A 461,373-nucleotide genomic window follows, 5' to 3' on the forward strand; every position below is an offset into this window, starting at 1 on the left:
AACTTTATCATTTGTAGAAAAAAGACCGTTGTATCGAATTTGTGCATAACCTCTTAAAGAGATTCTGTCGTACCAGTGTTCTTCAATTCCTCCTCCGGATTCAGTGTCCCGGAGTTTGGCTTTGTTGATAGAATCTAAAATACGCATTACTTCGTTTTTTACATCCTGTTTATTTAATTCTTGTTTATTTGATTCCTGCGCATTAACAGCGAAGGTTAACAGTAATAAAACTGCTAATAAGTTTCTTTTTATCATTAGTTCTGTAATTCCCTTAATTTCAGGATGCAAAGATGGAGCACCTATGTTAAGAAATCATTAACCAGATGTTACTATAATAAAAATTTAATGTTACCGACTAAATCGATATGTTTATTTATTGTTAAAACCCTTTGTTTTAGGGCTTTCAGCAAAAATGAACTTACGATTTTTTAACGTCAGCTTTTGGGTTTTTGAATGCTTTTTCGAGCGTAAAAGAGAATTCTGAGCCAATTCCGAACTCACTTTCTACATAAACCTTCTCTTTGTGCGCTTCAATAATGTGCTTTACGATCGCCAAACCTAAACCGGAACCTCCTTCAGAACGCGTTCCGCTTTTGTCAACGCGATAGAAACGTTCAAAAAGTCTTGGAATGTTTTGTTTTTCAACACCTTCTCCGTTATCACTAATACGAATTAAGACTTTTTTCTTCGTTAAGTTCACAACGCCAACTTCCGTCAAACCGCCTTCTTTTCCATATTTAATAGAATTGACAATCAGATTTTCTAAAACCTGCTGGATTCTGTCTTTATCACCGCGAATAATAACAGATTGTACATTCTTGCTTTCAAAAGCCAGTTTGATTTTCTTTTTATCAGCTTTCATCTCCAACAAATCGAAAACATTCTGGATTAATTCTACAATATCAAAATCGGTCATATTTAAGTTTAAATCACCAGATTCCAATTTGGTAATCATATCTAAATCTTCGACGATATAGATCAAACGCTCTACTCCTTTTTCGGCGCGTTTTAAATATTTTTTTCTGATATTTTTATCGTCCATTGCACCATCAAGCAAAGTCGAAACATAACCTTGAACAGTAAATAAAGGCGTTTTCAATTCGTGCGAAACATTTCCTAAAAACTCTCTTCTGTATTGTTCACGAATTTCAAGCATTTCAATTTCAAGCTTTTTATCGGTTGCAAACTTTTTCACTTCGCGCGAAAGCGTCTCCATATCCGTATTAATTGGCTGATTGATCAAAGTGGTAGATTCTAATAACGAAACCTCATCGTAGATTTTCTTTACTCTTCTATAAATAAAACGCTCAACACGATATTGTAAAACCAAAAATGAGAAAATATAGATGACAATAATGAAAATTATTCCAAATGCAACCTGATGCTGTAACTGATTTTTATAAAATAAAGACATTAACATCAGTACAAAAGCAGTAGTAAAGAGACTTATATATAATGCCGATTTTATGGCAAACTTGTATGTTTTTTTAAAATTAATTTTCATTGAAAAATTGAACCATTAAGATATTAAGAAAATTAAGTTTTGTTTTTAGCTGTTTTTTTTTTGAGTAAATCAAAAACCATATAAGAAAATGAAGATTATAGAACTTCAATTCTTATATGGTTTAAATGTATTGAATATTTTTCAAAGAATTTGAATGGATTTAAATCTTTACCAAAATCCCAAAGAGTGTTAGCAACTTAGCACTTCAGAATCTTAGCGTCTTAAAAACTTAAACTTCAAATTTATAACCAACTCCTTTTATGGTTTTAAAAAGATCTTCCCCTATTTTCTCACGCAGTTTTCTAATGTGAACATCGATTGTTCTTCCTCCAACCACTACTTCGTTACCCCAAACTTTATCCAGAATTTCGTCTCTTTTGAAAACTTTTCCCGGTTTTGAAGCCAATAGATAAAATAATTCGAATTCTTTTCTTGGTAAAGCAATTTCTACATTGCCTTTTATGATTTTGTACTCTTCACGGTTAATCTCGATTCCGCCTACATTTAATGTGTCTGTAACGACTTCTTGTTCTTTTAACCTTCTTAACAACGCCTTTACTTTAGAGACCAATAATTTTGGTTTAATTGGCTTTGTAATATAGTCATCAGCACCAGCATCAAAACCAGCTACTTGAGAATAATCTTCACTTCTTGCCGTAAGGAATGTTATGATAACATTATTTAGTTCAGGAATTTTTCTGATGTGCTCGCATGCCTCCATTCCGTCCATTTCTGCCATCATCACGTCCATAATAATTAATTCCGGCAATTCTTTCTGAGCTTTAGCTATAGCATCTTTTCCATTAGAAGCAGTAACAATTTGATAGCCTTCCTGAGCAAGGTTATAGCCAACGATTTCTAAGATATCTGGTTCGTCGTCAACTAATAAAATCTTAGTTTGTGTTTTTTTCATAAATAGCAAAAATTGAGATTTTTACATCAAATCTTTTTAATTATTTATCCGATGTTTTTTATTTCACGGGGTAAATATACTAACAAAAGAACCTTTAAAAATTGGTGTTAACGGTAATTTAATCTGGTAACAATTTGATAATCTTTAGCACACAAAAACATAACAAGTTGATAACATCGACTTCACGGTGCGGTTCTTTCTTTGCACCAAAATAAATTAACACAACACTGAACAATGAAATTCAATTTAAGATTTCTATTTATCGCATTATTTATCTGCACGATTTCGATCGCGCAAAACAAAGGTACGATTTCTGGAGTTCTAACCGACAAGGATATGAACAATGATCCGTTACCATTTGCTAATGTTTTAATTAAAGGTACAAATATTAGCGTAAATACCGACGTTGACGGAAAATATTCTTTGAGCGTAAATCCAGGGAATTATACTCTTGTATTTAGTTTTTTAGGATACGAATCTGTAGAAACTCCAGTTGCTGTTAAAGGAAGCGAAACTGTAGTGGTAAATCAGGCTCTTTCTTCTGGAAGTTATACACTTAAAGATGTAGTGATACAGGCTGCACCGGTAAACAAGCAAAAAGAATCAGCATTATTATTAGATCAAAAAAACGCAGTTTCTTTTAAAGCTGCTATTGGTGCCGAAGAAATTTCAAGAAAAGGAGTTAACGATGTTGCAAATGCTGTAGCAAAAGTTAGTGGTGTTTCTAAACAAGATGATTCCGGAAATGTTTTCGTAAGAGGTTTAGGTGACCGTTATAATGTTACTACTTTAAATGGTCTTCCGTTACCATCAAATACTCCGGCTAATAAAAACATTCTTTTGGATATTTTTTCTACTAACATTGTAGACAATATTGGAATTAGTAAAACTTTTGAGGCTCAAAATTATGCCGATTTTGGTGGTGCAAATATTGACATCAGCGCAAAAAAATTCAGCGGAAAACCTTTTATTTCTTTCTCTATTGGAACAGGTGCCAATACAAATGTTTTAGCGCAAGATAATTTTTACCTACAAGACGGACCTACTTATATGGGATTTAAAAAAGTTGGAGTTCCAAGTAATCCTCTTCAACCATATAGCTATTCTACAAGCTGGGACAGACAATCAAGTAAAAACACATTAAATGCTTTTTATACGCTATCCGGAGGAAAGAAATTTAATATCAATGACGAAAGTTCGATTGGTACATTTATCACAGGATCTTTCAGCGCTAGAAACAAATTTACTGAAGGTTACAGCAGAGGAGGAATCACTTCTGACGGAGATATCTTTTCTGACTTTTACAGAACAGCTTACAAACACAGTACTACAACAACTGTTATGGGTACAGCTGATTACAAAATCAACAACAAAAACTCAATCTTCTTTACTTCTTTATTCTTAAATTCAAGTGATCAGGATTATAGTGAGTACGAAGGTACCAACCAAAATTTTGACGGTGGTGGAGACGCTATGCAGCAAATTACAGGTTTTATTAAACGTGGAACTTTTGAAAGAACGCAATTAATTGTAAACCAATTAACAGGAAAAAACAAGTTCAACGATCAGTGGAATTTAAACTGGGGTGTAGGATACAGTATGTCTAACAGCGCAATTCCGGATCGTATGCAAAACTCTTTTGTATATGCTCCTAATGGTATTGACTATACGTTTTTTACCAATTCAAACATCAACAATCACCGATTTTTTCAGGACTTAAAAGAAAATGAGATTGCTGCAAATATTGCTCTTTCTTATAATTTCAAAAAAGGAAGTGATGATACTTACAAAGGAAAATTAACTGTTGGGTATTCCGGAAAATTCAAAGATGTAGATTACGACATGGAACAATATTCATTCTTCCCTGACAGAACTACAATCTCATTCCCGAAAGAAGACATACATCATGTAGACAACTATTTAGATCCTGCTCATTGGGGTTCATCTTACTCTAACAGAATCCACCAATTGTATACTGGTAATTTAGATATTAATGCTGCATTCCTAAATGTTCAATATGCTTTAACTGAAAGACTGAGTGTAATATTAGGTGCGAGATTAGAACAAGTAACTCAGAATGTTTTCTATATCACGACAACAGTTCCCGGAGGCGATAATTCTAATGATTCAAAGTTCAACATTTTACCAAGCTTAATTTCAAAATATACCCTGAACGACAAACAGAATTTGAAATTCTCAGCTAGTAAAACCTATACACTTCCTCAGTTTAAAGAAAAAGTGCCAATTATTTACGAAGATGTTGCACAAGCATACGAAGGAAACCCGAATTTATATGCTTCAACAAATTATAACTTCGATTTAGGATGGGAATTTTTCCCTAAAGCAGGAGAGTTAATTTCTGTAACTGCATTTGGAAAAATTATCCAAAATCCAATCAACGAAATGTTCCTTAACTCTTCTTCTAACGATATCTCTTATGCAAATACTGGTGATAAAGGAACAGTAGCAGGAGTTGAAGTAGAATTTAGAAAAGATCTTTTTGAGATTGAAAAAAATGATAATCTAAAAACAAAACTTTCTTTTGATGCAAACGGATCTTATTTATATACAAACCAGGATTTAAGTAACGATAAAGTAAATAATGAAAATGATTTTGGAGCAAACTTTACATTTACAGAAAGTAAATTAACAGGAGCTTCTAATTTCCTTGCAAATGCGAACTTATCTTTCTTAAATGAATTCTCAGAAAATAAAGATATTTCAGCAACAGTATCTTACTCTTATTTTTCAGACAAACTTGCCGTAATCGGAACTTCAAGAGTTGGAAACATGGTTGATAAAGCAGTAAACAAATTAGACTTTATCGTTAATACAAGTTTGACTAAAAGCTTAAAGCTGGGACTTATTTATAACAACATCCTGAACCCAACTTTCAAGCGTGTACAAGAACAAGGAAAAGTACCAGGAAAAGAATCTGTTGGTGACATCACAGTTACATCATACAAAGCAGGTTCAGATCTTAGACTTACTTTAAACTATACTTTCTAAAATAAAGATTTTCAATAAATTACAAAAGGTGATTAGTTCAAACTAGTCACCTTTTTTTTATCCAAAAAGGCAATGTAAATTTTACATTAAGACAATGCATTTTTGTCTCGATATACTTAATAGATTGTTAATATCGTCTTAACTCAGCAAAAACATACGTTTGTTTACTTTGCCTCAAATAAATAAAACAATTAAACACAACAAAAATGAAAAAAAGTTTATTTGCAATGGCTGCAATATTAGGACTTGCTTTAACAAGCTGTAGTTCTGATGATAACAAAAACACGAACAACAGTTCTTTTGTTTTAAAAGTTGACGATTTAAAAGGAGAAATTAAAGACGGTACAGTAACTTTAGACCCTACTCAAACTTATACTTTAACTGGAGGTTTAATCGTTAAAGGTGGAGCTACTTTAGTAATTCCTGCCGGAACCGTAATCAAAAGTTCTGCTACTGCAGAAGCAACTTCTTTATATATCGCTGTAGAAAGAAACGCTAAAATCAACATCAATGGTACTGCTGCTAAACCAGTTGTTATGACTTCTGGAAAAGCAACTCCTGCTCAAAGTGACTGGGGTGGATTAATCATTGCTGGTAACGGTAAAGTAAACACTGGAGACAATGGTACTTCTGAAGTAGGTGGTTTAAGCTACGGAGGTAATGACAACACAGATTCTTCTGGAAACATTAACTTCTTGAAAATTTCTTACACAGGTTCTAAATATACTGCTGAAAAAGAATACAATGGAGTTTCTTTCTTCGGAGTTGGTTCTGGAACTGTAGTATCTGATATCTACACTTTCGAAAGTGGTGATGATGCAATTGAGTTCTTCGGAGGAGCTGTAAACGCTACTAACTTAGTAATGATCAACTCTTATGATGATTCATTAGATTTCGCTGACGGATGGCAAGGTACTGCTACAAATGTTTACATTAGCGGTGTTACTAAAGCTGGTGTTGAAGGATCTACTAACGCTAAAGATCCTAGTGGAGCTGTTCCAATGACAAATGCTAAAATCAACAACATCTCTATCGTTAAAGGTGGTGCTTCTTTCTTAGCTGACGAAAAAGCTATCAACTACAAAGAAGGTGGTGGAAAACAAACTTACACAAACTTATACGTTGCTAACGGAATGCCTGCAGATCTTGTAAAATTATCTACAGATGCTGGTGTAACTGCTAACTTAGCTGCTGGTAACTTTACTATCACAAACTACACTTTCGGAGCTTCTATCACTAACTTAGCTGGTCCTAAATTAGCTGGAACAACTACTGGTGCAACTGGTGCTGGTGCTGGTGCTGATTTGCCAACATGGGCTAACTGGACTAAATAATTAAAAGTTCAATACCAAAATAAAAAAAGCTGTCTGAAAATGTTTTCAGACAGCTTTTTCATTTTTAGTATATTTTACTCTGAAAATATACTTTTGCTCTAGTAATAACTTCGAGCACAAAATGTTAAAAAATATCCTAAATTTCAGGATATTTTTTTTTGGCGTACTTTTTGTAATTTTTTTTGTATATTTACGATATCCAAATACACGCGATGGCAAAAAACTACTTTTATATTACTTTCTTATTGGCATTTTTCTTTACTGTAAGCGTTTCAGCGCAAGACAGCAAGCAATTACCAAAACCTCAGGAATCTACATCTATTGAGGGTCTCAGCTTGTACCCTAACCCTGTTACAAATGGAAAAGTGTATATCTCTTCTAAAAACGATTTAGAAAAGGAAATTATTGTGTTTGACATCTTAGGAAAAAAAGTATTGCAGGCTCATTTGGTATCTAAAGAACTCAATGTTTCGGATTTGCCTCCGGGAGTTTACATTATAAAAATTAGCGAGCAAAACGCATCTACAACTCGAAAACTCATTATACGATAATATAAAAAAGCTCTTTAGAGCTTTTTTTAGTTTACAGTATTCAGCATTTTAGTAATCAGTATCATTGTAACGTGTAAATCTTGACATAAACTGAACACTAAAAAACTAAACACTGAACACTAAAAACAATATCTTTGCAAAAAAAAAGTTTTGATTACAGCCAACGATATCTTTACCATTTCGAGTCAGAAACAATTTGAAAAAATAGCATTAAAAGTGTTTCGTTTTCAGCACGAGAATAACAAAGTGTATCGTGATTTTTGTGATTTTCTAAAAGTAAATCCACAGCAGGTAAAATCATTACAGCAAATTCCTTTTTTACCCATTCAGTTTTTTAAGAGCCACGATGTAGTTTCGAATAACGATCCTGCCCAAGTTACTTTTACCAGTAGTGGTACAACCGGAATGATTACAAGCCGGCATTTAGTGACCGATGTTTCCCTATATGAGGAAAGTTACCGCAAAGGATTTTCTCAGTTTTATGGCAACATTGAAGATTACGTTGTTTTAGCCCTTTTACCATCTTATTTGGAGCGTGAAGGTTCTTCGTTAATTTATATGGTAGAAGACCTGATAAAGCTCTCGAATCAGCCTGAAAGCGGATTTTATCTGCACAATCACGATGACTTAATCAAAAAGTTAACAGAATTGGATGAAGCAGGACAAAATGTAATCTTAATTGGAGTTACTTATGCTTTGTTAGATTTAATCGAAAAGCACCAATTCAACCTTCAGAATACCATCATTATGGAAACTGGAGGAATGAAAGGAAAACGCAAAGAAATGATTCGTGAAGAATTACATGAAATCTTATGTAAAGGTTTTGGCGTTTCTTCTATTCATTCGGAATACGGAATGACCGAACTTTTGGCACAGGCATATTCTTTAGGAGAAGGTATTTTTGAATGTCCGTCCTGGATGAATATTTTGGTTCGTGATCCTGAAGATGCACTTAAATATGTAGATAATGGAAAAACCGGCGGAATCAATGTTATTGATTTAGCCAATATTAATTCCTGTTCATTCATTGCAACCCAGGATTTAGGCAAAAAATATCCCAACAACTCTTTCGAGGTATTGGGACGTTTTGATAATTCTGATATTCGTGGTTGTAATTTGATGGTGCTTTAAAAATTTTAATTGGTTTTGAAATCAATTAAAAAGTTAAACCACTCTAATCACAAAATAGTTTTTCTTTCCACTTTGCAATAACACAAACTGATTGTTGATTAAATCGTTTGTTGTCAAAGTAAAATCTTCTTTTATTTTTTCTCTGTTTACCGAAATAGAATTTGCTGTCAAAGCTCTTCTTGCTTCTCCGTTAGATTTAAAGAAACCTGTTTTTTCGTTTAAAACAGTAATAATATCCAATCCGTTTTCTAAATCTGCTTTTGCGATTTCAGCTTGTGGAACTCCGTCAAAAACTTCTAAGAATGTTGCTTCATCCAGTTTCTTCAAATCTTCAGCTGTTGAATTTCCGAATAATATATTGGATGCCTGAATTGCTTTTTCTAATTCCTCTCTGTTGTGAACAAAAACAGTAATTTCTTCAGCCAGTTTCTTTTGTAAAACTCTTAAATGCGGCGCTGTTTGATGTTCAGCAATTAATGCATCAATAGTATCTTTATCCAAGAAAGTAAAGATTTTGATATATTTCTCTGCATCAACATCTGTTGCATTTACCCAAAACTGGTAGAATTTGTATACAGAAGTTTTATCTGCATCCAACCAAACATTTCCTCCTTCAGATTTTCCGAATTTAGAACCGTCTGCTTTTGTAATCAAAGGCGTTGTCAAAGCATAAGCTTTAGCATTCTCACCTCCCATTCTGCGTACTAATTCTGTTCCTGTGGTAATATTACCCCATTGATCAGAACCTCCCATTTGCAGGACGCAATTGTTGTTTTTATATAAATGATAAAAATCGTAACCCTGAATTAACTGATATGTAAACTCCGTAAAAGACATTCCCTCGCCTTCTCCGCTAAATCTCTTTTTTACAGAATCCTTAGCCATCATATAATTTACAGTGATACGTTTTCCAACTTCACGTGCAAAATCGATAAAAGAGAATTCTTTCATCCAATCGTAGTTATTTACCATTACTGGTGCATTTGCTTCGGTTGAATTAAAATCTAAGAAACGAGACAAGACACTTTTGATTCCGGCCACGTTTTTAGCTAAAGCTTCTTCATCAAGCAAGTTTCTTTCATCAGATTTACCAGAAGGATCTCCAATCATTCCAGTTGCTCCACCTACTAAGGCAATCGGTCTGTGACCAAAATTCTTTAAGTGAACCAATAAAATAATCTGAACCATACTTCCAATATGCAGTGAATCTGCCGTTGGATCAAAACCGATATACGCAGAGGTAGCTTCTTTTAGTAATTGTTCTTCCGTTCCAGGCATACTATCATGATATAACCCGCGCCATTTTAATTCTTCAACTAGATTCTTCATTTTTTAAAATAATTTGCGCAAATGTAATCAATGTCAATGGTAATGGCAAAAAAGTCTGCCACGAAGACACTAAAGCATAAAGTATTTGTTCTTTTACTATGAAAGTATCATGTAAAATAAAAAACTTTGCGCCTTAACGCCTTTGTGGCAAAGTCCAAAAAAACCTTTGCAACTTTGTATCTCTGTAACTTTGCACCTTAAAAGCAAAAACTTATCTTTACAAAATGGTATTAGTAACTGGAGGAACTGGTTTAGTCGGCGCGCATTTATTACTTCATTTAATTGAAAATGGAGAAAATGTTCGGGCAATTTACAGAAGTCAAAACAACATCGCGAAAACCAAATCGGTTTTTGATTTTTATAAAAAAACAGATTTGTTTGAAAAGATTAATTGGCTTGAAGCCGATATTCTGGACGTTCCTTCACTTGAAACCGCTTTTATCGACATTACACAAGTTTACCATTGCGCCGCTTTGATTTCGTTTGACCCAAAAGACGAAGAAAACCTTAGAAAAACCAATATTGAAGGAACTGCAAACATGGTCAATTTTTCTATAGCCAAGGAAATAGAAAAATTCTGTTTTATAAGCTCCATTGCCGCTTTAGGTGATATTGCGCCCCACGAAACACACATTACAGAAGAAACAGACTGGAATCCCGAAAAACCGCACAGCGATTACGCCATCTCTAAATACGGAGCTGAAATGGAAGTTTGGCGCGCACAGCAAGAAGGCTTGAATGTTATTATTGTAAATCCGGGTGTTATTTTAGGCCCGCCAAAAATGATGCATGTTTTTGAACAAGGAAGTAGTGAGATTTATCAAAAAGTAGCAAAAGGCCTTTCGTTTTATACTCTTGGAAGCACTGGTTTCATTACTGTTGATGATGTTGCCGCAATAACTTTTAAATTAATGAAAAGTGACATCGTAAACGAACGCTTTACTTTAATTGCAGATAATATAGTTTTCAAAGATATTCTGGATACTGTTGCTGATACTTTAAAAGTAAAAAGACCTCATATTCATGCTAAACCATTTTTCATGAATACTTTATGGATTTTGGATGGAATATTTTCAACTTTATTTTTCAAAAAAAGAAGTATTACCAAAGCAACTGCAAAAGCTTCTTATTCTAAAAATTTGTATTCTAACGAAAAAATAAAAACCGCTCTGAGAACGGTTTTTACTGATGTTCATTATTATATTAAAAACAGTTTTATTTAATCTGTCTTCTGTGTTTTCTTTGCTCCATTTTAATGGAATCAAGATTAATTTTCGGAACCGTTTTTCGAATTGAATCTTCTTTTTTCAATTCTTTTGGCTTATTCTTATTTGCTTTAGCTGCTTTTTTCTCATCAATTTTAGCCAGGGAATCTGCTGCTCTTTGATTTACCGCTATTCTTTTATTCACTTCAGCAAACATATCACTATACTTTTCATAATCTGAAGCATAGTACATGTTATTCTGAGCAAACTGAAGACTGTCTACTTTGTATTTCTTCAAAATAAACTTTGTTGGATCGCTCTCTACCGAATCTAAAGACAAGGGCTTTTGATAACGCATAGCTTCCAAAAGCGATAAATCATACATAATATCAATCATCTTTTCTTTCTCAATAAGTTTTGCAGGCTCTTTTACGAGCTCTTTCTTGCAGCTTACAGAAAGAAATAAAACCAATACTATTACTATAAAATTCTTCATAGTTGTTTTTTATCTGTCAAACAATAATCTTTTTCCGGCTCTGGTATCTTTTACTTTAAAATTATTATACACCAATTCTCCGTTTACAAAAGTATGCGTAATTCTGGATTTAAAAGTATATCCTTCAAAAGGAGACCATCCACATTTATAAAGAATGTTTTCTGATTTTACATTCCACGGCAAACTTGGATTTACGATTACTAAATCGGCATAATATCCTTCTTTGATAAACCCTCTTTTTTCGATTTTAAAAAGTTTAGCCGGATTATGGCACATTTTCTCCACGATTTTCTCCACGCTGATTTTCCCCTGATGATGTGCTTCAAACATGGCCACAACCGCATGCTGTACCAACGGACCTCCAGAAGGCGCATTTAAGTAAGACTGCATTTTTTCTTCTTTTGTATGAGGAGCATGATCTGTTGCAATAACATCGATTCTTCCATCATTTAAAGCTTTCCAAAGTTCTGCACGATCATCGGCTGTTTTAACTGCAGGATTCCATTTGATGAAATTTCCTTTTGTTTTATAATCTTCATCTGTAAACCAAAGATGATGCACACAAACCTCAGCGGTAATTTTTTTCTCTTCTAACGGAATTTTATTGGTAAATAATTCCATTTCTTTCGCTGTTGAAAGGTGAAAAATATGCAATCTCGCTCCGGTTCTTTTAGCTAAAGCCACCGCTTTTGAAGAAGAAATATAACAAGCTTCAGCACTTCTGATCAAATTGTGAGCCGTTACAGGAACGTCATCTCCATATTGTTCTTTAAATGCTGCAAGGTTATTCTTGATAGTCGTTTCATCTTCACAGTGAACTGCAATTAACATTGGAGTGCTTGAAAAAATCTTTTCTAAAACTGCTTCATTATCTACCAGCATATTTCCTGTTGAAGAGCCTAAGAAAATTTTAATTCCGGCAACATTTTTTGGATTGGTTTTTAAAACTTCTTCCAAATTATCATTTGTTGCTCCCATCATAAACGAATAATTCGCAAATGATTTTTGAGAAGCTATCTGATATTTATCTTCTAATATTTCCTGAGTAACTGCATTGGGAACCGTATTGGGCTGTTCAATGAAAGAAGTAATTCCCCCTGCAACAGCAGCTCGGGATTCAGACTCAATATCTCCTTTATGCGTTAATCCCGGTTCTCTGAAATGTACCTGATCGTCTATTGCTCCCGGCATTAAATAATTACCTTCGGCATCTACAACAATACAATCTGATGTTTTTAATGAAATGCTGTCCGCAATTTCAACAATCAGATCGTTTTCAATTAAAACATCACCTTCAAAAATTGTCCCTTCGTTTACAATTTTGGCATTTTTTATTAAAATCCTATTCATCGTGGTTGGTTTATAATGAATTGACTAATTTTCTTAATCTTAGCGAAATTACTCCAAGTATTGCTTCTTTAATAATGGCATTACTCATTTTAGAAACTCCTTTTGTTCTGTCTGTAAAAATAATAGGAACTTCTGTGATTTGAAATTTAGCGCAGTATGTTCTGTATTTCATTTCAATTTGAAACGCATACCCCACAAATTTTATTTTATTCAGATTGATTTTCTCCAGAACTTCTCTTTTGTAACACACAAAACCGGCTGTAGCGTCGTGAATCTTCATTCCGGTAATAAATTTTACATAAACCGAAGCAAAGTACGACATCAAAACGCGGCTTAAAGGCCAGTTCACCACATTTACCCCTTTTACATAACGAGAACCAATTGCTAAATCTGCTCCACCAAAATGGCAGGCATCATACAGCTTTTCAAGATCATTAGGATTGTGAGAAAAATCGGCGTCCATTTCAAAAATGAATTGATACTCTCTTTCCAATGCCCATTTAAACCCGTGAACATAAGCGGTTCCTAAACCGGATTTTTTAGTTCTTTGTTCTAAAAAAAGTTTATCCGGAAATTCTTCCTGTAAAGCAATTACTTTTTTTGCTGTATAATCGGGAGAATTATCATCGATAATCAGTAAATGAAAAGCTTTATGCTGTGAAAGTACAGCTCTTACTATACTTTCTATGTTCTCGATTTCGTTGTATGTGGGAATTATGACAATACTATCATTCATTTTTTCTGGGTAATTTCACGGCAAAAGTAAACTTTTTATAGCATTTGATTCATAATAAATATATAATAAAAGTATTGCATCAAAAAATTACTAATTTTGTAACGCTATGATTGAACAACTTCATCCTCGAATTCTGGAAAACAAAGACTGGGCAACACTTTTATTTGTGCTGACCTTTGCTGTTGTTGCCATGACAAAATCGGCTTACGAAACTAGATTCAGTGAATTTAGTAAACTTATTTTTTCTGATAAATATGCTAAGATTTATCGTGACAACAGTCACATGAAAAGCAGTTTTACAGTTGGTTTGTTTTTTGTACAGATTGTCTCGTACGCATTTTTCATTCAGCTTACGATGAACATTTTTGGATATGCTTCTAAAACCGACTGGATTTTGTTTATTCAGATTGCCACTTTCCTTCTTTATTTCATTTTAGGAAAATATTTAATCGAGAAAATTGTAGCCACTTCCTTTAATATTGATGATTTTGTAGAGCTTTTTAACTTACAAAAAGTAACTTACAGGACTTATATCGGCGTTTTAATCCTTCCAATTAACGCTATTTTGTTCTATTACAATAATATTCCGCAAATTATACCGCTTGGAATCATTGGTATTTCGCTGTGTATTAGCGTATACTCTTACTTTATTTCAATTAAAACATATCAAAACGTAATAATCGGCAAGTTATTTTATTTTATTTTGTATCTTTGCGCTCTTGAAATAGCCCCTTATTATTTTCTTTATTATTGGATAACAAAAGGGAGTGCTTAGAAAATGTTTATAATATGAAAGTGAAAACAATTTTGGTGTCACAGCCTGAACCTAAAGTGGAGAATTCTCCTTACTTTGAGCTCCAACAAAAACACAAAATAAAAATTGATTTCAGACCATTTATTCATGTGGAAGGGGTTAGCGCAAAAGAGATTCGATTACAAAAAATCGATCTTAATCATTACACTGCGATCATTTTAACAAGTAGAAATGCTGTAGATCATTTTTTTAGAGTTGCTGATGAAATGCGTTACAAAGTTCCAGAAGGATTGAAGTATTTTTGTCAATCTGAGGCTGTCGCTTTCTACCTTCAAAAGTATGTTGTGTACAGAAAACGTAAAATTTACGTTGGAGCAAAAGATTTTGCAGATTTATCTCCGCTAATTAAGAAGTACAAAGACGAAAAGTTTTTGCTTCCAGCATCTGACCAGTTAAATGCAGATGCACCTGTAACATTAAACAGTCTAAAAGTAGATTGGGCACAAGCTATATTCTACAGAACTGTAATGAGTGATTTATCTGATTTAGCAGACGTTTATTATGACGTTTTAGCTTTCTTCAGTCCAACCGGAATCAAGTCATTGTTTAAGAATTTCCCGGATTTTAAACAAAATGATACTCGAATTGCTGTATTTGGAAGCACCACTCAGAAAGAGGCTTTAGACCATGGTTTAAGAATTGATATTCTTGCTCCAACTCCCGAAACGCCTTCTATGACAATGGCACTTGAAAAATACGTTGCAGAAGCAAACAAAGGAAAATAAACCTGACCAAGAGAAAAATATTTAAATTCCAAATTCCAACTTAATCAATTGGGATTTGGAATTTTTCTTTTTTAACCAATTCCTGATCTCCGTTGGTTTCCCGTGGCTGAAACCACGGGCTATGTTTTTGAAATTTGGAATTTCCATTAGAAGAATTTTATTCTTCCTTCATTTTAACTACATTTGATTTCTATTCCAAACCCAAATCACAAAAAATAGTTTCAAATTGTAAGTTATGAAAATCAACTCCCTCTTAATTGAAATTGACGGAATCGACAAAGAGATTCTCCGTTACTTAATGGATGATGCCAGAAAGCCAATTCTGCAAATTGCCAATAAAATCGGAATTTCCGGTGCTGCAATTCATCAGCGATTAAAAAAACTGGAGCAATCAGGCGTTATTTCCGGATCAAAATTTACAGTAAACCCAAAAGTTTTAGGTTACAACACCATGGCTTTTGTTGGAGTTTATCTGGACAAAGCCTCCAGAAATTCTGAAGCAGTAAAAGAACTAAGAAAAATCCCCGAAGTTTTAGAATGTCATTATACTACCGGAAACTGGTCGGTTTTAATTAAAATTATTTGTCGTGATAACGAACATTTAATGCAGCTTTTAAACACCAAAATTCAAGCTATTGAAGGTGTTTCAAGAACCGAAACTTTTATTTCTCTAGATCAGCAAATTGACAGGCAAATTCAGCTTTAGAAAAAAAGAAATTTCAATTTTCTAAAACCCAAATTCCAAAAACATAACCCGTGGTTTCAACCACGGGAACGAAAAGAGTAAAAAAGAAAAATTCCAAACCCAACAAAATTGGAATTTGGAATTTTATGATATTGAAAATTAAATTTATTTAGTTCCTTCTATTGCCTGCGTAAATCGAGATATAGTACAACAACGTTGCTATAGATCCAATTGCTGCCACTACATAAGTTCTGGCAGCCCATTTTAAAGCATCTTTTGCACCAGCTTGTTCTTCCTGAGTTAGCATATGTTTGTTTTCAAGCCATGCTAAAGCTCTGTTACTTGCATCATATTCTACCGGAAGTGTAATGATAGAAAATAAAGTTGTTGCTGCAAAAATGATAATTCCAATTAACAACAACCCCGGAAAGGCTTTGATCATTAAGATTCCGGCAAGTAAAATCCATTGTACATAATTCGATGCTACACTTACAATTGGCACTAATTTAGAACGCATAGTTAGCCACTCGTAACCAATTGCGTGCTGTACTGCGTGACCGCATTCGTGTGCTGCAACTGCCGCCGCGGCAGCATTTCGATGATTATAAACCGCTTCACTTAAGTTTACTGTTTTATCTGAAGGATTATAATGATCTGTTAACTGACCCGGAGTCGAAATCACACGAACATCTGTAATTCCGTTATCGGCAAGCATTTTTTCAGCGATTTCTCTTCCGCTCATTCCATTTCTTAACTGTAATTTCGAGTATAATTCAAATTTACTTTTTAGCTGAGAGCTTACCAGCCAGCTGAATAACATGATAGCTCCAGCAATAATTAGGTATCCTGATCCCATTTTTTTTTGTTTTTTTTGATTGAAAATTAAAGTTACAAAACAAACATCAAATTGTGAACCAATTTAACAAAATGCCATTTTGACATTTTTACGGCTCTTCTGTCTCAATTCAGCATATTATTTTTAAGCAGAAAAGCGATTAATTCTGCCACATTTTTCATTTTATATTTCTGAAGAATATTTCGACGGTGCGTCTGGACTGTTAGAAAACTCAAAAACAAATCATCTGCAATTTCCTGAGTCGATTTTCCCTGCGAAAGCAATAATGCAATATCACGTTCCCTGCGACTCAAAGCCGGAATACGTTCTAATTCTTCAGACAAAGGCTGACTTATGATTGTTTTTACTTCTTCGCTAAAAACGATTTCACCGCCAATGGCTTTATAGATACAATTTTTGAATTCATCGAAAGAGGCATTTTTAAGAATATATCCATTTCCTCCATTCTGAATGAACTGCATAACCAAACTTCTTTCAGACTGACTGCTCATCCCTATAATGACAATTTTAGGATGCTTCTGTTTGATTGTTTTACACAAATCAACCCCATTGATTACGGGAAGAAAAATATCCATCAAAATCAAATCTACTGTATTATCTTCTATATAATCTAAAAGCGCTAAGCCCGATCCAAATTTTTCCACGATTTTGATGTTTTCCAAATCAGACAACAAACCTGCGATTCCTGAAATTACAATCGGATGATCGTCTACAATTACTGTTTTATATATCATATTTTTTAAACTCTAATTAAACCTTCAGCTCTATATAAGTTGAAGTTCCTTTATTGATAACAGAATCAATTTCTAATTTCCCATTCAAAAATGCAACACGGTTTTTTATATTTCGCAGTCCCATTCCTTCACGTTTCTGCGCATGTTCAACATTAAACCCAATTCCGTTATCTTCAACTGTAATAAAATAAACATCTTTATTTTGCGAACAGGAAACTAAAATTTGTGTGGCTTTTGCATATTTTAATGAATTATTCAAAAGTTCCTGAATAATTCGAAAAATCGTTACTTTAAAATGTTCAGGTACACTGGTTTTTTTTATCAAATACTGTAATTCAATCACCGTTTCTGAATTAGAATAAGATGCGCATAAATCTTTTAATGCATGTTCTAAACCTAATTTCATTAAACTTTCCGGCATTAAATTCTGCGAAATATTTCGAAGTTCTTTAATAGAATCGTTAAGCATTTCGTTGATATTCGGATTGTTTTCTTTATTCTCGCGGTCAGCCAGATTCAGATGCATTTTTAAACCGGAAAGCATACTGCCCAACCCGTCATGTAAATCTCTGGCAATTCTTTTTCTCTCAATTTCTTCTCCCTGAATCAGAGCGTTTGAAATGGATAATTTCTTTTCATTTTCGAGCACATCCAATTCTTGTTTATGGTTGACCTCTTTTTGAAAACTTAATTTTTTCTGATAATTATTCCAGCTCCATAAAAACAAAACGGTCAAAAACAGCAGAAAGGAAAGCACTGCAAAAAGCATCGAATTCAATCTATTGTTATTGACCTGCAGCACTGCTTTTTCATTTTCAGACTGTAACAAAGAGATTTTTTTTTCGCTTTCAGCTTTTTTGTATTTGGCCTCCAATTCGACAATCTCATTTTTTAGCTTTGCATCATTAAGACTGTCATTTATTACATTGTATTTATTAGAATAATAATATGCTTTCGAATATTCTTTCGTTGCATTATAAACCTTGGATAATTCTTTATAGTAATTCTTTTTATCTACTATAAAAGGTGTATTGGTTATTAAATATTCGATATTACTTTTTGCTCTATCATAATTTTTAAGTTTAAAAAGCACTTCATATTCGGCAAATTTCAATCGGTTTAAAGCAACCAGATTATTGTGTCTTGCAGATGATTTTATTCCTTTATCAAAACTCATCAAAGCTTCAGTATGTTTATTTTGTTTGGCATAATAAATCCCTTCCGAATAAAAATAAGAATCATTCAAATTCGATTCCGGATAATCCTTTAAAATCTCAAATGCTTTATCGAGAATACTTTTAGCATCATAAAAATGTTTGAGTTCTACTAAATTCTCTGCATTTATGATATAGGTCTCCATTTTGGATTCTGCGAGTGTAGCCGACTTTTTAGTCGTACTTTCAATATATTTCTGTGCCTGATCGAGGTATTCTGCCGCTTTTTCCCTTTCATTATTATTCATAAAAATAATAGCTACAGCTTTACTCAAACCACTGATTAATTCATAATCACCACTTTTTTTCGCAATCGGAATGGCTTCGTTTACCAAAAGTCGCATATAGGCATTTTCCTTATTCTTATGTTGTTGTAGAATTCCGTAATTCTGCAATACAATAGCGCGAAGCCTATAAGCTTCTTTATAACGGTATTTTTTTAGTTTTTCATTGGCTTCCAGCAAAGCTTTTTCATAACCTTCCAAATCTCCTTTTTCAGCAAAACTATAAGCATTGTAATAAAGAGCCGCATCTTTTATAAAAGGAAATTTTGTTTTCAAACGGTTTGCCTGTTCCAGATATTCTTTATAGCTCTTAACATCCTGAACCATCAAAAACAATTTAGCCAGTCTAAAACTGTTCAAACTCTTAATACTGTCTGATTTTACATTTTTAGTATAATTCACAATACTATCAATGTAGGCCGTATCATCATCTAACGAAAGAATTACCTGAGAATAGGAAAAAGCAGAAAAGCTTAGAAAAAGCAGTAAGGCGTGGATTTTCTTCATAAATGGGGCATTTACTCAAAGTTATTAAAGCTTAATGACTTTCGAAAAGAAAATCCTTGCTTTTACCTGATATCAGGTAATAAAAAATACATTTTATCAGGTATTGCCGTCCGCATAATAAGAATCTAACTTTGTTTTGTTATGAATATTAATTAAAGAATTTTATTATGAAATCAGTTTTGAAAACTTTAGCAATTGTATTGACTCTTGCTTTTACAGCAGTTTCTTGCAGTAGCGATAATGATGATAATGGCTCAGGAAATAACTCAAGAGACATAAGATATGAAATTACTGGAAATTACACAGGAACTGCTTCTGTTACATATTTTGAAAAAGGAGGAAATGCATTAAATGAAGACCTTACTAAACTTCCTTGGACTAAAGAATTTACTGCAGAAGCAAAATCTGTAGGAGCATCATTAAGTGCTAGCGGATATGGTGGTCAGGCTGGACAAACATTAACCGGAAAAATTTACATTGGAGGAAAATTAGAGAATGAATTAACTGCAACAGCAAATAGTGACGGAATCATTGTATTATCTCTTACTCCTTATGTTTTTCCTCTTTAAAGGTTAGTTTTAGAATTTAGATTTAAGTTTTTGGTAAAAAGAAAGCTTCGTAGGGGAAATTACGAAGCTTCTTTTTTTTTATGATTCTAATTGATTGTTAACTTCTTCAAATTTTTCTATTAGACTATTCAATTTACTTTGTTGTTTTTTTATTTGTTTCGGGCGAATATAAAACCAGTTAAACAACATCCAAAGCAGAGTAATTCCATAAGTCAAACTTGCTCCCAAAAATGACATTCTGCTTGCATATTCATACATATACAAACAGATTCCAATAGTTAAAGCAATAAAATAAAAACTCATCATTTTAGTTTGTAGAAATTGCTGCTTCTTTTTTATTTCAATCAATTTCTGAAGATAATCATGATTGCTTTGTTCTGCATCAATGCTATTGTAAATTTTCAATAATCGATTATAAACCAAAACATAAATCACCATTGCCAGTATTGTTAAAACAATTCCTATTTTGGTCGAGATAAACTGGGGCTGATAATACATCCAGATAAAAATTATAAATGCACCGGTTGCAAAAAGCAAAATATTAGTAATCCACAAAGAGCGTAAAGCCGTTTTTTTAAATTTACCAACTCTCAAAAGTAAATCTTTCATATCGGGCTGACTTACGGATTGTTTTTTCCATAAATCTTTAAAATCTATATTATTATCGTTTTCCATTTTCTTTAAATTTTTGAGTCAGTTTTTCTTTGATCCTGTGAATTTTCACTCTAACATTTGCATCTGAAAGACCAACTATTGTCGCAATTTCTGACTGTTTTACATCTTCTAATTCCAGCGAAATAATAATACGCTCTGTTTCGGGCAACTCAGCAATGCACTTGTATAAAAACTGAATTTGCGGTTCTAATGAAGTTTGTTTTTCTTCTGAAAGATGAATCGGAAGTTCTGATTTTGGGAAACGTTTTTGCTTTTCAATCTGTCTTAAACAATTGTTAGAAGCAATCCTGAAAATCCATGTCCCAATCGCCGATTCGTTTCTAAAAGTTTCCAGTTTCTGCCAGACAATTATAAAGGTTTCCTGAGCTAAATCCTGGGCTGCATCATAATCATTCACAAATCCCATACAAAGTCTGAAAATTCTATCCCAATATGTTTTGTAGATTTCTTCGAATTCCATTTTAAGATTTTAAAAAATGATTCAATTGTGCCAAATACCAGGTTGTGTCATCATACATTATAAAATGCAAGCCTTTGCTGGCATATTGAAAATTGGCTGTTTTCAGGTTTGTATACTGCCCTTCAATTGCTGGTTTTAAATTTATAAAATAATATTCTAATAAAATTAAAGACGGACATTTTATAGCTGCAATTTTATCTCTTAAATCGGTATTGAAAAAATCACAATACATTTCAGCAAATGTTGTTCGATCTGATTTTACGCTCCAATCTACAACCATATCCAATTTCGATTTATCTTCTAAAAGCCTTGGCATAGTTTGTTTCTGCATGTCGCGAAACTGAGTCTCGTTCATGGCTTTCATTTGAGTAACCATTGGCGAACAGTCATTGTTTTCTTTTGATTTAAAAGACGGATCGCTCAAAGCCGCCAAACAAGGCAAAGCATCTACCACTACAATTTTACCTGTCAATTCAGGATAATCAGAGGCAATTGCTAAAGCTAATCCACCGCCCATACTATGACCAATCAAGATTGGTTTTTCAATTTTATTGTCTCTGATGTACGATGCAATTCCATTTTTCCAATTTTCAAATGAAGGATTTGGCTGTGGCTTTACTCCGGCAAATCCGGCCATTGTTAATGTATAGCAAGTAAAATCTTTCTCGAAAGCAGCTCGGGTTTCATTCCAAACCTCTCCAGCAGAAGCAAATCCGGGAATGAATATAATAGTTTGTTTTCCTTTTCCGGTTTTAAGAACTTCAAAAGGATATGATTTTGTTTGAGCGAAAACATTTAGACATAATGCTGAGAATAAGAATGCGATAATTAAGATGATATACTTTTTCATTTTTAATAGTTTTAAGTTGTTAATTAAATCGGATCCGTGCTTTTGATACGGCAACTATTAAAATGTTACAATGCATTTAAAAATTTTCAATAATTAAATTCCAAATCCCAATGTTTACGGGGGAAAATTCCAATAAAAAAAATTAAAACTCCAATGCTTGGTGTGTTTTTTAACCGCAAGGTACGCAAAGAGTTTACGCAAAGAACGCGAGTTATTTTGCTCGCAAAGCCGCTAGGTCGCAAAGTTTTTCCCCAATCTTGTCATCCTGAGAAACGAAGGATCACACAAGATATTCCGCAAACTGAATCGCTCATCTTTGTCGAGTTTCGCGTGTGATCCTTCGTTCCTCAGGATGACAAACTAAGCGATTTTAAAAATAAAAATTCGTGTAAATTAGTGCAATTCGTGGCAAAAAATTAAACACAAAAAAAATCCCAAACCCCAATCGTAAAATTGGAATTTGGAATTTTAATTATTGGAATTTTAAAATAATTAACCGACTAGGTTAATTATTTTCCCAGGAACAATAATCACTTTGTTTGGCGTTCTGCCGTCTAAGTGTTTTTGAGTTCTTTCGTCTTTCATAACGATTTCTTCGATTTGTTCTTTGGTTAAATCCAAAGGCAATTCGATTGTGAAACGCATTTTTCCGTTGAAAGAAACCGGGTATTCTTTATTAGTTTCAACTAAGTGTTTCTCTTCAAAAATTGGGAACGCCACTTCTGAAATTGAAGTTGTGTTTCCTAATTGTGACCATAATTCTTCAGCGATATGCGGTGCATAAGGCGAAACTAAAATCGCTAAGGGCTCTAAAATCGCTCTTGAATGACAGTTTTGAGAAGACAATTCATTCACACAAATCATAAACTGAGAAACCGAAGTATTGAAAGAGAAATTCTCGATATCTTCTGCTACTTTTTTGATGGTTTTATGCAATGATTTCAAATTGTCTTTTGTTGGTTCGTCGTTGTTTACGATTAAACCGTTGTCATCAAAATACAATCTCCATAGTTTTTTCAAGAAACCAAATACTCCGGAAATTCCGGCAGTATTCCAAGGTTTTGCCTGTTCCAACGGACCTAAGAACATTTCGTATAAACGTAATGTATCCGCTCCATATTCTGCGCAAATATCATCTGGCGTTACTACATTGTAATATGACTTAGACATTTTTTCCACTTCGCGTCCTACAATGTATTTTCCGTTTTCATCCAAAACAAATTCAGCCGTATTAAAATCTTCTCTCCAAGCTTTGAACTTTTCAATATTTAATTCATCTGAAGAATTAACAAAATTTACATCAACACGAATTGGCTGTACATTTTGACCTTCAATTTTGTTTTTAGAAACAAAAGTATTCGTTCCTTCCAATCGGTAAACATAAGCCGTTGTACCTAAAATCATTCCCTGATTGATCAGTTTTTTGAATGGCTCTTCGGTTGGAGCAAAACCTTTGTCTTTTAAGAATTTGTTCCAGAAACGAGAATACAATAAATGACCCGTTGCGTGCTCGCTTCCTCCAATGTATAAATCTACACTTTCCCAGTAAGCCAAAGCTTCTTTGCTTGCAAATTCATTTTCATTGTGAGCATCCATATAACGCATCCAGTACCATGAACTTCCCGCCCATCCTGGCATAGTGTTCAATTCTAAAGGAAAAATAGTCACATTGTCAATCAACTGCGTACTAACTACTGAACACTTAACACTGTCCCAAGCCCAAACTGCTGCGTTTCCTAATGGTGGTAAACCATCTTCAGTTGGCAAGTATTTCTCAACTTCCGGCAAAATAATTGGCAAATGCTGAGACTCGATCATTTTTGGTAATCCATTCACATAATAAACTGGGAACGGCTCACCCCAATAACGTTGGCGAGAGAAAACAGCATCACGCAAACGGTAATTGGTTTTACCTTTTCCTTGTCCGATTTCTTCTAACTTTTCAATCGCTTTCTGAGTTCCTTTTTTATAATCTAAACCATTTAAGAAATCAGAATTTGCGATTTCAACGTTGTCTTTTGATCCGTAAGCCGCTTCAGAAATATCAACATTTGCGAAAATGTTTTTGATTTCCTGCATTCCGTTCTGACCTTTAAAGAAATTAGCAAAAGCGTAATCTCTTTCGTCTCCGCAAGGAACCGCCATTACAGCACCTGTTCCGTAACCTGCTAAAACATAATCTCCAATCCAAACCGGAATTGGTTCTTTTGTAAATGGATGTTCCGCATAAGCACCAGTAAATGCACCCGAAATGTTTTTTACATCGGCCATACGCTCACGCTCAGAACGTTTTGCTGTTTTTTCGATATACGCTTCAACTTCTGCTTTTTGTTCAGGAGTTGTAATTTTAGCCACCAAATCATGTTCTGGCGCCAAAGTCATAAAAGTTACTCCAAAAATTGTATCAGGACGAGTTGTGAAAACTTCAATTACTTCGTTATGATCTTTCACATTAAAAGTTACCAAAGCTCCAACCGATTTCCCGATCCAGTTTCTTTGTGACTCTTTAATTGACTCGCTCCAATCGATATCATTTAGACCTTGAAGCAAGCGTTCGGCATAAGCAGAAATTCGCATACTCCATTGTGTCATTTTTTTTCTTATAACAGGAAAGCCTCCACGCTCTGAAACTCCGTTTACAATTTCGTCGTTTGCCAAAACAGTTCCTAAGCCAGGACACCAGTTTACTTCGGTTTCTGCCAAATACGTTAATCTATATTGTAAAAGAATTTTTTCTTGCTCATCTGATGAAAAAGAGTTCCATTCGCTTGACGGAAAAACAGCAATATTATCGTCAGAAACTGCATTTACATTTGCATTTCCTTCTTTTTCAAAAATTGAAACTAAAGTTGAAATATCTTCTGCTTTGTCTGTATTTTTATTGTACCAAGAATTGAACAACTGGATAAAAATCCATTGTGTATGTTTGTAATAATCCGGATTTGACGTACGCACTTCACGTGCCCAGTCAAAAGAAAAACCGATTTTATCTAATTGTTTTCTATAACCAGCAATTTGTTTTCCTTCTTTGTCAACACCACCGTCAATATTTACACGTGTTGTATCTTCCGGACGTTGTCCTGTCTGAATTGCATATTGTTCTGCAGGCAATCCGAAACTATCGTAACCCATTGGGTGCAAAACATTGAAACCCTGATGTCTTTTGAAACGAGAATACACATCTGAAGCAATATACCCCAGCGGATGCCCAACGTGTAATCCTGCTCCGGACGGATAAGGAAACATGTCGAGAACATAATGTTTCGGCTTTTCAGAGTTATTTTTTGCTGCAAAAGTTTGATTTTCTGCCCAATATTTTTGCCATTTGGCTTCAATTTCGTTTGGATTGTACTTCATTTCTAAGTGACTAAGATTCTAAGTTACTAAGGTTCTAAGCTTTTCACTAAATTATTTTAGCGGCAAATTTACATTTATTGTTGTTTGTTACAAAGCTATTTCACTGGCAAACAAATAAAATAACAAAATACTTATTCAAATTAAGTAAAAATACGTAATATTGAATCTCCATTAACTATTCCATTTTATGAAAACAAAAAACTACATTTTAATTCTATTCATTGCTTTTTCCTGTTCCATGTGCAATTCTTCCAAAAAAGATAAAGAAGAAACTGTTTCTGTTGAAAAAATATCAGATAAACCGAAACATGAACATACCGTTCTTACGGCCGAAGACAGTTTAAAACTTGCCAATCATACTATCGAAATAAAAGGAGAAGTTGAAAATCAACTGCAATTAACTGTCGATTCTTTGAAAAAGATGAAAGTAGTAACTATTGAAAATCTCAAAATAACTGGTAAAGGAGGCGCAATTAAAAGAGAGGTTAAATCTTGTAAAGCTGTTCTTTTGAGAGATATTTTAGATAAAGCAAAAATCAAACAAACCGATCATAAAGACAGAAACTTCTATATTGTAGAAAGCGCTTCCGACGATTATAAAGCTACTTTTTCATGGGCAGAAATTTTCAATAATCCAACGGGAGACAATGCTTACATCATCTTCGAAGAAAATGGCAAACCAGTGAAAAACGGTGAAATGATTGGGCTGTGCAAAAATGATATTGCAAGTGGGCCTCGTCATGTTTATTGGTTAAAAAGCATAGAGGTTTATAAGGTTAAATAAGATTGTGAGATACTAAGATTTCTTTCTTAACCGCAAGGCACGCTAAATTTTAATCAAACTATACGTTTACAAAACGCAAGGTTCGCAAAGCTGTATTTTAGACAAAGCTTTGCGAACTTTACATTTAGACAAGTTTCAATATATTTTTTTTAAATCTTATTGTCAAACATAACCCGTGGTTTCAACCACGGGAGTACAAATTGTAACCATGATTGTGTTCCCGTGGTTGAAACCACGGGCTATATTTAAAATACAAAACGCAAGCTTTGCTTTTCTAGCCACAGATTAAAAGGATTAAAATGATTTTTAAAATCTATGTGAATCCTTTTAATTTGTGGCTATACTTTTTTACTTTGCGAACTTTGCGGTTAAATTTAACACGAAGCTTTACGGTTAAACTCTCATTTTTTCAATATCTAAATTATACTTTTAATTATAAAAGTTTGTTATTAACTTTAAATACAGGAAATACTTTATTATTTTTACCACATAATTTAAGCAGACTATGAGTTCTAACTTTGATAAATTTCAAAAACGCAGGTTAATTTCCTCTTATTTTTCGGTAGTGTTAAGTGTATTCTTGGTTTTATTCCTTTTGGGAGTACTGGGATTATTCATTATCAATTCTAAACAGCTGGCAGACGACTTTAAAGAAAAAATCGCGATGACGGTTTTTTTCAAAAATGAAGCAAATGACAGTATTATCAAAGCATTTGATACCGAATTAAAAAGAGCTCCTTTTGCACTTTCTCATGTTTATGTTTCTAAAGAAAAAGCGGCAAAAGAACATACTGACATTATCGGAGAAGATTTCCTTACTTTCTTAGGAGAAAATCCTTTATTGAATTCATACGATATTCATTTAAAAGCAGATTATGTTGAAAGAGACAGCATTGTGAAAATTGAAAATCGTCTGCGTAAAAATGCTATGATTTCTGATATTGTTTACGATAAACAATTGGTAAATCTGGTAAATGACAACATCAAAAAAGTAAGTATGTGGATTTTAATTGTCAGTGGTTTCCTTACCGTTATTGCTGTTTTATTAATAAACAGTTCACTTCGTTTATCAATACACTCTAATCGTTTTATCATTAAAACCATGCAGATGGTTGGAGCTACAAAAGCGTTTATCCGTAAACCTTTTGTAATGCGAAGCGTAAAACTTGGAATGCTTGGTGCCGGTTTAGCCATCATTGCTTTAATCGCACTTTTACTGTATGTAGACACTAATTTCCCTGGTTTAGGAATTCTAGAAGACAAAGCCTTAACTGGTTTGGTTTTAATTGCCGTTTTCGGATTAGGTGTTTTAATTACTTGGGTAAGTACACATTTTGCAACTCAGCGTTTCCTTAACTTAAGAACTGACGATCTTTATTAATTTTAGATTTCTGAATTTAGATTTTAGATTTTAAAAAGTGCCTTCGATTTCGCTCAGGCTGACAAATAAATAAAAAAACACCCTTGCTATTAAAGGGAAACAAAATATAAAAAATGAAAAATAACAATAAAGAAGAACAACAAGTTCAAAAACAGGAATTCCTTTTTGACAGCATCAATTACAAAATCCTTTTAATTGGTATTGCTGTTATTGCCATCGGATTTATTTTAATGTCTGGCGGAGGAAGTAAAGATCCAAATGTTTTTAACGAAGATATTTTCAGCTTTAGACGTATCCGTTTGGCACCGACAACTGTTTTAATTGGTTTCGGAATCACGATTTATTCTATTTTCAAAAAATCTAAATAAATAGATTTGTAGATTTTAATAATCTGAGCAAAGCGAAAGAAATAATCTAAAATCTGAAATCTAAAATCTAAAATTCTAAATGAATACATTACAAGCTATTGTTCTTGCTATTATTGAAGGAATCACAGAATTTCTGCCAGTATCTTCAACTGGACACATGATTATTGCGTCTTCTTTTTTCGGAATTGCGCATGATGATTTTACTAAACTTTTTACCATTGTAATTCAGCTTGGTGCCATTCTTTCTGTGGTAATTTTATATTTCAAACGTTTCTTTCAAACCTTTGATTTTTACTTTAAACTTTTAGTTGCTTTTATTCCAGCGGTTGTTTTAGGATTACTTTTAAGTGACTTTATTGACGGTTTGCTGGAGAATCCTGTTACTGTAGCTGTTTCACTTCTTCTTGGAGGAATTATTTTATTGAAAGTAGACGAATGGTTTAACAAACCAAACGATCCGGAAGTTTCAACTGAAATTACATACGCAAAAGCATTAAAAATTGGCTTGTTTCAATGTTTGGCCATGATTCCCGGAGTTTCACGAAGCGGAGCCAGTATTGTTGGAGGTATGGCTCAAAAATTGACCAGAACTTCGGCTGCTGAATTTTCTTTTTTCCTTGCAGTTCCAACTATGTTGGGAGCTACAGCAAAAAAATGTTACGATTATTACAAAGCAGGTTTTGAATTATCTCACGATCAGGTAAACATGCTTATTATTGGAAATATTGTGGCGTTTATTGTCGCACTTTTGGCTATCAAAACTTTTATTGGATTCTTAACTAAAAATGGTTTTAAAGTTTTTGGTTATTACAGAATTCTTGCCGGAATCATTTTATTACTGATTCACTTTTTCATTCACCCGCTTACGATTATATAATGACACCTGAAGAATATTTAAACGGACAAGTTTTATTGATTGACAAACCATTAAAATGGAGTTCGTTTCAAGCTGTCAATAAATTAAAATACCTTTTAATTAATAAAGTTGGACTTCCTAAAAAGTTCAAAATTGGTCATGCCGGAACTTTAGATCCTTTAGCAAGCGGACTTTTATTAATCTGTACCGGAAAATTCACAAAAAAAATATCGGAGCTTCAAGGTCAGGCAAAAGAATATACCGGAACTTTTTACATTGGAGCCACTACTCCATCTTATGATTTGGAAACTGAAATCGATCAGACTTTCCCAACAGATCATATTGATGAAGCTTTGATTCATGAAACGGTAAAACAATTTTTAGGCGAAATTGATCAAAAACCGCCTATTTTTTCGGCAATTAAAAAAGATGGTGTTCGTTTGTACGAGCATGCACGCGCCGGAGAATCTATAGAAATTGAGAGCAGAAAAACAACTATCCACGAATTTGAAATTACAAGAATCGCATTGCCTGAAGTAGATTTCAGAGTCGTTTGCTCTAAAGGAACTTATATTCGTTCACTTGCTTACGATTTTGGAAAAGCGATGAATTCAGGTTCACATTTGACTGTTTTACGCCGAACTAAAATTGGTGATTATGATGTCAAAAATGCAATCGATATTACTTTGTTTGAAGAAGAACTTTTAAAAAAATAAAATCCTGTATGAAAAGAATTTTACTGACTATTGCGTTTATTACTTTTTTTAATTCTTTCATATACAGTCAGATAACTAAATTCACTTATACCCAATTTGATATTGCAGTTTCTATAACCGGAAATCCTGACAGAGATAATTACTATTACGAACCTGAATCGACTTCTACAACTGCCTTTTTTGTTCCAAATGGACTTGGTTCACAAATTGGCTATGGAGTTCATTATAAAAAATGGCTAACATTAGGAGTTCACAGCGGTATTGACTGGAAATGGGATAACAAAATTGTTGCTGTACCCGTTTTTCTAAATCTGGGTTTTAGTCCAAAAGTTGGTCCGGAAACCCGAATTATGCTTCAGGCCGGTTACGGAAAAGGATTTGCTTTAGGTCGTGGAAATTTAAACGGAGAATACAAAAAACTAAAACTTGGAATTGGTTCAGATGATTTTATCATTTTTGCTGAAATAAGTGATTATGCTTTTCCGCTTCATGACCAAAAAAGTATTGGTGGCATCTCTTTTGGCGTAACACTTCAGGATTTCTTTTATTATAAATCCGAAACCTCAGAATAACTGCTTTCTAAAAATAAAAAAGCACATTACATAAAAACATAATGTGCCAGGCTCTTGTAATAAGTAATGCTATTTCATACTTATCCTGAGTTAATAGTGAGGCACATTTTTTCCTCCAAATAAAAATTGAGAGAAGAAATCATAAAACCTTTCGAATAACTTTTTCATAATAGTGCACTTTTAATTGTTAAACATTAAATTAAACACCAATAAAAAGAGTAAATCAGAAAGTTATAATAGAAGTGGGATTAGTATCACTAAGATACAAAATTCTAGACGAAATAAAAATTTAGAACCTATTATTTAACATCTTATTTGATTTATTACCAACACGTTATCAACAATTTCACAACGATTACTTTTCTAAAACAAATAGTCATTACAGGTCGCATTATTTGATAAGTCCTATTATTTAACAGTTCTTTTCAAATCTTTTTACTAACTTTACTTTTATGAAGACAAAAAAAAATAACTCTGACAATCTTGCGACCCCCGGAAAACCAATGTCTCAAAAAAAATTCACTTCAATGATTAAAGAAGCTGAAGAAGGAACTTTTTACACTTTGGAAGAATCTAAGAAGAATTTTGAAACATGGCGATTACAAAGAAAAAAGTAGTTACTTCTGCCCTTTTTGATTTTGTAGATCTACCCTTAATTCATGAATATGGAACTGAAACTTTCGGTATCAGACTTGCAGACGCTTTTATTGCCGAAATATACTCTTCTTTAGACACTTTATCAAAAGAATATTTAATCCATCCTGAATGTCGTCATCTAGTAACAAAAAGTAAAAAATATCGCAATATTATACTAGGCTCTTATCTGATTATATACCGTATAACTGAAATGCGAATCGAAGTTTTGAGAGCTTTTCATGGAAGTCGTTCTCCCAAAACTATCGCGAAAACAAAAAAAATCACAATCGATTATACTTAATATTCTCCATAATTTCAAGCAATTCTTCTTGTACAGAAATTCCTTTATCTGCCAAATACCACAACTGTAAATCGGTTTTTATTTTTTCATCAATTGGCCCAACTTCTCTTTTATGTGTCGCCATCAATTCAGATGCTCCTTTTGGTCTTGGTCCCCAATCTGCGCGAACAATTCCCGCTTCTTTGCAAATTATAATCACTTTCGGAATTGCTCTTCCGCCATTCGTTAAATATTGATTCATCAAATCGTCGTTTTCATCGCGAAGTGCAATTCTTAGATCAATTCTTTTGTTAGAAACATGAGCCATTTTATCTAAAACAGGAAGAATTTGTGCCGCATCACCGCACCAGCCTTCTGACAAAACTAACCAAATATAATGATTGTCCAGATTTTGAAGTTTCTCAGCGACTTCATCAGAAATTTTTATGGTTTTCTCCAGCCTGTTCATTCTCGCTTCATTCAATTTCGAATAGTTAGTCAAACTTTCTGACTGTTCATTTCCGGTTGATTTTCCTTCAGATAATAAATCGGTTACTAATTTTCGGTATTCTGCATAAGAATGACTATTGAATAATGCTTTGGCTACAGTACTTTTCATATTTGTTTATTTTTTGTTACAATAAAAATACAAAATTTAGAAAGATGCCGAAATGACATTTGTCACATTTAATAATTTGTTTGAGTTTCATTGAGTCGTAATTTGAAATGAGAATTTAACGCAAAGGACACAAAGAAATTTATCCCAAATGCTGAAATAGGAAATTATTAAGTTCGCAAAGCTTTGTGTTGAAAAAGCTTTGCGAACTTTTCTCTTCAAAGAGTATCTACACAAAATTCTTTGCGCTCTTTGCGATAAAAAACATCCCATTTCATTTTGCCTGTAAAAGGCTTTTTTAGCCTAAAATAGCATGTGCAATTAATTTTTTGCAAACATTATTTTTAAAAATCAGAATATGTCTATATTTGCACAAATTAACGCGACACACACATGAAATATAAAAGAATTCTTCTAAAACTTAGCGGCGAAGCCCTAATGGGTGATTTACAATATGGTATCGACCCGAAAAGATTAGCTGAATATGCCGACGAAATTAAGCAGATTCACGATAAAGGAGTAGAAATTGCAATTGTTATTGGAGGAGGAAATATATTTAGAGGAGTTGCCGGTGCAAGCTCTGGAATGGATAGAGTTCAAGGCGATTACATGGGAATGCTTGCTACCGTGATTAACGGAATGGCTTTACAAGGTGCTCTTGAAGACAAAGGAATGAAAACGCGTTTGCAGACGGCGCTAAAAATGGAATCTATTGCAGAACCATACATTAAAAGAAGAGCAGACCGTCACTTAGAAAAAGGCAGAATTGTAATTTTTGGTGCCGGAACCGGAAACCCATATTTCACAACGGATACAGCTGCTGTTTTAAGAGGAATCGAAATCAACGCTGATGTTATCTTAAAAGGGACACGTGTTGACGGAGTTTACGATTCTGACCCGGAGAAAAATGCATCTGCAGTAAAATTTGATTTCATCTCTTTTGATGATGTAATCAAAAAAGGATTAAATGTAATGGACACTACTGCATTTACTTTAAGTCAGGAAAACAAATTACCAATCGTAGTTTTCGATATGAACAAAATCGGAAACTTATTGAAAATCTGCCAAGGCGATAATATTGGAACTGTAGTAAATATATAGTCATCAGGAACAGTTTACAGTCACACGACTTTAACTGAAAACTGAAAATAAAACTGAAAACTAAAAAACAATGACTGAAGAAATAGATTTTATTTTAGAAAGTACTGAAGAATCAATGAATGGTACGATTTCACACTTAGAAAAAGAATTTCTAAATATTCGTGCAGGAAAAGCTTCTCCGGCTATGCTTGGAGGTGTATTTGTTGATTATTACGGATCTGCTACACCGCTTTCGCAAGTATCTAAAATCAGCGTTCCGGATGCGAGAACAATTACATTACAGCCATTTGAAAAAAATATGCTGCAGGCAATTGAAAAAGCTATTTTGATCGCTAACATTGGCTTTAACCCAATGAATAATGGTGACATGGTAATTATCAGCGTACCACCATTAACAGAAGAGCGTCGTCGTGATTTAGCAAAACAAGCAAAATCTGAGGCTGAAGATGCTAAAATTGGTATTCGTAATTCTCGTAAAGATGCTAATACGGACATCAAAAAATTAGAAAAAGAAGGAACTTCAGAAGACATCTGTAAATCTGCAGAAGAAGAAGTTCAGAACTTAACAAACTCTTACATCAAAAAAATCGATGAATTATTAGCTTTAAAAGAAGCTGAAATCATGAAAGTGTAATTAGTTTTGGAATAAAATAAAAAATCCGTCTGGTTTATTGTATCAGACGGATTTTTTTATTGCTATTTTTGCATACGAAAATTAAATTCTTTTCGTTTTTGAAACTATATCATTCTGTATGAAGCTATTTTGTTTTTTGACTTTGTTTTTTACGCTTACACTTCAGGCGCAAATTCAAATAAACGGAATCGTAACCGATTCAAATAACAAACCTCTTCCGTTTGCTACGATTACCACTTCAGAAAACAACAACACTATTACAGATGTTGATGGGAAATTTATCTTCAAAATCAGTGCATCAGCAAATACTTTAACGGTTTCTTATGTTGGTTTTCAGAAGAAAACTATCGCATTAATCAAAAACAAAACTTTTTATGCTGTTTCACTTGTACAACAGACAGATGATTTAAAAGAAGTTGTTGTTTCCAATGAAAATCCGGCTTTAACGATAATCCGAAAAGTGATTGCCAGCAAATGGCAAAATGATCCGCAGAAAAAACTCAGCAATTTCGAATACAAAACCTACAACAAGCTTATTGTTACGGCAAATCCGGATTCTATAGACGGTAGAATCGATTCTTCGGCATCTTATAAAGATTTAGATAAAAAAATAATCAATGTAGATTCTTCTGATTATAAGTTTAAAGAAATTGTAAGCAAACAGCATTTGTTTCAAACAGAAAAAGTTTCGCAGTATCAGTTTACAAACAACAAATTAAAAGAAACGGTTCTCGGAACTAAAATTGCAGGTTTTAAACAGCCGATTTATGAAGTTTTAGCGTTTAATCTTCAGTCGATTTCGATTTATGACTCGAAGTACGAATTATTTGAAACCAAATACGAAAACCCAATTTCAAATACAGCACCATCTAATTACAATTATAAATTATTAGATACGGTCAGCATCAAAGGACGTGACGCGTATATGATTTATTTCAAAAATAAGCAGAAACGAAGATCTTCCGGTTTAGAAGGTGTTTTATATATTGACAAAGAAAATTTTGCTGTCGCTAAAGCCGTAATGCGAATCAAAGGTGTTTTGGATATCAGCGGTATTCATGAATTTGAATATATTCCGAAAGAGAAAATCTGGTTCCAAAGCAACACGACTTTTAAGATTGTAAAAGGAAAGAATGATGATGATATTAGAATTCTTGGCGGAACGATTCAATTTGACGGCGATGTTGAAGAAAATTTTGAACCAAGAAAAAAAGTGGCATCAGATTTCACTTATCTGCTTTCTGAAAGTAATAGCTTTGATGTTCGTTTCAACACCAACAATCCGGTAAAAAACCCTTCGCTTTATATCGAAATTAAAGACGATGCTGCTAAAAAACCAGAAAGTTTCTGGGAAGCCTACCGAAAAGAAAATCTGGATTTAAAAAGCCAAAAAACATATCAATTACTGGACAGTATTTCTGTCAGTAACCGAATTGAAAAACGTCTCGGAATTGGCCGAAAAATCATTAATGGTTTTTATCCAATCGGACCTGTTGACCTGGATTTAAAAAAGATTATCAGTTATAATAATTACGAAGGTTTTCGTCTTGGTCTTGGTGGAATAACAAATGACCGTTTATCCAAAAATTTCCGCATTGAAGGTTATACTGCATACGGAACAAAAGATGGTGCTTTTAAATACAGTTTAGGAGCAGGTGTTTTATTGGATAAATACACCAATACCTGGTTTAACGGATATTATACAGATGACGTTCGTGAGATTGCAAGTACTGTTTTTGCCGTTGACAAACGTGTTTTTAAAATTTATGATCCACGCCCAATTAACATTAGTACTTTTTATGAATATACGGGATGGCGCGGTAATATCCAAACCAAAATTATTCCGAAGACAGAAGCTGTTTTAGAATTTTCAAGAAATTACATTGAACCAAAATTTGATTATTTATTTAATCATGATGGAAAATTGTATTCGAGTTATACGATGACTACTGCGATGCTGTCTATTGTTTGGGCACCTTTCAGCGATTTTATGCAGACTCCGACAGGAAGAAATGAATCAGAAAAAAGGTTTCCTAGATTTACTTTTCAGTACACGCAATCTTTGCCGAATGTATTTGACAATGATTTTACTTTCAGCAAAATTGATTTTAAAGCTGAATACGAAAAGAAATACCTGAATCGTCAGAAAACGAGTTTACTTTTACAGGCAGGTTTAGCAATGGGAGATGTGCCGATTACACATTTATACAATACTTCTCCGAATAATTTAACCAAAGAAACGATTGTTCAACGTATCACCTTTTCAGGAAGAAACGCTTTTGAAACCATGTTTTTTAATGAATTTTTCTCAAGCCAATATTTAATGTTCCAGATTAAACATGGTTTTGATCGTATTACGATTTTCAAAAAAATAAGACCTTCATTAGTTATCGTTTCCAGAATGGCCTGGGGTGACATGGAAAAACCGGAACAGCATGTTGGTCCGTCTTATAAAACACTTGAAAGAGGATTCTACGAATCCGGATTAGAATTAAACAAAATCTACAAAGGTTTTGGTTTGGCTGGTTTCTATCGTTACGGACCCAATCAGTTATTGAAATTTGAAGATAATATTGCGGTTAAGATTTCGTATGTTCTTGATTTAGGACTTTAAAGGATTAAATTCCAATTTTTTGAAATTGCTTCACCTGTTCGCTATCGCTCGAGTCCAAATTCCAATTTAAATTTCAATTTTAACGCAACGTTTGTGTCATCCTGACGAAGGAAGGATCGCACTAGAAACTCTGCATGCAAAATCGCCAATCTTTGTCGATTCCCGAGTGTGATCCTTCGTGCCTCAGGATGACAAAACAAACGAAATTCACGTAAAAAAACTTTGTCAAAGTTTAAAACTTTGACAAAGTTCTGCTTGAAAAAAAAATCCCAAACTCCAATAAGAAAATTGGAATTTGGGATTTTATTTTTTTTTGGAGTTTCTAAAATCTATGGTTTAAGAATCAAAACCGAAGGCGTATTATTCAGCCAAGTGCTTTGAGACTCAATTAGTTTTTTCCAGCTGTCAAGACTAATAATCATTAAATCCTGGCCATCCAGAAACTCTTTCTTTATAGTTCTGTCATTCATAATCATAATGTGATTTGGGGCAATCTGTTCTATAGATCGGATGGTTTCCTGAATCTCGCGAGTGCTTTTTACTTCACCGCTGGCATCCAGAACCGTGATCTGCGAACCATTATTATTGATTAATTTTTTAGCATAATCTATTAAAAAAGCATCTTCTTTACTAAAAACCGGAATGAAAACCTGATTGATTTCTTCTAAATCTTTATCAATTAAAATACCCACCGGCATTTTAGTTTTTGCCAAAATATGACGGGTTCTTTCATCAAATGGATTATTTTCAAACAAACCTTCTTTTCCGGTAAACTTATCAATCAAACGATCCGGATTTACAATTCGTGTTGTAAAACCAAGGATTTTTCCAAGCAAAGTTCCATCAAAAATAGATTGTCCTAAACCAATCAGCAATAAATCATATTCTCCATGATTTGCTGAATCAATAATATCGGTATCAATATCATTTGAAACTTTAAAAAGACTCACCACTTTTTGATTCAATCGATTGGATTCTTCGACAACCGGAATCAGCATTTTTTTCTCATGATCTTTCACGTCAAAAGAGTGAATTTCTGTACTCAATGACAAATGCATTGCTGTTACAATCGAATTATCCGGCTGTTTTTTAACCAAACTGTTGGCAATCTGAAGCAGTTTTTTTCCTCTTTCCGGCGTAGCAAACGAAAGCAGAATTTTATATTTACTCTTACTTCCTATTTCTTCCGGTACAGCCGTTTCTTTATCTTTAAAAATAAATCCGATAAAATCTAAAGCCGGGCCAGTCATAAAAGTCGTAACCAAAGCCATAATTACCATCATCGTAAAAATCTCTGTAGATAAAACTCCAAGATCGTAACCGATATTCAGAACAACAAGTTCCATCAAACCACGTGTGTTCATTAATGCTCCAATGGCCAAACTATCTTTCCAGCTTTGTCCGACAAATTTCGCTGCCAAAGCACTACCGAAAAATTTACCAGCTACAGCAACAGCAATAATTAAACCTGTAATTTTCCATAATTCGGGATCATTTAACAAACCAATTTGTGTACGTAAACCAGTAAATACAAAGAATAATGGCAATAAAACGATAATGGCTACATCTTCTACTTTTTCAATAAATATGTTTCTAAATTTATTGTTTTCGGGCATAATTGCTCCTGCCAAGAAAGCTCCAAATAAAGCATGAATTCCGATTAATTCTGCTGCATAAGCAGAAACCAAAAGTGTAATAAAGAAAATCGCAACAACTGGTTTATTTAGACTTTCGCGCGTTGCATTTAAATCGCCTACACGTTTCAGGAAAGGACGAACGATTTTTAACATTATAATTACATATAAAATCGCTAAACCAATTACATACAATGAACTTGTAAATGAACCTGCCTTTACAATTGCAATTACAACAGCAAGAATACACCATGCAGTAATATCATCTGCGGCTGCGCAAGTGATCGCAATGGTTCCCAATTTTGTTTTCTGCATGCCACGTTCCTGAACTATCCTCGCCAAAACAGGAAAAGCCGTAATACTCATGGCAATTCCCATAAATAATCCGAAAGAAGAAAACTCGACACCAATTGGGGCAAAAGTATGGTAGATAAAATAAGCCAGCGTTAATCCTAAAGCAAACGGAATTACAATACTGGCGTGGCTGATTACAACCGCATCATGAGCTTTGTTTTTTAGTACCTTAAGATCCAATTCCATTCCGATAACAAACATGAAAAGAATTAAACCAATCTGACTTAAAAATTGTAAGTTTCCTAAAGATTCTTTTGGAAATAAAGCGGCTGAAAATTCAGGAAAATACATTCCGACCAAAGAAGGTCCAAGAACAATACCTGCAATCATTTCTCCAATTACAGATGGCTGGCCAATTTTTCTGAAAAACCATCCAAACAAACGTGCTACTAAAATAATAGTAACAATCTGAGCCAATAGAATAGCTAATGGATGCTGTAAATTATGAACCATGGAATCCAGGAAGTCATTCCAATGATTGCTTTCGATTTGTTTTTTTACGATGTTGCGCCCCACTTCTAATGCGGCACCTTTTGAAATTACCCAATATATCAACGCCGTAAAACCACCGATAATTGTAATGTAAAATACAGAGTTTTTAATGTTATTCATAACTCGTTCTTTTGATTTATTGCCGCAAATATCAGAACTGAGTTTTAAGTGAAAAAGCAAATTACAAGCTAATTTTCAATGTATGTAACAAGTCCGAAAAACTTTGTAATAAGTTATAATTTTACCTTTTTTAAAAAATCAGAACGATACGTTTCACTCAGGATTAAGGCCGTATTTTTATTATTTTCTTCTAAATGATGCAATACAATTTCGTTGTGATTGAAGAACTTTATCGCTTTTACAGCCACAATTTCTTTTTTGTTAATTCTACAAAAATCGGCATCAGGCAATTCATGTAAAAGGGTGTCGAATTTTACGTTTTTTAAGTTCATAAAACTTCCATCTGTCAGCAAAACTGTTTTATCGCGACTGTCACTTGCAGCTGTTGTGATGTATTGAATTTTATTAAAATACAAAAGTGTTTTCCCTTTATCAGTATTCAGTTGCATGAACTTTCTGGAATTATCCGATTTCTCAAAACGTTCAAAAGCTTTTGTAATGGCTTTTTGAAGACGTTCCAGTTTTACCGGTTTTGTGATATAATCTACCGCATCGATATTAAAAGCATCGGCAGCATAATCTTTATAAGCTGTACAGAAAATCACCAATTTATTTTCGAGCATTTCGGCCAGATGCAAGCCATCCATTCCCGGCATTTCGATGTCAGAAATTAAGAGATCGAAATCCAGATCCGGAATATCAGACAAAAGTTTCTCAGGATTATTAAATGTTTTGACGATTTCCAGTTCCGGAATTTGTTCGCAAAGCATTTTCAAATAAGTCAATCCCGGAAGCTCATCGTCCAGAAGCAAGCATTTCAGTTTTGTATTCAAGTAAATCTATTTTTAAATGGGCAATATAAATGTCGTTTTCTATAAACTTATCGAGTTTGAAATTATTCTTGTAAATAATTCGAAGACGATGTTCTAATGTCGCGTGTCCAAAACCGCTTCTCTCCTTTTTCAGTACTTTTTTATCGGAGATTTTATTGGAAACCGTCATAAAAAAAGCATTGTCTTTGAATTCAAAAACAACCGAAATAAAAGCATCTGCACTTTGAAGATCGGCGTGTTTAAAAGCATTCTCTATTAAATCAATAGAAATCAACGGAGCTAATAAGGGCTGATCGTATAATTTATCGTCTTCGTTTATATTCGTTTTAATCTTCAATTCGAAAAGCGGACTGATTTTAATTTTATTGATTTCAATTAGATTCAGTGCAAAATTGATTTCTTCTTTTGCCGTCACAAATTTCTTTTTGCTTTCGTACAAAATATAATCCAGCACATTGGCTAGTTTGTCTAATGCGAAATAAGTCTGATAAGCATGTGACTGAATCGAATTTAAAATATTCTTAAACAAATGCGGATTAAGTTTTGACTCTAAATTCTCTAACTGAAGATCATTTACTTTTACTTCCAGCGCATAAAAACTCTTTTCGGCATCTTCTTTTGCTTTTTTGGCCTGCATCAATTGATAAATCATAAAACAAATGATGACAATCAGCAAAAAAAGAATCGCTAAAAAAATAAAAGTAGTAGTGTTGTTATCCTGCATTGTGATTGTTGTTTTTGTCTTTTGGCATCTTAAAATTCTTCCCTCCGAATTAAATTATCGAAGTTTTTTAATCAATCGAAGTTATAAAAATTATTTTTCATGATTTTAAATTCATGCAAAGATGAGAAAAGCTATCGATTAAATACTAAAAATGAATTGTATTATCATAAACAATAAACTTTCAAATTTGTGTTAACGTTAAGTAAAATACAGTGGTTAATTTATGATTTCGAGCACTTTTCACTACATTTGCATCCATTTTTAAAGAATATATGAAAAACGCTGTCCAAGTCGGATTTTGGGAAAAACTGGCCCGAATTATACTTAAAAACAGAATAACAATTTTAGTTATTCTTTCCCTGTTAACTATTTTCCTTGGTTATCAATGGAAAAACCTGTCTATGACTTATACCGAAGCCAACTTGCTTCCAAAAGATCATATTGCAAATAAAGAATATCAAAAATTCCTGGATAAGTTTGGTGAAGAAGGAAACCTTATTGTTATTGGTTTTAAAGATCCTAAATTTTTTACTCCAAAAAATTATGCAGCCTGGACCGAATTGATGAACGGTCTGAAAAAAGCGAAAGAAGTAGATTTAGTGATTTCTTTAAATGATTTAAAGAAACTGGAAAAAGATACGGTAAATCAAAAATTCGTTTTAGCACCATTTATTGAAGAAAGTAAAGCACTTGATCCAGCTTATTTAAAAAGTGTTCAGTATGATTTGTTTCATAATCTTCCTTTTTACGAAGGGCTTTTATTTAACAAAGAAAGCGGGAGTGTACGTTCTGCTATTTACATGAACAAAGCTCTGGTAAATACGGCTGAAAGAAAAACTTTTATCTTAAATGATTTAGTTCCGAAAATCGATAAATTCGAAAAAACTACCGGAATTGATCTTAAAGTTTCAGGAATGCCATACATCCGTACGATTAATGCGGATAATATGAAAGGCGAAATTGGACTTTTTATTGGAGCTTCTTTATTGACGGTTTCTTTGATTTTCTTTTTCTTTTTCCGTTCGTTCAGAGCTACATTTATTTCGATTTGTATTTTAATTGTCGGTGTAACCTGGTCGTTTGGAACGCTTGGATTATTTGGTTATAAAATCACGATTTTAACGGCTATTATTCCGCCGCTGATTATTGTAATCGGAATTACCAACTGTATTTTCCTGATTAATAAATACCAGCAGGAAATCAAGATTCATAATAATCAGGCAAAAGCTTTACAGCGTGTTATTTCGAAAATCGGTTCTTCGACTTTGATGACCAATTTAACGGCTGCGATTGGTTTTGCAACTTTGATGATTACAGGAAACGAATTGCTTTTTGAATTTGGTTTGGTAACTTCTATCAACGTGCTTTCTGTTTATACTCTGACACTTTTTATCGTGCCAATTATCTACAGTTTTATGCCATTGCCAAAAGCAAAACATTTATATCACTTAGACAAAACTTATATCTCAACTTTACTGAATACGGTTGCAACGGTTGTAAAAGGAAAAAAGACCATCGTTTACATTATTTATGCAGTCCTTTTTGTGGTAAGTTTAAATGGAGTAAGACAAATGAAAGTGTCGGGAAGTTTGATTGGTGAAATGCCGAAAAGTGCTTCTTTCTTTAAAGATATTTTATTTTACGAAAAAGAATTTAACGGAGTTATGCCGCTGGAAATCATGATTGATACCAAAAAGAAAAAAGGTGTCATGAAGCCGGCTACGATTCGTAAAATGGATGAATTGCAAAATACCATTTCTGAAATTCCAGAATTGGCAAAACCGGTTTCAGTTGTCAATTTGGTTAAATATGCCAAACAAGCTTTCTACAACGGAAACCCTGAATATTACCAATTGCCAACTTCTCAGGAACAGACTTTTATTTTAGGTTATGCTAAAAATGCAACCAAAAACAGCAAAGAAAATCTAATGAAAGCTTACGTTGATTCGACTGGACAATATGCGAGAATCACGACTTTCATGAAAGATATCGGAACAGATGAAATGGCAAAAGTAGAAGGAAAACTCCGCACAAAAATTGATGAAATTTTCCCGAAAGACCGTTACGAAGTTACGATTACCGGAAAAGCATTGGTTTTCCAAAAAGGAACAACTTATCTGGCGCATAACTTAATCGAATCTTTATTGTTTGCAATTGCAACTATTGCAATTTTGATGCTGTATTTATTCCGTTCGTTCAAAATGGTAGCAGCTTCTTTGATTACGAATATTTTACCGCTTTGTATTACTTCCGGATTAATGGGTTATTTCGGAATTCCGTTAAAACCTTCAACGATTTTGGTATTCAGTATCGCTTTCGGAATCTCGGTTGATAATGCAATTCAGTTTATGGCGAAATACAAAGATGAATTAATTCAAAATAGAGGAAAAGTAAAAAAATCTGTTTTCAGCGCTTTAAGAGAAACCGGAGTAAGTACATTCTACACTTCTATCGTTTTGATTTTAGGTTTTGCGACTTTTACTTTATCAAGTTTCAGCGGCACAATTGCTTTAGGAGGATTAATTTCCTGTACTTTGGTTTTTGCGATGTTTGCTAACTTGGTGGTTTTACCATCATTAGTTTTAACTTTTGAGAAGAAGAAAACTAAGAAAGAGGAATTGGAGAATTTGGAAAAGTAGTTTTTGTTTGCCACGAATTTCTCGAATTTGCACTAATTTAAAAAACATAAATCTTTGTAAAAGTTTTGAACTTTGACAAAGATTAACGCACAGTTTGTCATTCCGAGGAACGAGGAATCTCACTCGGAAATCGACAAAGATTGGCGACTTACTTTACGGAAATACTCGTGTGATTTCTCCTTCGTCGAAATGACAAAAAAGAGGCAAAAAACTTCTTTTGAAACCGAATACCCTAGCCCCGATCGAAGCGGCATCCTTTCTATTTTTTCTTTAAAAATAGAAAGATATAGCGAAGAGCGGGAAACAGCTTCAAAAATTAATTATTATCGATTATATTTGCAGTTGTTCAAAACGAATATTATTTAATATCAATTATATATAAAAATGAAACACACAAAAGTTAGAGACTTATTAAACAGTACGACGACGTTACAGGAAGTGAATGCAAAAGGTTGGGTGAGAACTTTTAGAAATAATCAGTTCATCGCGCTTAATGACGGTTCTACAATTAATAATATACAATGTGTTGTTGATTTTGAAAATACACCAGAAGAAACTTTAAAAAGAATTACAACCGGAGCTTCGGTTTCTGTAATTGGAACTTTGGTTGAAAGTAAAGGTGCAGGTCAGAAATACGAGATTCAGGTTACGAAATTGGAAATCCTTGGAGATTCGGATGCGGAGAAATTTCCAATGCAACCTAAAAAACACTCTTTAGAATTTTTACGTGAAAATGCTCACTTGCGTGTACGTACAAATGCTTTTGGAGCGATTATGCGTGTGCGTTCGGTATTGTCTTATGCGGTTCACAAATATTTTCAGGACAAAGGTTTCGTTTATGTAAACACGCCAATTATCACTGGAGCTGATGCTGAAGGTGCAGGAGAAATGTTCCAGGTTACTTCATTGCCATTGGATAATCTTCCAAAAAATGAAGAAGGAAACATTGATTTCAAAAAAGATTTCTTTGGAAAACATACCAACTTAACGGTTTCTGGACAATTAGAAGGTGAAACTTTTGCTATGGCTTTGGGTCAGATTTATACTTTTGGACCAACTTTTAGAGCAGAAAACTCAAACACTTCTCGTCACTTGGCAGAATTCTGGATGATTGAGCCTGAAGTTGCTTTCAACGACTTGGATGACAACATGGATTTGGCTGAAGATTTTATTCAGTACGTAATTAAATATGCTTTAGACAACTGTAAAGACGATTTAAAATTCTTAGAAGGAAGACTTTTAGAAGAAGAAAAATCAAAACCACAGGCTGAAAGAAGCGAAATGGCATTGTTAGAGAAATTGAACTTCGTATTGGAGAACAACTTCAAACGTGTTTCTTATACAGAAGCAATTGACATTTTAAGAGATTCAACTCCAAATAAAAAGAAGAAATTCCAGTATTTAATCAACGAATGGGGAGCTGATTTACAGTCGGAACACGAACGTTTCCTGGTTGAAAAACACTTTAAATGTCCGGTAATTTTATACGATTACCCGGCAAACATCAAAGCGTTTTACATGCGTTTGAACGACAATACTGAACCAGGAAGAGAAACAGTTCGTGCAATGGACATCCTTTTCCCAGGAATCGGAGAAATCGTTGGTGGTTCTGAAAGAGAAGAGCGTTACGATGTTCTGGTTGAGAAAATGGAAAAACTTGGAATTGACAAAGAAGAATTATACTGGTATTTAGACACCAGAAGATTTGGATCAGCAACTCACGCAGGTTTCGGTTTAGGATTTGAGCGTTTGGTATTGTTTGTAACTGGAATGACAAACATCAGAGACGTAATTCCTTTCCCAAGAACTCCTGGTAGCGCGGAATTCTAGTAAGTTTTGCCACGAAGGCACTAAGACGCTAAGTTTATTTTTAAACTAACTAAATTAAAGACTCAAAAAAAAATTAAAATAATACCACGAAGACGCAAATTCACAAGTATTATTTTATTGTTTGATAAAGATTTAAAAACTTTCAAAAAAACTTTGTGCCTTAGTGCCTTCGTGGCAAAACCAAAAAAATATATGCTCTCTGAAAGAACGGAAGAAATTGGAAAAATAATTGTAAACTCAGCATTTAAGGTTCATAAACAACTTGGACCTGGATTATTAGAAAGAGTTTATGAAGCTTGTCTAGCTCACGAAATTGCTAAAGCCGGTCTTGATGTAAAACGTCAAGTTGACATTCCAATCGTGTATGACGGAATTGAATTTAGCGAAGGCTTAAGATTAGATTTACTGATTGAAGATTCTATAATTATAGAAATAAAAGCAGTTGAGCAAATGAATCCAGTTTGGGAAGCACAAATTATTAGTCAGTTAAAATTGCTGAATAAAGATTTAGGCTTTTTAATTAATTTCAATGTTCCGTTGATAAAGAGCGGTATCAGAAGATTTATAAATACGAAAAAAGTATTTTGAAACTCTCAGTAAAATTAGAACGCAAACAAAAATTTGTGTCTTAACGCCCAGTATTAAAATAAAAAAAATTGTGTCTTAGTGCCTTTGTGGCAAGACACAAAAAAACAAATAAAACTTTGTGCCTTCGCGCCTTAGTGGCAAAAAATAGCGCCTTAACTATGCTCAAGCAATTTTTAAATTTAAAATTATCCCAAAAATTATCTCCACAGCAAATTCAGCTGATGAAGTTAATTCAATTGCCTACGCAAGCTTTTGAACAGCGTTTATTAGAAGAAATGAACGAAAATCCGGCTCTTGAAGCTGGTAAAGAAGACGATTACGAAGCCGATGAATTTGCCAATGAAGACTACGACGATTATGATGATGCAGAATCTGACAGAATCGAAGCAGACGACATCAACATTGACGAATATCTAAGCGACGACGATACGCCTGATTACAAAACTCAGGTTAATAATTATAGTGATGACGAAGAGCGCGAAACACCTTTTGCTGCTCCAATCAGTTTTCATCAGGACTTAATCAATCAGCTGAATACTTTTATTTTGAATGATGAAGAGCGAGAAATCGCTGAATTCCTTGTTGGAAGTATTGATGATATGGGTTATATCCGCAGAAGCATTCCGGACATTGTAGACGACATGGCTTTTACTCAGGGAATTTATACTGATGAAGCAATGGTCGAAAAAATGATGACGGTAATTCATGAATTAGAACCATCTGGAGTTGGTGCGCGCGACTTGCAGGAATGTTTATTATTGCAATTAAAGCACAAAACGCCAACCGAATATGTTGATTTAGCGATTGATATTATCGAGAATCAGTTTGACGCTTTTACGAAGAAACATTACGACAAATTATTACAGAAATACAGCGTTTCGAACGAACAGCTTAAAAAGGCAATTCACGAAATTGAAAGATTAAACCCAAAACCGGGCGGTTCTTTTGCAGGAAATAATAAAGTTACAGAAAATGTAGTTCCGGATTTTGCAATCAGAATTGTTGACGGCGAACTGGAATTGACTTTAAACGGACGTAACGCTCCTTCTCTGCACGTTTCGAAAGATTATCAGGAAATGATGCAGACCTATAAAGAATCTAAAGATAAATCGACTGCGCAGAAAGATGCGGTTCAGTTTATCAAACAAAAACTGGATTCGGCAAAATGGTTTATCGATGCGATTAGACAACGTCAGGAAACTCTTTTTGTGACAATGAATGCGATTATGCATTACCAGGAAGAATATTTCTTAGATGGCGACGAAACCAAACTAAAACCAATGATCTTAAAAGACATTGCGGATATGGTTGGTTTGGATATTTCAACGATTTCACGTGTGGCAAACAGTAAGTATGTTGAAACACCTTACGGAACAAAACTGATTAAAGAATTCTTCTCTGAAGCGATGAAAAATGATCAGGGAGAAGATGTTTCGACTTTAGAAATCAAAAAGATTCTTAAAAATACCATTGAGGAAGAAGACAAAAAGAAACCGCTTCCAGATGATCAATTGGCCGAAATTCTAAAAGAAAAAGGGTATCCAATTGCAAGAAGAACAATTGCTAAATATCGTGAACAATTAGATATTCCGGTTGCGAGAATGAGAAAGAAGATTTAAGATTATGTTTCCAGATATACCAAACCTAACAGGTTTTAAAAACCTGTTAGGTTTTTTTTATACCCTATAAAATCATCCCCATAAACAAGAAACCCGACAAGTTTCAGAAACCTGTCGGGTTTAACAACGTCTTTAAAACGTAAAATTATTTATACTGATCCGGCAATATTTTTATAGCAAACAAAAACACTTTCTTTCTATCACTATAACTATAATTCAGCGTATAATCATTATCTCTAAAAACCTGAAGTCCCGGATTTGATTTTGCAGTACTTAATAGACTCTTTTCAATTTCTTCCTTAATTACGTTCGTTTCAGCAGTTTCTTGAACTACATTTATTAAAGTCAAATTGTATTGAACTGTTCTTTCTTCAATTAAGCTGACACTGTCTAAACGAATTCCTTGCTGAATAGTCAGCGGACAGTTTTTATTATATTTTGCAACTAATTCTGTTATTTCGGTATTTGTTTCTTCTGCTTCTTCAGAAAGAAAAAATTGAAAATAAACAGCCACAGCAAGCGCAACTCCAATAACAACCAACAATAAAATATTAGATTTTCTCATGTTTCGTTTGGTTAACAAGATTTAAACCGGAAAATTATTTTTCCTGATTTTTTTTCATCGCTTTAAAATACGCTGCACGGCTAAGAGGTTCGTATTCTTCTGTTTCTCCCAGCATTACCAGTTTATCATTATCTGTTTTTCTAAAACTGTAATGAGCTAAATTTCCTGTTCTGGTACAAACCGCATGTACTTTGGTTACATATTCTGCCGTTGCCATAAGTCCCGGCATTGGTCCAAACGGATTTCCTTTAAAATCCATATCCAGACCCGCGACTATCACACGAATTCCCTGATTAGCAAGATCATTACAAACTGTGATAATCTCATCATCAAAAAACTGTGCTTCATCAATTCCGATTACATCACAGCCTTGTGCTAAAATTAAAATATTAGCAGCTGCTGGAACTGGTGTAGAACGAATCTCATTAGAATCGTGAGACACTACCATTTCATCATGATAACGGGTATCGATAGCGGGTTTGAAGATTTCAACTCTTTGTTTGGCAAATTGCGCACGCTTTAATCTGCGGATCAACTCCTCGGTCTTACCCGAAAACATTGATCCACAAATAACTTCAATCCACCCAAATTGTTCTTTGTGATTTACTGTATTTTCGAGAAACATTTTGTATTTTTCAGCCTTTTAAAATGAATAAGTTTTTATTACTTTGTACTGGTAATAAATTGACGTAAAAATGTGCTGTTTTACATTTTTTCAAAAGTAGAAAATTTTTATCAAAACGGAGATCAGCGATCGCTTATTAACAGAAATAAAAAATATCTTTAAAAGATCTCCCGAATTTATTTAAGAATAAAGACATTCAGACATTAAATACACTAAAATACCTTAGTCACTATAATTTCAACAGTTATGAAAAAAAAATTGGAAGCCGATTTAATCAGCATTGCACATCGAATTTTAAAGCTTAAAAACAAATCCGATATCAATCAATTGTATCTTGAAACTCAGAAATTATATGAAAAATTAGCGGTATTAAAATTTGTAGAAGAAAATTTCGACGCTGCAAAACCAACTATTGGACAAGCTGATATCACTGACGAATTGGAAACTATTTTCAATAAAGAAGAAGAAATAATTCCTGCTGTAATTGAACCTGAAGCGGAAATTAAAGAAGAAACTCCCGCTGCAGAAGAAGTTATTTTACTTGAAGAAACCGCTGAACCTGAAATAATTGAAGAAGAAGCACCAGAGATTATTGAAGCGGCTGAACCAGTAATTGAAGAAACTGTTGAAGAAACTCCTGAACCAATTGTAGCTGAAATTATTGAAGCGGAAGCGGAAAAAGAAATTGAAAACACAGAAGAAGTTAACAACACCGTTGATGAACTTTCCTTTACAACTGTAAACGATTTAAAACCAATTCCTGATTTCAAACCTGCTTTTGAGCTGGACACACAAGAAATCAAAGAAGAAGTTAAAGAAGAACCAAAAGCAGAATCGACGGCTATACCAACTATATTATTTGAAGATTTTGGTGTTAATTATGCCGATGCCCAATTTGTAAAAGTAGATAGTTTTGAAGCTGTTCCTCCCGTTAAAACACCTTCTATTACTGATTTCAAAGAAGAGAAAAAAGAAGAGAAAAAAGTAGAAACGGCCATTCTCGATACTCCTGCTCAACCAAAAGCGGTGAGTTTAAATGAAAAACTGGCTCGAGGTTTTCATATCGATTTAAATGACAGAATTGCTTTTACCAAAAATCTTTTCGGAAATAGTACAGAAGATTACAGCCGCGTTTTAAACCAATTAATGACTTTTGATTCTTATAGTGAAGCTAAAGAATTTATTGAAAATATGGTAAAACCGGATTATAATAATTGGGACGGAAAAGAAGATTATGCCGAGCGTTTTATGGGAATTATCGAGAAGAAATTCGCTTAATCCTCTCACATTTTACACCTTACATTTCACATAAAAAAATATGTCAAAATTATATATCGTTCCAACGCCAATTGGCAATCTTGAAGACATGACTTTCAGAGCCATTCGGGTTTTGAAAGAAGTCGATTTGATTTTGGCTGAAGATACCCGAACAAGCGGAAAACTCTTAAAGCATTTTGAAATTGGCACGCACATGCACAGCCATCATATGCACAATGAGCATAAAACCACCGAAAATTTAATTGCAAGATTAAAAGCAGGAGAAACTATCGCTTTGATTTCAGATGCCGGAACTCCTGCAATTTCAGATCCGGGTTTTTTATTGACTCGTGCTTGTGTCGAAAACAAAATTGAAGTCGAATGTCTTCCAGGCGCAACAGCTTTTGTTCCTGCCTTAGTAAACAGCGGGCTCCCAAATGATAAATTTGTTTTTGAAGGTTTCCTGCCTGATAAAAAAGGACGGCAGACAAGATTTTTGGCTTTAGCCGAAGAAACCCGAACGATGATTTTATACGTTTCACCACATAAACTCGTTAAAACTTTAGCTGAATTTGTACAATATTTTGGAGAAGATCGTCAAGTTTGTGTTTCGAGAGAATTATCAAAATTACATGAAGAAAATGTACGCGGAACGGCAAAAGAGGTTTTAGCACATTTTGAAAAAACAGCACCGCGAGGCGAAATCGTAGTGGTCGTTGCCGGAAAAACAATAACCAAAGAACCTAAGAAAAGTAAGTTTTCTAAGGGTGATGAAGAATAAATAATTATTTCAGCCACAGATTAAAAGGATTATTAAAGATAAAAAAGGTTCGCCACAAATTTAATTAGTGGAAATCCGTGTAATTCGTGGCAAAAAAAATCATTTTAATCCTTTTAATCTGTGGCAAAAAAAAACTAATACACAACAACATGAGCATACAAGCCTTTTTAGAAAAAGTAAAACAAACTCCAACTCAAATCACATTTCCTGAAACTATTGCTGTAATCGAAGAAAATTACAACTTTACACCAACTGCCTTTCAAAACGGAACACAACATAATGCAGCCGGAGAAAATTCTGGTTCTTGTAAATTATTTTCTTTTGCAAAACTTCAGAATTTAAGCAAAGAAGAAACTTTAGCTTGTTTTGGAGCTTTTTATTTTGAAGAAGTTTTAGGCGATCCAAACGGAACAAATCACCAAAACATTAGAAATTTCATCAACTTAGGTTGGGATGGAATTCAGTTTGAAGGGAATGCTTTAGAAGCAAAATAATTTTAGATTGAAGAGTGTAGATTTTAGATTGCTGAAATCTACATGCTAAAAACTTTGTCAAAGCTTGAAACAGAATATCTCTACCGTTTCCGACAACCATCGGCAATGCGCAAAAATAAACACATAGAAACATAGATTTCTTTGTTTATGAATAAAAGAAATTAGAAAGAAACTAGTTTCTAACACATAGAGCTATGTGAATTTATGTAAGTGAAACGCCTTTTTAAGTTTCCAATAAACTATGTTTCTATGTGTTTAAAAAAAATTACCAATCAGATTAAACGATTTTAGAAATCTGCAATCTAAAATCAATAATCTAAAATCCAAAATCAACCCATGCGTTGGACCTTAAAACCAAAACCTGCTGAAGATAAAATCAAACGTTTGGCAGAAGCTTTAAATGTTGAAGATTTTGTAGCAACACTTTTGATTCAGCGCGGCATTGAAACTTTTGAAGATGCCAAAAATTTCTTTCGTCCATCTTTAGAACATCTGCACGATCCATATTTGATGAAAGATATGGACAAAGCAGTAGCACGAATCGAATTGGCAATCGAAAATCAGGAAAATATTTTGGTTTTCGGTGATTATGATGTGGATGGAACAACTGCTGTTTCTTTGGTTTCTTCTTATTTAAAATCACATTATCCTCATATTGCCACTTATATTCCTGATCGTTACGATGAAGGTTACGGAATATCCTACAAAGGAATTGACTACGCAGACGACAACGGAATTTCCTTAATTATTGCTTTGGACTGCGGTATCAAATCGATTGATCATATCGCTTACGCGAAAGCGAAAAACATCGATTTTATTATCTGCGACCACCACAGACCAGGAGAATTTCTACCTGATGCAATTGCCGTTTTAGATCCGAAAAGAGAAGACTGCTCCTACCCTTACGACGAATTATGTGGTTGTGGCGTTGGCTTTAAATTGATTCAGGCTTTAGGTCAAAATCGAAATGAAACTATTGAAGATTTAGTTCCGTATTTGGATTTAGTCGCTACAGCAATTGCAGCAGATATTGTTCCGATAACAGGCGAAAATCGAGTTTTGGCTTATTTCGGATTGAAAGTCATCAACAGCGAACCAAGACCAGGAATTAAAGCTTTGACTCATCAAGTAAAAAAGAAAGTTTTAGATATTACGGATGTTGTTTTTATTATTTCTCCCAGAATTAATGCTGCGGGAAGAATCAAACACGGAAATCACGCCGTTGAACTTTTAACCGAATTTGATTTTGAACAAGCACAACAATTCGCTTCAGAAATTGAACAATACAATGCTGACCGAAAAGATTTAGACAAAAAAATCACCAAAGAAGCTTTTCAGCAGATTTTGCAAAACAATGAAGAAGAACGTTTTTCGACAGTTGTTTTTCAGGAAGACTGGCACAAAGGTGTTATCGGAATTGTGGCTTCAAGATTAATCGAAACCTATTATCGTCCGACTTTGGTTTTTACTAAAAGCGGCGACAAATATGCTGCTTCTGCCCGATCTGTAAAAGGATTTGATGTTTACAATGCACTCGATGCATGTTCAGAACATTTGGAACAATTTGGAGGACATATGTATGCCGCAGGAATGACTTTAAAAGCCGAAAATTATCAGCTTTTTAAAGAAGCTTTTGAGAAATGCGTTCAAGAAACCATTCAACCTGAAATGCGTACTCCGGAAATCGAAATTGATGCCGAAATAAATTTTTCTGATATAACACCAAAACTGATTCGGATTTTAAAGCAATTTGAACCTTTTGGCCCTCAAAATATGACCCCCGTTTTTATGACTAAGAATGTAAAAGATACTGGTTATGCTAAAACTCTAGGTGCAGAAGAAGAACATTTAAGACTATTCGCAAAACAATATAATTCCGACGGAATTGCCGCAATTGGCTTTGGACTCGGAAAAAAACTAAACATAACACAAAATCAAAATCTGTTTCAATTGGCTTACACCATTGCCGAAAATGAATGGAACGGAACTATTTCAACACAGCTTATGCTGAAAGACATTAGAACAAATGGAAGAGATTAAATCCAATAAACCTGACCCGTATCAGGCACTGCGTTACAGAGAATTCAACGTATTTTTATTACTGCGCTTTGCAATGGTTTTTGCCTGGTCGATGCAGTTCATTGTAATTGAGTGGGAAGTTTACAGTTTAACTAAAAGCAAGCTTTCTTTAGGAATTATAGGTTTAATGGAAGTTATTCCAGCCATAGGAATGGCTTTGTTCGCCGGACATATTGTAGATCAAAGAGAAAAGAAAGGATTATTGGTAAAATGTATTTTAGGCTTTTCAGTAGTTAGTTTTGGCTTATTTTTACTGACCTGGCCCAAAATAGTTGGAGGTTTATCTTCAGATGTAATCTTGTATTCTATTTACGCTTTAGTCTTTTTTGGAGGTTTGGTTCGCGCCTTTCTTGGTCCAACCATTTTTTCACTTCTATCGTTGATTATTCCTAAAAAAGTATATCCAAATGCTGCAACTTGGAGTAGTTCGGTTTGGCAGGTTGGCGCTGTAATGGGACCGGCGCTGGCAGGATTTTCAATCAACTGGATTGGCGTGCATTGGTCAATGTGTCTGGTATTCGGATTCTCCATTCTTTCTTTAATTGCCTTATCACAAATCAGTAAAAAACCAATCTTAAATCCAAAAATTGGAGAATCTATAAAAGACAGCCTTACTGAAGGGTTGACTTTTGTTTTTAAAAATCAAATTATTTTAGGTGCTCTATCGCTTGATATGATTGCAGTACTTTTTGGAGGCGCTGTAGCGCTATTACCCGTTTTTGCTCAAGATATTCTAAAAGTAGGTTCTGAAGGTTTTGGAATTTTAAGAGCCGCTCCTGCAGTAGGATCTTTTATTACAGTACTCGCTTCTGCTTATGTACCACTAAATAAAAATGCAGGAAAAAAACTTTTAGTCGCTATATTTGTTTTTGGGTTATCCATTATCCTATTTGGGTTATCAACCTATTTTTGGCTTTCTGTTTTTGCTTTATTTTTAAGCGGATTGGCAGACGGAATTTCTGTCGTAATTCGTCAAACCATTTTACAGCTTAAAACTCCAGATCATATGCGTGGTCGTGTGGGTGCAGTAAACTCCATTTTTGTAGGATCTTCAAATGAACTTGGTGCTTTTGAAAGTGGCGCAACTGCCCAATTAATGGGAACAGTAACGTCTGTCGTCTTTGGAGGAAGTATTACACTTTTGACTGTAATTTTCACTGCATTAAAATCGCCAACCTTTAGAAATTTAGATTTAAAAAGGGATATGGAAGAGCATAATAAATTAGAATAAATGAAATTTCTATCTCTTTTTCTATTTTTAATAATATCACTTTTCGCAAAAGGACAGAATCTTTACATCAAAACTTACGGAAACGAGAATAATAAACCTGTAATTTTTATTCACGGTGGTCCAAGCGGAAACGCGACTTTGTTTGAAGGAACAACTGCTCAAAATCTTGCTGATCAAGGTTTTTATGTTATTGCTTACGATCGTCGTGGCGAAGGAAGATCTAAAGATCCGAATGCCACTTTTACTTATGAAGAAGCTTTTCAGGATTTAAACTCAATTTATTCAAAATACCATTTAAAAAAGGCTGTTTTGCTTAGTCATAGTTTTGGCGGTTTAGTGGCGACACTTTATACCAGCAAATATCCTCAGAATGTAACCGCTTTGGTTTTGGCCGGCGCTTTATTTTCGCAGCAGGAAACTTATGATCACATCTTAAATTCTATAAAGAAAGTACACGACGGCAATTCTAAAACACTAAACAAAATAGCTTACGTAGAAAAACTGGATAAAAATTCTGCCGAATACAGAAAACACTGCTTTGATTTGGCAAGTGATGAAAATTACTTTAAAATGCCAAAACCCACTGCAAAATCTAAAAAACTATATACTGATTATGAAAAAGGAGAATTCTACAAAACCAATGTTCGGAACAAAAATGCGCCTTTGCTTTTTTATCAAAACGAAAAACAAAATAATATCGACAGCCGACCTTTATTAAAAAAAATCAAAGCTGAAGGAGTTCCCATTTTGGCTATTTATGGAAAAGATGACGGCATTTTTTCATCGGCACAAATTCAATCTATAAAAGATATTGCTGGTGTAAATCATTTTGCTTTTCTGGACAATTGTTCGCATTATCTTTTTGTAGATCAACAGAAAGAATTTCTTTCTAATATAAAGAAATGGCTTAAATAACTTTTTTAAACCATATAAGTAATATAAGTTCATGTAATATTGAAATTTATGAATCAGCCTTCAGTTAAAATGGAAGGCTTTTTTTATTATTCAATACTTCTCAAAATAAAAATCTCTTTAATATGAACTTATATTACTTATGTGGTTCAATTTTTTTTCATTTTTTATTATTTTTTTATTTAGAATTAATATAAATAATATTTATATTTGTTGAATTAAATGGATTAAGATGAGAGAAATTGAACAGATATATCATAATAACTTTGGGATAGCTTTTTACTGGAAAGATCGCAACACGACTATTTCAGACAAAGTACAACTGGTTTTTAAAGAAACAGGTTTTTATTTTACAGTTGCAGAATTGAATCTTTTTTGTGATTTAATTGAAGACAGTATGATTGAAAATGCTTGTTGCGAAGCTTGTGAAATGAAATATTCTTGCCACAAATTCTTATTGAAAACACCTTGTAATTCGATTGATCTGGCTGTAAATATGACCGAATTAAAATCGATTAAAGATTTAGTTGAAGGTTCTTTATTCAAAATCGAATTGGATGAATATATCTACGGAGTTGGAATGAATTAAGAAACATTCTAAATATTTTAACAACATTTTTTCATTATTGAAATATATTTTGATTCAAATCAAAAAAAAGTATATTTACAGCAATGAAAAAAGCTGTATTTCTACTTACTACCATTCTCACGACAATATTCTTTGTCAGCTGTACTAATAAATCAGAAGAATATATAGATCCTCGTGGCACCGATTATGCGGGTTCAGAGAGTTGTGTACAGTGTCACAAAGTACAATCTGAAATGGCATTTCACAGTTCTCATTTTAAAGCTACTGCTCCAGCCATTTTAGGAAATGTTTCAGGCGATTTCGATTCTAAAAATCATACTTTCATTTATGATAAAGACACCAAATTGGTCATGGAAAAACAGGGCGACAGTTTGTATCAAGTTTTATACAAAAACGGAAAAGAAGTTTCTAAATATAAATTCGAAATTGTTTTTGGAACTAAACATGCACAAACCTCTGTCTATTGGAAAAACAATAATACTTACGAATTACCGGTTTCCTTTTATCATTCAATAAACAATTGGGCCACAAGTCCAGGTTTCCCTGCTGATAAACCTTATTTTGACCGAATGGTGGTTAAAGATTGTTATGCCTGTCATAGTTCTAATGTTAGTTCGCGCACGGTTAATCAAAGTTCTGAAGACAAAAATTTCATGTCTATGGACGTTGAAGATGCCATCAATAAAAAAACGATTGTGTACGGAATTGACTGTGAGCGCTGTCATGGGCCAGCCAAAAAACATGTTGATTTTCATTTGAAAAACCCTAACATTAAAATCGCCAATAGCATTACAAGTTTTAAATCATTGAGCAGACAACAGAGACTTGATGCCTGTGCTTTATGCCACGCAGGAAATGATGGAATGAAATTAAAATCCCGTTTTGACTTTAAACCCGGAGACAATTTATCTGAATTCTTTCGTGAAACCCGAAGCATAAACGATACAACCAACTTTGATGTTCACGGAAACCAGTTCAGGTTGATGGCACAGAGTAAATGTTTTATAAACAGCAATAAAATGGATTGTATTACGTGCCATAATCCGCATGAAAATGCGTCTAAAAATATGGCTTCTTATTCTAAAATCTGTATGAGCTGTCATCAGGGATTAAAACACAAGGAAACAACGCTAAAAACAATGCCTGAGAAATTACTGGCTGATAATTGTGTAGAATGTCATATGCCTAAAAAAGCTTCAAACGCCATTAATTTTCAGCTTTCAAATAGCAAACAATTATCCAGTTATATTTTGAGAACGCACAAAATTGGGACTTACCCGAGTACTAAAAAGTAATTATTTCTTGTATTCTAAAAGTTCAAATTTTTCGCCATCAAAAACACCATAAGTAAAGTAGCCAATCCAGTCACCAAGATTTACATATTCTGAGTTTTCACCAACAGTACGAATCATTGGCAAATGACGATGACCGAAAACAAAATAATTATAATGTTTGGTTTCTAATTTACGTTTGGCATACAGAATAAGCCATTCTTTATCTTCACCTAAAAATTTAATGTCTTCGTCGCCAGAAATCAATTTATTTTTAACCGATAAATATTGTGCTAAACCAACACCCAAATCTGGATGAAACCAACGAAAAAGCCATTTTGAAAACGGATTTGTAAATACCTTTTTCATTCTTTTATATCCTTTATCACCAGGGCCTTTTCCGTCGCCGTGGCCAATCAGGAAGGTTTTTCCGTTAAAGGTAAATTCTTTGTTATCGTGATAAACAGGAATATTAAGTTCTTTTTCAAAGTAGTCGTTCATCCATAAATCATGGTTTCCTACGAAGAAATAAATTGGGATTCCGCTGTCGCGAATTTCAGCCAGTTTACCCAATACACGTACAAAACCTTTTGGAACGACGGTTTTATATTCAAACCAAAAATCAAACAAATCTCCTAACAAAAAAATGGCTTCTGCATCTTCTTTAACCTCATCTAACCAGGCAACAAATTTCTTTTCGCGCGGTAAACTCAATTCCGGAGTCGGCGCACCAAAATGCTGATCTGAAGCAAAATATATTTTTTTCATCTAGAAAGTTAGAAGTTAAGAGTTATAAGTTATTCGTTTGAGTTTTGGGATTTGGAATTTAAAAAATTGGAATTTTAAACATTATCACTTGCATACCATTCTGCAAACGAAGATTCTGTTTCCTGAAGTTTTAAGGAGAAAAGAGCAATTCCGGCAGGAAGTCTATTTTTAATTCGTTCTGCAAAATCAACCACCATATTTTCACTTGTTGGCTGGTAATCAACCAAAATCACATGGTGTCCACGGTTTTTTAATTCATTAGCCAATTCAATATGCGGAGTCGTTTGGTTAAAAACAGTTGCATGATCAAATTGATCGACGATTTCTTCTTTTACAATTTTCTTTAGATCCGAAAAATCAATCACCATTCCGAACTTTACATTCGATCGATCCGTAATTGGCGAGCCAATAACCGTTACCGATAATTTATAACTATGTCCGTGAACGTTCTTGCATTTTCCGTCGTAACCGTACAAAGCGTGACCGGTTTCGAAACTAAATTGTTTTGTAATTCTGATATTACTCATCGATTTTTAATTTTAAGCTTGCAAATTTACAAATTAATTGCCGTTTTTGTCTCTTTTTTTAGCCCCAAGATACATCCACAAAGCAAGTCCGCCCAAAACCAGAAACGGGATGAAAGATCCAATGACAACGCCAATTTGATAACCACTGTCCGGAGCGTCTTTAATTTTCTCTGCAATGTCAACTTTTTGGAATAAGGAAATAAGTTTCATTTTAAATTATATTTATTTTTATAGCCACAGATTAAAAGAATTAATTGGATTATTCTATCTAACTCTTCTTCGAAGTCTAACCAGTTCATAGAAACTTTACCGCTATATTTAAACACATAGAAACATAGCTAATTGGAAATTAAAAAAAGGCGTTTCACTTTCATAAATTCACATAGCTATTCTATTTGTGAGAAACTAGTTTCTTTCTAATTTCTTTTATTCACAAACTAAATCTATGTTTCTATGTGTTTATTTTTTTTAGTTAGCAACTCCTTGTCAAAATTATATCGTTATTTCCCCAAAATAAATGACTTATATCATAGCTATTTTTTAAACTGCAGTAAAGCATTTCTGCTAAAATCAGATAAAACCAATTTGCCTGTAATTGTAGCACGTTCAAAAAGAAGCGATTCCCATTGTTCTGTCCCTTCCCAAATAATCTTTTTCATTTCAAATAAAGCTTCGGGATTATAAGAACTTAATTTTTGGGCAAAATTTTCGACATCCTGATCCAAATTCGCAGAATCACTTAAAGCTGAATAAAGTCCTTTTTCAAAAGCCCATTCGGCAGATTTCCATTCGTGCGGTGCCAAAGTCATTTGAGTCATCGCGGTTTTTCCTATTTTACGAGAAACAGCAGGTTCAATAACAAAAGGCCCAATTCCGATTGCCAGTTCAGACAATTTTATAGCACTTTCAGGAGTTCCAAAAACATAATCACAAGCCGAAATAATTCCGACTCCACCACCAACAGCTTTTCCCTGAACACGACCAATAATTAATTTATTGCAATTGCGCATGGCATTTAACAAATGAGCAAAGCCGGAGAAAAACTCTGTCCCTTGTTCTTCATTTTCAACCTGCAAAAGTTCATCAAAAGAAGCTCCGGAACAAAATGCTCTGTTTCCTTCACTTTTTAAAATAATAACCGAAACATTTTCATCTCTGCTCAGCGAATTAATTTCAGTCGTAAGTTGGTTTAACAAAGCTCTCGGAAAAGAATTGCTGGCAGGATGACCAAATTGTACTGTTGCAATTGTATTTTGAAAAGAAGTTTCTAAACTTCCATTTAGATTTTCTGAACTCATAAAAATAGATTTAAACGTAAAGTTACGCTTTTGAAAAATATTTTGTCTGATTGATTTCTAAATTTGTTTTTTGAGAATTATTTGACTTTATTTGTTGACGCTTTGGGGGATTAGCTCATTTGGCTAGAGCGCTACGCTGGCAGCGTAGAGGCGACCGGTTCGAATCCGGTATTCTCCACAAAATCAAAACCCTTGTAAATTCTGTTTTACAAGGGTTGTTTTTTTTCTATGGTTTCGCAATTTTGTCATTTCTCATTAGCCGAATCATCAGCATCTACTCTATCTTTTTCAGCTTTTTTGAAATCGTTATTCAGCAAATTTTCCAATTTCTTTTTCTCTTTTAGATTTTTTCTAATGGTTAAAACAATTAAAAGAACAACCAATAAAATCACTACTGCTATTACAACCCAATTTATTTCCATAATTTAAATTTTAATTAAAAGTAAAAATTTAAACTACTTACCATATTATCAAAAGGTTAAGAATAAAATTCTTGATCAGTCCTTTACTTTTATACAATTTGAAAGATATTTCTTTAAAAAGGTTTCTTATTTTTGTTTAGAGCGTCAATCATTTTAAAAACGACAACACCGAATACTATAGCCAACGAAAATTCAAATACACTAAACACCAAAAAATGAAAAAAGAAATATTAGATCGAATCCAGCAAATTGGCGGAAACATCGATAAAGTAAAAGGAAATTCATTACAGGAAGATTTACAGTCAATCGAATTCAGTCATCCGTTATATACCGATTATTACGAAGACGAGTTATACGGAGCCGACGAATTTTATGCCGATAACCGTGAATTGTATCAGGAAAACAGAAAAGAATTTTATGACCAATTACTACATCATTTTTTCTCTGATCACGAACTTCCGTACGGGCAGGATTTTTACAGGAATTTTCTTTTTACCCCTTTTAAAAAAGATTCTGATGATTTTGGCGAATTAGATGGACTTGTAGAAGAAAGTGAAATTAGAGAAGTTGTTAAGGGAGAAGAATTAGATTTTATCTGTATTTGTTATTCCTACGGATTTCCAGATCATTTTTTTATCTGCCTAACAGATCCAAATCCTGAAAACCCGACAGTTTACTCAACTGATCATGAAGTCTTTTTCAGTGAAATTGAAAACGAAGGCACTCTCGAAGACTTTTTAAAACGTTATTTAACCAAAGACGAGTTTTTAGAAATAGTCAAAAATTATATTGAGAATGAAAAAACGGATAAATAGTTTGTAAAATGCAGTAAACACCTAAAATGAAACAATTTATCTCAATATTACTTCTCACAATTCTAAACTCATTTACTATTTCCTGTCAAAAATCAGGAGCTTTAAATGAGAAAATAGAGACTATGAATTTAGAAATTGCAAAAACAGATAAAGTTTTCAAAGGAAACATCAATTTAAAAACTCAGAAAGAGGTTGATGACTTTGGACAAAATCAATACACTTATATCAATGGAAATCTAATTATTGGCGATACTTTATCTTCAGATTTATCGAAGGAAATTCAAAATTTGAATGCACTTTCAAGTATCCAAAAAATCAACGGCGAATTATTGGTACTCAAACTCAAAAATCTGGAGTCAGTACAAGGATTAACAAACCTTGAACAGGTAAACGGACATTTTACTATTTCAGGATGTGAATTAAAACAGATTAACGGTTTTGATAAATTAACTACAGTAAACGGTGATATTACTTTTGGAAACAACAGTGGCAAATACACCGAAAATCCTTTAATAGAAATCTCCGGTTTTAATAATCTAGTTAAAGCAAAAAAAATATTTATAATAGGAAATTCGGGACTTCAAACACTGGATGGATTTAATCAGATTAAAGAAGTTCAAACGGTTATGATTATGAACAGCGATATCAAAACATTAAATTGTTTTAAAAACCTGCAAACTGTACATGAAAATTTCAGCGTTGAATACTCTGATTTACTAACCTCGATATCTTTGGAAAAACTGGAAACTGTAAACGGCTTTTTCGCTTTAAATGAAAATAATACTATCAATGGAAATATTACCCTTCCAAATCTAAAATTAATAAAACTGCTGTATTTTTTTCAGAACAAAAGCTTCGAAAATTACTGTCCGTTCAGTCATTTTCTTAAAGAAAATAAAATTGTGGAGATAGAACTTCAAGGCAATAAATCAAATCCATCAAAAGAACAGATTATTACCAATTGTAAATAAATGGAACAAACATTATTAAATAAAACAATTCAATTTCTTAAAAGATCCCTTGCGATTCCTTTATTGATTTTTCTGACCACTTTCACAGAAATTTACTGGGCAATGGGAAGTCTTTCTGAAAGAGTATCCAGCGGAAATCCCGACAGTAGTTTTTTTGATGATACTTATTTAATGTCTGTGTTTACGACCATTATTCTAACGGTTGTTTTTCTGTTACTCTATTTTATCAAAAACAAACCGATAAGAATCACAATTCAATTGTTATGTCTAATTTCAGTTTGGTTTTTCTGGAACTATTGCATTTTTGTAGATAGAGAATCTTCCTGGAGCACTTATCTTTTTAACGAAGAATTGCATTATACGCTTTCACTTTCTTTTCTGCCTATTATGGTTTTATCTATTGTTGTCATTTTTTGTTTAAAATTTATTTCGAAAAAGTATGAGCTTAAATAAAAAAATAATACTGCGATTTTATCTTATTCTAAGCGCAATTTCCATATTGGACTGTGCTTTATATTATTTTAAAGCAATAAGTCTTCGGGGTTATTACAGTGATGCAATTTTGTTCTGGCTTTGGCTGTTTATGAGTTTTGTCATCATTATTGTTTTTTGGAAAAAGCTTTTAGCCAAACTTCTTTTAGCCGCTTTAGTAATAACATTCGCCTTGAGTATTATTGCCATGATGCTTCCTTTTTATGCATTGGTAAACTCAACCACTTCATTAGGTTTATATATTAATAAAAATCTCAATGAAAATTACAGAGCTCAGATTGTAGGATATGGCCCAATGGTTTATCCATGGCTTGAAATCATTGAGAAAAAAGGATTGTTTGAAAAAAGAATTATTAAATGCATCGATTCAGAGCTTATGAATGATAATCTGGATATAAAGATCAGAACTGCAAAAGACATCATTTTTAAAAATGAAACCGATACTACCATTACGCTGACGCTATTTTATGGAGGCCCTAACAAAACAATTACATTTGATAAAAAAACAGGAAATGTTACCAAAATAAAAAACAATTGATTTATCGTTATGGACTAACATTTAATTGATAAAATGTCTTAAATCAATTAAACTTATTTCAACATATTGATGGCTTTTCTCAGCTCTTTTTCCTTATTTGTTTTTATAATTTTATCTATTTGATACTTACTAATTAGACAAAACTATGCGATACTTAAAATTTCTATTTCTTGGATTCTTTCTCATGCTTTCTTTTAATGGTAATTGTCAGGATAAAATTGTGCAACAGATTCTTGATCGTTTAAAAGCACAGCAAACCTGCTGGAATAATGGCGATCTTGAAGGTTATCTAGAATTTTATGCTCCTCTAGATTCTGTTCGAATGATTTACAGCGGCGGTGTAGTTTATGGAAAAAACAATATTGCCGATTTCTTTAAGAAATACTGGCCAAAAGAAAGAATGGGAAAACTAACCATGACCGATTTTGTTGTTGAACCTCTTTCAAAAAAAGATGCTTTTGTAAGCGCCAAATTTAGTGTCGAAGCTCCAAATGGAAAAAATAGTTCGGGACAATTTTCGGGGATAATGCGAAAAATAAATGGTCTTTGGTATTTGTATATTGATCATTCTGGATAAAAAAGTTATAAGGAGGAAATCAACAATTAATCGATAATTATTTACAAAGAAAATAGCAAAACAATGACATTTTACTTTATTAAAACATGGTTGCTGATTATACTGTTCAGTCTTTTAATTTCAGGTGGTTTATTGTATCGTTTTTTTGAGATACAAGATGAAGCTAAAAGTTTCTGGTTGATTATACTTTCTAATTTATCCTTTTTCTTCTCTTTAAGATTTGTTTTGTTTTTGTCTATGTCATCCGTTACCATTTTTCTCAACAATTATGAACCTATTAGAAAAAACAGATTTTATTCATTAGCAACTTATTGCCTGATTTCGTTTACAACATTGTTTTGTTTTATGATAGGCGATTTATCTGTAAAGGAATTTAATTCCGATATACTCCTATCGGGCTGGAATTTTTTAGCAATACTGGTTTTACCCCATTTAATAATATGTCTCATTGCTTATTTATTTTTTAGAAGAATGTTGAAAAACAGAAAAATTGACTAAGTTTTAACTTTCAAGTTTAAACAAATTAAAGTACTTTCGTACATAACGAATAGTAAATTAAAATCCATAAATGTAAAATGACATTAAAGCCCCTTCTATTATCTGCCTCTTTTTTAATCTTACTAGCTGCCTGCAACAAAAAAGAATCTTCTAAATTACAAAAACAGGATACTTCAAAAAATGCAACAGTAGAAACCGATTCTTTACAGGAAGGCGAAGCAACTCCGAGAAAAGAAAGTATCAATTTGTTTACAGTTATGCCAAAAGACAGTAGTGATATTGCTTTTGTTTCGCTTTCGGATATTTATCCTGTTGATGACGAAAAAGACACTCTTGTTTTACCTAATATTGAAAAATTAGGAAAACATAGTGCTCAGTATTTTACATTTTCTAAAAACTATAGAAAAAGATTTCTTTCTAAAACCAATATTGCAGAAACCGATTCTGTTTTTGTTTACGATTATGCCAAAAACAAACTGGCTTCTTTTTTAGTCAAAAATTTAAAAACTGCTGCAATGTTAAACGGATATTCTTCAGAAGAAGATTGGCCATATCATAATTACGATTTTATGATTGGTTTCGAAATCAACAAAAAACAGTTGAGTGGATTTAGCGAATATTATCGGGATGCTTTGGTATATGTTGGTAAAGAAAATCCGTTTTCGAAAGAAGGTTTAAAACCAATTTCATGGAAAAAAATTGCTCCAAAAGATTATCCGTCTAAATCTTTAAAAAAAGAAGATAAAAATACGCTAAAGGGCACCAACGCTGGAAATACTTATTCTTATCAAACAGACAGTTATCAGTATTTTTTACAGGATTATCTAGATAGCAATAAAATAATTTATGCCAGACGTCTTTTAGTTACCGATTCCAAAACCAAAGAAATCATAATTGAAAAATTATACAGTCAAAGCGAAGGTACCTCTCCTGCTCCTTTAAATTATGAAAACGGAGACGATGCTGTTGAACAATATACAGGAAAACTTTTCAAGAATAAACCAGAAGTTGTCTTTGGTTTTTTATATGAATCTTTTGGCTGTCCAGCCATTTCTATTATAGATAAATCAAACGAAGAAATTTACCTTCAATGTGATAATCGCCATTAAAATAATAATCTAAAAATATTTTTATGAGAATTTCAGCTTGGTTTTATAGTATAAATCTTCAAAAGTCCTTTGATTTTTACAAAAAGGTTTTTGATCTTGATGAAGAAGATTTAAAAAGTTTAAAAGGTTTTTCTGTTCCAATTGGCAACCATTTCGAACTTAAAATAAGTACCGCAGAAAGACCTCTAAATACCGGAAATATTGAGATAAATGAAGCCAATATAGAGGAAACATATGAAAGATTTATTAAAAACAACGTTACCGAAACTTCAGAATCAAATCCTCACAAAATGAAAAGCGGCACATTCTCTGGCCCTTGGGAGTATCCCGGCGGAATGGCATTATTTTTAAGAGACCCTGATAATCATTCTATTCTCTTTATGGAGTGGTAATTGGAATTCATGTCGGAAACTTTTTTATATCTAACAACGAAATTTAAAATATTACAAAATCATGTCTGAATTAAGTTCTCTATTCTGTAAAGTAAAAATCACCAAACTTCAGCTTGACAAATTTTTAAGCAGTTCTCCCGAAAAACCAGAACTAAACGATAACTGGCTAAAATGGTGGGACAGTCGACAAATGTATTCTAAAATGGCTTTGACTGCAGAATTGCTTCGTTCTTACCATGACGATACCAATCAAGAAGTTCTTAACGGCTGGATGGAGTACAAACAAGCAATGGCTTTCTCAGATTATGATGAAACTGCCGAAGAATGGCATTGGGGAATGATGTTTTTTAGTGAAAACTATTTAGAAATGCTTCCAATGTTTGCATTTATCATCAGCCTGGAAAAATATGTAAGTGAAAGTGCAGAAAATATGGCAATTGTTTTTCCTTTCTTTTGGGGAGACAATGGTGTACATGTCTATATTAATTTTGAAGAAAGAAAAGCTATTTTAAGTCCAACGGTACAAACAACATATGATGTTAATCCTGAAATGCTGAATTACACAAAAGAATATCTCAACAAAAAGTGGGATGAACTAACAAAAGATATAGAACTCGATTAAAAAACTCTATTATGGATATTACCCATTCTTTTACCGATTCTGCTTTTAAACAATATATTTTGGAGAATTTCTCTCAGGATAAAACAACAATCCAAACCAATGATATCGAAAATATTATTTCACTGGACTTGAGTGCACAAAAATTGAAAAATCTAAACGGATTAGAATATTTTATTTCCTTAAAAAGTTTAAATTGTTCTTATAATAAACTCCAATCTATCGATGTGAGCCATAATTTGCACTTAGAAGAATTAATCTGTAATGAGAATGAAATTCTGTCACTTGATTTATCAGCCAATACAGAACTTCAACATTTAAACTGCGGTTTCAACCGGTTAAAAAAACTAAAACTAAAAAATAATACACTTTTAAAAGAGCTTATCTGTCATTGGAACTTATTGACTGATCTTTCTACAGATAACAATCCGCTTTTAGAAGAACTCGACTTCTCATACAATCACATTTTTGGAATAGAATTGGGAGAAAAACCTCATCTTAAACATTTAGAATGCAGTCAGAATGGTTTATTGAATCTCGATTTGAGCGGATGTATTTCATTGGAAACCTTACGATGCAGTAATAATGTACTCAAACAGCTTAATCTCCAAAACAACAAAGAACTCGAAGATTTACGTTGTTTTTATAATCATATTTCCATTTTAGATATTAGTCAAAATACAATGCTTAAAAGACTCTATTGTTCTGATAATAAAATAGCAGTATTAGACACCAGCAATAATCCTAAACTAGAATCTTTAGATTACGCCAATAATCTCATAAAAGAAGAAGATCATATCATTGATGAAATCGTGGTTTTCAAATACGATATTTCGTCTTCGACTTATTTTGCCAGACTTGTTTTTGAAGATTCAGAACTCTACGTTTCAACACAAGCCAGAACCAAAAAAGAAATCGAAAAATTAAGTTCGATCATTACAAAACTGTATAAAAATTTCGCTCAACTAAATCAGGAAGCTTTGGCATTTATTCAGCAAAAACATCCAGATGAAGATATTGAAACTCTAAAACCTTCGGATATTATTTTTGATGATGAAGAATCGTTTAGAATAGGTTACGATGCCGGCGATTCTCCTGCTGGCAGGTTAATTTTATATGTTTCTTTTAATGCAAAACTTAAAATGAGTGATGAGATAATTTATGAGACGTATTGAATCTTTCTTTTATTACAAAACAGACAAAGCTACTTTTTAGACAGAAGTGGCTTTGTTCGTTTTAGTTGCTCACTATTAACTTATTATAATACAATTATAACTTTTCGTAGTTACTTTGCGATTGTCCCTCTTTTAATTTTGTTTTTGGTACAACCTATTGTAAGTATATCCATGAGAATAGGCTTTCGCCCTTTCAGGGCTTGAGTGACTATATTCTTTCCCTTCCCTTCAATAGTGCGTTGCACTATCTTAGTGGTTCCGCTCTTTCAGAGCTGTTTTTATCTGGTTGTACAAAGGACAAAGAGCAATTTAGTAACGAAATGGGCTGAAAGCCCCGAAGAGATTACCATAGTGCGAAGCGCTATGCAGAGCGACCAAGAGTAGCCATCTAAATGGGCTGAAAGCCCCCGAAGAGATTACCATAGTGCGAAGCGCTATGCAGAGCAACCAAGAGTAGCCATCTAAATGGGCTGAAAGCCCCCGAAGAGATTACCATAGTGCGAAGCGATATGCATAGCGACCAAGAGTAGCCATCTAAAATAGGCTTAAAGCCTAAAACATTAAAATCGTACAACTCACTACTAAAAAAAAAGAAAATTATGCCACAATCATTATACAAAGTATACGTACATCTAGTATTCAGTACAAAAAAGCGTTACCCCTTTATTGACGATGATATAAAGGAAAAGCTATGGGCATACCTTGGAGGAATTTGCAAAGGATTAGAATGCAATCCCATTCAAGTAGGAGGGTATAATGACCATGTTCATATTCTTTGTTTATTATCCAAAAAAATTACACAAATGAAATTGGTTGAAGAAGTAAAAAAACAATCATCAAAATGGATAAAAACAGTTGATAGACGTTATGCAAACTTTTACTGGCAGGATGGTTATGGTATTTTTTCTGTTAATCCCTCGCAATTAGAGATAGTGGTTAAATACATTAAAAATCAGGAAGAACATCATAAAAAAAAGACATTCAAAAAAGAGCTCTTAGCATTTTTAAACAAATATAATGTTGACTATGATGAACGATATCTTTGGGATTAAGTTTTCGCCCATTCAGAACTGGATTAACTCTACTATTATTAATATTAATAGTTAGTTATCCATTTGATCACTTATTCCTTTCAGTTTTTTAGTAAAAACTAAAAGTAGAGACAAAACATCTTTATAAATTTTAAGTATTGAGAAATACCAATACATCTGAAAGTATATTTCGAAGTATAAAACCAATAAGAATACTTATGCAACTAAAAAAAGAACTCATACAACAAGTACACAATATTATTGCTGATGCAAAAAACAGAGCCATTCGTTCTGTCGATATGGAACGAGTGCTGATGTACTGGTAAATTGGTAAAGTAATTTTGGAAGAAGAACAAGACGGTAAAGAAAGGGCAAAATGGCGAATTTATCATAAAATCATTGTCAAACGAACTCCAGCCCAAGTTTGGCAGTGGATTTTTAATTCGTCAACTCGAAATGTGTCGCCAATTTTACAGAACTTTTCCAAATACGAACGCACTGCGTTCGCAATTTAGTTGGACACATTACAGAATGTTAATACGTATGGATAATGAAGACAAACGAACATTCTATATTGCTGAGACAGAGAAAAACAACTGGACAGCCAGAGAATTGGAAAGGCAGGTAAATAGTCAGCTTTTTGAACGTCTTTTATTAAGCAACGATATAAAATCAGTATTAAATGTTGCCAGACAGGAAAAGCTTCCAACAGAGCCGAAGGACATTATCAAAGATCCAATGATATTGGAGTTTCTGGGATTAAAACGAGAAGCTTCTTACTATGAAAAAGATCTTGAAAATGCAATCATCACATATTTACAAGATTTTTTACTCGAAATAGGCAACGGATTTTCTTTTGTTGCAAGACAAAAGCGCATACATCTTGATGGCGATGATTTTTTTGCTGACCTTGTTTTCTACAATCGGCTATTACAAGCTTTTGTTATTGTGGAAATCAAAACAGATAAATTAACGCATCAGGACATTGGACAATTACAGATGTATGCAAATTACTTTGATCGTTTTGAAAAACAAGATTTTGAAAATCCAACCATCGGAATTTTATTATGTGCCGACAAAAACGATGCAATGGCAAAAATAACACTTCCCGAAAATAACAAAACAATTATTGCAAGTAAGTACCAACTCTATCTCCCAACCGAACAACAGCTGATAGCCGAAGTAAAAAAGGAAATAGAAAAATTAGATAGTAAAGACTAATTTCTTTTAGATCTATTTTATATATTTTTTATAATACGTCAAAAAATACAAAGGAAAGAATGACAGAGCAATTGGTACATACATCCCTCCGAAAGATTCTTTATAATTTACATATTGTTTTTCTATAATGATGACCAACAAGTAAACAAGAATGGTAAATACGAAATAGGTTCTTTTTTCATTATCATTATCAAAATATATAAATAAAGAGGAAACAAAAACTAGTATATATAAAAACAGATTAGCCATAAAGATTAAAATCAAGCCTCTATCAGTATCCCCATAATGAAAATAAGTCTGGAATAACAATAAAATAAATCCAACAAATAAGTCTGGAATTAAAAAAGATCTCCATTTATATCTTATACAAGCATAAACAACAAAAAAAGCAAACAAGAAAAAATAGCCCATATATCTATTTTAAATTTTATCTCTTAAAGTATAATTCAACAAAATTAATTCAGAATCTTAAATAAAATCTTTGCGCCTTAGCGTCTTTGTGGCAAAAAAAACTTATTGAAGTAAAAAACCCATTCGAATCGACCCATAAAAATAACCCGCATTGGTATCTATACCTGGATCTCTTAATTCTCTTCCGCGGTAAAGGAAAGAATAGGAAATATTAAAATTGTTGTGTCGATATTTTAAACCGGCTTCTGCATTAAATCGAAGCGGTTCCAAGTCGAAAGTAATCGGACTTGTATCGTTAAACATACTGCCTTCTATCGTCGCATCATAAAACTGATAATTGACACTTGGCATCGCATAAAAATAAAACTCCCTAATATCGTTCTGAACCTGTGAGTTTACAGAAGCATGATACATATTAGAATCATAAATCGGAAGCAGTTTTTTAAATCCAAATCTCGCCATAAAACCAGTTGAAAGTCCTGTAAAAATAGTTCCTAAATTGGCTTCGGAATGAAAGTGCAAATCCACAAAATCATTGTGTTTTGACGGAAACATTTTCTTGGAATACATTACATGCGCCTGAACAGAAAAAGCATTATGCAGTTGATTTTCCCAGCCATACACTTTTTTGTATCCAATAATTTTATGAAATCCAACCTGAGTTTCTTCTCCCAAAGCATTTGGCCCCATAAATCCTAACTGAAAACTAGTCTTTAAAACAGATTCACTCTGATAAAAGAAGCTTCTGCCCGCTTCTGCAAAAAGATAAGCAGTAAAAGGACGATCGTTTATATCTACTGCAGTTTCATTGATAAATCTCGGATTATAAATGTATTGTCCAACACGAAATTCTGTGACTTTCTTATTGATTTTTTCATTATCATTTTTTGATAAAAACCGATAAAAAAGTTCCAATCCGTTGGTATAATACATATCGTTTTTAGACGAAGTGTATAAATCATTGTCAGATATAAAACCTATTTCAGAAGTTTTTCCTTGTCCAAAAGTCAACGTTGTGGTTAAGATCAGAAAAGCAAAAAGCGCTTTTTTACTTTTTCTCATCTCCATTATAATTGATTTTCCCAACGTATCGCATTTCACGGACAATTCGTTCTTTTCTTCTATTGATATAACTTGATGAACCAGTAGCTTTAAATTTTCTTGGATTTGGAAGAATTGCTGCAATTCCGGCCGCCTGCATTGGTGTCAAACTTGAAGCATCTCGACGGTACCAATGTTCTGTTGCCGCATAAGCACCATAAACACCATCTCCCATTTCGATACTGTTTAGGTAAACTTCCATAATACGTTCTTTGCCCCAAATTAATTCGATTAAAACAGTAAAATACGCTTCAAGACCTTTACGGAAATAACTTTTGCCCTGCCATAAAAAGACATTTTTGGCTGTCTGCTGTGAAATGGTACTTCCGCCTCGAATTCTGCGTCCGCGTTCGTTGCTTTTATAGGCTTTTTGGAGCGCTTTAAAATCGAAACCATTGTGTGTTAAAAATGTGGCGTCTTCACTGGCAATAACCGCTTTTTGCAGATTCATGGAGATTTTTTCAATCGGTTCCCAATCGTGATCAAAGTAAACCTCTTTTCCTGCCCATTTGTTTTCGATAGCACGAATAAGCATTAATGGCGTAAACGGAACCGGAACATATTTAAAAAATATAACTGACCCAATAGATATTCCAAAAAACCATAAAGTAGCTTTTATAAAAAACCATTTTATTCTTTCGCCCCAAGAACGATTTCCTTTTTTAGGAGTCGTTTTAGGTTTAGGTTTACTTGCGGTTGTTGTTTTTTTAATTGGTCTTTTGGTTACTCCCATTATATTAAGTCTGCTAATTCGGTTCCTATTAAACTGCCTATTGCCACTCCCATTCCGCCCAAACGCACTCCACAAAACACGTTTTCAGACAGTTGAGTTACAACAGGATTTTTACTATTTCCGATTCCCATAATGCCACTCCAACGGTGCGCAATCTGAAAATCCTGATTCGGTAAAATTACATTTTTCAGTAAATCTTCCAATTTATTTTGAATAATTTTCGTCTGGCCAAATTCAGTTGTGGTTTCACCTTCAAAATCCAGGTTTCTTCCTCCGCCTAGTAAAATTCGATCGTTTATATTTCTAAAGTAGTAATACCCTTTATCTAAATGAAACGTTCCTTTTATATCTAAATTATGAATCGGTTCCGTAATTAAAACCTGTGCTCGGGCTGGTTTAACAGCTCCATTTGTGAGAGATCCGGCAAAACCGTTGGTAGCAAAAAACAGTTTTTGGGTTTTAAAACTAAAATCGTTCAAAACCACTTCGACATGATTTGCTGCATCTGCATAAGAAGTTACGGTTTGCTGATTCAAAATCAAAATGTTTTCTGAAACCGCTTGTTTCAACAATTCCTGCATCATATTCCCCGTATCAATCTGTGCTTCAAATGGATTAAAAATCAAATAATCCTGAACATTTCCAAATCCGAATCGGTCTGTTTCTTTGGCGAAAACTTCTGCTTTAAAAAGTGGTTTTAGAATTTCGTTGACAAAAGACATTCTCGAAATACATTCATTAAATCCGAATTCGTCTTCTTTCAAAAACAATTCGTAGCCGCCATGAGGTTTAAAGTCAATTGCCGAATCGCCAAGTCTTTTTCTAAGCAATTGTAAACCTTTCCATCGTTTTTCAATCAGAGCTACAACATCCTCTTCTGAATGTGTTTTTAAATCTTCCAAAATTTCAGAAAGACTTCCAAAACAGGCAAAACCGGCATTTTTGGTACTGGCGCCTTGTGGTAACATGCCTCTTTCCAAAACCAGAATTTTAGCAGCCGGAAATTTTTCGCGTAAGCGTAAAGCCGTATGAAGACCAACTATTCCGCTTCCGACAATGGCGTAATCAACATTCGTAAACCAGTTTTTTAATTCCCAATAACTTAGTTCCATAAATTTTTTATTCTAAAAAATAAATTCCAAATTTTTAAAATCCAAATTCCAAACTTGGGTTAAATTACAATTTTTTTAAATCCCAAATCCCAAGCTTTAGATTTAATTTTTTTTAGTCACAAATTCCTGAATTCATAGTAGAAAACTTATGCATGGTTTTGGAATTTGGAATTTGTCTTACATTGGAATTTTAACAATTAATTGGATTTTAAATGTTGTATTTTTAGCGCCACAAAAAATAGAATAATTGATTATGAAAAAAGTAGTATTAACAACCTTAATAATGATGAGTTTAAACGCTATCGGACAGAATGTGATGTCGCCGGAATTGTTATGGAAATTAGGAAGAGTAACACCTCTTGGCATTTCTAAAGATGCAAAAAATGTTGTTTTTAAAGTTTCTACACCTTCTGTAGAAGAAAATAAATCGTCTTCAAAATTGTATACGATTCCTGTAACCGGAGGAAATGCAGTTGAAATTAAAGACACTAAAGATATCTTAGCAGATAAAAATATTTCTCCTGACGGAAAATATGTTGTTTATAACGAAGAAGTAAAAATCGATAAAGTTTTAGGTAAAGATTTTTATCCCAGCTTAACAAAATCGGATGCTCAAATCTACGACGGATTAGATTACCGTCATTGGGATACTTGGAACGAAGGGAAATTCAATCATGTTTTTTATAAAGAAAACAAAGACGGCGCAAAAGGAATTGACATCTTGAAAGGTGAAACTTTCGATTCTCCGCAAAAACCTTTCGGTGGTGACGAAGATTACATCTGGTCGCCAGACAGCAAAAGCATTTTGTACGTTTGCAAGAAAAAAGCAGGAACGGCTTACGCAATTTCTACCAATACCGATATTTATGAGTACAATCTGGAAACTCAAAAAACGATTAATAAAACGGATGGTAATTTAGGTTACGATACAGCGCCACAATTTTCTCCAACAGGAAATTTAACTTGGTTGCAAATGAAACGTGACGGTTATGAGTCGGACAAAAATGATATTATTGTTGAGTTTAAAGGAATGAAACAAAACTTAACAGCAAACTGGGACGGAACTGTAGATAATTTTATCTGGAGTAAAGACGGAAAAACAGTCTTTTTTGTAGCTCCAATTGATGGAACAAAACAAATTTTCTCGGTTAATTTCCCTGGTTTGACAAAAATCGCAATCAATATTCAGCAATTAACAAAAGGAGATTTTGACGTAAATGATTTAGTTGGATTTGCCGGAGATAATATCATCGTGACAAGAACCGATATGAATCATGCTGGCGAAATTTTTTCTTTCAATTTGAAGAAAAACACCTGGAAACAACTTTCTAATGTAAATACTGAAACATACAAATCTCTAACATTAAGCAAAACAGAAAGACGTTACGTTACCACAACCGACGGTAAAAAAATGTTAGTTTGGGTAATTTTACCTCCAAATTTTGATGCGTCTAAAAAATATCCAACTTTATTATACTGCCAAGGCGGACCGCAAAGTGCATTGACACAATCGTATTCTTTCCGTTGGAATTTCTCTTTAATGGCTGCTAAAGGTTATGTAGTGGTTGCACCAAACCGTCGCGGAATGCCGGGACATGGTGTGGAATGGAACGAACAAATCAGTAAAGACTGGGGCGGACAGGTTATGGACGATTATCTTTCTGCTATTGATGATGTTGCGAAAGAAAGTTATGTTGACAAAAGCCGTTTAGGATGTGTTGGTGCCAGTTATGGTGGCTACTCTGTATTCTATTTAGCTGGAATTCATAAAAACCGTTTCAAAACTTTTATTGCTCACGATGGCGTTTTCAATACCGTTTCGATGTTAGGAACAACTGAAGAGGTTTTCTTTAACAACTGGGATTTTGGAGGCGCATATTGGGAAAAAGATAATGCTGTTGCTCAAAAAGCCTACACTACTTTCAACCCTGCAAATTTGGTTCAGAACTGGAACCGTCCTATTTTGATTTTCCAGGGTGGAAAAGATTTTCGTGTGCCGATTGGACAAGGACAAGAAGCTTTTCAGGCGGCGCAGTTAAGAGGAATCAAAAGCCGATTTGTATATTTCCCGGAAGAAAATCACTGGGTTTTAAAACCACAAAATGCTCAGGTTTGGCAAGGTGAATTTTTCAAATGGTTAAGCGAAACTTTATAATCGCTACTATATAATTTAGCAAAGCAAATTAAAGACGCGGATAAAACAGATTTACTTCGTAAAAACACGGATTAAAACGGATTTAATATTTGATTTTCAGACGCAGTTTAATAAAAATCCGTTTTAATCTGCGTCTTCGCGTTAGCGAATCTGTATAATCCGTGTGCTATTTTTAAAATTAACACGAGTAAACTACTCATAAAACAACAAATAACAGCCGTAGATTTTACATAATCTACGGCTGTTTTGTTTTTAAAATATTACAATTATGTAACATTATGGGTAAATTCACTATTCCTAAAACAGATTTTTTTAGATAAATTGCAGGACATTATAATCCAGAGATTTCGGAACCAAATTTCCCCAAAAACCTTTCAGTAAAATATGGAGACCAAAAAAAGTTACACCGCACTTAAAGTTTTATTCAGTTATGTTGCTTTGTTGGCTTTGGTTGTAACCGTTGGATGGTTTTTATATTCGGAAAATGTGGTTTATAATAAACTGGAAGACAAAATTGCTTTCGAAAAAACCAAAATTCTAAAGGTTAGCAAACTTTTCTCTAATGTTTACAAAACCGAAAGTTTAGCAAGACAAACCATTCAAAGCAATTCCGAAAAAGACTTTAAAAATTATCTAATCGAAACCGATTCACTCCGTCTTCGTCTTGATACTTTAAAAAAGATTGTTACTACAGAATATCAAAAAACACTTTTGGATAGTGTGACTTATCTTTTATCTGAAAAAACAAAAAACATCAAGCAGTTAAAAGAAATCAAAAATAAAGCAGACGACGAAACTTCGGTTAACAACGCCATTGATGAAATCACGAAAATGGAGTTTAATCTAAGAAAACTCGAACTTCAGGATTTTACCAAAAACCCAAATCAGCTCGGAAGTTACCAAAGAAGCGTTTTACAGCGATACGTTGATTATTTGAACTCGAACATTCCAGATGATAGCACCAATACGTTGAGCAAAAAAGCTTCGGATTCTATTTTGGCTAATTCTAAAAAGCTGTTGAGTACCGTAAAACTGAAAGCGGAAAAAAAGAAGGAATCTTTGAATTTTGAAGAAAACAAACTGCTTCAGAATGAAATGGCAATTTCTGATCAATTAAGAAAAGTTCTTCGAATTATTGAACGTGAAATCATTATCAATTCCATTAAAAACAATTCATTAAAAGAAAAATCACTTAAAAGAGTCAATGAAATTGTAACTGCTTCTGCCGTTATTGGTTTATTGTTGACTGTATTTTTCTCTATTTTGATTGTGAGTGATTATTCTAAATCTCAGGTTTATAAAAAACAGTTAGAAATAGCCAATTTCAAAACTAAGAATCTGCTTAAAAGCCGTGAACAATTAATTTCGACTGTAAGCCACGATTTGAAAACTCCATTGAGCACGATTGTAGGTTATTCTGAACTTTTAGGCAATTCAGATGTTAATACAAAGCAATCTTATTTTATCAAAAACATCAAAAACTCATCTGAGTACATTACACAGCTGGTTCAGGATTTATTGGATTTTTCGAAGATAGAAGCAGGAAAAATTACGATTGAAAAGGTTCCGTTTTTACTTCCTGAAATTATCGAAGATGTTGCTGTAAATATTCAGAGCGTTTATAAGCAAAAAAATATCGATCTTATTATTAATGTTGACGAGAAATTTCAGAAACGTATTGTTGGAGATCCATTTAGATTAAAACAAATTTTGTCCAACATTATCGGAAATGCTTATAAATTTACAGAAGAAGGTCATATTCGAGTAGCCGCTTACGCGAATGAAGAAGACACTTTTACGATCTCCATTCAAGACACAGGAATTGGAATTGAAAGAGAAAATCAGAAATTGGTTTTTGAAGAATTTGCACAAGCGAATGAAAACATTGAGAAAAAATATGGCGGAACAGGTTTAGGATTATCCATCTGCCAGAAGATTATTTCTATTTTGGGCGGTACTTTAAGCTTGGATAGTATTTTCGGCAAAGGAAGCACTTTTACTATTCAATTGCCTTTATTATTTGATGAAAGTCAGCCAAATAGTTTAAACGAAGTAAAAAGTAAGACTATAAAAAACACCAAAAAACAAACTTTTATCGTAGTCGATGACGATATCAATCTTTTGAATTTAACAAGTGGTGTTTTAAGACAAGAACAGCATCAGGTTTATTCGTTTACTAATCCTCTTAAGGCTTTAGAAACGATTCAGAATACTCCATTCGATTTTGTCATTTCAGATATTCAAATGCCGGAAATCGATGGTTTTATGTTTTTAGAAAAACTGAAAGAACTTCCTGAAACTATTTTCAAAAACCAGCCTGTTATTGCACTTACAGGAAGAACAGATTTAGATCTTTCGGTTTATAAAGATGCCGGCTTTACAACGGTTGTTAAAAAGCCTTATTCTCCAAAAATTCTGTTGGAAACCATCCAGCACATTTTGGATCATGAAGAAATTCCTGTTTCGGAAACAATAGAAAATGATGAGGACAATTCTTCTCAGATGTATTCTTTAGAAACATTGAAATATTTTCTGGGTCAGGATGATTCGGCTTTAAAAGAAGTTTTAAATTCTTTTATAGAAAATACTGCTGATAATTTAAATCTTCTAAAAACGGCTGTAGAAGAAGATAATCATGATGAAATAAAATCAATTTCACATAGAATTGCTCCAATGTTTAGACAAATTCAGGCAAAAGAAATTGGCAGCATCTTAAAAACTTTAGAAAAAGAAGACTTGAATACTCTTGACATTCAAAACATGTATTCTGATTTAAAACAAAAAGTTACTGTTCTGTTTGAAGAATTGAGGCAAGAAATATAAATAGAAAAAATGATGTTATAAAAGATGCTCTCTTGAGCAGACATTGAAAAATTATTCCAATAAGCCCCAGAGGGGTGCAATATTTATAGAATTTTAATGAAAAATAAAAAAAGCTCCAGAGGAGCGACATATATGGATTATAAAAAATATGTCGCTCCTCTGGAGCTTTGTATTGTGGACAGAACCTCTTTGCTATAAATATTTTGCTTCTCCGAAGCCTTATAAAAAAAAGGAATTCTTTTTGAAGCATTAAAATCGAGAAATATAAAAAGAAAAAGAATGCGTCTAGCTGATATCAATCTTTATTGGAGAAAAAACTCTAATAAGCCCCAGAGGGGCACAATATTTATAGAGTTTCAATAGAAAAATGAAAAAAGCTCCAGAGGAGCGACATATATAGATTGTAAAAATATATCGCTCCTTTGGAGCTTTGTATTGTGGGAACAGAACCTCTTTGCTATAAATATTTTGCTTCTCGAAGATTATAAAAAAGGAATTTCTTTTTTGAGACAACTCCTCTATTCTAATTCTATATTATATTGTTTCAATTTATTATAAAGCGTTTTGCGGGTAATTTTCAAAAGTTTTGCAGCTTCAGACTTATTATTCTGCGCTTTTGATAAAGCATGAATAATGGCTTCTTTTTCATTTTCAGACAATGAAAAACTACCGCCTGCTGTTGATTGTTTTTGAATTTGAAAGAATTCTGCAGGAAGCACATCGCTTTCAATAAAATCACCACGAGATAAAAGCGTCGCACGTTTTACGCAGTTTTGCAATTCACGTAAATTTCCCGGCCAGGTATAATTTTGGAAAATTGAAACCACTTCCGGAGAAAATCCGATGATATCTTTATTCAATTGTTCGTTTGCTTTTTCAAGGAAATAATCGGCAAAAACCATCAAATCTTCGTCGCGATCTTTTAAAGAGGGAGACTGAATTGAAAACTCATTGATTCTATGGTATAAATCTTCTCTAAAATCGCCGTTTTTTACTGCCTCGCGTAAATCTTCATTCGTTGCCGTAATAATGCGTATATCGACGTTTATTTCTTTATTGCTTCCAACCGGTTTTATTTTTCTTTCCTGAAGCGCTCTCAACAACTGAATTTGGTTTTCATATGAAAGGTTACCAATTTCATCCAAAAATAAAGTTCCGCCATTGGCCGCTTCAAAATATCCCATCTTATCGCTGATGGCTCCGGTGAAAGATCCTTTTAAATGACCAAAAAATTCACTTGCCGCTAATTCCTTTGGAATAGCACCACAATCTACCGCAATAAAATTGTTGTTTTTTCTCTGACTCTGCTGATGAATACTTTTGGCTATAATTTCTTTTCCTGTTCCGCTTTCGCCGATAATTAAAACCGACATATCTGTTGGACTTACCAATTGAATATGGTCCCAAAGTTTTTTGGAGGCAACCGAAATTCCTCTTACAAATTCATTTTCGGTTGTGGTAGTCTTTTTAACTGCTTTTTTCTTTTTTACGGGAACTTCTTCCTCTTCTTCGTCTTCTGTTTTTGGTACTTGTAATGCGTTTGTAATAACAAGCAAAACCTCATCTGGATTAAATGGTTTCGAAATATAATCGGCTGCACCATTTTTTATGGCTTTTACGGCAGTATTAACATCAGAGTAACCTGTCATTAAAATGACTGGAATATGCGGGTATTCATTTTTAAATTCAGACATCAGTCCAATACCGTCAGAATCAGGCAGACGAAGGTCAGTCAAAATCAAATCAAAAGATTCGTTTTTAACCGCAGTACGTGCTTCTGCAGCAGAGAAAGCAATCGTTACATCAAACGTTTTTTTAATTAGAAATTTTTCTAATAACTTACAAAACGCAATGTCATCTTCTATCAATAATATCTTGGGCATTTGCTTTTAGGGAGTTTTTTGCTAAAATAAGACTATTAAAATTGGATTTTCACAAAATTATGCAAAAAAAAAGAGATTGCACGATGCAATCTCTTTTTCACCAAAAACATAAATCTAAATTCACCTAATTATATCTTCAACCAGTTACCATTGACATCTGAGTAAACAGTAGCCTTTTGGTCTCCAACTGATATTTCGAGTTTATACTCTTTTTTTTCATTTACAAATGCTTTAACCAGTTTTGCTCCTGGATAAGCTGTCTGCAAAGCTGTTTTTACAGCCGCAGGCACAGCATCTGCAGCAACTTCTGTATATTCTGACTGAATAGCTACAGTTGTTTTAGAATCTTCAGAAACAGTCCATGTTTTGGCATGAATTGACATTGTTCCCAAAAGAATAACTGCTGATAAGATTAACTTTTTCATGATGCTGGTTTTTAATTATTTTTTGATGATGTTACCAGAAGCATCTGTAAAAATAGTGTACTTCTTGTCTCCGCTTGAAATTTCAAGTTTGTACTCATTTTTCGCGTTTTTATAAGCTTTTTCAAGCTTAGTATTCGGGAAAGATTTTTCAATTGTTGACTTCACTGCTGCCGGAACGGCGTCTGCAGCTACTTCAGTATATTCATCTTGAATTAGTACGGATTGAGTGATCGAAATCGCTGGAAGAACTGTGGCATTTACCGACAAACTTCCTAACACAATCGCTGCTGATAAAACTAACTTTTTCATAATATTTATGGTTTAAATTATTTTTTAAGAATGTTACCAGAAGCATCTGTATAAACGATCGATTTTTCACCACGAACGGTTATCTCAATTTTGTACTCCTTTTTATCATTTACCCATGCTTTTTCAAGCACTACACCAGGATAAGCGTCGTCTAAGCCTTTCTTAACAGCTGCTGGAACTCCGTCTACTTCTTTATATCCATCCTGATCATTAACTGTCTGTACCATTGGACTGGTAACAGCAGTGGTTTCTGCGTGCATCGACAAACTGCCTAAAACAATTGCTGCCGATAGAATCAACTTTTTCATAGTAATAGTTTTTAGGGTTAGAATTTAAATTATTGTTTAATCCAGGTTCCGTCTGCGTTAGCAAAAAGATTTCCTGTTTTGTCTCCAACAGCTACTTCAAGCTTGTATTCATTTTTTGTGTTTTTGAATGCTTTTGTTAAGACAGCGTCAGGATATGCTTTTTTAAGCGCATCTGTAATTGCAGTTGGAACTTCCACTACTTTAATTTCCGTATAATCATCTTGAATAGAGATTGCTTTTACGATAGTATTTGAAATTGGCGAAGTTGAAGCAAATGATGTTAAACCTCCCAAAACGATTGCGGCTGATAGAAATAAATTTTTCATGATAATTATATTTTAATGTTGTTAATTTGATCTTAGTATTCTTGAATTGAATTTTCACAGAACCTATAATTTAGATTATTTTTTAATCCAAGTTCCGTCTGCATTAGCGAAAAGGTTTCCAACTTTGTCACCAACAGTAACATCAAGTTTGTACTCAGATTTCTCATTCTTATATGCTTTTGTAATTACTGCATCCGGATATGCTTTTTTCAAAGCTTCAGAAATTGCTGCTGGTAATTCTTCTAATTTGATCTCAGTATATTCGTCTTCAACAGAAATCGTTTTTACGATTGTGTTAGTTACTTGTGTAGTTGAAGCGAATGAAGTTAAACTTCCTAAAACAATTGCGGCTGATAAAAATAAATTTTTCATAACGTATATATTTAAATTAATAGTTGTTTACGCTTTAGATAATGAAATTATTATGCCGTAATGAAAAAGAACTGCGCCAAACCTTGTAAAGACCTGTTTTTAAAGGCTTTTATATAAAATATCAAAAAAAAGCAAAAAGTAAAAAGGTGTGTAAATAAGAGAGAAGGTGTGTAATAAGTAAACACTTAAAGTGTAACCTTAGAAAAATTTCAATAAATCAAATTTCAAATTCCAAAGTTTAGAATGAGGTTTTAAGTTCTAAATTTAAGTTCCAATATTGGAATTTGAACTCGAGCGATAGCGAACAGGCGAAGCAATTTCCTTTTATTGGAATTTTAAAAAAGGCTATTAAAAGAAAAAGGCTGTCAAAAAAATCTGACAGCCTTCAATATAATTATTCTTGACTTTTCATTTTAAATGTATCCATAAATGCAGTCGTATAATCTCCTGCAATATATTTTGGATCATCCATTAATTGTCTGTGGAAAGGGATTGTAGTTTTCACACCTTCGATTACGAACTCATCCAAAGCTCTTCGCATTTTGCTGATTGCTTCTTCACGAGACTGCGCAGTTGTAATTAACTTAGCAATCATAGAATCGTAGTTTGGCGGAATGCTATATCCTGAATACACGTGAGTATCTAAACGAACTCCGTGTCCTCCTGGCATATGAAGCGTAGTAATTTTTCCTGGAGAAGGTCTGAAATCATTATAAGGATCTTCAGCATTAATACGACATTCAATAGCGTGTAATTCCGGCATATAGTTTTTACCAGAAATTGGAATTCCCGCAGCAACCATAATTTGCTCACGAATTAAATCATAATCAATAACCTGTTCTGTGATTGGGTGCTCTACCTGGATACGAGTATTCATTTCCATAAAGTAGAAGTTTCTGTGTTTGTCAACCAAAAACTCTACAGTTCCAGCTCCTTCATATTTAATGAACTCAGCAGCTTTTACAGCAGCCTCACCCATTCTTGCACGAAGTTCATCTGTCATAAACGGAGAAGGAGTTTCTTCCGTTAATTTTTGGTGACGACGTTGTACAGAACAATCTCTTTCAGAAAGGTGACAAGCTTTACCGTAAGCATCTCCAACAACCTGAATTTCGATATGACGTGGTTCCTCAATAAGTTTCTCCATGTACATTCCGTCATTTCCAAATGCTGCAGCAGCTTCCTGACGCGCGCTTTCCCAAGCTTTTAAAAGCTCTTCTTCTTTCCAGATAGCACGCATACCTTTTCCACCACCACCAGCTGTAGCTTTCATCATAACCGGATATCCGATTTCTTTAGCTACTTTTTGTGCATGTTCGTAAGATTCTAATAATCCGTCTGAACCTGGCACACAAGGAACTCCTGCCGCTTTCATTGTCGCTTTTGCAGAAGCTTTATCTCCCATACGGTCGATCATTTCAGGAGCCGCACCAATAAATTTGATTCCGTGTTCCTGACAAATTTTTGAGAATTTAGCATTCTCAGATAGAAATCCATAACCTGGATGAATTGCATCTGCATTTGTAATTTCTGCAGCTGCAATAATATTTGACATTTTCAAATACGATAAGTTACTCGGAGGAGGACCAATACAAACCGCTTCGTCAGCAAATTTAACGTGTAAACTTTCTGCGTCGGCTGTAGAGTAAACTGCAACAGTTTTGATTCCCATTTCCTTACATGTACGAATTACACGTAGTGCAATTTCTCCTCTATTCGCAATTAATATTTTTTTAAACATCTTATTTTAATTAGATAATTAGACAATTTGAGAATTAGATAATTTTAGATGATTAGAAAAACTTTTTCGAACCATTCTAAAATCTAAAATCTAAAATCTAAATTTATTTATGATGGATCTACTAAGAATAAAGGTTGATCAAATTCAACTGGAGACATATCGTCAACAAGAATTTTTACAATTTTACCAGAAACTTCAGATTCGATTTCGTTGAATAATTTCATTGCTTCAATTACACAAAGAACATCACCTTTAGATACAGTACTTCCTACTTCAGTAAATACTGGTTTGTCTGGAGATGGTTTTCTATAGAATGTTCCAATGATTGGAGATTTTATAGTGATATATTTAGAATCGTTAGCAGCTGGTGCTTCTGGAGCTACATTTACAACTACAGGAGCTGTAACTTGTGGAACTTGCGCCTGAGGTAAAGCAGCTTGAGCTGGTAATTGTTGTACGTAAGTAGCCTCAGTTACATTTGTTTCTAAAGTTGTTCTGATCGTGATTTTCACATCATCCATTTCTAACTTCACTTCTGCAACGCCCGAATTTGCAACAAATTTGATTAGGTTTTGAATTTCTTTTAAATCCATAATGATTCGTTTTTAGTTTTAATTTAATTCTTATCGTAAGCCCATTTTAAATAGATAGATCCCCAAGTGAATCCACCACCAAAAGCGGCAAAAATAACATTATCTCCTTTTTTAAGCTTGTGCTCAAAATCTGCTAATACTAATGGTAGAGTTCCTGAAGTAGTATTACCATATCTTTCGATGTTAACCAACACTTTAGAATCGTCCAATTCTAATCTGCCAGCTGTAGCATCGATAATTCGTTTGTTTGCCTGATGCGGCACTAAAAAGTCAACATCCTGATTTGTCAAATTATTTCTTTGTAAAATCAATTCGCTCGCATCAGCCATATTGGTAACAGCATATTTGAAAACAGTTTTCCCGTCCTGCATAATATTGTGCTGTCTGTTTTTTACAGTTTCTTCGCTAGGCGGAATCAAAGATCCACCTGCAGGAATTTTAAGAAAATCGCGTCCAACACCATCACTTCTTAAATATTCGTCCTGTAAACCTAAGCCTTCATAATTTGGTTCAAAAAGAACTGCTCCGGCTCCATCACCAAAAATGATACAAGTAGCTCTGTCTGTATAATCTACAATTGACGACATTTTATCGGCACCAATTAGCAGCACTTTTTTGTAACGTCCAGACTGTACATAAGCCGCTGCAGTTGACATTCCGTATAAGAAACTTGAACATGCCGCCTGCAAATCGTAAGCAAATGCATTTGTAGCGCCAATTTCTGTTGCAACATATACTCCTGTAGAAGCCACCATCATATCCGGTGTTGCAGTTGCCATGATAATCATATCAATCTCTAAAGGATCTATATTTGCTTTTGCAATTAAATCTTGTGCTGCTTTTATAGCAAGATAAGATGTTCCTTTATCAGCATCTTTTAGAATTCTTCTTTCTTTAATTCCTGTTCGGGTGGTAATCCACTCGTCATTGGTATCAACCATTGTTTCTAAAACTTTGTTCGTAAGTACAAAGTCAGGAACATAAGCTCCAACAGCGGTAATTGCGGCTGTGATTGTATTCATTATATTCTATTATTTTCCTTTCAAATTATCATTAATTTGAAAAATTTTTAAAAGGCTTGAAAATTACAAAAAAAAACGTAACGAATTTGTCTATATTTTCCTAAAAAACGAAAATTATAACCAACAAAAAAAACTCTCACTATGTGAGAGTTCTAGTATAATTTACAAAAACGTATTAAGCAACCGCTTCAGATTTATCGATAACAACTTGCCCTCTGTAGTACATTTTACCTTCGTGCCAGTAAGCTCTGTGGTATAAATGTGCTTCTCCAGTAATTGGACATGTAGCGATTTGAGCTACAGTAGCTTTATAATGTGTTCTTCTCTTATCTCTTCTTGTTTTCGAGGTCTTTCTCTTAGGATGTGCCATTTTACTATATTATTTATCCGTTAATAGTTTCTTTAATTTTTCCCAACGCGGGTCAATATCTTCTTCTTGTTTACTCTCTTCCTTTTGTTCTTTTACACTTAATTCATTCAATTTTGTCAAAGTTTCAGTTTGCAGACTTCCATCTTTAACTCCTGGATGAATTCTTTTTTGAGGAACAGAAAGCGCGATCATTTCATAAATATACTGCGCAATATCTATCTCATGTTCACCGTGTGGTAAAATCAACAATTCTTCATTATCATTATTGAACTCATCTCCAAAGCGAACAATTAACTTCATTTTCCCTTTTATAGGTAAATCAAAATCTTCGCCTGTTAGATCACAAGGCACATTTACTGTTCCTTTATGCTTGAATTCTAACTCTAACATAGTACTCTTCTTTTCGAAAAGCAACTTGACTTTAATATCTGAACTTTGAAACTCTTCGTATTCAAAATTCTTAAAAAAATCATTATTTATCTGATACTCAAAATGGTGTTTTCCTAGTTTTAACCCTACGAAAGGAATTAAAAATTCTTTTAATTTGCTCATTTCAATATCATTTTTAACAATTCAGTTCTAAAACTAGATATCTGAATTGGGGTGCAAAGATATAAAATTATTGTAAATCTAATAATCTTATTCACCTTTTTTTGTTTATAACTGTTTTTCTTTTATTTTAAGAGGTTTTTGGCTAATCTCCTCATACTGATTACGCGAGCGAAAAATATCAATCGCAAGATAGACTGCTTCTTTAAACGAATTGTAATCTGCCATATCTTTTCCGGCGATATCGTAAGCTGTTCCATGATCCGGAGATGTCCTTACCTTATCTAAACCCGCTGTATAATTGACTCCTTTTCCAAAAGATAATGTTTTAAAAGGAATTAATCCCTGATCGTGATACATTGCCACAATAGCATCATATTTCTCATAATGACCGCTTCCAAAAAAACCATCCGCCGGAAATGGACCAAAAACCATTGTTCCGGAATCAAATATCTTTTTTAGAACTGGTTTTAAAACCAAATCATCTTCTTTCCCAATCACTCCACCATCACCTGCATGTGGATTTAATCCTAAAACTGCTATTTTCGGCTTCACAATACTAAAATCCTGAACCAAAGATTTTCTGATGGTTTCAATTTTTTTAGTAATTAATCCTTCCGTTAAATGTGAAGCAACTTCATTTAAAGGCACATGATCTGTAATTAATCCTACTCGTAAATTATCCTGAACCATCATCATTAACGCATTGCCTTCTAATTCCTGATCCAAATAATCTGTGTGCCCGGGAAATTTAAATTCCTCAGACTGGATATTGTACTTATTAATTGGCGCTGTTACCAAAACATCTATCTCACCATCTTTAAGCGCTTTTGTCGCTGCTACAAATGATTTTATAGCGTATTCACCAATCTTCGGATCATTTGTTCCTAAATTAATATCAACCCCTTCTCTCCAAAGATTCAAAACGTTTACTTTCCCTGGAACAACCTGCTCCAGCTTATCAACTCCGTGAAACTGGACAGTAGATGTAAAACTTTTTCTAACGAAAGAAAGAATTTTGGCATTTGCAAAAATAACCGGCGTACATAATTCCAACATACGAGAATCTTCGAATGTTTTTAATATAACTTCGCTTCCAATACCGTTTAAATCTCCTACCGAAATTCCAACAATTATATTTTCTGCTTTTTTATTCATGAGCTCAGTGTATTTATTACTAATTTTGATGTGCAAATTTAGTAAAATAAAACCACAATGTTCACAGGAATTATAGAAACACTCGGCAGGATTCACGAAATTCAGAAAGATCAAAACAATCTTCACATAACAGTTGACTCTTCCATAACTCACGAATTAAAAATAGATCAAAGCGTTTCGCATAACGGAATCTGCCTTACAGTAGTAGCTATTAAAGATTCTCTTTATACCGTAACAGCAATTGACGAAACCATTTCAAAAACCAATATTGGCGATTGGCAAGTGGGCGACATCGTTAATTTAGAAAGAGGAATGAAATTGGGTGATCGTCTCGACGGACATATTGTACAAGGTCACGTAGACCAAACCGGAACCTGCATTAAAATCGAAGAAGCAAACGGAAGCTGGAATTACACTTTTGAATACGATAAAAACCTAAACAATATTACTATTGAAAAAGGTTCAATCACAGTAAACGGAGTAAGCTTAACAGTTGTCAATTCTAAAACAAATGAATTTAGTGTTTCGATTATTCCTTATACTTTCGAACACACTAATTTTAAAGATTTTAAAGTTGGAACAAAAATCAACCTTGAATTCGATGTAGTAGGAAAATACATTTCGAGACTTTATTCAATAAACAAATAAGTTCTCTTATCTCCATAAAAAAAGCTTCAAATTAATTTGAAGCTTTTTTTGTTTGGTTTCTATAGATTACGGCAGCTCCTAAAGCTAAACCGCCAATTAACAATATCGTAATATTTTGATCGATTGGCATATCTGGCCATCCCTCTTGCCCCTCTCCTTCAGGATCACCTTCATCATCATTTTCATTTTCTGTACCTTCAACACTCTGAACACTTGCACTACGAGCCGTAAATTTTCCAGGCGGCGGTGGTGTAGGCGTAGCAGATGCGACAGATATATTTAATAGTATTACTACAAATGCTAAAAATGGGGCTTTTAGATTCTTCATAAATTCTAATTGTTTATAATAGCAGGCTTATAATTATTTAACAAAGTTTCTTAATAGGAATTTCGCACAAATACTATTTTACCTGCAAAATCTTGGACAAAAGTATAAGTTTTTTAAAGAAAAGCAACTTTTAAAACAAAAAACATCTCACAAATTTTAACAGTTATTTTACGGAATCACGTAATCCCTTTTAAAAAACGTTGTAGCACATAAAAACCTCATTTTCAAAATACTTTATATCCGCTACAACATTATAAGAATTTCCTGATTTTCAAAAACCTTTTACTTTTTTAAACAAAATTCCCAATCTATTCATGAATTACGAAATAAAGCAAAGTATGGATTTATCCAAAACAAAAAAACCTCTACATTTCTGTAAAGGTTTTCTATTTTCTAAAGAAGTGGTCCCACCTGGGCTCGAACCAGGGACCACCTGATTATGAGTCAGGTGCTCTAACCAGCTGAGCTATAGGACCGGTTTAGAGGATGCAATATTACTACTATTTTTCATTCACTCCAAATATTTTAAGACATCATTTGAATTTAATTTGAAATCTTTTATTGAATTTCAAAAACGAAATTGATTTTCAACGCATTATTCAAAATCTAAATTTAGATTTTTTTATTTTATTTCCTGACAAAGCTCTACCAAAACGCCATTTGTATTCTTTGGATGCAGAAAAACGACCAATTTATTGTCGGCTCCTTTCTTCGGAACTTCATTTATCAGCACAAAACCTTCCTTTTTTAATCGGGAAATTTCTGATTCAATATCGTCAACATCAAAAGCAATGTGGTGAATTCCTTCTCCTTTTTTTTCTAAAAATTTCGCAATCGGACTTTCCGGATTGGTTGCTACCAAAAGTTCAATCTTATTATTTCCGGTTTGAAAAAAAGAAGTAAGCACGCCTTCGCTTTCTACCGCTTCCATTTTATAAGACGGAACGCCGAGCATCTTCTCAAATAAAATATTGGCATCCTCTATATTTTTTACCGCGATTCCGATATGTTCTATCTTATTTACCATTGTTTCAAATTTATTGATTTACATAAGTATTGAAATAACCGCATTCGGCAATTACATCCTGATAATATTTTGTATCTGAATAATCTTTTCTCAAAGCTTTGAATGAATTCCATGCTATAAAATTAACTTTATCATCCTGAATTTCCCAATAACTATTGATGGCGCTGTATTTTTTATTGTAATAGTCATTTCGTTCGCATTTTGAAATCAGATACAAACATTTTGCTTTTTGCTCTTTGTTTGAAGCCGCTTCAAAAGCTTTTTGATAATACATTTTCGAAACCGAATTATTGGTAATCATTTCTTTCATCGAATCTCTAAACGAATAAGGACTTGATCCGTAACCTACAATACTAATTTCATAAAAAGTTCTTCCGTTACCGAAATGAGAAATATTATAGAAAGCATTTCCCAACAAAAGACTGTTCGCATAAACATCTTCCTTCTGCGCCAATTTATCCTGCATTTCTTTAATTGTAGTCAGAAAATCCATAAACGTATACTTTCTTTTCTGATATGCCGCATGTTCACAATCATGACAGTCTTTTATATTTCCATTAAACGGATTTCCTAAAAACTTATAATACTGAACAGAATCTGCCTGCTTCATAAATTCGATTGCCTCCGGAATTTTATTTTTAAAAGTAGCCTGAACTGCCTGAAAATTATTAATATCTTTTAATTTCAAACTATAAATTCCAGCACCTATTTTTTCAATTTCAGATTTATTTGACTTCGCCAAAAATGATTTAATTCCTAATAAATTTTTCTCATCATCATAAAAAGCATTCCCATCATTCCAATAACTGTAACGTGATTCTCCAAAAATCTCAGCCATTACAGGATTTCCTTTTTCTCTGTAAAGAGTTGACACATAATTTCTGCTCCATGAAGAAGCATTCTGATAACGGAATTCCTGTCCTTTATAATTTTTAGGAAGTTCAAAATACAGCCAGTTCAAATCGGACAGGATTGTTTTTTCATTTTTATCCGTAAGCTTATCTATTTTGCTCAAATTATTTACAAAACGCAATAAACGAAGCTGCATTCCGGCTAATTCAGTTTTAGGCAGCGTTTTTACAGCTTTATCAAAATTCTTATCGGCATTAGCATAATCTCCTTTTAAAGTTTGCAGATATCCTAAAGACAAATCCCACAAATAAGGTCGGTCTGTGTTTCCGGCTGCAGAAATTTTAGCAATTAAATCCAATGCACTTTTATCTACAACAACCTGATTTTGCGTTTTATTTTCTGCAACACTCATTGGTCTTCTCGGCTGATTTTCTCCTCCATCCTTCTGAAATGAATTGTTCATTTTTTGTTCCAGCGAATTTACCAAACGTGTTGCCAGATAGTTTAAATGCTCACTTTTAGGATCTAATTCGTAAATCTTTTCAATTGCCTGTTTTTCATCTTTATAATAACCATGAATTGCCCAAAGTGCAGCCTTCTCTTTATTATTTTTAGCCATTGTTAAAGCTTTGGCCCAATCTGTTTCATTTTTTGGACGGAAGCTGTAAGCCGTAACAACTCTTAATTCCGGACATTTATCAAAAACCTGCGCATACAGATAATTAGAAACTGCATATTTTTTCTGTTTAAAATTGATTCCCGCTACATAAGCCAAAGCTCGATAATACAAAGTATTTTTAGCAACAGAACTTTCTGTTTTATTAAAAAAGTCAATTGCTTTTTGTTTGTCATTACTATAAAAACGGGCTTTCATGGTTAAAAACCAATATCTGTTTTTCAGGAAAGGATCAGACAATGTATTGTAAACATTTTCGATTGACTGAATCATTTTCGCATCATTAAACGTTTTTTCCACAACCGGATCATAACTCCAATAATCCTGACCAATAGAAACTGTTTCTATTTTTTGAGCCAAATACAAAAACTCGACAAAGTTTTTAATTTTATCGTCTTTCAAATTGATCTTTCTCCCCCATTTCAAAGAACTCTTATTGTCTTTTTTCGTTTTATAAAACACATGGAGATCTGTTATCTCTTCTTTATTTTTGATCGTATTTTTATCATCTGAATAATAACTCGGACGCTCATCTCCAATTAAGAAATAATTCACCGTCGTTGTATCCGCTTTTCCTTTAAGATAATCTGCCCAATCTGATTTTATGTTTTTATTAAAACGGGAATTATGCTGAGTGTCAAAACCAATTCCATAAAAGATGCCACCGGAAAGAAAAAGAGGCGAATAGGACTTATCAGCAAAAGTTTCAGGCGTAAAATTTGAATTGTAGCCAAAGAAATCCCAGTCGTCACCGCCGGCGCAAGCATAAATAATTCCGTATATCGAAAGTAAGGCAAGGCTAAAACTTAGAAATAACTTGTTCAAAAATATTCTTTTCATAATGGTTTAAATTGAATTCGTCTAAATCGTAAAATATAATTTCGTTTGGTTTTTCAGGCAGATTTTCATCCAAATCTTCTGCCATTTCTTTTAAATCTTCTGGTGTTATTTCTTCTATTTTCAAAAGATCATTTTCTTCATAGAAAATTCCGTTTTTATAATTGGATTTTTTAACTCTAAAAAAAATAGAATGTGTTTTTTTAAAATTTGAATCTTGAAGTAATTCTTTTGCATTCATTTTAGAGCGAAGCCCAATTACTTTATTATTTCTAATATGAACTCCCCAGGAATAAATTGGCAAAGCAAAATCCAGATGCAATGGATATTTTTTTAAACTGCTCAGATATTTTGAAGCGACTTTTTGATCATAAATAGAATTCAAAGAATCCGCGGCAATCGATCCCATATTATAATACATTAAAACTCCCGAATCGACATTTGGGATTTTGGTCTTCCTGAAATACTTAACCTGGTGCAGTCGAATTGTGGCAGAAAGTTTTTTCTTCGAAAGTTTCTTAAAAGCCTCTACAAATCTCAAATAGTTTTCTTTGCTTTTTAGAGTCCAGTCACAATCAATTTGAATTTCCTGACATGCAATTTTATTCTTGGAATTGATTTGCTCTATAAACCCAAAAGTTTTTTCTGCCAGATTATTTACATCCAGATGCGGTTCAAGCATTACTTTATTCTGAATAAAAACCACAGGAACAATTGTAAACTCTTTTGGACTTTCATTAAATCGAACGGGACTAATCGGAATTGGCTGTTTTGTTTCCGGATGAAGTCCGATATCAAAATACCGTACATAAAGTTTCCGGACGTTATTATCTTGCAAAACTTCTTTTTCAATTTCAGAAAATTTGAAGATTGTTTTCCAGTAATAAAATGAAACTACCGGTTTTTCCTTTTCACTGCAAGACAATAGCAAAAAGAAAAAGAGAACAAGAGAAAATCGTTTTAACAAAACCTAAAAAATTACATTTGAAATCAAAAGTAAGAAATTATGGCTTTTTAAAACATTGAAAACCTAAAAAATAATGAAGAAATACAAAAGTCTAAAATCCTAATAAATGACTAAAAAATTTCAATTAAAGCAAATATAATCGTTATTTTGTGCAATCAAATTGAAAAACCGTTATGTTGAAAAACGCTCTGAAATACATTTCATTTATAATTCTAATCTCAATGATAGGCTGCGCTAAAAGAGGCAGTATTACAGGAGGTTTAAAAGACACACTTGCTCCGGTTTTGGTATCAAGCTATCCTAAAAACTACAGTACAAACTTTAAAGGAAATACCATCACTTTAAATTTTGACGAATATATCAAACTGAAAAACACCAATAAACAGTTAATTATTTCTCCGCCATTTAAAAACGAGCCAATAATTACACCTACATCAGTTAGTAAATTTATAAAAATTGAAATCCGCGATACTTTATTACCCAATACTACTTATAGTTTAAATTTTGGACAAGCAATTCAGGACAACAATGAAGGAAATGCATTAAACCAGTTTAAATATGTATTTTCTACAGGACCTTATATCGACTCGCTTAAACTAAACGGAAAGATTAAAGATTCGTATGAAAAATACGTAGACAACTTTGTTTCGGTAATGCTTTATGAAGTCAACGATAAGTTTAAAGATTCTGTTATCTATAAAGAATTCCCTCGTTACATTACGAATACTCTGGACAGTATGAGAACTTTCCAGTTTGAGAATTTAAAAGAAGGCAAATATCTTTTGGTAGCTTTAAAAGACAAAGGAGGCAACAATAAATTCAATCCTAAAGACGATAAAATCGGATTCTTAAAACATTATATTACGATTCCAACGGATACGGTTTACGAATTAGAATTATTTAAAGAGGTATTACCTTTAAAAACTTTCAAACCAATTCAGGCTTCCGGAAACCGATTGTTATTGCCCTATGAAGGAAAACAAAACTTCAAAAAAGAAAGACCTAAAATTGTTCTTAAAAACGGAAACGAGGTTTTGGAAACTATCGTAACGCAATTTCCTAAAAAAGATTCACTTCAGGTTTGGTTTCAACCTTTAAAAGTCGACTCGTTGTCAATGGAAGTTTCAAAGGATAACTACGACAAAAAATTTTCTTTTAAAATTAAAGCACTGAAAAAAGATACTCTAAACATCAAGGCAGTACAAAACGGTCAGATCAATTTTAGAGAACGTTTTACGCTGGAAACCGAAACGCCTTTGGTAAAATTCGATAAATCTAAAATTACATTACTCAAAAAAGACTCTACAGCTGTAGATTTTACAACAGAATATGATGAGTTTGACCAAAAACTATATGTTGATTTTGAGAAAAAACCTTTAGAGAAATACAATTTTACTTTCCTTCCAGGTGCTTTGACTGATTTTTACGAAAAAACAAACGATACATTGTCATACAAATTAACTACCAAGGAATTTGAAGATTATGGAAATTTAATTTTGAATTTACGCAATGTAAAACGTTTCCCGATTATTGTGGAAATAACCAACAAAAAAGGAGACAACGTACTGGCCAGTGCTTATTCTGAAGGCGAAACCAAAATATCCTTTAATTTACTGGTTCCCGAAGAATTTACAATTCGTGTGATTTATGATGACAACAAAAACAAAGTCTATGATACCGGAAGTTTCTTAAAGAAAACCTACTCTGAGGAAGTCTATTATTTTCAAAAAGGCATAGATGTCCGGTCTAACTGGGATGTAGATGAAACACTTGATTTAAGCATACCGTTTAATCCGGAAGTCGAGAAAAAAGAAGATATTAAAAAGCAAAAACAAGCCGAAAAGAAACGGAAAGCCTTTTAAAACTTAAGTTCAAATTGGTCTCTGTCTCCAAGAAAATTCAATTTTCTACGAGTTTCCAACATAATATTTCTATCCAATTCAGCCACAAAAACACCTTCTGTTTCTTGTGGCTTTATTATATAATTGCCCAAAAAATCGATTAATTGAGAATGTCCGTTATGCTCAAAATCATTATCATCAAAGCCAACTCTGTTAACTCCGGCAACATAACATAAATTTTCTATTGCACGAGCACTTAACAAAGTATCCCAGGCATTGGTGCGAACTTTCGGCCAATTGGCAACGTACAAAAGCAGATCGTAATTTTCTACATTTCTTGCAAAAACCGGAAATCGCAGATCATAACAAATCTGCAAACAGATTTTCCAGTCCAGATAATCTACAATTACTTTCTGAGTTCCGGGAGTATAAAACTGATCTTCTCCTGCCAGCGAAAACAAATGTCGTTTGTCGTAATATTGAAAATCCCCTGACGGAAACACAAAAAACATTCGATTAAAAAATACGCCGTTTTCAGTTATAATGACACTTCCCGTTATGGCTGCATTTTTCTGCCTTGCTTTCCATTTCATCCATTCTAAAGTTTCTCCCTGCATCGTTTCTGCAACATCAGAAGCATTCATTGTAAATCCTGTAGAAAACATTTCCGGAAGTACGATCAAATTGATTTCAGAATCGATTTCATTAATTTTTGAATCGAAATTTTCCCTGTTTGCAGCAGCATTCTCCCAAACAAGATCGGATTGGATTAAAGCAATTTTCATTTCGTCGTATTTTTCTATAAAGGTAGAAAACATCAACGAGTTCTTTATTTACAAGTCAATATTTTTAACATTATCATTGCAAAAAAAACGCAGTTTTTGCAAAAAAAATGCGAAGTGTAAAAATATTTTATATATTTGAAATTCCAACCACAATTATAACTAACTAAAATACAACCACAAACCATGAGCATTCTCATACTCACTGCATGCATTATTTTTTTAATTCTACAGATTGCCTGGTTTAAAATCAATCCGTTTATAGCTTTTATTATTACGTCCCTTTTGGCTGCGCTTTTTCTGGGATTGCCAATAGAAACGATTTCTCCTGTTTTGCAAAAAGGACTTGGCGAAATGCTCGGTTCGATTACTTTAATTATTGTTTTCGGAACTTGTATTGGTAAACTTGCTGTTTCTTCCGGTGCTGCAAAAGTGATTGCCAAAACGGTTATGAATTGGACTGGAAGAAAATATGTTCGTTTGGGTTTAATGATAACTGGTTTTATAATTGGAATCCCGCTTTTTTACAGCGTTGGTTTTGTGCTTTTAGTTCCGTTAATTTTTTCGGTTGCGCATCAATTTAAACTGTCAAAAGTATATTTAGGAATTCCAATGCTGGCTTCACTTTCTGTTGCACACGGATTTCTGCCTCCGCATCCTTCACCAATGGCTTTGAGCAGCATTTTGAAAGCAGATATCGGATTGGTTTTAATTTACGGAATCATAATCGCGATTCCGACAATATTGATTGCAGGTTTATGGTTTTCAACCCGATTTAAAAACATCAAAACCGAATCGGATCATGAAATTTTAAATGTGGAAGAAATCACCAATGAAGGTAAATTACCCAGTTTTGGTTTGAGTTTATTCTCTGCTTTATTTCCCGTTTTCGGATTAACGATTACTTCTTTACTTCCGCTGATTTCAGATAATGCAAAACTAATCGCTGTCTGCAAAATTATTGGAGATCCAAGTATCATCATGTTATTGTCACTTTTACTTTGTACTTACACTTTAGGAATTAAAATGAACAGAAGTATGTCATCTGTTATGGACGATTATACGCAGGCTATAAAAGATGTCGCTTTAATTGTTTTAATTGTCGGAGGTGCCGGCTGTTTAAAAGAAGTTATGATTGTAAGCGGCGTAAACGAAACTATTGTCGCGACTTTAAATCAGGTTAATATCCATCCCTTTTTATTAGCATGGATAATGGCTGCAATAATTCGTATTTGTGTGGGCTCTGCGACTGCTGCCGGATTAATGACTGCCAGCGTTTTATTACCTTTACTACAATCCAACGATTTAGACCCTAATCTCTTTGTATTATCTGTCGGGGCCGGAAGCTTAATGTGTTCTCATGTTAACGATCCGAGTTTCTGGATGTTCAAGGAATATTTTAATATCAGTCTAAAAGACACTTTTAAATCCTGGACCGTAATGGAATCATTGGTTTCTGTTCTGGGAATTGTATTTATATTTATTTTAAACGCTTTAATACATTAAAATCATGAGTTTAAATCCGCAAGAAAAATTCGAAAGTCTGGGTTTGTCATTACCTCCTTCTCCACAGCCTTTGGGTATTTACAAACCGTATTTAGTAGACGGAAAATATTTATATCTATCCGGACACGGCCCTGTTCAGGATGACAAATCTTTAATTATTGGCCGTATTGGAGAAGACATGGATATCGAGGCTGGAAAACTAGCTGCAAGACAAGTTGGATTGACTATGCTTTCGACAATTGTAACCAATTTTGGAAGTTTAAGCAAAGTAAAAAGAGTCATCAAAGTTTTAGGAATGGTAAATTGTACCTCAGATTTCCTAAGACATCCTTACGTAATAAATGGTTGCAGCGAATTATTTGCAGAAGTTTGGGGACAAGAAAACGGAATCGGCGTGAGAAGTGCTGTCGGATTTGGATCACTTCCTGATAATATTCCGGTTGAAGTAGAAGCGCTTTTTGAATTGTACTAACTGTTTCGTTTTTTTAAACACATAGAGACATAGTTTATTTAGATTTATAAATAAGGAAAATGAAAGAAACTAGTTTCTCACACATAACTGTGTGAATTTAAATAAGTGAAACTCCTTTTTCAACACAAAAGAAAACCATGACTCTTCTATGTGTTAAAAATTTAGCTACAGATTAGAAGGATTAAAAAGATTAATCTGCGTGATCTGCCACACGAGCGATAGCGAACTGGCAAAGCAAATCTGCGAGAGAAAAAATCCTTCAAATCATTTTAATCTGTGGCAAAAAAATTAAGTAAAATATAGATTTATGCAAAAGAACTGGTGGGAAATAAATTCTGAAACACTTATCGATACTCCGTTTTTAGCAGTTTACGAAGATCGGGTAAGACAAAATATTGAAAAGCTCATTTCTTATGTAAAAGGTGACACGCAGCGATTGCGCCCGCATATTAAAACACATAAAAATGCCGAAATTTTAGAGCTTTTTAAAATTTATAATATCAAGAAAATAAAATGCGCTACAATTGCTGAAGCTGAACTGGCCGCCAATCAAAATATCGAAGACATTCTTTTAGCTTATCAACCTGTTGGATTAAAAGCCGAAAGATGGATTTCATTAATTAAAAAATTTCCTGAGATTCATTTTTCAACTATTACAGACAATTTGAAAACGGCTTCTGATTTAGATGGAATTGCTAAAAAAAACAATCTTATTTTGTCTGTTTATTTAGATTTAAATACCGGAATGAACCGAACTGGTTTTTCAATTTCAGAAAATTGGATTGGGTTAATTGACCAAATTTCACAATTAAAAAATATTCAATTTGAAGGGATCCATATTTATGATGGTCATATAAAAGGAAGTGTTGAAGAAAGAAATTTAGAAGCTTCTAAGTCTTTTGAGCAAATTATCAGTAAAGCAGAAAACTTTAAAATTGTTGCTGGAGGTTCTAATACTTTTCCGTTTTATGCCAAACAGGAAAATGTAGAATGTAGTCCGGGAACTTTTGTTTTTTGGGATTCTAATTATCAAAATAACTTACCCGAGCAGGATTTTAAACCTGCATTAGTAATCGTTGGAACCATTATTTCAAAACCTACAAAAAACACTTTTTGTGTCGATATTGGTTATAAAGCGGTTTCATCAGAAAATCCGATTGACAAAAGATTGGTTGTTTTGAATGATGAAAATCTTATTCCAACTGCACATTCTGAAGAACATTTGGTTGTAGAAAATCGAGGCCAGAATGAATATGAAATTGGCAATATTATTTATGCTGAACCATATCATGTTTGTCCAACTGTTGCCTTATATGACAATCTTCAGGCGGTGAATAAAAAACATCAAATTTATGCGCAATGGCCTGTTGGTGCGCGAGGCCGAAAAAATACTATTTAATTTTTAATCTGAATTATGTTTATACTAGACGCCCATTTGGATCTCAGCATGAATGCAATGGAATGGAATCGTGATCTGAGAAACGATGTTCCAACTTTACGAAACTTAGAAAAAGGAATGACCGACAAACCTGACCGCGAACGTGCGACGGTTTCTTTTCCTGATTTGCGACGCGGCAATATTGGAATTGTCGTTGCCACTCAAATTGCAAGATTTGTAAAACCCGGCAGTATTATTCCGGGATGGAATTCTCCGGAACAAGCCTGGGCACAAACTCAGGGACAGCTGACCTGGTACAAATCCATGGAAGAAGCCGGAGAAATGACGCAGATTACAGATAAAAAATCACTCCTAAATCATTTTGATTTATGGAACGATGGAACTTCAAACGATAAGAAACCAATTGGATATATTTTAAGTTTAGAAGGCGCCGATTCAATTGTAAATATTTCCTATTTAGAAAAAGCCTATAATTACGGATTACGAGCCATTGGCCCTGCACATTACGGCCCGGGAAGATACGCCAACGGAACCGATGCAACGGGAAAAATGAACCAGAACGGAATTGATTTATTGAAAGAAATGGAACGTTTGAATATTATTCTCGATGCAACCCATTTATGTGATGATGCTTTTTGGCAGGCATTAGATCATTTTAATGGAGCAGTTTGGGCAAGTCACAACAATTGCAGGGCTTTAGTTGATCATAATCGTCAATACAGCGACGAGATGATTAAAGCTTTAATTTCCAGAGGAGCTGTTATTGGCGGTGCTTTAGATGCGTGGATGATGGTTCCGAATTGGGAAAGAGGAATTTCAGATCCGAAGAAAATGAATTGTAGTTTAGAAACCGCTTTCAAACACATGGATCATATTTGCCAGCTGGCAGGAAATGCAAATCATATCGGAATTGGTTCTGATTTGGACGGCGCTTTTGGAACAGAACAATGTCCGTATGATTTAGACACTATTGCCGATTTGCAAAAATTAGTTCTGATCTTTAAAAATCACGGTTATTCTGATGAAGATCTCAAAAAAATCTTTCATCAAAATTGGATTGATTTTCTGGTAAAACATTGGGATTAAATAACCGTCAGATTAGGAAAGTTCTCTTTGTATAATTTTAATTTTTTATCATTAGGCTCTTCTTCGGTAATTACATAATTTACCTCAGACAAACTAGCGATTTTCATTTTAAGAACCGTATTTAATTTTTCTGTAATAGTTAAAACCGCTGTTTTTTTAGAAGCCTGAATCATTGCTTTTTTAACCTGAACCGTTTCCCAATCAGAATCAGAATAACCGCCGTCAATGTCAAGAGCATTTGTTCCTAAAACCAAAAGATCTGCTTTTATGTTGGCCAATTGATGAAAAGCCTCACCGCTTACACACATCTGACTGTACGAAGAAATGCTTCCGCCAATCATAATGGTTTTGATATTGGGTTTGTCTAAAAGCTGAACCGCCGTTAGAGCCGTAATCGTAAAAACAGTTAAATTAAGATCGTTTGGAATTAATCGGATGAACTCACGAATGGTAGTTCCTCCATCAACAATTAAAACCATTCCGTCATGAAGAAGTCCGACCGCTTTTTGAGCAATAACTTGCTTGGCTTCGACAGCATAAGTCTGGTTGGATGAAGAATAGTGATATCCTTTTGTCATCGCGCCGCCTTTTACTTTAATTAAAAGTGCGTCAGCGTCAAGCTCATTAATATCACGACGAACAGTATCTTCGGAAACACCAAGTTTAGCCGAAAGAGTTTCAAAACTAACACGCGTGTGCAGGTTAATCTCTTTTAGAATATGATTTTTACGTTCTTCTTTACTGTAATTTAAAACTTCATTTTCAGTGCTCATGCCGATTGTTTTTTTCTAATTACAAAAATAAACAATTCGTAAATATTTCATTCAATCCAAAAGCTGTATTCGCAAGAAAATCATTCAAAAATTCAACTTTAAAACCATTTATCTATCTTTAAAATACCATTTTACAAAATTTAAAGTTTTTCCCTTATGAAAAAAATCTTTTTTCTTTTCTTCTTCTTAGCTTTTTTAAATGGAAATGCTCAAAATTCACAACAGAACATCTCGATAATTCCTGCTCCAAACTTTTATAAATTGACAGGAGACAGCATTCTAATCAATGGAAAAGTTCAAGTGAATTTTATAAATAAAAATTTCAGTGATAAAGAATCGAAATCGGCAAAAATTTTAGAATCGGCATTAAACTCGAAATCAAATTCAAAGAAATCAAATATAAAAATTGAGTTTAATTCAGATGTAAATTTCAAATCGAAAGAAGGTTATAAAATTGAAATTTCTTCAAATAAAATTTCAGTTTCAGGAAAAGAAGAAGGATTATTTTATGCTGTTCAAACTTTATTACAGCTTCTTCCCAACAAAATTTCTGCTGAAATTAAATTACCCTGCGTAATTATCGAAGATCAACCTCGATATTCTTACCGAGGCTTGCATTTAGACGTCTGCCGTCATTTTTTCTCTGTTTCTGTTATAAAAGATTTTATCAGACAAATGTCCAGCTATAAATTAAATAATTTCCATTGGCATTTAACTGACGATCAAGGCTGGAGAATTGAAATAAAAAAATATCCAAAACTGACGGAAGTCGGCTCCAAAAGAGCGCAGACTTTAGTGGGGAATAAATTCGAAAGATCTCCATTTTTTTTCGATGGAAATCCATACGGCGGATTTTACACTCAGGAAGAAATTAAGGACGTTGTAAAATTTGCCGAAGCGCATTATGTAAATGTAATTCCCGAAATAGAAATGCCGGGTCATGCTTCTGCAGCTGTAACCGCATATCCAAATCTAGCCTGTTTTCCAGATCGGAATTATAAAGTGGTAGAATCCTGGGGCGTTTTTGAAGATGTTTTTTGCGCCGGAAAAGGCGAGACTTTTACTTTTTTGGAAGATGTTTTAACAGAAGTTATGACTTTATTTCCAAGTAAAAACATTCATATTGGCGGAGACGAATGTCCAAAAACGAGATGGAAAGCTTGTCCGAATTGTCAAAAAAGAATCAAAGATTTAGGTTTAAAAGATGAGCATGAATTACAGAGTTATTTCATTAAACGAATCGAAAAATTCCTGAATGCAAACGGAAGACAGATTTTTGGCTGGGATGAAATCTTGGAAGGGGGACTCGCACCAAATGCTGCCGTTATGTCCTGGCGAGGAGAATCGGGCGGTATTCACGCTGCAAAACTGAAACATCCGGTTGTAATGACGCCCGAAAGTACTGTCTATTTTGATTACAATCAGGGATATTCTCCAAACGAACCGCTCACGGTCGGCAGATTAAGTACTTTAGAAAAAGTGTATCATTACAACCCAACTCCTGTGGATAGTTTAACTGTTGAAGAACAAAAATATATTATCGGAGTTCAGGCCAATTTATGGTCGGAATATTTAACCAGTCCTGCAAAATTGAATTATATGCTTTATCCGAGAATTTTTGCTTTGGCTGAAATTGCCTGGACCCAAACTCCGAATAAAAATTACAATCATTTTATCCAAAATCAATTACCCTATCATTTAGAAAAACTGGAATTAGAAAACAGATTATATAAAGTTCCAACGCCTTTTGGTTCTGAAGAAAAAGCATTAATTGCATCAAAGTATATTTTAGATTTAAAACCAACAATAAAAAACGGAAAAATCCTTTATACGATTGATGGATACAATCCAGATGAAACAGCAGAATTATATCAAAATCCCGTAACGATAAATATTCCGAAAGGAGAATATCGAATTATAAAAACAATTCAAATCAGCGAAAGCGGTCAAAGAAGCTCTATCAATAAAATTATTGTCCGCAATCCGGATTTAAAACCTGCAATTACAATTCAACCAAAGAAAAACGGACTAAAATTTGACTATTTCACAGGAACATTTAAACAGGTTCAGGATTTGGAACTTTCGAAACCAGTTAATTCCGGAGTTTTAGAAGGCAAAATCAGTGCAGAAAAATGGAAAACGAAATTAGAGCGTTATATCGGTTTAAAATTCAACGGATATATCTTTATTCCAGAAACAGGAAATTATACTTTTTCGACGCTTTCAGACGACGGATCGAAGCTTTTTATAGACGATGAATTAATTGTAAACAATGATGGTATTCATTGGATGAATGAAGATTACGGAGCAGTTAAATTGGAAAAAGGATTCCACAAACTCAACATCAGTTATTTTGACTTGACTGGCGGCACGATTTTAAACTGTTTTATGCAGAAAGAAGGTAAGAAGAAAGAAGAAATTAATGCTTCACAGCTTTACTACGAATAGAAAGTAAAAAAGAACAACTCTTTTGATTGGATAGAATTTATAAAAACTGCTTTATCCTTAAAAACCCTAGCGGGGTTAAATATTTATAGAATATCAATAAAACAAATTAAAAAAAGCTCCAGCGGAGTGACATATTTTTGTAACTGTAAAATTATGTCACTCCGCTGGAGCTTTATCTCGCAAACGATTATTTCTTTGCTATAAATATTTCGCTTCTCCGAAGCTTACAAAAAAAAGGAGCTCTCTTTTGAGAAAGCTCCTTCTAATTTTATATAAAAAAGATAAATTAACCTTTTAAACTTGCTGCTAAATATTCACGGTTCATACGTGCGATATTTTCAAGTGAAATTCCTTTTGGACATTCAATTTCACAAGCTCCTGTATTAGTACAGTTACCGAAACCTTCTAAATCCATTTGGTGAACCATGTTTAATACACGGTCAACTGCTTCAACTTTACCTTGTGGCAATAATGCATATTGAGAAACTTTTGCAGAAACGAATAACATTGCTGAAGAGTTTTTACAAGTTGCAACACAAGCTCCACAACCAATACAAGCAGCTGCATCAAATGATTTGTCCGCATCGTCTTTGTTAACTGGAATAGTATTCGCGTCGATTGTATTTCCTGAAGTGTTTACAGAAATAAATCCTCCTGCGTGTTGAATTCTGTCAAAAGAACTTCTGTCAACCACTAAATCTTTAATTACCGGGAAAGCTTTTGCTCTAAATGGCTCGATAAAAATCGTGTCACCATCTTTAAACATACGCATGTGCAACTGACAAGTTGTAACACCTCTGTCTGGTCCGTGCGCTTCACCATTGATGAATAAAGAACACATTCCGCAGATTCCCTCACGACAGTCGTGGTCAAATGCTACAGGCTCTTCTCCTTTGTTGATTAAACCTTCGTTAAGAACGTCTAACATTTCAAGGAAAGACATATCCGGTTCGATTCCATCGATAGGATATTCTACAATCCCTCCTTTATCTTGAGCGTTTTTTTGACGCCATATTTTTAATGTAAGTTTCATATTTATGTTATGTGTTATAAGTTAAGAGTTAAACGTCATAGGGTTACTATTCCATTTTCGTCTTAGCTAAATAATTTATGTATCCATTTAATATTGCTTTGGTTCTTTCGAACCTTTCTCTAAATTGTTGCAACAAATCTTCTTCAATATAATTCTCATCTAAAGCAGTAATTACCTGATTTAAAGCTTCTGTTAAAGAACCTCTTGCAATTCTACAGAATTGAATATTTTCTTGATAATGATATCTGCCAAACCCTTCGGCAATATTATCACTAACAGATCTAGAAGATCGTTTTAGCTGACTTGTTAAGGCATATTTTTCGTCAATTGGAAATTTCGAAAGAATATTTCGAGAAACAAAGATTCTTAATTCACGTGCTGCTTTCCAGCACTCTAAATCTTCGAACGACTTTAAACTCATAACCCTTAACTCTTAACCTTTATTATTTATAACTTCTTTGAACTAATTTAATGTTTTCGTAATTAAGCGGTTCTTTGTGCAACACTGCATCACTTGGTTTTCCTTTGTATTCCCAAGCTGCAACGTATGCAAAGTTTTCGTCATCACGAAGTGCTTCTCCTTCTTCTGTTTGGTATTCCTCACGGAAGTGACCTCCACAAGATTCGTTACGGTGTAAAGCATCTTTCGCGAATAACTCTCCTAATTCTAAGAAATCGGCAACACGAGTCGCTTTTTCTAATTCCTGATTAAATTCAAAAGCGCTTCCTGGAACTTTTACATCTTTATAAAACTCTTCACGTAAAGCAGCAATTTCTTCGATAGCTTCAGTTAAACCTTTAGCGTTACGAGCCATCCCTACTTTATTCCACATAATTTTACCTAGTTTTTTGTGGAAATAATCAACAGAATGTTTACCGTTATTGTTGATGAATTTATTGATCTGATCTACAACTGCATTTTCAGCTTCAACGAATTCTGGCAAGTCTGTAGAAATTGGTCCCATTTTAATATCCGGAGCTAAATAATCTCCAATAGTATAAGGTAATACGAAATATCCATCAGCTAAACCTTGCATTAAAGCAGAAGCTCCAAGTCTGTTTGCTCCGTGATCAGAGAAATTAGATTCTCCAATTGAGAAACATCCAGGAATTGTAGTCATTAAGTTATAATCAACCCAAGTTCCACCCATTGTGTAGTGAACTGCCGGGTAAATCATCATTGGTGTTACATAAGGATCTTCGTCTACAATTTTCAAGTACATTTGAAATAAGTTTCCGTATTTACTCTTAACAATATCAGTTCCTAATTTAGTAACTAAAGCTTTGTCATTTTCATTCAATCCTTTTACGTGAGCAGCTTCTTTTCCGTAGCGTTCGATAGCTGCTGCAAAATCAAGATAAACAGCTTCTCCAGTTTTGTTAACTCCAAAACCAGCATCACATCTTTCTTTAGCCGCACGAGACGCAACATCACGAGGAACTAAGTTACCAAACGCAGGGTATCTTCTTTCCAAGAAATAATCTCTTTCTTCTTCAGATAAATCAATTGCTTTTTTCTTTCCTTCGCGGATTGCCTGAGCATCTTCTAATTTTTTAGGCACCCAAATACGACCGTCATTACGTAAAGATTCAGACATCAAAGTCAATTTAGACTGGTGATCTCCTGAAACCGGAATACATGTTGGGTGAATTTGTGTGTAGCAAGGATTTGCGAAAAACGCTCCTTTTTTATGAATTTTCCAAGCTGCTGTTGCGTTACTTCCCATAGCATTTGTTGAAAGGAAAAATACGTTTCCGTATCCTCCAGAACCAATTACTACTGCGTGAGCAGAATGTCTTTCTATTTTTCCTGTGATTAAGTCACGAGCGATAATACCTCTCGCTTTTCCGTTCACGATTACAATGTCAAGCATTTCGTGACGGTTGTACATTTTGATTTTTCCACGACCAATCTGACGGTTCATTGCAGAATAAGCTCCTAACAATAATTGTTGTCCAGTTTGTCCTTGTGCGTAGAATGTACGAGAAACCAAAGTTCCTCCAAAAGAACGGTTATCTAAAAGTCCGCCATATTCACGAGCCAATGGCACCCCTTGAGCCACACACTGGTCAATAATATTTGCAGAAACTTCAGCCAAACGGTGAACGTTTGCTTCACGTGCACGGTAGTCACCTCCTTTTACAGTATCGTAGAACAATCTGTAAACGGAGTCACCGTCACCTTTATAATTTTTTGCCGCGTTGATACCTCCTTGTGCAGCGATAGAGTGCGCACGACGTGGAGAATCCTGGAAGCAAAATGCTTTTACGTTATATCCTAACTCAGCCAAAGTAGCCGCAGCCGAACCTCCAGCCAAACCAGTACCAACAACGATAATATCTAAATTACGTTTGTTAGCAGGGTTTACTAAATTAATATGATCTTTATAATTTGTCCATTTGTCCGCTATAGGACCATTTGGAATTTTTGAATCTAATGCCATTATAATTGATATTAATTATTGAAATGATGAAATAAAGCGATAATTACGAAAGCTGCCGGAACTACAACCGCAAACCAGTAACCTACTTTCGCCAAAAATCTAGAGTATTTGTTGTGCATCCCTACTGATTGAAGAGAAGATGCAAACCCGTGCCATAAGTGAAATCCTAAAAGGATAAATGATACACAGTACAATGCTGTACGAACCGGGCTGTGAAATTTGTGAACTAACTCTCCATAATACCTTGTAGCATCTGGTGCTGTTCCAGCTATATATTTATAGCTAACTTCAGGAAACCAGAAATCATAAAAGTGCAATCCTAAGAAAGCCAAAATAACCAATCCAGAAATAATCATATTTCTAGAACTCCAAGAAGCGTTTGCAGCTCCGTTGTATTTAGCGTATGCAATTGGTCTTGCTGCGCTGTTTTGTGCCGTAAGTACAAATCCCATTACAAAGTGGAAAATTACTCCAAATGCCAAAACTGGTTGCATTACATACTGAATCAGCGGATTGTAACCCATAAAGTGAGAAGCTTCGTTGAAAACGTCTTCACTAAGAACGGAAATAAAATTTAAGGTAACATGCAGCGCTAAAAACGTGATTAAGAATATTCCCGAAAGAGCCATTGCTACTTTCTTTAAGATGGAAGCATTCAACTGTGCAGATTGTGCCATAAGTGTTAAGTAGTTTATTTTAAAAAATTAGACAAAAATAACTCAATTACAAAAGAACTACAACCATTTCGTTGTTATTTATAATGATTTTAAAATAGCGCCTCCCTACGTATTTTTACGTACAAAATTGAAGTTTCTAAAAAATAATTTATTATAGAAAACCTCAGATTAATGTTTTTTAACTTTTAAAAAGAAATTCAACCCTAAGTAGATTACCAAAAATTTATCATATTGTTATTTTATTCAAAGTTTTGATTTGTTTTCTTTAAAAGTGTGATCACCAATAAATTTTGTCTAAGTAAAAAATTGTCATTCCACAACATAGTTTTACCTTTAGCCGCTCAAAAAAATAAGAATGAAAACAGGAATTGATGCTATATCTTTTGACGTAGCAAACATACATTTACCCATAAAAACTTTGGCGATTGCCAGAAATATAGAACCCGAAAAATTAGAAAAAGGTCTTGGCTTACTGAAAATGACTTTCCCGGACGTTCATCAGGATGCGGTTGTTTTTGGAGCAAACGCTTTAACCAAGCTTATCATCGATAATAAAATTGACCTAAAAGAAATCAGCAGAATCTATGTTGGTACCGAAAGCGGTGTTGACGGTTCCAAACCAATTGCTTCTTATTTAATTAGTTTAATGGAGCAGAAATTTGGAGAAGATTCTTTAGCAGAATGCGATGTTGTTGACTTTACTTTTGCTTGTATTGGCGGAGTTGACGCGATGCAAAACTGCCTTGATTTTGTAAAACTAAATCCAACTAAAAAAGCAATCGTAGTTACTTCAGATTTTGCAAAATACGATTTAAATTCTGGTGGAGAATATACTCAAGGCGCCGGAGCTGTTGCGATGTTGATTGCTGCAAACCCCAAAATTATTGCTTTTGATGACAATTGGGCAACTAGCACAAAAGGTGTTTTCGACTTTTTCAAACCTTACAGAACTATTTCTAAAGAAGAAATCACAAAAAACACCAACAACGATTCCTGGTTTGACAATTTAGAAGCCGAAATCGAAATCCACAAAGATCAGCCGGTTTTTGACGGACAATATTCCAACCAATGTTATATGGATCGTACGCGTAATGCTTACTTTTCATTCAAAAAATTAAAAAACACTACCGAAACTTTATATAACACCTGGCATAGTATTGTAATGCATTTACCCTATTCTTTCCAGGGAAGAAGAATGTTATCTGAAATTTATACCTTAGATAGTGCTGAAAAAATTATTGCTGATGATATTGCACCTGCAGATTATCAAACAAAAATTAAAGAAGTAGCAAAATCTGAGGATTACAGAAGTTTTGTAACGGAGAAATTACAGCCAGCTGAATTGGCGTCTTCTTTAATTGGAAACCTTTACACCGGTTCGATTTTCATGGGATTATTGTCGACTTTGGCTCATTTTTATGATACAAACGCAGCAATTGTCGGAACTAAATTCGGTTTCTTAGCTTACGGAAGCGGATCGAAATCGAAAGTTTTTGAAGGAACTATTCAACCAGAATGGAAATCGGCTTTAGAAAATGTGAAGCTTTTTGAAAATTTGACCGAAAGCACAGAAATTGATTTCAATACTTATGAAAGTCTTCATAAAAAAGAACAAAAACAAAGCGTTAGAACTCCTAAAAACGAATGGGTTTTAGACAGAATTGAAAAAGAAATTCCTGTTTTGATTGGGGCGAGATATTATAAGTGGATTGATTAATTAAAATTTTAAAAATTCCAATAAAGGAAATCCAAATTCCAATAGAAAACCGAAGCAAATTGCTTCGGTTTTTTATTTATACCCGCACAGTTTGTCATTTCGACTGAAAGGAGAAATCACACTAGAAACTCTACAAAGATTGGCGATTTTGCATGTCGAATTACTAATGTGATTTCTCCTTCGTCGAAATGACAAGATTGGGTAGAAAACCCTTATTCCTCTATAAACGAAACCACAGCCTCTAAAGTTTCTTTCTGCTGTTGTTCCCTGCTGATATCGGCTTTATCATCTCCCAACTGAAATCCATAATAACCAAACTGGCAATGATTTGCTCCTTCTATTCGTAGAAACTTTGTTTCTTTGGGCAATTTGGATTTGTTTTGCATAATAGATCCTTCACCTGCAACTCCGTCTTTTGAACCGTAAATTTTTAAAACCGGAATCTCAATCATGGCAAGCGAAATATCTCTTGGATGTGAAGTTCCTATCAATATTAACTTATCAATCAATTTAGGATTTTCATATACAAATTGGGCAGCCATTTTTCCGCCCTGCGAATGTCCTGCCAGAATGTAGTTTTTTGAAGCATCTTCAAAAAGGTGTAAATCTTTAGGTTTGTTATATCCTTTTGATGCAAGTCGCCAAGGCATTTTTATCAAATAGACCTTTATATCTTGATCTGCCAATCTTCTGCAAAGCGGTACATAAGCTTCTGTCTCCACCATTGCTCCAGGGTAAAAGATAACAACATTTTTAAATTCTTTCTTCGGTTCAAATAAATAATAATCGGAAGCATCTTCTACTTTAACCAAATTGTTACTTTGTAAAAAAGACTTATCGACACCATCAGATTCATAAGAATAAAACAGCCAAATTGTAAACAGCAAACCTGCCAAGATCCATATTGTCTTTAAAATTCTCTTCGGTTTCCATTTTTTTGTTTTCATATTCAACTGATGTTTTTTTAATGAAAATTATTGAGCATCATCCACGTTATAATGTTGTTTAATTTCTCGAAGAATATCAAATACAACGTCAATATTATTTTCCTTGTATCTTCTTGCCCAAAAACTGTAAACCCAAAATGTACTTACTTTTATGCTGTAATCCGGATCTGGATCGTCTTTTGTATTTTGTTTAATTAAATGCAGCACCTTTTTCGAAGCAAACTTGCTGAGTTCTTCATAATGAAAATCAGGATACTGTGTGTTTTTTCCTAAAACCATTATTTTATAGATTTTATTTAAAGCCTCTTCCGGATTTTCAGTCCTGTAAAGATCGTTATGACTTTCAATCAAAATATCTACAATAACATTTAGATTGGAATCGTAATAGGTTTCATCTGAAATAAAAGCATAAATCAAAGGACTATAACTATCATATGTTTTTTGAATTGATTCAGGGTTTCGCCCGATCATTTTATCAACCGCCACCAAATCGTCATATCTATAAGAATAAAAACCTGATTCTATTGAGCCTCTCAAATAGCAAATCGATTCCTTTTTGTCCAGACTCAAGAAATCAGATAAAAAAAAGCCGAAAAGTTCCTGAACCTTTGATTTGGTATAAGATTCATCAAAAAGCTCCATAAAATAATCTCCCGTTTCAAGATCCGGAAAACTCATTTTACTAAATCCGTAATAATCATAATCTGATTCGTTTTCATCAGCCTTACTTTCTGCTTTTACAGGAACTACCACTTTTGTCACCTTTTTTTCACTTGAAGGAATTTCAACATCTTCTCCAAATAAATTTTTCAAAATAGCATATAAACTGTCACGATTATAGGATTTTACCATTAACGCGTTAGTCGAAGCGACAAATAATGATCCTGCAAAAACAATTACAGAAATCAAAATCATTAAAAACCCTAACAGCTTTGTTATTTCATTAACCGATTTTTTAATGTGCAGTAAAAGACTAATTACCAAACTTGAAACTATCAAAATTGCTAAAGAAATAAAAAATCGATTACTAGAGTCATATCCCGGAACTGCTAAATCCAGATCTGAAACAATTGCCATAATACAAACTATAAAAGCCAGAATTCCAAAACTGAGATTAATCAAAAAGGAATTTCTCCAAAATTTATCATTTGCCACATTCTTGCTTCCCTCATCAATGGTCGAATTGGAATAAAAAATACCCGCAATCAACACTTGAATCAGTACTGAAAACATCAATAAAATTAAAACCGATGAACCAATCAATAAAACAATACTTATTGGAAGTCTATTAAAATCGTTTGTGTAATGAAAATCATGGAGCACAAAACTGCCAATCAGGATTACTATAATTTGAAGTATTAATACTGTTTTATAAGACTTTATCATTATTGTGTTTAATTATATATTCTTTTACTTCATTTAAAATTTCAGCAATCTTTGTTTCAATAATGAATACATCCACGTGACCCTATTTCACGACATAAGAAATTTCTCAAAAATAGAAACTTTTGGAATGTCTGCGTAAGAAATAGCAAAATAATTTATTGTGAAATAAAGCTTTATTCTAGCGTTGTTGCTGTTTTTATGTTTTTTAAAATTTAACCGCAAAGTCCGCAAAGGATTACGCAAGGTTCGCAAAGCTTTTTATGAACACAAAGCTTTGCGAACCTTGCGTTTTTACAACGCGATAACATAAAGGCTGTTATTATAATTATGAATTTTCTTTTTATCCAATGGAGAAGCGGTCGTTTAGATTGCTCCAAACGAGTTTGTTTGTTTTGTTTATACATTTTGAAAATGATAAATGATTAGACATTATTATTTCATCTTATGCTTTGAGATAGCATAAAGCTTCAGAAATAAATTTTCTTAAGCGCTGTATAAACTTTTACTAAAATGCTTTGAAGTGATTATTTCATTTATAAAAACAGATTGATTTATAAATGATGTTAGTTTTTGATGAAGCTGATTTTGAAGTTTTATAAGCTTTTCAATTTGAAAAGTAAAGACATTTTCAACATTTAGAAAATTCAAAACAATTGAAAATCGTATTTGATTCCAGGAAACAATCTGCCCGAGTTTATAGAAACGAGAACTTTTAAGATCCAGTTCTCTTCTTGAAACTACAAAAGAAGATTCGTAATAATCTGTCGATTTTGATTGAGAATATAAACTACCATCGCCCGCCATTACGACAAAAGCCAGAAAGAGTGCGATTAGGTATTTTAGCTGTTTTTTCAATCTTTAAGTTTTAATTATGGAACGAAAATACAACTTTTATTCTTTCAGCAATTTTTAGGTTTCATTTTATAAAGCAATAAACCCAGTCCTAAAACAAAAAACGCACAACTTAAAAGCATGCAAATTCCATTTTTCAACACAAAAAAAGAAAATCCAACCGCAACTGAACCAACCATTACCATTAAAGACTTTAGAGTTTCTGTTTTTATAAAAGTAAAGGCATGAAGCGCCAAACCCAGAAAAAGCAAAGAAGGGCCAACAGCCACAAATGGATAAAAAAGCAATGGAGAATTACTAATATGCTGGCTTAGTTCCGCTTTTTCTATTTCATTATTTCCGTAACCTGACATGATGAAATCAATTGTGCAAAGTCCGATATGAGCAACAACACCTAAAGCTGTCATAACAGAAGCCACTTTATTCATCTTTGTTTTTGGAAATGCATCATTAAAAGACAATAAAAAACAAGCGCCAATCAAATTAAAACAATGCGCAAAATCTATCGATGTATTTAAACTCGGAAAAATGTTAGAGAATAATAAATAACTGGCAAGAAAAAAGAGCAACCCGATTTGGCAAAAATGTTTTGTTTCCATAATTTGTTTTTAAAATTGATGAAGCAAAACTAAAATGAAAAGTTTCTGCAAAGTCTAATTTTACTGACTTTGGTACGAAATGCATAGTTTTAGGGATGAAATTTACAATGCCAATAAAACATCTTTGTAATTTCTGGAAACCGGAAGTTCGATTTGAGTCAAAATAATGGTATTTGTATTTCTCCAGGATTTAAAATGCATCGGATTTATTAAATGCGAACGGTGTATTTGAACTAAAAAACCAAAATCGTCCTGCACTTTTTTGAGAGAAGACCGAATAAGCTTAGAACAAAGTTTATCATTTTCGAGATAAAAAATCTCAACATAATTCTGCGCATTCGAAATGCAGACTAAATCGGCTTTTTTGATTTTCAGAATATCCAATCTATTTTCCCCTTTAAATAGTAAAATATCATCTTTTACGGGAATCAGTTTAATCAAATATCTTCTGGCAAGAATAATTACCGGAGTCAAAATCAAAGCGACTTTTATAAATATTATCGAGAAGAACTGGGAAAAAGTATATCCGCCATTTAAAATTGGACTTTTGTAAAAAGCAAAAACTCCAATCAAATACATTAAATAAAAGAGAAAAACAGCAAAGATTTCTAAGCTAATATTCCATTTTTCAATTCTTTTATAAAAGCTTTTTTGAACAATTGCCAAAAGACCATAACAGAAGAGCGCCATCAAACTAAAACCAAAACTGATTAAAAACCAAGCTCTGAAATTTATAGTTCCGTCATCAAAAGGTTTTATAATAAAAGCAAAAATGAAAAGCCACAAACTTATAAAAATGGCAATTACTAAATGATGTTTTACTGATGGATTTAGTTTATACATTTCAACTGTTTTTCCGCCCGCAAATCTCAAGAATCTGAAGTTTTTTCAAATGCAAAACATACAATTTTGGCAAGTTTCTTTTGTGGCACAATTTACAATGTATATTTATTTTTTTTCAGACGACATGAATTTTCGCCCCATTCGTTCTGACGTTTCTTTTAGATCTTTTAAAGCAGATTTGTTAGATTCGTTCATTAAATGAAGCAGTTCAATTCTATAATTCAAATCATCTAATAATTTTACGACATTCAGTTTTGTTTCTTTTGAAGTCACAAAATCATTAGACAAAATATATTCTAATAATTTTACATTAAAAGAATTAACATCTTCCTTTTTATTAATAGTATGTTCACTTTTATACTCTGACCTAATAGTTCCACGCTCAAAAAGCTCCGCAAAAACAGATGTTATAACAGCTAATACTTCTCTTTCATTTTTAAAATTTGATTTCTCTTTATATTCTTTTACTAAATCCATATCAAACTTCTTCTAATGTTATTGTTATTCTTCCCACTTTCTCTTCAATCTCCAGCACCTTAAATTTTGAACCAGACATGAACAGAACTTCTTTTTCATTTTGAGCTCCAACTCCTCCAAATTTACTAATTTTTTCTATGTCTTTTCCTCTTTTAGATATTATTATGAAAAGTGGACTCTCACTAAACATCCATGCTATTAACTTAGACTTACTACAAGACCAGAAACTTTTTTCAACAACAACAGAACCATTTGCAAATGCATCATAATATTTTTGCAAATCTGATCTGTTGCATATTATTGCCCTGTAACAAAGAGCTTTAAAACTTTCTAATTTATTGAGAGAGGAGTTTAAATACCTTCCAAATTCTGGCATACTCCCTCCATCTCTTAATATTTTATTTAAATAATCATAACCGTAATCGGTATAATGATAAATGATTGTTTTTTCAAATTCATTTAACTGGGTAATATGATTATGATGACTTGAGTTGATTATTTTACTCAACTCATCTGTCAATTTTTCTTCAACGTATTTTTGTAATTTTTCATCCATCGATTATACACAAATTATTGTTTTCCCTTAAAAACAAATTAAGTTGGGCGATTCATTCTATTATTCTCATTTCCATAATAGGCATGAAACGGTTTTTTATGGAAGTTTCGAATTCTCCAATTTTTACAAATCCCATTTTGGAGTAAAATTCCTCAGCATTTGGTTCTGAATCGAGAATTATTCTTTCTATTTTTTCTTCTTTTATTCGGTTTAAAAAATCGAGAACTAAATATTTTCCAAATCCTTTTCCAATATATTCTGGTAATATAAATAAATTATCGAGTTCGATTACTTTTTCATCTTTGAAAACATAAGAGTAGTAACCCATAATTAAATCATTATCAATCAATTTAAAAACGTTATGATCCCTAATGTAATCTTGAGAAATGGTTAAGTTTTTATCCCATTTCTGAATTTGTTCTGCCGAATATCCCCAATAAGCTTTTGACTTTTTGGTTATTGTTGTGAGAATTTCGTTGTCGGTTATGTTGGCTTTTTCTATTTTCATTAGTTTGAAATGGACATCTATCAAAATTTTTCAACACAATCTTGTCATTTCGACCGAAAGGAGACTCGAGCGATAGCGAACAGGCGGAGCAAATCACACACGAAACTCCGCATGCAAAATCGCCAATCTTTGTCGAGTTACTATTGTGATTTCTCCCTTCGGTCGAAATGACAAACTAGACTGATAATTCTTGGTTTACCTGTAAATCGTAAACTTATTATGACTCAAAGTAAAACCAAGATTCTCATAAATCGCTACGTTTTCTACTCGTTTTTTATTTGTCGTTACTTCGATGCTTTTTAAATTATTCTGCTCAGCAAAATTCAAAATCTCATTTATTAATACTCTTCCAACGCCTTGACCGCGATATTTTTGATGGATAAAAAACTCCTGAATTTCTCCCACCAATCCGCAATGATGTAAAAGGTTTTGGGTGTGAAAACTAATAAATCCTAGACCTTCAATTTCGTTTTCGGCAATTAAATAAAGGTATTTTGGGTTTGAAATGTTTTTGTTTAATATTGTTTCAAAAACTTCAAAATCTAAAACTTCGTTTTCTAGTTCGCAAATGGTTTTGTAGACGAAGTCTAGGTCTTGGCTTTGGATTTTTCTGATTTTGATTTTTGATTTCATGACTTACTAAAGCAATTTAAACCGACAACCATTCTAAAGTGATAAATTTATCGCAATTATCTTTCATATCAGAAGCCCAATCGATAAGTATCGCAGCACCTCCTTTTCTAATTTCATCTCTAACAATATCATAGTTTTCTTTTGCAGCAACAGGCCCTAGTCCTGCTAATTCAAAAACTATGTATTTTGTTTTGGAGAATGTCGCATATAATGAAAGTAGCATTTTAGAATTCCAAAAAAGTTCACTTACTTTCGTGTTCTTATTGACCCACGGCATTTCATAAATTTTCTCAACAAATTCGCTTTCCGTATTTGCTTTTTTCCTTAAATATTCGCCAACTCTAACCGGAAAAAACAAACTTCTAAATCTTGATTCTTTAAAATAATCTACATAGGTCAAAGGCTTTCTGATAGTTACATTTTCATTTTTTATTTTTCCTGTAAAAATATTCAGCAAATCTGTTTTTACATTTTGAAAATGAGCTCCTCCATACAAATACAAAATAACCAACTCGCCTTCTCTTAATTCAAATGGCGGTATAAAATACTCATTGGTTCTTATACCTTTACTTTCTAATACTAGTTCTTTCATGCTATTTCAATAAAATCATTTGAGGAATACTTTAACTATCTCAAGATTACACAATTCTAAATTCAAAACCTATTCAATAGTCAGAAAAATTGTGTTTAATAACTTTATAAAAAACAAAAAAACCGAAGCTTTTTTAATTGCTTCGGTTTTTTTGTTTTTTTGTTATAAGAACGAATTTCAAATTCGAATTCTTGAGCATTTGTAAAACTATAATTCGTTATTTCAATAAACCATTTACCGCTTTTTCTAATTTCGCCATGCGATCTTTAAGTTCTTTTATTTCTGAATCTTTGTCTTTCAGTTCTATTTTCTCTTTTAGTATCTTAATCTGTTCTTCCTGATCCTGAATTGCTTTTACCAAAAGAGGAATAAGTTTACTGTAATCTACTTGCCAAGGATTGGTTTTTTCATCTGCGCCACCAACCGATACCGCTTGAGGATATATTTTGAAGAGTTCTTGAGCAAGAAATCCTGTATTTGTGTTTTTTTTCTCGTCACTTTTATAATTATAGTCATTTACTTTTATTTTCATAATTTCAGCTAAACCAAATTGCGTGGGAATAATATTTTCTTTAAGACGCATATCACTGGTTGTATTATATGCTACTCCAGTGCCTGTCGTAGTTACAGATCCAACCCTCGTTCCTTTGACAAAATATTCAGTCATAAATATTGATGTATACCCATTGCCTTTACTTAGAATCAAAGGAGAACCTGATCCTCCGCTTCCTTTTTGTATTCGAACACTATTATTACTAATATCTACACCATCTGAAGATGCTGTACCGTCAAATATATTCCCCGTAAAATCGGCATTGGTCGCATTGACTAAAATACCCCTAGTATCTTTACCATCAACGTGTAATGGAGCAGCAGGTTTATTAATACCTATTCCAACATATCCATCTTCATCGATTGTCATACGATCTGTACCTGATGTTCCTAAAGTTAAAGAAGATAGCTTAGTAGTTCCATCTCCTTTGTATGCACCTTTAAGATAAACTAAGTTACTAATAGTTCCGCTTAAATAAGATCTAAAAATAATTGAACCTAAATTATCGTTATATACTAGATTATCACCATTATCTCTATTTCTATCAATTAAAATAGATGGCGTATAAGTATTTGATCTTGTTTGTATTCTTATGTCATCATCTGCATCAGAGACATTATTATTGTAAAGTAGCAGTTTAGAACCTGGAGTAGTTGTACCCAATCCTAGAAATCCGCTTTGGTTTAACGTCATTTGTGCTGTAGAAGCTCGATTAACAAAAAAACTTAGCGATGATAAATCAGCCCCTCTAAAATAAGAATTAATTCTAGTTAAAGCGGCAACACCTGGAGCTGGGTCTACATCTGTCCAAATTAAACCACCTAAACTCTGGCCCGTTGGCAATGTTGAAGTAGTGGAACGTTTTATTATAAAAGTTGCCCCATCATCGACCCCTTCAATCATCAAATCATTATTATTAACATCACTTGATTTTAAATGAAACCCCACTAAAGGAGTATCAGTACCAACTCCCAAACGCCCTTCTGGAGTCAATCGCATTTTCTCTGTATTATTGGTAACAAATGGTAAAGCGAAATTATCTTGCGTTCCTATTGTTTTTAATGCTCCATTGGTATTTCCATTTAACTGCCAATTATTTACTGCATCTGTAGAAGAAGAAACACGAACCCATTTTGCACCATCATTATAATATTCTCCCGGCGTAACGGCATTAACTCCAGTTCCTGTATTTGCAGTATTCCAGACATGCATTCCTGCTACATTTGCCGTCATTGGCAACGGACTGTTTAGGGCTGTCAATTCTACTTTTGGCAATAATAAACCTTTAGTACTAGCACCATCTGCCATGTTTAAATCTAAAACAGCATCTTTATTTGGGTTATTGGTTTGCATGCCCACTTGTGCATTAACACCTGTTATTGTCATGTAGCTAAACATAAGGATTAGCTTAATAGACTTCTTCATGATTTCTAAATAATATAATTGTTAATTTTCAACTCTACCTGCCTTCTTTTTTTAACTAAAAATTTTGTGCAAAAGTAGTGAGCCATTAGAGATTCTTTTTTCTTGATAAGTTTTATTTATATCAAAATAAGACTACAAACCTTATTGTCTTAGCGTTTTTTTGACCAAGTTTAAAACAGTTTCTTTATTTGCTTTTTCCATTATTTGATAATCTTTTTTGATGTTGTCAGCTTTTATTCCTTGAACAGTTCCATTTATACATTGACGGATGTAATATTTTGAAACCTTATATTTTAAAAACAAGGCCTCTAACACAGTGGAATCGTAGGAATTGTAATTTTTTGTCTTACTTTTGTCCATTGCTTTTTTTGTTTTAAAATTTAAAACAAACATAAGATAATTTTCAACATGAACAAATTATTTTAAGATAATTTCCTACATATATGAATAGTATTTTGAAAAATTTCAAACAAATAGCCGAAAACGAAGGCATAACTATTTCAAAACTTGAAGTTATAATAGGCGCCAGCAAAGGCGTTTTATCCCGTGCCATTGGTAATAACAGCGATATCCAATCAAAATGGATTTCTAAAATTGTTGAAATTTATCCCAATTATAGTTGCGAATGGTTGATTAAAAACGAAGGGCCTATGATTAAAAATGAAAATATTCATTTGTCAGAACATCAAATTACAGAAGAAGCAACTATTAATTATAAAGAATTAGCCGAATCCAGAAAGGAAACTATTGAAAGCATGAAAAAGCAAATTTTGTATCTGGAAGAAAAAATTGCGAATAAATAACGGATATAAAAAAAAGAAGCTTTTAATTAAGCCTCTTTCTTTGTTTCTCACTGAAAATTTTAACTAAGTTTCACTATACAATTTCTAATTTATTCAATAACATAAATTAATTTAGGAGCACCAGTATCATGTTCTGCAACAGCTAAATAAAAAGGCTTTTTCAAATTTAATCTCTCGAATACATTTTCTTGATTTGCTCTTTTAAACAATTTATTTATTTCTATTAATGCTGTAGCTTCAAATAGTTCATAAATATTATTTACATCTAAGAAGTCGTCAAAATTATCTTCTTCACCTTGTATATTTTCCGTTAAATGGTATAAAGTTGGAGAAACAAAAGCAGGAAGACAAGAAATATTATCTAGATATTCCATATGATCATCATCGATTTCAAATTCGGATAATTTTCGATCTGAATCATCAAAATCAATGGCAAAAGCTTCTAATTCTCCTCCATACAAACCACCATGCTCAAAATAAATCATATTGAAGCTTTTATCAATAGCGCTATTGTATTTCTCTGCTAGCCAATATTTCTCAATATTAATTTTTAACTCCTCAATCATTACATTTTCATGTTCTTCTCTATTCTGGTTTTTCCATAAATTATAAAATGGATTATATGCTTCATTTTGTGAATCTTCTAAATCTCTTAGAATAATTTCTTTTGCTCGTTTTTCAATTTCCAACAAATTATCTAAAATCAAATTATTAGTTTTTCCCATATATCATTTTAATTTTATAGTAGGATGCCAATATACAAAATACCAGAATCTGTAAAATGTTTTTTCTTTTAACTTTATCGTAACCGTTCGCGTGAGGGATAGAGGCGGTATCCTTTTATGTAGCGGAGCGGAATAAAAGATATAGCCGATAGCCCGACCCGAAGGGGCACGCCATTATTTAAGATACTGAGACGCTAAGATTCTAAGTTACTGAGATTTTACAATCTTTGTCGAGTTTCGAGTGTGATTATTCGTTCCTCAGAATGACAAACTTTGTGTTTATCAATCTTTGTAGAGTTACTCGCGAAGATTTCTCCTTCGTCGAAATGACAAGATTGGGTAAAAACTTTGCGTCTTCGCGAGCAAAATCTATTGCGTTCTTTGCGAAAAACCTTAGCGTGCTCTGCGGTAAAAAAACTTAGTGCCTTAGCGTCTTCGTAGCAAAAAAATAAATAAGAAAACTTTAATAAATCAATTATACGCCATTCCTGTAAAATCATTAATTTTGAAATTCGAAGTTAAAAAACGAAATAATTATGAAATATCATCAAATAAACAGCGCTCTTTTTGTAAAAAACCGCAAAAAATTCATGGCAGAAATGAAACCAAATTCAGTTGCCGTGTTCAACTCCAATGACATTTACCCAGTTAGTGCCGACAGTACTTTACCGTTTGCACAACACAGAGATATCTTTTATCTGAGCGGTGTAGATCAGGAAGAAAGTGTTTTGCTCTTGTTTCCCGATGCGCCATATGAAAGCGAAAGAGAAATTCTGTTCTTGAGAGAAACCAACGATCATATCGCAGTTTGGGAAGGTGAAAAACTGACCAAAGAACGCGCTTTTCAGGTTTCGGGAATTAGAACGGTTTATTGGCTACAGGATTTTCATAAGATTTTGAACGAAATGATGACGTATGCTGACACAATGTACATTAATACCAACGAACATTACCGTGCATCAGTCGAAACTGAAACACGTGAAGCTCGTTTTGTAAAATGGTGGAAAGAGCGTTATCCAGCGCATAACGTTGCAAAAAGCAACCCAATTTTACAAAGATTACGTTCTGTAAAAGAAAGCGAAGAAATCGATTTGATTCAGCATGCTTGTGATATTACCGAGAAAGGTTTCCGCAGATTATTATCATTTGTGAAACCAAATGTTACTGAATATGAAATCGAAGCAGAACTGGCTCACGAATTCATTCGTAACCGCTCTAAAGGTTTTGCTTATACACCAATTATTGCTTCGGGAAATAATGCAAATGTTTTACATTATATCGAAAACAATCAGCAATGTAAAGACGGCGATTTGATTTTATTAGATGTTGCGGCTGAATATGCCAATTATTCAAGTGATATGACAAGAACGATTCCTGTTTCAGGAAGATTCTCTGAAAGACAAAAAGCGGTTTACAAAGCGGTTTTGAACGTTAAAAACGAAGCTACAAAAATGTTAACTCCGGGAACGCTTTGGAAACAATATCATGTTGAAGTAGGTAAAATCATGACTTCTGAATTACTAGGTTTAGGATTATTAGACAAAGCCGATGTTCAGAATGAAAATCCGGAATGGCCTGCTTACAAAAAATATTTCATGCACGGAACTTCTCACCACATGGGATTAGATACGCACGATTACGGATTGCTTCACGAGCCAATGAAAGCTAATATGGTTTTCACAGTTGAACCTGGAATTTATATTCCGGCAGAAAAATTCGGAATCCGTTTAGAAGACAATGTTGTGGTTCAGGAAAAAGGAGAACCTTTTAACTTAATGAGAAATATTCCAGTTGAAGTGGACGAAATTGAAACTTTGATGAATGAATAAACAAACCAAAGGCTGTCCACTAATTTTTTGGACAGCCTTTTTTTTTATTGATATTTCTTGAAAATCCGCCTAATCAGACGCAGATTGTACGGATTCGCTAACGCGAAGACGCGGATTAAAACGGATTTTTTAATAATCTAACTAAAAATTTATATAGATAATCCGTTTTAATTCGCGTTTTTACGAAGTAAATCTGCTTTATCCGAGTTACCAATCGACTTATTGCATTATCCTATTAAGAATATATGTCGCTCCTCCGGAGCTTTATCGGTTCTAATAAATAAATTTTCTATAAACATCTGGCTTCTCCGAAGCCTAACCTGATTTAAAACTGATGAATGAATAGACATAGAAAAAGCCCTTAATAAAAATATTAAGGGCTTTTTTAATTTTATAAATCAGTTATTATCCGATTTTTGAAATCTGCACATCCAATTGGAATTTACCTGCAGCTTCGTTTTCGTCGATTAACTCAAAAAGCTCTAAAGCTCTTCTTGCATTTTTCTCTTCTTCTCTCTGCTCAGCAACATACCACATCATAAAATCTTCTGTAGCATAATCATTTTCAGCTCTGCATTTTGCGATTACTTTATTGATTGCCTGAGTAACTGCAATTTCGTTTTGCAAAGCAATTTCGAATACTTCTTTCAAAGAAGCAAATTCTTGCTGCACTTCCGGAATAGATGGCGTAACTGCAATCCCTCCCATGTCTGTAATATATTTGAAAACTTTTAGAAAATGCTCTCTTTCTTCTTCGGCTTGCTTGTACAAATAAGATGCTGTATTAGCATAACCATTTCTATCTAACCATGCAGCCATAGCTAAATATTTGTTAGAAGCGTCGCTTTCTAATTTTGCCTGTAAGTTCAATATATTTTCTACACCTTCAACTAATGAAGTACGTGTTCTTAGTAAATCTTTCATAACCTTTAATTTTTATAGGTGTAAAATTACTAAAATTAAAGGAGACAGCCCTAACTGCCTGAAAATTTGGATTTAATCTAAGTAAGAATCTAAATAAGCTCTACGTTGGCAATATTGCAAAGCATAGAATGCAAATTGAGCGTAAATTTAGTTCCGTTTAATAAATCTCTAAGTTGCACGATTTCACAGATGGTAAGATTTCTGGAAAAATTTCTTTTGGTGGTTTCGATCAGCTGTGCATCTGACTGATCAGATAAGTCATAAAGCATATTCAAAATATCAACGCTATTCACCTTTCTTTGAAAAATCAAAAAATCTTGAATCTTATAACTTGACACCGTATCAACAAAATTGATGATAATACTATTGGTCAAATCACATTGATAACTGTATCCTTTTTCGGTTTCAAATAATACTTTGGTGGTCAAATCACTAACTAACATTCTGATAAAATATGATAACGGTGCAAAAATATATAATTTAAAGTAATTAAACGCATAATTAAGACTAATTTAAAATAACAAAATTTGTTAATATTTTTAAAGACAGCCAAAACACACTAAAAATTGTAACATTCTAAAGATTCTTCAGTCTAATTTTAAAAACAAATAACTAAGAAATTATGCAAGCCCACGAAATAGATTATCAGATTTTTGGAGAAGAAATGCAGTATGTGGAGATTGAACTGGATCCGCAGGAAATTGTTATTGCCGAAGCAGGCAGTTTTATGATGATGGAAAACAACATCCAGATGGAAACCATTTTTGGAGATGGTTCTCAACAACAAGGTTCAGGCTTATTTGGCAAACTTTTAAGCGCAGGAAAAAGAGTGCTTACCGGCGAAAGTTTGTTTATGACGGCTTTTTTAAACCAAGGAAACAGTAAAAGTAAAGTCTCATTCGCATCGCCTTATCCTGGAAAAATTCTTCCAATTGATTTAACAGAATTTCAGGGGAAATTTATCTGCCAGAAAAGTTCTTTTTTATGTGCAGCCAAAGGTGTTTCTGTTGGAATAGAATTTTCTCAAAAACTGGGACGCGGTTTATTTGGCGGTGAAGGTTTCATTATGCAGAAAATCGAAGGAGACGGAATGGCATTTGTACATTCCGGAGGAACAATGGCTAAAAAAGTATTAGGTCATGGAGAAGTTCTAAAAGTAGATACGGGATGTATTATTGGTTTTACCAAAGATGTTGATTACGATATTGAATTTATCGGCGGAATTAAGAATTCGATTTTTGGAGGCGAAGGTTTATTTTATGCGACTTTAAAAGGTCCGGGGACGGTTTACGTACAGTCACTTCCATTTTCAAGATTAGCTGACCGAATTATCGCATCGGCACCAAGATCCGGAGGCAACAGCCGTGATGAGGGAAGTCTTCTTGGTGGATTAGGAAATCTTTTAGACGGCGATAACCGATTTTAATTTATAGAATGGCTTACATCCTACTGTAAGCCATTTTTTTTTAGCCACGAATTACACTAATTGCATCAATTGTCACTACTTCCTTTGTCTTTTTAATTTCACTAATAACTTACTTTATAAATTTTTGATTTTCTGTTTTTATATCTTGACGATTATGTCAACTACAGCGCAATCTATATAAAAAAAGGGCAGTTCTTTCGAACTGCCCATCCCTAACACCTAACCAAAAGTGCACTTAATATCCATTATTCCCAAATTCTTTGGCATTTGAAATGGCGTCCAAAAATGACCTCGGAATTGGTCTAACGATATGTTTTCCATCAACAAAATTTGTCCCAGCAATTGGATTAGTCTGATCTAAATAGGTTTTGTTTAACTTTCCTGTACGTTTCAAATCAATCCATCTTGTATGTTCGCCCGATAATTCTCTTGCTCTTTCTTTTAAAATAAAATCAATATTCATCTGACCGCTTGACACCAACATTTCATTTTCTCTAGATGTCAAAGCGGCTCTTTTTCTTAGAGTATTTAAATAAGTCGAGGCTTTACTTTGATCACTATTTAAAATAGCGGCTTCTGCTGCAATCAAATACACTTCGCCCAAACGGATTATTGGAATATCTCCTAACCAATATTGATTACTTTGACAGTACAACGCCGCAGAGAATTTTCGCATTGCCGGGAAAATATTAATCAAATTTGGGTCATTTGGATACATTGCCGGATCTTTGTATTTATTGGTTCCAGGCTCAAAGATATCGCTAGGATCAGCAACTAAAACAGGCATTTTACTTTTAACCACAGGATCGATATTCCAATTTGGAGTAAAAACAGCCAACCCTTCATCATTATTCATATTAATTTGTTCTTCTATTCTTTGAGAATAAAAATTAACCGATGGAACTGCCTGTGCTAAAGTATTTTTAATGGTATAACCTACTACCGAAGGATCTTTTTTGTAAGCAGTCGCCATTGTTTGTGTAATCGTTTTATTAGCTGCTGCATAAAATTTAAAAGTGAATGTTTCTGCAAAACGAGTATCTGCTGGTGATGGCACAGGAGAAAACACTTCTGTCAACAAATATTTACTTGGTCTTAGCATACGGCTGTTGGCACGTCCGTATAAAATACTGGTTGCTCCAGCTCCCCATTCGGCTCCTCTTGTTGCTAAATCCGGCAAATAATATTGTCTTGTTCTTCCTCTGTTATAGCCCTCAGGATTAAGTCCGCCTGGATCAATTCCTTGTGTAAACAAAAATTCTGTATTTTTCTTGTTATTGTTGCCGTCCCACAATTTGCTAAATCCTGATTTAGTATTATCACTTAAATACAAAGCGGTATTGTATTTTGCGGCGTTATTGATTAATTCTTCAGCAGTATCCAAAGCTAATTTTGCATATTCTGAAACATCTCCTAATCTTGTTCTTTGTAAATATACTTTCGCCAACAAACCATAAGCTGCTTTTTTAGCTACTCTTCCCTGCAAAGTTTGCTGTACCGGAAGATGTGCACAAGCAAATTTTAAATCTTCAATAATTAAATCGTAGAATTCTTTTTCAGAACTGCGAACAGGTGCATTATCTGCTCCTTCAATAATAGAAGATTTTGTTCTTAAAACCACGCCTCCAAATTGCTCTACTAATATGAAATTACTAAAAGCTCTTAGAAAATAAGCTTCGGCTAATTTGGCATTTAATTCCTCTGTAGAAGAATAGCCATTAACATCTTTTGAATAATAAATTGCCGTGTTGCAAAGATTTATAGTAGTGTAAGCTGTTCCCCAAATTACTTTGATATTTCCATCGTCCGGATTTAATTGACTGGTATATTGAGTATAACCAATTCCACTAGTACCTACATTTTCCCAGGAATCTGTCCCGGCTTCTGTCGGTGCTATATAATCTACCTTTCCGTGAAGAAAATAAAGATTCTCGTAGCAGCTGTTAATTAACCCTTCAAATCCCGGCCTTTCACTATAGGATTTATCCAAAGAAACAGTGGTAAGATTTTTTTCGTCTAAACTGCAGGATTGCAAACCAACCATAAAAGACATTAAGACAATTACTGATTTTATATTGATATACTTTTTCATAACATTATAATGATAAATTAAGACCAAAAACAACTTGTTTAAATAATGGGAACGAATCTGACCCTCCACTTTCCGGATCTACATTTTTCAACAAATGGCTTCGGCTAAAAACAAAAGGATTATAAGACGTTGCATAAAGTCTCATTGAACTTATTCCTGTTCTTTTAAGGAAATCTTGCGGCATCGAATATCCCAAAGTAATATTTTTGATTTTGATGTAAGAAGCATCTACAAGCTCCAATGATGATTGAAATTGCGTATTAAAACTACCGCCCGGTCTAGGAAAATCGTTTGTCGGATTGTCTTGTGTCCAATAACTATAGGTTTCCGGCTGTGCTTCTTTGTTCCAATAACCAAGAACCTGAGCACGCATCATACCACCATATCTTCCATTTACAAATACCGTACAATCAAAATTCTTGTATTTGAATGTATTTTGGAAACCAAAGAAATAATCCGGAACATTGTTTCCTACGATCATTCTGTCTTTTGTAGAATAAACGTGTACTCCATTATCTGATACTCCGTTGGCATCAACTTGCGGCACTGTTTGTAATTTTATATCACCCGGTTTAGCACCGTATAAAGCCGCTTCGGTTTCTTGTCCCAATTGCCAGATTCCTATTTTTTTATAATCATAAAATACACCTCCCGCTGCTGGAGTCTGCCCAATGAAAAGACCTTCTGAAATTAATTCGGCAACCGTTAAATTTCCTAAATCAATATTGGTCAGCTTTTCGGTAGCGTGTGTGTAAGTAAATGATGTATTCCATTTGAAGTTTTCAGTATCAATATTTTTAGTATTAATAGAAAGCTCAAAACCTCTGTTCTGAGAAGTTGCAATATTCGAAGTCTTTTTATAAGGTGTTTTAGCATCATATCCTCCTGAACTGGTTGGCAGACGACGATCCCATAAAATACCATCTGTATTTGTCCAATAGTATTCTGCTACAAGATCTATTCTGTTTTTTAATACCGAAACATCCAAACCTAAGTTCGTATTTGTCGAACGTTCCCAAGTTAAATCCGGGTTTGAAATATGCTCTGTAGGCACATACATTGGCAAAGCTGTACTGCCACCAAGAGAAAGACTGCTTGTTTTAGTTGCAGTTCTGGTCAAACTAGAATACGGATCAATATTTGCCGATCCTGAAATACCGTAACCTAATCGTAATTTCAGGTTATTCAACCAAGAACTTGTTCCCTGCATAAAGCTTTCATCGCTGATACGCCAAGCCAATGAAGCAGATGGAAAAGAGGCCCATTTATTGCCTTCGGCTAACGGAGAAACTCCGTCCCATCTATTCGTTAGCTGAAACAAATATTTGCCTTTAAAACTATAATTAAAACGACCGGCAAATGACATTCTGTTAAACTGACTGTAAGTATTCATTCTCGTAGTAAGATTTTTAACCGCTCCCATATTATAAAACTGGAAATCGTCATAATCGATACCATTACCGCCCATGTAAGTTCCTTCTGATCTGCTGTCGGCCCACGAAGTAATTCCTGTCAAACCAAAGTCGTGATCTTTACCAAGTTTAAAATTATAATTCAGGATGTTTTCCCAGATATAACTGTACCCCAAAGTCATATTATAAGTCGCCTCACTTGCTGTTCTTCCTTCGGACAATAAATTGTATGAATTCTTATTCTGGAAAGTTCCCGCTCTCCCTCCTGAAAATCTAGTTCCTAGATTAGATCTTAACTTCAGGTTTTTAGAAAATTCAAATTCCATATAAGGATTGAACTGTACATTATAACTTAAAGATTCATTAGCAAAAGCGCCCGGATAATTATTCGCCAAAATGCTAATGTTGTTAGGATCTCCTTCTATTGGATAAAGATTCACAACACCATTTTCATCAAATGGCACTCCTAAAGGATAAACGCTGTAAGCCTTATTAATTCTACTGTTTGTTGTGCTGTTTTTACGATAGTTTAAAATCAGTTGAAAACCTGTTTTAAATTTATCACTGAATTTAATATCAACTCCTCCTCTTGAATTAAAACTGTTTACTTTATCATTTTGATAGATTCCTTCTTCACCAACATATCCCAAAGAAAAATAACCCTGTACCTTTTCAGATCCGCCTCTCATAAAAAGATTATGATTTTGTTGCGTTCCTACCTGCAAAGTTTCATCAATCCAGTTTACATACTGTCCGTTTTCGATTGCTGCAATGGCAGATGCGTTTAGACCTAAATCGGTTAAACTTGTAGCTTGATAACCATTATCTAAATAAAATCGGTCGCGTTTGTAACTTAACCACTTATCACCTGTAAGTGGCGCCGGGAAAGAAGAGAAACCATTTAATCCAAAATAGCTGTTAACATCTATTTGTGTTTTTCCAGCTTTTGCTTTTTTAGTGGTAACAATAATAACTCCATTCGCTCCCGAAGAACCATATATTGCTGTTGACGAAGCGTCTTTTAAAACATCAATACTTTCAATATCATTCGGATTCAAATTATCAATACTTGAAGGAATTCCATCCACAATATATAACGGATCCTGACTAGCCGTTAAAGATCGGTTTCCTCTTAATAATACTTTTGGAGAAGTTCCTGCTTTTCCAGATCCACGCTGAATATCCAAACCTGAAACTCTTCCCTGAAGTGCTTCCATCGGACTTAAAACCGGACTCAAAACAATATCCGTTGATTTAACCGTTGCTACAGCGCCTGTCAAATCTTTTTTCTTTACAGCTCCGTAACCCACAATTACAACTTCATTTAATGCCGAATTTTGCTCGTTTAAAATCACACTCAAAGATTTACTTTGACCGACAGTTACTTCCTTATTCTCAAATCCTATAAAAGAAAAAACTAAAACACTATTGGTTCCGTTTACACGAATTGTAAACTTTCCGTCTAAATCAGTTGATACTCCATTTTTAGTTCCTTTTTCATTAACATTCGCACCCGGTATTGGCAGATTTCTGGAGTCGGTTACAACTCCTGTGATTTCAATTCCTTGTTCAACTACAATATTCGGAAACGCACTTTTCTCTGGTAGATTTACCTTCTTTTTTTTCTTTACCAATATAATCTGGCGATCGGCTACACTATAAGAAATGTCAGTATCTTTAAATACTTCTTCTAATATCGCATCGATTTTCTGCTTCTTAACATTAAGGGTAATCTTTCTGTTCAAGTCAATTATACTGCTTTCAAAAAGAAATCTGTATTCTGAAACAGACTCGATTTTATTAAACAGCTTCTCAACTGAAGTATTTTTTACATCTAATGTCAGCTTTGTATTTTGTGAATAGACGCTCGCTTGAATTCTCATCAACGAAAGCATCAATAATAGTGTGGTTAGTTTCATTCTTAGGCTGATTACAGGCAAATAAGGACTGAGCCAATTCCTTTTAATTATTTTTTTCATAATTTTGGATTGATTTTAAATGATTTAATCTCGATACATCGTTTGAAATACATTACTAAATCGGAAAATACTGGTACTATTTTCCGATTTTACTTCTTGTATTTCTTTAAAAAAATTAGATCCTCTTCATACGTTTTGGTTTTTGGTTGGTTAGTAAATAGTTAGTTTATTTTTATAAGTTCCCCTTCTTTTTTATAAGTGAACCCCATTATTTTACTCATCGTTTCTAACACCTTATCGATACTTTCAATATTTTTATTGAAGCTGGCATTAAATTTTTTATCTAAAATATCTTCTCTGTTATTTTCAATCTTTACATTGTAGGTTCGTTCTAGCTTGATAACGATGTCTTTGAAAGCTGTTTTTCTAAAAACAATTTCGCCATTAATCCATTCTGTGTAAAAACGAGTATCTACTTTTTCGACAGCGATTTCTGTTTCTTCCTTATTCCAAGATCCTTTTTCGCTTGGTTCAAGTATTGCTTTTTTATTGTTTTTATCGGATAAACTAACTGAACCTTCTACTAATACTGTATTAATATCTTGGTCTTCTTTGTAAGAACTCACATTAAATTTTGTTCCCAAAACCTTCACATCAACACCTCTAGTTTTTACAATAAACGGATGCGCTTTATCTTTTGCCACATCAAAAAAAGCCTCTCCTTCTAAAACCACTTCTCTGTTATGCCCTTTAATAAACTGGACTGGATATTTTAAAGAAGAACCTGCATTCATATTTACAGAAGTTCCATCTGACAATTTTATTTTAAAGGTTTTACCATAAGGAATTCTAATTTCATTGTAAACCAATTTGTTTATCGCTTTATCCGAACGATAGTTAATTTCATTTTCTTTCTGAGAAGCCAATACTTCTCCGTTTTTCTTAATAATTTGTTGTTCTCCGTTAGGATTTAAAACCTGAATATCTCCATTTTCCAAAACCAACTGAATGGCATCTGAAGGAATCTCTGGTCTGGATTGTTTACCAGTTTTATATTGAATAAGATAAACCAGACCTAAAAGACAAACAAAGATTGCCGCGTATTGAAAAATTTTCCTCCAGTTAATTACAATTGTCTTTTTATCTGCATTTAATTTTTCTTCTAGTTCTTCCCAGTTTTTATCAGTATCTATCGATTCTGCATAGGATAATGCTTCTTCCAGCAAACCATTAGTTTGAAGGTTTTTTATTAAATCCTGTTCTTCAGGAGATAAAGACGCTATTGTAGTAGCATCCATATTTCCTTTGGAATTTATTTCCCTTAGGATATTAATCAATTTTGAATTTGGAGTCATTTGTTTTTTATATAGTGTTTCTTATATGTTCTAAAAAAATATTTTTAGGGTGACAACAAATCAATATTTTTTGATTTTTTTTACACATTACAAAAAAAAACTAACTTTTTATTTTACATTTGACACAATGTAATCCATTACAAACGAATAAATGACATTTGGAGATGCTGAATTATAAAGATTTTAAAGTATTTGAAACCTTATACAAAGAACACTTTGTCTTTTTTTCATTGGTTTCTTTTAATATTGTAAAGGACAAAGATGTAGCAAAAGATATTGTTCAGGATTTTTTCACCTATTTATGGGAAAAAGAAGAAACTCTAAACTTCAATATTTCTTTTAAAGCCTATGGAACAAAAGCTATCAAAAATTTAAGCCTTCAGCATTTAGAAAAAAACAAAACAATCAGCATTCAAGACAAAAAAATAGCTTTTCCAAAATCTGAAGAACAAACTGTTTTTGAAAATACAGAAGAAAACCAAAAACCTAAAATTCAAACCTTAGTCGAGAAAATTCCTCAGGCCAGAAGAGAAATCTTTATGTCGCATGTTGTCGAAGGATTGAGTTATGCAGAAATTGCAGAAGACCACAATATCTCCATCAATACTGTAAAAACACAAATGAAAAGAGCTTATGCTTCTTTAAGAGAATCTCAAAATCTCTCTCAGTTAAAATTTATTCTGTATTTCTTATGGCTAATAAAATAGCGTATTTTTGCTATTTAAAATATCCGTTTTGAATCACACTTTATACAAAAACACCAAAATATCTTTTTCCGATACTGGAAAAGGAAACACAATTATTTTCCTTCATGGTTTTCTGGAAAACAAAAAAATGTGGAAAGAATATGTTGATTTTTTCGCCGAAAAATACCGTGTTATCACCATTGATTTATTAGGACATGGCGAATCTGATTGTTTAGGTTATGTTCATGAAATGGAAGACAACGCAAATGCTGTAAACGAAGTTTTAGAACATTTAAAAATTGAAAAAGCTACTATTTTAGGACATTCAATGGGCGGTTATGTAGGTTTGGCTTTCGCCGAATTTTATCCGCAGAAAATCCAAAAACTAGTTTTACTAAATTCAACTTCTAAAGAGGACAATCCCGAGAAAAAAATCAACAGAACCCGCGCTATAAAAGCAGTAAAACAAAACTATATTGCTTTTGTAAGTCTGGCAATCGCCAATTTATTTAGCGAAAACAACAGGACTCAATTAGCAGACGAAATTGAAAAAGTAAAAATAGAAGCTTTAAAAACGCCTTTACAAGGAATTATTGCTTCTTTAGAAGGAATGAAAATACGAAAAGACCGAGAATGGCTTTTACACGAAAATCGTTTTCCGGTTTTATTAATTTTAGGAAAAAAAGATCCGGTTTTAAATTATGAAGACAGTCTTTCTCAAATTGAAGACACAACTGTAGAATTAGTTTCTTTTGAAGACGGTCACATGAGCCAAATCGAGAATAAAGAAGCTTTAAAAACTGTTCTAGCAGATTTCTTCGAATAAAATCCAGCTTTATAAAATCAAAAAAGGCCATTTCAGACAGAAAGTCGAAATAGCCTTTTTTTTCTTTGTTGGGGGCAAAAAAATCGTTATAATTTGGTGATAATATCTTTTTTATATCTGGACAAAACTGCTCTTGTTAAACCAAGATTTGCTTTATTAGAATCTACAGCTAAATAAATAAAGTATCTTCCATCTTCAGAAAGGTCAATAATATGAATTTGATCTGTAAGTGTAATTAAAATATCATTAATTTTTTGATCTAATCCTAAAGCTCTAATTGCATTCAATTTTGCTTTAACTACTTCTAAATTATAAGCAGAAGCCAATTCAGGATCAAAATCAGGTCTTGCAGTAAGCGAACAGTAAGACATTCCTGTTTCAACTTCAGTTACTGAAACGGCAATAAATCCGTTAATATTTTCTTTTAAATCGTTTTGAAAGTTTTGTAAAAAATCTGACATATTTTATTAAAGTTTTAAGTTTAAAATTAGTTGCTAAAAATGGTGTCCATTTTACGAAGTAAAAGTCCCATTTTACTCAAATCCTTAGAAAGTAAGGCAATGCAGTTATCATCTTCGTTTTTGATAGCAACGACAATTCCGTCATTATTTTTAATCATAACTTGTTTAAGATCACCGTTATTTACGTCTTCTGACATTTCAAGGCACATCTTTAAGATCATTCCGATCATAGCTGCAACATTTCCGTCATATTCTAAATTAACAGACTCGTTTAAGATTCCATCAATATTAAAACTCAATCCAGATTCTGCTCCAGTCTCTTGTACTAGTGTTTGTAAATCAATCATATTCTTCTATTTGTCATGTTTTTGGAAGGGTCAAAGATATTTCAATCATTAACAATTGCGCGATAAACACTTGTTAAAAAAAGCATCGACTTAACAGACTGACTCACTTTTATTTATCACATAATTAATCTCATTTTTTTGCAAAAAATCTGCAATAAAAATTAACATAAAAAACATATTGTATTAAAATCGTAACATTTCGTTTCATAAAATTCATTTCTAAAATTAACATTTGCAGATTGTTGCATTTGCAAAAAGATTTTCTATAGATTTGCAAAAAATTTTTACTTATGAAAACTGTTGACGAATTACGCTTTGACCTAAATGTTAAACTGGAGAAGTTTAGAAGATTTCGTATTGAAAACGGACATATTAACAATACGGATTCTGGAGAAAAATCTAAAAAAGGTTTCTTCAAAAAAATATTCAGCTAAAAGCTCTTTAAAAAAAAAGCCGAACTTTTCTAAGAAGCTCGGCTTTTTTTGTTGATTTAATTATAAAAACGTTTTCTATTTTGTTTAGCGATCAATAATAAAATTGTCCTTTTCGCGGACAAATAACTCATAACGGTTCTACTTTATTACAAATAATTTTATTTTATAATTTTTAAGACTAAAAAACATTTATATTTTCTCCTCAAAAGGAATATTAACATCCAGAATCTCACTAAGTAAATTCGCTATTTCATCCAAATAAGAATTCAAAATTTCTGATGTTACCACAGCATTCAATTCTTTTTCTTCTTTATAACCAAAAGGTAAAAAACCAGATTTTAAATTTTTAAACGAAATAATCCCAACTTCAATTGGAAGATTTCCTGCTTCTTTTTCAAACATAAAGGCGTAAGCCAAAACCTGGATAATTTTATCGTTTTTAAGCTCTTGAGTCAATCCGTTCCATGTTTTCAATACCACATTCGACTTCTCTACTTTTCCTGTCTTATAATCGATAATTCTGATTTTTCCATCGCGTCGTTCAATCCTATCCACATTTCCTTTAATAAGAACAGGGAAAGGCAATTTTGGATGAATGAATTCACGTCCAAATGTCTGCTCTAAAGCAACAATCTGAATTTCCTCACCATTCTTCACAGAATCCAACTCCATTCTTAAAAAATTAGAAACATTTCGTTTCGCCACTTCAAAAGCCAAAAGATTTCGTCCTTTTTTTATCTCACCTTCCTTATAAACCAATTTAAATTGCTTTAAAACTTCATCATCAAGCAGTTTAAAACAATTTAAAAGATCATTTTCTAAAATAATTTTACCAATAAAAGGCTCATATAAAGCTTTTAATGTTTCATGAATAATTGTCCCTAAAGTATTCAGTGCAATATTTTCCTCCACTTCTTCCACTTCCCGGATACGCAATATTTTTTGAAAATAAAACTCAATCGGATTTCGAATATAACTCGTCAATGCAGACGGGGAGAAACCTGTTGTCGCAATTTCCTTTAAGCGTTCCATTACCAATTCAGACTTCGGAACCGAAATTGGCTCGTAAGCCGTATTTGGTAAAACCGGATTATAAATATCAAAAGTAAGATTATGTTTTCGCTGCTTCTCTACTTCTAATTGAGTAATAAAGCGACTTCTTTCTCCAGCATCCAATCCGTCATTTTCTGTATTATAAATCAAGTAGATATTTTTCGCCCTTTGTAGTAAATGATAAAAATGATAGGTATATATAGCATCTTTTTCTTTAAAAGTTGGAAGCCCCAACTCACGTTTTACATCATAAGGAATAAACGAATTCTGTGATTTTCCAGCCGGAAACTTCCCTTCATTCATAGAAGTTATAATAACCGTTTCAAAATCCAAAACACGGCTTTCCAAAACCCCCATAATCTGCAGACCACGCAATGGTTCACCTTCAAAAGAAACTTCAGCTAGATCAATAATTTGCTTATAAATTGCATGAAGCGTATCAATATTGTCGATATGATTGTGCTTGGTATAATAATTTATAAGTTTATTAATCACTTTAAAAACACCATAAACAAAAGCTTTTGCTATTTTTTCTTCTTCATTATCATTACTGAAATGCTCTTTAACAGCAATCAATAAAGCCGAAATATTATTCAAAACAGCAATAGAACCACTTTCCCATTTTTCAAACAAAAGCTTAAAAAAATTAGATGTATTTGGATGAAGTTCCAGAATTTTTTGATGTGTAATAAAAGTATAATTATTCTCTTTAATAATCCTAACCAATACCTGAGCACCAGCATAAGGCTCCACTAAAGGATGTGTCAGAACATCCAAAACATCTTTATAATAAAAGACATAACTATTTCCCTTTCGCGAAAGCGCATTTGTATGCATTTTAAACAACTTAGCAACCAATATCTGCGAAGGATTATTCTTTCCCGAATAGCCCATCGTAATATTCAAAGCCCCAACAGCAGAAGGAAGCGAATACAGAACCGGCACCAACAAATTCTCTTCTCCTAATACCACAGCAACTTTATCCAGAGAAGCTTCCGGATTTTGATTAAGTAAATCCTCAATAATACTTCCTGCCAATTTTGCTTGTCCAATTGTTTTAGGAGTTCCTATAACCTGAATGTTTTTTGATTGAGAAAAATCATCCACAATCCATTCAAAAGGATGTCCTTTATAATGCTTCCAGCTTTCTTTGAAACGCCTTAAAAAAAGTCCCGCATCGTGATAAGGGTCATTTAAAAAAGACTGATCTGCATCCCAAAAAATTCTGGCTTGATCCAGAGCCAGTAAATGTTGTACTATTTTTTCTTCAGCAGCATTTAAAGCATTAAATCCTGCAAAAATAAAAATACGACTTCCTATAGTATTAGAAAAATGATTTAAATTATTAACTGCTTCTCTATAAACCAACCCCTGATAACCAATCGATTTAAACAACAAATGACTATATAGTGACTCATAGTAAAGAGGAAGCAATTTCCAAAAATCAATATAATTTTCGAGAAGCTTTGTTTTCTGATCAACTTCTAAACCCCATTTCTTTATATCTTCAATATCTTTCAAATAAGACAAAACGTGCGAAGGATCCAAAAGATAGCGATCAATTTCATTGAAATCCTGCAAAAGTGTTTTAGCCCAATTTGCAAACAATTCAAAAGACTGCTGATGTTTCTTTTCTGTAACAGATAAATAAACCTCGTAAAATTCAAACAAAAGCTCAATAGAATCTATCGAACGAATTGACGCAACATCTTGTACAAAATCTTCAATACTTGTAATTTCCGGAGCTATAATAGTTCTATCTGTTGCTTTTTTTAGAGCTTCAATTAAAAACACCTTAGCTCTTTTATTAGGAAGAATTATAGTTATTTGAGAAAGTTTTTCAGCATAATCCTGAATTACAATACCAGCTAACTTTTGAAGAAAAGAATCATTTATCATAGTATAAAAATAAAAAAAGCCATTCAATTAAGAATGGCTTTTCATATTTATTTAGAAACTAAATTATAGTTTTCCTTGGTATTTAGAACCAATGTGTCTAATTTCAGTTCTTCTGTTTTGAGCTTTACCTGCAGCAGTTTTATTACTTGCAACTGGTTGAGAAGATCCAAATCCTTTAGCCTCTAAGTTATCAGGGCTAACACCTCTTTCAACTAAAGCATTCAATACAGCGTTAGCTCTATCTTCAGAAAGTTTTTGGTTGATTTTAGCAGAACCTGTACTATCTGTGTGTCCTTCGATAGAGAATTTCGCGTTTGGATAGTTTTTAAGGATTTCTTTAATAGCGTCTAATCTAGCTGGAGTTTCTTTGTCACCAGTTTTGAAAGTAGCTTTTCCTGAGTTGAAGTAGATTGCTCTAGCCTGAACTTTAAGATCTTCTAATGCAGCAGAAGTAACTTCTGGACATCCTCTGTTGCTTGCAGGACCTGGAACTGTAGGACAGTCATCATCTTTATCAGCAACACCATCTTTATCAGCGTCTAAGAAAGGACAACCACCGTTTTCTTTAGGACCAGCAACTGTAGGACATTTATCATCTTTATCAGCGATTCCGTCTCCGTCAGTATCAGGACAACCTTTTAAAGCAGCTAAACCAGCAACATCTGGACAAGCGTCATCTTTATCAGCAATTCCGTCTCCATCAGTATCAGGACATCCGTTTAATGCAGCTAAACCAAATACATCTGGACAAGCGTCAGAAGCATCAACAATTCCGTCACCGTCAGTATCAGGACATCCGTTGAATTGTTTTAAACCAGCAACATCTGGACAAGCATCGTCTTTGTCATAGATTCCGTCTCCGTCAGTATCTTTACCTCCGAATTTGAAAACTAAACCTGCAGTGTGTTGGAAGTGAGATGGAGCATCTGGAGTTCCAGAAGCATCAACTCTATCTCCACTTACAGCCCATTTGTATCTTGTAGCTAACTCAAGACCAATAGCATCTGTAAACCAGAAAGTAACACCAGCACCTGGGTTAACAGTTCCGAAGCTGCTATCTCCGAAGAAAGTATAACCACCACCAACAGATAACGAAGGATCAACCACTTTAGATTTGATTAATTCCTGGAAGCTATATTTGATAGTAGCGTCAATTCCGTAGTACATTAAATCTCCAGGATTTTCCACAACGTTTCCTCTACCATCAGCATTTGGACTAGTATAGTCAAGAACAACAAATTTATCAATTTTGTTTACAGATCCTTGTAAACCAACAGAAAAACCGCTTCCAACATATCTATTTACACCAATGTAAGATAGAGAAGGAAGAATGTTCCAGTTGTCTTTTACAGCGAATGGCTGAGAGAAGTGTTGATCAAAAAACCCGTGACCAGCACCAGAACTAGTCCTTGTATCCACAGCATTAACCCCGAAAGAGATCGCCCATGGATTGTTACTGTCTTGCGCGTGAGCATTTAAACCCATCGCCATCAATACAGCAACTAAAAGTTTGTTAAGATGTTTCATACTTAATTTTTTTAATTACAATTTAGTTAATTACAAGCAAAAGTAACACCAAATTTTTTAAATACAAAATGAAATGTTAAAAAAAACCTACAAAAATTTGACCAAAGTGGTAATTATATAACTTTTAACATTTTACCGACAACTGTAAAGGCATTTATCGCCTTATCCAAGTGCTCTTTTTCGTGCGCTGCAGACAGCTGAACACGTATCCTTGCCTTTTCTTTTGGAACTACCGGAAAGAAGAATCCAATAACATAAATTCCTTGTTTCAATAACTCATTTGCCATGGTTTGTGATAATTTCGCGTCATACAACATTACCGGAACAATAGCAGAATCTCCATCTATAATATCAAAACCGGCTTTTTTCATACCTTCTTTAAAATAATTGGTGTTCCATTCTAATTTATCACGCAATGTTGTATCTCTTTCTAATAACTCAAAAACTTTTATCGAAGCACCAACTATAGAAGGAGCTAAAGAATTTGAAAACAAATAAGGTCTTGAGCGCTGACGAAGAATTTCAATAATTTCTTTTTTAGCTGTTGTATATCCCCCCATTGCTCCTCCTAATGCCTTTCCAAGAGTTCCGGTAATGATATCAACACGCCCCATAACACCTTTTGCTTCAAGAGTCCCTTTTCCTGTTGCTCCAATAAAACCTGCGGCATGGCATTCATCTACCATCACCATAGCATCGTACTTATCAGCCAGATCGCAAATTTTATCAAGAGGCGCAACAAGGCCATCCATAGAGAATACACCGTCTGTAACAATTAATTTAAAACGCGCTCCGGCTTCATTAGCCTTAATTAACTGTTGCTCCAAATCTTCCATATTGTTATTTTCATAACGATAACGAGCCGCTTTACACAAACGAACTCCATCAATAATAGAAGCATGATTCAGACTATCAGAAATAATTGCGTCATTTTCTCCCAACAAAGGCTCAAAAACACCTCCATTAGCATCAAATGCCGCTGCATACAAAATAGTATCTTCTGTCCCGTAAAAATCAGCAATCTTTTTTTCTAATGTTTTATGAATATCCTGGGTTCCGCAAATAAAACGAACAGATGACATTCCAAAACCATGTGTATCCAAGGCATCTTTAGCAGCCTGTACTACTTCCGGATGCGACGAAAGCCCTAAATAATTATTGGCACAAAAGTTTAGAACCGTTTCTCCAGTCGAAATTTTAATTTCGGCACCTTGAGGAGATGTGATAATTCTCTCCTTCTTAAAAATTCCATTTTCTTCGATTGTCTGCAACTCACTTTGCAGATGTTCTTTGATTTTACCGTACATTTTTTTATTTATTTAAAACGTTAAAAATTAACAACTTAACAAAAATAAAGCTTCGTTATTTCTTTAACATCTGATTAATTTTTTCACAAATTTACCACTTCAATTTCCGAACCGATATACACCAATGCCTTTTTTAACACTTTGTATCCTAAGTCTTCAATTGCATCTTGATATTCTTGGATTTGCTGTTGATATTTAGCATTAACAGCTCCGGTTTTATAATCCAGTAAAAAAGCTTCTTTGTTTTCTAAAAAAACAACTCTATCCGGTTTTAATATTCTTCCTTGTTTCTGAACAATAGTTTGCTCATTTAAAATAGTATGAGTTCCATCAAAACAAACTGTCAATTCAGGATGATTTACAATTTCATTTAAAGTTTTTAAGACTTGCTCAACCTGATCATAAGTAATCAGACCATTTTCAAGTGATTTTGTTACTGCCAGATCGATATCGGATTTATCTTTCACAAAAGCCAAAATTTCATGCACAACATTCCCATAAGATATCGCTTCCTGCTGATGCGTCCCCCACATTAAAGCTTCGCGTTGCGCTATTTTTATACTTTTCGGATTTAAAACTTCTTTTACAATCGGAATTGATTTTACTAAATCAACAGTTTTTGAAGCTTTCGAAAGTCTTATTTTATTCCCGAATTCATAGCTCAGTTTTTCTTCATCATAAACTCCTTCATGAATTAAAAATTTAATAAAAAAGGAAGCCATATTATTTGGATACTCACCATCTTTTCTTGCTTCTAAAGACTGCGAAATCACATATAAATGCTCTTCGGCACGAGTCAGCGCCACATAAAGAACATTTATATTATCCAGCAGTTCCTCTTGTTTTTTCAAATTAAAAACTGCTGATGCACTTTCACCAAAACTCTCCACAATACTACTGTTATCTACAAGCGCTTTTGGCACTCCCAAATCAACTTCTTCTGTATCGAGCCACAATTTGTCTTTTGGTTTTCGATTATAATCTTCATCAGCAAATGGCATGATTACAACCGGAAACTCCAAACCTTTCGATTTGTGTATAGTCATTATTCGGACCGCATTATTTCCCTCGGGAGAAGGAATACTAAATTTCTCCGAATTCTTATCCCAAAACACCAGGAAGTCGGCTATACCTGATTGATTTCTGATATCTCTTTCTAAAACTATATCCAAGAAAAACTGAACATAAGCATTCCCTTCAGATGGCAAAATGAATTTAGAAATTATAATCTCAACCGCTTCATACAAAGATTTTTTTCGAACATCTTTAAAAGAAAACGAAACATCAAAAGTCAAGAGCCATTCTTCAAACTCCTTTTCAACCTTATGACTCATTCCCATTGCAATAAAATCATGAACCGGCATTGGCAAATCTTTGGTTGAAACTAAAAAGTGAAGGAAATTCGCCTTCGATTCCAAATCAGCACTGTTGCTCAAATAACGAAGCAGATGAACAATCAACTGAACTTCGGAAGCATTCTGAATCATTAAAGTTTCCGAAGACAAAAGAGGAATTCCCTGCTCTGTTAAATAATTGGCAACTGCAATTCCCTGACCTCTTTTACGAGTTAAAATCACAATGTCTTTATATTCAAATCCTTGTTTTAAAACTTCCTGAATTGTATTTAAAGTAGCCAGAACATATAAATCTGATTTTTCAACCGTTTCTTCTTCGTCTGCAAATTCATTTTTTTCTACAATTGGAAGAAAAGAAATGTTGACATAACCACCTTTTTTTGAGTTTGTATTTTGAAAACTATGATTCTCATACAAGTCTTTATAATCTTCATTCGAAAACTCAGCAGAAATGAGTTTAAAAAAAGCATTGTTAAATTCAATCACTTCGCTATAACTGCGGTAATTTGTATTTAAATGCTTAATCTGCTTATCCGGATTATTGAACGGGTTTATATCTTTACTCAATTCAATAAACTGCTCTGCTTTTCCTCCGCGCCAGCGATAAATAGATTGTTTAGGATCGCCAACAATCATCAGCGTTCCTTTATTCCCAAAATCATCTAAACCCGAAAGCGAGTTATCTATTAACGGAATTAAATTCTGCCACTGCATTTCGGAAGTATCCTGAAACTCGTCAATAAAAAAATGACGATAACGCTCTCCTAAACGCTCATAAATAAAAGGCGCCGGCTGATTCTGTATTTCACGGTGAATGATTGCATTAAATTCAGAAATAGATAAAATATTTTGTTCCGACTGAATTTTCGACAACTCATTACTAACTGTATTTAGCAATGAAAGCGGTGTGATATTTTTCAAGAAGGCCTTATAAAAATCCCTTTTCTCAAAGTTTTGATAAACCTCTTTTAAAATCTGAAGCAACTCGGGAATAATATTTTCGATTAACCCCCGGTCTTTAGCCGTTTTGTTAATGGCAATATCTTCAAACTCATGAAAAGTTTTATTCTTAGGATTAAATTTCCCGTCGCGGATACTATCTAAATGATTTGGAAAAGTCCCTCTGGAAAATGATTTCGGATCTATTCCGTTTTTATCAATTAACTCAACTGCTTTAACAGCCAATCCGGCATTTATATCTTCCAACTCTTTACAGAGCGTCTGCATTTTCTTTTTGATCTCAACAAACTCTTCAATCGTTTTATCCTGAAAATGCAGAATTTCGTTTCGATTATTTTCATTTAAAACCAATCTTCCGGTATCCAGAATTTCACGCGAAACATCCCAGCTTTTATCGTCATCGGTTTTTTCCATTGTAAAATCGATAAGCAATTTGGTCAGCGTTTCATCCTCTCCTGCTTGTGCAATAATAGCATCAACCGCTTCGACTAATAAATTCTCCGTATCCAGAGTAACTTCAAAAGTCATTGGAAGATTTAAGTCATGTGCAAAAGCACGAATAACTTTATGTGTGAATTTATCAATAGTGGAAATATCAAAAGCCGCATAATTATGAATTAAGTGCTTTATAATCTGCTGTGATTTAGTTTTAAGTTTAATTATCGAAAGCCCTGTTTCCCGGGACAAATCCTCCATTAAATCAACCGCTTTTGAAGACGGATCGTCTTTTGCAAATTCAGATAAATTCCCAACAATACGACTCTTCATTTCGTGAACAGCCTTGTTGGTAAAAGTAATTGCTAAAATATTTCGATATGCATCATTTTTTGGAGAAGAAAGAATAATCTTTAAATATTCTTTAACCAATGTATAAGTCTTTCCAGATCCTGCAGAAGCATCATAAATAGAGAAAGACGGACTTTGCATAATTTGATTTTTTGTGTTGTAAAAATAACACAATAATATTAAATGCCAATAATGAAAAATTCCAAATTCCAATATCCGCGTGCAATGAACACTATCAAATATTGGAATTTGGAATTTATTTTTTGAATTTTAAAATAATTTATGCGTGTTTTGGAAATGCTTTTTTATTGAATACTAAAAGAATTCCTACTCCGGTAGAAATCGCCATATCGGCAACATTAAAAATAGCATTAAAGAAAGCAAAGTGTTTCCCTCCGAAAATAGGAAGCCAGGTTGGAAGATTACCTTCCCAAATAGGAAAATAAAACATATCTACAACCAAACCATGAAACCATGTTCCGTATGGAACCGGAGAAAATATTGTCGCCAAGTTATGTGTACTGTCATCGAAAATAATTCCGTAAAAAACAGAATCGATAATATTTCCGGCCGCACCTGCAAAGATTAAAGCAATAGCAACAATTAAATAAGTCGATTGACGTTTTTTCACCACATCTGCAAGCCACCAGCCAATTCCGAAAACCGCAAAAATTCTAAAAACAGTTAAAATTAATTTCCCGTATTCTCCTGGAATTTTTGTTCCCCAAGCCATTCCTTCATTTTCAATAAAATGAATTCTAAACCAATCAAAAATCACCACTTCTTCACCAAGAACAAAATTGGTTTTGACATAGATTTTAGAAAGCTGATCAACAATTAAAACTAGAAATATAAGGAAATACGCTTTTCGTAATGACATTTTATAATTTTTTGATGGGCAAAAATAACAATTAAATCAAAAAAAACGCTCCCAAGGGAGCGTTAATTGTTTTTTAATAAACTAAACTCAGTTTATCTGCTAATCTAAACCTTGAAAGTTTATTTTTTTACAGGAGCTTTAGCTGCGGTTTTTGCAGGACTGTCGGAGAAAAAATCTGAAATAGATTTGAATATTCCTTTACTTTCTTTTCCGGCAGCAGCTTTCTTAGCTTCACCCTTTTTTACATCAGCTTTAAACTTGATGCGCAGTTTTTCAAAATCCTTCATTCTGCGCTCTACGTCAGAGTTTACATCTTTGAATTTCAGTACTTTAGCCATAATGTAAGTTTTTTACAGTAAATAATTTAAATTATTAACGATTTGGTACTACAATGATACATAATTTAATTTATATTTGTTAAACAAAATTAACACTTGTTTAGGATGATTCAAGATTAATTTTAAAACCAAATACCAAAATAAACTAAATTTAACATTCCTCCCTAAATCCTACAAAATCATGAATGAAATCACAACTACACTGAATGACTTTCTTGTCAGCACAAAATCCACAGCAGCATTAATCTTAAACGGAAAAGGAAAATTAATCACTTCCCTAAACCTTGACTACGGAGATAGCATTGCTGCTATGAGCGCCGCAATTTTATCAATGAGCGAAAAATTCTTAATTGATTTAGAAAAAGGCTCTTTAAAACAATTGTATTTAAAAAGCGCAGAAGGCGTTATTGTTGGAAACAAAATAAGTGGCTCCAACTTTATTGTTGCCTTTTCAAAAGAAGGAAGTAACCTAGCCTTGTTAATGCGTTCAACAGAAGAAGTATCTGTTGAATTAAGTAAAAATTCCCTACTGAAATAACATAATCTATTAACAAACTAAACCCAAATGACTATGAGTAATGATTTTTTAAACGTGTTTTTAAATGAAATGAAAACTAACGTTAACGGCTTTATCGCTGTTGCTGTAACAGAAATTGAATCTGGATTAAGCTTTGGAAATTTAACAGTCGATCCAGGTTTTGACCCAGAACTTGCCGCAGCTTATAACCTCGAAGTGGTAAAAGCAAAACTAAATGCCGTAAAAGCACTAGGTCTAAACCAGGATATTGAAGATATTTTGATTACACTTTCGAATCAAATTCACATTATCGATATCTCTCCAAATAAAAAATTCATGATCTACTTAGCTGCAGATGCATCAAAAGCTAATTTAGGTATGACAAGAGCTATTTTAAGAAAACACAAAGCAGATGTTGAAAAAAATCTAGCTTAATAACTTTACTTTTCTTTACTGTTGAACTGTCTCCAACCAAGACAGTTCTTTTTTTTTGCACAGCCTCAGACCAATAGCTTTTCCATTCTTACAAAAAGATATGGTTATTTTAGAACACAAAATTCACAAACATAAACATTTTCTTTCAAACCAAAAACACTGCACACTAAGACAAATCACTAAAACATTAAACAAAAAAACGCCCCTAAAAGGAGCGTTTAATTGGAGTTTATTTTTATTATCTCTGCAAGTTTTTAGCTTCGATACTCATTGTTGCATGAGGAACGATTTTAAGCCTTTCTTTGCTAATTAATTTACCTGTTACTTTGCAAATACCGTAAGTTTTGTTTTCTACACGGAAAAGAGCATTTTTTAAGTCACGAATGAATTTCTCTTGTCTAATAGCCAACTGAGAGTTTGCTTCTTTAGACATGGTCTCACTTCCTTCTTCAAAAGCCTTAAAAGTTGGAGAAGTATCGTCAGTTCCGTTATTCAAATCATTCATATAGGCACTTTTGATCAAGTCTAGATCTTCTTGTGCTTTTTTAATTTTTGCTTGGATTATCTCTTTGAACTCTGCTAAATCTGCATCAGAGTATCTTGTAATTTCATCTATCATGTTTATCTATTTTGAAATTAATATCATTGTTTTAATATCATCAAACTCAATTTCTGTGCCGTTTTCTAAAGTGTCAACAAAAACTAAGTCGTCTGTTAATGTTTCAGACTTAATATACTCTTCGTTTTTCAAAATGGCATTTTCTAAAATACCATCTCTTTTTATTTGTACCTTAATTTTATCAGTAACTTCAAATCCTGAATCTTTACGGATATTTTGAATTCTGTTTACTAACTCTCTTGCGATACCTTCATTTTTCAATTCCTCAGATATTGTGATGTCAAGCGCAACTGTAATTCCGTTTGAATTTGCAACCAACCAACCTTCAATATCCTGAGATGTTATCTCGACGTCTTCTAATGATAAAGTTACATTATTTCCAGAAATAACAATATCCAACGTTCCTTGCTTGTCCAATTGATTGATCTGATCCGCCGTAAATCCTTGTATTTCTTTGGAAATCAACCCCATATCCTTTCCAAAACGAGGTCCAAGAGCTTTAAAATTAGGCTTAATTTGTTTTACCAAAATACCTGAAGCATCGTCTAAAAGTTCGATTTCTTTTACGTTTACTTCGGCTTTTACAAGTTCAGAAATCGCTTCTATTTCAGTACGCTGATTCTCGTCAAGTACCGGAATCATTACCTTTTGCAGAGGCTGACGCACTTTTATCATCTCTTTTTTACGCAATGATAAAACCAAAGATGAGATCGTTTGCGCCTTCTGCATTTTGCTTTCCAACGTTTTATTAACAAAGTTTTCGACAAATTTCGGGAATTCAGCCAAGTGAACACTAGCAAAATCCTCGGTTCCCGTAGATGTTGTCAAATCTCTGTATAATTTATCCATAAAAAATGGAGCTACTGGAGCGCTTAATTTACTGATTGTAAGCAAACAAGTATAAAGCGTTTGGTAAGCTGCAATTTTATCTTTTGCATATTCTCCTTTCCAGAAACGACGACGGCATAAACGAACATACCAGTTACTTAAGTTTTCCTGAACGAAGTCAGAAATCGCTCTTGTTGCTTTTGTTGGCTCGTAATCTTCGTAGCATTCGTCAACAAATTTTATTAACGTATGCAATTCAGAGATAATCCACTGATCGATTTCTGGTCTTTCGTTTAACGGAATTTCAGCTTCAGCATATTTAAATCCGTCGATGTTAGCATATAACGAAAAGAAAGAATAAGTGTTGTATAAAGTTCCAAAGAATTTACGTTTCACCTCAGCAATTCCTTCAAGGTCAAACTTCAGGTTATCCCACGGATTTGCATTCATAATCATATACCAACGTGTAGCATCCGGACCATTTTCTGCAATGGTTTTAAATGGATCTATAGTATTTCCTTTACTCTTGGACATTTTAATTCCGTTTTTATCCAGAACAAGACCGTTTGAAACTACGTTTTTGTATGCAATTTTATCAAAAACCAAAGTTCCGATAGCGTGTAAAGTATAAAACCATCCACGAGTCTGATCCACTCCTTCAGCAATGAAATTGGCTGGAAAATCTTTGTTTCCGTCAATTTTATCTTTGTTCTCAAAAGGATAATGCCATTGTGCATACGGCATTGCTCCAGAATCGAACCAAACGTCGATTAGATCACTTTCGCGCTTCATTGGTTTTCCAGAAGCAGAAACTAAAGTGATGGCATCCACGACATTTTTGTGCAAATCGATTAAATCATAGTTTGACTCAGCCATATTTCCGATTTCAAACCCTTTGAATGGGTTTTCTTTTTGGAAACCTGCTTCAATCGATTTTTCGATTGCATTGTACAATTCTTCAACAGAACCGATAATAACTTCTTCGGTTTTATCTTCTGTTCTCCAGATTGGCAAAGGAATACCCCAATATCTAGAACGAGATAAGTTCCAGTCGTTAGCATTTTTAAGCCAGTTTCCAAAACGTCCTTCACCAGTAGATTTGGGTTTCCAGTTGATAGTTTCGTTCAGGTCGAACATTCTATCTTTTACGTCGGTTACTTTAATAAACCACGAATCTAATGGATAGTATAATAACGGCTCATCAGTTCTCCAGCTGTGTGGATAACTGTGCACGTATTTTTCAACTTTAAAAGCTTTGTTTTCTTCTTTAAGACGAATAGCGATTTCAACATCTACAGATTTCTCCGGAGCTTGTCCTGCATCATAATATTCGTTTTTAACGTATTTTCCAGCTAAATCCCCAACATGAGAAGTGAATTTTCCTTGTAAGTCAACTAAAGGAACTGCAGTTCCGTTTTCGTCCAAAACCAACATTGGCGGCACTTCTGGTTTCGCTTCTTTTGCTACTTTAGCATCATCTGCTCCAAAAGTTGGCGCTGTATGTACAATCCCCGTTCCGTCTTCTGTTGTAACGAAATCTCCGGAAATTACTCTAAATGCATTTTCAGCATTTTGATATGGTAATACATAAGGCAATAATTGCTCGTAACGAATCTCTACTAAATCTGCTCCTTTTGCTTCTGCTAAAATTTTGTATGGCAATTTTTTGTCGCCATTTTTCACATTGTCAAAATCAGCGTCGTCTTCACTTACGAAATATCCTTTTCCGAATTGTTTTCCAACTAAGTTTTTAGCTAAAACAACATTGATCGGCTCAAAAGTATATTGATTAAAAGTTTTTACTAAAACATAATCGATTTTTGGACCAACTGTCAAAGCGGTGTTTGATGGAAGCGTCCAAGGAGTTGTCGTCCAGGCTAAAATGTGAATATCACCAAAACCTTGTAAAAAGCTTGGAAGTGTTTCCGGCAAAGTTTTGAATTGCGCTACGATTGTAGTATCTGTAACATCACGGTAAGCTCCAGGCTGATTTACTTCGTGGGAAGACAATCCAGTTCCTGCTTTTGGAGAGTAAGGCTGAATCGTGTAACCTTTGTACAACAAACCTTTATCATAGATTTGTTTCAAAAGCCACCAAACCGATTCCATATATTTTGGTTTATAAGTCACATACGGATCTTCCATATCAACCCAATACCCCATTTTTTCGGTCAAATCATTCCATACGTCAGTATAACGCATAACGGTTTTTTTACACGCTTCGTTATATTCTTCGATTGAAATCGTTTTGCCAATATCTTCTTTTGTAATTCCTAATTCTTTTTCTGTACCCAATTCTACAGGCAAACCGTGAGTATCCCATCCGGCTTTTCGTTTTACCTGAAAACCTTTTTGAGTTTTATATCTGCAAAAAATATCTTTAATCGCACGTGCCATTACGTGGTGAATTCCAGGTAATCCGTTTGCTGAAGGCGGACCTTCAAAAAATACGAAAGGTTCAGCACCTTCGCGAGTGGTTACACTCTTTTCAAATATATTTTCTTTCTTCCAAAAATCAAGAACTTCAGACGCTACGGTAGGTAAGTCAAGTCCTTTGTATTCAGTAAATTTTGTACTCATTTTATCCTTTTCTTAAACGAGGTGCGAAAGTAAGGAATTTTGAGTAAAATAGAGAAAATATGACGGAAAAAAGACCGATTCCTGGAAATTTCAAGTAGATTCCGCAATAAAGAATAGGCTTTTGACTGATTTAGGAGAAAACTTCTTTTAAAATCTCTAAAGATTTAGGTTTTTTGAATCCCTCCAAATGCAAACTATAATAATCAATCAGGATTTTCAGCAGAATTTGTCTTTCTAAAACATGAAAGATTTTCTGGTCGTTATCAAATTTTAAATCGAGGAGTTTTTTAAACAGATTTGTTTCATGTTCAGACAGCACATTTCCATTTTGAAAAAGCGTAAAAATTCCTTCATTCATTTCAAAAAAAGGCAAATTATTTTCTGAAGTATCAGGATAAAAACCCAGATATTTGGTAATTTCCAAAAGCAAAATCAGATGAAAATTAGAAATTTCATCATGATGATCGAGCCAAGTCAATGCTGTTTCCAAAAACAAAAAAAGCTGCTCGTTTTTTTCTTCTTCCTGAATAGAATAATGAAGCATTTCTGAAAGAAACATAACCATTGTACTTTTCACAATATCTGTATGAATACTCTGAAATGGTACAGCGCTTTTTATTTCTTTAAAATTTTCTAAGGTCCCTTTATTTTTATGAACGGCTTCGATTTCTAAAATCGAAAAAGGCTGAAAATAAGCAATCTTCTGACTCGCTTTTCGGCTCGAAAAAGCATCACGTACAAAATAAGATTTCAGTCCGCTTGAAAGTGTAAAACATTTTACAATCAGACTTTTTTCCTGAAATTTTAAAGAAGAAATTACTATGGCTTTTGTTTTGACTTGCACGAAATAATTTTAGATTGAAGATTTTTGATTTTAGATTGATAAAATCTAAAAACTGAGACTGAAAACTATCGAATAATCATCACTTTTTTCACTTTGGTTTCACCACCATCTTGTGCAGAAATAAAAACCATATAAACACCTGACGACACTTTGTATTTACCAAAAGCAGTTGTATCCCATTCAATTGTTCCACCTGACGATGTTGTTTCGAAAACCAAATTTCCTTCTATGTCGGTGATTTTAATATTGGCTTTATCGATTAATCCCGCAACTTTTACCGTTCCTGTGTAAGTAGGACGCACCGGATTTGGATAAACATAAACATTATTAAGATTATCATTTGCTCCTGTTGCAATTCCGTTAAAAGAAACCATTCCTTTATTAGTAACAATAAAAACTTCTCCCGTTTTATTATTTATCTTAATATCGTTTATATAATTACCGGGAAGTGGCGAATTGTTGATTGTAAAATGGTATTTTGTTTCCTGACCGTTTGAAGAAACCATAAAAACACCCGAGTCCGCCGTTCCGATCCATTTATTATTAGAACCATCAACTGCAATAGAAGTAACAAACTGCTCATAAAGCAATTCCTGAGCTAAATTATCTTCTATAATGATAATTGGATTTGCTTTTAACTGACTTTCCGATTGAAAACTTCCAACACTTGACAAAACTCTTAATCCTTTTGTTGTCCCAATCCAAAGCTGATTTCTGGCATCTAAAGCAATTGCCCTGACATCAGCAATAGGAAGATTTCCCGCATCTGTACCAACAGTTATTTTTTTAAATGTATTAGTAGTTTCATTAAAACCAACAACTCCATCACGATTAGTTCCCAGCCATTTTACATTATTTCGATCAATAACAATACTTGAATAACTAATATTTTCTGCAATATCAAAAATCGGAGTCATCGAATAACTTCCCCATTGGCCGTTTGTTTTTAAAACTTTCAATCCATTATTGACACGACTATTAGTAACCCAAAGATTTCCAGACTTATCAAACGCATTTGCATTTATACGTACATCTATATAATCTGCACCTGCATTTGTAATAGATTCCAGACCACTGTTTTTTTCATTATAGAGAAAATTCGGCACATCATTTTCTATCTTTAATAATCCGGAAAAAAACGAACTCGCATAAACCTGCTTTTCATTATTTGGATTAACCAAAACTCTGGTAATCGATTTGGCATCATAAACTTCCGTGTATGGAATATTCAGCCAACCTGAAGCATTATACCTACTTATACCATAACTATCCAATGGATACGGATCGTATGAAGTATCATAATCACCGTAAACTGCCCATACTGTATTTGGACTTACATCAATAGCAAAAATATTATTCTTTACAGGTCCTGTTGGCGTATTATTTTCAAAAGTAGTTACATTACTAAGAGTCGAAAAGAACATTCCTTTTTCTTTAGTACCAATAAAAATTTGATCCCCAACCGCAGTTGCACAACTAAAATTCAAAGTGTTTTCTAAAACCTGAACATTCGTAATCTGTCTGTTTAAAATCATTTGATTGTTGTACACATAAACTGCACTTGGCGTAGTAACAAACAAATTATGATTTTTTGCCCTCATGTCAACTGAAGCCTGAGGCAACTGAAAGAAACTAATAAATGTATTAGAGCTGTAGCGATTAATATTTCCGGAATCATTTATTGCTATAAGTTCAGTATCTAAAGCTTCTACGCTAGACCAGCTTCCTCCGTTAACAACAGTCCATTGGCTGTAATCAATCAGATTTGCATTTGTAATATCAGCTCTTCTTATACCACTTGAAGTTGCAGCAAAAATAAATCCATTAAACAATGTTGTTTGCTTTACACTGATTTCTGCCCCATTATCACCAATAAAATAAGTATCTCCAAACTTTGATGTGTTTAAATTAAATTGCACAATTCCGAAATCACAAGAAACATAAACCAATCCGTTATACTCCATAAAATGATTGATCTTTTTTGCATTTGCCGGAAGCTGTTTATTAATAATATCCACAATCTTCAGCATACTTCCATCACTTTCGTTGATTAAAATCATTAAGCCATTTTCATAACCTACTAAAGTTTTTTTGAAAGCTTCACTGTAATATACAGCCGAAATAGTTTGTCCCGATAATCCGTCAACAGTAGTTATAGTTTTGAGAATATTTGTAGCAGTATTTTTTGAAAACAAAGCATTTTCTGAAGCAGCAAAAACACTCGTTGAAGATTCTGAAACATCTTTGATTTCGTTAAATGAAAAATACCCTTGCCAGGACAGTTTATTTTGCGCCTGACAAAACTGAATTATTATTAAAAAGAAAACGCAGAAAAGTATTTTTTTCATCACTTCAGATATTCGATTAGACAAATATACTACAAACGAGATTATTTAATTTTTACACCAATAAAAAATGCCTTCGATTTTAATTAACCGAAGGCATTCCTAATATATTGCAATTTATTTTTAAACTACACCTTGCGCCAGCATAGCATCGGCAACTTTTACAAATCCGGCAATGTTTGCTCCTTTTACATAGTTTACATAACCGTCTTCTTCAACTCCGTACTTTTTACACTGATTGTGAATTCCGATCATAATTTCCTTTAATCTTAAATCTACTTCCTCACTTGTCCAGTTTAAACGAATAGAATTCTGAGTCATTTCTAATCCGGAAGCAGCAACTCCACCAGCATTTGCTGCTTTTCCTGGAGCAAATAATACTTTATTATCTAAGAAAAGTTTAATAGCATCTAATGTAGAAGGCATGTTTGCTGCTTCTGTTACACACAGAACTCCATTATCAATTAACTTTTGAGCATCTTCTCCGTTTAATTCATTTTGAGTTGCACATGGAATTGCGATATCCACTTTTACTTCCCAAGGACTTTTACCTTTATGGAATACTGCGTTTGGATATTTCTCCAGATATCTTTCTGCTCTGTTATCACCAGTTGCTCGCATTTCAAGCATATGGTCGATTTTTTCTCCGGAAATACCTTCTTCATCATAAATATATCCGTCAGGACCAGAAATTGTAACTACTTTTCCACCTAATTCATTTACTTTTAAAGCTACTCCCCAAGCCACATTTCCAAATCCGGAAATAGCAACTCTCTTACCATTAATATCCTGACCAATTGTACGAAGCATTTGATCTGTAAAATATACTACTCCGTATCCCGTTGCTTCTGGTCTGATTAATGAACCTCCGTAAGCCAGACCTTTTCCGGTTAAAACTCCTGTAAATTCATTTCTGATTCTTTTGTATTGTCCAAACAAATATCCAATTTCTCTTGCTCCAACACCAATATCTCCCGCAGGAACATCTAAATCCGGTCCAATATGACGACATAACTCGGTCATAAATGATTGGCAGAAACGCATAATTTCGCCATCCGATTTTCCTTCCGGATCAAAATCAGAACCTCCTTTTCCTCCACCCATTGGAAGTGTAGTCAAACTGTTCTTGAAAACTTGTTCGAAAGCCAGGAATTTTAAAACTGATAAGTTTACTGTATGATGAAATCTAATTCCTCCTTTATAAGGTCCAATTGCAGAGTTCATCTGAATTCTAAAACCTCTGTTTACAATAATTTCTCCTTTATCGTCTACCCACGGCACTCTGAATATTACTGATCTTTCCGGTTCAGCGATTCTTAAAAGTATATTTTTTCCATCGTATTTTTTGCGTTCAGATATAAAAGGAATAACTGTTTCTGCAAATTCTCTAACAGCCTGAAGAAATTCTGGTTCGTTTGGATTTTTTGACTCAATAAGAGCCATAAATTCGTTTATTTTTTGTTCCATATTTGAAATAAATTTTCAGATAATTTTGATTTAATTTTCTGTTTCTTAAGCTGAAAACAGTTTAAGAAAACGTTTTCGTTTTAACACACAAAGATATATCAAATAATGATTCGTTGTTATATTTTTCACTTTTTTGAATCGATTTGTGTTTTTTTCAAACATTGCAAAAAAACACATTTTACATGTAGGTCTTTACATGCAAATCATCAATTAAAAGTTAGTAAATTAAGTATTTTGATAGTTATTTTTCAATAGGATGATTTAATATTTTGAATCGAATATGTTTTTTATATATTTGCCGTGATTTGTAAGCCCCAGAAAATGTCTAAACACCTATTTATCACGTTACTTACCTTAATTGGTTTATCAGCCGCCGCATCAGCGCAAGGACTTGCTCAAGAGATCGGAATCTATGCCGGACCAGTAACTTTACAATCAGATTTTGGTGAAAGGAATAACTTTGACACCAATGTTGGAAATACCGGTTTTGGTATTGGAGTAATGCATTTCATAAATTTTTCTGCCAATAATAACAGAGAAAGTTATTTTACAGAACATTTTAAAGTCCGAACTGATTTAAACTTTAGCAGAACTAACCTGAAACATTTTGGACAATGGGTTGAAAGAAAACCTGACGGCATATTTGCTCAACAATTAAAGAATATGCATGCAAGTTCTACTATTGTTGGATTAGGAACGCAACTTGAATTTTCTCCTTTTATGAAAATTCACGACTTCGAAAACTCAGTTGGTAGTCTTAGTCCGTATGGTAGTTTAGGTTTTCAGGTAAGCTACTACTCTACGAAAGTAGGATCGCATCTGGGAGACATAACACTTCCTGACGTTACTCCGGGAAAATACTTAACTCCTTCTGACGGACGTGCTCATGGTTTTTCTACAGAAAGCGGCATTGTTTTATCTGCAACTGCAGCCGTTGGTGTACATTATAAATTAACAGAAATGAGCGATTTAATGTTTGAAACTCGTTTTCAGATGTACAATTCAGACTGGATTGACGGTTTAAACCCAAACAAAGATATTTACAAAGAAAACAAAAGAAACGACTGGCAGGTTTGGTTTAACTTCGGATACATCTACTACTTAGAATTCTAGAACAGTCTAATCTCAAAATATAAAAAATCCCAAATTCCAATTTTACTTTTTGGAATTTGGGATTTTAGTTTATTGGAATTTCTTTTTTAAGAAAGTGCTTGTTCCAAATCTGCAATTAAGTCCTCAGCGTCTTCAATTCCAACGCTTAGACGAACTAAATCGTCAGTAATACCAACTTCTGCTCTTTTATCGGCAGGAATCGAAGCATGTGTCATTAAAGCCGGATGATTGGCCAATGATTCTACTCCACCTAAAGATTCTGCTAAAGTAAATACTTTCAGCTTCTCTAAAAATGCAATAGAATCTTCTTTTTTCCCCGATTTAAAATCAAAAGAAACCATTCCTCCAAAAGCTTTCATTTGTTTCTTAGCAATTTCATGAAACGGATGATCCTTTAAGCCTGGATAATAAACCGTTTTAATCTTCGGATGATTACTTAAATATTCTACTACTTTCTCTCCATTTTCACAATGTCTTTGCACTCTCAAGGCCAAAGTTTTGATTCCTCTTAAAACCAAAAAGCTATCCATCGGTCCAAGTGTCGCACCTGTCGCAAATTGCTGGAAATGTAATTGATCGCCTAGTTCCTTGTCTTTCACAATTAATGCTCCTGCAATAACATCAGAATGTCCGCCTAAATATTTTGTTGCAGAATGCATTACAATATCAGCACCTAAATCTAATGGTTTCTGTAAATATGGTGTTGCAAAAGTATTATCTACTGCAAGGAGAATTTTTTTCTCTTTTGTAATTTTTGCTATTTCGGCAATATCAGCCAATTTCATCAACGGATTTGTTGGCGTTTCAACCCAGATTAATTTGGTATTTTCATTGATCAAACTTTTGAATTTTTCAATATCGGTCATATCAACAAAATGAAACTTAATTCCGGAGTCTTTATAAATTCTTGAAAACATTCTATAAGTTCCACCATATAAATCATCCATTGCAATGATTTCATCACCTGCTTTAAATGACCTTAAAACACAGTCTGTTGCTGCAAGACCAGAAGAAAAAGCTAGTCCGCGAGTTCCGTTTTCAATACTTGCCAATGCCTCTTCCAAAGCTGTACGGGTAGGATTTGAAGCTCGGCTATATTCGTAATCTGCCAAAGGTTTCCCCGGACTTGATTGTACAAATGTTGATGTTTGATATACCGGAGGCATAACTGCACCTGTACTTGGATCATGATGCTGGCCACCATGTATTACTTTTGTATTGAATTTCATATGTTGATATTTATTGTTTTTTTATTGGTCATATGTAATTCGCATATTTTCATTGGTATTTGCAGCCAATTTATGGTTATGCTCATTTCATATATTTACAAATTTTATTTTCTTAATTGTTCTACAAATTTACCGCTTAATTTATTTTATCGGCTCACAAGTTCTTACCTTTGTAGATAATTAACACTTTTTGATATGAAAAATTACATATTTATAATCTTTTTGTGTTTGATTTTTACAAGTTGCAAAAAAGACCTTTCATTTGAGAATGAAACGTTTGAAGAAAAATCTACTATTCCGTGCAAAAATGATTGCCCGAGTATCACAATAGAAGTTCCGGTTGCCAAAAATATTAAAGTAACATCAGACAGCATCAATAAAAGAGTTTTTGCTGTTATTAAAGAGATTGTATTTTTTGAAGAAGATTCCGTAAAAGTTGATGACTATAAAGCATTGGCCAAATCTTTTATTACTTCTTATGAAGAAATGCACCAGAAATTCCCGGAAGATACTTTTGGCTGGGAAGCCAAAATAATTGGGAATATAGAATTTCAATCGGAACAGATTTTAAACCTAAAAATTGATCATTATACTTTTACAGGAGGTGCTCATGGTTATCAGGGTTATCGCTCTTTATTATTTAATCCGAAAACCGGAAAAGCTATTTTTAACAGCCAGTTATTTAAAAACGAAAAAGAGTTTAAGGCTTTCGCCGAAAAGACATTCCGTGCCAAATATAAAATTCCCGAAAAAGCCAATATCAATGCGACAGGTTTAATGTTTGAAAATGATAAATTCCAATTACCACAGAATATCTTTTATACTTCTGCAGGTTTACTTTTGTATTACAACTCCTATGAAGCCGCATCTTATGCAGACGGCCCAAAAGAGCTTATATTTTCTTATGATGAAATAAAGAAATATTTGAATTTTCAATAAATATTTTAGGAAAGACAAATTTCGTTACGCATTAGACGCACTGCAGTGCGTCTCTACAAAAAAACTTAGAATCTTAGCATCTCAGGACCTTAGAACCTTTATCACTGAACATCATATTTCATCTTTCGTAAAACCCTTAAAGCTTCCTTAAACGAAGAATAAACCTGTTTGTAAGGCTTCAGCAATAATTTAGCATCAATTAATTTTTGTCTCGCATCTTCAAAACCATTCAAATAACAAATCATAAAAGTAGAAGGCAGATTTTCTAAATCTTTCATTTCGCGATCAGACAATGTGATTTCTTTCTGGAGTTTACCCAATAAAGCCATATTTGAATTATAAATATGATACAACATTTTTCGGTTGAACTCCGGTGGATGAAAAAGCATCTGACGATCTATTTTATAATAACCATTATCAAAGAAATGAATCGTTTGCTCTTCTAAAGGATAATAACTTGTTTTATCATTTAGCCCCAAAGGCACATATTCTGTAATGGTAAAACTATCATCATTATAAAAAATAGTCACAACATCCTGTGCAGAATAAAAAAGCTTGATTTGTTCATTTATCAGTTCAATATCAACTCGCGACAAGTAGGTTTTATCACGTAATTTTTTCGGAACTCCTGCCCAGCAAATAACAAACAATTCTTTGAAAACACGATATTTTGGCGACATATCTTTATGTCTGAAATTCATAAAATCAATAACACCGTCTAGAGTATATTGAATACTGTTTCGAGAACTGTTTTCGATTCCAATAACCGTTTCTGTATTCTGATTATTTTTTTCAATTTCCTCGTGTTCTTCCAAAGGAATTGAATTACTGCCACGCCTAATAAAAACACTATTCGCTAAAATAGTATGAATTCCTTTTTTAAAATACGAGATTTTACTTTTAGGTTTAATAGTAACCAAACCGATTACTTTGTCTTTTGGAAGATTTGGAAAAGGGACATTTTCGTATTGGATTTTTGGAGGATTTTCCAAAAAAGCATTGACCAGATTCTGAATTCGGCTGTCGTCGAAGAAATCATCGCCTACAATTTCATTATCCTGATCTTCTACTCCAACTACGATATAAGAATTATTGTTTGGATTTGAGTTTGACAAAGCACAAATGTGTTTCAAAAACTTACCTTTTCCTTCTCGGGAATGAAGATTCAACTGCCTTTTTTTATCATAAAAACTGCTTTCGTCATTATGAGCGAGTAAATTCTTTATCAAAAGGCGCTTATTAATCATGTCGATTTTATTTTGCCACGAATTGCACTAATTCGCACTAATTTAATTTATTAAAACTTAAAATTAAAAAAAAGACGCACTACTGTGCGTCTCTACATTCGATTTTATTTAAATATTTTTCTTCACAATTGTGGAAGAAGCTTGCGCTGTACTCATCACAACCAAATCGGCAATATTTACATGATAAGGTCTTGAAATCACGAAATGAATAATATCCGCAATATCTTCTGCCTGCAACGGATCAAATCCTTTGTAAACATTTGCTGCTCTTTCGGCATCGCCTTTAAAACGGACTTCGCTGAACTCCGTTGCCACCAATCCCGGATGAATTCCGCCAACTCTAATTCCAAACGGATTTAAATCGATTCGCATTCCTGTCGTAATAGCATCCACCGCATGTTTAGAACCGCAATATACATTCCCATTTGGATAAACTTCTTTTGCAGCAGTTGAACCAATATTGATAATATGTCCCGATTGTCTTTCAACCATCTGCGGAATTATCGCTTTTGAAACATACAGAAGTCCTTTTACATTAATATCCATCATAGCATCCCAATCGTCTAAATCTCCGTTTTGAATTGGATCTAAACCGTGGGCATTTCCTGCATTATTGATTAAAACATCAATTGTCGAAAAATCGTTTGGCAAAGAACTTATTTTTTCCAGAACATCTTTTTTATCGCGAACATCAAATGCTAAAGAATGAACTTCTGTAAAAGCAGATAGTTCTTTTTGAAGTTCTTCCAATCGATCTTTACGTCTTCCGCAAAGAATCACTTTATAATTGTTTTTTGCCAGAATCTGCGCAGTTGCTTTTCCAATTCCGCTTGTGGCACCAGTAATTAAAACTGTTTTTTTCATTGTAAGTTTTTTCATTTTGCCACAGATTAAAAAGATTTAAATGATTTCTAAATCTGTGAAAATCCTTTTAATCTGTGGCAACTATTTTGAATTACGTTTAGCTGAACACTAAAAATCTGAACTCTGAACACTAAATATTAAGGCACATCGTCGCCCATACTTTCTGTCCAGATGGCGAACCAGTCTTCTGTATCCATATCCAATTCAATTGCTTTTGACAAAGATTGAATTCTGGCGATATTTACAGTTCCGGCAATTGGAATTATTTTTGCCGGATGTTTTAAAATCCATGACAATAAAAGTGTATCAGCACCTAAGTGATATTTTTCCAATAAAGTGGAGAACAGTTTTTTCAAACGACGCGTTTGTTTTGTATCTTCTCTAAAAACAGTTCCAAGCGGATTCCATGATAAAGGACGAATTCCATTAGTCTGCATATAATCTAAACTTCCGTCAGTCATTGCTTCGTAGTGCGTAGCTGAAAACTGAACCTGATTGTAACTCACTTCTGTTTTCTGACGGATTAATTCTGTTTGTGAACTTGTAAAATTTGAAAGACCAAAATCAATAATTTTTCCTTCTCCTTTTAATTTCTCCACTGCTTCTGCGATTTCATCAGCCTGCATTAACGGGCTTGGTCTGTGAAGCAAGAAAACGTCAACATAATCAGTCTTTAAATTTTTCAAAGATCCTTCTACAGATTTAATGATATAATCTTTAGAATAATCATAATGTTTGATTTTGTTTTCCGGGCGTTTATCAGCAATCATCTGAATACCGCACTTTGTAATTAATTGTAATTTTTCACGATCAATTTTACTGGCGTGAAAGGCTTTTCCAAAATCGGCTTCGGTCGTGTACGAACCGTAAATATCCGCGTGATCAAAAGTCGTAATTTTGTTTTCGATACTCACTTGTATCATGTTTTCCATTTCTTTGGTTGTAAGGTTTTTATCCCAAACTCCCCAATTCATAGTGCCCGAAATTATAGGCGATAAGACTGTTTTGCTCATAATTGTTATGCGTTATTTTTGGTAATAATTATGCTTTAATAAAACATAATCATCAAAGTTCTTAAAAATATAAAAATAGATTCACAATTAGTCCTTAAAATTAGGTCATTGGTCGAAGTTTTAACCATTCTTTAACATCTTACTTCTTAAAAAATATTCAATTTGCACTCTCAAAAATTAGGCGTTAAAATCAAGGTTTTAAAAATATTTATATGGAAGAAAATACAACGACTTTAGACATTAGAGCGATAAATGAAAAAATTGAAAGAGAAAGTGCTTTTATAGACCTTCTTACAATGGAAATGAACAAAGTTATTGTGGGTCAGAAACATATGGTCGAGCGTCTATTAATCGGATTACTTGGACAAGGGCATATTTTATTGGAAGGAGTTCCGGGTCTTGCAAAAACTTTGGCTATTAATACGCTTTCACAAGCGGTTCAAGGATCTTTCAGCCGTATCCAGTTTACACCGGATTTATTACCTGCCGATGTTATCGGAACCATGATTTACAACATTAAAGCAAATGAGTTCTCTATTAAAAAGGGACCAATTTTCGCCAATTTCGTACTTGCCGATGAGATTAACCGTGCTCCTGCTAAGGTTCAGTCAGCACTTTTAGAGGCGATGCAGGAAAAACAAGTTACAATTGGTGACTCTACTTTCAAATTAGATCGTCCGTTTTTAGTATTAGCAACTCAAAACCCTGTTGAACAAGAAGGTACTTATGCACTTCCTGAAGCGCAGGTTGACCGTTTCATGCTAAAAACTGTTATTGATTATCCAAAAATTGACGAAGAGCGTTTTGTAATCCGTCAGAACTTAAAAGGAACTTATGAAAAAGTAAATCCTGTAGTTTCTGTGGATCAAATTTTACGTGCGCAGGAAGCGGTTCGTGAAGTTTATATGGATGAAAAAATCGAAAAATATATCCTGGATATCATTTTTGCTACTCGTTATCCGGAAAAATACAAATTAGCCGATTTAAAACCGCTTATCAGTTTTGGAGCTTCTCCTCGTGGAAGTATCAACCTGGCTAATGCTGCTAAATGTTATGCTTTCATCAAACGCCGTGGTTATGTAATTCCTGAAGACGTTCGTGCTGTTGTTCACGATGTATTACGTCACAGAGTTGGAATTACTTACGAAGCAGAAGCAGAGAACATTACTTCTGTAGACATTATCAACAAAATCGTTAACGAGATTGAGGTACCTTAAAAAAAGTGCTCAGTGTTCAGATTTTTAGTATTCAGTTCCATACTAAATACTTTTTAACTGAACACTAATAAAGACAGAAAGACCTGTTGGAATTTAGATTTAACGGATCACTTTCTAACCGATCACTGAACACTCAAAAAAATGGATACAAAAGAGCTTTTAAAAAAAGTACGGAAAATAGAAATCAAAACGAAAAGACTGAGTAATCATATCTTTTCGGGAGAATACCACTCTTCATTTAAAGGACGAGGAATGACGTTTAGCGAGGTGCGTCAATACCAATACGGAGATGATATTCGTAACATCGATTGGAATGTAACCGCACGCTACAACGAAGCTCACGTTAAAGTTTTTGAAGAAGAACGCGAATTGACCATGGTTTTAATGGTCGATATTTCGGGTTCTGAATCCTTTGGTTCTAAAAATCAATTTAAAAAAGACATCGTGACTGAAATTGCGGCAACGATGGCTTTTTCGGCTACACAAAACAATGACAAAATTGGTTTAATCTTATTTTCTGATACTGTAGAATTATATATTCCGCCTAAGAAAGGACGTTCACACGTGCTTCGCATCATTCGTGAATTGATCGAATTTGAACCTAAAAGTCATAAAACAGATATTGCTCAGGCTTTGAAATTCCTGTCAGGAACTCAAAAAAAGAAAGCAATCATTTTTATGATTTCCGATTTTATGTCTGATTCTTATGAGCATACTTTAAAAATTGCTTCTAAAAAACATGACATTACCGGTGTTCGTGTGTACGATATCCGCGAAGAAAAAATTCCAAATTTAGGAATGGTAACGATGCTGGATGCCGAAACAGGTAAAATACAGTTGGTTGACACAAGTTCGAAAACAGTTCGAATGAATTACGAGAAACATTATCAGGAAAAGTTGAATTACTTTAAAGATACTTTCCGTAAATCTGGAGCAGGAATTGTAAATACCAGAGTAGACGAAAATTACGTTACTAAACTATTAGGCTATTTTAAATCAAGATAAAATAATTTTAGATTGCAGATTTAGACTTTAGATTATTTAAAATACTGCAAAAATTAAAAAATATAAATCCGCTTAAATCTGCATCATTCCAATTCATTTTTAAGCTTTCATTTTAGACTAAAATCTGAAATTCAAATCAAATGAAATTTAAACTTTATATATTTTTATTTCTCTTTTCTACTATGATTTTTGCACAGCAAAAAACAGTAGAAACAAGCATTGATACCACAAAAAATAAAATTGGTGCTGAGTTCAAACTGACACTTAAAACAATTGTGAGTTCGACAGCAAAAGTTGAATTCCCAAAACTTAAAAATATTGGTCCGTTAGAAGTAATTCAGTCTTATCCAATTGATACGGTTAAGAAAGATGCTACTAATTATGAACTTATAAAAAAATATGGTTTAACGCAGTTTGATTCCGGTCGTTATACAATTCCTAGTGTCAAAATCTTAATTGACAAAAAACCTTTCTTTTCTGATTCTATTAAAGTGGAAGTTGCGAATGTAAAAGTGGACACTTTACAGCAAAAAATGTATGATATCAAAGACATTTCTTCTGTTGATGAAGGAATGGGTAACTGGTGGATTTATGTTTTAATTGCTTTAGTTATTATCGGAATTGGAGCTTTCGTTTACTGGTACGTTAAAAAACGTCAGCTGAAAAAGATTGAAGAAGAAGTTTATAAAACACCTATCGAAAAAGCGACAAGTTTATTAAATAACTTAGAGAAAAAAGAACTAGTTCAAAAAGGTGAAATCAAAGAATATTACAGTGAACTGACTGATATTGCTCGTAACTATATTGAAGAAGCCATTCATATTCCGGCAATGGAAAGTACAACTTCTGAATTAATTACCGCAATTAGAGAGGCTTCTACCAAAAAGAAAATGACGCTGACTCCAGAAACAGTTGAGAATTTAGAACGCGTTTTACGTCAAGCCGATTTGGTAAAATTTGCGAAATCAAAACCGCTTGATTTCGAGATTACTGACGACAGAAATAAAATCCAAAAAGTCATTTTAACGCTTGACAATGCGATTCCGACAGAAGTACCAGAAGATATCGAAGATCAATTATTGAATGAAGCACAAAGACAAAAACAAATTAAAGAACAGCTTCGAAAAAAACGCAATGCCAGAATTGGTTATTCCATTGCTGCTGTAATCTTATTGTTGTTTATAACTACAACTTATTTTGTAGTTACAAAAGGATTCAATTACGTAAAAGACAATTTAATTGGTCATCCTTCTAAAGAATTATTAGAAGGCGAATGGGTAAAAAGTGCCTACGGAAGTCCTGCTGTTTTGATTGAAACTCCAAAGGTTTTAAAAAGAATGGATACTGAAAAAGTCCTTCCAAAAGAAACTATGGCATTAATCAAAGAAATGCAGCTTTTTGTTTACGGAAGCATGATTGACAATTTCTATGTAACAGTTTCTACGGCCAAATTTAAACAGCCAACCGATATTGATTTGGCAAAAGCCCTTGAAGGATCTTTAAAAGTAATGGAAGCTCAGGGAGCACAAAATATTATTGTAAAACAAGAAGATTTTCAGACTAATGAAGGTATTCAGGGAGTTAAAGGTTACGGAACCATGTCAATCCTGAATCCGGCAACCAAAACAAGTACAAAAGCATATTATGAATTGTTGCTTTTCAAACAAGATCAGGGGTTACAACAAATTTTGATTTTACATGAAGAAGGCGATACATATGCAAACGAGATTACAACTCGAATCTTAAATTCTGTTGAACTTCAAAGAGCAAACAACTAATGGGTAATTTCAGTTTTTTAAATCCAGAATTTCTTTGGTTGTTTCTATTAATTCCGATTGCAATAATCTGGTTTTTCTGGAAACGCAACCAGCAATCGGCTACCTTAAAAATGAGTTCAACGGCGGGATTTCAAAACAGCGAATCGTTTTGGACAAAATTCAAACCTGCTCTATACGTTTTCAGAATTTTGGCTTTATGTTCTTTGATTATAGCATTGGCGCGACCAAGAACAGTAGACATTAGCAACCAGACTAAAACAACAAAAGGAATTGATATTGTAATGGCAATTGACGTTTCCGGATCTATGTTGGCAAAAGATTTAAAGCCAAACCGTATGGAAGCTTTAAAAAGAGTTGCTGCAGATTTCGTTGAAGAACGACCAAATGATAGAATCGGATTGGTTTTATACGCTTCTGAAGCTTACACTAAAACTCCGGTTACAAGTGATAAAGCAATCATTTTGGAAGCCATAAAAGGCATTAAATACGACACCGTTCTTCAGGACGGAACCGGAATTGGAATGGGACTGGCAACTGCTGTTAACCGTTTAAAAGACAGTAAGGCAAAAAGCCGTGTTATCATCCTTCTTACTGATGGTGTTAACAATGCAGGTTTTATTGAACCGGAAACTGCCGCAGACATTGCGAAACAATACGGAATAAAAGTATATACGATTGGTCTTGGTACAAACGGAATGGCAGAATCTCCATACGCTTATGCACCAAACGGAGGTTTCTTATTCAAAATGCAGAAAGTGGAAATCGACGAAAAGTTGATGAAAAATATTGCCCGCAAAACAGATGGAACCTATTTTAGAGCAACCAGCAACGATAAATTAGCAGAAATATACAACGCAATCAACAAATTGGAAACCACTGAAATTCAGGAATTGAAGTTCTATGATTATGATGAAAAATACAGAGCTTTTGTTTTATTTGCAGGCTTTTTATTATTGCTTGAAGTGGGTTTAAGAAATACAGTTTACAGAAGCTTCATTTAATTTTAGATTAAAAAAAATCTAAAATCTAAATTCAGAAATCTAAAATTTAAAATGGAATTAGACGAAAAAAAATATTTATATCTCTTAATACTAATCCCAATTGTGGTGTGTGTTTTCCTTTTCAATATGTATTGGAAAAGAAGAAAACAGCTGGAGTTTGGGGATTTGGAAATGGTAAAAAGACTGAGTCCGGAGAAATCGGTTTTTAAACCTGTTTTAAAAATTGTTGTAATTCTTCTGGCACTTACCTGCTTAATTATTGGTTTAGTAAATCCGAAGATTGGAACTAAAATGGAAACCGTAAAACGAGAAGGTATTGATATTGTTTTTGCTGTCGACGTTTCAAAAAGTATGCTTGCCGAAGATGTTGTGCCTAGTCGTTTGGATAAAAGTAAACAATTGGTTTCGCAGATCATCAACAATTTAGGAAGTGACCGAATTGGAATTGTGGCTTATGCCGGAAGTGCTTTCCCAGTTTTACCGATAACATCAGATTACAGTGTTGCTAAAATGTTTTTGCAGAGCATGAGCCCAGATATGGTTTCATCTCAAGGAACTTCTCTAGATGAAGCGATTCGATTATCTGCTACTTATTTTGATGAAAAAAGCAAAACGAGCAAATTATTAATCCTGATTTCTGATGGAGAAGATCATTCTGAAGGCGCAACTGCAGCTGCAGAAGAAGCCAACAAAATAGGAATGAAAATCATAACCATTGGTGTTGGAACAGAAAAAGGAGGAACAATTCCGTTAAAAGAAAATGGTGTAGTAAGAGGATATCAAAAAGATCAAAACGGAGAAACAGTAATCACAAAACTAAATCAGGAAGGTTTAAAAACAATTGCAAAAGCAACTAAAGGTGGTTATGTTTATGGCGGAAGCACAAAAGAAGTTTTAGAATATGTAAAAAACGCTTTGAACAATATTCAGAAAACAGAATTTGAAGCTACGCAAATGGCAGAATTCCAATCGCAATTTCAGTGGTTTATCGGATTTGCATTTTTACTGCTTTTCCTTGATATTTTCTTGTTGGAAAGAAAAACAAACTGGATCAAAGAGTTGGATTTATTTAATGAAAAGAAATAAAAAAGTCAGCCACTAATTACTCGAATTTACACGAAAACAAATTGATCATTTGTGAAATTCAAATTAGGAAAAAACAGAATTAATTAGTGCCAATTGGTGAAATTCGTGGCAAAAAAATAAAAACTAAGAATGAAAAATTTACTTCTTTATATTTTACTAACCGTTTCTTTTGCAGTTTCTGCACAAGAAAAAGACAAATCATTGCCTGTTGGGAATGAAGAATATAAACAGAATAAATTTGTTGATGCTGAGGCAAATTATAGAATTTCGGAATCAAAATTTCCTAAAAAATCAACAGCACCATATAATTTAGGAAACACTATTTATAGACAAAATCAGATTTCTGAGGCTAAATACGCTTACGCGAAAGCCATAAAAAATGCCAAAACGCGACCTGAAAAACATAAAGCTTTTCACAACCTTGGAAATACTTTCATGAAAGAGAAAGATTACACACAGGCAGTAGAAGCTTACAAACAAGCCTTACGTAATGATCCAACTGATGATGAAACGCGCTATAATTATGCTTACGCAAAACAGAAACTAAAAGAGAATCCGCCGAAAAACGATCAGAACAAAGACAAGAATAAGGATAAGGACAAAAACAAGGATAAAAATAAAGATAAAGACAAGGACAAAAATAAAGATCAGAACAAAGACAAGGATAAAAAAGACGACAAAGGCGATCAGGATAAAGACAAAAAAGATGGCAAAAATGACCCTAAGAAAGACGACAAGTCAGACAATCAGGGACAGCCAAAACCACAGCCAGGCGGAATATCTAAAGAGCGAGTTCAGAATTTGTTAGATGCGGTAAACAACGAAGAAAAGAAAATTCAGGATAAAGTTAACGCTCAAAAAGTAAAAGGTAACCCAAAGAAAACAGAAAAAGACTGGTAAAATAAGTTGAATCGTTTAATCGTTTATTTGTTATATCACAAAACGGTTAAACGATTAAACAGTTAAACAAACAACGATTAAAACAAGTAATGAAAAGATATTTAATTCTATTTCTACTCACTTTTCAAGGACTTATGGCTCAGGTGCAATTTGAAGCCAAAGTCAGCAAAAATACACTTGGACTGAACGAAAGACTCCGTATAGACTTCATCATGAATGTTGACGGAGATAACTTCGAGCAACCTGCTTTTGAAGGATTCAGACTTGTTGCAGGACCAAGTCAGCAAATCAGCCAGTCGTGGATAAACGGAAGAAGTTCTTTTCAAAAAATTTATTCTTATATCATACAACCTGAAAGAAAAGGAGCGCTTCTTATCAAACCGGCTGCAATAGAATACAACGGACAAGTTTATAAAACTTCTCCAATAAAAGTTACTGTTACAAATGCTGTAGCGCAAGAGAGAGATCCATCTGACAGACCTCCGGGATCACCAAATGAACTATTGACTTTGGTTGCAGAAATTTCAAAAACAAACCCGTATTTAAATGAACCGATTACGGCAGTTTACAAATTGTATTTCAACAACATTGGCGTTACCGGTTTTAAAGAATTGGCTAAACCAAAATACAATGATTTCTGGAATCAAAATATTGATATTAAGCAACTGGCAATTGAAGAGGGTTCTTTTCAGGGACAAAGATGTTATTATGTTATTTTAAAGAAAACTATTTTATATCCTCAAAAATCAGGAAAACTAACTATAGAGCCCCTTTCGTTAGACATTGGGATACAAGTAGCTTCTGGTAAAATAAATATGTTTGGCCAGGTAATTCCAATAGATGACAACAGAGTAGTTTCTGCCGGAGCCAAAACAATCAATGTAAAGCCATTACCTGAGGCAGGTAAACCAGAAAGTTTTACAGGTGCTGTTGGTAAGCTGAACTTTACGGTTACTCCTTCAAAAACAACACTTAAAAATGGTGAAGGGCTTGACTTAATTGTAAGCGCACAGGGAACTGGAAATATGAAGTTATTTACGCTTCCAAAACCTGTTGTACCGAATGCATTGGAAATGTACGATCCTGTTCATGACGAAAGTGTAACCACTTCGTTGGCCGGAATGTCTGGGAGAATTTCAGACAAATATACTATTGTTCCTCAATACAGAGGAAAATATGCCATTAAACCAATGCAGTTCTCGTATTTTGATTTGAGTTCCGGTACTTATAAAACCATCACTTCAAAAGAAATTATGATTGATGTTCTGGACGGACCAACACCTGCTGAAGCGAATACAGGAGCGCCTTCTAAAAATGCTACTGCTCAAACGGATCATTTTGTAAACATCAAATCTAAGACAGTTTTAGCGTCTATTGCTAAAAAAGAGTTTTACGGCTCAGATTTATATTTAGGTTTATTATTTGCTCCTTTCATCATTATTCCGCTGATTATTTTAGCTAAGAAGAAAAAAGAGGCTATGGACAGTGATGTTACCGGAAACAGAATTAGAATGAACAATAAACTGGCTAAAAAATATCTGTCACAGGCGAAAAAACATCTTAATAATAAAGAACCTTTCTATATCGCACTAGAAAAAGCAATGCATAATTTCTTAAAAGCGAAATTGCATATAGAAACTTCTGAAATGAGTAAAGATAATATCAGAGAATTGTTATTGTCCAGAAACGCCAATGCAGAAACAGTTCAGAATTTTATTGACTTAACTGAAAACTGTGAATTTGCACGTTATGCTCCGGCATCAAGCGCTTCAATTCAACAGGATTATAACAAAGCGGTGTTGATTATTTCTGAACTAGAAAAACAGATTGTTTAGTTTTAACTTAAAAAGCAAACCTAACAGGTTTTAAAAACCTGTTAGGTTTATAGAAATAAAATGAAAAATATACTATATCTCTTTTTATTAATTTCTCAGATTTTCTTTGCGCAAGGACGCTTTGAAGCAGGAAATGCTTTGTACCAAAAGGGACAATACAAAGAAGCTGTACAGGTTTATGAAAACATAGTAAAAGAAGATAAATTACAATCTGCTGAATTGTATTTTAATCTTGGAAACTGCTATTATAAACTAAATCAGGTTGCGCCTTCGATTTACAATTATGAAAAAGCATTGGTTTTAAAACCAAATGATCCTGAAACTTTAAACAATTTAAAGTTTGCCAAAAAGCTGACAATCGATGAGATTAAAGAAGTTCCAAAAGTTGGTTTTGCCAAATTGATTCAGAACTTTACTTCTATTTTTGATTATAATATGTGGGCCAAAATAGCTGTTGCAATTGGATTTGTCTTTTTACTAAGTTTCATTGGTTATTACTTTTCAAAAGCAACCATTGCAAAAAGAATTTATTTCGTTGGAATGTTTATTTTTCTGATTGCTTTTGCTTTAAGCATATCGGCTGCTGTAGCTGAAAAACGTCATTTTGATAACGATCGTGTTGCTATTGTTTTTTCTGAAATGAGCCAGGTTCGTGCGAAACCTCAAAAATCTGCAAATGGTATTATCCTTTTACATGAAGGAGCAAAAGTTTACGTTTTAGAAACCACAGCTGACTGGAAAAAAGTCGAATTAACAGATGGAACCCAAGGCTGGATCGAATCTTCAACCATAAAAGAAGTAAAATAAATTTTAAAAAGATTCAAATAAAAAATTCCAAATTCCAATTTTAAAGTTGGGATTTGGAATTTTTATTTTTTGGAATTTAGTATTAATACAGCATCAACCATTCAATAAAAGCTAGCATTCTGAATATCTAGAAACGATTATTTGTAATTTTCGGGTAAGCAAAATCGTTTCGGAATTTTTTGGAGAATCCTATGCAAAAAACATTTTTTCCCACACAAGAACTGTAAAGACATACCACAGTGTATGTACTTCAAGCATATCGACAACGATTGTGTTAAGCACTGGAATGAATATTTTTTTGCCACAGATTAAAGGATTAAAAAGAATTTTTTATAAAAATATTTTGATTTCCTTTTCCACACAGAATTGTAGAGACGCACCGCAGTGCGTCTATGTTCAGCATATCGACAACAATTGTGTTAAGCGCTGGAATAAATATTTTTTGCCACAGATTAAAGGATTAAAAAGATTTTTTTTCTAAAAATATTTTGATTTCCTTTTCCACACAGAATTGTAGAGACGCACCGCAGTGCGTCTAGGTTCAGCATATCGACAACGATTGTGTTAAGCGCTGGAATAAATATTTTTTTGCCACAGATTAAAGGATTTCAAAAGATTAATCCATTTAATCATTTTAATCTGTGGCAACAATAATTCGTAAAACTAAAACTGATAAACTTTCTCAGGCGTAACACAGAAATCCAGTTTGATATCCGATTCAAAAACATCATCAATCTGGTTTACGGGTTCAAAAAATGAAAGTCCGATTTTGATGGCTTCCGGTTTGCACTCCGAAAGGAATTTATCATAAAACCCTTTTCCGTAACCAATTCGGTTTCCTAAAACATCGTAAGCCAAAAGCGGTACAAAAACTACTTCCACTTTAGAAGAAGGTACTTCGATTCCGTCAACAGGTTCAGGAATATTATATTCATTCTTTTTGATTTTAGTATTATCTGTTAGAAGAAAATGAGTCATTTTTCTACTTTCAAAATCACTTTTTGAGAACAGGATTTCTTTGTCTTTTCCCGAAAGTAAGTGCAGAACAAATTCGGTATTTATTTCTTTATGTTCTTCTATTGGAAGAAAAACATGATAATAAATTTTATCCCAAATTGGCATTTGGATTAATTGATTGGCAATCGCCAGACTTTTTTCTTCTATTTCATCAAAAGAAAGTGCCTTACGTAGATTTTTATATTGGATTCGGAGTTCTTTTTTACTCGTCGGCATTGTCGGGGGTTTTAGATAAATGATAAATAGCATCGCCTTCGTAAACTATCGGCGAATGATTCGCATTAATTACATAACCATCGTGAGGTGCTTTGACTTTTTGTTCAAATTTCCCAAACGGATCTGTAATAATCGCTAAGATAGTGCCTTTGGTTACAAATTTCCCGACCAAATTAAAATCATGCAACAAACCAGAACATTTCGCACGAAGCCAAACCGATTGTTTGATATAAATCGATGGTGTCAATGCCGGCTCAGCAATTTGTTTGGAATCCAACATTTGCAAATAATGAAGTAAACGTTTGGTTCCTAAAACACCCTGATTGGCAATTTCGTTATTGATATCTAACGATTTTCCGCCTTCAAAAAGAAGCATTTTTACATTGGCGTTTTCAGAAGTTTTTCTAAAAGAACCATTTATATTTTTAGAATACAAAGTAAATGGCGCATTAAAAACATCGGCCAGAACTTTCAGATCAGCATTGTTTTCGGTGATTCTAATCTGAGGCGCATTGAAACGGCTTGCTCCTCCTGCATGAAAATCGACTGCATAATCTAAAATCGGCAGAATTTCTTCGACAATATGATAAGCAAATCGACTGGCCAAAGAACCTTTTTTACTTCCAGGGAAAACACGGTTTAAATCCCGACCGTCCGGAAATTCTCTTGATTTATTGACAAAACCGTACATATTGATCACCGGAATACAAATAATGGTACCGCGTGAAGGTCTGTTAATTTTTTTACTGATGATCTGACGAACGATTTCAACACCATTGATTTCGTCTCCGTGAATTCCTGCAGAAAATAAAACAACAGGGCCTTCATGTTTGGAACGACGGACAATAACAGGAATATTTAGTTTTGTTGTAGTATGAAGCCGAGCAATTTCGACGTTTATCGTTCTATGTTCTCCCGGCAAAATCGATTCGCCAAAAATAACTAATGGAGCACTATTTTTCATGTAGAATTATAAAATCTAAATATAGAAATTATTCTTTTGATTTTGTAAATTTGAAACTAATTCAATGTTAAGCTTCATTTTCAAATCGGAATGGTTTTTGAAAAAGGCTTTTCGGATATCTTCAGACACAAAAAAGAATGCAAAAACCAGCCTTAGATCTTCAAATTTTAACTTTGCCAGATAATCCCGGCGTTTATCAATATTATGATAAAGATGGGAAAATCCTGTATGTTGGTAAAGCCAAAAATTTAAAAAAAAGGGTTTCTTCCTATTTCAATAAAATTCACGATACGGCCAAAACCAATGTTTTGGTCAAAAAAATCGTGACCATAAAACACATTGTAGTTCCAACCGAAACCGATGCGCTTTTATTGGAAAACAATTTAATAAAAACACTTCAGCCAAGATATAATGTACTGCTTCGTGATGACAAAAGTTATCCGTGGATTTGTATCAAAAAAGAACCTTTTTCGAGAATATTTTTAACGAGAAGAATGGTTAAAGACGGCTCGGAGTATTTTGGACCTTACACCAATTTCAAAATGGTACATACTATTTTGGATCTGATTAAAGAATTGTATCCGCTTCGCACCTGCAATTACGATTTGAGCGAATCGAATATTAATTCCGGTAAATTCAAAGTTTGTCTGGAATATCATATTGGCAATTGCAAAGGGCCTTGCGAAGGTTTGGAATCTTTGGAAGAATATCAAAGAGAAGTCAATGCTATTCGCGAAATCCTGAAAGGAAACTTCAAAGAAAGTTTAAAGGATTTCAAGAAATTAATGAATACTTATGCGCAGAATCTTCAGTTTGAAGAAGCACAGAAAATAAAAGAGAAGATTGAAGTTTTAGAAAATTATCAATCCCGATCTACAATCATCAATCCGAAGATTACCAATATTGATGTTTTCTCGATTGTCTCTGACGAAAGTGCCGCTTATGTCAATTTCCTGCAGATTTCGCATGGTTCGATTATTCGTTCGCATACTTTAGATATCAAGAAAAAACTGGACGAATCTGACGAAGAATTATTAGAACTAGCGATTGTAGAATTGCGTGAACGTTTTCAGTTGTTATCAAAAGAAATTATTGTTCCTTTCGAATTGGATTTAGGCGAAAACATAAAAGTAACCGTTCCGCAGCTTGGTGACAAAAAGCAAATTTTAGATTTATCGATTCGAAATGCTAAATTCTATCGTATCGAGCAATTGAAACAATTGCAAATTGTAGATCCTGATCGTCACGTAAATAGAATTATGGCACAAATGCAGAAAGATTTACGTCTTCCTGTTGAGCCAAGACATATCGAATGTTTTGATAACTCGAATATTCAGGGAACAAATCCAGTTGCGGCCTGTGTCGTATTTAAAGACGGAAAACCAAGTAAAAAAGATTACCGCCATTTTAATGTCAAAACCGTTGAAGGCCCAGACGATTTTGCTTCGATGACCGAAATTGTGTACCGCCGTTACAAAAGATTATTAGACGAAAACGAACCGCTTCCGCAGTTAATCATTATTGACGGTGGAAAAGGACAACTTTCTTCGGCATTAAAAAGTATTGATGAATTAGGTTTACGAGGTAAAATTGCCATAATCGGAATTGCAAAACGTTTGGAAGAACTTTTTTATCCGGGCGATTCTATTCCGCTTTATTTGGATAAAAAATCGGAAACTTTAAAAGTAATTCAGCAACTGCGAAACGAAGCACACCGATTCGGAATCACTTTTCACAGAGACAAACGAAGCAAAGCCGCATTGAATTCTTCTGTCGAAAGTATACCTGGAATTGGAGAAAAAACAATGACAACGTTAATACAACATTTCAAAAGTGTTAAAAGATTAAAATTGGCAGAAGAAAAAGAAATTGCAGCTGTTATAGGTGCTTCTAAAGCCAAAAAAATTGTCGAATTTTATCATCCTAAAGAGAATTAATTCATTTTGAAAAAACACTTTTTACATATTAGTCTGCTTTTCTGCTTTTCTATATCTTATAGTCAAAATGAAATATCTGTTATGCAAAAAGATAAAAGTGAATTCAAAGTAAGTTTTGTAGATGGTTTTGAAACTTTAAAAATCAAAAATTCCAAAACCAAACAAGTACAACTTATCAATAATCTAGAAGCTTCTATAACCGACAAACCATCCCATTTAGAAATAAACGATTATAATTTTGATGGTTTTACCGATTTTGCAGTCTATCATACCGATGACGGAATGGGAGTTTATACCATTTATCAGATTTTCATCTTTAATCCTAAGAACAAACAATTTGAGAGTTTAAAATTTCCATCCAACTTTAATCCACAATGCGATATGTTTTGTGATATAAAAGTAGACAAAAGCAAAAAAATCCTAACATCGAGTTGCAGAGGTGGCGCAAAATTTCATACCGATTTCTGGAAATATGACAAGAACAAAAAGTTAATACTAGCACAAACACTATCGGATTAAGAATAAACCAAAAAAAATTGCCGACTTTTACAAAACTAACTTGCAAATTTTTATGCGCCCGAATCAGTTTTCCATTTTAAATATCTCATCAAAAGAACTTCTTTCCAATTCAATTTGGAAAGTGGTGTCTATGATATTTGTCTTGTTGGTTCTTTTTTCACAAAAAACATTCTCACAAGAAATAAAAAAAGACAGTGTAAAAAGACCTAAAATCGGATTGGTTTTGAGCGGTGGCGGTGCCAAAGGTTTTGCACATATCGGAGTTCTTAAAGTTTTAGAAGAAGCGGGAATCAAAATCGATTATATTGGCGGAACCAGTATGGGTTCTGTAATTGGCGGATTATATGCTTCTGGTTATAATGCCTCACAAATTGATTCTATCTTCAAAAAAACCAATTTCGACGAATTAATAAGCGATTATATTCCGCGATCCTCCAAAAACTTTTACGGCAAAAAGAATGACGAATTGTATGCCATCGTTTTACCATTTAGTAATTTCAGAGTCGGCATTCCTGAAGCACTTTCAAAAGGAATGTACAATTACAATTTATTGAGCAGTCTAACTCGAAATGTTCGTCATGTTCGTGATTTCAATCAATTGCCAACTCCTTTTTTATGTATTGGAACTAATATAGAAACGGGCGAAGAAGTTTTATTGAACAAAGGAAATCTGGTTCAGGCTATGATGGCGAGTGCCGCTTTCCCTTCCCTATTTACTCCGGTAGAAATTGATGGCAATTTATTGGTTGACGGAGGTGTTGTAAACAATTATCCGATTAATGAAGTTCGAAAAATGGGCGCCGATATTATTATTGGTGTTGATGTTCAGGACGATTTAATGAAGAGAAAAAACCTGAAAAATGCTACCCGAATTTTGGTTCAGATTACCAATCTGCAGTCTATTGAAAAAATGAAAGGTAAAATAAAAGATACTGATGTTTATGTTAAACCTGACATTCGTGACTACGGCGTAATCTCATTTGACAAAGGAGAAGAAATCATCCGAAAAGGAGAAGAAGCCGCTTTTGCGGTTTATGAAAAAATTAAAACATTATCTAGCGAAACCACTTTTTACAAAAAGCCAAAATTAAAAGTTGCTACAGATACAATTCATATCGAAAAAATTAATACCGCACTTTTAGATAATTATACCAAAGAATACATTCGCGGTAAACTTCGTTTTAAACCGGGAAGCACCATTACTTATGACAATCTAAAAGCTGGAATTAATAACTTAAATGCCACTCAGAACTTTAGTGCCATCTCCTATTGTTTACAGCCAAATGGTGATAAAGATGATCTGGATTTAGTCTTAAGAGAAAATCCAACACAGACATATTTGAAATTGGGACTTCATTACGACGGACTTTATAAAAGTGGTATTTTATTAAATTTGACACATAAAAAAACATTCTTAAAAAATGATGTCACTTCTCTGGATATAATTTTAGGAGATAATTTCAGATACGATTTCAATTATTATGTTGAAAATGGATTTAACATCAGTTTTGGTTTCCGTTCCAGATTGAATCAATTCAATCGAAATGTCACAACCAGTTTAAGTAATTTGGTTTATGATAATCCAGGTGTCAATTTGATTAATGTTGATTTTATGGATTTGAATAATCAGGCTTACTTCCAGACTATTTTTGTACAAAAGTTCCTGATGGGCGGTGGTTTAGAATACAAGTATTTAAAAATCAATTCGCCTACGCTTGCCAACGAAGAAAATATCATTGACAAAAGCAGTTATTTTAGTGCATTCGCTTATTTGAAATACGATTCACTCGACGAGAAATATTATCCAAGTTCCGGATTATATTTCTCTACAGATTTGCAGACTTATCTTGCATCTTCAGATTACACCAATACTTTTAAACCGTTTTCGATGGCAAAAGCGGAAGTTTCTTTTGTGAATACCCTTTTCCCAAAAGCTACTTTTAGAATTGATGCCGATGCCGGCTTTACTTTTGGCAACAGCAGTGTCCCATTCTTTGATTATATTTTGGGAGGTTACGGTTATAGCAAGATCAACAACTTTAATTATTTTTATGGGTATGATTTCCTGAGTATCGCCGGAAACAGTTTCATCAAAACGGGAATTACTTTGGATTATGAGATTCTGAAAAAGAACCACATCAACCTTTCTGCTAATTTTGCCAATTTAGGAAATGATATTTTCAGCGGCGTGGATTGGATTTCGATGCCAAAATACACAGGTTATGCTGTAGGTTACGGATTGGAAACCATTATTGGCCCAATTGAAGTTAAACAATCCTGGTCGCCGGAAATGTCACGAAGTTTTACTTGGTTTAGTATCGGATTTTCATTTTAGTAATAAACATTTTTCCTATATATTTGGCTGAATAAAAAAGCATACTGAATTAATTTAATGCTAAAAAAATACAATTTGTAATTTTAATTAATAAAAATTACGATATTTGCTGTAATGAAAACTAAATGGACAGGTTTATTAGAGTATCTTCAATTCCTAATCAAGAGAAATCCTGAATAATGGCTCTATCGAATTGAGATAAATTAGTCAATTAAAATTGACTATTGACTCTATAATTCAAATTTTCGATTTATCTAATTTACAAATTATCTAATTGAAAAAGCCATGCCACTATATCACAAACTTGGGGACTTCCCTCAAAAAAGACACACCCAATTCGAAAAACCAAACGGCGGATTTTATTACGAACAGTTATTTGGAACAGAAGGTTTCCATGGACATTCGTCATTGTCTTATCATGTTCACAGACCAACTCAGGTTAAAGAAATTTTAAACTCGTATTCGGTTGAACCCAAAATTGCAATCGGAAAAAATATAAAATCATTACTTTTTAAAGGTTTTGAATTGAAACCTGAAAATGATTTTTTGGACAGCCGAAAAGCCATGTTAGTCAATAAAGACTGTATTATTGGTTTGGCCGCGCCGAAAGAATCACTTCGAAAGTATTTCTATAAAAATGCCGATGCCGATGAAATGCTTTTCATCCACAGAGGAAAAGGAAAACTAAGAACAATGTTAGGAAATATTCCGTTTGAATATGGCGATTATTTGATTGTTCCGCGCGGTATTATTTATCAAATCGAATTTGAAACAGAAGACAACCGACTATTTTATGTAGAATCGTATTCTCCGTTTTATACTCCAAAACGATACAAAAATCAATCAGGTCAGCATTTAGAGCATTCTCCATTTTGTGAGCGTGATTTTATTTTGCCAAACGAACTTGAAACGCATGACGAAAAAGGCGATTTTTTAATTAAAATCAAAAAAGAAGGCATGATGCATGAAGTAGTTTATGCAACGCATCCTTTTGACGTTGTGGGCTGGGATGGTTACAATTTTCCATACGGATTCTCCATTCACAATTTCGAACCTATAACGGGGCGTGTCCACCAACCGCCACCGGTACACCAGACTTTTGAAACGGCAACTTTTGTTGTTTGTTCTTTCTGCCCAAGACTTTACGATTATCATCCAAAAGCAATTCCAGCACCGTATAATCACAGCAATATAGATTCTGACGAAGTACTATATTATGTAGATGGTGATTTTATGAGCCGAAATAATATTGAGCAAGGACATATTACTTTACATCCAAAAGGGATTCCGCACGGACCAGCGCCTGGAGCAATGGAACGCAGTATCGGCCATAAAGAAACTCAGGAATTAGCTGTTATGGTGGATACTTTCCGTCCATTAATGGTTACTGAAGAAGCTATGGGTCTTGATGATGGTCAATACTACAAATCCTGGTGTGAATAAATTTCACTTTCGATCTAACCGCAAAGTTCGCAAGGATTTTACGCAAAGATCGCTATAAAAAACTTTGCGAACTTTGCGATTTTCTTAGCGCCTTTGCGGTTAAAAAAAATCAAACACAACATTTCGGTTTTATCAAATAACCGATTAAACAAATAAACATCATGTCAAAAGAAGTAAAATCAGTAGAATACGGATTAGAGAAAATATTTGAAGGAGCACAGGATTTCCTTCCATTATTGGGAACAGATTATGTAGAGTTTTATGTAGGAAATGCAAAACAATCTGCACATTATTATAAAACTGCTTTCGGATATCAGTCATTGGCTTATGCCGGATTGGAAACTGGAGTAAAAGACAAAGCTTCTTATGTTTTGAAGCAAGATAAAATCAGAATTGTTTTGACAACACCATTAACAGCTGATTCTCCAATCAACGAACATTTGAAAAAACATGGAGACGGAGTAAAAGTTGCAGCACTTTGGGTTGAAGATGCTACAAAATCTTACGAAGAAACCATGAAACGTGGCGCACGTTCTTTCATGGAACCAACTGTTGAAGAAGATGAGTTTGGTCAGGTAGTTCGTTCTGGAATTTACACTTATGGAGAAACGGTTCACATTTTTGTAGAAAGAAAAAACTACAATGGTGTTTTCCTGCCAGGCTATAAAGAATGGAAATCAGATTACAATCCAGAACCAACAGGATTAAAATACATTGATCACATGGTTGGAAATGTAGGTTGGAACGAAATGAATACTTGGGTAAAATTCTACGAAGACGTTATGGGATTCGTGAACTTTTTATCTTTTGATGACAAACAAATCACTACAGAATATTCTGCATTGATGAGTAAAGTAATGTCAAATGGGAACGGAAGGATCAAATTCCCAATCAACGAACCAGCAGAAGGAAAGAAAAAATCACAAATCGAAGAATATTTAGATTTCTATGGTGGACCTGGAATTCAGCATATTGCCATTGCAACCGATGATATTATTAAAACAGTATCGCAGCTAAGAGCACGCGGTGTTGAATTTTTATCAGCTCCTCCTCATACTTATTATGAAGCAATCCCTGAAAGATTAGGCGTTCATATGGATATGATGAAAGAAGATATTAATGAAATAGAAAAACTGGCTATCATGGTTGATGCCGATGAAGACGGTTACCTTTTACAAATATTTACAAAACCAGTTCAGGACAGACCGACGCTTTTCTTCGAAATTATTCAAAGAATGGGCGCAAAAGGATTTGGTGCAGGTAACTTTAAAGCGCTTTTTGAGTCAATTGAGAGAGAACAAGAATTAAGAGGAACTTTGTAAAAATGCATTTTTTTTGCATTTAAACGAGGATTTCACCAAAAAACGATGCTTTTTTTGCAAATGTTATGTTAAACTTGACTTTGGCTATTTGAAATCTGAACTTTCTATCTATCTTTGCACTCGCAAATCAGGAAGGGGTGGTTTCCTTCCGAATTGATATAAATTTCATAATTTATAGTTTTTTGGTTAGTTAATAGCATAAAAACTCAGTCATCCTTGACTGAGTTTTTTTGTTTTGGTACATTTGGAATAGAATTTGCATTTATTTATCTTTATAATAGAATGTAAAAAATGTACTATGAAAAAACTCATATTCACTATATTAGCCTTTACTTGCTTAGCCTTCGACTCCCAAAAAGAGGATTCTTTTGACACTGGAGAATTCTTCAAATTTCGAATTCACTACGGAATTGTAAATGCCGGATATGCCACTTTAGAGTTAAAAGATGCCACCATCAGCAACAAAAAAGTATTTCATGCTGTAGGTAAAGGCTATACAACCGGAATGTCAAAATTCTTTTTTAAGGTCGAAGATTTATACGAAAGTTATTTTGACAAAGAATCCGGAAATCCCTATCGATATGTTCGCAAAATTGACGAAGGCGGTTATACTAAAAATCAAGAAGGTTTTTTCAATCAAAACGAAAACAAGGTTTTAGTAAAAGATTACAAAAGAAAATCAGAAAAAACTATTGTAATTACTGATAATGTGCAGGATATTGTTTCGTCTTTTTATTTTTTAAGAAACCATCCCAGCATTGACAAATTGAAATCTGGCGAAGCCATTACAATCGATATGTTTTTTGATGATGAAATCACAAAATTTAAGTTAAAATTTGTAGGCCGTCAAGATATTACAACTAAATTTGGAACCGTTTCTACGATGGTATTTAAGCCATTGGTACAGACTGGAAGAGTCTTTAAAGAAAAAGAAAGTTTAACGCTCTGGATAACAGACGACGACAATAAAATTCCAATTAGAATTAAAGCAGATCTCGCAGTTGGCTCGCTAAAAGCAGATCTCGATGAATATAAAGGATTGAAAAGTCCGCTTAAAGTAAAAAAGAAATGAATTTAACTGATAATTCAGAAGCAATTTTAAAAGAAATTGATCTTAAATTTCAAGCCATAAATCAAAAAACCGATGTACAGTTGGAAGGATTGCTTTGGGCTAAACCAATCACCTATTGGGACTACATTCAAACCGATGCTCTTTTAAATTTACAAATTCAACGCACCACACTTCCTGACGAAATGGTTTTTATCATGTATCATCAGGTAAACGAATTGATCTTCAAAATGATTTTGTGGGAAATTGATCAGATTGCTGAAAAAGAAAACATTGAAGTTGATTTTTTCAGTGAAAGATTATCCAGAATTACAAGATATTTTGACATGCTTACCAATTCGTTTAGTATTATGGAAAACGGAATGGAAGTTGACCAATATATGAAGTTCAGAAATACACTTACACCGGCAAGTGGTTTTCAGAGTGCACAATACAGAATGATCGAATTTGCTTCTACTGATGTTATCAATTTAACAGACCGCAGATACAAACCCAATTTTGACGAAAACACCGATCTTGAAACTAGTTTTGAACATTTATATTGGCAAGCTGCCGGAAAAGATTATCATACTGGCGAGAAATCTTATTTGCTACAGGAATTCGAAAACAAATACAAAGTTCAATTCTTAAGACAAATGTCAACTTTCAAAACAAAAAATATCTGGCAAAAATTTTCTCAACTCCCGGAAAGCGACCAGCAAAATCCTGAATTAATTTCGGCAATGCGCCATTACGATAAAACGGTGAATATCACTTGGGTTATGCAACATCTTAATACTGCCAGAAAGTATATTTTGGAAAGCGGAAAAGGGAATGGAGAAGCTACAGGAGGAAGTGACTGGCAAAAATATATGCATCCAAAATACCAAAGACGCATCTTTTTTCCTAAATTGTGGACCGAAGAAGAATTGTCCAATTGGGGAAATGAAACCGAGGTTTAATTTCGCCACAAAAATCCCAAAAGTTTGAAAAAAGCAGTCGTAATTTTAATTGTCTTGTTTTCTATTTTTTCATGTAAAAAAGCAGAAGAAAAAGTAGAAACCAAAATTACTAAACCAGCAACCAAAAAAATAGAATTCGGTTTTAATTACGCAGATTTCAATGTTGTTAATGATACAATCTCAAAAGGAGATTCTTTCGGATCGATTTTACAAAGTCAAAATATCGGAGACAAAAAAGTACATGATATTGTAGAACAAGTCAAAGATTCTTTCAATGTAAGATCAATTCGTTACAACAAACCTTTCACTTTACTTCGTTCAAAAAACAAAACCAACAATCTTCAGGTTTTTATTTATCAGCCAGACGCTTTAAGTTATTATGTAATTGATTTAAGAGATAGCATTGCTAAGGCATACAAAAAAGTAAAACCTGTTACTTTAAAAAGAAAAATCATTGGAGGTGTTTTAAAAAGTTCTTTATCTGAAACTTTAGGAAACGAAAGTGTGGAAACAGCTTTGGCTAGCAGAATCACAAAAGTATTTTCATGGTCTATTGACTTCTTCAAACTTAAAAAAGGAGATCGTTACGGATTAATTTTCACAGAACGTTTTATCAACGGAAAAACATATGACGGTGTAGAAGATCTTGAAGCCGCATTTTTTGAATATAAAGGAAAAATTATTTACGCCTTTCCTTTTGAAAAAGATACTACTTCCGGAAAAATTGAATATTATGACGATGAAGGAAAAACACTAAAAAACTTCTTCTTAAAAACACCAATCAAATTCAGCCGAATCACTTCAAGATTCACGATGAATAGATTCCACCCAGTTCAACATACTTGGAAGGCCCACAAAGGAACTGATTATGCAGCTCCAACTGGAACACCAATTTCTACCACAGCTTCCGGAGTTGTTGAAACTACTGGATATACAGCTGGAAACGGAAACTTTGTAAAAGTAAAACACAACGGAACCTACTCTACTCAATATTTACACATGTCAAAAATCCTGGTTCGCCGCGGTCAGCGTGTAACACAAGGACAGACTATTGGTTTGGTTGGAAGCACTGGTTTAGCTTCTGGTCCTCATGTTTGTTATCGTTTCTGGAAAAACGGCGTTCAGGTTGATGCGCTTCGATTGAATCTTCCAACTGGAGAATCTTTAACAGGAAGTGACAGAACTCGTTTTATGCAACAAATTGAACCTTTGAAAAGAGAATTAGACAGCATTGGGAATTTGTAAGATTAAATTTCTATTTTAGCAAAAAATCCCAACATCTTTATGATTGAAAATTTTATTGCTTTCCGAAATTTCCCAACCTTAGTTCAAGCCAAAGAACTTGAAGTATTATTGAAGAAAAACAATATAGAAACTATTTTAGCAGATAATCTTCCTCCTATTGATATTACATTTTCAGGAAGTACTTTGCAAAATCAATATGAAGTAAAAATAGATCCTTCAGATTTTGAAAAAGCGGAATTAATTTTAGAAAATGAAACTGAAAATCTTCTTGAAACCATTGATTCAGATTATTATTTATTGAGTTTCACTAATGAAGAGTTATATGAGATTCTCTTAAACTCTGACGAATGGAATGTTTTCGATTATAAGCTCGCTCAAAAACTTTTAACAGAACGAGGCAAAACTATAGATACTGATATGCTGGCATCTTTGAAAAAAGAGCGTTTAAAAATTTTAGCAAAACCAGAAGAAAATCAAAAGCCGTGGATTATTGCTGGATACATTTTTTCACTTTTAGGCGGTGGCATTGGAATTGTTATTGGATATTCTCTTTGGAAATCAAAGAAAACGCTTCCAAATGGCGAAAGGGTTTATTCCTATTCTGAAGAAGACAGAAAACATGGAAAAACGATATTTTATATTAGTCTTATCGTTTTTCCTCTTTCATTTATTTTTAGTATTTTCTCAAATCCAGGAGATCTAAATTTCTAAGTTTTTAATTCAAAAATAGAATCAAAATGAAGAGTACACGCCTTAGAACTATTTATCATGAAACTTTTTCAGGTTTAAAATTGTTCTACAGAGACACCAATCTCTCTGAAAATCTAATTTTAAATTATAAAGTCGGACAGATTATTCAGGAAAAAGGTTTTACTGACATGAGCTCGATTGGCGGAGGACTTTCGGGAAATTTGAGATATTTAATTGCGAGTTCCCATCCAAAAGATTTATCAAAATTTAATCCTGATTCTGCAAAAATTGGTCATTTTCTTTTAGATTCAATTGCTTATTTTAAAGTATTGGATATTCAGAAAATCGACAACAAAACACAGGTTTTCCTTTTGAATATTCCTGATATTTCTATTTCACTTTTTAAAAATTCCTCTTCCAATTTAGAAGAAGAAATTATAGAAAAAGCTCAAAAACGCTTTCGCGAAAAAATCGATTTGCCTTTAATTCCGGAATTACAAACCGAAGAATGGAAAGAAAGAACCAAATTGCCACTTGGAATGGATGAAAATGGATTATTATTTTTTGATGATTCTAAAATTAAAACAGAATCTCCAAAAAGAATTGATGTTGATATTAACAAGAAAGTTATAGAGATTAATAAGAAACCGTGGTGGAAGTTTTGGTAATTTTAAATATCAACTACTAATAAAGTAAAACCGCAAAACGATATTATAATTTTTCAGATCTGTAACTTATTTTTTTAAGATGACTACTCCCAATACATTATTTAAAATAGCATTGAGTCTAACTCTTTTATTATTTATACAATCTGTTTCCGGACAAACATTAAAAGACTGTTCTTCATGCAAAACACACTTAATCAAAAAAGAACAGATTAAAGGTTTAAACAGTGACAACATCAGACTATTAACTAATGAGATTTATGCAAGAAATGGATATACGTTTGAAAATTCAAGATTTCAGGAGTATTTTGAAAGCAAACCCTGGTACAAATCAATTGGAGACAACAAAAAAGTTGCTTTAAATGACATAGAAAAGAAGAACATTACCTTCTTAAAAGACATAACCAAGACTTTAGAAGATCAGAAAAAAGAGCTGACTTCACAACTTAAAAATTTTAAAGAACTCGTTAATCAGGATAAAATTACCGAATTAAAAAGCAATTTTAATTTTAGCTATGAGCAAAAAGATAATACTGTAGAAAAGAAACTATTAAAAGAAGTTTTCAGCAAAATCATCTTAACGACATCAATTATTACAAAAACAAAGGAATGTTTAAAACAATTGAAGACAATGGATTTGTTCAGATTGAATACATGATTTATATTGAAAATGATGAAATCAGCATTTCATACAATTATATGACGCATTCCAAAATTATTGAAGATTTTGATGAATATACCGATTATCATTCTGAAAGTGAATTCAGTTATATCTGGCAATTTAAGTTTATTTCAAACAAACTCCATTTTATAAGACTCGCTATTGCAGGATAAGCTACAAAGGCAAAATACAACATAAAACGTTTTCGTAACTAATTGTTATATAATCGTGAACCGTTCCCCTTTTAAAAGTTATTTCAGTATTTTTGTGTTTCAGAAAACAAACTCAATTATAGATAAAAATGGCTTTAAACACAACAAACCCAACCGGGACTGAAGCGTGGAAAAATCTCCAAAATCACTATAACGCAATTCACGAAACCACAATACAAGAATTGTTTCAACAAGATAGTGCACGTGCCGAAAAATTTCATTTACAATGGAATGACTTTTTAGTAGATTACTCAAAAAACAACATCAGTCAGGAAACTGTTTCTCTTTTATTAGAATTAGCAAATTCAATTGGATTAAAAGATGCAATTTCTCAATATTTTGGAGGAGAATTAATCAACCAAACTGAAAATCGCGCTGTATTACACACTGCTTTACGCGCTCCAGAATCAGCAGTTATTACTGTTGATGGAGAAAATGTAATTCCAGAAGTTTTCGAAGTAAAAAATAAAATCAAACAATTTACAGAAGAAGTTATTTCCGGTCAAAGAAAAGGATACACAGGAAAAGCTTTTACTGACATTGTAAATATCGGAATTGGTGGTTCTGACTTAGGACCAGTTATGGCTGTAGAAGCTTTACAGTTTTACAAAAACCATCTAAATACTCATTTCGTTTCTAATGTTGATGGCGATCACGTAAACGAAATCATCAAAAAACTAAATCCTGAAACTACTTTATTTGTTATTGTTTCTAAAACTTTTACAACTCAGGAAACACTTTCGAATTCAGAAACTATTAAAGAATGGTTTTTAAAATCAGCTTCTCAGGAAGATATTGCAAAACATTTCGTAGCAGTTTCGACAAACATTCAGAAAGTAACAGAATTTGGAATTAATCCAGACAATGTTTTCCCAATGTGGGACTGGGTTGGAGGAAGATTTTCTTTATGGAGCGCAGTTGGTCTAAGTATCGCTTTAGCCGTTGGTTTTGATAATTATAATGATTTATTGAAAGGCGCTAATGAAATGGATGAGCATTTCAAATCTGCAGAATTTGACGAAAACATTCCGACAATTTTGGCTTTGTTAAGTATTTGGTACAATAATTTTTATGGTGCTGAAAGTGAAGCTTTGATTCCGTACACACAATATTTATCAAAATTAGCTCCCTATTTACAACAGGCTTTCATGGAAAGCAACGGAAAAAGTGTTGGCCGTGATGGCAAACCTGTTAACTACCAAACGGGAACTATCATCTGGGGAGAACCGGGAACAAACTCTCAGCACGCTTTCTTCCAGTTAATTCACCAGGGAACAAAAAGAATCCCAACAGATTTCGTTGGATTCGTAAAACCACTTTATGGAAACGAAGATCACCACGATAAATTAATGTCCAATTTCTTCGCTCAGACAGAAGCTTTAATGAATGGAAAAACAGAAGCTCAGGTTCAGGCAGAATTTGACAAACAAGGACTTTCAGCAGATAAAGCTTCTTACCTATTACCTTTTAAAGTATTTACAGGAAATAAACCTACCAACACCATTTTAATTCAGAAGCTTACACCAAAAAGTTTAGGCTCTTTAATTGCACTATATGAACATAAAATTTTCGTGCAAGGCGTTATCTGGAATATTTTCAGTTTTGATCAATGGGGAGTTGAATTAGGAAAACAATTAGCTAATTCTATCCTTGACGAGATCAATTCTAAAACTGTTAAAAGTCATGATAGTTCAACTTCATTTTTGTTGAATCATTTCCTAAAAAATAAATAAAACCAGAAATTTAAAAATTTCATAACATTTTGAAACGCCTTAATTTAATCGAAATTAAGGCGTTTTTTCGTATAAAATACCGACAAAAAGTATTAAAAAGTCGTCAATTTGCGCGTTATGGACTACAACACAATTCAAATAATTGCATTTTTAACAAAAAAGACATATCAAAATTCAACAAATCAATATTTTTTTTATCAAAAAGAGAAAAATTCATTTTAATGCGCAACACAAAAGACAAAAGTTATTTTTCTTAACATTTCGATAACATTATCTGAGTTAATTGTTATAATTTTGCCAAAAACAAATAACAAAACAGATGAAAAAATTGTCAAAGTTTCTCTTACTGCTTTTAGCGTTTATTTATGCAGGAGATATTTATGCACAAGGTAACACAACTTCTTCTATCAATGGAGTTGTTTACGATTCGCAAAACAAGTCCCTGCCAGGAGCAACGATTCTTGCAGTTCACGAGGCTTCAGGTAGCCGTTACTCAACCACAACGGATTTTGATGGTCACTTTAGAATCTCTAACATGCGTGTTGGTGGTCCTTACAAAATCGAAGTGACTTTCATTGGTTTCACAACCTACACAGAGTCAGGAGTTTATTTACAACTTGGTGATTCTAAAAGTTTAAAAGTTGTCTTAAAAGACGAAACAAACCAACTTAGTGAAGTTGTAGTTGTAGGTAAAAAAGACCCAACTTTCAACTCTAAAAAGACTGGATCTCAAACAATTATCGATCACGAAAAGATAACAGAATTACCTTCTTTATCTAGAAATATTGCTGATTTTGCCAGACTTACACCTCAAGCTCAAATGCGTAATGATGATGTAATCTCAATTGGCGGACAAAATAACAGATTTAATGCAATCTACATTGACGGAGCTGTAAACAACGACGTTTTCGGATTAGCTGCAAACGGTACAAACGGTGGACAAACAGGAGTTTCTCCAATTTCATTAGATGCAATTGAGCAATTCCAGGTGAGTGTTTCTCCTTACGATGTTAAATTATCAGGATTTGCCGGAGGTGCAATTAGTGCAATTACACGTTCTGGAACAAATAACTTTGACGGTTCTGCTTATTTCTTATACAGAGATCAATCTTTGGCAGGAAAGACTCCAACACGCAGCGGAAGTGGTGTTGAGAGAAAAAGATTGGGTGATTTTACAGCACAAACTTATGGTGTTAGAGCTGGTGGAGCAATTTTAAAAGATAAATTATTCTACTTCATTAACTATGAAAGACAGGAAAATGAAACACCACAGCCTTTTGATATTGCAAATTACACAGGAACTACAAAAGCAGCAGGGCTAGAAGCTTTAAGTAATTATTTAATAAACACCTATAATTACAACCCTGGAACATATCAAAATAATAAATTATCATTAACAAGTGATAAATTAATTGCTAAGGTTGACTGGAACATTAATGATAATAATAAATTATCTGTTAAAAACAGTTATGTAAAAGCTACAAACTTTTCTCCATTCCGTTCTTCAAACACTGCAATTAATTTCTTGAACGGTGCTCAATCTTTTGAATCTATTACAAATTCAGCATCGTTAGAATTAAACACTAGATTCAACAATAAATTTTCGAATAACTTAGTTGTTGGATACACAACTGTAAATGATGATAGAGATGCATCTGGAGATCCATTCCCAACGGTAACTATTAGAGATGGTGTTGGTGCAACGATTTATTTTGGATCTGAAGCAAGTTCAACAGCGAACTTATTAAACCAAAGAGTCTTAACTATTACAGATAACTTTGAAATTAATGTGGGTAAACATAATATTTTAATTGGTACTCACAATGAATTATCTCACGCTAAAAACGTATTTATCAATAGAAACTACGGAGCGTATGATTACAATAGCGTAAGCGATTTTATGACAGGAGTTAAGGCATACCGTTATCGTCTAGGATATTCATTATTTGGTGGTTCAGGAGATGACTCTAAAGGAGCTGCTGATTTCAACATGAATCAATTTGGTTTATATGTTCAAGACAACATCAGAGTATCTGATAACTTCCGCTTAAATGTTGGTGTAAGAGCTGATATGCCAGTATGGTATGATGGACTTGTGAATGAAGATTTTAATACAAGAACAATTGGCCTTTTAGAAGCTAAAGGAAAAGATTTAAAAGGAGCAAAAGTTGGTCAACCTATTAAAAGCACAGTACATTTCTCACCAAGAATCGGTTTTAACTACGATGTTGACGGTGAAAAAATTACTCAAGTTAGAGGGGGTATTGGTGTATTTACATCAAGAGTTCCATTAGTATGGCCAGGTGGAGCATACAATAACAACGGTATTTCTCAAAACAGTATCCAAATAAACAATGCTACTGCTACTCCTACACCAGATTTCAATCCTAACACTAATATTGACAGCCAATTAAGTGGTGTTGTTCCTCCAGCTCCATTACCTGGAAGCGGGAAAGTAGGTGGAAATATCGATTTATTTGCTAAAGATTTTAAGCTTCCACAAGTTTTGAAAACTAGTTTAGCTTTAGATCGTAAATTAGGTGCTGGCTGGGTAATAACTGCTGAGGCAATTTGGAATGAAAACCTTAACTCAATCCAATACCAAAACTTAAACATTGACGCACCTGTAACTCATTTAACAGGAGCAGACAACAGACCAAGATACAACGGAAATGTTCGTATCGATAATACTTACCAAGGTATTTATTTAGCATCTAATAAAAAAGCAGGAAGCTCATGGAACACAAACTTTACTGTAGCTAAGAACTTCACATCAGATTTTATTGATGCAAATATTTCAGCAACTTATGCTTATGGAGAGTCATATGTTTGGATGGATGCAACAAGTTCTCAAAACAGTTCACAATGGCAATACATAGAAACGGTTAACGGTTCAAATGCGATTTCCGGAGTATCTAGATCTGATTTTGATCAAGGATCAAGAGTACTTGCTAATTCTTCTATAAAATTCAAATGGAATAAATCAATTAAAACTACGATTGGTCTTTTCTACGAAGGTACTCAAGGAACTCCTTTTAGCTATGTTTATGATGACACTGGTAACTTATTGCGTGATACTTTTCAGCCTTCAGCTTTAATTTATGTTCCTGCTAACAAAGGTGAAATAATTTTCACTCCTACTGCGACAATGACAGCAGATCAACAATGGGACGCTTTTAATAATTATATCTCTCATGATAAATATTTGAACAGCAGAAGAGGTAAATATGCAGAACGTAACGGAGATCGTTTAGACTGGAGTCATGTTGTAGATGTGAAAATTGCTCAGGAATTCTCAATCAATGTTAATAAGAAAAGTCATAAATTAGAATTTACAGCTGACATCTTTAACTTTACAAACTTGTTAAACAAAAACTGGGGAAGAAGATACTTTATGTCAAACGATCAGATCTTAGTTCTTAAACACAGTGGATTCTTAGCAGATGGAACAACTCCAACATTCACTTTTAATCCAAGTACTACAAGTAATGTTAAAAACCAAATTGATGACGTAGGTTTACAATCATCAAGATGGCAAATGCAAGTTGGAGCTAGATACTCTTTCAACTAATAAAGAACCATCCTAAATAATAAAAACGGCATTGACTTTTAAGTTTAATGCCGTTTTTTTTAGGCTTTTTTGTTATATTTGTTTCAAACAAAAAACAAGATTTATGTATAATTTTCTACAAAAATTTCACTCCGGATGGGCATATCTGGCATTGCTTCTTTTACTAGTTGCCGTGGTAAATGCAATCATCGGATTTACTTCAAAAAAAGAATTTACTGCTAAGGATCGTAAAATCGCTTTATTTGCTTTAATTGGTATTCATACACAATTATTAGTCGGTTTGATACTATATTTTGTTTCTCCACTTGGAAAAGCAGCTTTTGGACAAATGTCTAATGCAGAACTTAGATTAACATCATTAGAACACCCTTTAATTAATCTTATTGCTATCGTCCTAATTACAATTGGATGGTCTAAACATAAAAAATTAATCAACAGCGAAGCTAAATTTAAAACCTTTGCTATTTTTTACGGATTAGGATTATTACTTATCTTAAGTAGAATTCCTTGGAACCTTTGGTTCTAGAAAATACCAATTAAAAGCCCTTTTATCAGGGCTTTTTTTATCTCGGCATATTATTTGTACAAACTCCCCCCAAGTCTGAAAAAAAATAACCCATGAGAAATAAAAAAAACATTTTATTCGCCACAATCGCTCTGACTCTAATTAGCGGCTTTACTTATGTCATAAGCCAAACCAAACCTACAACAGAACCTAAAATTATTCAGGACACGGTTAAAAATGCAAGACCGAACATTATTGCATTACCTGTAGACTCAATATTTACAGACAAAGGTTTAAAACTAAAACCATACAAAAAAAACGCTCATGCCTCCTACTACGCAGATCGTTTTAATGGAAAAAGAACTGCAAGCGGTGCCCGATTCAACAACAACCAATATACTGCTGCTCATAAAAAACTTCCTTTTGGAACACGAGTAAAAGTAACAAACGAAGCCAACGGAAAATTTGTTATCGTAAAAATTACAGACCGTGGTCCTTTTGTAAAAACACGCGAAATAGACTTATCCAAAAGAGCTTTTATGGACATCACTAAACAGAAAGGTGCCGGCGCAATGAAAGTCACAATTGAGACTATAATAGAATAAAAAAAATCCCGCTGAAGCGGGATTTTTTATTTAAACCAATTTTCTCAAAGTCATGGCCATACCGGTATGAATACCTTCGTGGTAATTATTAAAGTCCAGAGCGTCCTGAACATTACTCAAAGTAAATCCCATACTAGTAGTATATTCATGATAATCTGTAAACAGACCACTTGCGAAATCATTTTTTGTTTTTTCTAATGTTGACGAAAGAAATGCTTTTATCTCATCAACCTCAGCCTGTGAAACATCGCCTTCCGGTTTACTTCCTTTTTTGTACTTCTGAATGAATTCTTCTGAAACCATTGTTGGAAGACCTGATAATTTATAAACCAAAACTTGTTGCGAAGAAACACAATGTCCGATGTTCCAAATAATATTATTGTTAAAACCCTGAGGAATTTTATTCAACTGTTCTAACGAATGATTCTCTAAAATCTTCAAAAGAATTTCTCTTATTGTTTTTTGTACTTCAAAAACTGAACTCATATATTTATTTTTTTTCTAAAATTAGGCATTTTTAAGTTTCAAATGGATTTTCTTTGTAGTCTAATAAAATTCAAAAAATCATGAACAAAATATACTATTTAGCATCTTGCGATACTTGCCGAAAAATTATCAAAAGTTTACCTGAAAACGATTTGGTTTTTCAGGATATCAGACAAGATCCGATTACCGAAGAACAACTGGAAGAAATGTATAAACTTTCGGGCAGTTATGAAGCGTTGTTCAGTAAAAAAGCGCAATTGTATAAGTCAATGGATTTAAAAAACAAATCGCTGACCGAAGCTGATTTTAAAAAATATATTTTAGAACATTATACTTTTTTAAGTCGTCCGGTTTTTATAATTGATGGAAAAATTTACATTGGCAACAGCCAGAAAAATGTTGCTGAAGTAATAAAGGCTTTGAGTTAGATAAATACTCTTTTAAATACGATTGCCCGCGTGAGGGATAGAAGGAAGCTACCGAAGTAGCCCGGATAGCGCGACCTTGTTGCAATAAAAGGGCGAATACTCACAAAGTAAGTTTGCCCTTTTATTGCAACAAGGTCACGCCCAAATTACCATTGACAATCGGTAAAATTTTAGAAAAAAGACATTAAACGGCTTTTCTCTCGCAGAGAATAGTATTTTACGTCATAAACAGAGCAAACTTTTAATTATCTTTGCGCCTTTATACTCAATTATATGATACAATCTATGACAGGGTTTGGCAAAGCTTCTTTGCAATTGCCAACAAAAAAAATCACGGTTGAAGTAAAATCCTTAAACAGTAAAGGTTTAGATTTAAATGTAAGAATGCCATCGCTTTATCGTGAAATGGAATTGGGCTTACGAACGCAGATTTCAACTAAACTGGAAAGAGGAAAAATCGATTTTGCTATTTATGTAGAAAGTACTGCAGAACAAACTTCAACTAAAGTAAACGTTCCTGTTGTAAAAAATTATATTGCACAATTGAGAGAGGTTTATCAGAATGCCGATGAAACGGAACTAATGAAAATGGCAGTTCGCATGCCGGATACCCTAAAAACAGAACGCGAAGAAATTGATGAAAATGACTGGGAGCAAATTCAGGTAATTATTGATGAAGCGCTTCAAAACATCTTAAGTTTCCGCAAAGACGAAGGAGAATCTCTTGAAAAAGAATTCAATTTACGAATTGGAAATATTCGCCAATATATGAATGATGCTTTGGCTCTTGATCCAGAACGTGTTCAGGCAATTAAAGACCGTCTGCAAACTGCAATTTCAGAACTACAAGTTAATGTAGATGAAAACCGTTTTGAGCAGGAATTGATCTATTATTTAGAAAAATTAGATATTACCGAAGAAAAAGTTCGTTTAACCAATCATTTGGATTATTTCATTGAAACTTTGGGTGGAAATGAAGCTAACGGACGTAAACTTGGTTTTATCACTCAGGAAATGGGTCGTGAAATCAATACCATGGGTTCCAAATCCAATCATGCACAAATGCAGAAATTGGTTGTCATGATGAAGGATGAATTAGAGAAGATTAAGGAGCAGGTATTAAACGTATTGTAAATACTATACAAAAATAAAGCTTAAAGCGTACTGCTAAAGCCTAAAGCATACATAATGAACAAAGGAAAATTAATTGTTTTTTCAGCACCATCAGGATCAGGAAAAACAACTATCGTAAAACATTTATTAGGGAAAGAAGATTTAAACTTAGAATTTTCGATCTCGGCAGCATCTCGTGACCCACGCGGAGAGGAAGAACACGGAAAAGATTATTATTTTATTTCGCTGGAACAATTCAAAAAACATATTAAAGCCGAAGAATTCTTAGAATGGGAAGAAGTGTACCGTGATAATTTTTACGGAACCTTAAAAGCCGAAATCGAAAGAATCTGGGCTATGGGGAAAAATGTTATTTTTGACATTGATGTTGCCGGAGGATTACGTATTAAACATAAATTTCCTGAACAAACCTTAGCTGTTTTCGTAAAACCACCAAGTGTTGACGAATTAAAACGCCGATTAAAACAGCGTTCTACAGAAAGTGAAGATAAAATCAACATGCGCATTGCAAAAGCTTCTGTTGAATTGGCTACAGCTCCACAGTTTGATACTATCATCAAAAACTACGATTTAGATACGGCTAAAAAAGAAGCTTATCAATTAGTGAAAGAATTCGTTAATAAGTAATCTTATTCCGCAGAGATACACAAAGAAAAAACACAGAGATTCGCAAAAGTATTATTTTAAACTTTGCGAATCTTTGTGCTATCTTAGCGAATCTCTGTGAAACTACAAAAAATGAAAATAGGCCTTTATTTCGGAACATATAATCCTATTCACGTTGGACATTTAATCATTGCCAATCACATGGCTGAGTTTGCCGATTTAGATCAGATTTGGATGGTGGTTACGCCTCATAATCCATTGAAGAAGAAAGCGACTTTATTAGACGATCAACAACGCCTTCAAATGGTTTTTCTGGCAACAGAAGATTACCCAAAGATAAAACCGTCGGATATTGAGTTTAAATTACCTCAGCCGAGCTATACTGTTATTACACTTGAACATTTAAAAGAGAAATATCCCAATCATAAATTTTCTTTAATTATGGGAGAAGACAATTTAAAAACGCTTCATAAATGGAGAAATTATGAAGTAATTCTAGAAAACCATGATATTTATGTGTATCCGAGAATTTCGGACGAACCCGAAAATGTCGAATTAAAATCGCATCCAAAAATTCATGTTATCGATGCACCGATTGTAGAGATTTCTTCTACTTTTATTCGAAACAGTATTAAAGAGGGGAAAAATATTCAGCCTTTATTACCTCCAAAAGTTTGGGAGTATATTGATCATAATAATTTTTATAAGAAATAAGTAAACTTGTCATTTCGAGCGAAGGGAGAAATCACACTCGGGATTCGACAGAGATTGGCGATATGCTTTGCGGAGTTTCTAGTGCGATTTCTCCCTTCGGTCGAAATGACAATACTATACAAAAAAGCCTGAACTTACATTCAGGCTTTCATTTTTATAATTAAGCTTCGATACTTATTTCGCTTTTTACTCTCGTTCTGATTTCATTTAACGATTGATCTATTAAAAGTTTTCCATCTCTAAAAACTTCTTTCAATTCGCCTTGTTTTTCTTCTTCCCAGGAAACATTATCACTTAAGTGGTACTTGCCGTCAATCAATTCAATTTTCATCAATCCTTTAGCTGATTTTTTAGTTCCGTCGTCTGTAATCGGATCTTTAAAAATCGCTCTTCCTTCTCCGTTTACTTCTCCGTAAGTTGCTTTCATCGCAAATCCGAAAGTATCTCTTGTGTTATACTGGTATGTGAAAGATCCTATTCCCAAAACAACATTGGTAGAAGCAAATCCTTTTTCTTTTAATCTTTCGCAAATTTGAGTCGCTCTTGCTACCGTAATACTATCTCCGTAAATAGCTCCAATCTGAGGCACCAATTCCTTGAATCCTTTAGCATTTGTTGTACCGCCAAAAACATCCCAAAGCAATTCGATTACCCCTTTTCTTTCTTGTTCTGTTTTCCCATCAGGATTTCCACAGATAATTAGAATTGGATCACCGCTATCAGGACGAATCACCACTTTACCTTCTCTTGAAACGATATCTTCTCTCAACCTTGGAAGATAATCCGTTAAAACTTTCCATAAATCCCAGGTATCCGAAACGATAGAAACAATTCCTTTTGGATATACTTCTGTAATTAATCTTTTGAAAGTTTCATACTCGCCTTCTGTTGTTCCCATACACATTACAGAATGCTCTGTAGCGGCAACGGAACCTGCTACTAATTCCTGATCTGAGTTGGCTTTGTAATATTCTTCTAAGAAATCAATCGCCGGAATCGTATCAGAACCTGTAAAGCTCAATAAATGCCCAGCAGCAGAAGTTATAGAAGCTTCGATTCCTCCCATTCCTCTCATGGAGAAATCGTGCGCCTGCCAATCTACAAATTCTGGAACAGAAGAAGTTTCTGCAGCATATTTATCCAATACTTTTCGGTATTCTTTTGCAATAGTTGCTGAATTACAAGGCAACCAAATTACAGCTGAAAGCAAAGTTTCAAAATAATTCGTAAGCCAGAAAAACTCCGGAATGGTATTGTACATCGTAAACATTGGCACTCTTAACGGAACACTTGCTCCTTCCGGCAATGCTTTAAAAACCATCGGAATATATCCTAAATCGTGTAAATCTTCGATATGTTTGGTTCCAACTTGATTTTCGCCTAAATAATTATTGATTCTACGAGAATATTTTTTAATTACTTCTTCTTTTGGCTGTTTGAAGAAATACTCTTCAAAATCATGAATAATGTATTTTTTAATGAAATACTGCAATCCGAAAAAGATTACCTCATCAACTTCTTCAAGTCTTGATTTTCTTGGTGTCCAGTTAGAATATACTAAACTTGTTCCGTCTGGGTATTGTCTTCTGTGGTCAACTTTGTAACCATCGGTTAATAATAGTGGGTTCATATATTTTTTCTATTTATATTTTTTGTGATAATCGGTATGCTAAATCTTCAATATCATTGGATCTTGCCAAATTGTCAATCCACTTTTCTGGAATATTTTCAATTCCGTAATAAATTCCTGCCAATCCTCCAGCAATTGCACCCGTTGTATCGGTATCTTCTCCTAAGTTAACTGCTTTTAAAACTGTTTTTTCATACGAATCAGAATTTAAAAAACACCAAAAACTGGCTTCTAAACTATGCAGTACATACCCAGATGCCCGAATTTCATTTTCAGGATATGTCCAAATATCATTTTTCAATAGCTTTTCAAATAGTTGAATTTCGACAGGATTATATTTTTTATCTTCTAAAAACTTCGAAAGAACGTTTTGCATTTCTTTATAAGCTTCGAATTTATCTTTATCTTTTAAAATCTCCAAACAATATACAACATAAATAAAACAGGCAAACCCTGAACGAAAATGAGCGTGTGTAATTGATGAAACTTCTTTTACCTTTTTATAGATAACTTCAATATCATTCTCTTTCTGAAGATAAAAAACTAATGGCAAAATACGCATTAAAGAGCCATTGCCATTATCTTCTTCAAAAAAATTACCCGAATTCCTAGCCGATTCTCCTTTTACAACTCTTGCCAAAGAATGTTTTGTAGTGCCGCCAATATCAAATACTTTGTTATGCGCTCCCCAATATCCTTCCTGCATCCATTTTACAAAAGTCAGAGCCATATCTTCGATATCATAACCTTTGCAGAGACTTTCAGCAGTACAAAAAGCCAGCGAACTATCATCACTAAAAGTTCCAGGAGGCTGATTCCACGACATGAACCCCATCATATCTACAACCGGATTTTCTTTTAATTTTTCTCTGGATTTAAATTCAACTGGAACACCTAAAGCATCACCAATGGCAACACCAAATAAACCTGATTCTATTTTACTTTTCATCATTTCTCCACTTTTCTTTTAGTCAAGTAAATTCTGTACTAACTCGTCTAAAGTTTTAAACTGCTCTACTCCGTATCTTTCGCAAACAATATCAATATTCCCTTTACGCCAAAAATCTTCTTCCACAACCACTTTCATCTTTTTAGATTGTGCATAAAGCCCAAATTCCAGTAAAGAAATAGGTGACATGGTATTGGCTACAAAATACATGATAATGATGTCGGCTTTTTCTAATGCATTAAGTTCCCAATTAACCTGCTCTTTAAAATTAGGATTTTCTATCGTTTGTGACCAACTGCTGTCCCATTCCTTTCTTCTGGGATTAAAAATAATGTATTTGTCTTGCAACTGTTCTTCGCAATGTAATTGCCAGTTAATCGCTTTATCCATTTCTATAGAACCAGCTAAAAAAATGGTTTTGACATCATTCTGCAATGGTATTTCTTCGGGTGATCTAAAAATTCTTTTCATACTACTTAATCTGACTGCCCGCTTAGTGGACTATTTTTTTAGAGCCACAGATTAAAAAGATTATAAGGATTTTTTTAATCGACTTCTATTAGTTTTAACCTGTGTTAATTCGTGTAATCTGTGGCAAAATTTCGTTGAGTACTTCAACGTATAATTTACTTATTTCTTCCTTTTTCATTTGGATAAAATGTCTGCACAGCATCACTTTGCCAAAATTGCTTCGTTTCGACATCTATACAGCTCAACTTTCCATAAAAACCTGCTCCGGTATCTATATTCCAAACATTGCATCCCTGCATTGGAATTTCGACATCATAATTTAATGTTGGCGTATGACCAATATAAATTTCATTAAAAAGCAATAATCTTTTTGGGTATAAAATGGAATTTTTCTGAATTCTTTTATCCATTGTCAGAGCCATTTCCCACAAAGTTCTATCCCATGAATAATTGGTTTTGTAATGTTCTTTTTCTGGCCCATGCATAGATGAAAATCCAGCATGAATAAACAAATTGTTATTTTCGTCTACAAAATAATCTTTCATTTGATTGAAAAAATGACGATGTTTTTCTTTTTCTGAAAAGGCAATATCGGCATAACTTTCTATCGTTGATTTTCCTCCGTGCAAAAACCAAACATCGTTTATAACATCATTCTCTAACCATTCCTGACACCAGGCATCATGATTTCCTCTGATAAAAATACATTCCTGTTTTTGAGACAATTCAATAAGAAAATCAATCAATTTTTTGGATTCGCTCCAGCCGTCAACATAATCTCCCAGAAAAATAAATCGGTCATTTTCTGAATAATCAATTCTTTCTAATAACTGAATTAAGGCTTTTAATCCGCCGTGAATATCACCAAAAACTAAGGTTCTTTTCATGATTAAATAAACTTGTTATTCAGAGCTACATCCAATTTTATGAGAAAATCTTTTCCGAATTTATCATTCTCTAACTCTTCATATAGAAACGAGGGCAATGTCTTCTCACAATTTTGCTTTTGACTTAAAATTGCCATAGACAATGCTGCAACGGTATCAGTATCTCCACCATAACCAATTCCTGTTTTTAGGCAATCTTTCATAGAAACAGCTTCTGAAACCATTTTAATTACAGCTTGTGTGGTTGGATATCCGTGCATATCGATTGGAGAAGTGATTCTATAGTTTTCATTCTCTTTTAAAGTTTCGTTTAAAAACGTTATCAGAGTTGATCCATCACCTAGATTATATTTAAAATAATGAACCGCTAATGCAATACGTTTGGCACAGCTTATTCCTTCAACAGTATGATGTGAGGTTTTTGCCTGAATCTCACAGAACTCCAATATCTGCTTAACATCTTTTAAATATCCAATGGAATAAGCTCGCATTGCAGAACCATTCCCACTGCTTCCGTTGTCGATTATCTTGAGAAAATCAGAACCATTTTTACTGGCATCTAAAGCATTGTAAACTCTGTCTGAATAACCGCGTCTTTTATCTCTGTGAAACACCTCAACAAACTTATCGGCTACTTTAATTTCGTTCCAATTATCCTCTTCCAAAAGCAATTCTGAAATCGCAATTGCCATTTGCGTATCATCAGTATATCTTTTATAAATCTCGGTATACATTCCGTGTTTAAAATACTGAGTCAGATTATTGTTTGGAGTGATAAAATCAAGGTCTCTAAACTCAAAACCTGCACCGTATGCATCGCCTATTGCTGCTTCTAAAATCATAACTTTTTATTTGATTGTTTTAAGATTTAAATTCGATATATTTTGCCGGAACTTCATCGGTCAACCAGACATTGTTTTCAGACAAATAAAATTTGAATCCGTCTCTAAACATGGCACCGCTTCTAACGGTTAAAATTTGTGGAACTCCTCTTCTGCTTCCTACTTTTACTGCCGTTTCTTTGTCTTTGGAAAGATGAACATGCTGACGGCTCATTTTTTTCAAACCTTCTTTCTGAATGCTTTCCATAAACTTCCCAACGGTTCCATGATACAGATATTCTAAAGGTTCTGTCTCTGCTAAATCTAATTCAACCGAAATAGAATGTCCCTGACTTGCACGTATTTTGGTTTTATCTTCGTTATAAGCGAAACGCTTTTTATCGTTATTTTCTACAACGTAATCTAAAAGTTCAGCTGTCATCTGATTTTGACTTCCTTTTTTATTACATTTTACGATTAATTCTTCTACATCTGCCCAGCCATTTTCGTCTAGTTTTAATCCGATTTTTTCTGGCGAATGTCTGAGCACTAAGCTTAGAAATTTACTTACTGTTTTTGCTGTTTTCTCATTCATGATTTCCAGAAATTTTTAGTTTTTTATTCAATTCTTCATCCTGAAAAACGAAAGGTTTTTCGGCAGGAATCAATAGATTTTCCAATTGTTTTTTCTGAACAAACTCATATTGTTCCTGTACAAAAGCTGAAATATCTTCGATCAGCAGAACATCTTCTTTGGCAAACGATCTTGTAAATTCATCTCGTAAACCAATCTGAATGGCTCTTCTTTTTAATTTTGATCCGTAAGGATCGTGATCCGGATCCCACTGTAATCTCACCGAAGATGTTTTTACTTCGGTCTGCCATTCCTCATAGCTTTTTCCAAGTGACGAATCGTGAGTGGAATAAACCGCATTTTGCAAATATTTTTGAAATGCTTCTCTTTTTAGATGAATTGCCAAAACAACTTCTTGCCCTTCTTTTGTTCCCCAGCCGTTTCTGTACATCATCCAAAGAAAATTAGGCTTGATCCATGTCATTCTGTTCAAACTAAATTCTCCTCCAAAAAACTGATTTTTTACGGCAAATTCGCCGATTTCCTTTCGATACGACTGATAAACTATTATTTCCTTATCATCGTATTGAGCCATTATGTGATAACCTGATTTCGGCCATTCTTCTATTTGCTCGCTATATTTTTTTAATTCTATTTTCATTTTATAAATACACAATAACGTGATTGTGTTTGTTTTCTAATTAATGTTTTGATCAAACGTTCCTATGGAACGCAATTACGATCTGGTAACATTTTATTCTACCGATGAAATGTTCCTATGGAACATCTTGTAGAATGTTTTGGTAAATCTTGTAATTTTCATCATCAAAGCAGACAAAAATTACCTTTTCTATTTCCTCTGATTTATCGAAATCTTTTATCGTGTTTACTGCAATTTCTGCCGCTTTATATTTTGGAAAATGATAAATTCCAGTACTAATATTCGGAAAAGCAATAGATTTTATTCCATTTTGAATAGCCAGATTCAAACTATTTTTGTAACAGTCTGCTAACAATTTAGATTTCTCCTCTTTATCGCCATTCCAAACTGGGCCAACTGTATGAATAACATATTTAGATGGTAAATTTCCTGCCGTTGTGATAACCGCTTCACCTGTTTTACAACCGCCCTGTTTATTTCGAATTTGAACACATTCTTCTAAAATTGCTTTTCCTCCTTTTCTGTGAATTGCTCCATCAACTCCGCCTCCTCCCAGTAAAGAAGTATTTGCAGCATTTACAATGGCATCAACATTAAGTTCAGTTATATCTCCTTTTAGAAGTTCTAAAATCATTTTTTAAATTCATTTAATTTGTCCATTAGTCCAACATTTGAACTTACTTCTGAACGATCTGTGAAATGTACTTTTACTACTTCAATTTCACCAATAATATTAGAATTGAAATCATTTAAATCTTCAGACGGAATCCAAAGTTCATTGTGATTTTTATCGCCAACATTTTGGATTTCATACTTCTCTAGAAAAGAAGTTTTAACTTCAAAAGCAGTAACAATTCCAATAAATCCTGAAAATTCATCAACGGTATTCCATTCAAAAGCAATTTGTTCTGCATATTGCTGATTCATTACCGGATAAAAAATAGGCTGCCATTCTAATCTCGGAGGAAAGGACTTGTAACCTAAATCTGCTATCAGTTCCATTTCTTTTAATCCAACAGGTCGATATAATCTTGTTGTATCCATAATCATTTATCTCAATTCATCTCTAACTTCCATCAAAGCAAAACCCAACAAATTCAAACCTTTCCATTTTTCAGGATTTAGCGCCTCAGTATGATCGCTTGCCATTCCAATTCCCCAGATTGGATCAACCGGACTTGCTTCGACAATAACTCTTTCGTTAGTGTTTAACAGAAACGTTTTCAAATCAGGGTTTTGACTGAATTTGTGGTAGTTTCCTTGTTTTACGATTTCAAATCGGTTTGCTAGCCAGATTTTATCATCGTAATTTCTCACTTTACGGCCTAGTTTTTTAGCTTCGGCAGGTGAATTGCATTTTATGATTTTTTCTAAAATTTCCTGATCGTTAAACAATTCGGCTTTCTTTGCCATCATCCAGTGTTCAGCCGTTTTATAAGTTACATCATTGACTTTGAATGTACTTAGCCACCACTGGCTGAAACAGGTTTTAGTAATCGTTCCGTCATTACTTGGCTGATGTCCCCAGAAAAATAAAAACTTACTTTCCGGAGCTATAGTGTCTATATTGTATTTCATTTTTTCTGTTATTGAAACAAAGAAGTTATCTCTTTAAAATCTTTAGAATCTGGCGAAAATGATCCGTAAATTGTGCTGAAATCCGTTGTCAGGTTTTCAAACTCATAATCGTTCTCAAGCTGATCCATGCAGGTTACTACCAAATTTCTTTTTGCCATTGGACTGTAAGTCGTATCTAGTTTTAAAGCGTAGTTCAACAAATCGTAGTCCAGATCCCCAAATCTGAGGTGTTTTTGGTATTCATTGAAAACACAGGTTTCTTCTTCGTTGTTTTTTAATTGTATTTCTCTCTCATTCGGCATCCAGCCGTGGCCGTGCCTTGTGGTGTAACTTCTGGTTACATAATAAATTTCTATCTCTTCAATCTTCAGTTTATTACAGATTTCAACTGCATTTTTTGAGGTTGTATTGGCATAGGTCACATTTGGAAAAACGCCGTGATCCATGTCAAGCAAAATTCCCTGGCTTCCTTCAAAAATTAAATTATTATATTTTGAAAGAAAACTGTAATCGGCAATATTCCATTTTATGTTATCAACCGCTTCAAGATATGCCTGAACTTCCTGATCGATATCGGGTTCATTCAAAAAACCATAATAGTAAGCGATTTGATTTAACTTTTCTAAAAGCATTTCCCGGGGCGCAATCAAATCAATTGCAAACAATTTGTATGGGCCTTCGTTTCTTTTCATGGTGGAACCAATGCCTTTTCCACAGGTTCCGTGATCAATATTTCTGGTATTTCCTCGATTGTGCCAAACATCAAACGGAGTCGTCACTTTTGCTAACGGATGAATATACAAATCCAGATTAGCATTTTTTTCTTTTAATTCTTCTCTCTCATTAAATAAAAAAAGCGGATGAATCGTACAGTGTTCACTGTAATAAGACGGAAGACCACGTAATGCACCGCTCGCAAAGCTGGAATGAACGTGTTTTTTATCGTCGATCATAACGGTGTGCGCCGCCTGCTGTCCTCCTGAAAACCGAATAACTATAGATTCAGGATTTTGTTTCGCCAGAAAATCTGTTGTTATTCCTTTTCCTTCATCACCAAATCCTAAACCTATAACTATTTGTGCTGTTTTCATTTTCACTTAATTGTTGCGTAATTATTTTTAAACACATAGAATCATAGACTTTCGAAACTAAAAAAAGGCGTTTCACTTGCATTAATTCACATAGCAGCTATGTGTTAGAAACTAGTTTCTTTCTTTAATCTTTCAAATTCAAAATAAAAATCTATGTCTCTATGTGTTTAAAAAATTTAAAGCATTTCTATACTATCTAAACCTGTGTCGTTTGTATCAGAAACTGGTATTGTTCCTAAACCTGAACCAGAACTTTTATGTTTATCGCAGATGATTTTCTTGATTACATTCGGAATTTCCCTGTGATCTTCAATTGAAAGACAATTTTGTCCTAACAATTCTTTCCATTCCACATCAGCATTAATCGCTTGTCCAGAATGCAAAACACTAATATGATATACATCGTATCTTTTTTGGGCTTCTGCCAATAATTCAAGATGTGTATAAGTCTGCTGTCCCTGACCCATAATTTCTTTAATTGCTGATGCCGGAAGTGTTTTTAAACCTGGCTCATCTCCTACTGTAAACAACAATCCTTTTTGTCCTCTTTTTTCGAAAGCATCTGTTTTGGTATGAAAGGCTGCGAAATACCATGCTAAAAGATAACTTTCACCGGCATTTCCTCCTCCTCCACCTTCGATATAAGTTCTCGTTAACCACATATCCAGTTCTTCGTCACCAGATTCAAATTGTCCTACTTGTAAAGGATATCTGTCACATTCATGATCTCCGATTCCTAAGAATAAAAGTGCCGGATCCGGAACTCCGCCTTGAATGATTCCTCCCATTAATTTCGGAAGTCCTTCTTTTATCAATTCGTGTGGGATATGTCCCATACTTCCTGTAACGTCCAGTCCTAAAATAATCGGAACTGTATTGGGATGAACTTCTGAATCTCTCGCTTCTCTAAAAATCACTCCGTTCGGATTCATAGATTCATGCGCCATTCTTAACGCATTCTGTGTAAATATCTCGCTAGCTGATTTGCTGGCATATCCTACTTTTTTTGCTCTGTCTTCACGAGCACCGAAATCATATCTTGTACCTCCCATGACTAAAATGTTTTACCAAATAAATACTCAAATCTCTTTTTTGTTACTTCAAACTGGATATTCAAATTTCTGATGGTCAGCGCAAGCTCCATATCTTTTTGTACAAAAGCTTCCGGCTGAAAATCGGCAAAGGTTAAACTGTTTTTATCCAGCGGACTAATATCAATCAATCCTTCTTGTTCTCTTTCGAGTCTTTTTATTTTTAATTCGATGTCTTCGACTCTTCGTCTGTATATTAATTCTGAATCCTCGCCAATTGTTTTGGCTCTGTCTTCTCTAATCTGATCATTGTTTCTTCTTAAAGATTCAATAAATCTTGGTTTTAAATCATCACTCATAACTTTTTGGTTGTTTTTGTTTCGGGTTTAAAGTCTCAGGTTAAGCGCTTAACTTAAAATTTGGTTTTAAACTTGAAACGGTTAATAGTAATTTTTGGTTTCAGGTTTCAGGTTTAAACTAATTGATCCAATCCGATCACTTGAACACTTTCGCCTTCAAAGTCTTTAAAAGAGTTCGTTGTAAAAATGCCGTCAAAGCAATTTAAAACTTCGAAACCTTTATTGAAAATTCCGTGGCTTACGGCTAAGTACAGTTTTCCTGCATTTTTCTTTTTCAATTCTTCGGCTAAACCAACAAAGGTTCCGCCGCCGTCGCAGATATCATCTACAATTAAACAGTCCATTCCGTTTAAGTCGTCTTCATATACTTTAAAATCAGATAATTTTCCAGTTTTTACATCTCTGCTTTTACTACATTCTACTACTTCAACACCTCCTAAAAATTCAGAAACTTTATAGATTTTCTTTAAAGCGCCTCCGTCCGGAGAAATCAATTTTACATTCTGACCAATTCTATTCAAGACTTCTTTGATAAAAGTATAGTTTGGAATTACTGTACTGTTGTTCAATAAAGCTGGAGTCACTTCAGAGTGTGCATCAAAAACAAACACTTTATTCAATTGCATGGCATTGATAATGTCTGCATACACTTTTACAGATAACGGTTCACCCGGAATCATAACACGATCTTGCCTTGCAGCCGGAAAATACGGAATAAAGAGATCGATGATTTTAACGTCCATTCTGCGTAACGCATCTACTGTGATACATAACAATCCTAAATCATTAAAAGAATTTAGCCTGTGTGTAATGGTTATTTTTCTATTTGCATCAAAATCCGGACTGATTTTAATGTGTGGTTCTCCGCCAGAAAATGTAAAACTTTGAAATTTGATTTCTTCCTGATTTTGGAAAGGAGCGAATTTTGGGTCGAGATTTAGTATCATAGTTTTTTAGTTTGCGTTAATTATACGCAAATGTAGAATTAAATTTTGAATAAACAATTTATTTTGTGTAAAAATTACGCAAACTTTATTTCGAAGTGAAAGCCATTTTTAGTTAATTCATTATATTTCAACTTATTAAACTTAAAAAGCTTTGCCGGACGACCTGTTTTTATAGGTGAAAATTTTTCGGTCTCCTCTAAAATTCCGTAACTGAGTATTTTCTTTCTGAAATTTCTGCGATCAATTTCTTTTTCTAAAATGGTGCAATACAAGTTTTCAAGATCTGAAAACAAGAATTCTTCCGGAAGCAAATCGAAACCAATTGGCTCGTAAGTCAGTTTTGCTTTCAATCTTTCAATTCCTTTTTGAAGTATTACATTATGATCAAATGCCAAGGCTGGAATTTCATCTATTTTAAACCATTGCACTCTTTCAGCATCTGTATCTGCTTTAATCTCTAAATTGGAAGCATCTACTAAAGCATAATAAGCAACCGAAATTACACGGTTTCTGGAATCTCTATATATATCATCCCCAAAAGTATATAACTGTTCCATAAAAGTGAGCTGTACGTTTGTTTCTTCATGTAATTCACGTATTACCGCATCATTTAATGATTCATCATTTTTAACTAAACCGCCCGGTAAAGCCCAATATTTTTCTGAAGTTCCGAATTGCTGTTCAATCAATAACACATACAAATCATTGTTCTTGTATCCAAAAACAATCGCATCAACCGCAATTCTAATATTTTGTAAATTTTCCATAATCGTAAATCGTATCAAACAAATATAACGAATGAGAGTCAATTTTATAATCTAATGCTTCTGCAATAAATTATAAAACTGACTCTCACTAAATATCTTTTTATTTTTCGGTTATCTAATTTACCGTAACATTTTTCTTTGGGCTCACAGTACAACTGCCTCCGCCTTTTGAAAGTGTAACATCTGCTTTTACTTCAAATGTTCCAGCCGCACTATATGTATGTGATACAGCTCCGGTAGTTCCTGTTACAGTTTGTGCAGGAGTTCCATCTCCAAAAGTCCATTTTACAGAAGTTACGGTATTGCTTCCGCTGTATTGTATGGAGTAATTAATTATTTTCGAATTAGTTCCGTCTGCCGAATGTTTTAATTCGGTTAAAATTGAATCACCAAAACAGTCTACAATTGCCGCATCATCGCTCTTACTGCAAGAATTGATCATAAAAAACATTGTAGTAAACATTAAAATTGCTGTTATCTTTTTCATAATGGAAATCTTAGTGGTTTGTTACTCAAATTTATTCTTTTAAAAGACACAATCAAAAGAAAAAGACAGAATTTTCATCCATAAAAACCATATAATTAACTGATAATATGAATTATAATCGATTTCCAAAAAACAATTTCAGCTCTTTCTCAATAATATCAAAAAACGATTTTAAGTTGTTATTCTTCGGGGCGAGCAAATACACAAATTCTTCCGGCACATGAAAACTATTCCAGACTAACTGCAGTTTATTTTCTTTGATAAAATTTCTTGCATTACAATTCCAGGTTGCCGCAACTCCTTCATTTTTAGACAAAAGCCTTAACATTTCAGTTTCTGAAGGAATAATATAATTGGGAACCATTGAAGGTCTTTTTTTGTTGAAAGCATGAAGCCAGAAGACTTTTATGTGCGGAATTCTCGCATCGTGGCTATACCATTTCTGAGCATTAAGCCATTGCTCAATTTCAGTAAAATTATCTGCTTTTAATCTTTGACGGAATTCTGTTATATCCAAAGTTGTTGGCGCAACCAATATTAATTTGATTTTCCCGACAATTTCATAAGTGGTGTCAAAAGTATCAAACCTTTTGGTGGTAATCGCGAAATCTAATTTTTTGGCATCGACTAATCCGAAGAGTTCGTCATTTTCTGCAAAAGTAAAATCGATCAAATCAAATTTTGAAATCAGAAGATTTCCAACGCAGTCAAAAAGATGTTTGGAGATTCCAACAGAAATTAACCGATTGGCATCTTCGGCCTTTGCCCTGAAACTCGTTTCGACACTTTCAAGACGATCAAGCGCATCTATAATCAAATTATTCAGTAACTTAGCGTATTCTGTTGGTTCGACACCTTTTGATTTTCGGTTAAACAATTTATTGCCAACATGCGCTTCTAACATTGAGATCTGCTGACTAACGGCCGGCTGACTCATAAACAACTCTTTTGCAGCGACCGAAAAATTACCATTTTTATACACTGCCTTAAATGTTCTGTACCATTCCAGATTTACCATGATATAAATTAGTTTATAACAAACATAGTTTATTTTATTTTTACTGATATCACAATAGCCGTAAATTTGTTGAAAATTTAATCTTATGAAGAAAATAGCATTATTCGCAATAATTGCATTTACAGCTGTAAGCACATCTGCTTTGGCTCAAAAATCAAATAAAAAAGGAATGAAAAAAGTATTATTTGTTGTAACCAGCAACGATAAGCTGGGCAATACAGGGGAAAAAACAGGATTTTGGTCAGAAGAATTTGCTGCACCTTATTATGAATTATTAGATCAGGGAGTTGAAATTACAATTGCGTCTCCGCTTGGAGGACAACCTCCAATTGATCCTAAAAGTGCTGATCCGGCATCGGCAACAGAAGACACCAAACGTTTTGACGCTGATAAAGTTTTACAGGAAAAATTAAAACACACTCATAAACTTTCAACTATCAATCAAAAGGATTATGATGCTGTATTTTATCCAGGAGGACACGGTCCACTTTGGGATTTAGTTGAAGACAGAAATTCAATTGCTTTAATCGAATCTTTTTACATACACAATAAACCAGTAGCTTTTGTTTGTCATGCTCCTGCTGTTTTGAAAAACGTAAAAGTAAAAGGTGAATACTTAGTAAAAGGTAAAAAAGTAACCGGATTTACTAATGAGGAAGAAGAAGCGGTTGGTTTAACAAAAGTGGTTCCGTTTTTATTGGAAGACGCTTTAGCCTCAAACGGAGGAATTTTTTCTAAAGGACCAAACTGGCAGCCTTATGCTGTAGAAGACGGACTTTTAATTACAGGTCAAAACCCGGCATCTTCTAAATTGGTAGCTGGAAAATTGTTACAGAAATTGAACTAAGAGGTGCTAAGGGACTGAAATGCTAAGGTTCTAAGGTTTTTCTTAGTTGCTTAAAAACTTAATCCCTTAATTCATTACTATTAAAAAAATTAAACAAATAACAATTGCTAGGTTGCAGATGAATTCAAAGAAAAAAATCTTAGAACCTCAGAACCTTAGCATCTTAGAACCTAAAAAATCATGTTAAACTTTGAATTATACAATCCGACAAACTTAGTTTTCGGGAAAGGACAAATTGAAAAACTTTCAACGCTAGTTCCAAAAAATGCTAAAATTCTTTTGGCTTATGGCGGTGGAAGTATTTTTAAAAACGGAATTTACGATCAGGTAATTGCCAACTTAAAAGGTTTTGAAATTGTGGAATTTGGCGGAATCGAACCAAATCCAAGATTTGAAACTTTAATGAAAGCGGTTGATGTTATTAAAGCCGAAAAAATCGACTTTATTTTGGCTGTCGGCGGTGGGTCTGTAATTGATGGTGTTAAATTTATTTCTGGCGCTGTGAATTTTGAAGGAAACCCGATTGATATTTTGCAGAAACGCATTTTGATTAAAGAAAATGCAGTGCCATTTGGAACAGTTTTAACACTTCCGGCAACGGGAAGTGAAATGAATTCCGGATATGTAGTTACGATTGAAGCAACTCAGGAAAAACTATCTTCCGGTGGAAGCGCTTTGTTCCCACAATTCTCTATTTGTGATCCGACAGTAATTGCTTCTTTACCAAAAAGACAACTTGAAAATGGTGTTGTAGATGCTTTTACGCACGTAATGGAACAATATTTAACGTATCCAACCGATGCCTTTTTGCAAGATAGAATTGCCGAAGGAATTTTACAGACTTTAATTGAAGTTGGTCCCGGCGTAGTTAAAAATCCAACCGATTATACTTTGGCTTCTAATTTTATGTGGAGCTGTACAATGGCTCTAAACGGATTAATCCAAAAAGGTGTTCCGAGTGATTGGGCCACGCACATGATTGGTCACGAATTAACAGCTTTATATGAAATTGATCATGCCAGAACTTTAGCGATTATTGGCCCGAGTTTGTATACTGTAATGTTCGAAACTAAAAAAGGAAAACTGGCACAATACGGAAGACGTATTTTCAGCTTAACTGGTTCTGATGAGGAAGTAGCAAAAGAAGCAATCAACAAAACAGTGGCGTTTTTCCATACTATGGGAATGGACACAAAACTTTCTCAATATACACAAGACTACAGCAAAACAGCCGATTTTATCGTAAATCGTTTCGACGAAAGAGGCTGGAAAGGTCTTGGTGAAAAGCAATTAGTGACTTTAGATAAAGTGAAATCTATTGTGGAACTGAGTTATTAAAAAGTGATCAGTGATCAGCTTTTTAGTGGTCAGTACATAATGTATTCTCAAAGGGTTATTACTGAACACTAGAAAACTGAACACTGCAAACTTAAAAAAAGGCGTTCTAACTTGCTCAAGAACGCCTTTTTAAAATACTAAAACAAAACTAACTAACTCAAATCTTTTTAAATTCATTAAAATTCTAATTTATAAAGACTTACAACGTAACGTTAATTATTTTATTGTGTAAGGTTAAAATATTTTTTATTTAAAATCTTCATTCATTTTCTGTTCCAATAGTTTAGTCAGATTTTCGATCTCTGTTTTAACATTTTTCAGCTCAATGTTATTCTTTTCTCCTAAAACTTTTCCATCAAGATAAGATTTTAAATCATACCCATTATTTGCACTTTTTAGGATTAGAATCCCCATATCTGGCTTTTCTTTTTTAAACCATAAAGCGGCCAATATTCCTGTTTCTTCTTCTCTTCTTAATAAAGTTTCTAAGCCTTTTTCAGTAGAAAATTCGTCTGCTATTCTTTTGAAATTTTCTTCGATTGTTTCATTATCGTTAATGCTTGAAATAAACAAATTAGTGACGATTTCAAATTCCTGACTGTGATCCTCTTCATCAAAATCGTTTTCATTTTGCTTTTCGCCAATTATAACTCCTGCCTGAATAGCATTATCTGATTGATAATACAAAATATTTCCTGCCACATTAGGCAATGTATTTCCTATTTCAAATGAAGATTTAGACAATAGCGTTTTCTTTTCCACAATTAATTTACTCACATTTTTAGCGCCTTGTTTTTCTATTACAATTTCAGCCTTTTTTTTGCTGTTAAATAGGGTTACTTCAATAGCTTTATTTTTCAATTCGAAATGAAAACGATTAAAATAATGCATCGCAAACAAATCAATATCATAGCTTGTCAAAACTCCATTTTTCCAATATTTAGAAACAAACTGGCCGTCTAATTTGATGTATTCCGGGCCGTCAACTATTTTCCCGTTTTTGTAAGTTGATTTGATATCATAATTTGGATATTGATACTTTTCGAGATTCTCTAAATAATTGTTCGAATATTGATATTTGACAATCCCATTTTCATAATAATCGACATGATTAAATTCGTTGAAATCTGTAGCAAAATAACCTGAATAGGGTTTGTCATTTTTATAAGTTCCAACATAAGAATCCTGTCTGTCTGAAGTAATTAAAAAAGACTGATTCGCAATTTTGGTTCTTTTTCCATTCTCAAAATAGATGGTTTTTTGAATATTATTTTCGTCTTTTTTATCGTATTCGTTTCTGTAATAAATCTCTTCCGCAACAAATCCCTTTTTATAAATTGTGCTTTTTTTAGATTCTACTAAAGTTCCTTCATACGGCAAATCATTTTTATACTCCAGTTTTCCCGTCACTTCCCTATTGTCATAAAAAACAGTTTCTCCATTTTTAATATCGTTTACTACAGTATAAGTTCTCACAGGATCATCGAGATAATAATTAAAGATTTTCTGTACGCCATTTTTCTTGTAGTTAGAAACATTGATTAATTCGTTTTGTTCATTTTCATTTTTGATGACAAATGTTCCGTTAAATGGTTTTCCATCCTTGTAAATTCCTTTTGCAACAATGGTTCCTGACTCGTCTTTCACAATGGCTTCGCCTTCTTTTAAGCCTTTACTGTAGTTTTGATTGATGAATAAATCACTCGCAAATCGTTCATCAAAATTACCTTCAAAAGGCTGTCCGTTTTTATAAATTCGTTTGGCTTTTATGCTTCCGTCTGAATTGTATTCTATTTGATCGCCTTGTGCTTCTCCTTCAGAATATTTTACAATTTTTAAAACTTTTCCATTTGGAAAATATTGAATTTCCTCACCATTTTTTTGTCCGTTTTTATAACTGGTTTTGGACTTAAGAGCTACAGCAAATTTGTTTTGAAAATAATAATCGTAAACAACTCCGTTAGAAATCTCACGTCCGTATTGTTCAAAATCTTTTTCATTAATAGTCTGTAGAACCTTGCCCAATTTATCGTAGTTAATCTGCTTAAAAGGTTCTGTATTTTCGTTTGCAATATCATACCAAATTTCCTGAGCCAGCTGTTTTGAATTTGCCCAGAATATCTTTTTCTTAATAATCTGTCTGTTTTTAGTTTTTCCTGTTTCATCACGAATAATCATTGCTTCCGTCATTCGGATTGGTTCTTCTCTTTGTGCTTCATTATGGGCTTTGTTCAATCGGTAATCATCCCAATTTAAAACTTCTTCAAAATCGCCGTTTACAGGTTTTCCGCCTTCGTATTTTCCTTTCATTAACACAGAACCATTTTCATGATAAATAATGGTTTCACCCTCTTTTCTTCCATTTTTGTACTGAACAGTTTTTAACTTTTTTCCACTTGGATAATAATACGTTAGACTAGAAACTGCAGAAAAATTATAAAATTGATAAAAAGAAGCATCAAAACCATTTTCATCAAACCAAACAACATCTCCAACATAGTTGTCTTCATTATCCTGAAAAGCATATCCTTGAAACTGCGGTGTTTTATTAATGTAGAAATCTTCGACTAAAATCAAATTTCCTAATTTCTTGAAAGGTTGCATTCTATAAAAAGAGGCATTTTCTTTGGATGTGGTTTTCCAATTGACATCAAAATAAAGTGTTTCCATATTTTGGGAGAAAGAAAATAATGTAGTAAAAACTAAAATAAGAGTCAAAAATTTATTTGTCATAATTGAACGAAATTTCTCTAATATACCATTTTTTACACAAATTTAGTTTTTAAAGCTGAAAAATATATTCTGAAATTCAGCTAGTTTTTATTTAAAGAAAACACAGCAGAAGACCTTTGGCAAATTTCTTAAATCAGATTTTGCTTTATTAGCACATTATTAAGTACTTTTGTTTCAAATTAATAAAATAATGAGCGAAAAGTTAAAATTTGCAGTAATTGGAGGAGGAAGCTGGGCAACGGCAATTGCAAAAATGTTATGCGTTAATCTTTCCGAAATTGCATGGTACATGCGTAATGAATCTGCAATCGAACATCTGCAGAAATACAAACACAATCCAAATTATTTAAGTTCTGTTGAATTTGACACCAACAAACTTAAATTGACTAGCAATATAAACGAAGCAATTGAATATGCAGATTATATCATTTTTGCGATTCCTTCTGCCTTCCTGGATTCCGAATTGAAAAACATGACGGTTTCTTTGGCTGATAAAATTATTTTTTCTGCAATTAAAGGAATTGTTCCGGAGACGAGTTTAATTGTCGGCGAGCATTTCCATATTCAATACGATATTCCATACTACAACATTGGTGTAATTACAGGTCCTTGCCACGCTGAAGAAGTAGCATTAGAAAGACTTTCTTACTTAACGATTGCCTGCGGCGATCCGGATAAAGCGAAAACGGTTGCCAAATCACTTTCCGGAAATTACATTAAAGCGAAAATCTCTGATGACATCATCGGAACTGAATATGCTGCAATGTTGAAAAATATCTATTCAATCGCTGCCGGAATTGCTCACGGTTTAGGTTATGGCGATAACTTTCAGTCGGTTTTGATGAGTAATGCGATTCGCGAAATGAAAAAGTTCATTAGAAAAGTACATAAAATGAAACGTAACATTAATGATTCGGCTTATTTAGGCGATTTATTGGTTACAGGATATTCCGTTTTTTCGAGAAACAGAATGTTCGGAAATATGATTGGTAAAGGGTATACCGTAAAAAGCGCCATGATGGAAATGAGTATGGTTGCAGAAGGTTATTATGCCACAAAAAGTGCTTATAAACTAAATCAGGGTTACGGAGCTAAAACACCAATTATCGATGCCGTTTATGCGGTTTTATATGAAGGAAAAGATGCAAAAGCTGTTTTCAGAAAATTGACTGAATCTTTGGATTAGATTTCTAGTGAAAAGAGACAAGAAGCAAGAATTCTTTACTGAGATAAAAAAAGAGCCAAACTAAATTTTAGTCTTGGCTCTTTCTGTTTTATTCTAGTTCCTAAAAAATCTTGGTTCTTTCTTCTTTAAAACTCTACTTCACCATCACCCCTTCAACAAACAAAATCGGCACTTCTTCCGTATTGTTTTCATCAAGCGAGTTGGCTTTAAAAATGAACTTCTTATCATACAAAGTATTTCCGATGAAAAACGTTACCATGAATTCATTATTTAAGGCTAAAAGGCTTTTCTCTACCAATTCTATCTTTACAACAGAAACCGACGGCACCTCGACAAAAGCATGGCGCAGAATCGAAGTTTTTTTCATTTCGCCGTCAATAGTTCCAAATGCTTTTGAAACCACCATTACGCTGTCTAAGTTAAAATCGCTATCGTTAACTAAATAAGCGTACCAAACTTTTTCCATAAAATCATCGCTCCATTCCTGCACTGCTGCAAGAAATACGTTTTCGACTTCCGGAATTATTATATCTTTTTTCATGTATTAAATTTTAAAAACCTTTGTCAAAGTCTGAAACTTCAACAAAGGTTTGTTATTATAAGTGTGATTCAGATTTCAGAATCAATCTAAAATCAGAAATCTAAAATTAAATATTGGCTTTAAACTGCTCTAAGAAACGTACATCATTTTCGTAGAACATACGGATATCGCCAATTTGGTATAAAAGCATTGCAATACGCTCTACTCCCATTCCAAAAGCAAATCCGTTGTATTCGTCTGGGTTGATATCGCAGTTTTTCAAAACATTTGGATCTACCATTCCGCAACCTCCAATTTCCAACCAGCCTGTTCCTTTTGTGATACGGTAATCGGTTTCTGTTTTTAGTCCCCAATAAATATCAATTTCGGCACTTGGTTCTGTAAATGGGAAATAAGACGGACGAAGACGAATCTTAGATTTTCCGAACATTTCTTTTGTAAAATACAGTAACGTCTGTTTCAAATCGGCGAAAGACACATCTTTGTCAATGTACAGTCCTTCAACCTGATGGAAAATACAGTGTGAACGAGATGAAATCGCTTCGTTACGGAAAACACGTCCCGGAGAAATCGTACGAATTGGTGGTTTATGATTTTCCATATAACGCACCTGAACAGATGATGTATGCGTACGCAACAACACATCAGGATTGGTTTGAATGAAAAATGTATCCTGCATATCACGCGCCGGATGATATTCCGGTAAGTTCAATGCCGTAAAGTTATGCCAGTCGTCTTCGATTTCCGGCCCTTCAGAAACGTTGAATCCGATGTTAGCAAAAATATCGATAATCTGATTTTTTACGATAGAAATCGGGTGGCGTGAACCAATAATTACCGGTTCTGCAGCACGTGTTAAATCGCCAAAAATTCCTTTTGATTCTTCTTTGCTTTCAAGCTCTTCCTGAATCTGTTTTACTTTTTCTTCAGCAACAGCTTTTAAAGTATTGATTACTTGTCCAAAATCTTTTTTCTGGTCGTTTGGAATATTTTTAAACTCATTAAAAAGTTCTTTCAATAATCCTTTACTACCTAAATATTTAATACGGAATTGTTCTAAAGATTCTTTGTTTTTTTCATTAAAGGCCTTCGCTTCCTCTATATGTTGTTTTATCTTATCTATCATTTTCCTTCAATAATTGAAATACAAATTTAGTGTTTTTAGTTTAAAATGTGTAGTCACAGTCGCAGTTTTAAGAATTTTACAACTGGACTAAAAATTCAGGGGAAAAATTTCCAATTACTTTATCAGTTCTATTTTATTTTCAATTTCCTTGACTTTTTTCAGCCAGTGATCAATGCCTTCCTGATTTTTGACAATTTCTTTTCTGTTTTTGGATGCTACTTTTCCCAGTTCAGCCCAGTTTCTATTCCAGTCTTTATCTCTTTCGATATTAGTTGAAGGCTCAATTCTAGCACGCCAAAAATCAAGATTTTTAAAATAACCTTCTTTCAGCCTTTCAAAATATTCTATCAATTTTTCTTTTGAATTCGGTATATAACCCGGCCCACTGCAACCACAGGAATGAAATGTAATTCCGACTGAATACAAACTTTTTAAATGATCCCATTTTTTTAAATCATCTTTTTTAGGCGATTCAAAATCGAGTCCCATATTCGCCATTAATTCACCACATTCCGGACATTTGGATTCAAAAACCGATTTTTCTCCTTTTTTAATATCGCCCATTAATCTTCTTTTAAATGTCTTTCGACAATTAAAACAAGCATAATGAGGCTTATAGGATGTCATGGCGTATCTACACATTTTTTAGTATTCAGTTGTCAGGTTTTTAGTGGTCAGTGACGTAGTTAATCACAGTTTACAGTGCTGTACACTAAGCAACTGAATACTGAACAAAAAAAATCTAATCAATCAATTTTCTTTCTAAAAAGTAATTCACGATCGCTTCCTTCATTAAAACCGATTGCTCACCCGCTTTTAACGCAGGCAATTGTTCTTTTATTTTATAATGAGGCCATCCTTCGGTATCAAAATATTCGAATTCGTAATAGCCATAAGGTTCTAATAATCGGCAGATGGCAATATGCATTAAGTTTAATTTTTCGTCTTTTTTGTATTGACGGTGTACTTTTCCATATTCCTGCACTCCGATTAAGTAAATAATAGAATCCAAATCTAAATCTTCGCCTTGCGAAAACTGATTTGAAAGTGTATCGACGAGCTTCTCCCAGCGCTCTTTTAGTTGTATATCTCTAGACATTATGTGATTTTAGATTGTTGATTTTAGATGTTAGATTGCTGATTAAAATCAATTCTAAGGGGTAGAATGCAATCTAAACTCTAAATTTTGATTTGCAAAGATACATAGTTCAATACATTGCACCTAAAAAATAAATACACAGAAAAAAAGAAAGCACCAAAAAACCTTTGAACCTTTGCCACTCTGAACCTCTGAACCTCAAAAAAACCTATCTTTGCGCCTTTATTAAACACCCGTAAAACATGAGTTTTTTTGATATTATTGTAGCCGCACTTTTGACTTTTAGTTTATACAAAGGCATTAAAAATGGACTTTTTGTAGAAGTTGCTTCCTTTATTTCTTTACTATTAGGAATTTACCTTGCTATTAAATTTTCTTCGTTAATGACAGGATGGATTTCAAAACACGTTTCCTGGAATCCAACCAACATTCAAATTACGGCGTTTATCCTGACTTTTATTCTGGTTGTCATTGGCGTTTATTTCTTAGCCAAAATCTTAACGGGAATTGCCGATTTTGCCATGCTTGGCTGGATGAATAAACTCGGTGGCGGATTTTTCAGAGTTTTAAAAACCATTCTGATACTGAGTATTTTTATTGCTTTATTTGAGAAAATTAATTTCAATAATACTTTCGCTAAAAAAGAAACTTTAGATAATTACATTTTTTATAATCCGGTAAAAAAAGTGGCTGCTTTTGTTTATCCGTCGATTGAGAAATGGTACGAAACATTTAAAAAAGAACATTCTGAGAAACCAGAAGAAGAAAAAGAACAGACAGGCAAATAATAGTTACATCTTTAAGAGTTAAACCCGACAGGTTTTTGAAACCTGTCGGGTTATTTTTTGAATTGCCTCCTGCTTTAGCTGGAGGATATATTTGAGCTAATAGGAAAAGGCTTTAGCCAAACAGCAATTGTTTGGCTAAAGCCTTTCCTTATTCCTTTTTTTTCATCCAGCTAAAGCTGGACGCAATTCATTTCTAAAATTTCACCTCTTTTTCTTCTCCTTTATTCAAAACAATCTCTTGTTTTTGATCTCCAAAAATCAAAGTTGTTTTTCCCCCATTTTTAGAAGAAATAATGATTTTTTCAGGTTTCTTATTGTTCCAATTCATTTCAATTTCAAAACCTCCTCTGGCGCAAATTCCTTTTACAGAACCTTCTGACCAGGCATCTGGCAAAGCAGGCAATAATCGGATTTCGTTTTCGTCTGACTGAACCAGCATTTCGGCAACAGCAGCTGCTCCTCCAAAATTACCATCAATCTGAAATGGCGGATGCGCATCGAATAAATTTGGATACGTTCCTCCTCCTCTTCTTGGTTTTTCTGTTTTCTTCCCGTCCGGATCTACGTAACGAAGTAATTCTCGGAACATTTTATAAGCGCGGTTTCCGTCCCAAAGTCTTGCCCAAAGATTGATTCTCCAGCCTTTTGACCAGCCAGTGGTTTCGTCGCCTTTTATCTCTAATGTTTTCTTCGAAGCCTCCGCTAAATCAGGAGTTTTCAAAGGCGTAATATGATCACCAGGGAAAAGTCCGAATAAATGCGATTGATGACGGTGTTTTGGATCATTATCATCCCAATCGAAATACCATTCCTGAAGGTTTCCTTTTTTTCCAATTTGATAGGGATACAATTTTGAAAGTGCTGTTTCCAGTTTTTTTCTAAAATCAGCATCCGTATTTAATACTTTTGAAGCTTTAATTGTTTTATCAAAACATTCGCGGATCATGGCTAAATCGGCAGTTCCGCCGTACAATGTTGCGCCCACAAAACCATCTGCAAGTTTATATTGGTTTTCTGGCGAAGTTGATGGCGAAGTAATTAAATTTCCGTTTTTATCGGTAACCAACCAGCCCAAACAAAATTCGGCTGCACCTTTCATTAACGGATAACCTTCTTTTTTCAAATAGGATAAATCTTGTGTAAAAGTATAATGCTCCCAAATATGGGTACTCAGCCACGCTCCCGCCATCGGCCAGCAAGCCCACATTGGATCTTCTTTTCCAAATTGTCCAACCGGATTGGTCATGGCCCAAATATCCGAATTGTGCGCTGCCGCCCAACCTTTATCAACTCCATAAAAAGTTTTAGCGGTAATTTTTCCTGTTACCGAAAGATTTTTAATGAAACTCAAAAGTGACGAATGCATTTCGGAAAGATTGGTGTTTTCTGCCAGCCAGTAATTTTCTTCCAGATTGATATTCATCGTATAATTACTGCTCCAAGGCGGATTCACATACGGATTCCAAAGTCCTTGCAAATTGGCTGGAACGCCCAAAGTTCTTGATGAGCTTATTAATAAATAACGTCCGAAATTGAAATATAAAATTTCTAGGTTTTTATCTTCTTTTCCATCTGCATATCGCAATAAACGTTCGTCTGTTGGTAAATCCGGAGCGGTTGTTTTTCCTAAATCTAAATTGACGCGATTGAAGAATTTTTGATAATCGGCAATGTGAGATTCTTTTAGTTTGTCGAATGCTTTTGCGTAGGCTTTAGTAAGATTCTGCGCTGCAATTGAAACATCGTCTAAACCTTCTGATGCCGAGTTTTTGTCAAAACCATTAAAACTTGTTGCGACAGAAACGAAAATAATCGCCTCTGTTGCGTCTTTTAAGGTCAAGGTTTCTCGAGAACTTGTAACTGTTCCGTCTGTTTTTTTGATTTGGACTAAACCTGTAAATCTTGTTCCTCTTTCTTTTAAGCTCAAATATTTTGAAGAAACATTATATCCTGCGTTTTCATGAATTGGCGCAGAACCTCTTAATACCAAAATGTTGTTTCGCACTTCGACATTGGATTGTAAAAGGCTTTTTAGATTAATATCAAAATTTAAAGCTCCTTTTTGATCTGCTGTTAATTTGATAATCATAATCTTATCTGGAGCTGAAACAAAATATTCCCGAGTATATTTGATACCCGCCATTTCGTAACTCACTTTTGAAATCGCATTCGAAAGATCCAGTTCACGATGATAATTTACCGCTTTTCCTTTTTCAGAATTATTGATTTCTAATGTTCCTAAAGGCGCATATGATTCGGAGTTTTTTCCCTGCACTTTTTTGTTGAGTTCTTCTGCCAGTTTGTAGTTTTCGTTCTGTAAAGCTTCACGAATTGCCGGAATGTTTTTGTAAGCTTCCGGACTCATATTCGCATTTACGGGTTCGCCCGACCAAAGTGTAATATCATTCAGATAAATTTTATCTGAATTGGCGCCTCCAAAAACGGTTGCTCCCATTTTTCCGTTTCCTAAAACCAAGCTTTCTTCAAAGAATTCTGCGGGTTGTTTGTACCATAAAACATTTTTGGATTGCGCCGAAATGGTTGTATAGTAAGATGTGAGAAGTAAGAGGAGAAATGTTTTTTTTATGATTTCTGGATTCATAGACTTATTCTTTTTGGTCATGTTTTTTACATCTGGTATTTCTGCTATCTTGTCATTCCGAGGAACGAGGAATCTTCGCTAGTAGCTCGACAAAGATTGAGGATTTACTTTATGGAGTTTCTTGCGAAGATTCCTCGTTCCTCGGAATGACAAAACTATCGTGTTAATCTCGCACAAGCAAATAATTACTTACTCACTTTATACTTCTCATTTGCCGTAATCATCTCCCAATTATCCGTTTTGAATGGTGATGCAGGGAATTTTTCTTTGTTGAAAAGATTAATTGTTGTATCGTCGTCTGCCCAACCGTAATGAACTGCTACGGGATTTTGAACTTTATCGCTTGATACAATTATTTTATTGTCTTTAATTATCGCTTTCGCGGAATGAAAAACTTTGTCTGCACCTGCAATTTCGAAACCTTTTAACTCATCATTATTTGGCGTTGATAATCCGCTGCCGATGTTATCGAAAGTAAGGATAATTTCGTTTCCTTTTATTGTTTGAGATTTATAAGTTGGTCCGCTGTGAACTTGTTTTTTGCCATAAAGATTATTCATTGCAATCGCTGCCAAACGCAAACCAATGTCTTGTTTGTTGGTTGGGTGAATGTCTTTTGCGTTACCGATATCGGTTGTAACAGCCATTCCGGTGTTTGTTAATTTTAAAGTTTCAGATTGTGCTTCGCGAAGTTCTGCCCAACGGCTTCCTTTTTGACTGTTTCCTCCAAATTCGTCGAAAGTGGATAATTGAACGAAATAAAAAGGGAAGTTTCCTTGTTTGAATTTTGTTCTCCAATCCTTGATCATTAACGGAAATGATTTTTTGTATTCTGCCGCTCTCCAAACATTGGCTTCTCCCTGATACCATAAAACGCCTTGCATCGCATAAGGCACTAACGGATTTACCATGGCATTGTACAATAATGACGGATAACTGTTTGGCGAAACTTCTATTCTTACTTTTACGACATTGAATTTCCAAAGTCCTTCTAAAGGCAGATTTGAATCTTTAAAATCAATTTTTAAATCTTGCGGATCGCCGTAGATTCCGCCACCGCCACTGTAATCTGTAATTCTTACGGCGATTACGTTTGTTCCTTCTTTTAAGACATTTGCTGGAATTTTGTAAATCCTTTTGGCATCCCAAAGATTGTTTGTTCCAATTTGAACGCCATTTATATAAGTTTGGTCTTCGTCATCGACTTTTGCTAAATGTAAAGTAGCTTCTTTTTTAGCTTGTTCTGCCGTTAAAACAATGGTTTTTCGCATCCAGACAATTCCGTCGATATTTCCGATTTGCTGGTTTTCCCAAAGTGAAGGCACTTTTATTTCTGGCCAGTTTTTGTCCTGGAAATTTGGGTTTTTAAATTGCTCTTCGTTTTCCATCGAAACATCAAAACCTTGTACTTTTTTCAGATTGTCTAAAACCGATTTTTTATAGGTTTCAAAAATAGCATTGATATCTACCGTTGGCACATTAGCAATCATCGATTTAAACTCGTCACTTTTTTCGAAAGCTTCACGGCTGGTCCAAGTTTCTACATTGGTTCCGCCCCAAGATGTATTGATGATTCCGATTGGGATTTTTAATTCTGCATACAGTTTTCTGGCGAAATAGTAGCCAACTGCTGTGAAGTTGCCCACATTTTCTTTATTGGCAACTTCCCATTTTCCTTGTTTTAAATCGTCTTTTGGAGTACCACTTAAATCTTGTGCTACGCCAAAATGACGAATCATTGGATAATCTGCACTATTTATTTCTTTTTCAGCATTCATCGTTTTGAAAACCTGAAATTCCATATTCGATTGTCCGCTGCAAATCCAAACTTCACCAACCAAAACATTTTTGATGGTGATTTTATTTTTTCCGATAATGATCAATTCGAATGGCCCGCCGGCTTTTTCAGCATTTAAATTTACCGTCCATTTTCCGCTTTTATCGGCTGTCGTTTTCTTAATTTGATTGTTGAAATGAATTTCTACGCTTTCATTCGCATCCGCAAAACCCCAAATTGGAATTTGCTTGTCTCTTTGAAGTACCATTCCGTCAGAGAATATTAAAGGCATTCTCACATTAGCATTAGCTAAAACACTAATTAACAGAAAAATAAACATTACACTCTTTTTCATTTTTTTTATTTAAATATTTTTTGAACCATATAAGTGATATAAGATAATTTGATTTTTATTTAGCATTGCGCTTAAATTTACTTATATCACTTATATGGTTTTAACCACATTTTTTTATTTTAATCCATCTATTAAAGCGTTTAAAGCTTGTGTATCGAAGACGGTATTATTGCTTCTATTCATAATTCCGAAACCATTGTTTCCTAAACTTCCTTCGTCCCAATAAAAAGGTAATAATCCGTTTGCTTTTGCTGTTTTTACCACCGTTTTTAAATAATACGCTCTTGAGTTTAAATGCAATGTCAGCGCATCTCCCGTTAAAGTGGTTCTACGGATTGCTCCAAATTCTCCCAATAAAACTGGAATTCCTTTGTCTACAAATTGCGTTTTCATCAATTTGAAATTCTTTTCTAAATCGGCTTCTTCGCCCCAAGTTGCATTTCTTTCTGTATCGGTTGTAGAATGGAAACCATTTCCCCAATAATAGAACATTTTACCCCAAGTTTCATCTTTCGTTAAACCGGCAAAATTCCAAGGTGAATAATAATGAACCTCAACCATCATTCTGCCTGATACTTTATCTGTAGGCAATGTAGTCATTAATTTATTTGTTTTTTCGATATCTGTTGTTGGCCCTTGAACTACTAAAACACGAGTAGCATTTTTTCCTCCCGTTGAACGAACTGCATCAATAAAAGTTTGATGATACGACGTTAAAACTGCCATTTGCGTCGCATCTTCAACAGCCGGTTCATTGGCACTTGCAAAAAGTAAATGTTCGTCAAATCCGCGTAAATGTGTTGCAATTTGTTCCCAGAACGCTTTTTGTTTGGCGTTGTTTTCTAATTTTTTAGCTTCGGTAATATTGTTTTCCAGCCAGCCCCCGTCCCAGTGAATGTTTACTACAACATACATATCGTTATCAACACAATATTGCACTACTTCTTTCACTCGGTTTAACCAATCCACTTTGATTTTTGCTGTTGCAGCATTTTCTAAATTCTGATTCCAAGAACACGGAATTCTGATGGCATTGAAACCATTTGCTTTTACAGCATCAATTAAAGCTTTGGTTACTTTTGGATTTCCCCAAGCGGTTTCTCCTCCGGTTGCTTCCAACGTATTTCCGATATTCCAGCCTAATTTGATTTTTGCTGCCAATTCAACTGCTGAACTTCCCATTCCTGACGCATCAGCTGTAATTGGATTTGTATTGTAACTTGGGTATAAACTTCCTGCAGCCTGAGAAACTGAAATTGCTTCTGAGGCAAGTTCACCACCACTTAATGTAATCACAGCATTTCTCAAAGCTGTAGTTGTATTTTCTAAAGCAGTAATTTTTACTACAGTTTGTCCCGAAGTTCCGGCAGTCGAACTTAACTTTATCCAGCTGACAGGATTACTCAATGTCCAAGCAACTCCATTGGAATTAACGGTTATTTCAATTGTATTTTCTTTGCTTTCAAAATCGATTTTACTGGTACTCGCAGCAAGCGTTTTTATACTTACCGGAGTTTCTTCTTTATCTGAACTGCAGGCTAAAACTCCCAGAAAAGCAAAACATAAAATAAAGCTCAACAGATAGTCTTTGATTGTTTTTTTCATTTGGTTTGGTTTAAGTTAAGTGTAAGTTTTTAAAATCAACGCCAGCTTATAGTGAGCTGGCGTTGATGGTTTGGTTATTTTATAGCAATAACAAGTTTTATTTAACTGTTACCTGAATTTCTTTTTTAATATCTCTTGAAGAGGTTCCCAATTTGATGGTGTATTTTCCTGGCTCAACTGTCCATTTTTTAGCAGCAACATCGTAGTAAGCCAATTCTTTTACCGGTACTTTGATCGTTACTTTTTCTGAACTTCCAGCTTTTACATCCGCTTTTTTGAATCCTTTTAACTCTTGTGCTGCACGAGTAATTTTAGAATCCGATTTTGAAGTATATAATTGTACTACCTCTTTTCCGTCTACTTTTCCTGTGTTTTTAACCTCAACTGTAACTTCGATTACATCGTTTTGAGCGTAAGAATCTTTATTTGCTTTTGCATTATCAAGCGCGAAAGTCGTATATGATAATCCGTAACCAAAAGGATATAATGGTGCAACATTTTTAGTATCAAACCAACGGTATCCAATCAAGATTCCTTCAGCATAATTAACGGCTTTGTCTCCTGGGAAACTGTTTGTGGCATGCGCAGGAGAATCTTTTAAAGCAACCGGCATTGTCCAAGGTAATTTTCCTGACGGATTTACTTTTCCTAAAATAACATCAGCCAAAGCATTTCCTCCTTCAGAACCATTAAACCAAGACCAAACCACAGCTTGCGATTTTTTGCTTATTTCATTAATATCAAATGGAGCTCCGGCAACAAAAACTACAATCGTTTTTGGATTCGCTTCGATTACTTTTTTGATTAATTCTTCTTGTCCAAAAGGCAAGTGTAAATCTCTTCGGTCTGAAGCTTCTGTTTCGTAATCACGATTTGAGCCCGCAAAAATGATTGCCACGTCTGAGTTTTTGGCTGCTTCTACTGCTTCTTTAACTTTTGCATCGTCTAATTTGTCAATTGTTACCGGACCATTAGCCGTAATATTTCCTAAATTTCCTTTGTTTTTCTCATCATAACGCTCTAAATATCCTTCCGCATAATTGATTTTAACTGATGAAGGAAGTCTATTTTTAAGACCTTCAAGAGGTGTAACTTCTCTTTTTGTTTTTACTCCGGCTCCAAATCCGCCCAAAGCATTTTTCTTTGTAGCGTTATTTCCAATTACGGCGATAGATTTTACTCCGTCTACTTTTAGCGGAAGCGCATTATTTTCATTTTTCAACAATACAATTGCTTCTGCAGCAATTTTGTAAGCATCTTGGTAATGTGCTTCGGTTGCGATGCTTCCTTTTGTACGTTCGCCTCCGCCTATTGCTTTCACTTGGAATAAAACTCTTAAAATACGTTTTACATGAAGATCAATTTCTTTCTCAGAAACTTCACCAGATTTAACTGCTGCGATTAATTTATCGGCTAAGAAAAATTCATTGAAAGGTTTTGGTGTTCCCATTTCAATATCTAAACCATTTTTCAAAGATTTTGCTGTAGAATGCACCGCAGCCCAATCTGAAACTACGATTCCTTTAAATCCCCATTCATCACGAAGGATTTTATTCAGCATATAGTCATTCTCACATAAATATTCTCCTCTGAATTTATTGTAAGCTCCCATGATACTATACGCTTTTGCTTCTTTTACTGAAGCTTCGAAAGCAGGAAGATAAATTTCACGAAGTGTACGCTCGTCAATTTGTACATCTACAAAATCACGATTTGTCTCCTGATTGTTTGCCGCGTAATGTTTTACGCACGCCATTACGTCTTTTTCCTGTAAACCAACAATCAAAGGCACTGCAATTTTTTTGTTCAAAAACGGATCTTCAGACATGTACTCGTACGTTCTTCCTCCAAGCGGTGTTCTTACCATATTGATGGCTGGCGAAAGCAACATATCTTTATCTCTTGCACGTAATTCTTCTCCTAAACTCGTTCCAAAAGTATGTGCCATTTCAGCATTCCATGTTGCTGCCAAAGCACCACCAGCAGGATAATAAGTTGCAAAATCGTTTGTCCAACCTGCGGGAGCCCAATTGTCTCTTGAAATTTCTTCACGAACTCCCAACGGACCATCGGCCATTTTTAATTCCGGAATTCCTAAACGTTTTACGCCTGCATTGGCAAACATACTGTTCCCGTGAAGCATTCCAATTTTTTCTTCTAATGTCATTTGCGAAATCAATTTATCAATTTCTGCATCATGATCTGTACTTATTTCTTTTCCAACGTATTCTTCGGTTTGTGCCGAATTTGAAGCTAACGTCTGTGCATCATTTTTACAAGAAGTAAAAAATGCAAAAACCAAAGCTGATGAAAGGAATATCATTTTGTTTTTCATAGATAGTTAGGTGTTTTGATTTAAAGAGATTCCTCACGCATCATCTTTAAATGCAGTTAATACTATTTTTATGTTGTGGTTTTCTCTCTATTATTGTTTAATCAAATTCAGCATGACAACATCATTTTCATTGATTTTAAATTCTTTACTGAAAGTTCCTTTTCCGTCAATTGTGATTTTTTCTGTCGAAATGGGTGCGCCGTTATTTTTCTCTTTTAGAGAATTAACTTGTTGACGTGTAAGCTGACTTGGTTTATTCATCGCTAAATAATCCGCGTAAGCGTCATTTACTTTATATCCTACTTTGTAAATTTCTAAAAGATATTTCCCTTTCTGCATTCCGTCCACCTCAACTTTTACTTTTCCTTTTTCTTTTGATGGAAGATCTTTTATGTAATAGGTTTGATTCAGTTCTTTATCTCCCGGATGTGTATTGGTAAAATCCCAAAGTAAAACCTGAACATCTCCTTTTGCATTTTTAGAAGTCCAGGAAGCTTTATCCGAATTTTGAAGTTCTGTTTCTCCCAATTTATTCATTAGATAATAAGAGAAATAGGCTGGCTTTTTAATTCCCTGTGTATTCAGTAATCCGAAACCGCCGTGAAATGGCGTAAATCTTGGTCCTGCTTCTTCAAAAATATCGGTAAAAACCCAATATGACATTGAGTTTGCGGCATTTCCAACTTGTTTTAATTTCTGCAGAATATAAGCTGCGGAATGATAGCTATCGTGAATTGGATCTGCCGGTGTATAAGACGAACTCCATTCTGTATAATGCAATTCTAAATTTGGTTTAGCCGATTCCGTAATCAATTTTCTAGAATGAATAATTTCACCGCTTACACTCCATTCGTCCTGATTTAAAATCGTTCCCGAAGTTCCGAATTCGTCCAAATATCCGTGTTTTACTCCGTAGGTATGCGTCGAAACAAAATCCATCGGAACATTATTTTTAGCACAAAAATCAATTGTTTCAGAAACCCAAGCAGAACCTGCCGTTGCCGGTCCGCCGACTTTATATTCTTTGTTTACTGCTTTTACGCCTCGGGCTGCGTAATCGTATAATTTATAATATTCTTCCTGAGTACTGCTCCAAAAACCTGGTGATAAATTCGGTTCGTTCCAAACTTCAAAATACCATGTTTTTACTTCTTCGTCTCCGTAACGTTCTTTGAAATGCGCAGTTAGATTTCGAATCAAATCTTCCCATTTTTTATAATCTTTTGGAGGCGTTACGTTTCCTTTCCACCAAAAAATAGTTTCTTTTCCGCTTGCCAATGCATTTGGCATAAAACCTAATTCAACAAACGGTTTCATTTTCAGACTTACAATATAATCAAATAAAACGTCCACATATTGGTAGTTGTATTCCGGATTTCCTTTTTCGTCTTCGCGATAAACTGCCATATCATCAGACAATAAACCATGAAAACGGATATATTTAAAATCGCATTCTTTTTTAACCAATGCTAATTGTTGCTGCCAGTCGGCTCTCAAACCTTCGTTTGCTCTTCCGGCTCCAATGCATTCTTTAAACATGGTGTTTAATTTTCCTGCTTCTTTTTTAAAATCAACTTTTATGATTCGGTTTTCAGCATTATTGTTTTGTCCAATGATTTGGATGGAATGAATTAAAACCAGTACTATTAAAATTCTTTTCATCTGAAAATTGTTTTTGTTATCCTAACAGGTTTTAGAAACCTGTTAGGTATTTATTTTACCCAATCTAAAAGTTTCTTTATTTGTGATGTGATAGTGATACCTAACAGGTTTTGGAAACCTGTTAGGATACTAAATCTATAATTATAATTTTTTAAATCTCACTGCTCCACCGCCAGCTCCGCCTAATTTCAATTGTAATTTATCTGAAGCTTTTACTGTTTTCTTAGAAATGGCAACTGCTTCTGGATTGTGTGTTTGATCTGTTCCTTCAGCATCAACATAAATTTGTGCTTCGTAAGTGGCATTTGGATCTAAGAATGATAATGCAACCTCAACATTTCGCGGTTTTTCATTTGTCAAAGTTCCTAAGTACCAGTCTGCGCTGTTTCTGTCTTTTCTTGCTGTGGTAATGTATTCACCAATTTTACCTTCTAAGATTTTAGTGTCTTCCCAATCTGTCGGAACGTCTTTTAAGAATTGTAAAGCTGGTTTTCCTTCGTAGTTTTCAGGAAGATCGGCCAACATTTGAATTGGAGAATAAAGTGTTACATACAATGCCAATTGCTGTCCAACTGTTCCCTGAATTCTTTTTCCGGGATAACCTTGTTTTACCTCAACATCAAAAATTCCAGGCGTAAAATCCATTGGTCCGGAAAGTAATCTTGTGAATGGAATAATAGTCAAATGGTTTGGCGGATTTCCTTCGCTCCAAGCATTATATTCTTGTCCACGCGCTGCTTCTCTTGAAACCATGTTTGGAAAAGTCCTTCTTTCTCCTGTATCTTTAATTGATTCGTGGTAAAGAACTGCTAAATCATATTGAGCTGCTTTTTCTAAAATGTATCTGAAATAATTTACTCCAAACTGCCCGAAATGCATTTGTTTCATATTCAGTTTAGAACCAACATGACCAATTTTTACGGTATGAATTCCTAGTTTTTTGTATAAAGCAAAACCTTCGTCAACTTCTTTTAAATAGTTAATTAAGTTTGAACCTGTTTCGTGGTAACCGATTAATTCGATGTTCTTTTTCTTTCCGTATTCCACTACTTTTTCAAGATCGAAATTGTCTGCGCTTTTTGTAAAGCTGAACATGTGCATACGGTTTTCATACCACGCTGGCGTCCAACCTTTATTCCAGCCTTCGATCAATAAATGATGGAAACCTTCTTTTGCTGTAAAATCGATATATTCTTCGGCGTGTTTTGTTGTTGCACCTTGTTTGTCGCTTTCCCAGAAAGTATATTTCCCAATATGCATTCCCCACCAAATTCCTAAGTATTTATAAGGTTTGAAATAGTTGTTGGTATTCTTTAATTTGTTTGGTTCGTTTAAGTTTAAAACTAAATAAGAAGTGATTAATTCTCCCGGATTTTCTCCAATTTGAATCGTTCTCCAAGAAGAAGTAAACGAGTCTTTCACACGAACTTTAATTCCGTCAGCCCAAGGCACTAAATCCGATTTTAATTCTGTTCCTTTTGTGTTTACCAAAGTCATACTCGCAAAATCAATCAGGTTTGCTTCATGGAAACTTAACGCTAATCCGCTTTTGCTTTCGATTGTTAAGGGAGTTAAAACGGTATCTAATGTACTTACCGGTGCATCTTTAAATAAATATTCGTCACGATCTGGTCGGTTTGCAGGAATCCACCATGCTTTTCCGTCTTCTTTAAGGTTAAAAGTGGTTTTTTCATCCATGATGAAAATACTGTCTTTTACATTTTGTTTTGGATACACATATCTAAAAGCTACTCCATCGTCAAAAGCACGAAACTGAATCTGCAACTTTCTTTTGTTTCCTGTTTTCTGCTGTAAATCGACTACCAATTGATTGTAGTGATTTCGGATGTTTTTCTTTTCTCCCCAAACTTGTTCCCAGGTTTCATCAAACGTAGAAGTTTTAGCTCCTTTAATTTCAAAATTTAAACTTAAGTCTTCATTTCCTTTCAATACAAAACCCATATCTGACGGAGAAATTACTTCTGTCTTTCCGTGAGAAACTGCATATTTTGGAGCATTTTTTACCAGCTCAAATTTGATTTTGTTTTTTCCGTTTGGCGATGCCAATTCGTAAGCGCTTTTCGTTTTTTGACTGTAGCCTATTGCTATCGAAAACAATACGGCTGGGAGAATTAGATAGTTTTTCATGTTTTTTGGTATTATATTTTTTTTGCCACTGATTAAAAGGATTAGAAAGGATTTTTAAAACTGTGGCTATATTTTTTAAACACATAGAAACATAGTTTATTGAAAACCTATAAAAGGCTTTTCACTTGCATAAATTCACATAGCTTTTCTATGTGTTAGAAACTTGTTTCTTTTTGCTTTCTTTTTCACAAACAAGAACCTATGTTTCTATGTGTTTAAATATTTTTCTCGCAGATCTAGCAGATTTTTAATTTTGAATTCTCAATTTTTAATCCTTTTAATCTGTGTAATCTGTGGCTATTTTTTTTGCCACTAATTACACAAATTAACACAAATTCAATTCGTGGAAATTCGTGCAATTAGTGGCTAACTTTTTTATTTTGCCCACTCTGTTTTAAAAGTGGTTTTTCCGTTTAATGGGTTTGCAGCTACTTCAAAATTGTTTCCAGTTTTGTTCACTTTTATTTCTTGTACCGCATCGCCTTCAGGTAAAAATACTTTGGCTGTTGCCGAAGTCGTTTTATCGCTAGCAAAAACTTTTAATGTCAATTTGCTCCAATCCATGTCTTTTGTAGACTGCGCTAAACCGATGTGCGGAATTGCAGTTCCATCTTTTACTAAAACTACGATTGGCACCTCGCCCGCTTTAATTTTATGCCAGCCCGATTGGTACACTTTTTTAGTTTGATAATCGATCCAAGTTCCTTCTGGAAGATAAACGTCTCTTTCTTCAACCTCTTCAAAAAGCGGTGCAACCAAAATACTTGAACCAAATAAATATTCATTATCTACTAACCAGGCTCCCGGATCGTTTGGATATTCTACAAAAAGCGCACGCATCATTGGTAAACCTTTTTGAGAACTTTCTTTTGCCTGAGCGTAGATGTATGGCATTAATTCGTAACGCATATTATCTGCTTTTCTAAATCCTTCCAAGAATTCTTTGCTGTACAACCAAGGTTCGCGAGGCGGTTCTCCGTGGCTTCTTACGTGTGAAGTAAACATTCCGAATGGTGTCCATCTTCTGTAAATATTCTCAGGCGATTTTGTTGCGAAACCTCCAACGTCATGACTCCAGAAACTGAATCCGCTAAGACCTAATGAAAGTCCGCCGCGTAATTCTGCCGACATGGCTCCGTTTGTTGTTTCAGAATCTCCTCCCCAATGTAAAGGGTAACGCTGTGAACCTGCCCAAGTACTTCTTGCCCAGATTAAAGTATATCCTTTTTCTTTTTGAGTGATTTCTGCAACTGCTTTATTGTATCTTAACGGATATAAATTGTGTTCGTAAAAACCAGTTCTTCCAGAATGGTAAATCCCGTCTGGCGGTGCCGCTTCTCCAAAATCTACTTTGAAAACAGCAACGCCTTCATCAAATAACTTTTTCAATTTTCCTTGGTACCAAGTTACCGTTTCAGGATTTGAGAAATCTAAAACCGCATCTTCATAAGGAAGATTTCCTTTTCTGTCTCTTACCGCTAAATTTTTATCCATAATTTCAGGGAACAAAGTATTCTTTGGCGTGAAATAAGGCAACTGCCACAGACAAACCTGAAAACCATCTTTTTTCAAATCAGACATCATTTTTGTAGCGTCCGGGAAACGAGATTTTGCAAACTCGTAATTGTTTCTCCAATCTACATCAAACCAACCTGTATCAAAGTGAATAACATCGGTTGGGATTTTGTATTTACGTAAATCTCTGGCAACATCGCGTCCTTCTTTTTCTGAGAAATAAGTGATTCTACTCATCCAGAAACCGAATGACCAAAGTGGTGGCATCGCTGCTTTTCCAGTTAGGTTCGTATATTGATCTAAGATGTCTTTTGGTTCTCCGATGAAGAAAAATAAATCGGCTTCGTCGTCTCCAATGTACATTTCGTTGGCACTTGAAAAATATTTTCCAAAGTCAACTGTAATTGGTGTTGAATGATGCATGAAAACGCCGTAACCACGACTGCTCATGTAAAATGGAATCGGTTTGTACATCGTTTCGTTTTGGATTCCGTTAGCGTCATCTGTCCATAAAACTACTTTTGAACCACGTTTGTTGAATTGTGTGAATGATTCACCGCAACCAAATATTTTTTCGTCTGGCTCTAAACTGAAAGCCGCTCCCATACTTCTAGAATAATCGCTGTTTCGGCGAACGTAAGAAAAGGGAAGTGTCGGCGTATAGGTATTTTTAAAATCGGTATCGTGAAGTGTGCTTGTCAGTAATTTTCCTTTTTCATCGTAGATTTTTACGTGCCAAGGTTTTGTCAAAATTTCAACTTTCCCGTGTTTGCTTGTATAACTGTGACCGCCTTCAATTTTAGCATATTTCCATAATTCAGGATGATTTGGCGCAACGCCGTCAACCAGCATTAGAGATTCTTTTTGCGGATGAAACTGCGGTCCAGAAGTCGTTTTGATTCTAACTGTTCTATCTGAAACAAACTGAATTTCGAATGGTAAAACAGGAGATTCTGCATATTCTGTTGTCGGGAATTCGTTTGCTTTTTCCACATCTGGTTTCATCATCATGTTGTTGAAAGCCTGACGTGTTTTATAATTGTATCTTAAATACTTTATAGTTCCTTTTCCTGTTGCAGGATCAAAAGAAGCCAATTCGTCTGCGAAATAAAAAGTATTCAGATAATTCTGAAAATCTTTACTGATATCTATTGGCGCATTCAGTACATCTGCATTTTGAATTTGTGCTGTCGCTTTTGGCACGGCTAAAAATCCCAAAACAAAAGCAGAAACTAATGCGGTTAATTGTGAGTTTTTCATTGGTTAATAATCTAGATGTTAGTTCTCCTGCAAGGTTTCCAAAACCTTGTAGGTCTGTTATTTTTATTTCGAAACTTATTTATACCTACAAGGTTTTGGAAACCTTGCAGGAGCGTTGTGTCATTATTCTGTTATAATCACAATAGTGGATTGTTTCAATCCATTTGCTTTTGCTGTTAATTCTAATCTACCTGATGTATCTCCAGATTGAATCACAACCAAGCATTTTCCAGCCAAAGCCGTATGTTTATTTCCTTTGTAAGACTCGTGGCTAACTGGATCTCCGCTGCAAACGCCTACGATTTTTCCGTTTCCTTTTAATGAGAAATTAATTTCGCTATTCGCATTTGGCACTAAAGTTCCATTAGTATCTAAAATATCAACTGTTACAAAAGACAAATCATTTTTATCTGCTTTGATGGTGCTTCTGTCAGCCGTTAATTTCAATTGCGAAGGATTTCCAGCTGTTTTGATTTCTTTTTCTAAAACTACTTTTCCGTCTTTACGAGAAATCGCTTTTAGAGTTCCAGCTTCAAAAGGAATTCGCCACATAACATGCAGATCGTCTCCTTTTTTGCTTCTTTTTCCAACTGATTTTCCGTTTACGAAAAGTTCCACCTCATCGGCTTTATTGTAATACGCCCAAACATCAACAGTTTGTCCGGCTTTCCAATTCCAATGCGGGAAAATATGAAGAACGGTTTTATCTGTCCATTCACTTTGGTACATATAATACACATCTTTCGGGAAACCGGCTAAATCGACAATTCCGAAATACGAACTAATTGACGGCCATTCGTACGGCGTTGGTTCTCCGATATAATCGAAACCTGTCCAGATATACATTCCAGAAAGGAAATCGTGTTTTTTAATTACTTTCCAAGTCGCTTCATGTGTAGATCCCCAAGGTGTCTGAACTTGGTCGTATGCTGAAACGGTATTTCCAGGATTTCCTTCTGTAAACTTCAAATCCCATCTTACCGGCCATTTTTTGATGGTATCCGAAACGGCATCATAATACCCTCTTGTCTGTAAACCTGAAGTGGTTTCGGTTGCAATGAAAGGCGTGTTTGGAAAGTTTTTTAAATGATGTTCGTACGTTTGATGCGCATAATTGTATCCGATTAAATCTAAAACTCCCGATCCTGCAAGCGGATTAATTGATACATCCTTTTTCTCAAACTGTAAAGTCACCGCATCAATATTCATGTTTACCGGCGGATTCATAGCCGCTGTCAACGGACGGGTTTTATCGTATTGACGTGTAATTGCGGCTAATTCTTTGGCAATTTCAACACCTTTTTCATTCCATTGTTCCGGAATTTCATTTCCAATACTCCAAACAAAAATACTAGGATGATTTCGGTCGCGAAGCAATTGATCGATTAGATCTTGTTTGTGCCATTTGTCCCAATCGTTTCCGTAATCGTATTTGGTTTTGGTTTGTTTCCACATGTCGAAAGCTTCATCCATGACAATGAAACCCATTTTATCGCATAAATCTAAAAGTTCTGGAGAAGGTGGATTGTGTGAAGTTCTTATTCCGTTTACACCCATTTCTTTCATGATTTCTAATTGGCGTTCGATGGCGCGCGTATTAATTGCCGAACCCAACGGACCTAAATCATGATGCAAACAAACTCCTTTTATTTTGACTTGTTTTCCATTCAAAATAAAACCTTTGTTCAAATCAAATTTAAAATCTCTGATTCCAAAAGTGGTTTTATATTGATCTATGATTTTATCGTCAAGCGAAACTTCGGTAATTGCTGTATACAATTCTGGATTTTCAACTGACCATAAAATCGGATTTTCAACTTCTGCCGATTGATTCAGAGTTTGGTTTTCGTTGCCATTGATGGTTATTTCTTGAGTAACCGATGTTACTTTTTTGTCTTCTTTAAAAATGGTGGTCGTTACCGTGGCTTTTTTACCTTCTTTGTATTGATTTTTAATTGTGGTTTCAAAACTTATAGAAGCTTTTTCGGTCGTAACTTTTGGAGTTGTAATATAGGTTCCCCATTGTCCTACATGAAGTTTATCTGTAGTTTCGATCCAGACATTTCTAAAAATTCCTGAACCTGAATACCAGCGTGAATTGGGTTGTTTTGAATTGTCAACCTTAACAATAATTTCGTTGTTTTTTTCTCCATAATTCAAATATGGTGACATATCATATTGAAAACCGATGTACCCGTTTGGACGTTTTCCTAAATAATGTCCGTTTACCCAGACTTCGCTGTTTCTATACACTCCGTCAAAAGTTATAGACGTTATTTTTGTGCTGTCTTCTGCAGCGACTTTGAATGTTTTTTTGTACCAGCCTAAACCTCCATTTAATGCTCCGCCTCCATAACCCGCAGGACTTTTTTCATCAAACTTTCCTTCGATGCTCCAATCGTGCGGAACGTCTAAAGTTCTCCATTTTGTTGAAGCTCTAATAGTATCTTTATCAATAATGCTATCGTTAAGATGGAAACTCCAATCTGCATTAAAAGAAACTTTTCGGTTACTGAATTTCTGATCTGTTGATGATTTGCATGCTGTCAATAAAAGAGCACACATCAATAGTAATCCTAATTTTTTACACGAAGTTAACTGCAACATAATACTGTAAATTTTAATAACCCGGAAGCAGTTTGATACTGCTTCCAAGTTATTTTTAAACTGAAAGATATTAATTTTTAAGGAATTATATAATGAAATACAAACCATTCATCTTTTCCTGCATCATAAGATGTTCCGAACCAAATCCCTTTTTGGAGATAATCATTATTGAAAGCCTTTACCACTTTAATAACACTTACAGTCGGATTCATCCAGCTATCCGGATTTTGAATTAGTGTATTTGTCCCTAAATTAATTTCATTTTTCTCTTCATCTATTGTAAACAATCCAGTTGTTACTACACCATTTTGACTGCGGGTATAATTTAGTTTTCCTCCGAATTGATCAAAACGAATCCATGAATTACCTGCCGCCGCAGCCCAATCATCATTCCATCCCCAGTTATAAGAACTTGAAGCGCCTGTAGTCCATCCTTTTCCTTTTCCTAACCAGTCAACTGGATTTCCATTTCCATCCAAACTCCAAACTCTTCCTGAACCTACTCCGCCAGTAATCATTTTTAATAATTCACCAGAAGCAAAAGTCGGATTGAAACCTTCATCGTAGCTTGGTCCAGTAACAGGCGGTACATAATTGTCTGCATAATCTTTTGAAACAAAGTTCCAGATATACCACCATGGTCCTTCGCTGTTAGTTCTCAAAATAGCAATTCGCAACTGGTTTTCCGTAAGTTTTAAAATCTTAATGTTATTATTCCAATTGCTTGCGTTTGCAATATAATTGTCTGGTCTTAGAATTGTTGCGCCTGTTGTTGTTAAAGTATGTGCATTGATATCTAAGAAATAAGTACCGCTTTCTTTAAGTGTTCCGTCAGCTTCATTAATTTTCATAAATGGACCACCTTCAAGACTGAAAGTCATGGTTCTTCCCCAATGCATATCTGCATCTGTACTTGAATTAGCATTTCCTTCTGGTTCCCAGTTTGGCGTAAAATTACCCCACTCCACTGTAGTGCTAGGATCAGCATAAGACATTGCTCCAGGAGCCATACCATATTTACCATTATCTGCAATCCAAACTTTTTGTTTTCCTACTCCTCCAGATAATGCAGTCCAAAGCGGATCATTTACATAATTTAAGTTGTCCTGAGTTACTGTTACGGTAACTGGATCAAGTTCTACGATTCCTCCACCGGTAACTGCCGAGATTTTTATCGTATAATTTCCTTTGAAAGCATATTTAACAGTTTCAACAGCTTTGTCTGATTTTCCAGTTACATAATCCCAGTTTAAAATAACACCTGGAGTCGTATTTTTCAGGATTACAGTATTTCCTCCTGGATCTGTTGCAAGATCCTGAGTAATTTCAAAATGTATATCCGATTTATCCATCGCGCCATCTAGAGAATAGCTGTCAGGCGAGCAAGACGATACCAGCATTGCCAGCATCAAAAATGTCGTAATTAATACTTTTATATTTTTCATTTTTTTACTTTTTAAATTAAAAAACTACCAGCCTGCATTTTGTTTCAATACTCCATTAGATAATGTAATCTGAGTATTTGGAATCTGCTGTAATCCTTTTGTGTTTTGGATGTTTACTGTAGAAATTGTTTTTGTAGTCTGTACACCTCCGTTAAGTAAAGTTGTAGTTTCTGCAATAGTTGAAGATGCTTTTCCAATTCCCTGACGCAATAAATCCCAGTATCTAACTCCTTCCAGAGCAAACTCTAAATGTCTTTCGTTCATTATATTATCATAATTAACTGGAATAGAATTAAAAGCTGTTTTGTAAGCTCTTCTTCTAACATCATCAAAATAAGCTTGTGCATTTCCACTTCCTAATTCTGCCGCCATTAAAAGTACATCAGCATATCTTAATACTACATAATCTTGAAACTGGCTGATATCCCAGAACTGGCTTCCCATTGTTAACGGAAGATCTTTGCCATCTTTATCCACCATTGGAGTATATTTTTTGTTGTAGTAACCTGTATACTCACGCTGATTATTTATTTTATCAAATGGAATTTTTTCTTCTGTAATTCCAATTACTGTTGAAACACGTCTGGTATCATTAGCAGCATAAGCATTCCATAATTTAGAATTCACCGTTACACCCCAGCCACGTCCGTAAGGATAAGACGAGAATTCTCTCATTCCAAACATTACCAACCAATGGTTTCCATCAGTATTTCCATTATAATCACTCGTGTAAGTATATTTTATAGAAAATACGATTTCTTTATTCGCTTCACCTGCATATTTGTCAACAGAAGCTGCCGGCCATAATGTAGAGAAATCCTCTAATAAACCGTGTCCGCTAGATGCTACCACATCTTCTAAATGTGCCAAAGCTTGTGCTTTAGTCACTACTCCTGCTAAATCCGTTTTGCCATAATATCCTGTGTAGTACAAGTAAACACGACCAAGTAAAGATTTTGCTGCCCATTTTGTAATACGTCCGCTAACTGTTGCGCTGTAAGCTGACGATGGTAAATGATCTGAAGCAAAAACTAAATCTTCTGCAATTACTTTATAGACTTCTTCTGGCGCTGCCTGAGGAATATTTTCTGTTGAAGGCTTAGTCAATAAAGGAATATTTCCCCATAAACGAACCATTTCAAAATACAAGTAAGCTCTGATAAATCTTGTTTCAGACTCATAAGTATTTCTTAAAGTAGTATCGTCTTTCCAGTCAATTTGATCCATTTTTGACAATAAAACATTACAACGATAAAGCGCTTTATAGTATGCGATCCAGTTACCGTTCAGCATATCAATATCAGATGGTGAACGTTGAATGTTAAACTCATCAATAGCAGCATAATTGTAGCCGTCTGAATTTCCTGTTCCTCCAAAACAATCATCAGACATTACTTCACTAATTACCGGAACTCCTAAGCCAGAAGCTCCTGTCGCCACCTGCATTCCATCATAACAACCAACTAATGCTGCGTATGCATCATCTGTAGTTTTATAAAAATTTCCATCTGTCTGTTGTGTAAGAGGTTCTGTTTCCAGACTGCAAGAACCAAGAGAAAGTAAACTCAAACAGAAAATATATAAATAAGTCTTTTTCATTTTTTTATGTATTAAAGTTTAACATTTAGACCTAACATAAATGTTCTTGGTCTTGGATAGTAACCCACATCAACCCCTGATGAAAACTTTTGATCATCATTAGAAGAACCAAATCCTATTTCAGGATCCATTCCGTCATACTTTGTGAAAGTATAAAGGTTCAATACTGAGAAATACATTCTAAACTGACTTGCAAAAAATGGTTTTGAATGTTTCATTTTTGCTAAATCAAATCCTAATGTTACGGTGTTGATTCTTAAGAAATCTCCATCCTGAACGTATAGATCAGAGAATTGAGTAAAGTTTCTATTATCCTCTGTTACTCTTGGCATTGTGTTCGAAGAACCTTCTCCGTGCCAACGGCTTAATATTGCCGAAGTATAATTTCCGTAAGTATTTGCCTGATTTCTGTACGATTGTACGATTTGGTTTCCAGCTACTCCATTTGCATTAAGCGAAAAATCGAAAGCTTTATAACTAGCTGATAGAGAGAATCCGTAAGTAAAATCAGGGTTTGGATTTCCGATGCTTGTTTTGTCTGAAGCATCGATTTTATCATCTCCATTTGTGTTTACATAAATCAAATCTCCAGGTGCAGCATTTGGCTGTAAAACTACTCCGTTAGCCGATTTGTAATTGTCAATCTGTGCTTGGTTTTGGAAAACTCCTCCTGTTTTATATCCCCAGAAATATCCTAATGGATGTCCGTTTTCTGCTCTATAAAACTCCCCTGAGTTATCGTAAAGTTCGCCATTTAAACCGTGGATAATTCCATCTGCATTTGGAATTGACCCAACCGTATTTTTATTATAAGCACCATTTGCACTTACGCTGTAATTAAAATCTCCAATTTTATTCTGATAGTTTAAACTTAACTCAACTCCTTTATTAACCACATCTCCTCCGTTAATAAATGGAGCATCAGCACCAGCAGTTGCCAAGATTGGAGCTAAAATAAGCCAGTCTTTGTTTGTTTTTTTATACACATCAAAGTTCACGCTTAATGCATTGTCCAAAAATCTTGCATCAAACCCAAGGTCAATTTGCTCTGAAGTTTCCCATTTTAGATCAGGGTTTGCAATGTTTTGAGGATATGCACCTGGTGTAAGTACCCCTTCTTTATCGCCAAAACTGTAGTTTGTATTATTAGATTTTATTAAAGATAAAAATTGGAAAGATCTAATACTCTGGTTTCCTACTTGTCCCCAGCTTGCTCTAAATTTAAGGAAGTTGAATACTTTTGAATCTTTTAAGAATTCTTCATTTGAAGCAACCCATCCTCCAGAAACTGACGGGAAATAACCCCACTGATTTCCTTGTGCAAATTTTGAAGAACCATCTGCTCTAAGAGTAGCATTTAATAAATACTTTTCTTGGTAATTGTAATTTAATCTTCCAAAGTAAGACATTAAAACATTCTCAAACTTACTTCCTTTCATAGACATTCTAGCGCCGTCTTTATTTGTAGTGTTATCAATCCATGCGTGTTCTAAGTCATTAAAAACAGAATCTGCATTGGCTGCTTCTATAGAAGTTGTATTGTAATTAATATAAGAGGTACCAGCCATAGCTTCAAAATGGTGGCTATCGGCTACGTTAAATTTATATGTCAATAAGTTATCCCAGTTGATGCTTCTGCTTTTATTCATGTTCTGATTTACTCTGTCAAAAGCGTTGTTAGCATAAATTGATAATCGATAAATTGGAGAATAAGAATGTCCTTCGCTAACATTATAGTCAAGACCTAAAGTGGTTCTAAAAGTCAGGTTTTTAACTGGCTGGATCTGCAAGTAAACATTTCCTAATAATTTTTGACTGTTACTTTCATTCTGATTATTGTACACCATTAAAGCGTAAGGGTTTGCCACACCAGTTAACCAAGGCTCTGTACTTCCTGAAGTATCGAAGTAATTTCCGTTTGCATCATACATTGGCAGTAAAGGTGTTGCTTGAAAAGCGCCTCTTAAAGAGTTGTTGTATTGATTTCCAACACCAATTCCGTTTCTGTCAATGTAAGCAAAACTCAGGTTTTCTCCAATTGTCACAACATCTTTGTATAATTTATGTTCTGAATTGAATCTGAAATTATAACGCTCATAGTTTGATAAGTCTGGTCCTCCTACAACACCTTCTTGCCCTAAGTAAGACAAAGAAGCTGAATAAACAGAAGTCTCAGAACCGCCTGAAGCCCCAAAAGAGAAATTTTTTGTAGCCGCATTATCTGTCAGCATTTTATCCATCCAGTTGGTTCCAGAACCCATTCCTGCAATTTGAGCATTTGTAAAATACGGTGTATTTCCAGAGTTTACTCTTGCTTCATTTAATATTGTAGCATATTCCCTAGCATCCAGCAAATCTACTTTTCTTGCTACTGACTGAACGCCATAATATTGATCGAATGTGATTTGTCCAGTTGCACCACGTTTTCCTTTTTTTGTTGTAACCAACACCACTCCATTTGAAGCTTGTGAACCGTAGATTGCCGCCGAAGCCGCATCTTTTAAAACAGAAATCGATTCGATATCAGAGTTATTCAAATACGAAATATCTCCTGTAAGTACTCCGTCAACAACATAAAGCGGATTACTTCCTGCTGTTGAACCAACTCCTCTAATTACTACATTCAGGCTTTCTCCCGGTTGGCCAGAAGTTGAAGTAATTTGAAGACCCGCAGCCTGACCCTGAAGTGCCTGAAGCGCATTGGTAGTATTTGTTTTTGTTAGGTTTTCTCCACTAACCTGAGTTACAGCATTTGTAACCAAGGTTTTCTTTTGAGAACCATATCCAATAACTACAACTTCTTTAAGTTCTGCAGTTTCCGGCTGTAAAACCGCGTTGACTACTTTTTGATCGCCAACCTTAATATTCTGTGTTTTAAATCCCACGAAAGTGAATACTAAAACATCGCCTGTTTTGGCTTCAATTTTATATTTTCCATCAAAATCGGTAACAGTACTCGATTTTGTTCCCTGTACTTGTACAGTTGCTCCCGGAACACCAAATCCGTCTTCGGCAGAAGTGATGGTTCCACTTACAGTTTTGGATTCTTGAGCAAATCCAAACTGCATCATAAATACGCTAAGCAGCACCGTCATAAAATATGACAGCTTTGTTGTTTTAATACAATTTTTGCTTTTCATAATAAGAATTGATTAAGTTTAAGTTATAGTTAGTAATTTCTACCCTAAGAAAATCCCGGAAAAAATTCCCAAGCAGATCATGTCAAAAAATGAGGGCCTGAATCTCAATTCCAACATTTAATACTTGCAGACTATAAGCACCAAAATCGATTTAAAAATCAATTTCTTAAAAAAACATTTGTGGTAAGTTTAAGTTAAGTTGTAGCTTTGCTTTTTTTACTTATGGTCAATTTGAATTTATCTTATGGTAAATTTGACTACAAGTGTAAAACAAATTTTCTATATTAACAAAATATTAGGGTTAATTTTTTTCGATTCTGAGAAATACTATTTCATTTTTATCAATGCCATAAAAAGCGAAATGAAATCGAAATAAAAAATGTAGAAAAAACAACGTTTTATAAAATTGACAATCAGTCATTTAAGAAATGTGATTTTTAAAACCACTTTTTAGCACATTTTTAATTCACTGATTATCAATTTTTTGTTTCGTTAAAAAAAATATAAAGCTTTGAAGAAGGCTAATAATCATTTTATTTATTTAATTTGTCAAAATTTATCTCGAATATGGTTGAAAATGTAGATGACAGAACTGCTTCAAAAAATGAGCACAGCGCCATGAATGCGATCACAATTGACTGTGTTATTTTTGGTTTTGACAAAGGCAGTCTTGAGGTACTTTTGGTACAGCACGGAGAGGGTATCAGCAAAGGAAAATGGGGTCTTCCGGGAGGATGGATTTATAAAAAAGAAAGCACAGACAATGCGGCTCATCGATTATTAAATGAGCTAACTGGTCTTGACAATATTTATCTGGAACAGCTGAAAGCATTTGGCGATCCTGATCGTTTTCCGTTAAGACGAGTTATTACAATTGGATATTATGCTCTTGTAAAAAGAGAAGACTATAATATTAAAGCCGGTTTTACAGCTTCTGATGCACAATGGTATAAAATAGACAGCATACCGGATTTGATTTATGATCATAATGAAATCTTAGATTACAGTTTAAAACACCTTCGAAACAGAGTTCGTCAAACTCCAATTGGATTTAATCTGCTGCCGGAAAAATTTACTTTATTACAATTAATGCAGTTGTACGAAGAAATTTTAGGAATCGAAATGGACAAACCAAACTTTAGAAGAAAAATTCTTCACATGAAACTTTTGGTTGCATTAGATGAGAAACAGCAGGATGTTTCGCATCGGGCGGCACAGCTATACAAGTTTGATCCAGAAATCTATGATAAATTAACCCAAAAAGGATTTAATTTTGAATTCTGATTTTTAGTTCATTAAAATCTTTTTAAACTTCGAAACATTACAATAAATTGACAGAAATAATTACTAACGACCACAAACCCGCTGTTGAAGGAATCACAATTGACTGTGTTTTCTTTGGTTTTAACAAAGAGAGTCTCGAAGTTCTCCTGGTTCAGCACGCTCAAGGAGAAAGTAAAGGAAAATGGGGACTTCTTGGCGGATGGCTTCAATTGGACGAAAGTGCCGATGATGCCGCACAGCGTATTTTACAAGAGCTCACAGGACTTGAAGACATTTATCTGGAGCAATTAAAAGCCTTTACAAACCCGAAACGTGTTCCGGAAAGACGTGTCGTTACGATTGGTTATTACACTTTAGTCAATCGGGAAGATTATAACATTAAAGCCAGCTTAAGAGTCATAGAGGCAAAATGGTATAAAATAAACGAAATTCCGGATCTGATTTTTGATCATAATGAGATTCTAAATTTCAGTTTATTACAGCTTAGAAACAGAGTACGTCAGGCTCCAATTGGATTTAATTTACTGCCTGAAAAATTTACTTTACTACAACTGATGCATTTGTATGAAGAAATTCTGGGAATTGAATTGGATAAATCCAACTTTAGGCGAAAAATTCTGCACATGAAACTTTTGACTGCATTGGATGAAAAACAAAAAGACGTTTCGCACAGAGCAGCCAAACTTTACAAATTTGATGACGAGATGTACAAAAAATTAACTGAAAAAGGGTTTAATTTTGAATATTAGAGCCAATTTTAATTCACATCTTTCAACTATCTGAGATCAGCATTCCAGAATCCAAAACTTTGCGCTATCTTTGCGCCTTAATAACACGCTTTAAAGCAATTGTTTTGGTGTGAATTATTCCAAAAAAAAGACTTAAATCGATTAGAGAACCGATATATTAAAATGAAGAAGATACGTAACTTTTGCATTATTGCACACATTGATCACGGTAAAAGTACATTGGCGGACAGATTACTAGGCGCAACACAAACCGTTACAGCTCGTGAAGAAAAAGCACAATTGCTTGACAACATGGACTTGGAGCGTGAACGTGGAATTACTATTAAGAGTCATGCCATTCAGATGGAATACAAATACAAAGGCGAGGAATATATCTTAAACCTAATTGATACTCCCGGCCACGTAGATTTTTCGTATGAAGTTTCCAGATCTATCGCTGCCTGCGAAGGGGCTTTATTGATTGTGGATGCGGCACAAAGTATTCAGGCACAAACGATTTCAAACTTATACTTAGCACTTGAAAACGACTTAGAAATCATTCCGGTTTTGAATAAAGTCGATTTGCCAAGTGCAAACCCGGAAGAAGTTAGTGATGATATTATCGATTTATTAGGTTGTAAATTAGAGGATATTATTCATGCTTCTGGAAAAACCGGTTTTGGTGTTGAGAATATCTTAGCAGCCATTATCGAAAAAATTCCTGCCCCAAAAGGAAATCCTGAAGAGCCATTACAAGCTTTGATTTTCGACTCAGTTTACAATCCGTTCCGTGGAATTGAGGTAATCTTTAGAGTTGTAAACGGTGAAATCAAAAAAGGTCAGAAAATTAAATTCATGGCTACAGATAATGAATATTTCGCTGACGAAATTGGAACTTTAAAACTAAATCAGGTTCCTAAAAATGTAGTTTCAGCAGGAGATGTTGGTTATTTGATTTCCGGAATTAAAGAGGCTCGCGAAGTAAAAGTTGGAGATACCATTACAGATGCAAAAGTTCCGACAACTAATATGATTACTGGTTTTGAGGACGTAAAACCAATGGTATTTGCCGGAATTTATCCTGTTGATACCGAAGACTACGAAGATTTACGTTCTTCAATGGAGAAACTACAATTAAACGATGCTTCATTAGTTTTCGCTCCTGAAAGTTCTGCTGCATTAGGATTTGGTTTCCGATGCGGATTCTTAGGAATGCTTCACATGGAAATTATCCAGGAACGTTTAGAACGCGAGTTCGATATGACTGTAATTACTACAGTTCCTAACGTTTCTTATTTGGCTTACACTAAAAAACATCCAGAAACTCCATTAGTTGTAAACAATCCATCAGATTTACCGGAACCTTCAAAACTAGACAGAGTTGAAGAACCTTTTATAAAAGCTACTATCATTACAAAAGCAGATTTCGTTGGAAACGTAATGAGTTTATGTATTGAAAAACGTGGTTTAATTACCAACCAAACATACCTAACAACTGAGCGTGTTGAATTAAACTTCGATATGCCATTGGCGGAAATTGTATTCGATTTCTACGATCGTTTAAAAACTGTTTCTAAAGGTTACGCTTCTTTCGATTACTCTCCTATTGGAATGAGAACTTCTAAACTAGTTAAGCTTGACGTTCTTTTAAATGCTCAAACAGTTGATGCACTTTCTGCATTGATTCACGAAGACAACGCTTATAACATCGGTAAAAAAATGACCGAGAAATTACGCGAGTTAATTCCAAGACAACAATTTGACATTCCGATTCAGGCTGCCATTGGAGCTAAAATTATTGCTCGTGAAACGATTAAAGCACTTCGTAAAGACGTTACCGCAAAATGTTACGGTGGAGATATTTCGCGTAAGCGTAAACTTCTTGAAAAGCAGAAAAAAGGTAAAAAACGTATGCGTCAGGTAGGAAATGTTGAGATTCCGCAAGAAGCATTTATGGCTGTTTTGAAATTGAATGACTAAGATTTTCTTTTAGAAAATAGAGAAAAGAACATAGAATATAGAGGAACCCGATAACGAAGTTATCGGGTTTTTTATTGTTTAACACTAAAAAATTACAACGTCAAAACCTACAAATACACAAGAATATTAACTCAATAAATTGATTTTTAACTCATTAAATCAAAACCAAGACTTTTTTAACAGAGAAAACATAATTTTAATCTTACAACTTTAACATTATAAACTATGAAAACCAAATTTTCTGTTATTTTAGCACTATTCACTTTCTGCATTGCAAATGCTCAACAAGACGAAGTTGACGCAGAAATGAATTCCGCAAAAGGTGTGACTTTTCAACAAGGAGATATGTTTCTTGAAGGTTCTATTAAAATTAGTACTGGTGGCACAGCCGATTATTATGGATTTAGTCCAAAATTTGGCTATTTGCTAAATGATAAATTTGCAGTTGGAGCCAAATTGAATTACTCCAGTAATAAAGTAGAAACAACTCAGGTAAAAACAAATGTATTTGGAGTTGGCGCTTTTGCACGTTACTATTTCTTAGAACTGGATAAAAAACGTTTTAAAACTTATGCGGAACTTGGCTTAGGTTACGGAAGAAACAAAACCGAAACTCCTCTTGTTGGTAGCGATACCGATAACAGCTTAACTGCTGATATCAATGTTGGATTAAACTATTTTGTAACCAAAAACATTGCGGTAACTTTTGTACTGGCAAATGTTCTCGCTTACAACAGTGTTTCGCCGGAAAACGGACCATCTTCGGATACTTTTCAATTAAACATTAACTTATTTGAAAATATCTTTAATCAGCCGCAATTTGGAGTTTTGTATAGATTTTAAATCTTTCTGATAAATCATACAGTAAAGCTGTCTCAATTTGGGACAGCTTTTTTTATTTTCTTTCATTTTTTCATTTGTATCTTTGAATCTTCACAGCTAAAAAAACTTAGCTTCTCAGCAACTCAGAACCTTAGAATCTTAACAAAATGCTCGACGAAACTCCTAAACGATTTGACCGGATTATTGCTATTTTGATTCAGTTACAATCTAAAAAGATTGTAAAAGCGCAGGAATTGGCCGATCGTTTTGATTGCAGTTTAAGAACTATTTACAGGGATATCAGAACACTCGAAGCTTCGGGAGTTCCTATTTACAGTGAAGCCGGAGTTGGTTATGCTTTAATGGACGGTTACAGATTGCCTCCTGTTATGTTTACGCGAGAAGAAGTGAGCAGCTTTATTGCGGCAGAAAAATTGATGCAAAAGTTTACCGATCCTACTTTGGGAACACATTATGCATCGGCCATGTATAAACTAAAATCGGTTTTAAGAAGTACCGATAAAGATTATCTTTCCAATATCGAATCCAGAATTGTCATGCAAACTGCAGAACCGATGTTTAATGATAATTCGCCTAATACTCTGGCTGTTCTTTTTGAAGGCATTGCTGAGAAAAAACAGATTCTTTTGACCTATAAAACTTTTGAGAAAGACGAAACCACTCAGCGTAACCTGGAACCAATTGGGGTTTTTCATGACAATAACAACTGGTATTTTCTGGGATATTGTCATCTTCGAAAAGATTACCGACAGTTTAGAACCGACCGAATTCAGGGAATCAAAAAAACCGATGTTAATTTTACAATTGAACACGATGACCTGGAAACCTATTTAACTAAAGCAGAAACCTGCCCAACAACAAAAGTCCGACTTTTAATTGACCGTAAAATAGCAAGATATTTAGCGAGCGAGAGAAAATATCACGGTTTTATTTCACAAAAAGAAGTAGATGACAAAATCGAAATGACTTTTATGTCCAGAGACATCAATAATGCGTTTCCAAGATGGTTTTTGATGTTTGGAGATTATGCCGAAATTCTGGAACCTGAAATATTAAAAACGAACGTCTTAAAATTATTAGAAATTAACAAAGAAAGGTTATCATAAAAAAAACTCCTGAGAGCATTATCTTCAGGAGTTTTTTCATTTATTGCTGTTTTATCACATTGTAAAAATTGTAATCTGTATTGGAAGCATCCGTAATTCCGATATTTCTTCCTATGGTTACAATCTGTCCGCGGTGATATGTGCCGTGATTAATTACCTGAATCAGATAATCTGCAATTGGCAATTCGCATTCAAACCACGGATTTACGATTTTAATTTCTGTACTTAAATCTTCTTCAGACAATGAGTTGATGAAATGTTTCAATTTTGCAGATGAGTTGAGCAATCCTTCAAAAATCTCTTCTTTCGATAATTCGTTTTCCTCCTTCTTTTGAGAAACATCTTTTTGGGAAATTACAGAAAACCAATATTCTTCTGTAGACCAAATATGGTCGAGTGTTTTCATTATAGTTGAAAAGCTCGAAGGTACTTCTGCATACAGCAATTCATCTGACTTCGGCGAAAGCCAGTTTACAAATTGCTGATTTACCCATAAATTATAATCGGCATAATTGGACATTATCTTCTTTAAACTCATATTCTTAATTTTAGATTCGTGATATTAAGTTAGCAAAAAATTATCAATTATCTTTCCCAGAAAAACGGCGGTTCGATATTCAAAGCTCTTAAATAAACATAAGCCTGTCCTCTGTGGTGCACTTCGTTATCAATAAAGTACAAAATGTTCTGAATAATTGGAAATTCATACTGTCCAAAAAGATTAAAAGTTTCGCTGAAATCTTCAATAGACAATTGTTCCCAGTATGTATTGATTTCTTCTGTCGCTTCATCCCATTTTTCAAGGTATTGTGCTTTAAAAATCAATTTTTCTCCTCCTTCGGAGAATGCTTCAGTTTGTTTCGTTACAATTCCTCTAAGTCCTGGAACTGCAATAGCCAAAAGTTCATCAACTAATTTTGCAAAAGGACGCATTCCTCCTATTGAAAATTCGAAGAAATCTTTCTCCGGAAAAATTTCAATTAATCGACGTGTAAGAGCACGATGACCTTGCCAGTGTTTCAATAAATCTTCTTGTGTAATTACTTGTGCAGCTAATGTTTTCATGGTTTTAAAGTTTAAATATTTTTAATACTTCAAAAGTAGAATGGGCCTGTGACAACAGTTTGTCAGTAGGAAAAAATAATTTTTAGAATATTTTAGAATTCATTCTTTAATCGTAACAAAAACTAACGCTTCTCTTTCCTATTTAAACAACTTAGGCTCTTTATTTACAAGCGGTTCACTAATAATTTAACACAATTAAAATTCTCTTTCATTTTTGTTTAAATAGGGTTGAAAAATCACAAAATACTGATAATCATAATTTTAAAGATAAATAATTTCGTAACTTTAAATAACCCTACTAATAAAAATATGAATTATGAGAGCGGCTCTACTTCTACTTTTATTATTTTGTTCGGCTATATCTTCATCACAAGGAATCATAGTCGATACTACGAGCTTGGGTATTCCTGAACTGGTACGAACAGAATTAATGCAGAATGGCTGTTCAAACGAAAGTAATTTTAAATTCTCCTCGCGTCAGGGAATCGGTAAATTCACAAGTACTAATCCAAACTTTCCTATTTCCAGCGGTATCATTATACGAAACGGAATGGCCAAATATACTGAAGGATCTTATACTGGTATCAATGAAAGCAGCAAACTGAATAATGCTACCGATAGCGATTTACAGCAAATCAGTGATAGCAACGGACAAATTGTACCTGTTACAGATGTCAGTTTTCTTCAGTTTGATTTTACGCCTTTATCAAGCAATTTTAGTTTTGATTTTCTGTTTGCCTCGAATGAATACGGTGAATTTCAATGCGGCTTTAGCGATGTTTTTGCTTTTATACTGACTGATTTAACAACGGGAATTTCTACCAATCTTGCCGTAGTTCCGGGAACAACGACTCCTGTATCGGTCAAGAATATTAGGGACCAGCAGTATAATTCGTCCTGTTTATCTGCCAATGCTACTTTATTTGATCGTTATAATGTTGCGAATCCTGCTGAGTCGGCTATCAATATGAGAGGTGAGACCAAAGTTTTAACAGCTTCTTCAACTGTAATTCCAAACAGAACTTATCGCATAAAATTGGCTATTGGCGATTATAACGACAGTAATTACGATTCGGCAGTTTTTATAAAAGGAGGCAGCTTTATGACTACTATGGATTTAGGTCCCGACAGAATCATTTGTCAAGGCGAAAAAATCACACTAAAGTCTGATTTAGTGGGGAATTTCAGTTATGTCTGGACACTAAACGGAGCAGTAATTCCAAATGAAACCAGCAATTCTTTGACAGTCGATAAAGCCGGAACTTATGGAGTAACAGCAACATTTTCCGGTTGTGTAGTTAAAGATGAAGTTGTAATTAATGATTTAATTATTAAAAACCCCAAAAACTTAACTGCCTGTTACAATACAACCAGTACTTATCAATATGATTTAACCCAAAACAACTTAACTGAATTAGGCATTGATCCCGCTAAATATTCGATTTATTATTTTGATTCTTTAGCTTCCGCTAATGTCAACGAACCAATTATCCCTGAAAATCAGTTAAAATCTTATATCAGTTCCGGCAATCAAACTATTTATATAAAAGTGGTACCTGTTAATGATAAAACTTTCTTTTGTAACAATCTAATTTCATTCAGTTTATTAGTAACGAATCCTATCAATGTTGTAAAACCTCCAGACATCAATGTTTGTGCTAACATTTTTAAAAATGCAACCGCTGATTTAACTGTTCAGGAAGCCATTATCTTAAATGGATTAAATCCTAATGAATACAGAATCAGATATTACAACAGCGAAACAGAGGCTAACAACGCCAGAAACAACATTGCAGATCCTAAAGTTTTTGCGACATCTTTGTCACAATCACCTAAAACTATTTTGGCACGTATTGAAAATATTTCCAATCCAATTTGTTATACAACAATAAATTTCAATGTAATTGTTAATCCACTTCCTGCTGTGGATACAATTCCGAATGTAATTGCGTGCGAAAGCTATATTCTGCCGCCAATTACAAATGGGGAATATAATACATCAGTAAACGGAACGGGAACTAAACTTAATCCCGGATATGTTGTCACCAAAGGTGGCACTTATTATATCTATCAGGGTCCTACAACAAACAGCTGTAGCAACGAAAGCAGTTTTAATGTCACGCTGATTTATGAAATTGGTTTTAAAAAAGAAGCCTGTGGCCAATTTGTCGTTCCAAGAGTACCTGCAGGCGGTTTTTTCACTCAGCCAGGAGGGCGTGGAGATTCTATTCCGGAAGGAACTGTGTTTACAACAAGTCAGACTATTTATTATTATGCTATAATTAACGGATCTGTGTGTCGTGACATTCCAGTACCTTTTACAGTTTATCCTCTGCCCGAAATAGATAAACCTGACAATGTTGTGACTTGCGATTCGTATACACTTCCAGCTTTAACAAACGGAAATTATTTTACTTTATCAGGCGGTTTAGGCAAAGCTTTGAAAGCGGGAGACAAAATAACTTCCAGTCAGACGGTATTTGTTTTTGCAAATGACGGAAGATGCACCAACGAGCATTCATTTAAAATTGATATTGTAAATTCTCCCATTTTTGTTCCAATTTCAAGATGCGGCAGTTTCACATTACCTTCAGTTGCCATTGGCGGTTATTATGAAAGTCCGGGAGGTCAGGGTAAAAGCATTCCGGTCGGAACTGTTATTACCAATTCACAAACGGTGTACTATTATACAGCAACTACAACTTCTCCCAATTGTACCGAAAATCTTAAATATGTAATTACTATAAAACCACTTCCTCCTGTAGATACTCCGGCGAATAGACTGGAATGTGCTCGCTATGTTTTACCTCCATTGGTAAACGGCAACTATTTTACAAGACCCAATGGTGGCGGAACACGACTAAAAGCAGGTGACATTATAACCACAACACAAACTATTTATGTGTATTCAGTTGGTCCTGAATGTACAAATGAACATAGTTTTACTGTTCAAATAAAACCTCTTCCACTCGTTGACAGTTTTACTGATGTAGTAACATGTACAGCGTTTCAGCTTCCAAAACTTAAAAACGGAAAATACTACACAGCTACTGGAGGTCCGCATGGCTTGGGAACCCAGTTAGCAGAAGGAACTGCCATCAACACCACGCAGACTATTTATATTTACAACGAATGGGCTGATTTTACTTCCTGTAGTAATGAAACTTTCTTTAAAGTAAATTACCTCGGAATAGATGTTGGCAATTTCAGTAACATAAATGTTTGCGACAGTTATACTTTACCTCCACTAACATTGGGAAATTATTATGCACAACCAGGTGGAAAAGACTCCATTATTCCGGCAGGAACTGTATTAAAAACCTCGCAGACCGTTTATGTTTATGCCGTTTCAGGCACACGTCTGACCTGTGTTAGCGAAAAGAGTTTTTCGGTTACTATTTCTCAGACTCCCGTTTTAAGTAACACACCTGATGTTGCTATTTGCGAAAGCTACACTTTACCTCCTTTAGCTATCGGAAATTATTACAGTGGTCCAAATGCAACCGGAACTTTATTTGCTGCTGGTCAAAAAATAAATACCAGCCAAAGATTATATATCTACGCCGCCTCAGCCACAAATTCTACTTGTTTTGCTCAGGATGATTTTTACATTACTATTTATCCTTTAAAAAATTTCTCCTTACAAAACGGAATCATCTGCGTGGATTATCAAACTGGAGCAGTATTAAATCCTGTTGTATTGAATTCAGGAATTAATTCACCGGATTATACGGTTGAGTGGTATTTTAACAACAACAAAATAAGTACAGGACCAACATATACTGCAACTCAGGAAGGTGTTTATACTGTTGTTCCCGTAAAAAATGTACCAGATGTTGGTAACGACTGCGGGTACAATCCGGCGACTGTAACCGTAGAAAAATCGAGTCCGGCTATTGCAACCGTAACAGTGTCGGATGAATTTGAAGAGAATATCGATATTATCGTGAGCCTAATTAATGGTTTTGGAAACTATGAATACCAGCTGGATGACGGCGATTTTCAAGTCAACAATGTATTTAAAGATGTTGATTCAGGAGAACACGCTATCACAGTAAGGGACATTAAAGCAAATTGCGACAATCTTATTTTATTTGCCAAAGTGCTTAAATATCCTAAGTTTTTCACTCCAAACAATGATGGTTACCATGATACCTGGAACATTCCCGATCTTGCAGATCAGCCAGATGCGGTTATTACAATTTTCGACCGTTATGGTAAATTTATCAAAATGATTAAACCTTCTGGCGTCGGCTGGGATGGAAATTTCAATGGCAGTCCGCTTCCTTCTTCTGATTATTGGTTTCAGGTTACTTATATCCAAAATGGTGTGGTTCAAGAATTCAAAGCACATTTTAGTTTGAAACGATAATCCATTCTTTTGGCGTGTCACCATCCCGACAAGAGGGCAAACTTAGATTGCGCTTATTCGCCCTCTTGTCGGCATGCTGTCAGGCTGTCCGCGTTACTTCGGTAACTTGCTTCCATCCTTCACGCAGTACCACAAGAACGTTTTTTGGAAATTATAATTGAATCTGTCTGGAAACACTTTGCGTAGACGCACTGCAGTGCGTCTCTACAGAATAAACCTGCTAGAAAAAAAACTTAGAACCTTAGCATCTTAGAATCTTAGCATCTTTCAAAAAAACCTTTGTACCTTTGCAGCTTACAAACTTTGGAACTCAGAAAAAATGATTGAAGATAAAAATCAACAACGTACCAGTATAGCTCAATTAGGAGAATTCGGTTTAATTGAACATTTGACCAAAAACTTTGATGTTACTCAGGAATCTACTTTAAAAAGTATAGGCGATGATGCCGCTGTTCTTGATTTTAAAGACAAAAAAGTAGTTGTTTCTACAGATTTATTGATAGAAGGAGTTCATTTTGATTTGGCTTATATGCCGTTAAAACATTTAGGATACAAAGCTGTTGTCGTAAACGTTTCTGATATCTGCGCGATGAATGCAAAACCAACACAAATTACAGTTTCTGTAGCAGTTTCAAATCGTTTTCCATTAGAAGCTCTTGAAGAATTATTTGCCGGAATCACACATGCAGCAAAAGAATATAAAGTAGATGTAATTGGCGGTGATACGACCTCATCTCAAAAAGGTCTGATTATTAGTATTACTGCTATTGGAGAAGCTGACGAAAATGAATTGGTTTACAGAAATGGAGCAAAACAAACTGATTTATTAGTGGTAACAGGAGACATTGGTGCTGCCTATATGGGATTACAGGTTTTAGAACGTGAGAAACAAGTTTTTCAGGTTAATCCAAACAATCAGCCGGATTTAGATCCTTATACCTATTTAGTAGAACGTCAGCTAAAACCAGAAGCAAGAAAAGATGTTAGAACTTTGCTTCATGCTTTAAATATTAAACCTACTGCAATGATCGACATTTCGGACGGATTATCTTCTGAAATAATTCACATCTGTAAACAATCAAAAGTGGGTTGTAATCTATATGAAGATAAATTGCCTTTAGATCCGCAGTTTATTTCTACCTGCGAAGAATTTAATATTGACAGTACAACAGTCGCTATTAACGGTGGTGAAGATTACGAACTTTTATTTACAATTGACATCAACGATTTTGACAAAATAAAAGGAAACCCGAATTTCTCTGTTATTGGTCACATGACAGAAGAAAACGAAGGAATTCATCTTGTAACCCGCGCCAACACCAAAATTGCTTTAAAAGCACGTGGATGGGACGCTCTTACCGAATAAATTTTTAAAAATTCCAATAAAAAAAATCCAAATTCCAATGCTTATAACTATTGGAATTTGGATTTTGTTTTTTGGAATTTCCTTGTTATTGGAATTTGGAATTTTCTAATTGGAATTTCTTTTTAAAAAAGCCCTTTACTCTTTGCTTCCCTAACCAGATCATCATCAGAACCACTTTTGATTTTCAATAATTCTTTCAGGTGTTTTTTTCTTTTGTCAATTGCATTCAAAGAAATAGGAATATTGATAAGCATCTCAGTAACAGATACGCCTTTCGCCAGATTAATTAATATTTGTTTGTCATATTGATCAATTTCTATAGCGTTATGAGTAGTCTGATTCAGCATTTTTACTACAGACTGACTGTAATATTTTTCACTTTTCATCACATTATCAAAAGCCAAAAGCAATTCATCAAATGTAAGATCATTTTTAATGATTAATCCGTTAGGCTGAATACTTCTGATTATAGTTTTAATTTTCAGCAATTCCGTGTACATGGTCAAAAGAATAATCTTGCAGGAAGGCATTTTCTTTGATAATAACTTTGCCAGGTCTTCTCCTGAAAAAATCTCTTTTTCTTCATAAGGCGGCATACTGATATCTAAAAAAGCGATATCAAATACTGTTGTGTTGGCGTTTTCAATTATATCATAGCCTGATTTACAATCATGCGCCTGGGAAATCAAAAACTCATATTGTTTTGGATTATAACGAGTTATGGCATTTTTATATCCTTCAATAATAAATGGATGATCATCTACTATTAAAATATTCTTTTTAACTAATTGTGGAACTGATGATGTTAAATCAAATGTCATTATGCTGCAGGTTATTATTTGGGTCCATTGGTATTTTTACAATAAGGATTGTTCCTTCTCCTTTGGCAGATTTTATAGTAACTGTTCCCTTACATTCTGTGGCCCTGTACTCAATATTGTGCAGACCAATTCCATTTTTAGTTTTATTGGTATTAAATCCGATTCCGTCATCTTCAATCGTTAACACCAAATCATCATTTTCTTTCCTGAACTCTACTTTAATAATATCAGCCTTGGCATACTTATTACAATTTTGAAGTCCTTCCTGAACGATACGATACAGATTGATTTTAACAATATTACTAATTAATTCCCATTTAACATCGGGATCTAAAGAGGTAATTAATTTAGAACTATAAGTAATTATCTGATTTTCAAATAGTTTATTAAGAATCGCAACAAAATTATTAATTAATTCTGACTTTTCCCTATTCAAATCGTGAGAAATTTCACGTATATCCTGTTCAATATTTTTAAGTTCTGCCAAATATTTTTTTCTTTTAGAGGCAGCTTCCGCTTCATCAACCTTATCCAAACTGTCTAAACTGATCCTTATCCCAAACATACGACCCAAAACACCGTCATGTAATTCCTGTGCTACTTTTTTCTTTTCTTTAATTCGTGTCAGCTCAATTTCATTTTGCTGAGAAATCATTAAATTGTAAATATCTTCATTTGCAATCTGCTGTTGTTGTTTAAAAAGTAATTCGCGATTTTTAGCCTGTTGAGTTTTATAAACATAAAAAAACAATCCGAGCAATGTACAAATACTAAAAACATAAACCAAAGTCTTGTTCTTTTCCTGCAAACTGGAATTTTGATCCTTTATTTCGTTTGTTTCATATTCAATTCTGGAAAACTTTTCGCCCATGTTTCGTTCTGCTTTCAGCATTTTATCATTAAGCCGTATGTATTCTTTAGAATATATTGATGCATTCTTAGGATCAACAATACCTATCTGTTTTAAGGCGATCAAAGTATTATTCAATTTGTCCGAAGAACGGGAAGTTAACAAAGCTTGTTTTGAAAATTGTATCGCCTTGGCAGTATCTTTTTTCAATGCATAATATTGAGATAAATGTATTTGATTGGATATCGTTGCTGTTTTTAATCCTAAACTGTCTCTTATTTTCAATGACCTGTAAAAATCGCCCGGAAGTCCATCCATAATTCCCGATTTAAACTTAGAGTAGGCCAGATTATCAAGTAACATTGCATACAATATTGTCTTTTCTTTAAAAAGATTTTTCTCTTCCAATCCTTTTTGAAAATAAAAAATTGCCCGTTTATAATTATTCATACGCATATAAACGAATCCAATATTATTTAAGGAAGTTGCTTTAAGTTGTAACTCCAAAGGAATGGAATTATCATCTAATGTATTTAATGCCTTGTTTTGATATTCTAAAGCTTTGCTATATTCTTCTCTTTCATTATAAAGAATTCCAAGAAGATTGTAACATTCATAAAGTTGGTCATTTACATTTTTTTCGTGCTTAAATATTTCCAAAGCTTTAAACACGGACATCTCACTTTCAAAAAAATCCGCTTCATTATATTGTAAACTAGCTTTGCTTAATAATGTTTTAGCCAAATTAAGCTGATCATTAATCTGAACGAATTTTTTCTGAGCTTTATAATAATTTCTGTAAGCGCTATCTGAAATCATTTGCGAACTGTAGTAATCACCAAGGTAAGTATAAGCCCTGGCTGTACTTGCAGCATCATTTCTTATTAAGGATTTATCTAAAACCATTTCCGATATTTTACGATATGATTTAAAATCATTCATATTGTAATAACGGTTAGCTATCTTAAATAAATTAACGATTTGAAGTGAGTCGTTTTCCTGCTCATTAACAATAGAAAACGCTTGCTGAGTATACCTCTGTCTAGTGGCATAACTCAAATTATCATCGTTTGCTAATGATAAATAAACAGGGAGACTATCATTAGAAGAATTTACACTTTTATCTAATTGATTTTTCTTCGTACAATTAAGAAAAATCAAAAATAAACAAACTACTATTTGGTAATATTTTCTCAATATAGTTCTGAATTTTACCAAAAATACTAAAACTATATGCAAAAAAAAAGCTGTCAGAAATTTGACAGCTTTTTTTGATCTTTATATTGGAATTAATCCATTTTTTTATTTCCACCAACTGACTGGTTGATACTTGCAAAGTTTGATTGATTATTTTGGCTTACCAATTCCGATTTTTCCATCATAAAATCACGCTTTTTTGTTCCTCCTGTAGAGCCCTGACCGTTCATAATCGGCGGATCAATAGTTAATAAAGAAGCTGATTTATTACTTGAAACTTCTGGGTTTGCAAAAGAAGTTGCCACCATTACTAAAGAAAATAATCCGATTGTCAAAGCTGTTTTTTTCATGACCTGAGGTTTTAAATGTTTGTTTACTTTTTTTGGAGAATGACCCGTTGTTTGTTGCGAATCATGGTGTAAAACTAATACGAGGGTCGAGAAAAATTTATACAAAAATTTGAGTTTGTGGTAGATCATACCCAATTGATAGTCAATGGATAGCAAATTCGTGTAAACGTCTGGTTTTTAGATTTCTAAGTAATTTCCTGCAGCAAAATCAGCAATTATAGAATCAACGTTTGCTTTATAGGTTTTAGAGAAAGGAATTTTCTTAGAAGAATTTTTGATGTAACAGATTGAGTTTCCGCTATGAATTCTCGCAATATAATTACGATTGATTACATAACTGTTGTGGATTCTAATAAAAGGATAAGTCAAAACGCTCTCAAAATGCTTTAACGTTTTAAATGCCGTAATCATTTCGCCGGTATTTAAATAAATATCGGTCGAATTATTATCAGCCTGAAAATAACAAATATCGGCTGCATCTAAATACCGATAATCTCCATACGATTTTATACAAATCATTAAGGGTTTTTCGATATTCTGAGGAATCGTTACGTTGTTTACGTTATCAATTACTATAGAAGTCGGCTCTTCTGTAAATTGTGGTGTTTTGCTGTCTAAATTGGCTTTTTTAAGCCTTAAAACCGATTTTAGAAGATCGACATGCGCAACAGGTTTTAAAATGTAATCAAAGACGCCATATTGAATTGCATCAAAAGCTTTGTCTTTTTTATTTGTAGTAATTATAATTTTTGGGATTTCCTGAAAGAAACGATGCAGTTCGCTAATAAAAGACAAAGACAATTCACTTGCCTTGTTTTTAGGATCTATTTCCAAAAAAACCAGAGCCGGTTTATGTTCTAAAACCAAATTTAAACCTTCGTGAAAATTTGATGCCGAAGCCGTAAAAGATAATTCTGAAAAACCTGCAGCGGTTGTTTTGGTCTTCAAAATACTTTCAGCATCATCATCGATAATAATATACGAATACTTTTTCAAATTTTGGTTTTGTTGTTTTCCTCACTTCACAATCTCAATCAAAAAAACAATTTAATTTGATCCTTAGCGAAAATTTTTTGGTTTTAGCATTTTTTCGCATTTAAAAATACGGATTTTAGATTTTTAAACATTTCATTGTTAACACATTACACCAAAATGTTGATACATAAAGATGAAATGCAAAAAACATCGATAAACTACCTCTTTTTAAAAATCAAAAATCCCAAACTCCTTTACGGAATTTGGGATCTTTACTATAGTTTGTAAAGATTACATTTTCATTAACCAGTTTTTCATCGAAACTTCATTTTCGATAATACCTCTTAATTCAGTAATTTTTACACGGTCTTGTTTCATTGTGTCTCTATGACGAATCGTTACTGTTTCGTCTTCCAGTGTCTGGTGATCTACTGTAATACAGAAAGGCGTTCCTAAAGCATCTTGTCTTCTGTAACGACGTCCTACAGCATCTTTTTCATCATAAGCAACATTGAAGTCCCATTTCAAATCTTCGATGATTTTTCTTGAAACTTCCGGTAAACCATCTTTTTTAACTAATGGTAAAACTGCTGCTTTAGTTGGTGCTAAAACTGCCGGTAACTGTAAAACTGTTCTTGTTGAACCATCTTCTAATGTTTCTTCCTTTAATGAAGTAGCAAAAACGGCCAGGAACATACGATCCAAACCTACAGAAGTTTCTACTACGTAAGGAACATAGTTTTCGCTTAGTTCAGGATCAAAATACTGTAGTTTTCTTCCTGAGTATTCTTCGTGCGCTTTTAAATCGAAATCTGTACGAGAGTGAATTCCTTCCAATTCTTTAAATCCGAATGGGAAATTAAATTCGATATCTGCAGCGGCGTTAGCGTAGTGTGCTAATTTTTCGTGATCATGGTAACGGTAATTTTCTTTACCTAAACCTAAAGATAAATGCCATTTTAGGCGTGTTTCTTTCCAGTGCTCGTACCATTTCATTTCTTCTCCCGGACGTACAAAAAATTGCATTTCCATTTGTTCGAATTCACGCATACGGAAAATGAATTGTCTTGCAACGATTTCATTTCTGAAAGCTTTACCCGTTTGAGCAATTCCAAAAGGAACTTTCATACGACCTGATTTCTGAACATTTAAGAAGTTTACGAAAATACCCTGTGCTGTTTCCGGACGTAAATAAAGATCCATTGCATTTTCTGCAGAAGCACCCAATTTAGTTCCAAACATTAAGTTGAATTGCTTAACATCTGTCCAGTTTTTAGAACCGGTTTCAGGATCAGCGATTTCAAGCTCTTCAATTAAAGCTTTTACATCTTCAAGATCTCCATTTCCTAAAGAACGTCCTAAACGCTCTCTGATTTCTTTTTCTTTAGCCAAATATTCAATTACACGAGCATTAGTTGTAATAAACTCTTGTTCGTTGAATGCATCACCAAAACGAGCTTTTGCTTTGTCAATTTCTTTTTGTGCTTTTTGGTGAATTTTTTCAGCATAGTCTTCAACCAAAACGTCAGCTCTATATCTCTTTTTAGAATCTTTATTATCAATTAACGGATCATTGAATGCATCAACGTGGCCTGAAGCTTTCCAGGTTGTTGGATGCATCAATATTGCAGCGTCAAGGCCGACGATATTTTCATTCATCTGAACCATTGATTTCCACCAATATTCACGGATATTCTTTTTTAACTCAACTCCGTTTTGCGCATAATCATATACTGCACTTAAACCGTCGTAAACTTCGCTTGACGGAAAAATAAATCCGTACTCTTTTGCGTGCGAAACCACATTCTTAAATATATCTTCTTGTTTTGCCATAGTGATGCAAAAATATAAAAAGTACCTTTAAAAAAAAGAAAAATAATAAAGATTGAAGCATTGATTTTGTTATTTTCGTAAATAAAATCTTTCTTTTTGTGATTAATTATCTAATAAATTTGTTTTTCCCAAAAGTCTGTGACGGCTGCCGGGCTCTTTTGCTTCAAAATGAAACTGTATTTTGCACTTCCTGTCGTCACGAAATGCCTCTTACTCAATATCATTTGGATTCCAAAAATGAGGCTATAAAAAAGTTTTACGGAAAAATAGATATTCAATTTGCATCGGCTTTTTTATATTTTAATAAAAAAGGAATGGTTCAGGAACTCATTCACAACCTAAAATATAAAGGCCATCAGGAAATAGGAACTGTTTTAGGAAACTGGTATGCTGAAGATTTAAAAGAACTTCAATTCGAAATTCCTTTTGATATTGTAATTCCGGTTCCGCTTCATAAAAAGAAATTTAAAGAAAGAGGCTATAACCAGGTGACAACTTTTGGAAAAGCAATAGCGTCAGGTTTTCAAATTCCTTTTAATGAAACTATTTTGTTCCGAAAAGTATATTCCAAAACACAATCCAAGAAAAACCTCTTAGGCCGATCCGAAAATATCGATAACATTTTTGATTCAGTTTTGACAGAAGAAAATCAAAACAAACATTTTTTACTGGTTGATGATGTACTGACCACAGGAGCAACACTCGAAGCCTGTTCCAGAGCTCTACTGAAAATTCCCGGAACAAAAATCAGCATCGTTTGTATAGCGATGGCGCACTCTTGATAATAAAATTCCAATCTTTTAAATTCCAAATTCCAAAATTGAACATCGCTTATTTCAATTTGGAATTTGGAATTTGTTATTTAAAAATTTGGGATTTAATACATTCTAGTTCACCAAAATTTTCTTTATGACTCTTCTATCACCATCGGTAACAGTAACCAGATAAAGTCCTGACGGTACATTTGGTAACTGAATATCCTGAATAAAATATCCTGATCCCTGAAAAGTTTTACTGTAGACATATTTTCCTAAAATATCGTGAACATAAACTTTTACTTCTTTAACGGAATCTCTGCTAAACTGAATCGTAAAATTTCCTCTGTTTGGATTTGGAAATAATGCAAAATCAATGTTGTCAAATTCAGAAGTTCCCAGTGTATATATTTTATTGCAAATAGTAACCGAAGCCGAGTTAATTGTTCCTAATCCTCCCGCAACATTATCGCGAACTCCAAAAGTCCAGATTCCCTGAGGATTTTCGTTATTAAATGCGGTTAAGGAACTTGCCGGAATAACAATCTGACTTGTTGTAGTACCGCAGTTTAAATTCGTTCCGCTGTCATCAAACTGCAGTGCTAAAGTTGAATTGGTAGTACCGCAGCTTTTGTTAAATAAACTTACAACTGTTCCGCTTGGACTTACAATCTGCATCTCCAGATCCGAAAATCGTGCATGCGTAACATTTACCGTAACATTTACATCTGAAACTGTTCCTGTTGCAGAAGCCGGAACAGTAATCGTTTTATTAATAAATGTTGAACCGTTACCTGTTGAATAACCTCCTTCAAAATTATAAGTTGAACAAGTTGTTGCAACAGAATATCCTATAGCAAACGAAGTACTATTTACTGCATAATAAATATTATTAACAGGTTCTATTAAAAGTCTGCAATCAGTAGAAGCCTCAATATCTGATGGAACCAATATTGTTTCAGATCCGTCATTTAGGGTGTTGGATGCTAAAGTAACCGGAAATGTAGCTCCTCCGTCTAAGGATAATTTTATATTAACATTGGATGAACCCGGAAGATTATTGGTATTATTTACACTCCAGCTTATAGTTTGTACCGATCCTTTGTCCCATGCAACATCTCCGCTATTTTGTGAAATTATTGCAAAAGGTCCCGCGGCAGCACTAACAGTAACCACCATCGCATCTGTATTTGTCTGAGCAGTTCCGTCGGGAGCATTGTCTCTTGCTGTTAAAGTAAAATTCATTGTTTTTGCGATGGAAGAAACCGATTCCCATTTTGTTGTCAAAGCATTACTTAATACAGAACTGAAAGCAGGCATATAACGAACCGGAGAATTTGTAGGAGCCAGAGATCTAAACATTGGTCCGTTAGGTTTTGTTGCATATGCTATACTATTTGTTCCGGAAGTACTAGTGGCATTATCATATTGTTCCCAGGTGTAACTTAAAGTCCTTCCTTCAGGATCAGACCCTGTTCCCTTTAATATAAAAGGTGTACTTATTGGAATTGTATAATCAGCACCTGCATCTATAATTGGCGGATTATTAGTTATTGGTGTAGAGACCGGACAAGTTTTTGTTGCCAAATTATTCTGAATCTGATTGATACTGGCATAAGAAAAGTAATCATCAGAGTTATTCTGAACATCATAATCTGTTACGCCGGCATAAGCCATAATCGTAGATCCGCTTCCTGGCTCATAGCTTGTTCCAAGTCCTTCTAATACATATGAGAAAGTATGAGAACCACCCAATTGATGTCCCATTTCGTGAGCAACAAAATCAATATCAAAAGTATCTCCTTCCGGTCTTCTATTTGATGGCGAAGTAAATGCACTTCCTTTTCCATAGGGTTGTGAAGAGGTTGGATCTACACAGACGCAACCTATACAATGCGCGTTACCGCCTCCGCCTGATGCACCGAACAAATGTCCAATATCGTAATTTGTATTTCCAATCACATTGGTTAAAGTAGTCTGAACTTCCTGCCCCCATGTTCCGCCTTCTTTTGCACCATCAGCGGCAATAGAATAAGGATCTGTAGAAGCATCGGTATAGATAACTGCATCATTATTTGCAATTAAAACTAATCTTACAGCAAGGTCTCTCTCAAAAATTCCATTAACACGGGTTAAAGTTGCATTCATACCAGTCAATGCTCCGGCTTTTGTTCCGCCAAAATAAACTGCATATTCTCCTGTACAGGATAAAGCCAAACGAAGCGTTTTAAATTGTTTGGCACTCGAAGCCGTTTTTGCGGTAGTTGATGTTTTACTTTCAGAAATTGAATTAATAGTTTTACATTCTAAACGTGATTTTGAAGCCGCATTATCTTCTGATTTAAATACAACATATTCTGATTTATTATCCGGATTTTGCTCAATATATTCTGTGGGTTTATCTCCACGAAAAACCATGGTTTGCATTCCTGTTGGTGCAACACTAAAATGAATTTTAGCATTTTTATCATTAATTCCCCTTCCTTTATAAGCTCTAATTTCGGGATATTTAGCCTGCAATTCCGGATCAAAATTAGAAGATTCCCAAACCACAAAACGCTCTAACTCTCCATTGACATTCGGAATCGTGATTTCTGTTTCGGTAGCAGATGCCATTTTACTGGTCGTCGAAGCCAATTTGGCGGTAAGTAAATTTGCATTTAATTTAAAATACAATTTACCCGAATCTGAAATATTTGACTTTTGCGAAAGCGATGATGATGAAGTTACTTTCTGCCACAAAATATCATTTTGAGCGTTTGTCGCTATAGAACAGAAAATAAAAAATATATAAAGTAATTGTTTTCTCATACCTCTAAATTATTATATCAAAATTACTCCAATTAATTTAGATTGTGCAATATATAAGACAATTAATGTAATTTGATCGACGAGTCGGCTTTATTTTCACAAAAAGAAACTAAACTTGATTAATAATTCAATTTCTCACTATTAAATTTAAGACAGAATAGTATAAATTTGCAGCATCTTAAATAATTTGTTTTGAAGCTCTTTCATTCTATAAACGATTTTCAGTCAACCAAGAAAACAATACTAACTCTTGGTACCTTTGACGGCGTGCATATTGGTCACAAAAAAATTCTGGAACGCATTACACAAAATACTGAAAACGGGAAATACGAAAGTCTGGTTCTTACCTTTTTTCCGCATCCAAGAATGGTACTTCAGGAAAAATCAGAAATAAAATTACTCAATACTATTAGCGAAAAAACAGAACTTCTTGAAGCAACAGGCATTGAAAATTTGGTTGTTCATCCGTTCAACGAAAGCTTTTCAAGATTGACTGCCGAAGAATTTGTGCACACTATTCTGGTGGATAAATTTCAAATCCAAAAAATCATTATTGGACATGATCATCGTTTTGGGCGAAACCGAACTGCCAATATTGATGATTTAATTGCTTTTGGTGCGGCGTACGGATTTGAAGTAGAGCAAATTTCTGCCAAAGAGATTCAGGATGTTTCTGTAAGTTCAACCAAAATCAGAAAAGCTTTAAACGAAGGCAATATGGCATTGGCAAATGAATATTTAGGATATGATTATTTCCTGAACGGAACTGTCGTAAAAGGAAAACAACTAGGCAGAACAATCGGATTTCCAACTGCAAACATTCATATTGAGGAAGATTATAAACTAATTCCGAAAATTGGTGTTTATGTCGTAAAAGCTGTTGTAAAGAGTGAAACTGTCTTTGGAATGATGAATATTGGTTTTAATCCAACTGTTAATGGTGACAGACAGACAATCGAAGTTCATCTTTTTGACTTTGATCAGGATATTTATGACCAAAACATCAAAGTTTCTTTATTGCATTATATTCGTGAAGAGCAAAAATTTGGCTCGGTAGATGCCTTAAAAGCACAACTTCATCAGGATCAGATCGAAGCTTTGGCCTTTGTAAATCTTCTTTAAAAATCGAAACCAATAGTTTTTGCTATTTTTAAATCATCGTAGTTATTTTTTTAGTAAATTTGATAGAACACTGTTTTTCAAATATTTACTATTAACTTCTTTAAAAGTAACCACTATGAAACTACCTAAAGAAATTACCAACGGTTTTTTGATTTTTCTCGGAATAGGCATTTACTTTTTACTAATGAATGTTTTGGGTTTAGCAGATTTGTTTTACTTAAGAACACTTAATGTATTTTTTATATTTTACGGTGTTAACAGGACAATGCAAATGAACCTTCATGAAGGAGAAACCAATTTTGTATCAAACGCTGTTTCTGCAATGGCCACTTCGGTTGTCGGAGTATCATTAAGCGTATTTGGATTATTAGTCTACAGTTACGCCCGAGGCGGAGATGCTTATGTGAGAACTTTATCTGAAACATTTATGTTTGGAGGAAATCCTTCCGTACCAACGTATTGCATTTGTTTATTATTTGAAGGAATTGCTTCGTCTGTAATCGTAACCTTAATGATGATGCTTTATTGGAATAACAAATATGCAGCTGATTAAGTAATCAGAATAAAAACAACTTTTTGAACACTCAATAATCATAGAATTAAGAAATTTTATGATTATTGAGTGTTTCTTTTTTGAAAAAAACATACAAATATCCATTTCTGAAAGCTCACGGCGTGCGGTATCATAATTTACTTACTTTTAATACTCCAACAAAAAACAAATTATTCATGAGTATTAAAAAACACAACTGGACAAAAGATGAAATCATATCCATCTATAACAAACCTTTGATGGATTTGCTTTATGAAGCGGCAACAATTCACAGAGAACAGCACGATCCCAATGTTGTTCAGGTATCTACTTTACTTTCTATAAAAACGGGCGGTTGTCCAGAAGACTGCGGTTATTGTCCACAAGCTGCTAGATATAATACAGGAGTTGAAGGAAATGATTTAATGACTGTAAGTCAAGTGAAGGCTCAGGCATTAAGAGCAAAATCAAACGGATCGTCACGTGTCTGCATGGGCGCAGCCTGGAGAAATGTAAAAGATGGCGAAGAGTTTGATCAGGTTTTAGAAATGGTCCGTACCATCAATAAACTGGATATGGAAGTTTGCTGCACTTTAGGAATGTTAACTGAAAATCAGGCAAAACGTCTGGCAGAAGCCGGTTTGTATGCTTACAATCATAATTTAGATACTTCTGAAGAATATTATAAAGATGTCATTTCAACACGTGGTTTTGAAGATCGTCTACAGACTATCGAAAATGTTCGTAAAACCAATGTTACCGTTTGCAGCGGTGGCATTATTGGAATGGGAGAAAGTATCGAAGACCGAGCTGGAATGCTTGTAGCACTTTCCACTTTAAATCCGCAGCCAGAATCAGTTCCCATAAACGCTTTAGTTGCTGTTGAAGGAACTCCAATGGAAGAAGAACAACCAGTTGAAATCTGGGAGATGATTCGAATGGTGGCTACCACAAGAATTGTAATGCCAGAAACACAAGTTCGATTATCAGCAGGAAGAACCAATATGTCACGCGAAGGTCAAACTATGTGTTTTTTCGCAGGAGCAAATTCAATATTTGCGGGAGACAAATTACTTACTACACCAAATCCAGATGTAAATGAAGATATGAAAATGTTTGAAACTCTGGGAATGGTTGCTCAAAAACCTTTTATAAAAATAATGCAACCCAAAACGGTTGAAGCTGCAGATTCTCAATTTAATGATCTAGGCGAAAAACCGAAATGGTCAAGACCAAAACATACAATTGCAAGAAATATTGAGGCATCGATTAAATCAAAAATTTAGTCAAAAGAGTTCATAAATCTCATTAAATATTCCTAAATTGCTTGTAGCTCAGAGTTATAAGCAATTTTTTTTATTAGAAAATGAAATTAAAACAAATAGAAAGGGTCAAAAAAATCTCCAAAGAAGATTTTATTTCCCAATATGTAAAAAAACAAATTCCCGTTGTTGTTGAAGAGTTGACCGAGGACTGGCCAGCCTATCAAAAATGGAAATTATCTTATATTAATGATATCGCCGGTGATATTACAGTTTCTTTATATGATGACCGCCCTGTAAACCACGAGGAAGGATTTAATCAGGCTCATTTAAAAATGAAGATGAGTGATTATATTAATCTATTAGAATCGAAACCTACCAATTACCGCATTTTTCTTTATAATTTAATGAAAGATGTTCCAACCTTAAAAAATGATTTTTTATGGCCGGATATTGGTTTAAAACTGGTTAAACAATTGCCGATGTTGTTTTTTGGAGGAGAAAATGCCAGAGTCTTTATGCATTATGATATTGATTACTCTAATATCCTGCATTTTCATTTCCACGGAGAAAAGCAATGTATGATTTTTGCTCCCGATCAGTCCAAATACATGTATAAAGTTCCACATGCGCTGATTTCGAGAGAAGACATTGATTTTGACAATCCTGATTACGAAAAATTTCCGGCCCTGAAAAATGCAGAAGGCTTTATCACCAATCTAAAACACGGAGAAATGCTTTATATGCCGGAAGGATATTGGCACTACATGAAATATTTAACTCCCGGATTTTCAATGAGTCTTCGCGCATTTCCAAGGAATATTGCTAATTTATCCAAAGCAGCTTACAATGTTTTTATTATGCGCCATTTTGATATTATGATGCGAAAAATCAAAGGTCAAAAATGGATTGATTATAAAAATGAAAAAGCGATAACAAATACACATGAAAATCTGAGGCGTTCAGCATAATCATAAAAAAGGCGGTTGAAATTTTTAAATTCCAATCGCCTTTTTTTATTTAGTTAAAGATTATTTTTTTCGTTATCGTCTGATCATTATCTAATGTTACTTTTACCAGTAAAACCTGCGGCCCGGATCTCAGATTTGTAATACGCCATTCTTTATTATCAATTCCCTTTTTATTGTATAATAATTTACCGCCAACATCATAAATCGAAGTTTCTTGTAATTTATCATAATCTGAAAAGGATTGCAGTGTGATAATTTTATCTTTTACCGAAACAGAAATACTGTTTTCTAAACTGCTAAAATCTTCGTTTCCTAAAGTATCATTTGGATCTGTATAGCGCAGTACAAAACGTTTATAAAAATTCCCTGTAGCTGTTGTAAAAGTATAGTTTCCAGTTGTAAGATTGTGCACTTTCTTGGTTACATTATCCTGAAGATAAATTGCCTGAGTATTTAAGCTTCCATCAGCATGGTCAATGGCAATTGTAAATTCACCTTGTATCGCTGATCGATATCCTAACGGAATTGTATCGGAAACTGTGAAAGGAAGTGCTCTTCCCTGAATTGCCAGTTTTTTGTTTTCATTTATGCTATAAAAATCTATTGTAGGATGAGCGTCCATACTCATTGCATCAAAATTGTTGTCCCAGAAATTTGTAGCTCCGGTTGCATATCCTATTAAAAGTTGTTTAAATGCTCCCTGATTATTGTATAAATTTAACCAGACTCTATGTCTTTCTATTGTAATGGTTTCGCTTGATTTAAAAAACTGAGAGTTATTTCCGGATACTCGCATCGAATTGGTAAAAAGCGATTTCTGATTGGTTCTTGCTTTAACCATAAAACCTTGTCCTGCCGCAATATATCCTTGTGGCACACTTTGATTTCCCGGATTAGGTGATGGAGTTCCGCTCATTCCACCAACAACTATACTTCCGGATAAATTATAAATCGCAAAATCATCATTGCTATAATGATACAATCCGTCGCCGGAAGAGTCTTGTTTTGGCAGTGAATTATGTGTCCAAAAATATAATGTTCCATAAATATTAGCCGAATTGTCATGAATAAACTGATCTGCATAAATTGCAGAAGGATACGGATTACCATAAACACTGAATTTCTCTGCAACTACATCAGGACCTAAAATATCTCCATTATTTGGAACACCGGTAAACTGACCCGGGAAAACCTGAGGTATATTGATATCATAAGGTTGTGGTGCCCTAACACCATAACCTGTCCCTTTTATCATTTCCTGATTTCCATTATAAATTACGACCCATCCAAGCATTGGATCATATCTAAGAAATTTATCTCCTAATGTAGCTGGCGAAAAATCATACAGTTTAAATGCCGGAACTCTAGTCACCGGAGATGACCAATACGTACCATCATAACGTCGTACTGGCTGAGAATTTCTTTTATAAATAATGTTTCCGGTATTAACCGCATTAGTAGTCTGCAATAAACTTGAGTTATTTTCGAAAGTTAATATTCCCCCACTATTGGTAACTGCATTTGTAATCGTCAAGGTATGATTAGAATTCACTGTAACATTAACGCCAGAATCCACCAAACAAGAACAACCATTCAGGTTACCAGTAGTTGAATAATTCCCTGAAAAACGAATAGCATCAGTTAATACCGGTTCACTTCCTTTTGACCAGGAAGTGCCATTCCAAGTATTTGTTACCGGAGGTAAAATTTCAACATTTGCAGTTGGTACTGAAGGACAGCCAGAAGCATCCTGAATAGTAAAACTGTAAGTTCCCGGACTCAAATTTGAAACTGTGTAAGTTGTTCCTGATGGGGTATAAGTTTGAGAAACCGTTCCATATTGTGTTATTAAATTATTTGGTGTTGAAATTAAGCTATTTAGAACAATACTTCCAGTTGGAGTTACACAAGTTGGCTGCGTAACTGTTCCAATTACAGGTGTAGAAGGTAATGGATTCACAGTAATCGTTGCCGATGCTCCTGTAAAGCCTGTAGTCCTAACACAGGTATTGGCTCCCGTTACGGAAATTAAAGTATAATTTGTAGTTGCGGTAACAGGATTGATCACTGTATTGAATGGTGTACCGCTTGCTACATTATTGACAGTACGGTTCGCTGTTCCGTCATTATAAACAACTGTAAATGGTCCCGTTCCTGTGCTTGCTGTAAAAGTCAGTTGTCCAGTGCCTGTTGCACAAAATGGACCGTTGGCTGTCAAGCTTCCCTGTGGAAGGGGATTCACTGTAATTGTTGCCGATGCTCCTGTAAAACCAGAACTTCGCACACAAGAATTAGCTCCCGTAACGGAAACTAAAGTGTAATTTGTAGTTGCGGTAACAGGATTGATCACTGTATTGAATGGTGTACCGCTTGCTACATTATTGACAGTACGGTTCGCTGTTCCGTCATTATAAACAACTGTAAATGGTCCCGTTCCTGTGCTTGCCGTGAAAGTAAGCTGTCCACTACCTGTTTCACAAAATGGACCGTTGGCTGTCAAGCTTCCCTGAGGCAGAGGAGTTATGTTAATTGTCGCTGAAGGTCCTGTAAAACCTGTATTTCTAACACATGTATTTGCTCCCGTTACTGAAACTAGTGTATATGATGTTGTACTTGTAACCGGAGTTGTAAAGGTATTGAATGGAATACCGCTCACAACGCCTGCAACAGTTCGGTCTGCAGTCCCGTCATTGTAAACTACTGTATAGGGCCCCGTTCCTGCACTTGCCGTGAAAGTCAGCTGTCCGGCACCTGTAACACAAAATGGCCCGTTTGCGGTTAAACTTCCCTGAGGCAGAGGATTTATGTTAATTGTCGCTGAAGGTCCTGTAAAACCTGTATTTCTAACACAGGTATTGGCTCCCGTTACTGAAACTAGTGTGTATGATGTTGTACTTGTAACCGGAGTTGTAAAGGTATTAAATGGAGTACCGCTCACAACGCCTGTAACAGTTCGGTCTGCAGTCCCGTCATTATAAACAACTGTAAATGGTCCCGTTCCTGTGCTTGCCGTGAAAGTAAGCTGTCCAGTACCTGTTTCACAAAATGGACCGTTGGCTGTCAAGCTTCCCTGTGGTAAAGGATTTACAGTAACAGTTGTTGGATTTGAATTTACAGCAGAACATGTTCCGCTTTGAAGTACAGCTCTAAACTGAGTTGTTTGTGTTAAAGGTCCTGAAGTATAAGTCGTAGACGTGTTTGCTATATCCGTAGATGTAGCAAAAGAATCAGTAGAGGATTGCCATTTTAAAATGGTTCCTGTATGACCTGCTAATGTTAATGCTGCACTTGTCGCTCCTGAACAGATTGTTGTTCCTCCACTCACACTACCTCCAACTGTTGCAGGTGAAACAGTAACTGTTGAAGTACTATTTATATTAGAAGAACATACACCTGATGTTAAATTAGTTACTGTTATAGTACTAGTTCCTACCGTTGTTAAACCTGAAGCCTGAAAATTTAACGAACCTGCTGTAATTACTGTAACTACGACTGTTTGCCCCGTTTGGGCAGGATTGGTTGTATTATACTTTACAACGTAAGGACCAACCGGTAAACCCGCTGGGGTTGATGCGAGTGTAACTGAAGATGTTCCTGATGTTACACAAACATTTGATGCTGATATTGAACTTACACTGTAAGTTGGACAAGTATAAGTTACATTTACGCGACCCGCAGCTCCGTTGCCCCCAGATTGCGCAGCAGATCCTGATAAATGTAATCCACCACTTCCACCACCACCTGGCGGGGTACCTGGCTGCCCTGGACCAAGTCCTAACAAAATACTTCCTGCTGCCGGGCCTCCCGCTCCTCCTGCGGTTCCTCCTGCTTTTCCTCCCGCTCCTGAAGTTGACAATAGATTTAATACACCAACAGCTCCATCACCTCCAGGATTTCCAGCTGTCGTTGTTATAGAACCTTTAGATACCGTACTTGACCCTCCAGCACCTCCTGTTGGGGTTACTGTACCAGAATAAGCTGGACCACCGCTACCGCCTGCCGCAAAAAAAACGCCTTCATATCCTTGAATATAAGAATTTCCTCCATTCCCTCCTGATCCTGTATTACCCAGAACTGTGGGAGCCACTTTAATCTGAAGGGTTGTTCCTGCTGTAACTGATATTGCTCCTTGAGCATAAGCGCCACCTCCGCCACCTGCACCACTTCTTCCCGTTAATATAACCGAATTACTTGCGCCTCCTCCTGCTCCACCAGCCCCCCAACCTTCAACATTCATACTAAGAACACCGGCAGGAACTACTATTGTGCCATCAGCATTAAATGGGGGATGTTGCGCCCATAACGAAATGTAAAAAAGAATAAAGAATAAAGAGAGTTTTACCTTCGAGCTAGAAACTTTAGAATGTAGATTCGTTAAAGAAAAACGAAAGAGCAAAAATTTAGGTAAAATCAACGAGGCAGGTATTTTTTTTTTCATCGTACTATTTTTTAAATTATATAGAAAAGATTCAAATCAAATAAACTCTGATCGCTCTGAAATTCTAAATACCTTAAAAAAATAAATGCTGACTTGAGGATAGTAGCTCAAAATCAAAACAGAAAATAATAAAATGCAGTTTTTTTTAAGTGGTATTTAAAAAAGCAATCTTATTTCGGCTGGTAAAACATTAAATACAATTCAGTTTTAAAGGGATAAAAAGAAATGCATTTCAACGGGCTTTTAAGTCTTTTGTCGAGTAATTATCACAACAAGGTACGATTTTATTTACAGCAAAACTCACAATGTAGTATTAAACATATATATTTAACAGTCAAAACTCAAAAAATACAAAAAATAAGAAAAAACTGTTAATTTTTAAAAATAACAAACCCAAAACACTGAAAAACAATAAATTAAATAAAAACAAAAAACTTTTACAGAATATGTAAAAGCCTTTTTATAAATAAAAAAAATCGGAATCAAAAAATCACTTTTGCAGTGGTAGAATAACCATTTTCACAAGTTGCTTTTACCAACAAAACCTGATGAGAAGAAACTAAATCTGAAATGGTCAGCTTCTTTGTTTTTAGTTTTTCTTTTCGATACAACTCATTTCCTGAAATATCATATATTTTGATTTCACTAATATTTTCATCCAAAGATCCAATCGAAATAATATGATTTTTTACTGCTATTACAACTTCTTCTGTTTTCTTTCTGTTTGTTGAAATTCCAAGAACATTGCTGCTATAAATTATAGAAAAACGTTTATTAAAAGTTCCTGCTTCCGATACGAATTGATAGGGAAGTTCACTAAGATTATGCACTTTCTCTAATGTTTTATCTACTAAAAAAATAGAGACTCCATCAAAGAATTTGTCCTGATGATCGATTTCCAAATACAAGGTTCCTTTTACACTGGCTTTATATCCCAAAATAATTGAATCGCTTTCGCTAAATGGCATTGCCCTTCCCTGAATAGCCAATTTTTCATTTGTTGCAATACTGTAAAAATCTAATCTTTGACCTGAACTCAAAAACTCTGCATCATAGTTTAAATCCAGATCATTAGTAGCTTCGTTTGCGTACCCTAGCAAAGTTTGTTTAAATCCTCCTTCATTATCTCTGAGATTTAGCCAAAACCGATATTTCTCCTCTGGATAGCTCTCTTTTTTTGAATCATTAGCATACTTAAAAAAAGAACTATTGCTTCCGGAAATTCTCATGTTGTTATTGAACTCTATGGTACCTGCAGTATTGCTTTTTACAAAAAATCCCTGCCCGGAAGCAATAGTGCCATCGGGAGCATTATTACTCACTCCAGAATTTAGAGCCCTTGTTCCAACACCTCCCAAAAGATTATAAGTCGCAAAACTATCATCAGAATAAATATTATTTACAGGAGGCTGATTATGAGTCCAAAAATAAAGTGCTCCTTTTGTTTTTGTAGAATTGCATTTTAAAAAAGCATCTGCACTGATTGCAGAAGGATAGGGGTTACCTAATAAATAGCTTTTATTAGGTATTTCAAAATCAACTTCTACTTTCCCATTATTAGGAATCCCTTTAAATGTCCCCTGGAATATTACACGATCTGTAATGGAATAATTTTGAGGTGCTCTTACTCCATAACCATGTCCGGGAATCATAGTCATGGTTCCATTATAGTTTGTAACCCATCCCGAAACCGGATCGTACCAATAGTATTTATCTCCAAGGGTTTCGGGTGACAGATCAAACAACTTCTGATTATTTACAGGTGATGACCAGTATGTTCCATCGTATCGTATTACCGGAGTAGTATTTCTTTTTAGATGAATAATCCCTGTGTTTATCATATCATCGTCTGTCTGATATAAACTGGCAGCATTTTCTAAAACCAAAACACCAGAACCTGTATAACTAAATTCGATTTCTAAGGTATTTTTCTCCAGCAAAACAACTGTCTTGTTTTCTTCAATATTACAACCACACATTTTTGTCGAGATTAAACCGGAATAGTTTTCTTTAAAATAAACATCTTTTCCAACCGAAGGAAATCCATTTGACCATGTCGTTCCATCCCAAATTGTGATATTTACACAGAGTTTCAGGCGTGCAATTCTATGTTTTGAAATATTAGAAACGGAATTGAAATTACCTCCGATTAACAATTTATAATCCTCTGTAAAATTCATCGCAAAAAGCGTATTATTTAAAGGCGCAGTAAAAGAATTATCAAAAGATCCAGAAGGCATTAATCTAATAAGACGGGAGACAGCCAAATTTTTGTAGGTGCCGGAAAGAGCACCTCCAACCAATATTCTTTCGTCAGGTTGTATTAAAATAGTTCTGACATCCCCTTTAGTAAAACCACCCCCCGATTCAAAACTAGTATCCAAACTTCCATCACTATTTAATCGAAGGATTCTCTTTTGTGCTATTTTGTTAAAAGTTAAAAATGAACCTCCAACTATGATTTTTTGATCTGGCTGTACTGCAATTGCATAAACATTTTTATCAAAACCTTCTTGATTATTAAATCCGAGTTCTGTACTTCCATCAGAATTTAAACGTACGAGGCCTGCAAAAGGCAAATTATTAAAGTTTTTAAAACGACCTCCCACTAAAATTTTACCATCAGACTGCAATACTATTACTTCGATAATTCCATCTGCTCCTGCACCTGTATTAAAACTTAAATCTTTTGATCCGTCAGGAAGTAATCTTACGATTCTAACCGCATTTACTGTTGAACCATTGTATTTTGTAAAACCTCCAGCGACCACTATTTTTTGGTCACTCTGAACCGCCATGGAATAAACTTGTCCGTTAAATCCTTCTCCTACATTAAAAGAATCATCAATTTGTCCATTTAGGTCAATTCTAACTATTCTATTAGTGGTAATATCATTATATTTTGTAAAATTTCCTCCTAAAACTATTTTATCATCTGATTGTTGAACAATTGCTTTTATCAAATTATTTGCTCCTGATTTTTCTGAATTAAAATCGGAATCAATAGAGCCATTTTCTAAAAGACGGGTAATTCTGGAAGCCGTTTCCCCATTAAACTTTTTAAAATTGCCACCAATAATAGATTTCTTATCAGAAAGAGGTAAAATGCTTAAAACTGAATTATCAAATCCTATTCCTGAAGCTAAGTAGGCTGTATCATGTTCTCCTTCGTTATCAATTTTAGCCAGTCTTCCTTGATTTAACCCATCAAAAACAGAAAAAGATCCTCCAACAAACCAAGAACCTTCTTCATCAAATTCTAAACTTAAAACAGAAGCAGAAGCGGGCCCTGAACCAATGTCAAAATCTGATTTCAGTGTTCCGTCTGCATTTAGAAAAACAAGTCTGTTAACCTGTTTATTATTGTAAAGACCTGTAAAAGATCCTCCAACCATTATGTCTCCGTTTGGATTTACTTTTAATACCTGAACGCCTTCTTTACTAAAACCGCTACCTGTTTCAAAGCTCTCATCTCTGGTACCATCTTCATTTAAGCAAATTATTCTATTGGCTGTAAAATCCTTGTAGGTTGTAAAATTGCCTCCTAGCAGTATCTTTCCATCAGATCGTAAGGCAATGGTATTTACATCATCATTAAAACCTGTACCAATCTTAAAATCCTCATCGTAGCTACCGTTCGGATTTAACTGAATAATTCTATTAGCTGATTTTCCATTAAACGCTGTAAAATTTCCTGTCAGAATCACTTTTTGACTCGAAGTAACACAAGCGTGTGTAATATTAAGAGTAGAACCGGAACCTGTCAGAAATGAAGAATCGAGTGCCCCGTTTGGAAAGAGACGCGCCACCCGATTGACTGTAGTATTATTGTATTTTGTAAAACTTCCGACAATAATTATTTTTCCATCAGACTGCCTTGCAATGTCATAAATAATTCCAGTGGCTGCTCCCACAGTTGTACTAAAACTATCGTCATAGGAACCATCAGGATTTAGACGAATAAGTCTTCCAACTGTAGTTCCATTATAACTTGTAAAATTTCCTCCCAAAATAATCTTTCCATCATCTTGCAAATAAGAGGCATAAATTTTACCATTAAAACCAGTCCCTGTATTAAAGCTTTCGTCTATTGATCCGTCAGGATTGAGACGAGTAATATAAGAAACAGGAACTCCATTTAGACTTAAGAAATCTCCACCCACAATTAAACTACCGTCTTCTTGCAAAAGTAAAGTTCTTACAGCAGCATTAAATCCGTCTCCGATTTGCCCGTCATCTTTGGTATTAAAAGTAATGTCTACTTTACCCTGTTGAGCGAAAAGATTCTCTTTGGAAAAAAATCCAAGAATCAAAATCAATAAATAAAATACTTTTTTTATCAAAATAATATAATTAGAGTTAATTTTTGTAAGAATTAAACTAAAATTATAAAGTATTAATAAAAAGTACAATACCGTAATTTAGGGATATTGCAACATAAAAAAAGTCCATTCTTTTGAAGGAATGGACTTTAAATTTTATTGATTTTATTTTTTATAAATTACTATAAATGATTTTCTTAGTAAATGAATGACCGTTTTCTAAAGTAATTTTAACCAATAACGCCTGATCACTAGAATGTAAATTAGAGATTTCCAATTCTGATGAATTGACATTATTTTTAGTGTACATTAACTGTGCACCGATATTAAAAACATTTACCTCTTTTATCGATTCTTTTGATGATGAAATTTTTACAGTTTTGTTTTTCACAGAAACCAAAACACTATTTTCCAGACTATCAAAATCATCAGTTCCTAATGTATTGTCAGTATAACGAAGTACAAAACGACTGTTAAATGAACCCACTTCTGATGTAAAAGTATAATTAGCCAAACGCAGGTTGGTTGTTTTTCCGGTTGTTTTATCCTGTAAAAAAATATCCTGACCGTCATTAAAGAATCCGTCTGCATGATCAATTGCAATAGTGTATTCTCCTTTTGCCGTTAGTATAATTCCTAACGGAACAGTATCTGTTTTTAAGAAAGGCAATGCACGCCCCTGAATAATCATTTTTTTAGAGCTGTTAATACTATAGAAATCTACAGCATTAGTACTTGCCATTGATAAAGCATCAAAATTAACATCGATTGCATTGGTTGCTCCGGTAGCGTATCCTAAAAGGATTTGTTTAAATGTACCTGTAGTGTTTGTTAGATTAATCCATACTCGGTTTCTTTCAATAGCAGACTCATCCGTTTTATAAAACTGACTATTATTACCAGCCAGACGCTGAAGATTATTAAAGTTTATAGTAGTTGTAGCTGCAGGTGCTTTTATAAGAAACCCTTGTGTTGCAGCAACATATCCTAAGAAAGGTCTATATGGATTTCCAGCAGCCCCTAAACTATTGAAAATAGTAAAATCGTCCAGATAATAGTATTTACCATCTCCCGAACCATTGGAAACCGGAAGACTTTGGTGAGCCCACAAATATATTGCCCCCACACCTGGATTATCATCCAGAAATGTTCTCGCACTTATAGCTGAAGGATAAGGATTTCCAACTAAATTCCATAACCCACTTTCAACAGTTACCGGAATGTTTCCATTATTTGGGGTTCCTGTAAATACTCCTGTAAATAACTGTGGTGTATTGATATCATTAGACTGAGGAGCTCTAATGCCATAACCTTTACCAGACTTCATTTCTTCTGTTCCACCATAATTAACTACCCAACCCGCTGAAGGACTAAAAAGAAGGTATTTATCTGCTAAAGTATTTGGCGAGAAATCGACCATTTTAAAATGATCCTTTGTAACTGGCATTGACCAGTATGTTCCATCATAACGGCGTACATAAGTTTCTCTTTCATATACAATTTCTGTTGTATTTGCAATACTGGCATTTTTCTGTATTAAACTTGATCCAGTCTTAAACAGTAATTTACCGTTTCCATTTACTGCATTGGTAATCGTTAAGGTTCTGCCTGTAGGAACTGTAACAAATCCGCTGGCAACATTAATCGTTAGCGAACAACCTTCAATATCATTCGGGAAAGGATTTCCGGCTGTAGAGTTAATAACAACACTTTTAGTATTATCCGGCAATCCGTGAGACCAGTTTGAGCCATCCCATTCTGTAGAAGATTCGTCTGTGATCGTTACCGGTGCTGTTTCTGCTGACACACAAGTGGTAGCTGTCTGAACTGTAAATTTATAAGTCCCTGCCGCTAAACCTGTAACAGTAGTTGTTGATCCTGCACCACCAAAAGAACTAGTTGCCGAACCCGGACCTGTTTGATTAATCTGCCAGGAACCTGACGGAAGACCACTTAAAGGTATAGTTCCCTGATTTAAACAGGTTACATCTGTTTTGGTTCCTACTGTTGGGGTTGTTTGTATTTGGTTTACGGTAATTGTAACGGTATTAGATGTTGCAGGACTTCCTGTCAAACATGGAGTTGCATTGGAGATCATGACACAAGTAACCTGGTCATTATTTACCAAACCAGTAGTAGTATAAGTAGTTGAATTAGTTCCAACATTGCCTCCATTTATTTTCCATTGATATGTTGGAGCTGTTCCCTGATTTGTTGGAGTAGCCGTAAAAGTTACAGACGTTCCTGCACAAATTGTCGTCGAAGTTGATGCTGCAATACTCACAGAAGCCGGCTGATTTGGATTAACAGTCATTGTAATCGTATTGGATGTCGTTGGACTTCCTGTCAAACATGGCGATGCATTGGATGTCAACACACAAGTTACTGTACTTCCATTTGTTAAACCGGTAGTTGTATAAGTAGTTGAATTTGTTCCAACATCACTTCCATTCAATTTCCATTGGTATGTAGGTGCAGTTCCCTGATTTGTCGGATTTGCTGTAAAAGTTACCGATGTTCCTGCACAAATTGTCGTTGAAGGAGCCGAGATACTTACTGAAGCTGCTAAATTTGGATTTACAGTCAAAGTTACCACATCCGAATTAACTGTTGGGGTACAAGTTCCACTTACAACAACACGATACTGATAGCCATTCATACCTGTTGTAGCTCCTGTTATATTCATTGTTGCTGTCGCTACATTAGAATAAACGCCGCTATTTGGTACATTAGCAAAAGTACCACTTGAATTAGCTCTCCATTGCCATCTGTAAGACACTCCTGTTCCCGCACCAACGACACTGAATGAAGTATTACTTCCTACACAAATTGCTGATGATGAAGGCTGTGTTGTTATAGAAGGAGCTGTATTTGTAGCATTTACTGTAAATGATGTAGATCTTGAACAATTCTTTAAAGATATATTTAGGTTATATGTTCTGGGTGTCAATCCAGTTAAATTTTTTGAACTAGAAGTAAAACCTGCAGGCGTAGAGGTCCAAGAATAGCTAGATGGATCTCTCCAAACAGGTCTTGCTGATGGTGGTCCAAGCGCTCCAGTTACCGCATTTGATCCTACAGAGGCAATTGTATTTCCAGTTCCCTCACCAAAATTAAATCCTGCCAATAAACCACTTTGAGAAGCATTGTAATCTACAAAACCTCCAGCTAAAGCTGACACTTCAGCTGCGCTCAATGCCTTACTCCAAAAACCAACTTTAAAAAATTGTCCTGTAAAACCATTTCCAGTATCATCCATAACAGCGTATCCAATTTTTGCTGTTGAGCTACTTGTACCATAACTACTAGTCGCTGATCCACCAGTGACTGGTGTTCCTCCATCCAAATAAATTTTAAGACCGTTAGCCGTTCCATCTCCAGTTACTGCAATATGATGCCAATTGTAATCTGAAGGATAAGAGCTTAAAGGGAAATCAACATAACCTCCATTAGGGGTCCAACATCTTATACTATTACCTTCAAAAGCGATTTCTATAACATCATTTTGACCGAAAAGCGCCATTCTCGAAGCATAAAGTGTTTTATCAAACTTGATCCAGCCTTCAACCGTAAAAGTTCCTCTACCACTAAGTAGTGTACTCCCCAAATCTACCACTTGATTACTAGTACTTACAAATTCTAAAGCAGCAGGTGCTGGAGTTCCAGTTATTGCTATTGCCCCAGTTGCATCACTTGGACAAGAAACATTAGTTATTGTACTTGTTGGAATTGCAGGAGTAGTATAACTAGTTACACTTACTGTGCTTGTGAATCTCACAGAGCAAAAAGTAGTGCTAGTAGCAGTTACATAATAAGTACCACTTACGTTAAAATTTCCAAAAGAAATTGCTCCTCCCGTTCCTGTAACTGTATTTAAAGCTGTAGAGCCTCTATAAAGTTGGTAGGAAAATCCATTTTGCGAACCAGCTAAACCTATTGCAACTCCAGTTGTTGAATTACAAGTTGTTCCTCCTCCAGTAAAAGTCTGCTGAGTAGGCACCGTACAAGTTGTGCTTGCTACGTTAATAATTCCAGTTGTAGCAGAAAAAAATGTATTAGTTTGATTTGTTGCAGCTGAAGTTGTACTTCCCCAAGATCCAGATGATGCCGCTGAACCGCCCAATGTTAATGTTGTTGCACTATGAATTAAACCAGTTCCTAAATTAGACATGACTCCAGAAGCAATAGATAAGTTATTATTTATTGTTGTAGTTGCGGTCAACGTTTTAGTACCGGATCCTGAAAAAGCAAGATTATAATAACTAAAATTTGGAACTGTTTGGTCTGCACCATTAAAAGTAACAGTACTCGTTGCTCGTGCAAATGTACCACTATTAGCCCAAGTGCCGCTAATATTTAACGCTGGCGAATTAGTGCATGTATATGAATTTGAACCAGAATTTATAGTTAAATTTCCAATATTTGCCATCCCTCCAGTATGAGAAAAAGTACCAGTTCTTGTTCCGTCACCTATGTTTACAAAATCAGCATCAAGAGTTCCGGAATTAAGTGTAACCGATCCATTTGTTAAACTATAACCTACTCCCAAACCTCCATTAACTTTAAGATTACCACCATTAATTGTAATGGTTCCTCCGGCATTTAACAAACTCTGCTTTGCAGTAACAGTATAAGGAGACGGAATATTAAAAGTTCCTCCTGTAGCATTATAAAAAGCCCAGAAATTATCGTTTACAGTCAAATCTCCGTCAATAGTAATATTACCACCAGTCAAAAGAGTAAGAATATTAAGAGCTGACATTCCTGTATGAACAGTCTTTCCTGAACCTGTCATTTGCACGTGAGTACGAGACTCACCACCAGTACTATAAGCGCCATCTATAGCAATATTTCCTCCAACACTTAACAACACATTATTTGACCAATTCACTTTATGTGTAAGCGTTGAACCTGAAGCTATACTTAAATTATTTGAAACTGTATAATTGGCATCTGTCGCAGATAAGATTAAATTTCCATTTGTTACTGTTAAATTACCACTTACAGAAAATGCTTTTGCACTATTCGTAACAGTGTTCGAAGCTGAGCCTTTATTAATCGTTAAGTTACCAAATGCAGTAGCACCTGAACCCTGTAAAACTGATACTCCTCCAGTTAACGTTACCGTTGAACTTGCGTTACCAGTAAGTGTACCATTGTTAATAAAATCACCACTTACATTTAAGAATGTTGTTCCTGTGTTCGCCAAAGTCAATGTAGCTCCACTGTTAACTGTTAAGTTTCTTACAGATCCTGTTACTGAAGTAATAGTTGGCTGATTAGGTGTTCCAGATGGAATCACTACATCTGTAGTATTAGTTGGCAAAACATTACCACACCAGTTTGAAGCCACATTCCAATCTGTACTAATTACACCTGTCCAATATCCGGCAGTACAAGATGTATTAGTAATGGTTACAAATTTATTCGCTGGTGTAGCCGCAGGGGCATTAAAATAAGTCGTTTGAATATTTCCTGCTCCAGTACCTGTGCCTCCCCAAGTTCCTGAATTTTGCCCATTGCCATTTAAAGTTAAAGTTTTTGCTCCGTTACCAGTGGCATTAAAAGTAGCGGTTGCTCCTGCATTAATGGATAAATTATTTGCTATAGAAACTGTTCCTGCAAAAGTTTTAGCGCCACTTCCTGAAAGCGTTAGATTATTATACGGAGTAATGTAAACTGTTTGGGGATTAGCAAGATCATAATTCACAGTTGCATTATTCCCATTTAAATTAATATCATTATTTCCAGAAGTCAAACTAAATGGGGTAGAATTTCCTAATAAAAGTAATCCGCTTTCAGCGCCGGTAGCCATACTTAAAACAGGACTATTATTACTGTTTTCATTTTCAATAACGATTTGACCATTTAAATCTAGAATTCCATTTTCAAGATAGAACCGAGCATTATTATAGTAATAAGAAGAAAAGATAGACGATCGGTATCTACTACTGTTTAGAGTTAAATTTCCTGATATATTAAAATTAGCAATTGTAGATGTTAAAGTTGTTTCGCGATTTGTACTTGACTGTGTCGAAGTTAAACCAATGGTAACTGATGACGCAGATAATGTTCCTCCACCAATAATCGTTACATTTCTCGGACTGCTATTTGAAGAATTTATTGTAATAGCTCCCGTATTAAGTACAGCTCCCGAATTTACAGTTAATGCTCCTACATTTCCGCTAAATGTAATTGATGAACAAGTCACTGTAGAACTTACAACAGGATATACTGCAACTGACGGAATTTCAACAGCAACTCCTGGACCAGGAACACCTCCTGAACTCCAATTTGACGCAGTATTCCAATCGGAACTTGTAGCTCCACTCCAAACTCTTTGGCTAAATCCGGTGGTATGTAAAAAAATAAAAAATAAAAACGAGTAAAGTAATTTTCTCATCATATTCAGTAGGTATTTGTTTAAATTTGTTTTTGGGTTGCTAAAAAGAAAAAAGGCTATATTTCTTACATACGAGGAATTATGGCTTTTAGTTTTTTAATTCGAATTCAAATGTTAAAATTCTGACTTTCAGCAGAATCAAAGAAATGTTAAATTCTCGTACAAAAATATTTAAATTAGGCTAATACGCAAGGTTATAATTTATTTCTTTTTATAATATTTTAACAAAATTTAGAATTATTTTACAACTTATTGACTATTACTACATTTAATCGTTAAAACGCATGAAAAACCCGGCGAAAGACACTTTTACTCCAAAAGAAGCTTTACAAAAATTAGAGCATTTTTGTGCGTATCAGGAGCGCTGTCACAGCGAAGTAGTGGAAAAATTGTATAGTCTGAAAATGACTTCGGATGAAATTGATACTATTGTGGTTCAGCTCATAGAAGGGAATTTTCTTAATGAAACCCGCTTTGCGTGTAGTTTTGCCCGTGGCAAACACCGAATCAAACAATGGGGTAAGGTTAGAATTACAAACGAACTAAAAGCAAGACATATTTCATCGACGAACATCACTTTGGCCTTAAAAGAAATTTTGTTAGAAGAATATTTTGAAACGTTTGAAAATCTGGCTGAAAAATGCTGGAACAATTTAACCGAAACCAATCTTTTAAAAAAGCGTAAAAAGTTTTGTGACTATATGCTTCGAAGAGGTTACGAAAGTAATTTGGTTTACGAAAAAGTTCAGGAACTGGAACAAAGTTAAATTGTCGTTTTCCAATTCAAAAAAGAGGACTTCTTAACTCTTTCAAAATCATTTTATCTGCTAAAAAAACACTATAAATTACCTACAGAATTTCAAATAACTTTTGGTTGTAAATTATTCTCTTTTTGAAGAATTTATAGCAAACGCGACGTTTTTCAGTCCAAAATCGCAAAATCAAACCTTCAAAATTGTTAAAATTTACGATTATTCTTATGTTTCATTTTAACATTTTATAAGAATATTTCGCGAACATTAAAATTTTTAATGCAGTTTGTCGAGTATTTTAACGACTCATCGAAAAATTAGCCATTCTAAAAACCCTGAGTATTTTCAGCTCGTAGATGTATCTATATTTGCGCGGGCAATAATTATTATGCCAGCATAACAAACTGATAGAAAAAGATCTAGTATGAAAAAAACTCTACTTTTAATTTTATTTTTATTGCCTTTCTTGGGATTTTCCCAAATTGTTGATTTGGTCACCTGGGATAGTCCTAGCAACTTTGATGCTCATATTTTAGTTTCAACTTCACAAGTATCTGCACCAAAAATTACAGGAAACAATCTTATGACCTCAAATTCCGCAGGATATTATACTAATCAATGGCCTGTTGGTAATACAATAAATCCGGCTAAATACATTCAAATAGGAATTAAAGCAGAACAAGGATATAAAATTGATTTAACAGCATTAAGATATGCTCATTTAATTTCAAACGGGCTATCAGATTCACCTAGAAAATATCAGGTTCGATATTCCAGAGATGTCTCTTTTCCATCAGATGGAACAATTCTTCTGGACAATCAAACTATAACAGCACAAAAAACTAATGAAATTATCTATTTCCCTACTGGATTTACTTTATTACCAGGCGAAACAATATATTTTCGTTTTTATGCCTATGCCCGTGAGAATGTATATTGGGATGGCGCTGGCTGGGGATTGGTAAATTCACATTTAACAAGTGACGGAACTTACCACCTGCCTACAATAACAGGTAATGTATCCCCTTACATTCCGACTTTAACCGCTAATAACGACACAGCTACCACTATTCAAAATAACTTTACTGTAATCAATGTTTTAAACAATGATTTAACAGGAACTAATCCAATATCATCTGTAGACATCCAATCTCCACCAGCGAATGGAACTGTAGTTGTAACTCCTGATAATAAAATAAAATTCACTCCTGCTACTGATTTTGTAGGATTAACATCTTTCATCTATAGGATTGGAGATGGAACAAATACGTCTACAGCTACCGTAAATGTAACTGTTAATGCACCTACTACCTCTTCGCTTGTTGAATGGAGTGGTCCAGATGATACATTACCTAACATTATTGCTCCTGCTAATGCAGTAGCCGCAGACCCCTTCACAGTTGGACCTGGAACAACTTTACAACTACAACCAAAAGGTGACGGTTATAATGGATATGGCTGGTCCACACAATTTAGTATTGATGAATCTAAATACTTTGAATTTACAACTTCTGCCAAAACAGGATACAAACTCAAACTTGACAAATTCAACTTTACTTATACTCCAGATGCAAATCATTTTATCGAAAGATATCAAGTAAGATACTCGAAAGATAAAGATTTTGCTACAAGTTTTTTACTAGTTGATGAAACAACAAATGCAGGCAAAACAAATAAATCTTTAGATTTATCCAATATAACATTATACCCAGATGAGAAAATAACAATTCGTATTTACGGTTATAAATTTAAACCCGGAGAATATCCCAACTCTCCAATATTTTTAGCCAATGGTGTAAGTAAGTCACCTGCAGGTACTGTTCCTACAATTACAGGAACTGTTTTAAACTATGATGCAACAGAGCTAAATGCAAATGACGACCTTGTGTCTACTCAGGAAAAAAGAGCTATTTCTTTTGATCCACTAGCAAACGACATTCATACAACCGGAGCCTCAATAACTTTTACACAACCTTCGTCAGCAGCAGGAACTGTTTCTGCAAACGGCAATATTTTCACATTTACTCCAAATGATAATTTTAAAGGTATAACTTCATTTACTTACACATTAACAAATGGAACTAAGAATTCTACCGCAACTGTATCAGTTTATGTTAATGAACTTACTCCAAGATTAATCATATGGAACGGCGCTTTAATGACTCCAAAAGCAGTAGTTACAGATCCAAATATAATTGGAAACGACATTACAGCGGGAGGAAATGGAGTAACTTTAAGTCCATATGCAAATGAATTTTTTGTTAGAGGTTTGGAAAATAACGGATCAACCGCCGAAAATTTAAACCGATATATACAAGTAAGCGTAACACCAAAGCAAAAATACAACCTGACTCTATCGCAATTTAAATTTATATACAATTCGCCAGGAAGCCAAGGAGCTACTATGTTTCAGGTACGCTATTCTACAGATCCTAATTTTGCAGACAATGGTACCGTTTTACTAGGACCAACAGTAGCAGTAAAAGATACCGACAGAGAAATCACTTTAAACTTCCCTGCCGGCACAAGAGTTTTAAGCAATAAGAATGAAACTTTTTATATCAGAATTTATCCTTACGCCGTTATAGACCAATCTAACGGTTATTTTATACTAAAAAATGGTTACGGCGGAGATATCGGTCCAACAATTACCGGAGTTGTAGAACCATCCAATTTAATTACTGCAGTTGCTGATGCTGCAACCGTTAGTTCTACTGAAGCGACTCCTATTCCGATCCTGGCAAATGACGAAAACTATACACCATTAGTTTCTATAACAACAACCCAGCCAGCTGTAGGAGGAACGGTTCAGGTAAATGGCACAACGAATGTAATATTTACACCTACACCAGGTTTTACAGGAACATCTACTTTTGAGTACACTATTTACAATGGATTGAATTATTCTACTGCAACTGTAACCTTAAATGTAAAATGTGAGGCTCCAGGAAATCAAACAGCTTTTGGGACTAATTCCTGGATTGGATATGTTTACAAACTAGCCAATACAGCTCCTATGCCTCCAAACAGCTCTTATCCTGCTTTACCAAGTACTACTATTACTACTTACATTGGAAGAGTAACTGAAAATAAAAATTTTGACAGAGACATGGGTGATGGTGCTGTTAGCGGACTTACGACAGAAATCCCTTGCGAAGCTGCTCCTACTGATCGCTTTCTGGTACGTTACAAAATGAAAGTTGACATTACTGAAGCCGGTCTATATCATTTTAATCTTGGAAGTGATGATGGAGTAGCATTATACATAGACAATGTAGAAGTCTTAAGAGAATGGTATGCCCGTGGTTATGTGACAAATTCTTTTACAAGAAACATGGATGCAGGAACTTACGAATTTGTATTAGAATATTATGAAGACGGCGGTTTAGCAAGAAATTCTTTCTCATTTGGCATTCCAAAAGGAGATCCATCTGAATATGGAGATAAAGTCTGGAATGTTTATGGTTATGAAAATGCCGACATAACATTAACCAATGTAAAATATGCAGGTTATTATGTCGATCCAAATACAAGTCCTGATTCAAGAATATATTGGCCAGTAGACAAATCTCCTTCAGCCGCTACAATCTGGCAAGGTGTTAAACTACCTGACAACTATTTTACAACAGTTTACAAACGTAAAGGTTTTGAATGTGGACGTTATCAATTGCAAAGTATTACGCATGATGATGGCATAGAAATTTATATCGATGACAACTTGATATATTCAGAAAATGGCTGGAATCCTAACTCTTTCATGATCAACAACGGGACTACTTATGCTTTAAACAGTAACTCAAGAGTCGAAATTCGTGTAAGAGAAGATGCGGGTGATGCTAATCTTGCTATTAATTTTATAAAAAATGATGTAGTAAATAATGGAGGTTCAATTGGAACAGTTGAAAGTGGAAGCAGTTTGGTTATTAAAGGCAATACAACACTATCCTCAGATCTTACTGTTTGTTCCTGTACTATTGATCCAAACTACACTTTAACCGTACCGGAAGGCGTTACACTAACGGTAGATGAAAATATTACTGTAGGAGCAAATGGAAAATTACTTGTACAAAGTGGCGGATCATTATTACAAACGACTACAAGCACAACAATGTTTTCCGGAAGTATAGACGCTTTTGAAATTCAAAGAGAAACCTATGTACGTCGTTATGACGGAACTTACTGGTCTATGCCTGTAACACACCCTGGTTTTAAAATGGTCAATTTCTCACCGAACACTTTAGCAGATAAATATTTAATTTACAATCCTTCGAAAGGATGGGAAGTTAATTATGGTGGAACAGAGGAAATGAAAACAGGTAAAGGTTACGGTATCAGAGCTCCTCAATCGCATCCAATTGACACACAACAACTATTTAGAGGAGTATTTACAGGAACTCCAAATAATGGAGATATTCCGGTAACTGTTGAAAAAGGATTATGGAATTTAGTTGGAAATCCTTATCCTTCAGCTATAGATGCAGACACGTTCCTAAGAAATAATACAGGTGTAGGGGCAATATATTTATGGGCTCATCAAAATCTTCCGGTTCAAAATGGTTCGGGAGATGGTAAGTATTATTACACAGACGATTTTAATATTTATAATAGTTTAGGAACCACAACAGGAAACCCATACAAGCGTTTCGAAGGATCCATAGCCGCTGCACAGGGATTTCTTATAAAAGCACCTGCAAATACAACTATTATAAACTTTAATAATCTTCAGCGTAAATCTGGGAATAATAGTCAGTTTTATAAAACAACGGCATCTGCTATTGAGAGAAACCGCGTATGGATTAATCTAACAAACACTACAGGGACATTTAAACAAATCCTGTTAGGATATGCTACCGGAGCAACCAATGTGATCGATGTTGATTTTGATGCTTTATCAATGGCAAGTACTAATGCTGTAGATTTCTATAGTATTAACAGCTCTAAAAAAATGGTTATTCAGGGGCGCGCATTGCCTTTCTTAAAAACTGATACTGTTCCGTTAGGAGTTATATTAACCGCAAAAGGAGAATACACTATTGCAATTGATCATGCTGACGGATTCTTTAATGACGGTCAGGATATTTTTTTACAGGATAAAACAACCGGAAAAACAACCAACCTGCGCCTTGCTAATTATACTTTTACATCAGAAGCGGGTTCATTTAACAGTCGTTTTGTACTTCGTTATACAGACAATACATTAGGAACTGATGATTTTGAAAATAATGCAGACGGAATATTTGTTGCAGTTAAAAACAAAACAATAAACATTTCTTCTTCTAATGAATTAATCAACGAAGTAACAGTTTACAATTTGTTAGGTCAGGAAGTTTTCAGCAAAAAGAAAATCAGCAGCAATGCACTGGAAATTTCAAATTTACAAACCGGAAATCAGGTTTTATTGGTAAAAACAGCTCTTGAAAACGGATCTGTATCTACTAAAAAAATAATAATGAATTAATCCTTATTTCGGTTATTCTATAAAAATAAAACCCATCGTAACTGATGGGTTTTATTTTTTATTCTTCTTTTAATTCGTCTATTACTTTTTTAATTTCTTTTGCAAATTTTCCATAAAAATGATGCACCCACCACTCTAAAGAGATCCCCATAGAAAGAACAACAAAAACCACTATTAAAAAGAATCCGATTAATTCACTTTTAGAAAATTCCAAATCAAAAAATCCCGGAATTTTGGAGAATTTGTAATAGTAAAAACCAAGTAAGTACAAAACTAAAAACGGCGTTAATGCAAAACCAAATGTTTTATAAAGCTCCATATTTAACCGGATATCAAAATAAGTTTCATACAGACTGTCTTTTGTTTTCAAAGTAATAGTATTCAATCTTTTATAAAAAAAGTACAACTTTGTCAAATAATAAACACAAACAGCCACAAAGAGACTAAAAAGCAAATAATAAAAAAAAACTGCTTTTGATGAAAAACTACAAATCACAGGAACAAAACCAATTGAAATAATGGCGACTATTTGGTAAATGAACTCTTTTTCTAAGTTCTTTCTAATTCTATCCAATGGTGTATTGGCAGACTGAATTTTTTCTAAATTAGTTGGAAGAATAACATTTTCAGATCTTTCGTTATTCCATGCATTTTGTATATCGTTAAAATCCATATCCCTGATTTTTAATAATTTCTTTTAATTTTTCTTTGGCTCTGTTTAATTTCACTCTGGCGTTTCCTTCTGAAATTCCCATATTTTGACCGATTTCTTTATGTGAAAAACCTTCTAACTGATAGAATATTATGGCCTTATCAATTTTATCCAGTTTTTGTACTGCTTTATAAAAATGATCCAGCTGGCTTTCTTTTATATATGAATCGCTTTCGTCTTCTTTAATATTCTCCGAAGCAATTTCATATTTGTCTACTTTTCTTTTTTCTTTCTTCAGAAAAACAATTGCCGTATTCACTGCAACTCTGTACATCCAGGTTGAAAACTGACTTTCATTCCGAAACGAATCATACGATTTCCAAAGCTGACATATAATTTCCTGAAACAAATCCTGCTGATCATCAGAATTATCCATATACATTTTGGAAACTTTATACAAAATTCCTTTATGGCATTCAATCCGATTCAAAAACTCTTGTTCTTTCTCTTTCAAAACAGATTTAGTTCATTACAGGTTTTACAGTATATCCTTCTTTTCTCAATAAGTTAATTACACCATATTCTCCACCTAAATGTCCTGCACCAACAGCAAAGAAAATACTGTTTTGATTCATAATCTCAGGCATGACTTTAACCCAATTTAAATTTCTATTGTCAAGAATTTGTTTTTTAGTTTTCTCGCTGGTCACTTTTAAATCGGTTGATAACGCATACATTGCTTCAATATTTTCAGCTTTATAAGCATCTACCAAATCGGTTGTTTCTTCAGAAGTTGATTCATCCAGAAGCTTTAAAATTTCATCATTCGAATAGGCATTTTCAAGAATTTCAAATTGTGCTTTAACTGTTTCAAGCCCCAAAACAGCAATATTTCTTTCTTTTGCCAGTCCTGAAAATTCCATTTCATAAAATTTCAAATCTGTACAACCAAAACTTTTCACAGAAATCAAACTTAAAACCGTCAAAAGACTAAAATTATCTATTTGTTGTACGCTCATTCCTGTACTTTTTTTCAAGATTGAATCTAATTTGACTAATTGTTCCGGACTTAGTTTTTTACTAAGTGGTTCTTTTCCCATAGCCAATTGTTGCATCTGACTCATTTCTGCAGGATCTGTAAAATTGATTTCTAAATATAATTTATCCGAATTATTAAATGCCTTTTTTGTTTTTTCGGATAAAAAATAATCTTTAGAACAAATCATATGAATTGTTCCATATAAATAAGATGATTTTTTAAGTCCCTTTCCTGAAACTTCCCAAAGAAGTGAATTTTCCAGTTTTGAAGATTGTGACTGTACCGAAATAGTACAAATCAAAAAGAAAAATAATAAAGAAGATTTAAGTATTTTTTTCATAATGGTTATTTTGATTACCAATTGTAAGTAATCATATAACAAAAACGTTACAAAAAATTTTGAGTTTTTTTTACATACTAAAATTCAAAATGGGCCACGGATACAACAGATTAAACTGATTCCTTACGGATTTTTCAAGTTTGATTTTCTATTATTTGTGTAAATTACTCTTTTAAATTCTGGTGTTTCACCAAAATTTAATAATAATCCTATTTCAATTTCTGTTGACTTTAAATAATTTACTAATTGGGCTATATGAGAACTTATTAGATATTCACAAGCTTTGAGTTCCACAATTATGGTATTTTCAATTAACAAATCAGCATAAAATTCTCCTACCAACTGATTTTTAAAGTATACTTTAATCTGTTTTTGAGGCTCAACTTTATAGCCTTGCGCTTTTAGTTCAAAATACATTGCATTTTGGTATACTTTTTCTAAAAATCCATATCCTAGTTGATTATAAACATCATAAAAAATTTTTAGTATTGATTTTGATATTTCCTTATGCAATAAATCATTCATACAATTATCTGTAAAAACCTGTTTAGATCAGTTTTATCAGTGTAGTAAAATATGAAATTTCTTATAAATTCAAGAATCCGGCTAATTTCTTCCTGAGAATTATAACTATGAAGACATAATCTCAATCTTTCCTGCCCTTCCGGAACCAATGGTGAAAAAATTGATTGCACATCAAAACCTTTATTCTGAAGTTCTTCCGCCAATTCTTTTATAGTATCACAACCAGGCATAATTGCAGAATGAATTGCCGATTTACTGTGAACGAACATTGGTTTTAAGCCCAATAAGTTCTTCTGCTGATTGAAAAACACAATGTTTTGACGAAGTTCTTTGATGGCTTCATTTTCTATTTTCAACTGTTGATAAGCAGTAAAAATAGTCGCGACAGAATGTGGAGACAAAGCCGTGCTTTGTATCAGGTTTTCTGAGAAATTTACAAGATATTCTTTCAGTTCTTCCGAACCTAAAATTACCGAACCATAACATCCCAGACCTTTTCCAAAACTTATAATTCGGGCAAAAACACTATTATGCAATTGCAGATACTGAATGAGTCCTTCACCTTTCTCACCAAAAACCCCTAATGCAGAGGATTCTTCAACAATTAAATAACAATTGTATTTCTCTGAAAGTTTAATTAATTCTTCCAGATTGGGACTATCTCCGTCAAGAGAAAAAACGCTTTCTGTAACAATATAAATGTTTGTATTTGGGAATTTCAGAATAAATTGTTCTAAATCTTCAGCATCATTATGAATAAATTGAAATGATTTTGCCTTTGACATTTCAATTCCGTCTTTAATCAGGGCATGACATAATTCATCATACAAAATAACATCATTTTCCTGCGCTAGCGCTTCAAAAAAACCAACACTGGCATCGTAATCCGAATTTACAATTAAAGCTGCTTCTACCTCATGAAAATCGGCTATAAAGTTTTCTGCAATTTGATAAAGAGAATGGTTACCTGAAATCAATCTCGAACCCGTTGCTCCATTTTGAAAGATTTCATTTTCTACCAGATAAGCATGAACATGCTTGAAAATAATTTCAGATTTCGAAAAACCAATATAATCATCAGAAGCAAAATCAACAGGATTATTAAAAACCGGGAGTTTTTGAAAAGAATTACATTGTTTGTAATTCTCCAGTTTCTGATTTAGATTTTCTGGTAGTTTCATAAAACAAAGTTAGAGAAAAATAGCATGATCATAATGTTCACTTATCAGGGTAAAGACATGAACTTTTATTTATTGAAGTCTTTATTCAAAAACCTCATTTTCGATTTTTCAAAAAAACATCGTTTATAATTATTTTTTTATCGTTTATCAATAATTTTTATATATTTACAAATAAATCAAAACAAACATTTATTATGAAATCAACCAAATACTTTGCTTCATTTTTATATTTTTCACTCTCTTTTATAGTAATCGTTTATGCTCTTTATTTTACTATTGGTATATCCGCCATTTTTTTTGGCAATGACGGACAATACATTTACAAAATTGGCGATACTACCACGATAATAGGAAATAAAAACTCCGAAGGAACTTTAGTACCTGTTACATTAACTGTACAAATTCCGGATTCTATCAATATAAATAAATCATATTTTGGCGCAAGCGGATCTGACACCTATCCGGCTATAAAAAATCAATTCTTGAAAGAAAACAAAAAAACAAAGGCGATAAACCTGTATAGTGTTAATTCTATGAAAGAAGAAGGATCTATCATGATTGATGAAAATGGAAACTACATGAATCGAAAACCAAGTTTTTTCAAATTTATTAAATATGAACATTTTGGAAATTCTCAATACTTAAAAATTAAAACTACGAACACCTGGACAAACTTTGTACTAATGTTAAGAGGATATCTTAATGCTCTTTTTTACATTTTGGAAATGTATTTTTTAGCACTAATTTTGAAAGAATTAGCCAAAGAAATTTATTTTTCGAAAATTATAGCTAAATACGTTTCCAAGCTGGGTTACTTATTACTTTTTTCACAATTAATCCCAGTTATATATATGTTTGTTGATTTAAAATTATTTGGACTTATAACAATAAGTCCTCAAATCTTAGCATCTTTACAAGATACTTATTTCGAAAACATATCTGTTTCATTTAATCCTACTATTGATGGAAACATTTACATCATTTTATTAGGCTGTGTATTAGTATTACTAACCAAATTGATGGAAAGAGGAACAACATTAGAAGAAGAAAGCGAATTAACAATATAAATTTTATGCCAATCATTGTAAATCTCGATGTAATGCTCGCCAAAAGGAAAATGCGTTTGAACGAATTAGCAGAGCGAATTGGCATCACAACAGCAAACCTTTCAATTTTGAAAACCGGAAAAGCAAAGGCTATACGATTTTCAACTTTAGAACTTATTTGTGATGTCTTAGAATGTCAGCCAGGAGATATCATGGAATATGCAAAAGGAGAAGAATAGAGAGCTAGACAAGCATAATAAATATAAGTTGCAATAAAAACAAACAGCGGATTGAATTAATCCGCTGTTTTAAATTTAATCTTACAGTTCACTAATAAAAGGCGATTGTTTGCTGTATTTAGATTCTATCATTTCTTTAATTATAAATTTTGAAATGTCTAAAGCAGAAATTTTATCTCCTAAACAATCTTTCAGATTTACCGTTATTTCAGAACTTTTATCGGTAAACTCAATAAAAGGAACACGAACTTGTGTCCAATTTACATTGCTTTCTTCTAAAAGTTGATATGCTTTTTGACGATCTTCCTGAATTAGCGGAAAATTACTCTTCATCCAATTTGTGGCCATAATCGTTTTTGGGCTTTTCTGATCGAATGGCGTATCAATATTAAGTCCGGCCAGCAAAACATAACGGTCGATTTTGTATTCACTCATCACTCTCAAAACATATTCTGTTACCTGACTTGCAACCAAAGGCTCATCTTTCCTTTGACCAATAGTGCTTAAAACTGCCTGACAATCTTTGAGTAACTCTTTTATTGATTCAAAATCTAGAGCATCACCAGAAATAATTTCAATAGCAGGATTTGAGATGTTGAATTTTTCGGGATTTCTAAGTAGAAGCTTTAAATTAAATCCTTCTTTTAACAACTGGTTTACAAGATAATTTCCAGTTCTTCCGCCGCCGCCAAGAACAGCAATTTTTGATCTATTTTTCATAAGTATTCTTCATAAAATTTGACATAAACAGTACACGCTTTATTGGTTTAACAAAGCGAAAAAGATAAAAGCTTACTGAGCTTTTATCATAGTATCAATATTTTATAAAGAGATTTTAATACTCCAAAAGTAAAAAAATAAAAAAAGCCAGACAAATACTGTCCGGCTTTTAACTTATTCTAAAATTGTCTTAGTCAACTAAAACAATAATTTTATTGTTTTTCATCTCGATTGTTCCTGACTTAATCTCTAAAGTATAGGTTTGGTCATTTACTTTCGTGAATTGATCCGCTGCTTCCTTAGAAAAACTGAAGCTTGGAGCTGCAATTTTAATTGTTCCTTTTTCTAAAATAGAAACAATCGGCGCGTGATGATTCAAAATCTGAAAGCTTCCGTCAACTCCAGGTAAAGTAACTGAAGTTACTTCTCCTGAAAATAATTTAGCTTCTGGTGATACTATTTCTAAAATCATATTTTTTAAGTTAGAAGTTATTTGTTAAAAGTTAAAAGTTACGAAACGTATAACCTTTAACTTCTAACTTTTAACTTTATTTTTATGCTTCAGCTAACATTTTCTCTCCAGCTTCGATTGCATCCTGAATAGAACCTTTTAGGTTGAATGCAGCTTCTGGAAGGTGATCTAACTCACCATCGATAATCATGTTGAATCCTTTGATAGTATCTTTAATATCAACTAATACACCCGGAATACCTGTAAATTGCTCTGCTACGTGGAATGGCTGAGACAAGAAACGTTGTACACGACGTGCTCTTGATACAGAAAGTTTATCTTCTTCAGATAACTCTTCCATACCTAAGATCGCGATGATATCTTGTAATTGTTTGTATTTTTGAAGAATTTCTTTAACTCTTTGTGCACAGTTGTAGTGCTCATCTCCTAAGATGTGTGGAGTTAAGATTCTTGAAGTAGAATCTAACGGATCAACCGCAGGATAGATACCTAACTCAGCAATTTTACGAGACAATACAGTTGTAGCATCTAAGTGCGCGAAAGTTGTAGCCGGCGCCGGGTCAGTTAAGTCATCCGCAGGAACGTAAACCGCTTGTACAGATGTAATAGATCCTTTGTTTGTAGATGTAATACGCTCTTGCATAGCACCCATCTCAGTTGCCAATGTTGGTTGGTAACCTACCGCAGATGGCATACGACCTAAAAGTGCCGATACCTCAGAACCTGCTTGTGTAAAACGGAAGATATTATCAACGAAGAATAATACATCTTTTCCTTGGTCAGATCCAGCTCCATCACGGAAATACTCAGCGATAGATAATCCTGAAAGTGCCACACGTGCACGAGCTCCAGGTGGCTCATTCATTTGTCCGAAAACGAAAGTAGCTTTAGACTCTCTCATTCCTGGCATATCTACTTTAGATAAATCCCATCCTCCATTTTCCATAGAGTGCATGAAATCATCACCATATTTAATAATTCCTGACTCTAACATCTCACGAAGCAAGTCATTTCCTTCACGTGTTCTTTCGCCTACTCCTGCGAATACTGAAAGTCCACCGTGACCTTTTGCGATATTGTTGATCAACTCCTGAATCAATACTGTTTTACCAACACCAGCACCACCAAACAATCCAATTTTACCTCCTTTTGCGTAAGGCTCGATCAAATCGATTACTTTGATACCTGTAAATAAAACTTCAGATGAAGTTGATAAATCTTCGAATTTTGGAGCTTGTCTGTGAATTGGCAGACCGTTTTCTCCAGTTTTTGGTAAATCACCTAAACCATCAATTGCATCTCCAACAACATTAAATAAACGTCCATATACATCTGGACCGATTGGCATTTGAATTGGATTTCCAGTTCCAACTACCTCATATCCTCTAGACAAACCGTCTGTAGAGTCCATAGAGATTGTACGAACAGTGTTTTCCCCAATGTGAGATTGTACTTCTAGAACTAAGATAGTTCCATCTTTTTTAGTGACTTCTAGAGAATCATAAATTTTTGGAAGTTCAACATCTTTACCGTTGAAAACTACGTCAACTACTGGTCCAATGATTTGAGCAACTTTTCCTATTACTTTTGACATTACTTATGTATTTATTAAATAGCTATTTAGGTTTATCGAAAATACCTCTTTTTTCAGAGCGCAAAGATAATTTTTTAAAATATAAAATCAATTTTTTTTTCATAAAAAATACCATGATTTTGTTTGATTCATAAAACTGACCGAAAAAATAACAAAAACAGCATTTTTTTAGTAAAAGAAAAAAACCGCTTCATTCTAAAAATGAGCGGTTTTTTCGAAGTTAAAAATAATCTTTAACTATAATTGTTTTGGGAATAACACCTGATAATTACCAATATTTACTCCTTTTAAGTTTGAACCATACTTAGCATTAATTGCCTGAATAAATTTATTAGCAATAAAAGCATATCCTCTTGGAGAAGGATGAACTCCGTCTAAAGAAAACATTCCGCCAGTAACAAATGTTGCTTTTAAAGTAAAATCATTCATTGAAACTCCATTTGGTTTATTCAAATCATCCATAATTGTTTTAGCATCAACAATTGCCAAACCATTTGCTTCAGCCGCAGCATTAATAACTAAATTATATGCAGTAGTAGCTGCTTCTATTTCTGCCACTTCAGAAGGCAATAACACATATCTGTCCGGTAAAGGAAAAGTAACCCCTAACTGTGACAATGATGGCGAAGGCGAAGCAATTCCGTCAGCGGCTACAGTTGGAGCCTGTCCAATTCTGGAAGAAGCACCTAAAACAATTAAATCAGTAGGAAGCGCTTGTCTTGCTCGTCCAAAAATCTGCCCCATTACTGTCGCAGTTGCAACATCTAATCCTCCTCCCATTAAAACAGCTTTTAAATTTGCCGAAAGATCTGGTAAAGTTTCATCTACAATTAAAAGCGGATTATTTCCGGTTGTTGACAAAGGCTTAATTCTACTTCCTTGTCCTAAAAAAGTCAAAGCATTGCTTAAAGGCCCATACAATTGCGCATTTAAGGTATTAACCAAACTAACCCCTCCAGAACTTAAATTAGCCTGAGTTAACTGATTGTAAGCGATTACATGAAAATGAGGAAGAGTTGTAATATTAGGAAGATTAGCAATAACTCCTTTTCTGCCACCAGCAACCAGCTGAGCAACCAAACCTTTATAAGCAGCTTCAAAAGTTGCAGGAGGCGTCAACGGATTTACTGCAGGATCTCCACCTGCAGTTGCATATCCTAATTCATCATTACCTCCAATCCACAAAGAGAAAAAAGTAGGATTCTGACTTAAAGCATCTGCCAGAACTGTTGTTGTAGTACTGGATGAAAAACGAGCAAAATAAGGATTTGCTGTCCCTGTTGCAACTCCCGCTGCATTACCATAGCCAGGAGCTAACAAATGAAAACTTTTTGCCCCCGGAACTCCTAAATTATTAAAACTTCCTGTCAAATGCGCTGTTATCTCAGTTGTTGGCTTACCATCTACAGGAACCGGAGTGCTATTAAAATACAAACGAGGTCCGGCAATAACGTTTCCACCCAACAAAAGCCCTCCAATATTATCATTTGCAAAAGGTGTTTTAAACTCTCCTCCTCCTACTAAAGCAAATTGTTGCGCCAAAATATTCGGATACGCACCTTCCTGCCCTTTAATAAACAAAGCATTGTCGCTAAAACCTGCCGCAAAAGAATCTCCTAATGCTACATATTTAGAAAAATCTGCGCTTCCTGCTGTCAAAGGCTTACCATCAGACGAATCTACAGGAGCCGTCACATCATCATCACTATTACAAGCCATAAAGGTTAACGAAACCAATAAAAGCCATTTGAAATTTTTTATCATAACTTATATTTTTAGATTATCTGCTTCTGATAATAAACTCAGAAACATAAATAATGAATTTGACTTAGAGTTAATTAATTATGGATTAATAGTCCATGATGCAAAATATTGCTGACCGATTAATCCGGCTCCAATAACCTGATAGTATTCTTTTCCACCAATATTAGCAGCTCCTAATTTTACAACAGATTTTAATTTTGGAATTCCATAATTGATCTGAGCATCAATTACTGTAGCCGATTTAATTATACCATCAGCAAAACCTGCCTGCCATAAGTATTCACTATTCCATCTTCCGCTAACACTGAATCCGAAATTCTTGAATAATTTATCATTTCCTACAGACATTTTAATTCTGTGTTTTGGCGTATTAAATCCCGGCTCAAAACTTGGATCTTTTTCCTGGTCAAAATCAAACTGAGCATAGTTATAATTCAGTCCCACTTCGAAATCAGAAATTACTTTTTTAGAAAGTCCAACTCCAAATCCTAACGAATGTATTTCTACATCTGAATTAGTATATAATTGATATACTCTGTATTCTCCATTTTGGATAGCTCTGATTGACTGCACACCAGGATCAGAAGTTCCTGCAGCAATATTTGGATTATCCTGAGCCGTTCCATAGAAAGGAGAAATCACATTCAAAGTACCAATAAAATTATTGTATATATTATAGTAACCATTAAGATCGATAGACATACCTTCAAAAACAGAACGATACCCTAATTCAAACGCTTTCACTTCTTCAGGTTTCACATAATTCGCTCTTGATTTCTTCAACAATGCAGCTGCAGCAACAGGATTACTTCCTGCCATAGCAGAAAAAGCATTTACCGAACTTGCAATATAAGAGTTACCATAAGCATCAAGACCTGTCATATCTTTAGTAGCGTTTCCACCGCTGTAAGCCTGACCTTCTGCACTTAAGTTAAATGTCTCACTAAATCTTGTCAAGTTATCAGGAGCAGATCCTATTAACACTGCACTTCCGATATTAAATCCGATATACTGATCCTGAGTTGACGGATTTCTGAAACCTGTTTGGAAAGATCCTCTGAAATTATGATTTCTCTTTTCTCCTCCTGAATATACTAAAGATAAACGAGGTGAATAATTTCCGTCGAAGTTTTTAGATTTATCATAACGAATAGAACCTGTAAATTTCAATCTGTCATCTAAGAATTTTTTCATTAATTGAGCATAAGCCCCATACTCATTGTAATCAATAGGACCGTTCGCATCTGTATAAATTCTTCCATGAGAATTTAATTCATACGCTCTGAACGAACCCCCTAACTGAATTTCCGCAAATTTGATTATATCTCTAAAATTGTAATTAGCATCCGAATGATAGATTTTTGAGTTATCCACCAATTTAGAACCTGAAAGGACATCAGCTTCATTTATAACCTGATTAAAAGCATTTTTAAATTCCGCTGTCCCCGGTAAGAAACGACCTGTATCTGCCGTAGCTCTACCTGCTGCATGTGCCTGTTCCGGAGTCATTCCAGCCAAAGTTCCCTGAATATAAGCTCCCGCATACTGACCAAACCAAGTATTGTCGTCTTTCCATTTTCTATTAACATTAATACCGGTAAAAATCATATCATAGGAATGACCTCCATCTTCTGAAGTAGTATATCCTCTTAAGAAAAAGTTCTTTCCTTTGAATTCTAATTTATGTTGCTGCATAAAAAAGTCATTTAAGTAATATCTGTTAGCCCCCTGATAAACCGCATTACCGGTACCAAATTTACTTTGCCAGATAATTTCAAGTCTCTCATCACCAAAAGGCCTTCCATGAAAAGAGAAGTCTATTTTCTTATTAGCTGCTTTATTATCTGTTAAATCTATTTCATTATAACCTGTTCTACTAACCGTAGTATTTGGCAAAAGATTTGACGCCCCTGCAGGAATCAGTCCCATTGCCTCTAACTTTAAACCAACTCCTTTAATATTTGTTGAAGCCTCGTCACCATAAACGTTAATCCCGTCATAACCCGGATTTGTTCTGTCAATACCAGCTCTTGTCTTATCATTGTAGTTCGTCGCGTACCAATCTGTCGCTTCCATATAAGTAAAGTTAGCTTTAGCCGCAAAATACTTATTGAACGCATGAGCGAATCGAATACCAAAATCATAATACCCATTAGTACCTGCCGCTTCTTGCGAAGTCACACCATATTTAAAGTAAGTCGAAATACCCTGATTGGTAAACGGACTTTTACTTGTCATAAATAAAATACCATTGAATGCATTTGCACCGTACAAAGCAGAAGAAGCACCTGGAAGAAGCTCTACACTCTGAACATCAATTTCAGAAACACCAATCATATTCCCCAAAACGAAATTCAACAACGGAGAAGAGTTATCCATACCGTCAACCAACTGCATGAAACGAGTATTAGCTACAGTTGCAAACCCCCTTGTATTAATTGATTTGAATGACATACTACTGGTATTCATCTGAACCTCTTTCATGTTCTCCAAACCATCATAAAAAGAAGGAGAAGCCGTTCTTTTGATTTCCTGAACCCCCATTCTTTCAATTGTTACAGGTGATTCTAAAACCCTTTCCGGAGTTCTGGAAGCAGAGACTACAATTTCATCCAGTTTTGTCTCTTCATCTTTTAAAATTACATTCACTTTTTGATTTGCCGCAGTAACATTAATTGTTTTGGACTCAAATCCTACCGCAGAAACCTTTATCGAAAAAGGCAGTTTTGCATTGGTAGTCAATTTAAACGATCCGTCGAAATCAGTAGATGCACCACTATTTTCTCCGACAACAACAACGTTTGCACCAGGAATAGATTGTTTGTTACCATCTGTAACCGAACCTGTTATTGTATTCTGCGCAAAAGATATTCCGCTGAACAACAACATAATTAGCAAGTAGACTCTCATTTGGGTTAGTTTTTTCGTTAGTATATATAGCCAAAATAAGCAAATATTTTAATATGCATAAAAAAACGTTAAATAAAATTCATATTTAGCATCATTTTTTACAATATTTTAACTATTTGGTAATTGAATTTCTTAGAATAAAAACAAAGAAATACAGAAGAAAAACCAATATACTATGCATACATATAAATTTTTACTAAAAAAATGAAAAATTCATAAAAATACATCTGTTGAAAAAAATTTTTGACAATAAAAAAAAGCGAGACCTAAATCTCGCTTTTTTAACATATTTATTTAAAATAAAATCTATTCTACTGTAACCGATTTCGCTAAGTTACGAGGTTGATCTACATTACATCCCCTCATAACTGCAATATAGTAAGAAAGTAATTGTAACGGAATTGTCGTCACCAATGGAGACAATGCATCTGAAGTTTCCGGAATTTCGATTACGTAATCTGCCAGTTCACGTACCTGAATATCACCTTTTGTAACTACAGCGATAATCTTCCCACTTCTTGATTTAATTTCCTGAATATTACTTACGATCTTATCATAATGCCCTTGTTTAGGAGCAATTACAATAACCGGCATATGCTCATCAATCAAAGCGATCGGACCGTGTTTCATCTCTGCAGCCGGATAACCTTCTGCGTGGATATATGAAATCTCTTTTAGTTTTAAAGCTCCTTCTAAAGCAACCGGGAAGTTATATCCTCTACCCAGATAAAGACAGTTTGCAGAGTCTTTAAAAGCAGCAGCAATTTCTTTTGCTTTATCATTAGTTTCTAATGCTTCAGCTACTTTTTCCGGAATAATTTCTAATTCCTGAAGATAAGTATGGAAATCCGTATTTGACAATGTTCCTTTTGCTTTTCCAAGTTTTAAAGCAATCATTGTTAAAACTGTGATTTGAGTTGTAAATGCTTTTGTTGAAGCTACTCCAATTTCCGGTCCCGCATGCGTATAAGCACCTGCATGACTTTCTCTTGAAATAGACGAACCAACTACGTTACAAACACCAAACACAAAGGCTCCGTTTTCTTTAGCCAGTTTAATAGCTGCCATTGTATCTGCAGTCTCACCAGACTGAGAAATAGCAATAACTACATCATCTTTATTGATGATTGGGTTTCTGTATCTAAACTCAGAAGCATATTCTACTTCAACCGGAATACGGGTAAACTCTTCAAAAATATATTCAGCCACTAAACCTGCATGCCATGAAGTTCCACAAGCTACGATTAGAATACGTTTTGCATTTAAGAATTTCTCCAGGTTATCCTCGACACCGGCCATCTGAACAATTCCTTCATTTGCATGAAGCCTTCCTCTGTAAGTATCTCTAATTACACTTGGTTGTTCGTAGATCTCTTTCAGCATAAAGTGATCATAACCACCTTTTTCAATCTGCTCCAAATTCATTTGAAGTTCCTGAATATAAGGATCTACTAAGGAGTCATCTTTAATTTTTCTGATTTTAATTGGCTTATGCAATCTGATATTCGCCATTTCTCCATCTTCCAAATACACTGCATTAGAAGTATATTCAATAAATGGTGATGCATCAGAAGCAACGAAATACTCTCCTTCTCCAACTCCAATTGCCAGCGGACTTCCCAATCTAGCCGCCACAAGTTCGTTTGGATTTTTTTTATCAAAAACAGCAATTGCATACGCCCCAACTACCTGGTTCAATGCAATCTGAACTGCTTTACCTAATTTAATATTTTCTTTCTTCTGAACTTCTTCTATTAAATTAACTAAAACTTCTGTATCTGTATCCGACTTAAAAGTATAACCTCTTTTGATTAGCTCTTCTTTTAAAGGAGCATAATTTTCAATAATTCCGTTATGGATAATTACTAAATCACCGGAGTTTGAAAGGTGGGGATGAGAGTTTACATCATTTGGTACTCCATGTGTAGCCCAGCGTGTATGTCCAATTCCAATGCTTCCATTTGTTGTAAAATTCTCCTTTGCTTTAGCTTCAAGATCAGAAACTTTACCTTTTGTTTTACAAAGTTTTATGCCCGACTCTTCGTCATACAGCATAACACCGGCACTGTCATAACCTCTGTACTCAAGTCGCTTTAAGCCCTTGATTACAATAGGATAAGCGTCTCTATGACCGATATATCCAACAATTCCACACATATATATTTATTAATTTGGTTTAGTGTAGTAAACCTCAAGTTTCAGTCTTTTATCACCGGCAGAAGTTTTTCCACCGTACAAGACTGTACCCAGAGGACTCATCACCGATGTTCTCGGTGCTTGTGATATAATTGAATTTTTATTCTTTAATGGGTTTGAAGCAATTACACTTCCGCTCAAAGAAACTGACAACCCTAAATCAATATTTTTAGCTGTTGCATCTTTGATCAGATTACGAATATGATTCGTAATTCTTATTTTATAATATGTCCCTTTTTTAGAATCAACCGTAATTAAACCACCACCATAAGGCGCTGTATCATCCGCAGAATAATCTAACAGAACCGTATTATTAGTCAAATCATACAAGTAAACTCGCTGCGGTCTTCTCGTAGTCCCCATTTTATCTGTATCAACATGAAAAACAAGATTTGCTTCGTTTACTTTCCAGTTCGTTTTTCTAATATCATCCAACTGAGAAGCAAAATCATTAAGACGAATTACCGCCAACGATCCCTGACCTCCTTTTAAATAAAGTCTTTCGTCTCCTTCAGTAGTATTTATATTTGCTGTTGCAATCGCGTTTTGATAATCAGCATTTCTAACGTCCTGAAGAAAACTATTTGTACTTACAACACCTCCGGTAACAAGACTTTTTAAATTCAAAACAATCTCTTTATCTTCTGTTGCATCACCATCAGTTGTAGAAGCCGTTTTGGCTTTATATTTAATTGTAATTACACCTTTAGTAAAGTCCATCAAAGCCATATTACTCGGCGAACTTCCTGATTTTTCAACCATAAAATACAAACCTCTGAAATAGTCCTGAAAAACATCTTCACTAGCCAGTTTTGAAGTTGCTGCCTTTAATATTTTATCTTGAAAAAACTGTTTATTAAGTTTTAAATACATTTGAGGAGCAATCCTACTAGCGGTCTTTTTTCCGTCAGTAACAATTGAATCAGTTCGCTCAGCAGCGCTAAAATAAAATTGGTCATCTACATTAACACCATTACTACCGATTGAATCATTTAATCGCAAGCTACCTTTAACACTAGAAAAGGCGTTATCCTGATCAGTATAATAGTACTGAGGCAATTGATTTCCTCCACTAAAATAGCTGTTTCTCATCTGCATATTTGACTCATAAACACTTAACTTTATTTTAAAGTTACTGCCTTGCCCTCCATAAATAGAATCCAATTCATAAGTACTAGTGCCATCTGTAGCAGTTACTTTATTTTTAACAAAATATGGAATAGCAAGATACACACTTTGAATTACCGGAGATTCTCCAATTGTAGGTGCATAAGAAGCTAGTGCCACCTGAGTTACAAAGTTTGCTGTTGTAGTACCAAACAATGGATTATCAAAAATACCTAACGCATTTGTCGGTAAATTATTTGAGGCAACAGGAGTTATTTCCTGATTGAAGGCTAAAACACTATACTCTTCCGGCTCAAGCCCAAAATGATCATCTCCAACTAAACCATCACCAATTGCATTAAAATCTTTGTCGCATGAATATAAAAAAACAACAATTAAAGCTAAAAGAATTTTCTTAATAAAAGAAGTATTATACATGTTTTATAATAAAGTTAAAATTTAAAGTCCAAACGTTCTGTAGAAATTTGTATATGCGTCAGCAAATGCATCTTTCGTGGCGAAAGGTAAAAAAGGTTTTCCTGAAGATTCTATAAATTTTGTTAAACTTGGAGAAACATTTTCTGAGGCAATGATTACACCATCTGAATGTAAGATGCTAGCTTTTAAAACATTCTCGTAATTTGGAACTTCTAAATCTGATACAGCATCATGAGGAACACCATCAAATTTAACTTTATTTATCATCTCCAAATCCAAATTCTCATCAAAAGACTGTCCGTAAACAGAGGTAATGATTTTGGTTTCAGAAAATAAGGCTTCATGTTTGTAATAATGTTTCATGTAAATTGGAAGCATAGCAGCCAGCCAGCCATGAACGTGAATGATATCCGGAACCCAGTTTAATTTTTTAACAGTTTCCACAACACCTTTAGCAAAGAAGATTGCTCTTTCGTCATTATCAGGATATAAAACACCCTCCTCGTCTGCGAAGGTTGCTTTACGTTTAAAATATTCATCATTATCAATAAAGTACACCTGAATTCTCTCTTTCGGAATTGAGGCAACTTTAATAATCAACGGCATGTCTAAATCATTCACTACCAAATTCATCCCTGAAAGTCGAATCACTTCGTGTAACTGGTGTCTTCTCTCGTTGATATTCCCATATCTTGGCATGAAAATTCTTATCTGACCACCCTGGTCATTAATCATTTTCGGAACGTCATAAGACATTAAAGAAACCTCATTTTCAGCCAAATAAGGCACGACTTCAGATGATACATATAATATCCTCTTATCTTTCATAATAGTATTTTACTTAATTTTGGTAATAAAAACGTCGCAAAATTACAAAAATTTATGCAGTTTATAACTAATATATTATGTTTGCATAAAATTTTAATAATACCTCAATGCACATTTTCTACAGTAAAGCAGCTTTGATAGCTTATATTAAAACTATCAAAACCGCAAATTCAACTATTGGATTTGTACCAACAATGGGCGCTTTACACCAAGGACATTTGGCTTTAATGCAGCGTTCGCTTAAAGAAAACGACGATACAGTTGTAAGCATTTTTGTCAATCCAACGCAATTTAACAACCCTGAAGATTTAGCAAAATATCCGAGAACTTTAGAAGAAGATATTAAGAAAATGCGTACATTAAGTGATAAAATCATTTTATACGCACCTTCTGTTGAAGATATTTATGAAGGAAACACCGTTTCTCAGAGTTTTGATTTCGACGGATTGGAAAATCAGATGGAAGGAAAATTCAGGCCAGGACATTTTAATGGTGTCGGAACGATCGTAAAAAGACTTTTCGAAATCGTAACACCAACCAATGCTTATTTTGGAGAAAAAGATTTTCAGCAGCTTCAGATTGTTAAAAAAATGGTCGAAAAAGCAGACTTACCTGTAAATGTTGTAGGCTGTCCCATTTTCAGGGAAGAAAACCAGCTTGCAATGAGCTCGCGCAACGAACGTCTTTCTGCACAAGAGCGTAAAGATGCTTCCATTATATACAAGACTTTAACTGAAGCCAAAGAGATTTTCCAAAGTCATAGTCCACAGGAAACGTTGGAATTTGTAGAAAATTCTTTCAAAGACAACGAAACATTCGACCTTGAATATTTTGTTATTGCTGACGAATCAACACTTTTACCTATCGATCAGAAAGAGAATGGCAAAAACTACCGTGCATTTATAGCAGTATTTGTTAATTCTATAAGACTGATAGACACCATTTCATTAAATTAATCTAACTTTGCAGCATGCAAATTCAAGTTATAAAATCAAAAATTCATCGCGTTAAAGTAACGGGTGCCGATTTAAATTATATTGGTAGCATTACTATTGATGAAACTTTACTGGAAGCTTCAAACATTATTGAAGGCGAAAAAGTATCTATTGTAAACATTAATAATGGCGAACGTTTTGAAACGTACGCTATTAAAGGTGAGAAAAACTCAGGCGAAATCACTCTGAATGGTCCGGCTGCAAGAAAAGTACAGAAAGATGATATCATCATTATCATTTCTTATGCAACTTTGGATTTTGAAGAAGCGAAAACCTTCAAACCGTGGATTATTTTCCCTAACGAAAATGACAATTCGTTAACCTAAACCAATTCTTTCTTTTTTAAGAATTTACTTTCTTTGTTCAAAGCTTTTTTGTACAAAGAATTCCTCTTTTGTCCTAATCCAAAATGATTTTGACGCTAAATTACTGTGCTTCAATTTTTACCCCATTGAACAAAGAAGCAAATAAAATAGTATATTGCTACACTATTTTCAATACATTTTTAATTTACTGAAATGCCACAAATCATGAAAAAAGTTTACCTACTAACACTTTTGATTTCATTCTCGTCGTTTGCCCAAAAAACGTTCGACAACATTAAATCAGAAAAACTGGGAGAAGAGCGTAGAATTACAATTGGACTTCCGGCTTCTTATGAAGCAAACAAAGACAAAAAATATCCTGTTCTTTATTTATTAGATGGCGATTACTTATTTGATCCTTTTTCCGGAGCTGTAAGTTATGGTTCGTATTGGGATGATATTCCGGAAATGATCATTATCGGAATTCATCAAAATAAAGATGGAGAACGTTTCGACGACACCACAATCGACCAAAACGAAGGGCTTCCTTTTGAAAAAGGTTCCAAGTTTTTCGAATTCGTCGGAGCAGAATTAGTGCCTTATATTGAAAAAAAATACCGTACCTCCCCTTTCAGACTTATTGCAGGCCACGATATAACAGCAAGTTTTGCTAATTTTTATCTGTATAAAGAAATGCCCCTTTTTAATGCATACATCTGCTTAAGTCCAGAACTGGCACCAAAAATGGAAGTGCGTATTGCTGAAAAGTTTGCTAAAATAAAAAAACCGGTGTTCTATTATCTTTCAGCAGGAGAAGGTGACATTAAAAAGATAAAAGAACCGATTGAAAAATTAAACAATAATATTAAAATCGCTAATAATCCGTTAGTGAATTATAAATACGATGTTTTTAAGGGTGCTACACATTACACAGAAGTATTACACTCTATTCCAAGTGCATTGTACCAGATTTTTGAAGCCTACCGACCTATAAATTCTGCCGAATACAATGACAAAATTGCGGTTCTTCAAGAAGGTTATGCCGAATACTTAGAAAAAAAATATGCTGACATGTCTGAAGTTTTAGGAGTTCAGATTCCAGTTCGAATGAGTGATTTTAAAGTAGTAGAAAATCTTATTTTAAAAAGAAACGCCTATAGCGAATTAGGAAAAATGGCCGAAATTGGAAATGTACATTATCCAAAAGCCATGTTGGGAGAATATGAATTAGGATTAATGTATGAAAAACAAGGCGATCCGAAACATGCATCAAAAAAATACCAAAATGCTTCGCAAATGGAGCCAATTGGAGATTTGAACAAAGACATGATGTATGAGAAGATTGACGAAATGAATACGCTTGCCAAAAAAAGTAAATAATGTCAAAAGTTAAAACTTCCTTTTTTTGCCAAAATTGTGGCACTCAATACTCCAAATGGCAGGGACAGTGCAACGCATGCAAGGAATGGAATACCATTGCTGAAGAAATTATTCAGAAGCAGGAAAAAGTGGCCTGGAAAAGCGAACCCACGTCAACAAATAAAGCACCAAGACCTTTAAAAATTGACGAAATTGATTCGGCTCAGGAAATTCGCATGGATACTACTGACGGCGAATTGAATCGTGTTTTGGGTGGTGGAATCGTTCCAGGATCGTTAACACTTTTGGGCGGAGAACCTGGAATTGGAAAAAGTACACTTTTACTTCAAATCTCATTAAAATTACCTTATAAAACTTTATACGTTTCTGGAGAAGAAAGTCAGAAACAAATTAAAATGCGTGCGGAAAGAATCACACCAAACAGTGACAACTGTTATATTTTGACCGAAACCAAAACGCAGAATATTTTCAAACAAATTGAAGCGATTCAGCCAGAAATTGTAATCATCGATTCGATCCAGACTTTACATACCGATTATATCGAATCGACTGCTGGAAGTATTTCTCAAATCAGAGAAACAACAGCCGAGCTGATCAAATTTGCTAAAGAAACTAATATTCCCGTTATTTTAATTGGGCATATTACCAAAGACGGAAACATCGCCGGACCAAAAATTCTGGAACATATGGTTGATACTGTTCTTCAGTTTGAAGGCGACAGAAATCATATTTATAGAATTCTGCGTTCGCTGAAAAACCGTTTTGGTTCAACTTCTGAACTTGGAATTTACGAAATGCTCGGAAGCGGTTTACGAGAAGTTAGCAATCCGTCTGAAATATTAATTTCACACAAAGACGAAGAATTATCCGGAACTGCAATCGCAACTACACTTGAAGGAATGCGTCCACTAATGATTGAAATACAATCTTTAGTAAGTACAGCCGTTTACGGAACACCTCAGCGAAGCACAACAGGTTATAATGCCAAAAGACTAAATATGATTTTGGCTGTTTTAGAAAAAAGAGCCGGATTTCGTTTAGGTGCCAAAGATGTTTTCCTGAATGTGACAGGCGGAATTTCTGTTGATGATCCAGCAATTGATCTTGCTGTTGTCGCGGCGATTTTATCCTCAAACGAAGATATTCCGGTTGGAAAAGGTTTCTGTTTTGCCGGAGAAGTTGGACTTTCAGGAGAAATTCGCCCCGTAAACCGTGTAGATCAGCGCATTCAGGAAGCCGAAAAATTAGGTTTTGATACTATCTTTGTTTCCAAATACAATAAAATTGCTTTAAAAAATACAGGAATCAAAATCGAATTGGTCGCTAAAATTGAAGATGTTGCCAGCATTCTTTTTGGTTGATTTTATTTAGCCACGAATTACACAAATTGGCACAAATTTTTTATTGAAATTTATTAGCCGCGAAAAATAATTCGAGAAATTAGTGTAATTCGTGGCAAAAAACTAAACTTTATGAATTTTCCAAAACAAAAAATATACAAAGCACTAAAAATACTGGGAATAGTAATTCTTGTACTTTGCATTGGATTGTACTATTTCCGAAATTCTCTTTTAAAGCAGGCCATTGCCAAAGTGACTCACAAAATGGCTGTTCAGTACAACAGTAATTTTTCTGTCGAAGAAGCTTCTTTTGATGGTTTATCTACCATTCATTTGACTGACGTTGTTTTGGCTCCAATAAATGCTGATACACTGGTCAAAATAAAAAATGTAGAAACCAGTATCAGTTTAAGTAATTTATTGATTGGAGATGTTCAGGTTGGAACTTTAAAAGTCGACAACGGGTATATTCAGTTGGTCAAAAAAGGTAAAAAAAGAAATTTTGATGCTTTTCTAAAAAGAGACAAAGAAGAAACAGAATCGAACGAAAAACGAAAATATGCTTCTTTTGCTTACAGAATCATTTCAAAAGTTCTGAATTTGGTTCCAACCGATATGGATTTGAAAAACTTCAAATTCAAAATCGACGACAACGGAAAACAAACTACTGTTGATGTAGATAAATTGGTTTTAAGTGACAAACAGCTGGAAACGAATCTACATGTCCAAGCCAAAGATTTTGATCAGCGTTGGAACATTAAAGGATTTGCAGATCCAAGAAACAAAAAAGCCGATATTCGATTTTTCAATCTCGACACAGGAGCAATTCGTGTTCCGTATTTGGATCAGCGCTATAACTTAAAAGCAAGCTTCGATTCGATCCGCTTAAATGTTCAGAACATTGATAAAAGTGGCAGCGAACTTCATATTGACGGCTACACTTCTATCGCCAATCTTAAAATCAATCATCCAAAAATTGCGAGTAAAGATGTCGTAATAAAAAATGCCCGTTTTGATTACCGCTTTTTATTGGGAGATAGTTTTATTTCGATTGACAGCACTTCGACTATGCAGTTGAATAAAATTAAAGTGCGTCCGTACATTTCTTATGATACCGAAAAAGATACCGTTTATACTTTGAAAGTAGATATTCCAAAAATGAAAGCGCAGGATTTTATCGTTTCGCTTCCAGATGGTTTGTTTAAGCATTTTCAGGGCATGCAGGCGACTGGAAATTTCGATTATAAACTAGACTTCAAATTCAACAAAAACAAACCCAATACGCTTGTTTTTGACAGTAAATTAAATAAAGAAGATTTACGAATCACGAAATATGGTGAAGCCGATTTAAATAAGCTAAATGGTGAATTCGTATATCGTGCGATTATTCAAAATGTATTGCAAAGACCGGTTTTGGTTGGAAATGCAAATCCGAATTATACTCCTTTAGATCAGATTTCTCCTTATTTGAGAAAATGTGTTTTAACAACAGAAGATCCTTCTTTCTTCTCACATCGCGGTTTTATTAATGAAGCATTTAAACAATCGATTCTAAAAAACATTAGAACTAAGAAATTCTCTCGCGGTGCCAGCACCATTAGCATGCAGTTGATTAAAAACGTATTCTTAACAAGAGAAAAGACGCTTTCGCGAAAGCTTGAAGAAATTCTATTAGTTTACATTTTAGAAAATAACCGAATTGTAAGCAAGGAAAGAATGCTGGAAGTGTATTTCAATATTATTGAATGGGGGCCAAATGTATATGGAATTGGCGAAGCAAGTCATTTCTATTTCCAAAAAAGTCCAGCGGATTTGAATGTTGATGAATGTTTATACCTGGCAACGATTATTCCGAAACCAAGAAAATTCATGTATCAGTTTAATGATCAAGGTAATTTGAAAGATTATGCGATTAAAAACCAGAAATTCTTAAAGAATTTGATGTTCAGAAGAGGACTTTTAGTTCCGGAAGATACAACTGGAATATTACCGGTTTATATTTCGGGAAATGCGCGTTCTTTTATTAAAATTAAAGTTCCGGATTCTACTGCAGTCAAAAATGATTCTTTGGCTGTGGATGATGAATTTGATTTGTAAATAGTACTTAACCGCAAAGTTCGCAAAGATTTACGCAAAGGGCGCAATGTTTTTCTTTAAAGAATGAGAATTCCTTTGCGTGCCTTGCGTAAATCTTTGCGAACTTTGCGGTTAAAAAAAACTATTTAAAGTTCCTCAAAAACTCTTCCTTGTAAGTTGGCGAAACTTCAATTTCAGCACCATCATTAAGCGTCACGATTCCACCTTTGTTATACGATTTCACGCAATTGAGATTGATGATATGCGATTTATGAACCCGAATAAATGGCAGAGGCAAAATCTCTGAAAAATGTTTCAGGAAACGACAGACCATTTTTTTACTTCCGTTGTTGAGATGCAAATCCGTAAAATTTCCGTTACCACGAAGTCGTACTATTTCTTCCATTTTTACGACTTCGAAACCTTCAAGCGTTGGAAGAATGACTTGTTGTTTTTCTGGTTTTTGCTCGTGGAAATTCTCAACAATAATTTTATTTCGATTGAAGATTTCATGATTCATAATTTGATGCTGAACCTTATTTACCGCTACAATCAATTCTTCAATACTAATTGGTTTTAAAAGATAATACGCGGCACTTTGATTCAAAGCCCGAAGCGAATATTCCGAAAATGCCGTGACAAAGATAGTTTCAAAATGCAAATCTTTACACGCTTCCAAAACATCAAAAGCATTTCCGAAAGGCATTTCGACATCCAGAAAAACCAATTGCGGTTTCAGTTCGTGAAGCAACGGAACAGCTTCTTTGATGTTCTGCGCTTCGTCAATAACCTCAACCTGCGGACAATACTTACTCAAATAATTTTTGAGCACTTCTCGCGCGGCGAGTTCGTCTTCTACAATTACACTTTTTATCTTTTGGAGCGTCATCATATTTTATCAATTAATGGAAAAACAATTTGAATTATTGTGCCAGATTCCAGTCCTTCTTTTTCTACAATTTTAAATGTAATTTCCTTTTTATACAATTCGTTCAAAAGCGCGATTCGTTCTTTGGTATTGTTCAACCCTCGGGATTCGTATATTTTCTGGTTCGTGGTTTTGAGTTCACGGCTTTTGGTTAAACCAATTCCGTTATCTTCGATAGTGACAATGATTTTTCCGTTTTTCACGTCGAATCGTAAAGACAGAAAACCTTTTTTATCCAGATAACGTAATCCGTGCCAAATGGCATTTTCGAGATGAGGCTGTAAAATCATATTCGGAACAAAAACCCTTTCTGGATCCAGCGAATCGTCTACTGTAATTTCAAAATCAAATTTATCTTCAAAACGCAGATGTTCTAAATCCAGATATTTTTTCAATTGCTCGACTTCTTTATCCAAAGAAATAAAATCTTTATTGGAATTTTCCATCATATTCCGCATCAGATTCGAATAAGATGTTAGATATTTATTCGCCTCCAGTTCTTTATTTTCCGAAATAAACTGATTGACACTATTCAAACTATTAAAAATAAAATGCGGATTCATTTCGCGTCGTAATGACTGCAAAGCAATTTCTTTATTTTTAATTTTAATGGAATACAAGGCTTTCACAATAAACAAAAACAAAAGCAGTAACAAACCAACTGAACCAATCAGGAAATAATTGAAAGTGTTTTTCTTCGAAATCAGCTCATCTTTCAGTGTTTTTTCTTTTTCCAGCTGACGGATTTTCTCTTCCGTAATCTGAAAAGTCTTCGCATCAATTAAAGTTGTATCAGAATGAATGAGTTTATCGAAATTGTCAAAAAACTGCTCATACAAAGCCATACTTTCTTTATCCTGACCTTTGGTTTTGTAGTATTTAACCAAAGATGATAAACTCTTTTTGGCTTCCGCCGAATTTCCTTTTTGAAAAGACAAATCATACGCTTCTTTTAATGATGAAATCGCCTTCTCAGGTTCTTTCTTTTCAAAATAAAGGGATGAAAGCGATTGAAGCTGTTTTATTTCGGTTGTATAATCTTTATTTTTTCTGGCTTCTGCCAATATTTTTTCGCTTATCAGAAGCGCTTTATCAAACTGATTGTCTTCGGCATAAACTTTAGCAATTTCGTTTTTGATTTTTATGGCTTCTTCAGGTTTGTTTTTGGCATAATCTAAGGCTTTGTTGTAACTCTCAATCGCTACTTTTTTATCATTTAACTGAAGTGAATTCTTCGCTTTCTGAACATACGCTTCTTTAACTTCGCCTTTTTTGTTTTCCTTTTTCAGTAAATCAATATTCGAATCCACATAATCTGCCTGACTTACCGGATCGGACTGATTTTTTAAACGGTTGGCATCGTTTAAATTGATTTTTTCTTCAACTGCATCTTTTGTCAACGATCCCGCTTTTTCATAGTTTTTAATCGCCGAGCCAAAGTTTTTCTGATTTTCCTGTGCTTTAGCAAGACTTCTGGTAACACGGGTTTTGTCTTCTGTCAGTTTTAATTTAGTATAACTGTTTAACGCTCTTTTATAGTATTCTTCTGCTTTGGCATTATCTCCTTTATTCAGAAATTCATTAGCCAGTTTTTCGTAATTCTGAGCAATTTTCGATTCATCGTTATCATCCAGTGATTTGGATAATTCTTCTGCCGTTTTACTGATTTTGGTACTGCTTTTCTCCATTTTTTTATCAGGAATAGCTTGTGCTGTCATTCGCTGTGGAACTAACAACACTAAAAAAAACAGACTAAAAACAATTAATACACTATGCTTCACAATAAGTAATTTAGAAAATGTAAAGTAACCTAATTTCAGATTCCCATCCTATATCTTTCACCAAGTCAAACGGCCTGTTGACCCATTTTGCCAAAAATACGTTTTTTCCTGCAATACATTTGTTTCCGAATCAAAAATCAAAATCATGAAAAAACTATCCTTATCTCTTTTTATCATTCTATTTTCTCAGCTTGTAGTCGCACAGGTTTCAGGAAATGTCAATTATCAAAATCAGTACAATGACCAAAATAGCATTAACATCAATTTTCCTTCTGACGATGGAATTGTCGCAAGCGTAAAAGGACTTGCCAATGTTAAAGCAGATTCTTATACCGCTATTTTCAGCACCACTCAAACCGGCAAAACAACCAAAGAAGTCAACGAATTACTTGACCAGAGAATTACGCAGGCACTAAACGAAATCAAACTTAAAAAAGACGTTGAAACTTTTGTCGATATGATTTCGTTTGTTCCGGTTTATGAATACGAAGCCGAAAAAAAAGTATTCAGCCGAAAAACCTACAATGAAGTTCCGATTGGATTTGAATTGAAGAAAAATATTCATATCAAATTCTCAGATCCCAATCAGCTGAATGAATTTATTTCCATCTTATCTAATAATGAAATTTATGATTTGGTGCGAGTAGATTACTTTTCAAATGCTTTGGAAACCATCAAAAAAGAAATGATGGCCAAAGCCAGATTACTGATTCAGGAAAAAATAAAAAACTATGAAACTCTGCTTGGCGAGACTTTTACAAACACCGAAAAAAGAATAACCGACGATTTCATAGTAAACTTACCCGTAGAAATGTATCAATCTTATGAGGCTTACAACAGCTCTTCTTTAAACTTAAAAAGAAATTCAAATATTAACCAAGCTACCAAATCGACTACACTTTATTATCAGCCGGTTTTTGGTAAAGAGTTTGATTTTATCCTTAATCCTTCGGTTTTAGAACCTGTTATTCAGGTACAATATGAAGTAAAAATTGTCATTAACAGAGAAAAGAAACAAACTGTAAAAGGAGACAAAGAGTTTATTCTGGTTACACCAAATGGCGATTTAAAAACTTTAAATATCAATACGCCAAAACAAAATTAATTTAACACATAGAAACATAAATTTTAAAAAAAGTACAATAAGATAATTTAAAAAAATCTTGATTTTCACACATAGCTATGTTTTTTTATTATGAAGTAAAACGCCTTTTGTAAGTTACAAAATCTATGTTTCTATGTGTTGAAAATAATTACACCTATTATGCTGAGATCGTTTCACCAAGTCAAAACACCGTTTTACCCTTTGTCCGAAAAATAGGCCTTTTTTGTTTCTAAGTTTGATCTGTAATCATCAGTAAAAATTAAAAATTATGAAATCAAATCTTTTTATTTCCGCGCTATTTGCAGTAATATTTTCAATCACAAGCTGTCATTCTTCCAATGCCAAACCAAAATCGAAAAATGAAATCGAAAAACCGGCAACAGCTTCCAATACTAAAATACAAGTTGCCCTTTTGCTGGATACTTCGAGCAGTATGGACGGTTTAATCGATCAGGCAAAATCACGATTGTGGAATATTGTAAACACGCTGACCACTTTAAAGTACGAAGGAAAAACGCCTGATATCGAAATTGCTTTATATGAATATGGCAACGATGGTTTGTCTATAAAATCAAATTACATCAGACAGGTAACCCCACTTTCAACCGATTTGGATCTAATTTCTGAAAAACTGTTTGCACTTAGAACCAACGGAGGAAGTGAATATTGCGGTGCCGTTATTCAGGATGCAACGAAAGAATTGAAATGGGCATCAGAAAATAGCAGTATGAAACTGATTTATATTGCAGGAAACGAAGAATTCAATCAGGGAAAAATCAGTTATAAAGAAGCAATTAACAATGCTTTGAAAAATGGTATTTATGTAAATACTATTTTCTGTGGAAATAAAACCGAAGGCATCAACATTTTTTGGAAAGACGGTGCAGATCGCGGAAAAGGAAAATATTTCAATATTGATTCAGACAAAGCTGTAGAATATATTGCCACTCCGTATGATGATGAAATTGCCAAATGTGATGAAAAAATAAACAAAACCTACATCAATTACGGAACAAAAGGAGCTGATAAAAAAATGAATCAGATAAAGCAGGATCAAAACGCAAAAATGGTTTCTAATGCCAATTACACAGACCGTGCCGTAAGCAAATCGAAAGCAGTTTATAAAAATGACAGCTGGGATTTGGTTGACAAAGTAAAAGACGATGCAGGAGCTATTTCTAAAATCAAAAAAGAAGAATTACCAACAGAATTGCAAAACAAATCGACTGCAGAATTGCAGAAAATAGTAACTGAAAAGACAAAAGAAAGAGAAACCATCCAGAAAGAAATCAGCGTTTTGGCCAAAAAACGTCAGGAATATATTGATACGGAATCTAAGAAAACGAAAAAGCAGGATGATTTAGGGAATACTATCAATTCATCCATAATAGCTTTTGCCAAAGTAAAAGGGTATACCGTTGAGAAATAAATTGATTTATGAAAAGCAAAGTTTTCTTTCTCTTCTTGCTCTTGATTTTCTGCACCACATTTGCCTGCAGAAATAAAGAAGAAAAACCAACAGTCAGTAAAACTTCAAAACCGATTTATTCCTACGAAGAGAAACTAAAAAATGAAGTCACTGAAATCAGGAGATTCTTGGGGAAATCTCCGAAATACAATTCAGATGTTGCATTCTTTTTAGACATGAAGGTAGAATCCGGAAGAAATCGGTTTTTTGTTTATGATTTAAAAAACAACAAATTACTCGATAAAGGTTTGGTTGGACATGGTTCAGGCTCTGAAACTGGCATTTATGGAGAATTGAAATTTAGTAATATCAAAAATTCCAATTGCAGTTCACTTGGCAAATACGCTATTGGTAGTTCATATACAGGAAGATTTGGAAAAGCCTATAAATTATACGGTCTAGATAAAAGCAACAGCAATGCATTTGACCGAAATATAGTACTTCATAAATATGAAGATGTTCCTTTTGAAGAACAGCCTTATCCAATCTGCAACAGTTTGGGATGTCCGATGGTAAATGAAAAGTTTTTTAATGTTCTCGAAAAACAGATTGATACTTCTAAAAAGAAAATTATTTTGGTGATGTATTATTGATTTTTGCCACAAAGGCACTAAGACACAATATTTTTTGTTTTTAATCTCGCAAAGACACAGAAGCAGCAAAGTTTAAATTTTTAAGTTCAATAGCGTCCAGCTTTAGCTGGATGAAAATATAAATGCAAGGAAAAGGGCTTTAGCCAAACTTCACTAGTTTGGCTAAAGCCCTTTTCTACTTCAATCTTGTTCCCCTAGCTGAAGCTAGGGGCTATTGAAAAAATTTTACTTATTTGCTCCTGATAGCGATCGGGATTGCGAACAAATTCCAAAAGCTTAAAAAAACTTCGCGCCTTAGTGCCTTTGTGTCCAAAAAATTAAGGAGCAGGATCAGGAATAATTGCCTGAACTGCATCAATTTCAGCCAAGATTTCTTTAGAAAGAACCACATCAATCGTATCGATGTTTTCTTTTAATTGTTCCAAAGTCGTAGCGCCGATAATCGCACTTGTCAGGAAAGGCTGTTGCAATACAAATCCCATTGCCAATTCGGTTAATGTTAAACCGTGTTTTTTAGCAATTTCCTGATACAATTTGGTTGCTTGCGTACATTGATCGCTATTGTAACGTTTGTATTGCGGAAAAAGATTAATTCTCGCTTTCGGATGACTTTCTCCTGTAAGGAATTTTCCAGTCAGAACTCCAAAAGCCAAAGGCGAATATCCTAACAAACCAACATTTTCATATTTTGAAACTTCGGCCGAATTCACTTCAAATAAACGATTCAATAAAGAATACGGATTTTGTACGGTTTTAATTCTTGGCAGATTATTGTATTTGCTTTCTTCCAAAAGACGCATCATTCCCCAGGAATTTTCATTTGAAACTCCAATATGTTTGATTTTTCCTTCTTTGATTAATGCGTCAAAAGTTTCCAAGATTTCTCTAAAATTATCTTCCCAAACATCATCATGTCCGTGAAAAGCGCGTTGTCCGAAATTATTGGTTTTTCTTTCCGGCCAATGCATTTGATACAAATCGATATAATCTGTCTGCAGCCTTTTCAAACTGTTTTCAACCGCATATTTAATACTCGCAGGCGAAAAATCCAATTTCTCACGCATATAACCAAAACTCGGATTCGGACCAGCAATTTTAGAAGCCAAAATCACTTTATCGCGATTTCCTGATTTCTTAAACCAGGTTCCAATAATTTTTTCGGTACTCCCATAAGTCGCTTCACTAGCTGGAACTGAATACATTTCGGCTGTATCAAAGAAATTTACTCCTCTTTCTAAAGCATAATCCATTTGGGCGTGACCTTCAGCCTCTGTGTTTTGTTGACCAAAAGTCATTGTTCCAAGATTGATTTTACTAACTTTTATATCGGTGTTGGGTAATGTTGTGTATTTCATTTTCTTTAAGGTTCTAAGGTACTGAGATGCTAAGATTCTAAGGTTTTTTCGTTCGAATTGTTAACTTCAAAGATACAACGGGATTTTTCAAATGAAAATGCGACAAAAGTTAAAAAATCTACAAGATTTCCTTTTAAGTTCTAAGTTGCTAAAGTACTAAGATTTACTTTTCTGAAACAAAAAAGGGTTCAAAGTGAAACTTTGAACCCTTTTTTAAAACCTTAGCATCTTAGCGCCTCAGGACCTTAGCACCTTAATTAATACTATTAAGCATCTCCGCAATCTCATCTAATCTTGGAGTCAAGATAATCTCGATTCTACGGTTTTTAGCTTTTCCTTCCGGAGTTGCGTTGCTTGCCAAAGGAGAAAACTCGCTTCGTCCTGCTGCAGTTAATTTTTGTTTGTTGATTTTTGAGTTTTCGCTCAAAATCGCAACGATTGCAGTTGCTCTTTTAGTTGATAAATCCCAGTTGTTTGCAATTGGTCCAGAACCTGCATATGGATCATCATCAGTATGCCCTTCGATAAGAACAGAAAGATCAGGATTATCACCTAAAACTTTACCAAGTTCTACAACCGCTTTCCTACCTTCAGTTCCAACAGCCCAGCTTCCTGAATTGAAAAGCAATTTGTTTTCCATAGAAACATATACTTTTCCGTTTTTCTGTTCAACAGTCAAACCTTTACCTTCAAAGCCATTTAAAGCTTTAGATAAAGTTTCTTTCAGTTTTCGCATCGATTCTTCTTTCGCTGCAATCATGTCTTCAAGTTCTTTCAAACGATTTGCTGTTTTGTCCAAACGAGCTTGTTCATCGGCTAATTTTTTAGATTTTGCTTCTAATTGTGCCAAAAGATCGCGGTTTTTTGCCATGTTACTTTCTAAAGCATCATTGCTGTTTTTCTCTAACGCATTGTAAGAGTCCTGCAATACTTTATACTTTTTTTGTTCCGCAGCAAGATCAGCTTTTTGTTTAGCAAGATCGTCTTTTGTGCTTGCCAGATCTTTTGTTAATTTATCTTTATCCAACTCCAGCTGATTTTTTGCAGTTTTTAAATCTGCATTTTCATCAGAGATAGAACGATTTTCTTTTTTTAAATCTGAATATTTCGTTTCAAGATCGTTGTAAATCTTTTTAGATACACAAGAAGTAGCAGACAAAGCTAAAACTACTAATCCAATGGAGGCTTTTTTAATCATCTTTCTTTAATTGGTTTTTATTCCGGGGCGTTTAATAAATATGACTTCGTCTAAAAAACAAATTATGAAATTCCAAATTCCAATCTTTCTTTTTAAAACTTAAATTCTTTCAGCAAGAACAATACCAAACTTTAATCAATTTCGACTAAAACCGGACAATGATCTGAATGCATAGCGTCTGGTAGTATAACAGCTCTTTTTAAACGGTTTTCTAAAGCATTGCTTACCAAATTATAATCGATACGCCAGCCTTTATTGTTTCCTCTTGCTCCTGCACGGTAACTCCACCAAGAATAATTATGCGGTTCTTTATTGAAATGACGGAAACTATCAATAAAACCAGATTTCATGAAAGCATCCAGCCAGGCACGTTCTGCAGGCAAAAATCCAGAAACTGTTTTATTACGAACCGGATCATGAATATCAATTGCTTCGTGACAGATATTATAATCACCACAGATAATCAAATTTGGAATCGTCAATTTTAATTCATTAACATACGTTTGAAAATCATCCATAAACATAAATTTATGATCTAATCTTTCGATGTTTGTTCCTGATGGAAGATATAAGCTCATTACCGAAACATCATCAAAATCGGCACGAAGGTTTCGGCCTTCAAAATCCATGTGGTGAATACCTGTTCCGTAAACAATATTATTTGGTTTTGTTTTAGACAAAATGGCCACGCCGCTGTATCCTTTTTTAGTTGCAGGATAGTAATATTGAAAAGGATAACCTGCTGCTGTGATATCGTCAACCGGAATTTGATCCTGTGTTGCCTTTATTTCCTGAAGGCAGATTACATCAGGACTTGCTTGTTGCAGCCACTCGATAAAACCTTTGTTTATCGCGGCACGAATTCCGTTTACGTTATAAGAAATAATTTTCATCAGTGATTTTTTTAGGATTTCAAATGTAATAAAAAAGTGCAAAGTTTATCTTGGAAACAATGAAAAGTAGACTTTTTTGTTATCTTTGTTCGCTGTTCTAATAAATTAAAAGTACTACATGGGTTTAGTTACCGCGAAAGAAGTTGCAAAGGCAATAAATGTTGAAAAGTACGGAGTTCTCGGTACATTTTCTGGCTGGATTCTTATGAAGGTTCTTAAGATCTCTACCCTTAATAAAATTTACGATCGTAATAAACATTTGGAAGACCTTGCGTTTTTGAACGGAATTTTGGATGAGATGGAAATCAAATTCGAAATCCCGGAAGAAGACTTAAAACGTCTGCCAAAAGATGGTGCCTATATCACTATTTCTAATCATCCGCTTGGAGGAATTGATGGTATTTTGCTTTTGAAATTAATGCTTGAAAGAGAGCCAAATTTCAAAATCATTGCCAATTTCCTGTTACACAGAATTGTTCCGATGAAAAAATATATTATGCCGGTTAATCCTTTTGAAAACCATAAGGATGCAAAATCGAGCGTAATTGGTATTAAAGAAACACTGCGTCATTTAAGTGATGGAAAACCGTTAGGAATTTTCCCTGCCGGAGAAGTTTCAACTTATAAAGATGGAAAATTAGTAGTAGATAAACCTTGGGAAGAAGGCGCTTTGAAGTTAATCAGAAAAGCAAAAGTTCCTGTAGTGCCAATCTATTTTCATGCTAAAAACAGTAAATTATTTTACTGGCTTTCTAAAATTGATGACACTTTAAGAACGGCAAAATTGCCTTCTGAACTATTAACGCAGAAAGACCGTGTAATTAAAGTTCGTATTGGAAAACCTATTTCTGTAAGTGAACAAAATGAAATTGAATCTTTTGAAGAATACTCAGAATTCTTAAGAAAGAAAACCTATATGCTGGCTAATCCGTTTGAAAAAGACACTAAACTGATTGATACAGCAAGTCTTAAAATTACAAAAGCACCTAAAAAAATCGTAACGCCTGCAAGCGAATCAAAATTAATTGATGAAGTTCAGGCCTTGAGAGATAGTGATGCGCGATTTTTGCAAAGCAAAAACTATGAAGTTTTCTTTGCAAGTGCTAAACAGATTCCGAACATTTTGCATGAAATTGGTCGTCTTCGCGAAATTACTTTCCGTGAAGTCGGCGAAGGAACCAACGAATCGATTGACTTAGACGAATACGATCAATATTATCACCATATGTTTTTATGGGATGATGAAACCAAAAAAATCGCCGGAGCTTACCGCATGGGACTAGGTTCTGAGATTTATCCGAAATACGGAATTGAAGGTTTTTACCTGACCGATCTTTTCAGATTTGAGCCGGAACTTCACGACATGATGCACAAATCGATCGAAATGGGGCGTGCGTTTATTGTGAAAGAATATCAGCAAAAACCAATGCCTTTATTCTTATTATGGAAAGGTATTATTCATACGACTTTGCGTCATCCTGAACATAAATATTTAGTTGGTGGTGTTAGTATCAGTAATCAGTTCTCTGATTTCTCTAAATCTTTGATGATTGAGTTTATGAAATCAAACTATTACGATCCGTATATTGCGCAATATATTCATCCCAAGAAAGCATACAAAGTTAAACTGAAAGATGCTGATAAAGATTTTATCTTCGACGAAGCAGAATCTGACTTGAATAAATTCGACAAAATTATTGACGAATTAGAACCAGGAAACTTACGTCTGCCGGTTTTAATTAAGAAATACATCAAACAAAATGCACGTGTAGTTGCCTTTAACGTTGATCCGCTTTTCAATAATGCTATCGACGGTTTAATGTATATCAGAATCGCAGATATTCCGGAAAGTACAATGAAACCGGTTATCGAAGAATTTCAGATTGAATTGGAAAAGAAATTATCTGAGAAAGAAGATTAAAACAATCTATCATAAAAAAAGAAGACTCATAAACCTAAACATTTATGAGTCTTCTTTTTTTATACTATTCTTAAACAACCTCTTGTCGTTCAAAACTAAATATTTCTTCCCCAATAGTATCCAGTTTATCCAGTATAAATTTAGAACCGGATTCTTTCATTACCGTCCATTCATTATCTGAAACTGGTACAATCCATAAAAAATTAGTCTTTGAATCTCCAAAAGCAGGCACATTCATTTGAGGCAGAAGTTTTAATTTATTAGTCAGTACCGCATACTTAAATTTATTGCTGACAATGTTTTGGAATTCTACTGTATGCCCTTCCGCTAAAAAAGTGATATAATCCCAAGGTATTGTTGTAATGCCGCTTATCAAACTTGCCACATTATTTATTTCATCATTGGTTAATCCTGATTTTAGGATAAGTCCAATTTCAATTCTGTTTACTTTGCCCGGATCTTCATAATACATCTCAACTTTTGGTTGTGGTCGTAATGATACTGCTACGGTTGCAAAAACAATTTTTTCTTGTCCTTCATATACGTAAAGACCTTTTGGAGGCCACTCTGAATTATCGATTGCATAATACTTTTCACTTTCTCCAAATATATCATCGTAATAATGTAGAATTTTAGGCTGCAACGACTGAAAAGGATTTACTTCTTCGTTCCATTCCTTAATAAAAGAAACTGCGTTATTTACCCGTTTTCTCATCTCGTTATCTTCGGTAAGCTCCCAGGCAAAATTGCCCTGACCATTACAATCCCGTGCATATCCAAAGAATCCTTCTTCTCCTCCCCAACTTGGAATTACGCATAAAATATCTCCATTTTCCAATAATGCAGCTCCATCTCCTTCTTCCAGCCAGACAATTTCTAAGTTCTTTTCATTAAGACTTTCTTGACCATCAGGAAATTTGCAAAATTCATTGGGCAACATTGGCGGCACCCCTTTTTCCATCAATTTCACCTCTATTTCTTCAGGTGCTTTACTTAAATTTCTAATCCAACAGCTTTTAACACCAAAATCTTCATTATCGCCAAACAAATAAAAATAGGCCGTTCTGTTATCTTGTTCTACAATTGCAGTGATTGGACAACTAGGACTTCTCAATTCGAGAATAACTTTGGGTTTTTCAATCTTATTATTTCTGCTAAATAATCCCATATTTCTTTACTATTATTTTAGATTTAAATTCAGATTGAAGTAACGACTTTTATTTTAAAAAACATATCCCAGAACAAAACTCTTCCTTTACCATTATTAATTACTTTAAATCAAAAATCCCATCTGCCGTGGCGAATGGGACTTTTTAATCAACAATTTTTATTTAAAACTAGTTAAGATCTTTTCCTATCTCCTTTAAGTCTTCGAGTTCGCTTTTAGGATTTGCACCATATTTATTTGCACCTTTTTCCCCTTCCATAGCGGCCAAATATACATCATACAATGGAATTAGAATAAACCAGCCGCTTTTACCAACATCATGCATTCTTCGAACTCCAACTGCAATAGAAGGAATTAAAACTGCCAAAGTAAATAGGTTGGCAAGCATTGCAAGACTAGACGAGATTATGCCAAGTACTACACTCAGAACCACACTAATTATAACATTCACTAGAACAACTGTCCAAAATTCCTTTCTTCTTGCTCTGCCTTTAAAATTTGCATAGTTCTCAAAAACTACTTTTTTATAAATTTCTAACATAATAAATCTTTATAAATTACCCTACTCTTAAGGATTTTCAGTTACTCCATTACTTTATTTATGAAGCGTAAGATTAATCACTATAGAAATCATTAACAGGAACTAAAAGTTATTGTTATATCAGATGAAGACATTTTTGCACATAAAAAAAACCATTCATTTCTGAATGGGTTCTTTTAAAATATGATAGCTTATTAGATTAAAACCAGCCTTTTTTTCCAACCTGATAAGTTTGGTAAAATTCTTCATCTGATTTTGTCAAATAAATGATTCCTTCAATAAATCCAATTATACCGCCAATTCCACAAGTAACTACACCAATTACTAATTGTATAATTCCTTCCTGAGTATAACCTAAAACAAATTTATGAATACCTAAATATCCAAAAAGTATTCCCATAATTCCGGCTAATACTTTCTTATTTTCTTGTCTTGGTTGTGAAGGCGTATTCCAGCTTTCTGGTTTTGTTGTTTCCATGCTTTTAAAATTTAATATTTTAATAATTAGTCTAATTCAACTTTTCCAATTTCATTAATATCTTCAAAATCATTTTTAGGATCCGGACCATATTTGTTTGCCCCATGTTCTCCTTCTGTACATAAAACAATTAATAACCAGATAACTCCTGCCAATGGTATAAGTACTACAAGAAAAAACCATCCACTTTTTCCAACGTCATGTAATCGTCTTACCATAACGGCTAATCCAGGCAGTAAAACCAATAAACTATAGATTCCTCTTAATACACCAGCGTCACCATCTAAGAAAGAAAAACCTAATACAGAATCAACAATCCCCAGAATAATGGAGATAATAATTGTCGCTAAAGTGTAATACCAATATTCGCTTCTTCTGGCTCTTCCGCTAAAGGTTGCATAATTCTCAAAAACTACTTTTTTGTACCATTCAATCATAATAATTAAAATTTTATTTGTTAGTTAAGACCGAATCTATTTTAAGATTTGGGGTTGTTTTGAGATTTTAAGAAACTCTATTTAGACTAATTCTTTAAAACTCAGAAACAATATTATTAAAAATTAACAAATAAAACTAATCTCACCAAATAAAATTTACAAGAAAAAACTCGTTATTAAATTCTAAAGGCTGTAGGCTATTTTTTGTTGTAAACTGCCTTGATTTTATCGACAATAACCTGAGCCAGACGCTCATGGCTTTCAAAAGTCCATCCTGCAATATGGGGCGTGAGCAAAACATTCTTAGCTTCTAAAAGATATTGAAATGCTTCAGGAGTATTCTTATCCTGAAAAAGAGTTTCGAATGAAAGTTTTTCATATTCCAAAACATCAAGACCTGCACCCAATACTTTTTTAGACTTCATTGCTTCAACCAAATCTGCTGTAACTATGTTTTTCCCTCTGGAAGTATTGATAATCCAAAATGGCTTTTTAAAAGCAGTTATAAAGCTCGTATTAACCATTTTATCCGTTTCTGGTGTCCAGGGAAGATGAAGACTTAAAACATCTGTTTTCTCCCGTAATTCAGCCAGTGAAACCTGTCTCGCATTTTCATCACCAACATTATCCAAAATATCATAACAAAGGACTTCTGTATCAAAACCTCTAAGTTTTTTGGCAAATGCTTTTCCCATATTTCCATAACCAATAATACCGACAGTTTTAAGATCTAATTCATGACCACGATTACTTTCTCGATTCCATTGTCCGTTTTTTACTTCTGCATCAGCCTGATTGAGATTATTAAACAAAGACAAAATCATTCCCAAAGAATGTTCTGCAACAGCATTTCGGTTTCCTTCCGGAGCCGCAATAAGATGAATTCCTTTTGCAGAAGCATAATCACAATCTATACTTTCCAATCCTGCACCTACTCTTGCTATAAATTGCAAGTTTGTTGCGCTATCTAAAAAAGTTTTGTCAATCTTGAATCGGCTTCGAATTACGATTCCGTTGTAGTCTTGAATTTTTGCTTCTATTTCTTCTTTTGAAGATTTAAAATCGGCGTGATTTTCAAAACCTGCTTCTTCCAATTGATTCCAAAGAACAGGATTATTGCTGTCGATATGAAGAATTTTTATGCTCATTTTATTGAATTTAATTAAAACAAAAATACGGTTAATTTAATCTCGTGAAGTGGCAAAGTCACAAAGTTTTTTAGACCCCTCTTGAGATTTAAGAACATTGTCTTTCTGAAAATTAAGTTCTGTAATTAAAATAAAACTTTGAGCGCTTACGCCTTTATGGCAAATCCCTTTTGTATTGTTCCTATTTTTTTTAACTTTGAAAGTATTGGGATTACTAAAATCCAATCTCTAAATCTTCAGAATCCTTCCAAATGAAATTAACCAAGACCTTTAAAGCCTTTTTTGAAAACGAAAAATCAGGAGGAATTATCTTGCTCTTTGTTACAATTTTATCTCTTTATCTTGCCAATTCAGCTTTTCAGGTTCCTTATGTTGCTTTTTGGGAAAAAGAATTAGCAGGACACAGTATTACAGAATGGATTAACGATGGATTAATGACAATCTTCTTTCTTCTGATCGGATTGGAATTGGAACGCGAAATTTATCACGGAGAATTGTCTAATTTCAAAAATGCCTCTTTACCAATAGTTGCTGCGTTTGGCGGAATGATAGTTCCTGCTGCAATATTTCTGGTTTTAAATTATGGCACAACGACTCAAAATGGTGCAGGAATTCCAATGGCTACAGATATTGCTTTTGCAATTGGAATTTTATCGCTTCTTGGCAATAAAGTTCCCGCTTCATTAAAAGTATTTCTAACTGCTCTCGCAGTCATAGACGATTTAGGAGCCATAATTGTTATTGCTGTTTTTTACAGTACTTCTATTTCTTTTCTAAATCTTGGAATTGCACTTGCAATCTGGGGAGCTTTATTTGTTTTAAACCGAATGAAAATTCATAATTTGATTCCGTATATAATTGGCGGAATTGTCATGTGGTATTTTATGCTAAATTCTGGTGTTCATGCCACTATAACTGGAGTAATTTTAGCATTTGTTATTCCGTTTGGCGATGGCGGGGAAAAAACATCTTCCTATAAACTGCAACACTTCTTGCATCAGCCGGTAGCCTTTTTTATCCTGCCACTTTTTGCCATCGCCAATACCGCTTTGACTATTACCGAAAACTGGCACGAAGGATTAAACCACTCCAACTCATACGGAATTATTCTAGGACTTGTGATAGGCAAACCGCTTGGTATTTTATTATTTTCTTCTGTGGGTGTTACATCAGGTTTATGTTTACTTCCAAAAAATTTAAAATGGGCACACATTTTAGGCGCTGGAATGCTGGGCGGCATTGGTTTTACAATGTCAATTTTTATTACGGTTCTGGCTTTTAAAAACCCTGAAATAATTGTTTTTTCTAAAATCGCTATTCTGATTGCTTCTTTTCTGGCTGGTCTTATCGGCTTTGTATATCTAAAGTATATTTTGAATAAAAGCACTGTAGTTTAATGTTATACTTATGAATAATTTTCGCCTTTTCTTTCTGCTTACTTTTTATCTAACTTTGAATTCTTGCAATCAGAAGACAGAGAATGTTTCTTTAAATGAAAATAATATAAAAGACGAAAGAATAATTTTAAAAGAAGGCACAAAAGATGAAGTTGAAGGAACTTACACCAATACAGCAGGTGATTGTCCTATTTCTTTGATTATTTCGAAAGACAAAAATGAATATCAGTATGTTTTTAAAACGGCTATTCGAACTTTAAAAGGAAAAGCTAGATATTCTCATAATAATTCCGGAGAAAAGTATCTTGTTTTAGAAGGAATTCAATGGGATGAATATGAAGGTGATATTAGCAATGAAGAAGAAAATGATTCTCTTTCTTCAAAAGAATTGGAAATTCCTGTAGGTATAGATGCTTTGTATGTGAAAGATACTTTGACTATACAGAATTACGGGAACGCGATGAATTCTTATACCAAAATTTCGGAATGCGGGTTGAAGTATATTCAGTTAATTAAAAAGGGAAATTCCAAAAAGTAAAAATTCCAAATTCCATTGAAGCACTTTTCGGAGTTTCTTGTGTGATGCTTCGTTCCTCAGCATGACAAAACACAGGTTATATTTTACAAACAAAAAATTCCAAACTCCATTTTAAAAATTGGAATTTGGAATTTAAAATATTTGGAATTTCTTTAAAACCTAACCTTTAATCTGTTTCAAAGAAGTCTTGATTCCTTTAATTAAAGAGGAACTGAAACCATTATGTTCCATTTCATTTAAACCTACGATTGTACAGCCTTGAGGAGTTGTTACGCGGTCGATTAATTGTTCCGGATGTACTCGTTCTTCTAAAAGCATTTTAGCCGCTCCTTTTACAGTTTGAGCTGCAATTGAAAGCGCTGTATTAGAATCAAATCCAATTTCGATTCCTGCTTGCATAGAAGCCCGAATATAACGCAATGCATATGCAGTTCCACACGCACCTAAAACCGTCGCGGCATCCATCAATTTTTCATCAATTACCGGAGCTGTTCCTAAATCCTGAAACAAGTCAACAATTGGCGCAGCATTATCTTTGTATTTTTCCGGGAAAGAAATACAAGTTGCCGATTCTCCAAACTGTGCCGCAATATTTGGCATAATACGCACAACCGGATATTCAAAATTTGTTTTCGTTTGAAGAACTTCTAAAGACAATCCACTTACTGCCGATGCAATAGTTTTGTTTTGAATCACAGGCAGAATTTCAGCCAAGACAGTATCAACCTGATACGGTTTTATGGTTAAAATTACTACGTCGGCTTCCTGAATATTATGTTTGTTATCGTTAGATACAGTAATTCCGTACTCAGATAAATACTGAATACTTGCTATGTTTCTTCTGGTAACAGTAACCTGATTGTTTTTTGAAAATTTAGCGATTCCCAAGGCAATAGAAACCCCAAGGTTTCCTCCTCCAATAATGTGTACTTTCATTCTTCCTGGTTTGAATTTATGATGACTGATTAACAGTATATTTTCCGCCTGTAAATTACGCAGATTTTACAGATTTTAAATCACTGTATGCTGCTAATTTGTGGCAAAAATCTAAAATCCAAGAATAAGATTTGCAACTCCAAAGTAGAGCATGATTCCAAATACGTCGTTCGTTGTGGTAATAAACGGACCTGTCGCAATTGCGGGATCAATTTTATTTTTATTTAAGAAAAGGGGGACTAAAGTTCCTAAAGTTGCCGCAAACAGGATTACAACAATCATCGAAATTGAAATAGCAAATCCCACCAAATATTGTTGGTACATGATAGAATGATACCCCAATAAAAGCAATGAAATAATACTTCCCGAAATCATCGAAACCGTAATTTCTTTAGTAAAATAAGCCCGGCTGAAATCTTTCAATGTTCCGTTTGCTAAACCTTGTACCACGATTGCCGATGCCTGAACCCCAATATTTCCCGCTGTTGCAGAAAGTAGCGGTACAAAAATGATTAAAGTAGAATATTTTTGAAATGTTGCTTCATTTCCTTTCAAAACAAAAGAAGCTACAATTTCGATCACCATTCCAATCAAAAGCCAGGGCAAACGCGCTTTTGTTAATTCGTAAACGCTGTCATTCGATTCAACGTCTTGTGTAATACCCGCTGCCAATTGGTAATCTTTATCCGCTTCTTCCTTGATTACATCTACGATATCGTCGATAGTAATTCTTCCAACTAATCTTCCTAATTCATCAACAACCGGAATAGCCTCTAAGTCATATTTCTGCATGATACGAGCAACTTCGACGTCTTCTGTATCAACATTTACAAAATTTAATTTTCGGATATACACTTCACCAATCTGAGTTTTGGTAGAAGAAGTCAGTAAATCTTTTAGAGAAAGTCTTCCTTTTAATCGGTTTTCATCATCCACTACATAAATAGAATGAACTCTGGAAACATTTTCTGCCTGAATTCTCATTTCTTTAACACAGGTCAAAACATTCCAGTTTTCATTTACTTTTACAAGCTCTTTCCCCATCAGACCACCAGCCGTATTTTCGTCATAACGCAAAAGATCAACAATATCTTTGGCGTGTTCAACGTCTAATATTTCAGAGATTACTTCCGCTTTTATTTCCTGCGAAAGTTCCGCGATAATATCGGCGGCATCATTCGTTTCAAGCTCATCAAGCTCTTCTGCAATTTCTTTTGGCGAAAGTCGGCTTAAGATATTTTCACGCAGATCTTCTTCCAATTCCAGAAGAATTTCGGCTGTTTTATCACTATCTAAAACCTTAAAGATATAGGTTGCCTCGTCGAAATCTAATTCGTCTAAAATTTCGGCAATATCGGCGTGGTGCAGATCATTAAGTAAAACTTCTAATTCATTGTCGTTTTTCTTATTGATCAGCTCCTCTAACTGGTGTATAAATTCTTTACTAACTTTGAACTCCATCGGTTTCTATTTTTAGAGTTAGTTCAATAAATTCATCGACACTTAACTGCTCCGGACGTTTATCAAAGATAGTGTCTTCTCGCAATTGATCTGATAAATTTAATGTTTTCAAACTGTTACGTAATGTTTTTCGTCTCTGCTGAAAAGCGGTTTTCACTACTGTAAAAAATAACTTTTCGCTACACGGAAGGCTGTAATCTTCCTTTCGGGTCATTCTCATCACACCCGATTTCACCTTGGGCGGAGGAATAAAAACGTTTTCATCAACCGTAAACAGATACTCTGTATCATAGAAAGCCTGAGCTAAAACGGATAGGATTCCGTAGGTCTTCGAGCCTTTCTTTTCACAGATACGCTCGGCTACTTCTTTCTGAAACATTCCAGAAAATTCCGGAATCTGGTGTTTTAGATCTAATGTTCTAAAAACAATCTGAGAAGAAATATTGTACGGAAAGTTTCCAATTATGGCAAACTGCTTGTCCTGGTAAACTTCATTTATATTATACTTCAGGAAATCCTGAGAGATAATTTTATCTTTTAATTTTGGATAATGTGCATCCAGATACGCTACAGATTCTGTGTCGATCTCAATAACGTGTGTAGTAATTGGCTTTTCAAGTAAATATTTAGTAAGCACACCCATTCCTGGCCCTATTTCTAAAACCTCCTCATATCCTTTAAGACTTAAAGTATCTGCAATAGCTTTTGCGACACTTTCGTCTTTAAGAAAGTGCTGTCCTAAATGTTTTTTTGCTTTTACTTTTTCCATTTCATTTCTTATTTGCCACGAGGGCGCAAAAGTATTCTTTTTGCACTAAAGACTCAAAGCTTATTGGATTTATTTTGCTGCTAAGACTCGAAGACACAAAGTTTTATTTTTTGTTTTTTTTGCCACAAAGGCACAAAAACACCAAGTTTTATTCTTCAAAACTGAATACTTATTCCTGAACACTGAACACTTTATCTATCTAGTGCTCCGAGATAACTTCCAATTCTGTTCTGAAAGAAAGCATTTTATCTGCAAATAAACCTAACGCTTCTCTGTGAAATTCCGGTTCATCTTCTATATAAAACTTATCCAGTGTTTCTTTACTGTCTGTCACATATTGAGTCGAATAGGTAATGCCGCCCATTTCTTCTTCAACCAGAACTTTTACAATTCTTGCTGAAGAAAACTTATTAGTAGCCAGAATTTCCGGTATGTGTTTTTCCTGCATCCATTTTAACCATTGGTCGTGAACGCTTTCGTGTATATTGGTGGTAACGTTGTAAATAATCATTTTTTTCTAAGGTTCTGAGATGCTAAGATTCTGAGGTTCTGAGTTTTTTTCTCTTACTCTTAAATCTATTCAAATCACGATATTACTAATTCTTTTTATTGGAATTTGGAATTTTAAATATTGGAATTTACAAATTCTTATCCCCTCTCAACTCGCGGTATTTTTTTCTGGCATCGACAAAATAAATACTGTCCTGATGATTAAAAATTACCTTTTCATATAAAGGCTTTGCCTTTTCTGTGTCTTTTAGTTCGTCGTTGTAGATTTCTGCTGAGAAAAACAAGGCTTCGTCAACATAAATTCCGTCACTGTGATTGTCAATAATCTGCTGATATTGGCTTAAAGCCGAAGCAAAATCTTTCTGACTTTCGTAAATTTTTCCTAAACGAAGTAATGTTACGGCTTCTATTTCCTGACCTTTATAAGTCTTTAAAATATTCTGAAACTGTACGATTGCTTCTGGTTTTTTATTCTGATAAATTAAAAAATCTCCTTTTGCAAATGCTTTCAAAGCGACCTGAGTCGAATCTGCTGCGGTGTTGTCATTAATCAAAAGAAAATATTCTAACGCATCATTGGCGATTAACTGCGTATTGGCTGCTTTTAATTCTTTAAACTGCTTATTTGCCCATTCAAAATCGCCTTTGTAATAACTTGTTTTTGCCGCTTTCAAACTGGCTTCATGCGCCATTACATCATTCTTTAAATCCAACTGAATCTGCGAATAGTAAATAAGTGCCTGATTGTATTTTTCTTCCAAAAGCAAAATATCCGCCAGCTCCATTTTAGCATCGGCTTTTTGATATTCGTTTAAATTTAATTCTAAAGCTTTTTTGATTATTGCCTTTCCCTCCTCTGTTTTTTTCAAATTAAAAGCCAGGAAATGCGCCTGAATGATTTGCAAAGATAAGGTAAAAGGACTGATTTCGTAAGTTGCCAGCAATTGCTTTAATTCCTGATCAATAACCGGATAATCTTTTTCGGGTGCATTATCAATCTTTATCTGCATTAAATAGGCATTGGACTGAATCAGCAAACCTAAATCTTTAGTATTTTGAAGAATGAAGTTCAGAATTTCAACGGCTGTTTCGTCGTCATCTTCATTCATCGCAAACTGACTCAGATTTACAATACTCATCAAGGATTCCGGTTCACGTTTGTAAATGGCTTTTTCCTGAATAAATGCTTTCCCAAATTCTTTCTGCTGCACATAAAACCAACTCAGATAATGATTCCAGAAAACATCCTGATCTTTTTGGGTTCTAAGAATTAATGCTTTTCGCATGGCATCTTTAAAAGCCGTATTATCCGTTTCTCCATTCATAAATCGGGACAACTGAGTCTGAATCAAACTAGTATTCTGCGGATTTGTAAAAGATTCCGTCAATAGTAAATCGATCATCAAATCGGTTTTACCCAACTGTCCATACAGCATTCCGATCTGAAAATTGAAATTGAAATTCGGCTGCACCTGCATTGCCGTTTGATACGATTTTAAAGCATATTCCAGCAATACTTTTTTCTCAAACGAACTCGCAATTCCGTAAACATCATTTGGACTTACCTTTATTTTTTCGATGGCCTGTTCGTAGTAGTTTTTGGCTTTCGAATCGTTTTTCTGCAATTGAAAATTGTATCCTAACTCTACCAGAAAAACACCTTGCTTATAACGATTGTAACGATCCTGAATGGCTTTTTCGGCATTGGCAAACTGTTGTAATTGCTGATAACAATCAACCGTTCTCAAAAAATACTGTGTATTGGAAGGTGCTCCTTTTAAAAGTTCTTCGTAACTGATTTTAGCTTTTTCAAAATCACCCTTATCATAATAATACTGCGCCAGCTGCTCGTTTTGTCCAAATGCAAAACCAGAACATAATAAAACGATACAAATCAATATGTTTTTCATATTGCAGTCTTTTTTTAGTTGATTTTCAGCAGACGTTTAAAATTAAAACTGTCTTATGAAAATGTAATGCTTTCCGCTTTTTTCGATTTCCAAATAATCAAAACTAAGCCAATTACTATGAACGGAATACTTAAAATCTGTCCCATATTAATCAGCATATCGTTTTCAAAAGCTTCCTGATTTTCTTTGAAAAATTCAATGATAAATCGGGCTGCGAATAATAAAGTTAAGAAACTTCCAAAAATTAAACCTTGTGCTGTTCTAATTTTCTCTGATTTATACATATAAAACAGAATTACAAAAATCAACACATAAGCAAAAGCTTCATATAGTTGTGTTGGATGTCTTGGTATTAAATTGTCTCTCTGAAATACAACACCCCAATTTCCATTGGTTGGTTTTCCATAGATTTCAGAATTCATAAAATTCCCCATTCTGATAAATGCACCGGTTACAGGAACAGCAACTGCCATTTTATCCAAAAGTCCCAGAAATTTCACTTTGTATCTTCTGCAATATAAAATCATTGCGGTAATTACACCTATCGAACCTCCATGACTTGCTAAGCCCTGATAACCCACAAACTGATAAACTCCTTTTATTTTCTGAATCGGCAATAAAATTTCTATTGGATGTTGGAAGAAATAACCCGGTTCGTAAAAGAAACAATGTCCAAGTCGGGCACCTAAAACGGTTCCGACAATAACATAAATAAGCAAAGTATCGAGATTGTCCAGAGAAAGATTCTCTCTCTTATAAATATTTCTAACAATATAAAAGCCTAAAAGAAGTCCGCAGGCAAAAAGAGCTCCGTAATATTTTAAAGGAAAAGTATCTGTGATCCAAAAAATAACGGGATCAACGTTCCAGTTTAAAATTCCATTTTTCATGCTCTGTATTTTTAATTTTTATTCCAATTAAGAAAACCTAACAGGTGTTTTAAAAACCTGTTAGGTTTGTAATATTTCAGAACTAAAAACTAGTTTATAATATCAAATCCGCAGTAAGGACGTAAAACCTCAGGGATTACGATTCCTTCCGGAGTTTGGTAATTTTCAATAATTCCGGCCAAAACTCTAGGAAGCGCCAATGAACTTCCGTTAAGTGTATGCGCCAGTTGGTTTTTTCCGTCTTTATCTTTGAAACGTAATTTCAAGCGGTTTGCCTGGAAAGTTTCAAAGTTAGAAACAGAACTGATTTCCAACCAGCGGTCTTGTGCTGTAGAAAACACTTCGAAATCGTAAGTCAAAGCAGATGTGAATCCCATATCTCCTCCACAAAGGCGTAACACTCTGTAAGGTAATTTTAATTCTTTTAAAATCTCTTTTACATGTTCTACCATTCCGTCTAATGCTGCATAAGAATTATCTGGATGTTCGATACGAACTATTTCTACTTTATCAAATTGGTGTAAACGGTTTAATCCGCGAACGTGTGCTCCGTAAGAACCTGCTTCACGACGGAAACACGGCGTATAGGCAGTTTGTAAAACAGGCAATTCGCTTTCGTTTAAGATTACATCGCGGAATAAATTGGTTACCGGAACCTCAGCCGTTGGAATCAAATATAAATCGTCAACTCCGGCGTGGTACATTTGCCCTTCTTTATCCGGTAATTGACCTGTTCCGTAACCAGAAGCTTCATTTACCAAATGCGGCACCTGAACTTCGTTGTATCCTGCAGCAGTATTTTTGTCTAAAAAGTAATTGATTAAAGCACGTTGTAATTTTGCTCCTTTTCCTTTGTAAACAGGAAATCCTGCTCCGGTGATTTTTACACCCAATTCAAAATCGATAATATCATATTTCTTTACCAATTCCCAGTGAGGTTGTGCACCTTCATGCAAAGCTGGAATATCTCCTTCCTGGAAAACATTCAAATTGTCATCTGGAGTTTTTCCTTCTGGAACAATATCTGCCGGAAGGTTTGGTAAAGTGTATAATTTATTGGTTAACTCAACAGCCAAAGCTTCTGCTTTTTCGCTCAGTTCTTTACTTTTTTCTTTTAGTGAAACTGTTTTTTCTTTTAAGATTGCTGCTTTAGCTTTCTCTCCGGCTTTCATCAATTCACCAATATCTTTGGACAATTTATTAGATTCTGATAAAGTATTGTCTAATTCCACTTGAGCAGCACGACGATTTTCGTCTAATTGAACCACTTCTTCCACAACGCTTTTAGCATCGATATTTCGTTTTGCTAAAGCTTTGATTACTTTCTCCTGATTTTCTCTAATAAATGCAATTTGTAACATAGCTTGATTTTTATACTATTGTATTTTTTATAACGGAAGCAAATTTAAGGAAATGTTTGTTAACAATAGGTCAAAGTTTTATAGTAAAACCGAAATCTCTTATAAACAGCAAAAGCACTAAAAAAGTGCCCTTGATGTTATTTCTAAATTTATAATTTTTACTCTAAAAAACGATGCCTGTCATCTCTGTGAAAAGCATATTCTTTCCCGTTAAACTTGAGTTTTTCAGATTCTTTTTTGATTTTCAGCTCTTTATTTTCTTCCATTTCGTTTTCTAAACTGTCTTCAACCGCTTCTTCATACGAAAAGTTTTTAGTTACAATTAAATCGAAAAGACCATTTGTTTTATCATCTCCTAAACTTATCCCTGTTTCCAGTGTTTCGATTTGATACGTTCCGCTACCGTTCGAGTCGCCATTGGTCAGATAGATTGGATATTCGTATAAAACCTTTCTGATTTCATTATCAGTCAGCGTAAGTAACGTAAATTTCTTTTCTGAATACAAAACAATTCTGCTGTTCGCATTGGCTTCGGTATAAAAACCAATAGCAGGAGTATTTTCGTTTAGATAAATCAGGTTTTTCAAAATATGCGATTTAGAAAACTGAATCTCTTCATTGTGATAATATCCTAAATTAGCATCAAATTCCTCAGCGATTATGCTACCGCTTTCACGATCTACAAATAAATATTTACGCTGAAAATAATTACCTAAATCTGTGTAATCCTTAGATTGTTTCTTTTTTCTATTACGTTCTACAATAGTTAAGACAAAAAAAGCGGTTTTATCGTCGTAGTTTATGGAACTTGTCTCGTCAATTTTAATATTGGAGTATTTAATATTTAGGTTGGAAGCAACTTTTGAAAGCAATGGAAGATTTAGTTCTTCGGAATCTTCGATATTATCCAGATTCCTAAAAACAATCTTTTTAAACTCCTTTTTATTCACATTCGTATCTGCTTTTATAAGCGAAAGCAGTTCCTGATTCTGAAGTTCTGCTTCATTCTTAGTTTTATCATTACCGCAAGCAAATAAAAATAGTAAAACTCCACTTAAGAGAATCGTTTTTTTCATAGGCATTAATTTATTTGTAGAAACTTTTGGGTTCTCCAAATATATAATTTTCTTACAAACACAGCTAAAAAAAGATCCAAATATCAAATAATACTCTAAAAAACCAATGATTGTGAGACTTCACAATTTAAAATTTTAGTCTCTTTTAATTTCATGACCAACAAATTCTTCCAGTGTTTTAAACATTTCTTCAACAGAAAGTACTTCGGTATCCTGATGAGATTTTAAAAACGCTGCATTCAGTTCGACCAGATTTTCATCCAGTTCAAAATAAGCATTGTTATTTAAAAAATCTCGAAGCGGGTTTGGAGTATCAAACTTAGCTTGCAGAAATTTCCCAAGTTTAATATTACTTTGTAAGCGCAATTTTCTGCTTTGTTCTTTAAAAAGTTCTAAATGTTTTTCGGCGCCAATTAAAGCCAGACCTTCTTCAATTAATTCGTTTAATTCTTTATTCCAGCCGGAATCGTGAACGAATTTCGAAAAATTTCCTTCCGTATATTTTGAAGCATAGAAATCTAAATAATAGCTCATCAAGGCATCTTCATGAATCAAATCATCGTCTATTTTTTCTTCGCGCATTAAATTGATTACCGAAATATTCGAATTTACAACGTCTTGCGGATTTTCGCTATTGGCTGCTGTTTCTGAAATAATGATTTTACCGAATTCCATTTGAGTTTTTGTTTAAAAAATTGTTTTGCAAAGTTGAGCAAATAATTGAAAAAATCCTTTTTAATTTCAATCAAAGAGATCTAAATTATTTTTTTGGTTAAGTTTTTGAAGATGAATTTTTTAACCGAAACTAAAATCTAAATTGATAATTTTAAATTACTTAAAAATTATGAAAAACACTATCCTCAAAAGTTTAGCTCTTTCCCTTTTTATTACAAACATTTGGAGCGTAACTATATTTTTTATCTACTATTTTGAAGCGCCTGGTTTATTTAGTGGCTTCAAAACTCTATTTATTTTTCTCTACAGTTGTTGGATCATGTCTGGAATTGGAGTTTTAGGAATTTTCATTTCATTCTTAAAATTCTGGAAATCAAATATTCAAAAAGTATTCCTGCTCTCAACTGTAACATTTCTTAATACTTTCTTCTCTTTACTTATTATTCTGACTGCTATTTTCGAGGTTGTAAATTATCAGTTAGATATATCTAACATGGTGTTTCTAATAAATTTTATCATTCCAATCACAGGATTTTTTCTCATCAAAAGAAAAATGAAAGAATCTTAAAATAAAAAAAATCTATTTCAGTAGTAAATATATTATCGAATTGCCTTCAGCTAAAAGTGTAGGTAATTCTTTTTAATTTCTAAAACCCTTTATTCTCTACTAATAACTCTTTCAGTTCATCAGTCTTTACATAAGCCGCAAAACGTCCGGAAAGCAGTAACATTTCTTTTTCTTCGGGCGTTATTTTTAGTTTGGTCTCTACATGAGAAGCATATTCATATAACATCAAAAGTTCACTGGCACCAAAATCTTTAAACTTTTCTTTATCTAAGCTGGAAAGTATGACTTCTCCATTTTTATCTTTTTTAAAACTTTCCGAACCAAATTTTGAAATCAGTTGCGCTTTAAAATCATCATGCATTTTAAGCCATGTTGCCGCTTCATCATCACTGTTTTTTAGTTCTGTTACCAAATCGTCGTATTTCTGATCTTTTTTCAAATTTGCTAAATGATGTCTCAAAGTGGTAAACCCAATAACCTGATAATTTGAAGTTGGAATTTTATAACGATCCAAAACATTTTCTACATCTCTTTCAAAAGTCATGTAACGTGTTTGAACGGTGTATAAAGAGGCCGTTTCTAATAACGAAAGCAATCTGATTTTACCATCATTTATATAAGGCGACTTTTTTCCCTGACCCAAACAATCAATAAAAAGTGCTTTTTTGTTTTTGTCTTTCACTTTTGTATCGTTGTGAAGCAATTCGATCAAGGTTTCGTACCCCATATTGTCCGATGCACCGCCATCGATCACACACAGTATTTTATCCTGATTTTTGATTCCGAATTTGGTTTTCGGCAAAACACCCGGAAAAGCAGAACTTGCCGTAATGGCATACGTAAGCGGAAAATCGTAACCATTATTAATTTGATTTTCGTCAAGCGAAAGTGCCGCTTTATTGGGCGCTAAAGACGAATTGATTTTTAAAGCACGAATAATATGCGGCATAAACGGAAAACGTTCACCATTGTTATAAGCCGTTCCATTGGCCACCATCATAGGCAATTGCGGGTTTAATTTGCTTTCCTTAGGAATAAAAAAATCCGACAACTGCATTTGTGTTTTAAACTTATTCTGATTTTCGGGATTGGTACTGTCGTATTGCAAGACTTCCAGATCTAAACGCTGTGCCCTAGAGATTTTTTCTCCTTTTTCGTTTCTGCTGTTATTTAGAAGAGAAAAAAGTGTAGCCGATTTATTAACCTCTGATTTAAAGGCATCTGCTTTAGAAAAGTAAAATTCATTAAAAGTGCAATTATCGTATTGTAATTTGTTTTTCAGAATCGTCAGATAATATCCAGCTGAGTAACAACCTCCGGAAACCGTTGAGAAATAATCGATTTCATTTAGAAAATTATGATTCGAATTCTCATCCTTAATTTCTTCTAATCCTAAAAGGACTCCCAAACTAAAAAACTGCGCTCTCGATCCGCCACCCGAAATCCCAACTCCCAAAGCGATATTCGGATTCTGCAATCGCACATCACGATCCTGAACCGATTTATACTCATTTAAGCTTACCGTAGGAATCGAATTGTAATTGATTTCCGAAAAGAGATTTATTTTGTTTTGAGCGATTCCTTTATTTACAAAAAGCACAAAAACGAATCCTATAGAAAGTCGTTTAAATATCATAAATCAAAAACATTATTTGATGCAGATAAAATTAATTGAATTAATTCAAAATGAAACACTTGTATTTTATTTTTTCAAAATAATAGTATAAAAAAACCGCATTCTGTCTGAATGCGGTTTTCAAATATTTAAAACTAGAAAAAATCTTAGTTTGTTTTCATTGGCGGTAAATCAAACGCAACAGAATCATGTTCGAAGTTGTTTCTGTGTCCTCCGTCGCAGAATGGTTTGTTGTTAGATAATCCGCAACGGCAAAGTCCTAGTGCAGATCTTCCTTGTAAACCGTAAAGTGCTCCTTCCGGATCCATGATTTCAAAATCTCCTTCGATTTTAATAGATCCGTTTTTATTGATGATTAATTTAGTCTTGCTCATAAATTTTGTTTTTTTTCCGGTGCAAAGATTGCGAAATATATCTTTATTTAAGAGCAATGATCGTAGTTTAAACTGGTTCTATTTTAGTTGTGTTTTGCCACGAAGGCACTAAGGCGCAAAGTTTATTGTTTCACACAGATTTTAAAAGATTTAAGCACATTAGCACAGATGACTAACTTAAAAAACTTAGATTCTTAATAAAAAATCTTTGCGCCTTAGTGCCTTCGTGGCAAAAACCCTACAGTGCCTTGTAAACAAAATTTCTAAACTTTACATTTCCCTTTCCAATAGAGCAAAGACCAATTCTTAATCCCAAAAATCCGCTTAATACATTATGATTGTATCCCGAAACTTCTACAGAGTTTTCAATCTTTTTCCAGTCTTTTCCATCAAGGCTGTAAAACATATCAACTGTGTTTTTGATATTTTTTAAGCGAAGAAAAACTTTTCTATTATGTGTATTTTTCTCTGTCGGAAACTGCCAGCCTCTCAAATTGGCCAGAATATTATGCTGATCAGCCAATATTCCTGAATAATATCTATTATCGTAAAAAAGCGTTAATCCGCCAGTAGCATCGCCTTCAATTTCCATTTCGACTTCAGCCATATAAGAATGTCCACCTGGAACAATTACCAGCGGAGAACTATTTCCAACACTATCTCCTTTTCCTTCAATAGTCAGAGTATTATTGGCTACTTTAAATCTTGAACTTTCAACTCCATTATAAAATTTCCATTGTGGCTTTAAAGCCAAACCTCCAAAATTATCACTCAATGAAAATTCAGGAAGTGTTTTTCCTTGAGGTTTTGCAATAGGCTTATCAGTTTGAATATTATCAGGAATTTTATACCAACCGTCTTTTGTCCATTCGACCGGTTGCAATAAAGTTTGGCGTCCTAGGTTGTAATAGTCTTTTTCGTAACCGTGAAAAATCATCCACCATTTTCCGTTGGCATCTTCAAAAATAGTGCTGTGCCCTTTTGACCACCAAGTTTCAGAATTGCTGTTTGTACGCACAATCGGATTATGAGGCGAATTTTCCCAAGGACCAAGTGGCGATTTAGATCTTGCCGAAATGACCATATGACTTGTTGCGGGTCCAGCTGTTCCGCCTTCGGCAACGGTTAAATAATAATATTCGCCTCGTTTAAACAATTTTGGCCCTTCCATACAAAAACATTCGATGCTCCACTCGCGCGGAATTTTCCAACCGTCGTAAATATGTTTTAGTTCACTTGTTACTGAAAGTCCGTCTTTGGATAACATCACATAACCTCCGTTGCTGAAATATAAAAATCGGTTTCCTTTATCATCTGCAATATGTCCGGGATCAATATTTCCGATTTTCAAATCGATTGGCTCGCTCCAGGGTCCGTTGATAGAATCGGCAGTTACTACGAAATTGGTATTATTCGCAGGAAAATAAATATAGTATTTGTTGTTGTACTTAATTAAATCGGGCGCCCAAACGGCTCCAACATATTTATGAAGCGCATTCGTAACTGGCTCCCAATTCATTAAATCGGTAGAATGCCAGATTAAAAGTCCGGGATAATAATCAAAGGAAGAATGAACGATATAATAATCCTTTCCGTCTCTCAATAAACTCGGATCGGGATAATCTCCCGCAAAAATTGGATTGGAATATTGATTCTGCTTTAAATTCTTTTCTGATTGTGATTGTGAATAATCATAATAAGTAAATAATAGTAATACAGCCAGATATATTTTTTTCATGTTTTGATATTTTTTTCAAATATAGTCAAAAAGACCATAAGATAAATTTAGCTACTCCCGATAGCTATCGGGATAAAGGATTAAAAAGGTTCTTTTTTACTATTTTGTTAGACTGAGTGAAGTCGAAGTCCTTGCAAGGTGATATATTTATTAGTGAAATAATCTCGCAAAGACGCAGAGTGGCAAAGTTTTTAGGACTAGTTTGTCATTTCGAGGAACGAGAAATCTCCGCGAGTAACTCCGCTCCTAAGAGAGCCAATCTTTGTCGAGCTTCTTGTGGAGATTTCTCGTTCCTCGAAATGACAAACTGCATGGTTAATCTTTAACTTAAAAACAAAAACTTTGCTACTCCGCGACTTTGCGAGAACCAAATTCAATAAAATCTTAGCGAATCTCTGCGCTTTTTCTTTGCGAATCTCTGTGTAATATTAAAATCTCAATTCTATTGCTTATTTTTGCACTCAATAAAATTGAATTATGATACAAGATCCAAAGAGATATACGATCACAGCGGCATTACCTTACACCAACGGGCCTATTCATATTGGGCATTTGGCTGGGGTTTACGTGCCTGCAGATATATATTCCAGATACTTAAGATTGCAGGGGAAAGATGTTGCATTTATTTGCGGAAGCGATGAACACGGCGTTGCAATTTCTATGAAAGCCAAAAAAGAAGGAATCACACCGCAGGAAGTTATTGATAAATATGATGGAATCATCCGTAAATCGTTTGCTGATTTCGGAATTTCATTCAACAATTACTCCAGAACTTCGGCGAAAATTCATCATGATACGGCTTCGGAATTCTTTAGGACTTTGTATGATAAAGGCGATTTTATTGAAGAAGTTACAGAACAATTGTACGATGCAAAAGCCAATCAGTTTTTAGCAGACCGTTTTGTGGTTGGAACTTGCCCAAAATGTGGCAATGACGGCGCTTACGGCGATCAATGTGAAAACTGCGGCTCTACTTTGAACGCAACCGATTTGATTAACCCAAAATCGACAATTACTGGCGAAACTCCCGTTTTAAAATCAACGAAACACTGGTTTTTACCTTTGGATCGTTACGATGCTTTTTTACGCGAATGGATTTTAGAAGGTCATAAAAACGATTGGAAAACCAACGTTTACGGTCAAGTAAAATCTTGGATCGACGCAGGATTAGAGCCTCGTGCCGTAACACGTGACCTGGATTGGGGAATTGATGTTCCTGTTGAAGGTGCCGAAGGCAAAAAATTGTACGTTTGGTTTGATGCACCAATTGGATATATTTCTTCTACAAAAGAATGGGCAGCGCGCGAAGGAAAAGACTGGGAACCGTACTGGAAAGATCAGGATACAAAACTGGTTCACTTTATCGGAAAAGACAATATTGTTTTCCACTGTATCATTTTCCCGGCAATGCTAAAAGCAGAAGGAAGCTATATTTTACCAGACAACGTTCCGGCAAACGAGTTTTTGAATTTGGAAGGAAACAAACTTTCGACTTCTAAAAACTGGGCGGTTTGGTTACACGAATATTTAGAAGAGTTTCCAGATAAACAGGATGTTTTACGTTATGCTTTGACATCAAACGCTCCTGAAACAAAAGATAACGATTTTACGTGGAAAGATTTCCAGGCTAGAAATAACAACGAATTGGTTGCCGTTTTTGGAAACTTCATTAATCGTGTTGTGGTTTTAACCAATAAATATTACGATGGAGTTATTCCAGCGCCAAACGAATTTACAGAAGTTGACGAACAAACTTTAGCCGAATTAAAAGCGTATCCAGCTGTGATTTCAAGTTCGGTTGAGCGTTACAGATTCCGTGAAGCTTTGGGCGAATTGATGAATGTGGCTCGTTTAGGAAACAAATATCTGGCAGACGAAGAGCCTTGGAAAGTAATGAAAGACAATCCGGAGCGTGTAAAAACTCAAATGTATGTGGCGTTACAAATCGCTGCTGCGTTGAGCGTTTTGGCTGAGCCGTTTTTACCTTTCACTGCTGCGAAACTTTCTAAAATATTGAATTTAGGAGATCTTAAAGAGCATTTTGCAGGTTTCAGCAAATTCCTGAAAGAGAAAAATCGTGATGCAAAAGATATTTTCCTTGATAAAACTTTAGGTTGGAATGATATTTCTGAAACTTCAGACTTACTTCCTGCTGGACATAAAATTGGCGAAGCAGAATTGCTTTTCGCTAAAATTGAAGACGAAGAAATACAAAAACAAATAGATAAATTGGAAGCAACAAAAACAGCTAATCTTGCCGAAAATAAACAAGCAGAACCTCAGAAAGATTTAATTCAGTTTGAAGATTTTGCGAAAATGGATATCCGTATCGGAACTATTTTGGAAGCTGAAAAAATGCCAAAAGCAAACAAACTTTTAGTGCTAAAAGTAGATACAGGAATTGATGTTCGTACGATTGTTTCTGGAATTGCTGAAAGTTTTTCGCCAGAAGAAATTATTGGAAAACGTGTTTCTGTATTAGCAAACTTAGCGCCAAGAGCTTTACGTGGTGTTGAAAGCCAAGGAATGATCTTAATGACAACAAATGCAGAAGGAAAACTGGTTTTCGTAAATCCGGATGCTGATGCGCCGAATGGTGCTACGGTAAACTAAAGATTTTAAAAGATGTGTTATTGCACATCTTTTTTTTCATCTCTTTTAAGTTTATTTGGGCTGTCCTGCAAGGTTTTCAAAACCTTGTAGGTTTGAATAAATTGCCATACCTACAAGGTTTCGAAAACCTTGCAGGAATTAAAAAAACAAAAATAAAATTCTTACATTTTATTATTTCTTTTCAAAATCCTTTTTGTAAGTTTGTTCTGCAAAAATACCAGAAGTAATTCTGAAACTTTATTTAAAGTTAACATAAGCGAACCCTCGCCATGATGGCCCTATGGAAACTCGGGAAATCTATCCTTCTGGGTATTTTTGCACATCTAAAGCGAGGGTTTCGTGCGTTTAATATTTTCGATATGCAAAGAGAAAATCAAAAACCGACACATCACGATGTAATGCCATCAATGGCAAAATTTCTTTCAGACTTATGGTTTGAAGGAGATTTTAGAGAACAGCCCCATTATCTGTCTGAAATTTTCAGGCGAATTCTTGAAACAGATTTGGGAGATGACAAAGAGCTAAGATCAAAAATGATGGAATGCATCAAAATAAGTGAAATGCTTGCCAAAGCACTTGAACCGTTTTCGGATAAACAAATTCAGAAAGCCTGCAATAAAATCATAACGGCTTAAGATAAAAGCGTAAATCGATTAACTTTTTTAATTGATTTGCGCTTTTTCATTTCTCTACATTATCAAATCATTGATTTTTCTTTAAAATTAGTTTTCTTACAAAAAAAATGAGATATTAGCGCCAAAAGTTATTCGAAAAACTGAAAATTATGGAGCTATTAGACAGTTTACCTACGTTGCTTAAATCTTTTTGGTACATCGCGATTCCAACAAGTTTAATTTTTCTTATTCAAACCGTTATTACCTTTTCGGGTCTGGATGTCGCAGACGGTTTTGATACCGATTTTGATGCTCACTTACATGACGGAGGCGATTTTCAGCTTTTTTCCTTAAGAAATTTGATTAACTTTTTGTTAGGTTTTAGCTGGACTGGAATTTCTTTTTATTCGACTCTTGGCGAAAAGCCGGTTTTTCTTATTGTTACTTCCTTTGTTGTTGGGGTTTTATTCGTGCTTTTGTTTTTCTTCGTGATCAAACAGGTACAAAAACTAGCCGAAGACAATTCTTTTAAAATTACCAATACGCTAAATAAAACCGCAGAAGTTTATCTGACTATTCCCGAAAAGAAAAGCGGAAAAGGTAAAATCATGATAAGCGTAAACGGTGCCTTTCATGAACTGGAAGCCATGACAGAAAACGACCGAATTCCATCAGGAAGTGCTGTAAAAGTTGTTAAAATAGAAAACAACAACCTCTTAATCGTAGAAACCATATAATACACATACCATGTTAATGAACCCAATTATTTTGATTGCAGTTGCGGCAATCGTTCTATTCGTAACCATTTCAGCATTAATCTCGAGGTACAAGCGCTGTCCTTCGGATAAAATTTTAGTAATCTACGGACGCACCGGCGGAACTTCAGCACGTTGTGTACACGGCGGAGGTGCTTTTATCTGGCCCGTAATTCAGGATTATTCTTTTCTGGATTTAAAACCGCTTTCTATCGAAGCCAATCTGACAAATGCATTAAGCCGTCAGAACATTAGAGTCGATGTTCCTTGTCGATTCACCATTGCCATTTCTACAGAATCTGACAGCATGAATACAGCTGCTGAAAGATTATTGGGTTTATCATCAGAACAAGTTCAAGAGCTTGCAAAAGATATTTTATTTGGTCAGTTGCGTTTGGTTATCGCAACGATGACTATTGAAGAAATTAACTCTGACCGTGATAAATTCTTAGACAATATTTCTAAAAACGTTGACAGTGAATTAAAGAAAATCGGTCTTAAACTGATCAACGTAAACGTTACGGATATTCGTGACGAATCTGGTTATATCGAAGCTTTAGGAAAAGAAGCTGCTGCAAAAGCAATCAACGAAGCTAAAATTAGCGTGGCAGAACAAGAAAAAATCGGGGAAACCGGTAAAGCTCTTGCTGACAGAGAAAAAGACACTCAAATTGCAGAAACGCACAGAGATCGTGACGTAAAAATTGCCATTACTCAAAAAGACCGTGAAATTAGTATTGCAACAGCTGCTAAAGACGAAACTATTGGTAAAGCTGAAGCTGAAAGAGATACAAGGGTAAAAACTTCTGAGGCTAACGCAATTGCGATTCAGGGAGAAAACGAAGCTAAGATTGCTATTGCGAATTCCGAAGCTATTCGTAGAGAAAAAGAAGCAGAATCTTTGCGTATCGCAATTGCTGCAGAAAAAGTACAACAGGCAAAAGCATTGGAAGAATCGTATCTTGCAGAGCAAAAAGCCGAGTTGGCGCGTTCTGAAAGAGAACGTTCTACACAAATTGCGAACATTGTAGTTCCTGCCGAAATCGCTAAACAAAGAGCCATTATCGAAGCACAAGCTGCTGCTGAAACGATCAGAGAAAATGCAAAAGGAGAAGCCGATGCAATCTTTGCAAAAATGGAAGCAGAAGCAAAAGGTTTATTCGAAATATTAACAAAACAAGCCGAAGGTTACAAAGATGTTGTGGCTGCTGCAGGTGGAGATCCAAGCAAAGCATTCCAGCTTTTATTATTGGAGAAACTTCCTGAACTGGTTAAAACTCAGGTTGAAGCTGTTAAGAATATCAAGATTGACAAAATCACAGTTTGGGATTCCGGAAATGGTCAGGGCGAAAATGGTTCTACAGCCAATTTTGTTTCCGGAATGATGAAAACGGTTCCGCCATTGAATGATTTATTCAACATGGCGGGATTAAATTTACCAAGTTATTTAAAAGGTGAAGATCCAACTACGCCGGAAGTTCCTCCAACTATTGAAGTTGAAGAAACGAAAGAGTAAAATTCTTCTTTTTAAAAATAAAAAAGCGCGAACCGATTATAATTTTTAATCGATTCGTGCTTTTTGCTTTCAAATACTCACTTTCTAAACTATCTTTGAAAAAAAATATCTAAGAATAAATAATCTAATGAAACTCACTAAACCAAGATTAGCCTTAATCTGCGGTATCCTTTGCATTTCGATTTTTCCAATATTGGTAAAATTACGTTTAACACCAGGATTGATTTCGGCATTTTACCGAATGTTTTTTGCTGTAATTCTGTTATTACCTTATGTTATTTTCAGTGGAAACTTTAAACTTCCAAATCTAAAATTTACACTTTTGGCAATGCTTTGCGGGGTTTTGTTTTCTTCAGATGTTGCGGTTTGGAATATTGCTATTCAGGATTCGAGTGCGACTCAGGCTTCTTTACTGACAAACTTATCTCCTGTCTGGGTTGGAGTCGGTTCGTTTTTGTTTTTAAAATCAAAACCTGCAACGAATTTTTGGATTGGAACTTTGGTAGCTTTATTTGGAATGGTCACTTTAGTTGGTTTCGAGTTTTTCATTGATTTGAATTTTGATCAGGCGTTCCTATTCGCAGTTTTATCCGGAATTCTATATTCGATTTATCTTTTGGTCAGTAAAAATGTTCTTTCAGAAGTAGATGTTCTTTCGTTTATGACGATTAGTTTAACGGCTTCCAGCATTTATTTGGGTATTTTATGTTATTCGCTAGACGAACCTTTTACAGGATTTTCAAATGCAGGCTGGTTTGTTTTGGTTTTACAAGCTGTAATCTGTCAATTGTGCGCTTGGCTTTCGATTAGTTACGCTACACAGCACATGCGAGCAACCAGAGTTTCGTTGAGTTTATTAAGTCAGGCGGTAATTACTTCCATTTTGGCTTGGTTGTTTTTGGAAGAAAAAATAACTTTACAGATGGTTTTCGGTGGCATCGTTTTGCTTTTCGGAATCCGAATTACTTTTTACGATAAAACAATTTCTTTGAAAAGGCTTTTTTCTAAATAAAGTTAGCCCACGGATTTAAAGGATTGACACAGATTATTAGTTAATTTTAGAAAAGTACTCCCGCAGATTCGACAGATTAAGCAGATTTATTTAAAATCCTTTTAATTCCATTAATCTGTGGCTAAAAAAGTTTCACGCAGATTTGGCAAATTTGTTTTTTTATTAAAACAAAGTGATCAGACAGAATTAGCGTTAATTTATGAAATTTGTGGCAAAAAAAGTTTCACGCAGATTAGGCAGATTCTAGCAGATAAAAATTTTTTAAGCCTAATAATCTGTAGCAAAAAAATCAGTGCAATTCGTGAATTGCTTCGCCTGTTCGCTATCGCTCGGGTCGTGGCAGAAAAACCTGAAACAAAGAAAACTTTAAACTTGAAACAAAAAATCTATGTTACATAAAACTAAAATACCAAACCTAAAAGTAATCGCATTTGATGCCGATGATACTTTATTTGTAAACGAACCTTATTTTCAGGAAACCGAACATAAATTTTGTGCTTTGATGGAAGATTATCTTTCGCATCAGGGCATTTCGCAGGAGCTGTTCAAAATTGAAATTGCCAATCTTCCTTTGTACGGTTACGGAATCAAAGGTTACATTCTTTCGATGATCGAAGCAGCAATGAATATTTCCAACAATACCATTCCTGTTGAAGTCATTGAAAAAATCATTCAGTATGGAAAAGAATTGCTGGAAAAACCAATTGAACTTTTGGACGGAATTGAAGAAACACTACAAGCCCTTCACGGAAAATACAAATTGGTCGTAGCAACAAAAGGCGATTTAAAAGACCAGCACAGCAAACTGCACCGCTCTGGTTTGGGGCATTATTTTCATCATATTGAAGTCATGTCTGATAAACAGGAAATTGATTATCAAAAACTATTAGGCCGTTTAGACATTCAGGCGCATGAGTTTTTGATGATTGGTAATTCATTAAAATCAGATGTATTGCCCGTTCTAGGAATTGGCGGATATGCCGTTCATATTCCGTTTCATACTACCTGGGAGCACGAAAAAATTAATCATACCATAGAACACGAGCATTTTAGTTCATTTGAAACTATTGCTGAAGTGGTTCCGAATTTATTATAATGAAAACACTTTTAGACTTAGAAAACTGGAATAGAAAAGAGCATTTTGCTCATTTTAAACAAATGGAAGAACCTTTCTTTGGTGCAACCGTAGAAATCGATTGTACGAAAGCCTATCAGACTGCCAAAAGTTTAAAGACTTCTTTTTTCATTTTCTACCTGCATAAAACCTTAGTTGCGGTAAATACAATTGAGAATTTTAAATATCGTATTTCAGAAAATCAGATTTACATTAATGATCGTGTTGATGCTTCGGCAACAATTGGTCGTGAAGATGGTACTTTCGGATTTTCACTAATTGAATATAACCCTGATTTTAAAATATTTGAAAAAACGGCATTGGCAGAAATCGAACGTATTCAGAACACAACAGGACTTTTTACAAGAGAATTTAATGATGATAATTTGATTCATTTTTCGGCAATTCCGTGGTTGAATTTTACTTCGCTTACACATGCGCGAAGTTTTACTTATCCTGACAGCTGTCCTAAGGTATCGTTTGGAAAAATGATGGTTTCGGAAACCGGAAAAAGAACTATGTCAATGGCTGTTTTTGTACATCATGGTTTGATGGACGGAATGCATCTTGGGCAATTTGCCGATCTCTTTCAAGAGCTTATGAATCAATAAATTAAATGGAATAATTTTTGTTTGCAGAAATATATGAAACAAATCTTCCTCTTTCTGGTTTTAATGTATAGTACTGTTTCGCTAAGCCAGACAGTATTAACTTCCTATCCTGTAGATTTAAAAACACTGAAAGAGGAATGTCAGACTTTAAATGCTGAAAACGTCATTACACATGACATTTTCGCTTTTATTGCCTCTCGTGACAGTTTGACGATTCTCAAATACAATAGTGCTTTATTCCTAAATGATAAATTTATAACTACCAGACAATATGTCGAAAACAGATCTTTGATGGGCTATAGTTTCAGCGAAGACGGCAATCCTACTTTGTATTGGTTTTCACCACAGGAAAACAGCATTATTGTAATCAAATATTACTTTGAAACTAAAACCACCAGAGCTTTAAAATTTTCTTTACCTGGTGAAGAACAATCAATCTTAACGCAATATCAAAAAGACAACAATTTTTATCTGGTTATGAAGTATAAAACAAAACAGGCTTTAACTGTTTATGTTTTTAAAAACGGAGTAGCCGACGAAAAGTTTTTGGACTTCTCTTCTTTCACTTTTCGGGATCGAAAAACACAACAAAAGACATTCAATCAGATTTTAAATGAAAATCCGATTGAAAAAATGGAGCCCGGAGAATACAATCCGCTTTATAAAGTAACGGCAAAAACCAAACTTTATATACTTCCAAACCGTTTAATTCTGTCCTTTGACCAAGGTATTAGAAAAACACAGCTTTTTGATATCAATCTGGAGAATTCAGAGATAAAAGAAAAGACCTTTTTAAAGCCTTTAGGACAGAAAAACGCAAAAACTTCCAACTCTTTTTATCATGAAAACAAACTTTATCAATTGAATGTGAACTCAAATGAGCTCTTATTTGACATTAAAGATTATAATTCCGGTGAATCTCTAAAATCATTCACTGTTACAAAAAATGATACTATTCGTTTTAATAATTCACCTCTTTTGACACAGATTGACAACCGCAGACCAAAAGAAATAAAAAACACTGGCAGATTCCTGAAAGAATTAGCGGCAACAGATGCTGGTATTTCTGTTTTTAAAAACAAAAAGAATCTTTTTATTACTTTGGGAGGAAGCGGCAACAGTTCGAAAACCATATCTATGAATGGTTTTAATATGTTTGATGATTACTTTGGAGATTTTCCGTCCACTAATTATTACAATGTTGAAAGCGATTATTCTGTATTTTTTGAAAGTGTCTGGACTAAGAAACTGGAATTAACAACTGAAACGCATGAACCTCTTGCTTCAGATAAGATTTTTTATTTCATAGATACACATAAGGAGATATTTATTCCAAATATTCTAAAGTTAAGCAATTATTCGATTTTAGGATATTACGACACCCTAGCGAAACAATATGTTTTGCGTAAGTTCACAGATGGTTTTCAATAAACCACTAACTATCAACAAATTAAACATAACGCCTTTTTTCTATTATTTCCTAAACCTATTTTTAGGATACCTGAAGCCCTATTATTACCTTATTCTAACATCTTTCTGACTTTTAGAGGAAGTTTTTACTTACATTTTATTGTTGCTTTGACTCAAATTTAAAATATCAAACTACAATGAAAAAAATTGTAATGACTCTGGCATTTGCTCTAAGCATAATGTATGCAGAGGCGCAAACGGAAACAAAAACCTCAGATAATTACAACAAATGGTCTATTGAGTTAGGAGGCGGTTTTAACAAAGCGCAGCGTCCATTTGCTTCTGGTAATTATTACAGCTCGAGAATCAGTCCTTTTACAGCTGATCTGGGAGTAAGATACATGCTGAACAATAAATTTGGTCTTAAAGCAGATTTTGGATACAATTCTTTAACAGAACAGAAAAACAGTTCACTTCCTTTTGACTCAAAATATTACAGAATTGATTTACAGGGTGTAGCTAATTTAGGTCGTATCATGAATTTTGAAACCTGGACCAATACATTTGGATTATTAGCTCATGCAGGTTTTGGAGTTGGTCAGTTAGAAAACAAAGATTATAACGTAAAAGACAAAGTTGGAAATTTCATCGCTGGTTTAACCGGACAGATAAGATTAACAGACAGAGTAGCTTTGACAGGAGACGTAACTACAGTGTTAAACGCACTTCAGGATCATACTTTTGATGGTACTGCCAAAAACGGAAACAGAGGTTTTTCAGGCTTACTTTTTAACGGGACAGTTGGTCTTCAGGTATATTTAGGCAAAAATGCAAAACATGCGGACTGGACTGTAGTATCTGAAAATGTAGATTTATCTGCTTTTGAAAACAAAATTGCAGATCTTCAAAATCAAATTAAGAGCATTCCTCAAAAACAAGTTGTTGTAGAAAAACCTGTAACCAACACTGTAAAAGAAAAAGACGTTGTAAAAGAAATGATTAATGACAAATACTACAGTGTTTATTTTGATTTCAACAAAACAATTCCAATTGAAAACTCAACTTCTGCAATCGATGTTATTTTATCTTATTTAAGAAAAAATCCATCAGCTTCTGTAGATATCGTTGGTCATGCTGATCAGGTTGGAAGCTCAGAATACAATAACAAATTATCTAACATCAGAGCAACAAATGTAAAAACAATCCTTGAAAAAGCAGGAATTGCATCTTCAAGATTAAATGTTGTTGCTGAAGGAGCAGATACTTCTATCCAAAAAGATTCTGAAGAAGCTAGAAGATTAGCAAGAAGAGTTACTTTTATTGTGAAATAATTTTCTTTTTTTAAATGGTGAATTAAAGTCCTTAAGATGTTGTCTTAAGGACTTTTTTATTGCTAAATTTAAGGTAGTATAATCTTGTAAATATTTGGAATAAATTTTGATGATTTTCAATCTATGAAAAAACTACTACTTTTCTTCGTTTTGTTTTCTAAAACAGTGTTGTTTAGTCAAACAGTACTAAATTCTTTGCCACTAAACCTGAACTTTCTGGGAAAAACTCAGATTTTGAATGCTCAAGATGAAAACACCAAAGATATTTATGTCTTTACTTGGGATAATAAAAATGTAAATATTTTAAAATACAATTCATCTTTATTCCTGGCAAATCAATTTACAGATTCGATCAAACATGAAACAAGCCGGGATTTAATTGGTTACAGTATAAGTGAGAATAAAAAACCATCGTTATACTGGAGTTCCCGTGATTATAAAAATATCCTGATTACGGTTTATAATCAGGACAATAAAACCTCAGAATCCTTAAACTTCGATTTCCCAAAAAATCACGATTATATTATTAGCTCTTTCCAGCAGAACAATACTTTCTATATTCTGGCAAAAGAAAAAGATTTCGAGCATTTACTTCTTTACAAATTTGAAGATGGGAAATGCGTTGTTAAAATGTTTGATTTTTCTTCATTTGTTTTTAAAAATGAAAGAAATGTGCAAATCTCTTTTAATGCACTTATCAAATATTTCCCGATACAAAAAATAGATCCAAATATTTACACGCCCATAGAATTGGCTTCAAGTACCAGCAAAATGTATGTCATTCAGGATCATATTATTTTGACATTTGATAATAGTCTTATCAAAACACAAGCCTTCGATCTTAACATTAAAACGGGTGAAATAAAAGAAAAAACTTTTGATCTGCCTGCTCCAGAAACTCCGTTACGAACAACGAATTCATTTTATAGTGATAATAAACTATTCCAAGTAAAGGCAAATAAAGAATTCTTTTTATTTCAAATCAAAGATTTTGATTCAGGAAAAGGCATCAAGAATTATTCATTTTCAAAAAATGATACGATTCCTTTTATGAATTCTCCTTTCATTACACAAATTGACAATAACGAACCTCGTCAATTAAAAACTACTGAAAAGTTTCTGAAAAGCATAAACGGACTTCCTGCCGGTGTTTCCGTTTTTAAAAATCATAAAAACAGTTTTATCACTTTTAGCGGTTTTGGAGAATATAGAGATTTTTATTTTTCCTTCAATTCTGCAGATGATTTTGGAGAGCGTATCCCTTATTCGCTAAGCAAAGCAGTTTATTTTGACGCAATGTTAAGTGAAAACCTAAATTTCGCAAAAGACTATCAATCAAGACCTTTAGCTATTGACAATTTGTTCTACTTTTTGAATAACAATAAGGGTATAAAACTTTATGATTCACTAAGATTGAAAGATTTTTATGTTCTAAGTTATTTCGACAGTGGTTCCCAACAGTTTATAATGCGAAAATTTACCGATGGCCCTATGATGCAAGACGATGGAAATCCGATTATGAATAAATCTCAATTCTCGAAACCGTTCTCTTTTGGCAGTATAAAACCTAATTAAATTTATTGAAAGCTACTCCAAATGTGTAATGTTTTGGCGGTTTCAAAAAATGGTTTGGATTATTTTTTCTAATTTTACAAAAAAGACACATATCATGCTATCAAAAAATATTGAATCGGCTTTAAACAAGCAAATCCGCATAGAAGCAGAATCTTCACAAACGTATCTTTCTATGGCCTGCTGGGCAGAAGTACAAGGATTAGAGGGAATTGCTCAATTTATGTACACACAGTCAGACGAAGAGCGCGCACACATGCTTAAATTGGTTAAGTATGTAAATGAGCGCGGAGGTCACGCTCAGGTAACAGATCTTAAAGCGCCAAAAACGACTTACACTACTTTTAAAGAAATGTTTGAGGAGCTTTACAATCACGAACTTTTTGTATCGAAATCGATCAACGAATTAGTACACATTACTTTTGAAGAGAAAGATTATGCTACACATAATTTCTTACAATGGTATGTTTCTGAACAAATCGAAGAAGAAGCAACTGCTAAATCTATTCTGGATAAAATCAACTTAATTGGAGATGATAAAGGCGGACTTTACTTGTTTGACCGTGATATTCAGCAATTAACAGTTACCAGTTCGATTGCTATCAATCCAAAATAAAAAAAGTTAAAGTTTATTTAGAATATTTAAAAATTACTTTTTTCGTTTATATTTGTCTCTGTTTTTATAATACAGAGGAAAATTGGGCAAGAAAGAAAAAGACAAGGAGAAGAAAAAGGATAAAAAGAAAAAGAAAAATTCTGAGATTCTTGATAAGATTAAGAAGATTGAAAACTGTAAATCTTCTTGTTGTGAGAAATATAAAAAAAGCGAAAAAAAACGCTGTTCTCGCTGTCCTATGTTTGATTTATTCAAAAAAACGGCTTAACAACATATACAAAAACCCATTGGATTTCTCTAATGGGTTTTTTAGTTTTAAATTGCAGCCAATCTCTCTGATTTTTAATTCAATTATGGAAAACTACGTTACTATACCAAAATCAAGCCTTGATTTTCTGGTTCAGCTTAAAGAAAATAATAACAAACCTTGGTTTGACGATCATAAATCTGAATATTTAATCGAATTAGAACATATTCAAAACTTTGCAGATGCTCTATTAAAAGAACTTTCTAAAACAGATGTTCTGGAAAATACATCAGGTAAAAAAAGCGTTTACCGAATCTATCGTGATATTCGTTTTTCTAAAGACAAAACTCCCTTTAAACATTATTGGGGAGGAAGTTATACGCGTGCAACTGCTGCGAGAAGAGGCGGTTATTATTTTCATTTGGAAAAAGGAAACAGTTTTTTCGCTGGCGGATTTTGGGGACCCAATGCAGCAGATTTAAAAAGAATCAGAACTGAATTTGCAAATGATCCGGAGACTTTTCAGGAAATACTCAACTCAAAATCTTTTGTAAGCAACTTTGGTACTTTACAAGGAGAACAATTAAAAACAAAACCAAAAGGTTATGATGCGGATCATCCGGCAATTGATTTACTTCGTTTTAAACAATTTTTGGTCATAAAACGCTTTACAGACGAAGAAGTTCTAAGTCCCCTATTTTTAGAACTGGCTTTGGATGCATTCAAAAACATGAGACCTTTTTTTGATTATATGAGCGAAGTGCTGACAACAGACAGCAACGGAGCTTCGATTTTATAAAAATACTTCGTTGTAAAAGTTAAACCCGACAGTTTCAAAACTGTCGGGTTTATTTGTTTGTCGTGGCGTATAATAAAAAGAATAATTAGAGCAATAAAATCTCGTTTACAATAACTTCAGTAATATATTTTTTCTCACCGTTTTTGTCATCGTAACTTCTATGGGTTAACTTTCCTTCGACAGCCACTTCCTTACCTTTTGTGACAAACTTTTCGATAATTTCAGCCGTTTTTCCCCAAGCCGTAACACGATGCCACTCCGTTTGTTCTACTTTATCACCTTTGTCATTTCTGTAAATATCGTGGGTTGCGATTGTCAGGTGTGCAAGTTTTCTACCGCTTTCTAATGTTTTAACTTCCGGATCATTCCCTACATTCCCAATTAACTGTACTCTGTTTTTCATTGCATTCATGGCGTATATTATTTAAATGTTAGTATAACTTGAAATTGTTCGTCAACTTCAACGATGCAAAGATGATACAGCCCAGCAATAACAGTCGGTTATTAACTATTTACTATCGACTGTAACTATTTGTAAGCGTTTGTAATTGGAAATGATTTTTTGTATATTTGAGAGAAATCTTACTATATGCAGGCAAAAATCAAAAAAGTCGAGTTACGAAATTTAGAAATTGAAGACTATAAACAATTAAAAAAATCAATGATTGAATCGTATCCTGAAATGGCCGATTCGTATTGGGGATCTGAAGATATAGAAAGATTGCTTTCTATTTTTCCGGAAGGACAATTGGTCATTTTAGTTGATGGAAAAGTCGTTGGTTCTGCATTATCTCTAATTGTTGACGAAAAATTAGTAGAAAAAAGACATAATTACCAACAAATTAGTGGCGATTACAAATTCTCTACCCATAATCCAAATGCTGAAATTTTATACGGAATAGATGTTTTTATTCACCCAAATTATAGAGGTTTACGTTTAGGTCGTCGATTATACGATGCCAGAAAGGAACTTTGCGAACAGCTGAACTTAAAAGCAATTGTTTTTGCAGGCAGAATTCCGAGTTACAGGGAACATGCTAAAAAGATGTCTCCAAAAACCTATATCGAAAAAGTACGAACCAAAGAGTTGTATGATCCTGTTCTTTCTTTTCAGTTAAGCAATGATTTTCATGTTTTAAGAGTCATCAAAAATTATTTGGAAGGCGATGAAGAATCGAAAGAGTTTGCTGTTTTACTGGAATGGAATAACATTTATTATGATGACAGTCCGAAATTAATTAATCTAAAGAAAAACATCATTCGTTTGGGATTAATTCAATGGCAGATGCGCCCATTAAACAACGTTGAAGCACTATTTGAACAAGCCGAATTCTTTATCGATGCTGTTTCCGGTTATGGATCTGATTTTGCACTTTTCCCGGAACTATTCATCGCGCCTTTAATGGCAGATTACAATCACTTATCTGAAGCGGAAGCGATTCGGGAATTGGCCAGACATTCTGACCCAATCAGAAAGCGTTTTCAGGAATTTGCGATTTCATACAATATCAATATTATTACGGGAAGTATGCCGTATTTAGAAGGCGGAAATCTTTACAATGTTGGCTTTTTATGCAAAAGGGATGGAACTTCAGAAATGTATACCAAAATTCATATTACGCCAAACGAAGTGATTCATTGGGGAATGAAAGGCGGATCCAATTTTAAAACCTTTGATACCGATTGCGGAAAAATTGGAATTTTAATTTGTTATGATGTCGAATTCCCAGAACTTCCAAGACTTTTAGCTGATGAAGGAATGGATATTTTATTCGTGCCTTTTTTAACAGACACACAAAATGGATATACTCGTGTAAAACATTGTTCACAAGCACGTGCAATCGAAAATGAATGTTATGTAGCCATAGCAGGTTGTGTTGGGAATCTTCCGAAAGTAAACAATATGGATATTCAATATGCACAGTCTTCTGTATTTACACCTTCTGATTTTGCTTTTCCAAGCAACGGAATTAAAGCAGAAGCTACTCCAAATACAGAAATGACCTTAATTGTTGATGTTGATCTGAATTTATTAAAAGAACTTCATGAACATGGAAGTGTCAAAACATTAAAAGACAGAAGGAAAGATCTTTATGAACTTAAAAAGCTAAATTCATAAAAAGCTCATTAAATAAAAAAGCCAATGACTGTCATTCGAAGAAATCCGTTATTTGAAATCTATCTTAAACAGGATTGCTTAGTAATTAACAATACTGATTTTAGTAAAGACAACGGCATATTCGAAATTGACAGCATTTTGAGCATAGAATTAATCAGACATTTAGCGTTCATTGATAGAATCATTGAAGTAACATTTGGATTTAATGTCCCCGCTAAATCTTGTGAACTTAGAATTAATTTGGAAAATGGTTTTAAGGATATTGTTCTAACTCATTGTGACATTAAAAAAGTAGAACTTTTAATCTACGAAATCAAGCAAGCAATTATTAAAAGAGAAAACGAAAAACCTAGTTTATCAACGAAATAAAAATTGTTAAATGAAGACATGCCTCGAATGTTCCGTTAAAATTGTTGGCCGAGAAGACAAGAAATTCTGCTCTGATAGTTGCCGAAATGCGTACAATAACAAAATAAATAAAGATAGTACGAATTTCATGCGAAATATAAACAACAAGTTACGCAAAAATTACCGTATTTTGGCAGAGTTAAATGTAGATGGAAAATCAAAGGCATCGCGTGACAAATTATTAAACAAAGGCTTTGATTTTGAGTTTTTTACAAACATTTTACAGACAAAGACGGGAAATACATATTATTTCTTGTACGACCAGGGCTATCGTTCCTTGGACAATGATTATTTTATGCTTGTTAAAAAAGAAATATAGTTAGCGTTTATTAACCATGAGAAAAAACCAAACCTCAATTCTAGCCATTGTCTGTGTCTTAGCTCTGCTGGGCATTATCTACGCCACCATGATGCCGCAAGGAATCAATAAAGACGACGAAGCACTCGCGGAATTCTCAACCGAAAGAGCTTTAAACCAAGTCGAAATTATTGCGCAGAAACCACATTACGTCGGATCGACAAATCATGAACTTGTTGCCAACTATTTAAAACTTGAATTAAACAGAATAGGTTTAGAAACTAGTGTTCAGGAAGGTTTTACTCTAAATGACAGAGGCCTTTTAGTAAAATCTAAAAATATTTTAGCCCGCATAAAAGGAACAAACAATACCAAAGCGCTTTTACTTCTTTCTCATTACGATAGTGCTCCACATTCTTTCTCAAAAGGAGCAAGCGACGACGCTTCGGGTGTCGCAACAATTTTAGAAGGTGTTCGTGCCTTTTTATATTCTAAACATCCTCAGAAAAACGACATTATCATCTTATTTTCAGATGCCGAAGAATTAGGTTTAAACGGTGCCGCCCTTTTTGTAAATAAACATCCTTGGGCAAAAGATGTTGGTGTGGTTTTAAACTTTGAAGCCCGCGGAAGTTCTGGACCAAGCTATATGCTAATGGAAACCACAAAAGGAAATGAAGCCATGGTAAAAGCATTTTCTGATGCCAAAACTTCTTATCCGGTTTCCAATTCATTGATGTACAGTATTTATAAAATGCTTCCAAACGATACTGATTTAACCGTTTTTAGAGAACAAGGAAATATTCAGGGCTACAATTTCGCTTTTATTGACGGACATTTCAACTATCATACACAACAAGATGACGTTCAGCATTTGAGCAAAACTACTTTAGCACATCAAGGGACTTACATCATGCCCTTGATCAAATATTTGAGCAACATAGATTTAACTAAAACAGAATCTACAGAAGATAATGTTTATTTCAGCGCTCCGTTTTCATTCATAAATTACCCTTTTTCCTGGGTAATGCCAATGACACTAATTGCTTTTGGATTATTGGCTATCTTCATTTTCATTGGAAAAGTAAAGAGAATCATCACTTTTAGAGAAATATTCAGAGGATTTGTACCTCTTTTGGGGGCTATAATCATTGCTGGTTTAGTTACCTTTTTAGGATGGAAACTGATTTTGGAAATCTATCCTCAATATTCTGATCTTTTAAACGGATTTACCTATAACGGACATGCTTACATTGGTGCATTTGTCACTTTAAGTATTGCGATTTGTTTTGCTTTCTATCATCATTTTTCTGAAGCAAAAATTACCATGAACCATTTTGTGGCTCCTCTTTTACTTTGGATTATCATTAATGGATTTTTGGCAAACAGCTTAACAGGTGCAGGATTTTTAATCATTCCTGTTTATTTTGGAGTTCTATTGTTTGGAATATTTGTTTTTACACAACATTATAGTTTGGGAGTAAATTTAATTTTTAGCATTCCGGCTTTAGCTATTATTGCACCTTTTATTGTAATGTTTCCAGTTGGCTTAGGACTTAAAATTCTATTTGGAAGTGCCATTTTAACTGTTTTATTGTTTGGATTGTTATTGCCGATATTTGGAGATTTTGCCAAAAAAGGTATTTGGACTGTGGTTTTCTTTTTGGTTTCTATTTCATTTTTCATTTACGCTGGATATCATTCTGAATACGAGCCAGGAAAAGCCAAATCAAATAGTTTGCTGTATGTTTATAATGCCGACAATAATTCTGCTGTATGGACGACTTATGATAAAAATCTGGACGACTGGACAAAATCTTATTTGGGCGAAAAAAATCAGAAGGCTGTTGGTTTAAACTCGCTTCCACTGGCAAGCAAATACAATTCGACCTTTACTTACAGCTCAATTGCTCCGGTTGTTGATCTTGCAAAGCCTACCATTCAATTTTTAAGAGATAGTGTAATTGGAAATAACAGATACCTGAAAATCAAAATTACGCCAAACAGAAAAGTAAACCGTTACGACATTTATGCCAATCCAAAAATGACGTTTTATAACTTTAAAGCAAATGGTGTAGCTACTTCCGGAGAAAAAGGAAATCGTTTACAACGCGAAGACAGTAAAATTCTTTGTTATTATGTTGTTGGCAATGAACCTTTGGAAATGGAATTCTACATCAACAAATCTTCTATTTTTGATATGGATTTAATTGAAAGTTCATTTGATCTAATGTCGAATCCATTGTTAAATGTTAAACCAAGAGAAAACTGGATGATGCCGACTCCTTTTGTTTTAAATGATGCTGTATTGATTCAGCAGAAATTAAAACGATATGTTGCGCCGGTAAAACCAATTGAAACGGCTCCTGTTGTAGATAGTTTAGCTATTCCAAAAGACAGTATAAAACCGGTTCCGGTTGTAACACCAGAATAAAAATAAAATAATAAAGGCAGATTTTTTTTAAGTCTGCCTTTTTTATTTCACGCAGATTTCAAAAAGATTTAAGCAGATAATCGAAGATCTTTATTTGAAAAATCTTTTTTAATCCTTTTAATCTGTGGCTAAAAATCTTTGCAACTCTGTACCTTTGTCGCTCTGAACCTCAAAAAAAATGACACAAATAAGCATATTAGGTTGCGGTTGGCTTGGACTTCCTCTAGCAAAAAGGCTAATCGAAAAAGGATATTCGGTAAACGGATCCACAACTTCTGAAAACAAACTTTCAATATTAGAAAATGCTGGAATAAAGTCTTTTTTAGTTGCGCTTGAAAGCGAAAATATCTCAGAATCTATAATTGATTTTTTAGCAGAGAGCAAAATCTTAATCATTGACATTCCCCCTAAGTTACGAAGTGAAAATCCTGATTCTGAAAAGAAAGTTTTTGTTGAGAAAATCAAAAATCTGATTCCTTTTATAGAAAAATCAACTATTGAAAAAGTACTTTTTATAAGTTCTACTTCAGTTTATGGAGATGACAATAACTTGGTTACAGAGGAAACCATTCCAAATCCTGAAACAGAAAGTGGCAAACAATTGCTTTTAGCGGAAGCTTTACTTCAAAGCAATCCAAACTTCGAAACTACAATTCTACGTTTCGGCGGATTAATTGGAGAAGATCGTCATCCTGTCAAATTTTTAGCTGGAAAAGAAAACCTTGAAAATCCGGATACTCCAGTGAATTTAATTCATCAAAAAGATTGTATCGCTATCATCGAAGAAATTATAAAACAGTCAAAGTGGAATGAAGTTTTTAATGCCGTTGCTCCTTTTCATCCAACAAGAGAGGAATACTATACACAAAAAGCAAAAGATTTAAATCTGGTTTTACCGAAATTCATTTCTGAAAAATCAAACATTAAAAAGACTATTTCTAGCGGAAAAATTGAGACAATTTTAAACTATCAATTTAAGCTGGAGAATTATTAAAACCATATAAGTTATGTAAGTTTATTTAAAAAGGCTTTTCCCAAAAACAAAAACTTAAATTACTTATATAACTTACATGGTTTAAAAAAACTTTGCGAACTTTGCGAATGTCTTTGCGAATGTCTTTGCGAATGTCTTTGCGCCTTTGCGGTAAAATTATTCAATAAATCATGGAAACAGTTTACATCAACTCCCCTTTAGGAATTACCAAAATTATTGGAGATGAAAACGGTATTGCCGTAATTTCTGTTTCTGATGTTGGAACAACCGATGTTTCTAATGAAATTCCCGAAGTTTTAAAAGAAGCCGTTTCGCAATTAAATGAATATTTCCAAGGCAAAAGAACCGATTTTGAGCTCAAACTAAATCCGCAGGGAACCGAATTCCAGCAGAAAGTCTGGAAATCATTATTGGAAATTCCATACGGAAAAACGGTTAGCTACATGGATCAGACCAAAAAACTGGGCGATGTTAAAGCCATTCGTGCAGTAGCTTCGGCAAATGGTAAAAATCCGCTTTGGATTGTGATTCCCTGCCACAGAGTTATTGGCACAAACGGATCACTGACAGGATATGCAGGCGGATTGTCCCGCAAAAAATGGCTTTTGGAACACGAAAGTCCATCTGCTCAGCAAAGTTTGTTTTAATTTTTTTTAGCCACGAATTACACAAATTATCACTAATTTTCTTTTACCTAATTCCTATAAACAAAAAAACGCTTTGTTTTTAAACAAGATAATTCATTCATTTTTTCTTTTTGACTAGGATGTAAGAAATTGAAATTAGTGTAAATTTATATGGAATAAAAAATTAGTGATAATTTGTGTAATTCGTGGCAAACCCAAATAAAATTATGATTGAAAAGATAAATCTAAATAACATTCTCTTTCTTGATATAGAAACCGTTCCAGAAGAAGAAAACTTCAATTCGCTTGACGCGGAAATGCAGTCGCTGTGGGATTTGAAAACACAATACCAGCGAAAAGACGAATTCTCTCCGGAAGAATTTTACGAACGTGCCGGAATTTGGGCAGAATTTGGAAAAATCATCTGTATTTCTGTTGGATTTTTTACCATCAAAAGAGACGTTCGAAATTTTAGGGTTACTTCTTTTTTTGGAGAAGAAAAGAAAATCCTTAAAGACTTTTCTAATCTAATCATTAATCATTTTAATCAGCCTCAGCATTTATTGTGCGGACATAATTCGAAAGAGTTTGATATTCCGTTTATTGCAAGAAGAATGATTATAAACCAACTGCCAATTCCGGACAAATTGAATTTATTTGGAAAGAAACCTTGGGAAATTCCGCATCTGGATACTTTAGAATTGTGGAAATTTGGCGATTATAAGCATTTTACTTCTCTAAAACTGCTGACTAAGATTCTCGGTGTTCCATCGCCAAAAGGCGATATTGATGGAAGTCAGGTTGCTCATGTTTACTACGTTGAGAAAGATATTGATCGAATTATAACCTATTGCGAAAAAGATACTATTGCCGTGGCTCAGATATTTCTTCGTTTGAGAAGAGAAGATTTATTGATTGATGACGAGATTATTCATGTTTAATTCTAAGCTATTAAAGTTCTAAGATTCTGAGATACTAAGTTTTTTTTACATGAATTTACATAACTTATATGGTTTAAAATAATTTTGAATATGATTCATTCTGAAATTTCACATCATCGTATGACTGCTCAAAAGTTGTTTAAAACAACTCAATGCTCTCCTCAAGAAGTTGTAAAACATTTTGGTGCGATGCAGGCGCAGGATTATGCTATGGCAAAATGGGCTGTTGGATCCCGATGCGATGCTTCTGAAAAAGAAATCGAAGAAGCCGTAAATTCAGGTCAGATTATTCGAACTCATATATTGCGTCCGACCTGGCATTTTGTTGCTGCCGATGATATTTATTGGATGCTGGATATTGCCGGTTCACAAGTAAAAAGAATGGCAGTTTCCGGTGCTAAGAAATTTGGAGTCGATCTTAAAAAATTAGATCAATTCAATAGTAAAATTGAAAAAGCACTGGCAGGAAATAATCATCTTACGCGAGATGAAATCATGCTGGAACTCAATATCAAAAAAACTTCCAAAGAAGATTTTCTGGGTGCCGCCATTATGATGAATGCAGAACAAGATGGTTTGGTCTGCAACGGAAGAATGAAAGGCAAACAAATTACGTATGCTTTACTTGAAGAACTTGTCGATAAACCAAAAACAAAACTGACTAAAGAAGAAGGTATCGCCAAACTTGCTCAACGCTATTTTGAGAGTCACGGCCCGGCAACTTTGCTTGATTTTTCGTGGTGGTCTGGTTTTTCTCCAACACTTTGTAAATCAGCTATTGATGCAATTGAGTTGCATTTAAACCATATTACTATTGATAATCAAACATTTTGGTTCGGAAAAAATTATAGAGAGGAGAATCTCTTTCGCGAAAGCGTCCATTTTCTTCCGGCATTCGATGAGATTTTAATTTCGTACAAAACCCGTGAAGTTTCCTTTTCAGGAAATCATCAATCCAAAACTTTTACTAATAACGGCATTTTTAAACCAATCATTTTAGAAAACGGAAAAGTAATTGGAATCTGGAAAAGAACCATTAAAAAAGATTACATTAAAATTGAAACGGAATTCTTTAATGAAACAGAAAGTTCTAAAAAAGAAGTTTTGTTTGAAGGAATTAAAGCTTTTGAAAATTATATTGGAACTAAAATTGTGATTGAATAAATTGCATTTTATCTTCAATTTAGTTGTTTTTCATAAACACTTTTTGTTTCACTACTAAAATCTTTATGCTTATTATCGCTAAATAATTACATTTACAAAAAATTATAATTATGGTATTGAGCAGATTTTGGTTAGTTATTTTTATTTCTTCAATTATTTTCATTGTTGCCAGTTTATTTACTGCCAATACTTATACCATTGATTCTGTTTTAAATGGAAAAAAAGACGATCCTGTTTTAGTTTCCGAAAAGTACGTTGAAGAGCTTCCTTCTTTTATCAAAGACAGCATTACAAAAGCGCCTGATCAAACCATGATCGTTAATCGTGATACGCTAAATGCCGACACGACTTACGTGTATAAAAATAAAACCGTAAAAATTTTCAGCGGACTTCAGAAATCTGACGGTTTATTGCCGACTTGCAAAAGCACTTTAGTCGATTTGATTTTACCGCTTATTGCGTATTTAGCCTTTTTCTGCGGCTTAATGGAACTTTTGATTATTTCCGGAGCATCTGGAAATTTGGCCAAAGCATTGAGTCCGGTTTTTGTAAAAGTTTTTCCAAGTATTCCGAAGAATCACCCTTCTATATCTTACATGACTTTAAATTTTGCTGCTAATTTCCTCGGATTGGATTCGGCTGCAACTCCATTTGGACTTAAAGCTATGGAAAGTTTACAGGAAATAAATCCGGATAAAGACAAAGCCAGCGATGCACAGATTATGTTTATGTGTCTGCATGCTTCTGGATTAACCTTAATTGCTACTTCAATTATTGGCTACCGTGCGGCTGCAAATGCAAGTAATCCAGCCGATGTAATGCTTCCGTGTATCATTACATCGTTTATTGGAACTATTGCGGCTTTCTTAATTGTGGGTATCAAACAGAAAATCAACTTTAAAAGTGCTTCACTTCTTATTGGTTTAATGGGATTAATTGCTGCTATAGTTGGTTTACTGATGTATGTGAATCATTTGGATTTAATTGGTAAAAACTACTTTACTTCTAATCTTTCTGGTTTAATATTATTGACTATTATCGTTTTCACATTGATTTTTTCTTTCAGACACGAACAAAAATTCAAAGATGCCAATACAACGGTTTTTGATACTTTCGTCGTGGGAGCAAATAATGGTGTTAAAACGGGAGTTACGATTTTCCCTTACGTTTTAGGAATGCTAGTTGCCATTTCATTATTCAGAAACAGCGGTTTGTTTGAAATTATAAGTGACGGAATCGGATTTGTATTTTCAAATCTGGGTGTAAGCAAAGAAATCACAAATGCTTTGCCAGTTGCTATGCTTCGTCCTTTTAGCTCTGCTGGCTCTCGTGGATTCTTGATTGATTCGATGAATACTTTTGGTGCCGATTCATTAACAGCAAGATTGAGCAGTATTTTCCAATGTAGCGCCGAAAGTACGTTTTATGTAATTGCTGTTTATTTTGGCTCTGTAAATATCAAAAATACGCGTTATGCTTTAGGCACAATGCTTTTGGTTGATTTGATTTGTGTGATTACGGCTATTTTTGTGGCGACTTGGTTTTTTTAATCTGAAAAGAAGATGGTCCGATCCTACGGATCTTTTTTCTGGACGTAATTTCTATAACCGGATTGAAATCCGGCCCTACAATATAAATCGAGCCGATGGCTCTTTACCTAAATCGGATTGAAACACAATCGCATAAGATTAAATCGGCTTAATTTGCTGTAAAAGTTACGAAGGAACGACGTATTTTGTAGCAACGGATTTCAATCCGTTGATGATAATCGTAGTCATTTTATAAGTTCCTTAGGAACGAACCATATTCATTACATAAAAAAAAGAAAGTTAAATATTACAAAAACTACCTTCTTTTCAATCAATATTCGTTATTTAGCCAGAAAATAAAATGGCAAACACATATCATCAAATTTATATTCAGGTTGTTTTCGCTGTAAAATATAGAGATGCTCTAATTGAGGAGAAATGGAGATCGAAATTACTAGGTGTAATTGGAAATCTGATTAATGAAACAGGATGTAAAACAATTATCGTTAACGGTGTTGAAGATCATGTTCATTGTCTTTTAGGATTAAAACCAACAATTACAATTTCAGAATTAATGAAAACTGTAAAGGCAAAGTCATCTAAATACATAAACGACAATACATTGACAAAATCCAAATTCTCCTGGCAGGAAGGTTACGGGGTTTTCTCTTACAGTCAATCTCAAATTGATTCTGTGTATAAATACATTCAAAATCAAAATGAACATCACAAAAAACAAAGCTTTAATGAGGAATATTTAAATTTTCTGAATAAATTTAGCATCCAATACGATGAAAATTTTATTTTTGAAAATCTAAAATAATACCATGAAAACCCCAATTTTCTTTTCCTTACTACTTTTAATCGGATGCCAAAACAAACCTACCAATTCAGAAGCTATTGCAGAATTACCTGTACCGCAAGAAATTGCAATTAAATCAATTGACGATTCTGCTGATGAACGTGCTCTTCGAACGGATACTATTTATCTTTCAGAAGATAAAGACAGTCCGATTACACATGTTTTAGCAAATCTTGTAGATCTAAAGGCCGATCAGGACAGCATAATGACTTCAAAGTTCAGATTGGATTTTTATCAGAATAAAAACAAATTGATTTCTTCTAAAGTTGTCATCAAAAATTACGAGAAAGGATCAGAATGGGGAGGCTCTATTGGTTTAACCAATACATCTCATAAAAATTCTCCTTTCATACAGCTAGGTTTTGGATATCCTGCCTGTGGTTATGTACATGAAAACTATTTGTATTACTTCAAAAACAGTTCTTTACAGCTTGTTCATCAATGGAATACAATGTCAGACAGCGGCTGGGGGAATTGGCTGGAAATTGTAAATCCATCCAATGCTTCTGATCCAAAATCTTTTTATTGCAAAACTGTTGCATTTGTTCCTGCGGACGATGATGAAAACATGGACATGGGGGTTCTTAGTCACTCAGATTCAATTGGTTTTGAATTAAAAGGGAACCAATGGAGCAAAAAATTACTTTCTGTTAAAGACAAAGCCTACTTTCAAAAAAAGATGACTTTTGATCAATTCAACAGCGCTGAATAAAACTGCTTCAGAGACCTTATTCAAATTCTTTCTTAGGTAAATAATTTCTAAATTTGTAAAAAAAACAAAGCAATGATTGATTTTATATACCAAGATCCTTATCCGATCTTAAAGGATGATACGCAGTATCGCAAAATCACCTCAGATTTTGTAAAAGTAGAACAATTTGGAGAACGCGAAGTTTTAACTGTTGATCCAAAAGGTTTAGAATTATTAGCTGAAGAAGCTTTAACTGATGTTTCGTTTATGTTGCGAACGACACATTTGCAAAAACTAAGAAAAATTCTAGACGATCCAGAAGCTACAGACAACGATCGTTTTGTTGCTTACAATTTACTTCAAAATGCTTCAGTAGCAGCCGAAGGTCAGTTACCGAGTTGTCAGGATACAGGAACAGCTATTGTAATGGCTAAAAAAGGAGAAAGTATCTTTACAGGTGTTGATGATGCTGAATGGTTGAGCCGAGGAATTTTTAATACATACCAAAAAAGAAACTTACGTTATTCGCAGATTGTCCCGATTTCGATGTTTGAAGAAAAAAATTCAGGTTCAAATCTTCCTGCACAGATTGATATTTATGCTAAAAAAGGAACTTCGTATGACTTTTTGTTTATGGCAAAAGGCGGAGGATCTGCAAACAAAACCTATTTATATCAACAGACAAAATCTTTGTTGAATGAAAAATCATTAGATGAATTCATTCGTACCAAAATCAAAGATTTAGGAACTTCAGCTTGTCCTCCATACCACTTAGCTTTAGTAATCGGTGGAACTTCTGCTGAAGCGAACTTAAGTGCTGTTAAAAAAGCTTCTGCAGGATATTATGATCATCTTCCAACTACTGGAAACATGGCTGGTCAGGCTTTTCGTGATCACGAATGGGAAGAACGTGTTCAGAAAATCTGTCAGGAAAGTGCTATTGGAGCTCAGTTTGGCGGAAAATACTTTACGCACGATGTTCGTGTAATTCGTTTACCGCGTCACGCAGCTTCTTGTCCGGTTGGATTGGGAGTTTCTTGCTCTGCAGACCGAAACATCAAAGGAAAAATTACGAAAGACGGAATCTTCGTTGAGCAGTTAGAAGTAAATCCAAAACAATTTTTACCGGAAACAGCTCCACATTTAGAAGCGCCTGTAGAAATTGATTTAGATCAGCCGATGGCCGATATTTTAGCCAAATTGTCTCAATATCCAGTTAAAACACGTTTAAAACTAAACGGAACTGTAATTGTTGCCAGAGATATCGCTCACGCCAAAATCAAAGAATTATTAGACGCTGGAAAACCAATGCCTGATTATTTCAAAAATCACCCGGTTTATTATGCTGGTCCTGCTAAAACACCGGACGGAATGGCTTCTGGAAGTTTTGGCCCAACTACTGCCGGCCGTATGGATGTTTATGTAGATGAATTCCAGAAAAATGGCGGAAGCATGATTATGCTGGCGAAAGGAAACCGTACCAAACAAGTTACAGATGCCTGCAACAAATACGGCGGATTCTATTTAGGTTCTATCGGTGGTCCTGCTGCTATTTTGGCTCAGGACAATATCTTAAAAGTAGAAGTTGTTGACTTTGAAGAGTTAGGAATGGAAGCGGTTCGTAAAATCACCGTAAAAGATTTCCCTGCATTTATTATCACTGATGATAAAGGAAATGATTTCTTTGCAAATTTATAATTTTTCTTAACCGCAAAGAGCGCAAGGATTTACGCGAAGTTCGCAAGTAATAGATAAAAAATAAAACCGCCTATTGGCGGTTTTTGTTTTACAATATATTAGCATGCCTTCCGTAAATCCTTGCGCTCTTTGCGGTTAAATAAATTTACGCACTTAAGTCCTGTTTTTCAAAAGCTATAAAATGCGAAACCTCTCCTTTTAGGTTATAAACTGGCGAAGCATCAATTTTACATTTGTATGTTTTTCCGTTTTTTCTGTAATTATCAAGTGTTTTTTCAAAAGGAACTTTCTTTGTTAAAGCTTCCCTGATTTCTTTTAAAGTCTTTTTTGAAGTAGCCGGGCCTTGAAACATCTTAGGTGTTTTGCCTAAAATTTCTTCTGCTTTGTAACCTGTCATTTTTTTGATACCGCTTGAAGCGAAAACTATTTTCAAATCCAAATCGGTAACCAGAACGACTTCTTCCTTGATTCTTTCTTTGATATTCAGCTTTTTTTCATCCCAGGTAAATTGAGTAGAAATCTGATTCATCTTTTCCAAATCTGCAGTTAAATCTTTTAATTCTTTTACATATTCATAATGAAAATCCCAAGAAAGGATCGGAACAGTATTTCGTTGTAATAAATCGTCAGAGTTCGTATCTTTCATATAAACCTAGTTTAGATCATCAACAAATGTTTTCCTTCAAAGGTAAATTAAAAACCCCATTAACCCCTAACTATTACTGTGATATATGTGTTAAAAATAGTACTAAAACGTAAATTTTAGTTGCACAACTACAGCCTTTTTTTCTTCCGTATTTAAATTACTTAAAGAAATTCCGAGCAAACGAACCGAATCTTTCATTTTTTCCTGATATAACAATTCTTCCACGTTTTCCATAATCAAGCTTTTATCCGAAATAAAATACGGCAGGGTTTTACTTCTGGTTTGTTGTGAAAAATCGCTGTACTTAATCTTCAAAGTAATTGTTTTACCTGAAATATTGTGCCTTTTGAGCCGTTTTTCCAATGAAACCGCAATTCTCTCCAACTGTTCCATCATAAAAATCTCTGAAGAAAGATTAACATCAAAAGTATGTTCTGCTGCTACAGATTTGGTAATTCGAGACGATTTTACTTCACTATTATGAATGCCACGAACGACATTGTAATAAAAAACTCCCGATTTCCCGAAGTGTTTTTCCAGAAATTCTAATGATTTACTTTTCAAATCAGTTCCTGTAAAAATTCCAAGCTGATACATTTTTTCGGTTGTCACTTTTCCTACTCCATAAAATTTACGAATCGGCAGCTCTTCCAAAAAAGCTTCGATTTCATCTGGATTTACTGTTTTTTGTCCGTTTGGTTTATTATAATCGCTGGCAATCTTGGCAACAAATTTATTAATTGAAATACCCGCAGAAGCTGTCAAACCAACTTCACTGAGAATTCTTGATCTAATTTCTTGAGCTAGAAGACTTGCGCTTGGATTTCCTTTTTTATTTTGGGTAACATCCAAATACGCTTCGTCAAGCGAAAGAGGTTCAACTAAGTCGGTATATTCATGAAAAATTTTATGAATTTTAGATGAAATCTCTTTGTAACGATCAAATCTTGGGCGGACAAAGATGATATCCGGACAGTATTTTTTAGCCAAAACCCCGCTGATCGCACTTCGAACACCAAATTTACGAGCTTCATAACTTGCTGCCGAAACCACTCCTCTATTTTCTGAACCACCAACAGCAACCGGTTTTCCTCTTAATTCCGGATTATCCATCTGCTCTACCGATGCGTAAAAAGCATCCATATCAATGTGAATGATTTTGCGATATGTTGGTGTTTCGGACATATTGCAAATTTACACTGGAAATCAGTAAAATTAAAACTCAAGTAGTTACAAATAGTATCAATTTTAAGCGTTTAATTTTAATAAGAAAAAATCAAAAAAAGCTGCAGTTTTGAATACTGCAGCTTTTGCTAATTTATTTTAAATTTTTATTTATAATCTATTCTAATTGGAATAGCTTCACTTACGAAAGAACCAGTTTTAACAGAAACCGTTCCTTCAAAATATATCTTTTCATTTAAGTTTGAATAAAACCAATCTGTTTCTCCTGTATTTTTTGGAATTGGAAAATTAATTTCGGTCGCTTCAGCATTCATATATGTAAAAGTTGGGTCCATTTTATATGTGCTTAAATAAATCTCTCCTGTTCCATTTTTATCTTGAAATACCAAACTTGTAAGTAACTCAAATTGACGAAATTCAGTTGCAGAAAACAAATTTAAATCCATTTTGTATCTAAAATCACTTCCTTTCAAAACCATTGTTTCCCCACCTTTAAAAGTATTTTTGTTAATTGATAAGATAGCTGGCTTTTTCTCTTTTTGTACCACAATATCTTTTACAAAGTAGGCGCTTGTTAGTGTATTGTATCGTACAGAAACAAAATAAATCCCCGCTGGTACTCCTGTTGGAATGATAAATTCAACTTTTTTTGTATATGTGTTTATAGAGAAATCTAAACTATATTTTTGAAGTGTTTTTTTATCTTCTAAATCAATTCCAACTATGCCATTTGTTTTAATTTCACTACCAATAGTATTCTTAAGGTTATGAAAATAATAATAATCATAAACTGTTGTTGGTGTAATATCTGGTGAAACATTATAAGATTCCCAAGTTTCTGTTTTTAATTGATCAAAAACATCACTATTTACCAGAAAACGATCTGTATATATCTGGTTAGTAGTTTTATTTTTAATGACCAAAGTATAAACACCTTCTATCTTTAGAGCAGCACTAATTATAACTTTCTGGACATAATTTTTTCCTTCATTGTACGCAAAATTCGTTTTTGCAGCACTTGTTAATACAACTGGAACATCATTATTCTCGCTATCCGTAAGCTTAAGTTCCCACTTGCCAAGATTTTCATCAAAATCAAATGAATAAAAGATGATGCTTTGGCTGTTAGGGGAAGGAAGAAGAACATCTTTCTCAAAGTCTAAAAATGTAAACTGCTTCGATTTTGAATCTTCTTCACTTGAACACGATATCATCAAAACAGACAGTACAAATAAAATAGTAATTTTTAATTTCATGGGCTTTTATTTTTGAGCAAATATAGAATGTTTAACGAAAATTTTAAAAGATATTTACTACATTTCAAAACTAATATGTGTATTTGTTTTTCATATACTTTAAACATTAGCAACTTAATGATTTTAAACAAATCATTTTCCTTATTTTTGTTCTTCTACTCGAAAAATTAAATAATGCGAACATTTGTTATAGGTGACATTCATGGCGGATTACTTGCACTTGAACAAGTGATTGAAAGAGCCAAAGTTACCACAGAAGATACACTAATTTTTTTGGGCGATTATGTTGACGGCTGGAGTCAGTCTGTTGAAGTAATCGACTATTTGATCGATTTAAAAGGCAAACAAAACTGCATTTGTATAAGAGGAAATCACGATCAGCTGGCATTAGACTGGCTTGAAGAGAGACACGATGATTTTGATGAAGAAATGTGGTACAAACACGGCGGTAAAGCTACTGTTGAAGGCTATGCTAAAATCTCTGAAGAAAAAAAACGCACTCATATTGAATTTCTGGAAAATCTTCAGGATTACTATCTTGATGATCAAAACCGTTTGTTTGTTCATGCCGGATTTACCAATTTAAATGGAGTAAAATGGGAATATTTTTCTAAACTATTTTACTGGGACAGAACACTTTGGGAAACAGCTCTTTCTTTGGATCCAAAATTAAAAGAGGATGATGTAAACTATCCGAAGAGATTTACCGTTTATAAAGAAGTTTACATTGGACATACTCCTGTTACAAGAATTGGAGAAACGATTCCGGTAAACAGAGCCTGCGTCTGGAACGTCGATACAGGTGCAGCATTTAGGGGACCGCTTACCATTTTGGATATCAACACCAAGGAATACTGGCAAAGCGAGCCACTAAACGAATTGTATTTTAACGAAAAAGGTAGGAATTAGTTTGCCTAAATCTTTATTTTTGCCAATCAAAATAATTAATATTTAAAATTTATGAAAAAGGTTATTACACTCTTGTTTTTAGTTTCATTTGGATTCATCAATGCACAACAGGCTTTTAAAGGTAAAGGTGATGTTAAAGTAAACGTTGGTGCTAACTTACAAGATGGTGGTTCCGGAATTCAGGGATCTGTTGATTTTGGTTTAGGAGAAAACTTCTCTTTTGGTTTTGTTGCCAACTATATACTTGGTTTTGATAATTTTAACGGTAACTACCACGGAAGTACAAATGCTTATTATGATGCGGAACCGGATTTTGGTGATCGTTTTGATGCAAAAGCAAGAATCAACGCTAACTTATCTAGTGTAATTGGAGTTGAACAATTAGACGTTTATCCTGGATTAAGCTTAGGTTTACACAATTTTGGAGGACACGTCGGAGGTCGTTACTTCTTTACTGAAGGATTTGGTGTTTTCACAGAAATCGGATTTCCAATTGCAAAATATGGTTCAAACAATGATCCTTTTTATCATTTGAATAATCAGGCTACTTTTAGTTTAGGAGCTTCTTTTAATTTATAATATTTTGTTGTTTAACCGCAAGGTACGCTAAGATTTACGCAAAGCACGCAAGATTTTTTAATCTCGCAAAGTCGCAAAGATGTTTTTTAAAATCTCAACAAAAATAAAAAAACGCTCGTTTGAGCATTTTTTTATTTTTTTACTTTGTGGCTCTGCGTCTTTGCGAGACCATAACATTACTAATACCTGTTTTGTGTGCCCTTCGTAAATCTTAGTGTACCTTGCGGTTAAAAAATCTAGATCGTCATTTCGGGAATTTCTCCTTCAATAATCAAATCAGCTTCCGTTGAGGCGATGATGTGCTCCACTGAGACACCTGGCGCTCGTTCTAAGAGCTTAAAACCCTTTTCCGTTACTTCGAGAACTGCAAGCTCAGTTACGACCTTTTTAACGCATCCTACTCCAGTTAATGGCAAAGTACATCTTTTTAATATTTTTGATTCTCCTGCTTTGTTCACGTGCATCATTGCCACAATAATATTTTCGGCGGAAGCCACCAAATCCATTGCGCCTCCCATTCCTTTTACCATTTTACCCGGAATTTTCCAATTGGCAATATCGCCGTTTTCAGAAACTTCCATTGCGCCCAGAATCGTCAAATCGACTTTCTGGCTTCGGATCATTCCAAAACTAAAAGCAGAATCAAAGAAACTGGCTCCCGGAAGTGTTGTAATAGTTTGTTTTCCTGCATTAATAATATCGGCATCTTCTTCACCTTCAAAGGGAAAAGGCCCCATTCCGAGAACTCCGTTTTCGCTTTGGAATTCGACTGCTATATCTTCTCTGACGTAATTGGCAACTAAGGTTGGAATTCCAATTCCAAGATTTACAAAGTATCTGTCCTTAACCTCTTTTGCAATACGTTTTGCTATATCTTCTTTTGTTAACATATCTCTAATGTGTTAATTTAGTCCATTTGATAATTAGATAATTTTCGGTTCTACTTTGAAATTAACATTTTCTCATTATCTAATTTCTAGCTCTTACGGTTCGCTGTTCAATTCTCTTTTCAAATTTCTCTCCCTGAAAGATACGCTGTACCATAATTCCAGGAATATGAATCTGATTTGGATCTAAAGAACCAACGGGAACCAATTCTTCCACTTCGGCAATTGTGATTTTTCCTGCGCCTGCCATGCAAGCATTGAAGTTTCTGGCTGTTCCTTTGAAGATTAAATTTCCTGCTTCATCTCCTTTCCATGCTTTCACAATAGCAAAATCGGCTTTGAAAGCTTCTTCCATAATATGCATTTTCCCGTTGAATTCACGTGCTTCTTTTCCTTCGGCGACTTCTGTTCCGTAACCTGCCGGTGTAAAGAAAGCCGGAATTCCAGCCTGCGCGGCACGACAACGTTCTGCAAGAGTTCCTTGGGGAGTCAATTCAACTTCCAATTCTCCTGAAAGCATTTGACGTTCGAATTCGGCATTCTCTCCCACATAAGAAGAAATCATTTTCTTGATCTGCTTTTTCTGCAGCAACAATCCTAAACCAAAATCATCAACTCCCGCATTGTTGGAAATACAAGTTAAATCTGAAATAGAAGTATTTACTAAAGCTGCAATTGTGTTTTCAGGAATACCACATAATCCGAAACCGCCAAACATGATGGTCATGCCGTTTTCAATTCCGTTAATAGCATCCTGAACGTTATTTTCTTTTTTTGTTATCATAACAAAGGGTCTTTATTACTGTATATTTTTGATAAAAATAAGATTTTTAGATGGATTTATAACGATTTCGTAAAAATAAAACATAAAGAAAAATCCCTTTACAAATCTTCTAAAAAGAGTCGTAAAAGGGATTGAAATATAGTTAGATACTTTTATTGCAACAATGTTACAATTCAAATTCGTCTGTATTTTGTTCGGTTTGCGTAGTATCTTTTACTATAGCTGGCCTTTGATAGCAATCTACTTTTATTGAAAGATTTGCCGGACGTTCAAATTCAGATTTTGAAATCTGAAGATCTTTATCGGCGTAACATTTTTTCATGTAGTAACCCCAAACTGGTAAAGCTGCAGTAGCTCCTTGTCCATAAGTCAAACTTTTGAAACGTGCCGAACGATCTTCACATCCAACCCAAACTCCGGTTACTAAGTTCGGAACCATTCCCATAAACCAACCATCCGATTGATTTTGTGTTGTACCCGTTTTACCTGCAATTGGGTTTGTAAACATGTATGGATATCCTGTCCAGCGATTATCTCCACTTCCACCGCCCTGCGTACGTAAACGCACACCGGAGCCACTTTCTGTTACCCCTTGAAGTAATTTGATTACAGCAAAGGCAATATCTTTATTTAAAACGTCATGAGATTCCGGAATCGGTTCGTAAATAACCTCTCCGCTTTTATTCTCAATTCGGCTCAAAAACTGCGGTTTTACATAAACTCCCTGGTTGGCAAATGTACTATAGGCTGCAACCATATCTTCAACCGTAATGTCAACCGCTCCTAAGGCAATTGAAGGCTGTACCGGAATTTCTGTTTTTACTCCTAATTTTTTAGTCAGTTCAACAACTGCTTCCGGACTTGTTCTGTCAATTAATTTAGCCGAAACTGTATTAATGGAAGCCGCCAGAGCTTGTTTTAAAGTAACCATTCCTCTGTATCTGTAATCAGAGTTTCTTGGTTCCCAATCTTCCGTTACGTGGTGACGTCCTTTGTGAATCATAAACGGACCATCCAAAATAGAATCGCAAGGAGACATATTTAATTCTTCGATTGCTGTTGCATAAACGAAAGGCTTAAAAGTAGAACCAACTTGTCTTGCTCCCTGTCCTACGTGATCGTATTGGAAATATTTATAGTTAATTCCTCCAACCCAAGCCTTAATTGCTCCGGTTTGAGGTTCCATAGACATTAAACCGGATTGTAAAAAGTGTTTGTAGTAACGAATAGAATCCATTGGAGTCATTGTTGTATCACGTTCTCCTTTCCAGGTAAAGACACGCATTTTTGTTTTCACTTTAAACGAAGCAATAATATCGTCTTCGCTTTTATCCATTTCCTTCATCTGAGCCCAACGAACTGAGTTTTTCATTGCCTGCATCATGATTCGGTCAGTTTCTGCCTGCGTGATATTTACAAAAGGCGCATTTTTATTGTTTTTTTGATCAATGTAAAACTGTTGTTGAAGGTTTTGCATATGTGCTGCAACAGCTTCTTCAGCATAAGTTTGCATTCTGGAATCTATTGTAGTGTAGATTTTAAGTCCGTCTTTGTAAATATCATAATCAGATCCGTCAGGTTTTTTGTTCTCTGCAACCCATTTCTTCATATAATCACGAAGATATTCTCTAAAATAAGTAGCAATACCTTCACGGTGGCTTTCTAACTTAAATTTTAAAGTAATTGGCAATGCTTTATACTTTTCTTTTTGAGACTCCGTAATCATTTTTGCTTTTACCATTTGACCAAGTACTACATCACGACGGTTTTTAACCCCAACAGGGTTTCGTAACGGATTATATAGAGAGGAATTATTAAACATTCCAACCAATATCGCCGATTCGTCTATAGTTAAATCTTTAGGGTCTTTTGAAAAATAAGTTTGAGCTGCCGAACTTACCCCAACAGCATAATTTCCGAAATCATAAACGTTACAGTACATTGCTAAAATCTCATTTTTGGTATACTGTCGTTCCAAACGAATTGCAATAATCCATTCCTTTATCTTTTGTACGATTCTAAAAGGTAAAAAGCTGGATCCTCCTTTATGAAATAACTGTTTTGCCAACTGCTGCGTTAGAGTACTAGCTCCTCCATTGGTTCCCAACGAAAAGGCAGCACGTAAAGTTCCACGACCATCAATACCCGAATGTTCATAAAAACGAGCATCTTCCGTAGCAACCAAAGCATCTACCAAGTTTTTAGGCAAATCAGAATATTTCAGCTGTGATCTATTGGTTTTGAAGTATTTACCCAACACCACTCCGTCAGAAGAAATAATTTCTGTTGCAAGGTTCGAATCCGGATTTTCTAAATCTTCAAAAGAAGGCATAGCCCCAAATAAACCCCAAGAGGCAAATAAAAAGAAAGCTAAAACCCCTAATAAAGAGTAAGCAAATACTCTCCAGAATTTCTTTTTATAATAATTTATATCCTTATCGCTTTTGGATTGATTGTTTTTTTTAGTAGCCATACTTATTTTTCTAATCTTTTTGTTCTATTCTAAAACCAACGTCTGTAATTCCTTCTAAAGCTTCAACACCAGGGATTTTTCCTGATTGTCTAACGGCTTGTTTAATATGAACCTGATATTTCCCTTTAAACTTAACATCTTCTTTATAAAACAGCTTACTTTCTTTGATATCAGTAAATCCATTTCCTAATAAAGTTCCATCCGGAGCAGCCATTTGGTATTCTAAAGTATCCACTTTTGTAAATCCGCTTGGCGTTTCGATAGCAACAATCAGGAATAAATTATTAAACGGATAATTGTTGTTGTCTCGTATGTTTACAAACAAATTGTATTTTTTTGTAGAATCTAAAACCGGCAGATTAAAGCTTACAATACTGTCTTTGTGCCAGGCACTTCCAACAGATTTATACTCATCAAACACCCTCTTTTTATCACAAGAAAAAAGAAGAATAGCTGCCAAAAGAAGAATTCCGCTATTTTTTATTCTCATTTTTAGTATTCGTTATTGGTTTTCTGGGTTCAGCAGATTTATTATCATTTGAATTTTGCTTATTCGGATTGTTTTTATTCGAATTATGCTTTTTCTTATGATTTTGCTTATTTGGGTTGTTAGGCTTATTCGCATTATTACCATTATTCGGATTATTGTTTCCTGATGGTTTAGCGTTATTTGTATTTTTTTCCTGCTGTGGTTTTACCGGCGCAGCAACACCAGCCGCTTCAGCATTTTGTTTGCGTTTACGGTTTGGTTTTTTCTTTCTTTTTGGCTGGTCAAAACGAGTCAGACTCTCTTGTCCCATTGCGTTATTGAAATCTTTTTCAGGCTCTGCAACCACTTCAAGAGCAAAATCTTCTAAAGATGAAACTTTATTTTTCTGCTTGTTTTCTGCAATAATTTCTTTAACCTGATCAATTTTTAAAACATGCCAGTTTGCAAAATTGTTGGTGTAGGCAAACCACATCAGCCCTTTAAAAATATCTTGTTTCTGACAAACTGCATCGCCTTTTTCTGTGATCAGTTTCGTATCATAATCCGGAAAATCTTTTAAAGCGTCCATGTACGTATCTAATTCATAGTTTAGACAGCATTTTAATTTTCCACATTGACCTGCTAATTTTTGCGGATTCAAGGATAACTGCTGATAACGAGCCGCAGAAGTATTTACACTTCTAAAATCGGTCAGCCAGGTCGAGCAGCAAAGTTCACGTCCGCAAGAACCAACTCCGCCTAAACGAGCCGCTTCCTGACGGAAACCAACTTGTTTCATCTCTACTCTGGTACTGAATTCTTTAGCAAAATCTTTAATCAGCATTCTAAAATCGACACGATCATTTGCTGTGTAGTAAAATGTTGCTTTAGAACCGTCTCCCTGAAATTCGATATCCGAAATTTTCATTTCCAGTTTGTGCTGAATTGCCAATTCACGTGCACGAACTTTCATTGGTTCCTCACGATCACGTGCTACAGACCAGATATCAATATCTTTTTGAGATGCTTTTCTGTAAATTTTTGGCACTTCATTACTATCCGGATTAACTCCTTTTTTCTTCATTTGAATTTTAACCAATTCTCCTGTCAAAGTAACAATTCCAATATCATGTCCTGGCGATGCAACAGTTGCTACAATATCGCCAATACTTAAAGTTAATTTCTCTGAATTTCTAAAAAATTCCTTGCGTCCGTTTTTAAAACGAACCTCAACACAATCAAAAATTGCCTCTCCATTAGACGGACTCATGTTCGAAAGCCAGTCAAAAACCGTCAATTTATTGCAGCTATCGGTGCCGCAAGTCCCATTATTTTTACAACCTTTTGGTGCGCCACCATCTGAGGTTGAACAACTTGTACATGCCATAATTATATATGTAGTGCCACCAGAATGTGGCTTAAGTTCATAAACGTTTGATCGGTAAAGATAGTATTTTTTTTATTTGGCTATTTATAGATTAGTTCTAAAGGGTTGTTAAATAAAGAAAAGCCTTTTAACTTTTGCCTTATTGTATCATTTATATGCCTTAATGGTCTGGTTTTCTTATCGATTCTTTAAATACTTTTGAGATTCAAAATTAAAAAGAATGAACTTATTTAAAGTTGAATCAGCTTTTATTATACTAGTCCTGTTTGTCAGTTGTGCAAAAGAAGGTAAACCTTCTAAACAGGGTCAGTTACTTACTTTAGAACAAATTAAATCACTGGAAAAGGATCAATCCTGGAATGGGAAACTAGTGGAAATAGAAGGTTATCCTGCGTTTTGTGGCATGTTTGCCAATGTAAGATTAGGAGAAAAGAACAAAATGGAGATTAGAACAGAACAAGGTTGTAAAGGCGAAAAACTAATAGAGGCAAACTTGGAATTTGGAGGAGACAAGGTATTGCTTTTTGGAGAAAAAGAAAGAAATGTTGTTTTGGCATATGAAAATTTTTCAAATGAAACATTAAAATTCTGTACCGATGATTATCAGGAATTGCCAACTGGAAAACTCAAATTTAGTGGAACATTAATTTACATAAACAACACCTATTACTTAGATAACGTAACTATTCATAAATAAAAATCAATTAAAACAAACAAATTATGCAAAGTAAAGCAGCAAAAATAATTTTTTTAGTTCTTGTAGCCTTAGCAGGTGTAGGAGCTTTTTGGATGTACAAATTTGGGCCGGAAACATTTACCCATAATGAAACCAGAAAAAAATACGAAACTTACATACAAGCCGAGGGAACAATTGTAACCAAAGAATTAAGAGGAAGTGCTATTAAAAAAAATACTATTTGGGTAGTTCAGTTTAAAGACAAAGACGATAAATTACAAACCGTAAAAATCTTCGATAACACTACTATGGGAAAAGAAACTGGTGAGAAAATAATAGTTTACTATAATCCGACAGACCCGACAGAATGCATTGATGAACAAGAATACAATGATACAATGTAAATATTGCATCATAAAAGACAAAAGCCATTTCAAAATTGAAATGGCTTTTGTCTTTTTATCATTTCAGCATTCCTGTTTTTAACCTGATTTGAAAATCAAAAACCCTATTCTGTCACTTTTAAGCCTTAAAACGTCATTTTTACTTTTTATTCTGAAATATATTTATAAATTTTATGTTTTATCTTACAGCATCATTTATGAAGTCAATAATCACAGATCAAACTGCAGTCAAAATTTATCATCATTTTTAAATATATTTCAAATGCAAACACAAAACCAGATTGAAAATTTCCTTTTTCAGGGAAAATTTGATGAGGCCAGAGAATGCCTAAATAACAGAGAAACTTTTAACGAACAATACCTTCAAAATAATTTCTCTCAAATCGCCGCCAAAATAATCGAAGCCAAAGAAATTGATTTTATCGAAAGATTCATAAAAGCCGGTTTTATTGAAACGGATATCTACGAATTGGATAGTTTTGACAAATCGATATTCAATCCTCTTTCCAGAAATATCAAAAATGATGATGCATCTCTTTCTTTCTTCAAAGAAATCATGTCAAAAGTCGATAATGTGAATGACGAAATCAGCGATCAGACGTTATTGGGATACTGCATCGAGAAAGAAGCCGTTCCGGAAGTCATCAAAATTTTAATAGAAGATTTCGGCTGTAATGCCAATTACAAAAGCAATTCACAGGAAAATCTAATCCATAAAATCGTAAATAATTATTCTTTGAATGCTGAAAAAGGCACAGCATATATTAAAATACTTCTTGAAAACGGAGTTGACATCAATGAGAAAAATGTAGTTGGTACAACGCCATTGATGTACGCCATTAAAAGACATAAAAAAGAATACATTCCGATGTTATTAGAAAATGGAGCAGATCCAAATGAAAAAGACAATCAGGAAAACAGTTCTTTTTATTATGCGGTCGGCGAGCAGTTTTCTATTCCGATGTATGAACTTTTGGCCGAATCATCATCTGCTGATTTCAATAGCATCAATAAAGACGGAAGAACTTTACTGACTGAATTTATCCGAATGATGTCTGATTCTGAGTACGATTTAAACTCATTACAACGATTATTATCAGATGGTGCCGACTTAAATCACTGTGCTACTTATTACGGAAATCCAAAATCGGGTATCGATTATATTGCTGAGAAAAAATCGGGCATCCTAAAATCAGCATTAGACAGCGGGTCAATTGATGTGAACGAACAGGATAATCAGGGAAATACCATTTTACACAAAGTTTGTGCTTTCAATGTAAATTATGATGCAGAAGCTGCCAAAGAAATTTACAGAAAAGTAAAACTGCTTCTCGAAAATGGTGCCGATAAAGATATTACCAACGATAAAGACGAAACTGCGCTTACACTTGCTTCGGGAGATAATTTGAAAATAAAAACTGTTGAGCTTTTAATGAAAGCCTAAACTTATCCATTGTTAAAAAAAGTTTAAGCCACAGATTAAAGGATTAAAAAAATTCAAAATCTGCGAGAAAAAAAACAAACACATAGAAACATAGATTTTTGTTTTTGAATATAAAGAAGTTAGAAAGAAACTAGTTTCTCACACATAGAAAAGCTATGTGAATTTATGCAAGTGAAACGCCTTCTTTTAAGCTTCAATAAACTATGTTTCTATGTGTTTAAATATTATACCCAACTGATTTAATTTATATAAAACGAAGATTCTATGTCAATGTCATTTATAATTGCCTGTGAAAACGGCAACCGAAAAATAGCTGAATTGTTACTTCAAAACAAAGAAGTAGATGTAAAATATACGGATGAAAGAGGAAGAACCGCTCTTCATTATGCCGCACACAGAGGTTATCTGGATATTGTAAAAATATTAGTTGAAGACGGTGCCGATATCGATTATGAAGATCATGCAGGAGAAACGCCTTTGTTCTTTGCTTGTCTTCAAAAACAAAAACAAACTGCTTTATATCTTTTGGATAACGGAGCGAAAATTGAAATCAACGATAAAAACGGTAACAGCCTGTTACACTTGACCGTACAGACAGCTCAAGTTGAAATTGCAACAAAGTTGCTTGAAGCAGGAATCGATGTAAATCTACTGAATAACAATGGCGAAACACCACTTTTACTAGCTTCAGCAAGATTAAGCCGAGAAATTATTCAACTGCTTTTAGACAAAGGAGCTGATATAAATGCGACCGATAAACAAGGAAATACACCATTACTTTATGCTTGTTACACCAAATCGATCCCTATGGTTACGTTGCTTTTGGATAACGGAGCCGACATCAATCACGTAAATCATTCTGGTGAAAATGCGCTTTTGATTGCTTGTTACGAAACCAACCGAATGCTGGCTAAATTATTGGTCGAAAGAGGTGCCGATGTATTTACGTCAAACAACAACGGTTATTCTCCAATTTGGTACGCCTGCGCGAACAATCAAAAGGAAATTGTAGCCTTGTTTTTAGAAAATGGTGTTGATGTAAACTATAGCAAACCTGTTGCTGGCGATACTTCGTCAATGAATGATTATTTGGATTGGGTGGTAAGCGCTTCTAATATTTCGAATGAATCCAGCTTTACATTAAACAGCAGTTATACGTACGGCGGAGAAAGTCTGCTTCATGTTGCTACCAAAAAAGGAAACCTCAGCATGGTTAAATTACTTATTGAAGCCGGAGCCAATATCAATATCCAGGACGAATCAGGAAATACGCCTTTACATTACAGCGCCGCAAACGGAAAGAAAGATGTGGTTAAATATTTACTGGACAATAAAGCCGATGCTTCAATCGTAAACGTAAAAGAGCAAAAAGCAATTGATTATTCGAATGTAAAAGGTTTTAATGAAATTACAGAGTTAATTTTGAAATATGCTCCTTCCGGAACAACTATTACGCCAATTCAAACTTCTAAAGTTGAAGAACCAAAATCCGATGCTGGAAATGCTATGGAAGCAAAAAAGAAAGCTTTACTGGACTTAAAAGAGCTTTTGGATGCCGGAATTTTGACTTCAGAGGAATTTGATGCGGAAAAAAGTAAAATCTTAAAAGGATAAAAATAAAAACAACTCGTTGGGTTCAATTAATTCAAACACATAGAAACATAGATTTAGGATATCTACAAAGGCGTTTCACTTTATTCAAACAAACATAGTTGGCTATGTGTTAGAAACTGGTTTCTTTTTAATCCCTTTTTTAAAATAAAATCTATGTTTCTATGTGTTGAATAAAAAAACATGAATTACACCCAACGGATTAAAAACAATAAAATATGACAGACCAAATTAAAACAATCATTACCAATCTTGAACAATACATTCAAAAAGCATACGAAACGGGAGATAAATATGAATTTATAGATCCTGCTTACGAAATACGTGACGAATTGGAAGCGATGGAAGATAATTTCAACGCAATAGAACCCATTTTTGAACTTATTGAACGTAGTCCGGATATAGATTATGGTGGGCCAGGCCCGTTAGGCAGTTTTATGGAAAATTATTATAAAAACGGATACGAAGAACTGCTTTTACAGTCTATTGAACGTAAACCAACAGAATATACGTTAGGCTTATTGCATCGTCTTATAAATGATGACAATAATGCTGAACATCAAAAATATCTGGAGATAATGAAGAGTATTTCTGTAAATACAAAATACCCGCAAAACATTATCGACAATGCAAAAGACAGCTTGTCCTATTTTGAATAGATGAAAGAAAACTGAAATGAGCATTTCGAAAAACAAAATAAACCTTTATTAAACCTGAAAATACTTTCAGAAACCTACATTTTAACTTCGGAAGAGTTTGAAAGTGAAAAATAAAATCTTAAAAGGATAAATAATACAAAATGAAAAAAATCTTAAATACCACAATCCTATTCTTAGTATTAACCATCGGAAGTTTAGTCTCTTCCTCCTGTACCAACCTTTCGCCTGAAAAAACATTTGAAATTGCAGCGTTAAATGCCAACCTGTTGTCTCGTTTTGGCAGTAAAGAGATAAATGAAAAACTACAATCGGAAGCACAAGTTTATGATGAAGGCCAAAAAAAGATGATTCCTTCTTCTTATTACGATGCTTTCAAGTATGATATAAGCAATCTGGAAACCCGATTTCAAACTATTAAAGATATAGCCGAAGACGATGACAATAAAGAATTTCTTCAGGCATCAAAAGATTTGTTTACTTATGCAATCGCCAAACAAAAAGAAGGTTATTTACCAATTGCTAAAATGAAAGATGAAAAAGCTTCTCCAGAACAAATCGAGAAAGCCATAACCGATTTTGATACCTCAACTCAAAACGATATAGACAGCAAGTTTACAAAGTTGATGAACGAAGCAAAGGCATACGCTGAAAAACACAATATTAATGCTAAAATTGGCATTTAAAGTTTTCTTTAAAAAGTAAAAGTCTCTTTTCGAGAGAATAAACTAAAAAGGAATCATATTGAACAAAAACAAGTTCAATATGATTCCTTTTTTTAGATATACTAACACCAAACCTTTTGATTAATTAATGCTTATTCTGTCAATTAAACAGAACCTACAAGTCAGTCTCAGAAAGGCAAAACAATATTTTCTGCATAACCGCTTTAATTTACATTTTGTCCTATTTTATTATTTATTTGTCCTTAAAGCATAATCATCATATAATCAACAGCTTAACTTTGTATATTGTTAATTTATTGCTTTTTTAATTCTTGCAGATGCCGGAGAATATTTTCAATTAAATATCTCATACAAAAAGATTAACTGTACTTAATCTTTTTCATTAAAAAGTAAGACGCCAAAATATATTTAGAATACCTGGAAGAGAGTTTAGAGATACTATAAAATATTCAATCTGCAACAATAAAGCGTACTTAAAACAATGAAGATGAAATATTATAAAATAAACTGGACACATGAATTTATTGAAGAACCTTTCTTGGTTTTCATTGAAATTAACGAAAATGGTTTTGAAGAGAAAAAAATAGAGTTTTATAAAGATAGCGTAATAAAAATAGCTTCAAATGATTTTGAAAGAGAAACATTTTTAAATCCTGACAAATTTTACATTGAAGATTATAATTATCAATCATATAAAGAGAGAATCTCTGCTGTAGAAATCTCTAAAATTTATTTCAATATGGAATGGGAAAAAGCTATTCATATGCAGTGCACAAATATGCCATTGTAACATATACCTGTGTAATTCTGACAAAAACCACATCTATTTTACATTAAACCCTAAAATAGATTTCTTATAAACCTTATTTTGATAGAGAGATGGCTTTTAGAAGCTATTTTCATTTTCACCTTTTGATATTTTTACCTGATAATGAGCAGATTATTCAAAACATGGCAGAAGATATTTTCGATAAAATACATGTCTACTTTAGAGAACATCCCAAAGTAATGGCTCTTATACCGCTCTCATTGGGCGTAATGATGATTGTGGGCGCTGTTCAAAATTGGGACTGGCTCTATGCACCAAGTGGCACCTTTCGTGGTATTGGTGGCATAAGCGCCTATTTTGGCCGAACTATAGCACGCATACTTGCTGTAGTTGTTGGGCTTATTTTCTTTTTTGTGGCCTATATTATGTTTAACGTTACAAAATGGTGAGCTGTTACAAACTTCCCTGTTCTATGAGAAGTGTTCTTAAAAAAATATACCTTCAAAAATTAAGCAATTGCTGTGCGAAGTTTCTCCGCTTCGTACCCGCTCCAATACCACAAACTTGTTCTTGCCTATCATTGTCGTTACGAAGTGGACTTTCGGGGAATTTCTTATAGCATAAAACTAAACTTTTACATCTATACTATATTATGGAAGAAATAAACTCTGTACTGCAACAATTGGCAGAAAATGAACAAAAGCAAAAAGAACTTTACGAAAAGAAAGCTTTGTTTGAAGAGCAATTAGATTTATGGAAACAACAACGATTACTAAAACGGAAATTATCTTTACTGAGAAATGAAGAAACAGCCGTTTTAATAGAGAACTGGCAATATGCCTGGGATATTGGTGCACCTATGCCACATATTGTGAGCGATGGACTCAACCTTTTTCTTATTTATTACCTTGCTCTACGTAAGCAACAAAAAGAGGTATCAAACCCTGTTGCATTGGTTTCATTTGAACATGCTATAAGTCATAAATTTGGCAGTCCAAATGATGAGGTAATAGAAGGACATCCGTTATACGAACACGGAATGGAAGCCTACAAAGCCCACCAAGTAGTACATTCTTCGTGGATAGCCGAACTTGAAAAAATAAACTCGATACATACCGGTTATTATCCTGAATATTGGAAAACCTTAAAGCATTATATTTTTACCTTTCACGATAATATGTTCGAATGCATTGCCAAAGGATATACCATAGAAGTTTTTAACACAAGATTTAAAGAAGTGGTGTTTACGGCCACAGAAAGATTATTTACATAAAGAGCTTTTCTTGTTTCAAAATGAGAAATATAAATTAGTCTCCCACTCTACAAAGTCTTCTTAAAAAAAGAAAAATTCAAAAAAATTAAGAGATTGCTGTACATTCTAAAAATAACATTTGTTTGTTCGGGAAGATATAAAAAAGAAAATAATTATGGCAAGAGTAATTTGGAAAACAGGAAAAATAGTTAGCATCGAAACACGCAAAGGAACATTTGTATTGGCACAAATGCTAAAAGAACCATTTTTAAGATTTTATAACCAGTTTGGTGAGCAGTGTGACTCATGGTCAATAAATGATGTAAATGAAATAGAAACGTTATTTACAACTGCAATAACTCGGCAATTTCTAAGAAAATCGAATATTTTGGAAATGAAAAAAATAAAATCGGATACAGAAAGAGAAGACTCTGATATATGGATAAATCATTTTGCGCTTGGTAGCAGAAATATCATCGTTTGGAAAGGAACTGAAGAAGAAAAAACAATTCTCCTGCTAGGAACAAAATCCGGGGGCTCATTAGTAAAAAAAAATCTTTGGTGGAAACCTACAGAAGACCAGCGGGTTCGTCCGCATATCAGTGGTGTAATAGACGAGGTTTTAGTAAAGGAAATTCCATTGAATGATGCAGAAACAATTGATAAGTATCAACTAACCAATATCAGAATTTATGGCGAATTAAACGAACGATTGTATCTATGTTACAAAATGAAAAAAAATATCGACCCTCTAAAAGATTTAATATTTAATCGCCCAATTCCACCAGAATATAAAACATATGTAGATATAATTTCGGGTTCTATTAAGGAAGATGAATGGTTAAGTTTATAGAAACGTTGCGGACTTAAAAAAATCCCAGCAACCTACTCCACAAAGTATTCTTTAAAAAGAAAAACATTCAAAAATTAAGAGATTGCTGTGCGAAGTTTCCTGACTTCGTACAGCATCAAACTGCTAAATACTATTTTTAGTTTTATAGAAAACTTTGTGGAACGGGACAGACAGAGTTTTAAATGCCACCTCAAACGTTAAGCCTAACACAAACCTTATTAAACAATTAACAATGAAATCTAAACTATATTTTGTAATGCTGTTAATACTGATAATTCTAATCATTATCATTGGTTTTACATACAACTTAAATGTAAAATACTGGGCTTGGATAGTTGGAGGGCTTGTTTTATATATTTGGTGCAAAGATGTTTTAACAGGAACTAAATGGTTTGAAAAACCAAAGAAAATCATCAAACAGATACCCGATATTATTCAGGAAGAGAAAGTAGAAATGACATACGATGAATATATAGCATCATTACCGGATTTGAAAAAAATAGAAAAAGAAGGTTATGTAGAATTAACGGATTTATGTGTAGCGACAGAAAACCAACAAAAACTTTTTGACTTCTTTAAAACAGTAAAAGACTTTTCGGCAGATGATGATTATATGACAACCCTGAATTATGTAATAGAATATTTAGACAAAAACAAAATCCATTTTATAATGTCGCTAGATTGGAAAGCATCGATTAATGATTTAAAATGGAGAATAAATTCATCATTGAAAGACAATTATGGTTTGACTATTGACTTGCCAAAACAAGAAGATTATGAAGAAAGAGCCACTGTTTCATTTGACAATGTATTTGAAGACTTCGACAAACCTTTGAGAAATAAAGGCATCCAAATGGGATTTATTGATACACAATCGGACGAATATGTAATCTTTCTGCACAAAATTGCAGACAAACAAAAAGTAGAAAAATCTGTTGAGAAAATTGGATACAAATATCACGAGAAATAAAATTACCACTGACATACATATTCATAATTGCTGTGTGAATGTTTCCTGACTTCGTAATAAAAACGAGAAACAAGAATTGGTTTATAATATATTATCCCAAAGGATACAAAGCTGGATAACTGCACCCCGATAGCGCGGATTTGCAATCCGTGCACGTAAAGTATATCGACAAAGTGAAAGAGAGAAAAAAATAAAAACTATGAGAATAAATAAGATTTACTAATTGGAACGGGCACGGATTGCAAATTTGCACGATCGGGATGTTTTCTGACTTTGCTTCATAGTATTTGAAATTTTACGGACAATAATAAAAAAATAAAGTTGATGAAAGACGATTTCTTTAAACCATTAAACGTAAATCTAATAGGCGAAATCAGGCATCACTACGATGAAAAAAGTGTAATGCCTGCACACGAATTGGTTATTCGCCCATTGTTAGAAAACTCAATAGATACTTTTGTATATCGCGGAACAAAAGAAGAATTTTTTCTTTATGGTAAAATGCAAGCTCCTATTAAACTGGAGGAGATAGAGGTATTGATAAAAGACAAAGGCAAGTTTAAATTCGACAAAACAAAAGAATGCATTTTGGGAAATGAGTATTTGTGGAATGCCTGCACTCGGAAACGTGGTTCTATTGTTTTTATACTTAAAGAAGGACAGGTGGATTTTGCAAAAATCTTTAAACATACTTACAGGCCAAGTTTGACAGAAACGCCAAATTCCGGAAATACACCGTCTGCAACAAAAAAATGCAGAGAAGCATCAGCACAAGGCTTTATTGCAATTTGTTTACCGGCAAACAATGGAATTGAATGGATGACTATTTATGCACAGGGGCATACTTTTGAAAATATCATGAAACAGGCAGAAGATAATTGCCAGGAAAAGGATTATTATAAATGAGATGATTAACTCCCGCACCACCCGATAGCGCGGATTTGCAATCCGTGCCCGTAAAGTATTCGACAAAGTGAGAGAGAGAAAAAAATAAAAACTGTGAGAATAAAAAAGATTTACTAATTGGAACGGGCACGGATTGCAAACTCGATAGCGCGGATTTGCAATCCGTGTCCATAAAGTATATCGACAAAGTGAAAGAGAGAAAAAAAAAACTATGAGAATAAATAAGATTTGCTAATTGGAACGGGCACGGATTGCAAATCCGCGCTATCAGATTCAGCTATCAGATTCAGCTTCTAAAAATTATTTAAACGAGAAGAAATTATGGAAAAATATTTACAACCAATAAAAGATTTTATTAAAAAGAACAAAGAAGATTTAGATGAAACTGAATTTATTTGCTTACAGTATGAAGTTACAGACCAAATGGAGGCAGACAAAATAGGTTTTGAAGCAGTTGAGAGTATTCTTAAATTAATGGAAGAAAATCCATTAGTAGAATTCGGCACACCAGGACCATTTACACATTTTATAGAAAATTTTTATACCGAAAAGCAACAAGACTACATAAATCTAGTAAAACAGTCTGTGGCAGAAAAACCAACAATTCATACCATTTGGCTATTACATCGTATAATAAATGGAAGCGAAAATGAAAAAGCAACAATATTAATTGAAATATTAAAATCTATAAGTAAAAACACAGAAATACAGCAAGAGATACGTGATGTTGCTAATAATTTTTTAGAATACCAAGAAAAAAAAGATTGATGTTTCGATGAACGACAAACTCAGTTATACAAAGTGTTCTTAAAAAAAACAAACGTTCAAAAATTGAGAGATTACTGTGCGAAGTCTCCCCAGCTGGTGCGAGCATCTTGCTCGTGAACGCAAAGATGTCGTGTCCTGAAAAGTTTACCTATTTAGACTTAATCCCAATTGTAGATTTACAAAACAGCTAAAACAATCTTTCGATTAAGCCTTTAAGTAAACTCCCCAATTTCAATTCTTTACCTTATTAAGACTTATTTTGACAGAGTAATAACTTTTAGAAGCATTTTTCATTTTTCGATTTTGATATTTTTATCTGATAATAAAGTGATTACATTTTAATAAAAATTCGCTGAGTTGAGGATCAGGCTCCTAACGCTGGCAGGAATTTAGAAAAACCCGAGCTAATGAACTATAAAAATAATTTAGCAATTAAGATTATAATTTCTGGATGTTCAATTATATTTTCGGGATATATTTTATATCTCATATTGCGACATGTTAATTATAGCGGAAATGGAAGACTATTAATTTTGCCAATCATGGTACCAATCATAGTCAATTTTATAGTATTTAAGCCAGACAATCTCTCAACCTGGCCAACTTTCAAACGAGGAACTTTTATTTGCACTGTAACGTTTATTCCATTAATACTAACAATAGTTGCAATGTGTCTAATTGGTATGTTATTGGGGTAAACTTTCCCATCTTCCGCACAAATCCTTTCATGTGGCGGTATGCCGGTCAAAGTCTGTTTTTTTATAAAGAATTAATATATTGAAATGAGTAGAAAGTGTAAATGTTATAATCCTGAGGCATTAAGCTGGAACGCACCACACGAAAGGGTTTGGTAGCGGTGTATAATGTTTGCCAAAATGACAATAGTATAAAATAGCAATATGAATTTAATCGATAAAAATTACCGAAAGTGGCTTGAAGGGATAAAGCATAAGATTAAAAACGCACAGCTAAAAATAGCTGTGAGTGCCAATACTCAACTGATAAAGCTCTATTGGGAACTAGCGTCTGATATTCTTCAAAAGCAAAAAGAATCTGATTGGGGCGATGCTGTTTTAGAACAACTTTCGATTGATTTGCGTCTTAGTTTTCCAAACATTAACGGATTTTCAAGAAGGAACTTGTATGCAATTCGCCAATGGTATTTATTTTACAGTCAACGTTTCGAATTTGTGCCACAGGTTGTGGCACAAATTCCGTGGGGACATAACAGGCTAATTATCTCTAAAATAAAGGAAGTAGAACAAGCTGTTTTTTATTGTAAAGCGATATTGGAAAACGGCTGGAGCAGGGATAATTTGGAACTTGCTATAAAGAACAGTTATTACGAAACTAAGGGAAAATCTATTACAAATTTTAAGCAAACGCTTCCTGAGCTTCAATCCAAATTAGCCGAGGAAACATTAAAAAACCCATACAATTTTGATTTTATGGGATTAGAAAATGATGTTCATGAACGCGATATAGAAAAGGCAATGATGCAACATATCATGCAGTTTTTAATAGAATTAGGAAAAGGATTTGCTTTTGTGGGAAAACAGTATCAACTGGTGGTTAGTGATAATGAATACTATATAGACCTGTTGTTTTATCATTTGCGGTTAAGATGTTTTGTTGTTGTTGAATTGAAGTCAGGAAAGTTTAAACCTGAATATGCAGGGAAACTTAATTTCTATCTTTCTGCTGTAGATAGTCAACTAAAGCATTCGTCAGACAATCCTTCCATTGGTCTTATTCTATGCAAACATAAAGACAAAATAGAAGCAGAATATGCATTGAGAGACATCAACAAACCTATTGGCATTAGTGAGTATCTGCTTACGCAGGCCCTGCCCGAAAAGCTTCAGAGTCAATTACCTTCTGTTGAGCAACTAGAAAAACAATTGAGTGAAGAAGATGATGCTAATTAGAACTTTAGTGATAATATAAACTATTGTGCTTCGATTTTCTTCCGGAATGCAAAGCCTGATCCCGAAATCAAAGATTCAGCGTAGCTAATTCTTTCGTGTAGCGGTATGCCGGTCAAAGTCTAATTTAGTTTATAAAATTTTAATTTATAAAAAATGATAATACCTTTAATAATCATTGTAATTATTTATCTGATACACCTTACAAACAAAAAAGCCAAAGTTAAGGTTGATACAACCAAACACTCTATTATAAGAATAGCAGTGCTGATAGTTGCCATTCTGTTAATTGTTTTGCTATTATATATATTTGAGGGAAGAAGTGGGATGTTAGGCGCTTTTTATGGTAGCTACTATTTTTTTGGAGCTTGGTTATTTTATTTATTAGTAGAAACAATAAGCTTTTATATTTTGAAACAAAATAAACTTGCTCAATCAAGTCTTCTTCTATTATTAATCTCAGCATTTATTGTTGGTATGGGAACTTTTGTTTTCTTCAATAGTTTACATTAATAAAAACCCGATAGCAAGGATTTGCACCCGAGCGATAGCGAACTGTCGAAGTAATCCGTGCACGTAAAGTATATCTACAAAGTGAAAGAGAGAAAAAATAAAAACTATGAGAATAAATAAGATTTGCTAATTGGAACGGGCACGGGTTGCAAATCCGCGCTATCGGGTACAAACGATTATAAATTGAAATAATACAGACCATGAAAATAACCGAACTTATTGAGATGATTAAGCAAGATAAAAATTGCAATGTAAGGCCGGCTAACCACGATATTGCCATGCCTGCAAATATTCCCGAAGACTTAAAAGAATTTTTTGAATTAACAGATGGTATCCGGCTTTTTGAAGAGCGTTCGTTCGGGATAAATATTGTTGGACGAAAAGATTTTATACCTACAAACAAGAGATTGTATCCGCCTGATGATGTTATGTGGGAAGAAATTGAAGACCATGTATCGAATGAATGGTACTTAATTGCAGAAACCGAACAACTCAGTCAATACATAAGTGTAGATTTAACCAAAGAACGCTTCGGGCAATGCTATGACAGTTTTTATGAAACACATAGTTTAGAAGGCGACTCTGCAATCGTGGCTAAAAATTTTACAGACTTATTATACAATCTGTATAGCAATAAAGGAAAACATTGGTATTGGTTGCAACCAGAATTTATAAAATTAGGTGATGCGTATGATGAGCCCACTCTATGAAGCGTTCTTAAAAAATAAACCTTCAAAAATTAAGTAATTGCTGTGCATTCAAAAAATAGCAGTTGATTGTTCGGGAAGATTTTCGGGGAGCGGGTTTCATACAATAACTGAAAAGATGACAAAATTTGAAATAGTAGAGAAGAAAATATTTAAGCCTCACATAAAGGGCTATGAATTGTCTTGGATAGCTTATGAAATTGTGGATTATTTCCAACCCGATCGCGCAGATATATTTCCACAACGATAGCGCGGATTTGCAATCCGTGCCCATAAAGTATATCTACAAAGCAAAAGAGAGAAAAAACAAAAACTGTGAGAATAAATAAGATTTGCTAATTGGAACGGGCCCGGATTGCAAATTCGCGCTATCGGGTTACAGCAAATGCATAATGATCCCAATAGTCCAATTGAAATCGTAAGAAAAGACTTAAACAGACCCAAAACGACAGGATGTGGATAATAATGATATAACTTTTTTAAGCGTACAGCTTAAAAGTTTGATGACCAATAATAAGGCTCGATTGCTAGTAGATGATCCTACACTGATTAAATTAATTGATAATCTTTGTTCTTATTGGTACATAAATGAAATTGAAATTATAAATGCTAACGAAAAAAATGAATTACCAAGGCATCAATATGAGAATAGTATATGGCTTTTAGGTGAAACTATAAGACGTTGTTTATCGGAACAAAAAAGAAAAAGAGAGGTTAATGATCTTTTAGATAAAGTTGCATTAGTTGCAGATCGTAAACAATATGGTTATGGTAGAGTAGCTTTTATTTTGATACTAAGTGAATTTGGAAATAAAAAATATGTCGATCTTTTAAGAAAATTTCTTCATGATGATGCTGTACAACTCGCGACTTTAGAAGCGTTACGAATTATGAAAGAACCAAGTGTGGAGCGAGAAATTATGGCATTGTTTACTTCTACAAAAAAGAAGTGGATAATGAAAGAGTGTGAGAAGTATTTTAGAATGTTAGCAAAAGTAAAAAGAGATTAGCAGTAATATTTTTTGCCATCGTTGGGGTAATGTATCAAAGTTAATGATGGCTCCAAAAACAAAAACAGCCGCTTCGTAAATGGAGCGGCTGTTTTAGCAGACCATTTAGGTACACCTATTCAAGGTTATAATGAAGAAGGTTCTTTGATTTGGGAAAGGCAAGTGGATAGTTTCGGGCGAGTGAAAATGTTGAAAGGTGAAGACGGTTTTTGTAACCCGATAGCGCGGATTTGCAATCCGTGCACGTAAAGTATATCGACAAATTGAAAGAGAGAAAAAAATAAAAACTGTGAGAACAAATAAGATTTACTAATTGGAACGAGCATGGATTGCGAATTTGCGCTATCTGATTTTTTTAATATATAATTCTACAGCAATAAAGATCTAACTTATTAATGCTCAAAAAAGTTTAAAAATGAATAAAATTTATTTGAATATTTTACTACTGTTTTTTTTACTTATTGTAAAAATGATGAATCTTCAATAATAAAAAAGCATCCTCTCACTAGCCATATTTTACATCCAACATATTTACTATCTCAGATGACTATAAAAGACCCGGAAGCAAAGCAGGAAGAAATTATAAAATACAAATACGATTCTTTAAACAGAATAACAGAAGTTCAACTAGGAATATCAACTGTTTATAATAGTTATGATAAAAACAACAAGCTTATTAAAAAGAAGCATATTTTTAAAGAATACAATTATTTTAATACTCAGGATTCTTTAGTTTACAGCAATCAGGAAATTAAGATTTTTTCAACCGGTAATAACAAGTATTCCCTTCCGAAAAATTATAAATTAAAATTAAACAGCTCCGGTTTGGTTGCAGAAATGCAAGCTGATAAACTAACATCTGTATCTAATGAATATGATAGTGATGATAACCTCAAAACAGAAAGATCATATAAAAATGGAAAGTGTACAAAAACGAACTTTGAATATGATAATAAACATTCTCCTTTTATCAATATTACCGGTAATGATCCGAGAACAATCCCTCAAAAAAACAACATCATCAAAGAAACAATTTACGATTGCAATAGCAATGATGTAAAAAACATAATTACTTATACTTATGAATATAACAACGATGGTTATCCTATTCAAAAAAAGGAGAAAAGAGATACTAAAGAAATCATTACAACCTACCAATATATTATAAAATAAATCTTCAAAAATAAGGCGAATGCTGTGCCCCAGCTGGCGCGAGCATCTTGCTCGTGAACTTATTGTACTCTTATCAAATAAGTTATTATTGAATCTCAAAAACCAAAAAATTAATGAAATCCCTTTTCACAATATTCTCATTTGTTTGTTCAATCGGATTTTCTTTTGCTCAAACCCATTCAATTCCTGAAAACATCAAAACACTTTTTGAAGGAAAATGGATAATTGTAAGGAAGTATTACACCAACACAGTCGAAATAAAATTTGAAAAAGATAAAGACTATGCCACCTTCATAGATATTGGCACCGGCGAAGCGCCTCCGCATATTTTAAAAGCCTATCTTCAGGAAAATAAATTGGTAATTCCGGCAAAGACTCATGAAAACGACTATGTTGAAATGACGGTAAAAAACGGTAAGCTGATCTTTAAAACATGTCCGACAATTGAAAAAGAAGACGGCACCTTTCAAAAACCAGATGAAAAACATTTATTAAGCAAGGTGTTTACAAAAGTTCCTTTGTCGGCACAGGAATCTTATAGCAGGAAATTTTTTAAAACACTGAGTGAATATGAAGAAAAGGCGACAACATCTGCCGGAAACGACAGTATTTTACACCTGGATTTCGAAAAAGAATTTGAAGCATTAATTACCAATTCTAAAATGGCACAATTTCCGACAAAAGAACTCCAGCGAAAATGTAATACAAGTGCCTTTTGCTTAAAAATTCAAAAATCAGAAGATAAAAACTTCATTCTATATACTTATGCCAGCCCGTTTTATCATTTTAATTATATAACCAAGACCATAAAAGGAAACAATAAAATTAAGGGGTATAAGATTATATTAAAAAACAACAAATGGCACGAGTACTTTACTCAGATTCATACTTTGAACAATAACGAATTTTTACTAATCGAGCAAAGAGACGATTTGGTCTTTTCCTGTAATTATGCCTATGTTTATCAATCAAACGGCGGTCAATACAAACAGAAAAAAGCTTTTGAAAACAGATTAAAACTTACGGTTTGTAATTTCACAGAAATAGAAAATCCCCCGAACTCAGATCCTGAACATCAGTCATTACCCGTAAGAACAATAACTTTTGATTACAAAAACAAAACCCTTTTTTATGGTAAATGCCACGATACCAATACCGGCAAAACCACAACAGGAAAAGCAACCTACAAAAACGGAAAGTTTGCCATAAAAAACTGCAATGACAGAAAAGATGTTGAATAAAAATATAATTTTAAACTATCTAAATTTTCGGATCTTTAAACGTTCAAAATTTTACAAACTATCGAGTTATTACATTTTATAAAATATAAAACGATGAATAAAAATCTACTGCTAACTGTTTTCGTTCTAATTCTAATTGGGTTTTCAAGTTGTAACAAAACCAAAGAAAAAACCGAATCTGTTCAGGTTTCAGAAATCCCAACCGTTGAAGAAGTCTTTGAAGGAGATACGGCTTCAGCAGAAATAAAGAAAAGACCTGAAGACTTTATTCCGAAAGGATATGTTCCTTTTGACACCATTACAGGCGATTTTAATAAAGACGGATTAGAAGATTATATTCTAATTATTAAAGGTACTGATAAAAGCAAAGTCATTACGGACGAATATCGTGGTAAATTGGACCGAAATCGCAGAGGAATTATAGCTTTAATCAATAAAAATGACGGCTACGAACTAGCGGTTAAAAACTATGATTGTTTTTCGTCTGAAAATGAAGAAGGAGGCGTTTATTATGCCCCGGAACTTGACCTCGAAATAAAAAATGGTAAACTATATATTGCCTACCGACATGGCAGATACGGCTATTGGGAATATACTTTCAGATATCAAAACAATGATTTTGAACTCATAGGTTATGACGCCAGCAGTAATCGAGGCCCTGTTACACTTGCTGAGACCAGCATCAATTTCCTGACCCGAAAAAAGATTGTCAATCAAAATACAAATGATGATGCTGATGTAGGCGAAGAAGTTTTTGAAAAAACCGAAACAAAACTTTCTCCAAACAAACTTCTTAGATTATCCGACATCAGCGATTTCGATGAACTGGATGTCTCAGGAGATTAATACCAACTAAAACCTCAAAATGAAAAACAAATTACCTCTTTTAATCCTAATTATTACGCTCTTTTCCTGTAATAAAAACGAAAAAGCAAAAGTTGCAGAACCTGTTGTCAATAAAGAAATTACTGTAAAGGATAGTTCAAAATCGGAACAAACAGAAAAACCTGCCGATTCGATAACTTGCGTTGATGTTGTCTTAGAAATCCTAACCACTGCCCCTTCGTATATTGAAGGAACAAAAGGTTTGTACGAAGCTGTTGTTAAAAACGGCGGGACTTCTATTGGAATTACTGTTGAAGGAAGCCCGAATCCTAAAATCGACAAGTCATGGAGCTATTCTGAAACGTATGATTTAAGCCTTCATGAAACTTATCCGGATCGAATGCCTACAATTGCACGTTATGTATTTGATCCTTCTAAAAGAGAACTTTTTGAATATAACACCGCTAATGATAGTTTAATTGCAATTGATTTCAATAAGGATTTGCTTTTAAAATTTGACAAAATATGCAAATAAGGCATTAAAATTGAATGACGGATAAAAGTGAATATTTACCTCAAAAATCAGAATTAAATGACCAGAAACTTAACCAGACTAGGACAACCTGTTTTTATTATCTCTTTGATCATTCTTATTCTTAACGATTGGTTCTTTAAAACCATTTTTCATAATTTCATTACCGGGAAACTGTCTGATTTTGCGGGTTTATTTGCTTTTCCATTTTTTTGGAGCGTTATTTTCCCCAAAAGAGTTAAAGAAATTCACTTGGGTACTTTCCTGTTTTTTGTCTTTTGGAAAAGTCCCTTTTCAGAAACATTTGTACATTTTATTGGAGCATCAAGAATAGTCGATTTCTCAGATAATATGGCGCTTGTAAGTGTTTTTCTTTCATTTCAAATATTAAAAAAAGAGTCTTATGTTTTAAAACTACATCCCCTATTTTTACAGTTGATTGTACTGCTTTCTTGTTTTTCATTTGTGGCAACTACACAAAAAAGAGAACCTTGCACAAGTATTGAGTGCGAATTTTTGGTATTGAATCTAAGCAACGAAACCAACAAAAAAGTGATTGTCCATATTGATTTTAAATATTCTGAAAAAGAGATAGCATTTTATAAGAAACAACAGATTTTAGATGGTATAAACAATGTTCGGGAAATTTTAGACGAAAGGCATGAAAGAAAAATATCTCCTGGTTTCCAACCTTCTGATTCTATTGAAATTGTAAAAAACACAAATGAAAATTGGAGCAATCGAAAAAAAATAAGCCTTATCGATCCATTAGTTCTTAATGTACATGAATCCAAATGGGTTGCAATACCATTATGGCAATTTGACCGTTTGGTTGGTTTTCCTGAAAATTTCAAAATTTCGGTGCTCGACACTAATCACAAAATCATTAAAACCTATAACAAAAAGACATTCTTTGAAAAAGTAAACCAAAACTCAGCTGTAAAATTAGATGAGTTTTCCCGAGAAAATAGTTTGAATTTAATATTAGGAGAAGTTAAAAAACCTTTTATCCTATCTGATTGTTATGGAAAATGGGAATCTAAAACAAATGGAACTTTCAACAAAATAGAATTCAATTCGAAGTATTTCAGCAATGACAAAACTGGCGATGTATATAATTGCCAATTCAAAAACGACACGATTTTGGTCTACACTCCAGAAAAAGTACACATCGGAATAATGAAAAAACCTAAAGATGATGTACTTGTAATTTCCTGGAGTACCGAAAAGACTTTAACCTATAAAAGATCATCTGAACCAACCTCTTTGGGCAATCAGTAATACTAAAATTTATGAAATTTAAAATTATTTCACTTTTTATAATTCTTTCAATAGCTTCTGCAAATGCACAGAAAGCCTATCTTATTAATGATTTCATGAAAGGTTATACTTTGTATTTTATTCAGCAAAAATCTGACTCCCAAACAAAAGAATATTATAAGCTTACTGAAAACGAAAGTAAAAAAACAGTACTCGAATTTGGTTCAAAGGAACTTTCTAAACCAGAAACACTAAAAACAGCAAAAACAGTTACATTCAAAAGTATTTCTCAGAAGAACATTCGAATTCTAGGCGATGTAAATTTTGATGGCAAACCTGATATCATTATTCATGAAACACAAATTAATGATGATGACGGCTGTTATTATCCAAGGGCATCATCTCATATTTTTATTAATACCGAAAACACATTTACAGTTAGTCAAAGTATTAGCGATGTTTATAATGATGCTAATTGTATGCGTGGCGGTTCGTTTGATATCGATGCAAAAAACAAACGTATTATTACATCGAGTACCTGCGGTGCAGCTTGTCATGGTTGTGAGCATTACAGCGTCTCGGGTAAAGAGGCTAAAATGATTTCCAGCTTTGAAGAAGATGGATTTACCCAAGGCCCCTTCTCTAAAATAACAGGTAAGAAATTAGAAAACAGCAAATGGGTTTCTTTCAATTCTTTATCTATTTACGAACCAAATTTAGATCCGGACAAAATACTTGCTTTTGATACCAAAAATGGCAAAGGGCGTATATTGTTGTTTAAAATAGATACTATTTTATATTATGCTTTTCAACAAAACGACGAGTATAAATTTATTTCTTTTGCTCATCCGTCCAGTCCTGAAAAAGCCAGTAAAGCCATCTTTAAATTTAAAAAACAAAATTCGGGTTACGAACTTGAATTTAACAGTGGAAGCATAAAATATCTGGTTTATGAAACTTCAGATGGAGTCGGTATCAAAATTAATGTCAACGGAAAAATATCTGATTGGCAGGGAATGAATAAAACGGGAACTTTAGAGAAATTGGTTAAAAATAAATTTAGTAATGTTATAAAAGATTAATTCTAAAACGCTCCAATTATAAATTAGTTGTAGTATATCTTTTATTTATGCGATAAGACCTAACGGGTTTTTAAAACCTGTTAGGTCTAACTAGAAGAATCTATATTTTTTACTAATTACCCAATGTCTCTTTAACCGTGATAATCTTCACCGGACAAGCTTTTGCTGCCAATTCACAACTTTCCGCAATAGCATGATTGGGAGATTTTAAAGTGAAAAAACCTTTAGCATTTACAGAATGAATCAAAACTGATTTTCCATCTTTTTTTGACATTTGAAAATGTACGGGATCCATTTCTACACAGTAATTACAACCAATGCATTTATCTCTTTGTAAAGTAACAATAACCATTACGCCTCAACAATTTTATATAGTTTATCAGACATTCTGATTCTGAATGGTAATTTGATACTGCAATCATCGCCTTTTGTTGCTTTTTCTCCTGCAACATCATTCACAAACATTTCGTCAATAATCATTTCCTGAGCTCCTGTACTTGGACCTGTGACTAAGATTTTATCTCCGATTTTAATATCATAAGCTTCAATCTTAAACTGACCTACCTCAGCTTTTGGAAAATAATGCGTTCCTTTACCCACATAAACCTTTTTCTGCGTCGCTGCAGATCCAGGAATATCACTCCATTCTCCTAATTCCTGACCTAGATAATAACCCGACCAAAATCCACGATTGTAAACCGTTTCTAAAGCTTTCATCCAATCTTTGGTTTTTTCTTTTGAAAAAGTGTCATCATAATACGCATCAATAGCTTCACGATAGGTTCTGGTTACTGTTGCTACATATTCAGGAGCACGGCCTCTCCCTTCGATTTTTAAAACTTTAATCCCTGAATCGATAACCTGATCTAAGAAATCGATTGTACACAAATCTTTTGGCGACATCATGTATTCGTTATCCAGTTCGATTTCGAAACCCGTTTCCTGATCAATAACGGTATATTTTTTTCTACAATTTTGTTTGCACGCACCCCGATTGGCAGAAGAATTATGTGAATGTAAACTCAAATAACATTTTCCCGAAACCGCCATACACAAAGCACCATGGCCAAAAATTTCGATTTCGACTAAATTTCCGTTTGGCCCTTTGATCTGTTCTTTTTCGATTTGATCTGTAATGTTCTTTACCTGACGCAAGCTTAATTCTCGGCTTAAAACCATTGTATCAGCAAATAAACTGTAGAATTTTATAGTTTCGATATTCGTTACATTCAATTGCGTTGAAATATGAACTTCTATTCCAATTGATTTTGCCATTGCAATTACTGCCTGATCCGATGCAATTACAGCTGTAATATTTGCTTCTTTGGCTTTCGTTAATAATGTTTTTACGACTGACAAATCGTGATCGTAAATAATCGTGTTTAAAGTAAGATAACTTCGAACATTTTTGGCTCCGCATCGACAGGCAATTTCTTTTAAATCATCAATCGTAAAATTCACCGTCGAACGTGCTCGCATATTAAGCTGTTCAACTCCAAAATATATGGAATCACAGCCATTGTCTAAAGCAGCCTGAAGCGACTCAAAGTCTCCAGCTGGAGACATGAGTTCAATTTTGTTGGTAAGTGTCATTTTTGATTCTATTATTTCAATGAAATGATTTTTCAATCAGTCATCTAACAATTGACAAAAATAATGTGAGGGTAGATTAGATTCCTATGATTTATATCATAGTTTATATTTTAAAAATTATTTGTAGTGGTATAAAATTATTGTTGTCGATATCCGTTGTGTTCCTGCGGTTGAAACCGCAGGCTATGTTTTTCTTTGCGCATGTTTTTTCAAATATAGCCCGTGGCTTCAACCACGGGAAACGTATCGTTGAGCATTTCGATTTAATCCTGCAAGATGCATAATAGTTGAGGAAATCCGTTGCGTTCCCGCGGTTGAAACCGCAGGCTATGTTTTTCTTTGCGTATGCTTTGTCAAATATAGCCCGTGGTTTCAACCACGGGAAACGTTTCGTTGAGCATTTCGATTTAATCCTGCAAGATGCATAATAGTTGAGGAAATCCGTTGCGTTCCCGCGGTTGAAACCGCAGGCTATGTTTTTCTTTGCGTATGTTTTTCTTTGCGTACTGTTTGTAAATATAGCCCGTGGTTTCAACCACGGGAAACGTATCGTTGAGCATTTCGATTTAATCCTGCGAAATAAATAATCTTCGCGGATGTACGTTGTGTTCTGCGGTTGAAACCGCAGGCTATGTTTTTCTTTGCGTATGCTTTGTCAAATATAGCCCGTGGTTTCAACCACGGGAAACGTAGCGGATTCAATCCTGCGAAATGAATAATCATCGCGGACATACGTTGTGTTCCTGCGGTTGAAACCGCAGGCTATGTTTTCTTTGCGTATGTTTTTCTTTGCGTACTGTTTGTAAATATAGCCCGTGGTTTCAACCACAGGGAACGTTTCGTAGTCGACATTCATTGCGCCCATGCGGTTGTAACCACAGAAATACATCGTTAAGCCCAGCAATTATTTGTCCTCCAACCCATGTCGTTTTATAAATCCATCAAATTCATCTTGCGTATTTTTCTTAAGATGATGTTCCTTTTGATTTTTAATGTAATTGTAAACAACATCTAACTGAGATTCACTAACAGAAAAGGCCGCAAAGCCAGTTTGCCACGCAAATTTTTCAAGGATAAATTCTCCTCTATTTATAAAATGAGAAGAACTTCCTTTTATTTGCTTTACAATATCTGTAATTGATTTTTGCGGGTTTTGTAAAAATAAAACATGCACATGATCTGGCATTCCATTAATGATTCTAATGGGAAATCCAAGTTCAGTTAGCTCCTGCCAAATAAAATCATACAAATTTTTTTCAATTGAATAATCAATTAATTCCTGACGATTTTTGGTTGCCCAAATAACGTGAATCCATAATTTAGTAAACGATTGTGGCATAAATAAATTAGCATAAAAATTATGCTAATTTACAATTTTATACAATTTATCTGACAAACGAATACGGAATGGAACCTCAAAAGTAACTTTATCACCAATTTTAGCAGTTTGAGTTTCTGCACCATTAACAATGATTCTATTCAAAACCATTTCCTGATCTCCTGTAGTCGGGCCAGAAATTAAGATTTTATCTCCGCTGTTTAACTCTTGGTTTTCAATAGTAAATTGTCCCACTTGTGCTTTTACATAATAATGTTCCGCTTTTCCAAGAAGTACTTTTTTTACTTTTATTTTCTGACGAATATCAGCTTGCTTTTGTGCTGTAGCCAAAGCCGTTTCTGGCAATTCCCCTGAATGTTTGAATTTTAGGTTTTCAGATTTTCCTTTTCTGAATACTTTATTTCCAACTTGTTTTCCAGTTCTCAAACGAACTTGGTCAACCAATGGCATGTGAATTATTTCAAGACATTCTGTTGAACAGCAGTTTTCCATTGCCGCTTTACAATCATCACACTGAATGAATAACAAATGACAACCATCATTCTCACAGTTTGTATGATTATCGCAAGGTTTTCCGCACTGGTGACATTGAGAAATAATATCATCTGTAATTCTTTCGCCCAGACGATTATCAAACACGAAGTTTTTACCAATGAATTTGCTTTCTAAACCTTCTTCTTTCAATTGTTTAGCGTAATTAATGATTCCGCCTTCTAATTGATAAACGTTTTTGAAACCTTGGTGTTTGAAATATGCACTCGCTTTTTCACAACGAATACCTCCAGTACAATACATTACCAGATTTTTATCGTCTTTGTGATCTTTAAGTTGTTCGTTGATAATTGGTAAACTTTCTCTAAAAGTTTCAACATCTGGAGTAATAGCACCTTTAAAATGCCCCACTTCACTTTCGTAATGATTTCTAAAATCTACTACAATCGTGTTTGGATCATCAAGGATTTCGTTGAATTCTTTGGCTTTTAAGTGAACGCCAATATTGGTAACATCAAAAGTATCATCGTTTAAACCGTCAGCAACGATTTTGTGACGCACTTTGATAGTCAATTTTAAAAAGGAATGATCGTCTTGTTCTACAGCAACATTCAATCGTATGCCTTTCATGAAATCATAAGCTTCGAGGGTTTCTCTAAAAGCTTCAAAATTTTCGGCAGGAACACTCATCTGAGCATTAATTCCTTCATGGGCAACATAAATCCTTCCCAATGCATCTAATGCATTCCAGGCAAGAAATAAATCGTTACGAAATTTTTGTGGATCTTGAATTTTGGCATACGCATAGAAAGACAACGTTAGTCGTTGTTTACCGGCATCATCGATCATGATGGCTCTTTCTTCTGCGCTTAAAGTGTTATACAGTTGCATGCTATAAACATTTTTAAGTTAAGAATAAATGAATTACGAATCTATAAATGGAATAAATTCGGGCGCAAAGGTAAGGCTTTCTTTTCAATTTTAAAAACAATAAAAACTGCTGATTTTTGAAACCATATAAGAGATGTAAGCTCGTATAAATTTAGCTGTTAAATCAAATTCTTAAACAGCAACAAAGTTGCATTATAAAAAAATACACTGTTTTTCAGATTGTTATAAAAATTTCATTAAATTTATGTGGTACAATTTTAACATTTATGATTATGAATGCTTTAAAACTACCAAAACCAATCCTTCCCCTCTTCTTTCTTTTAACTTTATTTACTTCCTGCAAAAAAGAACAACCCAAGGCACCACCGCCGATGCAGGCTCCTTTTGTTACAGTCAAAAGTGAAGATGTCCCCATTTATAAAGATTTTGCAGGACAGACTTTTGGAGATTTAGACATTGAATTAATCGCAAGAGTTGATGGTATTCTCACCGGAATTCATTTTAAAGAAGGCCAGAGAGTCAAAAAAGGCCAGCTTTTGTATACCATCGACCCGTTAGAATATGATACCAAAGTAGAGCAGGTTCGCGGACAAGTTGCGGGCGCTCAAAGTAATTTGGTAAATGCCGAAGAAGAATTAAAAAGAATCCGTCCGCTTGCTGATATGAATGCAGTCAGTAAACGTGAGCTGGATGCGGCTGTAGCCAAAGACAAAGCGGCGCGATCAAACTTAAACAGTGTTCAAGCCAGTTTAAGAAACCAACAGATAGAAAGAAGTTACTGTGATATTCGATCTCCAATCGATGGTGTCATCGGACTTTCGAATGCGCGATTAGGTGATTATATTACCCGAATTGGAAATGATGCGAAACTCAATACCGTTTCCAAACTAGAAAAAGTCAGAGTGCAATTTACAGTCAGTGAATCTGATTATTTACGATATCAAAAGCAGGTCAAAGCCGGAGAACGTATTACTGATCTCGCTTTAATACTTTCTGACGGAAGTACCCATCCGTACAAGGGAAGTCTCAATTTCTCCGATACCAAAATAGATCCTACAACCGGAACTGTAACTATTGAAGCGCAGTTTCCCAATCCAGACGGCACTTTACGATCTGGACAATTTGCAAAAGTTCGTGTTTTACTGCGAACTCAAAAAGATGCAATAGTAGTTCCTCAAAAAGCTGTTACCGAAATTCAAGGGCTTTTTCAGGTTTCAATTATCGATGCTAAAAATACTATTCAAACCCGAATGGTGGAAGTCGGACAAAAAATTGGCGTCGACTGGATTATTACCAAAGGTTTAAAACCCGACGAAAAAGTCGCTATTATTGGCAATCAGTTTATCCAACCCGGATCAACTGTTGTTCCAGTTCCTTATGTAGCCGACAAAGATAAAAAGCAGATTGCATCATCTCTAAACAACTAGATTATGGATAATTTCTTTGTACGCAGACCAATCGTTGCTATTGTTCTCTCCATTTTCATTGTTTTAATTGGAGGTCTTTCTGTCCTTTCGACTCCTATTGCCCAATATCCAGAAATTGCACCTCCGTTGGTACAAGTTTCAACGAGTTATCGTGGTGCAAATGCCTTAAATGTGGAGCAGGCCGTTGCCACGCCAATCGAGCAAAAAGTAAACGGAGTTGAAAATATGCTTTACATGCAGTCCACAAACACAGGTGATGGGAGTATGACGTTAAATATTACGTTTGATATGGGAACCGATCTGGATAATGCTACCATGCTAACCCAGAACCGAGTTAACGAAGCGACCAACAAACTTCCAAATGATGTAAAAACTACAGGAGTTACCACGAAAAAGTCGCTCTCAATGCCGATGCTCATTTTGTCCTTGTATTCTCCCAACAAAACCTTCAACGGAAACTTTCTGACCAATTATGCTAATATCAATATTGTAGATGCTTTGGCCCGTATTAAGGGAGTTGGAGAAGTTACGCTTTATGGAGGAAGTAATTATGCAATGCGAATTTGGGTCAAGCCCGATATCATGGCGAAATACAATCTGACTGTTCCCGATATTATACGATCGATTCAGGATCAAAATGCGATTGCGCCAGGAGGAAAATTTGGTGCGCCACCGGCAACCGAAAACAATGAGTTTACCTATAATGTAATGCTGAAAGACCGTTTGGTCAATCCGGAAGATTTTGAAAATATCATTTTGAAATCGAATATCAGTAATCAGCAGGTTCGTTTAAAAGATATCGGAACCGTAACATTAGGAACCGAAAGTTATGCTTCGATTGCCAAATTAAACGGAAACCCTGCAGGAACAATCGGAATCAAACAAATGCCGGGTTCCAATGCATTGGAAGTTGCCGAAAATGTAAAAAATACGATTGAAAGACTCAGCAAAAGATTTCCACAGGATTTAAAATACCGTGTTTCATTAGACACGACTCTCGCCATTTCTGAAGGTATCAACGAAATCATGCACACTTTGGTCGAAGCCATTATTCTGGTAATCATCGTAGTTTTTATCTTTCTCCAAAACTGGCGCGCGACTTTAATTCCGCTTCTAACAGTTCCCGTTTCGTTAATTGGGGTTTTTATGCTTTTCCCGTTACTTGGATTTTCCATCAATGTACTTTCTCTTTTAGGATTGGTTCTTGCGATTGGAATTGTCGTCGACGATGCCATTGTGGTGGTTGAGGCCGTAATGCATCATATCGAACAGGGAATGTCGCCTCGGGAAGCTACCAATCAGGCGATGAAAGAAGTTTCTGGGCCTGTAATTGCCATTGCGATTGTATTGACAGCCGTATTTATTCCGGTAGCTTTAACGCCCGGAATTACAGGAAGATTATATCAGCAGTTTGCTATTACGATTGCTATATCTGTGATTTTCTCTGCCTTAAGTGCATTAACTTTAAGTCCGGCTTTATGTTCTCTTTTACTAAAACCGAATCAGGAAGCAAAAGGCTGGCTCGGAAAATTCTTTGAATGGTTCAATAAAAAATTTGGCGCTTTCACAAATAGATACACCGGATTTTCTGGTTTTCTAATTAAAAAAACTGCCCGAAGCTTAATCTTTATCGGAATAGTTGTTGGGGCAATTATTTTGCTTGGAGGAAGAATTCCGGGCGGTTTTGTACCCGAAGAGGATCAGGGATATATGTTTGTGAATATTGAACTTCCCGGCGCTTCATCTTTAGAAAGAACAGGAAAAGTCATTCAGAAAGTAGAACATATTTTATCGCAGAATCAGGGTGTTGAATATTATACTTCGGTTGCCGGATTCAGTTTAATCAAAAACTCGGTGGCAACCAACAACGGATTTTTCTTTGTGGCCTTAAAAGAATGGAAAGAACGCGAACAAGATGTTTTTCAGATTTTAAAAGAAGTCAACGGAAAAGTGGTTTTCGGAATTCCCGAAGCAACAGTCTTTGCTTTTGGCCCTCCGCCTATTACCGGAATTGGAAATGCCGCCGGATTCTCGATGATGCTTCAGGATCGGGAAGGTAATACGCCAGAGTATCTTTTTGCAAACGCACAGCAATTTATGGCCGAAGCCAAAAAGAGACCTGAAATTGGAACGATTCGAACGACATTTAATCCAAATGTACCGCAGATTAGTCTGGACATCGATCGGGAAAAAGTTACGGAACTCAATCTTTCTTTATCTGATGTCAATCTTGCCATTGGAGCCAGTTTAGGAGGACAATATATTAATGAATTCAATAAATTTGGGCGACAGTATATCGTACTGCTTCAGGCTGATCCGAGTTATACGGTAAATCCCGAAGACATCAATAAGATATTTGTTCGAAGCAAAGACAACAAAATGATTCCGATTACGAGTATTGCAACAATTCGAAAAGTAAGCGGTCCCGAGTTTACGACTCGTTTCAATTTGTACCGTGCAGCCGAAATTGGAGGAACTCCCGCTCCCGGATTTACTTCGGCGCAAGCCATGACTGCTTTACAGGAAACTGCTGAAAAAGTGCTGCCCGCAGGTATGGGTTACGAATGGGCCAATATGAGTTATCAGGAAAAACAAGCCGAAGGAAAAGGAAATACCGTTTTCCTAATGGCATTACTTTTTGTGTTTTTAATACTCGCCGCGCAATACGAAAGCTGGAAACTGCCTTTCAGTGTTTTACTCGGAACACCTTTTGCTGTTTTTGGCGCTTTTCTTGGTTTATACATCTGTAGATTGTTGAGTCCCGATTATGTAAATAATGTTTTTGCCCAAATCGGATTGGTCATGCTGATTGGACTGGCAGCAAAAAATGCGATTCTGATTGTGGAATTTGCCAAAGAAGAATACGAAAAAGGAATGCCTGCAAAAGATGCCGCTTTGTATGCTGCAAAACTGCGTTTCCGTCCTATTTTGATGACGGCTTTTGCTTTCATTTTGGGAGTTGTTCCGTTGCTAACTGCAACTGGTGCTGGAGCTCAAGCCCGAAAAGTTATGGGAATGACCGTATTCAGCGGAATGCTCGTGGCGACCATTCTAGGTGTTTGTTTGATTCCCGTCTTATTTGTTTTTATTGAAACATTCGGAAAGAAAAAAACCGAGGAAACCGATGAACCTAAAACAGACGAACAATGAAAACTCTAAAGATACTTTTAGCACTCTTTTTGATAGCTGTTTTCCCCTACGGATGTATGGTCGGACCAAAATATGCCCAACCAGAACAGCCTCAGGCAGATTCGTTTCGATACAGCAATCAGCCTGCTGATACTACAAAATCAGTTACGACTATAAAATGGTCATCGCTATTTAACGATGATGTCTTAATAGGCTTGATTGAAAAAGGAATTCAGAATAATTACGATCTTAAAATTGCCATTGCCCGCTTAGAACAAGTACAGGCGAACCTCGGAATGGCAAAAGCCGATTTGTATCCGTCTTTTCAATATTCTGGTCAGGTTAATAGTGCCGAAACTTTCCAGTGGCCTTCAGCGGTATTGGCCAATATGTCCTGGGAATTGGATTTTTGGGGAAAATACCGTCATCAGAAAGTCGCACTGCAAAATGAACTTCTAGCAACCGATGAAGCGAGAAAAGTTGTTCTGTCTACGATCGTAAGCAATATTGCCATTTCTTATTTCGAATTACGCGATTTTGACAATCAATTGGAAATCACCATTCATACTTTAGAAACCAGACAAAAAGCATACGACATTATCAATGACCGTTTTATAAGTGGTTATGTCGCCGAATTGGATAAAGTACAAATCGAACAGCAAGTTGCGATTGCCGAAGCCAATATTCCGTTAATCAAAAGACAGATTACGGCTTTAGAAAATGCCATTTCTGTTTTGATTGGACAAGTGCCGCAAGCAATTCCGAGAGGAAAAACCAACAGCGAATTATTAATTCTCACTGAATTTCCAACTTCGGTTCCTTCTGCTTTGTTAGAAAACAGACCCGATGTAAAACGTCAGGAATATTTATATAAAGCGGCTTTTGAAAGAATTGGTGTTGCGCAGGCGATGCGATATCCATCATTTAATATTTCTGCAATCGCAGGTTTTACCAACATTATGATTAATGATTTATTTAATGATGGTTCTTATATCCAAAATGTCGGCGGCGGAATTACCGGACCAATTTTCAACTTCGGAAAAAACAAACGTCGTGTGGATTACAACAGGAAATTAGCTGAAGAAATGAAATTCAACTTTCAGAAAACGTATTTAACCGCCATAGCAGAAGTAGAAAACTCGCTTCAAAACACCGCTATGTTCAAAGAAGAATGGACTGCCCGAAACAGACAAGTCGTGGCAGCACAAAAAAACTATGATTTATCTAATGCCAGATATTATAACGGTTATGTTTCGTATCTGGAAGTTCTGGACGCACAAAGATCATTATTTGAAGCGCAATTAAGCCTTTCGCAGTTAACTCAGAAACAATTGAGCTCTATGGTTCAGTTGTATAAAGCACTTGGCGGAGGGTGGAATTAGTTTTTTTGAGGGACAAAGTGACAGAGAAACAAAGGTTCAAAGGTTTCTCAGCACTTAATAAAAGCTTAGCGTTACCTCTTTTTTTATATCACGTTATCATTCCGAAGGAATGTTTCATCGGTAGAAAAAAAAATCGCAATCGCCCCATTTACGTTCCGTAGGAACGTTTGATATTATTGGATTCGTTAAAAACGATGTCAAAACCAGACGTTCCTACGGAACGTAAACTAATGACAACAATATAATTTTTTCTACCAATGAGATGTTCCTACGGAACATGTATGTAAAATAAAAAAGGGTTGTTTCAAAAATTGAAACAACCCTTTTTAAATCTTTGTACCTATATATCTTTGACACTTTGAACCTAAAAACTTAGAATCTTAGTATCTCAGAACCTTAGCAACTTAGAAATTAACAAAACTCGTTAAACGCATCTTGCAAATTCTCAGCGATTAATTCAGCTGGACGGCCTTCGATGTGGTGACGCTCTAACATGTGAACCAATTCTCCGTTTTTGAACAAAGCCATAGATGGCGATGATGGAGGAAAAGGGAACATGTGTTGTCTTGCAGCATCAACTGCTTCTTTGTCAACACCAGCAAAAACTGTTACAAGGTGATCTGGTTTTTTAGCTCCTTCCAAACTCATTTTTGCTCCTGGACGTGCATTTCTTGCAGCACACCCGCAAACAGAGTTTACAACAACTAAAGTGGTACCTTCAGCTTTGATAGCATTCTCAACAGCTTCAGCACTATGTAAATCTTGAAAACCAGCAGCTGTTAATTCAGCTTCCATTGGTTTTACCATGTCTAGTGGATACATATTCTTGTCTTTTAAATTTTACTTTTGAACTGCAAAGTTACGAAGTTTACCCGCAACTCGTTAATTTGAAGTATAAAGTTTTGTTATAGTTCCATATAAAATCTTAACACCGTTAAAAACTCCTTTTCTACTATATTCTAAATAAACACTAAAAACACAATGATTTCTTATTTTTTATGAGAAAACTGATAATTGTATTGTTTTAAATGATGATTTTTCCCAACGACATTATGAGTTCTAAGAACTGTTGATTTTTTTTGCTCAGCCATTTCAATGGTGGAAAGATAACTGCTGAAATATTTTTTAAGTATCTGAATATTATTTCTTTCAACAGAATAAATGCTCTTTTTACCTTCATTTTGAATGTTTACCAAATTCGCTTTTTTCAACTCCAGTAAATGTTTGGATATAGTGGACTGCGCTAACGGAATCAAATCAACAATTTCTCCACAGGTTCTGCTGTCTTTTTTCCATAAAAGCGTCATAATCTGAATTCGTATAGGATGCCCAAGTGCTTTACAGATTTTGCCTATTATTTCTGTCTCATCATCAAATTCTAATTGCTTTGAAATACCCATTTTTTAGATTTGTTAATTCATTATCGTAGAAAGTCGATATATTTTTAAGACTAACAAATCTAACTAAGAGTATATTTCTCGACATCCCCAAAAAGCCATTATAATAAAACAATAAGTCTTTTTGTATGAAAAACAAAACACATAATATCTTTTAGATTCAGAGATAAAACTTTAATATTTAAGAGATGATCTATTTTTGACGATAAAAGAATACTCGAAATAAAGCAGTAATAAAAGGAAGTTTCGGACATTTTAAAATCACTTTAAAATCTTCAATCAAATTAGTTTGTTCATCTAAAAATTTAAAAATCAAAATAAGATTTCCTTTTTTAAATAAAGAAGAAAAAATAGTACTTCCCAATTCATTATGTCGATATAAAATATCCAACAACAATAAATCATAAAACCAAAAACGGCTTTTTTTATGAAAATTCTTCAAGTTGAGATTTTCGTTTTGAAGAAATTCAACTAACTGTGTTGACTTTTTATCTGAATTTTTAAAAGTATAACCGGTACTTGCTTTTGTCCAACCGCCCGCAGTACCAATGTTTAGAACACGTTTCGTATTCTTTTCCCAAAAAGGAAAACAGGTCATTGGGATACTTCCCTGCTCTTTTTCGATAATTTCAAATTGATTTACACCAAACTTTTGTAGATAGCTTTTGATTTCACTTTCGTATTCCTCTTTTGGAAGCAGTTTTTCCGAAAACAAAGTATATTCAACCAAGGCTTCGTTTCCGGAAATTGGCAAAACATACATAAATCTTGTATTTCCCTTTTGCTCCACCGAAAAATCCATGAAAGTAACTTCTTCAGAATTAAAAATTTCCTTTTCGGTTTTCACAAACCAGCCTAAAAAATGCTGCTGCAAAACAGGATATTTGGTTTGCCTTTCGGCGAAAGCCTTAGTATAAATGCTATTGAATAAATAATTACAGGTATATCGGTTTTCTTCTGTACCAACAAAAACATGTGTTTCAAGTTCGTTGATATCGGTTACTTTTTCATTTAAAAATGTAACATTTGTGTGTTTGGAAAATTCTTCGAAAACGAATTTATAAAAATATAATCCGTTGATTTTATTATATGTATATGGTTTTAATTCAAGATCTAGCTTAATTTTTTCATTAGCAAACAATGCCAAATCCCATTTTTTAGCAATAACCGAATTCCATACCGAATCTTCTTTTTCCCAAAAACACCAGGTTCTGTCATTTTTTTGCTTTGCATCCTGATCTAACAGCAAAATAGACTTGTCGGTAAATTTTCCGGACAAAATCATTTTATAAACTATCATTAAAGATGCCAGTCCGGATCCGGTAAAAATGTAGTCGAAATGTTTTATTTGCGAAGAGTTCATTCTCAAAAATAAGGATTTTTTATCCTTTCTGTCTTTCTAAAATTAATTTAAATGCTGTAAAATTTATTATTCTTTTTTGACGTTAGCTTTGGATGTGATTTAGTTTTATCTTTAGTACACCATAACAAATTTTATCATTCATGTATAAAATAATTCTTTTTGTCAAGACTTATCAACCTGACTTTGAAAGAGTTTACAATCTTTTGGATTCGATTGATAAGTTTAATAAAGACAATATTCCCGTTGTCGTTTCGGTAAATGATGATCATTTCAACCTTTTAAAACCCGATTGTTTTGAGAAGTATAAAATATATAAAGATTCTGAAATTACTTCGACATCTATTACTGAAGGATGGCGTTATCAGCAGATTATAAAATGCAATGTTTACAAACTTAATATCTGCAAAAACTATGTCGCCATAGATTCTGATTCTGTTTTTATAAGGGATTTTTACTCCTCCGATTTTATGTTTGACGAAAACATTCCCTACACTATAATGCAGGAATCGAAGGACTTGTTAGAAATGACCGAAAGACTTCAAATGGATTCTCAAACTATTTTCTTCAAAAGAGCCTTGAGAGATACTCGCCCTTTTTTTGAAAATAAAGGTAAGGAATGGGATTATGGACCATCTCCATACATCTGGAATTGCAACGTTTGGCAACATTTTAATGAGGTTTTTCTAAAAGACCAGAACCTTTCTTTTGATGCTTTTTTCAATGCAATAGAGAAAAAAAGTTTTTCCCCTTCCGACTGTGTAATTTATGGCGAATATCTGCTCAAAACCAAACTAATTCCTTTATATCCTATTGGCAGTCTCTTCAAGGTATATCATTATAAAGAACAATTTGAAATAGAAGAAAGTCAGCTTTCCATTAAACAACTAAGCAAAATATATCTCGGCATTATCTACCAGAGTAATTGGCAGAAAAAGAAAAAAAAGTGGTTCCAATTCTTTCTAAAATAGATCAAGATGAAAGAAACAGATAACGTTTATTTGGTATTCCTTAACGGTAAATCTAATGCAGGAGGTGCAGAACGGATGGTTTATTATCTCGATGAATATTTCAAAAGCAGAAACATTCAGACTCAGATTATTGATGAAGATTTACTGAAAAACACTTTTGTTGGAAAATTGTACTGGAAATTGTTTGAACGAAGCCATTTTGAGAAACGAAAGGCAAAATATATTGCAAGATTTGCGACAGTTTACCTTTGGCTGAATCAGCAATCTGATAAAATAGTAATCAGCAATGGAGAACCCACAGCTTATTATCGTACAGATTATGTAATTTCTCATGGTTGTTATCATAAAATGGAACTGGATTATGGAAGAAAAAGCCCAAAACTCAGCAGAGTTGCCAGACTGCAAAAGACAGCGTGCAGAAACGCTAAGAAAATCATAGCTGTTGGATCAAACGTAAAACAAGATCTTATAACGTATTATAACATCAAGAAAGATAAAATCAGCATTGTGCCGAATTGTATTGACCGAAACCACTTTTATCCGCTTCACAAATCAAAATCTGCTTTTAAAACCGTTGTTTATATAGGAAGATTAGAACATGGAAAAGGAATTAAAGAGCTACAAGAATTAGCAAAACTTGTTGAAGCGAAACAGGATTGGAAACTGCTTATTGCTTCTAACAATGTCTTTAATACTGATCTTTTTCAAAATTTAAACAACACTACTGTCTCTGTTGGTCTTACAATTGACAATATAAACGAATTGGCTTATTCTGAGGCAGATATTGTTTTCTATCCTTCTTATTCGGAAAGTTTTGGAATGGTAACGATAGAAGCTCTTGCCTGCGGAAGGCCTATCGCAGGAAATCCTGTTGGGGTTTTACCTCAGTTAGTCGAAGACAAACACCCCGGAGCTTATTTGCTTCCAAAAATAATAGACGAGAATATTTTCCGTTTTTTTAATGAGTGCATTGAAGATTCGAAGAAATTCAGTCCTGAAGAAATTCATGAATGCACGATGAAGAAGTTTAGTATTGAATCTTATTTTGAACAAATGGACAAACAATTCTTCAAAACCAGTTAATTATTAAAATCATTCTTATTCATAAAATGATATTTTGTCTATGAAAATTTTGTATTTCTATCCCGAAAACCCTTTAAATAAAACCCAGGGAAATAATGTAAGAGCCCTGGCGCTATTAGAATATTTTAGAACAAGAAATATAGCCGTTGACTTTGTAAGCATCGAATCTAACGACTTTACAGAAAATGAACTTAACAAGATTAAAAGCGAAAAATTAGCCCACAATACTTATTTGCTTCCTAAATTTATTCGAAAGAAAAATCAAATCAAGTATTTCTTTTATTATTCACTTCCCAATAATCTCAAACTAAAAATTGGTTTGTTCGACAGAACGCGTTTAAAGCATATCGAAAGCTTCAATTCTATACTAAAAGCCAACGAATATGATGTCATCATAATCTCTTATATCTATTGGTCAAAACTGGTAAGGAAAAGTCCAAACCTTAAAAATGCCAAACTCATGATTGATACTCATGATTTTTTAACTTCTCAGGTTCAAAAAAAGAAGCACTTTCAATTGGGTCGGTTTTTTCAAAAAGAAGTTGAAATTTTAAACACTTTTGATAAGATTTTAGCGATTTCACCCGAAGAAAAATACCTTTTCTCTCAATTCATAAACAAAGAAATTGCATTGGCAACTCACGCTTTGCCTTCAAAAAACGATACCAGAACAGAACCTGAATATGATTTAATTTACGTTGCCAGTGACAATGAACATAATATAAAAGCAGTCAATTGGTTTTTTAACAAGGTTTACCCCTTACTTTCAAAATCCATAAAAATTGTTGTAATTGGAAAAATTTGCCGACATATTGGCGAGTTCGACAATGTAGAAAAAATAAGTTTTGTTGAAGATTTGGATACTTTCTATCGTCAAAGCAAAGTAGCCATATGTCCAATGTTAAGCGGAACAGGCGTTAAAATCAAAGTGATTGAAGCCTTGTCATTTGGAATTCCGACAGTATGCAATGAAAGAGGCGTTGATGGTTTATTGAATAAAACAAATAATGGTTGTCTGGTTTCCAATGATCCAAACGAGTTTGCACATTACATCGATAAACTATTAACCAACGCGTTTTTTTATACCGCCATCAGTTCAGAAGCTACTTCTTTCTTTAACAATTATCTTAGTCTTGAAGCCAATTACAAGTTATTTGATAAAGTTTTCGAGTTAAAAAGTGTCAATTCTTTGAAAAATAGTCTCTAAAACCTGAACAGAAAAAGGCTGCAAACTTTCTTCAGAATTTTGCTGTAATTCCAGCCAAAGCTTTTTGTCCGTGTACAATTCAATTATCCCTGTCGCAAACTCTTCTCCGGTATTATAAATAAGGGCATTTCGCTTATGAACTAATTTCATCCCCTCCGCACCTACCGGTGAAGTGACAACCGGCAAATGATATTCAAAAGCCTGTCCAATTTTTCCTTTTACTCCGGCTCCATAACGCAAAGGCGCGACCATAAGTTTGTTACTTTTAAAAAATGGTTCTATATCGGGAACATAACCATGAAAAATAAATCTTGAATCTGTAATGTCTGCAATTCTGTCTTTCACATTACCAATAATATTTACTTTAATGGTATTATCTTTTTCCCAGACGATAGGCATAATATCATTATATAAATAATAAATTGCATCAATGTTTGGTTCGTGCTGAGAACCTATAAAAATGATATCTTCTCGTTCTTCAAATGGAAGAACTTCTTCAATACTGCTTTTTTGATAATGAATATTAGATAATGTAATTAATTTATTATCAGCAATGTATTTAGCCATAATTTCTTTTTCAAAATCAGAAACTGTTATTACAAAATCTGCATTTTGTGCTAATTTCGTTTCGATAAAAAGAAACTTTTTATAGTTTTTTCTAAGTGAAATTCTTTTAGGATCAAGCTCAATCGCTCTTTTGTAACGAAGAAAATGAATATCTGTCATATCAAAAACCGATTTTGACCGGGGAAGAATTCTTGCTATTTTTTTTAAATTATAATCAAAAGCCCTTGCTCCGTAATACCAGACAAAATCTACTTTAGGAATTGATTTTAAAAAATCAAAGTAATTGCGATACTGATTGGTTTCGACATAAACAATAATGCCTAAATTGCTAAAATCGATTACATCTTTATTGGTTCGAAAAGTATTTTTGGAACATATAATGCAGTTATAACCTTTGCTCTTATAGAACAAAATAATTTCTTTAAGCCTGTTAGAACCCGAATCCTGATCCGGAGAAGGCATACTAAGATTAAAAAAAACAATCGTTTTATTTGACGAATTATAAGTATTATAGTTTGGTATAGACTGATCCGACTGATTCTTAATTACTTCCTTTTTTTGATAGTAAAGTTTAATACTTTTAAATATCCCCATTGATGTTTTTTTTATTTGCTCTTTAATTTGTTTTTGACTTTTGATAATGAATCAGTTAAAACAACCCGTTATCAAATAGACGCTGTATTAGATTAAAACTCATTTCGTTATTTTTTCTTGTATTCAACAGAAAATAATGAAATATAGAAATCCTAAAAACACCAATTTTTAAGTCGGAAAAATTATATTAATTGATTTTAACTTTTTTTGCAAATTAATAACAAAAATAATTTATAATAAAAATTATCTTAAAATTTCTTAATTATTTTCATTATTAATGAAATTAAAGCTTTTTTTAATGATTTTTCTATTCTTTTAACTGATTCATAAGAATTATAAAGCTTTTGGGATTTAAATAGTTATTATACTGTAGTATAATTTCATTTTTCTCGTTCAAAACACATAAAACCGGATAGACTATTTGATTATTGATTGTTCCGAGTTGTAAAGCCAGTTCATGAACCCCAACATTATTTCCCGAAGGTTTGTATTTAAAAACCTGATTATTAAAAGTAATTTCTCTTTTTTCCTCAGCATTAAAATCAACGAAATAGAAATCTGAGTTGAGCTTTTCAATGATTTCTTTGTTTCTGAAAGTTGTGGTTTTCATTCTTTGACAGAACTGACACCAGTCAGTATGAATAAAAACAATGATTTTTCGCTTTTGAATTTGCTGTAAGCTATCTATTTCTTCAAAAGAATAGCTTTTCAGCTGACCAAAACCTGTTGCTGAAATCCCGAAGAAGAAAATAAATAGAATTAGCTTTTTCATTGTTTTTTAATGAGTATGATTTCTATTACTAAAAATTTTTAAACACATAGAAACATAGGTTTTTCTATTTCTATAAAAAGATAAAAGAAGAAGCTAGCTTCCACACATAGCTATGTGAATTGATGCAAGTGAAACGCCTTTCTACACAAAGCTAAACTATGTTTCTATGTGTTTAAATTTTACCTCAAAGTATATCGCAATCCAATAAACCCGCGAATGGTTTGATTCTGTCCGTAAACATAAGTTGTATCAAAAGTCAAACCGTACGGATTATCGGGCGTAACTAATACTTTTCCGTTTGTATCATATTGTACATTTTTATCGAAAGGATCATTGGTTCTTGAAATCAAAAACGGATTATTTTGTTTTGGGGTAAAGTTCAGCAGGTTTTTAACTCCGCCGTACAATTCAAAGTTCTTCCAGCCCGTAAACGTAAACTGAATATTCTGAATGCTGTACCAGGGCGAATTTGGATTTCTGGGATCATATTCGTTCAGCAACGGCAGTTTCATCGGACTGTAAACATTTCCTGTATAATCCAACAATAAATTCCAAGGTTCAATTTTATATGAAATGCTCCAGGTTCCGGTGAATCTTTCCGTTAGAAAAGGTCTTTCCGAAATTCCGTCTTCCACATTTTTATTATCCAAAACCGTTGCTCCAAGAATAAACTTTAGACCATTTGTAAAATTTAAATCCACATTAGTGCTGATTCCTTGGCTTATAGCGTAACCGTCGATATTATCATAAATGATTTTGTTTGGATCTGTTTCGTAATCTGTTACGATCTTGTTGCTAAATCTGGTGTAAAAAGCAGTAGTTTCTATTCCCATAAAAGTTCCATTGCCAAAGTTGATTTTCTGAATATAATTCAGATTCACATTTACAGATTTCTCTGGTTTCAGATCATTTTCAATAACTACATCTCTAGAACCAGTCAAAGCGGCGTGATCTTCGGTAAAAAGATTAACCACTCTAAAACCAGTTCCTGCATTCAGCCTGAAAATGGTGTTTTCATTGGCCTTGAAACGATAGGCAAATCTTGGCGTAAATATCGAACCGTGAATGGAGTTATAATCGTATCTAGCTCCCAACAAAATCTGACTTTTGGGAGAAAAAGTTATTTCGTCCTGAACAAAAATTCCTGGCAACCAAGTACTTTCAGCTTCATTTGTTGCAGGTGTGTTGTCATCATAATACGTATATCGGCTTGCAATTCCTGCTAATAAATCATTTCGTCCAATTTTTTTATCCCAAGTCAATTGAAGAAAACCGATTTTTTGATTGGCGATGTATGAAGTCGTTCCATAACGGCTGTCCTGATAATGCACATTTCCAGAAAACGAAAGCATTAATTTTTCTTCGAATGGCAATTGATAACTTCCAATTAATTCCGCTCTTTTCGTATAAATGCTTTCACCATAGATTTCATCTCCGCCACGATATTTTTTCTCCCAGCGAATGTCTCCTCCCCAACGGTCTTCGTACATTCCACGCGCTGCAATCGTAAAAAGGCGATTATGATTACGCTGAAAACTCCATTTATTAAATACCGAAACACGGTCAGAAAGTGTTACATCGGTAAAATTGTCTTTGTCTTTATCAATTATCTGGTCGTAGTTGAAGTAATTAATTCCTAAAAGTGTAATGGCTTTTTTACCCACATTAAATTTCATTCCCAAATCAAGATTATTTTCCAGATAAGTAGTCGTAAAATAATCTGCCGAAAATACTGGCGCATTTGTAGGATTCTTGGTAATAATGTTAATCAAACCTCCAACTGCTTCACTTCCGTAAAGAGACGAAGCCGGCCCTTTTACAATTTCTATTCGTTCTACTAAAGAATTTGGAATTCCAGATAAACCATAAACTGTCGAAAGACTACTTACAATTGGCATTCCGTCAATCATCACCAAAGTATAAGGTCCTTCTAAACCATTGATATGAATATCTCCCGTGTTACAAACCCCACAATTCAACTGTGGGCGAACTCCGTTTATATTCTGCAATGCATCATAAATACTTGGAGTTGGATTTTTCTTGAAGAAAACGGGCGAATATACCTCAACCGGAACCGCACTTTCTAAACGTTTTACAGGTTTTAAAGTTCCTGAAACCACTACTTCGTTCAGTTCGTTTTGATCTTCTTTTAATTCAAAATCCAAGTTTAGATCCTGATTTTCTAGAAGAGATATTTTTTGGTTTTGAGGTTCGAATCCCTCCGCGGTCACATGTATTTTATAAGTTCCCTTTGGAATATTTTGAAGTTTATAAAATCCTAAAGAATCCGTCTGAGTTTTAAAGTTTGTATTTAATAAACGAATATCAATTTCCTGTATAACAGGACTATTTGTAGTTATTTTTCCTGATATATTTTGGCAGTAAATACTTTTTGTTGAAATTATTAATATTGTCAAAAATAAATATTTCATTGTTTTAAAATTAAATTTAGACAAAACTAAAAATTAAATTTGACAAACATGGATTATAAAAACAAAATTTTTCAAACGTATTGAATTCAATATGTTAGAATTTTGTTTTCAATCAAACAAACTCACAAAAGCACAAAATTTTCTAAACCATATAAGTTATATAAGTTCCTTTAAAACTAGACTTACATTCTCTTATATAACTTATATGGTTTATTTTCACTTCGCGTAATCTTCGTCGATTAGTTCTTTGTTGATGACAGCTCCCGCGAAAGAACCTGTAGAAACTGCAATCGCAACAGATCGCATTGGAGTTGTACAGTCGCCGCTTGCAAAAACTCCTGCAATATTTGTCTTTTGCATAGCATCAACTTTTACTAAATTTTGTTCGTTGAGTTCACAGCCTAGAGCTTCAGGAATTGGACAATGCTGTTCGAAAGGTGGTTTGGCATAAACAGCTTTTACCTCAACTTTTTGCTGATTTTTGAAAACTATATTCTGAATATATCCTCCTTGATGTTCAAAAGATTCTATTTCATCTTCAAAAATCTGAACGCCATGATTTTCTAAAGTTTTGGTTTGTTCCAAAGTCAATTCTGATTTTTCATTCGTGCACAATCGAAGGTCTTTTGTCCAATTTGAAATTAGTTTAGCGTATTCAAACCCCATTTCACCATTGGCAATAATCGCCGTTTTTTCGTTTTTAACTTCGTAACCATGACAATACGGACAATGTAAAACCGAAATTCCCCAACAATCCGCAAAGCCTTTGATTTCCGGAATCAAATCTTTAACACCTGTTGCAAACAATACTTTTCTCGAAATAAAAACTTCTCCTGATGCTGTAATTACTTCAAATCTATTTTCTTTTTGGATAGCTTTTACAGCAAGTCCGTTAAAGAAATGAACTGTTTTATAGAAATCAACTTGTAATTTGGCTTTCGCCGAAATCACTGCAGGTTTTTCACCGTCCTGTGTAATAAAATTATGAGAATGTGGTGTTTGTCTGTTGCAAGGCAAACCGCTGTCGATAACCAAAACCTCTCGCAAAGCACGCCCTAAACTCATTGCAGCAGATAATCCGCTGTAGCTTCCGCCAATGATAATTACTTCAAAATTTTGCTGTTCCATCTTAATCATGTTGTTTTTTGTGTAATTTGTAATTAATCAAATGCCCAATAATCATTCCGATACCGCCAAAATAGATGAGATCCAAATGAATTTCCAAGAATAAATCTGCCAAAATACTGATCCAAATCAGGCTCATGGAAACAATCAAAATCGACGAAACCAAAAGAGTTGATTTTTTCGTAATTTTGACAATTGCAAACAAACCTATTGAAGCAAATAGTAAATCGATGATTGGATTGTGACTCAACCCTAAAGGAAGAATCGTTAAAAGTGGAAAAATCAAACAATGAACAAGACAAATCGTTGCGCTTGAAATTCCTAAAATATCGTAAAAGGGTGTCGTTAATTTCTTCATTTTGTGTACTTTTACTTAATGCAATTTTGTTGCAAATATACAGATTAAATTCAAATGCAACATTGTTGCGTTAAATTTTTTAATTTATAGAAATGAAAACAACACGTAATACTACCGCGAAAACAGCTGTATTAGAAGTATTTGAGAATTCTAAAACAGCATTATCACACACTGAAATTCAAAAACAATTGAACGATGTCTGCGATCGCGTGACCATTTATAGAATTTTAGATCGTTTGGTTAACGATGATATTATTCATAAAATCTCCAATCTCGACGGAACGGTAAAATATGCCAAATGCAATCATTCACATCAGCGCGTACACATTCACAATCATGCTCATTTCAGCTGTGAAAACTGTCATGAAATTACCTGTCTTGAAAATGTGAAACCGAGCTACATTATGCCACAAAATTATAAAGTGAACGAAATAAACTTTACATTATCTGGATTGTGCCCAAAATGTTTGAATTCTAACATATAAATTTTAGGCTCGCCTAAAAATATTGTTCCGCGAATATCATTTTTCTATATATTTGTGAAAACAATACATTTACAATGAGTAAATCTTTAGAAGAAGTCCACGAATCGGTTTCTACAGAACATAAAAAAACAGGTTTTAGAAAAATATTAGCCTTTTTAGGCCCCGCTTATTTAGTAAGCGTTGGTTATATGGATCCAGGAAACTGGGCAACTGATATTGCCGGCGGAAGCCAATTTGGCTACACTTTAGTTTGGGTTTTATTAATGAGTAACTTAATGGCACTGCTTTTACAGAGTTTAAGTGCCCGTCTCGGAATTGTGACTCAACGTGATTTGGCGCAGGCTTCACGAGAAACGTATTCTAAATACATCAACTACATTTTATACTTTTTAGCAGAAATTGCCATTGCTGCCTGTGATTTGGCCGAAGTTCTCGGAATGGCAATCGGGATTAACCTGCTTTTCGGAATTCCACTTTTTGAAGGCGTTTTGATTACCGTTTTAGACACTTTCATTCTCTTATTTTTAATCAATAAAGGTATCCGAAAAATGGAAGCTTTTATTATCGCTTTGGTTGCGATAATTGGTTTTTCTTTCATTTTTGAAATGATTTTCGCAGAACCGGAAGTTTCTAAAATTATTGCAGGATTGGTTCCTTCTATTCCAAACTCTGCCGCTTTATACATCGCAATCGGAATTATCGGAGCGACTGTAATGCCGCACAACCTTTACTTACACTCCTCTTTGGTACAAACCAGAAAATTCGACAGAAGTCCTACCGGAATCAAACAAGCTTTAAAATACAATTTGATCGACTCCACTATCGCTTTGAATCTGGCTTTCTTCGTCAATGCTGCGATTCTAATTCTTGCGGCGGCAACATTCCATAAAAACGGAATGTTTGAAGTTGCCGAAATTCAGGATGCACATCAGTTTCTCGAACCTTTACTGGGAACCAAATGGGCGCCGATTTTATTTGCTGTTGCTTTGATTGCTGCGGGACAAAGTTCAACAGTGACCGGAACTCTTGCGGGACAAATTGTTATGGAAGGTTATTTACATTTAAGAATTCAGCCTTGGGTTCGTCGTATCATAACCCGTTTGATTGCCATTATTCCTGCTTTAGTTGTAATCTGGATTTACGGTGAAAGTGTTACCGGAAAACTTTTGATTTTGAGTCAGGTTATTTTGAGCCTTCAATTAGGTTTCGCCATTATTCCGCTGATTCATTTTGTGAGTGATAAATCGAAAATGAATGGTTTTCATATTTCCAGAACTACTCAAATTGTTTCGTGGATCATTGCTTTGATTATTGTTTCGCTAAATGCCAAATTGGTTTATGATGAAATTACTTCCTGGTTAGAAGGTTCTAATCATCCTATAATTCTATGGTTGACAGTGATTCCTCTTGCATTCGGATTCTTAGGTTTGTTATTATACATTGTTTTTAAACCTTTTATTGCAAAAGCCAAATCTAAAAAAGTTATCAATCATTCGCCACACAATCTAAAACTTCACTTTACTCCAAAAGAAGGTAAAAGCATTAAAAACATTGCTGTTTCTGTAGATTTTTCCAGTGCCGATGAAGCGGCTTTGAACAAAGCCTTTGAATTGGGTGGCATTGACACTGAATATACGCTCATTCACATCGTAGAAACGGTTGGAGCATTAATGTACGGCGTTCATGTTCACGACCATGAAACTACGATTGACGAGAAATTATTACTGAAATACAAAGAAATGCTTTCAGAAAAAGGATTTAATATCGAAACGGAACTTGGTTTTGGAAAACCAGCCAAAATAATTCCGGAAATTATAAACAGTGGTAATTTTGACATTCTAGTTATGGGAACCCACGGCCACACTGGATTAAAAGATATTCTTTTCGGTACAACGGTAGACAAATTGAGACATAAAATTTCAATACCTTTGTTGATTGTTAAATGAAGATGCAAAGTTTCAGAGTGACAAAGTAACAAAGTTTTTAGCTTTGTCCCTTTGCAACTCTGTCTCTTTGTTACTCAAAAAGAAAAAAAAATGACCTTTTCAGAAGAAAACTACCTTAAATCGATCTATCACTTAACGGCGGCTTTGGAAACAGAAGTCAGTACGAATGCTATTGCAGAAATCATGGAGACGAAAGCTTCTTCGGTAACGGATATGTTGAAGAAACTGGCGGAGAAAGATTTGGTTAATTATAAAAAATACCAAGGGGTTTCGTTAACCGAAAACGGAAAACTAGCCGCAAAAATGATTGTGAGAAAACATCGTCTTTGGGAAGTGTTTTTGGTGGAGAAACTAAATTTCAGCTGGGATGAAGTTCATGATATTGCGGAACAGTTGGAACACATCAAATCAGAACAATTGATTAACCGTTTAGATGATTTTCTTGGAAATCCGACTGAAGATCCACATGGAGATCCAATTCCAGATGCGAACGGCCGAATTATTAAGATTGAAAAACATTTACTTTCCGAGTTATCAGATAACCAAAACGGAGTTTGTGTTGGTGTGAAAGACACTTCTTCTGAGTTCTTGAAATATCTGGACAAACAAGGAATTGCTTTGGGTTCCAAAATTGAATTTGTTTCTAAAGAATCATTCGATTTATCGGTCAAAATTAAGGTTGATGAAAGGGAATTGTCGATTTCAAATAAAATTGCTTCTAATTTGTTTGTAAAGCTGGTTTAGCGGGTTATTCCGCGGAGATGCACAAAGAAGTTTCGCAGAGATACACTAAGAATTATATGGGTTGAACCTACGGCTCTCTATTTTTCTTATTGACAATTACGACGGATTGAAATCCGTCGCTATAAAATTTAACGAGCCTATGGCTTTTTCCTATTATAATCTGCAAGTCAAATAATAATATCCAGATACCTAACAGGTTTTAAAAACCTGTTAGGATAAAATATCATGCAAAAAGTTCCGAAGGAATGAAATATATTGTAGCAACGGATTTTAATCCGTTGTTGAAATGTCCGCAAATCAACAGAGTTCCATAGGAACGGTATATAATCAAAGAAAAAACATACCAAAATATGAATGAATTTGACATAAATTCAGGAAACAAAGAAAAAGAGCTTGAAGATCAATTAAAAAAACTTCCTAAAGAAAAGTGGAAAATTTGGAGATTAATCGCCGTTGGAATTATTACACCTTTTGTTGGCCCATATATTCCTTTGAGAAAGGGAATGCTGATAGATAGAATGGGTTATCGAGATTCTGTTTTAATGTTTTTTTTAATTTTATTGATTGCAATCCCAATGGCTTGCTATATGCATTTTCAAAAAATCAATAATCAAATATTTGATATTGAATGTGAACTTGAAAATTTAAAACAACAGAAGAAATAGAAAATGGAAATAAAAATTGGAAGCCTAGAGACTTTTTAAAAAGTTCCGAAGGAACGAAATATGTTGTAGCAACGGATTTTAATCCGTTGTTGAAATATCCTCGTTGTAAATAGAGTTCCGTAGGAACGGAACATATTAATTACATTTAATGCTCTAAAAAACATTCGGAAAAACAAAATTGTTATTTTGAAACCGAGTGTCCTAGCCCCGATAGAAGTGAAAATCCTTTTGTGGCGGGGTTCGCCACAAAAGATTGAAACGGATAGCGGTAATAGCTCCTAAAAATTTAAACAATCCCTTTTTCAACCATTTCCAGCATAACCGGAGAAGCATTTTTAAATGTAGGCGGCTGTTCGATAATACTTCCGGCGTTCTTTTTATTTACTTTAAAAGTAACATCGTTATCTGTTGTAAACAAAAGCGCGGTTAAAAATGGCTTTTTGATGTAAGTCCCTAAAACCAATAAAGCTTCATCTAATGTATGAATGCTTTCAATTTCTTCTGTTTTATAACGAGACGTTAAGGAAATCGAAAACGTATTATCTTCGTTGAGAACCAATCGGAAGTAAATGTTTTTAATTTCGGTATCGCCCATCGTTTTGGCCAAAGTAAGTTTAGCGAAAGTTCCGGCTTGGATACTTTCTTTAACTCGTTCACAAAAAAGGGCAAATATTGGTTCGTACATTTTTTTAAAAGGTGCTAAGGTTCTGAGATGCTGAGGTTCTAAGTTTTTCCTTGCTAATCTCTATATTGTTATTTAACCGCAAAGGTCGCAAAGTTTTTTCGCAAAGAACGCTAGGAAATATAAAACTTTGCGAACCTTGCGTAAATCTTAGCGACCTTTGCGGTTAAGAAAAATTATTTCCCTGTAAATTCAGCTTTACGTTTCTCTAAAAAGGCTGTTGTTCCTTCTTTAAAGTCTTGGGTTCCAAAACATTCTCCAAATGATTTAATTTCGGTATCGAAACCATTTTTACCATCTTTAAAGTTGGCATTAATGGCTTTTATAGCTTTTCCAATTGCGAAGGGTGCATTTTTAATGATTTTTTGAGCAATTACGTTTGTAAACGAAAGCAATTCTTCCTGAGGCACTACATGATTTACTAAACCGTACTCTTTTCCTTGTTCGGCAGTAATCATTGCTGCGGTCATAATCATTTCCATGGCACGGCCTTTTCCAATTAATTGTGGTAAACGCTGTGTTCCTCCGTAGCCTGGAATTAATCCTAAAGTTACTTCCGGCAATCCCATTTTTGCATTGTCTGAAGCGACTCTGAAATGACAAGCCATTGCCAATTCTAATCCGCCGCCAAGAGCAAAACCGTTCACCGCTGCAATAACCGGTTTTTTAAGGTTTTCTATGAAATCAAATAAAGATTCCTGTCCTTCTGCCGCCAGCTGCGCACCTTCAACAGTAGTATAATTTGCAAACTCTGAAATATCAGCTCCTGCTACAAAAGCTTTTTCTCCGCTTCCGGTTAAAACAATAACTCGAACATCATCATTTTTGGATAATGAATCAACAGCATTACTCAGATCACTGATGGTTGCTTTGTTTAAAGCATTTAACTTAGTGGGTCTGTTAATGGTAATGGTTGCAACTTTTTCTTCAATTGAAATTAAGATATTTTCGTAGTTCATAACAGCTGGTTTTATGAGTTTGTGATGGGTAAAGAAACCCTGAAAGTCGTTCCTTTTCCGTAAGTTGATTCAAAGGTAATTGTTCCTTTGTAATTTTCTATAATGTTTTTGATAATTCCTAGTCCAAGTCCCATACCGCTCGTTTTAGTGGTAAATTTGGGTTCGAAGATTCGTCCGATATCTTGTTTCTGGATTCCTATTCCGTTGTCTTTTACCGCAATTTCAACATTGTTGTTTCGTCGTTTTACAGTAACTACAATTGATTTCTGAAACTGACTTTCCGGAATGGCCTGTGTTGCATTTTTAACTAAATTGGTAATGACACGAATCAATTGCGTACGATCCATTTTGGAAATGATTTCTTCTTCTTCTTTTTCGAAGACAATATAATCTTCGTTAAAAATATCCAAGGCTAATTCTACAACCTCAACCACATTTAAAGTTTCATTTTGCTGCGCCGGCATCGAAGCAAAGTTCGAAAATGCCGAAGCCACCGATGTCATAGTATCGATCTGCTGAATTAAGGTTTCGGAATAATCATTCATTTTCTGCTTCACGTCTGGATCATTTGGATCAAACTTTCTTTGGAAACTCTGAACCGTCAAACGCATTGGCGTAAGCGGATTTTTAATTTCGTGCGCGACTTGTTTTGCCATTTCGCGCCAAGCTTCTTCACGTTCACTTTGTGCTAATTTAATGGCGCTCGTTTCGAGTTTATCCACCATTCCGTTATACGCTTTGATCAGGAAGTTCACTTCTTTACTATTGGCTTCTAAAACAATTTTCTCGTTTTTCTGATCCAGATTGGTTTCTTCCAAACGATCTGAAATAGTTTTTAATGATTTTGTGATATAAGTTGAAAGGAAATACGCCAATGCAAAAGCCACAATCAGCATAAAAGAATAAACCTGACTCAGGCGAATCAGGAAAGTATTCAACTCGTTATCGTAATAACCGTCGTCTTCTAAATACGGAAGATTTAAGATTCCGAGCGGTTTGAATTTTTCGTCTTTTATTAAACTGTAAGATGATCGGTTTTTGACTCCGTCAATCGTCTTAATGTCTACAAAACGTTTCTCAATTGAGGAACGAACTAATTTCAGAATATATTCGGGAATTGGAGGAGCAATTTTATCAACCGCAAAAGACTCTTTGGATGATTTAAGCAGTTTCCCGTCGAGACTGTAAATATTGATTTCGATTTTATGAATCTGCGCTAATTCGTGGATTTTGTCTTTAAAAATCAAATCCAGATTTTGCGTTTTCAGCGGATAAGTTGTAGTAGCCAGAACATAATTAATATGTTCTTTTACCGCATTTTCTTTTCTCTCTAAACGCTCCTGATGATATTCTTTGGCCTCGGTCTTAAACTGAATAATCGAGATCGAAGCCAATAAAAAAGATGCCACCACAATCAATACAATCATCGACAGGAAAATCCTGGTACGAAGGGAAAGCATTGTCATTTTTATGTTGAGCATGATTTTAGTATTCAGTGTTCAGATTGTTAGTGTTCAGTTATTTTGCAAACGTATAACTTCGTTTTAAAGTTATAATATATAAAAATTTAAAAGACAATGATTGTAAACTGATCACTAAAAAACTGACCACTGCCAACTATTTCCTTTCTCTAATTCTTTTGTAAAAACGAAATCCCAGCATAATTAAAACCGAAAATAAAATAATTCCGATTACGCCGAAAATCCAATTGATGGCACTTTTTAAAACTACTAAAAATACAACGGCAAACAAAATAATCGTTGCGCCTTCGTTCCATAAACGCATAAAATTATTCGAATATTTTACCTCATCTCTTTGCAGTTGCTTAAAAATCTGATGGCATTTTCCATGATATAAATACAACAGGAAAACGAAACATAATTTTACGTGCATCCAGGATTGTGCGAGCCAGACATGTCCTGCTTCTGTAAAAAACAGCATCCAAAAAGCAAAAATACTCGCTAAAACCGCCGATGGCCATGTAATAATATACCACAAACGGTAGGCCATTATTTTGTATTGCGCCTGCAAGATTTCTTTTTCAGGTGATGTTTTTTCATTGGCTTCAATTTGATACACAAATAAACGCACAATGTAAAACAAACCCGCAAACCAAGTTATCACAAATATAAGATGCAGTGATTTTAGATAATTATAATATTCCATTTATTGTTTGAATGTAGATTTTTTAAAAAGATCAATCATTTCTTTACCGTAATTTTCATCTTCATATACAATCGTAACAGTAAAGATTTTATCATTAAGCGCTTTCGAAAAAATTACTGCTGTCGCTACTGTTTTTCCTTCTTCGGTAATTTCAATTTTAGCTTTTCTAAACGGCATACCTGAGATATTCTCACTACTCACTGAGTAATCTCCCATTTTTCCTTTTCGATACACTTGTCCAATATTCTTCAACAAAAGAAAATCTTTTAATCTCATTTTCATGTCAATTGACTGAAGGTCTCCACCAAGATAATCTTCGTACTTTGCCGAAAAATAATTTGCGTTGTCTCTTTTAAAAGCAACAATCAAATTCTTTTTTTTAATTAAAGCAGTATCGCCTTTTATTTCTCCTTTTTCTGTTTGAGTTACTTTTTCGTAATCATCCGGAATTTCAATTTCCCAATTGAATGTTTTGTCAAAAAAACGATTGTTTTCAAAAGTGTTTGTCTTTTTGCATCCAATTATAGTTAGCAAAGAAAAAAGTAAAATCGAAAAATATTTTAATTTATTCATTTATAAATAATTGATGTTATTTTGCCCAATCGTTAATCCAGTTAGAAAACGTCTGACACCATTCATCATCATCATTCAAACAAGGAATTGCCAAGAACTCTTCTCCTCCATTTGCTTCGAAATCTTCTTTGGCACGCATGGCGATTTCTTCCAAAGTTTCTAAACAATCCGAAACGAAAGCCGGTGTTACAACGGCTAATTTCTTGATTCCTTTTGCTGGCATATTATCAATTTCAACATCGGTATAAGGCTCTAACCATTTGTCACCCGCCAAACGCGATTGAAATGTCAGACTGTATTTATCAGCAGGAAGTCCTAATAACTTAACAACTTGTCTTGTTGTTTCGTAACATTGGTGACGGTAACAGAAATCATGTGCCGGCGAAGGCGTGTTACAGCAAGAACCGTCAATTTTGCAATGTGATTTTGTCACATCGGTTTTACGAATATGACGTTCTGGAATTCCGTGATATGAAAACAATAAATGATCATATTCAAATCCAACTAAATGTCTTTGAATCGAATCTGCTAAATTCTTGATGTAATCGGGTTTATTGTAAAATGCCGGAACATCAGTAAATTTCATGTGAGGAAATTTCTTTTTTCTAATTTCTTCAGCTTTTACTAAAATCGTCAAAGTTGAAGCCATTGCATATTGCGGATATAAAGGAAAAAGCATTACATCGGTAACTCCTTTATCGCTCAATTCCTGAAGACCTTTTTCAATGGTCATGCTTCCGTAACGCATTGCCAGAGAAACTGGAACGTTTACAAGAGGCTGCACTTTTTTCTGCATTCTTTCTGAAAGTACTACTAATGGAGAACCTTCTTCCCACCAGATTTTTGCGTAAGCGTGCGCTGATTCTTCTGGTCTTTTTCTTAAAATAATACCGCGAACTAATAACGCTCTCAATAAATACGGAACGTCGATCACGTATTTATCCATTAAAAATTCGTCTAAATAAGGTTTTACATCTTTTGGAGTTGGACTTTCTGGAGATCCCAGATTTACTAATAATACACCTTTCATTATGTTCTTTTGCTTTAAGCTTTTTATTTGTTTTTTAAATTTTCGGCAAAAGTAAACGCTGTACTTTATTCGAAATATGATAATTATTACTTTTTCTTTATTACTGAATACTCAAAATTGATTTAGCTAATTCGAGAAATTTTTTCACGCAGATTTCGCAGATCTTGCAGATTTTTTAATTAGTGCTAATTAGTGACCCGAGCGATAGCGAACAGGCCCAGCAAATCGTGGCGAACAAAAACTTACACATTCGCATTAATCGACATCAAATACTTTTTAGGAGTTGTCGCAAACTTTTTCTTAAACGCCGCTATAAAGTGACTTCCTGTGCTGTAGCCAATTTTCAAACCAACTTCGTTTACATTATACGAACCGCTGTCTAAAAGTTTTCGGGCGAAATCCATTTTGTAATCGAAGAGGAAACCATAAACCGTATCGCCATAAATTTGTTTGAAACCCATTTTAAGTTTTTTCAAATTCAAACCAATTTCATCTGCCAGCTCTTGCAATCCTGGTGGTTCGGCCATATTGGCGATGATAATTTCTTTTGCTTTTCTGATTTTCAAAACATTGTCTTCGTCAATCAAAAACGGACATTGTTCTGCATTTGGATCTTCTGTTCTGTTGAAATACAGACTCAACAATTCGTATCCTTTTCCTTTATAATAAAGGTTTTTTATGGACGGATGAAGATTGTAATGAAACAGCTGACTCAAAACAATCGCCATGGATGGACTGATATTTCCTTCGTTATAATACTTTTTATCCTTATTGTCCGGGCTTAAAAATGTAATATAGTCGGCTTCGGCAGAAAACAACGCGTGAAATTTCTTAATCGATACAATTACCGAAATTGCCCATGAATTTGGAGCCAATTCTAAATTCAGCGGTAATTCTTTCTGCGGATTGTACAAAAGCAACGATTTTTCCTCTTTCAATTCTAAAGCATAACTGCCCTGATTGAATAAAAATTTTGCATTTCCTTTTATCCCGAAGTGAAACTGTATCAGGCCAGTACCTACTATTTCATGCTGTGCATAAAATGGTTCTGAACCATCGTTTTGAAAACGAATCAGCGTAAAGTCGTCTTCAATTTTTATAACTTCTTGAGAACTCATAGCGATATTTTTTTGAAACGAAAATCAAAACAAACTCAAAATGTTATTTAGAACGACTCTAAACTAATCACTTCGAATGAGTTGATTTTGCTACAAAAGTAGTCCTTTTTACTCAAAAACACCTATTTAGGTTCAAAAAAACATACAGCGACATAAAAAGTACTTTTAGCGTTATTTTTATCAGTGGTATAGTAATAATTTTGTTGCACTTTTATGAAAGTGAATTTATGGAAAACAATAACGTACCGAAACACCTTTATTTTTACTCAGTCGGTCTGAGTTATAAAAAAGCTGATGCTGAGGTTAGAGGTCAATTTAGTTTGGATGCTGTTGCCAAAACGCGATTGCTGGAACAAGCTAAAAACGATGGAATAGAAAGTTTATTAGTTACTTCAACTTGCAACAGAACCGAAATTTACGGTTTTGCTGAACATCCATTTCAATTAATAAAATTAATCTGCGATAATAGTAACGGATCTGTAGACGCTTTTCAAAAAGTAGGTTTCGTTTACAAAAATCAAGAAGCTATTAATCATATGTTCCGTGTAGGAACTGGTTTAGATAGTCAGATCTTAGGAGATTTCGAAATCATCTCACAAATCAAAACTTCTTTTATTCATTCAAAATCAATGAATTTAGCCAATGCTTTTATGGAAAGATTGGTAAATGCAGTGATTCAGGCAAGTAAAAGAATTAAAACAGAAACTGAAATCAGTTCTGGTGCTACTTCGGTTTCTTTTGCTTCTGTACAATACATCCTTAAAAACGTTGAAGACATCAGTAATAAAAATATTCTACTTTTCGGAACTGGAAAAATCGGAAGAAATACATGTGAGAATTTAGTAAAACATACTAAAAACGAACATATCACTTTAATCAACCGTACTAAAGATAAAGCAGAGAAATTAGCAGGAAAATTAAATTTGATTGTTAAAGATTATTCTGAATTACATTTAGAACTTCAAAAAGCCGATGTTGTCGTTGTTGCAACGGGCGCACAAAACCCAACGGTTGACAAAGCAATTTTGAATCTTAAAAAACCTTTGTTGATTCTGGACTTGTCTATTCCGAAAAACGTGAATGAAAACGTAGAGGAATTAGAAGGTGTAACTTTAATTCACATGGATTATTTGTCTCAATTGACAGATGAAACTTTGGAAAACAGAAAATTACATATTCCGGCTGCCGAAGCAATCATCGAAGAAATTAAAGAAGAATTTGTTACCTGGATGAAAGGCCGAAAATTTGCGCCAACCATAAATGCTTTAAAAGATAAACTAAATGCGATCAAAGCTTCGGAATTGGATTTCCAAAGCAAAAAAATTGCCGATTTTAATGAAGAACAAGCTGAAATCATCAGTAACCGAATCATTCAAAAAATCACCACTCATTTTGCCAATCATTTAAAAGACGACGATACCATGGTTGATGAAAGCATCGAATGGATCGAAAAAGTCTTCAAAATAAAAGCATCTTAAATAAAATTGAAACCATATAAGTTATATAAGTTCATTTAAAAACTGTGTTTTACTCAAACCTCTTAAATTTCCTTATATAACTTATATGGTTCAAAAAACAAAACATGGCTGAAAAAACAATCAGAATTGGAACACGCGATAGCGAATTAGCGCTTTGGCAAGCACATACAGTAGAGAAAAAATTAAACGATTTGGGTTATAAAACCTCAATTGTTGCTGTAAAGTCTCAAGGTGACATTATTCTGGATAAGCCACTTTACGAATTAGGAATCACAGGGATTTTCACTAAAACGCTTGACATTGCCATGATCAATGGTGATGTTGATATTGCTGTGCATTCTATGAAAGATGTTCCAACTGCTTTGCCAAAAGGAATTGTTCAAGGAGCGGTTTTGCCAAGAGCCAATGTTCTGGATATTTTAGTTCATAAAGGAAATCCTGATTTTACCAATCCAAGCACCATTGCAACCGGAAGTTTACGTCGTCAGGCACAATGGTTCAATAAATATCCAAATCATACTGTTGTTGATTTACGTGGAAATGTAAATACGCGTATGCAGAAATTACAAGACAATGATTGGGACGGAGCTGTATTTGCTGCTGCAGGTTTGGAACGCATCAACTTAAAACCAGAAAATTACATTAATTTAGACTGGATGATTCCGGCACCGGCACAAGGCGCAATGCTAGTTGTGGCAATGGAAAATGACAATTACACTTTGGATGCACTTTCGCAATTAAATGATATCGAAACTGAAATTTGTACGTATATTGAACGTCAATTTTTGAGAACACTTGAAGGCGGATGTACTGCACCAATTGGGTCTTTGGTTAGGTATAATGAAGATGAAGATACTTTACATTTTCAAGGTGTTTTACTTTCTATTGATGGAAAACAAAAATTGGAAATCAATAAAACAGTCGATATTTCGGAATGGAAAAAACTAGGTTTTCATTCTGCGCAGGAGATTTTAAATAATGGTGGAACGGAATTAATGCAGAAAATTAAAGAATCTCTGAAAAAATAATATTTCTTAAATTTTAATGAAGGAGAACGAACAAATTATTTCACAGCAATATCAACAATTTTTGGTTGAAATAACTAATTTGGTGCAAAATCACCGAGTTCAGGCTGTGCAGTCTGTTCAATCTATTTCAAACAATTTATATTGGAATATAGGAGAATTGATTATTAAAAAACAACAGGAATTTGGATGGGGAAAATCTATTGTTGAAATTTTAAGCAAAGATTTAACTCGCTTAATTGGAGAAGGAATTAGCTGGTCGCCACGTAATTTGTGGTTCATGAGACAATTAGTTAGTGAATATTCTTTTATGAATCAGCTTGATTCAGAAAATTTAAAACTGAATCAGCTTGATTCAGAATTACAAACTATAAAAGAATTAGTTTCAAATATTCCCTGGCAACACAACATTCTCATAATTCAGAAGGTAAAAGATTTTAATGCCAGGATTTTTTACATCAAAAATACAATTAGAAACAAATACAGTCGTTCTGTTTTACTTCATCAAATAAAAGCAAATGCTTATGAGAAGTATATACAAAATCCAACTCAACATAATTTTAAAAACACATTATCAACTCACTTTTTAGAACAAGCACAAGAAAGCATAAAAAGTGTTTATACTCTAGATTTCCTTGACATTAACAAATCTGTTACCGAAAGAGAATTAGAAAACTCTATGGTCGAAAAGGTTAAAAGACTAATGTTGGAACTTGGTTATGGTTTTTGTTTTATAGGAAATCAATATCGATTATCATTAGGTGATAAAGATTATTATATCGATTTGCTTTTTTATCACAGAATTTTAAAATGTTTAGTTGCCGTTGAGTTAAAAGTAGTTGAATTTGAACCAGAATTTGTTGGAAAATTAGATTTTTATCTTCAATTAATAGATGATCAACTAAAACAAGACGACGACAAACCTACTATTGGTATATTATTAGTCCCAGAAAAAGATCATTTAGAAGTTGAATATACTTTGCGAAGTGTAAATAAACCTATTGGAGTTTCAGAATATATTTTGAGTAAAGATTTGCCAAAAGAATTACAAGGAAAATTACCAACATCTGAAGAATTTAAAAATATATTAAATGAGTAAAACAATTCAGATATTATCTACAAAAATATTATCTCCTCTTCATAAACAAGAGCTAATGAAATATGGCGTTGAGTTAATCGAAGCCGATTTCATTAAACCCGAAAACAAGCCTTTCGAATTAAAAGACCTCAACGAAAGTTTAATTTTTACAAGCCAAAATGCTGTTCATAGTGTCTTATCAAATCCAAAATCAGAAGATTTAAAAAAGAAAAACGTGTATTGCGTTGGACTTAAAACCAAAGCTCTTTTAGAGGAAAACGGGTTTAACGTTGTTGCTTATACAGGTTACGCTTCGGATTTAGCTGAAATTATCACTTTGATTTATGGAAATGAAAGCTTTACTTTTTTTAGTGGAAATTTAAGAAGAGACACTTTACCAGACGCTTTAAAAGAAAACGGAATTAAATTCAATGAAATTCAGGTTTACGAAACTACGCTTCAACCTCAGAAAATAAAAGCAAATCCAGAAGCTATTTTGTTTTTTAGTCCGTCCGGAGTTAAAAGTTACCTGAAACATAATACCATCAATAAACAAATCTGTTTCTGCATCGGTGATACCACTGCAGAAGCTTTATCAAAAATTACAAAGAATATCATCGTCGCAGACCAACCCACAATTGAAGATGTTATCGAAGATGTAATTCATGAATACAAATAAAAAACCTTTGCAACTTTGTCACTTTGCGACTTTGCATCTAAAATAAAAAACATGTTAAAAAACGACCTATTTTTAAAAGCATTAAAAGGAGAAACAGTACAGCGTCCACCAGTATGGATGATGCGTCAGGCAGGAAGATATTTACCAGAGTTTAGAGAACTTCGTGATAAATATGATTTCTTTACTCGTTGTGAAACTCCAGAGTTAGCCGCTGAAATCACAGTACAGCCAATTCGCCGAATTGCTCCGGATGCTGCGATTTTATTCTCAGATATTTTGGTAGTGCCTCGTGCAATGGGAATTCATGTAGAACTGAAAGATAATTTAGGGCCAATCATTCCAAATCCGATTCGTTCTTTGGCTGATGTTCACAAAGTTTATGTTCCAGATGTAAATGAAACTTTAGGTTACGTTTTCGACGCCGTAAAATTGACTAAAGAAATGCTGAACGACGAAGTGCCTCTAATTGGTTTCGCAGGTTCGCCCTGGACAATCTTCTGTTATGCTGTTGAAGGAAAAGGTTCTAAAAGTTTTGATACTGCAAAAGGTTTCTGTTTTTCTAATCCAGCTGCAGCGCATACTTTATTGCAAAAAATCACAGATACGACTATTTTATACTTAAAAGAAAAAGTAAAATCGGGTGTAAATGCCGTTCAGATTTTTGATTCTTGGGGAGGAATGCTTTCTCCTGTTGATTATCAAGAATTTTCATGGAAATATATCAACCAGATTGTTGACGCTTTAGCAGATATTACTCCGGTTATTGTTTTCGGAAAAGGATGCTGGTTTGCGCTTGGCGAAATGGGTAAAAGTAAAGCTTCTGCATTAGGAGTTGATTGGACTTGTTCTGCAAGAAATGCTCGTTATTTATCTGGTGGAAACATTACGTTACAAGGAAATTTCGATCCGTCAAGATTACTTTCTCCAATTCCAACCATCAAAAAAATGGTTCACGAAATGATTGACGAATTCGGAAAAGATAAATATATCGTAAATTTAGGTCACGGAATTTTACCAAATATTCCTGTAGATCATGCCAAAGCGTTTATTGACGCGGTTAAGGAATACGGGAATTAGTATTTCAGTGTTCAGTCTCATTTGATTTCCTGCAAGGTTTCCAAAACCTTGTAGGTATAAAAGTTCTTTTTTATATTTACAGTAAAAACTTACTTTTTAGTAAATAAAAAATGAAATTGGAAACACTTGAGAAGGATTGTTATTATCATATTTATAATAGAGGAATTAATGGAATAACTATTTTTGAAAATGACGCTAACAAACTTTATTTCTTAAAACAATTAGCTAAATATACGGAACATAAAATTTCAGTTTTTGCATATTGCTTGATGAATAATCACTTTCATTTAGTTATTCGTTTAAATATAGAAGAAAAAGAGGTTACACAAGCATTTTCAAACTTATTTAATTCTTATGCTAAGGCATTTAATAAACAAACCAATAGAACAGGAAGTTTATTCGAAAAACATTTCAAAAGAATAAGGTTAAAAGATGAAAATTATTTAAGACGACTGATTCTTTATGTTCATTTAAATCCGAAACATCATTTCGATTTGGATTTTAAAGATTTCAGATTTTCATCCTATCAAGCTTTCTTCTCTAATAAAGAAACCAAAATAGAACGAAATGAAGTTTTAAATTTGTTTGGAGATTTTGAAAATTTTATATTTTGTCATAATCAAAAGAATGATTCTTTAAACGAAACGTATACTTTTGAGTAACTTAGATTTTTCCTGCAAGGTTTCCAAAACCTTGTAGGTTTATAACTTCTTAAAAAATAAAAAGTATAACCCGAAGAAATACCTACAAGGTTTTGGAAACCTTGCAGGAAATGTGTAGAAGAGAATGCTAGCAAATCTAAACATCAATAGAAACTCTCCCTTTTCATTTATTGAATACGGATTTCAGGCTTATTATGCCTATGTGTTTCTAATGGTTTGGATGCATCCGGAATTACATCCGGTTAGCCTTATAAATGACTTAGCCATTTTAATGGCTTTTGAATTTATAATGGTGCATTCGGGAGTTTTTATGGCGGTTATGCCTAGAAAATGGTCTCTATTTGTATTTTTTCCGCTGTATGGTTTGTTTGCTTATTCTTTTAATGAATCAGTCGTTAACACCAATATTTTATATACTTATCTGTTGACCGTTTTAAATAGAATGCGTTTTGCTTTTTCGAATGTAGCTCCGGAAGTCAGAATATATCAAATGGGAAAATCTGCGGCGAAAGCCGTTTTCTACTTTTTATTAATTCTGGCGGTTTGCATTGGAAATAATATAGTTCCTCAGTTTGGACTGACGCAAGAGTTTTTAGAAAAATCACATTATTTCCAAACAGTAAAATCAAGCGGATTGTTTATAGAAAAACCGTATGTTCCAATCTGTATGGGATTTATTTATTATTCGTTGCCGGTTTTATATTTTGTTTATCGTGTGATCAAAAACTTTGGAAAAAGAAGCGAAACTTCTTTTACAAAAAAGCCCATAATGACATTTCAAAAAACAACTATAAGCAACAAAAAATTCTAAAACATTATGCTTAATAAAGGTTTACGAGACGAAGAAAAAACAAGAATTGATAATGTTCTGAAAACATTGCGAACTCTTGTTTATGTACCTTATCCTTTAAACCCTTTAGAAAAAGAAACCATTCAAAATCAGTTAAAAGAAATCGGGCTAGATCTCGAAACTTTGTCCAGCCAAACCAATGAAGATTTAATCACATTATTAATGCGACTTCATTTTGAATGGGAACATTTGGAACAGTTTGGAGATATTTTAATCGAATTCTCTAAAGAAGAAAATTATAATTTTACTGATAAAGCTTTGGCTATCTATCAATATATCCAACAGGAAAGCAAGGTTTTTTCTTTTGGAATTAATGCTAAAATTGCATCATTAAAAAACTAAATGAGTTCTTTAGAAAAATTTTTAAATGTCATCTCTGATTTTAACTTTGAGAAATTAAATCCTTTATATAAAGGCTTTTTTGTAATGCTCTTTTTTACAGTATTTATCAGTACTTGTTCTTACTTTTCAAACGACACAAGAATTAGTAAAGATGCCTATAGAAGAATGTTCCATAATAATTTTTCTGGATTAATAGTAAAAAAATATCGAGATAAACATAACCATATGTCTCCTACTTTTAAACTAAAAGATTCGAGCAAAATAAATGGTTACTACACTGCTTGGGAAAAAGCTGAAATAGGAGATTCAATTTTAAAAAAAGTAAATTCAAGATTTGTAAAAATCTTTAAAAAAGATACTACTATAGTAATTGATATGAATGTCGAATTCAAATATCATGATACTATACCGGAAAATGAAAAATAAAAAAATGAAAGATAAATTTTACGCATACATACAAAATTTACAAGACCAAATCTGTGCCGGATTAGAAGCTGTCGACGGAACAACAAAGTTCCGCGAAGACTTATGGAAACGTCCCGAAGGCGGTGGTGGAAGAACGCGCGTTATTGAAAATGGAGCAGTTTTCGAAAAAGGCGGTGTAAACATTTCAGCAGTTCACGGAAAACTTCCGGATACCATGCAAAAAATGTTTGGCGTTGGCGAAGCCGATTTCTTTGCCTGCGGATTAAGTTTAGTAATTCATCCAAAAAGTCCAATGGTTCCAACAGTTCACGCGAATTGGCGTTATTTTGAAATGTATGACGAAACTGGAAAAGTAATCAATCAATGGTTTGGCGGCGGACAGGATTTAACGCCTTATTATTTGTTTGAAGAAGATGCAAAGCACTTTCATCAAACGTGTAAAACCGCTTGCGATAAACACAGTTCGGAGTTTTATCCAAAATATAAAAAACAATGCGATTCGTATTTCTGGAACGCACACCGAAATGAAGCCCGTGGACTTGGCGGTTTATTCTTTGATTATTGCAAAGCAAATGAACAAATGTCAATGGAAAACTGGTACGATTTTGTAACCGAAGTAGGTAACAGTTTCCTTGAAGCTTATGTTCCGATTGTGGAAAGAAGAAAAAATTTAGATTACACACCAGAAAACAGAAACTGGCAGGAAATCCGAAGAGGTCGTTATGTTGAGTTTAATCTGGTTCATGACAAAGGAACTTTATTCGGATTAAAAACGAACGGAAGAATTGAGAGTATTTTGATGAGTTTGCCTCCACATGTGCAATGGGTTTATGACCATCATCCTGAAGCGGGAAGTGAGGAAGAAAAATTGATCAATGTATTGCAAAATCCGGTTGATTGGGTTTAATATTATTCCGTTAAAAAATTTTATTTAACACATAGAAACATAGATTTATTGACCTATCTTAGGGGTAATTTTAGAAAGTTACATTTTTTCACATAGCGCTATGTGATTTATTTTGAATGAAATGTCTTTTTTAAAACAATCCAAAAACTATGTTTCTATGTGTTTAAAACTAATTTACACTACATTCTTCACCAGCATTTTTGGATGTTTCGCCCAAAACGATTTCATACGAAATCCCTATTTTAAATCTTACAACGATAAAATTACGGCCAGTGTTTATTATTTAGATACTTCCAATAGTTTTCAGATTGCTTCAGATAATCCGGAAACCAAAATGTATGTCAACCTTATTCCCAATCGAAGAGAGCAGATTGGTTTTAACTTAAACTACAAAATCATTGATGTCGGTTTTGGCTTTGCGCCGAAATTTTTGAGTCAGAACAAAGGCGATTCACATTCCAAACATTTTAATTTCAATACCCGTTTTTATTTAAAAAAATGGATGCAGTCCTTCACCTTTATTAATCAGAAAGGATTTTACATTCAAGATGATAACATTACGGCTCAACTGCCCGATATGCGAACGACTAAAATAGGCGGAACAACAGCTTATGTTTTCAATGATAAATTTTCTTTCAAAACATTGGTCAGTCAAAACGAATGGCAGACTAAAAGTTCCGGAAGTTTCATTCCGACTTTCTCTTTTTATTACACCAATTTAGATTTAAATACACCCGATTCATCGCCGGGAGATATTTACGTTTTTACATTGGCTCCCTCCTATTTTTATAATTTCGTTATAAGCGATCGGGTTTTAATTGGAGCGGGACTTGCCTTGGGAGCTGGGCTAAATGTGATTGATAAAGATACCTCAGCTTTATACCAGGCCGATTTCAATTTAAAATTAGCCTACAATAAAGACCGTTTCTTTGCTTTTGCTACTTTAAATACCATAAGTTTTGCTCAGGACGATAAAATTGATCCGAGATTAAATGATAATATTGTGACCTTAAAACTTTCTGCAGGTTATCGATTTGATCCTCCCAAAAAAGTAAAAGAGGTTTATGATAAAGTAAACGATAAAATTGGCCTTTAAAAAACCTACTTATTCATAATCAATAAGTTGTGAAAATTGCTTAAATTACATGGATTTACAAAACTTAAATTCATTATTATGGCAAATGTGAACCAGGAACAATTAAATCGGATGCATTTTGGAAAAGGATTTATCGCTGCATTAGATCAAAGCGGCGGAAGTACACCAAAAGCATTATCGCAATATGGCGTTCAAGAAAACAGCTATTCTAACGACGAAGAAATGTACACTCTTGTACATGAAATGAGAACCAGAATTATTAAAAGTCCCGCTTTTGACAGCGATTATATTCTAGGTGCTATTTTGTTTGAAAACACCATGGATCGTAAAATTGATGGTCTATGGACTGCCGATTATTTATGGGAAAAGAAAAATATTGTTCCTTTCCTGAAAGTAGACAAAGGACTAGCTGATTTGGCCAGCGGTGTTCAATTGATGAAACCCATTCCGAATCTGGATGAATTGCTGACCAGAGCTGTAGAACGAAATGTCTTTGGAACCAAAATGCGTTCTGTAATCAAAGAAGCAAATCCCGAAGGAATTCGTGATATAGTAGAACAGCAATTCAGAGTTGGTTTACAAATTTCCAAAAAAGGATTAATTCCTATTATCGAACCTGAAGTTGACATTTACAGTCCTGACAAAGAAAAATCAGAAAAAATTTTAAAAGATGAAATCCTAAAACAATTGAATTCTCTAGACAAAGAAGTAAGAGTAATGCTGAAATTATCTATTCCAACCGTAAATAATTTCTACGGCGAATTGATAACAGATCCGCATGTGGTTCGTGTTGTGGCATTATCGGGTGGTTATTCCCGAGAAGAAGCCAATACAAAACTGGCTCAAAACCATGGCTTAATTGCCAGTTTCTCCAGAGCATTGTCCGAAGGTCTCAGCGCAGGTCAATCGGATCATGATTTTAATGCTGTACTTGGCGATACTATAAAAGCTATTTATAAAGCTTCGATTACTTAAAAAGCCATATTTTAAATAAAAAGAAAGATGCTTTCTACAAAAGATATCTTTCTTAAAAAAGGTGGAATATTCATAAATATACTTTATTGATAAAAGCCCCTGTGGGGTGTAATATTTATAGAATTTCAATCAGATAAATTAAAAAAGCTCCGGAGGAGCGACATATATTAAAGATTGTAAAAAATATGTCGCTCCTCCGGAGCTTTATGTTGTGAAAATCTATTCTTTTTCTATAAATATTTCGCTTCTCCGAAGCGGACAAAAAAACTGTTTTTTTATTTTGAAGCCATCATATCATTGGCCAAATCTAATGTCTGCAAAATGATATTTTTATCGGTTTGTAAAGAATTCAATTTAAACACAAACTTGAATTTATTGTCAATCAGTTTTTTAGGCGATTCCATGGTAAAATCTGAAAACTGTGATGCGAATCTATTCATTTTATTTAATTCATCATCTTTAACATTTTGTCCAAAAGCTTTGATAGTTTGTGAAATATTCATTTTCCCGAAAATAGCATTCTTGCTTAAATCTCTCTTTGTTTCTTTTACAAAAGAACCGCTTCCTTTACCAAAATAATCCAATGTATTACTTACCGCAACAACGTCTTTGTCTTTCAGAATATAAATATCTCCGTATTCCTTAGTCCCTAAAATCTGGTAATAATTTCCGTTTTGAATCAATAGTTTTTTGCGAACGCCTAACTGCAATAATTTATCTCCAAAAGTCGGATGTGTGGAGGTAAAAACTACCGAAAATAGCGGAATTGTTTTCTTCACTTTCTCTTCCGTAATTTTTTCCTCGTAATTTTCATCATAACCATATTTTTTGGTCATTACCTCAACTTCTTTCACATCATATAAAAAAGCGCTTAAATCGCCATCAAAAAGCTTCGCTGTGGCTTCTTCATCAACAATGGTAGAAATTAAATCGGTAATGATTGTAATATCTTCTTTAGTAAACTTTGGATTTTGGAACATGTCCGTCATTAACGACGGAAACTGTTCAAGCGCTGCTTTAGTGTTAATGTGATAAGACATATATCCCAAAGGTTTCTCCGAAGGGAAATAATTAAAGATATTTTTGTTGATTTTTCGATCTCCTATTTTACTTACTACCTCAGCAATTTCTTTAGAATATTCTACAATTTCTTCGATTCGGGCATTGTCATTATCAAAATAAAAATCAAGGTTTATTCCTTTTACAAAATTCCCGAAGTTCTTCTGCATTGGAAGATATTTATCAAAACCTCCAAAAAGTCTCATAGGATAGCTATAAGCAGAATATAAAGTCGAAATCATTCCACCATAATCTACCCAGGAAGAAATATCTGCCATGATATTAATCTTAGGAGAAGTTGGTGCAGCAAAACCATTTTCAAATAAACGTTTTATAATTTCACTTTGGTTTTCCGCCAATTTCCTGTCAAATTCTGCCTGCTCTGCCGAGTATGCTTCATAAGGATTTCCTTCATGTAAATAATCTTCCTGTACAGTATCCGTTGCTACAGCTGGTTCATTAAAAACTACTGGTTCATCTTTGGAAGAAGGCTCTGCAATTTTTGGCGGACTTGGAACTGATGTTGGATCACCATATGCAGGTGCTTCAACAATAGTATCGTTTTCATAATAATCTACTACAGCTACAGAATCCATTGCAACAGTCGAAGTGGTTTCTTCATAAAATTTCGTCGGAAGCCTTTTGGTCAATTCAAATATCACTAAATATTCATTGTTCCAAGCCAGTGACTTTTTAACTCCTTTTGGCGTAAAAACCGAATATTTACCAAGATCCTGAATCTCATTATTTTCTTTTCCTGCTCCTAATTTATCTACTAAAAACTGATTAACAGCTTCTTTGTTTTTTATTGGAATCGTAACCTGATAATACGGAACGCTATCAAGGAAACTTCCATGAACTGTAATTTTCTGATCTAATTTGATGATTGAAGTATATTTTCGAAGATCAAAATCAGGTTTTTTACTAGTGAATTTTGTAATAATGGGATGATTCAGCACTTGATTGACATCTACTTTTTTCGAAAGCTGATTTCCGTTAAACTGCACAAAATAATCGTATTTATCCAAATTTGCCTGACCAAAAGTCAGCATTGAGGCGAATAATAAAAGTAAAGAATAAAGCTGCTTCATAAATTAAGGCGTTAATTGTATTGTATTGTTCATTAAGGTCGATTTCCTGAAAACGCTGTACATACTTTGTTTTAGGAAAACCGTTTTTTTGTTTGTCGAAATCTTGCTGTTCACATTATCAGCATTTAAAACATCGCGATCAAAAGTATAAATAGAAGTTATTGTGGCTTCTTCCAAGTCTTTCTTTTTCTTTGGATCATTGACTACTTTTTCCGGAACCGGATAAGAGGCAATTCTTTCGAAAGTTTTACCGCTTCCGCTAAAGTGAATCTGATCACGCTGATTGTTTATCGTATTGACAACGGCATTTAATGCTTTCAGATTGGCATAGTTGAGTTTTATGATAAATACATAATTGCTGAAATCGGTTTTAGTGGTCACATTTGAAATCCCGTCAATCTTCAAAGCTTTGCTTTTAAAGTCTTCCAGTTTCTGGGTAATTTCCTGTTCATTCGGAATTTTAACTCCGTCAACTTCTTCCAGAAAAATAGCCGATTTGGTTTTAAACCACGATTTTGAAAAATCAATCATCAAAGTATATTCACCACTTTGATCGTCGTGATGTTTGATTCTTTCTGTAATCTCAAAACAACTGGTTAAGAGCAGACAGCACAATAAAGCGAGAATTTTCTTCATCTTACAAATTTAGATGGAATTTTTAAGAAATCATACTTTCGGCAAGAACAATAAAAACACCAAACTTTTAGATAATATTAACGGATTCTACAGCTAGCTAAACACCTTATTCTGTTGATTTTTATTTAACTTTGCACCACTTAAAAGTAGAGCAAACTTTAAAAAAACAAAAAACACAACTTCATTTTTAGAAACAAAGATTAATCAATCTGAAATCTAAAATTTAAAATCTAAAATTATATGTTCCCATTACAAAGAGGCAGAAGATTAAGAGTAAATGAATCGATTCGTTCTTTAGTACGTGAAACCAGTTTAAGTCCATCGGATTTTATGTTTCCAATGTTTATTGCTGAAGGCGAAAATGTAAAAGTAGAAATTCCATCAATGCCGGGAATTTTTAGAAGATCTATAGATTTAACAGTTGAAGAAGTAAAAGAACTTTATGATTTAGGAATTCGCGCGGTTAACATTTATGTAAAAGTGAGCGAAAACCTAAAAGACAATACTGGAAAAGAAGCTTGGAATCCAAACGGATTAATGCAACAAGCTATTCGTGCCATAAAAGCCGCTTGTCCAGAAATGATCGTGATGCCAGATGTGGCTTTAGACCCATATTCTATTTACGGTCATGATGGAATTATAACAAATGGCGATGTAGAAAACGATAGTACAGTTGATGCTTTAGTAAAAATGGCCGTTTCTCACGCAGAAGCTGGTGCTGATTTTGTTGCGCCAAGCGATATGATGGACGGACGTGTTTTGCGCTTGCGCGAAGGTTTAGATGCTGCCGGATTTCAGAATGTTGGAATTATGAGTTATTCTGCTAAATATGCCTCTGCTTTTTACGGACCATTTAGAGATGCTTTAGATTCTGCTCCAAAAGAAGCTGATGTTGTGGTTCCAAAAGATAAAAAAACCTATCAAATGGATTATGCCAACCGAATTGAAGCAATCAAAGAAGCTTTGTCTGATGTAGAAGAAGGGGCAGATATGGTTATGGTAAAACCAGGAATTGCTTATTTGGATATTGTTCGCGAAATAAAAAATACTGTACATGTTCCTGTAACCGTTTATCAGGTTTCCGGAGAATATGCTATGATTAAAGCGGCATCTGAAAGAGGCTGGTTGGATCACGATAAAATTATGATGGAACAATTAATGTGTATCAAACGTTCTGGTGCCAATCTTATTTCAACATATTTCGCAAAAGAAGCGGCAATTTTATTAAACAAATAAAATGAAAAAGATTTTATTCTTATCTGCTGTTTTAGCTTTTGCATCTTGTAAAAAAGAAGGTTCTGAAAGTAAAGACCAAACAACAGAAGCACATTCTGCCGACGAATCGGCGAAAGCCAAAACACCAGAAGCTTTAGGAAAAGAAATTTTTGAAGGAAGAGGAAATTGTACCGCATGCCATCAGCCGGATCAAAAAGTAATTGGGCCGAGTATCAAAGAAATTGCTAAGATTTATAAAGACAAAAAAGGTGATATGGTTACTTTCTTAAAAGGAAATGGAGAACCAATTGTTGATCCAAGTCAGTTTTCTGTAATGCAGACCAACTTTGCCATTACAAAAGAAATGTCTGATGAAGAATTAAAAGCAATTGAAACGTACATCTACAGTCATTTGAAATAATTACAAATTATGTTCCATCGGAACATCTCATCGGTTGAAAATTATGTTGCAATCATTATTTTCAACCGATGAAACATTCCTACGGAATGATAACGGTGTTAAGATTTGAAAACAATATTATATTAAAAAGGGCTGTCTCGAAAATCGAGACAGCCCTTTTTATATCATCAAATTTAAATTACCAGATTTTAACTCGTTTTTCCGGTTCCAAATACATTGGATCTCCTTTTTTGATTCCAAAAGCATCATAAAAAGAATCTAAGTTTTTAATTGGCACAACCGCTCTGTACATTCCCGGAGAATGCGGATCGGTTTTAACCTGACTCTTAATGGCTTCGTCACGGGATTTTGTTCTCCAAACTGTAGCCCAGGAAATAAAGAAACGTTGCTCCGGAGTAAAGCCGTCAATTAAGCCTGGATTTCCGTGTTTTTTCAAATACAATTGCAAACCATCATAAGCCGCATTTGTACCTCCTAAATCTCCGATATTCTCACCTAAAGTAAATTTACCATCAACAAAAATTCCGGGAAGAGGTTCCAATGCACTGTATTGTGCTGCAAGATCACCGCCAAGAGCTGTAAATTGTTTTAAATCATCAGCAGTCCACCAGTCTACTAAATTTCCGTCAGCATTGTAACGCGCTCCTGAATCATCAAATCCGTGAGAGATTTCGTGACCAATTACTGCTCCAATTCCACCATAATTTACTGCTTCATCTGCCTGGTAATTATAAAATGGCGGTTGTAGAATTGCTGCAGGAAATACAATTTCGTTGTAAGATGGATTGAAATAAGCATTTACAGTTTGAGGTGACATTCCCCATTCTGTTTTATCAACTGGTTTACCCAATTTTGCTAAGTTTTCAGAATAAGCCCATTTTGATAAATTTTTCATGTTATCAAAATAAGTACCGCCTTCGTTTACATTTTTAAGTTCCAATTTTGAATAATCTTTCCATTTATCCGGATATCCAATCTTAACTGTCAGCTTTTTCAGTTTTTCAATTGCCTTTATTTTCGTTTCCTGAGACATCCAAGGTAAAGCATTGATTCTGTTTTCGTAAGCCAGCATTACATTCGCAATCATATCTTTTGCCTTTGCTTTTGCTTCAGCAGGAAATAATTTTTCTACATACAGTTTCCCTAAAGCTTCTCCGGTTGCTCCGTTGATTACCTGTAAAGCTACTTCTTCACGCGGACGTTGTTTTAAAGCTCCAGTTAATGTTTTTCCGTAGAAATCAAAATTGGCATTTTCGATATCTGTACTCAAAGTCGAAGCAGATTTATTCAATAAAGACCATTTTAAATATTCTTTCCAGGCTTCTACTTTCTTTTCTGTAAAAGTTTTTTCCAGAGCAATCATATAACGCGGCTGCGCTACATTTACAGTGTCTAATTTTGCCATTCCGATTCCAGTGAAATATTTCTCCCATTGAATAGATGGTGTATTCTTTTTCAAATCGGCAACAGCAGTTGGGTTGTATTGTTTTCTTCTGTCTCTTCTCTCTACACGATCCAGTCTTGGTGCAGACATTTCAGTTTCTAAAGCTAAAATCTGTTTAGCACTTTCTTTCGCTTTCGCAGGAGATTCTCCAATAAACTGCATCATACGTGCAACATGCAGTTCATATTTTTCACGTTTCTCTTTAGAATCTTTATCATCAGAATTGTAATAATCTTTATCTGACAATCCTAAAGTACCAGGACTTAAAGTCACAGCATTTTTATTACTGTTTTTAGCATCAGCTCCAACATATACTCCGAAGAAACCAGATCCGCCTGCAAACTGCATTTCAGTAATGTAATTTTGAAGATCTGAGACATTTTTAATGGCATCAATTTTCTTCAAATAAGGCTGAAGCGGTGTAACGCCTCTTTTATTTCTTCCAACAGTATCCAAAATAGTATTAAACAAAGCAATTGCTTTTCCCTGATCAGTATTGGATTTATACTTTGTGTCTTTTGACGCTGCTTTTAAAATAGCAAGTGCATCATTATCTGTCTTTTGACGGAGTTCATTAAAACTCCCCCAGGAATTACGGTCGCTTGGAATCTCCGTTTGATCTAACCAGGTACCATTTACATAACGGAAAAAATCCTGACTTGCACTAACTTTAGGATCCATATAGGAAACATTTATTCCCGGCTCCTTTGGTTTTGTATTTTGTGCTTGTACTGCTGCTACTGAAAACATTGCAGAAACCACACAAAACATCGGTTTAGAAAGCTTTTTAATCATTTTTGTTTAGTGTTTTAGTATATTAACAAACATATTGTTATTATTTTTAATTCTGTGTTAAAATCTGAAAATATATTGATTGTAAGAAATAACTTTTGTTTTTTTGGGTTTAATTCATAAAAAACGGCGCCATAGTTAGCGCCGTTTTTAATATTCTTTAAATAGGATTACCAGATTTTAACTCGTTTTTCCGGTTCTACATACATTTTGTCTCCTTTTTTAATATCGAAAGCTTTGTAGAAAGCATCCACATTTTGAATTGGAACATAAGCTCTGTACATACCCGGAGAGTGCGGATCTGTTTTTACCTGATTTTTGATTGCTTCGTCTCTTGATTTTGTTCTCCAAACTGTAGCCCATGAAATAAAGAAACGTTGTTCTGGTGTAAATCCGTCAATTAAACCTGGATTTCCATTTTGTTTTAAATACAATTGTAATCCGTCAAAAGCAGCATTAATTCCACCTAAATCTCCAATATTTTCTCCTAAAGTAAAATGACCGTCAACGTGAACTCCCGGTAATGGTTCAAGAGCGCTGTATTGATTTGCCAAGTCAGTTCCTAAAGCAGTAAATTGTTTTAAATCATTTTCTGTCCACCAGTCTACTAAGTTTCCTTCTGCATTATAACGAGCTCCGGAATCATCAAATCCGTGAGAGATCTCATGTCCGATTACTGCCCCAATTCCACCATAATTAACAGCTTCGTCTGCCTGATAATTGTAGAAAGGCGGTTGTAAAATCGCAGCAGGGAATACAATTTCGTTATAGGAAGGATTGTAATAAGCATTTACAGTTTGTGGTGACATTCCCCATTCTGTTTTATCAACCGGTTTGCTCAATTTAGCGATGCTTTCATTGAAACCCCATTTTGATAAATTCTTCATATTCTCAAAATAAGTTCCGCCTTCAGCAACACTTTTCATTGTCAGAGCAGAATAATCTTTCCACTTATCAGGATATCCGATTTTGATTGTGATTTTGTTTAATTTCTCAATCGCTTTTACTTTTGTTTCCGGAGACATCCAAGTCAAAGCATTGATTCTGTTTTTGTAAGCCAAAATCACATTCTGAATCATTTTCTGCGCCTTTTCTTTTGCTTCAATAGGGAATAATTTTTCTACATATAATTTTCCAAGAGCTTCACCAATAGTTCCGTTTACAATATCTAACGCTCTTTCTTCAGCAGGAAGTTGTTTAATTGCGCCTCTCAATGTTTTACTGTAAAAATCAAAACGTGCATCACTAAGCGCTGTTGATAATTGTCCGGAAGCTCCATTTAATAAATCCCATTTGAGATATTCTTTCCACGCTCCTACTTTGTTTTCAGTAAACACGGTCTGCAAGGCTTTCATATATTTAGGTTCTGAAACAATTACGGTTTCTAATTTTGTAATTCCTAAACCAGCAAAATAGTCATTCCATTTAATAGCCGGAGTCAACTTTTGAATCTCAGCAAGTGTCATTGGATTGTATTGTAAACGGCTGTCTCTTCTCTCAACTCTATTTAATCTAGGTTCAGACAATTCTGTTTCCAGCGCAAGAATCTCTGCTGCGCTTTGTTTTGCTTTTTCAGGAGATTCTCCAATAAACTGAAGCATTCTTGCGATATGCAATTCATATTTCGCGCGTTTTTCTTTAGAGTCCTTATCATCAGAAGTATAGTAATCTTTGTCCGGAAGACCAAGTCCGCTTGGTGCAAGGTTTACAGAATTTTTAGAACTGTCTTTATCATCAGCTCCAATATAAATTCCAAAAAACCCGGAACCTCCTTCTTTCTCCATGTCAATTAAATATTTCTGTAAATCAGCAACATTTTTAATGGCATCGATTTTTTTCAAATACGGTTTTAGTGGTTCTATTCCTCTTTTATCTCTTCCTATTGTATCCAGATAGGTATTAAATAAATTTACGGCTTTCCCCTGATCAGTATTCGATTTGTATTTCGGATTTTTTGCAGCGTCTTTTAGAACAGTCATTACATCTTTGTCCGTTCTTTTGATCAGCTCATTAAAACTTCCCCAGGTTGTACGGTCACTTGGAATTTCTGTTTTATCTAACCAGGTTCCGTTTACATATTTGAAAAAATCCTGACTTGGACTCACTTTCGGATCCATGTAAGATACATTGATACCCGGTTCTTTTGGTGCATTTTGTGCCTGAACTGCCGTTAAAGAAAACATTGCAGATATCACACCAAACACCGGTTTAGCTAATTGTTTTTTCATAAAAAATTATAGTTTAAGGGAAAATACAAACATATTGTTATTATTTCTAAAATTGTGTTAAAATTATAACTGTAAATTCAAAAAGAAGAATAAATTTCACAAATTGAAATCTTAACCTAATTACTTAGTTGCAGATTCATTCTAAAAGTTACAAAAGCCTGTTAAAAAATTTAGACAGTAAAGTTTTTAAAATCTGCTTTTTGTATTTTTGCACCAAATTTTTTTTATGAAATCGCTTTTATACAAATACCGCAAATTCTTTATTGTTTTAATAGTATTTTCGGTAGTTACGATATCTTTGTTTTACTCTGCTTTAAAACCTAAAAAGACTTTACCAATTTACAATCCGGCCGATGTAAATCCTGAGTTAGTAGACAGTACAGTTCAATATAAAAGTAAATACCACACTATTGCCGATTTCTCTTTTGTAAACCAAAACGGCGATACGATTACACAGAAAAACTACGAAGGCAAAATCTATGTTGCCGATTTCTTCTTTACAACTTGTGGATCCATCTGTCCAAAAATGTCAACCAATCTGGTAGACGTTCAAAAAGCAGTTTTAAACAATCCGAAAGTAATGCTGCTTTCTCATACTGTTTTTCCTGAAGTTGACAGTGTATCTGTTCTAAAAGCCTATGCTATAAAATACGGAGTTGTAGACAGCAAATGGAATTTAGTTACAGGCGATAAAAAAGAAATCTACAAAATGGCCAGAAAATCGTATTTGGCAGTTAAATTAGGAAGACCAAATCAGCTTTATGACATGGTTCATACCGAGAATTTTGTTTTAGTTGATCAAAAAAGACGCGTCCGCGGTTTTTATGACGGAACAAATAAAGAAGACATAAAACGTCTTTTAGAAGACATCGAATTCTTATCAAAAGAGTAAAAAACCCTTATTTTTAGAAACTTTTAGCATTTGTCGAAGTGTTAAATGCCTTGCCATAAAGAATAATTGCCTACTTTTGCAATCTAAATTCAATCTAAATAAGCTTGCAAAATACAATCCATACTCTGAAAAAAGGCGAGAAAGCCATTATCAAAGATTTTGATATCGATCTTATTCCACTGAAATTATTAGAAATGGGTTGTCTCCCTGGCAGCGTAGTTGAGTTACTGCAAATTGCTCCTCTTGGAGATCCATTGTATTTGGATATAAACGGTTCGCATGTGGCGATTCGTATCGAAACAGCTCGTGAAATTGAAGTTGAACTTATCCAAAACAATTTATAATGAGCGTTCAGAATATCAATGTTGCCCTTATCGGGAATCCAAATACCGGAAAAACTTCCGTTTTCAATCAGCTTACAGGTTTAAATCAACAAGTTGGAAATTATCCCGGAATTACCGTCGAGAAAAAAATGGGGTTTTGCAAACTTCCTCATAACATCAAAGCCAATATTCTGGATTTACCGGGAACTTACAGTTTGAATGCCAGTTCGATGGACGAAAGTGTTGTTATTGAACTTTTGTTAAACAAAAACGATAAATTGTATCCGGATGTTGCTGTTGTAGTAACGGATGTTGAGAACTTAAAAAGAAACTTATTGATTTATACCCAAATCAAAGACCTTGAAATTCCGACGATTTTAGTCATCAACATGTCTGATCGTATGGAAAGAAAAGGGATTACTTTGGATATTCCATATTTAGAAGACAAACTAAAAACCAAAATTGCTTTAGTCAGTTCAAGAAAAGGATTAGGAATTGAAGAATTAAAAGAGCTAATTGTTTCTTATAAAACCATTCCGAACGAACCTTGTTTGAACGCTTCTGTAATTGATCCTGAATATTTTCAAAATTTACAACACGCTTTTCCAAATCAATTGATGTATAAATTGTGGCTGGTCATTACACAGGATGTAAACTTCTCGAATTTAGACCGAAACGAAATCCGTAATACTTTTACCAAATCACATTCAGAATTAAAGCGTTTACAACAAAAAGAAACCATCAAAAGATATCAGTTTATTAATGATGTTTTAAAAGAGGGATTAAAAGTAGATACATCGAATGCAACAGATATTCGCGCCAAATTAGATCGCATTTTAACGCATAAAGTTTGGGGTTATGCCATTTTCTTTGCGATTTTGTTTTTGATTTTCCAATCTATTTTCAGCTGGTCCACTATCCCGATGGATTTTATTGACAGCACTTTTGCTTCTTTAAGCAGCTGGGTTGCAGAAGAACTTCCGAGTGGTATTTTAACCGATTTACTTTCTCAGGGAATTATTCCGGGAATTGGCGGTGTTATTATCTTCATTCCGCAAATTGCCTTTTTATTCCTTTTCATTTCAATTCTGGAAGAAAGCGGTTATATGAGTCGTGTGGTCTTTTTAATGGATAAAATCATGCGCCGATTTGGACTTTCAGGAAAAAGTGTTGTGCCTTTGATTTCAGGAACAGCTTGTGCAATTCCGGCAATTATGGCGACCAGAAATATCGAAAACTGGAAAGAACGCCTTATTACGATCTTAGTAACGCCGTTCACGACTTGTTCTGCAAGATTACCGGTTTATGCGATTATTATTTCGCTTGTAATTCCGAGTAAACGTGTTTTTGGAGTTTTAAATGTTCAGGGATTAACTTTAATGTTACTTTATGTTTTAGGATTTTTTATGGCGATTTTGTCTTCTTATATTTTAAATAAAGTTCTGAAATTAGAGTCTAAAACGTATTTCGTAGTCGAAATGCCAAGCTACAAAATGCCACTTTTGAAAAACGTAGGAATCAATGTTGTCGAAAAAACAAAAGCATTTATCGTTGGTGCCGGTAAAATTATCTTAGCCATATCTGTTATTTTATGGTTCCTGGCTTCTTACGGGCCTGGGAAAGAATTTAATGATGCCGAAAACATTGTAAAAGAAAGATTTGCCAATACCACTTTGGATGAAACGCAGTTTGAAAACGAAGTAAACTCTCAAAAACTGGAAAACTCTTATATTGGTTTAATGGGAAGAGCAATCGAACCGGCAATTCAGCCTTTGGGTTACGACTGGAAAATCGGAATTGCTTTGATCAGTTCGTTTGCAGCCCGTGAAGTTTTCGTTGGAACATTGGCAACCATTTACAGTGTTGGAGATACCGATAACGAATCGACTATAAAAAGCAAAATGCAGGCGGAAATTCGTCCGGATACCGGAAAAAAAGTCTTTGATTTCCCAACAGGAATTTCTTTACTGTTATTTTATGCTTTTGCGATGCAATGTGCCAGTACATTGGCCATTACCAAAAAAGAAACCAACTCATGGAAATGGCCGGCAATGCAGTTAGGATTCATGAGTGCGTTAGCTTACTTTAGCGCATTAATTGCGTATCAACTTTTAAAATAAAAAGTTATGATTCAGGAAATAATAGCCTTTGCCATACTTGGATTAGCTGTCGCTTTTTTGATTAAAAAATATTTTTTTAAATCGAAAAAGAAAAAAGACTGCGGCAATGGAACTGATTGCGGTTGTAGTTAGTTCTCTGTTCCGCAAAACATACAAAACAAAACACAAAGCTTCACAAAGATTTTTAATTTTTTGTGAAGCTTTTTTATTTGTGAAAAAAACGTCTTTTATTATTATTTTAAAAACTTTTAAAGGCTACACATCAATTCTAATTGTGCTTTTTTTGAATAGTTTTAAAAACCTTTACAAAAATGTCAGAGCAAGATAAAATAGAAATAATAAGAGACAACCGAGTTGCCAGAATACTGTGGTTTACACTTGGATTTTTATGTGCTGTGGTAGTTACTTATCTAACTATGAACCACCATTCATAAACCAAACAACTAACTTTTTTTATATAAATAGATTTATTGAAAACGGAAAAACGGCCTCAAAGATTTTGAAGCCGTTTTTTTATGCTTGTAGTTATTAAAACTTGATTTTATTATTAATGTCCAACTTATTTTACTTCACTCCTTCCCACTCTGCATAAAACTGCGCCAGAAAAGATTCCATAAAACGATGTCTTTCTGCAGCGATTTCTTTTCCTTTTGGAGTATTCATTTTGTCTTTCAAAAGTAAAAGTTTTTCGTAGAAATGATTAATCGTTGGAGCATTATTCTTTTTGTATTCTTCTTTTGTCATATTGGTCACGGGTTCGATTTCAGGATTGTATAAAGCACGGTTCTTAAATCCGCCGTAATTGAAAGCTCTTGCCACTCCAATTGCACCAATAGCATCCAATCGATCGGCATCCTGTACAATATCCAATTCGACAGAAGAGAACTTTCTTTCGAAATTTCCGCCTTTATAAGAGATATTTTCAATGATATTGACAACATGAGTAATTATCTCCTCAGAAACGTTTTCTGTCTTTAAAAACGCTCTTGCTGTTTTTGGGCCGATAGTTTCATCTCCATTATGAAATTTACTATCTGCTATATCATGTAATAATGCTCCTAATTCTACAACTGTGGTATCACATTCTGTATCTTTTGCAATCAGGAGAGCGTTTTTGTAAACACGTTCAATGTGAAACCAGTCGTGTCCGCCTTCGGCGTCGTTCAGTTTTTCCTTTACAAAAGCTATAGTTTTATTTATAAGTTCAGAAGTATTCATAAGTTATGGTTTGTGATAAAAAATGGCGCACTGATAAAACGAATTAAACAGATTTACACAGGTGTTTATTTTAAATAAAAAAGTTGATTGTCAGAGCTTTTAAAATCTAACAATCAACAAATATTTTTTTTCAATTACAATTTCAAAATTCAATTGTAATATTAATTTTAAATCTGAAATTAGGATTTTAATAATCTAAACTCTAAAATCAGAAATCTAAAATCTTAAAGTCTTGCCGGTTCTACCCATTTAAAGATATGTGATTCTTGTGGAATAACAATTCTTTCAGAAATTCTAGCCATACGTGCCGGAAGTTTCATTAAATAATCACGTGCTTTTTCAGCTTCATCAGTCAAATTAGAAATTTTATCAATTTCCCATTTGTTGATTAATTTCTGCATGATTTCAACGTAATCTGTTGCTGTATATACACCAATTCTTTGTGCAGAATCTGAAAACTGTTCAAAAGCAGTGCTGATTTTTTGTCCTGATTCTCTCAAAAAGTGAGCTGGCATAACAATTTTCTGCTTCATCATGTATTGAAAAGCCAACATCATTTCGCTTGGATCAACCTGGAAAATTCTAGTTACAAATTCGCTGTATGCATGGTGGTGACGCATTTCATCACCTGCAATCATTTTACACATTTTAGACAATTTGTTATCGCCAAATTTCTTAGCTATCTGCGCTACTCTATTGTGCGAAACATAAGTTGCTAACTCCTGAAAACTAGTGTATACAAAGTTTTTGTATGGGTCAGTTCCAGTTCCAATATCAAAACCGTCGTTGATCAAATGCTGTGTTGTCATTTCGATTTCACGCATGTTTACACGACCAGACAAATACAAGTATTTATTTAAAAGATCTCCGTGGCGGTTTTCTTCTCCAGTCCATTGTTTTACCCACTTAGCCCAGCCGTTTCCTTGACTTCCTTCTTGCTGATCTATTCCTTCTACATCCATCAACCAAGATTCATATGTAGGCAATGCTTCCTCAGTGATTGTGTCACCAACAAGCGTAACCCAGAAATCGTATGGAAGTTCTTTAGCAATTTCACGCAATTCTTTTACCTCTTCAAAGAAGTTTTCTCCTTGAGAATCTGGTAAAAAATCAGACGGCTGCCAAATTTTTTCCACCGGGATTAAATACTGTTCAACGAAGCTATCCACGTTTTTTTCCAAAAACTGCATTACTTCTAATCTAATGTTTTTTATAGACATTACTTATTTAAAATTTGGGTTTAGATTTTAGCTCGGACTAAAACTTAAACCTGTTTATACTCATTTATTCCTTCTTTTACTGCTTTTTCAGTAATTTCCATTAATTCTTCAAACTTATAGTCTTTTACAGCCAACGCCGGATGTGCTGTAAATGTCAAATGGTTTCCTAAACCAACCGGAAACATTCCGTATTTAACTATCTTCCAAGAATTATTAATACTCACTGGTACAACATATGCAGACGGTGCATATTTGCATAAAATTTTCAAACCGCTTTGAGCGAATTCTTTTGGTTTACCCGTTTTGCTTCTTGTTCCTTCCGGAAAAATAACGGCAGATCTTGTGTTTTTTTCGATATATTCAGACAAGCCTTTGATAACTGGTATCGCTTGTTTAGGGTCTTTGCGGTCAATTAGGACAGATCCTCCGTATTTCAGATTATAAGAAACACTCGGAATTCCGCTTCCTAATTCCTTCTTACTTACAAATTTACAATGAAAACGTCTAAAGTACCAAATCATTGCCACGATATCGTACATACTTTGATGATTTGCCACAAAAATAATCGGAGCGCCTTTCGGAATTGTGTCTACACCTGTCACTGTATATCTTGTCCCTACTAAATTTGTACATTTTAGAAGACAGAAATTCAGATAATCAACACTTTTCTTATGTGCCTGATATCCGAATAAATTTAAGCAAATCCACTGAATTGGATGAAAAACAACCAAACATAAACCAAATAATAAATAATAAATTACCGATATTGGATAAGAAATAATTTTTTCCATGCTTCAAAAATTAATGCGCAAAAGTAGTAAATATATTTTTAGACTTATTAAAATTGAAAACAATAACCGATTTTATGGTTTAATTGTACCTTTGTCACAGAATTTGCAAATCTTTTCTGAATTAAATGAACTTCAATTACCCTAAAAACGAGCGTTTAAAAAGCAAAACCACAATTGGATTACTGTTTTCCGAAGGAAAATCGGTTTCTAAATATCCGCTTCGTTTGGTTTACCGTCAAGCGGAAGAAAATTCAGAAGAGCAGACTAAAGTCGGTGTTTCGGTTTCTAAGAAATATTTCAAGAAAGCCGTTGACCGCAATTACTTCAAAAGAGTTTTGAGAGAAACCTATCGTTTAAACAAACATTTGCTTTTGGATAATCTGAATCAACCGTATTCAATTATGCTTTTTTATCAGACCAAAGACCGTTTGTCTTACGAAGAAATCAATACCAAAACGATTCAGTTATTTGAGAAATTTACCGCTCAAATAAACAAAACACCGGATTCTGAACCGAAAACCGAATCGTAAATCCCAAAACGTAAGATTAATAAGCAACTTAGACAAAAAAATCGTAGTTTTAGCTCTAAATTGAAATTTTATGCGTCGACTTTTCTTTTTATTGGTTTTGGTTTTGATTCTTACTGGGTGTAATAAATCTTACGAACCAGATTCAAAAGACATCAAGATATCAGCTGTAAAACTTCCTGCAAAAGCGGAAGCTAATTACAATGAAGATGCCGTTCAATCTGCTCCGCCACCTCCACCTACTAAAGAGAAACAAGAAATTGAGCAAAAAATCATAAAACAAGCGAGTTTAAGATTTGAGACCGATAATCTTGATAATACTTTTAATCAGATTAAAAAAGCTATTACTGCTAATAATGGGAATGTTTTTAATGATACTGAAGGTAAAAATTATGATAATGTCAGCAGAGTTTTAGTTATAAAAATTCCGAGCCAAAATTTTGACCGTTTTATCGATGAAGTCTCAAAAGGTGTTTCTTATTTTGATGAAAAGCAAATATCTGCTGAAGATGTTACCGAACAATTTATCGATTTAACTTCAAGACTAAAAACAAAGAAAAAACTCGAAGAACGCTATCTTGAAATTTTGAAGAAAGCGAATAAAGTTAGTGAGATTTTAGAAATCGAACAACAAATTTCAACCATTCGAGAAGAAATAGAAGCCAAAGAAGGTCAGTTGAAATAT

General features: G+C 34.1%; 405 protein-coding genes, 2 tRNA genes and 1 pseudogene (2 of these 408 running past the window's edge). 204 read left to right on the forward strand and 204 right to left on the reverse strand.

The features are described from left to right. From HYN56_RS02805 to HYN56_RS02815, 3 genes are all read right to left on the reverse strand, one after another. Positions 1–255 carry the start of a porin gene (locus HYN56_RS02805; RefSeq protein WP_109190785.1) on the reverse strand. The gene continues 1,056 nt to the left of window position 1, outside the view, so only the first 255 of its 1,311 coding nucleotides appear in the window; its start codon is at positions 253–255; the stop codon falls past the left edge of the window. 163 nt (positions 256–418) lie between these two features. Beyond that, positions 419–1,504 (reverse strand): sensor histidine kinase, encoded by a 1,086-nt coding sequence (locus HYN56_RS02810; protein ID WP_109190786.1) that lies wholly within the window; start codon positions 1,502–1,504, stop codon positions 419–421. Between the two features lie 229 nt (positions 1,505–1,733). Beyond that, positions 1,734–2,417 (reverse strand): response regulator transcription factor, encoded by a 684-nt coding sequence (locus tag HYN56_RS02815; protein WP_008465097.1) that lies wholly within the window; start codon positions 2,415–2,417, stop codon positions 1,734–1,736. A 234-nt stretch (positions 2,418–2,651) separates the two neighbouring features. Between HYN56_RS02815 and HYN56_RS02820 the strand changes: the two genes are divergently transcribed. From HYN56_RS02820 to HYN56_RS02835, 4 genes are all read left to right on the forward strand, one after another. Next, positions 2,652–5,426: a TonB-dependent receptor gene (locus HYN56_RS02820; RefSeq protein ID WP_109190787.1), complete on the forward strand. Its 2,775-nt coding sequence runs from the start codon at positions 2,652–2,654 to the stop codon at positions 5,424–5,426. Between the two features lie 206 nt (positions 5,427–5,632). Next, entirely contained in the window at positions 5,633–6,760 is a 1,128-nt protein-coding gene (locus HYN56_RS02825; RefSeq protein WP_109190788.1) for a hypothetical protein, read from the forward strand. A 212-nt stretch (positions 6,761–6,972) separates the two neighbouring features. After that, the gene (locus tag HYN56_RS02830; RefSeq protein ID WP_109190789.1) at positions 6,973–7,311 is read left to right on the forward strand and encodes a T9SS type A sorting domain-containing protein; all 339 of its coding nucleotides are present in this window, start codon (positions 6,973–6,975) and stop codon (positions 7,309–7,311) included. 150 nt (positions 7,312–7,461) lie between these two features. Next, positions 7,462–8,442: a LuxE/PaaK family acyltransferase gene (locus HYN56_RS02835; RefSeq protein WP_109190790.1), complete on the forward strand. Its 981-nt coding sequence runs from the start codon at positions 7,462–7,464 to the stop codon at positions 8,440–8,442. 33 nt (positions 8,443–8,475) lie between these two features. Here HYN56_RS02835 and tyrS read toward each other — a convergent pair whose 3' ends face one another. Next, a complete protein-coding gene (gene tyrS / locus HYN56_RS02840) occupies positions 8,476–9,771 on the reverse strand; it encodes a tyrosine--tRNA ligase (protein ID WP_109190791.1) in 1,296 nt (431 codons plus the stop codon). Between the two features lie 224 nt (positions 9,772–9,995). On the opposite strand from tyrS, the gene HYN56_RS02845 reads away from it, so the two are divergent. Continuing rightward, positions 9,996–10,994, forward strand: a complete 999-nt coding sequence (locus tag HYN56_RS02845; protein ID WP_109190792.1) for an NAD-dependent epimerase/dehydratase family protein — start codon at positions 9,996–9,998, stop codon at positions 10,992–10,994. On the opposite strand, the gene HYN56_RS02850 is transcribed toward HYN56_RS02845, so the two are convergent. Genes HYN56_RS02850 through HYN56_RS02860 form a run of 3 tightly spaced genes read right to left on the reverse strand, consistent with a single transcriptional unit; the run spans position 10,987 to position 13,558 of the window. Next, positions 10,987–11,472 carry a DUF4296 domain-containing protein gene (locus HYN56_RS02850; RefSeq protein ID WP_109190793.1) on the reverse strand — a complete coding sequence of 162 codons (486 nt, stop codon included), beginning with the start codon at positions 11,470–11,472 and terminating at the stop codon, positions 10,987–10,989. The genes HYN56_RS02845 and HYN56_RS02850 overlap by 8 nt on opposite strands. 9 nt (positions 11,473–11,481) lie before the next feature. Continuing rightward, positions 11,482–12,822 (reverse strand): dihydroorotase, encoded by a 1,341-nt coding sequence (locus HYN56_RS02855; RefSeq protein WP_109190794.1) that lies wholly within the window; start codon positions 12,820–12,822, stop codon positions 11,482–11,484. Positions 12,823–12,832: 10 nt separating this feature from the next. Continuing rightward, positions 12,833–13,558 (reverse strand): polyprenol monophosphomannose synthase, encoded by a 726-nt coding sequence (locus tag HYN56_RS02860; RefSeq protein ID WP_109190795.1) that lies wholly within the window; start codon positions 13,556–13,558, stop codon positions 12,833–12,835. Between the two features lie 106 nt (positions 13,559–13,664). Between HYN56_RS02860 and HYN56_RS02865 the strand changes: the two genes are divergently transcribed. From HYN56_RS02865 to HYN56_RS02875, 3 genes are all read left to right on the forward strand, one after another. Further along, positions 13,665–14,333 carry a DUF4271 domain-containing protein gene (locus tag HYN56_RS02865; RefSeq protein ID WP_109190796.1) on the forward strand — a complete coding sequence of 223 codons (669 nt, stop codon included), beginning with the start codon at positions 13,665–13,667 and terminating at the stop codon, positions 14,331–14,333. Between the two features lie 14 nt (positions 14,334–14,347). After that, complete coding sequence (locus HYN56_RS02870) at positions 14,348–15,097, forward strand: uroporphyrinogen-III synthase (RefSeq protein ID WP_109190797.1); 750 nt, start codon at positions 14,348–14,350, stop codon at positions 15,095–15,097. A 235-nt stretch (positions 15,098–15,332) separates the two neighbouring features. Beyond that, positions 15,333–15,803, forward strand: coding sequence for an Lrp/AsnC family transcriptional regulator (locus HYN56_RS02875; protein ID WP_008465121.1), 471 nt, complete (start codon positions 15,333–15,335; stop codon positions 15,801–15,803). Positions 15,804–15,951: 148 nt separating this feature from the next. Here HYN56_RS02875 and HYN56_RS02880 read toward each other — a convergent pair whose 3' ends face one another. The 3 genes from HYN56_RS02880 to HYN56_RS02890 form a co-directional block, all read right to left on the reverse strand. Beyond that, complete coding sequence (locus HYN56_RS02880) at positions 15,952–16,638, reverse strand: zinc metallopeptidase (protein ID WP_109190798.1); 687 nt, start codon at positions 16,636–16,638, stop codon at positions 15,952–15,954. A gap of 104 nt (positions 16,639–16,742) precedes the next feature. Continuing rightward, positions 16,743–17,372: a response regulator gene (locus HYN56_RS02885; RefSeq protein WP_109190799.1), complete on the reverse strand. Its 630-nt coding sequence runs from the start codon at positions 17,370–17,372 to the stop codon at positions 16,743–16,745. Positions 17,373–17,388: 16 nt separating this feature from the next. Next, positions 17,389–19,377, reverse strand: coding sequence for a sensor histidine kinase (locus HYN56_RS02890; protein WP_109190800.1), 1,989 nt, complete (start codon positions 19,375–19,377; stop codon positions 17,389–17,391). A 167-nt stretch (positions 19,378–19,544) separates the two neighbouring features. Between HYN56_RS02890 and HYN56_RS02895 the strand changes: the two genes are divergently transcribed. Next, positions 19,545–19,946: an MmpS family transport accessory protein gene (locus HYN56_RS02895; RefSeq protein ID WP_109190801.1), complete on the forward strand. Its 402-nt coding sequence runs from the start codon at positions 19,545–19,547 to the stop codon at positions 19,944–19,946. Positions 19,947–20,024: 78 nt separating this feature from the next. On the opposite strand, the gene HYN56_RS02900 is transcribed toward HYN56_RS02895, so the two are convergent. From HYN56_RS02900 to leuS, 4 genes are all read right to left on the reverse strand, one after another. After that, positions 20,025–20,621 (reverse strand): hypothetical protein, encoded by a 597-nt coding sequence (locus tag HYN56_RS02900; protein WP_109190802.1) that lies wholly within the window; start codon positions 20,619–20,621, stop codon positions 20,025–20,027. Next, the gene (locus tag HYN56_RS02905; protein WP_109190803.1) at positions 20,608–21,081 is read right to left on the reverse strand and encodes an RNA polymerase sigma factor; all 474 of its coding nucleotides are present in this window, start codon (positions 21,079–21,081) and stop codon (positions 20,608–20,610) included. The genes HYN56_RS02900 and HYN56_RS02905 overlap by 14 nt, the downstream gene beginning before the upstream one ends. Position 21,082: 1 nt before the next feature. Then, positions 21,083–21,931 (reverse strand): alpha/beta fold hydrolase, encoded by an 849-nt coding sequence (locus HYN56_RS02910; protein ID WP_109194703.1) that lies wholly within the window; start codon positions 21,929–21,931, stop codon positions 21,083–21,085. A 492-nt stretch (positions 21,932–22,423) separates the two neighbouring features. Then, complete coding sequence (leuS, locus tag HYN56_RS02915) at positions 22,424–25,288, reverse strand: leucine--tRNA ligase (RefSeq protein ID WP_109190804.1); 2,865 nt, start codon at positions 25,286–25,288, stop codon at positions 22,424–22,426. Positions 25,289–25,475: 187 nt separating this feature from the next. Here leuS and HYN56_RS02920 point away from each other — a divergent pair, with 187 nt between their 5' ends. From HYN56_RS02920 to HYN56_RS02950, 8 genes are all read left to right on the forward strand, one after another. Further along, a complete protein-coding gene (locus HYN56_RS02920) occupies positions 25,476–26,072 on the forward strand; it encodes a molybdopterin-dependent oxidoreductase (protein ID WP_109190805.1) in 597 nt (198 codons plus the stop codon). Between the two features lie 505 nt (positions 26,073–26,577). Beyond that, positions 26,578–27,453 (forward strand): cell division protein FtsX, encoded by an 876-nt coding sequence (locus HYN56_RS02925; RefSeq protein WP_109190806.1) that lies wholly within the window; start codon positions 26,578–26,580, stop codon positions 27,451–27,453. Positions 27,454–27,566: 113 nt separating this feature from the next. Further along, positions 27,567–27,821: a DUF3098 domain-containing protein gene (locus HYN56_RS02930; RefSeq protein WP_109190807.1), complete on the forward strand. Its 255-nt coding sequence runs from the start codon at positions 27,567–27,569 to the stop codon at positions 27,819–27,821. 79 nt (positions 27,822–27,900) lie between these two features. Beyond that, on the forward strand, positions 27,901–28,698 hold the full coding sequence (locus tag HYN56_RS02935; RefSeq protein ID WP_109190808.1) for an undecaprenyl-diphosphate phosphatase: 798 nt from the start codon (positions 27,901–27,903) through the stop codon (positions 28,696–28,698). Continuing rightward, a complete protein-coding gene (gene truB, locus HYN56_RS02940) occupies positions 28,698–29,393 on the forward strand; it encodes a tRNA pseudouridine(55) synthase TruB (protein ID WP_109190809.1) in 696 nt (231 codons plus the stop codon). The genes HYN56_RS02935 and truB overlap by 1 nt, the downstream gene beginning before the upstream one ends. Positions 29,394–29,401: 8 nt before the next feature. Continuing rightward, complete coding sequence (locus tag HYN56_RS02945) at positions 29,402–29,965, forward strand: hypothetical protein (RefSeq protein WP_109190810.1); 564 nt, start codon at positions 29,402–29,404, stop codon at positions 29,963–29,965. 452 nt (positions 29,966–30,417) lie between these two features. After that, entirely contained in the window at positions 30,418–30,582 is a 165-nt protein-coding gene (locus HYN56_RS24995; protein WP_167398265.1) for a hypothetical protein, read from the forward strand. Next, positions 30,558–30,902, forward strand: a complete 345-nt coding sequence (locus tag HYN56_RS02950) for a type II toxin-antitoxin system RelE/ParE family toxin (RefSeq protein ID WP_109190811.1) — start codon at positions 30,558–30,560, stop codon at positions 30,900–30,902. The genes HYN56_RS24995 and HYN56_RS02950 overlap by 25 nt, the downstream gene beginning before the upstream one ends. Here HYN56_RS02950 and HYN56_RS02955 read toward each other — a convergent pair. Continuing rightward, positions 30,883–31,500, reverse strand: coding sequence for a thioredoxin family protein (locus tag HYN56_RS02955; RefSeq protein WP_109190812.1), 618 nt, complete (start codon positions 31,498–31,500; stop codon positions 30,883–30,885). The genes HYN56_RS02950 and HYN56_RS02955 overlap by 20 nt on opposite strands. A 390-nt stretch (positions 31,501–31,890) precedes the next feature. Between HYN56_RS02955 and pyrH the strand changes: the two genes are divergently transcribed. The 3 genes from pyrH to HYN56_RS02970 all read left to right on the forward strand — a co-directional run bounded on the left by pyrH (position 31,891) and on the right by HYN56_RS02970 (position 35,846). Beyond that, complete coding sequence (pyrH, locus tag HYN56_RS02960; RefSeq protein ID WP_109190813.1) at positions 31,891–32,598, forward strand: UMP kinase; 708 nt, start codon at positions 31,891–31,893, stop codon at positions 32,596–32,598. Between the two features lie 70 nt (positions 32,599–32,668). Beyond that, a complete protein-coding gene (gene frr, locus HYN56_RS02965) occupies positions 32,669–33,232 on the forward strand; it encodes a ribosome recycling factor (RefSeq protein WP_109190814.1) in 564 nt (187 codons plus the stop codon). Between the two features lie 118 nt (positions 33,233–33,350). Further along, the gene (locus HYN56_RS02970) at positions 33,351–35,846 is read left to right on the forward strand and encodes a DUF5686 family protein (RefSeq protein ID WP_109190815.1); all 2,496 of its coding nucleotides are present in this window, start codon (positions 33,351–33,353) and stop codon (positions 35,844–35,846) included. A gap of 329 nt (positions 35,847–36,175) precedes the next feature. Here the strand turns inward: HYN56_RS02970 and HYN56_RS02975 are convergent, their stop codons facing one another. From HYN56_RS02975 to HYN56_RS02985, 3 genes are all read right to left on the reverse strand, one after another. Then, positions 36,176–38,446 carry a cation:proton antiporter gene (locus HYN56_RS02975; RefSeq protein ID WP_109190816.1) on the reverse strand — a complete coding sequence of 757 codons (2,271 nt, stop codon included), beginning with the start codon at positions 38,444–38,446 and terminating at the stop codon, positions 36,176–36,178. A gap of 113 nt (positions 38,447–38,559) precedes the next feature. Further along, a complete protein-coding gene (locus HYN56_RS02980; RefSeq protein WP_109190817.1) occupies positions 38,560–39,279 on the reverse strand; it encodes a LytR/AlgR family response regulator transcription factor in 720 nt (239 codons plus the stop codon). Next, positions 39,242–40,003, reverse strand: coding sequence for a sensor histidine kinase (locus HYN56_RS02985; protein ID WP_109190818.1), 762 nt, complete (start codon positions 40,001–40,003; stop codon positions 39,242–39,244). The genes HYN56_RS02980 and HYN56_RS02985 overlap by 38 nt, the downstream gene beginning before the upstream one ends. A gap of 272 nt (positions 40,004–40,275) precedes the next feature. Here HYN56_RS02985 and HYN56_RS02990 point away from each other — a divergent pair, with 272 nt between their 5' ends. The 4 genes from HYN56_RS02990 to rpoN all read left to right on the forward strand — a co-directional run bounded on the left by HYN56_RS02990 (position 40,276) and on the right by rpoN (position 46,679). Further along, entirely contained in the window at positions 40,276–42,642 is a 2,367-nt protein-coding gene (locus HYN56_RS02990; protein WP_109190819.1) for an efflux RND transporter permease subunit, read from the forward strand. A gap of 384 nt (positions 42,643–43,026) precedes the next feature. After that, a complete protein-coding gene (asnS, locus tag HYN56_RS02995; RefSeq protein WP_109190820.1) occupies positions 43,027–44,472 on the forward strand; it encodes an asparagine--tRNA ligase in 1,446 nt (481 codons plus the stop codon). A gap of 192 nt (positions 44,473–44,664) precedes the next feature. Continuing rightward, positions 44,665–45,060, forward strand: coding sequence for a GxxExxY protein (locus HYN56_RS03000; RefSeq protein ID WP_109194704.1), 396 nt, complete (start codon positions 44,665–44,667; stop codon positions 45,058–45,060). A gap of 158 nt (positions 45,061–45,218) precedes the next feature. Continuing rightward, positions 45,219–46,679, forward strand: coding sequence for an RNA polymerase factor sigma-54 (gene rpoN / locus HYN56_RS03005; RefSeq protein ID WP_109194705.1), 1,461 nt, complete (start codon positions 45,219–45,221; stop codon positions 46,677–46,679). A gap of 145 nt (positions 46,680–46,824) precedes the next feature. Here the strand turns inward: rpoN and HYN56_RS03010 are convergent, their stop codons facing one another. After that, positions 46,825–47,244, reverse strand: coding sequence for a hypothetical protein (locus HYN56_RS03010; protein WP_109190821.1), 420 nt, complete (start codon positions 47,242–47,244; stop codon positions 46,825–46,827). Between the two features lie 34 nt (positions 47,245–47,278). Continuing rightward, complete coding sequence (locus HYN56_RS03015) at positions 47,279–47,869, reverse strand: thymidine kinase (protein WP_109190822.1); 591 nt, start codon at positions 47,867–47,869, stop codon at positions 47,279–47,281. Positions 47,870–48,115: 246 nt separating this feature from the next. Between HYN56_RS03015 and HYN56_RS03020 the strand changes: the two genes are divergently transcribed. From HYN56_RS03020 to HYN56_RS03055, 8 genes are all read left to right on the forward strand, one after another. After that, positions 48,116–49,147 (forward strand): hypothetical protein, encoded by a 1,032-nt coding sequence (locus HYN56_RS03020; RefSeq protein ID WP_109190823.1) that lies wholly within the window; start codon positions 48,116–48,118, stop codon positions 49,145–49,147. A 40-nt stretch (positions 49,148–49,187) separates the two neighbouring features. Next, entirely contained in the window at positions 49,188–49,907 is a 720-nt protein-coding gene (gene rsmI / locus HYN56_RS03025) for a 16S rRNA (cytidine(1402)-2'-O)-methyltransferase (protein ID WP_109190824.1), read from the forward strand. Between the two features lie 149 nt (positions 49,908–50,056). Then, complete coding sequence (locus tag HYN56_RS03030) at positions 50,057–50,401, forward strand: HopJ type III effector protein (RefSeq protein WP_008465164.1); 345 nt, start codon at positions 50,057–50,059, stop codon at positions 50,399–50,401. A 336-nt stretch (positions 50,402–50,737) separates the two neighbouring features. Continuing rightward, complete coding sequence (gene recJ, locus HYN56_RS03035; RefSeq protein WP_109190825.1) at positions 50,738–52,441, forward strand: single-stranded-DNA-specific exonuclease RecJ; 1,704 nt, start codon at positions 50,738–50,740, stop codon at positions 52,439–52,441. Then, positions 52,428–53,711: an MFS transporter gene (locus HYN56_RS03040; protein WP_109190826.1), complete on the forward strand. Its 1,284-nt coding sequence runs from the start codon at positions 52,428–52,430 to the stop codon at positions 53,709–53,711. Before recJ ends, HYN56_RS03040 begins: the two co-directional genes overlap by 14 nt. Further along, entirely contained in the window at positions 53,712–54,626 is a 915-nt protein-coding gene (locus HYN56_RS03045) for an alpha/beta fold hydrolase (protein WP_109190827.1), read from the forward strand. Between the two features lie 229 nt (positions 54,627–54,855). Further along, a complete protein-coding gene (locus HYN56_RS03050; RefSeq protein ID WP_109190828.1) occupies positions 54,856–55,212 on the forward strand; it encodes a hypothetical protein in 357 nt (118 codons plus the stop codon). An 83-nt stretch (positions 55,213–55,295) separates the two neighbouring features. After that, positions 55,296–56,507: a cytochrome c3 family protein gene (locus HYN56_RS03055; protein ID WP_109190829.1), complete on the forward strand. Its 1,212-nt coding sequence runs from the start codon at positions 55,296–55,298 to the stop codon at positions 56,505–56,507. Here HYN56_RS03055 and HYN56_RS03060 read toward each other — a convergent pair whose 3' ends face one another. The 4 genes from HYN56_RS03060 to HYN56_RS03070 all read right to left on the reverse strand — a co-directional run bounded on the left by HYN56_RS03060 (position 56,508) and on the right by HYN56_RS03070 (position 59,076). After that, positions 56,508–57,251: a UDP-2,3-diacylglucosamine diphosphatase gene (locus tag HYN56_RS03060; RefSeq protein WP_109190830.1), complete on the reverse strand. Its 744-nt coding sequence runs from the start codon at positions 57,249–57,251 to the stop codon at positions 56,508–56,510. Positions 57,252–57,325: 74 nt separating this feature from the next. Then, entirely contained in the window at positions 57,326–57,778 is a 453-nt protein-coding gene (locus tag HYN56_RS03065) for a 6-pyruvoyl trahydropterin synthase family protein (protein ID WP_109190831.1), read from the reverse strand. A 33-nt stretch (positions 57,779–57,811) separates the two neighbouring features. Further along, positions 57,812–57,988: a hypothetical protein gene (locus tag HYN56_RS25000; protein WP_167398266.1), complete on the reverse strand. Its 177-nt coding sequence runs from the start codon at positions 57,986–57,988 to the stop codon at positions 57,812–57,814. A gap of 323 nt (positions 57,989–58,311) precedes the next feature. Beyond that, positions 58,312–59,076, reverse strand: coding sequence for an enoyl-CoA hydratase/isomerase family protein (locus HYN56_RS03070; RefSeq protein ID WP_109190832.1), 765 nt, complete (start codon positions 59,074–59,076; stop codon positions 58,312–58,314). A 104-nt stretch (positions 59,077–59,180) separates the two neighbouring features. Between HYN56_RS03070 and HYN56_RS03075 the strand changes: the two genes are divergently transcribed. Beyond that, positions 59,181–59,254, forward strand: a tRNA-Ala gene (locus tag HYN56_RS03075). Between the two features lie 67 nt (positions 59,255–59,321). Here the strand turns inward: HYN56_RS03075 and HYN56_RS25005 are convergent. Further along, positions 59,322–59,498, reverse strand: coding sequence for a hypothetical protein (locus tag HYN56_RS25005; RefSeq protein WP_167398267.1), 177 nt, complete (start codon positions 59,496–59,498; stop codon positions 59,322–59,324). A 215-nt stretch (positions 59,499–59,713) separates the two neighbouring features. Between HYN56_RS25005 and HYN56_RS03080 the strand changes: the two genes are divergently transcribed. From HYN56_RS03080 to HYN56_RS03100, 5 genes are all read left to right on the forward strand, one after another. Beyond that, on the forward strand, positions 59,714–60,313 hold the full coding sequence (locus HYN56_RS03080; RefSeq protein ID WP_109190833.1) for a hypothetical protein: 600 nt from the start codon (positions 59,714–59,716) through the stop codon (positions 60,311–60,313). Positions 60,314–60,339: 26 nt separating this feature from the next. Beyond that, positions 60,340–61,284, forward strand: a complete 945-nt coding sequence (locus tag HYN56_RS03085; protein ID WP_146194562.1) for a hypothetical protein — start codon at positions 60,340–60,342, stop codon at positions 61,282–61,284. Next, positions 61,285–61,737, forward strand: coding sequence for a hypothetical protein (locus HYN56_RS03090; RefSeq protein WP_109190835.1), 453 nt, complete (start codon positions 61,285–61,287; stop codon positions 61,735–61,737). It abuts the gene before it with no gap. After that, positions 61,724–62,314, forward strand: coding sequence for a hypothetical protein (locus HYN56_RS03095; RefSeq protein WP_109190836.1), 591 nt, complete (start codon positions 61,724–61,726; stop codon positions 62,312–62,314). Before HYN56_RS03090 ends, HYN56_RS03095 begins: the two co-directional genes overlap by 14 nt. 145 nt (positions 62,315–62,459) lie before the next feature. Further along, positions 62,460–62,891 (forward strand): YybH family protein, encoded by a 432-nt coding sequence (locus tag HYN56_RS03100; RefSeq protein WP_109190837.1) that lies wholly within the window; start codon positions 62,460–62,462, stop codon positions 62,889–62,891. Positions 62,892–63,199: 308 nt separating this feature from the next. On the opposite strand, the gene HYN56_RS25010 is transcribed toward HYN56_RS03100, so the two are convergent. Beyond that, complete coding sequence (locus HYN56_RS25010; protein ID WP_167398268.1) at positions 63,200–63,340, reverse strand: hypothetical protein; 141 nt, start codon at positions 63,338–63,340, stop codon at positions 63,200–63,202. A gap of 126 nt (positions 63,341–63,466) precedes the next feature. Between HYN56_RS25010 and HYN56_RS03110 the strand changes: the two genes are divergently transcribed. From HYN56_RS03110 to HYN56_RS03135, 6 genes are all read left to right on the forward strand, one after another. After that, positions 63,467–64,498 carry an oxidoreductase gene (locus tag HYN56_RS03110; protein WP_109190839.1) on the forward strand — a complete coding sequence of 344 codons (1,032 nt, stop codon included), beginning with the start codon at positions 63,467–63,469 and terminating at the stop codon, positions 64,496–64,498. Between the two features lie 23 nt (positions 64,499–64,521). Then, a complete protein-coding gene (locus HYN56_RS03115) occupies positions 64,522–64,890 on the forward strand; it encodes a VOC family protein (RefSeq protein ID WP_109190840.1) in 369 nt (122 codons plus the stop codon). 61 nt (positions 64,891–64,951) lie between these two features. Beyond that, positions 64,952–65,512: a hypothetical protein gene (locus tag HYN56_RS03120; protein WP_109190841.1), complete on the forward strand. Its 561-nt coding sequence runs from the start codon at positions 64,952–64,954 to the stop codon at positions 65,510–65,512. 11 nt (positions 65,513–65,523) lie between these two features. Then, positions 65,524–66,684, forward strand: a complete 1,161-nt coding sequence (locus HYN56_RS03125) for a leucine-rich repeat domain-containing protein (protein ID WP_109190842.1) — start codon at positions 65,524–65,526, stop codon at positions 66,682–66,684. A gap of 599 nt (positions 66,685–67,283) precedes the next feature. Continuing rightward, entirely contained in the window at positions 67,284–67,736 is a 453-nt protein-coding gene (tnpA, locus tag HYN56_RS03130) for an IS200/IS605 family transposase (RefSeq protein WP_109190843.1), read from the forward strand. A 378-nt stretch (positions 67,737–68,114) separates the two neighbouring features. Then, entirely contained in the window at positions 68,115–68,936 is an 822-nt protein-coding gene (locus HYN56_RS03135) for a PDDEXK nuclease domain-containing protein (protein ID WP_240622649.1), read from the forward strand. A 513-nt stretch (positions 68,937–69,449) separates the two neighbouring features. On the opposite strand, the gene HYN56_RS03145 is transcribed toward HYN56_RS03135, so the two are convergent. Genes HYN56_RS03145 through HYN56_RS03155 form a run of 3 tightly spaced genes read right to left on the reverse strand, consistent with a single transcriptional unit; the run spans position 69,450 to position 72,293 of the window. Beyond that, positions 69,450–70,409: a lipid A deacylase LpxR family protein gene (locus HYN56_RS03145; protein ID WP_109190845.1), complete on the reverse strand. Its 960-nt coding sequence runs from the start codon at positions 70,407–70,409 to the stop codon at positions 69,450–69,452. Further along, on the reverse strand, positions 70,396–71,181 hold the full coding sequence (gene mtgA / locus HYN56_RS03150; RefSeq protein WP_109190846.1) for a monofunctional biosynthetic peptidoglycan transglycosylase: 786 nt from the start codon (positions 71,179–71,181) through the stop codon (positions 70,396–70,398). The genes HYN56_RS03145 and mtgA overlap by 14 nt, the downstream gene beginning before the upstream one ends. Then, complete coding sequence (locus tag HYN56_RS03155; RefSeq protein ID WP_109190847.1) at positions 71,181–72,293, reverse strand: NAD(P)/FAD-dependent oxidoreductase; 1,113 nt, start codon at positions 72,291–72,293, stop codon at positions 71,181–71,183. Before HYN56_RS03155 ends, mtgA begins: the two co-directional genes overlap by 1 nt. Positions 72,294–72,546: 253 nt before the next feature. Between HYN56_RS03155 and HYN56_RS03160 the strand changes: the two genes are divergently transcribed. Continuing rightward, positions 72,547–74,448 (forward strand): S9 family peptidase, encoded by a 1,902-nt coding sequence (locus HYN56_RS03160; protein WP_109190848.1) that lies wholly within the window; start codon positions 72,547–72,549, stop codon positions 74,446–74,448. Positions 74,449–74,832: 384 nt separating this feature from the next. Beyond that, positions 74,833–77,271 (forward strand): hybrid sensor histidine kinase/response regulator, encoded by a 2,439-nt coding sequence (locus HYN56_RS03165; protein WP_109190849.1) that lies wholly within the window; start codon positions 74,833–74,835, stop codon positions 77,269–77,271. Positions 77,272–77,789: 518 nt separating this feature from the next. On the opposite strand, the gene HYN56_RS03170 is transcribed toward HYN56_RS03165, so the two are convergent. The 12 genes from HYN56_RS03170 to pdxA form a co-directional block, all read right to left on the reverse strand. After that, the gene (locus HYN56_RS03170) at positions 77,790–79,154 is read right to left on the reverse strand and encodes a sigma-54-dependent transcriptional regulator (protein ID WP_109190850.1); all 1,365 of its coding nucleotides are present in this window, start codon (positions 79,152–79,154) and stop codon (positions 77,790–77,792) included. Between the two features lie 128 nt (positions 79,155–79,282). Next, the gene (locus tag HYN56_RS03175; protein WP_109190851.1) at positions 79,283–79,579 is read right to left on the reverse strand and encodes a hypothetical protein; all 297 of its coding nucleotides are present in this window, start codon (positions 79,577–79,579) and stop codon (positions 79,283–79,285) included. A gap of 15 nt (positions 79,580–79,594) precedes the next feature. Next, entirely contained in the window at positions 79,595–79,888 is a 294-nt protein-coding gene (locus HYN56_RS03180; protein ID WP_109190852.1) for a PepSY-like domain-containing protein, read from the reverse strand. 17 nt (positions 79,889–79,905) lie between these two features. Next, positions 79,906–80,196 carry a hypothetical protein gene (locus tag HYN56_RS03185; RefSeq protein ID WP_109190853.1) on the reverse strand — a complete coding sequence of 97 codons (291 nt, stop codon included), beginning with the start codon at positions 80,194–80,196 and terminating at the stop codon, positions 79,906–79,908. Positions 80,197–80,225: 29 nt separating this feature from the next. Beyond that, positions 80,226–80,522, reverse strand: coding sequence for a hypothetical protein (locus tag HYN56_RS03190; protein ID WP_109190854.1), 297 nt, complete (start codon positions 80,520–80,522; stop codon positions 80,226–80,228). A 75-nt stretch (positions 80,523–80,597) separates the two neighbouring features. Next, positions 80,598–80,894 carry a hypothetical protein gene (locus HYN56_RS03195; RefSeq protein ID WP_109190855.1) on the reverse strand — a complete coding sequence of 99 codons (297 nt, stop codon included), beginning with the start codon at positions 80,892–80,894 and terminating at the stop codon, positions 80,598–80,600. 394 nt (positions 80,895–81,288) lie between these two features. After that, on the reverse strand, positions 81,289–82,635 hold the full coding sequence (accC, locus tag HYN56_RS03200) for an acetyl-CoA carboxylase biotin carboxylase subunit (protein WP_109190856.1): 1,347 nt from the start codon (positions 82,633–82,635) through the stop codon (positions 81,289–81,291). A gap of 107 nt (positions 82,636–82,742) precedes the next feature. After that, the gene (accB, locus tag HYN56_RS03205) at positions 82,743–83,228 is read right to left on the reverse strand and encodes an acetyl-CoA carboxylase biotin carboxyl carrier protein (protein WP_109190857.1); all 486 of its coding nucleotides are present in this window, start codon (positions 83,226–83,228) and stop codon (positions 82,743–82,745) included. Positions 83,229–83,251: 23 nt separating this feature from the next. Beyond that, positions 83,252–84,250, reverse strand: a complete 999-nt coding sequence (locus HYN56_RS03210) for a beta-ketoacyl-ACP synthase III (RefSeq protein ID WP_109190858.1) — start codon at positions 84,248–84,250, stop codon at positions 83,252–83,254. A 175-nt stretch (positions 84,251–84,425) separates the two neighbouring features. Then, the gene (gene rpmF / locus HYN56_RS03215) at positions 84,426–84,620 is read right to left on the reverse strand and encodes a 50S ribosomal protein L32 (RefSeq protein WP_008465217.1); all 195 of its coding nucleotides are present in this window, start codon (positions 84,618–84,620) and stop codon (positions 84,426–84,428) included. A 9-nt stretch (positions 84,621–84,629) separates the two neighbouring features. Further along, complete coding sequence (locus HYN56_RS03220) at positions 84,630–85,172, reverse strand: YceD family protein (RefSeq protein ID WP_109190859.1); 543 nt, start codon at positions 85,170–85,172, stop codon at positions 84,630–84,632. A gap of 105 nt (positions 85,173–85,277) precedes the next feature. Further along, positions 85,278–86,327 (reverse strand): 4-hydroxythreonine-4-phosphate dehydrogenase PdxA, encoded by a 1,050-nt coding sequence (gene pdxA / locus HYN56_RS03225; RefSeq protein ID WP_109190860.1) that lies wholly within the window; start codon positions 86,325–86,327, stop codon positions 85,278–85,280. A gap of 57 nt (positions 86,328–86,384) precedes the next feature. Between pdxA and HYN56_RS03230 the strand changes: the two genes are divergently transcribed. Beyond that, positions 86,385–86,975, forward strand: coding sequence for a riboflavin synthase (locus tag HYN56_RS03230; protein ID WP_109190861.1), 591 nt, complete (start codon positions 86,385–86,387; stop codon positions 86,973–86,975). Positions 86,976–87,006: 31 nt separating this feature from the next. Here the strand turns inward: HYN56_RS03230 and HYN56_RS03235 are convergent, their stop codons facing one another. The 5 genes from HYN56_RS03235 to HYN56_RS03255 all read right to left on the reverse strand — a co-directional run bounded on the left by HYN56_RS03235 (position 87,007) and on the right by HYN56_RS03255 (position 91,533). Further along, the gene (locus HYN56_RS03235; RefSeq protein WP_109190862.1) at positions 87,007–87,303 is read right to left on the reverse strand and encodes a hypothetical protein; all 297 of its coding nucleotides are present in this window, start codon (positions 87,301–87,303) and stop codon (positions 87,007–87,009) included. Positions 87,304–87,705: 402 nt separating this feature from the next. Continuing rightward, a tRNA-Ile gene (locus HYN56_RS03240) sits at positions 87,706–87,779 on the reverse strand. Between the two features lie 146 nt (positions 87,780–87,925). Continuing rightward, positions 87,926–88,330, reverse strand: a complete 405-nt coding sequence (mce, locus tag HYN56_RS03245) for a methylmalonyl-CoA epimerase (protein ID WP_109190863.1) — start codon at positions 88,328–88,330, stop codon at positions 87,926–87,928. A 10-nt stretch (positions 88,331–88,340) separates the two neighbouring features. Further along, entirely contained in the window at positions 88,341–90,698 is a 2,358-nt protein-coding gene (locus HYN56_RS03250; RefSeq protein ID WP_109190864.1) for a hypothetical protein, read from the reverse strand. Then, a complete protein-coding gene (locus tag HYN56_RS03255) occupies positions 90,658–91,533 on the reverse strand; it encodes a hypothetical protein (RefSeq protein WP_240622650.1) in 876 nt (291 codons plus the stop codon). Before HYN56_RS03255 ends, HYN56_RS03250 begins: the two co-directional genes overlap by 41 nt. Positions 91,534–91,835: 302 nt before the next feature. Between HYN56_RS03255 and HYN56_RS03260 the strand changes: the two genes are divergently transcribed. After that, positions 91,836–93,524: an Ig-like domain-containing protein gene (locus HYN56_RS03260; protein ID WP_109190866.1), complete on the forward strand. Its 1,689-nt coding sequence runs from the start codon at positions 91,836–91,838 to the stop codon at positions 93,522–93,524. Here HYN56_RS03260 and HYN56_RS03265 read toward each other — a convergent pair. Then, entirely contained in the window at positions 93,521–94,288 is a 768-nt protein-coding gene (locus tag HYN56_RS03265; RefSeq protein WP_109194706.1) for an amidohydrolase, read from the reverse strand. The two genes, HYN56_RS03260 and HYN56_RS03265, sit on opposite strands and share 4 nt — an antisense overlap. A gap of 183 nt (positions 94,289–94,471) precedes the next feature. Here HYN56_RS03265 and HYN56_RS03270 point away from each other — a divergent pair, with 183 nt between their 5' ends. From HYN56_RS03270 to HYN56_RS03285, 4 genes are all read left to right on the forward strand, one after another. Then, entirely contained in the window at positions 94,472–95,791 is a 1,320-nt protein-coding gene (locus HYN56_RS03270) for a GntP family permease (protein ID WP_109190867.1), read from the forward strand. A 4-nt stretch (positions 95,792–95,795) separates the two neighbouring features. Continuing rightward, the gene (locus HYN56_RS03275; protein ID WP_109190868.1) at positions 95,796–96,263 is read left to right on the forward strand and encodes a RidA family protein; all 468 of its coding nucleotides are present in this window, start codon (positions 95,796–95,798) and stop codon (positions 96,261–96,263) included. Between the two features lie 307 nt (positions 96,264–96,570). Beyond that, positions 96,571–97,662 carry a D-TA family PLP-dependent enzyme gene (locus HYN56_RS03280; RefSeq protein ID WP_109190869.1) on the forward strand — a complete coding sequence of 364 codons (1,092 nt, stop codon included), beginning with the start codon at positions 96,571–96,573 and terminating at the stop codon, positions 97,660–97,662. Positions 97,663–97,677: 15 nt separating this feature from the next. Beyond that, positions 97,678–98,748 carry a dipeptidase gene (locus tag HYN56_RS03285; RefSeq protein WP_109190870.1) on the forward strand — a complete coding sequence of 357 codons (1,071 nt, stop codon included), beginning with the start codon at positions 97,678–97,680 and terminating at the stop codon, positions 98,746–98,748. Here the strand turns inward: HYN56_RS03285 and HYN56_RS03290 are convergent. Next, positions 98,745–99,521, reverse strand: coding sequence for a DeoR/GlpR family DNA-binding transcription regulator (locus tag HYN56_RS03290; RefSeq protein WP_109190871.1), 777 nt, complete (start codon positions 99,519–99,521; stop codon positions 98,745–98,747). The genes HYN56_RS03285 and HYN56_RS03290 overlap by 4 nt on opposite strands. Before the next feature lie 156 nt (positions 99,522–99,677). Between HYN56_RS03290 and HYN56_RS03295 the strand changes: the two genes are divergently transcribed. Next, positions 99,678–101,969, forward strand: coding sequence for a family 20 glycosylhydrolase (locus HYN56_RS03295; RefSeq protein WP_109190872.1), 2,292 nt, complete (start codon positions 99,678–99,680; stop codon positions 101,967–101,969). 286 nt (positions 101,970–102,255) lie between these two features. On the opposite strand, the gene HYN56_RS03300 is transcribed toward HYN56_RS03295, so the two are convergent. From HYN56_RS03300 to HYN56_RS03315, 4 genes are read right to left on the reverse strand one after another with little or no spacing between them, the layout of a single operon-like run. Beyond that, complete coding sequence (locus HYN56_RS03300) at positions 102,256–103,002, reverse strand: succinate dehydrogenase/fumarate reductase iron-sulfur subunit (protein WP_109190873.1); 747 nt, start codon at positions 103,000–103,002, stop codon at positions 102,256–102,258. A gap of 46 nt (positions 103,003–103,048) precedes the next feature. Beyond that, positions 103,049–103,423, reverse strand: a complete 375-nt coding sequence (locus HYN56_RS03305) for a four helix bundle protein (RefSeq protein ID WP_109190874.1) — start codon at positions 103,421–103,423, stop codon at positions 103,049–103,051. A gap of 22 nt (positions 103,424–103,445) precedes the next feature. Beyond that, entirely contained in the window at positions 103,446–105,446 is a 2,001-nt protein-coding gene (locus HYN56_RS03310) for a fumarate reductase/succinate dehydrogenase flavoprotein subunit (RefSeq protein ID WP_109190875.1), read from the reverse strand. Positions 105,447–105,457: 11 nt separating this feature from the next. Then, complete coding sequence (locus HYN56_RS03315) at positions 105,458–106,123, reverse strand: succinate dehydrogenase cytochrome b subunit (RefSeq protein ID WP_109190876.1); 666 nt, start codon at positions 106,121–106,123, stop codon at positions 105,458–105,460. Between the two features lie 355 nt (positions 106,124–106,478). On the opposite strand from HYN56_RS03315, the gene HYN56_RS03320 reads away from it, so the two are divergent. Beyond that, positions 106,479–107,840: a hydroxymethylglutaryl-CoA synthase family protein gene (locus tag HYN56_RS03320; protein WP_109190877.1), complete on the forward strand. Its 1,362-nt coding sequence runs from the start codon at positions 106,479–106,481 to the stop codon at positions 107,838–107,840. Between the two features lie 212 nt (positions 107,841–108,052). Here HYN56_RS03320 and HYN56_RS03325 read toward each other — a convergent pair whose 3' ends face one another. The 12 genes from HYN56_RS03325 to HYN56_RS03385 all read right to left on the reverse strand — a co-directional run bounded on the left by HYN56_RS03325 (position 108,053) and on the right by HYN56_RS03385 (position 117,571). After that, positions 108,053–108,787: an alpha/beta hydrolase gene (locus HYN56_RS03325; protein ID WP_109190878.1), complete on the reverse strand. Its 735-nt coding sequence runs from the start codon at positions 108,785–108,787 to the stop codon at positions 108,053–108,055. A 27-nt stretch (positions 108,788–108,814) separates the two neighbouring features. Next, a complete protein-coding gene (locus HYN56_RS03330; protein WP_109190879.1) occupies positions 108,815–110,173 on the reverse strand; it encodes a hypothetical protein in 1,359 nt (452 codons plus the stop codon). Positions 110,174–110,656: 483 nt separating this feature from the next. Further along, the gene (locus tag HYN56_RS03340) at positions 110,657–111,028 is read right to left on the reverse strand and encodes a hypothetical protein (protein WP_146194563.1); all 372 of its coding nucleotides are present in this window, start codon (positions 111,026–111,028) and stop codon (positions 110,657–110,659) included. 44 nt (positions 111,029–111,072) lie between these two features. After that, complete coding sequence (locus tag HYN56_RS03345) at positions 111,073–111,624, reverse strand: hypothetical protein (protein ID WP_109190882.1); 552 nt, start codon at positions 111,622–111,624, stop codon at positions 111,073–111,075. A 102-nt stretch (positions 111,625–111,726) separates the two neighbouring features. Beyond that, complete coding sequence (locus HYN56_RS03350) at positions 111,727–112,467, reverse strand: LytTR family DNA-binding domain-containing protein (RefSeq protein ID WP_109194707.1); 741 nt, start codon at positions 112,465–112,467, stop codon at positions 111,727–111,729. Between the two features lie 105 nt (positions 112,468–112,572). Then, complete coding sequence (locus HYN56_RS03355; protein ID WP_109190883.1) at positions 112,573–112,944, reverse strand: hypothetical protein; 372 nt, start codon at positions 112,942–112,944, stop codon at positions 112,573–112,575. A 1-nt stretch (position 112,945) separates the two neighbouring features. After that, a complete protein-coding gene (locus HYN56_RS03360) occupies positions 112,946–113,500 on the reverse strand; it encodes an ADP-ribosyltransferase domain-containing protein (protein ID WP_109190884.1) in 555 nt (184 codons plus the stop codon). 52 nt (positions 113,501–113,552) lie between these two features. Beyond that, positions 113,553–114,008, reverse strand: a complete 456-nt coding sequence (locus tag HYN56_RS03365; RefSeq protein ID WP_109190885.1) for a GNAT family N-acetyltransferase — start codon at positions 114,006–114,008, stop codon at positions 113,553–113,555. A gap of 195 nt (positions 114,009–114,203) precedes the next feature. Beyond that, positions 114,204–114,641 carry a GNAT family N-acetyltransferase gene (locus tag HYN56_RS03370; protein WP_109190886.1) on the reverse strand — a complete coding sequence of 146 codons (438 nt, stop codon included), beginning with the start codon at positions 114,639–114,641 and terminating at the stop codon, positions 114,204–114,206. A 16-nt stretch (positions 114,642–114,657) separates the two neighbouring features. Then, a complete protein-coding gene (locus HYN56_RS03375) occupies positions 114,658–115,233 on the reverse strand; it encodes a hypothetical protein (protein WP_109190887.1) in 576 nt (191 codons plus the stop codon). Positions 115,234–115,450: 217 nt separating this feature from the next. Then, positions 115,451–117,211 (reverse strand): tail fiber domain-containing protein, encoded by a 1,761-nt coding sequence (locus HYN56_RS03380; protein ID WP_109190888.1) that lies wholly within the window; start codon positions 117,209–117,211, stop codon positions 115,451–115,453. 141 nt (positions 117,212–117,352) lie between these two features. Continuing rightward, positions 117,353–117,571: a hypothetical protein gene (locus HYN56_RS03385; RefSeq protein WP_146194564.1), complete on the reverse strand. Its 219-nt coding sequence runs from the start codon at positions 117,569–117,571 to the stop codon at positions 117,353–117,355. 83 nt (positions 117,572–117,654) lie between these two features. Between HYN56_RS03385 and HYN56_RS03390 the strand changes: the two genes are divergently transcribed. Then, positions 117,655–118,014, forward strand: a complete 360-nt coding sequence (locus HYN56_RS03390) for a hypothetical protein (protein ID WP_109190890.1) — start codon at positions 117,655–117,657, stop codon at positions 118,012–118,014. Positions 118,015–118,103: 89 nt separating this feature from the next. On the opposite strand, the gene HYN56_RS03395 is transcribed toward HYN56_RS03390, so the two are convergent. Beyond that, complete coding sequence (locus tag HYN56_RS03395) at positions 118,104–118,739, reverse strand: hypothetical protein (protein ID WP_109190891.1); 636 nt, start codon at positions 118,737–118,739, stop codon at positions 118,104–118,106. Positions 118,740–119,275: 536 nt separating this feature from the next. Here HYN56_RS03395 and HYN56_RS03400 point away from each other — a divergent pair. Continuing rightward, a complete protein-coding gene (locus HYN56_RS03400; RefSeq protein WP_109190892.1) occupies positions 119,276–120,568 on the forward strand; it encodes an aminopeptidase P family protein in 1,293 nt (430 codons plus the stop codon). Between the two features lie 405 nt (positions 120,569–120,973). Here the strand turns inward: HYN56_RS03400 and HYN56_RS03405 are convergent, their stop codons facing one another. Together HYN56_RS03405 and HYN56_RS03410 are read right to left on the reverse strand one after the other, a co-directional pair. Further along, on the reverse strand, positions 120,974–121,492 hold the full coding sequence (locus tag HYN56_RS03405) for a ferritin (protein WP_109190893.1): 519 nt from the start codon (positions 121,490–121,492) through the stop codon (positions 120,974–120,976). A gap of 89 nt (positions 121,493–121,581) precedes the next feature. Next, positions 121,582–121,935, reverse strand: coding sequence for a hypothetical protein (locus tag HYN56_RS03410; RefSeq protein WP_109190894.1), 354 nt, complete (start codon positions 121,933–121,935; stop codon positions 121,582–121,584). Positions 121,936–122,114: 179 nt separating this feature from the next. Here HYN56_RS03410 and HYN56_RS03415 point away from each other — a divergent pair, with 179 nt between their 5' ends. Next, positions 122,115–122,918 (forward strand): TIGR00266 family protein, encoded by an 804-nt coding sequence (locus tag HYN56_RS03415; protein ID WP_109190895.1) that lies wholly within the window; start codon positions 122,115–122,117, stop codon positions 122,916–122,918. 235 nt (positions 122,919–123,153) lie between these two features. Here the strand turns inward: HYN56_RS03415 and HYN56_RS03420 are convergent, their stop codons facing one another. The 3 genes from HYN56_RS03420 to HYN56_RS03430 all read right to left on the reverse strand — a co-directional run bounded on the left by HYN56_RS03420 (position 123,154) and on the right by HYN56_RS03430 (position 129,696). Next, positions 123,154–125,010 (reverse strand): RagB/SusD family nutrient uptake outer membrane protein, encoded by a 1,857-nt coding sequence (locus HYN56_RS03420; protein ID WP_146194565.1) that lies wholly within the window; start codon positions 125,008–125,010, stop codon positions 123,154–123,156. Between the two features lie 4 nt (positions 125,011–125,014). Next, positions 125,015–128,401, reverse strand: coding sequence for a TonB-dependent receptor (locus HYN56_RS03425; RefSeq protein ID WP_109190897.1), 3,387 nt, complete (start codon positions 128,399–128,401; stop codon positions 125,015–125,017). Positions 128,402–128,562: 161 nt separating this feature from the next. Next, entirely contained in the window at positions 128,563–129,696 is a 1,134-nt protein-coding gene (locus HYN56_RS03430) for a FecR family protein (protein WP_109190898.1), read from the reverse strand. Positions 129,697–129,860: 164 nt separating this feature from the next. Between HYN56_RS03430 and HYN56_RS03435 the strand changes: the two genes are divergently transcribed. Together HYN56_RS03435 and HYN56_RS03440 are read left to right on the forward strand one after the other, a co-directional pair. Next, positions 129,861–130,403: a sigma-70 family RNA polymerase sigma factor gene (locus tag HYN56_RS03435; protein ID WP_109190899.1), complete on the forward strand. Its 543-nt coding sequence runs from the start codon at positions 129,861–129,863 to the stop codon at positions 130,401–130,403. 28 nt (positions 130,404–130,431) lie between these two features. Next, a complete protein-coding gene (locus HYN56_RS03440) occupies positions 130,432–131,208 on the forward strand; it encodes an alpha/beta fold hydrolase (protein WP_109190900.1) in 777 nt (258 codons plus the stop codon). Positions 131,209–131,294: 86 nt separating this feature from the next. Here HYN56_RS03440 and HYN56_RS03445 read toward each other — a convergent pair whose 3' ends face one another. Both HYN56_RS03445 and HYN56_RS03450 read right to left on the reverse strand, forming a co-directional pair. Then, positions 131,295–131,669 carry a hypothetical protein gene (locus HYN56_RS03445; RefSeq protein ID WP_109190901.1) on the reverse strand — a complete coding sequence of 125 codons (375 nt, stop codon included), beginning with the start codon at positions 131,667–131,669 and terminating at the stop codon, positions 131,295–131,297. A 26-nt stretch (positions 131,670–131,695) separates the two neighbouring features. Next, positions 131,696–132,016: a roadblock/LC7 domain-containing protein gene (locus HYN56_RS03450; RefSeq protein WP_109190902.1), complete on the reverse strand. Its 321-nt coding sequence runs from the start codon at positions 132,014–132,016 to the stop codon at positions 131,696–131,698. A 290-nt stretch (positions 132,017–132,306) separates the two neighbouring features. Here HYN56_RS03450 and HYN56_RS25015 point away from each other — a divergent pair, with 290 nt between their 5' ends. Continuing rightward, positions 132,307–132,450, forward strand: a complete 144-nt coding sequence (locus HYN56_RS25015) for a hypothetical protein (protein ID WP_167398269.1) — start codon at positions 132,307–132,309, stop codon at positions 132,448–132,450. Positions 132,451–132,639: 189 nt separating this feature from the next. On the opposite strand, the gene HYN56_RS03455 is transcribed toward HYN56_RS25015, so the two are convergent. The 6 genes from HYN56_RS03455 to HYN56_RS03480 form a co-directional block, all read right to left on the reverse strand. Next, positions 132,640–135,402, reverse strand: a complete 2,763-nt coding sequence (locus tag HYN56_RS03455) for a PD-(D/E)XK nuclease family protein (RefSeq protein WP_109190903.1) — start codon at positions 135,400–135,402, stop codon at positions 132,640–132,642. Positions 135,403–135,465: 63 nt separating this feature from the next. Continuing rightward, positions 135,466–136,929, reverse strand: coding sequence for an OmpA family protein (locus HYN56_RS03460; RefSeq protein ID WP_109190904.1), 1,464 nt, complete (start codon positions 136,927–136,929; stop codon positions 135,466–135,468). A gap of 113 nt (positions 136,930–137,042) precedes the next feature. Next, positions 137,043–138,236, reverse strand: a complete 1,194-nt coding sequence (gene kbl, locus HYN56_RS03465) for a glycine C-acetyltransferase (RefSeq protein WP_109190905.1) — start codon at positions 138,234–138,236, stop codon at positions 137,043–137,045. 83 nt (positions 138,237–138,319) lie between these two features. Beyond that, positions 138,320–141,478, reverse strand: coding sequence for a UvrD-helicase domain-containing protein (locus HYN56_RS03470; RefSeq protein WP_109190906.1), 3,159 nt, complete (start codon positions 141,476–141,478; stop codon positions 138,320–138,322). Between the two features lie 139 nt (positions 141,479–141,617). Next, entirely contained in the window at positions 141,618–142,217 is a 600-nt protein-coding gene (locus HYN56_RS03475) for a lipoprotein signal peptidase (RefSeq protein ID WP_109190907.1), read from the reverse strand. 119 nt (positions 142,218–142,336) lie between these two features. Next, a complete protein-coding gene (locus HYN56_RS03480; RefSeq protein ID WP_109190908.1) occupies positions 142,337–142,555 on the reverse strand; it encodes a hypothetical protein in 219 nt (72 codons plus the stop codon). A gap of 181 nt (positions 142,556–142,736) precedes the next feature. Between HYN56_RS03480 and HYN56_RS03485 the strand changes: the two genes are divergently transcribed. Then, positions 142,737–143,093, forward strand: coding sequence for a roadblock/LC7 domain-containing protein (locus HYN56_RS03485; RefSeq protein WP_109190909.1), 357 nt, complete (start codon positions 142,737–142,739; stop codon positions 143,091–143,093). A gap of 33 nt (positions 143,094–143,126) precedes the next feature. Next, positions 143,127–143,507 carry a hypothetical protein gene (locus HYN56_RS03490; RefSeq protein WP_091494458.1) on the forward strand — a complete coding sequence of 127 codons (381 nt, stop codon included), beginning with the start codon at positions 143,127–143,129 and terminating at the stop codon, positions 143,505–143,507. A 238-nt stretch (positions 143,508–143,745) separates the two neighbouring features. On the opposite strand, the gene HYN56_RS03495 is transcribed toward HYN56_RS03490, so the two are convergent. From HYN56_RS03495 to gdhA, 5 genes are all read right to left on the reverse strand, one after another. Further along, a complete protein-coding gene (locus HYN56_RS03495) occupies positions 143,746–144,126 on the reverse strand; it encodes a TraR/DksA family transcriptional regulator (RefSeq protein WP_012022792.1) in 381 nt (126 codons plus the stop codon). 6 nt (positions 144,127–144,132) lie between these two features. Then, a complete protein-coding gene (gene ileS / locus HYN56_RS03500) occupies positions 144,133–147,534 on the reverse strand; it encodes an isoleucine--tRNA ligase (protein WP_109190910.1) in 3,402 nt (1,133 codons plus the stop codon). A 130-nt stretch (positions 147,535–147,664) separates the two neighbouring features. Beyond that, complete coding sequence (recO, locus tag HYN56_RS03505; RefSeq protein WP_109190911.1) at positions 147,665–148,378, reverse strand: DNA repair protein RecO; 714 nt, start codon at positions 148,376–148,378, stop codon at positions 147,665–147,667. Between the two features lie 65 nt (positions 148,379–148,443). Further along, entirely contained in the window at positions 148,444–150,726 is a 2,283-nt protein-coding gene (porZ, locus tag HYN56_RS03510) for a type IX secretion system anionic LPS delivery protein PorZ (RefSeq protein WP_109190912.1), read from the reverse strand. Positions 150,727–150,846: 120 nt separating this feature from the next. Next, a complete protein-coding gene (gdhA, locus tag HYN56_RS03515) occupies positions 150,847–152,190 on the reverse strand; it encodes an NADP-specific glutamate dehydrogenase (RefSeq protein WP_109190913.1) in 1,344 nt (447 codons plus the stop codon). Between the two features lie 321 nt (positions 152,191–152,511). Between gdhA and HYN56_RS03520 the strand changes: the two genes are divergently transcribed. After that, positions 152,512–153,303 (forward strand): THC0290_0291 family protein, encoded by a 792-nt coding sequence (locus HYN56_RS03520; protein WP_109190914.1) that lies wholly within the window; start codon positions 152,512–152,514, stop codon positions 153,301–153,303. 86 nt (positions 153,304–153,389) lie between these two features. Here the strand turns inward: HYN56_RS03520 and HYN56_RS03525 are convergent. Then, a pseudogene (locus tag HYN56_RS03525) lies at positions 153,390–154,535 on the reverse strand (cystathionine gamma-synthase); the annotation flags it as partial. Positions 154,536–154,727: 192 nt separating this feature from the next. On the opposite strand from HYN56_RS03525, the gene HYN56_RS03530 reads away from it, so the two are divergent. Further along, entirely contained in the window at positions 154,728–155,471 is a 744-nt protein-coding gene (locus HYN56_RS03530) for a DUF3298 and DUF4163 domain-containing protein (RefSeq protein ID WP_109190916.1), read from the forward strand. A 101-nt stretch (positions 155,472–155,572) separates the two neighbouring features. On the opposite strand, the gene HYN56_RS03535 is transcribed toward HYN56_RS03530, so the two are convergent. The 3 genes from HYN56_RS03535 to HYN56_RS03545 all read right to left on the reverse strand — a co-directional run bounded on the left by HYN56_RS03535 (position 155,573) and on the right by HYN56_RS03545 (position 158,595). Then, a complete protein-coding gene (locus HYN56_RS03535; protein ID WP_109190917.1) occupies positions 155,573–156,718 on the reverse strand; it encodes an ATP-binding protein in 1,146 nt (381 codons plus the stop codon). A gap of 108 nt (positions 156,719–156,826) precedes the next feature. Beyond that, positions 156,827–157,582 carry an SDR family NAD(P)-dependent oxidoreductase gene (locus HYN56_RS03540; protein WP_109194708.1) on the reverse strand — a complete coding sequence of 252 codons (756 nt, stop codon included), beginning with the start codon at positions 157,580–157,582 and terminating at the stop codon, positions 156,827–156,829. A gap of 137 nt (positions 157,583–157,719) precedes the next feature. After that, positions 157,720–158,595 carry an aldo/keto reductase gene (locus tag HYN56_RS03545; RefSeq protein ID WP_109190918.1) on the reverse strand — a complete coding sequence of 292 codons (876 nt, stop codon included), beginning with the start codon at positions 158,593–158,595 and terminating at the stop codon, positions 157,720–157,722. Positions 158,596–158,807: 212 nt separating this feature from the next. On the opposite strand from HYN56_RS03545, the gene HYN56_RS03550 reads away from it, so the two are divergent. The 8 genes from HYN56_RS03550 to HYN56_RS03585 all read left to right on the forward strand — a co-directional run bounded on the left by HYN56_RS03550 (position 158,808) and on the right by HYN56_RS03585 (position 168,224). Further along, complete coding sequence (locus HYN56_RS03550) at positions 158,808–159,812, forward strand: AAA family ATPase (protein ID WP_091494435.1); 1,005 nt, start codon at positions 158,808–158,810, stop codon at positions 159,810–159,812. 141 nt (positions 159,813–159,953) lie between these two features. After that, positions 159,954–160,817, forward strand: a complete 864-nt coding sequence (locus tag HYN56_RS03555; protein ID WP_109190919.1) for a DUF58 domain-containing protein — start codon at positions 159,954–159,956, stop codon at positions 160,815–160,817. Between the two features lie 140 nt (positions 160,818–160,957). Further along, on the forward strand, positions 160,958–162,595 hold the full coding sequence (locus tag HYN56_RS03560) for a hypothetical protein (RefSeq protein ID WP_109190920.1): 1,638 nt from the start codon (positions 160,958–160,960) through the stop codon (positions 162,593–162,595). Next, positions 162,595–163,596: a vWA domain-containing protein gene (locus tag HYN56_RS03565; protein WP_109190921.1), complete on the forward strand. Its 1,002-nt coding sequence runs from the start codon at positions 162,595–162,597 to the stop codon at positions 163,594–163,596. The genes HYN56_RS03560 and HYN56_RS03565 overlap by 1 nt, the downstream gene beginning before the upstream one ends. A gap of 51 nt (positions 163,597–163,647) precedes the next feature. Beyond that, a complete protein-coding gene (locus HYN56_RS03570; RefSeq protein WP_109190922.1) occupies positions 163,648–164,682 on the forward strand; it encodes a vWA domain-containing protein in 1,035 nt (344 codons plus the stop codon). A 129-nt stretch (positions 164,683–164,811) separates the two neighbouring features. Continuing rightward, on the forward strand, positions 164,812–165,582 hold the full coding sequence (locus tag HYN56_RS03575; RefSeq protein ID WP_109190923.1) for a tetratricopeptide repeat protein: 771 nt from the start codon (positions 164,812–164,814) through the stop codon (positions 165,580–165,582). Between the two features lie 89 nt (positions 165,583–165,671). After that, on the forward strand, positions 165,672–167,417 hold the full coding sequence (locus HYN56_RS03580) for a BatD family protein (RefSeq protein ID WP_109190924.1): 1,746 nt from the start codon (positions 165,672–165,674) through the stop codon (positions 167,415–167,417). 60 nt (positions 167,418–167,477) lie between these two features. Continuing rightward, positions 167,478–168,224: a tetratricopeptide repeat protein gene (locus HYN56_RS03585; RefSeq protein WP_109190925.1), complete on the forward strand. Its 747-nt coding sequence runs from the start codon at positions 167,478–167,480 to the stop codon at positions 168,222–168,224. Between the two features lie 663 nt (positions 168,225–168,887). Here HYN56_RS03585 and HYN56_RS03595 read toward each other — a convergent pair. Together HYN56_RS03595 and HYN56_RS03600 are read right to left on the reverse strand one after the other, a co-directional pair. Then, positions 168,888–169,457, reverse strand: a complete 570-nt coding sequence (locus HYN56_RS03595; RefSeq protein ID WP_109190927.1) for a 5-formyltetrahydrofolate cyclo-ligase — start codon at positions 169,455–169,457, stop codon at positions 168,888–168,890. Then, positions 169,444–170,421 carry a succinylglutamate desuccinylase/aspartoacylase family protein gene (locus HYN56_RS03600; RefSeq protein ID WP_109190928.1) on the reverse strand — a complete coding sequence of 326 codons (978 nt, stop codon included), beginning with the start codon at positions 170,419–170,421 and terminating at the stop codon, positions 169,444–169,446. The genes HYN56_RS03595 and HYN56_RS03600 overlap by 14 nt, the downstream gene beginning before the upstream one ends. Positions 170,422–170,558: 137 nt before the next feature. Here HYN56_RS03600 and uvrC point away from each other — a divergent pair, with 137 nt between their 5' ends. The 16 genes from uvrC to HYN56_RS03680 all read left to right on the forward strand — a co-directional run bounded on the left by uvrC (position 170,559) and on the right by HYN56_RS03680 (position 189,874). Continuing rightward, positions 170,559–172,358: an excinuclease ABC subunit UvrC gene (gene uvrC / locus HYN56_RS03605; RefSeq protein WP_109190929.1), complete on the forward strand. Its 1,800-nt coding sequence runs from the start codon at positions 170,559–170,561 to the stop codon at positions 172,356–172,358. A gap of 81 nt (positions 172,359–172,439) precedes the next feature. Then, a complete protein-coding gene (locus HYN56_RS03610) occupies positions 172,440–172,877 on the forward strand; it encodes an XAC2610-related protein (RefSeq protein WP_109190930.1) in 438 nt (145 codons plus the stop codon). Positions 172,878–173,007: 130 nt separating this feature from the next. Next, positions 173,008–175,212 (forward strand): patatin-like phospholipase family protein, encoded by a 2,205-nt coding sequence (locus HYN56_RS03615; RefSeq protein ID WP_240622651.1) that lies wholly within the window; start codon positions 173,008–173,010, stop codon positions 175,210–175,212. Between the two features lie 285 nt (positions 175,213–175,497). Further along, positions 175,498–176,655, forward strand: a complete 1,158-nt coding sequence (locus tag HYN56_RS03620) for a homogentisate 1,2-dioxygenase (protein ID WP_109190932.1) — start codon at positions 175,498–175,500, stop codon at positions 176,653–176,655. A 161-nt stretch (positions 176,656–176,816) separates the two neighbouring features. Then, on the forward strand, positions 176,817–177,977 hold the full coding sequence (gene hppD / locus HYN56_RS03625) for a 4-hydroxyphenylpyruvate dioxygenase (protein ID WP_109190933.1): 1,161 nt from the start codon (positions 176,817–176,819) through the stop codon (positions 177,975–177,977). Positions 177,978–178,275: 298 nt separating this feature from the next. Beyond that, entirely contained in the window at positions 178,276–179,049 is a 774-nt protein-coding gene (locus HYN56_RS03630; RefSeq protein ID WP_109190934.1) for a DUF3108 domain-containing protein, read from the forward strand. Then, the gene (locus HYN56_RS03635; RefSeq protein ID WP_109190935.1) at positions 179,046–179,987 is read left to right on the forward strand and encodes a tryptophan 2,3-dioxygenase family protein; all 942 of its coding nucleotides are present in this window, start codon (positions 179,046–179,048) and stop codon (positions 179,985–179,987) included. Before HYN56_RS03630 ends, HYN56_RS03635 begins: the two co-directional genes overlap by 4 nt. Before the next feature lie 24 nt (positions 179,988–180,011). Then, positions 180,012–181,232 carry a peptidoglycan DD-metalloendopeptidase family protein gene (locus HYN56_RS03640; protein ID WP_109190936.1) on the forward strand — a complete coding sequence of 407 codons (1,221 nt, stop codon included), beginning with the start codon at positions 180,012–180,014 and terminating at the stop codon, positions 181,230–181,232. Positions 181,233–181,271: 39 nt separating this feature from the next. Further along, on the forward strand, positions 181,272–181,943 hold the full coding sequence (locus tag HYN56_RS03645; RefSeq protein WP_109190937.1) for a hypothetical protein: 672 nt from the start codon (positions 181,272–181,274) through the stop codon (positions 181,941–181,943). A 26-nt stretch (positions 181,944–181,969) separates the two neighbouring features. Further along, a complete protein-coding gene (locus HYN56_RS03650; protein WP_109190938.1) occupies positions 181,970–182,590 on the forward strand; it encodes a hypothetical protein in 621 nt (206 codons plus the stop codon). Positions 182,591–182,669: 79 nt separating this feature from the next. After that, positions 182,670–183,245, forward strand: coding sequence for a YARHG domain-containing protein (locus HYN56_RS03655; protein ID WP_109190939.1), 576 nt, complete (start codon positions 182,670–182,672; stop codon positions 183,243–183,245). After that, positions 183,197–183,421, forward strand: coding sequence for a hypothetical protein (locus HYN56_RS03660; protein WP_146194566.1), 225 nt, complete (start codon positions 183,197–183,199; stop codon positions 183,419–183,421). Before HYN56_RS03655 ends, HYN56_RS03660 begins: the two co-directional genes overlap by 49 nt. A gap of 128 nt (positions 183,422–183,549) precedes the next feature. After that, positions 183,550–185,193, forward strand: a complete 1,644-nt coding sequence (gene pgi / locus HYN56_RS03665) for a glucose-6-phosphate isomerase (protein ID WP_109190941.1) — start codon at positions 183,550–183,552, stop codon at positions 185,191–185,193. A gap of 319 nt (positions 185,194–185,512) precedes the next feature. Beyond that, the gene (locus HYN56_RS03670) at positions 185,513–188,764 is read left to right on the forward strand and encodes a TonB-dependent receptor (protein WP_109190942.1); all 3,252 of its coding nucleotides are present in this window, start codon (positions 185,513–185,515) and stop codon (positions 188,762–188,764) included. A 103-nt stretch (positions 188,765–188,867) separates the two neighbouring features. Beyond that, positions 188,868–189,290 carry a hypothetical protein gene (locus tag HYN56_RS03675; protein ID WP_109190943.1) on the forward strand — a complete coding sequence of 141 codons (423 nt, stop codon included), beginning with the start codon at positions 188,868–188,870 and terminating at the stop codon, positions 189,288–189,290. Between the two features lie 92 nt (positions 189,291–189,382). Beyond that, positions 189,383–189,874 (forward strand): septal ring lytic transglycosylase RlpA family protein, encoded by a 492-nt coding sequence (locus HYN56_RS03680; RefSeq protein ID WP_109190944.1) that lies wholly within the window; start codon positions 189,383–189,385, stop codon positions 189,872–189,874. Positions 189,875–189,904: 30 nt separating this feature from the next. Here the strand turns inward: HYN56_RS03680 and HYN56_RS03685 are convergent, their stop codons facing one another. Beyond that, positions 189,905–190,360, reverse strand: coding sequence for a DinB family protein (locus tag HYN56_RS03685; RefSeq protein ID WP_109190945.1), 456 nt, complete (start codon positions 190,358–190,360; stop codon positions 189,905–189,907). Between the two features lie 80 nt (positions 190,361–190,440). Here HYN56_RS03685 and HYN56_RS03690 point away from each other — a divergent pair, with 80 nt between their 5' ends. From HYN56_RS03690 to nadD, 4 genes are all read left to right on the forward strand, one after another. Beyond that, positions 190,441–190,788 carry an arsenate reductase family protein gene (locus tag HYN56_RS03690; protein WP_109190946.1) on the forward strand — a complete coding sequence of 116 codons (348 nt, stop codon included), beginning with the start codon at positions 190,441–190,443 and terminating at the stop codon, positions 190,786–190,788. Positions 190,789–191,061: 273 nt separating this feature from the next. Then, positions 191,062–191,922, forward strand: a complete 861-nt coding sequence (locus tag HYN56_RS03695) for a YicC/YloC family endoribonuclease (protein WP_109190947.1) — start codon at positions 191,062–191,064, stop codon at positions 191,920–191,922. A gap of 54 nt (positions 191,923–191,976) precedes the next feature. Further along, complete coding sequence (gene gmk / locus HYN56_RS03700; RefSeq protein WP_109190948.1) at positions 191,977–192,549, forward strand: guanylate kinase; 573 nt, start codon at positions 191,977–191,979, stop codon at positions 192,547–192,549. A 111-nt stretch (positions 192,550–192,660) separates the two neighbouring features. Beyond that, entirely contained in the window at positions 192,661–193,242 is a 582-nt protein-coding gene (nadD, locus tag HYN56_RS03705; protein WP_109190949.1) for a nicotinate (nicotinamide) nucleotide adenylyltransferase, read from the forward strand. A gap of 160 nt (positions 193,243–193,402) precedes the next feature. On the opposite strand, the gene HYN56_RS03710 is transcribed toward nadD, so the two are convergent. The 17 genes from HYN56_RS03710 to HYN56_RS03790 all read right to left on the reverse strand — a co-directional run bounded on the left by HYN56_RS03710 (position 193,403) and on the right by HYN56_RS03790 (position 206,513). Beyond that, positions 193,403–194,872, reverse strand: a complete 1,470-nt coding sequence (locus HYN56_RS03710; protein WP_109190950.1) for a nicotinate phosphoribosyltransferase — start codon at positions 194,870–194,872, stop codon at positions 193,403–193,405. A gap of 13 nt (positions 194,873–194,885) precedes the next feature. Continuing rightward, positions 194,886–195,821, reverse strand: a complete 936-nt coding sequence (locus tag HYN56_RS03715; RefSeq protein WP_109190951.1) for an ADP-ribosylglycohydrolase family protein — start codon at positions 195,819–195,821, stop codon at positions 194,886–194,888. 18 nt (positions 195,822–195,839) lie between these two features. After that, positions 195,840–196,292 (reverse strand): nucleoside 2-deoxyribosyltransferase domain-containing protein, encoded by a 453-nt coding sequence (locus HYN56_RS03720; protein WP_109190952.1) that lies wholly within the window; start codon positions 196,290–196,292, stop codon positions 195,840–195,842. A 155-nt stretch (positions 196,293–196,447) separates the two neighbouring features. Next, a complete protein-coding gene (locus tag HYN56_RS03725) occupies positions 196,448–197,179 on the reverse strand; it encodes a metallophosphoesterase family protein (protein WP_109190953.1) in 732 nt (243 codons plus the stop codon). Positions 197,180–197,181: 2 nt separating this feature from the next. Then, positions 197,182–198,021, reverse strand: coding sequence for an ADP-ribosylglycohydrolase family protein (locus HYN56_RS03730; RefSeq protein ID WP_109190954.1), 840 nt, complete (start codon positions 198,019–198,021; stop codon positions 197,182–197,184). Positions 198,022–198,040: 19 nt separating this feature from the next. Next, positions 198,041–198,595, reverse strand: coding sequence for an RNA 2'-phosphotransferase (locus HYN56_RS03735; protein WP_109190955.1), 555 nt, complete (start codon positions 198,593–198,595; stop codon positions 198,041–198,043). Next, positions 198,588–199,235, reverse strand: coding sequence for a DUF4291 domain-containing protein (locus HYN56_RS03740; RefSeq protein ID WP_109190956.1), 648 nt, complete (start codon positions 199,233–199,235; stop codon positions 198,588–198,590). Before HYN56_RS03740 ends, HYN56_RS03735 begins: the two co-directional genes overlap by 8 nt. A 115-nt stretch (positions 199,236–199,350) precedes the next feature. Then, positions 199,351–199,869: an O-acetyl-ADP-ribose deacetylase gene (locus tag HYN56_RS03745; RefSeq protein ID WP_109190957.1), complete on the reverse strand. Its 519-nt coding sequence runs from the start codon at positions 199,867–199,869 to the stop codon at positions 199,351–199,353. Beyond that, entirely contained in the window at positions 199,866–200,279 is a 414-nt protein-coding gene (locus tag HYN56_RS03750; protein ID WP_205727645.1) for an ADP-ribosylation/crystallin J1, read from the reverse strand. The genes HYN56_RS03745 and HYN56_RS03750 overlap by 4 nt, the downstream gene beginning before the upstream one ends. A gap of 6 nt (positions 200,280–200,285) precedes the next feature. Then, the gene (locus tag HYN56_RS03755; protein WP_109190958.1) at positions 200,286–200,813 is read right to left on the reverse strand and encodes an NADAR family protein; all 528 of its coding nucleotides are present in this window, start codon (positions 200,811–200,813) and stop codon (positions 200,286–200,288) included. Positions 200,814–200,821: 8 nt separating this feature from the next. After that, positions 200,822–201,904 (reverse strand): adenylosuccinate synthetase, encoded by a 1,083-nt coding sequence (locus HYN56_RS03760; protein ID WP_109190959.1) that lies wholly within the window; start codon positions 201,902–201,904, stop codon positions 200,822–200,824. Between the two features lie 176 nt (positions 201,905–202,080). After that, positions 202,081–202,956: a hypothetical protein gene (locus HYN56_RS03765; RefSeq protein WP_109190960.1), complete on the reverse strand. Its 876-nt coding sequence runs from the start codon at positions 202,954–202,956 to the stop codon at positions 202,081–202,083. Between the two features lie 2 nt (positions 202,957–202,958). Continuing rightward, positions 202,959–203,294, reverse strand: a complete 336-nt coding sequence (locus HYN56_RS03770; protein WP_109190961.1) for a hypothetical protein — start codon at positions 203,292–203,294, stop codon at positions 202,959–202,961. Between the two features lie 113 nt (positions 203,295–203,407). Next, entirely contained in the window at positions 203,408–204,241 is an 834-nt protein-coding gene (gene prs, locus HYN56_RS03775) for a ribose-phosphate diphosphokinase (protein ID WP_109190962.1), read from the reverse strand. A 74-nt stretch (positions 204,242–204,315) separates the two neighbouring features. Next, on the reverse strand, positions 204,316–205,008 hold the full coding sequence (locus tag HYN56_RS03780; protein ID WP_109190963.1) for an NUDIX hydrolase: 693 nt from the start codon (positions 205,006–205,008) through the stop codon (positions 204,316–204,318). A gap of 115 nt (positions 205,009–205,123) precedes the next feature. Further along, positions 205,124–205,495 (reverse strand): PKD domain-containing protein, encoded by a 372-nt coding sequence (locus tag HYN56_RS03785; protein WP_109190964.1) that lies wholly within the window; start codon positions 205,493–205,495, stop codon positions 205,124–205,126. 112 nt (positions 205,496–205,607) lie between these two features. Beyond that, positions 205,608–206,513, reverse strand: a complete 906-nt coding sequence (locus HYN56_RS03790) for a LysR family transcriptional regulator (RefSeq protein ID WP_109194709.1) — start codon at positions 206,511–206,513, stop codon at positions 205,608–205,610. Between the two features lie 85 nt (positions 206,514–206,598). On the opposite strand from HYN56_RS03790, the gene HYN56_RS03795 reads away from it, so the two are divergent. Together HYN56_RS03795 and HYN56_RS03800 are read left to right on the forward strand one after the other, a co-directional pair. Beyond that, positions 206,599–207,360, forward strand: a complete 762-nt coding sequence (locus HYN56_RS03795) for a type 1 glutamine amidotransferase domain-containing protein (protein WP_167398270.1) — start codon at positions 206,599–206,601, stop codon at positions 207,358–207,360. Between the two features lie 180 nt (positions 207,361–207,540). Continuing rightward, the gene (locus HYN56_RS03800; protein WP_109190965.1) at positions 207,541–208,698 is read left to right on the forward strand and encodes an iron-containing alcohol dehydrogenase; all 1,158 of its coding nucleotides are present in this window, start codon (positions 207,541–207,543) and stop codon (positions 208,696–208,698) included. A 246-nt stretch (positions 208,699–208,944) separates the two neighbouring features. On the opposite strand, the gene HYN56_RS03805 is transcribed toward HYN56_RS03800, so the two are convergent. Then, positions 208,945–211,368 (reverse strand): toxin-antitoxin system YwqK family antitoxin, encoded by a 2,424-nt coding sequence (locus tag HYN56_RS03805; RefSeq protein WP_109190966.1) that lies wholly within the window; start codon positions 211,366–211,368, stop codon positions 208,945–208,947. Between the two features lie 253 nt (positions 211,369–211,621). Here HYN56_RS03805 and HYN56_RS03810 point away from each other — a divergent pair, with 253 nt between their 5' ends. After that, the gene (locus tag HYN56_RS03810) at positions 211,622–212,617 is read left to right on the forward strand and encodes an NAD(P)H-dependent glycerol-3-phosphate dehydrogenase (RefSeq protein WP_109190967.1); all 996 of its coding nucleotides are present in this window, start codon (positions 211,622–211,624) and stop codon (positions 212,615–212,617) included. A 133-nt stretch (positions 212,618–212,750) separates the two neighbouring features. On the opposite strand, the gene HYN56_RS03815 is transcribed toward HYN56_RS03810, so the two are convergent. From HYN56_RS03815 to HYN56_RS03830, 4 genes are all read right to left on the reverse strand, one after another. After that, a complete protein-coding gene (locus tag HYN56_RS03815) occupies positions 212,751–213,158 on the reverse strand; it encodes a hypothetical protein (RefSeq protein WP_008465394.1) in 408 nt (135 codons plus the stop codon). A 106-nt stretch (positions 213,159–213,264) separates the two neighbouring features. Further along, positions 213,265–214,284: a phenylalanine--tRNA ligase subunit alpha gene (gene pheS / locus HYN56_RS03820; RefSeq protein ID WP_109190968.1), complete on the reverse strand. Its 1,020-nt coding sequence runs from the start codon at positions 214,282–214,284 to the stop codon at positions 213,265–213,267. Between the two features lie 114 nt (positions 214,285–214,398). Further along, entirely contained in the window at positions 214,399–214,848 is a 450-nt protein-coding gene (locus HYN56_RS03825; RefSeq protein ID WP_240622652.1) for a hypothetical protein, read from the reverse strand. 178 nt (positions 214,849–215,026) lie between these two features. Further along, positions 215,027–215,383, reverse strand: coding sequence for a hypothetical protein (locus tag HYN56_RS03830; RefSeq protein WP_109190970.1), 357 nt, complete (start codon positions 215,381–215,383; stop codon positions 215,027–215,029). A 242-nt stretch (positions 215,384–215,625) separates the two neighbouring features. Here HYN56_RS03830 and HYN56_RS03835 point away from each other — a divergent pair, with 242 nt between their 5' ends. Continuing rightward, positions 215,626–216,171 (forward strand): CvpA family protein, encoded by a 546-nt coding sequence (locus HYN56_RS03835; RefSeq protein ID WP_109190971.1) that lies wholly within the window; start codon positions 215,626–215,628, stop codon positions 216,169–216,171. Positions 216,172–216,364: 193 nt separating this feature from the next. Here HYN56_RS03835 and HYN56_RS03840 read toward each other — a convergent pair whose 3' ends face one another. The 11 genes from HYN56_RS03840 to HYN56_RS03890 all read right to left on the reverse strand — a co-directional run bounded on the left by HYN56_RS03840 (position 216,365) and on the right by HYN56_RS03890 (position 240,221). Continuing rightward, complete coding sequence (locus HYN56_RS03840) at positions 216,365–218,773, reverse strand: glycoside hydrolase family 95 protein (protein ID WP_109194711.1); 2,409 nt, start codon at positions 218,771–218,773, stop codon at positions 216,365–216,367. A gap of 185 nt (positions 218,774–218,958) precedes the next feature. Then, on the reverse strand, positions 218,959–220,905 hold the full coding sequence (locus HYN56_RS03845; RefSeq protein ID WP_109190972.1) for a sialate O-acetylesterase: 1,947 nt from the start codon (positions 220,903–220,905) through the stop codon (positions 218,959–218,961). A 114-nt stretch (positions 220,906–221,019) separates the two neighbouring features. Next, complete coding sequence (locus HYN56_RS03850; protein ID WP_109190973.1) at positions 221,020–222,510, reverse strand: cellulase family glycosylhydrolase; 1,491 nt, start codon at positions 222,508–222,510, stop codon at positions 221,020–221,022. 97 nt (positions 222,511–222,607) lie between these two features. After that, positions 222,608–224,845, reverse strand: a complete 2,238-nt coding sequence (locus HYN56_RS03855) for a glycoside hydrolase family 3 C-terminal domain-containing protein (protein ID WP_109190974.1) — start codon at positions 224,843–224,845, stop codon at positions 222,608–222,610. A gap of 90 nt (positions 224,846–224,935) precedes the next feature. After that, positions 224,936–226,507: a GH39 family glycosyl hydrolase gene (locus HYN56_RS03860; RefSeq protein WP_109190975.1), complete on the reverse strand. Its 1,572-nt coding sequence runs from the start codon at positions 226,505–226,507 to the stop codon at positions 224,936–224,938. Positions 226,508–226,648: 141 nt separating this feature from the next. After that, positions 226,649–228,655: a glycoside hydrolase family 97 protein gene (locus HYN56_RS03865; protein ID WP_109190976.1), complete on the reverse strand. Its 2,007-nt coding sequence runs from the start codon at positions 228,653–228,655 to the stop codon at positions 226,649–226,651. 375 nt (positions 228,656–229,030) lie between these two features. Then, a complete protein-coding gene (locus HYN56_RS03870) occupies positions 229,031–231,430 on the reverse strand; it encodes a glycoside hydrolase family 31 protein (protein WP_109190977.1) in 2,400 nt (799 codons plus the stop codon). Positions 231,431–231,553: 123 nt separating this feature from the next. Beyond that, the gene (locus HYN56_RS03875; RefSeq protein ID WP_109194712.1) at positions 231,554–234,037 is read right to left on the reverse strand and encodes a glycoside hydrolase family 2 TIM barrel-domain containing protein; all 2,484 of its coding nucleotides are present in this window, start codon (positions 234,035–234,037) and stop codon (positions 231,554–231,556) included. A 77-nt stretch (positions 234,038–234,114) separates the two neighbouring features. After that, positions 234,115–235,482, reverse strand: a complete 1,368-nt coding sequence (locus tag HYN56_RS03880; protein WP_240622653.1) for a hypothetical protein — start codon at positions 235,480–235,482, stop codon at positions 234,115–234,117. A gap of 24 nt (positions 235,483–235,506) precedes the next feature. Beyond that, entirely contained in the window at positions 235,507–237,081 is a 1,575-nt protein-coding gene (locus HYN56_RS03885) for a RagB/SusD family nutrient uptake outer membrane protein (protein WP_109190978.1), read from the reverse strand. Positions 237,082–237,092: 11 nt separating this feature from the next. Next, complete coding sequence (locus HYN56_RS03890; RefSeq protein ID WP_109190979.1) at positions 237,093–240,221, reverse strand: SusC/RagA family TonB-linked outer membrane protein; 3,129 nt, start codon at positions 240,219–240,221, stop codon at positions 237,093–237,095. Between the two features lie 567 nt (positions 240,222–240,788). Between HYN56_RS03890 and HYN56_RS03895 the strand changes: the two genes are divergently transcribed. The 5 genes from HYN56_RS03895 to HYN56_RS03915 all read left to right on the forward strand — a co-directional run bounded on the left by HYN56_RS03895 (position 240,789) and on the right by HYN56_RS03915 (position 246,162). After that, positions 240,789–241,505, forward strand: a complete 717-nt coding sequence (locus tag HYN56_RS03895; protein ID WP_109190980.1) for an NUDIX hydrolase — start codon at positions 240,789–240,791, stop codon at positions 241,503–241,505. Positions 241,506–241,552: 47 nt separating this feature from the next. Further along, a complete protein-coding gene (locus tag HYN56_RS03900; RefSeq protein WP_109190981.1) occupies positions 241,553–242,254 on the forward strand; it encodes an NUDIX hydrolase in 702 nt (233 codons plus the stop codon). A gap of 162 nt (positions 242,255–242,416) precedes the next feature. Continuing rightward, positions 242,417–244,213: a translation elongation factor 4 gene (lepA, locus tag HYN56_RS03905; RefSeq protein ID WP_109190982.1), complete on the forward strand. Its 1,797-nt coding sequence runs from the start codon at positions 242,417–242,419 to the stop codon at positions 244,211–244,213. Between the two features lie 225 nt (positions 244,214–244,438). Continuing rightward, on the forward strand, positions 244,439–245,056 hold the full coding sequence (locus HYN56_RS03910; protein ID WP_109190983.1) for an outer membrane beta-barrel protein: 618 nt from the start codon (positions 244,439–244,441) through the stop codon (positions 245,054–245,056). Between the two features lie 146 nt (positions 245,057–245,202). Further along, positions 245,203–246,162, forward strand: a complete 960-nt coding sequence (locus HYN56_RS03915) for a helix-turn-helix transcriptional regulator (RefSeq protein WP_109190984.1) — start codon at positions 245,203–245,205, stop codon at positions 246,160–246,162. Positions 246,163–246,202: 40 nt separating this feature from the next. Here the strand turns inward: HYN56_RS03915 and HYN56_RS03920 are convergent, their stop codons facing one another. Then, complete coding sequence (locus HYN56_RS03920; protein ID WP_109190985.1) at positions 246,203–246,700, reverse strand: DinB family protein; 498 nt, start codon at positions 246,698–246,700, stop codon at positions 246,203–246,205. Positions 246,701–246,747: 47 nt separating this feature from the next. After that, the gene (locus HYN56_RS03925; protein WP_109190986.1) at positions 246,748–247,227 is read right to left on the reverse strand and encodes a DinB family protein; all 480 of its coding nucleotides are present in this window, start codon (positions 247,225–247,227) and stop codon (positions 246,748–246,750) included. Between the two features lie 316 nt (positions 247,228–247,543). Between HYN56_RS03925 and HYN56_RS03930 the strand changes: the two genes are divergently transcribed. Together HYN56_RS03930 and thiL are read left to right on the forward strand one after the other, a co-directional pair. After that, the gene (locus tag HYN56_RS03930) at positions 247,544–251,599 is read left to right on the forward strand and encodes a T9SS type B sorting domain-containing protein (RefSeq protein WP_109190987.1); all 4,056 of its coding nucleotides are present in this window, start codon (positions 247,544–247,546) and stop codon (positions 251,597–251,599) included. A 319-nt stretch (positions 251,600–251,918) separates the two neighbouring features. Continuing rightward, positions 251,919–252,965 (forward strand): thiamine-phosphate kinase, encoded by a 1,047-nt coding sequence (gene thiL / locus HYN56_RS03935; RefSeq protein ID WP_109190988.1) that lies wholly within the window; start codon positions 251,919–251,921, stop codon positions 252,963–252,965. Positions 252,966–253,087: 122 nt separating this feature from the next. Here thiL and HYN56_RS03940 read toward each other — a convergent pair whose 3' ends face one another. The 5 genes from HYN56_RS03940 to HYN56_RS03960 all read right to left on the reverse strand — a co-directional run bounded on the left by HYN56_RS03940 (position 253,088) and on the right by HYN56_RS03960 (position 258,991). After that, entirely contained in the window at positions 253,088–253,786 is a 699-nt protein-coding gene (locus HYN56_RS03940) for a response regulator (protein WP_109190989.1), read from the reverse strand. Then, complete coding sequence (locus HYN56_RS03945; RefSeq protein WP_167398271.1) at positions 253,776–255,833, reverse strand: tetratricopeptide repeat-containing sensor histidine kinase; 2,058 nt, start codon at positions 255,831–255,833, stop codon at positions 253,776–253,778. Before HYN56_RS03945 ends, HYN56_RS03940 begins: the two co-directional genes overlap by 11 nt. 92 nt (positions 255,834–255,925) lie before the next feature. Beyond that, positions 255,926–256,183: a hypothetical protein gene (locus HYN56_RS03950; protein WP_146194567.1), complete on the reverse strand. Its 258-nt coding sequence runs from the start codon at positions 256,181–256,183 to the stop codon at positions 255,926–255,928. Between the two features lie 177 nt (positions 256,184–256,360). Beyond that, on the reverse strand, positions 256,361–257,179 hold the full coding sequence (locus HYN56_RS03955; RefSeq protein WP_109190992.1) for a LytR/AlgR family response regulator transcription factor: 819 nt from the start codon (positions 257,177–257,179) through the stop codon (positions 256,361–256,363). Positions 257,180–257,449: 270 nt separating this feature from the next. Continuing rightward, the gene (locus HYN56_RS03960) at positions 257,450–258,991 is read right to left on the reverse strand and encodes a glycine--tRNA ligase (protein ID WP_109190993.1); all 1,542 of its coding nucleotides are present in this window, start codon (positions 258,989–258,991) and stop codon (positions 257,450–257,452) included. A gap of 98 nt (positions 258,992–259,089) precedes the next feature. Between HYN56_RS03960 and HYN56_RS03965 the strand changes: the two genes are divergently transcribed. Then, positions 259,090–259,773, forward strand: a complete 684-nt coding sequence (locus tag HYN56_RS03965; protein WP_240622654.1) for a ComF family protein — start codon at positions 259,090–259,092, stop codon at positions 259,771–259,773. A gap of 105 nt (positions 259,774–259,878) precedes the next feature. On the opposite strand, the gene HYN56_RS03970 is transcribed toward HYN56_RS03965, so the two are convergent. After that, the gene (locus HYN56_RS03970) at positions 259,879–262,557 is read right to left on the reverse strand and encodes a zinc-dependent metalloprotease (RefSeq protein ID WP_109190995.1); all 2,679 of its coding nucleotides are present in this window, start codon (positions 262,555–262,557) and stop codon (positions 259,879–259,881) included. Between the two features lie 192 nt (positions 262,558–262,749). Between HYN56_RS03970 and HYN56_RS03975 the strand changes: the two genes are divergently transcribed. The 4 genes from HYN56_RS03975 (at position 262,750) to HYN56_RS03990 (ending at position 266,444) form a co-directional block, all read left to right on the forward strand. Further along, entirely contained in the window at positions 262,750–263,679 is a 930-nt protein-coding gene (locus HYN56_RS03975; protein WP_109190996.1) for a bifunctional riboflavin kinase/FAD synthetase, read from the forward strand. A 115-nt stretch (positions 263,680–263,794) separates the two neighbouring features. After that, the gene (locus HYN56_RS03980; protein ID WP_109190997.1) at positions 263,795–264,232 is read left to right on the forward strand and encodes a hypothetical protein; all 438 of its coding nucleotides are present in this window, start codon (positions 263,795–263,797) and stop codon (positions 264,230–264,232) included. 176 nt (positions 264,233–264,408) lie between these two features. Continuing rightward, on the forward strand, positions 264,409–265,497 hold the full coding sequence (gene bioB / locus HYN56_RS03985; RefSeq protein WP_109194714.1) for a biotin synthase BioB: 1,089 nt from the start codon (positions 264,409–264,411) through the stop codon (positions 265,495–265,497). A gap of 80 nt (positions 265,498–265,577) precedes the next feature. Further along, positions 265,578–266,444: a cupin-like domain-containing protein gene (locus tag HYN56_RS03990; RefSeq protein ID WP_109190998.1), complete on the forward strand. Its 867-nt coding sequence runs from the start codon at positions 265,578–265,580 to the stop codon at positions 266,442–266,444. 49 nt (positions 266,445–266,493) lie between these two features. On the opposite strand, the gene HYN56_RS03995 is transcribed toward HYN56_RS03990, so the two are convergent. The 3 genes from HYN56_RS03995 to HYN56_RS04005 form a co-directional block, all read right to left on the reverse strand. Continuing rightward, positions 266,494–270,882, reverse strand: a complete 4,389-nt coding sequence (locus HYN56_RS03995) for a T9SS sorting signal type C domain-containing protein (RefSeq protein WP_109190999.1) — start codon at positions 270,880–270,882, stop codon at positions 266,494–266,496. A 482-nt stretch (positions 270,883–271,364) separates the two neighbouring features. Then, positions 271,365–275,225, reverse strand: coding sequence for a T9SS sorting signal type C domain-containing protein (locus tag HYN56_RS04000; protein ID WP_240622655.1), 3,861 nt, complete (start codon positions 275,223–275,225; stop codon positions 271,365–271,367). A 151-nt stretch (positions 275,226–275,376) separates the two neighbouring features. Further along, a complete protein-coding gene (locus HYN56_RS04005) occupies positions 275,377–281,610 on the reverse strand; it encodes a T9SS sorting signal type C domain-containing protein (RefSeq protein WP_146194568.1) in 6,234 nt (2,077 codons plus the stop codon). 281 nt (positions 281,611–281,891) lie between these two features. On the opposite strand from HYN56_RS04005, the gene HYN56_RS04010 reads away from it, so the two are divergent. Both HYN56_RS04010 and HYN56_RS04015 read left to right on the forward strand, forming a co-directional pair. Then, positions 281,892–282,374 carry a regulatory protein RecX gene (locus HYN56_RS04010; RefSeq protein ID WP_109191001.1) on the forward strand — a complete coding sequence of 161 codons (483 nt, stop codon included), beginning with the start codon at positions 281,892–281,894 and terminating at the stop codon, positions 282,372–282,374. Between the two features lie 409 nt (positions 282,375–282,783). Then, positions 282,784–287,817 (forward strand): Ig-like domain-containing protein, encoded by a 5,034-nt coding sequence (locus HYN56_RS04015; RefSeq protein WP_109191002.1) that lies wholly within the window; start codon positions 282,784–282,786, stop codon positions 287,815–287,817. 58 nt (positions 287,818–287,875) lie between these two features. Here HYN56_RS04015 and HYN56_RS04020 read toward each other — a convergent pair whose 3' ends face one another. The 5 genes from HYN56_RS04020 to HYN56_RS04040 form a co-directional block, all read right to left on the reverse strand. Further along, positions 287,876–288,490, reverse strand: a complete 615-nt coding sequence (locus HYN56_RS04020; RefSeq protein ID WP_109191003.1) for a hypothetical protein — start codon at positions 288,488–288,490, stop codon at positions 287,876–287,878. Further along, entirely contained in the window at positions 288,480–288,911 is a 432-nt protein-coding gene (locus HYN56_RS04025) for an RNA polymerase sigma factor (protein ID WP_394336258.1), read from the reverse strand. The genes HYN56_RS04020 and HYN56_RS04025 overlap by 11 nt, the downstream gene beginning before the upstream one ends. Before the next feature lie 79 nt (positions 288,912–288,990). Further along, the gene (locus HYN56_RS04030) at positions 288,991–289,848 is read right to left on the reverse strand and encodes a TraB/GumN family protein (RefSeq protein ID WP_109194716.1); all 858 of its coding nucleotides are present in this window, start codon (positions 289,846–289,848) and stop codon (positions 288,991–288,993) included. A 123-nt stretch (positions 289,849–289,971) separates the two neighbouring features. Beyond that, complete coding sequence (locus HYN56_RS04035; protein ID WP_109191005.1) at positions 289,972–290,373, reverse strand: GxxExxY protein; 402 nt, start codon at positions 290,371–290,373, stop codon at positions 289,972–289,974. After that, entirely contained in the window at positions 290,370–291,554 is a 1,185-nt protein-coding gene (locus HYN56_RS04040) for an aminotransferase class I/II-fold pyridoxal phosphate-dependent enzyme (RefSeq protein ID WP_109191006.1), read from the reverse strand. The genes HYN56_RS04035 and HYN56_RS04040 overlap by 4 nt, the downstream gene beginning before the upstream one ends. A 194-nt stretch (positions 291,555–291,748) precedes the next feature. Between HYN56_RS04040 and HYN56_RS04045 the strand changes: the two genes are divergently transcribed. Then, complete coding sequence (locus HYN56_RS04045; RefSeq protein WP_109191007.1) at positions 291,749–292,621, forward strand: DUF2975 domain-containing protein; 873 nt, start codon at positions 291,749–291,751, stop codon at positions 292,619–292,621. A 5-nt stretch (positions 292,622–292,626) separates the two neighbouring features. Then, on the forward strand, positions 292,627–292,839 hold the full coding sequence (locus HYN56_RS04050; RefSeq protein ID WP_109191008.1) for a helix-turn-helix domain-containing protein: 213 nt from the start codon (positions 292,627–292,629) through the stop codon (positions 292,837–292,839). 81 nt (positions 292,840–292,920) lie between these two features. Here HYN56_RS04050 and HYN56_RS04055 read toward each other — a convergent pair whose 3' ends face one another. The 8 genes from HYN56_RS04055 to HYN56_RS04090 all read right to left on the reverse strand — a co-directional run bounded on the left by HYN56_RS04055 (position 292,921) and on the right by HYN56_RS04090 (position 304,868). After that, positions 292,921–293,559: an NAD(P)-dependent oxidoreductase gene (locus tag HYN56_RS04055; protein WP_109191009.1), complete on the reverse strand. Its 639-nt coding sequence runs from the start codon at positions 293,557–293,559 to the stop codon at positions 292,921–292,923. Positions 293,560–293,749: 190 nt separating this feature from the next. Further along, complete coding sequence (locus HYN56_RS04060) at positions 293,750–294,031, reverse strand: FoF1 ATP synthase subunit delta/epsilon (protein WP_109191010.1); 282 nt, start codon at positions 294,029–294,031, stop codon at positions 293,750–293,752. 82 nt (positions 294,032–294,113) lie between these two features. After that, positions 294,114–295,625, reverse strand: a complete 1,512-nt coding sequence (gene atpD, locus HYN56_RS04065) for a F0F1 ATP synthase subunit beta (RefSeq protein ID WP_109191011.1) — start codon at positions 295,623–295,625, stop codon at positions 294,114–294,116. A gap of 237 nt (positions 295,626–295,862) precedes the next feature. Beyond that, positions 295,863–297,389 carry an SGNH/GDSL hydrolase family protein gene (locus HYN56_RS04070; RefSeq protein WP_109191012.1) on the reverse strand — a complete coding sequence of 509 codons (1,527 nt, stop codon included), beginning with the start codon at positions 297,387–297,389 and terminating at the stop codon, positions 295,863–295,865. Between the two features lie 78 nt (positions 297,390–297,467). Then, positions 297,468–300,299, reverse strand: a complete 2,832-nt coding sequence (locus tag HYN56_RS04075; RefSeq protein ID WP_109191013.1) for a TonB-dependent receptor domain-containing protein — start codon at positions 300,297–300,299, stop codon at positions 297,468–297,470. 306 nt (positions 300,300–300,605) lie between these two features. After that, the gene (glmS, locus tag HYN56_RS04080; RefSeq protein ID WP_109191014.1) at positions 300,606–302,456 is read right to left on the reverse strand and encodes a glutamine--fructose-6-phosphate transaminase (isomerizing); all 1,851 of its coding nucleotides are present in this window, start codon (positions 302,454–302,456) and stop codon (positions 300,606–300,608) included. A 9-nt stretch (positions 302,457–302,465) separates the two neighbouring features. Further along, positions 302,466–304,040, reverse strand: a complete 1,575-nt coding sequence (locus HYN56_RS04085; RefSeq protein WP_109191015.1) for a DUF4270 domain-containing protein — start codon at positions 304,038–304,040, stop codon at positions 302,466–302,468. Between the two features lie 21 nt (positions 304,041–304,061). Further along, positions 304,062–304,868, reverse strand: coding sequence for a glycogen/starch synthase (locus HYN56_RS04090; RefSeq protein WP_109191016.1), 807 nt, complete (start codon positions 304,866–304,868; stop codon positions 304,062–304,064). A gap of 107 nt (positions 304,869–304,975) precedes the next feature. Here HYN56_RS04090 and panC point away from each other — a divergent pair, with 107 nt between their 5' ends. The 5 genes from panC (at position 304,976) to HYN56_RS04115 (ending at position 310,985) form a co-directional block, all read left to right on the forward strand. Continuing rightward, positions 304,976–305,824 (forward strand): pantoate--beta-alanine ligase, encoded by an 849-nt coding sequence (panC, locus tag HYN56_RS04095; protein ID WP_109191017.1) that lies wholly within the window; start codon positions 304,976–304,978, stop codon positions 305,822–305,824. A 14-nt stretch (positions 305,825–305,838) separates the two neighbouring features. Then, positions 305,839–306,189, forward strand: a complete 351-nt coding sequence (panD, locus tag HYN56_RS04100; RefSeq protein ID WP_008465481.1) for an aspartate 1-decarboxylase — start codon at positions 305,839–305,841, stop codon at positions 306,187–306,189. Positions 306,190–306,393: 204 nt separating this feature from the next. Beyond that, positions 306,394–307,548: an alpha/beta hydrolase gene (locus HYN56_RS04105; protein ID WP_109191018.1), complete on the forward strand. Its 1,155-nt coding sequence runs from the start codon at positions 306,394–306,396 to the stop codon at positions 307,546–307,548. Further along, positions 307,548–308,909, forward strand: a complete 1,362-nt coding sequence (gene radA, locus HYN56_RS04110; RefSeq protein ID WP_035652862.1) for a DNA repair protein RadA — start codon at positions 307,548–307,550, stop codon at positions 308,907–308,909. The genes HYN56_RS04105 and radA overlap by 1 nt, the downstream gene beginning before the upstream one ends. A gap of 111 nt (positions 308,910–309,020) precedes the next feature. Next, positions 309,021–310,985 carry a transglycosylase domain-containing protein gene (locus tag HYN56_RS04115; RefSeq protein WP_109191019.1) on the forward strand — a complete coding sequence of 655 codons (1,965 nt, stop codon included), beginning with the start codon at positions 309,021–309,023 and terminating at the stop codon, positions 310,983–310,985. A 121-nt stretch (positions 310,986–311,106) separates the two neighbouring features. Here HYN56_RS04115 and HYN56_RS04120 read toward each other — a convergent pair whose 3' ends face one another. Both HYN56_RS04120 and HYN56_RS04125 read right to left on the reverse strand, forming a co-directional pair. Continuing rightward, a complete protein-coding gene (locus HYN56_RS04120) occupies positions 311,107–311,856 on the reverse strand; it encodes a LytR/AlgR family response regulator transcription factor (protein WP_109191020.1) in 750 nt (249 codons plus the stop codon). Next, positions 311,853–313,673: a tetratricopeptide repeat-containing sensor histidine kinase gene (locus tag HYN56_RS04125; RefSeq protein WP_240622656.1), complete on the reverse strand. Its 1,821-nt coding sequence runs from the start codon at positions 313,671–313,673 to the stop codon at positions 311,853–311,855. The genes HYN56_RS04120 and HYN56_RS04125 overlap by 4 nt, the downstream gene beginning before the upstream one ends. Before the next feature lie 145 nt (positions 313,674–313,818). Between HYN56_RS04125 and HYN56_RS04130 the strand changes: the two genes are divergently transcribed. The 3 genes from HYN56_RS04130 (at position 313,819) to HYN56_RS04140 (ending at position 316,839) form a co-directional block, all read left to right on the forward strand. Continuing rightward, the gene (locus HYN56_RS04130) at positions 313,819–314,778 is read left to right on the forward strand and encodes an SIMPL domain-containing protein (protein WP_109191022.1); all 960 of its coding nucleotides are present in this window, start codon (positions 313,819–313,821) and stop codon (positions 314,776–314,778) included. Positions 314,779–315,046: 268 nt separating this feature from the next. Next, the gene (locus tag HYN56_RS04135; RefSeq protein WP_109191023.1) at positions 315,047–316,207 is read left to right on the forward strand and encodes a vWA domain-containing protein; all 1,161 of its coding nucleotides are present in this window, start codon (positions 315,047–315,049) and stop codon (positions 316,205–316,207) included. 8 nt (positions 316,208–316,215) lie between these two features. Then, on the forward strand, positions 316,216–316,839 hold the full coding sequence (locus HYN56_RS04140) for a murein L,D-transpeptidase catalytic domain-containing protein (protein ID WP_109191024.1): 624 nt from the start codon (positions 316,216–316,218) through the stop codon (positions 316,837–316,839). Positions 316,840–317,156: 317 nt separating this feature from the next. Here HYN56_RS04140 and HYN56_RS04145 read toward each other — a convergent pair whose 3' ends face one another. From HYN56_RS04145 to HYN56_RS04155, 3 genes are all read right to left on the reverse strand, one after another. Beyond that, the gene (locus tag HYN56_RS04145) at positions 317,157–318,194 is read right to left on the reverse strand and encodes an aldo/keto reductase (protein ID WP_109191025.1); all 1,038 of its coding nucleotides are present in this window, start codon (positions 318,192–318,194) and stop codon (positions 317,157–317,159) included. Between the two features lie 253 nt (positions 318,195–318,447). Further along, positions 318,448–319,392 carry an OmpA/MotB family protein gene (locus HYN56_RS04150; protein WP_109191026.1) on the reverse strand — a complete coding sequence of 315 codons (945 nt, stop codon included), beginning with the start codon at positions 319,390–319,392 and terminating at the stop codon, positions 318,448–318,450. A gap of 131 nt (positions 319,393–319,523) precedes the next feature. Next, a complete protein-coding gene (locus HYN56_RS04155; RefSeq protein WP_109191027.1) occupies positions 319,524–320,285 on the reverse strand; it encodes an exodeoxyribonuclease III in 762 nt (253 codons plus the stop codon). A 118-nt stretch (positions 320,286–320,403) separates the two neighbouring features. Between HYN56_RS04155 and HYN56_RS04160 the strand changes: the two genes are divergently transcribed. Next, positions 320,404–322,206, forward strand: a complete 1,803-nt coding sequence (locus HYN56_RS04160; RefSeq protein ID WP_109191028.1) for a GNAT family N-acyltransferase — start codon at positions 320,404–320,406, stop codon at positions 322,204–322,206. 70 nt (positions 322,207–322,276) lie between these two features. Here the strand turns inward: HYN56_RS04160 and HYN56_RS04165 are convergent, their stop codons facing one another. The 5 genes from HYN56_RS04165 to HYN56_RS04185 form a co-directional block, all read right to left on the reverse strand. Beyond that, positions 322,277–323,374 (reverse strand): suppressor of fused domain protein, encoded by a 1,098-nt coding sequence (locus tag HYN56_RS04165; protein ID WP_109191029.1) that lies wholly within the window; start codon positions 323,372–323,374, stop codon positions 322,277–322,279. A 169-nt stretch (positions 323,375–323,543) separates the two neighbouring features. Next, positions 323,544–323,915 (reverse strand): DUF805 domain-containing protein, encoded by a 372-nt coding sequence (locus HYN56_RS04170; protein ID WP_109191030.1) that lies wholly within the window; start codon positions 323,913–323,915, stop codon positions 323,544–323,546. A gap of 199 nt (positions 323,916–324,114) precedes the next feature. Then, a complete protein-coding gene (locus HYN56_RS04175; RefSeq protein WP_091489667.1) occupies positions 324,115–324,393 on the reverse strand; it encodes a TM2 domain-containing protein in 279 nt (92 codons plus the stop codon). A gap of 26 nt (positions 324,394–324,419) precedes the next feature. After that, on the reverse strand, positions 324,420–324,830 hold the full coding sequence (locus tag HYN56_RS04180; protein ID WP_109191031.1) for a DUF805 domain-containing protein: 411 nt from the start codon (positions 324,828–324,830) through the stop codon (positions 324,420–324,422). 197 nt (positions 324,831–325,027) lie between these two features. Beyond that, positions 325,028–325,978 carry a 2-hydroxyacid dehydrogenase gene (locus tag HYN56_RS04185; RefSeq protein WP_109191032.1) on the reverse strand — a complete coding sequence of 317 codons (951 nt, stop codon included), beginning with the start codon at positions 325,976–325,978 and terminating at the stop codon, positions 325,028–325,030. A 251-nt stretch (positions 325,979–326,229) separates the two neighbouring features. Here HYN56_RS04185 and nhaA point away from each other — a divergent pair, with 251 nt between their 5' ends. Both nhaA and HYN56_RS04200 read left to right on the forward strand, forming a co-directional pair. After that, on the forward strand, positions 326,230–327,375 hold the full coding sequence (nhaA, locus tag HYN56_RS04195; RefSeq protein ID WP_109191034.1) for a Na+/H+ antiporter NhaA: 1,146 nt from the start codon (positions 326,230–326,232) through the stop codon (positions 327,373–327,375). A gap of 10 nt (positions 327,376–327,385) precedes the next feature. Beyond that, positions 327,386–327,913 (forward strand): hypothetical protein, encoded by a 528-nt coding sequence (locus tag HYN56_RS04200; protein WP_109191035.1) that lies wholly within the window; start codon positions 327,386–327,388, stop codon positions 327,911–327,913. 159 nt (positions 327,914–328,072) lie between these two features. Here the strand turns inward: HYN56_RS04200 and proC are convergent, their stop codons facing one another. The 12 genes from proC to HYN56_RS04265 form a co-directional block, all read right to left on the reverse strand. Beyond that, a complete protein-coding gene (proC, locus tag HYN56_RS04205; protein WP_109191036.1) occupies positions 328,073–328,849 on the reverse strand; it encodes a pyrroline-5-carboxylate reductase in 777 nt (258 codons plus the stop codon). Positions 328,850–328,960: 111 nt separating this feature from the next. Then, complete coding sequence (gene mgtE / locus HYN56_RS04210; protein ID WP_109191037.1) at positions 328,961–330,310, reverse strand: magnesium transporter; 1,350 nt, start codon at positions 330,308–330,310, stop codon at positions 328,961–328,963. Continuing rightward, positions 330,294–331,079, reverse strand: coding sequence for a 16S rRNA (adenine(1518)-N(6)/adenine(1519)-N(6))-dimethyltransferase RsmA (gene rsmA / locus HYN56_RS04215; protein ID WP_091489685.1), 786 nt, complete (start codon positions 331,077–331,079; stop codon positions 330,294–330,296). Before rsmA ends, mgtE begins: the two co-directional genes overlap by 17 nt. 199 nt (positions 331,080–331,278) lie before the next feature. Continuing rightward, the gene (locus HYN56_RS04220) at positions 331,279–331,590 is read right to left on the reverse strand and encodes a DUF4286 family protein (protein WP_091489692.1); all 312 of its coding nucleotides are present in this window, start codon (positions 331,588–331,590) and stop codon (positions 331,279–331,281) included. Between the two features lie 127 nt (positions 331,591–331,717). Continuing rightward, positions 331,718–333,499 carry a tetratricopeptide repeat protein gene (locus tag HYN56_RS04225; protein ID WP_109191038.1) on the reverse strand — a complete coding sequence of 594 codons (1,782 nt, stop codon included), beginning with the start codon at positions 333,497–333,499 and terminating at the stop codon, positions 331,718–331,720. A gap of 53 nt (positions 333,500–333,552) precedes the next feature. Further along, a complete protein-coding gene (lgt, locus tag HYN56_RS04230) occupies positions 333,553–334,389 on the reverse strand; it encodes a prolipoprotein diacylglyceryl transferase (protein ID WP_109191039.1) in 837 nt (278 codons plus the stop codon). Between the two features lie 89 nt (positions 334,390–334,478). Further along, positions 334,479–335,750: a serine--tRNA ligase gene (serS, locus tag HYN56_RS04235; protein ID WP_109191040.1), complete on the reverse strand. Its 1,272-nt coding sequence runs from the start codon at positions 335,748–335,750 to the stop codon at positions 334,479–334,481. Positions 335,751–335,908: 158 nt separating this feature from the next. Then, positions 335,909–336,826 carry a PA3715 family protein gene (locus HYN56_RS04240; RefSeq protein WP_109194717.1) on the reverse strand — a complete coding sequence of 306 codons (918 nt, stop codon included), beginning with the start codon at positions 336,824–336,826 and terminating at the stop codon, positions 335,909–335,911. Positions 336,827–336,961: 135 nt separating this feature from the next. Then, a complete protein-coding gene (locus HYN56_RS04245) occupies positions 336,962–337,501 on the reverse strand; it encodes a DMP19 family protein (RefSeq protein WP_109191041.1) in 540 nt (179 codons plus the stop codon). A 647-nt stretch (positions 337,502–338,148) separates the two neighbouring features. After that, positions 338,149–339,705, reverse strand: coding sequence for a patatin-like phospholipase family protein (locus HYN56_RS04255; protein WP_109191043.1), 1,557 nt, complete (start codon positions 339,703–339,705; stop codon positions 338,149–338,151). 146 nt (positions 339,706–339,851) lie between these two features. Further along, a complete protein-coding gene (locus HYN56_RS04260) occupies positions 339,852–340,079 on the reverse strand; it encodes a CDGSH iron-sulfur domain-containing protein (RefSeq protein ID WP_109191044.1) in 228 nt (75 codons plus the stop codon). Between the two features lie 238 nt (positions 340,080–340,317). Next, a complete protein-coding gene (locus tag HYN56_RS04265) occupies positions 340,318–341,817 on the reverse strand; it encodes a family 43 glycosylhydrolase (protein WP_109191045.1) in 1,500 nt (499 codons plus the stop codon). A gap of 477 nt (positions 341,818–342,294) precedes the next feature. Between HYN56_RS04265 and metG the strand changes: the two genes are divergently transcribed. The 14 genes from metG to HYN56_RS04340 all read left to right on the forward strand — a co-directional run bounded on the left by metG (position 342,295) and on the right by HYN56_RS04340 (position 356,027). Further along, positions 342,295–344,430 carry a methionine--tRNA ligase gene (metG, locus tag HYN56_RS04270; protein ID WP_109191046.1) on the forward strand — a complete coding sequence of 712 codons (2,136 nt, stop codon included), beginning with the start codon at positions 342,295–342,297 and terminating at the stop codon, positions 344,428–344,430. 359 nt (positions 344,431–344,789) lie between these two features. Further along, on the forward strand, positions 344,790–345,065 hold the full coding sequence (locus tag HYN56_RS04280) for a hypothetical protein (RefSeq protein WP_109194718.1): 276 nt from the start codon (positions 344,790–344,792) through the stop codon (positions 345,063–345,065). Between the two features lie 149 nt (positions 345,066–345,214). Beyond that, positions 345,215–345,781, forward strand: a complete 567-nt coding sequence (locus tag HYN56_RS04285; protein WP_205727646.1) for an NfeD family protein — start codon at positions 345,215–345,217, stop codon at positions 345,779–345,781. Between the two features lie 16 nt (positions 345,782–345,797). After that, a complete protein-coding gene (locus HYN56_RS04290) occupies positions 345,798–347,315 on the forward strand; it encodes a flotillin family protein (RefSeq protein ID WP_109194719.1) in 1,518 nt (505 codons plus the stop codon). A gap of 127 nt (positions 347,316–347,442) precedes the next feature. Further along, positions 347,443–348,327, forward strand: a complete 885-nt coding sequence (locus tag HYN56_RS04295; RefSeq protein ID WP_109191049.1) for a DMT family transporter — start codon at positions 347,443–347,445, stop codon at positions 348,325–348,327. A gap of 117 nt (positions 348,328–348,444) precedes the next feature. Further along, positions 348,445–348,726: a hypothetical protein gene (locus tag HYN56_RS04300; RefSeq protein ID WP_109191050.1), complete on the forward strand. Its 282-nt coding sequence runs from the start codon at positions 348,445–348,447 to the stop codon at positions 348,724–348,726. After that, positions 348,716–349,423 (forward strand): HAD family hydrolase, encoded by a 708-nt coding sequence (locus HYN56_RS04305; protein ID WP_109191051.1) that lies wholly within the window; start codon positions 348,716–348,718, stop codon positions 349,421–349,423. Before HYN56_RS04300 ends, HYN56_RS04305 begins: the two co-directional genes overlap by 11 nt. Continuing rightward, positions 349,423–350,052, forward strand: a complete 630-nt coding sequence (locus HYN56_RS04310; RefSeq protein ID WP_109191052.1) for a chloramphenicol acetyltransferase — start codon at positions 349,423–349,425, stop codon at positions 350,050–350,052. Before HYN56_RS04305 ends, HYN56_RS04310 begins: the two co-directional genes overlap by 1 nt. Before the next feature lie 33 nt (positions 350,053–350,085). Next, on the forward strand, positions 350,086–351,483 hold the full coding sequence (locus tag HYN56_RS04315; protein WP_109191053.1) for a hypothetical protein: 1,398 nt from the start codon (positions 350,086–350,088) through the stop codon (positions 351,481–351,483). 176 nt (positions 351,484–351,659) lie between these two features. After that, on the forward strand, positions 351,660–352,793 hold the full coding sequence (locus HYN56_RS04320) for an OmpA family protein (protein WP_109191054.1): 1,134 nt from the start codon (positions 351,660–351,662) through the stop codon (positions 352,791–352,793). Between the two features lie 123 nt (positions 352,794–352,916). Further along, positions 352,917–354,368, forward strand: coding sequence for a hypothetical protein (locus HYN56_RS04325; protein ID WP_109191055.1), 1,452 nt, complete (start codon positions 352,917–352,919; stop codon positions 354,366–354,368). 94 nt (positions 354,369–354,462) lie between these two features. Next, complete coding sequence (locus HYN56_RS04330; RefSeq protein WP_012022953.1) at positions 354,463–354,981, forward strand: ferritin; 519 nt, start codon at positions 354,463–354,465, stop codon at positions 354,979–354,981. Positions 354,982–355,063: 82 nt separating this feature from the next. Continuing rightward, positions 355,064–355,249: a hypothetical protein gene (locus tag HYN56_RS04335; protein ID WP_091489749.1), complete on the forward strand. Its 186-nt coding sequence runs from the start codon at positions 355,064–355,066 to the stop codon at positions 355,247–355,249. An 85-nt stretch (positions 355,250–355,334) separates the two neighbouring features. Then, positions 355,335–356,027, forward strand: coding sequence for a DUF2461 domain-containing protein (locus tag HYN56_RS04340; protein ID WP_109191056.1), 693 nt, complete (start codon positions 355,335–355,337; stop codon positions 356,025–356,027). Positions 356,028–356,112: 85 nt separating this feature from the next. Here HYN56_RS04340 and HYN56_RS04345 read toward each other — a convergent pair whose 3' ends face one another. Further along, positions 356,113–356,439 carry a single-stranded DNA-binding protein gene (locus HYN56_RS04345; RefSeq protein WP_109191057.1) on the reverse strand — a complete coding sequence of 109 codons (327 nt, stop codon included), beginning with the start codon at positions 356,437–356,439 and terminating at the stop codon, positions 356,113–356,115. Positions 356,440–356,616: 177 nt separating this feature from the next. Here HYN56_RS04345 and HYN56_RS04350 point away from each other — a divergent pair, with 177 nt between their 5' ends. The 12 genes from HYN56_RS04350 to HYN56_RS04405 all read left to right on the forward strand — a co-directional run bounded on the left by HYN56_RS04350 (position 356,617) and on the right by HYN56_RS04405 (position 369,791). Then, positions 356,617–358,146 carry a bifunctional GNAT family N-acetyltransferase/carbon-nitrogen hydrolase family protein gene (locus HYN56_RS04350; RefSeq protein ID WP_109191058.1) on the forward strand — a complete coding sequence of 510 codons (1,530 nt, stop codon included), beginning with the start codon at positions 356,617–356,619 and terminating at the stop codon, positions 358,144–358,146. 24 nt (positions 358,147–358,170) lie between these two features. Then, positions 358,171–358,515, forward strand: coding sequence for a hypothetical protein (locus HYN56_RS04355; RefSeq protein WP_109191059.1), 345 nt, complete (start codon positions 358,171–358,173; stop codon positions 358,513–358,515). 10 nt (positions 358,516–358,525) lie between these two features. After that, positions 358,526–358,873, forward strand: coding sequence for a hypothetical protein (locus HYN56_RS25190; RefSeq protein WP_091489760.1), 348 nt, complete (start codon positions 358,526–358,528; stop codon positions 358,871–358,873). 16 nt (positions 358,874–358,889) lie between these two features. After that, complete coding sequence (locus tag HYN56_RS04365) at positions 358,890–361,286, forward strand: M28 family peptidase (protein WP_167398272.1); 2,397 nt, start codon at positions 358,890–358,892, stop codon at positions 361,284–361,286. Between the two features lie 178 nt (positions 361,287–361,464). Next, a complete protein-coding gene (locus tag HYN56_RS04370; RefSeq protein WP_109191060.1) occupies positions 361,465–362,280 on the forward strand; it encodes an NAD-dependent epimerase/dehydratase family protein in 816 nt (271 codons plus the stop codon). A gap of 170 nt (positions 362,281–362,450) precedes the next feature. Beyond that, positions 362,451–362,927, forward strand: a complete 477-nt coding sequence (locus tag HYN56_RS04375) for a methylated-DNA--[protein]-cysteine S-methyltransferase (RefSeq protein ID WP_109191061.1) — start codon at positions 362,451–362,453, stop codon at positions 362,925–362,927. 206 nt (positions 362,928–363,133) lie between these two features. Next, positions 363,134–363,847: a 3'-5' exonuclease gene (locus tag HYN56_RS04380; protein WP_109191062.1), complete on the forward strand. Its 714-nt coding sequence runs from the start codon at positions 363,134–363,136 to the stop codon at positions 363,845–363,847. Between the two features lie 90 nt (positions 363,848–363,937). Next, positions 363,938–365,011 (forward strand): winged helix DNA-binding domain-containing protein, encoded by a 1,074-nt coding sequence (locus tag HYN56_RS04385; protein ID WP_109191063.1) that lies wholly within the window; start codon positions 363,938–363,940, stop codon positions 365,009–365,011. A gap of 110 nt (positions 365,012–365,121) precedes the next feature. Beyond that, positions 365,122–366,561, forward strand: a complete 1,440-nt coding sequence (locus HYN56_RS04390) for a nucleoside recognition domain-containing protein (RefSeq protein WP_109191064.1) — start codon at positions 365,122–365,124, stop codon at positions 366,559–366,561. A 340-nt stretch (positions 366,562–366,901) separates the two neighbouring features. Beyond that, on the forward strand, positions 366,902–367,363 hold the full coding sequence (gene tnpA / locus HYN56_RS04395; RefSeq protein ID WP_109191065.1) for an IS200/IS605 family transposase: 462 nt from the start codon (positions 366,902–366,904) through the stop codon (positions 367,361–367,363). A 4-nt stretch (positions 367,364–367,367) separates the two neighbouring features. Then, the gene (locus HYN56_RS04400) at positions 367,368–368,114 is read left to right on the forward strand and encodes a hypothetical protein (protein ID WP_109191066.1); all 747 of its coding nucleotides are present in this window, start codon (positions 367,368–367,370) and stop codon (positions 368,112–368,114) included. A gap of 72 nt (positions 368,115–368,186) precedes the next feature. Then, entirely contained in the window at positions 368,187–369,791 is a 1,605-nt protein-coding gene (locus HYN56_RS04405; RefSeq protein WP_109191067.1) for a fumarate hydratase, read from the forward strand. A 145-nt stretch (positions 369,792–369,936) separates the two neighbouring features. On the opposite strand, the gene HYN56_RS04410 is transcribed toward HYN56_RS04405, so the two are convergent. The 3 genes from HYN56_RS04410 to HYN56_RS04420 all read right to left on the reverse strand — a co-directional run bounded on the left by HYN56_RS04410 (position 369,937) and on the right by HYN56_RS04420 (position 372,878). Further along, entirely contained in the window at positions 369,937–370,437 is a 501-nt protein-coding gene (locus HYN56_RS04410) for a PAS domain-containing protein (protein ID WP_109191068.1), read from the reverse strand. A gap of 102 nt (positions 370,438–370,539) precedes the next feature. Continuing rightward, positions 370,540–371,622, reverse strand: coding sequence for a DNA polymerase IV (dinB, locus tag HYN56_RS04415; RefSeq protein ID WP_109191069.1), 1,083 nt, complete (start codon positions 371,620–371,622; stop codon positions 370,540–370,542). Between the two features lie 146 nt (positions 371,623–371,768). After that, the gene (locus HYN56_RS04420; RefSeq protein ID WP_109191070.1) at positions 371,769–372,878 is read right to left on the reverse strand and encodes a hypothetical protein; all 1,110 of its coding nucleotides are present in this window, start codon (positions 372,876–372,878) and stop codon (positions 371,769–371,771) included. Positions 372,879–373,052: 174 nt separating this feature from the next. Between HYN56_RS04420 and HYN56_RS04425 the strand changes: the two genes are divergently transcribed. Next, the gene (locus HYN56_RS04425) at positions 373,053–373,787 is read left to right on the forward strand and encodes a metallophosphoesterase family protein (RefSeq protein ID WP_109191071.1); all 735 of its coding nucleotides are present in this window, start codon (positions 373,053–373,055) and stop codon (positions 373,785–373,787) included. A 51-nt stretch (positions 373,788–373,838) separates the two neighbouring features. Continuing rightward, positions 373,839–374,366 (forward strand): DUF6646 family protein, encoded by a 528-nt coding sequence (locus HYN56_RS04430; RefSeq protein WP_109191072.1) that lies wholly within the window; start codon positions 373,839–373,841, stop codon positions 374,364–374,366. 236 nt (positions 374,367–374,602) lie between these two features. Here the strand turns inward: HYN56_RS04430 and HYN56_RS04435 are convergent, their stop codons facing one another. From HYN56_RS04435 to HYN56_RS04455, 5 genes are all read right to left on the reverse strand, one after another. Further along, the gene (locus HYN56_RS04435; protein WP_109191073.1) at positions 374,603–375,256 is read right to left on the reverse strand and encodes a CoA transferase subunit B; all 654 of its coding nucleotides are present in this window, start codon (positions 375,254–375,256) and stop codon (positions 374,603–374,605) included. A gap of 79 nt (positions 375,257–375,335) precedes the next feature. Further along, positions 375,336–376,037 (reverse strand): CoA transferase subunit A, encoded by a 702-nt coding sequence (locus HYN56_RS04440; protein ID WP_109191074.1) that lies wholly within the window; start codon positions 376,035–376,037, stop codon positions 375,336–375,338. 166 nt (positions 376,038–376,203) lie between these two features. Further along, positions 376,204–378,510 (reverse strand): penicillin-binding protein 1A, encoded by a 2,307-nt coding sequence (locus tag HYN56_RS04445; RefSeq protein ID WP_109191075.1) that lies wholly within the window; start codon positions 378,508–378,510, stop codon positions 376,204–376,206. Between the two features lie 10 nt (positions 378,511–378,520). Next, entirely contained in the window at positions 378,521–379,000 is a 480-nt protein-coding gene (locus HYN56_RS04450; RefSeq protein ID WP_109191076.1) for a gliding motility lipoprotein GldH, read from the reverse strand. Then, positions 378,984–380,366, reverse strand: a complete 1,383-nt coding sequence (locus HYN56_RS04455; RefSeq protein ID WP_109191077.1) for a PSP1 domain-containing protein — start codon at positions 380,364–380,366, stop codon at positions 378,984–378,986. The genes HYN56_RS04450 and HYN56_RS04455 overlap by 17 nt, the downstream gene beginning before the upstream one ends. Before the next feature lie 220 nt (positions 380,367–380,586). Here HYN56_RS04455 and HYN56_RS04460 point away from each other — a divergent pair, with 220 nt between their 5' ends. The 23 genes from HYN56_RS04460 to HYN56_RS04575 all read left to right on the forward strand — a co-directional run bounded on the left by HYN56_RS04460 (position 380,587) and on the right by HYN56_RS04575 (position 401,629). Further along, positions 380,587–381,063 (forward strand): hypothetical protein, encoded by a 477-nt coding sequence (locus HYN56_RS04460; protein WP_109191078.1) that lies wholly within the window; start codon positions 380,587–380,589, stop codon positions 381,061–381,063. A gap of 23 nt (positions 381,064–381,086) precedes the next feature. Next, complete coding sequence (locus HYN56_RS04465) at positions 381,087–381,446, forward strand: DUF3592 domain-containing protein (RefSeq protein WP_109191079.1); 360 nt, start codon at positions 381,087–381,089, stop codon at positions 381,444–381,446. Between the two features lie 262 nt (positions 381,447–381,708). Continuing rightward, entirely contained in the window at positions 381,709–382,890 is a 1,182-nt protein-coding gene (locus tag HYN56_RS04470; RefSeq protein WP_109191080.1) for an ankyrin repeat domain-containing protein, read from the forward strand. A 264-nt stretch (positions 382,891–383,154) separates the two neighbouring features. Continuing rightward, positions 383,155–384,504 carry an ankyrin repeat domain-containing protein gene (locus HYN56_RS04475; protein ID WP_109191081.1) on the forward strand — a complete coding sequence of 450 codons (1,350 nt, stop codon included), beginning with the start codon at positions 383,155–383,157 and terminating at the stop codon, positions 384,502–384,504. A gap of 215 nt (positions 384,505–384,719) precedes the next feature. After that, positions 384,720–385,160, forward strand: coding sequence for a hypothetical protein (locus HYN56_RS04480; RefSeq protein WP_109191082.1), 441 nt, complete (start codon positions 384,720–384,722; stop codon positions 385,158–385,160). Between the two features lie 140 nt (positions 385,161–385,300). Then, positions 385,301–385,843, forward strand: coding sequence for a hypothetical protein (locus HYN56_RS04485; RefSeq protein ID WP_109191083.1), 543 nt, complete (start codon positions 385,301–385,303; stop codon positions 385,841–385,843). Positions 385,844–386,330: 487 nt separating this feature from the next. After that, positions 386,331–386,633: a DUF6881 domain-containing protein gene (locus tag HYN56_RS04490; protein ID WP_109191084.1), complete on the forward strand. Its 303-nt coding sequence runs from the start codon at positions 386,331–386,333 to the stop codon at positions 386,631–386,633. A 161-nt stretch (positions 386,634–386,794) separates the two neighbouring features. Next, complete coding sequence (locus tag HYN56_RS04495) at positions 386,795–387,061, forward strand: Imm17 family immunity protein (RefSeq protein WP_167398273.1); 267 nt, start codon at positions 386,795–386,797, stop codon at positions 387,059–387,061. Positions 387,062–387,264: 203 nt separating this feature from the next. Beyond that, on the forward strand, positions 387,265–387,885 hold the full coding sequence (locus tag HYN56_RS04500) for a hypothetical protein (protein WP_109191086.1): 621 nt from the start codon (positions 387,265–387,267) through the stop codon (positions 387,883–387,885). A 154-nt stretch (positions 387,886–388,039) separates the two neighbouring features. Beyond that, a complete protein-coding gene (locus tag HYN56_RS04505; protein WP_109191087.1) occupies positions 388,040–388,717 on the forward strand; it encodes a hypothetical protein in 678 nt (225 codons plus the stop codon). 232 nt (positions 388,718–388,949) lie between these two features. Continuing rightward, on the forward strand, positions 388,950–389,687 hold the full coding sequence (locus HYN56_RS04510) for a DUF6630 family protein (protein ID WP_240622657.1): 738 nt from the start codon (positions 388,950–388,952) through the stop codon (positions 389,685–389,687). 324 nt (positions 389,688–390,011) lie between these two features. Beyond that, positions 390,012–390,593, forward strand: a complete 582-nt coding sequence (locus tag HYN56_RS04515; protein WP_109191088.1) for a hypothetical protein — start codon at positions 390,012–390,014, stop codon at positions 390,591–390,593. Between the two features lie 321 nt (positions 390,594–390,914). Next, the gene (locus HYN56_RS04520; protein ID WP_109191089.1) at positions 390,915–391,361 is read left to right on the forward strand and encodes a hypothetical protein; all 447 of its coding nucleotides are present in this window, start codon (positions 390,915–390,917) and stop codon (positions 391,359–391,361) included. Positions 391,362–392,260: 899 nt separating this feature from the next. Next, positions 392,261–393,289, forward strand: a complete 1,029-nt coding sequence (locus tag HYN56_RS04530; RefSeq protein WP_109191091.1) for a PDDEXK nuclease domain-containing protein — start codon at positions 392,261–392,263, stop codon at positions 393,287–393,289. 153 nt (positions 393,290–393,442) lie between these two features. Then, entirely contained in the window at positions 393,443–393,799 is a 357-nt protein-coding gene (locus HYN56_RS04535; RefSeq protein ID WP_109191092.1) for a hypothetical protein, read from the forward strand. 200 nt (positions 393,800–393,999) lie between these two features. Continuing rightward, entirely contained in the window at positions 394,000–394,509 is a 510-nt protein-coding gene (locus tag HYN56_RS04540) for an SMI1/KNR4 family protein (protein WP_109191093.1), read from the forward strand. Between the two features lie 452 nt (positions 394,510–394,961). After that, on the forward strand, positions 394,962–395,516 hold the full coding sequence (locus HYN56_RS04545; protein ID WP_146194569.1) for a hypothetical protein: 555 nt from the start codon (positions 394,962–394,964) through the stop codon (positions 395,514–395,516). A 543-nt stretch (positions 395,517–396,059) separates the two neighbouring features. Next, positions 396,060–396,689, forward strand: coding sequence for a hypothetical protein (locus tag HYN56_RS04550; RefSeq protein ID WP_109191095.1), 630 nt, complete (start codon positions 396,060–396,062; stop codon positions 396,687–396,689). 113 nt (positions 396,690–396,802) lie between these two features. Next, positions 396,803–397,930: a hypothetical protein gene (locus HYN56_RS04555; protein WP_109191096.1), complete on the forward strand. Its 1,128-nt coding sequence runs from the start codon at positions 396,803–396,805 to the stop codon at positions 397,928–397,930. 93 nt (positions 397,931–398,023) lie between these two features. Further along, the gene (locus tag HYN56_RS04560; protein ID WP_109191097.1) at positions 398,024–398,776 is read left to right on the forward strand and encodes a hypothetical protein; all 753 of its coding nucleotides are present in this window, start codon (positions 398,024–398,026) and stop codon (positions 398,774–398,776) included. Positions 398,777–398,795: 19 nt separating this feature from the next. After that, positions 398,796–399,290 carry a hypothetical protein gene (locus HYN56_RS04565; RefSeq protein ID WP_109191098.1) on the forward strand — a complete coding sequence of 165 codons (495 nt, stop codon included), beginning with the start codon at positions 398,796–398,798 and terminating at the stop codon, positions 399,288–399,290. A 57-nt stretch (positions 399,291–399,347) separates the two neighbouring features. Beyond that, positions 399,348–400,568, forward strand: coding sequence for a hypothetical protein (locus HYN56_RS04570; protein ID WP_109191099.1), 1,221 nt, complete (start codon positions 399,348–399,350; stop codon positions 400,566–400,568). 11 nt (positions 400,569–400,579) lie between these two features. Beyond that, complete coding sequence (locus HYN56_RS04575) at positions 400,580–401,629, forward strand: XAC2610-related protein (RefSeq protein ID WP_109191100.1); 1,050 nt, start codon at positions 400,580–400,582, stop codon at positions 401,627–401,629. A gap of 112 nt (positions 401,630–401,741) precedes the next feature. Here the strand turns inward: HYN56_RS04575 and HYN56_RS04580 are convergent, their stop codons facing one another. The 4 genes from HYN56_RS04580 to trhO all read right to left on the reverse strand — a co-directional run bounded on the left by HYN56_RS04580 (position 401,742) and on the right by trhO (position 405,944). Further along, entirely contained in the window at positions 401,742–401,981 is a 240-nt protein-coding gene (locus tag HYN56_RS04580) for a ferredoxin (protein WP_109191101.1), read from the reverse strand. After that, the gene (locus tag HYN56_RS04585; RefSeq protein WP_109194722.1) at positions 401,981–403,222 is read right to left on the reverse strand and encodes a peptidase U32 family protein; all 1,242 of its coding nucleotides are present in this window, start codon (positions 403,220–403,222) and stop codon (positions 401,981–401,983) included. The genes HYN56_RS04580 and HYN56_RS04585 overlap by 1 nt, the downstream gene beginning before the upstream one ends. A 904-nt stretch (positions 403,223–404,126) precedes the next feature. Next, positions 404,127–404,561 (reverse strand): IS200/IS605 family transposase, encoded by a 435-nt coding sequence (tnpA, locus tag HYN56_RS04590; protein WP_109191102.1) that lies wholly within the window; start codon positions 404,559–404,561, stop codon positions 404,127–404,129. 24 nt (positions 404,562–404,585) lie between these two features. Continuing rightward, positions 404,586–405,944 (reverse strand): oxygen-dependent tRNA uridine(34) hydroxylase TrhO, encoded by a 1,359-nt coding sequence (gene trhO / locus HYN56_RS04595; RefSeq protein ID WP_109191103.1) that lies wholly within the window; start codon positions 405,942–405,944, stop codon positions 404,586–404,588. 272 nt (positions 405,945–406,216) lie between these two features. Here trhO and HYN56_RS04600 point away from each other — a divergent pair, with 272 nt between their 5' ends. Genes HYN56_RS04600 through HYN56_RS04610 form a run of 3 tightly spaced genes read left to right on the forward strand, consistent with a single transcriptional unit; the run spans position 406,217 to position 411,882 of the window. Next, a complete protein-coding gene (locus HYN56_RS04600; RefSeq protein ID WP_167398274.1) occupies positions 406,217–407,371 on the forward strand; it encodes an efflux RND transporter periplasmic adaptor subunit in 1,155 nt (384 codons plus the stop codon). Between the two features lie 3 nt (positions 407,372–407,374). Then, positions 407,375–410,521, forward strand: coding sequence for an efflux RND transporter permease subunit (locus HYN56_RS04605; RefSeq protein WP_109191105.1), 3,147 nt, complete (start codon positions 407,375–407,377; stop codon positions 410,519–410,521). After that, on the forward strand, positions 410,518–411,882 hold the full coding sequence (locus HYN56_RS04610) for an efflux transporter outer membrane subunit (RefSeq protein ID WP_109191106.1): 1,365 nt from the start codon (positions 410,518–410,520) through the stop codon (positions 411,880–411,882). Before HYN56_RS04605 ends, HYN56_RS04610 begins: the two co-directional genes overlap by 4 nt. Positions 411,883–412,293: 411 nt before the next feature. On the opposite strand, the gene HYN56_RS04615 is transcribed toward HYN56_RS04610, so the two are convergent. The 3 genes from HYN56_RS04615 to HYN56_RS04625 form a co-directional block, all read right to left on the reverse strand. Next, the gene (locus HYN56_RS04615) at positions 412,294–412,704 is read right to left on the reverse strand and encodes a BrxA/BrxB family bacilliredoxin (RefSeq protein ID WP_091489855.1); all 411 of its coding nucleotides are present in this window, start codon (positions 412,702–412,704) and stop codon (positions 412,294–412,296) included. Between the two features lie 167 nt (positions 412,705–412,871). Continuing rightward, on the reverse strand, positions 412,872–413,282 hold the full coding sequence (locus HYN56_RS04620) for an ArsR/SmtB family transcription factor (protein ID WP_109191107.1): 411 nt from the start codon (positions 413,280–413,282) through the stop codon (positions 412,872–412,874). A 190-nt stretch (positions 413,283–413,472) separates the two neighbouring features. Further along, positions 413,473–414,642: a lycopene cyclase family protein gene (locus HYN56_RS04625; RefSeq protein ID WP_109191108.1), complete on the reverse strand. Its 1,170-nt coding sequence runs from the start codon at positions 414,640–414,642 to the stop codon at positions 413,473–413,475. Positions 414,643–414,782: 140 nt separating this feature from the next. Between HYN56_RS04625 and HYN56_RS04630 the strand changes: the two genes are divergently transcribed. The 3 genes from HYN56_RS04630 to HYN56_RS04640 are packed head-to-tail and all read left to right on the forward strand — an operon-like array spanning position 414,783 to position 417,900. After that, a complete protein-coding gene (locus HYN56_RS04630) occupies positions 414,783–415,610 on the forward strand; it encodes a DUF6492 family protein (protein ID WP_109191109.1) in 828 nt (275 codons plus the stop codon). 6 nt (positions 415,611–415,616) lie between these two features. Then, positions 415,617–416,693 (forward strand): glycosyltransferase family 4 protein, encoded by a 1,077-nt coding sequence (locus tag HYN56_RS04635; protein ID WP_109191110.1) that lies wholly within the window; start codon positions 415,617–415,619, stop codon positions 416,691–416,693. Positions 416,694–416,733: 40 nt separating this feature from the next. Then, positions 416,734–417,900 carry a glycosyltransferase gene (locus HYN56_RS04640; protein WP_109191111.1) on the forward strand — a complete coding sequence of 389 codons (1,167 nt, stop codon included), beginning with the start codon at positions 416,734–416,736 and terminating at the stop codon, positions 417,898–417,900. On the opposite strand, the gene HYN56_RS04645 is transcribed toward HYN56_RS04640, so the two are convergent. The 5 genes from HYN56_RS04645 to HYN56_RS04665 all read right to left on the reverse strand — a co-directional run bounded on the left by HYN56_RS04645 (position 417,865) and on the right by HYN56_RS04665 (position 423,748). Next, positions 417,865–419,061 (reverse strand): glycosyltransferase, encoded by a 1,197-nt coding sequence (locus HYN56_RS04645; RefSeq protein WP_109191112.1) that lies wholly within the window; start codon positions 419,059–419,061, stop codon positions 417,865–417,867. The genes HYN56_RS04640 and HYN56_RS04645 overlap by 36 nt on opposite strands. Positions 419,062–419,368: 307 nt before the next feature. Beyond that, positions 419,369–419,833, reverse strand: a complete 465-nt coding sequence (locus tag HYN56_RS04650; RefSeq protein ID WP_109191113.1) for a thioredoxin family protein — start codon at positions 419,831–419,833, stop codon at positions 419,369–419,371. Between the two features lie 179 nt (positions 419,834–420,012). Next, positions 420,013–422,265 carry a TonB-dependent receptor gene (locus HYN56_RS04655; protein ID WP_109191114.1) on the reverse strand — a complete coding sequence of 751 codons (2,253 nt, stop codon included), beginning with the start codon at positions 422,263–422,265 and terminating at the stop codon, positions 420,013–420,015. A 216-nt stretch (positions 422,266–422,481) separates the two neighbouring features. Continuing rightward, positions 422,482–423,393: an NAD(P)/FAD-dependent oxidoreductase gene (locus HYN56_RS04660; protein WP_109194723.1), complete on the reverse strand. Its 912-nt coding sequence runs from the start codon at positions 423,391–423,393 to the stop codon at positions 422,482–422,484. 1 nt (position 423,394) lies between these two features. Further along, positions 423,395–423,748: a MerC domain-containing protein gene (locus HYN56_RS04665; protein WP_109191115.1), complete on the reverse strand. Its 354-nt coding sequence runs from the start codon at positions 423,746–423,748 to the stop codon at positions 423,395–423,397. A 92-nt stretch (positions 423,749–423,840) separates the two neighbouring features. Between HYN56_RS04665 and HYN56_RS04670 the strand changes: the two genes are divergently transcribed. The 4 genes from HYN56_RS04670 to HYN56_RS04685 all read left to right on the forward strand — a co-directional run bounded on the left by HYN56_RS04670 (position 423,841) and on the right by HYN56_RS04685 (position 427,588). Then, positions 423,841–424,233: a Fur family transcriptional regulator gene (locus tag HYN56_RS04670; RefSeq protein ID WP_109191116.1), complete on the forward strand. Its 393-nt coding sequence runs from the start codon at positions 423,841–423,843 to the stop codon at positions 424,231–424,233. Between the two features lie 74 nt (positions 424,234–424,307). Then, positions 424,308–426,179, forward strand: a complete 1,872-nt coding sequence (locus tag HYN56_RS04675) for an Nramp family divalent metal transporter (RefSeq protein WP_109191117.1) — start codon at positions 424,308–424,310, stop codon at positions 426,177–426,179. A gap of 90 nt (positions 426,180–426,269) precedes the next feature. Further along, positions 426,270–426,923 (forward strand): metal-dependent transcriptional regulator, encoded by a 654-nt coding sequence (locus HYN56_RS04680; protein ID WP_109191118.1) that lies wholly within the window; start codon positions 426,270–426,272, stop codon positions 426,921–426,923. Positions 426,924–427,273: 350 nt separating this feature from the next. Beyond that, positions 427,274–427,588, forward strand: a complete 315-nt coding sequence (locus tag HYN56_RS04685; RefSeq protein WP_109191119.1) for a hypothetical protein — start codon at positions 427,274–427,276, stop codon at positions 427,586–427,588. Positions 427,589–427,874: 286 nt separating this feature from the next. On the opposite strand, the gene HYN56_RS04690 is transcribed toward HYN56_RS04685, so the two are convergent. The 7 genes from HYN56_RS04690 to HYN56_RS04720 form a co-directional block, all read right to left on the reverse strand. Then, positions 427,875–428,273 (reverse strand): hypothetical protein, encoded by a 399-nt coding sequence (locus HYN56_RS04690; RefSeq protein ID WP_109191120.1) that lies wholly within the window; start codon positions 428,271–428,273, stop codon positions 427,875–427,877. Positions 428,274–428,446: 173 nt separating this feature from the next. After that, the gene (locus HYN56_RS04695) at positions 428,447–429,229 is read right to left on the reverse strand and encodes an enoyl-CoA hydratase/isomerase family protein (RefSeq protein WP_109191121.1); all 783 of its coding nucleotides are present in this window, start codon (positions 429,227–429,229) and stop codon (positions 428,447–428,449) included. Positions 429,230–429,240: 11 nt separating this feature from the next. Continuing rightward, positions 429,241–430,656 (reverse strand): sensor histidine kinase, encoded by a 1,416-nt coding sequence (locus HYN56_RS04700; RefSeq protein ID WP_109191122.1) that lies wholly within the window; start codon positions 430,654–430,656, stop codon positions 429,241–429,243. Between the two features lie 190 nt (positions 430,657–430,846). Continuing rightward, on the reverse strand, positions 430,847–431,395 hold the full coding sequence (locus HYN56_RS04705) for a CopD family protein (RefSeq protein WP_109191123.1): 549 nt from the start codon (positions 431,393–431,395) through the stop codon (positions 430,847–430,849). Next, a complete protein-coding gene (locus tag HYN56_RS04710; protein WP_109191124.1) occupies positions 431,396–431,968 on the reverse strand; it encodes a hypothetical protein in 573 nt (190 codons plus the stop codon). A gap of 16 nt (positions 431,969–431,984) precedes the next feature. Beyond that, positions 431,985–432,998 (reverse strand): ferrochelatase, encoded by a 1,014-nt coding sequence (hemH, locus tag HYN56_RS04715; RefSeq protein WP_109191125.1) that lies wholly within the window; start codon positions 432,996–432,998, stop codon positions 431,985–431,987. A gap of 242 nt (positions 432,999–433,240) precedes the next feature. Continuing rightward, the gene (locus tag HYN56_RS04720; protein ID WP_109191126.1) at positions 433,241–434,116 is read right to left on the reverse strand and encodes an AraC family transcriptional regulator; all 876 of its coding nucleotides are present in this window, start codon (positions 434,114–434,116) and stop codon (positions 433,241–433,243) included. Positions 434,117–434,343: 227 nt separating this feature from the next. Here HYN56_RS04720 and hemA point away from each other — a divergent pair, with 227 nt between their 5' ends. From hemA to HYN56_RS04780, 12 genes are all read left to right on the forward strand, one after another. Then, a complete protein-coding gene (gene hemA / locus HYN56_RS04725; RefSeq protein ID WP_109191127.1) occupies positions 434,344–435,594 on the forward strand; it encodes a glutamyl-tRNA reductase in 1,251 nt (416 codons plus the stop codon). Between the two features lie 104 nt (positions 435,595–435,698). After that, positions 435,699–436,622 (forward strand): hydroxymethylbilane synthase, encoded by a 924-nt coding sequence (gene hemC, locus HYN56_RS04730; RefSeq protein ID WP_109191128.1) that lies wholly within the window; start codon positions 435,699–435,701, stop codon positions 436,620–436,622. A gap of 16 nt (positions 436,623–436,638) precedes the next feature. Continuing rightward, positions 436,639–437,718, forward strand: coding sequence for a PDDEXK nuclease domain-containing protein (locus HYN56_RS04735; protein WP_109191129.1), 1,080 nt, complete (start codon positions 436,639–436,641; stop codon positions 437,716–437,718). Further along, positions 437,711–438,376 carry a uroporphyrinogen-III synthase gene (locus HYN56_RS04740; RefSeq protein ID WP_109191130.1) on the forward strand — a complete coding sequence of 222 codons (666 nt, stop codon included), beginning with the start codon at positions 437,711–437,713 and terminating at the stop codon, positions 438,374–438,376. The genes HYN56_RS04735 and HYN56_RS04740 overlap by 8 nt, the downstream gene beginning before the upstream one ends. Positions 438,377–438,427: 51 nt before the next feature. Further along, a complete protein-coding gene (gene hemE, locus HYN56_RS04745) occupies positions 438,428–439,453 on the forward strand; it encodes a uroporphyrinogen decarboxylase (RefSeq protein ID WP_109191131.1) in 1,026 nt (341 codons plus the stop codon). 110 nt (positions 439,454–439,563) lie between these two features. Beyond that, positions 439,564–440,115: a transposase gene (locus HYN56_RS04750; protein ID WP_109191132.1), complete on the forward strand. Its 552-nt coding sequence runs from the start codon at positions 439,564–439,566 to the stop codon at positions 440,113–440,115. 124 nt (positions 440,116–440,239) lie between these two features. Continuing rightward, on the forward strand, positions 440,240–440,926 hold the full coding sequence (locus tag HYN56_RS04755) for a hypothetical protein (RefSeq protein WP_109191133.1): 687 nt from the start codon (positions 440,240–440,242) through the stop codon (positions 440,924–440,926). Between the two features lie 6 nt (positions 440,927–440,932). Next, positions 440,933–441,307: a hypothetical protein gene (locus HYN56_RS04760; RefSeq protein WP_109191134.1), complete on the forward strand. Its 375-nt coding sequence runs from the start codon at positions 440,933–440,935 to the stop codon at positions 441,305–441,307. Further along, on the forward strand, positions 441,308–441,733 hold the full coding sequence (locus tag HYN56_RS04765; RefSeq protein ID WP_109191135.1) for a hypothetical protein: 426 nt from the start codon (positions 441,308–441,310) through the stop codon (positions 441,731–441,733). It abuts the gene before it with no gap. Between the two features lie 4 nt (positions 441,734–441,737). Beyond that, positions 441,738–442,640 (forward strand): oxygen-dependent coproporphyrinogen oxidase, encoded by a 903-nt coding sequence (gene hemF / locus HYN56_RS04770; RefSeq protein ID WP_109194724.1) that lies wholly within the window; start codon positions 441,738–441,740, stop codon positions 442,638–442,640. 157 nt (positions 442,641–442,797) lie between these two features. Further along, a complete protein-coding gene (locus HYN56_RS04775) occupies positions 442,798–443,736 on the forward strand; it encodes a DUF4421 family protein (RefSeq protein WP_109194725.1) in 939 nt (312 codons plus the stop codon). 87 nt (positions 443,737–443,823) lie between these two features. Further along, entirely contained in the window at positions 443,824–444,711 is an 888-nt protein-coding gene (locus HYN56_RS04780; RefSeq protein ID WP_109194726.1) for a fructose bisphosphate aldolase, read from the forward strand. 275 nt (positions 444,712–444,986) lie between these two features. Here HYN56_RS04780 and HYN56_RS04785 read toward each other — a convergent pair whose 3' ends face one another. Continuing rightward, positions 444,987–446,861: a hypothetical protein gene (locus tag HYN56_RS04785; RefSeq protein WP_109191136.1), complete on the reverse strand. Its 1,875-nt coding sequence runs from the start codon at positions 446,859–446,861 to the stop codon at positions 444,987–444,989. A gap of 3 nt (positions 446,862–446,864) precedes the next feature. Continuing rightward, positions 446,865–447,497 carry a hypothetical protein gene (locus HYN56_RS04790; RefSeq protein ID WP_109191137.1) on the reverse strand — a complete coding sequence of 211 codons (633 nt, stop codon included), beginning with the start codon at positions 447,495–447,497 and terminating at the stop codon, positions 446,865–446,867. A 240-nt stretch (positions 447,498–447,737) separates the two neighbouring features. Between HYN56_RS04790 and hemB the strand changes: the two genes are divergently transcribed. Beyond that, positions 447,738–448,733, forward strand: a complete 996-nt coding sequence (hemB, locus tag HYN56_RS04795; protein WP_109191138.1) for a porphobilinogen synthase — start codon at positions 447,738–447,740, stop codon at positions 448,731–448,733. A 1-nt stretch (position 448,734) separates the two neighbouring features. Continuing rightward, a complete protein-coding gene (locus tag HYN56_RS04800; protein ID WP_109191139.1) occupies positions 448,735–449,133 on the forward strand; it encodes a c-type cytochrome in 399 nt (132 codons plus the stop codon). A gap of 178 nt (positions 449,134–449,311) precedes the next feature. Here the strand turns inward: HYN56_RS04800 and HYN56_RS04805 are convergent, their stop codons facing one another. Both HYN56_RS04805 and HYN56_RS04810 read right to left on the reverse strand, forming a co-directional pair. After that, positions 449,312–451,372 (reverse strand): M13 family metallopeptidase, encoded by a 2,061-nt coding sequence (locus HYN56_RS04805; protein WP_109191140.1) that lies wholly within the window; start codon positions 451,370–451,372, stop codon positions 449,312–449,314. Between the two features lie 167 nt (positions 451,373–451,539). Beyond that, positions 451,540–453,597, reverse strand: coding sequence for a M13 family metallopeptidase (locus HYN56_RS04810; RefSeq protein ID WP_109191141.1), 2,058 nt, complete (start codon positions 453,595–453,597; stop codon positions 451,540–451,542). 226 nt (positions 453,598–453,823) lie between these two features. Between HYN56_RS04810 and HYN56_RS04815 the strand changes: the two genes are divergently transcribed. From HYN56_RS04815 to HYN56_RS04830, 4 genes are all read left to right on the forward strand, one after another. Continuing rightward, positions 453,824–454,489, forward strand: coding sequence for an SCO family protein (locus HYN56_RS04815; protein WP_109191142.1), 666 nt, complete (start codon positions 453,824–453,826; stop codon positions 454,487–454,489). Positions 454,490–454,593: 104 nt separating this feature from the next. Continuing rightward, positions 454,594–454,833, forward strand: coding sequence for a FeoA family protein (locus tag HYN56_RS04820; protein ID WP_109191143.1), 240 nt, complete (start codon positions 454,594–454,596; stop codon positions 454,831–454,833). Beyond that, entirely contained in the window at positions 454,833–456,932 is a 2,100-nt protein-coding gene (feoB, locus tag HYN56_RS04825; protein WP_109191144.1) for a ferrous iron transport protein B, read from the forward strand. The genes HYN56_RS04820 and feoB overlap by 1 nt, the downstream gene beginning before the upstream one ends. Positions 456,933–456,938: 6 nt before the next feature. Continuing rightward, a complete protein-coding gene (locus HYN56_RS04830) occupies positions 456,939–457,064 on the forward strand; it encodes a FeoB-associated Cys-rich membrane protein (protein ID WP_109191145.1) in 126 nt (41 codons plus the stop codon). 432 nt (positions 457,065–457,496) lie between these two features. Here the strand turns inward: HYN56_RS04830 and HYN56_RS04840 are convergent, their stop codons facing one another. The 3 genes from HYN56_RS04840 to HYN56_RS04850 all read right to left on the reverse strand — a co-directional run bounded on the left by HYN56_RS04840 (position 457,497) and on the right by HYN56_RS04850 (position 460,161). Next, a complete protein-coding gene (locus tag HYN56_RS04840; protein ID WP_109191147.1) occupies positions 457,497–458,150 on the reverse strand; it encodes an HD domain-containing protein in 654 nt (217 codons plus the stop codon). A 224-nt stretch (positions 458,151–458,374) separates the two neighbouring features. Then, positions 458,375–459,370 (reverse strand): acyl-ACP desaturase, encoded by a 996-nt coding sequence (locus HYN56_RS04845; RefSeq protein ID WP_109191148.1) that lies wholly within the window; start codon positions 459,368–459,370, stop codon positions 458,375–458,377. Between the two features lie 44 nt (positions 459,371–459,414). After that, entirely contained in the window at positions 459,415–460,161 is a 747-nt protein-coding gene (locus HYN56_RS04850; RefSeq protein WP_109191149.1) for a lysophospholipid acyltransferase family protein, read from the reverse strand. Between the two features lie 125 nt (positions 460,162–460,286). Here HYN56_RS04850 and rnpA point away from each other — a divergent pair, with 125 nt between their 5' ends. Both rnpA and HYN56_RS04860 read left to right on the forward strand, forming a co-directional pair. Beyond that, on the forward strand, positions 460,287–460,691 hold the full coding sequence (gene rnpA / locus HYN56_RS04855) for a ribonuclease P protein component (protein ID WP_109191150.1): 405 nt from the start codon (positions 460,287–460,289) through the stop codon (positions 460,689–460,691). Between the two features lie 70 nt (positions 460,692–460,761). Beyond that, positions 460,762–461,373, forward strand: the 5' portion of a protein-coding gene (locus HYN56_RS04860) for a DUF4349 domain-containing protein (RefSeq protein WP_109191151.1). 234 nt of this gene lie beyond the right edge of the window; 612 of the gene's 846 nt are visible here — the first part of the coding sequence; it begins with the start codon at positions 460,762–460,764; its stop codon lies beyond the right edge, outside the window.

The organism is Flavobacterium crocinum, assembly GCF_003122385.1.
Classification (GTDB): Bacteria; Bacteroidota; Bacteroidia; order Flavobacteriales; family Flavobacteriaceae; genus Flavobacterium; species Flavobacterium crocinum.

Excerpts from the sequence above, each read along its gene's own strand:
- HYN56_RS02810 (WP_109190786.1), bottom strand. The coding sequence starts at position 1,504 with ATGAAAATTAATTTTAAAAAAACATACAAGTTTGCCATAAAATCGGCA.
- HYN56_RS02815 (WP_008465097.1), bottom strand. The coding sequence starts at position 2,417 with ATGAAAAAAACACAAACTAAGATTTTATTAGTTGACGACGAACCAGAT.
- HYN56_RS02820 (WP_109190787.1), top strand. The coding sequence starts at position 2,652 with ATGAAATTCAATTTAAGATTTCTATTTATCGCATTATTTATCTGCACG.
- HYN56_RS02825 (WP_109190788.1), top strand. The coding sequence starts at position 5,633 with ATGAAAAAAAGTTTATTTGCAATGGCTGCAATATTAGGACTTGCTTTA.
- HYN56_RS02830 (WP_109190789.1), top strand. The coding sequence starts at position 6,973 with ATGGCAAAAAACTACTTTTATATTACTTTCTTATTGGCATTTTTCTTT.
- tyrS (WP_109190791.1), bottom strand. The coding sequence starts at position 9,771 with ATGAAGAATCTAGTTGAAGAATTAAAATGGCGCGGGTTATATCATGAT.
- HYN56_RS02845 (WP_109190792.1), top strand. The coding sequence starts at position 9,996 with ATGGTATTAGTAACTGGAGGAACTGGTTTAGTCGGCGCGCATTTATTA.
- HYN56_RS02850 (WP_109190793.1), bottom strand. The coding sequence starts at position 11,472 with ATGAAGAATTTTATAGTAATAGTATTGGTTTTATTTCTTTCTGTAAGC.
- HYN56_RS02855 (WP_109190794.1), bottom strand. The coding sequence starts at position 12,822 with ATGAATAGGATTTTAATAAAAAATGCCAAAATTGTAAACGAAGGGACA.
- HYN56_RS02860 (WP_109190795.1), bottom strand. The coding sequence starts at position 13,558 with ATGAATGATAGTATTGTCATAATTCCCACATACAACGAAATCGAGAAC.
- HYN56_RS02865 (WP_109190796.1), top strand. The coding sequence starts at position 13,665 with ATGATTGAACAACTTCATCCTCGAATTCTGGAAAACAAAGACTGGGCA.
- HYN56_RS02870 (WP_109190797.1), top strand. The coding sequence starts at position 14,348 with ATGAAAGTGAAAACAATTTTGGTGTCACAGCCTGAACCTAAAGTGGAG.
- HYN56_RS02875 (WP_008465121.1), top strand. The coding sequence starts at position 15,333 with ATGAAAATCAACTCCCTCTTAATTGAAATTGACGGAATCGACAAAGAG.
- HYN56_RS02880 (WP_109190798.1), bottom strand. The coding sequence starts at position 16,638 with ATGGGATCAGGATACCTAATTATTGCTGGAGCTATCATGTTATTCAGC.
- HYN56_RS02885 (WP_109190799.1), bottom strand. The coding sequence starts at position 17,372 with ATGATATATAAAACAGTAATTGTAGACGATCATCCGATTGTAATTTCA.
- HYN56_RS02890 (WP_109190800.1), bottom strand. The coding sequence starts at position 19,377 with ATGAAGAAAATCCACGCCTTACTGCTTTTTCTAAGCTTTTCTGCTTTT.
- HYN56_RS02895 (WP_109190801.1), top strand. The coding sequence starts at position 19,545 with ATGAAATCAGTTTTGAAAACTTTAGCAATTGTATTGACTCTTGCTTTT.
- HYN56_RS02900 (WP_109190802.1), bottom strand. The coding sequence starts at position 20,621 with ATGGAAAACGATAATAATATAGATTTTAAAGATTTATGGAAAAAACAA.
- HYN56_RS02905 (WP_109190803.1), bottom strand. The coding sequence starts at position 21,081 with ATGGAATTCGAAGAAATCTACAAAACATATTGGGATAGAATTTTCAGA.
- HYN56_RS02910 (WP_109194703.1), bottom strand. The coding sequence starts at position 21,931 with ATGAAAAAGTATATCATCTTAATTATCGCATTCTTATTCTCAGCATTA.
- leuS (WP_109190804.1), bottom strand. The coding sequence starts at position 25,288 with ATGAAGTACAATCCAAACGAAATTGAAGCCAAATGGCAAAAATATTGG.
- HYN56_RS02920 (WP_109190805.1), top strand. The coding sequence starts at position 25,476 with ATGAAAACAAAAAACTACATTTTAATTCTATTCATTGCTTTTTCCTGT.
- HYN56_RS02925 (WP_109190806.1), top strand. The coding sequence starts at position 26,578 with ATGAGTTCTAACTTTGATAAATTTCAAAAACGCAGGTTAATTTCCTCT.
- HYN56_RS02930 (WP_109190807.1), top strand. The coding sequence starts at position 27,567 with ATGAAAAATAACAATAAAGAAGAACAACAAGTTCAAAAACAGGAATTC.
- HYN56_RS02935 (WP_109190808.1), top strand. The coding sequence starts at position 27,901 with ATGAATACATTACAAGCTATTGTTCTTGCTATTATTGAAGGAATCACA.
- truB (WP_109190809.1), top strand. The coding sequence starts at position 28,698 with ATGACACCTGAAGAATATTTAAACGGACAAGTTTTATTGATTGACAAA.
- HYN56_RS02945 (WP_109190810.1), top strand. The coding sequence starts at position 29,402 with ATGAAAAGAATTTTACTGACTATTGCGTTTATTACTTTTTTTAATTCT.
- HYN56_RS24995 (WP_167398265.1), top strand. The coding sequence starts at position 30,418 with ATGAAGACAAAAAAAAATAACTCTGACAATCTTGCGACCCCCGGAAAA.
- HYN56_RS02950 (WP_109190811.1), top strand. The coding sequence starts at position 30,558 with ATGGCGATTACAAAGAAAAAAGTAGTTACTTCTGCCCTTTTTGATTTT.
- HYN56_RS02955 (WP_109190812.1), bottom strand. The coding sequence starts at position 31,500 with ATGAAAAGTACTGTAGCCAAAGCATTATTCAATAGTCATTCTTATGCA.
- pyrH (WP_109190813.1), top strand. The coding sequence starts at position 31,891 with ATGAAATATAAAAGAATTCTTCTAAAACTTAGCGGCGAAGCCCTAATG.
- frr (WP_109190814.1), top strand. The coding sequence starts at position 32,669 with ATGACTGAAGAAATAGATTTTATTTTAGAAAGTACTGAAGAATCAATG.
- HYN56_RS02970 (WP_109190815.1), top strand. The coding sequence starts at position 33,351 with ATGAAGCTATTTTGTTTTTTGACTTTGTTTTTTACGCTTACACTTCAG.
- HYN56_RS02975 (WP_109190816.1), bottom strand. The coding sequence starts at position 38,446 with ATGAATAACATTAAAAACTCTGTATTTTACATTACAATTATCGGTGGT.
- HYN56_RS02985 (WP_109190818.1), bottom strand. The coding sequence starts at position 40,003 with ATGCAGGATAACAACACTACTACTTTTATTTTTTTAGCGATTCTTTTT.
- HYN56_RS02990 (WP_109190819.1), top strand. The coding sequence starts at position 40,276 with ATGAAAAACGCTGTCCAAGTCGGATTTTGGGAAAAACTGGCCCGAATT.
- asnS (WP_109190820.1), top strand. The coding sequence starts at position 43,027 with ATGAAACACACAAAAGTTAGAGACTTATTAAACAGTACGACGACGTTA.
- HYN56_RS03000 (WP_109194704.1), top strand. The coding sequence starts at position 44,665 with ATGCTCTCTGAAAGAACGGAAGAAATTGGAAAAATAATTGTAAACTCA.
- rpoN (WP_109194705.1), top strand. The coding sequence starts at position 45,219 with ATGCTCAAGCAATTTTTAAATTTAAAATTATCCCAAAAATTATCTCCA.
- HYN56_RS03010 (WP_109190821.1), bottom strand. The coding sequence starts at position 47,244 with ATGAGAAAATCTAATATTTTATTGTTGGTTGTTATTGGAGTTGCGCTT.
- HYN56_RS03015 (WP_109190822.1), bottom strand. The coding sequence starts at position 47,869 with ATGTTTCTCGAAAATACAGTAAATCACAAAGAACAATTTGGGTGGATT.
- HYN56_RS03020 (WP_109190823.1), top strand. The coding sequence starts at position 48,116 with ATGAAAAAAAAATTGGAAGCCGATTTAATCAGCATTGCACATCGAATT.
- rsmI (WP_109190824.1), top strand. The coding sequence starts at position 49,188 with ATGTCAAAATTATATATCGTTCCAACGCCAATTGGCAATCTTGAAGAC.
- HYN56_RS03030 (WP_008465164.1), top strand. The coding sequence starts at position 50,057 with ATGAGCATACAAGCCTTTTTAGAAAAAGTAAAACAAACTCCAACTCAA.
- recJ (WP_109190825.1), top strand. The coding sequence starts at position 50,738 with ATGCGTTGGACCTTAAAACCAAAACCTGCTGAAGATAAAATCAAACGT.
- HYN56_RS03040 (WP_109190826.1), top strand. The coding sequence starts at position 52,428 with ATGGAAGAGATTAAATCCAATAAACCTGACCCGTATCAGGCACTGCGT.
- HYN56_RS03045 (WP_109190827.1), top strand. The coding sequence starts at position 53,712 with ATGAAATTTCTATCTCTTTTTCTATTTTTAATAATATCACTTTTCGCA.
- HYN56_RS03050 (WP_109190828.1), top strand. The coding sequence starts at position 54,856 with ATGAGAGAAATTGAACAGATATATCATAATAACTTTGGGATAGCTTTT.
- HYN56_RS03055 (WP_109190829.1), top strand. The coding sequence starts at position 55,296 with ATGAAAAAAGCTGTATTTCTACTTACTACCATTCTCACGACAATATTC.
- HYN56_RS03060 (WP_109190830.1), bottom strand. The coding sequence starts at position 57,251 with ATGAAAAAAATATATTTTGCTTCAGATCAGCATTTTGGTGCGCCGACT.
- HYN56_RS03065 (WP_109190831.1), bottom strand. The coding sequence starts at position 57,778 with ATGAGTAATATCAGAATTACAAAACAATTTAGTTTCGAAACCGGTCAC.
- HYN56_RS25000 (WP_167398266.1), bottom strand. The coding sequence starts at position 57,988 with ATGAAACTTATTTCCTTATTCCAAAAAGTTGACATTGCAGAGAAAATT.
- HYN56_RS03070 (WP_109190832.1), bottom strand. The coding sequence starts at position 59,076 with ATGAGTTCAGAAAATCTAAATGGAAGTTTAGAAACTTCTTTTCAAAAT.
- HYN56_RS25005 (WP_167398267.1), bottom strand. The coding sequence starts at position 59,498 with ATGGAAATAAATTGGGTTGTAATAGCAGTAGTGATTTTATTGGTTGTT.
- HYN56_RS03080 (WP_109190833.1), top strand. The coding sequence starts at position 59,714 with ATGAAAAAAGAAATATTAGATCGAATCCAGCAAATTGGCGGAAACATC.
- HYN56_RS03085 (WP_146194562.1), top strand. The coding sequence starts at position 60,340 with ATGAAACAATTTATCTCAATATTACTTCTCACAATTCTAAACTCATTT.
- HYN56_RS03090 (WP_109190835.1), top strand. The coding sequence starts at position 61,285 with ATGGAACAAACATTATTAAATAAAACAATTCAATTTCTTAAAAGATCC.
- HYN56_RS03095 (WP_109190836.1), top strand. The coding sequence starts at position 61,724 with ATGAGCTTAAATAAAAAAATAATACTGCGATTTTATCTTATTCTAAGC.
- HYN56_RS03100 (WP_109190837.1), top strand. The coding sequence starts at position 62,460 with ATGCGATACTTAAAATTTCTATTTCTTGGATTCTTTCTCATGCTTTCT.
- HYN56_RS25010 (WP_167398268.1), bottom strand. The coding sequence starts at position 63,340 with ATGAGACATATTATTAAATGGGGTAAAACCAGTATTGCTAAAAAATTC.
- HYN56_RS03110 (WP_109190839.1), top strand. The coding sequence starts at position 63,467 with ATGACATTAAAGCCCCTTCTATTATCTGCCTCTTTTTTAATCTTACTA.
- HYN56_RS03115 (WP_109190840.1), top strand. The coding sequence starts at position 64,522 with ATGAGAATTTCAGCTTGGTTTTATAGTATAAATCTTCAAAAGTCCTTT.
- HYN56_RS03120 (WP_109190841.1), top strand. The coding sequence starts at position 64,952 with ATGTCTGAATTAAGTTCTCTATTCTGTAAAGTAAAAATCACCAAACTT.
- HYN56_RS03125 (WP_109190842.1), top strand. The coding sequence starts at position 65,524 with ATGGATATTACCCATTCTTTTACCGATTCTGCTTTTAAACAATATATT.
- tnpA (WP_109190843.1), top strand. The coding sequence starts at position 67,284 with ATGCCACAATCATTATACAAAGTATACGTACATCTAGTATTCAGTACA.
- HYN56_RS03145 (WP_109190845.1), bottom strand. The coding sequence starts at position 70,409 with ATGAGAAAAAGTAAAAAAGCGCTTTTTGCTTTTCTGATCTTAACCACA.
- mtgA (WP_109190846.1), bottom strand. The coding sequence starts at position 71,181 with ATGGGAGTAACCAAAAGACCAATTAAAAAAACAACAACCGCAAGTAAA.
- HYN56_RS03155 (WP_109190847.1), bottom strand. The coding sequence starts at position 72,293 with ATGGAACTAAGTTATTGGGAATTAAAAAACTGGTTTACGAATGTTGAT.
- HYN56_RS03160 (WP_109190848.1), top strand. The coding sequence starts at position 72,547 with ATGAAAAAAGTAGTATTAACAACCTTAATAATGATGAGTTTAAACGCT.
- HYN56_RS03165 (WP_109190849.1), top strand. The coding sequence starts at position 74,833 with ATGGAGACCAAAAAAAGTTACACCGCACTTAAAGTTTTATTCAGTTAT.
- HYN56_RS03170 (WP_109190850.1), bottom strand. The coding sequence starts at position 79,154 with ATGCCCAAGATATTATTGATAGAAGATGACATTGCGTTTTGTAAGTTA.
- HYN56_RS03175 (WP_109190851.1), bottom strand. The coding sequence starts at position 79,579 with ATGAAAAAGTTAATCTTATCAGCAGTTATTCTTTTGGGAACAATGTCA.
- HYN56_RS03180 (WP_109190852.1), bottom strand. The coding sequence starts at position 79,888 with ATGAAAAAGTTAGTTTTATCAGCAGCGATTGTGTTAGGAAGTTTGTCG.
- HYN56_RS03185 (WP_109190853.1), bottom strand. The coding sequence starts at position 80,196 with ATGAAAAAGTTGATTCTATCGGCAGCAATTGTTTTAGGCAGTTTGTCG.
- HYN56_RS03190 (WP_109190854.1), bottom strand. The coding sequence starts at position 80,522 with ATGAAAAATTTATTTCTATCAGCCGCAATCGTTTTGGGAGGTTTAACA.
- HYN56_RS03195 (WP_109190855.1), bottom strand. The coding sequence starts at position 80,894 with ATGAAAAATTTATTTTTATCAGCCGCAATTGTTTTAGGAAGTTTAACT.
- accC (WP_109190856.1), bottom strand. The coding sequence starts at position 82,635 with ATGTTTAAAAAAATATTAATTGCGAATAGAGGAGAAATTGCACTACGT.
- accB (WP_109190857.1), bottom strand. The coding sequence starts at position 83,228 with ATGGATTTAAAAGAAATTCAAAACCTAATCAAATTTGTTGCAAATTCG.
- HYN56_RS03210 (WP_109190858.1), bottom strand. The coding sequence starts at position 84,250 with ATGAATACAATCACAGCCGCAATTACCGCTGTTGGAGCTTATGTTCCT.
- rpmF (WP_008465217.1), bottom strand. The coding sequence starts at position 84,620 with ATGGCACATCCTAAGAGAAAGACCTCGAAAACAAGAAGAGATAAGAGA.
- HYN56_RS03220 (WP_109190859.1), bottom strand. The coding sequence starts at position 85,172 with ATGAGCAAATTAAAAGAATTTTTAATTCCTTTCGTAGGGTTAAAACTA.
- pdxA (WP_109190860.1), bottom strand. The coding sequence starts at position 86,327 with ATGAATAAAAAAGCAGAAAATATAATTGTTGGAATTTCGGTAGGAGAT.
- HYN56_RS03230 (WP_109190861.1), top strand. The coding sequence starts at position 86,385 with ATGTTCACAGGAATTATAGAAACACTCGGCAGGATTCACGAAATTCAG.
- HYN56_RS03235 (WP_109190862.1), bottom strand. The coding sequence starts at position 87,303 with ATGAAGAATCTAAAAGCCCCATTTTTAGCATTTGTAGTAATACTATTA.
- mce (WP_109190863.1), bottom strand. The coding sequence starts at position 88,330 with ATGGTAAATAAGATAGAACATATCGGAATCGCGGTAAAAAATATAGAG.
- HYN56_RS03250 (WP_109190864.1), bottom strand. The coding sequence starts at position 90,698 with ATGAAAAGAATATTTTTGAACAAGTTATTTCTAAGTTTTAGCCTTGCC.
- HYN56_RS03260 (WP_109190866.1), top strand. The coding sequence starts at position 91,836 with ATGTTGAAAAACGCTCTGAAATACATTTCATTTATAATTCTAATCTCA.
- HYN56_RS03265 (WP_109194706.1), bottom strand. The coding sequence starts at position 94,288 with ATGAAAATTGCTTTAATCCAATCCGATCTTGTTTGGGAGAATGCTGCT.
- HYN56_RS03270 (WP_109190867.1), top strand. The coding sequence starts at position 94,472 with ATGAGCATTCTCATACTCACTGCATGCATTATTTTTTTAATTCTACAG.
- HYN56_RS03275 (WP_109190868.1), top strand. The coding sequence starts at position 95,796 with ATGAGTTTAAATCCGCAAGAAAAATTCGAAAGTCTGGGTTTGTCATTA.
- HYN56_RS03280 (WP_109190869.1), top strand. The coding sequence starts at position 96,571 with ATGCAAAAGAACTGGTGGGAAATAAATTCTGAAACACTTATCGATACT.
- HYN56_RS03285 (WP_109190870.1), top strand. The coding sequence starts at position 97,678 with ATGTTTATACTAGACGCCCATTTGGATCTCAGCATGAATGCAATGGAA.
- HYN56_RS03290 (WP_109190871.1), bottom strand. The coding sequence starts at position 99,521 with ATGAGCACTGAAAATGAAGTTTTAAATTACAGTAAAGAAGAACGTAAA.
- HYN56_RS03295 (WP_109190872.1), top strand. The coding sequence starts at position 99,678 with ATGAAAAAAATCTTTTTTCTTTTCTTCTTCTTAGCTTTTTTAAATGGA.
- HYN56_RS03300 (WP_109190873.1), bottom strand. The coding sequence starts at position 103,002 with ATGAAACTTACATTAAAAATATGGCGTCAAAAAAACGCTCAAGATAAA.
- HYN56_RS03305 (WP_109190874.1), bottom strand. The coding sequence starts at position 103,423 with ATGAGTTTAAAGTCGTTCGAAGATTTAGAGTGCTGGAAAGCAGCACGT.
- HYN56_RS03310 (WP_109190875.1), bottom strand. The coding sequence starts at position 105,446 with ATGGCATTAGATTCAAAAATTCCAAATGGTCCTATAGCGGACAAATGG.
- HYN56_RS03315 (WP_109190876.1), bottom strand. The coding sequence starts at position 106,123 with ATGGCACAATCTGCACAGTTGAATGCTTCCATCTTAAAGAAAGTAGCA.
- HYN56_RS03320 (WP_109190877.1), top strand. The coding sequence starts at position 106,479 with ATGAAAACAGGAATTGATGCTATATCTTTTGACGTAGCAAACATACAT.
- HYN56_RS03325 (WP_109190878.1), bottom strand. The coding sequence starts at position 108,787 with ATGAAAACAAAAAAATGGAAACCGAAGAGAATTTTAAAGACAATATGG.
- HYN56_RS03330 (WP_109190879.1), bottom strand. The coding sequence starts at position 110,173 with ATGATAAAGTCTTATAAAACAGTATTAATACTTCAAATTATAGTAATC.
- HYN56_RS03345 (WP_109190882.1), bottom strand. The coding sequence starts at position 111,624 with ATGGAAACAAAACATTTTTGCCAAATCGGGTTGCTCTTTTTTCTTGCC.
- HYN56_RS03350 (WP_109194707.1), bottom strand. The coding sequence starts at position 112,467 with ATGTATAAACTAAATCCATCAGTAAAACATCATTTAGTAATTGCCATT.
- HYN56_RS03355 (WP_109190883.1), bottom strand. The coding sequence starts at position 112,944 with ATGGATTTAGTAAAAGAATATAAAGAGAAATCAAATTTTAAAAATGAA.
- HYN56_RS03360 (WP_109190884.1), bottom strand. The coding sequence starts at position 113,500 with ATGGATGAAAAATTACAAAAATACGTTGAAGAAAAATTGACAGATGAG.
- HYN56_RS03365 (WP_109190885.1), bottom strand. The coding sequence starts at position 114,008 with ATGAAAATAGAAAAAGCCAACATAACCGACAACGAAATTCTCACAACA.
- HYN56_RS03370 (WP_109190886.1), bottom strand. The coding sequence starts at position 114,641 with ATGAAATCAAAAATCAAAATCAGAAAAATCCAAAGCCAAGACCTAGAC.
- HYN56_RS03375 (WP_109190887.1), bottom strand. The coding sequence starts at position 115,233 with ATGAAAGAACTAGTATTAGAAAGTAAAGGTATAAGAACCAATGAGTAT.
- HYN56_RS03380 (WP_109190888.1), bottom strand. The coding sequence starts at position 117,211 with ATGAAGAAGTCTATTAAGCTAATCCTTATGTTTAGCTACATGACAATA.
- HYN56_RS03385 (WP_146194564.1), bottom strand. The coding sequence starts at position 117,571 with ATGGACAAAAGTAAGACAAAAAATTACAATTCCTACGATTCCACTGTG.
- HYN56_RS03390 (WP_109190890.1), top strand. The coding sequence starts at position 117,655 with ATGAATAGTATTTTGAAAAATTTCAAACAAATAGCCGAAAACGAAGGC.
- HYN56_RS03395 (WP_109190891.1), bottom strand. The coding sequence starts at position 118,739 with ATGGGAAAAACTAATAATTTGATTTTAGATAATTTGTTGGAAATTGAA.
- HYN56_RS03400 (WP_109190892.1), top strand. The coding sequence starts at position 119,276 with ATGAAATATCATCAAATAAACAGCGCTCTTTTTGTAAAAAACCGCAAA.
- HYN56_RS03405 (WP_109190893.1), bottom strand. The coding sequence starts at position 121,492 with ATGAAAGATTTACTAAGAACACGTACTTCATTAGTTGAAGGTGTAGAA.
- HYN56_RS03410 (WP_109190894.1), bottom strand. The coding sequence starts at position 121,935 with ATGTTAGTTAGTGATTTGACCACCAAAGTATTATTTGAAACCGAAAAA.
- HYN56_RS03415 (WP_109190895.1), top strand. The coding sequence starts at position 122,115 with ATGCAAGCCCACGAAATAGATTATCAGATTTTTGGAGAAGAAATGCAG.
- HYN56_RS03420 (WP_146194565.1), bottom strand. The coding sequence starts at position 125,010 with ATGAAAAAGTATATCAATATAAAATCAGTAATTGTCTTAATGTCTTTT.
- HYN56_RS03425 (WP_109190897.1), bottom strand. The coding sequence starts at position 128,401 with ATGAAAAAAATAATTAAAAGGAATTGGCTCAGTCCTTATTTGCCTGTA.
- HYN56_RS03430 (WP_109190898.1), bottom strand. The coding sequence starts at position 129,696 with ATGACTCCAAATTCAAAATTGATTAATATCCTAAGGGAAATAAATTCC.
- HYN56_RS03435 (WP_109190899.1), top strand. The coding sequence starts at position 129,861 with ATGCTGAATTATAAAGATTTTAAAGTATTTGAAACCTTATACAAAGAA.
- HYN56_RS03445 (WP_109190901.1), bottom strand. The coding sequence starts at position 131,669 with ATGTCAGATTTTTTACAAAACTTTCAAAACGATTTAAAAGAAAATATT.
- HYN56_RS03450 (WP_109190902.1), bottom strand. The coding sequence starts at position 132,016 with ATGATTGATTTACAAACACTAGTACAAGAGACTGGAGCAGAATCTGGA.
- HYN56_RS25015 (WP_167398269.1), top strand. The coding sequence starts at position 132,307 with ATGAAAACTGTTGACGAATTACGCTTTGACCTAAATGTTAAACTGGAG.
- HYN56_RS03455 (WP_109190903.1), bottom strand. The coding sequence starts at position 135,402 with ATGATAAATGATTCTTTTCTTCAAAAGTTAGCTGGTATTGTAATTCAG.
- HYN56_RS03460 (WP_109190904.1), bottom strand. The coding sequence starts at position 136,929 with ATGAAACATCTTAACAAACTTTTAGTTGCTGTATTGATGGCGATGGGT.
- kbl (WP_109190905.1), bottom strand. The coding sequence starts at position 138,236 with ATGTACGGTAAAATCAAAGAACATCTGCAAAGTGAGTTGCAGACAATC.
- HYN56_RS03470 (WP_109190906.1), bottom strand. The coding sequence starts at position 141,478 with ATGCAAAGTCCGTCTTTCTCTATTTATGATGCTTCTGCAGGATCTGGA.
- HYN56_RS03475 (WP_109190907.1), bottom strand. The coding sequence starts at position 142,217 with ATGTCATTACGAAAAGCGTATTTCCTTATATTTCTAGTTTTAATTGTT.
- HYN56_RS03480 (WP_109190908.1), bottom strand. The coding sequence starts at position 142,555 with ATGGCTAAAGTACTGAAATTCAAAGATGTAAACTCTGACGTAGAGCGC.
- HYN56_RS03485 (WP_109190909.1), top strand. The coding sequence starts at position 142,737 with ATGAATGAAATCACAACTACACTGAATGACTTTCTTGTCAGCACAAAA.
- HYN56_RS03490 (WP_091494458.1), top strand. The coding sequence starts at position 143,127 with ATGAGTAATGATTTTTTAAACGTGTTTTTAAATGAAATGAAAACTAAC.
- HYN56_RS03495 (WP_012022792.1), bottom strand. The coding sequence starts at position 144,126 with ATGATAGATGAAATTACAAGATACTCTGATGCAGATTTAGCAGAGTTC.
- ileS (WP_109190910.1), bottom strand. The coding sequence starts at position 147,534 with ATGAGTACAAAATTTACTGAATACAAAGGACTTGACTTACCTACCGTA.
- porZ (WP_109190912.1), bottom strand. The coding sequence starts at position 150,726 with ATGAAAAAAATACTTTTCTGCGTTTTCTTTTTAATAATAATTCAGTTT.
- gdhA (WP_109190913.1), bottom strand. The coding sequence starts at position 152,190 with ATGGAACAAAAAATAAACGAATTTATGGCTCTTATTGAGTCAAAAAAT.
- HYN56_RS03520 (WP_109190914.1), top strand. The coding sequence starts at position 152,512 with ATGTCTAAACACCTATTTATCACGTTACTTACCTTAATTGGTTTATCA.
- HYN56_RS03530 (WP_109190916.1), top strand. The coding sequence starts at position 154,728 with ATGAAAAATTACATATTTATAATCTTTTTGTGTTTGATTTTTACAAGT.
- HYN56_RS03535 (WP_109190917.1), bottom strand. The coding sequence starts at position 156,718 with ATGATTAATAAGCGCCTTTTGATAAAGAATTTACTCGCTCATAATGAC.
- HYN56_RS03540 (WP_109194708.1), bottom strand. The coding sequence starts at position 157,582 with ATGAAAAAAACAGTTTTAATTACTGGTGCCACAAGCGGAATTGGAAAA.
- HYN56_RS03545 (WP_109190918.1), bottom strand. The coding sequence starts at position 158,595 with ATGAGCAAAACAGTCTTATCGCCTATAATTTCGGGCACTATGAATTGG.
- HYN56_RS03550 (WP_091494435.1), top strand. The coding sequence starts at position 158,808 with ATGGAAGAAAATACAACGACTTTAGACATTAGAGCGATAAATGAAAAA.
- HYN56_RS03555 (WP_109190919.1), top strand. The coding sequence starts at position 159,954 with ATGGATACAAAAGAGCTTTTAAAAAAAGTACGGAAAATAGAAATCAAA.
- HYN56_RS03560 (WP_109190920.1), top strand. The coding sequence starts at position 160,958 with ATGAAATTTAAACTTTATATATTTTTATTTCTCTTTTCTACTATGATT.
- HYN56_RS03565 (WP_109190921.1), top strand. The coding sequence starts at position 162,595 with ATGGGTAATTTCAGTTTTTTAAATCCAGAATTTCTTTGGTTGTTTCTA.
- HYN56_RS03570 (WP_109190922.1), top strand. The coding sequence starts at position 163,648 with ATGGAATTAGACGAAAAAAAATATTTATATCTCTTAATACTAATCCCA.
- HYN56_RS03575 (WP_109190923.1), top strand. The coding sequence starts at position 164,812 with ATGAAAAATTTACTTCTTTATATTTTACTAACCGTTTCTTTTGCAGTT.
- HYN56_RS03580 (WP_109190924.1), top strand. The coding sequence starts at position 165,672 with ATGAAAAGATATTTAATTCTATTTCTACTCACTTTTCAAGGACTTATG.
- HYN56_RS03585 (WP_109190925.1), top strand. The coding sequence starts at position 167,478 with ATGAAAAATATACTATATCTCTTTTTATTAATTTCTCAGATTTTCTTT.
- HYN56_RS03595 (WP_109190927.1), bottom strand. The coding sequence starts at position 169,457 with ATGCCGACGAGTAAAAAAGAACTCCGAATCCAATATAAAAATCTACGT.
- HYN56_RS03600 (WP_109190928.1), bottom strand. The coding sequence starts at position 170,421 with ATGAAAAATAGTGCTCCATTAGTTATTTTTGGCGAATCGATTTTGCCG.
- uvrC (WP_109190929.1), top strand. The coding sequence starts at position 170,559 with ATGCAAAAACCAGCCTTAGATCTTCAAATTTTAACTTTGCCAGATAAT.
- HYN56_RS03610 (WP_109190930.1), top strand. The coding sequence starts at position 172,440 with ATGCAAAAAGATAAAAGTGAATTCAAAGTAAGTTTTGTAGATGGTTTT.
- HYN56_RS03615 (WP_240622651.1), top strand. The coding sequence starts at position 173,008 with ATGATATTTGTCTTGTTGGTTCTTTTTTCACAAAAAACATTCTCACAA.
- HYN56_RS03620 (WP_109190932.1), top strand. The coding sequence starts at position 175,498 with ATGCCACTATATCACAAACTTGGGGACTTCCCTCAAAAAAGACACACC.
- hppD (WP_109190933.1), top strand. The coding sequence starts at position 176,817 with ATGTCAAAAGAAGTAAAATCAGTAGAATACGGATTAGAGAAAATATTT.
- HYN56_RS03630 (WP_109190934.1), top strand. The coding sequence starts at position 178,276 with ATGAAAAAACTCATATTCACTATATTAGCCTTTACTTGCTTAGCCTTC.
- HYN56_RS03635 (WP_109190935.1), top strand. The coding sequence starts at position 179,046 with ATGAATTTAACTGATAATTCAGAAGCAATTTTAAAAGAAATTGATCTT.
- HYN56_RS03645 (WP_109190937.1), top strand. The coding sequence starts at position 181,272 with ATGATTGAAAATTTTATTGCTTTCCGAAATTTCCCAACCTTAGTTCAA.
- HYN56_RS03650 (WP_109190938.1), top strand. The coding sequence starts at position 181,970 with ATGAAGAGTACACGCCTTAGAACTATTTATCATGAAACTTTTTCAGGT.
- HYN56_RS03655 (WP_109190939.1), top strand. The coding sequence starts at position 182,670 with ATGACTACTCCCAATACATTATTTAAAATAGCATTGAGTCTAACTCTT.
- HYN56_RS03660 (WP_146194566.1), top strand. The coding sequence starts at position 183,197 with ATGTTTAAAACAATTGAAGACAATGGATTTGTTCAGATTGAATACATG.
- pgi (WP_109190941.1), top strand. The coding sequence starts at position 183,550 with ATGGCTTTAAACACAACAAACCCAACCGGGACTGAAGCGTGGAAAAAT.
- HYN56_RS03670 (WP_109190942.1), top strand. The coding sequence starts at position 185,513 with ATGAAAAAATTGTCAAAGTTTCTCTTACTGCTTTTAGCGTTTATTTAT.
- HYN56_RS03675 (WP_109190943.1), top strand. The coding sequence starts at position 188,868 with ATGTATAATTTTCTACAAAAATTTCACTCCGGATGGGCATATCTGGCA.
- HYN56_RS03680 (WP_109190944.1), top strand. The coding sequence starts at position 189,383 with ATGAGAAATAAAAAAAACATTTTATTCGCCACAATCGCTCTGACTCTA.
- HYN56_RS03685 (WP_109190945.1), bottom strand. The coding sequence starts at position 190,360 with ATGAGTTCAGTTTTTGAAGTACAAAAAACAATAAGAGAAATTCTTTTG.
- HYN56_RS03690 (WP_109190946.1), top strand. The coding sequence starts at position 190,441 with ATGAACAAAATATACTATTTAGCATCTTGCGATACTTGCCGAAAAATT.
- HYN56_RS03695 (WP_109190947.1), top strand. The coding sequence starts at position 191,062 with ATGATACAATCTATGACAGGGTTTGGCAAAGCTTCTTTGCAATTGCCA.
- gmk (WP_109190948.1), top strand. The coding sequence starts at position 191,977 with ATGAACAAAGGAAAATTAATTGTTTTTTCAGCACCATCAGGATCAGGA.
- nadD (WP_109190949.1), top strand. The coding sequence starts at position 192,661 with ATGAAAATAGGCCTTTATTTCGGAACATATAATCCTATTCACGTTGGA.
- HYN56_RS03710 (WP_109190950.1), bottom strand. The coding sequence starts at position 194,872 with ATGAACCCACTATTATTAACCGATGGTTACAAAGTTGACCACAGAAGA.
- HYN56_RS03715 (WP_109190951.1), bottom strand. The coding sequence starts at position 195,821 with ATGAAAAGTAAAATAGAATCAGGTTTATTTGGTGTTGCCATTGGTGAT.
- HYN56_RS03720 (WP_109190952.1), bottom strand. The coding sequence starts at position 196,292 with ATGAAAAGAATTTTTAGATCACCCGAAGAAATACCATTGCAGAATGAT.
- HYN56_RS03725 (WP_109190953.1), bottom strand. The coding sequence starts at position 197,179 with ATGAAAAGAACCTTAGTTTTTGGTGATATTCACGGCGGATTAAAAGCC.
- HYN56_RS03730 (WP_109190954.1), bottom strand. The coding sequence starts at position 198,021 with ATGATTTTAGAAGCAGCAATAGGCGATGCATACGGTGCAGGTTTTGAG.
- HYN56_RS03735 (WP_109190955.1), bottom strand. The coding sequence starts at position 198,595 with ATGAATGAGAAAACAGCAAAAACAGTAAGTAAATTTCTAAGCTTAGTG.
- HYN56_RS03740 (WP_109190956.1), bottom strand. The coding sequence starts at position 199,235 with ATGAAAATAGAATTAAAAAAATATAGCGAGCAAATAGAAGAATGGCCG.
- HYN56_RS03745 (WP_109190957.1), bottom strand. The coding sequence starts at position 199,869 with ATGATTTTAGAACTTCTAAAAGGAGATATAACTGAACTTAATGTTGAT.
- HYN56_RS03750 (WP_205727645.1), bottom strand. The coding sequence starts at position 200,279 with ATGGATACAACAAGATTATATCGACCTGTTGGATTAAAAGAAATGGAA.
- HYN56_RS03755 (WP_109190958.1), bottom strand. The coding sequence starts at position 200,813 with ATGAAATACAATATAGACACTATAGCTCCGGAAAGTAAGTTTTTATTT.
- HYN56_RS03760 (WP_109190959.1), bottom strand. The coding sequence starts at position 201,904 with ATGAAAACAGCACAAATAGTTATAGGTTTAGGATTTGGTGATGAAGGA.
- HYN56_RS03765 (WP_109190960.1), bottom strand. The coding sequence starts at position 202,956 with ATGGGAGGTACAAGATATGATTTCGGTGCTCGTGAAGACAGAGCAAAA.
- HYN56_RS03770 (WP_109190961.1), bottom strand. The coding sequence starts at position 203,294 with ATGAGTGATGATTTAAAACCAAGATTTATTGAATCTTTAAGAAGAAAC.
- prs (WP_109190962.1), bottom strand. The coding sequence starts at position 204,241 with ATGATACTAAATCTCGACCCAAAATTCGCTCCTTTCCAAAATCAGGAA.
- HYN56_RS03780 (WP_109190963.1), bottom strand. The coding sequence starts at position 205,008 with ATGGAAAATTTACAAAATATTAGAATTGCGGTTGATGCGATTGTTTTT.
- HYN56_RS03785 (WP_109190964.1), bottom strand. The coding sequence starts at position 205,495 with ATGAAAAAGATAACAGCAATTTTAATGTTTACTACAATGTTTTTTATG.
- HYN56_RS03790 (WP_109194709.1), bottom strand. The coding sequence starts at position 206,513 with ATGGTAAATCTGGAATGGTACAGAACATTTAAGGCAGTGTATAAAAAT.
- HYN56_RS03795 (WP_167398270.1), top strand. The coding sequence starts at position 206,599 with ATGAAGAAAATAGCATTATTCGCAATAATTGCATTTACAGCTGTAAGC.
- HYN56_RS03800 (WP_109190965.1), top strand. The coding sequence starts at position 207,541 with ATGTTAAACTTTGAATTATACAATCCGACAAACTTAGTTTTCGGGAAA.
- HYN56_RS03805 (WP_109190966.1), bottom strand. The coding sequence starts at position 211,368 with ATGGAAACACTTTATTTTGATGTCAATTGGAAAACCACATCCAAAGAA.
- HYN56_RS03810 (WP_109190967.1), top strand. The coding sequence starts at position 211,622 with ATGAGCGAAAAGTTAAAATTTGCAGTAATTGGAGGAGGAAGCTGGGCA.
- HYN56_RS03815 (WP_008465394.1), bottom strand. The coding sequence starts at position 213,158 with ATGAAAAAAGATATAATAATTCCGGAAGTCGAAAACGTATTTCTTGCA.
- pheS (WP_109190968.1), bottom strand. The coding sequence starts at position 214,284 with ATGATAGATAAGATAAAACAACATATAGAGGAAGCGAAGGCCTTTAAT.
- HYN56_RS03825 (WP_240622652.1), bottom strand. The coding sequence starts at position 214,848 with ATGGGCGATATTAAAAAAGGAGAAAAATCGGTTTTTGAATCCAAATGT.
- HYN56_RS03830 (WP_109190970.1), bottom strand. The coding sequence starts at position 215,383 with ATGTCTAGAGATATACAACTAAAAGAGCGCTGGGAGAAGCTCGTCGAT.
- HYN56_RS03835 (WP_109190971.1), top strand. The coding sequence starts at position 215,626 with ATGAGTTTTTTTGATATTATTGTAGCCGCACTTTTGACTTTTAGTTTA.
- HYN56_RS03840 (WP_109194711.1), bottom strand. The coding sequence starts at position 218,773 with ATGAATCCAGAAATCATAAAAAAAACATTTCTCCTCTTACTTCTCACA.
- HYN56_RS03845 (WP_109190972.1), bottom strand. The coding sequence starts at position 220,905 with ATGAAAAAGAGTGTAATGTTTATTTTTCTGTTAATTAGTGTTTTAGCT.
- HYN56_RS03850 (WP_109190973.1), bottom strand. The coding sequence starts at position 222,510 with ATGAAAAAAACAATCAAAGACTATCTGTTGAGCTTTATTTTATGTTTT.
- HYN56_RS03855 (WP_109190974.1), bottom strand. The coding sequence starts at position 224,845 with ATGAAAAACAAAATGATATTCCTTTCATCAGCTTTGGTTTTTGCATTT.
- HYN56_RS03860 (WP_109190975.1), bottom strand. The coding sequence starts at position 226,507 with ATGAAAAGAATTTTAATAGTACTGGTTTTAATTCATTCCATCCAAATC.
- HYN56_RS03865 (WP_109190976.1), bottom strand. The coding sequence starts at position 228,655 with ATGAAAAACTATCTAATTCTCCCAGCCGTATTGTTTTCGATAGCAATA.
- HYN56_RS03870 (WP_109190977.1), bottom strand. The coding sequence starts at position 231,430 with ATGAAAAACTCACAATTAACCGCATTAGTTTCTGCTTTTGTTTTGGGA.
- HYN56_RS03875 (WP_109194712.1), bottom strand. The coding sequence starts at position 234,037 with ATGTTGCAGTTAACTTCGTGTAAAAAATTAGGATTACTATTGATGTGT.
- HYN56_RS03880 (WP_240622653.1), bottom strand. The coding sequence starts at position 235,482 with ATGAAAAATATAAAAGTATTAATTACGACATTTTTGATGCTGGCAATG.
- HYN56_RS03885 (WP_109190978.1), bottom strand. The coding sequence starts at position 237,081 with ATGAAAAAGACTTATTTATATATTTTCTGTTTGAGTTTACTTTCTCTT.
- HYN56_RS03890 (WP_109190979.1), bottom strand. The coding sequence starts at position 240,221 with ATGAAAAGCAAAAATTGTATTAAAACAACAAAGCTGTCATATTTTATG.
- HYN56_RS03895 (WP_109190980.1), top strand. The coding sequence starts at position 240,789 with ATGGTTGAAAATGTAGATGACAGAACTGCTTCAAAAAATGAGCACAGC.
- lepA (WP_109190982.1), top strand. The coding sequence starts at position 242,417 with ATGAAGAAGATACGTAACTTTTGCATTATTGCACACATTGATCACGGT.
- HYN56_RS03910 (WP_109190983.1), top strand. The coding sequence starts at position 244,439 with ATGAAAACCAAATTTTCTGTTATTTTAGCACTATTCACTTTCTGCATT.
- HYN56_RS03915 (WP_109190984.1), top strand. The coding sequence starts at position 245,203 with ATGCTCGACGAAACTCCTAAACGATTTGACCGGATTATTGCTATTTTG.
- HYN56_RS03920 (WP_109190985.1), bottom strand. The coding sequence starts at position 246,700 with ATGAGTTTAAAGAAGATAATGTCCAATTATGCCGATTATAATTTATGG.
- HYN56_RS03925 (WP_109190986.1), bottom strand. The coding sequence starts at position 247,227 with ATGAAAACATTAGCTGCACAAGTAATTACACAAGAAGATTTATTGAAA.
- HYN56_RS03930 (WP_109190987.1), top strand. The coding sequence starts at position 247,544 with ATGAGAGCGGCTCTACTTCTACTTTTATTATTTTGTTCGGCTATATCT.
- thiL (WP_109190988.1), top strand. The coding sequence starts at position 251,919 with ATGATTGAAGATAAAAATCAACAACGTACCAGTATAGCTCAATTAGGA.
- HYN56_RS03940 (WP_109190989.1), bottom strand. The coding sequence starts at position 253,786 with ATGACATTTGATTTAACATCATCAGTTCCACAATTAGTTAAAAAGAAT.
- HYN56_RS03950 (WP_146194567.1), bottom strand. The coding sequence starts at position 256,183 with ATGAAAAAAACAGCTTTGACAATCGGATTATTTTCTTTAGTAATGGTG.
- HYN56_RS03960 (WP_109190993.1), bottom strand. The coding sequence starts at position 258,991 with ATGGCAAAACAAGAAGATATATTTAAGAATGTGGTTTCGCACGCAAAA.
- HYN56_RS03970 (WP_109190995.1), bottom strand. The coding sequence starts at position 262,557 with ATGAGAAAACAATTACTTTATATATTTTTTATTTTCTGTTCTATAGCG.
- HYN56_RS03980 (WP_109190997.1), top strand. The coding sequence starts at position 263,795 with ATGAAACTACCTAAAGAAATTACCAACGGTTTTTTGATTTTTCTCGGA.
- bioB (WP_109194714.1), top strand. The coding sequence starts at position 264,409 with ATGAGTATTAAAAAACACAACTGGACAAAAGATGAAATCATATCCATC.
- HYN56_RS03990 (WP_109190998.1), top strand. The coding sequence starts at position 265,578 with ATGAAATTAAAACAAATAGAAAGGGTCAAAAAAATCTCCAAAGAAGAT.
- HYN56_RS03995 (WP_109190999.1), bottom strand. The coding sequence starts at position 270,882 with ATGAAAAAAAAAATACCTGCCTCGTTGATTTTACCTAAATTTTTGCTC.
- HYN56_RS04005 (WP_146194568.1), bottom strand. The coding sequence starts at position 281,610 with ATGATGAGAAAATTACTTTACTCGTTTTTATTTTTTATTTTTTTACAT.
- HYN56_RS04010 (WP_109191001.1), top strand. The coding sequence starts at position 281,892 with ATGAAAAACCCGGCGAAAGACACTTTTACTCCAAAAGAAGCTTTACAA.
- HYN56_RS04015 (WP_109191002.1), top strand. The coding sequence starts at position 282,784 with ATGAAAAAAACTCTACTTTTAATTTTATTTTTATTGCCTTTCTTGGGA.
- HYN56_RS04020 (WP_109191003.1), bottom strand. The coding sequence starts at position 288,490 with ATGGATTTTAACGATATACAAAATGCATGGAATAACGAAAGATCTGAA.
- HYN56_RS04025 (WP_394336258.1), bottom strand. The coding sequence starts at position 288,911 with ATGTATATGGATAATTCTGATGATCAGCAGGATTTGTTTCAGGAAATT.
- HYN56_RS04030 (WP_109194716.1), bottom strand. The coding sequence starts at position 289,848 with ATGAAAAAAATACTTAAATCTTCTTTATTATTTTTCTTTTTGATTTGT.
- HYN56_RS04035 (WP_109191005.1), bottom strand. The coding sequence starts at position 290,373 with ATGAATGATTTATTGCATAAGGAAATATCAAAATCAATACTAAAAATT.
- HYN56_RS04040 (WP_109191006.1), bottom strand. The coding sequence starts at position 291,554 with ATGAAACTACCAGAAAATCTAAATCAGAAACTGGAGAATTACAAACAA.
- HYN56_RS04045 (WP_109191007.1), top strand. The coding sequence starts at position 291,749 with ATGAAATCAACCAAATACTTTGCTTCATTTTTATATTTTTCACTCTCT.
- HYN56_RS04050 (WP_109191008.1), top strand. The coding sequence starts at position 292,627 with ATGCCAATCATTGTAAATCTCGATGTAATGCTCGCCAAAAGGAAAATG.
- HYN56_RS04055 (WP_109191009.1), bottom strand. The coding sequence starts at position 293,559 with ATGAAAAATAGATCAAAAATTGCTGTTCTTGGCGGCGGCGGAAGAACT.
- HYN56_RS04060 (WP_109191010.1), bottom strand. The coding sequence starts at position 294,031 with ATGATTTTAGAAATAGTATCACCAGAAGCTAAATTATTTTCAGGAGAA.
- atpD (WP_109191011.1), bottom strand. The coding sequence starts at position 295,625 with ATGTCAAAAGTAATAGGAAAAGTTGCTCAAATCATTGGACCAGTAGTT.
- HYN56_RS04070 (WP_109191012.1), bottom strand. The coding sequence starts at position 297,389 with ATGATAAAAAATTTCAAATGGCTTTTATTGGTTTCGTTAACCTTTATG.
- HYN56_RS04075 (WP_109191013.1), bottom strand. The coding sequence starts at position 300,299 with ATGAGAGTCTACTTGCTAATTATGTTGTTGTTCAGCGGAATATCTTTT.
- glmS (WP_109191014.1), bottom strand. The coding sequence starts at position 302,456 with ATGTGTGGAATTGTTGGATATATCGGTCATAGAGACGCTTATCCTATT.
- HYN56_RS04085 (WP_109191015.1), bottom strand. The coding sequence starts at position 304,040 with ATGTATAATACTTCTTTTATTAAGAAAATTCTTTTAGCTTTAATTGTT.
- HYN56_RS04090 (WP_109191016.1), bottom strand. The coding sequence starts at position 304,868 with ATGAAAGATAAGAGGATATTATATGTATCATCTGAAGTCGTGCCTTAT.
- panC (WP_109191017.1), top strand. The coding sequence starts at position 304,976 with ATGCACATTTTCTACAGTAAAGCAGCTTTGATAGCTTATATTAAAACT.
- panD (WP_008465481.1), top strand. The coding sequence starts at position 305,839 with ATGCAAATTCAAGTTATAAAATCAAAAATTCATCGCGTTAAAGTAACG.
- HYN56_RS04105 (WP_109191018.1), top strand. The coding sequence starts at position 306,394 with ATGAAAAAAGTTTACCTACTAACACTTTTGATTTCATTCTCGTCGTTT.
- radA (WP_035652862.1), top strand. The coding sequence starts at position 307,548 with ATGTCAAAAGTTAAAACTTCCTTTTTTTGCCAAAATTGTGGCACTCAA.
- HYN56_RS04115 (WP_109191019.1), top strand. The coding sequence starts at position 309,021 with ATGAATTTTCCAAAACAAAAAATATACAAAGCACTAAAAATACTGGGA.
- HYN56_RS04120 (WP_109191020.1), bottom strand. The coding sequence starts at position 311,856 with ATGATGACGCTCCAAAAGATAAAAAGTGTAATTGTAGAAGACGAACTC.
- HYN56_RS04130 (WP_109191022.1), top strand. The coding sequence starts at position 313,819 with ATGAAAAAACTATCCTTATCTCTTTTTATCATTCTATTTTCTCAGCTT.
- HYN56_RS04135 (WP_109191023.1), top strand. The coding sequence starts at position 315,047 with ATGAAATCAAATCTTTTTATTTCCGCGCTATTTGCAGTAATATTTTCA.
- HYN56_RS04140 (WP_109191024.1), top strand. The coding sequence starts at position 316,216 with ATGAAAAGCAAAGTTTTCTTTCTCTTCTTGCTCTTGATTTTCTGCACC.
- HYN56_RS04145 (WP_109191025.1), bottom strand. The coding sequence starts at position 318,194 with ATGAAATACACAACATTACCCAACACCGATATAAAAGTTAGTAAAATC.
- HYN56_RS04150 (WP_109191026.1), bottom strand. The coding sequence starts at position 319,392 with ATGATTAAAAAAGCCTCCATTGGATTAGTAGTTTTAGCTTTGTCTGCT.
- HYN56_RS04155 (WP_109191027.1), bottom strand. The coding sequence starts at position 320,285 with ATGAAAATTATTTCTTATAACGTAAACGGAATTCGTGCCGCGATAAAC.
- HYN56_RS04160 (WP_109191028.1), top strand. The coding sequence starts at position 320,404 with ATGGGTTTAGTTACCGCGAAAGAAGTTGCAAAGGCAATAAATGTTGAA.
- HYN56_RS04165 (WP_109191029.1), bottom strand. The coding sequence starts at position 323,374 with ATGGGATTATTTAGCAGAAATAATAAGATTGAAAAACCCAAAGTTATT.
- HYN56_RS04170 (WP_109191030.1), bottom strand. The coding sequence starts at position 323,915 with ATGTTAGAAATTTATAAAAAAGTAGTTTTTGAGAACTATGCAAATTTT.
- HYN56_RS04175 (WP_091489667.1), bottom strand. The coding sequence starts at position 324,393 with ATGGAAACAACAAAACCAGAAAGCTGGAATACGCCTTCACAACCAAGA.
- HYN56_RS04180 (WP_109191031.1), bottom strand. The coding sequence starts at position 324,830 with ATGATTGAATGGTACAAAAAAGTAGTTTTTGAGAATTATGCAACCTTT.
- HYN56_RS04185 (WP_109191032.1), bottom strand. The coding sequence starts at position 325,978 with ATGAGCATAAAAATTCTTCATATCGACAGCAATAATCCTGTTCTTTGG.
- nhaA (WP_109191034.1), top strand. The coding sequence starts at position 326,230 with ATGAAATTAACCAAGACCTTTAAAGCCTTTTTTGAAAACGAAAAATCA.
- HYN56_RS04200 (WP_109191035.1), top strand. The coding sequence starts at position 327,386 with ATGAATAATTTTCGCCTTTTCTTTCTGCTTACTTTTTATCTAACTTTG.
- proC (WP_109191036.1), bottom strand. The coding sequence starts at position 328,849 with ATGAAAGTACACATTATTGGAGGAGGAAACCTTGGGGTTTCTATTGCC.
- mgtE (WP_109191037.1), bottom strand. The coding sequence starts at position 330,310 with ATGGAGTTCAAAGTTAGTAAAGAATTTATACACCAGTTAGAGGAGCTG.
- rsmA (WP_091489685.1), bottom strand. The coding sequence starts at position 331,079 with ATGGAAAAAGTAAAAGCAAAAAAACATTTAGGACAGCACTTTCTTAAA.
- HYN56_RS04220 (WP_091489692.1), bottom strand. The coding sequence starts at position 331,590 with ATGATTATTTACAACGTTACCACCAATATACACGAAAGCGTTCACGAC.
- HYN56_RS04225 (WP_109191038.1), bottom strand. The coding sequence starts at position 333,499 with ATGAAAAACATATTGATTTGTATCGTTTTATTATGTTCTGGTTTTGCA.
- lgt (WP_109191039.1), bottom strand. The coding sequence starts at position 334,389 with ATGAAAAATGGAATTTTAAACTGGAACGTTGATCCCGTTATTTTTTGG.
- serS (WP_109191040.1), bottom strand. The coding sequence starts at position 335,750 with ATGTTACAAATTGCATTTATTAGAGAAAATCAGGAGAAAGTAATCAAA.
- HYN56_RS04240 (WP_109194717.1), bottom strand. The coding sequence starts at position 336,826 with ATGAAAAAAACGATTCTCTTAAGTGGAGTTTTACTATTTTTATTTGCT.
- HYN56_RS04245 (WP_109191041.1), bottom strand. The coding sequence starts at position 337,501 with ATGGAATTCGGTAAAATCATTATTTCAGAAACAGCAGCCAATAGCGAA.
- HYN56_RS04255 (WP_109191043.1), bottom strand. The coding sequence starts at position 339,705 with ATGATATTTAAACGACTTTCTATAGGATTCGTTTTTGTGCTTTTTGTA.
- HYN56_RS04260 (WP_109191044.1), bottom strand. The coding sequence starts at position 340,079 with ATGAGCAAGACTAAATTAATCATCAATAAAAACGGATCTATTAAAATC.
- HYN56_RS04265 (WP_109191045.1), bottom strand. The coding sequence starts at position 341,817 with ATGAAAAAAATATATCTGGCTGTATTACTATTATTTACTTATTATGAT.
- metG (WP_109191046.1), top strand. The coding sequence starts at position 342,295 with ATGATACAAGATCCAAAGAGATATACGATCACAGCGGCATTACCTTAC.
- HYN56_RS04280 (WP_109194718.1), top strand. The coding sequence starts at position 344,790 with ATGCAAAGAGAAAATCAAAAACCGACACATCACGATGTAATGCCATCA.
- HYN56_RS04285 (WP_205727646.1), top strand. The coding sequence starts at position 345,215 with ATGGAGCTATTAGACAGTTTACCTACGTTGCTTAAATCTTTTTGGTAC.
- HYN56_RS04290 (WP_109194719.1), top strand. The coding sequence starts at position 345,798 with ATGAACCCAATTATTTTGATTGCAGTTGCGGCAATCGTTCTATTCGTA.
- HYN56_RS04295 (WP_109191049.1), top strand. The coding sequence starts at position 347,443 with ATGAAACTCACTAAACCAAGATTAGCCTTAATCTGCGGTATCCTTTGC.
- HYN56_RS04305 (WP_109191051.1), top strand. The coding sequence starts at position 348,716 with ATGTTACATAAAACTAAAATACCAAACCTAAAAGTAATCGCATTTGAT.
- HYN56_RS04310 (WP_109191052.1), top strand. The coding sequence starts at position 349,423 with ATGAAAACACTTTTAGACTTAGAAAACTGGAATAGAAAAGAGCATTTT.
- HYN56_RS04315 (WP_109191053.1), top strand. The coding sequence starts at position 350,086 with ATGAAACAAATCTTCCTCTTTCTGGTTTTAATGTATAGTACTGTTTCG.
- HYN56_RS04320 (WP_109191054.1), top strand. The coding sequence starts at position 351,660 with ATGAAAAAAATTGTAATGACTCTGGCATTTGCTCTAAGCATAATGTAT.
- HYN56_RS04325 (WP_109191055.1), top strand. The coding sequence starts at position 352,917 with ATGAAAAAACTACTACTTTTCTTCGTTTTGTTTTCTAAAACAGTGTTG.
- HYN56_RS04330 (WP_012022953.1), top strand. The coding sequence starts at position 354,463 with ATGCTATCAAAAAATATTGAATCGGCTTTAAACAAGCAAATCCGCATA.
- HYN56_RS04340 (WP_109191056.1), top strand. The coding sequence starts at position 355,335 with ATGGAAAACTACGTTACTATACCAAAATCAAGCCTTGATTTTCTGGTT.
- HYN56_RS04345 (WP_109191057.1), bottom strand. The coding sequence starts at position 356,439 with ATGAATGCAATGAAAAACAGAGTACAGTTAATTGGGAATGTAGGGAAT.
- HYN56_RS04350 (WP_109191058.1), top strand. The coding sequence starts at position 356,617 with ATGCAGGCAAAAATCAAAAAAGTCGAGTTACGAAATTTAGAAATTGAA.
- HYN56_RS04355 (WP_109191059.1), top strand. The coding sequence starts at position 358,171 with ATGACTGTCATTCGAAGAAATCCGTTATTTGAAATCTATCTTAAACAG.
- HYN56_RS25190 (WP_091489760.1), top strand. The coding sequence starts at position 358,526 with ATGAAGACATGCCTCGAATGTTCCGTTAAAATTGTTGGCCGAGAAGAC.
- HYN56_RS04365 (WP_167398272.1), top strand. The coding sequence starts at position 358,890 with ATGAGAAAAAACCAAACCTCAATTCTAGCCATTGTCTGTGTCTTAGCT.
- HYN56_RS04370 (WP_109191060.1), top strand. The coding sequence starts at position 361,465 with ATGACACAAATAAGCATATTAGGTTGCGGTTGGCTTGGACTTCCTCTA.
- HYN56_RS04375 (WP_109191061.1), top strand. The coding sequence starts at position 362,451 with ATGGAAACAGTTTACATCAACTCCCCTTTAGGAATTACCAAAATTATT.
- HYN56_RS04380 (WP_109191062.1), top strand. The coding sequence starts at position 363,134 with ATGATTGAAAAGATAAATCTAAATAACATTCTCTTTCTTGATATAGAA.
- HYN56_RS04385 (WP_109191063.1), top strand. The coding sequence starts at position 363,938 with ATGATTCATTCTGAAATTTCACATCATCGTATGACTGCTCAAAAGTTG.
- HYN56_RS04390 (WP_109191064.1), top strand. The coding sequence starts at position 365,122 with ATGGTATTGAGCAGATTTTGGTTAGTTATTTTTATTTCTTCAATTATT.
- tnpA (WP_109191065.1), top strand. The coding sequence starts at position 366,902 with ATGGCAAACACATATCATCAAATTTATATTCAGGTTGTTTTCGCTGTA.
- HYN56_RS04400 (WP_109191066.1), top strand. The coding sequence starts at position 367,368 with ATGAAAACCCCAATTTTCTTTTCCTTACTACTTTTAATCGGATGCCAA.
- HYN56_RS04405 (WP_109191067.1), top strand. The coding sequence starts at position 368,187 with ATGATTGATTTTATATACCAAGATCCTTATCCGATCTTAAAGGATGAT.
- HYN56_RS04410 (WP_109191068.1), bottom strand. The coding sequence starts at position 370,437 with ATGAAAGATACGAACTCTGACGATTTATTACAACGAAATACTGTTCCG.
- dinB (WP_109191069.1), bottom strand. The coding sequence starts at position 371,622 with ATGTCCGAAACACCAACATATCGCAAAATCATTCACATTGATATGGAT.
- HYN56_RS04420 (WP_109191070.1), bottom strand. The coding sequence starts at position 372,878 with ATGAAATTAAAAATTACTATTTTATTTGTACTGTCTGTTTTGATGATA.
- HYN56_RS04425 (WP_109191071.1), top strand. The coding sequence starts at position 373,053 with ATGCGAACATTTGTTATAGGTGACATTCATGGCGGATTACTTGCACTT.
- HYN56_RS04430 (WP_109191072.1), top strand. The coding sequence starts at position 373,839 with ATGAAAAAGGTTATTACACTCTTGTTTTTAGTTTCATTTGGATTCATC.
- HYN56_RS04435 (WP_109191073.1), bottom strand. The coding sequence starts at position 375,256 with ATGTTAACAAAAGAAGATATAGCAAAACGTATTGCAAAAGAGGTTAAG.
- HYN56_RS04440 (WP_109191074.1), bottom strand. The coding sequence starts at position 376,037 with ATGATAACAAAAAAAGAAAATAACGTTCAGGATGCTATTAACGGAATT.
- HYN56_RS04445 (WP_109191075.1), bottom strand. The coding sequence starts at position 378,510 with ATGGCTACTAAAAAAAACAATCAATCCAAAAGCGATAAGGATATAAAT.
- HYN56_RS04450 (WP_109191076.1), bottom strand. The coding sequence starts at position 379,000 with ATGAGAATAAAAAATAGCGGAATTCTTCTTTTGGCAGCTATTCTTCTT.
- HYN56_RS04455 (WP_109191077.1), bottom strand. The coding sequence starts at position 380,366 with ATGGCATGTACAAGTTGTTCAACCTCAGATGGTGGCGCACCAAAAGGT.
- HYN56_RS04460 (WP_109191078.1), top strand. The coding sequence starts at position 380,587 with ATGAACTTATTTAAAGTTGAATCAGCTTTTATTATACTAGTCCTGTTT.
- HYN56_RS04465 (WP_109191079.1), top strand. The coding sequence starts at position 381,087 with ATGCAAAGTAAAGCAGCAAAAATAATTTTTTTAGTTCTTGTAGCCTTA.
- HYN56_RS04470 (WP_109191080.1), top strand. The coding sequence starts at position 381,709 with ATGCAAACACAAAACCAGATTGAAAATTTCCTTTTTCAGGGAAAATTT.
- HYN56_RS04475 (WP_109191081.1), top strand. The coding sequence starts at position 383,155 with ATGTCAATGTCATTTATAATTGCCTGTGAAAACGGCAACCGAAAAATA.
- HYN56_RS04480 (WP_109191082.1), top strand. The coding sequence starts at position 384,720 with ATGACAGACCAAATTAAAACAATCATTACCAATCTTGAACAATACATT.
- HYN56_RS04485 (WP_109191083.1), top strand. The coding sequence starts at position 385,301 with ATGAAAAAAATCTTAAATACCACAATCCTATTCTTAGTATTAACCATC.
- HYN56_RS04490 (WP_109191084.1), top strand. The coding sequence starts at position 386,331 with ATGAAATATTATAAAATAAACTGGACACATGAATTTATTGAAGAACCT.
- HYN56_RS04495 (WP_167398273.1), top strand. The coding sequence starts at position 386,795 with ATGGCAGAAGATATTTTCGATAAAATACATGTCTACTTTAGAGAACAT.
- HYN56_RS04500 (WP_109191086.1), top strand. The coding sequence starts at position 387,265 with ATGGAAGAAATAAACTCTGTACTGCAACAATTGGCAGAAAATGAACAA.
- HYN56_RS04505 (WP_109191087.1), top strand. The coding sequence starts at position 388,040 with ATGGCAAGAGTAATTTGGAAAACAGGAAAAATAGTTAGCATCGAAACA.
- HYN56_RS04510 (WP_240622657.1), top strand. The coding sequence starts at position 388,950 with ATGAAATCTAAACTATATTTTGTAATGCTGTTAATACTGATAATTCTA.
- HYN56_RS04515 (WP_109191088.1), top strand. The coding sequence starts at position 390,012 with ATGAAAGACGATTTCTTTAAACCATTAAACGTAAATCTAATAGGCGAA.
- HYN56_RS04520 (WP_109191089.1), top strand. The coding sequence starts at position 390,915 with ATGGAAAAATATTTACAACCAATAAAAGATTTTATTAAAAAGAACAAA.
- HYN56_RS04530 (WP_109191091.1), top strand. The coding sequence starts at position 392,261 with ATGAATTTAATCGATAAAAATTACCGAAAGTGGCTTGAAGGGATAAAG.
- HYN56_RS04535 (WP_109191092.1), top strand. The coding sequence starts at position 393,443 with ATGATAATACCTTTAATAATCATTGTAATTATTTATCTGATACACCTT.
- HYN56_RS04540 (WP_109191093.1), top strand. The coding sequence starts at position 394,000 with ATGAAAATAACCGAACTTATTGAGATGATTAAGCAAGATAAAAATTGC.
- HYN56_RS04550 (WP_109191095.1), top strand. The coding sequence starts at position 396,060 with ATGACTATAAAAGACCCGGAAGCAAAGCAGGAAGAAATTATAAAATAC.
- HYN56_RS04555 (WP_109191096.1), top strand. The coding sequence starts at position 396,803 with ATGAAATCCCTTTTCACAATATTCTCATTTGTTTGTTCAATCGGATTT.
- HYN56_RS04560 (WP_109191097.1), top strand. The coding sequence starts at position 398,024 with ATGAATAAAAATCTACTGCTAACTGTTTTCGTTCTAATTCTAATTGGG.
- HYN56_RS04565 (WP_109191098.1), top strand. The coding sequence starts at position 398,796 with ATGAAAAACAAATTACCTCTTTTAATCCTAATTATTACGCTCTTTTCC.
- HYN56_RS04570 (WP_109191099.1), top strand. The coding sequence starts at position 399,348 with ATGACCAGAAACTTAACCAGACTAGGACAACCTGTTTTTATTATCTCT.
- HYN56_RS04575 (WP_109191100.1), top strand. The coding sequence starts at position 400,580 with ATGAAATTTAAAATTATTTCACTTTTTATAATTCTTTCAATAGCTTCT.
- HYN56_RS04580 (WP_109191101.1), bottom strand. The coding sequence starts at position 401,981 with ATGGTTATTGTTACTTTACAAAGAGATAAATGCATTGGTTGTAATTAC.
- HYN56_RS04585 (WP_109194722.1), bottom strand. The coding sequence starts at position 403,222 with ATGACACTTACCAACAAAATTGAACTCATGTCTCCAGCTGGAGACTTT.
- tnpA (WP_109191102.1), bottom strand. The coding sequence starts at position 404,561 with ATGCCACAATCGTTTACTAAATTATGGATTCACGTTATTTGGGCAACC.
- trhO (WP_109191103.1), bottom strand. The coding sequence starts at position 405,944 with ATGCAACTGTATAACACTTTAAGCGCAGAAGAAAGAGCCATCATGATC.
- HYN56_RS04600 (WP_167398274.1), top strand. The coding sequence starts at position 406,217 with ATGAATGCTTTAAAACTACCAAAACCAATCCTTCCCCTCTTCTTTCTT.
- HYN56_RS04605 (WP_109191105.1), top strand. The coding sequence starts at position 407,375 with ATGGATAATTTCTTTGTACGCAGACCAATCGTTGCTATTGTTCTCTCC.
- HYN56_RS04610 (WP_109191106.1), top strand. The coding sequence starts at position 410,518 with ATGAAAACTCTAAAGATACTTTTAGCACTCTTTTTGATAGCTGTTTTC.
- HYN56_RS04615 (WP_091489855.1), bottom strand. The coding sequence starts at position 412,704 with ATGTATCCACTAGACATGGTAAAACCAATGGAAGCTGAATTAACAGCT.
- HYN56_RS04620 (WP_109191107.1), bottom strand. The coding sequence starts at position 413,282 with ATGGGTATTTCAAAGCAATTAGAATTTGATGATGAGACAGAAATAATA.
- HYN56_RS04625 (WP_109191108.1), bottom strand. The coding sequence starts at position 414,642 with ATGAACTCTTCGCAAATAAAACATTTCGACTACATTTTTACCGGATCC.
- HYN56_RS04630 (WP_109191109.1), top strand. The coding sequence starts at position 414,783 with ATGTATAAAATAATTCTTTTTGTCAAGACTTATCAACCTGACTTTGAA.
- HYN56_RS04635 (WP_109191110.1), top strand. The coding sequence starts at position 415,617 with ATGAAAGAAACAGATAACGTTTATTTGGTATTCCTTAACGGTAAATCT.
- HYN56_RS04640 (WP_109191111.1), top strand. The coding sequence starts at position 416,734 with ATGAAAATTTTGTATTTCTATCCCGAAAACCCTTTAAATAAAACCCAG.
- HYN56_RS04645 (WP_109191112.1), bottom strand. The coding sequence starts at position 419,061 with ATGGGGATATTTAAAAGTATTAAACTTTACTATCAAAAAAAGGAAGTA.
- HYN56_RS04650 (WP_109191113.1), bottom strand. The coding sequence starts at position 419,833 with ATGAAAAAGCTAATTCTATTTATTTTCTTCTTCGGGATTTCAGCAACA.
- HYN56_RS04655 (WP_109191114.1), bottom strand. The coding sequence starts at position 422,265 with ATGAAATATTTATTTTTGACAATATTAATAATTTCAACAAAAAGTATT.
- HYN56_RS04660 (WP_109194723.1), bottom strand. The coding sequence starts at position 423,393 with ATGGAACAGCAAAATTTTGAAGTAATTATCATTGGCGGAAGCTACAGC.
- HYN56_RS04665 (WP_109191115.1), bottom strand. The coding sequence starts at position 423,748 with ATGAAGAAATTAACGACACCCTTTTACGATATTTTAGGAATTTCAAGC.
- HYN56_RS04670 (WP_109191116.1), top strand. The coding sequence starts at position 423,841 with ATGAAAACAACACGTAATACTACCGCGAAAACAGCTGTATTAGAAGTA.
- HYN56_RS04675 (WP_109191117.1), top strand. The coding sequence starts at position 424,308 with ATGAGTAAATCTTTAGAAGAAGTCCACGAATCGGTTTCTACAGAACAT.
- HYN56_RS04680 (WP_109191118.1), top strand. The coding sequence starts at position 426,270 with ATGACCTTTTCAGAAGAAAACTACCTTAAATCGATCTATCACTTAACG.
- HYN56_RS04685 (WP_109191119.1), top strand. The coding sequence starts at position 427,274 with ATGAATGAATTTGACATAAATTCAGGAAACAAAGAAAAAGAGCTTGAA.
- HYN56_RS04690 (WP_109191120.1), bottom strand. The coding sequence starts at position 428,273 with ATGTACGAACCAATATTTGCCCTTTTTTGTGAACGAGTTAAAGAAAGT.
- HYN56_RS04695 (WP_109191121.1), bottom strand. The coding sequence starts at position 429,229 with ATGAACTACGAAAATATCTTAATTTCAATTGAAGAAAAAGTTGCAACC.
- HYN56_RS04700 (WP_109191122.1), bottom strand. The coding sequence starts at position 430,656 with ATGATTGTATTGATTGTGGTGGCATCTTTTTTATTGGCTTCGATCTCG.
- HYN56_RS04705 (WP_109191123.1), bottom strand. The coding sequence starts at position 431,395 with ATGGAATATTATAATTATCTAAAATCACTGCATCTTATATTTGTGATA.
- HYN56_RS04710 (WP_109191124.1), bottom strand. The coding sequence starts at position 431,968 with ATGAATAAATTAAAATATTTTTCGATTTTACTTTTTTCTTTGCTAACT.
- hemH (WP_109191125.1), bottom strand. The coding sequence starts at position 432,998 with ATGAAAGGTGTATTATTAGTAAATCTGGGATCTCCAGAAAGTCCAACT.
- HYN56_RS04720 (WP_109191126.1), bottom strand. The coding sequence starts at position 434,116 with ATGAGTTCTCAAGAAGTTATAAAAATTGAAGACGACTTTACGCTGATT.
- hemA (WP_109191127.1), top strand. The coding sequence starts at position 434,344 with ATGGAAAACAATAACGTACCGAAACACCTTTATTTTTACTCAGTCGGT.
- hemC (WP_109191128.1), top strand. The coding sequence starts at position 435,699 with ATGGCTGAAAAAACAATCAGAATTGGAACACGCGATAGCGAATTAGCG.
- HYN56_RS04735 (WP_109191129.1), top strand. The coding sequence starts at position 436,639 with ATGAAGGAGAACGAACAAATTATTTCACAGCAATATCAACAATTTTTG.
- HYN56_RS04740 (WP_109191130.1), top strand. The coding sequence starts at position 437,711 with ATGAGTAAAACAATTCAGATATTATCTACAAAAATATTATCTCCTCTT.
- hemE (WP_109191131.1), top strand. The coding sequence starts at position 438,428 with ATGTTAAAAAACGACCTATTTTTAAAAGCATTAAAAGGAGAAACAGTA.
- HYN56_RS04750 (WP_109191132.1), top strand. The coding sequence starts at position 439,564 with ATGAAATTGGAAACACTTGAGAAGGATTGTTATTATCATATTTATAAT.
- HYN56_RS04755 (WP_109191133.1), top strand. The coding sequence starts at position 440,240 with ATGCTAGCAAATCTAAACATCAATAGAAACTCTCCCTTTTCATTTATT.
- HYN56_RS04760 (WP_109191134.1), top strand. The coding sequence starts at position 440,933 with ATGCTTAATAAAGGTTTACGAGACGAAGAAAAAACAAGAATTGATAAT.
- HYN56_RS04765 (WP_109191135.1), top strand. The coding sequence starts at position 441,308 with ATGAGTTCTTTAGAAAAATTTTTAAATGTCATCTCTGATTTTAACTTT.
- hemF (WP_109194724.1), top strand. The coding sequence starts at position 441,738 with ATGAAAGATAAATTTTACGCATACATACAAAATTTACAAGACCAAATC.
- HYN56_RS04775 (WP_109194725.1), top strand. The coding sequence starts at position 442,798 with ATGTGTTTAAAACTAATTTACACTACATTCTTCACCAGCATTTTTGGA.
- HYN56_RS04785 (WP_109191136.1), bottom strand. The coding sequence starts at position 446,861 with ATGAAGCAGCTTTATTCTTTACTTTTATTATTCGCCTCAATGCTGACT.
- HYN56_RS04790 (WP_109191137.1), bottom strand. The coding sequence starts at position 447,497 with ATGAAGAAAATTCTCGCTTTATTGTGCTGTCTGCTCTTAACCAGTTGT.
- hemB (WP_109191138.1), top strand. The coding sequence starts at position 447,738 with ATGTTCCCATTACAAAGAGGCAGAAGATTAAGAGTAAATGAATCGATT.
- HYN56_RS04800 (WP_109191139.1), top strand. The coding sequence starts at position 448,735 with ATGAAAAAGATTTTATTCTTATCTGCTGTTTTAGCTTTTGCATCTTGT.
- HYN56_RS04805 (WP_109191140.1), bottom strand. The coding sequence starts at position 451,372 with ATGATTAAAAAGCTTTCTAAACCGATGTTTTGTGTGGTTTCTGCAATG.
- HYN56_RS04810 (WP_109191141.1), bottom strand. The coding sequence starts at position 453,597 with ATGAAAAAACAATTAGCTAAACCGGTGTTTGGTGTGATATCTGCAATG.
- HYN56_RS04815 (WP_109191142.1), top strand. The coding sequence starts at position 453,824 with ATGAAATCGCTTTTATACAAATACCGCAAATTCTTTATTGTTTTAATA.
- feoB (WP_109191144.1), top strand. The coding sequence starts at position 454,833 with ATGAGCGTTCAGAATATCAATGTTGCCCTTATCGGGAATCCAAATACC.
- HYN56_RS04830 (WP_109191145.1), top strand. The coding sequence starts at position 456,939 with ATGATTCAGGAAATAATAGCCTTTGCCATACTTGGATTAGCTGTCGCT.
- HYN56_RS04840 (WP_109191147.1), bottom strand. The coding sequence starts at position 458,150 with ATGAATACTTCTGAACTTATAAATAAAACTATAGCTTTTGTAAAGGAA.
- HYN56_RS04845 (WP_109191148.1), bottom strand. The coding sequence starts at position 459,370 with ATGTCTATAAAAAACATTAGATTAGAAGTAATGCAGTTTTTGGAAAAA.
- HYN56_RS04850 (WP_109191149.1), bottom strand. The coding sequence starts at position 460,161 with ATGGAAAAAATTATTTCTTATCCAATATCGGTAATTTATTATTTATTA.
- rnpA (WP_109191150.1), top strand. The coding sequence starts at position 460,287 with ATGAACTTCAATTACCCTAAAAACGAGCGTTTAAAAAGCAAAACCACA.